440 protein-coding genes, 4 tRNA genes, 1 pseudogene and 1 riboswitch (2 of these 446 cut by a window edge) are annotated in these 453,733 nt (G+C 58.9%); of the genes and pseudogenes, 216 read left to right on the top strand and 229 right to left on the bottom strand.

Annotated features, from left to right (window positions below; all coding sequences use genetic code 11):
- Positions 1–538 carry the beginning of a CoA-acylating methylmalonate-semialdehyde dehydrogenase gene (locus ACN0TA_RS03115; protein WP_417579711.1) on the bottom strand. 959 nt of this gene lie to the left of the window's left edge, so the window shows 538 of its 1,497 coding nt (coding positions 1–538); the start codon lies at positions 536–538; its stop codon lies off the left edge, out of view.
- A gap of 98 nt (positions 539–636) precedes the next feature.
- On the opposite strand from ACN0TA_RS03115, the gene ACN0TA_RS03110 reads away from it, so the two are divergent.
- Positions 637–1,533, top strand: coding sequence for a LysR family transcriptional regulator (locus ACN0TA_RS03110; protein ID WP_417579709.1), 897 nt, complete (start codon positions 637–639; stop codon positions 1,531–1,533).
- Between the two features lie 426 nt (positions 1,534–1,959).
- Positions 1,960–2,109, top strand: a riboswitch (FMN riboswitch).
- A gap of 98 nt (positions 2,110–2,207) precedes the next feature.
- On the top strand, positions 2,208–3,173 hold the full coding sequence (locus ACN0TA_RS03105) for a DMT family transporter (protein ID WP_417579707.1): 966 nt from the start codon (positions 2,208–2,210) through the stop codon (positions 3,171–3,173).
- Positions 3,174–3,182: 9 nt separating this feature from the next.
- Here the strand turns inward: ACN0TA_RS03105 and ACN0TA_RS03100 are convergent, their stop codons facing one another.
- The 4 genes from ACN0TA_RS03100 to ACN0TA_RS03085 all read right to left on the bottom strand — a co-directional run bounded on the left by ACN0TA_RS03100 (position 3,183) and on the right by ACN0TA_RS03085 (position 7,369).
- A complete protein-coding gene (locus ACN0TA_RS03100) occupies positions 3,183–4,295 on the bottom strand; it encodes a Gfo/Idh/MocA family protein (protein ID WP_417579705.1) in 1,113 nt (370 codons plus the stop codon).
- 307 nt (positions 4,296–4,602) lie between these two features.
- Entirely contained in the window at positions 4,603–5,505 is a 903-nt protein-coding gene (locus ACN0TA_RS03095; protein WP_417579703.1) for a sugar ABC transporter substrate-binding protein, read from the bottom strand.
- A gap of 80 nt (positions 5,506–5,585) precedes the next feature.
- Positions 5,586–6,569 carry an ABC transporter permease gene (locus tag ACN0TA_RS03090; RefSeq protein WP_417579701.1) on the bottom strand — a complete coding sequence of 328 codons (984 nt, stop codon included), beginning with the start codon at positions 6,567–6,569 and terminating at the stop codon, positions 5,586–5,588.
- Positions 6,570–6,583: 14 nt separating this feature from the next.
- Positions 6,584–7,369 (bottom strand): ATP-binding cassette domain-containing protein, encoded by a 786-nt coding sequence (locus ACN0TA_RS03085; RefSeq protein ID WP_417579699.1) that lies wholly within the window; start codon positions 7,367–7,369, stop codon positions 6,584–6,586.
- A gap of 256 nt (positions 7,370–7,625) precedes the next feature.
- On the opposite strand from ACN0TA_RS03085, the gene ACN0TA_RS03080 reads away from it, so the two are divergent.
- Positions 7,626–8,489: a MurR/RpiR family transcriptional regulator gene (locus ACN0TA_RS03080; protein ID WP_417579696.1), complete on the top strand. Its 864-nt coding sequence runs from the start codon at positions 7,626–7,628 to the stop codon at positions 8,487–8,489.
- A 39-nt stretch (positions 8,490–8,528) separates the two neighbouring features.
- Here ACN0TA_RS03080 and ACN0TA_RS03075 read toward each other — a convergent pair whose 3' ends face one another.
- Entirely contained in the window at positions 8,529–8,978 is a 450-nt protein-coding gene (locus ACN0TA_RS03075) for an RrF2 family transcriptional regulator (protein WP_417579694.1), read from the bottom strand.
- A gap of 137 nt (positions 8,979–9,115) precedes the next feature.
- Here ACN0TA_RS03075 and ACN0TA_RS03070 point away from each other — a divergent pair, with 137 nt between their 5' ends.
- Positions 9,116–9,493, top strand: coding sequence for a SecDF P1 head subdomain-containing protein (locus ACN0TA_RS03070; RefSeq protein ID WP_417579692.1), 378 nt, complete (start codon positions 9,116–9,118; stop codon positions 9,491–9,493).
- A 192-nt stretch (positions 9,494–9,685) separates the two neighbouring features.
- Positions 9,686–10,348, top strand: coding sequence for a DUF1236 domain-containing protein (locus ACN0TA_RS03065; RefSeq protein ID WP_417579690.1), 663 nt, complete (start codon positions 9,686–9,688; stop codon positions 10,346–10,348).
- Positions 10,349–10,391: 43 nt separating this feature from the next.
- Here the strand turns inward: ACN0TA_RS03065 and iolG are convergent, their stop codons facing one another.
- Positions 10,392–11,384: an inositol 2-dehydrogenase gene (gene iolG, locus ACN0TA_RS03060; RefSeq protein WP_417579688.1), complete on the bottom strand. Its 993-nt coding sequence runs from the start codon at positions 11,382–11,384 to the stop codon at positions 10,392–10,394.
- A gap of 254 nt (positions 11,385–11,638) precedes the next feature.
- On the opposite strand from iolG, the gene ACN0TA_RS03055 reads away from it, so the two are divergent.
- The 5 genes from ACN0TA_RS03055 to ACN0TA_RS03035 all read left to right on the top strand — a co-directional run bounded on the left by ACN0TA_RS03055 (position 11,639) and on the right by ACN0TA_RS03035 (position 20,049).
- Complete coding sequence (locus tag ACN0TA_RS03055; protein ID WP_417579686.1) at positions 11,639–13,552, top strand: bifunctional 5-dehydro-2-deoxygluconokinase/5-dehydro-2-deoxyphosphogluconate aldolase; 1,914 nt, start codon at positions 11,639–11,641, stop codon at positions 13,550–13,552.
- Positions 13,549–15,393, top strand: coding sequence for a 3D-(3,5/4)-trihydroxycyclohexane-1,2-dione acylhydrolase (decyclizing) (iolD, locus tag ACN0TA_RS03050; protein ID WP_417579684.1), 1,845 nt, complete (start codon positions 13,549–13,551; stop codon positions 15,391–15,393). Before ACN0TA_RS03055 ends, iolD begins: the two co-directional genes overlap by 4 nt.
- 87 nt (positions 15,394–15,480) lie before the next feature.
- Positions 15,481–16,374: a myo-inosose-2 dehydratase gene (iolE, locus tag ACN0TA_RS03045; protein WP_417579682.1), complete on the top strand. Its 894-nt coding sequence runs from the start codon at positions 15,481–15,483 to the stop codon at positions 16,372–16,374.
- 68 nt (positions 16,375–16,442) lie between these two features.
- The gene (iolB, locus tag ACN0TA_RS03040) at positions 16,443–17,240 is read left to right on the top strand and encodes a 5-deoxy-glucuronate isomerase (protein ID WP_417579680.1); all 798 of its coding nucleotides are present in this window, start codon (positions 16,443–16,445) and stop codon (positions 17,238–17,240) included.
- A 175-nt stretch (positions 17,241–17,415) separates the two neighbouring features.
- Positions 17,416–20,049, top strand: coding sequence for an EAL domain-containing protein (locus ACN0TA_RS03035; protein WP_417579678.1), 2,634 nt, complete (start codon positions 17,416–17,418; stop codon positions 20,047–20,049).
- A 1-nt stretch (position 20,050) separates the two neighbouring features.
- Here the strand turns inward: ACN0TA_RS03035 and hrpB are convergent, their stop codons facing one another.
- From hrpB to ACN0TA_RS03010, 5 genes are all read right to left on the bottom strand, one after another.
- Positions 20,051–22,519: an ATP-dependent helicase HrpB gene (gene hrpB / locus ACN0TA_RS03030; protein ID WP_417582033.1), complete on the bottom strand. Its 2,469-nt coding sequence runs from the start codon at positions 22,517–22,519 to the stop codon at positions 20,051–20,053.
- A gap of 66 nt (positions 22,520–22,585) precedes the next feature.
- Entirely contained in the window at positions 22,586–23,413 is an 828-nt protein-coding gene (locus ACN0TA_RS03025; RefSeq protein WP_417579676.1) for a hypothetical protein, read from the bottom strand.
- Positions 23,414–23,533: 120 nt separating this feature from the next.
- Positions 23,534–24,256 carry a copper homeostasis protein CutC gene (locus tag ACN0TA_RS03020; RefSeq protein WP_417579674.1) on the bottom strand — a complete coding sequence of 241 codons (723 nt, stop codon included), beginning with the start codon at positions 24,254–24,256 and terminating at the stop codon, positions 23,534–23,536.
- Positions 24,249–25,163 carry an ROK family protein gene (locus ACN0TA_RS03015; RefSeq protein WP_417579672.1) on the bottom strand — a complete coding sequence of 305 codons (915 nt, stop codon included), beginning with the start codon at positions 25,161–25,163 and terminating at the stop codon, positions 24,249–24,251. Before ACN0TA_RS03015 ends, ACN0TA_RS03020 begins: the two co-directional genes overlap by 8 nt.
- Positions 25,164–25,280: 117 nt before the next feature.
- Positions 25,281–26,792, bottom strand: a complete 1,512-nt coding sequence (locus ACN0TA_RS03010; RefSeq protein WP_417579670.1) for a helicase HerA domain-containing protein — start codon at positions 26,790–26,792, stop codon at positions 25,281–25,283.
- Between the two features lie 197 nt (positions 26,793–26,989).
- Between ACN0TA_RS03010 and ACN0TA_RS03005 the strand changes: the two genes are divergently transcribed.
- Positions 26,990–27,475 carry an NUDIX hydrolase gene (locus ACN0TA_RS03005; protein WP_417579668.1) on the top strand — a complete coding sequence of 162 codons (486 nt, stop codon included), beginning with the start codon at positions 26,990–26,992 and terminating at the stop codon, positions 27,473–27,475.
- Positions 27,476–27,527: 52 nt separating this feature from the next.
- On the opposite strand, the gene ACN0TA_RS03000 is transcribed toward ACN0TA_RS03005, so the two are convergent.
- On the bottom strand, positions 27,528–29,033 hold the full coding sequence (locus ACN0TA_RS03000) for an inorganic phosphate transporter (protein ID WP_417579666.1): 1,506 nt from the start codon (positions 29,031–29,033) through the stop codon (positions 27,528–27,530).
- 244 nt (positions 29,034–29,277) lie between these two features.
- On the opposite strand from ACN0TA_RS03000, the gene ACN0TA_RS02995 reads away from it, so the two are divergent.
- Positions 29,278–29,880: a DUF2062 domain-containing protein gene (locus tag ACN0TA_RS02995; RefSeq protein ID WP_417579664.1), complete on the top strand. Its 603-nt coding sequence runs from the start codon at positions 29,278–29,280 to the stop codon at positions 29,878–29,880.
- Here ACN0TA_RS02995 and pcaQ read toward each other — a convergent pair.
- On the bottom strand, positions 29,870–30,790 hold the full coding sequence (gene pcaQ, locus ACN0TA_RS02990; RefSeq protein ID WP_417579662.1) for a pca operon transcription factor PcaQ: 921 nt from the start codon (positions 30,788–30,790) through the stop codon (positions 29,870–29,872). The genes ACN0TA_RS02995 and pcaQ overlap by 11 nt on opposite strands.
- Positions 30,791–31,002: 212 nt before the next feature.
- On the opposite strand from pcaQ, the gene ACN0TA_RS02985 reads away from it, so the two are divergent.
- From ACN0TA_RS02985 to ACN0TA_RS02970, 4 genes are all read left to right on the top strand, one after another.
- Complete coding sequence (locus ACN0TA_RS02985) at positions 31,003–31,848, top strand: CoA transferase subunit A (protein ID WP_417579660.1); 846 nt, start codon at positions 31,003–31,005, stop codon at positions 31,846–31,848.
- A gap of 2 nt (positions 31,849–31,850) precedes the next feature.
- Positions 31,851–32,630, top strand: coding sequence for a CoA-transferase subunit beta (locus ACN0TA_RS02980; protein ID WP_417579658.1), 780 nt, complete (start codon positions 31,851–31,853; stop codon positions 32,628–32,630).
- Positions 32,630–33,835, top strand: a complete 1,206-nt coding sequence (gene pcaF / locus ACN0TA_RS02975; protein WP_417579656.1) for a 3-oxoadipyl-CoA thiolase — start codon at positions 32,630–32,632, stop codon at positions 33,833–33,835. Before ACN0TA_RS02980 ends, pcaF begins: the two co-directional genes overlap by 1 nt.
- Before the next feature lie 363 nt (positions 33,836–34,198).
- Positions 34,199–34,477: a hypothetical protein gene (locus tag ACN0TA_RS02970; RefSeq protein WP_417579654.1), complete on the top strand. Its 279-nt coding sequence runs from the start codon at positions 34,199–34,201 to the stop codon at positions 34,475–34,477.
- Between the two features lie 12 nt (positions 34,478–34,489).
- Here the strand turns inward: ACN0TA_RS02970 and ACN0TA_RS02965 are convergent, their stop codons facing one another.
- Both ACN0TA_RS02965 and ACN0TA_RS02960 read right to left on the bottom strand, forming a co-directional pair.
- Positions 34,490–34,720: a hypothetical protein gene (locus tag ACN0TA_RS02965; RefSeq protein ID WP_417579652.1), complete on the bottom strand. Its 231-nt coding sequence runs from the start codon at positions 34,718–34,720 to the stop codon at positions 34,490–34,492.
- Between the two features lie 103 nt (positions 34,721–34,823).
- Positions 34,824–35,030 (bottom strand): cold-shock protein, encoded by a 207-nt coding sequence (locus tag ACN0TA_RS02960; protein WP_014129445.1) that lies wholly within the window; start codon positions 35,028–35,030, stop codon positions 34,824–34,826.
- A gap of 263 nt (positions 35,031–35,293) precedes the next feature.
- Here ACN0TA_RS02960 and dld point away from each other — a divergent pair, with 263 nt between their 5' ends.
- The 3 genes from dld to ACN0TA_RS02945 all read left to right on the top strand — a co-directional run bounded on the left by dld (position 35,294) and on the right by ACN0TA_RS02945 (position 39,011).
- Positions 35,294–36,979 carry a D-lactate dehydrogenase gene (gene dld / locus ACN0TA_RS02955; RefSeq protein ID WP_417579649.1) on the top strand — a complete coding sequence of 562 codons (1,686 nt, stop codon included), beginning with the start codon at positions 35,294–35,296 and terminating at the stop codon, positions 36,977–36,979.
- Positions 36,980–37,091: 112 nt separating this feature from the next.
- A complete protein-coding gene (locus tag ACN0TA_RS02950) occupies positions 37,092–37,952 on the top strand; it encodes an aldo/keto reductase (protein ID WP_417579646.1) in 861 nt (286 codons plus the stop codon).
- An 84-nt stretch (positions 37,953–38,036) separates the two neighbouring features.
- Positions 38,037–39,011, top strand: a complete 975-nt coding sequence (locus ACN0TA_RS02945; protein ID WP_417579643.1) for a zinc-binding dehydrogenase — start codon at positions 38,037–38,039, stop codon at positions 39,009–39,011.
- 86 nt (positions 39,012–39,097) lie between these two features.
- On the opposite strand, the gene ACN0TA_RS02940 is transcribed toward ACN0TA_RS02945, so the two are convergent.
- From ACN0TA_RS02940 to ACN0TA_RS02930, 3 genes are all read right to left on the bottom strand, one after another.
- Positions 39,098–39,307, bottom strand: a complete 210-nt coding sequence (locus tag ACN0TA_RS02940; RefSeq protein WP_350057315.1) for a cold-shock protein — start codon at positions 39,305–39,307, stop codon at positions 39,098–39,100.
- A 230-nt stretch (positions 39,308–39,537) separates the two neighbouring features.
- Complete coding sequence (locus tag ACN0TA_RS02935) at positions 39,538–40,908, bottom strand: aspartate aminotransferase family protein (protein ID WP_417579640.1); 1,371 nt, start codon at positions 40,906–40,908, stop codon at positions 39,538–39,540.
- A gap of 48 nt (positions 40,909–40,956) precedes the next feature.
- Positions 40,957–42,447 (bottom strand): NAD-dependent succinate-semialdehyde dehydrogenase, encoded by a 1,491-nt coding sequence (locus tag ACN0TA_RS02930; protein ID WP_417579638.1) that lies wholly within the window; start codon positions 42,445–42,447, stop codon positions 40,957–40,959.
- Positions 42,448–42,696: 249 nt separating this feature from the next.
- Between ACN0TA_RS02930 and ACN0TA_RS02925 the strand changes: the two genes are divergently transcribed.
- Positions 42,697–43,626, top strand: coding sequence for an aldo/keto reductase (locus ACN0TA_RS02925; protein WP_417579636.1), 930 nt, complete (start codon positions 42,697–42,699; stop codon positions 43,624–43,626).
- A gap of 47 nt (positions 43,627–43,673) precedes the next feature.
- On the opposite strand, the gene ACN0TA_RS02920 is transcribed toward ACN0TA_RS02925, so the two are convergent.
- The 5 genes from ACN0TA_RS02920 to ehuB all read right to left on the bottom strand — a co-directional run bounded on the left by ACN0TA_RS02920 (position 43,674) and on the right by ehuB (position 47,445).
- Positions 43,674–44,198, bottom strand: a complete 525-nt coding sequence (locus tag ACN0TA_RS02920; RefSeq protein ID WP_417579634.1) for an Lrp/AsnC family transcriptional regulator — start codon at positions 44,196–44,198, stop codon at positions 43,674–43,676.
- Positions 44,199–44,323: 125 nt separating this feature from the next.
- Positions 44,324–45,103, bottom strand: a complete 780-nt coding sequence (gene ehuA, locus ACN0TA_RS02915; protein WP_417579632.1) for an ectoine/hydroxyectoine ABC transporter ATP-binding protein EhuA — start codon at positions 45,101–45,103, stop codon at positions 44,324–44,326.
- Positions 45,100–45,792, bottom strand: coding sequence for an ectoine/hydroxyectoine ABC transporter permease subunit EhuD (gene ehuD / locus ACN0TA_RS02910; RefSeq protein ID WP_417579630.1), 693 nt, complete (start codon positions 45,790–45,792; stop codon positions 45,100–45,102). The genes ehuA and ehuD overlap by 4 nt, the downstream gene beginning before the upstream one ends.
- Before the next feature lie 4 nt (positions 45,793–45,796).
- Positions 45,797–46,468, bottom strand: a complete 672-nt coding sequence (gene ehuC / locus ACN0TA_RS02905; RefSeq protein WP_417579628.1) for an ectoine/hydroxyectoine ABC transporter permease subunit EhuC — start codon at positions 46,466–46,468, stop codon at positions 45,797–45,799.
- Between the two features lie 107 nt (positions 46,469–46,575).
- Positions 46,576–47,445, bottom strand: a complete 870-nt coding sequence (ehuB, locus tag ACN0TA_RS02900) for an ectoine/hydroxyectoine ABC transporter substrate-binding protein EhuB (protein WP_417579626.1) — start codon at positions 47,443–47,445, stop codon at positions 46,576–46,578.
- Positions 47,446–47,839: 394 nt separating this feature from the next.
- Between ehuB and eutB the strand changes: the two genes are divergently transcribed.
- The 4 genes from eutB (at position 47,840) to argE (ending at position 52,284) form a co-directional block, all read left to right on the top strand.
- The gene (gene eutB / locus ACN0TA_RS02895) at positions 47,840–48,832 is read left to right on the top strand and encodes a hydroxyectoine utilization dehydratase EutB (RefSeq protein WP_417579624.1); all 993 of its coding nucleotides are present in this window, start codon (positions 47,840–47,842) and stop codon (positions 48,830–48,832) included.
- Positions 48,832–49,824 (top strand): ectoine utilization protein EutC, encoded by a 993-nt coding sequence (eutC, locus tag ACN0TA_RS02890; RefSeq protein ID WP_417579622.1) that lies wholly within the window; start codon positions 48,832–48,834, stop codon positions 49,822–49,824. Before eutB ends, eutC begins: the two co-directional genes overlap by 1 nt.
- 33 nt (positions 49,825–49,857) lie before the next feature.
- Positions 49,858–51,042, top strand: coding sequence for a M24 family metallopeptidase (locus tag ACN0TA_RS02885; RefSeq protein WP_417579620.1), 1,185 nt, complete (start codon positions 49,858–49,860; stop codon positions 51,040–51,042).
- A gap of 75 nt (positions 51,043–51,117) precedes the next feature.
- Positions 51,118–52,284: an acetylornithine deacetylase gene (gene argE, locus ACN0TA_RS02880; protein WP_417579618.1), complete on the top strand. Its 1,167-nt coding sequence runs from the start codon at positions 51,118–51,120 to the stop codon at positions 52,282–52,284.
- A 27-nt stretch (positions 52,285–52,311) separates the two neighbouring features.
- Here the strand turns inward: argE and ACN0TA_RS02875 are convergent, their stop codons facing one another.
- The 13 genes from ACN0TA_RS02875 to ACN0TA_RS02815 all read right to left on the bottom strand — a co-directional run bounded on the left by ACN0TA_RS02875 (position 52,312) and on the right by ACN0TA_RS02815 (position 66,892).
- Positions 52,312–53,313 carry a TIGR03842 family LLM class F420-dependent oxidoreductase gene (locus tag ACN0TA_RS02875; protein ID WP_417579616.1) on the bottom strand — a complete coding sequence of 334 codons (1,002 nt, stop codon included), beginning with the start codon at positions 53,311–53,313 and terminating at the stop codon, positions 52,312–52,314.
- 97 nt (positions 53,314–53,410) lie between these two features.
- Positions 53,411–54,184, bottom strand: a complete 774-nt coding sequence (locus tag ACN0TA_RS02870; RefSeq protein WP_417579614.1) for an ABC transporter ATP-binding protein — start codon at positions 54,182–54,184, stop codon at positions 53,411–53,413.
- Entirely contained in the window at positions 54,181–55,257 is a 1,077-nt protein-coding gene (locus ACN0TA_RS02865) for a putative F420-0 ABC transporter permease subunit (RefSeq protein WP_417579612.1), read from the bottom strand. Before ACN0TA_RS02865 ends, ACN0TA_RS02870 begins: the two co-directional genes overlap by 4 nt.
- A 109-nt stretch (positions 55,258–55,366) precedes the next feature.
- Positions 55,367–56,389, bottom strand: coding sequence for a putative F420-0 ABC transporter substrate-binding protein (locus tag ACN0TA_RS02860; RefSeq protein ID WP_417579610.1), 1,023 nt, complete (start codon positions 56,387–56,389; stop codon positions 55,367–55,369).
- Positions 56,386–57,195 carry a coenzyme F420-0:L-glutamate ligase gene (gene cofE, locus ACN0TA_RS02855; protein WP_417579608.1) on the bottom strand — a complete coding sequence of 270 codons (810 nt, stop codon included), beginning with the start codon at positions 57,193–57,195 and terminating at the stop codon, positions 56,386–56,388. Before cofE ends, ACN0TA_RS02860 begins: the two co-directional genes overlap by 4 nt.
- The gene (locus tag ACN0TA_RS02850) at positions 57,195–58,217 is read right to left on the bottom strand and encodes a TIGR03557 family F420-dependent LLM class oxidoreductase (RefSeq protein WP_417579606.1); all 1,023 of its coding nucleotides are present in this window, start codon (positions 58,215–58,217) and stop codon (positions 57,195–57,197) included. Before ACN0TA_RS02850 ends, cofE begins: the two co-directional genes overlap by 1 nt.
- 158 nt (positions 58,218–58,375) lie before the next feature.
- Positions 58,376–59,299, bottom strand: a complete 924-nt coding sequence (locus tag ACN0TA_RS02845; protein ID WP_417579604.1) for a Gfo/Idh/MocA family protein — start codon at positions 59,297–59,299, stop codon at positions 58,376–58,378.
- On the bottom strand, positions 59,300–61,042 hold the full coding sequence (araD, locus tag ACN0TA_RS02840; RefSeq protein WP_417579602.1) for an L-arabinonate dehydratase: 1,743 nt from the start codon (positions 61,040–61,042) through the stop codon (positions 59,300–59,302).
- A gap of 14 nt (positions 61,043–61,056) precedes the next feature.
- Positions 61,057–62,055 (bottom strand): AraD1 family protein, encoded by a 999-nt coding sequence (gene araD1 / locus ACN0TA_RS02835; RefSeq protein ID WP_417579600.1) that lies wholly within the window; start codon positions 62,053–62,055, stop codon positions 61,057–61,059.
- 56 nt (positions 62,056–62,111) lie between these two features.
- Positions 62,112–63,314, bottom strand: a complete 1,203-nt coding sequence (mmsB, locus tag ACN0TA_RS02830) for a multiple monosaccharide ABC transporter permease (protein WP_417579598.1) — start codon at positions 63,312–63,314, stop codon at positions 62,112–62,114.
- A 33-nt stretch (positions 63,315–63,347) separates the two neighbouring features.
- Positions 63,348–64,880, bottom strand: a complete 1,533-nt coding sequence (gene mmsA / locus ACN0TA_RS02825) for a multiple monosaccharide ABC transporter ATP-binding protein (RefSeq protein WP_417579596.1) — start codon at positions 64,878–64,880, stop codon at positions 63,348–63,350.
- 76 nt (positions 64,881–64,956) lie between these two features.
- Entirely contained in the window at positions 64,957–66,024 is a 1,068-nt protein-coding gene (gene chvE / locus ACN0TA_RS02820) for a multiple monosaccharide ABC transporter substrate-binding protein (RefSeq protein ID WP_417579594.1), read from the bottom strand.
- Between the two features lie 187 nt (positions 66,025–66,211).
- Complete coding sequence (locus ACN0TA_RS02815) at positions 66,212–66,892, bottom strand: FadR/GntR family transcriptional regulator (protein ID WP_417582031.1); 681 nt, start codon at positions 66,890–66,892, stop codon at positions 66,212–66,214.
- A 303-nt stretch (positions 66,893–67,195) separates the two neighbouring features.
- Between ACN0TA_RS02815 and ACN0TA_RS02810 the strand changes: the two genes are divergently transcribed.
- The 3 genes from ACN0TA_RS02810 to ACN0TA_RS02800 are packed head-to-tail and all read left to right on the top strand — an operon-like array spanning position 67,196 to position 69,557.
- Complete coding sequence (locus ACN0TA_RS02810; RefSeq protein ID WP_417579592.1) at positions 67,196–68,098, top strand: 2-dehydro-3-deoxygalactonokinase; 903 nt, start codon at positions 67,196–67,198, stop codon at positions 68,096–68,098.
- Positions 68,095–68,700 (top strand): 2-dehydro-3-deoxy-6-phosphogalactonate aldolase, encoded by a 606-nt coding sequence (locus ACN0TA_RS02805; RefSeq protein WP_417579590.1) that lies wholly within the window; start codon positions 68,095–68,097, stop codon positions 68,698–68,700. The genes ACN0TA_RS02810 and ACN0TA_RS02805 overlap by 4 nt, the downstream gene beginning before the upstream one ends.
- On the top strand, positions 68,697–69,557 hold the full coding sequence (locus ACN0TA_RS02800; protein ID WP_417579588.1) for an SMP-30/gluconolactonase/LRE family protein: 861 nt from the start codon (positions 68,697–68,699) through the stop codon (positions 69,555–69,557). The genes ACN0TA_RS02805 and ACN0TA_RS02800 overlap by 4 nt, the downstream gene beginning before the upstream one ends.
- 66 nt (positions 69,558–69,623) lie before the next feature.
- Here the strand turns inward: ACN0TA_RS02800 and ACN0TA_RS02795 are convergent, their stop codons facing one another.
- Genes ACN0TA_RS02795 through ACN0TA_RS02785 form a run of 3 tightly spaced genes read right to left on the bottom strand, consistent with a single transcriptional unit; the run spans position 69,624 to position 72,565 of the window.
- Positions 69,624–70,643 carry a TRAP transporter substrate-binding protein gene (locus ACN0TA_RS02795; protein ID WP_417579586.1) on the bottom strand — a complete coding sequence of 340 codons (1,020 nt, stop codon included), beginning with the start codon at positions 70,641–70,643 and terminating at the stop codon, positions 69,624–69,626.
- Between the two features lie 60 nt (positions 70,644–70,703).
- Entirely contained in the window at positions 70,704–72,026 is a 1,323-nt protein-coding gene (locus ACN0TA_RS02790; protein ID WP_417579584.1) for a TRAP transporter large permease, read from the bottom strand.
- A complete protein-coding gene (locus ACN0TA_RS02785) occupies positions 72,023–72,565 on the bottom strand; it encodes a TRAP transporter small permease (protein ID WP_417579582.1) in 543 nt (180 codons plus the stop codon). Before ACN0TA_RS02785 ends, ACN0TA_RS02790 begins: the two co-directional genes overlap by 4 nt.
- A 264-nt stretch (positions 72,566–72,829) precedes the next feature.
- Between ACN0TA_RS02785 and ACN0TA_RS02780 the strand changes: the two genes are divergently transcribed.
- The 3 genes from ACN0TA_RS02780 (at position 72,830) to ACN0TA_RS02770 (ending at position 75,745) form a co-directional block, all read left to right on the top strand.
- The gene (locus ACN0TA_RS02780) at positions 72,830–73,288 is read left to right on the top strand and encodes a MarR family winged helix-turn-helix transcriptional regulator (RefSeq protein ID WP_417579580.1); all 459 of its coding nucleotides are present in this window, start codon (positions 72,830–72,832) and stop codon (positions 73,286–73,288) included.
- Between the two features lie 91 nt (positions 73,289–73,379).
- Positions 73,380–75,215, top strand: a complete 1,836-nt coding sequence (gene recQ, locus ACN0TA_RS02775; RefSeq protein ID WP_417579578.1) for a DNA helicase RecQ — start codon at positions 73,380–73,382, stop codon at positions 75,213–75,215.
- Between the two features lie 68 nt (positions 75,216–75,283).
- Positions 75,284–75,745 carry an Lrp/AsnC ligand binding domain-containing protein gene (locus ACN0TA_RS02770; protein WP_417579576.1) on the top strand — a complete coding sequence of 154 codons (462 nt, stop codon included), beginning with the start codon at positions 75,284–75,286 and terminating at the stop codon, positions 75,743–75,745.
- 26 nt (positions 75,746–75,771) lie between these two features.
- On the opposite strand, the gene ACN0TA_RS02765 is transcribed toward ACN0TA_RS02770, so the two are convergent.
- From ACN0TA_RS02765 to dctP, 10 genes are all read right to left on the bottom strand, one after another.
- Complete coding sequence (locus tag ACN0TA_RS02765) at positions 75,772–76,095, bottom strand: ArsR/SmtB family transcription factor (protein WP_417579574.1); 324 nt, start codon at positions 76,093–76,095, stop codon at positions 75,772–75,774.
- A gap of 88 nt (positions 76,096–76,183) precedes the next feature.
- Positions 76,184–76,978 (bottom strand): substrate-binding periplasmic protein, encoded by a 795-nt coding sequence (locus ACN0TA_RS02760; protein WP_417579572.1) that lies wholly within the window; start codon positions 76,976–76,978, stop codon positions 76,184–76,186.
- Positions 76,979–77,058: 80 nt separating this feature from the next.
- Positions 77,059–78,753, bottom strand: a complete 1,695-nt coding sequence (locus ACN0TA_RS02755; protein ID WP_417579570.1) for a pyrroloquinoline quinone-dependent dehydrogenase — start codon at positions 78,751–78,753, stop codon at positions 77,059–77,061.
- A gap of 55 nt (positions 78,754–78,808) precedes the next feature.
- Positions 78,809–79,273 (bottom strand): c-type cytochrome, encoded by a 465-nt coding sequence (locus ACN0TA_RS02750; RefSeq protein WP_417579568.1) that lies wholly within the window; start codon positions 79,271–79,273, stop codon positions 78,809–78,811.
- A gap of 95 nt (positions 79,274–79,368) precedes the next feature.
- A complete protein-coding gene (locus ACN0TA_RS02745; protein ID WP_417579566.1) occupies positions 79,369–80,262 on the bottom strand; it encodes a ThuA domain-containing protein in 894 nt (297 codons plus the stop codon).
- Between the two features lie 276 nt (positions 80,263–80,538).
- Positions 80,539–80,955: a GlcG/HbpS family heme-binding protein gene (locus ACN0TA_RS02740; protein WP_417582029.1), complete on the bottom strand. Its 417-nt coding sequence runs from the start codon at positions 80,953–80,955 to the stop codon at positions 80,539–80,541.
- A gap of 2 nt (positions 80,956–80,957) precedes the next feature.
- On the bottom strand, positions 80,958–81,398 hold the full coding sequence (locus ACN0TA_RS02735; RefSeq protein ID WP_417579564.1) for a type II 3-dehydroquinate dehydratase: 441 nt from the start codon (positions 81,396–81,398) through the stop codon (positions 80,958–80,960).
- An 18-nt stretch (positions 81,399–81,416) separates the two neighbouring features.
- Positions 81,417–82,718 carry a TRAP transporter large permease gene (locus ACN0TA_RS02730; RefSeq protein ID WP_417579562.1) on the bottom strand — a complete coding sequence of 434 codons (1,302 nt, stop codon included), beginning with the start codon at positions 82,716–82,718 and terminating at the stop codon, positions 81,417–81,419.
- Positions 82,715–83,221: a TRAP transporter small permease gene (locus ACN0TA_RS02725; RefSeq protein ID WP_417579560.1), complete on the bottom strand. Its 507-nt coding sequence runs from the start codon at positions 83,219–83,221 to the stop codon at positions 82,715–82,717. Before ACN0TA_RS02725 ends, ACN0TA_RS02730 begins: the two co-directional genes overlap by 4 nt.
- Positions 83,222–83,325: 104 nt before the next feature.
- The gene (gene dctP / locus ACN0TA_RS02720; protein ID WP_417579558.1) at positions 83,326–84,312 is read right to left on the bottom strand and encodes a TRAP transporter substrate-binding protein DctP; all 987 of its coding nucleotides are present in this window, start codon (positions 84,310–84,312) and stop codon (positions 83,326–83,328) included.
- A gap of 264 nt (positions 84,313–84,576) precedes the next feature.
- On the opposite strand from dctP, the gene ACN0TA_RS02715 reads away from it, so the two are divergent.
- Positions 84,577–85,266 (top strand): GntR family transcriptional regulator, encoded by a 690-nt coding sequence (locus ACN0TA_RS02715; protein WP_417579556.1) that lies wholly within the window; start codon positions 84,577–84,579, stop codon positions 85,264–85,266.
- Between the two features lie 14 nt (positions 85,267–85,280).
- Here the strand turns inward: ACN0TA_RS02715 and ACN0TA_RS02710 are convergent, their stop codons facing one another.
- Positions 85,281–86,162 carry a shikimate dehydrogenase gene (locus ACN0TA_RS02710; RefSeq protein WP_417579554.1) on the bottom strand — a complete coding sequence of 294 codons (882 nt, stop codon included), beginning with the start codon at positions 86,160–86,162 and terminating at the stop codon, positions 85,281–85,283.
- A gap of 172 nt (positions 86,163–86,334) precedes the next feature.
- Here ACN0TA_RS02710 and ACN0TA_RS02705 point away from each other — a divergent pair, with 172 nt between their 5' ends.
- From ACN0TA_RS02705 to ACN0TA_RS02695, 3 genes are all read left to right on the top strand, one after another.
- Positions 86,335–86,997 (top strand): TetR family transcriptional regulator, encoded by a 663-nt coding sequence (locus ACN0TA_RS02705; protein ID WP_417579552.1) that lies wholly within the window; start codon positions 86,335–86,337, stop codon positions 86,995–86,997.
- A 113-nt stretch (positions 86,998–87,110) separates the two neighbouring features.
- Positions 87,111–89,000, top strand: a complete 1,890-nt coding sequence (locus ACN0TA_RS02700; protein WP_417579550.1) for a bifunctional sugar phosphate isomerase/epimerase/4-hydroxyphenylpyruvate dioxygenase family protein — start codon at positions 87,111–87,113, stop codon at positions 88,998–89,000.
- A 235-nt stretch (positions 89,001–89,235) separates the two neighbouring features.
- Complete coding sequence (locus tag ACN0TA_RS02695; protein ID WP_417579548.1) at positions 89,236–91,728, top strand: PIG-L family deacetylase; 2,493 nt, start codon at positions 89,236–89,238, stop codon at positions 91,726–91,728.
- A gap of 61 nt (positions 91,729–91,789) precedes the next feature.
- On the opposite strand, the gene ACN0TA_RS02690 is transcribed toward ACN0TA_RS02695, so the two are convergent.
- Genes ACN0TA_RS02690 through ACN0TA_RS02680 form a run of 3 tightly spaced genes read right to left on the bottom strand, consistent with a single transcriptional unit; the run spans position 91,790 to position 96,288 of the window.
- On the bottom strand, positions 91,790–92,686 hold the full coding sequence (locus ACN0TA_RS02690; RefSeq protein WP_417579546.1) for a DMT family transporter: 897 nt from the start codon (positions 92,684–92,686) through the stop codon (positions 91,790–91,792).
- Positions 92,687–95,038, bottom strand: coding sequence for a PIG-L family deacetylase (locus ACN0TA_RS02685; RefSeq protein ID WP_417579544.1), 2,352 nt, complete (start codon positions 95,036–95,038; stop codon positions 92,687–92,689).
- A gap of 8 nt (positions 95,039–95,046) precedes the next feature.
- On the bottom strand, positions 95,047–96,288 hold the full coding sequence (locus ACN0TA_RS02680; protein ID WP_417579542.1) for an ROK family protein: 1,242 nt from the start codon (positions 96,286–96,288) through the stop codon (positions 95,047–95,049).
- 330 nt (positions 96,289–96,618) lie between these two features.
- Between ACN0TA_RS02680 and ACN0TA_RS02675 the strand changes: the two genes are divergently transcribed.
- From ACN0TA_RS02675 to ACN0TA_RS02650, 6 genes are all read left to right on the top strand, one after another.
- Complete coding sequence (locus ACN0TA_RS02675) at positions 96,619–97,881, top strand: extracellular solute-binding protein (RefSeq protein ID WP_417579540.1); 1,263 nt, start codon at positions 96,619–96,621, stop codon at positions 97,879–97,881.
- 114 nt (positions 97,882–97,995) lie between these two features.
- A complete protein-coding gene (locus ACN0TA_RS02670; protein WP_417579538.1) occupies positions 97,996–98,928 on the top strand; it encodes a carbohydrate ABC transporter permease in 933 nt (310 codons plus the stop codon).
- Complete coding sequence (locus tag ACN0TA_RS02665; protein WP_417579536.1) at positions 98,928–99,788, top strand: carbohydrate ABC transporter permease; 861 nt, start codon at positions 98,928–98,930, stop codon at positions 99,786–99,788. The genes ACN0TA_RS02670 and ACN0TA_RS02665 overlap by 1 nt, the downstream gene beginning before the upstream one ends.
- Positions 99,789–99,791: 3 nt before the next feature.
- Complete coding sequence (argH, locus tag ACN0TA_RS02660; protein WP_417579534.1) at positions 99,792–101,294, top strand: argininosuccinate lyase; 1,503 nt, start codon at positions 99,792–99,794, stop codon at positions 101,292–101,294.
- Entirely contained in the window at positions 101,294–102,364 is a 1,071-nt protein-coding gene (locus tag ACN0TA_RS02655) for an ABC transporter ATP-binding protein (protein WP_417579532.1), read from the top strand. The genes argH and ACN0TA_RS02655 overlap by 1 nt, the downstream gene beginning before the upstream one ends.
- A complete protein-coding gene (locus ACN0TA_RS02650) occupies positions 102,361–103,263 on the top strand; it encodes a carbohydrate kinase family protein (protein WP_417579530.1) in 903 nt (300 codons plus the stop codon). The genes ACN0TA_RS02655 and ACN0TA_RS02650 overlap by 4 nt, the downstream gene beginning before the upstream one ends.
- A gap of 20 nt (positions 103,264–103,283) precedes the next feature.
- Here ACN0TA_RS02650 and ACN0TA_RS02645 read toward each other — a convergent pair whose 3' ends face one another.
- Positions 103,284–104,285, bottom strand: coding sequence for a 4-hydroxyproline epimerase (locus ACN0TA_RS02645; protein WP_417579528.1), 1,002 nt, complete (start codon positions 104,283–104,285; stop codon positions 103,284–103,286).
- Between the two features lie 10 nt (positions 104,286–104,295).
- Positions 104,296–105,528, bottom strand: coding sequence for an NAD(P)/FAD-dependent oxidoreductase (locus ACN0TA_RS02640; protein WP_417579526.1), 1,233 nt, complete (start codon positions 105,526–105,528; stop codon positions 104,296–104,298).
- A gap of 145 nt (positions 105,529–105,673) precedes the next feature.
- On the opposite strand from ACN0TA_RS02640, the gene ACN0TA_RS02635 reads away from it, so the two are divergent.
- The 21 genes and pseudogenes from ACN0TA_RS02635 to ACN0TA_RS02535 form a co-directional block, all read left to right on the top strand.
- On the top strand, positions 105,674–106,396 hold the full coding sequence (locus ACN0TA_RS02635) for a GntR family transcriptional regulator (RefSeq protein ID WP_417579524.1): 723 nt from the start codon (positions 105,674–105,676) through the stop codon (positions 106,394–106,396).
- A gap of 133 nt (positions 106,397–106,529) precedes the next feature.
- Entirely contained in the window at positions 106,530–107,492 is a 963-nt protein-coding gene (locus ACN0TA_RS02630) for a dihydrodipicolinate synthase family protein (protein ID WP_417579522.1), read from the top strand.
- A gap of 242 nt (positions 107,493–107,734) precedes the next feature.
- Complete coding sequence (locus ACN0TA_RS02625; protein ID WP_417579520.1) at positions 107,735–108,790, top strand: LacI family DNA-binding transcriptional regulator; 1,056 nt, start codon at positions 107,735–107,737, stop codon at positions 108,788–108,790.
- A 2-nt stretch (positions 108,791–108,792) separates the two neighbouring features.
- Positions 108,793–109,770, top strand: a complete 978-nt coding sequence (locus ACN0TA_RS02620) for an ABC transporter permease (RefSeq protein ID WP_417579518.1) — start codon at positions 108,793–108,795, stop codon at positions 109,768–109,770.
- 1 nt (position 109,771) lies between these two features.
- Positions 109,772–110,668 carry a carbohydrate ABC transporter permease gene (locus ACN0TA_RS02615; RefSeq protein ID WP_417579516.1) on the top strand — a complete coding sequence of 299 codons (897 nt, stop codon included), beginning with the start codon at positions 109,772–109,774 and terminating at the stop codon, positions 110,666–110,668.
- A 33-nt stretch (positions 110,669–110,701) separates the two neighbouring features.
- Positions 110,702–112,099, top strand: coding sequence for an extracellular solute-binding protein (locus tag ACN0TA_RS02610; RefSeq protein WP_417579514.1), 1,398 nt, complete (start codon positions 110,702–110,704; stop codon positions 112,097–112,099).
- Positions 112,096–113,277 (top strand): ADP-ribosylglycohydrolase family protein, encoded by a 1,182-nt coding sequence (locus tag ACN0TA_RS02605; RefSeq protein ID WP_417579512.1) that lies wholly within the window; start codon positions 112,096–112,098, stop codon positions 113,275–113,277. The genes ACN0TA_RS02610 and ACN0TA_RS02605 overlap by 4 nt, the downstream gene beginning before the upstream one ends.
- Before the next feature lie 51 nt (positions 113,278–113,328).
- Positions 113,329–115,425, top strand: coding sequence for an ADP-ribosylglycohydrolase family protein (locus ACN0TA_RS02600; RefSeq protein ID WP_417579510.1), 2,097 nt, complete (start codon positions 113,329–113,331; stop codon positions 115,423–115,425).
- Between the two features lie 22 nt (positions 115,426–115,447).
- Positions 115,448–116,512, top strand: a complete 1,065-nt coding sequence (locus ACN0TA_RS02595) for an ABC transporter ATP-binding protein (protein ID WP_417579508.1) — start codon at positions 115,448–115,450, stop codon at positions 116,510–116,512.
- The gene (locus ACN0TA_RS02590; RefSeq protein WP_417579506.1) at positions 116,512–117,714 is read left to right on the top strand and encodes a CaiB/BaiF CoA transferase family protein; all 1,203 of its coding nucleotides are present in this window, start codon (positions 116,512–116,514) and stop codon (positions 117,712–117,714) included. Before ACN0TA_RS02595 ends, ACN0TA_RS02590 begins: the two co-directional genes overlap by 1 nt.
- Positions 117,711–118,499, top strand: coding sequence for an HpcH/HpaI aldolase/citrate lyase family protein (locus ACN0TA_RS02585; RefSeq protein ID WP_417579504.1), 789 nt, complete (start codon positions 117,711–117,713; stop codon positions 118,497–118,499). Before ACN0TA_RS02590 ends, ACN0TA_RS02585 begins: the two co-directional genes overlap by 4 nt.
- 32 nt (positions 118,500–118,531) lie before the next feature.
- Positions 118,532–119,494, top strand: coding sequence for an alpha/beta hydrolase (locus ACN0TA_RS02580; RefSeq protein ID WP_417579502.1), 963 nt, complete (start codon positions 118,532–118,534; stop codon positions 119,492–119,494).
- Between the two features lie 146 nt (positions 119,495–119,640).
- The gene (locus tag ACN0TA_RS02575; protein ID WP_417579500.1) at positions 119,641–120,012 is read left to right on the top strand and encodes a hypothetical protein; all 372 of its coding nucleotides are present in this window, start codon (positions 119,641–119,643) and stop codon (positions 120,010–120,012) included.
- Between the two features lie 228 nt (positions 120,013–120,240).
- Positions 120,241–121,455 carry an ROK family transcriptional regulator gene (locus ACN0TA_RS02570; protein WP_417579498.1) on the top strand — a complete coding sequence of 405 codons (1,215 nt, stop codon included), beginning with the start codon at positions 120,241–120,243 and terminating at the stop codon, positions 121,453–121,455.
- The gene (locus ACN0TA_RS02565) at positions 121,452–122,714 is read left to right on the top strand and encodes a M20 family metallopeptidase (RefSeq protein WP_417579496.1); all 1,263 of its coding nucleotides are present in this window, start codon (positions 121,452–121,454) and stop codon (positions 122,712–122,714) included. The genes ACN0TA_RS02570 and ACN0TA_RS02565 overlap by 4 nt, the downstream gene beginning before the upstream one ends.
- Positions 122,715–122,744: 30 nt before the next feature.
- Positions 122,745–123,800 carry a substrate-binding domain-containing protein gene (locus ACN0TA_RS02560; protein WP_417579494.1) on the top strand — a complete coding sequence of 352 codons (1,056 nt, stop codon included), beginning with the start codon at positions 122,745–122,747 and terminating at the stop codon, positions 123,798–123,800.
- A 23-nt stretch (positions 123,801–123,823) separates the two neighbouring features.
- Complete coding sequence (locus ACN0TA_RS02555; protein ID WP_417579492.1) at positions 123,824–124,885, top strand: substrate-binding domain-containing protein; 1,062 nt, start codon at positions 123,824–123,826, stop codon at positions 124,883–124,885.
- Positions 124,886–125,004: 119 nt separating this feature from the next.
- Positions 125,005–125,994: an ABC transporter permease gene (locus tag ACN0TA_RS02550; protein WP_417579490.1), complete on the top strand. Its 990-nt coding sequence runs from the start codon at positions 125,005–125,007 to the stop codon at positions 125,992–125,994.
- Positions 125,995–126,007: 13 nt separating this feature from the next.
- Entirely contained in the window at positions 126,008–127,207 is a 1,200-nt protein-coding gene (locus ACN0TA_RS02545; RefSeq protein ID WP_417579488.1) for an alanine racemase, read from the top strand.
- Between the two features lie 10 nt (positions 127,208–127,217).
- Entirely contained in the window at positions 127,218–127,964 is a 747-nt protein-coding gene (locus tag ACN0TA_RS02540) for an ATP-binding cassette domain-containing protein (RefSeq protein ID WP_417579486.1), read from the top strand.
- Between the two features lie 471 nt (positions 127,965–128,435).
- A pseudogene (locus ACN0TA_RS02535) lies at positions 128,436–128,675 on the top strand (helix-turn-helix domain-containing protein); the annotation flags it as partial.
- A 23-nt stretch (positions 128,676–128,698) separates the two neighbouring features.
- Here ACN0TA_RS02535 and ACN0TA_RS02530 read toward each other — a convergent pair.
- The 7 genes from ACN0TA_RS02530 to ACN0TA_RS02500 form a co-directional block, all read right to left on the bottom strand.
- On the bottom strand, positions 128,699–129,643 hold the full coding sequence (locus tag ACN0TA_RS02530) for an N-acetylglucosamine kinase (RefSeq protein ID WP_417579484.1): 945 nt from the start codon (positions 129,641–129,643) through the stop codon (positions 128,699–128,701).
- Complete coding sequence (locus ACN0TA_RS02525) at positions 129,640–130,305, bottom strand: N-acetylmannosamine-6-phosphate 2-epimerase (RefSeq protein ID WP_417579482.1); 666 nt, start codon at positions 130,303–130,305, stop codon at positions 129,640–129,642. Before ACN0TA_RS02525 ends, ACN0TA_RS02530 begins: the two co-directional genes overlap by 4 nt.
- Entirely contained in the window at positions 130,302–131,165 is an 864-nt protein-coding gene (locus ACN0TA_RS02520; protein WP_417579480.1) for a carbohydrate ABC transporter permease, read from the bottom strand. Before ACN0TA_RS02520 ends, ACN0TA_RS02525 begins: the two co-directional genes overlap by 4 nt.
- A complete protein-coding gene (locus ACN0TA_RS02515; RefSeq protein WP_417579478.1) occupies positions 131,162–132,082 on the bottom strand; it encodes a carbohydrate ABC transporter permease in 921 nt (306 codons plus the stop codon). Before ACN0TA_RS02515 ends, ACN0TA_RS02520 begins: the two co-directional genes overlap by 4 nt.
- Before the next feature lie 76 nt (positions 132,083–132,158).
- Complete coding sequence (locus ACN0TA_RS02510; RefSeq protein ID WP_417579476.1) at positions 132,159–133,400, bottom strand: extracellular solute-binding protein; 1,242 nt, start codon at positions 133,398–133,400, stop codon at positions 132,159–132,161.
- 49 nt (positions 133,401–133,449) lie between these two features.
- On the bottom strand, positions 133,450–134,514 hold the full coding sequence (locus ACN0TA_RS02505; protein ID WP_417579474.1) for an ABC transporter ATP-binding protein: 1,065 nt from the start codon (positions 134,512–134,514) through the stop codon (positions 133,450–133,452).
- Positions 134,515–134,700: 186 nt separating this feature from the next.
- Positions 134,701–135,552: a MurR/RpiR family transcriptional regulator gene (locus tag ACN0TA_RS02500; RefSeq protein WP_417579472.1), complete on the bottom strand. Its 852-nt coding sequence runs from the start codon at positions 135,550–135,552 to the stop codon at positions 134,701–134,703.
- A 221-nt stretch (positions 135,553–135,773) separates the two neighbouring features.
- Here ACN0TA_RS02500 and murQ point away from each other — a divergent pair, with 221 nt between their 5' ends.
- From murQ to dgcA, 9 genes are all read left to right on the top strand, one after another.
- Entirely contained in the window at positions 135,774–136,709 is a 936-nt protein-coding gene (gene murQ, locus ACN0TA_RS02495; RefSeq protein WP_417579470.1) for an N-acetylmuramic acid 6-phosphate etherase, read from the top strand.
- An 11-nt stretch (positions 136,710–136,720) separates the two neighbouring features.
- A complete protein-coding gene (locus ACN0TA_RS02490; RefSeq protein WP_417579468.1) occupies positions 136,721–137,212 on the top strand; it encodes a GNAT family N-acetyltransferase in 492 nt (163 codons plus the stop codon).
- On the top strand, positions 137,212–138,231 hold the full coding sequence (locus ACN0TA_RS02485) for a glycoside hydrolase family 3 N-terminal domain-containing protein (protein WP_417579466.1): 1,020 nt from the start codon (positions 137,212–137,214) through the stop codon (positions 138,229–138,231). Before ACN0TA_RS02490 ends, ACN0TA_RS02485 begins: the two co-directional genes overlap by 1 nt.
- Before the next feature lie 32 nt (positions 138,232–138,263).
- A complete protein-coding gene (locus ACN0TA_RS02480; protein WP_417579464.1) occupies positions 138,264–139,931 on the top strand; it encodes an ABC transporter substrate-binding protein in 1,668 nt (555 codons plus the stop codon).
- Positions 139,932–140,000: 69 nt separating this feature from the next.
- Positions 140,001–140,978, top strand: a complete 978-nt coding sequence (locus ACN0TA_RS02475) for an ABC transporter permease (RefSeq protein ID WP_417579462.1) — start codon at positions 140,001–140,003, stop codon at positions 140,976–140,978.
- A gap of 4 nt (positions 140,979–140,982) precedes the next feature.
- Positions 140,983–141,870, top strand: a complete 888-nt coding sequence (locus tag ACN0TA_RS02470; protein WP_417579460.1) for an ABC transporter permease — start codon at positions 140,983–140,985, stop codon at positions 141,868–141,870.
- Positions 141,867–142,685, top strand: a complete 819-nt coding sequence (locus ACN0TA_RS02465; RefSeq protein WP_417579458.1) for an ABC transporter ATP-binding protein — start codon at positions 141,867–141,869, stop codon at positions 142,683–142,685. The genes ACN0TA_RS02470 and ACN0TA_RS02465 overlap by 4 nt, the downstream gene beginning before the upstream one ends.
- Positions 142,682–143,602 (top strand): ABC transporter ATP-binding protein, encoded by a 921-nt coding sequence (locus tag ACN0TA_RS02460; protein WP_417579456.1) that lies wholly within the window; start codon positions 142,682–142,684, stop codon positions 143,600–143,602. Before ACN0TA_RS02465 ends, ACN0TA_RS02460 begins: the two co-directional genes overlap by 4 nt.
- A gap of 7 nt (positions 143,603–143,609) precedes the next feature.
- Positions 143,610–144,593 carry an N-acetyl-D-Glu racemase DgcA gene (gene dgcA / locus ACN0TA_RS02455; protein ID WP_417579454.1) on the top strand — a complete coding sequence of 328 codons (984 nt, stop codon included), beginning with the start codon at positions 143,610–143,612 and terminating at the stop codon, positions 144,591–144,593.
- Positions 144,594–144,597: 4 nt separating this feature from the next.
- Here the strand turns inward: dgcA and ACN0TA_RS02450 are convergent, their stop codons facing one another.
- Positions 144,598–145,449, bottom strand: coding sequence for a MurR/RpiR family transcriptional regulator (locus tag ACN0TA_RS02450; RefSeq protein WP_417579452.1), 852 nt, complete (start codon positions 145,447–145,449; stop codon positions 144,598–144,600).
- Positions 145,450–145,691: 242 nt separating this feature from the next.
- On the opposite strand from ACN0TA_RS02450, the gene ACN0TA_RS02445 reads away from it, so the two are divergent.
- Genes ACN0TA_RS02445 through ACN0TA_RS02420 form a run of 6 tightly spaced genes read left to right on the top strand, consistent with a single transcriptional unit; the run spans position 145,692 to position 152,905 of the window.
- Positions 145,692–147,209: an ABC transporter substrate-binding protein gene (locus ACN0TA_RS02445; protein WP_417579450.1), complete on the top strand. Its 1,518-nt coding sequence runs from the start codon at positions 145,692–145,694 to the stop codon at positions 147,207–147,209.
- Positions 147,210–147,258: 49 nt separating this feature from the next.
- On the top strand, positions 147,259–148,218 hold the full coding sequence (locus ACN0TA_RS02440; protein ID WP_417579449.1) for an ABC transporter permease: 960 nt from the start codon (positions 147,259–147,261) through the stop codon (positions 148,216–148,218).
- Positions 148,218–149,060 (top strand): ABC transporter permease, encoded by an 843-nt coding sequence (locus ACN0TA_RS02435; protein ID WP_417579448.1) that lies wholly within the window; start codon positions 148,218–148,220, stop codon positions 149,058–149,060. Before ACN0TA_RS02440 ends, ACN0TA_RS02435 begins: the two co-directional genes overlap by 1 nt.
- On the top strand, positions 149,057–150,787 hold the full coding sequence (locus ACN0TA_RS02430; RefSeq protein ID WP_417579446.1) for a dipeptide ABC transporter ATP-binding protein: 1,731 nt from the start codon (positions 149,057–149,059) through the stop codon (positions 150,785–150,787). Before ACN0TA_RS02435 ends, ACN0TA_RS02430 begins: the two co-directional genes overlap by 4 nt.
- Positions 150,784–151,776 carry a serine hydrolase domain-containing protein gene (locus tag ACN0TA_RS02425; protein ID WP_417579444.1) on the top strand — a complete coding sequence of 331 codons (993 nt, stop codon included), beginning with the start codon at positions 150,784–150,786 and terminating at the stop codon, positions 151,774–151,776. The genes ACN0TA_RS02430 and ACN0TA_RS02425 overlap by 4 nt, the downstream gene beginning before the upstream one ends.
- Before the next feature lie 10 nt (positions 151,777–151,786).
- Entirely contained in the window at positions 151,787–152,905 is a 1,119-nt protein-coding gene (locus ACN0TA_RS02420) for an anhydro-N-acetylmuramic acid kinase (RefSeq protein WP_417579442.1), read from the top strand.
- A gap of 74 nt (positions 152,906–152,979) precedes the next feature.
- Here ACN0TA_RS02420 and dgoD read toward each other — a convergent pair whose 3' ends face one another.
- The 11 genes from dgoD to pdxY form a co-directional block, all read right to left on the bottom strand.
- On the bottom strand, positions 152,980–154,128 hold the full coding sequence (gene dgoD / locus ACN0TA_RS02415; RefSeq protein ID WP_417579440.1) for a galactonate dehydratase: 1,149 nt from the start codon (positions 154,126–154,128) through the stop codon (positions 152,980–152,982).
- A 28-nt stretch (positions 154,129–154,156) separates the two neighbouring features.
- Positions 154,157–155,077, bottom strand: a complete 921-nt coding sequence (locus ACN0TA_RS02410) for a dihydrodipicolinate synthase family protein (protein ID WP_417579438.1) — start codon at positions 155,075–155,077, stop codon at positions 154,157–154,159.
- A gap of 45 nt (positions 155,078–155,122) precedes the next feature.
- Positions 155,123–156,139: an NAD(P)-dependent oxidoreductase gene (locus ACN0TA_RS02405; RefSeq protein ID WP_417579436.1), complete on the bottom strand. Its 1,017-nt coding sequence runs from the start codon at positions 156,137–156,139 to the stop codon at positions 155,123–155,125.
- Complete coding sequence (locus ACN0TA_RS02400) at positions 156,132–156,806, bottom strand: GntR family transcriptional regulator (RefSeq protein WP_417579434.1); 675 nt, start codon at positions 156,804–156,806, stop codon at positions 156,132–156,134. The genes ACN0TA_RS02405 and ACN0TA_RS02400 overlap by 8 nt, the downstream gene beginning before the upstream one ends.
- Complete coding sequence (locus ACN0TA_RS02395; RefSeq protein WP_417579432.1) at positions 156,803–158,299, bottom strand: tripartite tricarboxylate transporter permease; 1,497 nt, start codon at positions 158,297–158,299, stop codon at positions 156,803–156,805. Before ACN0TA_RS02395 ends, ACN0TA_RS02400 begins: the two co-directional genes overlap by 4 nt.
- The gene (locus ACN0TA_RS02390; protein ID WP_417579430.1) at positions 158,290–158,790 is read right to left on the bottom strand and encodes a tripartite tricarboxylate transporter TctB family protein; all 501 of its coding nucleotides are present in this window, start codon (positions 158,788–158,790) and stop codon (positions 158,290–158,292) included. Before ACN0TA_RS02390 ends, ACN0TA_RS02395 begins: the two co-directional genes overlap by 10 nt.
- Positions 158,791–158,854: 64 nt before the next feature.
- Positions 158,855–159,817, bottom strand: coding sequence for a Bug family tripartite tricarboxylate transporter substrate binding protein (locus ACN0TA_RS02385; RefSeq protein WP_417579428.1), 963 nt, complete (start codon positions 159,815–159,817; stop codon positions 158,855–158,857).
- Between the two features lie 176 nt (positions 159,818–159,993).
- Complete coding sequence (locus tag ACN0TA_RS02380; RefSeq protein ID WP_417579426.1) at positions 159,994–162,672, bottom strand: EAL domain-containing protein; 2,679 nt, start codon at positions 162,670–162,672, stop codon at positions 159,994–159,996.
- 29 nt (positions 162,673–162,701) lie between these two features.
- Entirely contained in the window at positions 162,702–163,703 is a 1,002-nt protein-coding gene (locus ACN0TA_RS02375) for a FecR domain-containing protein (protein ID WP_417579424.1), read from the bottom strand.
- A gap of 219 nt (positions 163,704–163,922) precedes the next feature.
- The gene (locus tag ACN0TA_RS02370; RefSeq protein WP_417579422.1) at positions 163,923–164,417 is read right to left on the bottom strand and encodes a carboxymuconolactone decarboxylase family protein; all 495 of its coding nucleotides are present in this window, start codon (positions 164,415–164,417) and stop codon (positions 163,923–163,925) included.
- An 11-nt stretch (positions 164,418–164,428) separates the two neighbouring features.
- Entirely contained in the window at positions 164,429–165,319 is an 891-nt protein-coding gene (gene pdxY, locus ACN0TA_RS02365) for a pyridoxal kinase (protein WP_417579420.1), read from the bottom strand.
- Positions 165,320–165,423: 104 nt separating this feature from the next.
- On the opposite strand from pdxY, the gene ACN0TA_RS02360 reads away from it, so the two are divergent.
- The 3 genes from ACN0TA_RS02360 to ACN0TA_RS02350 all read left to right on the top strand — a co-directional run bounded on the left by ACN0TA_RS02360 (position 165,424) and on the right by ACN0TA_RS02350 (position 169,192).
- Positions 165,424–166,914, top strand: a complete 1,491-nt coding sequence (locus ACN0TA_RS02360) for a PLP-dependent aminotransferase family protein (protein WP_417579418.1) — start codon at positions 165,424–165,426, stop codon at positions 166,912–166,914.
- Positions 166,915–167,063: 149 nt separating this feature from the next.
- The gene (glyA, locus tag ACN0TA_RS02355; RefSeq protein ID WP_417579416.1) at positions 167,064–168,368 is read left to right on the top strand and encodes a serine hydroxymethyltransferase; all 1,305 of its coding nucleotides are present in this window, start codon (positions 167,064–167,066) and stop codon (positions 168,366–168,368) included.
- Positions 168,369–168,385: 17 nt separating this feature from the next.
- The gene (locus ACN0TA_RS02350) at positions 168,386–169,192 is read left to right on the top strand and encodes a YggS family pyridoxal phosphate-dependent enzyme (RefSeq protein ID WP_417579414.1); all 807 of its coding nucleotides are present in this window, start codon (positions 168,386–168,388) and stop codon (positions 169,190–169,192) included.
- A 261-nt stretch (positions 169,193–169,453) separates the two neighbouring features.
- On the opposite strand, the gene proX is transcribed toward ACN0TA_RS02350, so the two are convergent.
- The 4 genes from proX to ACN0TA_RS02330 all read right to left on the bottom strand — a co-directional run bounded on the left by proX (position 169,454) and on the right by ACN0TA_RS02330 (position 173,979).
- Positions 169,454–170,494, bottom strand: coding sequence for a glycine betaine/L-proline ABC transporter substrate-binding protein ProX (proX, locus tag ACN0TA_RS02345; protein WP_417579412.1), 1,041 nt, complete (start codon positions 170,492–170,494; stop codon positions 169,454–169,456).
- 412 nt (positions 170,495–170,906) lie between these two features.
- Positions 170,907–170,983: transfer RNA gene (locus ACN0TA_RS02340), tRNA-Arg, on the bottom strand.
- Positions 170,984–171,097: 114 nt separating this feature from the next.
- A complete protein-coding gene (locus tag ACN0TA_RS02335) occupies positions 171,098–172,534 on the bottom strand; it encodes an ATP-binding protein (RefSeq protein ID WP_417579410.1) in 1,437 nt (478 codons plus the stop codon).
- Positions 172,535–172,560: 26 nt separating this feature from the next.
- Positions 172,561–173,979 (bottom strand): dihydrolipoyl dehydrogenase family protein, encoded by a 1,419-nt coding sequence (locus tag ACN0TA_RS02330; RefSeq protein WP_417579408.1) that lies wholly within the window; start codon positions 173,977–173,979, stop codon positions 172,561–172,563.
- A gap of 280 nt (positions 173,980–174,259) precedes the next feature.
- Here ACN0TA_RS02330 and rpmH point away from each other — a divergent pair, with 280 nt between their 5' ends.
- The 4 genes from rpmH to yihA all read left to right on the top strand — a co-directional run bounded on the left by rpmH (position 174,260) and on the right by yihA (position 177,347).
- Positions 174,260–174,394, top strand: a complete 135-nt coding sequence (gene rpmH, locus ACN0TA_RS02325; RefSeq protein WP_264225450.1) for a 50S ribosomal protein L34 — start codon at positions 174,260–174,262, stop codon at positions 174,392–174,394.
- Positions 174,395–174,411: 17 nt separating this feature from the next.
- The gene (gene rnpA / locus ACN0TA_RS02320; protein ID WP_417579406.1) at positions 174,412–174,786 is read left to right on the top strand and encodes a ribonuclease P protein component; all 375 of its coding nucleotides are present in this window, start codon (positions 174,412–174,414) and stop codon (positions 174,784–174,786) included.
- Entirely contained in the window at positions 174,783–176,609 is a 1,827-nt protein-coding gene (gene yidC / locus ACN0TA_RS02315; RefSeq protein ID WP_417579404.1) for a membrane protein insertase YidC, read from the top strand. Before rnpA ends, yidC begins: the two co-directional genes overlap by 4 nt.
- 117 nt (positions 176,610–176,726) lie before the next feature.
- The gene (gene yihA, locus ACN0TA_RS02310) at positions 176,727–177,347 is read left to right on the top strand and encodes a ribosome biogenesis GTP-binding protein YihA/YsxC (protein WP_417582027.1); all 621 of its coding nucleotides are present in this window, start codon (positions 176,727–176,729) and stop codon (positions 177,345–177,347) included.
- Between the two features lie 9 nt (positions 177,348–177,356).
- Here yihA and ACN0TA_RS02305 read toward each other — a convergent pair whose 3' ends face one another.
- From ACN0TA_RS02305 to ACN0TA_RS02285, 5 genes are all read right to left on the bottom strand, one after another.
- On the bottom strand, positions 177,357–178,061 hold the full coding sequence (locus ACN0TA_RS02305; protein WP_417579402.1) for a glutamine amidotransferase-related protein: 705 nt from the start codon (positions 178,059–178,061) through the stop codon (positions 177,357–177,359).
- Between the two features lie 38 nt (positions 178,062–178,099).
- Positions 178,100–178,582: a peptide-methionine (R)-S-oxide reductase MsrB gene (gene msrB / locus ACN0TA_RS02300; protein WP_417579400.1), complete on the bottom strand. Its 483-nt coding sequence runs from the start codon at positions 178,580–178,582 to the stop codon at positions 178,100–178,102.
- A gap of 170 nt (positions 178,583–178,752) precedes the next feature.
- On the bottom strand, positions 178,753–179,310 hold the full coding sequence (locus tag ACN0TA_RS02295; RefSeq protein ID WP_417579398.1) for a fasciclin domain-containing protein: 558 nt from the start codon (positions 179,308–179,310) through the stop codon (positions 178,753–178,755).
- A gap of 106 nt (positions 179,311–179,416) precedes the next feature.
- Positions 179,417–180,133, bottom strand: a complete 717-nt coding sequence (locus tag ACN0TA_RS02290) for an anti-sigma factor domain-containing protein (RefSeq protein ID WP_417579396.1) — start codon at positions 180,131–180,133, stop codon at positions 179,417–179,419.
- Between the two features lie 8 nt (positions 180,134–180,141).
- Positions 180,142–180,687 (bottom strand): sigma-70 family RNA polymerase sigma factor, encoded by a 546-nt coding sequence (locus ACN0TA_RS02285; RefSeq protein WP_417579394.1) that lies wholly within the window; start codon positions 180,685–180,687, stop codon positions 180,142–180,144.
- Between the two features lie 146 nt (positions 180,688–180,833).
- Here ACN0TA_RS02285 and argB point away from each other — a divergent pair, with 146 nt between their 5' ends.
- From argB to ACN0TA_RS02270, 3 genes are all read left to right on the top strand, one after another.
- The gene (gene argB, locus ACN0TA_RS02280; protein ID WP_417579392.1) at positions 180,834–181,724 is read left to right on the top strand and encodes an acetylglutamate kinase; all 891 of its coding nucleotides are present in this window, start codon (positions 180,834–180,836) and stop codon (positions 181,722–181,724) included.
- Positions 181,725–181,801: 77 nt separating this feature from the next.
- On the top strand, positions 181,802–182,503 hold the full coding sequence (locus ACN0TA_RS02275) for a pyrimidine 5'-nucleotidase (protein ID WP_417579390.1): 702 nt from the start codon (positions 181,802–181,804) through the stop codon (positions 182,501–182,503).
- Positions 182,504–182,634: 131 nt separating this feature from the next.
- The gene (locus ACN0TA_RS02270; RefSeq protein ID WP_417579388.1) at positions 182,635–183,861 is read left to right on the top strand and encodes a hypothetical protein; all 1,227 of its coding nucleotides are present in this window, start codon (positions 182,635–182,637) and stop codon (positions 183,859–183,861) included.
- A gap of 53 nt (positions 183,862–183,914) precedes the next feature.
- On the opposite strand, the gene ACN0TA_RS02265 is transcribed toward ACN0TA_RS02270, so the two are convergent.
- Entirely contained in the window at positions 183,915–184,769 is an 855-nt protein-coding gene (locus tag ACN0TA_RS02265; RefSeq protein ID WP_417579386.1) for an LOG family protein, read from the bottom strand.
- Between the two features lie 542 nt (positions 184,770–185,311).
- Between ACN0TA_RS02265 and ACN0TA_RS02260 the strand changes: the two genes are divergently transcribed.
- Positions 185,312–186,307, top strand: a complete 996-nt coding sequence (locus ACN0TA_RS02260) for a ligase-associated DNA damage response exonuclease (RefSeq protein WP_417579384.1) — start codon at positions 185,312–185,314, stop codon at positions 186,305–186,307.
- Positions 186,304–187,881: a cisplatin damage response ATP-dependent DNA ligase gene (locus ACN0TA_RS02255; protein ID WP_417579382.1), complete on the top strand. Its 1,578-nt coding sequence runs from the start codon at positions 186,304–186,306 to the stop codon at positions 187,879–187,881. The genes ACN0TA_RS02260 and ACN0TA_RS02255 overlap by 4 nt, the downstream gene beginning before the upstream one ends.
- A gap of 40 nt (positions 187,882–187,921) precedes the next feature.
- Here the strand turns inward: ACN0TA_RS02255 and ACN0TA_RS02250 are convergent, their stop codons facing one another.
- From ACN0TA_RS02250 to ACN0TA_RS02225, 6 genes are read right to left on the bottom strand one after another with little or no spacing between them, the layout of a single operon-like run.
- The gene (locus tag ACN0TA_RS02250) at positions 187,922–189,346 is read right to left on the bottom strand and encodes a M20 family metallopeptidase (protein WP_417579380.1); all 1,425 of its coding nucleotides are present in this window, start codon (positions 189,344–189,346) and stop codon (positions 187,922–187,924) included.
- Between the two features lie 9 nt (positions 189,347–189,355).
- A complete protein-coding gene (locus tag ACN0TA_RS02245; protein ID WP_417579378.1) occupies positions 189,356–190,099 on the bottom strand; it encodes a copper homeostasis protein CutC in 744 nt (247 codons plus the stop codon).
- On the bottom strand, positions 190,092–191,063 hold the full coding sequence (locus ACN0TA_RS02240) for an ROK family protein (protein WP_417579376.1): 972 nt from the start codon (positions 191,061–191,063) through the stop codon (positions 190,092–190,094). Before ACN0TA_RS02240 ends, ACN0TA_RS02245 begins: the two co-directional genes overlap by 8 nt.
- A complete protein-coding gene (locus tag ACN0TA_RS02235) occupies positions 191,060–191,929 on the bottom strand; it encodes an ABC transporter permease (RefSeq protein ID WP_417579374.1) in 870 nt (289 codons plus the stop codon). Before ACN0TA_RS02235 ends, ACN0TA_RS02240 begins: the two co-directional genes overlap by 4 nt.
- On the bottom strand, positions 191,929–192,849 hold the full coding sequence (locus ACN0TA_RS02230) for an ABC transporter permease (protein ID WP_417579372.1): 921 nt from the start codon (positions 192,847–192,849) through the stop codon (positions 191,929–191,931). The genes ACN0TA_RS02235 and ACN0TA_RS02230 overlap by 1 nt, the downstream gene beginning before the upstream one ends.
- Before the next feature lie 54 nt (positions 192,850–192,903).
- Positions 192,904–194,439, bottom strand: coding sequence for an ABC transporter substrate-binding protein (locus ACN0TA_RS02225; RefSeq protein WP_417579370.1), 1,536 nt, complete (start codon positions 194,437–194,439; stop codon positions 192,904–192,906).
- A gap of 107 nt (positions 194,440–194,546) precedes the next feature.
- Between ACN0TA_RS02225 and ACN0TA_RS02220 the strand changes: the two genes are divergently transcribed.
- Genes ACN0TA_RS02220 through ACN0TA_RS02210 form a run of 3 tightly spaced genes read left to right on the top strand, consistent with a single transcriptional unit; the run spans position 194,547 to position 199,005 of the window.
- A complete protein-coding gene (locus ACN0TA_RS02220; protein ID WP_417579368.1) occupies positions 194,547–195,689 on the top strand; it encodes an ROK family transcriptional regulator in 1,143 nt (380 codons plus the stop codon).
- Positions 195,690–195,704: 15 nt separating this feature from the next.
- Complete coding sequence (locus ACN0TA_RS02215) at positions 195,705–197,147, top strand: M81 family metallopeptidase (RefSeq protein ID WP_417579366.1); 1,443 nt, start codon at positions 195,705–195,707, stop codon at positions 197,145–197,147.
- 19 nt (positions 197,148–197,166) lie between these two features.
- On the top strand, positions 197,167–199,005 hold the full coding sequence (locus ACN0TA_RS02210) for an ABC transporter ATP-binding protein (protein ID WP_417579364.1): 1,839 nt from the start codon (positions 197,167–197,169) through the stop codon (positions 199,003–199,005).
- Between the two features lie 80 nt (positions 199,006–199,085).
- On the opposite strand, the gene ACN0TA_RS02205 is transcribed toward ACN0TA_RS02210, so the two are convergent.
- Positions 199,086–199,478: a DUF305 domain-containing protein gene (locus tag ACN0TA_RS02205; protein WP_417579362.1), complete on the bottom strand. Its 393-nt coding sequence runs from the start codon at positions 199,476–199,478 to the stop codon at positions 199,086–199,088.
- A gap of 12 nt (positions 199,479–199,490) precedes the next feature.
- Positions 199,491–199,685, bottom strand: a complete 195-nt coding sequence (locus ACN0TA_RS02200) for a heavy-metal-associated domain-containing protein (protein WP_417579360.1) — start codon at positions 199,683–199,685, stop codon at positions 199,491–199,493.
- 157 nt (positions 199,686–199,842) lie between these two features.
- Between ACN0TA_RS02200 and ACN0TA_RS02195 the strand changes: the two genes are divergently transcribed.
- On the top strand, positions 199,843–202,344 hold the full coding sequence (locus ACN0TA_RS02195) for a heavy metal translocating P-type ATPase (RefSeq protein WP_417579358.1): 2,502 nt from the start codon (positions 199,843–199,845) through the stop codon (positions 202,342–202,344).
- Between the two features lie 160 nt (positions 202,345–202,504).
- On the opposite strand, the gene ACN0TA_RS02190 is transcribed toward ACN0TA_RS02195, so the two are convergent.
- Positions 202,505–202,594, bottom strand: a tRNA-Ser gene (locus ACN0TA_RS02190).
- 123 nt (positions 202,595–202,717) lie between these two features.
- Between ACN0TA_RS02190 and ACN0TA_RS02185 the strand changes: the two genes are divergently transcribed.
- The 16 genes from ACN0TA_RS02185 (at position 202,718) to ACN0TA_RS02110 (ending at position 216,144) form a co-directional block, all read left to right on the top strand.
- Positions 202,718–203,152 (top strand): gamma-glutamylcyclotransferase family protein, encoded by a 435-nt coding sequence (locus ACN0TA_RS02185; RefSeq protein ID WP_417579356.1) that lies wholly within the window; start codon positions 202,718–202,720, stop codon positions 203,150–203,152.
- 367 nt (positions 203,153–203,519) lie between these two features.
- Positions 203,520–204,155: a 50S ribosomal protein L21 gene (locus ACN0TA_RS02180; protein WP_417579354.1), complete on the top strand. Its 636-nt coding sequence runs from the start codon at positions 203,520–203,522 to the stop codon at positions 204,153–204,155.
- A 33-nt stretch (positions 204,156–204,188) separates the two neighbouring features.
- On the top strand, positions 204,189–204,455 hold the full coding sequence (rpmA, locus tag ACN0TA_RS02175; protein ID WP_417579352.1) for a 50S ribosomal protein L27: 267 nt from the start codon (positions 204,189–204,191) through the stop codon (positions 204,453–204,455).
- A gap of 115 nt (positions 204,456–204,570) precedes the next feature.
- A complete protein-coding gene (locus ACN0TA_RS02170) occupies positions 204,571–205,116 on the top strand; it encodes a GNAT family N-acetyltransferase (RefSeq protein WP_417579350.1) in 546 nt (181 codons plus the stop codon).
- Positions 205,117–205,118: 2 nt separating this feature from the next.
- Positions 205,119–205,667, top strand: coding sequence for a GNAT family N-acetyltransferase (locus ACN0TA_RS02165; RefSeq protein WP_417579348.1), 549 nt, complete (start codon positions 205,119–205,121; stop codon positions 205,665–205,667).
- Positions 205,664–206,707, top strand: coding sequence for a GTPase ObgE (obgE, locus tag ACN0TA_RS02160; protein WP_417579346.1), 1,044 nt, complete (start codon positions 205,664–205,666; stop codon positions 206,705–206,707). The genes ACN0TA_RS02165 and obgE overlap by 4 nt, the downstream gene beginning before the upstream one ends.
- The gene (proB, locus tag ACN0TA_RS02155) at positions 206,695–207,849 is read left to right on the top strand and encodes a glutamate 5-kinase (RefSeq protein WP_417579344.1); all 1,155 of its coding nucleotides are present in this window, start codon (positions 206,695–206,697) and stop codon (positions 207,847–207,849) included. Before obgE ends, proB begins: the two co-directional genes overlap by 13 nt.
- 19 nt (positions 207,850–207,868) lie before the next feature.
- Positions 207,869–209,152, top strand: a complete 1,284-nt coding sequence (locus tag ACN0TA_RS02150) for a glutamate-5-semialdehyde dehydrogenase (protein ID WP_417579342.1) — start codon at positions 207,869–207,871, stop codon at positions 209,150–209,152.
- On the top strand, positions 209,149–209,784 hold the full coding sequence (locus ACN0TA_RS02145) for a nicotinate-nucleotide adenylyltransferase (RefSeq protein ID WP_417579340.1): 636 nt from the start codon (positions 209,149–209,151) through the stop codon (positions 209,782–209,784). The genes ACN0TA_RS02150 and ACN0TA_RS02145 overlap by 4 nt, the downstream gene beginning before the upstream one ends.
- Positions 209,785–209,985: 201 nt before the next feature.
- Complete coding sequence (rsfS, locus tag ACN0TA_RS02140) at positions 209,986–210,378, top strand: ribosome silencing factor (protein ID WP_417579338.1); 393 nt, start codon at positions 209,986–209,988, stop codon at positions 210,376–210,378.
- 18 nt (positions 210,379–210,396) lie between these two features.
- Entirely contained in the window at positions 210,397–210,882 is a 486-nt protein-coding gene (rlmH, locus tag ACN0TA_RS02135; protein ID WP_417579336.1) for a 23S rRNA (pseudouridine(1915)-N(3))-methyltransferase RlmH, read from the top strand.
- A gap of 46 nt (positions 210,883–210,928) precedes the next feature.
- Positions 210,929–212,293 carry a murein hydrolase activator EnvC family protein gene (locus ACN0TA_RS02130; protein ID WP_417579334.1) on the top strand — a complete coding sequence of 455 codons (1,365 nt, stop codon included), beginning with the start codon at positions 210,929–210,931 and terminating at the stop codon, positions 212,291–212,293.
- Complete coding sequence (locus ACN0TA_RS02125) at positions 212,293–213,657, top strand: S41 family peptidase (RefSeq protein WP_417579332.1); 1,365 nt, start codon at positions 212,293–212,295, stop codon at positions 213,655–213,657. The genes ACN0TA_RS02130 and ACN0TA_RS02125 overlap by 1 nt, the downstream gene beginning before the upstream one ends.
- A 125-nt stretch (positions 213,658–213,782) precedes the next feature.
- Positions 213,783–214,928 (top strand): divergent polysaccharide deacetylase family protein, encoded by a 1,146-nt coding sequence (locus ACN0TA_RS02120; protein ID WP_417579330.1) that lies wholly within the window; start codon positions 213,783–213,785, stop codon positions 214,926–214,928.
- Positions 214,925–215,461: an RNA pyrophosphohydrolase gene (locus ACN0TA_RS02115; RefSeq protein ID WP_417579328.1), complete on the top strand. Its 537-nt coding sequence runs from the start codon at positions 214,925–214,927 to the stop codon at positions 215,459–215,461. The genes ACN0TA_RS02120 and ACN0TA_RS02115 overlap by 4 nt, the downstream gene beginning before the upstream one ends.
- Entirely contained in the window at positions 215,458–216,144 is a 687-nt protein-coding gene (locus ACN0TA_RS02110; RefSeq protein ID WP_417579326.1) for an aspartate/glutamate racemase family protein, read from the top strand. Before ACN0TA_RS02115 ends, ACN0TA_RS02110 begins: the two co-directional genes overlap by 4 nt.
- Positions 216,145–216,211: 67 nt before the next feature.
- Here ACN0TA_RS02110 and ACN0TA_RS02105 read toward each other — a convergent pair whose 3' ends face one another.
- The 8 genes from ACN0TA_RS02105 to ACN0TA_RS02070 form a co-directional block, all read right to left on the bottom strand.
- Positions 216,212–218,260 (bottom strand): methyl-accepting chemotaxis protein, encoded by a 2,049-nt coding sequence (locus ACN0TA_RS02105; RefSeq protein WP_417579324.1) that lies wholly within the window; start codon positions 218,258–218,260, stop codon positions 216,212–216,214.
- 381 nt (positions 218,261–218,641) lie between these two features.
- On the bottom strand, positions 218,642–219,064 hold the full coding sequence (locus ACN0TA_RS02100) for a F0F1 ATP synthase subunit epsilon (RefSeq protein WP_417579322.1): 423 nt from the start codon (positions 219,062–219,064) through the stop codon (positions 218,642–218,644).
- Positions 219,065–219,135: 71 nt separating this feature from the next.
- Positions 219,136–220,575 carry a F0F1 ATP synthase subunit beta gene (atpD, locus tag ACN0TA_RS02095; RefSeq protein WP_417579320.1) on the bottom strand — a complete coding sequence of 480 codons (1,440 nt, stop codon included), beginning with the start codon at positions 220,573–220,575 and terminating at the stop codon, positions 219,136–219,138.
- 82 nt (positions 220,576–220,657) lie between these two features.
- Entirely contained in the window at positions 220,658–221,542 is an 885-nt protein-coding gene (locus tag ACN0TA_RS02090) for a F0F1 ATP synthase subunit gamma (protein WP_417579318.1), read from the bottom strand.
- A gap of 36 nt (positions 221,543–221,578) precedes the next feature.
- Positions 221,579–223,114 carry a F0F1 ATP synthase subunit alpha gene (gene atpA, locus ACN0TA_RS02085; protein WP_417579316.1) on the bottom strand — a complete coding sequence of 512 codons (1,536 nt, stop codon included), beginning with the start codon at positions 223,112–223,114 and terminating at the stop codon, positions 221,579–221,581.
- On the bottom strand, positions 223,114–223,674 hold the full coding sequence (locus ACN0TA_RS02080; protein ID WP_417579314.1) for a F0F1 ATP synthase subunit delta: 561 nt from the start codon (positions 223,672–223,674) through the stop codon (positions 223,114–223,116). The genes atpA and ACN0TA_RS02080 overlap by 1 nt, the downstream gene beginning before the upstream one ends.
- Positions 223,671–223,898, bottom strand: coding sequence for a hypothetical protein (locus tag ACN0TA_RS02075; RefSeq protein ID WP_417579312.1), 228 nt, complete (start codon positions 223,896–223,898; stop codon positions 223,671–223,673). Before ACN0TA_RS02075 ends, ACN0TA_RS02080 begins: the two co-directional genes overlap by 4 nt.
- Positions 223,895–226,060, bottom strand: a complete 2,166-nt coding sequence (locus ACN0TA_RS02070; protein WP_417579310.1) for a primosomal protein N' — start codon at positions 226,058–226,060, stop codon at positions 223,895–223,897. The genes ACN0TA_RS02075 and ACN0TA_RS02070 overlap by 4 nt, the downstream gene beginning before the upstream one ends.
- Positions 226,061–226,157: 97 nt before the next feature.
- On the opposite strand from ACN0TA_RS02070, the gene ACN0TA_RS02065 reads away from it, so the two are divergent.
- The 3 genes from ACN0TA_RS02065 to ACN0TA_RS02055 are packed head-to-tail and all read left to right on the top strand — an operon-like array spanning position 226,158 to position 229,699.
- Positions 226,158–227,108: a tyrosine recombinase XerC gene (locus ACN0TA_RS02065; protein WP_417582025.1), complete on the top strand. Its 951-nt coding sequence runs from the start codon at positions 226,158–226,160 to the stop codon at positions 227,106–227,108.
- Between the two features lie 58 nt (positions 227,109–227,166).
- Complete coding sequence (locus ACN0TA_RS02060; protein WP_417579308.1) at positions 227,167–228,123, top strand: DMT family transporter; 957 nt, start codon at positions 227,167–227,169, stop codon at positions 228,121–228,123.
- 19 nt (positions 228,124–228,142) lie between these two features.
- Complete coding sequence (locus ACN0TA_RS02055; protein ID WP_417579306.1) at positions 228,143–229,699, top strand: hypothetical protein; 1,557 nt, start codon at positions 228,143–228,145, stop codon at positions 229,697–229,699.
- A 76-nt stretch (positions 229,700–229,775) separates the two neighbouring features.
- Here the strand turns inward: ACN0TA_RS02055 and lpdA are convergent, their stop codons facing one another.
- From lpdA to ACN0TA_RS02005, 10 genes are all read right to left on the bottom strand, one after another.
- Positions 229,776–231,182 (bottom strand): dihydrolipoyl dehydrogenase, encoded by a 1,407-nt coding sequence (lpdA, locus tag ACN0TA_RS02050; RefSeq protein ID WP_417579304.1) that lies wholly within the window; start codon positions 231,180–231,182, stop codon positions 229,776–229,778.
- 41 nt (positions 231,183–231,223) lie between these two features.
- Positions 231,224–231,613 (bottom strand): MAPEG family protein, encoded by a 390-nt coding sequence (locus ACN0TA_RS02045; protein WP_417579303.1) that lies wholly within the window; start codon positions 231,611–231,613, stop codon positions 231,224–231,226.
- A 124-nt stretch (positions 231,614–231,737) separates the two neighbouring features.
- Complete coding sequence (odhB, locus tag ACN0TA_RS02040) at positions 231,738–232,961, bottom strand: 2-oxoglutarate dehydrogenase complex dihydrolipoyllysine-residue succinyltransferase (RefSeq protein ID WP_417579302.1); 1,224 nt, start codon at positions 232,959–232,961, stop codon at positions 231,738–231,740.
- A gap of 64 nt (positions 232,962–233,025) precedes the next feature.
- On the bottom strand, positions 233,026–236,013 hold the full coding sequence (locus ACN0TA_RS02035; RefSeq protein ID WP_417579301.1) for a 2-oxoglutarate dehydrogenase E1 component: 2,988 nt from the start codon (positions 236,011–236,013) through the stop codon (positions 233,026–233,028).
- A gap of 156 nt (positions 236,014–236,169) precedes the next feature.
- Positions 236,170–237,072 carry a succinate--CoA ligase subunit alpha gene (gene sucD / locus ACN0TA_RS02030; protein ID WP_417579300.1) on the bottom strand — a complete coding sequence of 301 codons (903 nt, stop codon included), beginning with the start codon at positions 237,070–237,072 and terminating at the stop codon, positions 236,170–236,172.
- Positions 237,072–237,269 (bottom strand): hypothetical protein, encoded by a 198-nt coding sequence (locus ACN0TA_RS02025; RefSeq protein WP_417579298.1) that lies wholly within the window; start codon positions 237,267–237,269, stop codon positions 237,072–237,074. The genes sucD and ACN0TA_RS02025 overlap by 1 nt, the downstream gene beginning before the upstream one ends.
- Before the next feature lie 3 nt (positions 237,270–237,272).
- Complete coding sequence (sucC, locus tag ACN0TA_RS02020) at positions 237,273–238,463, bottom strand: ADP-forming succinate--CoA ligase subunit beta (RefSeq protein WP_417579297.1); 1,191 nt, start codon at positions 238,461–238,463, stop codon at positions 237,273–237,275.
- Positions 238,464–238,534: 71 nt separating this feature from the next.
- Positions 238,535–239,497, bottom strand: a complete 963-nt coding sequence (gene mdh, locus ACN0TA_RS02015) for a malate dehydrogenase (RefSeq protein ID WP_417579294.1) — start codon at positions 239,495–239,497, stop codon at positions 238,535–238,537.
- Between the two features lie 193 nt (positions 239,498–239,690).
- Entirely contained in the window at positions 239,691–240,839 is a 1,149-nt protein-coding gene (zapE, locus tag ACN0TA_RS02010; protein ID WP_417579292.1) for a cell division protein ZapE, read from the bottom strand.
- A gap of 14 nt (positions 240,840–240,853) precedes the next feature.
- Entirely contained in the window at positions 240,854–241,489 is a 636-nt protein-coding gene (locus tag ACN0TA_RS02005) for an AprI/Inh family metalloprotease inhibitor (RefSeq protein ID WP_417579290.1), read from the bottom strand.
- Between the two features lie 327 nt (positions 241,490–241,816).
- On the opposite strand from ACN0TA_RS02005, the gene ACN0TA_RS02000 reads away from it, so the two are divergent.
- Complete coding sequence (locus ACN0TA_RS02000; protein WP_417579288.1) at positions 241,817–243,100, top strand: DUF2254 domain-containing protein; 1,284 nt, start codon at positions 241,817–241,819, stop codon at positions 243,098–243,100.
- A gap of 27 nt (positions 243,101–243,127) precedes the next feature.
- On the opposite strand, the gene ACN0TA_RS01995 is transcribed toward ACN0TA_RS02000, so the two are convergent.
- The 5 genes from ACN0TA_RS01995 to sdhC form a co-directional block, all read right to left on the bottom strand.
- Positions 243,128–243,358 carry a hypothetical protein gene (locus tag ACN0TA_RS01995; protein ID WP_417579286.1) on the bottom strand — a complete coding sequence of 77 codons (231 nt, stop codon included), beginning with the start codon at positions 243,356–243,358 and terminating at the stop codon, positions 243,128–243,130.
- Between the two features lie 76 nt (positions 243,359–243,434).
- Entirely contained in the window at positions 243,435–244,220 is a 786-nt protein-coding gene (locus ACN0TA_RS01990) for a succinate dehydrogenase iron-sulfur subunit (protein WP_417579284.1), read from the bottom strand.
- A 12-nt stretch (positions 244,221–244,232) separates the two neighbouring features.
- A complete protein-coding gene (sdhA, locus tag ACN0TA_RS01985; RefSeq protein WP_417579282.1) occupies positions 244,233–246,032 on the bottom strand; it encodes a succinate dehydrogenase flavoprotein subunit in 1,800 nt (599 codons plus the stop codon).
- 7 nt (positions 246,033–246,039) lie between these two features.
- Positions 246,040–246,390: a succinate dehydrogenase, hydrophobic membrane anchor protein gene (gene sdhD, locus ACN0TA_RS01980; protein ID WP_417579280.1), complete on the bottom strand. Its 351-nt coding sequence runs from the start codon at positions 246,388–246,390 to the stop codon at positions 246,040–246,042.
- A gap of 10 nt (positions 246,391–246,400) precedes the next feature.
- Positions 246,401–246,781 carry a succinate dehydrogenase, cytochrome b556 subunit gene (gene sdhC / locus ACN0TA_RS01975; protein WP_417579278.1) on the bottom strand — a complete coding sequence of 127 codons (381 nt, stop codon included), beginning with the start codon at positions 246,779–246,781 and terminating at the stop codon, positions 246,401–246,403.
- A gap of 264 nt (positions 246,782–247,045) precedes the next feature.
- Between sdhC and ACN0TA_RS01970 the strand changes: the two genes are divergently transcribed.
- Positions 247,046–247,651 (top strand): NUDIX domain-containing protein, encoded by a 606-nt coding sequence (locus ACN0TA_RS01970; protein ID WP_417579276.1) that lies wholly within the window; start codon positions 247,046–247,048, stop codon positions 247,649–247,651.
- A 35-nt stretch (positions 247,652–247,686) separates the two neighbouring features.
- A complete protein-coding gene (locus ACN0TA_RS01965; RefSeq protein WP_417579274.1) occupies positions 247,687–248,091 on the top strand; it encodes a VOC family protein in 405 nt (134 codons plus the stop codon).
- A gap of 24 nt (positions 248,092–248,115) precedes the next feature.
- On the opposite strand, the gene ACN0TA_RS01960 is transcribed toward ACN0TA_RS01965, so the two are convergent.
- Positions 248,116–248,262: a hypothetical protein gene (locus ACN0TA_RS01960; RefSeq protein WP_417579272.1), complete on the bottom strand. Its 147-nt coding sequence runs from the start codon at positions 248,260–248,262 to the stop codon at positions 248,116–248,118.
- Positions 248,263–248,528: 266 nt separating this feature from the next.
- Between ACN0TA_RS01960 and ACN0TA_RS01955 the strand changes: the two genes are divergently transcribed.
- A complete protein-coding gene (locus ACN0TA_RS01955) occupies positions 248,529–248,738 on the top strand; it encodes a hypothetical protein (RefSeq protein WP_417579270.1) in 210 nt (69 codons plus the stop codon).
- Positions 248,739–248,834: 96 nt separating this feature from the next.
- Here the strand turns inward: ACN0TA_RS01955 and ACN0TA_RS01950 are convergent, their stop codons facing one another.
- Positions 248,835–249,044, bottom strand: coding sequence for a DUF1737 domain-containing protein (locus tag ACN0TA_RS01950; RefSeq protein WP_417579268.1), 210 nt, complete (start codon positions 249,042–249,044; stop codon positions 248,835–248,837).
- Between the two features lie 263 nt (positions 249,045–249,307).
- On the opposite strand from ACN0TA_RS01950, the gene ACN0TA_RS01945 reads away from it, so the two are divergent.
- Both ACN0TA_RS01945 and ACN0TA_RS01940 read left to right on the top strand, forming a co-directional pair.
- Positions 249,308–249,952, top strand: coding sequence for a carbonic anhydrase (locus ACN0TA_RS01945; RefSeq protein ID WP_417579266.1), 645 nt, complete (start codon positions 249,308–249,310; stop codon positions 249,950–249,952).
- A gap of 26 nt (positions 249,953–249,978) precedes the next feature.
- Positions 249,979–250,419, top strand: coding sequence for a GNAT family N-acetyltransferase (locus tag ACN0TA_RS01940; RefSeq protein ID WP_417579264.1), 441 nt, complete (start codon positions 249,979–249,981; stop codon positions 250,417–250,419).
- A gap of 6 nt (positions 250,420–250,425) precedes the next feature.
- Here ACN0TA_RS01940 and ACN0TA_RS01935 read toward each other — a convergent pair whose 3' ends face one another.
- The 5 genes from ACN0TA_RS01935 to ACN0TA_RS01915 form a co-directional block, all read right to left on the bottom strand.
- Positions 250,426–251,310, bottom strand: a complete 885-nt coding sequence (locus ACN0TA_RS01935) for an EamA family transporter (protein WP_417579262.1) — start codon at positions 251,308–251,310, stop codon at positions 250,426–250,428.
- Positions 251,311–251,475: 165 nt separating this feature from the next.
- Positions 251,476–251,784: a YciI family protein gene (locus tag ACN0TA_RS01930; RefSeq protein ID WP_417579260.1), complete on the bottom strand. Its 309-nt coding sequence runs from the start codon at positions 251,782–251,784 to the stop codon at positions 251,476–251,478.
- The gene (locus ACN0TA_RS01925) at positions 251,784–252,824 is read right to left on the bottom strand and encodes an aspartate-semialdehyde dehydrogenase (protein ID WP_417579258.1); all 1,041 of its coding nucleotides are present in this window, start codon (positions 252,822–252,824) and stop codon (positions 251,784–251,786) included. Before ACN0TA_RS01925 ends, ACN0TA_RS01930 begins: the two co-directional genes overlap by 1 nt.
- 334 nt (positions 252,825–253,158) lie before the next feature.
- The gene (locus tag ACN0TA_RS01920; protein ID WP_417579256.1) at positions 253,159–253,716 is read right to left on the bottom strand and encodes a fasciclin domain-containing protein; all 558 of its coding nucleotides are present in this window, start codon (positions 253,714–253,716) and stop codon (positions 253,159–253,161) included.
- A gap of 128 nt (positions 253,717–253,844) precedes the next feature.
- Positions 253,845–254,402: an acyloxyacyl hydrolase gene (locus ACN0TA_RS01915; protein WP_417579254.1), complete on the bottom strand. Its 558-nt coding sequence runs from the start codon at positions 254,400–254,402 to the stop codon at positions 253,845–253,847.
- A gap of 110 nt (positions 254,403–254,512) precedes the next feature.
- Between ACN0TA_RS01915 and ACN0TA_RS01910 the strand changes: the two genes are divergently transcribed.
- Positions 254,513–255,001: a ferritin-like domain-containing protein gene (locus tag ACN0TA_RS01910; RefSeq protein ID WP_417579252.1), complete on the top strand. Its 489-nt coding sequence runs from the start codon at positions 254,513–254,515 to the stop codon at positions 254,999–255,001.
- A gap of 76 nt (positions 255,002–255,077) precedes the next feature.
- Positions 255,078–256,076: an LLM class flavin-dependent oxidoreductase gene (locus tag ACN0TA_RS01905; RefSeq protein ID WP_417579250.1), complete on the top strand. Its 999-nt coding sequence runs from the start codon at positions 255,078–255,080 to the stop codon at positions 256,074–256,076.
- Here the strand turns inward: ACN0TA_RS01905 and ACN0TA_RS01900 are convergent.
- From ACN0TA_RS01900 to leuD, 3 genes are all read right to left on the bottom strand, one after another.
- Positions 256,073–256,432, bottom strand: a complete 360-nt coding sequence (locus tag ACN0TA_RS01900; RefSeq protein WP_417579248.1) for a glyoxalase superfamily protein — start codon at positions 256,430–256,432, stop codon at positions 256,073–256,075. The two genes, ACN0TA_RS01905 and ACN0TA_RS01900, sit on opposite strands and share 4 nt — an antisense overlap.
- Position 256,433: 1 nt before the next feature.
- Positions 256,434–257,531 carry a 3-isopropylmalate dehydrogenase gene (gene leuB / locus ACN0TA_RS01895; protein ID WP_417579246.1) on the bottom strand — a complete coding sequence of 366 codons (1,098 nt, stop codon included), beginning with the start codon at positions 257,529–257,531 and terminating at the stop codon, positions 256,434–256,436.
- 81 nt (positions 257,532–257,612) lie between these two features.
- Positions 257,613–258,218 carry a 3-isopropylmalate dehydratase small subunit gene (gene leuD, locus ACN0TA_RS01890; protein WP_417579244.1) on the bottom strand — a complete coding sequence of 202 codons (606 nt, stop codon included), beginning with the start codon at positions 258,216–258,218 and terminating at the stop codon, positions 257,613–257,615.
- Positions 258,219–258,396: 178 nt separating this feature from the next.
- On the opposite strand from leuD, the gene deoD reads away from it, so the two are divergent.
- Positions 258,397–259,107 (top strand): purine-nucleoside phosphorylase, encoded by a 711-nt coding sequence (gene deoD, locus ACN0TA_RS01885; RefSeq protein ID WP_417579242.1) that lies wholly within the window; start codon positions 258,397–258,399, stop codon positions 259,105–259,107.
- A gap of 79 nt (positions 259,108–259,186) precedes the next feature.
- Here deoD and purH read toward each other — a convergent pair whose 3' ends face one another.
- The 4 genes from purH to htpX form a co-directional block, all read right to left on the bottom strand.
- Positions 259,187–260,779, bottom strand: a complete 1,593-nt coding sequence (gene purH, locus ACN0TA_RS01880; protein WP_417579240.1) for a bifunctional phosphoribosylaminoimidazolecarboxamide formyltransferase/IMP cyclohydrolase — start codon at positions 260,777–260,779, stop codon at positions 259,187–259,189.
- Positions 260,780–260,874: 95 nt separating this feature from the next.
- Positions 260,875–262,527, bottom strand: coding sequence for a heparinase II/III family protein (locus ACN0TA_RS01875; RefSeq protein WP_417579238.1), 1,653 nt, complete (start codon positions 262,525–262,527; stop codon positions 260,875–260,877).
- A gap of 78 nt (positions 262,528–262,605) precedes the next feature.
- Complete coding sequence (locus ACN0TA_RS01870) at positions 262,606–263,913, bottom strand: RsmB/NOP family class I SAM-dependent RNA methyltransferase (protein ID WP_417579236.1); 1,308 nt, start codon at positions 263,911–263,913, stop codon at positions 262,606–262,608.
- A gap of 129 nt (positions 263,914–264,042) precedes the next feature.
- On the bottom strand, positions 264,043–265,023 hold the full coding sequence (gene htpX, locus ACN0TA_RS01865) for a zinc metalloprotease HtpX (protein WP_417582023.1): 981 nt from the start codon (positions 265,021–265,023) through the stop codon (positions 264,043–264,045).
- Between the two features lie 114 nt (positions 265,024–265,137).
- Here htpX and ACN0TA_RS01860 point away from each other — a divergent pair, with 114 nt between their 5' ends.
- Positions 265,138–265,323, top strand: coding sequence for a DUF1674 domain-containing protein (locus tag ACN0TA_RS01860; RefSeq protein WP_417579234.1), 186 nt, complete (start codon positions 265,138–265,140; stop codon positions 265,321–265,323).
- A gap of 4 nt (positions 265,324–265,327) precedes the next feature.
- Here the strand turns inward: ACN0TA_RS01860 and ACN0TA_RS01855 are convergent, their stop codons facing one another.
- The 9 genes from ACN0TA_RS01855 to tsaD all read right to left on the bottom strand — a co-directional run bounded on the left by ACN0TA_RS01855 (position 265,328) and on the right by tsaD (position 273,611).
- Positions 265,328–266,509, bottom strand: a complete 1,182-nt coding sequence (locus ACN0TA_RS01855; protein ID WP_417579232.1) for an OpgC family protein — start codon at positions 266,507–266,509, stop codon at positions 265,328–265,330.
- On the bottom strand, positions 266,502–268,292 hold the full coding sequence (gene mdoH, locus ACN0TA_RS01850; protein ID WP_417579230.1) for a glucans biosynthesis glucosyltransferase MdoH: 1,791 nt from the start codon (positions 268,290–268,292) through the stop codon (positions 266,502–266,504). Before mdoH ends, ACN0TA_RS01855 begins: the two co-directional genes overlap by 8 nt.
- A 3-nt stretch (positions 268,293–268,295) precedes the next feature.
- Entirely contained in the window at positions 268,296–268,442 is a 147-nt protein-coding gene (locus ACN0TA_RS01845) for a hypothetical protein (RefSeq protein WP_417579228.1), read from the bottom strand.
- Positions 268,442–269,968, bottom strand: a complete 1,527-nt coding sequence (locus tag ACN0TA_RS01840; RefSeq protein WP_417579226.1) for a glucan biosynthesis protein — start codon at positions 269,966–269,968, stop codon at positions 268,442–268,444. Before ACN0TA_RS01840 ends, ACN0TA_RS01845 begins: the two co-directional genes overlap by 1 nt.
- Positions 269,969–270,348: 380 nt before the next feature.
- Entirely contained in the window at positions 270,349–270,762 is a 414-nt protein-coding gene (locus ACN0TA_RS01835) for a DUF1761 domain-containing protein (RefSeq protein ID WP_417579224.1), read from the bottom strand.
- Between the two features lie 80 nt (positions 270,763–270,842).
- Positions 270,843–271,259: an EVE domain-containing protein gene (locus ACN0TA_RS01830; protein WP_417579222.1), complete on the bottom strand. Its 417-nt coding sequence runs from the start codon at positions 271,257–271,259 to the stop codon at positions 270,843–270,845.
- 1 nt (position 271,260) lies between these two features.
- On the bottom strand, positions 271,261–271,557 hold the full coding sequence (locus ACN0TA_RS01825) for a YciI family protein (protein WP_417579220.1): 297 nt from the start codon (positions 271,555–271,557) through the stop codon (positions 271,261–271,263).
- A gap of 3 nt (positions 271,558–271,560) precedes the next feature.
- Positions 271,561–272,553, bottom strand: a complete 993-nt coding sequence (locus ACN0TA_RS01820) for an NAD(P)H-dependent glycerol-3-phosphate dehydrogenase (protein WP_417579218.1) — start codon at positions 272,551–272,553, stop codon at positions 271,561–271,563.
- The gene (gene tsaD, locus ACN0TA_RS01815) at positions 272,550–273,611 is read right to left on the bottom strand and encodes a tRNA (adenosine(37)-N6)-threonylcarbamoyltransferase complex transferase subunit TsaD (protein ID WP_417579216.1); all 1,062 of its coding nucleotides are present in this window, start codon (positions 273,609–273,611) and stop codon (positions 272,550–272,552) included. Before tsaD ends, ACN0TA_RS01820 begins: the two co-directional genes overlap by 4 nt.
- 123 nt (positions 273,612–273,734) lie before the next feature.
- On the opposite strand from tsaD, the gene hemC reads away from it, so the two are divergent.
- The 6 genes from hemC (at position 273,735) to ACN0TA_RS01785 (ending at position 278,740) form a co-directional block, all read left to right on the top strand.
- Positions 273,735–274,682, top strand: a complete 948-nt coding sequence (hemC, locus tag ACN0TA_RS01810; RefSeq protein ID WP_417579214.1) for a hydroxymethylbilane synthase — start codon at positions 273,735–273,737, stop codon at positions 274,680–274,682.
- The gene (locus ACN0TA_RS01805) at positions 274,666–275,418 is read left to right on the top strand and encodes a uroporphyrinogen-III synthase (RefSeq protein ID WP_417579212.1); all 753 of its coding nucleotides are present in this window, start codon (positions 274,666–274,668) and stop codon (positions 275,416–275,418) included. Before hemC ends, ACN0TA_RS01805 begins: the two co-directional genes overlap by 17 nt.
- A 54-nt stretch (positions 275,419–275,472) precedes the next feature.
- A complete protein-coding gene (locus ACN0TA_RS01800) occupies positions 275,473–276,816 on the top strand; it encodes a hypothetical protein (RefSeq protein WP_417579210.1) in 1,344 nt (447 codons plus the stop codon).
- Positions 276,813–278,195 carry a heme biosynthesis protein HemY gene (locus tag ACN0TA_RS01795; protein ID WP_417579208.1) on the top strand — a complete coding sequence of 461 codons (1,383 nt, stop codon included), beginning with the start codon at positions 276,813–276,815 and terminating at the stop codon, positions 278,193–278,195. Before ACN0TA_RS01800 ends, ACN0TA_RS01795 begins: the two co-directional genes overlap by 4 nt.
- A 109-nt stretch (positions 278,196–278,304) precedes the next feature.
- A tRNA-Thr gene (locus ACN0TA_RS01790) sits at positions 278,305–278,380 on the top strand.
- A 75-nt stretch (positions 278,381–278,455) separates the two neighbouring features.
- Positions 278,456–278,740, top strand: a complete 285-nt coding sequence (locus tag ACN0TA_RS01785; protein WP_417579206.1) for a YrhK family protein — start codon at positions 278,456–278,458, stop codon at positions 278,738–278,740.
- A 77-nt stretch (positions 278,741–278,817) separates the two neighbouring features.
- Here the strand turns inward: ACN0TA_RS01785 and ACN0TA_RS01780 are convergent, their stop codons facing one another.
- Positions 278,818–281,139, bottom strand: a complete 2,322-nt coding sequence (locus ACN0TA_RS01780; protein ID WP_417579202.1) for a putative bifunctional diguanylate cyclase/phosphodiesterase — start codon at positions 281,137–281,139, stop codon at positions 278,818–278,820.
- Between the two features lie 230 nt (positions 281,140–281,369).
- On the opposite strand from ACN0TA_RS01780, the gene ACN0TA_RS01775 reads away from it, so the two are divergent.
- On the top strand, positions 281,370–281,657 hold the full coding sequence (locus ACN0TA_RS01775; protein WP_417579200.1) for a 4a-hydroxytetrahydrobiopterin dehydratase: 288 nt from the start codon (positions 281,370–281,372) through the stop codon (positions 281,655–281,657).
- Positions 281,658–281,688: 31 nt separating this feature from the next.
- Here ACN0TA_RS01775 and ACN0TA_RS01770 read toward each other — a convergent pair whose 3' ends face one another.
- Together ACN0TA_RS01770 and ACN0TA_RS01765 are read right to left on the bottom strand one after the other, a co-directional pair.
- Positions 281,689–282,252 carry a hypothetical protein gene (locus tag ACN0TA_RS01770; protein WP_417579198.1) on the bottom strand — a complete coding sequence of 188 codons (564 nt, stop codon included), beginning with the start codon at positions 282,250–282,252 and terminating at the stop codon, positions 281,689–281,691.
- A complete protein-coding gene (locus ACN0TA_RS01765; RefSeq protein WP_417579196.1) occupies positions 282,249–282,887 on the bottom strand; it encodes a hypothetical protein in 639 nt (212 codons plus the stop codon). The genes ACN0TA_RS01770 and ACN0TA_RS01765 overlap by 4 nt, the downstream gene beginning before the upstream one ends.
- 173 nt (positions 282,888–283,060) lie before the next feature.
- On the opposite strand from ACN0TA_RS01765, the gene ACN0TA_RS01760 reads away from it, so the two are divergent.
- From ACN0TA_RS01760 to ACN0TA_RS01740, 5 genes are all read left to right on the top strand, one after another.
- Positions 283,061–283,540 carry a TerB family tellurite resistance protein gene (locus ACN0TA_RS01760; protein WP_417579194.1) on the top strand — a complete coding sequence of 160 codons (480 nt, stop codon included), beginning with the start codon at positions 283,061–283,063 and terminating at the stop codon, positions 283,538–283,540.
- 327 nt (positions 283,541–283,867) lie between these two features.
- Positions 283,868–284,173 (top strand): YggT family protein, encoded by a 306-nt coding sequence (locus ACN0TA_RS01755; protein WP_417579192.1) that lies wholly within the window; start codon positions 283,868–283,870, stop codon positions 284,171–284,173.
- The gene (locus ACN0TA_RS01750) at positions 284,170–284,487 is read left to right on the top strand and encodes a DUF167 family protein (RefSeq protein ID WP_417579190.1); all 318 of its coding nucleotides are present in this window, start codon (positions 284,170–284,172) and stop codon (positions 284,485–284,487) included. Before ACN0TA_RS01755 ends, ACN0TA_RS01750 begins: the two co-directional genes overlap by 4 nt.
- 288 nt (positions 284,488–284,775) lie before the next feature.
- Positions 284,776–286,908, top strand: a complete 2,133-nt coding sequence (locus ACN0TA_RS01745; RefSeq protein WP_417579188.1) for a sodium-translocating pyrophosphatase — start codon at positions 284,776–284,778, stop codon at positions 286,906–286,908.
- A gap of 241 nt (positions 286,909–287,149) precedes the next feature.
- The gene (locus tag ACN0TA_RS01740) at positions 287,150–291,907 is read left to right on the top strand and encodes an NAD-glutamate dehydrogenase (protein ID WP_417579186.1); all 4,758 of its coding nucleotides are present in this window, start codon (positions 287,150–287,152) and stop codon (positions 291,905–291,907) included.
- 25 nt (positions 291,908–291,932) lie between these two features.
- Here ACN0TA_RS01740 and ACN0TA_RS01735 read toward each other — a convergent pair whose 3' ends face one another.
- Positions 291,933–292,508, bottom strand: coding sequence for a hypothetical protein (locus tag ACN0TA_RS01735; RefSeq protein ID WP_417579184.1), 576 nt, complete (start codon positions 292,506–292,508; stop codon positions 291,933–291,935).
- A gap of 119 nt (positions 292,509–292,627) precedes the next feature.
- Here ACN0TA_RS01735 and ppa point away from each other — a divergent pair, with 119 nt between their 5' ends.
- From ppa to ACN0TA_RS01720, 3 genes are all read left to right on the top strand, one after another.
- A complete protein-coding gene (ppa, locus tag ACN0TA_RS01730) occupies positions 292,628–293,158 on the top strand; it encodes an inorganic diphosphatase (RefSeq protein WP_417579182.1) in 531 nt (176 codons plus the stop codon).
- A 141-nt stretch (positions 293,159–293,299) separates the two neighbouring features.
- Positions 293,300–294,709, top strand: a complete 1,410-nt coding sequence (gene leuC, locus ACN0TA_RS01725; RefSeq protein ID WP_417579180.1) for a 3-isopropylmalate dehydratase large subunit — start codon at positions 293,300–293,302, stop codon at positions 294,707–294,709.
- Positions 294,710–294,715: 6 nt separating this feature from the next.
- Positions 294,716–295,147, top strand: coding sequence for a metallopeptidase family protein (locus tag ACN0TA_RS01720; protein WP_417579178.1), 432 nt, complete (start codon positions 294,716–294,718; stop codon positions 295,145–295,147).
- 9 nt (positions 295,148–295,156) lie between these two features.
- On the opposite strand, the gene ACN0TA_RS01715 is transcribed toward ACN0TA_RS01720, so the two are convergent.
- Positions 295,157–295,471 (bottom strand): hypothetical protein, encoded by a 315-nt coding sequence (locus ACN0TA_RS01715; RefSeq protein WP_417579176.1) that lies wholly within the window; start codon positions 295,469–295,471, stop codon positions 295,157–295,159.
- A 189-nt stretch (positions 295,472–295,660) separates the two neighbouring features.
- Here ACN0TA_RS01715 and ACN0TA_RS01710 point away from each other — a divergent pair, with 189 nt between their 5' ends.
- Positions 295,661–296,848, top strand: coding sequence for a GGDEF domain-containing protein (locus tag ACN0TA_RS01710; protein WP_417579174.1), 1,188 nt, complete (start codon positions 295,661–295,663; stop codon positions 296,846–296,848).
- On the opposite strand, the gene ACN0TA_RS01705 is transcribed toward ACN0TA_RS01710, so the two are convergent.
- Both ACN0TA_RS01705 and ACN0TA_RS01700 read right to left on the bottom strand, forming a co-directional pair.
- On the bottom strand, positions 296,843–297,661 hold the full coding sequence (locus tag ACN0TA_RS01705; protein WP_417579172.1) for an ATP-dependent Clp protease proteolytic subunit: 819 nt from the start codon (positions 297,659–297,661) through the stop codon (positions 296,843–296,845). The genes ACN0TA_RS01710 and ACN0TA_RS01705 overlap by 6 nt on opposite strands.
- Positions 297,658–299,034: a hypothetical protein gene (locus ACN0TA_RS01700; protein WP_417579170.1), complete on the bottom strand. Its 1,377-nt coding sequence runs from the start codon at positions 299,032–299,034 to the stop codon at positions 297,658–297,660. The genes ACN0TA_RS01705 and ACN0TA_RS01700 overlap by 4 nt, the downstream gene beginning before the upstream one ends.
- A gap of 190 nt (positions 299,035–299,224) precedes the next feature.
- On the opposite strand from ACN0TA_RS01700, the gene ACN0TA_RS01695 reads away from it, so the two are divergent.
- Positions 299,225–300,001 (top strand): MBL fold metallo-hydrolase, encoded by a 777-nt coding sequence (locus tag ACN0TA_RS01695; protein ID WP_417579168.1) that lies wholly within the window; start codon positions 299,225–299,227, stop codon positions 299,999–300,001.
- A gap of 11 nt (positions 300,002–300,012) precedes the next feature.
- Here the strand turns inward: ACN0TA_RS01695 and ACN0TA_RS01690 are convergent, their stop codons facing one another.
- The 5 genes from ACN0TA_RS01690 to ACN0TA_RS01670 form a co-directional block, all read right to left on the bottom strand.
- Positions 300,013–300,318, bottom strand: a complete 306-nt coding sequence (locus tag ACN0TA_RS01690) for an ATP-dependent Clp protease adaptor ClpS (protein ID WP_417579166.1) — start codon at positions 300,316–300,318, stop codon at positions 300,013–300,015.
- 83 nt (positions 300,319–300,401) lie between these two features.
- Positions 300,402–302,228, bottom strand: a complete 1,827-nt coding sequence (gene typA / locus ACN0TA_RS01685; protein WP_417579164.1) for a translational GTPase TypA — start codon at positions 302,226–302,228, stop codon at positions 300,402–300,404.
- 194 nt (positions 302,229–302,422) lie between these two features.
- Positions 302,423–302,809 (bottom strand): VOC family protein, encoded by a 387-nt coding sequence (locus ACN0TA_RS01680; RefSeq protein ID WP_417579162.1) that lies wholly within the window; start codon positions 302,807–302,809, stop codon positions 302,423–302,425.
- Between the two features lie 47 nt (positions 302,810–302,856).
- The gene (locus ACN0TA_RS01675; protein WP_417579160.1) at positions 302,857–303,462 is read right to left on the bottom strand and encodes an RNA polymerase sigma factor; all 606 of its coding nucleotides are present in this window, start codon (positions 303,460–303,462) and stop codon (positions 302,857–302,859) included.
- Between the two features lie 263 nt (positions 303,463–303,725).
- Entirely contained in the window at positions 303,726–304,952 is a 1,227-nt protein-coding gene (locus tag ACN0TA_RS01670; RefSeq protein WP_417579158.1) for an argininosuccinate synthase, read from the bottom strand.
- 157 nt (positions 304,953–305,109) lie between these two features.
- On the opposite strand from ACN0TA_RS01670, the gene ACN0TA_RS01665 reads away from it, so the two are divergent.
- The 3 genes from ACN0TA_RS01665 (at position 305,110) to ACN0TA_RS01655 (ending at position 306,889) form a co-directional block, all read left to right on the top strand.
- A complete protein-coding gene (locus ACN0TA_RS01665) occupies positions 305,110–305,757 on the top strand; it encodes a LysE family translocator (RefSeq protein ID WP_417579156.1) in 648 nt (215 codons plus the stop codon).
- Positions 305,758–305,764: 7 nt separating this feature from the next.
- Positions 305,765–306,616 (top strand): 23S rRNA (adenine(2030)-N(6))-methyltransferase RlmJ, encoded by an 852-nt coding sequence (locus tag ACN0TA_RS01660; RefSeq protein WP_417579154.1) that lies wholly within the window; start codon positions 305,765–305,767, stop codon positions 306,614–306,616.
- Positions 306,617–306,691: 75 nt separating this feature from the next.
- Complete coding sequence (locus tag ACN0TA_RS01655) at positions 306,692–306,889, top strand: YqaE/Pmp3 family membrane protein (protein WP_350056823.1); 198 nt, start codon at positions 306,692–306,694, stop codon at positions 306,887–306,889.
- Between the two features lie 9 nt (positions 306,890–306,898).
- Here ACN0TA_RS01655 and ACN0TA_RS01650 read toward each other — a convergent pair whose 3' ends face one another.
- From ACN0TA_RS01650 to thpR, 6 genes are all read right to left on the bottom strand, one after another.
- Complete coding sequence (locus ACN0TA_RS01650; protein ID WP_417579151.1) at positions 306,899–307,321, bottom strand: GNAT family N-acetyltransferase; 423 nt, start codon at positions 307,319–307,321, stop codon at positions 306,899–306,901.
- Between the two features lie 8 nt (positions 307,322–307,329).
- Positions 307,330–308,529, bottom strand: a complete 1,200-nt coding sequence (rlmN, locus tag ACN0TA_RS01645) for a 23S rRNA (adenine(2503)-C(2))-methyltransferase RlmN (protein ID WP_417582021.1) — start codon at positions 308,527–308,529, stop codon at positions 307,330–307,332.
- A 124-nt stretch (positions 308,530–308,653) separates the two neighbouring features.
- Positions 308,654–309,004, bottom strand: coding sequence for a cupin domain-containing protein (locus tag ACN0TA_RS01640; RefSeq protein WP_417579149.1), 351 nt, complete (start codon positions 309,002–309,004; stop codon positions 308,654–308,656).
- A gap of 3 nt (positions 309,005–309,007) precedes the next feature.
- Positions 309,008–309,520: an invasion associated locus B family protein gene (locus ACN0TA_RS01635; RefSeq protein ID WP_417579147.1), complete on the bottom strand. Its 513-nt coding sequence runs from the start codon at positions 309,518–309,520 to the stop codon at positions 309,008–309,010.
- A gap of 96 nt (positions 309,521–309,616) precedes the next feature.
- Complete coding sequence (locus tag ACN0TA_RS01630; protein WP_417579145.1) at positions 309,617–310,144, bottom strand: invasion associated locus B family protein; 528 nt, start codon at positions 310,142–310,144, stop codon at positions 309,617–309,619.
- 215 nt (positions 310,145–310,359) lie between these two features.
- Positions 310,360–310,899, bottom strand: coding sequence for an RNA 2',3'-cyclic phosphodiesterase (gene thpR / locus ACN0TA_RS01625; protein ID WP_417579143.1), 540 nt, complete (start codon positions 310,897–310,899; stop codon positions 310,360–310,362).
- Positions 310,900–311,148: 249 nt separating this feature from the next.
- Here thpR and ACN0TA_RS01620 point away from each other — a divergent pair, with 249 nt between their 5' ends.
- Positions 311,149–311,919 (top strand): Bax inhibitor-1/YccA family protein, encoded by a 771-nt coding sequence (locus ACN0TA_RS01620; protein ID WP_417579141.1) that lies wholly within the window; start codon positions 311,149–311,151, stop codon positions 311,917–311,919.
- Positions 311,920–312,027: 108 nt separating this feature from the next.
- Here the strand turns inward: ACN0TA_RS01620 and ACN0TA_RS01615 are convergent, their stop codons facing one another.
- The 13 genes from ACN0TA_RS01615 to ACN0TA_RS01555 form a co-directional block, all read right to left on the bottom strand.
- Positions 312,028–312,399, bottom strand: coding sequence for a DUF2794 domain-containing protein (locus ACN0TA_RS01615; protein ID WP_417579139.1), 372 nt, complete (start codon positions 312,397–312,399; stop codon positions 312,028–312,030).
- Between the two features lie 354 nt (positions 312,400–312,753).
- A complete protein-coding gene (locus ACN0TA_RS01610) occupies positions 312,754–313,488 on the bottom strand; it encodes a DUF1223 domain-containing protein (RefSeq protein ID WP_417579137.1) in 735 nt (244 codons plus the stop codon).
- Positions 313,489–313,526: 38 nt separating this feature from the next.
- Positions 313,527–314,972, bottom strand: a complete 1,446-nt coding sequence (locus tag ACN0TA_RS01605; protein ID WP_417579135.1) for a protein adenylyltransferase SelO family protein — start codon at positions 314,970–314,972, stop codon at positions 313,527–313,529.
- A 42-nt stretch (positions 314,973–315,014) separates the two neighbouring features.
- Entirely contained in the window at positions 315,015–315,806 is a 792-nt protein-coding gene (locus ACN0TA_RS01600) for an anti-sigma factor family protein (protein ID WP_417579133.1), read from the bottom strand.
- Positions 315,807–315,818: 12 nt separating this feature from the next.
- Positions 315,819–316,310 carry an RNA polymerase sigma factor gene (locus ACN0TA_RS01595; protein ID WP_417579131.1) on the bottom strand — a complete coding sequence of 164 codons (492 nt, stop codon included), beginning with the start codon at positions 316,308–316,310 and terminating at the stop codon, positions 315,819–315,821.
- A 51-nt stretch (positions 316,311–316,361) separates the two neighbouring features.
- The gene (locus tag ACN0TA_RS01590) at positions 316,362–316,751 is read right to left on the bottom strand and encodes a hypothetical protein (RefSeq protein WP_417579129.1); all 390 of its coding nucleotides are present in this window, start codon (positions 316,749–316,751) and stop codon (positions 316,362–316,364) included.
- A gap of 157 nt (positions 316,752–316,908) precedes the next feature.
- Positions 316,909–317,475, bottom strand: a complete 567-nt coding sequence (rplS, locus tag ACN0TA_RS01585; RefSeq protein ID WP_417579127.1) for a 50S ribosomal protein L19 — start codon at positions 317,473–317,475, stop codon at positions 316,909–316,911.
- A 115-nt stretch (positions 317,476–317,590) separates the two neighbouring features.
- The gene (gene trmD / locus ACN0TA_RS01580; RefSeq protein WP_417579125.1) at positions 317,591–318,289 is read right to left on the bottom strand and encodes a tRNA (guanosine(37)-N1)-methyltransferase TrmD; all 699 of its coding nucleotides are present in this window, start codon (positions 318,287–318,289) and stop codon (positions 317,591–317,593) included.
- Entirely contained in the window at positions 318,286–318,855 is a 570-nt protein-coding gene (rimM, locus tag ACN0TA_RS01575; protein WP_417579123.1) for a ribosome maturation factor RimM, read from the bottom strand. The genes trmD and rimM overlap by 4 nt, the downstream gene beginning before the upstream one ends.
- A gap of 5 nt (positions 318,856–318,860) precedes the next feature.
- Entirely contained in the window at positions 318,861–319,280 is a 420-nt protein-coding gene (gene rpsP, locus ACN0TA_RS01570) for a 30S ribosomal protein S16 (protein WP_417579121.1), read from the bottom strand.
- 39 nt (positions 319,281–319,319) lie between these two features.
- On the bottom strand, positions 319,320–320,867 hold the full coding sequence (ffh, locus tag ACN0TA_RS01565) for a signal recognition particle protein (RefSeq protein ID WP_417579119.1): 1,548 nt from the start codon (positions 320,865–320,867) through the stop codon (positions 319,320–319,322).
- Positions 320,868–321,119: 252 nt separating this feature from the next.
- Positions 321,120–322,070, bottom strand: coding sequence for a cupin-like domain-containing protein (locus ACN0TA_RS01560; protein ID WP_417579117.1), 951 nt, complete (start codon positions 322,068–322,070; stop codon positions 321,120–321,122).
- Positions 322,071–322,080: 10 nt separating this feature from the next.
- The gene (locus ACN0TA_RS01555) at positions 322,081–323,244 is read right to left on the bottom strand and encodes a GNAT family N-acetyltransferase (protein WP_417579115.1); all 1,164 of its coding nucleotides are present in this window, start codon (positions 323,242–323,244) and stop codon (positions 322,081–322,083) included.
- 219 nt (positions 323,245–323,463) lie between these two features.
- On the opposite strand from ACN0TA_RS01555, the gene dapF reads away from it, so the two are divergent.
- From dapF to ACN0TA_RS01535, 4 genes are read left to right on the top strand one after another with little or no spacing between them, the layout of a single operon-like run.
- Positions 323,464–324,336 (top strand): diaminopimelate epimerase, encoded by an 873-nt coding sequence (gene dapF / locus ACN0TA_RS01550; protein WP_417579113.1) that lies wholly within the window; start codon positions 323,464–323,466, stop codon positions 324,334–324,336.
- Positions 324,333–325,595: a tRNA (N(6)-L-threonylcarbamoyladenosine(37)-C(2))-methylthiotransferase MtaB gene (gene mtaB, locus ACN0TA_RS01545; protein ID WP_417579111.1), complete on the top strand. Its 1,263-nt coding sequence runs from the start codon at positions 324,333–324,335 to the stop codon at positions 325,593–325,595. The genes dapF and mtaB overlap by 4 nt, the downstream gene beginning before the upstream one ends.
- A complete protein-coding gene (gene ftsY / locus ACN0TA_RS01540) occupies positions 325,592–326,908 on the top strand; it encodes a signal recognition particle-docking protein FtsY (RefSeq protein ID WP_417579109.1) in 1,317 nt (438 codons plus the stop codon). Before mtaB ends, ftsY begins: the two co-directional genes overlap by 4 nt.
- 4 nt (positions 326,909–326,912) lie before the next feature.
- Positions 326,913–327,602, top strand: coding sequence for a septation protein A (locus ACN0TA_RS01535; protein ID WP_417579107.1), 690 nt, complete (start codon positions 326,913–326,915; stop codon positions 327,600–327,602).
- A 3-nt stretch (positions 327,603–327,605) separates the two neighbouring features.
- Here the strand turns inward: ACN0TA_RS01535 and ACN0TA_RS01530 are convergent, their stop codons facing one another.
- From ACN0TA_RS01530 to ccmA, 5 genes are read right to left on the bottom strand one after another with little or no spacing between them, the layout of a single operon-like run.
- Positions 327,606–328,157, bottom strand: coding sequence for a DsbE family thiol:disulfide interchange protein (locus tag ACN0TA_RS01530; RefSeq protein WP_417579105.1), 552 nt, complete (start codon positions 328,155–328,157; stop codon positions 327,606–327,608).
- Positions 328,154–328,315, bottom strand: coding sequence for a heme exporter protein CcmD (gene ccmD / locus ACN0TA_RS01525; RefSeq protein WP_417579103.1), 162 nt, complete (start codon positions 328,313–328,315; stop codon positions 328,154–328,156). Before ccmD ends, ACN0TA_RS01530 begins: the two co-directional genes overlap by 4 nt.
- Entirely contained in the window at positions 328,312–329,082 is a 771-nt protein-coding gene (locus ACN0TA_RS01520; RefSeq protein ID WP_417579101.1) for a heme ABC transporter permease, read from the bottom strand. Before ACN0TA_RS01520 ends, ccmD begins: the two co-directional genes overlap by 4 nt.
- Entirely contained in the window at positions 329,083–329,745 is a 663-nt protein-coding gene (gene ccmB / locus ACN0TA_RS01515; protein ID WP_417579099.1) for a heme exporter protein CcmB, read from the bottom strand.
- On the bottom strand, positions 329,742–330,386 hold the full coding sequence (ccmA, locus tag ACN0TA_RS01510; RefSeq protein ID WP_417579097.1) for a heme ABC exporter ATP-binding protein CcmA: 645 nt from the start codon (positions 330,384–330,386) through the stop codon (positions 329,742–329,744). The genes ccmB and ccmA overlap by 4 nt, the downstream gene beginning before the upstream one ends.
- 219 nt (positions 330,387–330,605) lie before the next feature.
- Here ccmA and acnA point away from each other — a divergent pair, with 219 nt between their 5' ends.
- Entirely contained in the window at positions 330,606–333,371 is a 2,766-nt protein-coding gene (acnA, locus tag ACN0TA_RS01505) for an aconitate hydratase AcnA (RefSeq protein ID WP_417579095.1), read from the top strand.
- Positions 333,372–333,441: 70 nt separating this feature from the next.
- Here acnA and ACN0TA_RS01500 read toward each other — a convergent pair whose 3' ends face one another.
- Entirely contained in the window at positions 333,442–334,182 is a 741-nt protein-coding gene (locus tag ACN0TA_RS01500) for a sulfite exporter TauE/SafE family protein (protein WP_417579093.1), read from the bottom strand.
- A gap of 264 nt (positions 334,183–334,446) precedes the next feature.
- Between ACN0TA_RS01500 and ACN0TA_RS01495 the strand changes: the two genes are divergently transcribed.
- Positions 334,447–335,160 carry a fumarylacetoacetate hydrolase family protein gene (locus ACN0TA_RS01495; RefSeq protein ID WP_417579091.1) on the top strand — a complete coding sequence of 238 codons (714 nt, stop codon included), beginning with the start codon at positions 334,447–334,449 and terminating at the stop codon, positions 335,158–335,160.
- Between the two features lie 70 nt (positions 335,161–335,230).
- Here ACN0TA_RS01495 and ACN0TA_RS01490 read toward each other — a convergent pair.
- Positions 335,231–335,305: transfer RNA gene (locus ACN0TA_RS01490), tRNA-Gly, on the bottom strand.
- A 218-nt stretch (positions 335,306–335,523) separates the two neighbouring features.
- Here ACN0TA_RS01490 and ACN0TA_RS01485 point away from each other — a divergent pair.
- The 3 genes from ACN0TA_RS01485 to ACN0TA_RS01475 all read left to right on the top strand — a co-directional run bounded on the left by ACN0TA_RS01485 (position 335,524) and on the right by ACN0TA_RS01475 (position 337,462).
- On the top strand, positions 335,524–336,459 hold the full coding sequence (locus ACN0TA_RS01485) for a tetratricopeptide repeat protein (protein WP_417579089.1): 936 nt from the start codon (positions 335,524–335,526) through the stop codon (positions 336,457–336,459).
- An 89-nt stretch (positions 336,460–336,548) separates the two neighbouring features.
- On the top strand, positions 336,549–337,208 hold the full coding sequence (locus ACN0TA_RS01480; RefSeq protein WP_417579087.1) for an LON peptidase substrate-binding domain-containing protein: 660 nt from the start codon (positions 336,549–336,551) through the stop codon (positions 337,206–337,208).
- Positions 337,205–337,462: a Trm112 family protein gene (locus ACN0TA_RS01475; RefSeq protein ID WP_417579085.1), complete on the top strand. Its 258-nt coding sequence runs from the start codon at positions 337,205–337,207 to the stop codon at positions 337,460–337,462. The genes ACN0TA_RS01480 and ACN0TA_RS01475 overlap by 4 nt, the downstream gene beginning before the upstream one ends.
- A gap of 18 nt (positions 337,463–337,480) precedes the next feature.
- On the opposite strand, the gene ACN0TA_RS01470 is transcribed toward ACN0TA_RS01475, so the two are convergent.
- Positions 337,481–338,707, bottom strand: a complete 1,227-nt coding sequence (locus ACN0TA_RS01470) for an FAD-dependent monooxygenase (protein WP_417579083.1) — start codon at positions 338,705–338,707, stop codon at positions 337,481–337,483.
- A 293-nt stretch (positions 338,708–339,000) separates the two neighbouring features.
- Between ACN0TA_RS01470 and ACN0TA_RS01465 the strand changes: the two genes are divergently transcribed.
- The 5 genes from ACN0TA_RS01465 (at position 339,001) to xth (ending at position 345,243) form a co-directional block, all read left to right on the top strand.
- The gene (locus tag ACN0TA_RS01465) at positions 339,001–339,339 is read left to right on the top strand and encodes a P-II family nitrogen regulator (RefSeq protein WP_417579081.1); all 339 of its coding nucleotides are present in this window, start codon (positions 339,001–339,003) and stop codon (positions 339,337–339,339) included.
- 32 nt (positions 339,340–339,371) lie between these two features.
- Positions 339,372–340,745, top strand: coding sequence for an ammonium transporter (locus ACN0TA_RS01460; RefSeq protein ID WP_417579079.1), 1,374 nt, complete (start codon positions 339,372–339,374; stop codon positions 340,743–340,745).
- 236 nt (positions 340,746–340,981) lie between these two features.
- Positions 340,982–343,591: a DNA translocase FtsK gene (locus ACN0TA_RS01455; protein ID WP_417579077.1), complete on the top strand. Its 2,610-nt coding sequence runs from the start codon at positions 340,982–340,984 to the stop codon at positions 343,589–343,591.
- A 132-nt stretch (positions 343,592–343,723) separates the two neighbouring features.
- A complete protein-coding gene (locus ACN0TA_RS01450) occupies positions 343,724–344,356 on the top strand; it encodes a LolA family protein (RefSeq protein ID WP_417579075.1) in 633 nt (210 codons plus the stop codon).
- Positions 344,357–344,442: 86 nt separating this feature from the next.
- Positions 344,443–345,243: an exodeoxyribonuclease III gene (gene xth, locus ACN0TA_RS01445; RefSeq protein ID WP_417579073.1), complete on the top strand. Its 801-nt coding sequence runs from the start codon at positions 344,443–344,445 to the stop codon at positions 345,241–345,243.
- A gap of 2 nt (positions 345,244–345,245) precedes the next feature.
- Here the strand turns inward: xth and ACN0TA_RS01440 are convergent, their stop codons facing one another.
- From ACN0TA_RS01440 to ACN0TA_RS01430, 3 genes are all read right to left on the bottom strand, one after another.
- Positions 345,246–345,698: a Crp/Fnr family transcriptional regulator gene (locus ACN0TA_RS01440; protein ID WP_417579071.1), complete on the bottom strand. Its 453-nt coding sequence runs from the start codon at positions 345,696–345,698 to the stop codon at positions 345,246–345,248.
- Between the two features lie 87 nt (positions 345,699–345,785).
- Positions 345,786–346,469: a response regulator transcription factor gene (locus tag ACN0TA_RS01435; protein WP_417579069.1), complete on the bottom strand. Its 684-nt coding sequence runs from the start codon at positions 346,467–346,469 to the stop codon at positions 345,786–345,788.
- Between the two features lie 102 nt (positions 346,470–346,571).
- Complete coding sequence (locus ACN0TA_RS01430) at positions 346,572–347,246, bottom strand: YggS family pyridoxal phosphate-dependent enzyme (protein ID WP_417579067.1); 675 nt, start codon at positions 347,244–347,246, stop codon at positions 346,572–346,574.
- 93 nt (positions 347,247–347,339) lie between these two features.
- Here ACN0TA_RS01430 and leuS point away from each other — a divergent pair, with 93 nt between their 5' ends.
- From leuS to holA, 3 genes are read left to right on the top strand one after another with little or no spacing between them, the layout of a single operon-like run.
- Entirely contained in the window at positions 347,340–349,961 is a 2,622-nt protein-coding gene (gene leuS, locus ACN0TA_RS01425) for a leucine--tRNA ligase (protein ID WP_417579065.1), read from the top strand.
- Positions 349,948–350,442 (top strand): LPS assembly lipoprotein LptE, encoded by a 495-nt coding sequence (lptE, locus tag ACN0TA_RS01420; protein WP_417579063.1) that lies wholly within the window; start codon positions 349,948–349,950, stop codon positions 350,440–350,442. Before leuS ends, lptE begins: the two co-directional genes overlap by 14 nt.
- Positions 350,439–351,461 (top strand): DNA polymerase III subunit delta, encoded by a 1,023-nt coding sequence (gene holA / locus ACN0TA_RS01415; RefSeq protein ID WP_417579061.1) that lies wholly within the window; start codon positions 350,439–350,441, stop codon positions 351,459–351,461. The genes lptE and holA overlap by 4 nt, the downstream gene beginning before the upstream one ends.
- A 42-nt stretch (positions 351,462–351,503) precedes the next feature.
- Here the strand turns inward: holA and ACN0TA_RS01410 are convergent, their stop codons facing one another.
- The 8 genes from ACN0TA_RS01410 to hemE form a co-directional block, all read right to left on the bottom strand.
- Complete coding sequence (locus tag ACN0TA_RS01410) at positions 351,504–352,388, bottom strand: ParB/RepB/Spo0J family partition protein (RefSeq protein WP_417579059.1); 885 nt, start codon at positions 352,386–352,388, stop codon at positions 351,504–351,506.
- 11 nt (positions 352,389–352,399) lie between these two features.
- Positions 352,400–353,200, bottom strand: a complete 801-nt coding sequence (locus tag ACN0TA_RS01405) for a ParA family protein (RefSeq protein WP_417579057.1) — start codon at positions 353,198–353,200, stop codon at positions 352,400–352,402.
- 28 nt (positions 353,201–353,228) lie between these two features.
- Positions 353,229–353,900, bottom strand: a complete 672-nt coding sequence (gene rsmG / locus ACN0TA_RS01400; RefSeq protein WP_417579055.1) for a 16S rRNA (guanine(527)-N(7))-methyltransferase RsmG — start codon at positions 353,898–353,900, stop codon at positions 353,229–353,231.
- Positions 353,897–355,762 carry a tRNA uridine-5-carboxymethylaminomethyl(34) synthesis enzyme MnmG gene (gene mnmG, locus ACN0TA_RS01395; protein ID WP_417579053.1) on the bottom strand — a complete coding sequence of 622 codons (1,866 nt, stop codon included), beginning with the start codon at positions 355,760–355,762 and terminating at the stop codon, positions 353,897–353,899. Before mnmG ends, rsmG begins: the two co-directional genes overlap by 4 nt.
- Positions 355,763–355,864: 102 nt before the next feature.
- Positions 355,865–357,226, bottom strand: a complete 1,362-nt coding sequence (gene mnmE, locus ACN0TA_RS01390) for a tRNA uridine-5-carboxymethylaminomethyl(34) synthesis GTPase MnmE (protein WP_417579051.1) — start codon at positions 357,224–357,226, stop codon at positions 355,865–355,867.
- Between the two features lie 36 nt (positions 357,227–357,262).
- The gene (gene rho, locus ACN0TA_RS01385; RefSeq protein WP_417579049.1) at positions 357,263–358,528 is read right to left on the bottom strand and encodes a transcription termination factor Rho; all 1,266 of its coding nucleotides are present in this window, start codon (positions 358,526–358,528) and stop codon (positions 357,263–357,265) included.
- A 154-nt stretch (positions 358,529–358,682) separates the two neighbouring features.
- The gene (gene hemJ / locus ACN0TA_RS01380) at positions 358,683–359,111 is read right to left on the bottom strand and encodes a protoporphyrinogen oxidase HemJ (protein ID WP_417579047.1); all 429 of its coding nucleotides are present in this window, start codon (positions 359,109–359,111) and stop codon (positions 358,683–358,685) included.
- Positions 359,112–359,137: 26 nt separating this feature from the next.
- Positions 359,138–360,187: a uroporphyrinogen decarboxylase gene (hemE, locus tag ACN0TA_RS01375; RefSeq protein WP_417579045.1), complete on the bottom strand. Its 1,050-nt coding sequence runs from the start codon at positions 360,185–360,187 to the stop codon at positions 359,138–359,140.
- Positions 360,188–360,612: 425 nt separating this feature from the next.
- On the opposite strand from hemE, the gene ACN0TA_RS01370 reads away from it, so the two are divergent.
- From ACN0TA_RS01370 to dnaQ, 4 genes are read left to right on the top strand one after another with little or no spacing between them, the layout of a single operon-like run.
- Entirely contained in the window at positions 360,613–361,236 is a 624-nt protein-coding gene (locus ACN0TA_RS01370) for a Maf family protein (protein WP_417579043.1), read from the top strand.
- Positions 361,233–362,060: a shikimate dehydrogenase gene (locus ACN0TA_RS01365; RefSeq protein WP_417579041.1), complete on the top strand. Its 828-nt coding sequence runs from the start codon at positions 361,233–361,235 to the stop codon at positions 362,058–362,060. The genes ACN0TA_RS01370 and ACN0TA_RS01365 overlap by 4 nt, the downstream gene beginning before the upstream one ends.
- A 22-nt stretch (positions 362,061–362,082) precedes the next feature.
- Positions 362,083–362,676: a dephospho-CoA kinase gene (gene coaE, locus ACN0TA_RS01360; protein ID WP_417582019.1), complete on the top strand. Its 594-nt coding sequence runs from the start codon at positions 362,083–362,085 to the stop codon at positions 362,674–362,676.
- Between the two features lie 5 nt (positions 362,677–362,681).
- The gene (gene dnaQ / locus ACN0TA_RS01355) at positions 362,682–363,389 is read left to right on the top strand and encodes a DNA polymerase III subunit epsilon (protein WP_417582017.1); all 708 of its coding nucleotides are present in this window, start codon (positions 362,682–362,684) and stop codon (positions 363,387–363,389) included.
- 95 nt (positions 363,390–363,484) lie between these two features.
- Here dnaQ and secB read toward each other — a convergent pair whose 3' ends face one another.
- Both secB and ACN0TA_RS01345 read right to left on the bottom strand, forming a co-directional pair.
- Entirely contained in the window at positions 363,485–364,015 is a 531-nt protein-coding gene (gene secB / locus ACN0TA_RS01350; RefSeq protein WP_417579039.1) for a protein-export chaperone SecB, read from the bottom strand.
- Positions 364,016–364,164: 149 nt separating this feature from the next.
- Positions 364,165–364,593: an FxsA family protein gene (locus ACN0TA_RS01345; RefSeq protein ID WP_417579037.1), complete on the bottom strand. Its 429-nt coding sequence runs from the start codon at positions 364,591–364,593 to the stop codon at positions 364,165–364,167.
- Between the two features lie 228 nt (positions 364,594–364,821).
- Here ACN0TA_RS01345 and ACN0TA_RS01340 point away from each other — a divergent pair, with 228 nt between their 5' ends.
- From ACN0TA_RS01340 to ACN0TA_RS01330, 3 genes are read left to right on the top strand one after another with little or no spacing between them, the layout of a single operon-like run.
- Positions 364,822–365,538, top strand: a complete 717-nt coding sequence (locus tag ACN0TA_RS01340) for a Tim44/TimA family putative adaptor protein (RefSeq protein WP_417579035.1) — start codon at positions 364,822–364,824, stop codon at positions 365,536–365,538.
- A gap of 20 nt (positions 365,539–365,558) precedes the next feature.
- Complete coding sequence (locus ACN0TA_RS01335) at positions 365,559–366,170, top strand: Smr/MutS family protein (protein ID WP_417579033.1); 612 nt, start codon at positions 365,559–365,561, stop codon at positions 366,168–366,170.
- Entirely contained in the window at positions 366,167–366,550 is a 384-nt protein-coding gene (locus ACN0TA_RS01330; RefSeq protein ID WP_417579031.1) for a helix-turn-helix domain-containing protein, read from the top strand. Before ACN0TA_RS01335 ends, ACN0TA_RS01330 begins: the two co-directional genes overlap by 4 nt.
- A 22-nt stretch (positions 366,551–366,572) precedes the next feature.
- Here ACN0TA_RS01330 and ACN0TA_RS01325 read toward each other — a convergent pair whose 3' ends face one another.
- From ACN0TA_RS01325 to hslV, 4 genes are read right to left on the bottom strand one after another with little or no spacing between them, the layout of a single operon-like run.
- Positions 366,573–367,307 (bottom strand): hypothetical protein, encoded by a 735-nt coding sequence (locus ACN0TA_RS01325; protein WP_417579030.1) that lies wholly within the window; start codon positions 367,305–367,307, stop codon positions 366,573–366,575.
- A 57-nt stretch (positions 367,308–367,364) separates the two neighbouring features.
- Complete coding sequence (hslU, locus tag ACN0TA_RS01320; RefSeq protein ID WP_417579028.1) at positions 367,365–368,675, bottom strand: ATP-dependent protease ATPase subunit HslU; 1,311 nt, start codon at positions 368,673–368,675, stop codon at positions 367,365–367,367.
- Positions 368,675–369,181, bottom strand: a complete 507-nt coding sequence (locus ACN0TA_RS01315) for a GNAT family N-acetyltransferase (RefSeq protein ID WP_417579026.1) — start codon at positions 369,179–369,181, stop codon at positions 368,675–368,677. The genes hslU and ACN0TA_RS01315 overlap by 1 nt, the downstream gene beginning before the upstream one ends.
- On the bottom strand, positions 369,178–369,705 hold the full coding sequence (gene hslV, locus ACN0TA_RS01310; RefSeq protein ID WP_417579024.1) for an ATP-dependent protease subunit HslV: 528 nt from the start codon (positions 369,703–369,705) through the stop codon (positions 369,178–369,180). The genes ACN0TA_RS01315 and hslV overlap by 4 nt, the downstream gene beginning before the upstream one ends.
- 141 nt (positions 369,706–369,846) lie before the next feature.
- Between hslV and hisB the strand changes: the two genes are divergently transcribed.
- The 7 genes from hisB (at position 369,847) to coaA (ending at position 374,438) form a co-directional block, all read left to right on the top strand.
- Entirely contained in the window at positions 369,847–370,443 is a 597-nt protein-coding gene (gene hisB / locus ACN0TA_RS01305; RefSeq protein ID WP_417579022.1) for an imidazoleglycerol-phosphate dehydratase HisB, read from the top strand.
- A gap of 38 nt (positions 370,444–370,481) precedes the next feature.
- A complete protein-coding gene (locus tag ACN0TA_RS01300) occupies positions 370,482–370,850 on the top strand; it encodes a hypothetical protein (RefSeq protein WP_417579020.1) in 369 nt (122 codons plus the stop codon).
- A complete protein-coding gene (hisH, locus tag ACN0TA_RS01295; protein WP_417579018.1) occupies positions 370,847–371,497 on the top strand; it encodes an imidazole glycerol phosphate synthase subunit HisH in 651 nt (216 codons plus the stop codon). The genes ACN0TA_RS01300 and hisH overlap by 4 nt, the downstream gene beginning before the upstream one ends.
- Positions 371,494–372,228 (top strand): 1-(5-phosphoribosyl)-5-[(5-phosphoribosylamino)methylideneamino]imidazole-4-carboxamide isomerase, encoded by a 735-nt coding sequence (hisA, locus tag ACN0TA_RS01290; RefSeq protein ID WP_417579016.1) that lies wholly within the window; start codon positions 371,494–371,496, stop codon positions 372,226–372,228. The genes hisH and hisA overlap by 4 nt, the downstream gene beginning before the upstream one ends.
- Positions 372,229–372,334: 106 nt before the next feature.
- Positions 372,335–373,099 carry an imidazole glycerol phosphate synthase subunit HisF gene (hisF, locus tag ACN0TA_RS01285; protein ID WP_417579014.1) on the top strand — a complete coding sequence of 255 codons (765 nt, stop codon included), beginning with the start codon at positions 372,335–372,337 and terminating at the stop codon, positions 373,097–373,099.
- Positions 373,100–373,170: 71 nt separating this feature from the next.
- Positions 373,171–373,491: a phosphoribosyl-ATP diphosphatase gene (locus ACN0TA_RS01280; RefSeq protein WP_417579012.1), complete on the top strand. Its 321-nt coding sequence runs from the start codon at positions 373,171–373,173 to the stop codon at positions 373,489–373,491.
- 2 nt (positions 373,492–373,493) lie between these two features.
- Positions 373,494–374,438, top strand: coding sequence for a type I pantothenate kinase (gene coaA / locus ACN0TA_RS01275; RefSeq protein WP_417579010.1), 945 nt, complete (start codon positions 373,494–373,496; stop codon positions 374,436–374,438).
- Positions 374,439–374,447: 9 nt separating this feature from the next.
- On the opposite strand, the gene ACN0TA_RS01270 is transcribed toward coaA, so the two are convergent.
- Both ACN0TA_RS01270 and nth read right to left on the bottom strand, forming a co-directional pair.
- The gene (locus ACN0TA_RS01270; protein WP_417579008.1) at positions 374,448–375,449 is read right to left on the bottom strand and encodes an adenosine kinase; all 1,002 of its coding nucleotides are present in this window, start codon (positions 375,447–375,449) and stop codon (positions 374,448–374,450) included.
- An 84-nt stretch (positions 375,450–375,533) separates the two neighbouring features.
- Positions 375,534–376,181 carry an endonuclease III gene (gene nth, locus ACN0TA_RS01265; RefSeq protein ID WP_417579006.1) on the bottom strand — a complete coding sequence of 216 codons (648 nt, stop codon included), beginning with the start codon at positions 376,179–376,181 and terminating at the stop codon, positions 375,534–375,536.
- Positions 376,182–376,257: 76 nt separating this feature from the next.
- On the opposite strand from nth, the gene ACN0TA_RS01260 reads away from it, so the two are divergent.
- The 3 genes from ACN0TA_RS01260 to ACN0TA_RS01250 all read left to right on the top strand — a co-directional run bounded on the left by ACN0TA_RS01260 (position 376,258) and on the right by ACN0TA_RS01250 (position 378,889).
- Entirely contained in the window at positions 376,258–376,725 is a 468-nt protein-coding gene (locus ACN0TA_RS01260; protein WP_417579004.1) for a DUF2244 domain-containing protein, read from the top strand.
- Between the two features lie 208 nt (positions 376,726–376,933).
- Complete coding sequence (locus ACN0TA_RS01255; protein ID WP_417579002.1) at positions 376,934–377,815, top strand: methylated-DNA--[protein]-cysteine S-methyltransferase; 882 nt, start codon at positions 376,934–376,936, stop codon at positions 377,813–377,815.
- A 66-nt stretch (positions 377,816–377,881) separates the two neighbouring features.
- Positions 377,882–378,889 (top strand): AI-2E family transporter, encoded by a 1,008-nt coding sequence (locus tag ACN0TA_RS01250; protein WP_417579000.1) that lies wholly within the window; start codon positions 377,882–377,884, stop codon positions 378,887–378,889.
- 6 nt (positions 378,890–378,895) lie between these two features.
- Here the strand turns inward: ACN0TA_RS01250 and ACN0TA_RS01245 are convergent, their stop codons facing one another.
- From ACN0TA_RS01245 to hrcA, 8 genes are all read right to left on the bottom strand, one after another.
- On the bottom strand, positions 378,896–379,510 hold the full coding sequence (locus ACN0TA_RS01245; RefSeq protein ID WP_417578998.1) for a 2,3-bisphosphoglycerate-dependent phosphoglycerate mutase: 615 nt from the start codon (positions 379,508–379,510) through the stop codon (positions 378,896–378,898).
- Positions 379,511–379,540: 30 nt separating this feature from the next.
- The gene (dapB, locus tag ACN0TA_RS01240) at positions 379,541–380,347 is read right to left on the bottom strand and encodes a 4-hydroxy-tetrahydrodipicolinate reductase (protein WP_417578996.1); all 807 of its coding nucleotides are present in this window, start codon (positions 380,345–380,347) and stop codon (positions 379,541–379,543) included.
- Between the two features lie 12 nt (positions 380,348–380,359).
- A complete protein-coding gene (gene pyrF, locus ACN0TA_RS01235; RefSeq protein WP_417578994.1) occupies positions 380,360–381,046 on the bottom strand; it encodes an orotidine-5'-phosphate decarboxylase in 687 nt (228 codons plus the stop codon).
- A 72-nt stretch (positions 381,047–381,118) separates the two neighbouring features.
- On the bottom strand, positions 381,119–381,670 hold the full coding sequence (locus ACN0TA_RS01230) for an NADPH-dependent FMN reductase (protein ID WP_417578992.1): 552 nt from the start codon (positions 381,668–381,670) through the stop codon (positions 381,119–381,121).
- 115 nt (positions 381,671–381,785) lie between these two features.
- Positions 381,786–382,910, bottom strand: coding sequence for a molecular chaperone DnaJ (dnaJ, locus tag ACN0TA_RS01225; RefSeq protein ID WP_417578990.1), 1,125 nt, complete (start codon positions 382,908–382,910; stop codon positions 381,786–381,788).
- A gap of 289 nt (positions 382,911–383,199) precedes the next feature.
- Positions 383,200–385,110: a molecular chaperone DnaK gene (gene dnaK, locus ACN0TA_RS01220; protein WP_417578988.1), complete on the bottom strand. Its 1,911-nt coding sequence runs from the start codon at positions 385,108–385,110 to the stop codon at positions 383,200–383,202.
- Between the two features lie 203 nt (positions 385,111–385,313).
- The gene (gene grpE, locus ACN0TA_RS01215; protein WP_417578986.1) at positions 385,314–385,940 is read right to left on the bottom strand and encodes a nucleotide exchange factor GrpE; all 627 of its coding nucleotides are present in this window, start codon (positions 385,938–385,940) and stop codon (positions 385,314–385,316) included.
- A 107-nt stretch (positions 385,941–386,047) separates the two neighbouring features.
- Positions 386,048–387,130, bottom strand: a complete 1,083-nt coding sequence (gene hrcA, locus ACN0TA_RS01210; RefSeq protein WP_417578984.1) for a heat-inducible transcriptional repressor HrcA — start codon at positions 387,128–387,130, stop codon at positions 386,048–386,050.
- Positions 387,131–387,382: 252 nt separating this feature from the next.
- On the opposite strand from hrcA, the gene rph reads away from it, so the two are divergent.
- Genes rph through hemW form a run of 3 tightly spaced genes read left to right on the top strand, consistent with a single transcriptional unit; the run spans position 387,383 to position 389,882 of the window.
- The gene (gene rph / locus ACN0TA_RS01205; protein ID WP_417578982.1) at positions 387,383–388,105 is read left to right on the top strand and encodes a ribonuclease PH; all 723 of its coding nucleotides are present in this window, start codon (positions 387,383–387,385) and stop codon (positions 388,103–388,105) included.
- Positions 388,106–388,107: 2 nt separating this feature from the next.
- The gene (gene rdgB / locus ACN0TA_RS01200) at positions 388,108–388,734 is read left to right on the top strand and encodes an RdgB/HAM1 family non-canonical purine NTP pyrophosphatase (RefSeq protein WP_417582015.1); all 627 of its coding nucleotides are present in this window, start codon (positions 388,108–388,110) and stop codon (positions 388,732–388,734) included.
- On the top strand, positions 388,731–389,882 hold the full coding sequence (gene hemW / locus ACN0TA_RS01195) for a radical SAM family heme chaperone HemW (RefSeq protein ID WP_417578980.1): 1,152 nt from the start codon (positions 388,731–388,733) through the stop codon (positions 389,880–389,882). Before rdgB ends, hemW begins: the two co-directional genes overlap by 4 nt.
- 2 nt (positions 389,883–389,884) lie before the next feature.
- Here the strand turns inward: hemW and ACN0TA_RS01190 are convergent, their stop codons facing one another.
- Positions 389,885–390,334: a GNAT family N-acetyltransferase gene (locus tag ACN0TA_RS01190; RefSeq protein WP_417578978.1), complete on the bottom strand. Its 450-nt coding sequence runs from the start codon at positions 390,332–390,334 to the stop codon at positions 389,885–389,887.
- Between the two features lie 4 nt (positions 390,335–390,338).
- Positions 390,339–391,589 carry a penicillin-binding protein activator gene (locus ACN0TA_RS01185; RefSeq protein ID WP_417578976.1) on the bottom strand — a complete coding sequence of 417 codons (1,251 nt, stop codon included), beginning with the start codon at positions 391,587–391,589 and terminating at the stop codon, positions 390,339–390,341.
- Between the two features lie 132 nt (positions 391,590–391,721).
- Here ACN0TA_RS01185 and rsmI point away from each other — a divergent pair, with 132 nt between their 5' ends.
- The 3 genes from rsmI to gshB are packed head-to-tail and all read left to right on the top strand — an operon-like array spanning position 391,722 to position 393,926.
- Positions 391,722–392,606 (top strand): 16S rRNA (cytidine(1402)-2'-O)-methyltransferase, encoded by an 885-nt coding sequence (gene rsmI, locus ACN0TA_RS01180; RefSeq protein WP_417578974.1) that lies wholly within the window; start codon positions 391,722–391,724, stop codon positions 392,604–392,606.
- A complete protein-coding gene (locus ACN0TA_RS01175; RefSeq protein ID WP_417578971.1) occupies positions 392,572–392,961 on the top strand; it encodes a YraN family protein in 390 nt (129 codons plus the stop codon). Before rsmI ends, ACN0TA_RS01175 begins: the two co-directional genes overlap by 35 nt.
- A gap of 23 nt (positions 392,962–392,984) precedes the next feature.
- On the top strand, positions 392,985–393,926 hold the full coding sequence (gene gshB / locus ACN0TA_RS01170; protein WP_417578969.1) for a glutathione synthase: 942 nt from the start codon (positions 392,985–392,987) through the stop codon (positions 393,924–393,926).
- Between the two features lie 8 nt (positions 393,927–393,934).
- Here the strand turns inward: gshB and ACN0TA_RS01165 are convergent, their stop codons facing one another.
- Positions 393,935–394,225, bottom strand: a complete 291-nt coding sequence (locus tag ACN0TA_RS01165; RefSeq protein WP_417578967.1) for a DUF4287 domain-containing protein — start codon at positions 394,223–394,225, stop codon at positions 393,935–393,937.
- A 183-nt stretch (positions 394,226–394,408) separates the two neighbouring features.
- On the opposite strand from ACN0TA_RS01165, the gene ACN0TA_RS01160 reads away from it, so the two are divergent.
- Positions 394,409–395,044: a MarC family protein gene (locus ACN0TA_RS01160; protein ID WP_417578965.1), complete on the top strand. Its 636-nt coding sequence runs from the start codon at positions 394,409–394,411 to the stop codon at positions 395,042–395,044.
- 16 nt (positions 395,045–395,060) lie between these two features.
- Here the strand turns inward: ACN0TA_RS01160 and ACN0TA_RS01155 are convergent, their stop codons facing one another.
- Positions 395,061–395,900, bottom strand: coding sequence for a GH25 family lysozyme (locus ACN0TA_RS01155; protein ID WP_417578963.1), 840 nt, complete (start codon positions 395,898–395,900; stop codon positions 395,061–395,063).
- A 150-nt stretch (positions 395,901–396,050) separates the two neighbouring features.
- Positions 396,051–396,413: a response regulator gene (locus ACN0TA_RS01150; protein ID WP_417578961.1), complete on the bottom strand. Its 363-nt coding sequence runs from the start codon at positions 396,411–396,413 to the stop codon at positions 396,051–396,053.
- Positions 396,414–396,713: 300 nt separating this feature from the next.
- Here ACN0TA_RS01150 and ACN0TA_RS01145 point away from each other — a divergent pair, with 300 nt between their 5' ends.
- The 3 genes from ACN0TA_RS01145 to ACN0TA_RS01135 are packed head-to-tail and all read left to right on the top strand — an operon-like array spanning position 396,714 to position 399,209.
- Entirely contained in the window at positions 396,714–398,234 is a 1,521-nt protein-coding gene (locus ACN0TA_RS01145; protein ID WP_417578959.1) for a YifB family Mg chelatase-like AAA ATPase, read from the top strand.
- A 1-nt stretch (position 398,235) separates the two neighbouring features.
- A complete protein-coding gene (locus ACN0TA_RS01140; protein ID WP_417582013.1) occupies positions 398,236–398,649 on the top strand; it encodes a GNAT family N-acetyltransferase in 414 nt (137 codons plus the stop codon).
- On the top strand, positions 398,646–399,209 hold the full coding sequence (locus ACN0TA_RS01135) for a DinB family protein (RefSeq protein WP_417578957.1): 564 nt from the start codon (positions 398,646–398,648) through the stop codon (positions 399,207–399,209). The genes ACN0TA_RS01140 and ACN0TA_RS01135 overlap by 4 nt, the downstream gene beginning before the upstream one ends.
- On the opposite strand, the gene ACN0TA_RS01130 is transcribed toward ACN0TA_RS01135, so the two are convergent.
- A complete protein-coding gene (locus ACN0TA_RS01130; RefSeq protein WP_417578955.1) occupies positions 399,206–400,786 on the bottom strand; it encodes a peptide chain release factor 3 in 1,581 nt (526 codons plus the stop codon). The two genes, ACN0TA_RS01135 and ACN0TA_RS01130, sit on opposite strands and share 4 nt — an antisense overlap.
- Before the next feature lie 154 nt (positions 400,787–400,940).
- Between ACN0TA_RS01130 and ACN0TA_RS01125 the strand changes: the two genes are divergently transcribed.
- Both ACN0TA_RS01125 and ACN0TA_RS01120 read left to right on the top strand, forming a co-directional pair.
- On the top strand, positions 400,941–402,323 hold the full coding sequence (locus ACN0TA_RS01125) for an MFS transporter (RefSeq protein ID WP_417578953.1): 1,383 nt from the start codon (positions 400,941–400,943) through the stop codon (positions 402,321–402,323).
- 46 nt (positions 402,324–402,369) lie between these two features.
- Complete coding sequence (locus tag ACN0TA_RS01120) at positions 402,370–402,987, top strand: DUF1294 domain-containing protein (RefSeq protein ID WP_417578951.1); 618 nt, start codon at positions 402,370–402,372, stop codon at positions 402,985–402,987.
- 93 nt (positions 402,988–403,080) lie between these two features.
- Here ACN0TA_RS01120 and aceA read toward each other — a convergent pair whose 3' ends face one another.
- Both aceA and ACN0TA_RS01110 read right to left on the bottom strand, forming a co-directional pair.
- A complete protein-coding gene (aceA, locus tag ACN0TA_RS01115) occupies positions 403,081–404,376 on the bottom strand; it encodes an isocitrate lyase (protein WP_417578949.1) in 1,296 nt (431 codons plus the stop codon).
- A 42-nt stretch (positions 404,377–404,418) separates the two neighbouring features.
- Positions 404,419–404,640 carry a hypothetical protein gene (locus ACN0TA_RS01110; RefSeq protein ID WP_417578947.1) on the bottom strand — a complete coding sequence of 74 codons (222 nt, stop codon included), beginning with the start codon at positions 404,638–404,640 and terminating at the stop codon, positions 404,419–404,421.
- A gap of 175 nt (positions 404,641–404,815) precedes the next feature.
- Between ACN0TA_RS01110 and ACN0TA_RS01105 the strand changes: the two genes are divergently transcribed.
- Entirely contained in the window at positions 404,816–406,240 is a 1,425-nt protein-coding gene (locus ACN0TA_RS01105; protein WP_417578945.1) for a helix-turn-helix domain-containing protein, read from the top strand.
- Positions 406,241–406,256: 16 nt separating this feature from the next.
- Here ACN0TA_RS01105 and ACN0TA_RS01100 read toward each other — a convergent pair whose 3' ends face one another.
- Complete coding sequence (locus ACN0TA_RS01100) at positions 406,257–406,706, bottom strand: MarR family winged helix-turn-helix transcriptional regulator (protein ID WP_417578943.1); 450 nt, start codon at positions 406,704–406,706, stop codon at positions 406,257–406,259.
- Positions 406,707–406,841: 135 nt separating this feature from the next.
- Here ACN0TA_RS01100 and ACN0TA_RS01095 point away from each other — a divergent pair, with 135 nt between their 5' ends.
- The gene (locus tag ACN0TA_RS01095) at positions 406,842–407,270 is read left to right on the top strand and encodes an organic hydroperoxide resistance protein (protein WP_417578941.1); all 429 of its coding nucleotides are present in this window, start codon (positions 406,842–406,844) and stop codon (positions 407,268–407,270) included.
- 65 nt (positions 407,271–407,335) lie between these two features.
- On the opposite strand, the gene ACN0TA_RS01090 is transcribed toward ACN0TA_RS01095, so the two are convergent.
- The 4 genes from ACN0TA_RS01090 to ACN0TA_RS01075 all read right to left on the bottom strand — a co-directional run bounded on the left by ACN0TA_RS01090 (position 407,336) and on the right by ACN0TA_RS01075 (position 412,982).
- The gene (locus ACN0TA_RS01090) at positions 407,336–408,913 is read right to left on the bottom strand and encodes a glycoside hydrolase family 43 protein (RefSeq protein ID WP_417582011.1); all 1,578 of its coding nucleotides are present in this window, start codon (positions 408,911–408,913) and stop codon (positions 407,336–407,338) included.
- A 92-nt stretch (positions 408,914–409,005) separates the two neighbouring features.
- Positions 409,006–410,313, bottom strand: a complete 1,308-nt coding sequence (xylA, locus tag ACN0TA_RS01085) for a xylose isomerase (protein WP_417578939.1) — start codon at positions 410,311–410,313, stop codon at positions 409,006–409,008.
- Complete coding sequence (gene xylB / locus ACN0TA_RS01080) at positions 410,310–411,773, bottom strand: xylulokinase (protein ID WP_417578937.1); 1,464 nt, start codon at positions 411,771–411,773, stop codon at positions 410,310–410,312. Before xylB ends, xylA begins: the two co-directional genes overlap by 4 nt.
- A 114-nt stretch (positions 411,774–411,887) precedes the next feature.
- On the bottom strand, positions 411,888–412,982 hold the full coding sequence (locus tag ACN0TA_RS01075) for a LacI family DNA-binding transcriptional regulator (RefSeq protein WP_417578935.1): 1,095 nt from the start codon (positions 412,980–412,982) through the stop codon (positions 411,888–411,890).
- 146 nt (positions 412,983–413,128) lie between these two features.
- On the opposite strand from ACN0TA_RS01075, the gene ACN0TA_RS01070 reads away from it, so the two are divergent.
- The 15 genes from ACN0TA_RS01070 to ACN0TA_RS01000 all read left to right on the top strand — a co-directional run bounded on the left by ACN0TA_RS01070 (position 413,129) and on the right by ACN0TA_RS01000 (position 430,275).
- The gene (locus tag ACN0TA_RS01070; RefSeq protein ID WP_417578933.1) at positions 413,129–413,968 is read left to right on the top strand and encodes a GNAT family N-acetyltransferase; all 840 of its coding nucleotides are present in this window, start codon (positions 413,129–413,131) and stop codon (positions 413,966–413,968) included.
- A gap of 75 nt (positions 413,969–414,043) precedes the next feature.
- Positions 414,044–416,749 carry a DNA mismatch repair protein MutS gene (gene mutS, locus ACN0TA_RS01065; protein WP_417578931.1) on the top strand — a complete coding sequence of 902 codons (2,706 nt, stop codon included), beginning with the start codon at positions 414,044–414,046 and terminating at the stop codon, positions 416,747–416,749.
- Positions 416,730–419,519, top strand: coding sequence for a [protein-PII] uridylyltransferase (locus ACN0TA_RS01060; RefSeq protein ID WP_417578929.1), 2,790 nt, complete (start codon positions 416,730–416,732; stop codon positions 419,517–419,519). Before mutS ends, ACN0TA_RS01060 begins: the two co-directional genes overlap by 20 nt.
- An 88-nt stretch (positions 419,520–419,607) precedes the next feature.
- Positions 419,608–421,170, top strand: coding sequence for a murein biosynthesis integral membrane protein MurJ (gene murJ / locus ACN0TA_RS01055; RefSeq protein WP_417578927.1), 1,563 nt, complete (start codon positions 419,608–419,610; stop codon positions 421,168–421,170).
- 71 nt (positions 421,171–421,241) lie between these two features.
- Positions 421,242–422,276 (top strand): tryptophan--tRNA ligase, encoded by a 1,035-nt coding sequence (gene trpS / locus ACN0TA_RS01050; protein ID WP_417578925.1) that lies wholly within the window; start codon positions 421,242–421,244, stop codon positions 422,274–422,276.
- 97 nt (positions 422,277–422,373) lie between these two features.
- Complete coding sequence (locus tag ACN0TA_RS01045) at positions 422,374–422,868, top strand: universal stress protein (protein ID WP_417578923.1); 495 nt, start codon at positions 422,374–422,376, stop codon at positions 422,866–422,868.
- Between the two features lie 139 nt (positions 422,869–423,007).
- Positions 423,008–423,574 carry a NifU family protein gene (locus ACN0TA_RS01040; RefSeq protein ID WP_417578921.1) on the top strand — a complete coding sequence of 189 codons (567 nt, stop codon included), beginning with the start codon at positions 423,008–423,010 and terminating at the stop codon, positions 423,572–423,574.
- Positions 423,575–423,689: 115 nt separating this feature from the next.
- Complete coding sequence (gene tsaB / locus ACN0TA_RS01035) at positions 423,690–424,286, top strand: tRNA (adenosine(37)-N6)-threonylcarbamoyltransferase complex dimerization subunit type 1 TsaB (protein ID WP_417578919.1); 597 nt, start codon at positions 423,690–423,692, stop codon at positions 424,284–424,286.
- Positions 424,283–424,762: a ribosomal protein S18-alanine N-acetyltransferase gene (rimI, locus tag ACN0TA_RS01030; protein ID WP_417578917.1), complete on the top strand. Its 480-nt coding sequence runs from the start codon at positions 424,283–424,285 to the stop codon at positions 424,760–424,762. Before tsaB ends, rimI begins: the two co-directional genes overlap by 4 nt.
- A 38-nt stretch (positions 424,763–424,800) precedes the next feature.
- Positions 424,801–425,238, top strand: a complete 438-nt coding sequence (locus ACN0TA_RS01025; RefSeq protein WP_417578915.1) for a Fur family transcriptional regulator — start codon at positions 424,801–424,803, stop codon at positions 425,236–425,238.
- A 9-nt stretch (positions 425,239–425,247) separates the two neighbouring features.
- Complete coding sequence (locus ACN0TA_RS01020; protein ID WP_417578913.1) at positions 425,248–426,039, top strand: lysophospholipid acyltransferase family protein; 792 nt, start codon at positions 425,248–425,250, stop codon at positions 426,037–426,039.
- Between the two features lie 9 nt (positions 426,040–426,048).
- On the top strand, positions 426,049–427,434 hold the full coding sequence (miaB, locus tag ACN0TA_RS01015; RefSeq protein ID WP_417578911.1) for a tRNA (N6-isopentenyl adenosine(37)-C2)-methylthiotransferase MiaB: 1,386 nt from the start codon (positions 426,049–426,051) through the stop codon (positions 427,432–427,434).
- A gap of 50 nt (positions 427,435–427,484) precedes the next feature.
- Positions 427,485–428,522 (top strand): PhoH family protein, encoded by a 1,038-nt coding sequence (locus ACN0TA_RS01010; protein ID WP_417578909.1) that lies wholly within the window; start codon positions 427,485–427,487, stop codon positions 428,520–428,522.
- A 108-nt stretch (positions 428,523–428,630) separates the two neighbouring features.
- The gene (ybeY, locus tag ACN0TA_RS01005; RefSeq protein WP_417582009.1) at positions 428,631–429,110 is read left to right on the top strand and encodes an rRNA maturation RNase YbeY; all 480 of its coding nucleotides are present in this window, start codon (positions 428,631–428,633) and stop codon (positions 429,108–429,110) included.
- 67 nt (positions 429,111–429,177) lie between these two features.
- On the top strand, positions 429,178–430,275 hold the full coding sequence (locus ACN0TA_RS01000; RefSeq protein WP_417578907.1) for a hemolysin family protein: 1,098 nt from the start codon (positions 429,178–429,180) through the stop codon (positions 430,273–430,275).
- A gap of 32 nt (positions 430,276–430,307) precedes the next feature.
- On the opposite strand, the gene ACN0TA_RS00995 is transcribed toward ACN0TA_RS01000, so the two are convergent.
- Both ACN0TA_RS00995 and ACN0TA_RS00990 read right to left on the bottom strand, forming a co-directional pair.
- Complete coding sequence (locus ACN0TA_RS00995; RefSeq protein ID WP_417578905.1) at positions 430,308–430,862, bottom strand: ActR/PrrA/RegA family redox response regulator transcription factor; 555 nt, start codon at positions 430,860–430,862, stop codon at positions 430,308–430,310.
- 63 nt (positions 430,863–430,925) lie between these two features.
- Positions 430,926–432,269, bottom strand: a complete 1,344-nt coding sequence (locus tag ACN0TA_RS00990; RefSeq protein ID WP_417578903.1) for an ActS/PrrB/RegB family redox-sensitive histidine kinase — start codon at positions 432,267–432,269, stop codon at positions 430,926–430,928.
- 135 nt (positions 432,270–432,404) lie between these two features.
- On the opposite strand from ACN0TA_RS00990, the gene ACN0TA_RS00985 reads away from it, so the two are divergent.
- Together ACN0TA_RS00985 and ACN0TA_RS00980 are read left to right on the top strand one after the other, a co-directional pair.
- On the top strand, positions 432,405–432,848 hold the full coding sequence (locus ACN0TA_RS00985) for a DUF2852 domain-containing protein (protein ID WP_417578901.1): 444 nt from the start codon (positions 432,405–432,407) through the stop codon (positions 432,846–432,848).
- Between the two features lie 281 nt (positions 432,849–433,129).
- Positions 433,130–433,864, top strand: coding sequence for a M48 family metallopeptidase (locus tag ACN0TA_RS00980; protein WP_417578899.1), 735 nt, complete (start codon positions 433,130–433,132; stop codon positions 433,862–433,864).
- Positions 433,865–433,973: 109 nt separating this feature from the next.
- Here ACN0TA_RS00980 and ACN0TA_RS00975 read toward each other — a convergent pair whose 3' ends face one another.
- A complete protein-coding gene (locus ACN0TA_RS00975) occupies positions 433,974–436,127 on the bottom strand; it encodes a transglycosylase domain-containing protein (RefSeq protein ID WP_417578898.1) in 2,154 nt (717 codons plus the stop codon).
- Positions 436,128–436,315: 188 nt separating this feature from the next.
- On the opposite strand from ACN0TA_RS00975, the gene ACN0TA_RS00970 reads away from it, so the two are divergent.
- Both ACN0TA_RS00970 and ACN0TA_RS00965 read left to right on the top strand, forming a co-directional pair.
- Entirely contained in the window at positions 436,316–436,588 is a 273-nt protein-coding gene (locus ACN0TA_RS00970) for a hypothetical protein (protein WP_417578896.1), read from the top strand.
- A gap of 3 nt (positions 436,589–436,591) precedes the next feature.
- The gene (locus tag ACN0TA_RS00965) at positions 436,592–438,286 is read left to right on the top strand and encodes a hypothetical protein (protein WP_417578894.1); all 1,695 of its coding nucleotides are present in this window, start codon (positions 436,592–436,594) and stop codon (positions 438,284–438,286) included.
- A gap of 265 nt (positions 438,287–438,551) precedes the next feature.
- Here ACN0TA_RS00965 and gyrB read toward each other — a convergent pair whose 3' ends face one another.
- The 7 genes from gyrB to mutM form a co-directional block, all read right to left on the bottom strand.
- Positions 438,552–441,008 (bottom strand): DNA topoisomerase (ATP-hydrolyzing) subunit B, encoded by a 2,457-nt coding sequence (gene gyrB / locus ACN0TA_RS00960; protein WP_417578892.1) that lies wholly within the window; start codon positions 441,006–441,008, stop codon positions 438,552–438,554.
- A 110-nt stretch (positions 441,009–441,118) separates the two neighbouring features.
- The gene (gene recF, locus ACN0TA_RS00955) at positions 441,119–442,243 is read right to left on the bottom strand and encodes a DNA replication/repair protein RecF (RefSeq protein WP_417578890.1); all 1,125 of its coding nucleotides are present in this window, start codon (positions 442,241–442,243) and stop codon (positions 441,119–441,121) included.
- 173 nt (positions 442,244–442,416) lie between these two features.
- The gene (gene dnaN, locus ACN0TA_RS00950; RefSeq protein WP_417578888.1) at positions 442,417–443,535 is read right to left on the bottom strand and encodes a DNA polymerase III subunit beta; all 1,119 of its coding nucleotides are present in this window, start codon (positions 443,533–443,535) and stop codon (positions 442,417–442,419) included.
- Positions 443,536–443,739: 204 nt separating this feature from the next.
- Positions 443,740–444,228 (bottom strand): GNAT family N-acetyltransferase, encoded by a 489-nt coding sequence (locus tag ACN0TA_RS00945; RefSeq protein ID WP_417578886.1) that lies wholly within the window; start codon positions 444,226–444,228, stop codon positions 443,740–443,742.
- Positions 444,229–444,291: 63 nt separating this feature from the next.
- Complete coding sequence (gene dnaA / locus ACN0TA_RS00940) at positions 444,292–445,725, bottom strand: chromosomal replication initiator protein DnaA (RefSeq protein WP_417582007.1); 1,434 nt, start codon at positions 445,723–445,725, stop codon at positions 444,292–444,294.
- Between the two features lie 801 nt (positions 445,726–446,526).
- Positions 446,527–446,793, bottom strand: coding sequence for a 30S ribosomal protein S20 (gene rpsT / locus ACN0TA_RS00935; protein WP_417578884.1), 267 nt, complete (start codon positions 446,791–446,793; stop codon positions 446,527–446,529).
- Between the two features lie 183 nt (positions 446,794–446,976).
- Positions 446,977–447,840: a bifunctional DNA-formamidopyrimidine glycosylase/DNA-(apurinic or apyrimidinic site) lyase gene (mutM, locus tag ACN0TA_RS00930; RefSeq protein WP_417578882.1), complete on the bottom strand. Its 864-nt coding sequence runs from the start codon at positions 447,838–447,840 to the stop codon at positions 446,977–446,979.
- A 125-nt stretch (positions 447,841–447,965) separates the two neighbouring features.
- Here mutM and ubiE point away from each other — a divergent pair, with 125 nt between their 5' ends.
- The 7 genes from ubiE to ACN0TA_RS00895 form a co-directional block, all read left to right on the top strand.
- A complete protein-coding gene (gene ubiE, locus ACN0TA_RS00925; protein ID WP_417578880.1) occupies positions 447,966–448,730 on the top strand; it encodes a bifunctional demethylmenaquinone methyltransferase/2-methoxy-6-polyprenyl-1,4-benzoquinol methylase UbiE in 765 nt (254 codons plus the stop codon).
- On the top strand, positions 448,730–450,280 hold the full coding sequence (gene ubiB, locus ACN0TA_RS00920; protein ID WP_417582005.1) for a 2-polyprenylphenol 6-hydroxylase: 1,551 nt from the start codon (positions 448,730–448,732) through the stop codon (positions 450,278–450,280). The genes ubiE and ubiB overlap by 1 nt, the downstream gene beginning before the upstream one ends.
- A complete protein-coding gene (gene coaBC, locus ACN0TA_RS00915; RefSeq protein ID WP_417578878.1) occupies positions 450,277–451,500 on the top strand; it encodes a bifunctional phosphopantothenoylcysteine decarboxylase/phosphopantothenate--cysteine ligase CoaBC in 1,224 nt (407 codons plus the stop codon). Before ubiB ends, coaBC begins: the two co-directional genes overlap by 4 nt.
- Positions 451,501–451,621: 121 nt before the next feature.
- The gene (locus ACN0TA_RS00910; RefSeq protein WP_417578876.1) at positions 451,622–452,215 is read left to right on the top strand and encodes a hypothetical protein; all 594 of its coding nucleotides are present in this window, start codon (positions 451,622–451,624) and stop codon (positions 452,213–452,215) included.
- A 2-nt stretch (positions 452,216–452,217) separates the two neighbouring features.
- Positions 452,218–452,667: a dUTP diphosphatase gene (gene dut, locus ACN0TA_RS00905; RefSeq protein WP_417578874.1), complete on the top strand. Its 450-nt coding sequence runs from the start codon at positions 452,218–452,220 to the stop codon at positions 452,665–452,667.
- Entirely contained in the window at positions 452,630–453,373 is a 744-nt protein-coding gene (locus tag ACN0TA_RS00900) for a DUF2259 domain-containing protein (protein WP_417578872.1), read from the top strand. The genes dut and ACN0TA_RS00900 overlap by 38 nt, the downstream gene beginning before the upstream one ends.
- Before the next feature lies 1 nt (position 453,374).
- On the top strand, positions 453,375–453,733 hold the 5' end (the start) of the coding sequence (locus ACN0TA_RS00895; RefSeq protein WP_417578870.1) for a HesA/MoeB/ThiF family protein. 382 nt of this gene lie beyond the right edge of the window; only the first 359 of its 741 coding nucleotides appear in the window; its start codon is at positions 453,375–453,377; the stop codon falls past the right edge of the window.

Below are 453,733 nucleotides of genomic sequence, written 5' to 3'. Positions count from 1 at the left end.
ACGGCGCACGTTCGGAAGGCTTGAGGATGAAGGCGTTGCCCGCAGCTATCGCCGGCGCGAACATCCACATAGGGATCATCGCCGGGAAGTTGAACGGTGTAATGCCGGCGCCAATGCCGATGGGCTGGCGCATAGAATACATATCGATTCCCGGCCCAGCGCCCTCGGAAAACTCCCCCTTTTGCAAATGAGGGATACCACAAACGAACTCAGCAACCTCCATGCCGCGCACGATATCACCCTTGGAGTCCTCGATGGTCTTACCATGCTCGGCAGAGAGCAGTTCAGCCAGTTCATCAATATGGGTATTGATAAGATCGACGAAGCGGAAAAAAACACGCGCCCGGCGCTGGGGGTTGGTAGCCGCCCAACCCGGTTGCGTCGCCGCCGCAGATGCAATTGCTGCATCAAGCTCCGAACCATCGGCCAGAGAGAGCTTTGCAGTCACCTCGCCAGTTGCTGGATTAAAGACGTCAGCCCATCGCCCAGAAACCCCTTCGGCCAGCCTGCCATCGATGAAATGCCCTATCGTCTTCATTGCGTACTCCCTACGGTTTCCGCATGACAATGAGTGCACACAAATCCACATTCAATGCGATATGAATAACACTCGATGTGCGGAAACTGTAGAACATCATGAACTGGGACGACATTCGTATTTTCCTCGCAATAGCGCGCGAAGGGCAAATTCTGGCCGCGGCGCGTGGACTTGGCGTCAATCACGCAACTGTGGCGCGGCGACTGTCCGCGCTGGAAGACGCAATGGGCGCGCGACTTTTCGTGCGGCGCACCAATGGATGCGACCTCACGGCCGAAGGTGAAGCGCTGCTTGAGCGGGCCGAGTCGATGGAGTCGGCCGCGCTCAATGCACAATCGGCAATCGGAGGAACCGATGCATCCATTTCAGGCGCTGTACGGGTCGGCGCCCCAGATGGGTTCGGGGTCGGTTTCCTGGCGCAACGGTTGGGCACATTGCGGGCACGACATCCGGCGCTGACAATTCAACTGGTGCCGGTTCCACGAAGCTTCTCGCTCTCGCGAAGAGAGGCCGATATTGCCATCACCGTTGCGCGCCCGACCGAAGGGCGGCTTGTGTACCGAAAGTTAGTGGATTACCGGCTTGGGCTTTATGCGTCCCTTGACTACGTAAAGCAGTATGGCCAGCCAAGTACTTTAGCCGATCTGAACGAACATAGTCTTGTAGGTCATGTGGAGGACTTGATCTTCACGCCATCGCTCGACTACGCAGGCGACATTTGGAAGGGCTGGCGTTCCGATATCGAGGTGTCCAGCGCGCTAGGGCAGACCGAAGCGGTGCGCGGCGGCGGCGGGATTGGCATCCTGCACGACTTTCTGGCGCGTCAGCACACCGAACTGATACCCGTACTGCCTGATACCGGCCTTGATCGCAGCTATTGGATGGTGATGCACGAGGACGTGCGCGCCATCAAAAGAGTATCGGTGGTGGCCGACTTCATAGCCGAAACAGTGACGTCGGCGCGAGGGAATTTCGTACGGTCAGAACCCGCCTGATTCGAGACGGCGAAGTATGAGGCAGTAACAAGCCTTTGAGAATCCCTATTTTTCTCATACCCACTCAAACATTCGTGCAGCACTCACCAAGCAAAACGGGCTTGCCAGAACTATCGTTTCAGGTCACCATGATGATGGTCTTAACCAAGCGAAAGGAGGTGATCCAATGTCTAGTGAGATCCGCGCAGGCGGGAGCGACTTTGGGTATGAGGTGATTTTGATGAGGCAGCCCTCGCAAAGATAACCCTCCCTCTGGACCGCTTGGTCCTTATGGTTCCAACGGTTCAAGTCACCCGTGTGACGGTATCATGGAAGGACTGTTCGAGTTATCGGACAGTCCTTTTCTCTATTGTGAACTTGATTGGCGCGGACAAGGCACCTAAATCAACTATTGGTGTTTCACGATGGAGCGCCACATTATTAAATTTACGTTCTCAGGGCGGGGTGAAAGTCCCCACCGGCGGTAACAGTTGATGACAACTGAAGCCCGCGAGCGCCTTGCATTATTGGCAGGGGTCAGCAGATTCGGTGCAACTCCGAAGCCGACGGTCATAGTCCGGATGAGAGAGAACGGGAATTGCGCCAGATTGCGCGCCGCATTCATTAGGAATGCGGAGCTGTTCTGGTGTCGTCTCCCGTAACCCTGAGGAAACTGGTTACGGAAAGGACGACTTATGAACCAGATTTCCTCGCTGCCACACGCACCGGTTCTCGGTGCCGTGTTCATGGTTGGCGCCGGCATAACATTTGCGATCACCAACATCCTCACGCCGATCATCACCTACCAGATGGGTGTACCATCCACTGCTGTCGTGTTCTGGCAATACATTATCGCCACGCTGTTTGCGCTACCGCTGATCCTGCGGATCGGAATGTCGAAATTGCGAACAAAGCACCCCTATTGGCATGAAACCCGCGCACTTCTGTCAGCGCTAGGCGTGCAGTTCTTCGCTTTTGGGTTCGCACTCGGCGTGCCGGTCTGGCAGATGGTGGCGCTTTCCATGACAGGTCCATTTTTCATTCTGCTTGGTGCCACATTGTTTCTGAGCGAGCGTCTGACCGTTCAGCGTCTCGGGGCAACGATTACCGGCTTCGTCGGGGCGGTGATGGTCTCCCAGATCGGCACCGAGCAGTTCACCACCGCCTCGCTGCTGCCAGTGCTTGCCGCGCTGTGCTGGGGCTCGGTTTCGGTGATCACCCGATATCTCAGCCGTGACGAAGAACCGGAATCACTCACGCTCTACATGCTGGTGCTGATTACACCGAACCACTTCCTGATCGGTCTTATGCTCGGCGTGGCTGTTGCCATGCTGCCGGCAGGAACGTTGCCTGCCGGGCTTGCGACTGGGTTCGATTTCCAACTTCCGGTGGGCGCAGCGCTCGGTCTGATCGTGCTGTTGGGATTGGTGACTGCAGGCGCTCAGTACTTTTTGAGCTTTGCCTACAAGGTCGCGGATGCGACCTACCTGCAACCGTTCGACGATCTCAAGCTTCCGCTCAATACGCTGCTGGGCTGGGTTGTACTGTCGCAGGTGCCGTCGGTCTGGTTCTGGCCCGGCGCACTTTTGATCCTTGGCGCGTCCAGCTTCATCTTGTGGAGCGAGCGCAGAGCGACACCTGCGCGCTTGCAGATGGCTTGAAGGCGAACTTCACAACTTGACCCAGCAGCCGTCGCGATGGCTGTGGGCAAGAGCGTGAACGGTTCTTTCGATCGCCAAGCCTTTTTCAAAGTCGATAATGTGCGCCCCCTCCCCGGACACGGCGCGCATTACCTCTCGTGCTTCGATGATCTTAAGATCGTTGAATCCCAGACCATGCCCCGGCGCCGGTATGAATTTATCATAAGGGTGATGGCTGGGCGCAGCCAGCACCGTGCGGAACCCCTGTTCGCTGGCCTTTCCTTGACGTGTAAAGATCTGGAGCTCGTTCATGCGCTCCTGATCGTACAGCAACGTGCCTTCCGATCCGAACAGCTGAATGGCGATGCGACCTTTGCGCCCCCAGGCTGAACGGGAAAGTTGGATGGCCCCGGACACGCCGCCTGCAAATCGTAAAAGGATATGAGCGATATCGAAGGTTTCAACGGCGCGATCCTTGCCCTCTTGTGTGCGACGGGTGTGAAAAGGCTTGGCAAGGTCAGCCATCACCTGCTCGACTGGCCCCAGCAGAATCGAGAGTATCGAGAGCGGGTGCACGCCAAAATCGTCGAGCGCGCCATAGCCAGAGCTTGCTTCGCTTTTCCAGAAAAACACTGCTGAAGGGTCGGCCATGAAATCCTCATCCATCTCCACGCGCACCGAATGGACGTTGCCGATGGTACCTTCGGCCAGCACCTTTTTCATGTGCCGGATAAGCGGGTTTTGGATGTAGTTATAGCCCAGGGCCGCAACGCAGCCTGAGGCCCGCGCCGCTTCAACCATACGTCCGGCATCGGCAAACGCAGGCGCCATCGGTTTTTCGCACCAAACGTGTTTGCCCGCTTCGAGCGCGGCGATGGCCATTTCGGGGTGGAAGACATTGGGCGTGGTAATCGAGACTATATCGACGTCGGGATCGGCAATCAGCGTGCGCCAATCGCCAGTCGACTTCTCGAACCCAAGAGCAGCCGACTGTTTAGCTGCGTGCTCGGCATTGGCTTCGGCTAGGTGAACGAGACGAGGGCGCTCGACATCGCCAAAGACCGGCGCCACCGCATTCCATGCCAGGGCATGGCATTTGCCCATATACCCTGTTCCGATAAGACCGACGCCGAGGGATGTCATTGCGCAGCGCTCCAGGCAAAAAAAGACGGCGGAATATGAGAAGCTCATATTGCCGCCGGAGGTTGCTCTTGCCCTTCGCGCTCTCGCGAAGAAGGCCAGAATACGCGCCTTGGCAGGAAAGTTTCAAGGACCATGGCGGCAAAACGACGCGATTTCTTTCGCGGCGTTCAACTTTTGCCACACTTGAAGCTGTTCAGCGCGTGACTTGAAACGAGCGATCAACTCCATGCCCGATGCCATTTCAGGCTTGAGAACAGGTAGGGTGACACTCACTTTACCTCGCCCTCAAGCTCTGGACAGCTATCGGTTATTGATAGTCGGCCGCGTTGGAGGCGTCGACAAGAACCGTTCCGGTATCGACCCATTCCTCAATGGTTTCACCATTGGTCAGAGCGATGAGGGATTCAATGCCGAAGCGTCCCATGTTGTCGGGAGCCTGAGCGATTGAAGCTGTCATTTCACCGGCCATGATGGAATTGGCGGCGTCGGGATTGGCGTCGAAGCCTACAACCATCACCGTTTCAAGCATGGCAGCCTGTTTGAGCGCCTCGACAGCGCCAAGCGCCATGTTGTCGTTGGAGCCAAAAATACCCCTGATGTTAGGATTTCCGGCCAAAATGGTTTCGGTAACCGATAGGCCCATCGCACGGTCCCAGTTCGCTGGTTGTTCAGCAACGATGTTAAGGCCACACTCGCTAAGGCCCTCATTGGCGCCCTGAGCGCGTTGCTGGCCGGTAGACTGGCTGATAAGCCCCTGAAGTATGGCAACGTCAGAGCCGGCTTCGAGATTGTCGCACATGTATTGGGCGGCGAGCGCTGCCCCGACCTGGTTGTTGGTGCCAATGAAGGACACGCCTTCGTTGGTGCCGCGAGTATCGACGAACACGACAGGAATGCCCTGAGCAATGGCGGAATCGACAACCGGAGCCAGGGCATTGGGGTCGGTGGGCGCAAGCGCGATACCATCCACACCCTGGGCAATCAGATCCTCGATCTGATTGATCTGGGCCTGAACGTCCGATTCCTGGGGTGGGGCAACGACAATCACCTCGACGCCATGTTCTTCACCCGCCGCCATGGCCCCCGCCTCGACTGCGGCCCAGAACGGATTGCCCGCGCCAGGGCCTTTCATGCCCAGAACATAGGTTTGCGCCTGAGCGCCGACGGTCATGGCGCCGAGCGCCAAGCCTGCCAGAAGCACTGCTTTCATTTCGTGGTCCTCCCTTTTTGACCAGTCTCCGTTTGATTATCGGCCATTCCGGCTGGAGCGCACCGCAATGGTGGTAAATCCTATCGGCGTACCGAAGCCCTGCGCCGGACCACATCGATCCAGACCGCAAAGATAATGACCACACCGATCAGCACCATCTGCCAGAAGGAGCTGACATTGTTGATGTTGAGTCCGTTCCTCAAAAGACCCATAATCAACACGCCAGCGAGGACACCGAGCACCGTTCCGCGTCCTCCAAAGAATGAGGCACCCCCGATGATGACGGCGGCGATGGCATCGAGTTCAAGCATCAGGCCCGCATTCGGAAATCCTGAATCCGTACGGCCAGCCAACAGCAGCCCACCCAACCCGGCCATGAAACCGGAAATCATATAGACAAGGATCAACACCTTATCGACGTTGACGCCCGACACCCGCGCCGCCTGGGGGTTACCGCCAATGGCATAAATGTGCCGTCCAGTGCTGGTCTTTTCGAGAAAGAACCATAAACCGACGGCACAGATCGCAACGACGATCAAACTGGCGGGAATGCCGGCGGGCGGCGCCAGAAAGCCAATGTCGTAATAGGCCTGGCCGAGATAACGCACCTCATCCTGGAGGCCGGAAATCGGAGCGCCATTTGTCACCAGATATGCGATACCGCGCACTGCGTTAAGCGTTCCTAGCGTCATTATGAACGGGTGAGGCAGCTTGAGCCAAGTCAGCCCTACCCCGTTGACCAGGCCGACAGCGATCCCAACCATCGGGCCGACCATCAGCACAACTGGCCATGGCAAACCAGCTCGGCTGGCGAGCGCAAGCGTCACCATCGAAAGCGCCATCGTCGAGCCGACCGACAAGTCGATACCGGCAGTGACGATCACAACGAACATACCCAGAGCCACCAGGGCCAGCGTGGCATTCTGCTTTAAAATATTTGTCAGGTTCTGCGGTGTCAGAAACACCTCGGGGCGCGAGAGGGCGATGACCACCATCATCACGATAACGACAAGAACGATGCCGTAGGTTTCGAGGAATTTGGAAAGCCTGGGATTGTAGAACATGCGCCCGGATATCCTTAATTCAACCTGTCATGGGCCAGGGATTCGGTGTGTCCCTTTGTGCCCATGATCCAGCCGATAACCTCGTTACGCGAGGTGTCTTTCAATTCGCTCTCGGCAAAATTGGCACCCTGATAAAGAGCCATGACCCTGTCGCAGCAGTAGAAAATGTCGTCCATGCGGTGGGAGATGACGATAACGGCGACACCATGATCCTTGAGCCGTCTGATGAGATCAAGCACCTTGCCGACCTCCTTGATGGCCAGCGCCGCTGTCGGTTCGTCCATGATGACAAGCTGAGCATCGAATGCCGTAGCGCGGGCGATGGCGACCGCCTGGCGCTGGCCGCCCGAGAGATCTTCGGTGTTTTGGGAAACAGACTTTACATGGATATGGAGATTGTCGAGATGAGTTTGAGCCATCTCGCGGGCCTTCTTGTGGTCGATTATCGTTATGGGTCCGAACTTCTTTCCCGGCTCGCGACCCATGTAGATATTCTCGTAGATCGCCATGTTACCGGCCAAAGCGAAGTCCTGATAAACCATCTCAATGCCCTTGCCCCGGGCGTCCTTGGGGCTGGAGAAATGAACCGGATGGCCATCGAATATCAGCTCCCCCTTGGAGGGCTGATAGAGGCCGGAGAGGATCTTCATCAGCGTGGATTTGCCAGCGCCATTGTCCCCCACAACCCCGAGCACCTCGCCGTGACCGACGTGGAAATTAACGTCGTCGAGTGCGGTTATGGCACCAAAATATTTGGCGATTCCACGTGCTTCGAGAAGTGCCGTACCGGTGGCGGCCATGTCCCTCTCCCCTCCTCCTGCACAAGCTAAAATAGAACGATTGATGCACTATTTATATTTGTGGAATGTTTATTCCATTTCGTACAGAATGCGTCAAGACCCAATCGCAGGGCGTCGGGTAAAAATCGGGACGCTTCCAGCGAGGAAAGGCGATGAAAACGCCAAAATTTGAGAAAACCGGGAAATGCCGGGGACAATGAGAGGGAGAGTATAGATGCGCAGGGCCGCGCGGGGATAAGGATAGGAGCAACCGAGCATGGGGCGTAGCAAAGCCATGGACAGTCAGGAACAGATCGACGTTCCGCGCGATTTCGCGGCGCTGCGCGAGCGCGTTCTGGCGCGCTGGGAAGAATTGCCGCGCCGGCTGACACAAGTGGCCGAATACGCACTGAACAATCCCGACGAGATTGCCTTCGGCACGGCCGCCTCAATTGCAGCCAAAGCCGACGTCCAGCCATCGACGCTCGTGCGGTTTTCCCAGGCACTGGGCTATCAGGGCTTTTCTGGCCTGCAGGAAGTGTTTCGCTCGCGTTTGCGCGACCAGGTGCTTGGTTATGACGAGCGCATGGCGCAATTGCGCGAACATGGAGAAGGATCTTCGCGCGCATCAATGATCCTCGACGGCTTTGCGCAGGCTTCGCTGCGCTCGATTTCAGCATTGACCTCGCGGCACGACCACACAGTATTCGAACGCGCGCTCGACGTGCTCGATACTGCGGAAACAATTTATCTTATCGGTTTGCGGCGCTCGTTTCCGGTGACCTCTTACATGGCCTACGCCATGGGCAAGCTCGGCATACGCACGATATTGATCGACGCCGTTGCGGGCCTGGCGGCCGAGCAGGCCAATTTCGCCAGCGCCAAGGATGCTGCTCTGGCCATCAGCTTTACACCCTATGCCAGCGAAACCGTTGCTCTAACGACCCAGGTTCGCGAGGCCGGCGCCAAGGTGGTGGCCATCACCGATACCATATTTTCCCCGCTCGCCTCACAAGCCGAAGCTTGGTTCGAGGTGGCCGAGGCCGATTTCGAGGGCTTCCGCTCGATGAGCGCCAGCATGACGCTGGCAATGGCACTGACCGTGGCGCTGGCGGACAGGCGAAAGGCACGGGAAAGTTAGGCGCGCAGAACCAGCGTTATTGCGCACACGCGCGAAACCTCAGTCGCAGCGGTCGCCGGGCGGCACTGCGGCCAGCCCCTGCTCGAAATCAGCACGGAGTTCAGCCAGCGTCATCGCTCCGAACCGCTCTACGATCATGGCTTCGGCAGCAGCAAGCGCGTCGCCAATTCGGACGTTGACCGCTTTTTCGATCAGGCACTTGGGATCGTCGTTTGCCAGGCCAAGCGCAAACATTTCCGGCGAACCAAGGGCGCGATAGATATCGGCCATGGTGACCTTTTCGAGCGGCACGGCCAGCTCCCACCCGCCATTATGCCCCTTGGACGAGGTGACATAGCCAGCCTCGCGCAGACCCGCCATCGTGCGGCGCACGACCACCGGATTGGTCGAGAGCATTTTTGCAATCGTTTCGGACGTTGCGGCGCCCTCCAGTTTGCTCATGTGAATCAACACATGCAGCATGCGGGAGAGCCGATTGTCGGTGCGCATGGATCTTACCTCTGGCGTTGACCTAGCCCGTTGCGCCGCGCGGCGTCAATCGTGGCAACCATTGGCTGCCATAGGATTGCTTGAATGAAACGATGCCTTACCTTACCAGCCGTCAGGCATCAAAAAGGACGATAGATATGCGAAAAGCGCTTTTTGCCCTTTGCATCGGCTTGGCCACGAGTCTTTCAGTATCAAATCCTGTTATCGCTGAAACGCTGATACTGGGCGTAGATGAAGCGACACTGGCCATCGATCCTCAGACTGGCCTTCCGGCGCTGCAAATCCGATTAAGCCCAGAATCGACGAAGGCGTTCGGCGATTTGACAATTCGCCACATATCCTCGGTCGTCGAACTCTCGCTGGATGGCAAAGTCCTGACAACACCTCGCATCCAGTCAGCGATCACGGCAGGATCCCTGCATATCACTGGCGTTTTTTCCAATGACGAGGTGCGTGCGATGGTGGTGCGGCTAGATGCTGGCGCGCCTCTCAAAGTGCGGGTTGTCGACGACTAGGACAAGAGCGCCAGTTACAATGTTGCGACCTGAACACACCCAAACTTGATTGTTTTTCAGTTCCATCGCGCTTTGGAACGAAGCTGCACGGACGCCGTTCGGTCACCGCGGGGAAACGAAGCCGGTCTTTTCGAAACAGCAAAATTGCCGATTTCGAAAGACGACCAGCCGTCAAACCAACGGAGACTAACAATGAAAAATGCTCTTGCAAAAACACTTCTGGCAACGACCGCCGGGCTATTGATGACCGGCACCGCGCTGGCTCAGACCGCCACGGCGACAGCTACCACGGATCTCAACATCCGTTCGGGTCCGGGGCCTCAGTTTGAAACTGTGGGCGTGATCGCCTCGGGCGACAGCGCAACAGTAACCGGCTGCGTGACCGACTCCATGTGGTGCGAAATCGATTACGGCGGAACAATGGGCTTTGCTTATTCCGACTATCTGACCGTAGAGGCGCAAGCCCAGGGTGAAGCCATCGTTCTAACCGAACGTCCGCCCGAACTTGTCGGTGTCGCAGAACCCTCCACAACCGCCAACTCCACTGTGACCGGCGCTGCCGGTGGCGCCATTGCCGGCGCATTGATTGGCGGCCCCGTGGGTGCAGCGATCGGCGCCGGACTGGGCGCAACAACAGGCGTCGTGATCGATCCGCCGGAAACCGCTCGCACCTATGTGACGTCAAACCCCATGGAGCCTGTCTATCTTGAGGGCGAAGTCGTTGTCGGCGCGCAGGTACCCGATACGGTGACGGTCGAGGCCATCCCGGAATACGAATACGACTATGTCTACATCAACGGCCAGCCGGTTCTGATCGATCCGGCCAGCCGGGAAATCGTCTATATCTTCCGCTAAGCGCGGAAAACCGGACTTTTGGGCGGCCCTTCGGGGCCGCCTTTTACTTGATAAAGACCACCTGGCCGCTCTTGAGGCTTTCGCTCGCAGCTTCGGCCAACTTCTGCGCCATAAGCCCGTCATACCCAGACGCACGCGGCGCCTCGCCTTTTTCCAGAAAGTCTAGAAATCTATGGATTTCCGCGGTGTAGGCGGGCTGGTAACGCTCGACGAATGAAAATGGGATTGCATCCTGCGTCCAGCCACCCTGGTTGGCCAACTCTACTGTCGTATTATGGACATTGGCGGCGCGCAGAAGCCCTTTGGAACCATGCACTTCAATGCGCTGGTCGTGACCATAGGTGGCGCGACGGGAGTTGGTGATAACCACGATCTTGCCCGATGCTGTCTGCATCTGCACGCTGGCTGTATCGATATCGCCGGCTTTGGCAATTGCAGGGTCGGTCAGAACGCCGCCGAGCGCATGGACGGTGACCGGCTCCTCGTCGCCGAGCAGGAAGCGGGCCATGTCGAAATCGTGGATCATCATGTCCCGATACAGACCGCCCGAGCGCTCGATGTAGGAAACCGGGGGTGCCGATGGATCGCGGCAGGTAATGGTAATGATTTCGGGATCGCCGATTTCGCCTGAACGCAGGCGCCTTTCAAGAACGGCAAAGTTCGGGTCATAGCGGCGATGAAAGCCGATCATGAGCGGGACCCCTGCCTTCTCGACCACGTCGAGGCAACTCCGTATCCGCTCGACCGAGAGCGAAACCGGCTTTTCGCAGAGGATGGCTTTGCCCGCCAGCGCCGCCTGCTCGATCAGATCGGCATGGGTATCGGTGGGGGTGGCAATCAAGATTGCATCGACTTCAGGGGAGGCGACAATCTCATCGACCGATGCGGTTTCAGCACCGACGCTGCCGGCAAGTATCGCTGCCGCGTCGGGCATGGAATCTGCAATGTATCGCACAACAGCACGACCCGAGGACGCAATGGCGCGGGCATGAACATTGCCGATGCGACCCGCTCCCAGAATTCCGAAACGCAGCATAAAATCCTCCCGAAACACGCAATCAACGTGGCAACATTGACTGCAAAAGCTATGGACTTGTGCGCAATTGACCTCTCGATTGCCAAACATTTGCACACCAGCATTTTTGCGTCACTCCAAAGTGGAACGCAATTGCAAAAATGGAACATATATTCCGAATTGACAGGTTTTCGGAATTGATGTTTCAATTGAAGCTGATTAGAAGTGCGGCGGACAAATGCTTCGATCAGTGCGTTAAGGGAGGCTTGTGCGCCATGGAAGAGAGCGAGAAGACGCTCGACGTCATCACCATCGGACGCGCCTCGGTCGACCTTTACGGACAGCAGATCGGCAGCCGCCTCGAAGACGTCACAAGCTTTGCCAAATCGGTCGGTGGATGTCCCGCCAATATTGCCATCGGCACTGCCCGGCTGGGGCTCAACGCGGCGTGGCTGGGTCGCGTGGGCGATGAAGCATTCGGGCGCTTTATCACCGAGCAGATGGCGCGCGAAGGCGCTTCGACCCAAGGGATCATCATCGACAAGGACAGGCTGACAGCACTGGCGATCCTGGGCGTCGAAGACGACAAGCGCTTCCCGCTGATTTTCTATCGCGAGGACTGCGCCGACATGGCGCTGACGGAGGGCGATGTCTCCGAGGATTTCATAGCGAGCGCAAGATCGGTGCTGGTGACCGGGACGCATTTTTCACGCCCGCATACTGCTGCGGCGCAAAAGGTCGCTATCAATTTCGCCAAGGCTTATGGCGCCAAGGTGATCTTCGATATCGACTTCCGGCCCAACCTTTGGGGACTGGCAGGGCATGGGGCGGGCGAGGAGCGCTATATCCGCTCCCATACTGTATCGGAGCGGCTGAAATCGGTCCTGCCACATTGCGATCTGGTTGTGGGCACCGAAGAAGAAATCCTCATCGGCTCGGGAGAAGCCGATCTGGATGCTGCGCTCAGAACGATCAGACAGGTTTCCTCCGCCGTGATCGTTCTGAAGCGCGGCCCCATGGGCTGCATCGTCTATGACGGTGCCATCCCCTACACTATCGAAGACGGCATCGTGGGCGAGGGCTTTCCCATCGACGTCTACAACACACTTGGGGCCGGCGACGCGTTTATGAGCGGGTTCCTGCGCGGATGGCTGCGGGGTGAACCGCTGGAGGTCTGCGCCACCTGGGCCAATGCCTGTGGTGCGTTCGCCGTCTCGCGGCTGCTGTGTTCTCCCGAAATTCCAAGCTTTGACGAGCTTTCCCAATTCCTCACGCATGGCAGTGCGCAGACAGCATTGCGCAAGGACCGGGCGCTCAACCATATTCACTGGGCAACGACGGGGCGGCGGCGCGACTACCCGACACTCAAAGGGCTGGCTGTAGATCATCGGGCACAGTTCGAGGACATGGCCGCGCGGGTGGGTGCCGACCCTGCTCGGATATCCGGGTTCAAATTGCTGGCCGTCGCCGCCGCTGCCAGAGTGGCAGACGGGCGCGACGGATTTGGGATGCTGCTTGACGACAAGCACGGCCGTGAGGCGCTGTTCGCTGCTGCCAAACAACCCAATTTCTGGATCGGGCGCCCTGTTGAGTTGCCGGGATCGCGTCCACTGAAATTCGAATTTTCCCAGGATATGGGAAGCCGGCTGATCGAATGGCCCGTCGACCATTGCATCAAGTGCCTAGCGTTTTTCCACCCTGACGATCCCGACGCAATGCGTCTTGAACAAGTCGAAAAGCTTGGCGCGCTTTATGATGCGGCGCGCAGCGTTGGCCGGGAAATCCTTATCGAGATCATCGCCGGCAAAAACGGGCCGGTCGACGCGCAGACCCTGCCCAGGGTTTTGAGCGAGCTGTATTCGGCGGGAATCAAACCCGACTGGTGGAAGCTCGAACCGCAAACCGATGCTAGTGCCTGGGCGCTGATCGATGAAACGATAGTGGCCAACGACATTTGGTGCCGGGGCGTTGTGCTGTTGGGACTGGAAGCGCCCGCAGCCGATCTTGAAGCCGCGTTTCGTGCGACCGCAGGATCGAAAACAGTCAAGGGTTTTACTGTGGGGCGAACGATCTTTGCCAGCGCCGCCGAAAAATGGTTGGCTGGCGAGATCGAGGACGAGGCGGCGATCGCCGATATGGCCGAAAAATTTACACGGCTGGTGGACGCATGGGAGGCGCGGACGCAATGACCGAAACAATCAGGCTGACCATGGCGCAGGCCGTTGCGCGTTTTCTGGCGGCGCAGATGACCGAGATCGAGGGCGAAACCCTGCCCCTGTTCGGCGGGGTGTGGGCGATATTCGGCCACGGGAATGTGGCGGGCATGGGCGAGGCACTGCATGGCGTACGCGACAGCCTGCCAACCTTCCGCGCTCATAATGAACAGGGCATGGCCCACGCTGCAATTGCCTTTGCCAAAGCCAGTTTCCGGCGCCGGATGATGGCCTGCACCAGCTCGATCGGACCAGGCGCCACCAACATGGTGACGGCGGCGGCGCTGGCCCATGTAAATCGGCTGCCCGTGCTGTTGCTGCCCGGCGATGTGTTTGCCAACCGGCGGCCCGATCCCGTGTTGCAGCAGATCGAAGATTTTGCCGATGGCACCGTATCGGCAAATGATTGTTTCAAACCCGTGTCGCGCTATTTCGACAGGATCACGCGTCCCGAGCAGATCATGCCGGCTTTGCGGCGGGCCATGCAGGTACTGACCGACCCGGCCGATTGTGGCCCCGTGACCCTGTCGCTGTGTCAGGATACGCAGGCCGAAGCCTATGATTATCCAGTCTCGTTTTTTGCCCGAACGGTTCATGGCCAGCGCCGGGTACAGCCCGATACCGACGAGTTGGCACGGGCTGTTGCCGCCATCCGCGGCGCCAAGACTCCTATCGTCATTGCAGGCGGCGGGGTGTTGTATTCGGGCGCAAGTGAGGCGCTGAGACGGTTTATCGAAAACCATGATGTTCCCGCCATGGAAACGCAGGCAGGCAAATCGGTCCTGCCCCATTCCCACGCGCTCAATATGGGATCGGTCGGGGTGACAGGCACGAGCGCCGCCAACGCCCTGGCTGAACGGGCCGATGTGATTTTGGCGGTCGGGACGCGGCTTGCCGATTTCACAACAGGCTCCCGGGCGCTGTTTAAAAATCCCGACGCCAGGTTTGTGGCACTCAACGTTGCCGCTATCGATGCCGCAAAACATGGTGCCATGGCGCTGGTGGCCGATGCACGCGTGGGGCTGGGCCTGCTCGACGATGCGCTTGGCCAATGGCGGGCACCGCGCGATTGGCGCGCGGACGCCGAGACGGGCAAGGCGGCCTGGCTGGCCGATGCCGAAGCGGCGACGCGTGCGGGCAACGCTGCCCTTCCATCGGACGCTCAGGTCATCGGGGCGACACAGCGAACGCTGGGCGATGCTATTGTGGTGTGCGCTGCGGGTGGCCTGCCGGGCGAGTTGCATAAACTCTGGGCGGCGGAAAAGCCCGGCAATTATCATCTCGAGTACGGCTTTTCGACAATGGGCTATGAGATCGCCGGCGGGTTGGGGGTCAGACTGGCGCGCCCCGATGACGACGTTGTCGTCATGGTGGGCGATGGCAGCTACATGATGGCCAATTCCGAGTTGTCTAGCGCAGTCATGATGGGGGTCAAACTGACCGTTGTACTGCTCGACAATCGCGGGTTCGGCTGTATCAACCGGCTGCAGATGGCAACCGGGGGCGCCAACTTCAACAATTTGTTTGCGGACGCGCGCAAGGCAAAGATGCCAGAGATCGATTTCGTCGCCCATGCCGCCGCTATGGGTGCTCATGCGCAGAAAATTGCAGGCATTTCCGAACTCGAGGCCGCGCTGGCAGCGACACGGGCGCGTGGTGGAGTCAATGTGCTGGTCATCGATACCGACCCATTGATCGCAACCGAAGCTGGCGGACATTGGTGGGATGTGGCAGTGCCCGAGATCAGCGACCGCGTGGACGTACAAGCCAGGCGGGCGGATTACGAAAAACAGATAACGGGACAGCGGATCGGCTGAGATGGCTGGCGCTGCAAGGCCATCCTGGTTCAAATTGGGGATGGCGGTATTGAAGTGCGTGAACACAACGAGAGTGATGGACAGTAAATGATCCGGATCGGTGCGAACCCAATTGGGTGGTCCAACGACGACATGATCGAGATCGGCGGGGAGACGCCGCTTGAGGTGTGTCTGGCCGAGGCAAAAGAGGCCGGATTTACCGGCATGGAACTTGGCAACAAGTTTCCACGCGCGGCCCAAGCGCTGCAACCGGTTCTGGATGGCTACGGGCACCAACTGGTTTCCGGATGGTATTCGACCGCGTTATTGCTACGGGACGAGAACCAGGAACTCGAGGCCGTGGCGGAACACGCGGCATTGCTGCGGGACATGGGTTGCACGGTCATGATCGTGTGCGAGACCTCAAACGCGATCCACGGACAGATGGAAACCCCGCTGTCCCAGCGGCCCGTTTTGCCACACGATGTATGGGCGCGGTTCGGGATGCGGCTGACCGCATTTGCGCTCAAGCTCAGGCAGATTTATGGACTAGAGCTCGTCTATCATCACCACATGGGGACGATCGTTCAGACCGAAGCCGAGATCGACCGGCTGATGGCTTCGAGCGGCGATGCTGTACGCCTTCTGCTCGATACCGGGCACGTCACCTGGGGCGGAGGCGACCCAGCGCGGGTGGCCCGCAACCATATTGCGCGCATCGCGCACGTGCACACCAAGGACGTACGCGCCGATGTCATGTTGCAGGCCAACGGCGCCGATTGGAGCTTTCTCAAGTCGGTTCTGGCTGGGGTCTATACGGTGCCGGGAGACGGGCTGATCGATTTCGCTGCAGTGTTTTCCGAACTCAGTGCCTATGAGGGCTGGGTGATCGTCGAAGCCGAGCAAGACCCACAGAAAGCCAACCCGCTGACCTATGCCAAGATGGGTTATGGACATTTGCGCGATGTGCTTGAAAAGGCCGGGTTCGAGGTGGTTGCCTAGGGCGCGATCGCAATCGATTGCCAAGTCAGCTGAGCGGACCGACGATCAATAGAAAAGAGGAAACGGCTATGTCTGAACTGCTCGTCAGGCCATCGGGGACCAGCGGCAAGGTGATCGAGATTACACCGCAGAGCGCCGGATGGCGATATGTGGGGTTTGAACTGCATAAGCTGGCGGCTGGAGAAACCGTCTCTGCTCAGACTGGAGAGCGCGAAGTCTGTCTGGTTTTTGTCACAGGGACCGGGCGGGTCGATGCCGGCGGACGCGCTTTGGGCGAAATGGGCGGCAGAAAAAGCCCATTCGAGGGCAAGCCTGCCGCCGTCTATGTGCCAGGCGAAAACACCTGGTCGGTGACGGCCGTGAGCGATGTCGAGCTTGCTGTGTGTTCAGCTCCAGCCCTTACTTCACGCGAAATTGTCGTTATCGGGGCCGATGCCATGAGCCAGGAGGTGCGCGGCAAAGGCACCAATACGCGCCATGTCACCAACATCCTTCCTGAAACCGACGGAGTGGCGGACAGCCTGCTTGTCGTCGAAGTGATAACACCGGGTGGGCACACCTCGTCCTATCCGCCGCACAAGCACGACAGGGACGCGCTACCCGAAGAATCCTATCTCGAAGAGACCTATTATCACCGGCTCAACCCCCATCAAGGCTACGCCTTTCAACGCGTTTATACTGAAGATCGCTCGCTCGACGAGGTGCTGTTGATCGAGAACGGCGTGACCACTTTGGTGCCCAAAGGGTATCATCCCTGCGCTGCGATCCACGGCTATGACCTCTATTATCTCAACGTGATGGCTGGACCGCACAGGCAATGGAAATTCTACAACCAACCTGAACATGAGTGGCTGCTTGGGCGCTAATTTCGTGCGATGTTGGCATTGCTGGCTGCTCTGCTCTAGAGTCGGCCGATAGCGACGTCTAAAGGGCGTGTTAAGCCCTTGGCTCTAACAGTTTCCTGTATCGAAAATTCGGTGCAAGGGGCATTGCAGCTTGGCAAATGAGATTTGGAGCAGGTTGAAACGATGGGGGCGGGCAATGCTGCGTGCCAGCAACGTGCCTGCTTTGATGGCCGTGCTTGTGATTGCGGTTTCAATCGGCTTTGGCGATTATCAGAACCGTGAGATTTACGCCCAGTCCCAGCGTGCCATGGTGCTCGACAAGCTGGGGCTTGTGCGGGCGCAGCTTGAGGGCAACGTCAACGCCAATCTGCAACTGATCCATGGTCTTGTCGGGGCTATTGTGACCGAACCCGATATCGACCAAGAGCGGTTCTCCCAGTTTGCCTCTTACCTGTTTCAGCATACGAGCCAGATCAGCAATATCGCTGCAGCGCCCGACCTTGTTGTGCGGATGGTCTATCCGTTGGCTGGGAACGAGGCTGCGCTGGGTCTTGATTATCGTATAAACGCAGAACAGCGCGACGCGGCGATGCAGGCCCGCGACTCGCGACATATAGTGCTGGCGGGGCCAGTGCATCTTGTGCAGGGCGGGCGCGGCTTTATCGGGCGCTATCCTGTCTATTATCGCGATGCGAGCGGCGATGAGCGCTTCTGGGGCATCGTATCGGCAGTGATGGATGCCGACGCATTGTACGCCGAAAGCGGGCTGGACATGTTGAGCAGCCAGATCGCAATCGCCATTTCAGGGCGTGATGGTCAAGCCGCCGACAATGCAGTGTTTTATGGCGACCCTACAATTCTGTCCGACAGTCCGGTGCAGGCAGAAGTTGTTCTGCCATCGGGAAACTGGGTCATTTCAGCTGTGCCGGAAGGGGGGTGGGGCTCCAACCCGCCCAACACCGTCGGGCTGCGGCTAGGCATGGGACTGGCGGCAACCTTGATCCTTGTGCCAATCGTGCTTTTGGGGCGGCTCAACGACGAACGTCGGCGGCGGATGATCGAACAGCGGCGGCGCGAGAACGAATTGGCGCGCTTGTCGCGGCGGCTCGAACTGGCGCTGGCAACCTCCCAAGTCGGCGTTTGGGAAATGAATATCGCCAACGGCACTCTGGCCTGGGACGACCGGATGAACGAGCTCTACGGATATGAGCCCGATGGTAGCCAGCGCGATTATACCCAATGGCGCGACAGACTGCACCCGGACGATTTAGAGCGCGCCGAACGCGATTTCAACGAGTCCATGCGATCGGGCAGCCGATATTTTTCAAACTATCGCATCGTCACACCCGACGGGGAAACGCGCTATATCAGGGCTATCGGCACTGTGTACCAGGACCCCGGAACCTCTCCGCGTATCGTTGGCGTAAACTGGGATGCGACGCCGGATGCCAAGCTCTCCGAAGCGCTGCTGCGCGCCAAGACCCAGGCCGAGGCAAAAAATTTCGAATTGGAAACCGCCAAGGCGCGCATAGAGCACAACGCCATGCACGACCCGCTGACGGGACTGCCCAACCGGCGCTATCTCGACGACATTCTGGACATGCATACGCGACGGAGCACGCGCGAAGGCGGATATATCTCGATCCAGCATATCGATCTTGACCGCTTCAAGCAGATCAACGACACGCTTGGTCACGCCGCCGGCGATGCCATGCTGGTTCACGCATCAGAAGTGCTCAAGGCCTCAGTCAGACCATCAGATTTCGTGGCGCGGATCGGCGGCGATGAATTTGTCATCCTCAGCATCGGGGAAAAATCGGACGCGGAACTGCGTGCGATGGCAGAGCGGATCATCGCTGCAATGCGCACGCCGGTTTCTTATCAGGGCCATGAGTGCCGTTTTGGCGTCTCCATCGGCATCGCCGGAGGCGATGTCTCCACGACGCCCGCCAAGCAAGTGCTGGTCAATGCCGACATCGCGCTTTATCGGGCAAAGGAACGTGGACGCAACCGAGCTGAGTTCTTCTCGGAAGAGCTGCAAGCTGAAATCATTACCGCCAAGCGGACAGCAGACGAGATTCTGGCCGGGCTCGAAAACAACGAGTTCATCGCCTTCTATCAGCCCCAGGTGGACGCCCAGACCCTCGACATCGTCGGCATGGAAGCGCTGGCGCGCTGGAAACACCCCATCAAAGGCATGCTGGCGCCCGATGCATTCATGGCAATCGCAGAAGATCTCAACGTGGTTGCGGCCATCGACAAGCTGATCCTAGAGCAGGCACTGGCCCAGCATAGGAAATGGAGAGCAGCGGGGCTGGACGTACCGCGGGTTTCGGTGAACGTTTCGGCGCGTCGGCTCAATGATGAAGGGCTGATCGGCACCCTCGAAGCGCTCAATATCGAGCGGGGCACAGTGTCGTTCGAGCTGATTGAATCGATTTATCTCGATGAGCGCGATACGCTGGTGTCCTTCAACATCGACCGGATCAAGGATCTCGGGATCGACATCGAAATCGATGATTTCGGCACCGGCTATGCTTCGATTGTCTCACTGCTGCAATTGCGCCCCAAAAGGCTCAAGATCGACCGCCAGCTCGTTATGCCAATCACCAGCTCACCCGGACAGCGCAGGCTGGTCGGCTCAATCATTGAAATCGGGGCGTCATTGGGCATCGAAGCGATTGCCGAAGGCGTGGAAAGTCACGAGCATGCGAGGATACTCGCCGAGATGGGCTGCGCCGCCTTGCAGGGCTACGCCATTGCCCGGCCGATGGATGGCAATGCAGTAACCCAATTCGTAAACAGCCAGAGCTGGCGCAACGCGAGCTAGCCTAGCTTCTGGGTTTGGCACGGTTGGTGGCCTGAGCCGAAAGCGGATCGTCGGGCCAATAATGGCGCGGATAACGCCCTTTGAGATCCTTTGCGACATCTGACCAGGATCCGCGCCAGAAGCCGGGGAGATCGCGTGTCGTCTGGATGGGCCGGTGGGCTGGTGAGAGCAGCGAAAGCAGCAACGGCACCTTGCCATTGGCAATGGCCGGATGCGTGTCGAGGCCAAACAGTTCCTGCACGCGAACGGCAAGGACCGGGCCGTTCTCTGCTGCGTAGTCAATTGGGATATTGCTGCCCGAAGGAACAGAAAAATGCGACGGCAGCAGCGTTTCCATCTGTTGGCGCCTGTCCCAGGGCAAGAGATCGAAAAGGGCAGCCGAGAGGTGGTCGGAGGTGATGGCGTCGAGGCGCGAGAGACCTTCAACATGGGGGACGAGCCAGCCCGCTCCATTTTGCGCCAGCGCGGCGTCGGACAGATCGGGCCATTCGGGACCAACAGTGCGATGGAGAAACCCGGAACGCTCGCGCAATGTGCGCTGGTCCCTTGTCCAACCCAGTTTGTCGATGCCGATCGACGCGATGCCACGCGCGAGCATGGGCGCCGCGGCCGCAGGATCGTCGATGGCGGCGGGGCCGTCTTCGAGGCGGAGCGCACCGAGCCGACGCTGCCGACGCGCGCGGACGGCCCTGGCGGCGGTATCGAAAGCAAGCTCGGTGGCCGTTGTGATATGGGCAGAAAAGATATCCTCGATCTCTTCGCGATCAATGGCGATGGCAGCGCGAATATAGGCGCTGGCGGCAGCACCGGTCATGTCGGTCACGACGAGGAATTTTTCGCGCGCCAGCCGCTCTGTTTCCTCGATCCGTGCCTGCCGTCCATTGGCCAGGCGGAACCGGCCCGGCGCTGACTGTTGCGCCACGCGATCAGGATAGGCGCGGGCGAGATGGCGGGCGAGATCTGTACCGGCCATCTGCCCTTTTCCGCCCGAAGCCTTCTCGCCGCCGACGGATTGCGCCCAGCGGGTGGCCAATGACCTTGCTTCGGTGGCGCGTTTGGCGCTGTCTCGGCGCAGGCGCTCGAACCGATCGGCAAGGTCGGCACTGTTGCCGCCGAGCCCCGGTTCGCCGACCAGCACGCCGAGCAACGCGGCATCATGGGCAGTGCCTTCGGTCGCTGCCAACGCAATCATGTGCCCAAGGCGCGGGTGGAGTGGGAGTTTGGCGAGTTGGGCGCCATGCGCTGTGATGCGGCCAGCGGCATCGAGCGCATCGAGGCTCACCAACAATGCCACGGCCTCGGACCAAGCAGGGGCCGGAGGGACATCGAGAAATGCCAGGGATTTTGGATCAGTCACGCCCCAGCTGGCAAGGTCGAGCACAAGGTCAGTCAGGTCAGCCTGCAAGATTTCGGGCGGGTCGAATGGCGCGAAGCTGGCGGTTTGCCCTTCGTGCCAGAGGCGATAACAGACCCCCGGTTCGGTGCGCCCTGCCCGACCGCGGCGCTGGTCGGCGCTGGCGCGCGAGACGCGGCGCGTTTCAAGGCGGGTCAACCCCGTATCAGGCTCGTAGACCGGCAAACGCGATAGGCCGGAATCGATAACGATCCGCACGCCTTCGATGGTGAGCGAGGTCTGGGCAATTGCCGTGGCAAGCACGATTTTGCGACGGCCGGGGGCTGCCGGCTGGATCGCGCGATCCTGATCGGCGGGCGTGAGCTGACCGTATAGCGGCGCGATGTCGATGTCCGGCCCGATGATCGACGCCAACGCTTCGGCCGTGCGGCGAATTTCGGCCTGACCGGGCAGGAACATCAGGATCGAGCCGGTTTCCTCGGCCAACGCGCGGCGAGCGGCGGCGGCGAGCGCATGTTCGAGACGTGCATTGGCATCTGGGACAATGTGATGGGTCTGGACAGGAAACGCCCTGCCCTGGCTTTCGATGACCGGCGCATCGCCAAGAAGGCCGGCCACCGCGGCGCCGTCCAGCGTTGCCGACATGACAAGAATGCGCAGATCTTCGCGCAGGGCCATCGCGTCGATTGTGAGCGCCAGACCGAGATCGCCATCGAGACTGCGTTCGTGAAATTCGTCGAACACAACCGCCGATATGCCGGTCAGCCCGGGGTCATCGAGAACCATTCGCGTGAAGACGCCCTCGGTGACGACCTCAATGCGCGTTCTGGCTGAAATCCTGGTATCGAGACGAACGCGGTAGCCGACCGTTTCTCCGACCTGCTCACCCAGCGTCTGGGCCATGCGGCGCGCGGCGGCACGGGCCGCAAGGCGACGTGGCTCGAGCATGACGACCTTGCCGTCGCCGCACCAGGGGGCATCACGTAAAGCGAGCGGCACGCGCGTTGTCTTGCCCGCGCCGGGCGGAGCAACGAGTACGGCGCCTGTATTTTGCTCCAGCACAGATTTGAGCGCAGGTAAAACAGCGTCTATGGGCAAGGGATCGTCGGGGTGCATGGTGCGGTGTTTAGCGGGTTTGGGTGCAAAGTGGAAATCTGTTCCACGCAATATGCAACCGCTCGACTACCACTGCCGTGTCAGACGGTCAGGCAGGCTGTAATTCCCGCCCTCAAAGACAAGGCGAACGGGATCCGGTGCAGTGTGAGTCACTGTTTGCGTGCAGGTGCCATCGCGCTGGTGTGCTGTGCTTGTTTCACTGCGGGACGAGACGACGATGTCCGCGATGGCAGCGCCGGTTCGTGGCGCCATGGCCAGCGTGCGGGTGGTTGCGTGAAATGTGCCAACGCAGTCGGTGTCCCATTCACCGCCGCTTGCGGCAACAATCAGGCGATCAACAATCGTTGTGAGTTTTCCGCCTTCAAGCTCGAACAGCCAAAGCGTCGTGAGCCCGAACGGGTTGGCCTGCGAGCTGCCCGCTTCTATAACCCGAAGCCCGAAGGCGACACGGTCCGGAGCAAGTGCGTAATAGGCCGTATCAAATGCCACGCTATGAATGCGGATAGCATCGTCAGATGCCAGATCGGCAAACCGGTTTCGTGCAACGATAGCGTCGGTCCGACTGTCGAGAACAAGCAGATCGATATCGCCGTCGCGCCCATCGGGTGACTGGGCATAGATGATGGGGACGGCAACAAGACGGTTGTGTGGATGTGCCGGCCAGATGCGACAGACCATCATGTCTGAAGTGTAATCTGCTGAAGTCGCGCTCGGCAGTCTTATGGAGCCACCCTCGGCCAAAAACGTCTGATCGGTCCCCTTGGTGCCCTCGGGATAGGCGATTTGCAGGATGCGTGCAGGGTTGACGCCGCACTGATGATCCTGAGCGGCCGCCTGGGACGCCGAGGCGCCAAGCATTGCCAAAAGAAACAGCGGCACAAATCGGTTCAGCATTGGCGCAAGTCTCATGTGACGGTTGCCGCCTTCGGACAGGGGCATGCTTGATGACATCATTGCAGGCAAGGTCCGAGGGCGCGGTTGCCGTACCGATTTGCGCTTTGGATGGCTGGCGCGTCAAGGCCTGCTCATTGCAAGCTTGAGCGCTGCTACACGATTTGCATCGGTGCGTTTCATACCTGGTGTCACGTAACCCAATTTGGCTGCCCTGCCGGGAGGGACGTCGATGGTTTCGCTTGCCGAAGCATGAAGATCGTTAACCCCGAGGGCAAGCAGTTCTGCGGCGTTCTCGGCAGTTACGCCCGATCCGGGCATGATCGCAATGCGTCCGGCGGCATGGGCAATGATCTGCCTCAGATTTTCAAGACCATCGATAGCCCTTGGCGCACCGCCGGAGGTGAGAATCGTTTCAAACCCCAGATCGACGGCTGTATCTACTGCAGCTGAAAAATCGGGCACGAGATCAAACGCCCGGTGCAGCGCGAGCCCCATACCCGCGGCACGGGCGGCAAGGCGCTCAAGAACCGCTCCGTCCAAAGTGCCATCCGCGCGAGAGGCCCCCAACACCACACCGGAAAGGCCGGCGGCACTGGCGGTATCGATATCGATCTCCATTGTCGCCACATCGTGCTCGGAGAATACGAAATCGCCGGGACGCGGACGGATCATCGCGTAAACCGGTATCGGCGACGTCCGCGCAAGTGCCATCAGCCCAGGCGTGGCTGTAAGCCCCCCGATAGCCAGCGCGGAGCACAACTCGATGCGGTCCGCTCCTCCAGCGATGGCGGCAGCCAGACCGGCGGCATCATCGACGCAGATTTCGAGAACGGGTTCAGGCATAGGCGAACCGATCAAGCCCCAAAAGGGCGGCACCCACGAGGCCGGGCTCCATGTCACATTGGGCAGCGACCACAAGTGGGCGTTCGAGCTGGCGGAGAATGCGCGCGCGGACGGCGGCATCGAGTGCGGGGATCAAGCCGGGCGCGCCAGCCATGCCACCGCCGACCGGAACAATCGAGGCACCGGTGATGTTGATGGACAAAGCCAGCGGGGCAGCAACTAGATCGACATAGATTTCCATAGTGCGCGTTGCAGCCTCGTCCCGGCCGGCCCAGCCAACAACAATTTCCCGGCTGTCGCGCGCCTGGCCGCACAAGTGCATGTGCAGCTTTTCCAGGCCCCGCGCCCCGCCTACCGTATCCACGCAGCCCATACGGCCACAGCCGCACTGGAAATGGGGAATAACGGCAGGCGGACTTCCCGCCGTTGTCGCAAGGATGGTTGTGTGGCCCCATTCGCCAGCATAGCCACCACGGCGATTTGCCAATCGGCCCTCAACAACCAGCCCACCTCCGACGCCGGTGCCAAGGATAATGCCGAAGACCACGTCATGGCCCTGCCCGGCCCCCAGACCGGCTTCGGCCAAGGCGAAACAATCCGCATCATTGGCAATAGAGACCGGCAATTCGAGCGCCTCGCCGAGTTCAACATCGAGAACGCGGCCATCAATACACGGCACGTTGGCGCAGATCATCTTGCCGGTTTCGATATCGATAACCCCGCAAATCGATATCGATATGGCCTCAGCCCGCTCGGGCACCGCTGCCAGGATACCGCGCAAGGTTTCGACGAATGCGCCAAAATCATTGCGCGGCGTTTCGATGCGCCCCATCTGCACGATGGTGCGCGCGTCATGCGCATACGCAGCCTTGATGGCGCTGCCGCCGATGTCGAGAGCAAGGATCATGCATCGAAACTAGCGGGAGGGGGACAAGGTGCAAGCTGCCATTTCGTCAAAAGCGGAGATTTGGCGATTTTGCCGGAGCGGCAAATCTCCGGTCACCGGGTCCGCAGCCTGAGCCCGCTATTCAGCGGCGGCGCGACCGTCAGGGCTTTCTGCAGGACCGCTGGCATCGCCGGGGGCGGTCTCGGTACCCAGATCGGGGAAAGCAGCTATGCGCCGGTTGGAAAAATCCTCCCGCAGCACGATCAACCCGCGGTCCTCGAAATAGGTCAGGAGGCGGCGCGCACGAGCTGCCGAATGCGAACCATAGGCGCGCGCCAATGTGGCGTCCGATGGACAGGGCAGTTTTTCAACAGCGGCGCGGGCCACCATCAGGAATACGCCCTGGAGATCTTCAGGAAGCGTGCGGGCAAGATCGAGTGCTGACTGCCAGACATCGGACTGGGCAGAGGCCGTATCCACACCGGCGCGGGCGACGGCGAAGCGGCGCTTGAAGTCGTTGAGATCGGGCGGCGTACCGGGTACGCGCCGGATGCGACAGCGCACAAGGAAATCCTGATAGAGCACAGCCACCGAGCGGAAACTTGCGTCCGGATCTTCGAGAATTTCGGCCAAGACGGCATCGATGGCCGCTGCACGTTCGGCCTCATCGATTTCGGGGAACAGGCTTGCCGGCTCGGAAGCTGCCTTTGGCGCTGGCTGGCTGAGTTGGGCGAGGATATCAGCCGTGGGGCGCGGAGCCGGCTGCACTGTACGGCGCGGCAAGGGGCGCGTCTCTTCTTCGGCGCCGGGCGTGAAGATAAGATCGGCGGCATCGGCACCGGTTTCCGGCAGTGGCATAAGCTTGGGAGAGGTCGAGCGGGCACTGGTTTCAACGCTGCCAATTGTGATGGGCAACGGACGGCGCGAAAGCGCCGGACCAAGCGCTACGAAATTGCCTTTTTCAAGATCGCGGAACATTTCGGTGCCGCGCCGGTCCATACCCAAAAGATCACCGGCCCGAGCCATATCGATATCGAGGAATGTGCGCCCCATGAGGAAGTTGGACGCTTCGGCGGCCACGTTCTTGGCCAATTTGGCAAGGCGCTGTGTGGCGATGACACCGGCCAGCCCACGCTTTCGGCCGCGACACATGAGGTTGGTCATGGCGCCGAGCGAGAGCTTGCGCGCCTCGTCGGACACTTCGCCGCCAGCGGCGGGGGCAAAAAGCTGGGCTTCATCGACGACGACCAGCATGGGATACCAGAAATCGCGGTCGGCATCGAACAGCCCGCCGAGAAATGCGGCAGCGGCGCGCATCTGGGCTTCGGCCTCAAGCCCCTCCAGCGAAAGGACCACCGACACCCGATGCTGGCGGATGCGACCGGCGATGCGGGTCAACTCATGTTCGGAGCGGTCGGCTTCAACCACGACATGACCGAACCTGTCAGCAAGGGTTACAAAGTCGCCTTCAGGATCGATGACGCATTGTTGCACCCAGGGCGCGCTCTGTTCGAGCAGGCGCCGCAGCAGGTGAGATTTACCCGAACCGGAATTGCCCTGTACAAGCAGACGCGTGGCCAGCAACTCTTCGAGATCGAGCTTTGCGGGCGTCGCCGTTTTTGTCGTGCCCATGTCGATATCGACGGTCATCGCCTTTTGCCTGCTCCGCGGAATTGGTTGGTGATTCGAGACTGGACTCGGACGAACCGAGCCACGCCATCTTAGCATCTGGCAAAGCGGGCTGCACAACCCCCTTGGCCGCGATTCACAGCCATTGGTGTTTACTTTGACCTTGCCGACCAAATCGGCCTAATCCTTTAAGGGTGTTTGCCCATGGAGTCGTTTTGATGCCGATGCGCCTTTGGTCGCGGTTTTTCGCCAAGCCCCCCGCCGAGCCGGTGGGGCCGCAGTTTGGTGCGCTGCCGTACAGGATCGTGGACGGGCAGCTGGCCGTGCTGCTGATTACATCTCGCGGGCGGGGAAAGTGGATATTTCCCAAGGGCCGCCAGATGGAAGGCAAAACACCCTGGGAAAGCGCCGAACTTGAAGCCTATGAAGAGGCCGGCGTTGTCGGCGAAATCGAAACCAAGCCGATCGGCTCGTATTTTCTGCCCATCACCGAGGAACGACCCCAGCCGATCGAAGTCCTGATGTTCCCGCTACTGGTCACCGACCAGCGCGACGACTGGAAAGAAATGGGACAGCGCTATCGCCATTGGGCGGTTTTGCCCGAGGCCAAGCGGCTGATTACCCATGACGGGCTGGCCGACGTGGCGCTGGCTCTGGCGCAGCGCGAAACGAGCAAGCCGATGTCTCGCGCTGCATCACGATAGGTGTTCTTGGCCGCCAGGGGCGTTTGACGCCCCCGCCGCGCGCGGTTGACGATCAGAGCCCGAACAGCAAAACCATCGCCCAGAAGATAACGCCCGAGAGAACTGCCGAGGCCGGGACCGTGATGATCCACGCGGCGCCGATCGAGAGCACGTGCTGGCGGCGCACGAGATAACGCCGCTGGCGCTTCTGGTAATTGGCGACAGCTTCCTCGGCGGTCTTGTTGAGATGGTCAGTGCGCAAGAATACGCCTTCGGGGCTGACGGCCTTGTTGCGGATGTTCTGGTTGGAAAAGCCCTCACGCAGAAAGCCGACGCCAAAGACGGCGCCCACAGCAATATGGGTTGAGGACACCGGCAAGCCCAGAGCCGATGCCACAAGAACCGTGGCCGCTGCCGAGAGCGCGACGCAATAGCCACGGATCTCGTTGAGCTTTGTAATCTTTTCGCCCACCGTACGGATAAGGCGCGGACCGAACAGGGCAAGCCCAAGCGCAAGACCGAGCGCCCCGATGGCCAGAACCCAGATCGGCAAGGCGACTGAACCGCCAATCTCTCCGCCTTGCTGCACAGCAGAAACGATGGCCGCGAGCGGACCGACGGCATTGGCCACGTCATTGGCGCCATGCGCAAAGGACAAGAGCGCCGTTGCAAAAATCAAGGGCAAGCGAAACAGCGTTCCAACCTGCTTGTTGGAATTTTCCATGCCCTGCGTACGCGAGCGGACCCATGGTTGGGCTCCCATCCAGCCAATCCCGCCGGCCAGAAGGCCGATCAGCAGCACGATGTGGCCCTGCGGCTTCCAAAGGCGCGACAGCCCCTTGGTGGACATGTACATGGCGAAAATGCCGATCATCACACCAACCAGGACTGGCACCCAGATCCGGGCGGCAGCCACTTTTTCCTTCTCGCGCAGGATAGTGAAATTGACGATGGTGAGCAGAACCGCGGCCAAAAGACCGCCCATCAACGGGGAGATGACCCAGCTCGCTGCGATCTTGCCGATTGTGGGCCAGACGATGGCCGAAAACCCGGCGGCGGCAATGCCGCCGCCCACAACCCCACCAACCACGGCATGGGTTGTGGAAACCGGGGCACCGATAATCGTGGCGAGGTTGACCCAAAGCGCAGACGAAAGCAGCGCTGCCATCATGACCATGACAAACGCCGTACCGTCGATATGGGCGCCAGGCACAATTATGTCGCGCGAGATGGTGCTGACCACATCGCCACCGGCAAGAAGCGCGCCGGCCGCCTCGCATATTGCAGCGATAGCGAGCGCACCGGTCATGGTGAGGGCCTTGGACCCCACGGCCGGCCCCATATTGTTGGCGACGTCATTGGCACCGATATTGAGCGCCATATAGGCGGCGATGACCGTGGCGATGACGACGAGATAACTTAACGGACCGGACGACACGACGAACGTGGCCCAAACCAGCGCGGCGAGCAGAAAAACCAGGGCAATGCCGGGCGCGGCCATTGCACGCGAGGAGTCGCGGGTTGCCTCGTGCAACTGCCGGACGCGCTTGAGATCCTTGTCGATGGCGGGTTTGGACATGAGTGCTAAGGTGCCCCTGGAAACCAAGTTTCCATATGAATTTCGGTATTGACGACTTACCGAGGCCATAACGAACCTCGGCCCGCTTGGCCACATCCATTGTGACAGTCTAGTCATAAATCGTGACCGTTGAGGACTGTTTTACCGCGTCTGCGCAAATCCGCCACACACTTGTCATTTGTCTAGCCGCAGACCCTATTCAGGGTTACCATTTGTCTGGACTATGAAGGACGACCGCCCATCAATGACAGAGAGCAGGCATAAGAAGGACTGGCGCACGCGGATGCGGGACGCTGTTTGGCCCCGAATGGGGATCAGGCGCTACCTCACCTATCTGCAAAAGCGCGTACTTCGGTTGACGGCAAGCCCACATGCGATTGCGGCGGGCGTTGCGTCAGGCGCTGCGGTTTCGGTTTTTCCGCTGATCGGCGTGCATTTTTTCCTTGGCTTCGTCCTGGCGTTTGTGACGCGCGGCAATATGCTGGCCGCGGCGATCGGCACGGTATGGGGCAATCCCATAACCTTTCCGCTCTTTTTCTCGCTCAGCTTTCAGTTCGGCTCGTCGATGCGCGCAGCGTTGTTTCCCGACGATCCGGCAGCGATCATGCGCCATGTCGACACAACTGCTCTGTCGGGCGGGCTGTTCTCGCTCGATCTTGCAGCGATCTTGCCGCTGTTCCAGACCATGATGCTCGGCGCTTTGCCGATCGCACTGTTTTGCTGGGTGTTTTTCTATTTGATCGTGCGCGGACTGGTGAGCGGATTTCAGACCGCCCGCAAGGCAAGGCTGGAGCGACGCCGCGCGCGCCAGACGCAGACAGCGCCCCATAACGCACTCAAGAGCTAGACCCGGCTACCTGCCGGACCGAAGCAATGAAGGCCGCAGTTGGAAGGTCGGTCTCGGCGCCGGCACGGGTGGTTATGCCGATGGCGCCGAAGCTGGCGGACATATCGACATCGAGCGCTACCAGCGCGCCGCTTGCGAGATCGGCGGCAACCACCGAGTGCGATATGAACCAAACGGCATCGCTAAGCAGCGCGTAGGCCCGTCCGAAGGAATTGGATACAGTTTCGATTTCGCGCGCCAGACTGGTGATGCCCGCGGCAAGCAAGACGGTCTCGACAGTCTGCCTGATGATGGCGCCACGCGGGGGAACGAGCGCGGGGAAAGGCTCGACCATTCGCAATGCGTGTTCAGTTTGCGCCAGCAGCGGGTGAGCGGGCCGGACGGCGAGAACAAGCGGTTCTGAGTAAAGGTGCTCGAAAGTGAGCCCTTCCATTACGTCAGGGGCCGACATACGACCTACGACAAGATCGATCCCCCCGCCGCGAAGAAGACCGAGAAGGTGAGGGCTGGGGCCGCTTTCCACATGCACACGCGCGGCCAGCGGACCCATGGCAAAGTGCGCCACAGCCCGTGGCACCACCTCGACTTCGGCGGTGGGCAGCGCGCCAAGGCGCACAACGGCATCGCCATTACCGGCCTGCGACACTGATTCCACACCCTGCTGCAAAGCGGCGAGAGCCAAATTGGCAGAACGCAAAAAAACGGCGCCATAATCTGTGAGCGCCAACTTGCGGCGAGAGCGGTCAAACAGGGCCACGCCCAGAATGGTTTCAAGTTCAGCCAGGGATTTGGAAATGGCAGGTTGGGACAGGCCCAGAGCCTCGGCGGCGGCCACCACACCGCCTTGCCTGTCGGTTTCGACAAAGCAGGTGAGGTGCCGGAGTTTTATGCGCGGGTCGAGAAGGGGCATGGTGGACATAGTCCGGCTTGGGTGGGTTGGGCAAAGTGCAGCACCTCCCACAGTCGATGGAAACAGCGTTCCGGCGGAACTGAGACGACGGACATTTCGACCTATATATTCTCATAACTTATATATTGACGTAATTTTATCATTTTACCGCGCCGATTTGCCAGTGTTTATTACGCGCCAAGTTATAGAACTGTTTTCCGGGGTGGAGACCAATGAGCAAAATCATGCCGCTCGATCAGGCGGTGCGCGAGAACCTCAACAATGGCGACACAGTCGCGTTTGAAGGGTTCACGCATTTGATCCCGCATGCTGCAGGCCATGAGGCGATCCGGCAGGGGTTTAAAGATTTGACCCTGATCCGCATGACCCCCGACATTGTTTACGATCAGATGATTGGCATGGGGATGGCGAAGAAGGTCATTTTTTCCTATGCGGGCAATCCGGGCGTCGGCCTGCTGCGCCGGATGCGCGACGCCATCGAAAACCAATATCCACGCGCCATCGAAACCGTCGAGCATTCCCACGCGGCAATGGCCAATGCGTATGCCGCCGGTGCGGCCGGGCTGCCCTGCGCCGTGTTTCGCGGCTACAAGGGCGCAGACCTGCCCAAGGTCAACCCGGACATCAAATCGATCACCTGCCCCTATACGGGTGAAGAGCTGGCAACGGTGCCCGCGCACAATCCCGACGTGGCCTTCATCCATGCGCAAAAGGCAAACGAGAAGGGCGACGTTTTGATCGAAGGCATTGTCGGCGTTCAAAAGGAAGTCGCGCTGGCTGCCAAGAAGGTCGTCGTGACCGTCGAAGAGATCGTACCCGATTTCGCCGGCATGCACCCCAACCTCACCGTGCTACCCCACTGGACGGTAACGGCAATCGCCAAGGTGAAGGGCGGCGCACACCCGTCTTATACGCATGGCTATTACGCGCGCGACAATGCTGCGTATCTTGCGTGGAACGAGATTTCGGCAGACCGCGACCTGTTTACCAAATGGATGGACGAGAACGTTCTCAAGGCGACGCCCGAAGCGTTCGCAGACCGGATCAAGGGGCTTTGACGATGAGCGATTTCACCCCAACTGAAATGATGACGATTGCCGCCTCCCGCGCACTGTCATCGAAAGACGTTTGTTTTGTCGGCATCGGCGCACCTTCGGCCGCCTGCAACGTGGCCCGCCTGACCCATGCGCCCGATATTACGCTTATTTACGAGAGCGGGACCATAGGCACAGCGCCCGAAGTGCTGCCGCTTTCGATTGGCGATGGCGAGTTGTGCGAGACGGCGGTTTCGACAGTCGCCGTGCCGGAAATGTTTCGCTACTGGCTGCAAGGCGGCAAAATTTCCATCGGTTTTTTGGGTGCTGCGCAGATCGACAGGTTCGGCAATATCAACACGACTGTGATCGGCGACTACGACCACCCAAAGGTCCGCCTTCCAGGCGGCGGCGGTGCACCAGAAATCGCAACATCGTGCGGCGAGATTTACATCACGCTCAAACAGGCCACCCGCTCGATGGTTGAAAAGATCGATTTTTTCACCTCGTTCGGTCACGGAGAAGGCGGCGATCACCGCGAACGGCTGGGGATCAAGACCAAGGGGCCAACGCTTCTGATTACCGATCTTGCAATCTGGAAACCCGATCCGCAGACCAAGGAATTCACTGTCGTTTCGCTCCATGAAGGCGTGACACGGGAAATGGTGCAGGAAACTTGCGGATGGACTGTGAAATTTGCAGAAAATCTCGAACAGACCCCTGCCCCGAGCGCATTGGAACTGTCGACCCTGCGTGATCTGCAGGAGCGCACAAAGCGCGCCCATTCGGGCGGGAAGGCAGCGTAATGACCGAGGCATATATCTGCGATTACATCCGCACACCTATCGGGCGGTTCGGCGGCGCGCTCAGCAAAGTGCGACCCGACGATCTTGGCGCGCTGGTGCTCAAGGCACTGGTGGCGCGCAATCCGAGCGTGGACTTTGAAGCTGTCGAGGATGTTATCTTCGGTAACGCCAATCAGGCCGGCGAGGATAACCGCAACGTGGCGCGGATGAGCCTGTTGCTGGCGGGTTTGCCTGAGACCGTGACCGGCACGACCATCAACCGGCTGTGCGGCTCGGGGCTGGACGCGGTTCTGACGGCGGCACGGGCCATCAAGGCCGGCGAAGCCGATCTTATGATCGCAGGCGGCACCGAATCCATGAGCCGCGCGCCCTTTGTGATGCCCAAAGCCGATACTGCGTTTTCGCGCAATGCCGAGATTTACGACACGACAATCGGATGGCGGTTCGTCAACCCGGCGATGAAAGCCGCCCACGGCGTGGATTCCATGCCCGAAACCGGCGAAAACGTTGCCGCCGACTATACTATCTCGCGCCAGGATCAGGATAAATTTGCAGTGCGCAGCCAGGACAAGGCGGCAGCGGCGCAAGAAAACGGGCGCCTGGCCAAAGAGATCGTTGCCGTAACCATCCCGCAGCGCAAGGGTGATCCGGTGGTGGTCGATAAGGACGAGCATCCGCGGTCGACGACACTTGAAACCTTGGCAAAACTGCCCACGCCTTTCAAGAAGGACGGCGGCACCGTGACGGCTGGCAATGCGTCGGGCGTCAATGATGGGGCGGCGGCGCTGATCATCGCATCCGAAGCCGCAGTGAAAAAATATGGACTGAGGCCCATTGCACGGATTGTTGGTGGCGCGACAGCCGGTGTTCCACCACGGGTCATGGGCATCGGGCCCCTTCCCGCCTCGCAAAAGCTTATGGCGCGGCTCGGGCTGAGCACCGCAGACTTCGATCTGGTCGAACTCAACGAAGCGTTCGCATCTCAAGGGATCGCAGTGCTACGCGGGTTGGGAATTGCCGAGGATGCCGATTTCGTAAATCCCAATGGCGGCGCGATTGCGCTGGGGCATCCGCTGGGCATGTCGGGTGCGCGTATCGCTGGCACGGCAGCACTGGAAATGAGCCTGACAGGCAAGCAGCGCGCGCTGGTGACCATGTGTATCGGCGTAGGCCAAGGCATCGCGGCGGCGCTCGAAGCAGTCTAGCCAACGATCTGAGTACTGGCAGGGCAAGTGTGCCCCCGCGCCCGGACCTGCGCGCCAAGCTCTTCTTACACGGGAAGAATCTTGTGCTGAGCAGCGGGCGCGGGGCCCGTTTCTGTTTTTCGCCCACCTTGCAATTGCAGGGGCGAGCGGCTATATAACTGGCAGGCTCAATGGCGCGCGACAGACTGTGTCGCGTTTCCTGGACCGCAAGAGCAAAAACCGCTTTTGCTGGAAACGCCAAAATGGCAGCGCCTTTTTCAGTGCCGTGTTCTCCAACAATCATAAAACCGTAGCATGGCTGCCCGATAAGTGTGGCGCCGCTATTGTTCAGACGAGGCCGTGCAATGACGGTCAGAAAGCAATATGAAAACCATAGATTACAATGCCGAAGCCGCTCTCTATCTGGGCCGCGACTGGCGCAGTGCGCTCGAGCAGGGATCGAGACGATTCCCGAGCGCTGCAAAAGCCATCCGATTTGCACTTGAAGAAGTGCCACCCGTGAGTCTTCGCGGGGCACTGATGATCGTCGAGGGGCGAACCTATTCGCCTGACGATCTGCACGCACTTTATGACGATGCGTATTATCCGCTTGGGCGGAAGGCCGATTTCGAGGCGAAGCTGAGCGAACCCAGCGAACACTAGGACAAGACGGCCTCAGGCCGTCGTCGATTTGCGCCGGGGGGCGGCCTTCTTTTTGGGGGCCGCCTTCTTGGCTGCCTTGGTAATGGCGTCCTTGCGCTCTTGTTCAAGACGCAGGGCCTTGAGACGCTCTGTCTTGGCACGCGTTGCCTCAAGCACGATCTCTTCCTGGCGCAGCGCCTCTTTCTGGCGCGCTTCCATTTCGGCATGCTTGCGCTGAGGGCTGACTTTGGGGGGAGCGTCCATCGAATAGTTCTCCTAAAGGGAAAAGGCCGCCCCTATGTCGCGTTTTTATACAGGATAGGTGCGTACACCTATCCTGGAAACGCTGAGGGCGGCCTTCGTAGTGTTAGGCAGCCTGGATATTGATGGCCGACTTGCGTCCGTCACGACCGCTTTCGAGCTCGTAGCTCACGGCCTGACCTTCGACCAGCGTCGCCATTCCGGCGCGCTCAACAGCAGAGATGTGCACGAATGCATCTTCGCCGCCCTGGTCGGGCTGAATGAAGCCGAAGCCTTTGGTTGCATTGAAGAACTTTACCTTGCCCGAGATCATCGTGGATCCTTTCAGTGGCAGTGGACCCCGGCGCGACATGCGCCAAGGCCGCCCAAATCCCATAGGAATTTGCGGCTCAACGTCTAGCAATTGAGGATATCCAAGTATCCGGCGAACCGGGCGATCAGGTAGCCAAGAGCATCCAACGTGATAAAATAACACTATAGCAAATGCTTGGTTCAGGCAAGCGTCGCCCGCAGCATGGGCCTCTTCCATTCCCCGCACATGGCGTTATGGTCCCGCCATACGATTAAGGACCACCAATGACTGAGCAGCTTGTTTCCACTTTCCGTTCAATTACCGGCCCCCGCCACGTGCTGGTGGGCGATCGCGCAACCCGCCGCTACCGCAAAGGCTACCGCTATGGCGACGGACAGGTTCTGGCCGCGGTGCGGCCCGGCTCGCTTCTCGAAAAGTGGCGGACGCTCAAAGCGTGCGTCGAGGCCGGTGTGATTGTCATCGTCCAGGCTGCAAACACCGGGCTGACCGGCGGCTCGACACCGTTTGGGGAAGGTTATGACCGGCCCATCGTCATCATCAACACAATGCGCATTTCGCGCATCGACATGATCGAGGACGGCCGCCAGGTTATTGCCTTTCCAGGGGCCACGCTCGACAAACTCGAAAAGACCTTGCGCCCCATCGGGCGTGAACCCCATTCGGTGATCGGATCAAGCTGCATCGGCGCTTCGGTGACCGGCGGCGTTTGCAACAATTCGGGCGGCTCGCTGATCCAGCGCGGCCCGGCCTATACCGAGCTGGCCCTTTATGCCCAGATCGATGCCGATGGAACGCTGAAACTGGTGAACCACCTCGGTGTCGAACTTGGTGAGGATGCAGAGACCATCCTCTCGCGGCTCGACACTGGCCAATACTCGCCCACGGACGTCGCTCCCGAGGGCAACCGTCGGGCATCAGACCATGATTATCACCGCCATGTCCGCGACATCGAAGCGGACACGCCTGCCCGGTTCAACGCGGACCCACGCAAGCTGTTTGAAGCGTCGGGGAGCGCGGGCAAACTTGCAGTGTTCGCGTTGCGGCTCGACACGTTCGCTGCCGACAAGGACACTCAGGTGTTCTACATCGGATCGAACGATCCACGCGAACTCAACACGATCAGACGGCATATGCTGGGCCAGTTCACCCACCTGCCGATTGCCGGGGAATATCTGCACCGCGACGGCTACAAGCTGACCCAGAAATACGGCAAGGACACATTCCTGATCATCAAGATGTTCGGCACCGACAGGATACCGGCTGCATTTGCCGCGAAAAGCTGGGTGGACGGAATTACCGAAAAACTCGGACTGGGCGGAACGCTTTCGGACAGAGTTGTCCAGGTGATTACCGGTCTTTTGCCCGAGCACCTGCCGCGCCGCATGAACGCCTATCGCGATACCTACGAGCATCATCTGATCATCCGAATGGGCGGGGACGGTGTCGCCGAAGCACGAGCCTATCTTGAGAGCATCTTTCCCTCGTCGAACGGCGACTATTTCGAATGTACGCCGCAAGAGGGCGCCGACGCCTTTCTGCAGCGCTTTGCGTTCGGGGGCGCCGCAGTGCGCTATCGCGCCACCCACCCCCATGATGTCGAAGACATTCTGGCGCTCGATGTGGCCTTACCGCGCAATGAGATCGACTGGACACCCGAACTGCCCGCCGAGCTGGAAGCCCAGATCGAATACAAATCGATCTGCGGACATTTTTTCTGCCACGTCATGCATCAGGACTACATGATCAAAAAGGGCGCCGACGTCGCTGCCATCAAGGCGCAATTGCTGGCTTTGCTCGACACGCGGGGCGCCGAGTATCCGGCCGAACACAATGTCGGACATCTTTACGCCGCCAAACCATCGCTGGAAGAGTTTTATAAGTCTCTCGACCCCACCAACAGCTTCAACCCCGGCATCGGCAAAACCAGCAAAAAGAAGCAGTGGGCCTGAACGCATCCGGTCGCAAGGCGTTTGCCTCCCATCGGGAGCAGGCGCAGCCCGGTTATTTGTCGTGCCGGACGCACCGGGTTAGACTCTTTTCGGAGTCGAAAGGATATGAATCATGAGCGAAATCAACGCCGCCGGATCGGGCACATTCTCGCTGGGGGATCATTCGATCAACCGACTGGGCTTTGGTGCCATGCGCATCACCGGCCGGGGGATTTGGGGACCGCCGGAAGACCGTAACGGGGCGATCGCAATGCTCAGACGCCTGCCCGAACTCGGCGTCAATTTCATCGACACTGCCGATTCCTATGGACCCGATGTTTCAGAAGAACTGATCTGCGAGGCGCTTCATCCCTATGAAGGCCTTGTGGTGGCCACCAAAGCCGGCCTGACCCGGGCCGGTCCCGATCGCTGGGCGCCGAACGGGATGCCCGACTATTTGATCGAGCAGGCCAAAAAGAGTTTGAAGAAACTCGGCGTTGAACAGATCGCACTCTGGCAATTGCATCGTATCGACCCGCGCGTGCCAAGTGAGGAACAGTTCGGCGCGGTTAAGGCATTGCTCGACCAAGGCATCATTGCCAATGCCGGGCTGAGCCAGGTGAGCGTCGAGGAGATCGAGGCGGCCCAGAAGGTCTTTCCGGTGAAGACAGTGCAGAACAAGTATAATCTTGTCGATCGCGAGAGCGAGGATGTGCTCGATTATTGCGAGAAGAACGGCATCGGCTTTATCCCATGGTTTCCTCTGGCAGCGGGCAATCTGGCCAAACCCGGATCGGTTCTCGATGACATCGCCCAAAAGCACCAAGCAGCGCCGAGCCAGATCGCATTGGCCTGGGTGCTCAAGCGCAGCCCTGTGATGCTGCCCATCCCTGGCACCTCGAAGATCGGCCACCTCGAAGAAAATGTCGCAGCGGCGGCAATTGTCCTCTCCGATGAAGACTTCGCGGCGCTCGATGAGGCCGGACGGCGCTAGGCCGCGACATTCGCTCCCGTTGAACATGGGCCGGCAACACTTATGTGTGCCGGCCCTTTGACGTTTTTAAAGCAAGGACATCTCATGCGTTCGCTTCAGTACAGCCAGTTCGGCCCAGCAACCGAGGTCATCGGTGTGTCCGAGGTGGCCACCCCACAACCGGGCGAAGGCCAGGTGCTGGTTCGCACAACCCTGTCCCCGATCCACAATCACGATCTCTGGACGATTGCCGGTAGCTATGGCTACAAGCCCGCGCTTCCCGCTATCGGCGGCAGCGAGGCCGTGGGCATAATCGATGCGGTTGGCGACGGCGTCGACGCGAGCCTTGTGGGCAAGCGCGTCGTGGCGGGTGGAGCAGGCACCTGGGCACAGTTTTACGTGGCAAGCGCTGCTAGTGTGCTGCCGGTGCCCGACGCCATCGCCGATGACGCCGCCGCTCAACTCATGGCAATGCCATTCAGCGCCATTGCGCTGCTCGAATCCCTTGAAGCAAAAACCGGTGATTGGATTGTCCAGAGCGCAGCGAATGGCGCAGTTGGCAAGATCCTGGATACGCTGGCAACTTCACGCGGCATCAAGGTGCTCAACCTTGTTCGTCGCGACGCGGCGGTTGCCGAGCTTGAGGCGTTGGGCATCAAGAACGTTATTTCGACCAGCAGCGACGGCTGGCGCGAACGTGCCCGACAGGTGATCGGAGAGGACGGCGCCCGCGCTGCAGTCGATTCAATCGGTGGCAAGCTGGCCGGCGATCTTGCCCAATTGCTCGGCTATAAGGGCTTGCTCGTTTCGTTCGGTTCAGCCGCCGGCGAACCCATGACACTCGATTCCGGCGCCGTTATTTTCAAGCAGCTTGTCATCAAGGGATTTTGGGGCGCCAAGGTGCTGCCAGAGATGGCCGATACCGACAAGAGCCGCCTGATTGGCGAACTGGTGACGCTGGCCGCCAAGGGCCAGCTGCCGCTCGATGTCGACGGCATATATAGCCTTGATGATTTCAAAGGCGCCTTGGACGCAGCACAGACGCCGGGCCGCAAGGGCAAAGTTCTGTTCCGGCCATAACATGCAAAAAGGCCGCCTCGCGGCGGCCTTTTCAAAACCGATTGGCTTTCAAATTGCAGGGCGACACGCGCTCTGCAAGAAAGCGCTTAGTCAGCTGCCTGCAGGTTAACTGCTGAAGCGCGACCGTCGCGGCCCTTTTCCAGCTCGTAAGAAACGGCCTGGCCTTCGACCAAAGTGGTCATGCCCGAACGCTCTACAGCGGAAATGTGGACGAATGCGTCCTGGCCGCCCTGGTCAGGCTGAATGAAGCCGAAGCCCTTGGTGGTGTTGAAGAATTTTACTTTGCCAGTGATCATCTAGAGATCCTTTCGAATGGCGAATAGTTCGGGCGCGACATGCGCCGAACCCAACGTCTTGCAATAAAGGATATCCAAGTGACCGGAAAAGTACCGGCAGATCAGGTAGCCAAGCGCATCGAACGTATGAAGATACTCATTACAACGCTACTGCGCCCAAAACAAGGCCGTTGATGCGCCCGGCGCACAATTTGAGTCGCGCGCGCCGGGTCGGCTTTGCTCGGAACCTATCAGCCGAGCACTGAATTTAGGGCGGCAGCCGTCTTTTCGACTACGATATCGGCCTCGGCCTGGGTCAGACACAGCGGCGGCGCAAAGCCAATGATGTCGCCCTGCGGCATCGCACGGGCAATAACGCCAAGCTTTGCCATTTCGCCAACGATACGCGGCGCGACCTTTTCGCCAGCATCAAAGAATGTTGCCGTGTCGCGATCCTTGACCAGTTCGACAGCGCACAGCATGCCTTCGCCACGCACCTCGCCGACATTGGCGTGATCGGCAAGAGCCTCCTTCATCTGGGCGTTGAGATATGCTCCGGTCGAGCCGGCGTTTTCAACAAGGCCGAGTTTGTCGATCAGATTGAGGTTTGCAATCCCGGCTGCGGCGCCGATGGGATGGGCCGAATAGGTCCAACCGTGGCCGATAGGGCCATTTTCATCAGTCCCATCCATCAGAACCTGCCACATCCTGTCACCAACAATCGAGCCCGACAGCGGGGCGTAGGCCGAGGTCAGGCCCTTGGCAATTGTTATGAGATCGGGCCGCATACCGTAATGGTCCGAACCCATCATGGTCCCCAGGCGGCCAAAACCGGTGACCACTTCGTCGGCGATGAGCAGGATATCGTGCCGCTCCAGGACTTGCTGGATGGCTTCCCAATAGCCTGCGGGAGGCGGAACGATGCCGCCGGTGCCAAGGATCGGCTCGCCGATAAACGCAGCAATGGTATCGGCGCCTTCACGCTCGATCAGCGCCTCGAGTTCGGCGGCGCAATGGAGGACGAATTCGGCCTCGCTCATATTGCGGCGCGGGCGGCGATAATAATAGGGCGCCTCGGTATGGATAACCTGAGAGAGCGGCAGATCGAACTTGTTATGGAAAGTTGCAAGCCCGGTCATCGAGCCAGTCATCAGGCCCGAGCCGTGATAGCCGCGCCAGCGCGAGATGATCTTCTTTTTTTCCGGGCGACCGAGAATGTTGTTGTAGTACCAGACCAGCTTGATGTTGGTCTCGTTTGCGTCGGACCCGCCGAGCCCGAAATAGACCTTGCTCATATTGGCAGGCGCGCGATCGAGGACCATCTTGGCCAGCGTGATCGAGGCCTCGGTGCCGTGGCCGACATAGGCGTGGTAATAGGCAAGCTCTTTGGCCTGCTCGGCAATGGCGTCGGCGATTTCGGTGCGGCCATAGCCGACATTGACGCAATAAAGCCCGGCAAAGGCGTCGAGCAATTTGTTGCCATCACGGTCCTCGATATAGACGCCCGATGCTGTCTTGACGATGCGATTGGGGCTTTCGCCGCGCGCATGCTGGGCGAGATGGGTCGAGGGGTGGAAGAAATTTTCCCGATCCCACTGGTCGAGCTGATCGTTGGTGAGCATCTTTTTGGTCCTTTATTCTTGATACTTGATACCGGCGGGTGCTGCCCCTCAGCCCCAGTCGCGGCAGACATATTTCACCTCGGTGAATTCCTCCATGCCGAGCCGTGCGCCTTCCCGGCCCATGCCCGATTGCTTATAACCGCCGAAAGGAATGGGCGCGCCGGTGACCTTGGTGCGGTTGACCGCGACCATGCCGAACTGGAGCTGGCGGGAGGCGCGGTAAATACGGCGCGGGTCCATGGTATGCAGATACGCGATCAACCCGTATTCCGTGGCGTTGGCGCGAGCAATAGCCTCCTCTTCGCTATCAAAGGGACAAAGAGCGGCGACGGGACCAAAGGTTTCCTCATTCATGATGAGGGCGTCGGCGGGCACGTCAGTCAGGACTGTAGGCTGGAAGAACAGCGGACCGCTGTCATCCACCCTGCCCCCGGTCAGGCATTTCGCACCCTTGGCCAGCGCGTCCTCGACATGGGACACCTGTTTGGCGACGGCCTTTTCGTTCATCAGCGGGCCGATATCGGGATCGGACGAACCCGGGCCAACCGAAAGCGCGGCAGCAGCCTCGGCAAAGCGTTCGGCAAAGCTCTCGTAAACACGACGATCGATGAAAAACCGGTTGGCGCCGAGACAATCCTGGCCAGACGTGGCGAACTTGGCTTTCACAGCCTCCTCGACAGCCTGATCGAGATCGGCGTCGGCAAAGACGATGAAGGGCGCGTGACCGCCCAATTCCATGACGAGGCGCTTAACTGTGTCGGCCGACTGGCGATAGAGCAGCTTGCCAATTTCGGTGGAGCCTGTGAACGAGAGCACGCGCACGCGGGCATCGGCAGTCCAGGGTTCGACGATTGTCGGCGCCTTGCCGGTCACCACGTTGAACGCCCCTGCAGGAATCCCGGCACGGGCAGCGAGCACAGCGAGCGCGGTCGCCGAGAACGGGGTTTCCGACGATGGATGGACAAGACATGTACAGCCCGCGGCCAAAGCGGCAGCGGCCTTGCGGGTGATCATGGCCGAAGGGAAATTCCAGGGCGTGATCAGCGCTGCCACGCCTGCAGGCTCGCGCCAGATTTCCACTTCAGCATCGGGGAGATGCGAGGTTACGGATTCGATATTGGGGCGCTTGGCTTCCTCGGCAAAAAATTCAACGAACGAGGCAGCATAGGCGATCTCGCCGCGCGACTCGGAAATGGGCTTACCCTGTTCGGCGGTCATGATCTGGGCGAGATCTTCACGCGCGTCCATGATGAGATCGTACCAGCGACGCAGGATCGCAGAGCGTTCCTGGGGCAGAAGAGCGGACCAATGGGAAAAGGCTGTTTCGGCCTGATCGATGGCGGCAGAGGATTCCTCTGCGCTGAGCGCGGGAATTGTGCCGATCACATCGCTCGTTGCCGGATCTGTGACGGCAATATCTTCGCCCGAGGCTGCGGCGACCGGGCGGCCAGCCACATGGGCCAACTGGCAGAGCAGTTCGGGGTCGGCAAGGCTGGCGGCAAGGCCGTACGGGGCATGCTTGGCGGACAGGGTCGACATGGCGCGCGAAGTCCTTCGATTTATAGCGCAGGCCGACGAGAAAAAGTCTCCAGCTCGTTTCGACCGCACGCTTGGGGAACATAAAGCGATACTAGCGAGGATCGGGGAGAGACGTGCGCCAAACTGATGGGGGTAAAGGCGATGGTTCTCTCGGTTTGAAGGCCGAACCGAAGAGGGTTATTCTGGCAACAGCGCGACTCGCTGCGCTCCCGCCATTCGTTTCCTGCGATCGCAAAGGTACGACCCACAATGAAAACTTATGAAATTCCCGCGCTCGGCCGGGAAGTCTCCAGTGTCGTTCTGGGCATGATGCGTATTGCCAAGATGACAAACAGCGAAATCGACGCCCTTGTCGGCGGGGCCCGCGATGTGGGTGTGACCGTCCTCGATCACGCCGATATTTATGGCGGCGAGAGGCACAAATGCGAAGCGCGGTTTGGCGAAGCGGTGAGCCTGTCAGCGTCCGAGCGCGAAAACATTCTCATTCAATCCAAGGTCGGCATCCGCAAAGGCTATTTCGACTTTTCGGCTGACCATATTCTGACAAGTGTCGATGAATCGCTGGCCGCACTGGGGACGGACTACCTCGATATCCTGCTTCTGCATCGCCCCGATACGCTGGTCGAACCCGACGAGGTGGCAAACGCATTCGATACGCTGGCCGTATCGGGCAAGGTGCGCCATTTCGGTGTGTCCAACCACACGCCGGGGCAGATCGACCTGCTCAAAACAGCGGCCGGCCAACCCCTGATCTTCAATCAGATGCAGCTTTCGCTGGCCCATGCGCCATTGTTCGCACAAGGGGTGGCGGCCAATATGGCCGGGCTCGAGCAATCGGCCAGCCGCGACAACGGACTGCTTGAATATTCGCGGATCAACAAGATGACGCTGCAGGCGTGGTCGCCGTTCCAGGCCGGGTTTTTCGACGGAGTCTTCGTTGGCGATCGCGAACGGTTCCCAGACCTCAATGACGCGCTTGACGATGTTGCCGCTACCCACGGGGTAACACCGGGCGCTATCGCCGTTGCGTGGATCACACGGCATCCTGCCAACATCCAGGTCGTCCTGGGAACCACAAAGCCGACCCGCGTTGCAGAAGCGGCAGCAGGATCCGACGTGGAACTAAGCCGGGCCGAATGGTATCGGCTGTTTACGGCAGCCGGCCATACACTGCCGTAATCGAACAAACTAACAGCAGGCATGGCACCGCTGGGTGAGGAGAGTTCTCAACTCGCCTCTGCCACGGCGGTAACCGGGAGGGGGATATCCTTGACCGGCGATGTCACGACATAGGAATAATAGCGTCGCACGCCGATCTGGGCCGCCAGAAGATCTTCGATGAGTTTCTGGTAATCTTCAAGATCGCGGGTGATGATCTTGAGCATGTAGTCGATACCCCCGCCGACGGCCCAGCATTCAACGATCCTGTCGATCTTGCCGATAGCGGCTTCGAATCGGGAAAACACCTCGGCCTGGTGGCTCTCAAGCTCGATCTGCACAAACACTATGGTCAGCGGACCGAAAGCGCGCAGGGAAATTTTTGCGCCATAGCTTTCGATGATACCCGCATCTTCAAGGCGTTTCAGACGCTCCCAGCAGGGCGTGGGCGTGAGATTGACCCGTTCAGCGAGCGTAGCCTTTGGTATGCGGCCCTCACGCTGGAGGATCGCCAGAATTTTCAGGTCTCTGTCATCGAGCTTGAATTGAGCCTGGCGAATGGCAGCGCCCCTTTTTGCCAAAAGCTGTTGCATCGGCGCAAACTACTCTCTTGGGTGGCCTAACGTCCAGATTTTTACGAAGAAAAAGTTTCACAGCGCAAAGCCTCACCGGAGAACCCCTCCGATGAGCCAAGAATGCGGCACGCCGTTGGAAAGAGCTAGTTGTCTTCCAGAACGGCTTTGAGGAATTCGCGCGTGCGCTCTTCCTTTGGATCGGTGAACAGATCCTCGGGCTTGCCCTGTTCGAGGACCTTGCCCTGATCGAAAAAGCAGACCCTGTCGGAAATCTGACGCGCGAAATTCATTTCGTGAGTTACCAGCAGCATGGTGAGATCGTGCTCTTCGGCCAGCCGCCGGATAACGCCAAGCACTTCACCCACAAGTTCAGGATCGAGCGCCGAGGTCGGCTCGTCAAACAGCATGATCTTGGGCCGCATGGCCAGCGCCCTTGCAATCCCGACGCGCTGTTGCTGGCCGCCGGAAAGCTGGTGAGGGTATTTGTCAGCGTGAGCAGTCAGCCCAACCATTTCGAGCAATTCGTCAGCGCGTTCCTTGGCCTCGGCCTTGGAGACACCGAGCACCTGGGTGGGCGCTTCGGTGAGATTGCGGCGCACAGTCATGTGCGGGAACAGATTGAACTGCTGGAACACCATGCCCATCTTCTCGCGCATCTTGCGCAGATGGCCCTCGCCGGCCGGTTTGAGACTGCCGTCATTGGCTTTTTCATGCCAGAGCGTATCGCCATCGACATAGACGACGCCGTCCGAGATCGGCTCGAGCGTCATCAGGATGCGCAACACTGTGGACTTGCCCGACCCGGACGGCCCGATGATGGTGACCTTTTCGCCCCGCTGAACCTCGAAATCGAGTTCATTGATGACCGTGAAGGTGTCGAAGCGTTTGACGACCTTGTCGAACTTGATGATGGGGTCGGTCATTTAAGCGGAATCCCTCTTTTGGGCAGGGCGCGGTCAACGAAGCGGACCCCCGTTGAAGCCACCAAAGTCATGATGAGATAGATCCCGCCCACCATCGAGAGCGGAATGATGTAATCGAATGTGCGATCGCCAATGATGCGCGCAACGTTGAGCATTTCAAGAACCGTCACCACCGAAAGCAGCGGCACGTCCTTCATGATCGACACAAGGTAGTTGCCCATGGCTGGCACGATGCGCGGCACGGCCTGGGGCAGAATGATGTGCGTAAAGGTGCGCGTTCCTGACAGATTAAGGGCGCGCGCTGCCTCATGTTGTCCCTTTGCAACGGCTTCGATGCCGGCGCGATAGACTTCGGAGGTATAGGCCGAATATTGCAGCCCCAGCGCCAACGCACCCGTCATGAAGGCGGGAAGCACGATGCCGAATTCGGGCAGCACGTAATAGAGAAAGAACAACTGGATCAGTAGCGGTGTGTCACGCAAAAATTCCGTAACCACCGCAGCGGGCCAAGAAATAATCTTGAGCGGCGCGGCTTTGAGCGCGGCCCAGACGAGCCCGACAACCAGAGCGATGAAAAAGCCAAGCACCGTTGCCTGAATGGTCACCCACATGCCGATCAAGAGGATTGGCAGGATGGAGGCGGCGAAAGCCCAGCCGGACGACGTATCCCATGCAATTCCAAATAGCATTGTCTTACCTCGCTCCTGCGCGCCAACGGCCGACGAAGCGTTCGAGCAGCTTCATCATAGCCGTCAGAACCAGGGCCAAACCGAAATACATGAGCAGCGCCATCGTATAGATCGTCGTCGAATCCTGGGTGAAATTGCGTAGCTGCTCGGAGCGGAAGGCCAGGTCGGACAAGGAAATCAGCGAGACAAGCGCTGTATCCTTGAGATTTTGAACCGCGAGATTGCCGAAAGACGGCATCATCTCGGGGATGGCCTGGGGCAGCGCTACGCGCCAGAGCGTTTTGCGCGGTGTGAAATTGAGCGCCTTGGCAGCTTCGTACTGGTCTTTTGAGACCGACTCGATGGCCCCCCGGACAACTTCGGCGCCATAAGCGCCAATGTTGAGCGACAATGCCATGACCCCGGCAACGACGGGCGGCAGGCGCAGATCAAGTCCAACAGCCTGTCCGGCAACCGGCAATGCAAAATAGAGCCAAAACAGCTGTACAAGCAGGGATGTGCCACGGAAGATTTCGATATATCCAATCGAAATCGCCTTGATGAGCGGGTTGTGAGCGAGCTTTCCGATCCCTGCGGCGAACGCGAGGATCGCACCAAAAACAGTTGAATAGATCGTCAGTTCGATCGTCACCCAAGCCCCTTGCATCAGGGGGTTGAGATATTGGGTCCAATCCATGAAGGCGTTCTCGACCTAGCTTTTCTGGATACGGGTGAAGCTTAACCAATTCGCCAGCGGGCGCTTAAACGCAGCGCCCGCTGGCAGATCAGGTCACTTAGCCGAGGTTACTCGGTGCAGAGCTCTTCAGTGCTCATGTCGAACGAGCGCGACGTATCAGCATCGGTAAAGCCGTAGCCTGAAACCGAAGCCAGCCAGTCATCGGTCTGCTTGTACTCGCCGAGCACTTCGTTGACCGCATCGCGCAGCTCTTCATTGCCCTGTGCAAAGACGAAGCCGCCCCACGAACGTTGTTCGGTGCCGTCGATAACCGGATCGGTAAAGCCTTCGGCCACTTCCACAGCGTCGCTCTGGCCGGCCAGCTCGCTGGCGGTCAAACCGGTTGCTGCGTAGGCATTTGCCCGGCCCGTCGATACTGTCGAGATCGCATCGGCGTTGGACGAAATGGTCACAAGCTGATCCTCGGAAACGCCAAGGGCCTGCATCATGTCGAGCTGGTTAGCACCGGCCATGATGGCAACCATAAGGTCCGAATTTTCTGCGAAATCTGCATAACCGCTCAACCCATCAGGGTTACCGGAAGGGACCAGGAGACCTTCACCATACGAGGTGTTTGGCTCGGAATAGATCACCGTGGCGCAACGGGTCGGAATGATCGCCATTTCAGCGGCGACCATGTCGAAACGGTCGGCCTGCAGACCAGGGATCAGCGACGAAAAGTCAGTGGTGATCCATTCGATGTCGGTGACCCCGAGCTGCTCGACCACGTACTTTGCCACATCGGGACCAGCGCCCATGGCTTCACCCGAAACCGGATCGATATAGCCATAGGGAATTTCATTGGCGACCGCGATGCGGATCGAACCGCTCTCCTGAATTTCTTCAAGGCTTGCGGCCTGAGTGGCGCCTGCAAAGGTGAGCGCGGCTGCGCCGGCGAGCAGGGTTGTCTTGAGGGCCTTGGAAATTGTTGTGTGCATAATGTTCCTGTCCTTTGATATTATCGCTGACATTGTGCGCAGTGCCAAAATTGAAGCCAAATAGGCTCACAATTCATTCAAAGTCGGGCGGCATCGCACCCGAAATCTATTCAGGGACAAAGCCACCTCGTCACTGCCGAACTTGAGCGTTCGCTGCACATAATGCTTTAACACGGACTAGGGTTGCCAACTTCTTGCCACAAGTCGAGGGACGATACGTCTATATAGGGCGGGGTTTGGCAGCAAGATGTCCTGCCAAGTTTGGTCAAAATGGAAGGACCACCCTCGCTACGTGGCTGCATAGTCGAAGGAAAATGAAATGCCGAACAAGCCCGCACGTGGCGCATAGGGTCGGTGTGTCGGCTGACTCGCGTGCAGAACTGAGGGGTGGTGCATGGCCGCAATGGTGACGATGGCGGAGGTTCTCGCGGCCCGCCGACGCATTTGCAAGCTTGTGCACCGCACAGCGCAAACGACGAGCCAGGCGCTGTCCGAAACGACCGGACAGACGATCCTCCTGAAAAACGAGCATCAGCAACTGACCGGCAGCTTCAAGCTGCGTGGCGCCACCAATGCCGTACTTTCCCTTTCCGACCAGGAGCGGTCTCGCGGGGTAACCGCCGCGTCGACCGGCAATCATGGTCGCGCCCTTTCACACGCCGCCAACGCCGCAGGAACGCGGGCGGTGATTTGCATGTCATCACTGGTGCCGACCAACAAGATAGAAGCGATAAAGGCACTTGGGGCGGAAGCGCGGATCGTGGGCAAGAGTCAGGACGATGCGCAAATCGAGGTGGACCGGCTGGTCAAAGAGGCCGGTTTTGTCGATATCCCGCCGTTCGACCGGGCCGAAGTGATCGCAGGACAAGGAACGATCGGGCTTGAAATCATGGAGGACGCGCCCGAGCTCGATGCTGTGCTGGTGCCGCTTTCGGGTGGCGGGCTGATTGCCGGGATTGCGCTGGCGATAAAAACCCTGTCGCCGCGCACACGAGTCATCGGGGTGAGCATGGAGCGCGGTGCTGCGATGGTTGCCTGCCTTGCGGCGGGCAGGCCCATCGATGTTGAAGAGGTTGAAACGCTTGCCGATTCGCTCGGCGGGGGGATCGGATTGGCCAATCGCTACACCTTCTCCATGGTGCGCGAGCTCGTCGACGAAACCATAGTTTTAAGCGAACGCGAAATCGCCCAGGCCATCGCCCATGGCTATTTCCAGGAACGCGCAGTGCTTGAAGGCGGGGCAGCTGTGGGGATCGGGGCGATCCTTGCCGGAAAGTTCAAACCGAGCGGGCCGACAGCTCTTGTGCTCTCGGGCGGCAATATCGACATGTCCGTGCACAGTCAGATCGTTGCCGGCACGCACAAAGCCCTGCGCGAGGCGGCATAATGGCTGATGTGCAGATCCTTACAGAAGCCGATTTGAGAACGCTCGTACCGCTTGATCTCGAGGCGCTCGATTGTGTCGAGAGCGCTTTTGTGGCGCTGGCCGGGGGCGATGTTGTCATGCCGCCGATCTTGCGGCTCGATATTGCCGAGGCGAATGGCGAGGTGGACGTCAAGACTGCCTATGTTCCCGGACTGGACAGCTTTGCGATTAAGATGAGTCCGGGCTTTTTCGACAATCCCCGGCTGGGGCTGGCCTCAACCAATGGGTTGATGGTTGTGTTATCGGCCAAGACCGGACTGCTCGAAGCGCTGCTGCTCGATAACGGATATCTGACAGATGTTCGGACGGCGGCGGCGGGAGCAGTCGCGGCCAAACATCTTTCGCGCGTCGATTCCGAGAGTGTCGCCATAATCGGGGCCGGGATGCAGGCCAAACTGCAGCTCGAGGCGCTCGCGCTGGTGCGACCGATCAAGAAGGCTGTGATTTGGGCGCGCGATCGGAACAAAGCCGAAGATCTGGCGCGCCACGCCTCCCAGACCCTAAAGATCGCGGCGCTGGTGGCAAGCAGCCCCGAGGCCGCTGTGCGCGGGGCCGATGTAATCGTGACCACAACACCAGCCACAGCACCACTTGTCATGGCCGACTGGATCGAACCGGGCCAGCATCTGACCGCTATGGGATCGGATGCGGAGCACAAGAACGAAATCGACCCGGCGCTAGTGAAAAAAGCGGATGTCTACATCGCCGACCGTCTGAGCCAGACACGTCTGCTGGGCGAATTGCACCACGCAATAGCGACGGGGCATGTGGATGATGACGCAGTGTTTTCCGAACTTGGAGAGGTGATCGCCGGAACCGGGGCGGGACGCACCGATCCCAACCAGATCACATTCGTCGACCTCACCGGAACCGGGGTTCAGGATACCGCTATCGCCACCCTGGCCCGAACGCGCGCGCAAACGAGCGGCGCGGGCACACTCATCCAGACCTGATTGTCAGGTCTATTTCTGGAGCGCTTAGGCAAAATGCCCAACACCCGCCTGCCGTTTACACTACCCGAATATTACGAGCGCCTGGAGGCCGTGCGCCGGTCGATGCAGACGCAGGGCATCGATGTCCTGATCGTGACCAATCCCTCCAACATGCACTGGCTGACCGGGTATGACGGGTGGAGCTTTTACGTGCATCAGGCGGTGATCGTTTCGCTGACCGACGAGCCGTTGTGGTGGGGACGCCCCATGGATGCCGTGGGCGCCGAAAAGACCACATGGCTGTCGACAGACTCGATCTATTTTTATCCCGACGATTTCGTCCAGAACCCCGAAAAACATGCCTATGTGCATCTGAGCGGCGTGCTCAAGGACAAGGGCTGGGATCAGCGCCGTATCGGCGTCGAGATGGACAATTACTATTTCACCGCCGCATGCCTTGAAACGTTGCGTGCCGAAATCCACGACATCGCTGTTGTCGATGCGACCTCGGTTGTCACCTGGCAGCGTTCGGTCAAATCGGAGGCCGAAATCGAGTATATGCGCCGGGCGGCGCGCATCGTTGAGGCCATGCATGCGCGGATCCGGGAGGTGACGCGACCGGGATTGCGCAAGAACGAGCTTGTCGCCGAAATCTATCATGCCTCCCTTGTCGGTGCCGACGGCTATGGTGGAGACTATTCGGCCATCGTGCCGCTGACCCCATCGGGGCGGGATGCCGCCGCTGCTCATCTGACCTGGGACGACAGGGAACTTGTCAAAGGCGAAGGCACGTTCTTTGAAATTGCAGGGTGCTACAAGCGCTACCACTGCCCGATTTCTCGGACCGTCTATCTGGGCAAGCCACCCAAGGACATGCTCAAGGCGCAAGAGGCGGTGCTCGAAGGTCTGGCTGCCGGCATGGCCGTGGCCAAGCCCGGCTATACCTGCGGGGAGATCGCCGACGCGTTTTTCGGCGTCCTCAAGAAATATGGCGTCGAGAAAACCTCACGCACCGGATATTCGGTCGGGCTGTCTTATCCTCCCGATTGGGGCGAGCACACAATGAGCATCCGTCCGGGCGATCCTTCAGTCCTGCGGGCCAATATGGTGTTTCACTTCATGCCGGCCATCTGGACGCCCGATTGGGGATTGGAAATCACCGAGACCATGCGCATTACCGACGATGGTGGGCCGGAATGCCTGGCCAATGTGCCGCGCGAACTGTTCGTGAAAACCTAAAAGGGATGGACGCCCCTTCGCGCCTTGGAGGGTTTGGGGCTTCGCCAAGAACACATATCAATATTGGAGAAAACCTTGGCCCATAGACTGCTCGGTGAAACGCTGGAGATCCTCGCGGATCTGATCGGGTTTGAATCGGTATCCTCAGAGAGCAACCTCGAAATGATCGCCTATATCAATCATAGGCTCGATCAGATCGGGACGCGGACCTACCTCACGCTCAACGAGACCGGTAACAAGGCCAATCTTTTCGCAACGCTGGGGCCGCCTGAGGCCGACGGGGGCATTGTGCTGTCCGGCCACACCGATGTGGTGCCTGTCGAGGGACAGGACTGGAGTTCGGATCCCTTCACCGCCACGCTGCGCAATCGGCGGATTTACGGTCGTGGGTCGTGCGACATGAAGGGCTTTATAGCGTGCGCGCTGGCCTTTGCGCCCTACTTCCAGGAGATCGACCTCAAACGCCCGATCCATCTGGCCTTTACCTATGACGAGGAGGTGGGGTGTCTTGGCGCGCATGTGATGCTCAAGGAACTCAAGACGACGGGCCGCAAGCCATCACTGTGCATAGTGGGCGAGCCAACGATGATGAAGATTGTCGAGGGCAACAAGGGATGCTGCGAATACACGACGCATTTCACTGGACTTGAGGGTCACGGATCAATGCCCGAGAGGGGCGTCAATGCTGTTGAATATGCTGTGCAGTATGTCACCAAGCTGCTCGAAATCGGTGGGGCGCTAAAAGACCGCGCGCCGGAAGGCAGCAGGTTCGATCCGCCCTGGTCGACAATCCAGATCGGTAAAATGGCTGGCGGCATTGCCCGCAACATCATCCCCGGCTCATGCTCGGTGGAATGGGAATTGCGCCACGTCAATTCGGGCGATTTTTCCTTTACCCATGAACAGATCACAGCCTTTGTCGAGAAAACCCTGTTGCCCAAGATGGTCGATATCCATCCCGATGCTGCCGTGATCACCGAGACGATCGGCGAAGTCGCCGGCCTTGAGCCGATGACCAAATCGGAAGCTGTGGCGCTTGTGCGGGCGCTGACGGGCAACGAGGATCCCGCCGAATGCGTGGCGTTTTCGACCGAGGCGGGCTTGTTTCAGGAGATGGGGATCGACACTGTGATCTGCGGGCCCGGCTCGATCGAGCAGGCACACAAGCCCGACGAGTTTGTCGAACTCGATCAGTTGAGCGCCTGCCTTGAGATGATCGAGGGACTGGAACGCGATCAGTAACGGGCGGGGCCCAAGCCCCGTCCGCACTTACCGAAACGCCGGAATAACTTCGCGTCCATAGCGGGCGATGATGTCTTCTTCCTCGCCTGAATCGAGATAGATGTTGAACTGAGTGACCCCTGCGGCTTCGAGGTCGCGGATCTTGGCAATGTGATCTTTTGGCTCGCCCAACACACAAAAGCTCTCAACGATCTCGTCGGTGATGAAGTCAAGATAGGGGTTATCGGACTGACCGTGTTTGGAATAATCGTAGCCGCGACGGGCCTCGATATATGATGTCAGGCTGGCGGGCACCTTGTCGGAATCGGCGCCATACTTCTCAACGATATCGGCAACATGGTTTCCCACCATGGCGGGAAACCATTTGGTGGCTTCGATGGCACTTTTTTTGTCACCAAAATAGGCCGGCGCCGCAGCCATCGAACGATAGGTCGACATATCGCGCCCGGCCGCCTTACCTGCCGCGATGCACTGATCGGTAAACCATTTGCAAAGGCCGGGCTCGGCAATCTGAAGCACGACACCATCGGCGCTTTCGCCAGCGGTTTTGAGCGCCAGAGGTCCGTAGGCGGCTATCCATGCAGGCATTTCATGGCCGACGGCCCAGGGAAATTGCACGGAATTGGGCACATTCCCATACGTCACCTCTTCACCACGGACCATGGCTCGGGTCTTAGCGATAAATTCTGCAACGCGCTTCAGTGTCGCCGGCTTGTGCCCCATAACGCGGCGCGAGGAATCCCCACGACCAACGGCAAGGTCGAAACGCCCACCGCTCTGTTTGGCGAGCGAACCGAACAGCGAGGCAGCAACCGACCAGTCGCGCACATCGGGGTTGGTGACGAGCGGACCGAACCGCATCGATCTTGTCCATTCCATACCCATGGCCATGGCCGGATAGGGGTCACGCCAAAGAATATGGGAATCGTAGAACCAGCAATATGTGAACCCGGCATATTCGGCTGCCTGGATCAAATAACGCGCTCTGTCATGATCGACAAAGCCCTTGAAGGTGACCCCGAATTCCATTGTTCCCTACCCCTTGTTCGAGCCTGTCCCGTTTTTGCCGAACGGGAATATTTTGACCAGACGATCAAATTTTTGACGACCACGCAAGAGAAATTCGCTATGGCCCGTAGGCGATCATCGGGCGGCCCGTTGCAGGGTTTGGCACTATGGTTGCAGCAACGCCATAAACCTCGGCCACGAAGGCAGAATCGATAACCGTGTCGGGGTTACCCTGTGCCACCAGCCTGCCCCGATCGAGCGCAATGACCGTGTCGAACCATGCGGCGGTGAGATTGAGGTCATGCATGGTGACCAGGATCGTCAGTCCCTCATCGGCCAGTGCGCGGAGGACGTTCATAACGGCGATCTGGGCCGAGAGATCGAGATGATTGGTCGGCTCATCGAGCAACAACAGGCGCGGAGACTGCGCCAGGGCACGAGCAATGTGCACGCGCTGTTGTTCGCCGCCAGAAAGGGTTGAAAAGCGCCGGCTGGCAAACCCGGCGACCCCGGCACGGGTCATGGCACGGGCAACGATAGCTTCATCGTCCTTCTCGCTGTCAGCGGCCCACATGCCCTGATGCGGGAGCCGGCCCAGCATCACAACGTCATGTACTTCGATTGGCTGCTCGGTGGCCGCGGTCTGTTCAACGAGCGCGGCAATACGGGCCCGCGCGCGGCGTGATTGGGCGTGAAAATCTGACCCTTCAAAGTCGATATGGGCGCGAGCCGACGATTCAAAGCCAAGGATCACACGCAGGATCGAGGACTTTCCCGCGCCGTTCGGGCCAATCAGGGCGTTCAGCCGACCAGGCCGGATGGCAAAGGAGACATCGTCGAGAATGGTCTTACCCTCGAGCGCGAGGGTTGCGTTTTCAATGACAAGGCTCATGTCGCCCCCCTGTTGCGCAGGAGGATAAGGAAGAAGGCGGGCGCTCCGATCATGGCGGTCACGATGCCGACGGGCAATTCGCGCGGGTCGAACAGGGTACGCGCCGCTGTGTCTGTCCAAACCATAAAGACGGCTCCGGCCAGCGCAGCCAGTGGCAGAAGATGACGGTGCCGTCCGCCAGCGATGAGGCGCACAGCGTGGGGCAGGATGAGGCCAACAAAGCCGATAGCGCCGGACATCGCGACCAGCACCCCTGTCAAAAGCGCCGTACCGGCGAGCATGATCCAACGCGTACGCTCGACATCGATACCCAACGCGTGCGCGGCGGTATCGCCGAAAACAAAGCCATCGAGTATGCGGCCCGAGACAATGAGAGGCATCCCCACCAATCCAAGCGCGATCAGAGCAAGACCGGTATCGGACCAGCGCGTGCCGGCCAGCGACCCCATCAGCCAAGACAGAATTTCGCGATAGGAATCCCCGGTGGCTGTCCAAAATATCAAAAATGACGTCAGCGCAGCGGCAAGCGCAGAGACAGCGAGCCCCGCGAGAATAGCGCGTGAGGCCGTAATGGTGCCCAAGGCGCGGGCAAGGCCAAGGGTCAGCGCCATGGCCAGCAGCGCACCGATGAAGGCTCCAACCGGCAGCAAGAGCGTTGCGCCAATAAGCATCATCGCCACCGCGCCGACCGATGCCCCCGAGGACAGGCCCAAAAGATAGGGGTCGGCCAGCGGATTGCGTGTCAGGGCCTGCATCACTGCACCGCAAATGGCCAGCCCCGCACCAACCGCGGCAGCGGCGAGAACCCGCGGCAGGCGCAATTCCCACACGATGCCCTCGCGCAAACTGGTGACCGGACTTTCTGCGATAAGACCGAGTTTGTGTGCGATCACCGCCCAGACCTCAGCAGGGGAGATCGCTGCGGGACCAATTGTGACAGCGATGACGAGGGATGCGCAGAGCAACAGTGCCAGCCCCGCCAGCCCGGTCTGAAATCTGAGCCGCCGCAAGGCAGCGGGCGTCAGGGCGGACAGGCCGAGCGGGGCGTCGACCATCAGAAGAACGCCCTCCACGTCGCTGCCCCGGATCCGATCCGGGAACCAGCAGCATTGGCCACCACACCGGCACCCGAGGCGCCCCGCCATGGCCTCCGACTGTTGTACAGGAAACGAAAAGTGAGCGTCATTGCCCCAAATCCAGCTCTTGAAGCTGGCGCGCCAGATCGGCTGCAGCGGGAATGGAACGAATGCCCGGTTCGGCTGCGGGGAACGGGATGACGATGAAGCGCTCGTTCTGAACGGCACTGAGATTGGCTGTAGCAGGGTTGTCGTTCAGGAGCCTGATTTTCTGGGTGACCGAATTCCAGGCGGCGTCGACAAGGACCATGATGTCAGGGTCGGCATCGACAATTGCCTCCCAACTGGCCGAGGTCCATGTGTCATCGATTTCGGCAAAGATGTTGGTGATGCCCAGCGCTTCCATAGTCATCTGTGGGCCGCCAAGACCGGCACCGACATAGGGCGTATCGGTGGCCGAAGAGTACCAGACCCCTGTCAGGCCCGCGACGGGCTTGATCTCTTCGAGCATTGTGCGTTGGGCACCCAAGAGCTCGGCGGCGCGATCTTCGACATCGAATATTCTGCCCATTTCGGAAATCTGGTCGAACACATCCTCGAACGACAGCTTTTCAGGCGCCGCCCCCGAGCGGCAGGCCGTCGGCGCGACATAGGTTGCAACGCCGAGCGCGTGCAGACTATCACGGGTGCCAGCGCCATCTGCAGCAAAGCTCGACTCCCAGCCGCCATAGACAAGATCTGGCTCGGCTTCGAGCACAACTTCCTGAGACGGCACGCGGTCGGCAAGCACCGTCAGCGGCGTTTCTGGCGCCCATCCATCGGGCACGGCCCCGTCCTGGAATCCGACACCGACGATCCTGTCGGCAAGACCGAGGGCCAGCAGCAATTCGGTTGCCGTGGACTTGATGGCGACGACGCGCTCCGGCGGCGCATCGAACGTGACTGCTGTGCCGCAGTTCACGAGGGTAAGCGGATAGTCTGTGGCGAAACCAGGCTTAGCAGGGGCAACAGACAAAGCTGTAAGCACCGAGAGCGATGCAACTTTGAGCCAATTGCCGGCAGACGGCAGCGTCGGCAATCGGACCGCACTCCTACCGACGACCAGGTGGCTCTTGGTCGACTGGCTCATTTGACCTTTTCCTTGCTGTCCGTCAGCACGCGCGTGGCCGCGTCATAGCCTTGTTGATAGGCCTCGGTGGAGCCCAAGCGGAACATGTCGTCATTTCCGAGCCGGGCCAGGGTCTTGGCGCCGGGGCTATCGAGATCGGTGACCAGCCGCGACAAGCCGCGCGCGACTGCAACAGGCATGCGCGAGGCCTTGCCCTTGACAAGGTCGGCGGCAGCGGCCAGCTCGTCGGCCAGGACTGTGACCGTGACATTCAGGGGCCTTCCATTGGCATCGACCCCACCGCGCAGATCGTCAACGAGCTGCACGCCGGCGGCCCCAATGGCGACGTCTGTCTGTCCGACCCGCCAGGGTCGTCCAAGCGTATCGGTGATGATCAGGCCCAGATGCCTTCCGGTTTTTTCACGCAACGCCCTGCACAAATGCCTTGCCGACATGTCGGGATCGCGGGGCAACCGCAGGGCCAACCCGTCCGGGACGTTGGAGGTATCGAGCCCCGCTGCGGCCATCACAAGGCCCTGTCGAGTCTCAACAATCCTTGTGACCCCGCCGGCATGGACACGTTCGGCTACGATGCGGACTGTATCCTCATCGATTGCCAGTTCGCGGGCCTCAATGGGTATCTGCATCCCCTCGGCTTTCGAGACGATCTTGGAGGTCACTATGAGGATATCGCCATCGGCAAGCGCAGCGCCGGGTTCGGCTGTCGTCATCGCGGTTACTGCATCGCAGATCAGCGCGACCAGATCGTCACCGGCCGCGATTTCCGGAATGCCCTCGATCCCCCAGAGTGTCAGGCGGTTGGCCATCAGCGCTTCTTGAGTTTTGGCAACACCTCGCGCGAAAAGACGTCAATCCATTCGCGCTGGTTACGGCCCACATTGTGCAGATAGATACGGTCAAACCCAAAATCGGCAAATTTCTGAATGTGTTCGAGATGCTCTTGGGGATCGGGAGAAATGACCATGCGGCCGTTGAAGTCCTCCGGCCGCACAAGCTTGGCCATCTGTTCGAAATCAAACGGCGAGCGGATGTCGGCCTTGGGGAATTTCATGCCACCATTGGGCCATTCGACCATTGCGTTTTCAAGGGCCTGTTCATAAGTCGGCGCCCAGCTCATGTGGAGCTGGAGCACCTTGGGCATCGTGTCAGGGTCCTTGCCCGCCTCGCGCGCCCCTTCGGCAAACTTCTCGAACAGCATCTCGATCTTTTCAAGCGGCGCACCGACCGTGATGATGCCATCGGCAAATTTTCCGGTCTTTTTGGCGTTGATCGGTCCCGCCGTGGCGACGAGGATTTCAGGGATGGTTTCAGGCATGGTCCACAGCCGGGTGGATTCCATCCTGTAATAATCGCCATTGTGCTTGGTGTTCTTGCCGGCTGCCGAATTCTCGAACAGCTTCTTGATGATCTGAACGGCCTCGAACATGCGCGCCGAGCGCTCGCCCACATCAGGCCAGTATTGAGCGAGAAAGCTCTCGTTAAGCGCTTCGCCCGCCCCGACGCCGAGCCAGTGCCGATTTGGATACATTGCTGCAAGGGTTGCTGACGCCTGGGCGACCATTGCCGGATGCCAGCGAAATGTCGGCGTGGTGACCCCCGGCCCCATATCGCCCCGCGTACGCTCGCCAATGGCCGTCAGGACATTCCAGACAAAAGCGGACTGGCCCTGCTGGGGCACCCACGGTTGGAAATGATCGGCGGCCATCGCGCCGTTGAAGCCGTTTTGCTCGGCATATTCGGTCAGCTCCACACAATCGCGCGGGTGGAACTGTTCGAGCATCACCGCATAGCCGATCAACCCCTCCGGCCCGGTCTTAAATACCGACATCGATGGCACTCCCCTTGGCTTTGCGATCAGTCAATCACAAAGGTCCAGAGAGCAACAGAGGTAATTTTGACCTTTTGGTAAAATTTTTTGCTTCGATTTGCAGACGATGAATCTCCCCCGATCCCGACCAATGCCGGGATCGAAGGCGAAGACATTGCCTATTCGATAAAGGCTTCAACCTTGCGAATGTCGCCAAGCATATAAGCATCGGCGACCAATTGCAGCGGCGATGCATCGACATCGCTCTTGTTCTCGGACAACAAGCGTGCGAACTGCGCGTAAATCCCATCATACTCGGTATCGTCGCCGGACAATGCGGTTTCGCCTGCGATTGCGAGCACCGAGCCGCCACTTGAGAGCTCAAGCAAGCCTGCATCGGTCCGCACAGTGATATCCCAGGTTTGGGGCCCTTCCTGCCGCCAGTCGAAATCGGCTGTGACGGGATGGCCGGTGATCGACAGAAAATCAATTTTTGCCGCTATAGGCGTCTGACGATTTTCCGGCACTTCAAGGGTCGCGCCGGTGACCAAAACGGGCGCTGGCAGGATGTGGGTCAAAATTGAAAGCGCGTTGATACCAGGATCGAAAACGCCCATGCCGCCGGGTATCCATATCCAATCCTGACCGGGATGCCAGCGGCGTACATCTTCGCGCCAGACGATATCGACCCGCGTGATCGCCTTATCGACCAGCCAGGCACGCGCTGCTTCGACGCCGTGGGCGTAACGCGAATGCCATGTCGCAAATAGCGTCACGCCATGTTCGGCCGCCAGTTTCCGGAGCCAGTCGACTTCTGCAACTGTCGCGCCGGGTGGCTTTTCGAGCAACACATGGCGCCCCGCCCGAATTGCCGCTTCGGCGTATTGGCGGCGCACCTGGGGGGGCGTGCATAGCGCAACAGTGTCGATATCTGGACGCGCGGAGAGCATTTCATCAAGGGTGGTAAAATGGTCGAGACCATCGAGTTCTGCATTGCGCGACACGATCGCAGCAAGCTCGAACTCAGCGTTCTTGGCGATTGAGGGCAGGTGCTGGTCGCGGGCAATCTTGCCCAGTCCGACGATGGCGATCCTGTGAGTCATCTAATGAGAGTCCTTGCCGACATCGCTGCCACGCGAGCCCTTGAGAAAATCGAAATCGGCGCCAGTGTGGGCCTGATCGACATGATCGAGAAACATCTTGGCGTACCCCGATTGCGGTTGGTCGGGCAATGGGGTCCATCCGGCCAATCGCGCCGCAATCTCGGCATCAGGCACATCAAGATGAATTGTCCGATTGGGCACATCGATGGAGATCATATCGCCATTGCGAACGGCGGCGAGCGGACCACCCACCGCCGCTTCGGGCGAGGTGTGCAAGATTACAGTGCCGTAGGCGGTGCCTGACATGCGGGCATCGGAAATCCGCACCATGTCCTTGATGCCCTTGCGCAGCACTTTGGGCGGCAGCCCCATATTGCCGACCTCGGCCATACCGGGATAGCCTTTGGGGCCGCAGTTTTTAAGCACCATGACACAGTTCTCATCGATATCGAGAGCTTCGTCGTTGATCTTTGTCTTGTAGTCATCGATGTCCTCGAAAACCACGGCGCGGCCCGTATGCACCATCAGGTGCGGACTGGCGGCTGAAGGCTTGAGTACGCAGCCATTGGGGGCAAGGTTGCCCTTGAGGACGGCAATACCACCCTGGCTGGTCAATGCCTTATCGACCGGACGGATGACGTCTTCGTTCCAGTTTCGCGCGCCCTCAATTTCTTCGGCCACAGTGCGGCCCGAAACCGTAAGCGCATCGCCGTGGAGCTTTTGCCCATCGAGAAGCGATTTGAGGACAACGGGCAAACCGCCGGCATAGAAGAACTCTTCCATCAGGTATTTGCCTGAGGGCATGAGGTTGACGATTGTGGGAATGTCGCGACCGAGCCGGTCCCAGTCTTGGAGGCCGACATCAACGCCAACGCGACCGGCAAGCGCCAGAAGGTGAACGACGGCGTTTGTCGAACCACCGATGGCGCCGTTGGTCATAATCGCGTTTTCAAACGCCTGACGAGTCATGATGTCGGAAGGCTTGAGGTCATCCTTGACCATATCGACAATGCGGCGCCCGGTCAGTTGGGCCATGACGCGGCGGCGGCTATCCACAGCGGGAATTGCAGCATTGCCCGATAGCGCCATGCCGAGCGCCTCGGCCATCGAGGCCATTGTCGAGGCTGTGCCCATTGTGTTGCAGGTGCCCGAGGAACGGCTCATTGCCTGTTCGGCGTCAAGAAACTCCTCCTGGCTCATTTCTCCGGCCTTGATCGCCTCGCTCATCTGCCACAACGCAGTGCCCGAACCGACCCGCTCTCCACGGAACCAGCCGTTGAGCATCGGACCACCGGTGACCACGATCGATGGGATATCGGTCGAAGCGGCGCCCATCAGCAGCGATGGTGTTGTCTTGTCGCACCCGACAAGCAGCACTGCGCCATCGATAGGCTGGCCGCGCATCACCTCTTCGACCGCCATGGCCGCGAGGTTGCGATACATCATGGCCGTAGGGCGAAACGTGTTTTCCGATGCCGAGAACACCGGCACTTCAAGCGGGAACCCACCGGCCTCCCAGACTCCTGCCTTCACCTTTTCGGCCAGTTCGCGCAAATGCCCGTTGCACGGGGTCAGATCGGACCATGTGTTGAGGATGCCGATGACCGGCCGACCGTCGAACAGATCGTGCGGATAGCCCTGATTTTTGAGCCAGCCCCTGTGATAAATGGTGTCGCGCGATGTACCGCCATACCACTCCTGGGAGCGGAGCTTGCGCGGCCATTGAGCCTTCTCGAATGCCATTGCCCTACCCTTCCCTAAAGCGCTCTGACGACGACAGGTGCGTCCGCGGAGCGTGTTGTGTCGATGGTCAGGGGATTTTTGAGCGGCAAGCCGAAAGAGGCGGATTCGATTTCGAAAATGTCACCCTGCTGGGTCCGCACGCCGTCGGCAAAGCTTAATGTCGCTGTGCCGAACATATGGACATGCACGTCGCCAGGCTTGCGGAAGATCTCGTACTTGAAGTGATGATGCTCGAGATTTGCCAGGGTGTGGCTCATATTGGCCTCTCCTGAGACGAACGGCTTTTCCCAGAGTACAGCCCCGTCGCGCACGACACGCGACATGCCTTCGATATGTCCGGGCAGTTCGCCGAGCAGGATTTCAGGACCGATAGAGGCCGGACGCAGTTTGGAATGGGCCAGGTAGAGGTAGTTCTGACGTTCGGTGACGTGGTCTGAAAACTCGTTGGCCAGCGCGAAACCGATGCGGTGCGGCACACCTTCATAAGAGACGATGTAGATGCCGGCGATCTCGGGCTCCTCACCCGCATCGAGCGCGAAGCCGGGCGAGGTGATGGGTTTGCCCGGCGCCACCAGGGCATGACCATTGCCCTTGTAGAACCATTCGGGCTGCACGCCGGTCTTGCCGGCCAAAGGCTTGCCGCCCTCAACGCCAAGACGAAACATCTTCATGGAATCCGTAGCGTTCTCTTCAGCGCCGGCCTTCTGGTGCATTGCATTGCGGGTGGAGGCCGAACCAAGATGCGTCAGCCCCGTGCCTGTGAGGTGCAGGCGCGCAGGGTCATCGAGCGTGATGGGAGCCAGCACGCGATTTTCGGCATAGGCCGTTTCCAAATCGACGCTGTCGCCCAATCCCTGTTCGGCGATAAGCGCGGCAATGGTCATATCCCTGGCAATTGCGCGCTTGGCGAGGCCAAGAACAGAATCGGCGCCGTTGACAATATTTGCCGTTTCGCCCTGGCGGGCAACGACGCGTTGGGAACCGCTGGAATCGATTATCTGGGAGAGCAACACTTTATATAACTCCGTGAAGAGGACGGGCCGGCGCGCAGGTGGCGCGCCGGCGGTATTCAGGCGGCCTTGTTCTTGTTGTAGACGTCGAAAATCACAGCGGCGAGCAGGACAAGACCCTTGATCATCTGCTGCCAGTCGATGCCGATGCCCATGATCGACATGCCATTGTTCATCACGCCCATGATGAAGGCGCCGATGACCGCCCCGACGATGGTACCGACGCCACCGGCCATCGAAGCGCCACCGATAAAGACGGCTGCGATGACATCGAGTTCGAACGTTTCGCCGGCCTTTGGCGTAGCCATGTTGAGCCTTGCCGCAAACACCAGTCCGGCCAGCGCCGCCAACATGCCCATATTGGCAAAGACCATGAATGTCAGCCGCTCGGAATTGATGCCCGAGAGCTTGGCCGCCTTCTGGTTTCCGCCAACGGCATAAACGCGGCGGCCTATTGTGGTTTGCTTGGATACGAAGCTGTATCCGGCAATCAGCACAGCCATGATGATGAAGACGTTGGGCAGACCACGCGACGTGGCCAGCAGATAGACAAGATAGATCACGGCGCCCGCGACAAGGATATTACGCCCGGTGAAAAACGCGAACGGCTCATCGGGTGTGCCGTGCTTTGCCTCTTTGGCGCGTGCGCGGATGGAGAGCAGAACGAGGATCCCCGCGGCGGCCACCCCCAGGATCATCGAGAGCATATGGATGCCCTCGATCGAGAAGATATCGGGGATAAAGCCCGATGCTATAAGGCGGAAGGAATCCGGGAACGGGCCAATGGACTGGCCCTTGAGCAGCACCATCATAAGGCCCTTGAACACCAGCATTCCAGCCAGGGTGACTATGAAGCTGGGGATCTTCCAATAGGCAATCCAATAGCCCTGCACCGCACCGATGGCGGCGCCGACGGCAAGGCAGATCAGCGCAGCGGGCACGAAATGGAGACCGAACTGCACCATGAGAACGGCAGCGAGCGCGCCCACGAAGCCCATGACCGAGCCGACGGAAAGATCGATATGCCCGCACACGATGACCAGCAGCATACCCACGGCCATGATGACGATGTAGGAGTTCTGAAGCACCAGATTGGTGACATTTGCCGGACGCAGGAGAATGCCATCTGTGGAGATCTGGAAAAACACGACGATGGCAATCAGCGCGAACAGAATACCATATTCACGCAGATGGGTTTTCAAATAGCCCAGAAATACCGACTGGCCGCCGGTTGCGGACGAGGATTGGGTAAGGTCAGTCATTGCGGCGTTCCGTTGGTGCAGGGATTGAGGCGGTCATGCAGCTTTTCCCGTCTTTAAGATCATCGACATGATCTTTTCCTGGCTGGCTTGGGCAATCGGCAATTCACCGACGAACCGACCGGCATTCATGACGTAGATCCTGTCGCATGTGCCCAGCAGTTCAGGCATTTCCGATGAGATCAGCACGATTGCCTTGCCCTGGCTCGCCAGGTCATTGATGATCGAATAGATCTCATATTTGGCCCCCACATCGATGCCACGGGTCGGCTCGTCGAGTATCAAGACATCCGGGCCGGCATAGAGCCATTTCGAGAGCACGACCTTTTGCTGGTTACCGCCTGAGAGGTTGACGGTTTTCTGGCTGATCCCCGAGCTTTTGATCGCCATCAGCTGGCGGTAGCGCTCGGCGACCTCGCGCTCCTTTTGATTGTCGACGACAATACCGTTGGCGATGCCATTGAGATTGGCCAAGGGAACATTGTCGCGGATCGGCTGATCGAGCACGAGCCCGTACGTCTTGCGGTCTTCGGTGGCGTAGCAAATACCGTTTGCAATGGATTTTGGGACCGAGGAGGTATCGACCGGCTGGCCGCGCAACAGCACCTGACCGGAAATCCTGTCGCCATACGACCTGCCAAACAGGCTCATGGCCAATTCGGTGCGCCCGGCGCCCATCAGGCCCGCAATGCCCACGACCTCGCCCGCGCGAACTGAAAAGCTGACATCGTCCACAACCTTGCGCTCAGCATGGATTGGGTGGTGCGCCGTCCAGTTTTTCACCTCGAACAACACGTCACCGATCTTGGGATCACGCGGCGGAAAGCGGTCGGTGAGCGAACGACCGACCATGTCGCGCACGATATCGGCTTCCGAAATTTCAGCTGTCTGGCAATCGAGGGTGGAGACAGTATGGCCGTCGCGCAGAACCGTGATGCGGTCGGCGACCTGGGAAATCTCGTTGAGCTTGTGAGAAATCAGGATCGAGGAGATGCCTCTTTCCTTGAGTTCGACCAACAGTTTGAGCAACGCCTGACTGTCGGTTTCATTGAGCGAGGAAGTCGGCTCATCGAGGATGAGAAGCTTGACCTCCTTGGACAGCGCCTTGGCAATTTCGACAAGTTGCTGTTTGCCTAGCCCCAGATGGGTGATCTTGGTGCGCGGGGATTCTTTCAACGACACGCGCTGCAACAGGTCTTCAGTGCGCCGGTAGGTTTCCGACCAGTCGATGACCCCGTTGTTGGCGCGCTCATTGCCCAGAAAGATATTCTCGGCAATCGAGAGCAGCGGGACCAGAGCCAGCTCCTGATGGATGATGACAATGCCGCATTTTTCGCTTTCGGCGATTGAATAAAAATGGCGCTCCTCGCCTTCGAAAAAGATCTGCCCGTCATAATCGCCAGCGGGATAGACGCCCGACAGCACTTTCATGAGGGTCGACTTTCCGGCGCCGTTCTCGCCGACCAGCGCGTGAATTTCGCCCTGCTCGACCACGAGGTTGACGTTCTCGAGCGCATTGACGCCCGGAAAGCTCTTTGTAATGCCGCGCATTTCGAGAATGGACGTCATGGCGTTCCCGCTCTCAGTTCCAAGGGCGCACGGCGAGGCGCTTCAAGCACCCCACCGTACGGGCTTTGGAGACTGATTAGTTGGCGACCTGGTCTTGGGTATAATAGCCCGAACCCACAAGAACCTGTTCAAGATTGTCAGCGGTGACCAGCACCGGCTCGAGCAGGTAGGATGGGACCACTTTGACGCCGTTATCGTAAGTCTCGGTGTCATTGATCTCGGGTTCAGCATCGTTGATCAACGCTTCAACCATGCCCACTGTCACACGCGCGAGCTCACGCGTATCCTTGAAGATCGTCGAATACTGATCGCCTGCCATGATGGCCTTGACCGAAGGAATTTCAGCATCCTGGCCGGAGATGATCGGCATCGCCATGTCACCCGAGCCATAGCCCACGCCGCGCAGCGATGAGATGATGCCGATCGACAGCCCGTCATAGGGCGAGAGCACCGCATCGACAGTGTCATCGGTGTAATGGGCCGACAGAAGGTTGTCCATGCGCGCCTGAGCAACCGAGCCGTCCCAGCGCAGGGTGCCGACTGTATCCATGCCCGTCTGGCCAGATTTGATGACGAGCGTGCCATCGTCGATCAGTGGCTGGAGGACGCTCATGGCGCCATCATAGAAGAAATAGGCGTTGTTATCGTCGGGGGAACCGCCGAACAATTCAATATTGTATGGCGCTTCGCGATCGGAGGCTTCAAGCCCGTCAACGAGCGACTGAGCCTGCTGCACGCCAACCTTGAAATTGTCGAAGGTCGCGTAGTAATCGACATTTTCCGAACCACGGATCAGCCGGTCATAGGCGATGACGTGAATGCCGGCGGCAGCCGCATTTTCAAGCGCCGTGCTCAATGTGGTCCCGTCGATCGATGCGATCACCAGGACGTCAACGCCGCGTACGATCATGTTCTCGATCTGGGCAAGCTGATTGGGAATGTCGTCTTCCGCGTATTGCAGATCGGTCTGGTAACCGGCAGCCTCGAAAAGCTCCACCATGGAATTGCCGTCCGAGATCCAGCGGGCAGACGATTGGGTGGGCATGGAAATCCCCACCGAGCCGGCATCCTGCGCGATTGCAGGCATCGCCGAAAGCGCAGAGGTCATCACCAGGGCGCCCAGCCCTGCCAAAATCGATTTCATGAAGTTTCTCCCTGTCAGTTTCGCCCGACGCCTCTCGTCGTAGCGACCTCCCGTGCCACGCGTTTGGCGCAGCGATCCTCCACATTTGCATATAGTATGATTATTTGTAAAGTCTGAGTTTTGGCCCGACGCGCTTTTCCAACACCTCGCCACACCCATATGTGCAGCAAGAGCAAAATGTCGCTGATCAGCCCTGGGTGCTGCCCAGCGTGGTCGTCGCGCGATCGACGCCCGACTGAATGGCCTGGCGCATTGCCACACGGGCCATTTCAGGATCTTTTGCCATTATTGCTTCGGCGATATTGCGATGCAGCCGCACCGCCTTATCGAAGGCTACGCCATCCTCAACGGGCGAGGATATTGTGAACGAAGCCATCAGAGCGATTTCCACGACGCTGGAGAGTGACACCATGAAAGGATTGCCCGAGGCTGCTGCCACGACCTGATGAAACCCAACATCGTTGCGGGCGAATTCTTCGGCCGTCAGGCCCTTTGTTTCCATGCCCCGCAACCAGCCCATTAGTTCGTTGGCCTGGGCAACCGAGCGCCGTTCGGCAGCCAGCGCGGCAGCATCCGGCTCAACAGCCATGCGGATTTCAGCGAGCGAGGCTATGAAATCAAACGAGATTCCCGAATCCAGATGCCAGAGCAGCACGTCGGAGTCGAACATGTTCCAGCGGGCTCTGGGCAAGACCCGAGTGCCGACACGGGCTCGCGCCTCCACGAGGCCTTTGGCCGAAAGCGTCTTGAGCGCTTCACGCAGCACAGTGCGGGACACACCGAACTGATCGATCAGATCGCTGTCCCCCGGCAGGATCTGGCCTTCATTATAGGTTCCACCAACAATTGCCGTGCCGAGCGTGTACATGACATGGGCATGGAAATTGTGCGGCTTGCGCCGTGCGGGTCCGGGTGTGTGCGCGGCTACGGACCCCGCACCTTCCCGATCATCGATAGTTCCCGCCATGCCGCTGCATCTCCAGTAAAACGCCGGGCAAAACACGGCGTAGGCCGAACATGACAAAAGCGGTGATGGATTGTCAAAATAAAAATATAATAAGATAATTGATCACTTGCAGGCATCGATGCCCCAAAGACGCGATGCACAGTCCCTTTTAGGAAAGAATCAATCCATGAAGCAATTGGCCATCTGGAAGATTTGGAAGGACATATGAGCACGACTGCCGACTGGATCGCCGTCGACTGGGGCACCTCGAACATGCGCGCTTGGGCCATGGGGCCCGACAACGCGATTTTGGCGCATGAGAAAGGTTCCAAGGGCATGGGCCAGCTCGCCCCGTCCGAGTTCGAACCCGCCCTGCTTGAAATCATCGCCGAATGGCTCGATCCAAACGCCGTCATACCGGTCTTTGCATGTGGGATGGTGGGCGCACGGCAGGGCTGGATGGAAGCTGCATATGCGCCAACGCCGACCCAGCCGATCGCCGCTCAACCGACGCGCGCTCCCGTGAAGGACAAGCGCATCGCCGTCTTCATCCTGCCAGGAGTCAGCCAGGCGACGCCACCCGATGTGATGCGCGGCGAGGAAACCCAGATTGCCGGATACATGACCAGCCAGGGTAACCACTCCGTCGTTTGCTTGCCGGGAACACATAGCAAATGGGTCGAGATCGCCGGCGGCAAGATCGAGCGTTTTCGCACGGCAATGACCGGGGAAGTTTTTGCTTTGCTCGCCGAAAAGTCAGTCCTGCGTCATAGCGTTGCGACAAGCGATTGGGATGCTGACGCATTTTCCGGCGGTGTCCGCGAGGGCCTGGAGACACCGGATCTCGTGACAAAGCTCTTTTCCATTCGCGCCGCCAGCCTGCTCGATGGCACATCACCACAAATGTCAAAAGCCCGCTTGTCAGGGCTATTGATCGGGGCGGAACTGGCGGGGACGCGCGAATTCTGGACAGGCAAATCTGTTGCACTGATTGGCGCATCGGGATTGAGCGCGCTATACCAGAGCGCATTGGAACTGGCCGGCATTTCTGCACACCAGTACGACACACACGAAATGACGCTGGCCGGGCTGTGCGCCGCCCGCTCGGCCATGGAGGACGCACGATGACCCGCAACCTTATTGCCATCCTGCGCGGGCTGAAGCCCGATGAAGCGCTGGCGGTGACCGCGGCCCTGATCGAAGCAGGGATCACTGCAATCGAAGTGCCGCTCAATTCGCCCCAACCGCTCGAGAGCATTGAAAGGATGGCGAGCGCATTTGGCAATGACGCGTTGATCGGCGCGGGAACTGTGTTGAGCACGCATGACGTTGCAAACGTGGTTCAGGCCGGCGGCAAGCTTATCGTTTCTCCCAATTGCGATGCCGAGGTGATCGGCGCCACAAAGGCAGCAGGCTTGCAGTCGTTCCCCGGCGTTTTTACCGCCACCGAGGGCTTCGCGGCGCTCAAGGCCGGAGCCGACGGGCTGAAGATTTTTCCTGCTTCGATCATGGGACCAAACGGGATGGCGGCGCTCAAGGCAGTGCTTCCCGCATCGGTTCCGGTTTATGCAGTGGGAGGCGCAGGCCCGGACAATTTCGGGCAATGGCGGGCTGCCGGCGCCGACGGGTTCGGCATCGGTACCGCACTTTACACACCCGGCCTTGCTGCAAGCGAAGTGGCGGCCCGCGCCCGCAAGCTTGTCTCGGCCTATGACGAGGTCATGTCATGAGCGCTCATATTTTCGACGATCGGCTGTGTTTTCTTGGAGAGGGTCCGCTTTGGCATCCCGAGCGCCAGCAGCTTTTCTGGTTCGACATCATCGGTCGCACGCTTCTGACCCGAAAGGGCGGCGATACTGGTGCCTGGACGTTTGATGACATGGTATCGGCAGCCGGATGGATCGATCGCGACACGCTTCTGGTGTCGAGCGAAACCGCTTTGATCAAGCTTAATCTTGAAACCCGCAGCCGCGAGATCGTCGCAAAAATCGATATTGGCGAGGGCTTGAGGACCAATGACGGACGTGCCGATCCCTGGGGCGGGTTCTGGTTCTCATCAATGGGAAAAAAGGCCGAAAAAGATGCGGGCGCCATCTATCGTTACTATCGTGGCGACGTGACCAAGCTGTTTTCGTCGATCACCATACCCAATTCCATCTGCTTTACGCCTGACCGGCGCCACGGATATTTCGCCGACACCGACCGCGCACTGGTCAAGCGCGTCGACCTCGACAGCGAGACAGGCGCGCCGGTTGGCGAGCCTGAAATCTATCTTGATCTGAGCACGGACGGGCTCAACCCCGATGGTGCGATTATCGATACCGAGGGCAATATGTGGCTAGCGCAATGGGGCGCTTCTCGGGTTGCCGTTTACGACCCGTCCGGCACCTTGCTCAAATCGGTTGCGGTCGGCGCTCCACACGCATCGTGCCCAGCGTTCGGCGGCGCGGATTTGACCACGCTCTATTGCACAACGGCCCGCGAGGGGCTGGATGCAGAGGCGCTGGCCGAACACCCGGAATCGGGCAATGTATTCTTTGCCGAAGGTGTTGGTCGCGGGCAGAGTGAGCCTGCAGTGATTGTCTGACCGGACATTCGGACCAAAAGAAAAGGGGCGCCAAAAGCGCCCCTTTTTTATGCGATACATCGATACTTACTGTTCGGCAGCAACCGCTTCCTGCGCAGCAGCGTAAAGCGCTTCGCCGTCAATTCCGATTGCATCCATATCGGCGAACCACTGGTCGATGGTGGACTGGGAAGCTTCCTTCCAGCGCTCGGTTTCCGCTTCGTCGAGCGTAACTATCGAATTGCCGGCATCCTGTGCGATCTTGAGACCAACAAGGTCGGCTTCGTCCATGACGCGGCCAAACATCATCGAGGTTTCGAGGCCGGAATTGGCATCAATCACAGCCTTGAGATCTTCGGGCAGGCCCTCATAGGTACCCCGGTTCATAACGAAGCCAAAAGTTTGGGTGTAGAGACCGTTTTCACCGGAAAAGCCTGTGTGGTTGGTGACCAGTTCGGCAATACGAAGCGAGGGCGTCACTTCCCAGGGCACTGTTGTGCCTTCGATCACACCGCGCGAGAGCGCCTCGGTGGTCTGGGGCACAGGCATGCCGATCGGCTCGGCACCGAGTTCGCCAAGCATTGACGAGATAATGCGCGAACCGCCACGGATCTTCATTCCCTGGAGGTCTTCTAGCGAGGTGATCGGATCCTTGGTGTGGAACAGTCCAGGACCGTGCGTGTGCAGCGCAATGACGTGGACGCTTTCAAACTCGTCGGCCGAATTGTCCATGACGTAGTTGTAGAACGCTGCAGAGGTTTGTTCGCCATTGGTCATCAGGAACGGAAGTTCGAAGACTTCAGACTTGGGAAAGCGGCCCGGCGTATAGCCAAGCACCGTCCAGATCACATCCACCACTCCGTCCTGAGCCTGCGCGAACAGGCTGTCGGGCGCACCTCCGAGCTGCATGGCCGGGTAGAGTTCGACAGCGATGCGGCCATCGGACTGCTCCTGGATCGCTTCGGCCCAGGGCGTTATCGCCTGAGAGGGAATTGGAGCCTGGGCAGGCAGGAACTGATGGACGCGCAGCGTCACATCCTGAGCCATGGCGCCGGCTGTAAACGAGACGGTGGCAATTGCCCCGAGCAGAATGGATTTCAGTTTCATTTTGGACTTCTCCCTTTGTTTCACGCTTGTGGCGTGTGAACTCCTGAAAATTCCCGCCCGCTAGTACAAAAGCCAGACCAGCCCCAGAGTAATCGGGGGAAAGGCGACGAGAATGATTGTGCGAATGATGTCGCTGGCCACGAAAGGCAGCGCGCCGCGAAAGGTATCGGACAGTCGCGTCCCCTTGGCCATCGAATTGATGATGAACAGGTTCATCCCGACCGGAGGCGTTATCAACCCGACTTCAACGACGATCAGAACCAGAATGCCGAACCAGATGGCAAACTCGTCAGGGGTCAGCCCGAAATCGAGAGCTGACATCATAGGGAAAATTATCGGAACTGTAAGCAGGATCATCGACAGAGAATCCATAACGCAGCCGAGCACGAGATAGAGCAGCAGCACGATGGCCATGACCAGCCAGGGATTGAACCCCTGCTCTGTGACCCAACCGGCTGCGAACTGAGGAAGCTGCGAAAGCGCCAGAAATCCGTTGAGCGCGGCGGCCCCCAATACGATGAGAAAGATCATTGCCGTCGAGGACGCCGTGCCCAGAATTGCTTGCTTAAGCCCTTTGCGAGACAGACTTCGCGATACAAGCGCCACCAGCCCCGTGCCCGCGGCACCGATGGCCGCCGCTTCGGTGGGGGTGAAAATGCCAGTATAGATGCCGCCGATCACAAGAACGAAAATCGCGACGACCGGCCAGATCGTCGCAAGCTCGCGAAAACGTTCGCCATATGGCACCCGCGCACGAACCCCCGCCGACTCCGGACTAATCCGAACATAGATTGCCACCACGATGAGATAGCCGAGGGCAGCGAGAATACCCGGCACAAACGCGGCCATGAACAGTTTTGCGATATTTTGCTCGGTCAAGACGGCGAAGATGACCAGAATGACTGAGGGCGGAATAAGAATACCCAGGGTACCGCCGGCAGCAACCGCGCCGGTCGAAAGGGCGCCGGAGTATCCATGCTTCTTAAGTTCAGGCAGCGCGACATGGCCCATTGTCGCCGCTGTGGCAAGCGAAGAGCCGCAGATGGCGCCGAACCCGGCGCTGGCACCAACCGCCGCCATGGCCACACCGCCCTTTCGGTGACCGAGCCACGATGCCGCTGCATTGAACAGCGCCGCCGACATGCCCGATAGTGTCGCAAATTGGCCCATGAGGATGAACAGCGGCACTACAGAGAGTGAATAGGACGCAAAGGTTGAATAGGTGAGGCTTTTGAACTGGGCCATGACCGGGTTGAACGTGCCCGTCAAAAGCCACGAGCCGAAAACACCGACGCCCAGCATGGCAAGCCCAATGGGCACCCGCAGAAAAATGAGCAGCAGTATTACTGGAAACGAGAGCAGGCCAATAAGTACGTTGCTCACAGATCGGCTCCCGAAAGTTGTCCTTCAGAACGACGGGCCAGAGCATTGGAGATCGAACGGCCAAGCACATAGATCGCGACGACAACAAAGATCACTGCACCGACAAGGGCGGCGCTGTAAGACCAGCCGAGCGGCATGCGCAGCAAGAGCGTAGTCTCATTGTAGCGGAACTTGTCGAGCATGCCATCATAGAGGCGCCATGTGATAAAGCTGGCGGCAGCTAGCATCATGATGTCGGTAACAACGAGGATCCAACGATTGGCGGCGGAGCCGAAGCGGTCAGTCAATATCGTGACGATCGCGTGTCCGCGCTCAAGATGGGCCCAGGGCAGAAAGGCAAAGACTGCAAAGCCAATTCCAGCTTCAACGAGCTCATAATCGCCACGGACCGGACGCAAGCCTGCCCAGATCAATGCGCGTCCCGCCACGCTAACCACGACCAGAAGCACCAGACCGATCAGCACGACGCCGCCGACCAGTGCCATCAGCTTTGCCAAGCCATAAACACAGCGCCCCAAGGGCGATTGATCCTGGAACAAACTTATCCTCCCGAGCACGTACGAACGATACCTCTCTATCATTCGTTTATGCCATGCCAACCCTTGTCTGCAGCCGTTTGACCGGACAATGGATTATGCACACAAACGACAGGACGATCCGAACATCGGCCCTGCCATCCTCCGCATTAATGTTTATATATCATAACTACTTTTGGCAAGTCGCGACTGTTGTGCCGACTGGTGACGATTGCCTTTTTCGTCAGGGCCATTAAATTCTGCTTCATAACAAACAAGGTTGTGCTCATGTCCGCTGTTCCGGGGTCTGCCCCCGACCAGGCCATACTCGAAACCGGGTCGACCACAGATATCGTCGGTTATCGCCTGCGCCGGGCACAATTGAGCGTGTTTCAACGGTTTCTCGCGGCGTTTGAAAGCCTGGACCTGCGCCCCGCCGAATATTCCGCACTGGCGCTGATTGGCGACAATCCGGGTCGCAAGCAAACCGAGATAGCAGAAATCCTGGGGATCAAGCGCGCCAATTTCGTCGCCCTGATCAACAGTCTCGAGGGCCGAGCACTAACCGAGCGCCGGACGGCGGACGGAGACCGTCGGGCCAATGCGCTTTATCTTACAGCTGAAGGCACCCGCTTTCTTGCAAGGGCACGGGCGGTGCAGGACGAATTCGAGGCCGACTGCGTTGCGCGGCTTGGAGGGAACAAGGCGCGCGACACGCTGCTTGAGTTGTTGAGCAAGCTCTCCTGATCGCAGTGCCGCGGGTTGCACCGGGGCAGTGTTAAGAGTCAAATGCGCCGGCGAATCGATTTTCCCTGACCGCCGGACTGCCTTGTCTTCCATGTCGCTTTTTTCCAACGCTACGGCCATCGATGCTGCGCCGACCGGTGGGCTGGATATCCTACGGTCCGTTTTCGGACTGGATGCGTTTCGTGGTCAGCAACAGGAGGTTGTCGAGCACGTGATGGGCGGCGGAGACGCCGTCGTTCTGTTTCCCACCGGGGCTGGCAAGTCACTATGCTACCAGATCCCTGCCATCGGCAGGCGTGGGGTGGGCGTTGTCATCTCCCCGCTGATCGCCTTGATGCGCGATCAGGTCGAAGCCCTTAAGCAAGCCGGCGTCAGAGCCGCTGCGCTCAATTCCTCACTGTCGCCAGACGAAATCCGCAGCGTACGCCAGGCGTTGCGCGATGGTGCGCTTGACCTGCTCTACGTCGCCCCTGAGCGATTGGCAGCGGCGGGGTTTCTCGAACTTCTGACCAGCCTTGAAATCGGGCTGTTTGCAATCGACGAAGCCCATTGCGTCAGCCAGTGGGGCCACGATTTTCGGCCCGAGTATCGCGAACTGGCAAAGCTTCGCGAGGTCTTTCCCCATGTGCCGCGCGTAGCACTGACCGCGACCGCGGACCCCACGACACGCGCCGATCTGATTGAACGGCTGGGCCTTGAGGAAGCCAAGCTGTTCATATCGAGCTTTGATCGGCCCAATATCGGGTATTCTATTGTCGAGCGTGCAAATGCTCGCGGCCAACTTCTCGAATTTCTAGCTCGCCACCCCAATCAGAGCGGCATTGTCTATTGCCTGTCGCGTGCCAAGGTCGAGGCGATTGCCGAATTTCTAAACGACAAGGGCATACCCGCCCTACCCTATCATGCCGGCCTGGATGCAAGTGTGCGTGCGCGCAATCAAGATGCGTTCTTGAAGGAAGAGGCAGTTTGCCTTGTGGCGACAGTGGCGTTCGGCATGGGCATCGACAAACCCGACGTTCGGTACGTCGCGCACATGGATTTGCCCTCTTCGATCGAAGCCTATTACCAGGAAACGGGCCGGGCCGGACGCGACGGCCAAGGCTCGGAAGCCTGGATGTGCTACGGGCTGTCCGATGTCAGCCAGCGGCGGCGGATGATCGCCGAGGGCAACGCACCTGACGACATAAAGCGGTTGGAAAATACCAAGCTGAGCGCACTGCTCGGCGTGTGCGAAACCGCCGGTTGCCGGCGGCAGGCCGTTCTTGCCCATTTCGGTGAACAGCATCCGGGAAATTGCGGAAACTGCGACACCTGCGTCAACCCGGTGGACAGCTGGGATGGCACAGAAGCCGCAAACAAGGTGATGTCATCGATCTATCGCACCGGACAGCGATTTGGTGCGGCCCATGTGATCGATGTGGTTATGGGCAAGACGACCGAAAAGGTTGAAAAATTTCGTCACCAGCATTTGCCGGTGTTCGGGGTTGGGCAGGACATTTCGGTCAAGACCTGGCGCTCGGTCTTGCGGCAGCTGACGGCAATGGGCCTGGTGCATGTGAACCATGAAGCGCATGGCGCGCTGTATCTGGACGCAGGCGCACGGTCGGTGTTTCGGGGAGAGCGCACCATCATGTTGCGGCGCGATCCCGAGCGCAAGAAATCCGATACCAACCGCGCATTGAGCAGCGACCAAGCCCTTTCCCCCCTGGCCGAAGCCATATTCGAACGGCTGCGGCGCAAACGACGCGAGATCGCCTCGGCGCAGGGCGTTCCGCCCTACGTTGTGTTTCAGGATACGACGCTGCGCGCTATGGCGCTGCATACACCCGCAACGCTCGATCAATTGCGCGCCCTGCCTGGTGTTGGTGATGCCAAGCTCGAGCGCTATGGCGCAGCATTTCTTGCCGCGATCACCAGTGCCGACTAGATTTCGACTCTCCGACTGCAATACAGTCGGGGCGTAATTTTCCCGGTAGACCAGGAAATATCAGTACGATGTCCGATATCGACAGGATAGACCGCAGAATTCTCATTGAGCTTCAGCGCGACGGTCGCATCACCAATGCCGAACTGGCGCAACGGGTCGGGTTGGCGCCGACATCGATGAGTGACCGGATGCGGCGACTGCAAAAGCACGGCTTTATCAAAGGATTCCGGGCCATCCTGGACGCCGACCAGATCGGGCTTGGCTTGCTGGTTCTCGTCGAGGTCTCGCTGGATAAAACGACGCCGGACATTTTCGAAAAATTTGCTGCCGCCGTGCGTAAGCAACCTGAAGTGCTTGAATGCTACATGGTTGCCGGAGGCTTCGACTACCTGGTCAAGGCAAGGCTCCCCGACATGGCCCGCTACAGGACGTTTCTAGGCGAGGTCCTGCTATCGCTGCCGGGTGTGAGCGAAACCCGCTCCTACCCGGTGATCGAAGAGGTCAAGGACGACGGCATCCTGCCACTCTGAGAAAACCACAACAGTCTAGATTGCTCTCAGTCGGCGGCGTCAAGGTCATCATGCTCGCAGGCGTGAACGATCATGTCGGATACGACGTGGCGGATATGATGGTCGTCAGCTTCATAGTGAACGTGCTTTGCGTGTCGCGTTCCGCGAACAAGGCGCGCAGCGCGCAGCAGGCGCAAATGGTGGCTGACGAGCGATTGGGATGCGTCGATCTTGCGGGCGATGTCGCCAACCGCCATTGGTTGATCGAGGCAGGCGAGCAGAATTTTCAGCCGCGTGGGATCACCGAGCAGCTTGAAGGTCTCGGCCACGACGAGGATCTCGGTTTCCGTGGGGTTGGCTCTATCGTTCAAAGTGCACTTACACCGGCAATATGGAACTGGGCTGTCATTATATCCGGATTCGAGCATCGATGTATAACGCGTTCATTGTGACGGGCCTTTAACTGCCTTGGGCCGGCAGCGCTGCGATGGCCTGATCGAGCATTGTGCGCAGCATCTGGTCCTGAGTACGCAACAGCACAGCCATTGCGCGACTATCGCGTTCAAGTGGGGCCAGTGCGGCGTCATGCACATGGAAACCGGCGACATCGAGCGCCAAACGATCGAGCTGTGGCTTCCATACGATGGCCGCATCAAGCGCCCCCTCATCTATCAAAGTCATCATCAGCTCTGCCCGATCGTATGGCAGGCGCCGCACTCCATCGAGGGTTCCAGCAGCAATGGCCAGCATGATATCGGCATCCACAGTGGTATAGAGCGGCACCCCCAAGCGCGTGCCAGCCGGCAAATCGGTCAGGGCATTATGCTGTGGATCGCGGCTGACAAGAACATAAGGCGCTTCGTAATAGGGCCGCGAAAGTGTCAACCAATCCGGCGTCATCTCCCCGGGGATGATCTGGACGCCCATGACACCTACACATTTCTCGGCAAGGTGAACAAGGATGGAAGGCCAGATACCTTCATTGTCGAGAAGATCGATGTTGACGTCCATCTCAACGATTTTCGGGTCGAGCAGAAGGAGCTGGGCAAGCTCGGTCGCGACAGCCTTATCGCGTTCAAGAGTCGGACTGTTGGGGATAACGCAGAGCGGTAAAGTGTTGCCAAAGTCCGGCCGTGTCCGATTGTAGCTTTCGACAGGAACAAAGGGCTGGGCCAGCACCGGCTGTGTTACCGAGAGAAGCGCAATCAGTAAACCGGCTGCGCAGATCGTGCGCCTTAACGATATGACAGTCATGCGACCCTCCGCTTCGATTATGAACCGTAACGAAAAATGGGCCGGCATGCGCCGACCCATCGATTTGCTAGGCGATATGGTCAATCGCGATCTGGCAGTGCGAAAACAAGCACAGCATTGCCCGAGCTTGGACGCTTGATTTCAGGCGTCAACTGGCTGGGAACACTCGAAGACCAGGAATAGCCACCGACCCCGACCGGAACAGCAATGTATTGTTTCCCGTCGACTGCGTAGGCGATCGGATACCCCTGCGCTGCCTGGGGCAAACGGGTTTCCCAAAGCACTTCGCCGGTTTCTTCATCCCAGGCGTACATGTGACGATCCCAATCACCGCCAAACACCAGGCCACCGGCCGTGGTCAGCATCGCTGTGTTGGCGGGCGAGCGCGAGGGATTTTCCCAAAGCACTTCGCCGGTATCGATGTTCATTGCTACAAAGCGACCGATGTTGTCAGGGCTATCGGGATGGATTGCGCGGGTGCTGCCGACCTGGCCGTTGCCACCGCCGCCCTCAACCATCTCGACTTCGCCATAGGCCATGGCGGTGTCGCAGTTGATGCTCATGGGAATATAGACCGCTCGGGTCTGGGGGCTATAGGCCAGCGAGCGCCAGCTTCTGAATCCGGTCGTGCTCGGGCACATGGTGATCGGTTCGCCAAGCTCGGCAATCTTGCCTTCGCGATAGCTGGCAAACGTGCCCTCTTCGGTGATGTCGATCTGATCCTGCCAGCCGAGATCGAAAGCCGGATAAGGCTCACCTGTCTCACGGTTGCCGCGCCAGAGAATGGCCAGCTTGCCCATGTTGACGTAGGAAGGTTCACCGTCGATATCGACAAGGATATGCTCGAAAGCTTCGTCCATGTCGTTGGTTTCGCCCGGAATGTACTGGCGGAACCATTCGATTTCGCCCGTCTCGGGATCGAGTGCCAGCGTCGAGCTCGTGTAGAGAGACGCATCATCCTGGCCTCGGCTGGCTCGCGCCCAAGGCTTAGCTTGCGACGAGCCGATATAGACAAGGTCAGCTTCCGGATCGTAGGACGCGGAAGTCCAGATGTCGCCGCCGCCGCGCAGAACATAGGGCATACCGCCCCAGGTATCTTCGCCTTCGGGTGCGTCCGATACTGTGATTGTACGCCAGGCTTCATCGCCGGTTTCGGCATCGAAGGCAGCGACGCCGCATTTGTCCTGAACAAAACCAAAACAGCCCATATAGCCGACAATGACCTTGCCATCGGCGACAACCGGGGCGGCCGTTACCGTCTTGCCTTCGCCTGCGACATCGGTTTCCCAAACGACCTGGCCGGTTGCGGCATCAAGTGCAACAAGTCCGGCATCGGGAGTGGCGAAAAAGACCTTGTCGCCATAGATGGCCAGACCGCGGCTCATCATGCCCGAACGGAAACCCTCGGGCATTTCGCGACGATACTCCCAGAGCAAGTCGCCAGTGACAGCATCGAGTGCCTGGGCGATGCCGTCGGGATTGGCCAGATACATTACGCCGTCGTAAACGATGGGCGCTGTTTCCTGCCAACCGGGCTCCATGGACCAGCCCCAGGCCAGCGTCAGATCGGCTACGGTATCGCGGTTGATTTCCTCAAGCGGAGAGTAGCCCCAGCTATCGAGGGCGCGCCGCCAGAGCAGCCAGTCGCCGTCGGCTGGTGCACTCAACATTTCGTCGGTCACCGGCGCAAACGCATCGTCCTGCGCCCAGGCCGGGACGGATGTGCCGAGAACAGCCACGAGCGCTGCAGCGCTGACAATCGATTTGATTTTCATTGTTTTTTCTCCTCCACAATGGATATCGCGCCGCTTTCCTCAAACGGGAGATCGATCACGGCGCAGCAATGGTGATTGATTGAAGGGCTTCGGGGTCGGCCGGCAGTTCGCCATCATCGCTTGTGGCAATACCGTTGACCGACAGGATGTAGGCGACGATATCGATATAGGTCTGGTCCGACAGCGATCCGCCCATGCCTGCGGGCATTGTTGCCGAGATCACATTGTATTTCGCGCCAACCGTCTGGCCGGCCCATCCATACTTGAAAACGGAGCCGGTAAGATCGGGTGCCGTGGAAAGTACCGAGTGCAGATCTTCACCATGGCAGCTCGCACAATTGTCCAGATATTCCTGCTGGCCGCGTTCAACCTGCTCAACCCCGATGGCGCCACCCTCAAGCCCGTAGTCCTGGGCTATTGCCGGGAAGGCGATAAGACCGGTGAGAACAAGGGCGCAACCAAGGCCGCGCCTGGTCGATGAGAAATGCGGCATTTTTGATGGGTGGGGGCGCGTTTTCACTGAGAACTCCACTCTTGGTATGATGGAAAGCAAAGCAGCCGAGGGCCTACCGGACCGCGTCGGGCGCATCCGGCAAGCCTGCTCGTGGGAATGGACTATTCCTGACAGAAGGGTTCTTTACCCATCGCGCTGTCGATGCCGCCAAGCACATGCTGGCGCCAGTTCTCGTCTTCAAGCACTTCAAAGCTGTGCCCAAGCGTGGTGAGCCATGCCCGACCGCCGTCGTAGTAATGGCACCAGGACACTGGATTGGTGTCTCCCATGCCCGGATTTCCGTAATAGCCAGAAATCCCTTCTTCGCGCGAAGCGTTATCGACGCTGAGCAGGATACGCACATCGCTCAACCAGCGCGGATCGGGATTGAGATTGTAAAATTCCTCGTCGTTGAACTGGGCACCCTCAGTGAGATGAGCGACCGACACGTCGTTCTCGCTCTCAACGATGACCGTGCCTGCCTGCCGCGGGCCATGATCGTAGAGCTGCGCACCAAGCAGGCCCTCAAACCAAGTCGAGTTGAAGTTGGTACCAAAGGCGTTGTGGATACCGACAAAACCGCCACCGCCTTCGACATAGATCCGCAGAGCCATCATCCCCAGGCTCGAAACAGCATCACGGCCGGTGTTGAAAAACACGATTGCATCATAGGGACGCAGTGCAAATCCGCTTTCGAGGTCGGCAGGGTCCTGGCTGGCAGTAACCTCGTAGCCCTGTTCTTCAAGCAGATCGGTCAGCGCTTCAACGCCCGCGTCGCGATTGTCATGGGGGTTCACGCCTGCTGCGACGTGGGAGAAGATGAAGACCTTCCAAGGTTCCTCTTCGCCCGATGTACGATCGTACCAATCATTGTAGCAGCTATCGTCGACGCTGCCGCAAAAGCCGTATTTCTCGAATGTCGTGTATTGCTCTGGTTGCTGCGCGAGAACGGGCATGCTCGTCACGGCAGCGAGCATAGCAGCTGCACCTGCAAGGCGTGCGATCAGCTTGGTCATTAGTTGAACTCCTCCAAAGTCTCCAGTCGGTCGGCAACGTCTTCAGACGCGACGACCTGCGCCAGCCTGCCGCCGATCCCGACCCTGCGCGATTGATTGCACGATAAAATCAGCCATGCAACATTTAATATGAGATTTTTCATTTCATATGCTAATAGCCATTTTAGACGTTAAAACACGCAATACCGAAAAGCCCGACACAAAGATGTGTCAGGCGCCAATTTGAATGAAATGGATAATCTGGGGCCGGGACCGTGGCTCAGCGGCCATCAAGCTCTAGCGCGTTGCAATTTTCCCGGTAGCAAATTGGGTGGCGATGGCTTCGGCCAGCGTCGTTTCTGTATCCTCCCGCGCGCCGCTCAGGCCCAGGGCGCCATATAAAACACCATCGCGTTCAAGCAGCACGCCACCGCCGAGCGGCACCACGTGCGGCAAATGGGCCAGTGGCATGCCGTCTTTGACGCGCCGGGAAAACTCAGAAGTCGGCCTTCTGAACAGGGCGGCGCTTCGGGCTTTTGCCAGCGCAGCATCTACAGCAGCGGGAAACGTGTCATCCATGCGTGTCTGGATCCGGGACCATCCGCCATCGTCAACTATAGCGACGGCCAACGCGAGCCCCAGCTCGCGCCCGCTATCCATCGCCGCCCGTACGACCGCTTCAGCGCTGGCCAATGGAAGAGACGCCTTTTGCATCGTCAAGCCAGCAAATCCTTGCGGGCACACATGGCCTGCATGGCAAGCGCATAACCCTCAGCGCCGAGTCCCGCCAAGACAGAAGTCGCCACCTTTGAAACATAGGAGTGATGGTACAGGGCTTCGCGCCGATGAACATTGGTGATGTGGAACTCGAAAATCGGACCCGGAAACATCTTGAGCGCGTCGAGCAGTGCCAGCGAAGTGAAGGTAAACGCGGCAGGATTGATGATTATCCCCGCTGCATCATCGATCGCTTCGTGGACCCAATCGATCATACGCTCCTCGGAATTGGTTTGGCGAAACGCCACTGAGCGGCCGCCCGAATTTGCGCGGCAGAGTGCCTCGACCTCTGCGAGCGTGGTCGTTCCGTATAGCTCGGGCTCCCTCAGGCCAAGCCGGTTGAGATTGGGACCATTGAGCACGAATATGGGTTTGGTCATTACGCGAACTTTCGAAAACTAAGCCTGATAACCGAACATGCGCGGCAGCCAGAGGACGATATCGGGAACGAAGGTGAACAGGATCAGCGCCAACAGGAGGGCGCCAAGGAAGGGAAGTGTATCGCCGACGATATGGCGCAGTTTGGCCTTCGATATTGACTGCATGACAAATAGCAGCATGCCGTAAGGCGGGGTGATAAGGCCAATCATCACATTGATGACGACAACGACACCGAAATGGACCAGATCGATGCCGAGCGCCGCGGCCGACGGCACGAGAACCGGCACGATAATCAGGATGATTGCCGTCCCTTCAAGCATGCACCCGAGAAGCAGGAGCACGACATTGACGAAGATCAGAAAGGTAATCGGGTCGAGGTTCCATTCGGTCAGGATCGTACTGAGGCTGGCCGGGATATTTTCGACAGTCACCACATAATTGAGAACCAGCGCACCGGCGATCAGCATGCCGATCGACACCGTTGTCTTAGATGACGTCACCAGCGACTGATAAAAGCTCTTGAGGCTGATCGAGCGGTAAAGAACGATCGAAATGATGAGCGCGTAAGCTGCTGCTACAGCCGCGGCTTCGGTTGGCGTGGTGATACCGCTGTAGATGCAGAACAGCAAAACCACGGGCATCATCAGCGCCGGGAGCGACCGCCAGGTGATGGCGGGAAGTTCACGCAGCGGCAGAGGATCTTCGACCGGAAAGTCGTTAGCACGCGCCTTGAAATAGACAATGAACGCCAGCGAGAGGCCCATGATGGCGCCAGGAATGATACCGCCGAGGAACAGATAGCCAATGGAGGCATCTGAAACCAGCGCGTAGAGAACCATTGGAATCGATGGTGGAATGATCGGCCCGATGACCGCGGAAGACGCTGTGAGCGCCGCAGCGAACGAGGCAGGATATTTGCCGTCGCGCGTCATGAGCGAATAGATCATCTTGCCGGTACCGGCAGCATCGGCAATGGCAGACCCAGACATGCCGGCAAACACCATCGACTGCAGCACGTTGACCTGGGCCAACCCGCCCCGGAACCGACCAACAACCGCGTTGCACCAGGCCAAGAGCCGATCCGAGAGCGAGCCTGTGTTCATGAACTCGGCAGCAAGAATGAACAGTGGCACCGCGAGGATAATGTAATTGGAATACATGCGGTTGAGGAACTGCTCGGCCGCGATGCCCATGTCGAGGCCCGACATAAAGAGATAGAGGATCGATCCGGCGATCATCGATAGCCCAATGGGCAGGCCGAGAACGGCCAGAACCAGAATTGACGCAATGCAGAGAAAGAAGGGGTCAAGAAAGATCATTGTGCGGAGCCTTCAAGCTCGTCATCGGCATCCTTGCCCCACACGGCGACACCTGCACGCCAGATGAAGCGAGCCATGGTCACAACCGTGAAAACGACGAAGATTGAGTAGACGTAATCGTAGCGGATCTTGAGATAGGCGGTCTTTTCCACCTTCATGAAGAGCACGTAGTCGATGATGGCGGGCAGTGCGACACCGAAAAGGGCAACAAGCGCGATCGCCGAAATCACTGTCATTATGCGCCGGGCGCGCGAACTCACCGAGCTATAGACAATATCGAGGCGCACTTCGTCGCGCGAGCGCAAGACGAATGTCGCACCGAACAGGACAATCCAGACCCATAAAATTGCGCTGAGCTCATAAGCCCAGCCACCCTGCATGCGAAGGCCGTACCGAAAGACGATTTGCAGGATAAAAAGCGCGAACATGGCAGCCAGCATGAGCGCCAGAACGTTTTCGGCCCGTGCAGCAAGCCAGCGCCCAACGCGCAATAGTCCGGACATGAGGAACTCCTCTCCCTTGGAACGACATCTATCCGAGCCGGTGCGATATCAGGGAAATACAGAAAGGGCGCCGCGGCAATAACCACGGCGCCCGACATTTGCCATTAAAGAGCGTTGATCGCCTCGAGCGCACCTTCGGGCCAGCTGGCCGAAATGTCCGCGTTCAGGTACTGCTCCTGCGCATAGGCGCGGAAGGCGTCCTGATCGGGCTCGTAGATGTTGAGACCGGCATCTTCGAATTCACCGATCAATTGATCTTCCATGGCGATGTGTTCGGCCTGGCTCCAATCGATCGCCTCGGCGGCTGCAGCTTCGAAGGCTTCCTGATCTTCTGCTGACATCGCATTCCATGCATCGGACGAAATGACCAGAAGGTCGTAGCCGATGAGGTGCGAGGTCAGAACGATCTGATCCATCACTTCGTAGAACTTCATGTTCTGGACGTTGGGAAGGGGATTGTCCTGGCCGTCGATGGCGCCGGTCTGAAGGCCGGTATAGACCTCTGCGTAGTCCATCGGGGTGGGGCTGGCGCCAATGGCGCTGCCAAGGAACTGCCAGGCATCACCACCGGGCATGCGCAGACGAACGCCTTCCATATCGGCGGGTGTCTGAATTTCCTTGTCGATACGAAGACCGACCTGACGCGCACCAAAATATGTCGGGCCGAGAATGTGAATGCCAAGCTGTTCTTCAGCCATCTGCTTGAACTGATCGCCAACTTCGCTGTCAAAAAATGCGCGCAGATGGTCCGCATCACGGAACAGATAGGCCGAAGTCAGAAGCGACCATTCGGGGATCTGATTGGAAATGTCCTGGGGCGCGATATTGCCCATTTCGAGATTGCCGCGCTGCAACGCGACAAGCTCGGTGCCCTGACGGAACAAGGTGCCGCCGTAATAGGGCTCGATGGTGGCAATGTCGCGAACCGCATCGGCGAACTGGCCCATCATGCCGGCGCGAATATCCTGATCGGAGAACACAGCCGAGAACCGAAGCGTCTGTGCATCCTGGGCCATCACCGGCATCGATACCGCTGCGGCAACAGCAACCGAGCCGAGCATCACGGCCCGACGGGTGAGATTTAATAGCATTGCGATTTTCCTCCTTGTTACCTCAGGCGATGATTGGCGCAGCGTCACGACGCGCGACATCTCCCCTTTCTGTCGCCTGAGCCGAATGTACGAACTAGTTCGTTTATGTCAAGCAGCATTCCACCTGCTGACTATGCGTCTATCTTTATCAATAACGTCTGTCAATTTTCAAAATCTCATATGAAACAATTTTACGCTGTGATAACGTGAAGGTGACAAGCGCGCGAAGACGTGGCAGGAACAGCCGACGGGGAATAAACAATCATGGCAAACGCAAAACCGCTGCACGACACAATGGACGACATTTCCGATACCGTTGGCGAACAGGCCTTTCGCAAGATCCGCGGCGACATTGTCTCAGGTGACCTAAAGCCCGGGCAAAAGCTCAAGCTCGAGCACCTTAAAAGCAAATACGGGGTCAGTGTTTCCACACTGCGCGAAATTCTCAATCGACTGACCACGGAGGATCTGGTGGTGGCCGAGGGGCAGCGTGGCTTCGAAGTCAGCCCTGCCTCGGTGGACAATCTCCGCGAAGTCGGCGATTTGCGGCTCGTCCTCGAGAACCATGCGCTTGCGCTTTCATTTGCCGCCGGCGATCTCGACTGGGAGGCCAACGTCGTTGCAGCCCATCACAAGCTGTCATCGATTGAAAAGGCACTGCTGGGCGGGGACGCGAACCGCACTTTCGAGTGGATCAAGTATGATTTCGCATTTCACCACGCTCTGATTTCGGCCTGTGGCTCGAAATCTCTGCTGGCCATACACCAATCTATTTTCGACAGATTCATGCGCTACCACCTGCTCGCGGTCAGTTTTCGCGGCGACGGGGTATCGGAAGATCACAAGGAACTGTTCCGGCTGGCGCTGGAGCGCGATGTAGCCGGAGCGCAGGCCAAGCTGGCCCAGCACATCCATTCGGGCATCGACCATATCCTGAGCACTGGCAGGCTCTAGGAGGAGCCTCCCGATTACGCTGCTGCCTCAAAGCTGCGGGTCATTTCCTCACGCGAGGGCACGCGCCCGGTGAACAGCTCGAACGCTTTGACCGCCTGGAAGATTGCCATTCCGGTGCCAGGCAACGTGGCACATCCGATCAAAGCCGCGCGTCGTACCAACTCGGTTTCGCGCGGGAAGTAAATGATGTCGGCAACCCATTGGCCGGCGTTCAGAAGCTTCGGCGCAACGGGCGTGCCGGGATATTTGTCCATGCCGATGGGCGTTGCATTTACGATTCCATCAAATCCAGTCAGCGCGCCAATCTCGGTTAGGGCATTCACCGAATAGCCCATATCCTGCATGCGCGCGGCGAGCGCCTGGCTCCGAATTGCGTCGGTATCGAGCACCGAAAGACTTTTAACGCCGACCTCGATCAGCGCACGCGCAACTGCAGCGCCAGCACCCCCTGCTCCGATTTGCAGCACATGCTTGCGTGGCGAATCGGGCAGCCCCAGCCGGAAGCTTTCAGCAAACCCCCAGCAGTCGGTGTTGTGGCCGATCCGCTGCCCGCCATCAAAGATCACAGTGTTGACGGCACCAATCTCGCTGGCATCGGGCGCGAGTTGATTGAGGTGATCAAGAACGGCTTGCTTGAACGGGTGGGTAACATTGACGCCACGAAAACCGACCTTTTCGAGCAGATCAACGATGTCGCCCAAATTTTCATTGCCCAGATGCAAAGCGTCGAAATCGATAAGGTGGTAATGATAGTCAATGCCCTGGCGCTCACCTTCCTGCCTGTGCATGGTCGGGGACAAAGATGCACCGATGCCGCGACCGAGCAAACCAATATGAATGGCCCCCTTGGCGCCGATATCGAGCAGTTCAGCAAGGCCGTTGCCCAAATTCGTCATGCCTGAAGATCCTGTTCGTGATGAGACCGCAGTCAAGTCCATCCCCTCGAGCGCTTTGGCGCCCTTGTGTTTTTTCAGTGTCTCGACCTAAATGCAGGCGCGACAATAGGTGATTAATGTACGAACTAGTTAGTTTAGTCAATCGGCCAAGCGCTGTGGCGAGGGCGGGATATTGAGCAATACCGAAGACACAAAGCGGCCAAGCCGGCGCCAGCAGGATCCCGAAGGGACGCGGCGCAACATTATCGAGGTCGCATCCAACGAGTTTGCGCTGAACGGGCTGGCCGGGGCACGAATCGACGAGATCGCTGAGAAGACGCGCGCCAGCAAGCGGATGATCTACTACTATTTTGGGGACAAGGAGGGCCTGTATGTCAGCGCGCTGGAAAACGCATATCGCGTGGTGCGCGAGGGCGAGGCCCAACTCGATATCGAAAGCCTGCCTCCCCTGGAGGGGCTACGTCGGCTCGTCGGGTTCACGTTCGACCATCATTCAGAACATGAGGATTTCATCCGCATGGTGATGATCGAGAACATTCATTCGGGCCGTTACATGGAGCGCTCGCCCGGATTGAAAACGGTAAACGAGGCTGCCATTGCCCGGATCGGGTCGATCTATGCAAAGGGTGTGGAGGACGGCGTATTCCGTGATGGCCTGGATCCCATGGAAATTCACTGGCAGATCAGCGCATTGTGCTTTTTTAATGTGTCGAACAGGGCAACGTTTTCTCATCTTTTTGGCCGCGATATGGGCTCTGCCGACAGTCAGGCCAGCCTGCGCCAGAACACTATCGACATGGTGTTCCGCTATCTGGCCAAACCGGAATTTATCTGACCTCGCTTTTTTCTCCTGGATTTGAGGCGCTGTGAAACGCGGGCAGCGGATTGACCGTGCACGTCCGGCATCTATAGAATGTACGAACCAGTTCGTATGTTTTAGGAGCGGCAATGAAAACCTCGATTGCGACGGTGTCGATCAGCGGTGACTTTCGCGAGAAGCTTGCGGCGATCGCCGGGGCGGGATTCGACGGGATCGAGATTTTCGAAAACGACTTTCTGGCCTTCGATGGCGGACCAGTCGAAGTGGGTCGGATGGTGCGCGATCATGGGCTGGAAATCGCGCTGTTCCAGCCCTTCAGGGATTTTGAGGGCCTGCCCGAACCTGAACGCGGGCGAGCATTGGACAGGGCAGAGCGCAAATTCGATGTGATGGAAGAATTGGGCACCGACCTGGTGCTGATTTGCTCGAATGTTTCGCCCGCCGCGCTAGGCGGGATCGATCGCGCCGCAGCTGACCTCCGCGAATTGGGCGAGCGCGCGGAAAGGCGCGGCTTGCGCATCGGGTACGAAGCGCTGGCTTGGGGGCGGCATGTCAACGATCACCGTGATGCGTGGGAAATCGTGCGGCGCGCCGATCATGCCAATGTCGGGCTGATCGTCGACAGCTTTCACACCATAGCCCGCAAGATCGACCCTCAAACAATCCGATCAATACCGGGCGACAAAATCTTCTTTGTGCAATTGGCGGACGCGCCGCTGATCGACATGGACCTGCTTTATTGGAGCCGACATTTTCGCACAATGCCCGGACAGGGCGATCTCGATGTGACCGGCTTTGCGGCTGCCGTTGCGGCAACCGGGTATGCGGGCATGTGGTCGCTTGAGATATTCAACGACCAGTTTCGCGGCGGATCGCCCGGCACAATCGCGGCCGACGGCCACCGGTCGCTGATTGCGTTGATGGACGCCGTGCGACGCACCGAACCGGCCATCAGGACCGACCTCGCCCCCATGCCGGCCCCAATCGCCGTCGAAGGGGTCGAGTTCATCGAGTTCGCCGCCAACGAGGCAGAAGCCGAAGACCTAAGGACCTTGTTGGGCTCGATGGGCTTTGCTCATGCCGGCCGCCATATTGCCAAGGATGTCGATCTGTATCGAACCGGTGGGGTCAATATTGTCATCAACACCGAGCGCGAAGGTTTTGCTCACTCTGCCTATCTCATGCATGGCACCTGTGTGTGCGACATCGGGCTCAGGGTCGAGGACGCGCAAGCCACTGTGGACCGCGCGCGCGCTTTGGGAGCCGAGACGTTCGAGCAGCCAGTCGGACCGGGCGAGCTCAAGATTCCGGCCATTCGCGGAGTTGGCGGTGGGTTGATGCACTTCGTTGACGGCAAAACCGCATTGGTCAAGGTCTGGGAAACAGAGTTCAACCCAGTCTCAGTGCCGGCAACGCCTGACATGGGGATCACCCATATCGACCATGTGGGCCAGACCATGAATTATGAAGAACTGCTCACTTGGCTGCTGTTTTACACAACGCTGTTCGATACGCGGAAAACCCCGATGCTCGATGTTGTCGACCCGGCAGGCCTGGTGCGCTCTCAGGTGATCGAGAACACTTCGGGCACCATCCGGTTTACGCTCAATGGCGCCGATCAGCGCTCTACGCTGGCGGGCCATTTCATTTCGGAGAGTTTTGGCTCGTCGGTCCAACACATCGCCTTCGCCTCAAGCGACATTTTCGGCACAGCCGCTGCGCTCAAGGACACCGGGTTTGCCTTCCTGGAAATCTCTCCCAACTATTTTGCCGATCTTCAGGCCCGCTTCGGCCTGGAAGACAGCTTCGTCAACCGGCTCAAGGCCCACAACATCCTCTATGACCGCGATGGCGAGGGGGAGTATTTCCAGCTCTATTCATCGCTCTACGGCGACGGATTCTTTTTTGAAATTGTCGAGCGACGCTATGGCTATAACGGCTATGGCGCACCCAACGCTCAGTTCAGAATTGCAGCACAAAAGCGATCACTCAAGGACCGGAAAATCCCTGCACGCTAACGCGTGTCCCAATATTTTTTTTGATGAAATCCGCGATTTCTGCTTTGCGAAATGCTCGTCACAGCCCTCAAGCCAGTGCCAGCGAGCCGGAAGATCGACACTCGGCCCAATAAAGTAACTCACTTGTGTTATTGTTTTTGGCAGCGCATACTCGGGTCCAATTGGACAAAAAGATCCAGTGAGCAGGTCGGAAGAACCGGCCATCGAGCGAAAATTCAAAGGTAGGATTGTCCCGATGACCAAGATCACACGACGCATGTTTATTGCGTCCTTGCCAGCGATGTATGCCGCTACGCACATCCCGGCTTGGGCAGCTCCACTCAGCGATCTCGATTTGATTGCACAGCAAAAGCTGGAGCCAGCCATCGTTACCCTCTATCGCCGTCTTGAGCGTTTGACTTCGACGGCAACGATCATGACCACCGGGGCTCACCCCGATGACGAACCTTCGGCTATGCTCGCGGCGCTACGCCACGTCTATGGCATTCATCCTGTGGTCTATGCCATCACGCGCGGCGAAGGCGGCCAGAACTCGATTGGGCCCGAACTCGGCTCGGTTCTTGGCGTGCTGCGTACGCGCGAAATGGAAGAAGCCTCACGCTCGCTCGATGCCTCGCTGGCATTCGGCAGTTTCGGGCATACCGATTCGGTCCACGATTTCGGATTTTCCAAAGACCCCGACGAGACAATCGACCAGTGGGGCCGAGACAAGATTGTCGAGCGCATGACGGCCGCGTTCCGCAAGTACAAGCCCGACATTATCATGAACTGCTTCCTCGATGTCCCCGGCCAACACGGGCACCACCGAGCGGCCAATGTAGCGACGTTCATCGCGGCCGAGCTGTCGGGCAATGCAGCAGAATTCCCCGACCAGATCGCCAGCGGCCTCGACACCTGGGAAGTGCCGAAAATCTACCAGCCGGCTTATGGCGGCGGCGGCGGCGTCTATGATGATGAAGTCCCTCCTCCGCCCGTAACACTGGTCGTGACCGCGCCCGAGCGCGACAAGATTTCCGGAGCCACCTTCCCCCAGATGGGCGAATGGTCCCGCTCGTGCCACCTCACGCAGCGCATGGGCCGCTGGCGGCCCGAACCACAGACCGAATGGGAGCTCAATCTTTCTCGCGTCTCCGGCGGTGGCGAAGGCGGAGCGGAAAACGACATCCGTGAGGGGCTCATTGCAACTGTCGGCGATATCGCGGAACTCGATGGCATGCCAGGCGACACGGCCGAAGCGCTGCGCGAAGCCCAGGGGCTGATCGAGGAAGCTATCGCCGATTATGGCGACCCTGTCGTGGTACTGGAAAAAGTTGCACGGGTTGGCGAAGCCATCGACATGGCCCGAGAAACACTGCCCGACGCCTTGGCAGGACGCGTTGCCCATCGTCTGGATCGCAAGGTCAAGGAGATCGATCAGGTGCTGGCTGCTGCCGCCGGTGTGCAGATCCGCTCGTATACTGAAGGTGGGGATGTCACGCCGGGAGAAGAAGTGGTCATCAAGACCATGGTGGACGGCCCGGATGATGTGACGATCGAGGGCGTGGAAATTGTCGCCCGCGATGGCCTTATGGCATCGGGGGATACCGTTTCGGTTGCCGAAGACGCCAGCTACACAAACCCGTTGAGTGAAGAGTTCGACCCGCTTGGCGGCAATGGCGACGCCTATACCAAGGTCTCGCTCGCCATCGCCGGACGGACAGTGGTGCTCGATGTCGATCTCGAGGACCAGTTGCGCGTCATCCCCAAGGCTTCGATGACCATCGAGCCAAACGCCGTGGTCTTCAATACGACTGCTGCGTTGGGGCCGGTCCCGCTGACCGCGACCTTGAACAACGCTACACTCGCCGACCTGACCATGCCGGTGCCAGATGGCTGGGCTCTCGACGAGACCAACCGCGCCTCCGACATGAGCGGCACTTTCGAACTGGTTCCGCCCGATGGGCTCGCGCAGTCGCGCTTCGACATCGAGCCCGAACTCTTGGGCGAGCAGGCCTATCAGATCGATACCTTCACCTATCCCCACATCGGACGTTCAGTCGTGCCAACAGCAGTGTCTGTTCCGGTACAAGCCGTTGGCGCCGAACTCCCTTCGGTCAAGAGGATCGGGTATGTGTCGGGTGGCAACGACAATGTCGGTCTGTGGATGGACCGGCTTGGTCTGGAAGTCGTGGAACTTTCGCCCGAAGATATTTCGAGCGGAACCTACACCGACCTGCAAACCATAGTGGTCGGTATCTTTGCTTTCGGCCGTCGCCCCGACCTTGCCGAAAACATCGAAGCCATCCACGATTGGGTGCGCAACGGGGGGCATCTGGTGACCCTTTACCATCGCCCCTCGGACGGCTGGGATCCGGAAACCATACCGGTCGCCTATCTCAAGATCGGCTCACCCTCGATCCGCTTCAGGGTGACTGACCCGAATGCCGAAGTCGGCGTACTCGAGCCAGACCATCCGCTGCTCAACTACCCCAACACAATCGGGGCCGATGACTGGGCGAATTGGGACAAGGAGCGTGGCCTCTATTTTGCAGAGGAATGGGATGAAGCCTACAAGCCCCTGCTCTCGATGCACGATAGCGGCGAAGACGCGCTGGACGGCTCACTGCTTTCGGCCCAGATCGGCGCCGGTCGGCATACCCATACCAGCCTGATCCTGCATCACCAGCTCGACCATCTGGTTCCAGGTGCCTTCCGCCTTCTGGCCAATCTCGTGCAGCCGGCCGAATAGTTGCCAAAAGATCGGTTGTAACGACAAGCGCCCCGGCTCGCCGGGGCGTTTTTTTTCGGGCCTATGGGGTACGATCAGTTTCGACATTGGCCTTTCGCCGGCTTGCTGCGGCTTCGAGCATGTTTGTCGATTGCAGCGCAACGAGAATGATGCCAACGCCAACGATCGTTGCCCAGGACGGGATTTCGTTGAAAAAGACGAACCCTGCGAGCGCAGCAAAACCGATGGACAGATAGCCAATGGGCGCCAGTATCCGCGCCGGCGTGGATTGGTAGGCGCGCAAGAAGCAGTATTGGCCGATCTGCGCTAAAATACCGATGGCCAGAAGCATTGGCCAATCGCCAATTGCGACCTCCTGCCAGACGTAAGCGGCAGGAAGTGCGGTCAACACTGAGAGCCCGACAGTGTAAAAGACCATGAGGACAGCGGTGTCCTCATGCTCCATGGCGCGGATCTGAATGACAGCAAGCGAACCGAACAGCACCGAGCCGAACGCTGCCGCCAGGCCCCACGAGAATACAACCTCTCCCGGCGCAAGAATGACCATAATTCCGCCAAACCCGATGGCGGCTCCGACCCAACGCACTGGCGCGATTTTTTCGGCAAGCAACCAGGCCGCAAAAAGCATGACGACAAGGGGCCGCATGAAACCGATGGCATTGACCAACGCCAATGGCAGGGCGGTCAGTGCAGTAAAGTTGCAGGTAAGGGCAGCCGTATTACAGCCCACCCGCACAAGGTGACGTAACGGCTGTTTCGTTCCAATTACGGCGCGTCGCTTGCGCCACGCCAAGGGCAAAATGGACACCAGGCCAACCAGCGAGCGCATAAACACAAGCTGGATTGCCGGATACACGGCGCCCTCGAATTTAACGAGCACCGTCATCGCCGTGACCAGAGCCATATCGGCCAGAAGCCATGCGATGCCGTTGCGATAAGAGGGTGCCGGATCGGCCATTTACATGCGGCCACCCGCCACGAGATTGGCCATGATGCGGAATGCGCCGGGTACCAGATGGTCCAGCTGATGGTGCAGGACCAGGCTGGTATGCGTATGCCGACCCTTGCCGATTTCCGCTGTCAACAGAGCACCTGCGAGGGCGCTCTCGCCCTTGTCGCTCATCGAAAGAAGTGGGGTGTAGGCTTCATCCCACTCGGCGGCAAAATAGAGACCGCGTTCCTTGTTCCACCCATCAAAATCACGTGTCGTGATAGGATTGGGACCGGCGAGCACGCGATTGTTGGCAGCAACTATCTCGACCGGGGCCTGCGGATTGGTAACACGCCAACGCAATGAGGGCTGGCCAATCTTGAGAAAGCGCGGAGGAACCACGTCCGGGGTCCAACCGTCCCAGGGACGATGATAAAGGGTGACGAGATTGCCCCCAGCCTCGACATAGGCATGCAGCGCTGTGGTGCTCGCCGCCAGATCGGGACGCAGCCCGAAAGCGAAAATGCCAACCACGATGGCAGGAAAGCCCGACAGGTCTTCCGAAAGCGCGAGGGCATCGAGTTCGGTCACCTCGAAGCCCATGCGCTTGAGCCACAAGCTGACATTGTCGGCGCCACCACCGACATAACCAACGCGACGGTCTTTGGGGAGTGCAAGATCAAGCGCGAGGATATCCATGCGCGCCGGAGCGAGGAATACGTTCTTGCCGATGTGGGCGTAATCGATGGCACTGGCGGTAAAGGCCGGGGCCTCATCAAGAAGAGCATCAAGCGTATAGCGCCCCGCGGGCAATCCCGCGCTCGAAAGGTTAAAGCCTTCCTTGGTGGGCGCAAATTCAACGCCGTCGGCGTGCGATAGACTCAGGTGGCTTGCGGCGCCCTCAATACGAGCTTCCACCGATACATCGGAAAACGGAACACCTGTGGCCACCAGCACAGCGCGTGGGGAAAGGCTAACGGAAGCCGCAGGAACAATCGTCAGCGGACGTTCAAGGCCAAAGGCGCGCGAAATCGAGCGGCCCGCTATAGCAAGGGTGAGGATTACGCACGCATCGCCATTGGCGCCCGAAGCGGAAAAAGACTGTGTGAACGGCTCGGTAATCGGCGCATCGGGAGCAACTTCGAGTGTATATCGGCCCGGCGATTGCGCGATGATCGAAACACCGTCCGGCAATATCAGATCAATGGCAACGTCATCGGGCACGCCGCGCAGCGTCAGGGTCAGGTCGATTGCCTGACCTTGCGACACGAGCGGCCTGTCAAGCGCAGCAACACAATCGACACCCGTTGTGGCCAGCATGGCAGCTTCAAGGTCGGCAATCATTGTCTCGATGCGATGAACGTGTTCGGCTGGGATTGCATCAAGTTGCGCTTCGATGATTTCGAGCGCCAGCGCCAGCGGCGCAACGACCTCGTCTATATTGGGAAACGCGGCGATGGCTTTGGAAATTGCCGCATCTGCTGGAGCGAGCCCAGGTGCAATATCGGCGAGGCACGATGGAAGATTATCGATGATGGCGCCAGAATCGGCAGGCCCCACACGCAAATGGAGCGGCCATTCTGTCTGCGGGTTTTCGGGCCAGCGGCCCATGCCCTGACTTGCGTGATAGAGCCGAGACCATTCTCCGATTTCATCGAACGGTACACCAGTGGCGAAATCGGTATCCGCTGCGACGAACTTTACAGTTTCGGCTGGCGGCGGCACTTCGTCGTCATAGGTCGAGCCCCCGCCTGACCACGCAGGCAGGTAGTATTTGGTGACAGTCCACGGCGCCAATCCTTGAGCGAAATGCTCGGGAAATGCGCTGTCGTCCGCAGCCAGCGCTATCGCTTCCTCGGCAGCCATGGTCATCGCGCGATGATGGCCATGCTGGCCGGGAACATCGAGGAAAGTAGGAATGACGATGTCTGGCTTCTCGCTGCGATAGGCGAGCACCATACGTTCAACGATCAGATCATGCTGCCAGCGTTCAAGCGTGTCATGGCCGTTTTTGGAGAAACCGAAGTCATGGACCGGGTCTGAGGGCCCGAAGCCGAACCAGACGACGTCGGCATCAATCACTTGAGCCGCTTCTTCAAGCTCGCGGGTGCGCACGACGCCAAGTGCGCCTGAGCGCTCGGGGCCAAGCGTATTCTGTCCGCCCTCACCGCGAGTAGAACAGCCGATGATCGTGCGCATGCCGAGCCCAAATCGCATGAAGGCGAGCATTGCATTTTGCTCATCATCGGGATGGGCCCCGGTATGGAGTACCGTGATTGTCGACTTCAGGCGCGACAATGCCCGATGCAGCGCAACAAGTCTGGGGCTGGCACGACGCTGGGCAAAACGATGGGAAAGCTCGGAGCGCGATAGGGGCATTGACAGTCCTATGGCCGTGCGGCAGCGACCGACGGCGAATATTCGAGGGAAAGTTGGGGCGACAAGATATCGTGCAGGGCAAGGGCGGCGGCACCCAAAGCTGCAGTAAACCGTCCGGTTTGACCACGAACAACGCGCGGCTGGGTGCGTCCTGAGCGGGTCGAAACCGAAACCGGCAAGGGTTCGAGCGCGGCGATCAACGCATCGAGAATAACGTCAGGCAGGTTGCCGCCGAACACTATGGTTTCAGGATCGAAAATATTCTCGATCATTGCGACCGTCGGCGCGAGATAGTCGGCGGCCTCGGCAATCCATGTTTTGAGCACTGGGTCGTTGTCAGCGAAGAGCGGCTCAAGGGCCTCGCTATCGATATTGGAGCGTCCGCTGGCGCCTAGCTTTTCACGCAGAGCATAAAGCGACGCAAAGCGCTCGAGCGCGCCGTCCGGCCCATAAATGGGCACCCCATTGCGGGGCACGAGGGCGACATGGCCGATTTCCCCAGCATTGCCGAAGGCGCCACGCAAGGGAACACCGTCCTTGAGCACACCAAGGCCAAGGCCCACGCCAAAATAGAGAAAGCAGAAATTGGAAATCTGGCGCCCAGCGCCATAGAGGCGTTCGCCAACAGCCGCGGCAGTAGCGTCATTTTCAATGGAGACCGGCTGACCAACTGCCAGAGATAACGTCGCCTTGGCGTCTATGCCTTTCCAGCCCGGCAGCGTTGCCGGGCCGACCGAACTCATCCCCTCGATTTCGAACGGTCCGGGCATCACCGCACCAAAACCGATGAGACGATCGCGCGAGGCGCCGATCTGAGCGCAGAGCCTGTCGATCTCATCGGACACCCTGGCAGGCACCTGATCGGGTGTTGCCGACTCAAGCGGCGCTATGGTCTGCGCCCGAACGGCCCCCGACAGGTCGAGCAAGGTCGTCGCGATGTGGTCGGCGGCGATTTCCACGCCACCGGTCAATGGGCCATCGGGATTGATCGCAAACTGGATAGGTGGCTGGCCGCGTCCAGAGCGCAGCCGTCCGAGTTGAACCAGCATGCCCTCGCCCAGGAGTTCATCGACAATGTTGGCAACAGCCTGGGGCGTAATGCGGGCGCGCCGGGCGATTTCGGTACGCCCCATATGCCCATGGGTACGAATGACCTCTAGCACCACGCGCCTGTTATGGGCACGATTACGCTCGGGATTGGACCCGATGACGAGGCGCTGGCCACGACCATGCTTTTCCGAACTGGTCAAGGTGTCCCCTTTTGCCGATTGGATGCGCGGTATCGGATCAATAGACTAGGCAGGCCATCCGAATAACACAAGTAGATTAATTTAATCGGGCGCGGCGCTTGCCCCGACCGCCGACAGTCGCCGCCGACAGCGCATTGTTCTCATTTTTCGGGCCGCGCCAAGCGTTAATCGAAGCTGGCAAGTCGGAGTGCCGATAATAACGAAAGTAAATTATTTTATTGACAAGAGAGCGCACATCATTTGACCATAAGGCATGGTGGACGGAGGGGTCCGCGCCGCCAAACAATCACGCAGGGGAGATTCTTTCCCTGCCCCAAAGGAGGCAATAGCATGCGTAGAGCACTCGCGTTGACAGCACTTTCAGCCGGCGTCAGCCTGGCTGCGCTGGGTTCGGCCCAGGCCGTGGAAATCGAATATTGGCAGTATGTGTTCGACTCCCGCGTACAGGCCATGGACCAGCTGATCGCCAATTTCGAAGAAGCCAACCCCGACATCACTGTCAACCACCAGACATTCCCCTACGCCGATTATCAAACGCGTGTTGTAGCCGCCAATGTGGCCGGCCAGGGACCCGACGTTGTGCAGTTGTTCTACGGCTGGCTCGACAACTTCATCGCCGGCGGGCTGATCCAGCCTCTTGATTCGGCGACATTCGCAACCGAAGAGATTGAGGGCGAGTTCTTCCCCATCGTCTCGGCAATGGAACGTGACGGTCAGTATTGGGGCCTGCCGACTGCCGTGCGTTCGCTTGCATTGTTTTACAACAAGGACATCTTCGAAGCCGCCGGCCTCGACCCTGAAAGCCCTCCCCAGACTCTCGACGAACTGGTTGAAGCGGCAGAGGCCACTGTTGAGCGCGACGGCGCAGGCAACATTACCTCGGTCGGCATTGCGATGGGCATGGCCGGACAGGACCACCAGTGGTGGCGCGAAGGCCTGGTCCGCCAGTTCGGTGGCCAGCCTTATTCCGACGATGGCCGCACCGTTACCTATAATGACGAAGCTGGCATCGCCGCCACGACTTGGCAGGCGAACCTGTATCTCGGCGATGATGCCGTGACCCAGGTTGCGTTCATGGACGAGCCTCAGGCTGCCTTCCGCGCCGGTCGCGCAGCGATGACCGTCGACGGCACATTCCGGCTCGGGGCATTCGGTGAAATCACCGATTTCGAGTGGGGCGTAACCGAACTTCCCGCCAATGCCGAGGGCATGCGCTCGAACTATGCCAGCTATTTTGCCAATGCCATCGGCGCACGCGCCGAAGGTGAAGAGCTCGAGGCTGCGGAAAAGTTCCTGGCCTATATCAGCTCGCCCGAAGCCATGGAGATCTGGCTCGAAGTCGTTGGAGAATTGCCGGCACGCCAGAACGTTGCCCTGACCGAAGAAAATCTCGCAGATCCGGTTTACGGCCCATTCCTTGCTGGCCTTGAGTACGCCAACACTACGATCTTCGTGGACGAAGCTGCACAGCGCCAGGTAGCCATCGACATGGAAAGCCGCATGTCCTTGCAGGGACAGTCGCCAGCAGACTCGCTTGCTGCGGCTGCCGAGGAAGAACAGGCAATCCTCGACGCCTTCTTCGCCAATCAGTAAAATCGGGAGATGTGGACCGACACCTCGTCGGTCCACACTCAAGCATCATATTGCAATCCGGCCGGACCAAAGCCCGGCCGGACCGCTTAGGCAAATCAGCAGGAGGGGCAGGCGATGACTTCGGCAGCATCGGTTACCGACACCAGGGAGCGATCCGGGGTCTGGAATCGGCTCAGCATCGGACAGAAGCGCTTGATCTGGGTGTGGACCTTCCTGGCCCTGCCCGTTGTATTTTACGTGGTGATCCGCTTTTATCCCACCGTGCAGGCCTTCTGGCTGTCCTTCACGAACTGGGATCTTCTACGCCCCGCGCAGTTCATCGGCATTGAGAACTACGTCAAGCTCTACAACGACCCCCTGTTCTGGCAGGTATTCCGCAATACGTTCGCCTATCTGATTATCGGGACGCCGATCAGTCTCGTGATTTCGTTCGCCGTCGCTTACTATCTTGACCGCGTACGCTTCATGCACAGCTTTATCCGCGCCCTGTATTTCCTTCCCTTCCTCACGACCGCTGCTGCGATGGCTTGGGTCTGGCGCTGGTTCTACCAGCCGCCGCCAATCGGGATCATCAATGGTTTTCTCGGCATGGTTGGCCTTCCCGCACAGCCCTTCCTGCGCTCGACCGAACAGGCACTGCCAGCCATCATGGTCACGGCAATCTGGGCGGGTCTTGGATTTCAGATCATCATCTTTATGGCGGGGCTCAGGGCCATTCCGCAGACCTATTACGAAGCCGCACGCATTGACGGGCTGAGCGAATGGGCAATCCTGCGCAAGATCACCTTGCCGTTGCTCAAGCCGACCACAGTGTTTCTTGTTGTATTTTCCTCGATCGGATTCCTGCGGATTTTCGATCAGGTCTACAACATGACCAGCAATGATCCCGGCGGGCCGCTCAACACGACAAAACCGTTGGTTCTGATGATCTATCAGACTGCATTTTCTTCCTTCAACATGGGCTACGCGGCGGCGCAGACGGTGGTGCTGTTCACCATCCTTCTGATCGTTTCCCTGATGCAGCTCTGGGTTTTGAGGACGCGCTGATGACCGCTACAGTCGCTACAGGTTCCGAGCTCAAATCCAACAGTGCCTCGATCCGTCCCGGCCGCATCCTGATATGGACGCTGCTGTTCATCGGCGGCGTTCTCATGATAACGCCGCTATTGTTCATGTTTTCGACATCTCTCAAGACGGCCGGTCAGGTTTATGACCTCAGACTCATCCCTGCCGCACCCACCTTTGACAATTACATCAAGGTGCTGTCGGACGGGCGCTTCGTGCGCTGGTTCTTCAACTCAACGCTGGTCGCTGTTTGCGTCACGCTGTCGAACGTCTTTTTCGACTCGCTGGTCGGATACACACTGGCCAAGTTCCAGTTCCGTGGCCGGTATCTGATTTTCATCGCCATCCTTTCGACCCTTATGATCCCCACCGAAATGCTGGTGATCCCATGGTATCTGATGAGTGCCCAGCTTGGTTGGATCGACAGCTATTGGGGCATCATGTTTCCGGGCATGATGACGGCTTTCGGCACATTCCTGATGAAGCAGTTCTTTGAAACTGTGCCTGACGATTTCCTCGAGGCAGCGCGTGTCGACGGGCTGAACGAATTCACCATCTGGTGGAAGATCGCCATGCCCATGGTGGCTCCAGCCATCTCGGCACTGGCCATCTTCACCTTCCTCGGTAATTGGACAGCATTTTTCTGGCCGCTGATCGTCACCAACAGCCGCGAACTCTATACGCTGCCGGTTGGGCTCTCGAGCTTTGCTGTCGAACAATCGATCCAGTGGGAAATGATCATGACGGGCGCAGCGCTCGCCACCATCCCCACCCTCCTCGTGTTCCTCGTTCTACAGCGTTACATCGTGCGCGGCGTCATGCTGGCAGGACTAAAGGGCTGATCGATGACCACACCAAAAGACACAAGCGTCTTCCCCGATCCCGTCTACACGGAATCGGTTCTGCGCCCATTGTTTGACGGCGCCAAGGACCATCACGCGGACGGGTTCAGGGCCATCGACAGAGCCCATCTCGTGATGCTGGAAGAAACCGGCATACTGACCAGACAACAGGCGGCGGCAATAGCTGGTGCGTTGGCTGCCATAGATGAAGAAATCGATCTCGATGGTCTTGTCTATACAGGCGAGGTCGAGGATTTCTTCTTCCTCATAGAAAAGCACCTCAAAGCGCGCCTCGGTCCTGATCTTGCAGGCCGGTTGCACACATCTCGCTCGCGCAATGATATCGACCACACCCTCTTCAAACTCGGGCTCAAGCCGCGCACTGAAGCTCTCCTTGAAAAGATGCGGGCACTGCTCGACGCCGTCCTCACGACTGCGGAACGGGAAGCCGAAACACTTATCGTTGCTTATACGCATGGCCAGCCTGCCCAGCCGACGACGTTCGGACATTATCTCGGGGCAATGGCCGAAGTGTTGATCCGGGACATCGAGAAAGTCGAGTCCGCTCTCGAAGTGATCGATCTTTCGCCAATGGGTGCCGCCGCCATCACCACTTCAGGGTTTCCCATCGATCGTGAACGCGTGGCAGGACTGCTCGGCTTTTCGCGGCCGCTTGAAAACTCCTATGGCTGCATTGCCTCAGTGGACTACATCACAGGCATTTACGGCGCTATGGCGCTGAGCTTTCTGCATCTGGGTCGACCCATTCAGGATTTTCAAGTGTGGTCGAGCTTTGAAGTGGGGCAACTCTACGTCCCCAATGCGCTGGTTCAGATTTCTTCGATCATGCCGCAAAAGCGTAATCCAGTGCCGATCGAACATCTGCGCCATCTGGCCAGCCAGACCTATGGGCGCGCCAAGGCGATGCTCGATGTGATGCACAACACGCCCTTTACCGACATGAATGACAGCGAAGGCGAAAGCCAGGCGATGGGCTATCAGGCGTTCGATGCCGCCTATCGCGTGCTCGATCTTTTTGCCGCGCTGATCGCACAGGTCTCGATTAACCCCGAGCGGGTCGAGATCAATACCAAACGCTCCTGCATCACGATCACCGAGTTGGCAGACAGCCTCGTCCGCCTGGAAAACCTCTCGTTTCGGCAGGCGCACGAAGTCGCCGCTGCGGTTGCAAAATCGGTCGTCGCTGCTGACGGCTCGCTTGTCGAAGATGGATTTGCGCCTTTTTCCAAGGCATTCCACGAGGCGACAGGCAGGGCATCAACGCTTTCGCCCGAGCGGTTTGCCGAACTGGTTTCCGCCCAGCATTTCGTCATGGTGCGCGATCGCCTTGGCGGACCGGCCCCTGCGGCACTGCGCACTTCACTGGGTCGATACCGCGAAAAACTCGGCGCTTTGTCGAACCGGGCGCAAGAGCGCGACGAGCGGATGAAATCCGCACATACCGAACTCAACACCAAATTCAATGCACTTTTAGGAGCGGCGTGATGGCAGAAATCCAATTGGAAGGCCTTGTTAAGCGCTACGGCAAGGTGACCGCCGTTCATGGCATCGACCTCAAGATTGCCGATGGCGAGTTCGTTGTCTTCGTAGGCCCATCCGGCTGCGGAAAATCGACAACCCTGCGCATGATCGCCGGACTTGAGGAAATCTCGGGTGGCGACCTCAAGATCGGCGACAAGGTCGTCAATCAATACGAGCCCAAGCAGCGAAACATCGCCATGGTGTTTCAGAACTACGCGATCTATCCACACATGACCGTGGGCCAGAATATCGGGTTCGGACTTTACACATCAAAACTATCCAAGGCCGAAAAGCAGGAACGAATTGAGGAAGCCGGCAAGATACTGGGCCTTGAGGACCTCCTTGAGCGTCGGCCCGCTGCTCTCTCTGGCGGTCAGCGCCAACGTGTAGCTATCGGCCGCGCCATGGTGCGCGATCCGGCAGCATTTCTGTTCGACGAGCCCCTATCCAATCTCGATGCACAATTGCGTTCGCAAATGCGTATCGAAATCAAACGGCTCCACCAGCGCCTGGGGACAACAATTGTCTATGTGACCCACGACCAGATCGAAGCCATGACAATGGCTGACCGGATCGTGGTAATGCGCGACGGGCTCATACTTCAGGTCGGCACGCCGACTGAGCTCTATGACAGCCCCGTGGATGTATTTACAGCGCGGTTTATCGGCAGTCCCTCAATGAACCTGATTGAAGGCAATGCCGACAGTGACGGCCTCACCGCTGGCGGCGCGAAGGTCAACGGGACATCTCCTCCCAGCCAATCGGGGAGAATCCTTGTCGGGATCCGGCCGCACGATCTGCTGGTCGGGGAGGCACCAGCCGATGCTGCGCTTGCCTTCCAGGGCAAGGTAACAGCCGTCGAGCCATTAGGATCGGAAACGCTGGTTCACCTCGATATCGCTGGCGCGTCGGCGATTGCCACGGCACCGGGCAAATTGCTGCCTGCCGTCGACAGCACGGTCACAGCCTGGGCTGCACCGGGGAGTCTGTATCTCTTCGACGCACAGAGCGAAAAGGCCTTGGGGCGTCTATGATTTTAAAAACGCCGCGCGACGCTGTCATCAGCGTCGGCCGCATCTATTGCGACCTCGTCTTCGCGGGCCTGTCAGGCATGCCGCAAATGGGCCGCGAGGTCTTTGCCAATTCCATGGATCCAGTGCTTGGCGGCGGCGCGTTCATCGCCGCTGCCCATCTGGTGCATCTTGAGCGCCCGGCGGCCCTGCTCGCCTCGTATGGTACTGACCCGCTATCGCTGGCCCTGGAGCCGCAATTGGAAACAAGCGGCATCGATCTGCGCTTTCTCGAACGTAGGGCCGATGCTGGACCGCAGGTCACCGTCGTGATGACCGGCGCGCAGGATCGCGCCTTTCTGTCCTGCCGGGCCGGCCCATCGGTCCCTTCCCGGTCTGGCGATGCGCTTGCTTGGGATCGGGCAGCTCTGCTGCACATAGCCGAATACGCGACCCTGGCCGAACAGCCTGATCTTGTCTCGCGCGCTAAATCGGGCGGACTTACTGTGGCGCTCGACCCGAGTTGGGACGACACACTGATCAGCAAGCCGGGCCTGCTTGACGGTTGCGCTGGCGTCGACATCTTTCTTCCCAACGCACAAGAAGCTGCGGCAATCACTGGCAAAGACGATCTGTCCCAAGCCCTGGATGTCCTGGCCGAGCACTTTCCAATCGTTGCAATCAAATGTGGCGGCGATGGTGGCCTGCTGGGCGCCGGCAAAACCCGGCTGTCGGCAAAAGCTCCCAAAGTGCGTGTGCGGGATACTACCGGCGCAGGCGATGCCTTCAACGCCGGGCTGCTCAATGCCTATCTTGCCGGCCTCGATCTGGACGCCTGCCTTGAGGGCGGGGTATCGGCCGGCTCAATGTCGGTTCAATCGATCGGCGGCGCTCCACGGCCCACACCATCAGTTGCCGTCTGATAGAGCCGAACAGTCCGCTCTCAGATGACTGTAAAGCCGTGAGCGTATGGATCGCGATCGTCAATAAAGATCGTGTTGAAGCCCGTTTGACGCGCCCAACCGCCAATTGAGGGAATGATTGCCGGGGTGCCCCCCACCTTGGCCTCCGCCTCAACCCGCCCAGAAAACAGCGAGCCGATTATGCTCTCGTGAATAAATTCGTCGCCGACGCCGAGCTTTCCCTTAGCTGCCAGCTGCGCCATGCGGGCGGATGTGCCCGTACCACAGGGCGATCTATCGATGGCCTTATCGCCGTAGAAAACGGCATTGCGCGCGGAAGCGCCATCCTGGGTGGGCCTGCCGGTCCACTGGATATGGCTCAAACCGCTAATTTGAGGGTGTTCGGGGTGGACGAACTCGTACTTTTCGTTGAGCGCCTTGCGCAGCTTGGGCGATAGGCCGATCAGCTCGGCCGCTGTAAAGTCTGCCATGTCGTCAAACCGTTTCTGCGGCTCGACAATGGCGTAGAAATTGCCGCCATAGGCCACATCAACTGTAAGTTCGCCGAACCCTTCGATCTCTGCCGTCAGCCCCTCGGCATGCAGGAAAGAGGCAACATTGGTCAGGCGCACTTCTTCTACAAAACGCCCCTCTTGGCGATAAGTGATATCGACCTTGCCGGCAGGCGTTTCGATTGACAGTTTTCCTGGCTCACGCGGCGTAATCAGTCCGTTCTCGATCGCCATGGTGATGGTACCGATGGTTCCATGCCCGCACATAGGCAGGCAGCCGGACGTTTCAATGAAGAGTACGGCAACTTCGCAGTCAGAACGGGTTGGGGGATAGAGGATCGAGCCAGACATCATATCGTGGCCGCGCGGCTCGAACATCAAGCCGGTTCTGATCCAGTCATACTCGGCGAGAAAGTGCGCCCGCTTTTCGAGCATGTTGTCGCCCTTGAGAAAGGGCGCGCCGCCTGCAACCAGTCGTACGGGATTGCCGCATGTGTGCCCATCAATGCACTGAAATGTCTTTTGGCTCATCGGTGTCTTCTCAAAAACGGGTTGCACGGAAGGGGGCAATTTCAATTGCCGGCGGGGCATCGCTGACAAGATCGGCAACAAGCTCTGCGGTTCCCGCCGATTGGGTGAGCCCCAGATGACCATGTCCGAACGCCAGAATGACGCGAGGATTTCCAGGCGCAATATCTATGACCGGCAGGCTGTCAGGCATGGATGGTCGGAAGCCCATCCAACGGCGTCCGCCGCTGGCGTTCAGATCAGGCATAAACCGGGCTGCTTTGGCGAGCAAGGAATCGGCGCGACTCATACGCGGTTTCAGATCGAGCCCGCCAAGTTCGACGCCACCGCCGACGCGGATGCCTTCGCCAATGCGGCTGACAACGAATCCATGACCGGCAAACGTCACATGAGTGCGCAAGTCGAATGCACCCGCTGGCAGAGTAACATTGTAGCCACGCTCTGTTTCGAGCGGCAGTCTGACACCGAGCTGCTTGGTCAGACGGGCCGAATGTGCGCCGGCGGCGATCACGACCTTGTCGAACTTGAAATCCTGGCCGGCACCCTCAAGCAACACACCATCTTCGCCATGCGTGATCCGCCCGATCTCGGCGCTGACGAGTTTGGCACCCTGTACAATGGCCCTGTCTGCCAAAGCGTTCGTCCACACCGAAGGGTCGGTGACGTTCTTCCAGTCGGGCGTGAAGCCAGCATGGGTAAAGCGCGGGGACAGCCCAGGTTGGATTTCGGCGATTTCTTCGGAACGGGTTAGGAGCCTGAAGTTTACCCCCACCGCGCGGCGTTCTTCCCAGCCCGACAGACTCGCCTTGAATTCCCGTTCGCTCTCATAGAGCTGTATCTGCCCTTCACGGCGCATAAGTCCTTCAAGACTGCATTTTGCGACGAGCCGTTCGAGGGCTGAGGCCGAGTGCGCCATAAGAGCGCCCTGAGCAGAAACTGCAGCATGGTATCGAGCAGGCAGGCTAGCCTTGAAAAAGGCAAGGAGCCAGGGCGTGATTCTCAGGGCATAGGCGGGAGGGATCGACAATGGCCCGTTGGGATCGAGCAGCCAACCTGGTGCCTTGCTCATGATACCCGGGGTTGCCAAAGGGATGACATCTGAGAACGCAAATGCGCCCGCATTGCCGCCAGAAGCGCCCGAAGCCACGCCTTTTCTGTCGAAAATTGTCACCGCATGACCGCGCTCAGCCAGGGCAAGCGCTGCAGTCACACCGATGACCCCTGCTCCGACCACGGCGACACGCATGATATTTCGATCCCTTAAATTGAGCGCTATCGTGTATATATCTTTGGGCACCGCTTCTGTCGACAATGAAAATATTGGTTATCGACACCTTCCCTGCACCGTGCTCCATCCCTTATGAACTAAAGACAAAACCAAGAGGCGCGGTATGAGCAAAGACACCAAACCAAACAAGGCCGACAAGTCCGATGCACCCAGGCGCGGGTCGGGTTCGAGCCATGTCTATAATGTACTGCGCAATGAAATCATCGATCTGGCACTGGCCCCCGGCAGTCCGATGGACGAATTGCAGCTCGCAGATCGGTTTTCGCTTTCACGCACCCCGATCCGCGAGGCTCTGGTAAGGCTTTCGGTGGAGGGCCTGATTACCACGCTGCCCAACCGGGCGACCATCGTGTCAAATATCGACTTTCTGCATCTGCCACAGTTCTTCGACGCGCTGACATTGATGTATCGCGTTACGACGCGGCTGGCTGCGGGCCATCATCACCCTGACGATATTGCCAGGATGCGCACAAAGCAGGCGGCATTCACTCAGGCTGTCGATGCCCGCGACGCCCTTGCGCTTATCGCCACCAATTGCGATTTCCACCTCGAAATTGCCCGTGCTGGCGGCAACAGCTATTATACTGATCTGTTTGCGAGGCTTCTCGACCAGAACCGGCGGCTCTTGCGGCTCTATTACTCTTCGTTCAACGACGAACTGCCTCGCAAATATGTCACCGAACATGACCAGATGATTGAAGCGATTGAGGCGCGCGATGTCGATGCAGCAGATCGTCTGGCCAGCGCTCATGCCCAGCAGATCGTAACCCAGATCCAGTCCTACATCACGGCCGACAAGCGCATAAACGCCCGCATTTCCCTGTAGCTGCATCCCAGGCGGCCAGAGACTCCACCAGCGCTTCGAAAAATTCTAGTCGACAAATAAAATACAAGCGGTATTGTGTGCCAATCACAAATCGGTAAAACGCCGAACAGCCCCTGCTCAAGGAGACGCCGAAATGGCCGCCAGCATTTTCTCTGGGTGTATTCCCGCCCTCATGACCCCCTGCAAGCCGGACCGCACGCCCGACTTCGACGCACTGGTACGCAAGGGCGAGCAAATGGTTGCCGCTGGCATGCGCGGCGTTGTCTATTGCGGATCAATGGGCGACTGGCCACTATTGACCGACGCGGAACGCATGGAAGGCGTTGAACGCCTCGTCAAGGCGGGCGTTCCGGTTATTGTCGGAACCGGCGCTATCAACACAGCCTCCGCCGTCGCCATCGCCAAGCACGCACAGGACGTCGGAGCCCATGGCTTGATGGTTATCCCACGCGTCCTGTCACGCGGCGCTTCTGCAATTGCACAACGTCATCACTTCAAGGCGATCCTTTCGGCTGCGCCCGACCTGCCAGCTGTGATCTACAACAGCCCCTATTATGGCTTTGCGACACGCGCCGACCTGTTCTTCTCTCTCCGCGAAGAGCACAAAAACCTGATCGGCTTCAAGGAATTCGGCGGCGCCGATTCGCTGACCTATGCTGCCGAGAACATCACCAGCCGCGACGATGAGGTTTCGCTCATGGTCGGCGTCGACACCACTGTATTCCACGGGTTCGTCAATTGCGGCGCAACCGGCGCCATCACCGGCATCGGCAATGTCCTTCCGCGTGAAGTGCTGCATCTTTGCGCGCTGTCGCGTGCTGCGGCCAATGGCGACGTCGAAGCACGCCAGCGGGCACTCGAACTCGAAAGCGCACTCGCTGTACTCTCCTCGTTCGACGAAGGCACGGATCTGGTCTTGTTCTACAAGCACTTGATGGTTGCCAAGGGGGACAGCGAATACGCCCTTCACTTCAATGAAACCGACGCACTGACCGATAGTCAGCGCGGCTATGCCGATCATCAGCTTCGCCTGTTCGACACCTGGTATGCCGAATGGAGCAAGCTGCCGGGCGCGGTCCAGGCATACACCGTCTGACACCGTAAACCCAACATGGGGCAAGCGCTCCTTGTCTGAAAGTTATGAAATGGGCCGAGGCAGTAGCACCGGTCCATTTTTTGTCGCCTCCATGCCAGCTACGCAAAGCTCTTGATGTCCCGGCAGCACTCATAGGCGAAACCACGAACCTTGCGATTAGAGATCTGCCCCTACTTTACAGCTGAATACCCTTTTGGTAACGTTCCCAAAATTGGGAGGAAGCGGTATATCCGCATAACGTGATGCCTACGCGCAAAACCAAGCAACCGACGATCATCGATATTGCCGAAGTGGCCGGGGTCTCCAAGAGCACCGTCGCGCGCGCACTATCGGGATCGCCCCATATCGGCGAAAAAACGCGGGAGCGTGTACTCAATGCCGTGCGCGCGCTGGGCTATGAGCGCAACCATCTCGCCCACTCACTACGGTCGGGCAAGACCGGGCTGATTGGACTTGTAATCCCCGATATTGCCAATCCATTCTGGGCCGAGGTGGCGCGCGGCGCTCAAGATGCAGCGGCCGCCAGCGGAGCGTCGCTTCTTATTTTCAGTTCCGACTGGGACCCCGAGCGCGAAGCCCATCATCTGCGCGCCTTGAGACAGGCCCGCGTCGATGGTGCTATAGTCAATCCCGTTGCCGACAATATAGACGGGCTGGGTCGCTTTGGTCTGCCGGTGGTCCTGATCGGCTCAAGCGCCGAGCGCTTTCCCGAACTGTCCAGCGTGGGCAGCGATATTGCACAAGGGGTGGCACTGGGCCTGGACCATTTGGCCGGTCTTGGCCATCATCGCCCGGCATTGCTGGTTGGCTCGGCCAATCGCCTGGCCCGCGTGCGCTTTATGCGCGTGGTCCACGATTACTGTATTGCCCGCGATATCGATCCTGCAACGCTGGTGATCGAGGAAGGCAGCTATACCGTAGAATCGGGGCGCGCTGCGACGTTGCGCCTTTTGGAACGCAGCACGGCACCATCGCGCTGCATCTTTGCGGCCAATGACCTAATGGCGCTCGGCGCCTTGCTGGCCGTTCGCGAAGCTGGCCTTCGGTGTCCTGACGACATCTCGATACTTGGTTTTGACGGCATTCCCGCAGCTGCCTTTTCGGACCCCGGCCTGACCACTATCGAGAAGCCCGCCCGTACCATCGGCACCCAAGGCATGCGATTGCTGGCGGAAACGATCGAAGGCAAACTCGAGCACCGCCGCGTGCTTTTGGACTGCGCACTCACCTCGCGTGGCTCACTGGCTCGAAATGACGGGTATAGCCCAGCCCGCATGATGGCCGTGGGGAGCAACTAATCATGAGCCTTGACGAAAAAAAACTTGCTTCGACTGTTTCCAATTTTGGGAACGTTCCCAAAAATGCACGTCGTATGCCAAAGCATGTTGCGTTTGGATTAAAGCTGCGTGCTTGGTGGCCCTACTATGCGATGATGGCGCCGGGCATTTTGTACTTTCTGATCTTTCACTATTTCCCGATCTATCAGGCCAAGCTCGCCTTTGAAGATTTTCGCATCTTCGGCGACAATCTCTGGGTGGGCCTAAAACACTTCGACACGCTTTTCGACTCACCTGCCTTCTTTCAGGTTTTAGCGAACACGCTGATCATTTCAGCAATGAAGATGGCTTTCGTCTTTCCGATACCCATCCTGATTGCGCTGTTCATCAACGAAGTGCGCAGCACCAATTTGCGCCGCTTCATTCAATCGGCCATTTACCTGCCCCACTTCTTGTCCTGGGTGGTTATCGCAGGCATTTTCATTGCCGCTCTGTCGCCATCGAGCGGTGTGGTCAACGATATCGGGCAAGCACTGGGTTTCGCTCCACGGGCTTTCATGACCGATTCCGGCGCAATTCGCTGGGTCATCGTGTTCTCAGAAATGTGGCGCACGGCCGGCTGGGATTCTCTGCTCTATTTCGCAGCCATCATGGCCATCGACCCCCAGCTTTACGATGCAGCCGAAATGGATGGCGCCAATCGCTGGCAAAAGATCGTCAACGTTACGCTACCCGGCATTGCGCCCACTATTGCGACGCTGTTCATCCTCAATGTCGGGCTATTCATGAACGCCGGGTTTGATCAGGTTTTCAACCTGTCAAATGACGCGATCCGCGACCAGATCGATATTATCGACACCTATGTCTATCGCATCGGCCTGCAATCGGGGCAGTTCTCGCTCGCAACCGCCGCGGGCCTGTTCAAGGGCGTCATCGGCATGGTGCTCATCGTTGCCGCACACACAATTTCCAAGCGCCTGACCGGCAAGGGAGTTTGGTAATATGAACCGCGCCAATTCCACCCGTCTTGAACGCCTTGAACAGACGATCATCGTATCGAGCCTTTTGCTCATGGTCGTCGTCACCGTTCAGCCGATTCTCAATCTGTTGGCCATCTCCTTTTCGGATTCGGCCCAGGTGCCCGGCATGAGCGGGCTAGCCATCATTCCCCGCGGGTTCTCACTGGACGTCTGGACGCTTCTGATCGCCAATCCTGAAGTTCAGCGCGGCTTGCTCAACTCGCTTTTAATCACAGTGACCGGCACGATCCTCAACGTCACGTTTACAGCACTGATGGCCTGGGCTCTATCGCGGCCAAGGCTGCCGGGACGGCGAATCCTGTTTGTCTTTGTGCTGGCGACCATCGTCTTCGAGCCAGGCCTGATCCCAGATTATTTTGTGGTCAGAGAGCTTGGCCTGCTCAACAGCTACTGGGCCGTCATTCTCTATAAGCTCGTCAACGCATGGTACCTCATCATCCTTATCCGCTTTTTTGAAGAAGTGCCGGGTGAACTGCTCGAAGCCGCTGAGCTTGATGGCGCCAACGCGTTTCAGACGCTTTGGAAAGTGGTGCTGCCGCTGACCATGCCTGCACTGGCCACCATCACGCTGTTCTACCTCGTCTATCACTGGAACGAGTTTCTGCGGCCGATGATCTATCTCAACGACGCCAGCATGCACCCGCTTCAGGTGGTGCTGCGCAAATTCGTTCTCGACGGAGACAAATCCTCGATGGTCGGACTTGCGGCAATGGCGAATTACCAGGGTGCGGCCCAGATCAGCACGCGCGCACTCAATGCGGGCATGATCATGCTGACCATCCTGCCGATATTGGCGGTCTATCCGCTGATCCTAAGATTCTTCACCAAGGGCACAATGAGTGGCGCCCTGAAGGGATAACACAAGCAAAAATCCAACAAGGAGGAGGACCAGATGCTTGCAAGACACCTTATGACCACGGTTGTTGCCGTGGCGACAACACTGAGTTTGGGAGGCGGCGTCCTGGCGCAGGACGCCCCAACGGTAAAGATCATCGCCCATGACAATCCGGGTGATGCCGAACTTTTCGAGCGTATCGAAGCTGGGATGGCCGAGGCCGGCACGCCGGTCAATATCGAACTGGTCGGTCTGCCAAGCTCGGGCTATGCCGACGCGCTCAGCCTCCGTCTGCTTTCAGGCGAAATCCCCGATATAGTTTATTTCCAGGGCGCCGACGCCGAGTTTGCCAATCAGGGCATCCTTGAAGATCTGCGTCCCTGGATCGAGCAATCGAGCTATATCAAGGACGCAATGTGGGCCCATAACGAGGCGCGCATCGAAAACTATCCCTACCTCCTCTATATTTTTCCGGCACGCACGAAATCGCCGGTAATGCGCACAGACTGGCTCGAAGAGAGCGGGCTTGAAAAGCCCACCAATCTCGAAGAGTGGACAGCGTTCATGACCGAGATCTCGCAGTCCGATTTCGACGGCAATGGTCAAGCCGATACTTTCGGCATTCTTGCGCCGGACAATACCGCCGAGCTCGACGCGATCTTCAACCAGTCCTTCGGTGTGTCATCGACCTGGCTTGAGGACGGAAGCGGAGAATGGATCCATGCCCGTGTCTCGGATGCCGAGCGCGAAAAACTTGCCTATTACCAGATGCTCTATGCCGACGGTATTCTCGATCCCGAATATGTCACCTCCAACTGGGAAGTGAAGGAAGACAAGTTCTATTCGGGTCGCGTCGGTATCATCATGGGCACTGCCGGGCCGGTCGTCGAAATCTACAAGACCAAAATGCAGGAAGCCAATCCGGGTTCCGATCTTGCTCTGCTCGATCCCCCCGATGGGCTGGAGGCCGTCAATGTTGCTAAGGAAGATCGCGGCTACGCTATCCACGCAATGAGCGAAAACAAGGAAGCGGCCTTTGCCGTGCTTGATTTCCTTGCCAGCCCCGAAGGGCAGCTTATCGACCGGATGGGCGTCGAGGGCGAACATTACACCCGCGACGGCGACACGTTCGAAGTGCTGCCCGCTATGGGCGGATGGTATCCGCGCTTCTGGACGGTAAACCCAGACTACTGGTCGCCTCCGGTTGCCCTGTTGTCCGACGTTGCCCAGGGCTCGCTCGAACAGGGCGCTGAGTACTTCACCGCCGACAACGCCTTCGTCTGGCCCGCGGACCTGGCACCCAGCGTTGATGCTGCCGAGCAGTATTATCGCACCTCGGTGTTCCGCTTCGTCTCTGGTGAATGGTCGATGGACCAATGGGACCAATATGTCGATGGATGGCATGCCGCTGGCGGCCAGGCGATGACCGAACACGCAAGGACAGTACTTCAATGACCAAACAGCAGAACACGGGCCCGGCTTTTTCCAGCCGGGTTCGCGGACTGCTCCATGGCGTCGCACTTGGCGACGCCATCGGAGCGCCCGTCGAAAAACTCACACCGGCTGAAATCCAGTCCATGTATGGGCGGGTGACTTCGCTAGACAATCAATGGCACCGGACCAGCCGTGACCCTGCCGCAGGCAATGGCCGAATTCGCGGCAATGGCATTGTAACCGACGACACGCTGATGACGCTTTCGCTGATGGCGGTCTATAACGAAACCGTTCGTCACATCGATGCCTGGGATATGGCCGATGGAATGGTGCGCCAGATTGCCTGGGTCAAACGCTACGTACCCGAGCTTCAACGCGAATGCCCTTTGCTCGAGCGCCTTTTCTATCCTGAGAAGTGGATATTCCAGCGCCACCAACTCTCCGGCTGCGATCCGCGCCAGGGCGGGCTGGGCAACATGGTCAATTGTGGGGCCGCGATGTATATCGCGCCAGTGGGCGTGGTGAATGCCTGCGACCCCCGTGCCGCCTATGACGAGGCAATTGCCTTCGCCTCGGGTCATCAGCAGAGTTATGGCCTTGAAGCTGCGGGTGTTCTGGCTGGCGCGGTCGCTGCCGCTTTCGTACCAGCAACGACCATCGAAGATGTTGTCGACACCGCCTATGAGCTTGCGAAGGACGGGACCCGCGCCGCGATCGGTGAAATTGCCGGGCTGGCAAAGGATTTGCGCGCCAAGGGCGCAGATTATGGCGAAGTGGTCAGTACCTTTCACAAGGCAATAGTCCCGTTCTCCCCTCTCGGCGACGATCTCGATCATACAGCCGCCAAAGCGGGCAAACCAACTCCGAACTATCAGCCCTCACGGTTTCATTCGATCGAGGAGCTACCTCTCGCTCTCGGGTTTGCGATCTTTGCCAATGGTGACTTCCGCCAGGCCGTCGAAGATGGCGTCAATTCGGGCCGCGATACCGATTCAATCGGCGTGATGGCTGGCGCTATCCTTGGCGCGATGCATGGCGAGGCCATCATCGACAGTGGCGACGCCAAACAGATCGATACGATCAATCGCCTCGATCTTGCCACCGAATCTGCCCGCTTCGCAGCAACGAGCAGCACCATAATGAGCGCCGACAAATCGCGACTTGAAACACTGGCCGTCCACCGGGCAGCGATGTTCTAGTGCCGGGTTTTCCCGGTGCAAAAACTGACTCTCTATTCAACAGGACCTTTAATGATTTCCTCCTTCGATCTCGTCCATCGCATCTATTCAGGGTTCATCGGCAAGGCTATAGGCGTACGCCTGGGCGCACCGGTCGAGCCGACTATCTGGAGCTATGAGCGGATCCGCGACACCTATGGCGAAATCACCGGCTATTTGCGCGATTTCAAGACATTTGCCGCAGATGACGACACCAACGGTCCGGTCTATTTCATTCGCGCCATGCGCGACTACCAGCTGACACCCACCCCGCATGAAGTCGCCAAGACCTGGCTCAATTATGCCGCCGAGGGCCATGGAATGTATTGGTGGGGCGGTTATGGGCGTTCGACCGAGCACACCGCCTATCTCAATCTGCGTGCCGGAATCGAAGCACCAAGATCGGGCTCGATTGCCCAAAATGGCGCAGCGATTGCCGAACAGATCGGCGGCCAAATCTTCATCGATAGCTGGGGTTGGGTCAACGCCGGCAATCCCGATCGCGCTGCGGAAATGTCAGCCAATGCGGCCTCGGTTGCCCATGACGGCGAAGGCCTGCATGGAGCACGGTTCTGCGCTGCGATGATCGCTGCAGCCTTTACAGCGAAATCAGTCGACGAGCTGTTTTCCATCGGTCTGAAGGTTATCCCCGAAGATTCAACATACGCCGCCGTGGTCAACGCTGTTCTCGCACAGCACAAATCAGCCCCCGATGACTGGCGCGCCTGCCGGGATCTGCTGACCCGCGACTGGGGCTATGACCGGTATCCTGGCGTTTGCCACATCATTCCCAATGCCGGTGTGCTTGCGCTTGCCATGGTTTATGGCGAAGGCGATCTGTGCCGAACTGTCGAAATTGCAACCATGTGTGGCTGGGACACCGATTGCAACGCTGGCAATGCCGGCGCAATTATCGGCACGTTCGAGGGCGTACAACCCTCATGGGACAAATATCGCAAGCCCATCAATGACATGGTCGTGACCTCCGGGGTCACAGGTGCTCTCAATATCGTCGATATCCCCACCTTCGCCCGCGAACTGGCAACGCTTGCGTTGCAACTCGATGGCAAGGACGTACCCGAAGGCTGGGCCGAGGCGATGGAGGATCGGGGCGTCCACTTCGATTTCTCGTTGCCCGGCTCGACGCACGGCTTCAAGACCTCGGGCACCAATCAACTTGAACTCAAATGGGCCGACAAGGACCACAAAGCGGGAACCGGTGCGCTTGAGATCCTTGTCGATCGTTTCGAGCGGGGACACTCGGGCAAAGTGTTCTGGAAGCCGTTTTATCGACGCACCGATTTCGACGACGAGCGCTATCGTCCGATGTTCTCGCCATTGGTGGCCAGCGGCCAGACCGTATCCTTCGACGTTTTCATGGAGCCCTGGGAAGGCGACGGCCATTTGCGCATAGCGCCCTATGTCCGGGCAACGATGAGCAAGTCAGTCATCGAAACCGGCGCCTATGAACAGCCTGCAGCGGCGGGATGGACCCGTATCGAATTTACAGTGCCTGAAGCCGATGGTGAGGCGATCGACGAGATCGGCCTGGACATCGAATATTTCGGGCGGTTGAAATTTCTTGGAAAGCTCTACATTGCCAATTTCCGTGTATCGGGCAAGGGCGCAACCCGTATCGATCCAGCCAACGAGGTCGAGGAATGGGAAGCCATCACACGCTTTACCTGGAACCGCGGTTACTGGAAAAAAGATGGGGCCGCGATCACCTGCCTCACCGATACGGACGCCGATATGTGGACAGGGCATCTGTACACCCGCGATGCCCTCGTCGGCGCTCAAATTACGCCATTGTCTGGCGCGTCCCATCTTGTGAGCGTTCGCGCTCAGGGCACTTCTCGGTTTTATGCCGCCGGGTTCGAGGACGGCAAATTGCGCATCATCCGTGAGGATTTCGGCAAGAGCATTCTCGCCGAGACGGATTTCACGATTCAGCTTGGTCGGCCCTACGATCTCGAAGTCGCGGTCAGTGGGACTTCGATCACAGTGTCGGTCGATGGCGAGAAATTGCTCCAGGCCAATGACGATCGCTTCAGCTACGGGCAATCCGGTCTACGCCTTGGCGGACCTGGTCGGTTTGCTGTGGGCAGATTTGAAATCGTCGAGCAATAACTGAAGGACAGGAAGGACTTCGATGTCCAAGATCACGCTCAGTAACGTCTATAAGCGCTACGGCCATGTGCCGGTGCTCAACGACATCTCCATCGATATCGCGGAGGGGGAATTTGTCGTACTGGTCGGCCCCTCGGGGTGCGGAAAATCGACGCTGCTGCGCATGATCGCGGGGCTCGAAGACATAACCGCGGGTGATGTCGAAATCGGGGGCAAGGTGGTCAACACGATGCCCGCCAAGCAACGCGACCTTGCTATGGTCTTCCAGTCCTATGCGCTCTATCCGCATATGAAAGTTGCCGACAATATGAGCTTCGCGCTCAAGCTGGCGGGACAACCCAAAGCGGAAATCGAAACACGGGTAAAAGAAGCTGCCGAAATTCTGGGTCTTGGCCACCTGCTCGACCGCCTGCCGCGCGAATTGTCCGGTGGGCAGCGCCAGCGCGTCGCCATGGGGCGGGCCATCGTGCGCAACCCGACGGCTTTTCTGTTCGATGAGCCGCTGTCCAATCTCGATGCGAAGTTGCGCGTCAAAATGCGCTCGGAAATAAAGAAGCTGCATCAGCGTTTGGGCAAGACAATGATCTATGTCACCCATGACCAGACCGAAGCCATGACACTGGCCGACCGCATCGTGGTGCTTCATGATGGGGACATCGCCCAGGTGGGCACGCCGCTCGACGTCTATCAAAACCCGGCCAATGCCTTCGTCGCCGGCTTCATCGGATCGCCGGAAATCAACCTATTGTCGGCCAAAACGCTTGGACCCGACATTGCTGAGGTCGAGCTGGATGATGGCACGCGCATGCCCCTTCCCGCTCCGGTTGCGCTCGAAAAGGGAGCGCCGGTAACCTATGGGATAAGGCCGCAGCATTTCACTATCTCCGACCGCGGTGCCAAAGCTGAGATCATTCTTGTCGAACCGACTGGCGATAGCCAGGAACTCGCTGTGCGCGCCGGACAGATTGAACTTTCGATCGTCGTGCACAATGTCGATATCCTTTCTGCAGGAGATACGATCTCGATAACACCCGATGCCGAAAAGGCGCTGCTGTTCGATACAAAAACGGGCGCGAGGCTGCGTTGATGTCGCGGCAGTTCGATGCGGATGCGCGCGGCCCGCTCAAAGGAATCAAGGTCATCGACCTTTCCCGGCTCGTCGCGGGCAACATGACCTCTCTGCAATTGGGCGACTTCGGTGCCGAAATCATCAAGGTCGAACCACCCTCGGGTGACCCATTGCGCGCCTGGAAGGATGGCGGTGCATCATTTTTCTGGAAGGTGTATGGCCGGAACAAGCGCTCGATTGTTCTCGATTTGCGTCGCCCGGCTGCAATGGAGGCTCTTTGGGCGTTGATCGACAGTGCGGATGTGCTGATCGAAAACTACCGACCGGGAACGCTCGAAAAAATGGGCCTGGCGCCCAAGGCGCTGCATGAACGCAACCCGGCGCTGATCGTCCTGCGTGTGTCGGGATATGGCCAAACCGGGCCCTATGCCCATCTCCCGGGGTTCGGGACCATTGTCGAAGCAATGAGCGGATACGCCTATCGCACTGGCTTTCCCGATCGCGAACCTGTTCTTCCACCGCTCGCCCTGGCCGACATGATCGCCGGCATCTATGGCGCATCTGCTGTCAATACAGCCTTGTTGGCGCGCGAGAAGGGGCATGCGGGCGGACAGGTCATAGATCTTTCGCTCCTCGAACCCATTTTTTCGGTTCTCGGCCCGGAAGCTGCAATCTTTGCCAAAACCGGCATCATCAAAGAGCGCGTGGGGTCGGCATCAAACACTTCCTGCCCACGCAACGTCTATGTTTGCGCCGACGGCAAATACCTTGCGCTGTCGGGCTCGACCCAGGCTGTAGCCGAGCGGATTTTCACAATTATCGGTCGCGCCGACATGATCGATGACCCCCGTTTCGCCACCAACTCGGACCGCATCAAGCACCGTGACCTTGTCGATGCGGCAATCGGGGGATGGTTTGTCGCGCGCACAAGCGATGACGCGCTGCAGATCATGCGTGATGCAGGTGCAACCGTAGGACCGATCTATTCAATAGCGGATGCCCACCAGGATCCTCACTTCCGTGAGCGTGAAGTGATTGTCGAAATGGATGACGCCGAATTTGGCAGCTTACCCATGCACAATGTATTGCCGCGTCTTTCGGCAACGCCGGGTGGTTTCTATCTGCCGGCGCCAGAGCTGGGCGCTGATGGCGAGGCCATCCTGAAAGATATCGGATTTGCACCGGCCGACATTACTGCGGCTCTGGACCTGACACGATGAGATTGCGTTCGCTGCTATACGTTCCTGCGGACAATGAACGGTTCATTGCCAAGGCCCATGAGCGCGGGGCGGACGCAATTATTCTCGATCTTGAGGATTCGGTTCGGCCCGCGCATCGAGATGCTGCACGCAATGCCCTGCCCGCATCCATTCGCGCGGCAGGCCAAGCCGGCGCAAAGGTCTTCGTTCGTATCACGACGCAAACACCAAACGAGGATGCAGCTGCTGCAGCAACTGCTGACGGTCTTTACGTTCCCAAGGCCAGCCGGGGCAGCATTGACGTCCTTGCCGCGGCCAGCCCCGGACTGCCACTTTTTGCACTTATCGAAGACCCAATGGCCCTGCTCGAAGCAAACGCCATCGCTGCTCACCCGGCCGTTGCGGGCCTTGCCGCGGGCGGGGAAGACCTGGCGACCGCGCTGGGAGCGCTGCCCGACCCCGATGTATTGCGAACGCCAAAGCTCTTGATCCACTACGCAGCCAAAGCGCACCAAAAACTCTCATTTGGCTTGTTCCGCACAGTGGCGGACTACACCGATCTTGCGGCTATTGAAGACGCTGCAAAAGAGGCCCGCCGGCACGGATTTGACGGAGCGAGCTGCGTGCACCCTTCGGCTGTACCGATCCTGAATGGCGTCTTTGCACCCTCGTTGGAGGAAATCGATTGGGCCAACCGGGTTCTTGCGGCAGCCGAAAAGGCGGCAGCCGGCGCCTTTAGCCTCGATGGCAGGATGATCGACGCTCCGATCATATCCCGCGCGCGCGCAATCGTGTCCCGGAGTTGAATTTCACCAACGCTAAAGGAGGAGGCGTTTTTATGCACACCCTGGCAAAATCACTGGTTCTGACCATGGCGGCCCTTTTGGCCAACCCAGCTTCGGCGCAAAAGATTAGCGTCGAAACGCTGGTCTCGCCCGCCCTGGCCAATGACGACAACCCTCAAACCGCCGAACTAAGCTACGCACTCTATCTGCCCGAAGGGTTCGCCCCCGAGGGTAACGTGCGTTACCCGGTGGTTTACCTGCTTCACGGCAGCGGTGGTGAATCCGATGCCTGGGACGCGTTCTGGCCGATACTCGACGCCATGATCGCCGACGGCACCATTCCGCCAACCATCGCTGTGGCCCCGGTCACAGGCAATTCCTATTGGGTGGATTCCGCAGCCTTTGGGGCTATCGAAAGCGCGTTCATCGAAGATCTCATCCCCCACATCGACGAAACACTTCCAACCATCGCTGCACGCGAGGGCCGAGCGCTTGCTGGGTTCTCAATGGGTGGTTACGGCGCTGCGCGTTACGGCTTGGCCTATCCAGATGTCTTCTCCGCTGCAACCCTCCTCAGCCCTGCATTGCAGCAGGGCCAGCCCCCTGCAACGGCAGGAGCCGTCGGTCGCGGTTCGTTTGGCGAGCCCTACGATCCAGCCCGCTGGGATGAGCTCAATTACCCGGCACTTGTTGGGCCCTATGCTTCCCAAAATCACCGCGTACCATTCTTTATCGTGGCCGGGGATGATGACTGGAATCACCTTTCGGAAAAGGAAGACCTTCCTGACGATGCCACCAGATACAATATGGAGGTGCAGGCCGTGGCTTTTTACACAGCTCTCCACCGAGAAAACATTTTCGGTGCCGATTTCGAAAAGTGGGAAGACGTGCCCGCCAGTCCAGCCGAGTTGCGCATCGTCGATGGTGGCCATGGCATGGATGTCTGGAGCGACGGCTTTAGAGACGGCCTCATCTATATGTTCGCCAACGGTGTTTCCGCCTCCATCGAAAACTAGACCAAAAGCTCCGGGGCCTCACCGCTCCGGAGCCGGCACTCACCTGTCGCGCACACAATGATCCGCCCAGGTTTTTCTCCCTACACACTCCGTTTCGATAGACAGACCTACACAGGTTTCCGCTTGCGCCGGGGGCCGATCGGTCGGTGCGCGATGAAGCCAATATCTTTGCTGCTCCGAATGATCCTGCCGATTGGCCGGCGTGGCGGGACGCTATAACCCGCATCGCTACACAGCGATGGCGAAGGCGAATTTGGCGGTTTCGATGCCATGGTGCGTTCCAGCGGCGCGGGATCAAAGTCTATTTTACCTATTATCCATGGGAGAGCGGTTCGGGACCGGAAGCGATCAAAAGCGTAATTGCAATCGTCGAGCGATACAGCTTCGATGCTGTCTTTCTCGACTTCTCTAAAGAGGCGTCGTCACGTTTGCGTGCTGCCTTCGACACGATCGACCCTGCGATACCAATAGAGTGCGAGTCCCCCGTTCGCCTTGCCGGCGAGAACGTCCTGGAATGACCGATAGTCCTTAGATCTAGCGTCAACTTCGCGCGGTTTCGCGTCTATGACGTCTAACCATCTTTTCAGAGCAAAACTCCCCATAAAATCTGACGAAATTCCGTTCTGGTCGCCGGTTTTGACCTGCATCGTGACCGCCGGTCCCTCGCCGTCCAACGATGGCCACCTTGACATTTCGTCGCAGCAATGCAATTAGTTCGTCTACAGAACGAATTAAGGTGCGCATTGATGGGCGAAGCCGCTAAAGTTTCTCGAAAGTTCTCTGAACGCACCATCATGGAGGCCATCATCCAGGGCGGCCCGATCTCACGGGCATCCATTTCCAAGCAGACGGGCCTTTCGAAACAAACGGTTTCCGAGATTGTCCGTCAGCTCGAGAACGAAGGATGGGTGCAGGAAACCGGGCGAAGCAGCGGGCATATCGGGCGGACAGCTGTTAACTACGAGCTGGTCCCCAACGCAGCATTCCTGGCCGCCGTCGATCTGGGCGGCACAAAGCTGCGCGTGGCCATTCTCGACCTATCCTGCCAGGTGCTCGCTGAAGAAGTAGAACCAACAGACCCTAAAGGCGGCGACGCTGTTGTGGCCCAGATCGTTGAGCTGTGCTGGCGAATTGCCGATCGACTCGAAATCGCGCGCGAGCGTATTCGGCTTGCTGTTGTCGGCGTACCAGGCGCCCCCGACAATCAGACCGGACGCGTGCTCATGGCTCCCAACCTTGCTGGGTTTGACCGGATGGATGTGGCCGGGGCGCTGGAAAATGCGCTCGGCATCGATGTCGTGCTGGAAAACGACGTCAACCTGGCGGTGATCGGGGAAAACTGGCAGGGCGAAGGGCAAAATATCGACAATCTTGCCTACATCGCCGTTGGCACCGGCTTGGGCTGCGGGTTGCTTGTCGATGGCAAGCCCGTGCGCGGCGCGACACATGCGGCCGGCGAGCTTGGCTTCCTGCCGTTCGGGGCCGACCCTTTCGACCCGGAATCGCAACGCTCGGGCGCGCTGGAGCGCGTTGCGGCCTCAATTGGAATCATCGATCGTTATCGATCCCTGTCGGGCCTGGAAGCAAGCGTTCCAACAATCTTTCAGCGCGCCAATACCGGCGACGATCATGCCGGACAAGTGCTCGATGAAACGGCAAAATACCTTGCACGAGGCATCGTCGCGATCGTCGCCATCGCCAATCCGCAAAAGGTTATTCTCGGTGGCTCGATCGGGCTGCGAGATGAGCTTTTGGAGAGAGTGCGTTTGTACCTTCCCGCACTCTTCCCCCGTCCAATCGAGATTGAGAAAAGCCCACTTGGGGCACGCGCCGCGTTGATCGGGGCAGCGGCCATCGGCCTTGAGCATCTGCACAACACGCTGTTTGGCGCCGAAGTGCTTGGTGGGCGTATTTCGCTACCGCCCACTGACAGCCTCGAACTCAAGGTCGCAGCAAAATGACCAACCCCAGTTTGTCCGCATCGGCGTTGGAAGATATTCTCGACAGAGACGACGCCATCGCCCTCTTGCAAAAGGCAATTGGGCGGCAAAGCATTACTGGCAACGAGGCCAATTTCGTTGATCTGTTACAAGCGGAGATGGCGGCAAGAGGACTCTCGGGCCCCATTGTTGAAGACTTCATGCCGGGCCGTCCCAATGTTTGGGGTACGCGCAAAGGCAATGGTGGCGGACCGAGACTGCTCTTCATCGGGCATACCGACACTGTCCATGTCGATGGATGGAGCGACCACTGGGCTGGCGACGCGCGAGAAGATCCCTTTGCCGCGCCGATCATGGAGGGAGAAATCTGGGGTCGTGGTGCGGGCGATCTCAAGGCCGGTATCTGTACAGCGCTTTCAGCGATTTCGCTGCTCGACAGCGCCGGAGTGAGCCTCAAAGGCGACATCGATTTCGCCTTTGTCGGCGATGAAGAGAGCGGCCAGCCAGGGAGCGGGGTTTCAGCCGGGATCAAACACTATGTCGAGAAGATCGAAGCAGGGGACATCTCGCGACCCGATTTCGTAATCTACGTCGAGCCCACTCGCCTTGCCGTCTACCCGGCCCAGATCGGCTTTTTTATCGCCGACATCAAGATTGAGGGGAAGTCGGCATATTTCGGGGTTCCCGAACTTGGACACGACGCGCTCAAAGCCAGCCACAAGATAATGAGTGCACTTTGGGCGCATTCCGACGCCGTCTCGGCTCGCGCGCGCCACGACCTGATCGGCAATGGCTTTTTGTTGATCACGACCCTAGAAGGCGGCGGGTATATTGCCGTACCCGAGCACTGCTCGATCTCGCTGATCCGCAAACTTCTACCTGGTGAGGCACTCGACGCCGCTGCTGCCGAGATCGAAGCTACGGTGCGCGGTGCCATTAACGATCCAAACATCAGAATTGAAATTACCTATCCGGCCGGGCGCGACCATGCGCTTGGCGGGGAGGCAAGCGAGATCGACAGCAGCCATCCAGCTCTGGTGCAATTGCAAAGCGCAATTGCCGAGGCAATGGCCGGTCGGGGAGCGCTCGAGGGGGCGCCGTTCTGGTCGGAGAAGTCGTTCTTTACCAACCGCCTCGGGATACCTGCAGTCTATTGCGCGCCCGGGGACATCCGCAATTGCCACACGTTCGAAGAGCGCGTCAGCGTCGAGGAGTACCTCTCAGGCATCGTGGCATTTGCAATCTTCATCGCCAGCTATTGCGGCGTTGAGAGCAGATAAAAAGCACCAAAAACACAAAGGGAACCAACTATGACTGCAAAGATTCTGGGAAGTGCCGCTCTTGCGGCGACCATCCTTATTTCACCCGCCATTTTTGCCCAGACCGTTGGGCCAAATGGTGAAAGCGCAACCCCGACATCACAAGTCGTGCTCTCGGACACCGATATTGCAGCGCTGGAAGGCCAGGGCTACAAGGCCGCTCTGCTGTGGCACACCTCGTCAGATTTCATAAACGCGGTATCCTCGGGCGCAGCCGACGAGTTCGCACGCGCTGGAGTTGAGGTCGTCGCGACGACAGACGCCGGCTTTGATGCTGCCAAGCAACGCTCCGATATCGAGACAGCGCTAAGCGCGGGGCCCAACGTCATCCTTTCGCTGCCCCTCGATCCAGTCACTTCGGCTGAAGCCTTCCGCGAAGCGATTGAGAGCGATGTGAAACTCGTATTCCTTTCCAACCTGCCGTCCGGGTATGAGCACGGCACCGACTATGCGGCAATCGTCACCGACGATCTGTTCGAAATGGGCCGCCAGGCTGCCGATACTCTGGCAGACGCCATTGACGGCGAGGGCACTGTGGGCTGGATCTTCCATGACGCCGACTATTACGTGACCAACCAGCGCGACAACGCCTTCAAGGCCACTATCGAAAACGAATACCCCAACATCGAGATCGTTGCTGAACAAGGTATCGCCGACCCCGCACGGGCCGAAGAACTGGCAAATGCGATGCTTTTGCAGAACCCTGATCTCGACGGCATCTATGTCACCTGGGCCGAGCCAGCCGAAGGCGTCCTTGCCGCTCTGCGCGGCGCGGGGAACAGCGATACAAAGATCGTGACGCTCGATCTCTCCGAGCCAGTCGCGCTGGATATGGTTCGTGGCGGAAGTGTCGCGGGCATCGTTGCAGACGAGGCTTACGAGCTTGGCCGCGCCATGGCGGCAGTTGGCCTCAAAGCCCTGATGGGTGAAGAAAGCCCGGCTTTTGTCGTTGCGCCGGCACTGACAATCACCGCCGACAATGTCGCTGAAGGCTGGCAGCAGTCGCTGCACCGGGACGCCCCGGCTTCCGTTCTCGGCGCGCAGTAACAGCAAACGTAAGGATCACGACCATGCGTTCCCTTCCTCTTTTGACGGCAGGGCTGCTCGCAGCCCTTGCCCCCAACATCGCTGTTGCTCAGGCCCCTGTGACAGTCGGCCCGAACGGCGAACCGGCAACACCTGTCGCTGAAATTGAACTTAGCGACGCCGAGGTCAGCCAGATCCGCGAAAGTGGCTACACTGCCGCCTTCGCCTGGCATGAACTCTATGACTGGTCAGGTGCTGTGGCACAGGGCGCAAAGGACGAGTTCGAGCGTCTCGGCATTGAAGTCGTCGCGGAAACCGATGCCGGGTTCGACTCGGCCCGTCAGCAAGCCGATGTCGAGACCGTGATGGCGCTCGACCCGACGATCCTGATCTCACTCCCCATCGATCCCAGTGCCGGGACCAGCACCTATTCGGCCGCTCTGGATGGTGGAGCGCGGATCGTTTTTATTGACAATGCTGCGGCCGGACTGGTTCACGGCGAAGACTATGTCACGACCGTTTCCGCAGACCTTGTCGGCATTGGCGAGAAGACGTCGCAAGCAATGGCCGAAGCGCTCGGTGGTGAGGGAGAGATTGGCTACATCTTTCATGATGCCGACTTCCACGTCACCAATCTGCGCGACTCCGCGTTCAAATGGATGATCGAAAACAGCTACGAGGGTATCGATATCGTTGCTGAGGCTGGCATGGCCGACCCCGCGCGGATCGAAGACATTGCCAGCGCCATGCTGATGCAGAACCCCGATCTCGACGGGCTTTACGTGCCATGGGCGGAACCGGCCACTGGCGTGCTTTCAGTTCTGCGTCAGCTCGGCCGCACTGATATCAAGATCGTCACGATCGACCTCAACGAGCCGGCCGGGCTGGACATGGTTTCCGGCGGCCCCATTGCTGCGCTGATCGCCGACGAGGCGTACAATATCGGTGTCTATGCCGCCCGCGCGGCCGCCGCTGATCTGCTGGGACACGATGTCGATCCGTTTCTGGTCGTCGACGCACTCATCGTTGGTCCGGACACGGTTGCCGAAGGTTGGCAGCAGTCGCTTGGGCGCGATGCTCCTGCGTCGATCCTGAACGCACAATAGATCAGGACTGCGCGGCGGGTGACCTTCCGGGTTCCCGCCACGCTCGTCACGCTCAAGGACCGCAAGGGTCCGCCGCTTTGCTCCAAGCGCTCCGACTTCACGATTGTTTCGAGGCTGCCATGACTACCCCCAGCAGTGCAAAATCCTCACACCCTATTGTTACCAGCCTCTCACGGCTAAACCTGCAGCAATATGTGGTCTATATCGGCTTTGTGGCGATCTTCCTGTTCTTCGCCATAACGCTTCATGACACCGGCTTTCTGACCCAGCGCAACCTCGTCAACATCATCTTGCAAACGGCGCCTGCGACAATCATGGCCATCGGGCTGGTCTTCGCGCTGAGCGCGGGCGAGATTGACCTCAGTTTCGGCTCTACGGTCGCAGTTTCGGCCCTGAGCGCGGCCATGGTCATGGCCGCAGTTCCGGACTTGGCTTTTCCGCTGGGCATACTGGCCGGTATCAGTGCCGGTCTGGCAATCGGATTTATCAACGGCGTACTTGTTGCATATCTGCGCCTGCCCTCGTTTCTTGTAACGCTTGCAACGATGGGCCTTTTTGCAGGCGTGGCGCGCTCGCTCACCAATCTGCGGTCCATTCCAGTACTCGACGGGACCTTTACCGGAATTTTCGGTTCCGGCTCACTGTTCGGCATCCCCTCTCTCGTGTTGTGGACCATTGCCGCCGTCCTTGTCGGTCACTTCGTTTATCGCCAGACCCGTTTCGGAGCGCATGTTCTTGCAACCGGGGATAATCCTCGCGCAGCGATGGTTACCGGTATTCGAGTGCCGCGCATCCGGCTCATCGTCTTCATGATCTCAGGCGGCATGGCCGGGCTTGCAGGGCTGCTTTATTCGGGACGCTTGCAAGCGGCCAAATACACGCTGGGCGAATCCGATCTCATGACAGTTATCGCCGCGGTAATTGTCGGCGGCACGTTGCTGCATGGCGGCAAGGGCACAATCATCGGTGCCCTTGTGGGCTCGTTGATGATGGGCATGCTCAATAACGGGCTCATCTTGATGGGCCTGTCCGTTTCCGACCAGATGATCGTGCGCGGCCTTATTATTCTTGTCGCCGTCGCCGTATCGCTACGCGAAAAAGCTCGCTGAGGAGGTTTCATCCATGTTTCTCGACATTCTGCGTCGCCGGAATCCCAAATTTGTCGAAGCTGCAATGAAGCTGCACCGCGAGGCAAAAATTCCAGCCAATGCGTACGTCATCGATCTTGATCAGGTTCAAGCCAACGCACGGACACTCAAAAGCGAAGCCGATCGCCATGGGCTAAAGATTTTTGCAATGACCAAGCAAGTCGGGCGCTCATCGAGCTTTTGCAAAGCAGTGATGCGCGGCGGAATCGAAAAGTCTGTTGCCGTCGACATGGCCTGCGCCCGTGGAACGCATCGCGCCGGTATGGCCGTAGGTCATCTTGGCCACCTCTCCCAGATCGCCAGGGCCGAAGCCGATGCTGCGGCAGCCCGTTTTCGGCCGGACTTCTGGACAGTATTTAACGACACCAAGGCCCAAGAAGCTGCTGATGGCGCAAAAAAGGCAGGATATGAGCAAGACCTCCTCGCCCGCATCAAGGCAGAGGGCGACACGTTCTATCGCGGGCACGAAGGGGGATACGAGGCAGCGGAAGTAACTGAAGTTGCCGAGCGGCTCAATGCCCTCGACGGCGGGCGGTTTTCTGGCATCACGACGTTTCCAGCGTTGCTGTTTGACCATGACAGCCGAAGGGTTAAACCGACTCCAAATCTTTCGACACTAACGCGTGCTGCCGAAGCACTGGCACGAGCCGGACACACCGACATTGAGGTCAATGCTCCAGGTACAACATCGTCGGTCCTGCTCGAAGGTCTTGCCAAAGCCGGGGCCACCCAATGCGAACCGGGCAACGGCATCCACGGGACCACAGCATTGCACGTGATGGAAGATCTGCCCGAGTTGCCTGCGGTCCTCTATCTCACCGAGGTTTCGCACCTTTCGGGCGGCAAGGCTTACTGCTTTGGCGGCGGGTTCTACATCGACCCGGTCTTTCCCAGCTATCCGGTCAAAGCTCTGGTCTCGGCAGAGCCGACGGTTGGCGCCGATGCTTTGCGCGAGGTCGAGGTGCCACCGCCTTCGGCCATCGATTACTACGCGATGATTGATGCGGCGGGTGCAAACTCTCCTCAACCCGGCGACACCGCAGTGTTCGGATTTCGCGGTCAGGCGTTTGTTACACGCGCTTATGTTGTCGGCGTTTCGGGAATTTCGACGGGCAACCCCAAAGTCGAAACCATCGAGAATGGGTTTGGTGAAACCCAATCCTGGCCCGTTTAGGAGGTTCATGATGACCGATACACAAACACAGCCGGTGCTCAAACTCGAGAACATCCGCAAAGCGTTCGGCGGCATCGTCGCCATCGAAAACTTCTCCCTAGACGTGCGTGCTGGTGAGATCGTTGCGCTGGTCGGCGACAATGGCGCGGGAAAATCGACCCTTATCAAGATCATTTCTGGCGTTCATGGGCCGACATCGGGATCGATTGTGATGGAGGGCGAGCCGATCACCATGTCGAGCGCGACCAAGGCGCGCGAGCACGGGATCGAAGTGGTGTATCAGGATCTGGCACTGGCCGATCAGCAGTCGGTGTACATGAACCTTTTTCTTGGCAGGGAAATCACCAAGGGCGCGTTCGGGCAACTCGACCGTAAAGCGATGATCGGAGAAACCCAGCGACTGGTTGACGAACTTGACGTGCGCATACCCTCACCGCACGCAACCATCAGGGATCTCTCCGGCGGACAACGGCAAGGCATTGCCATAGCGCGGGCAACGCGTTGGGCGAAAAAGCTGATCCTGCTCGATGAACCCACAGCCGCGCTCGGCGTAGCCGAAACCGCCAAAGTCGAAAAGATCGTTGCCGGTCTCAAGGCGCGCGACATTGGCGTTCTCATCGTCAGCCACAGCCTCGATCAGGTTTTCAGGCTATCGGATCGGATCTGCGTGCTGCGACGCGGCACACAGATCGGCGTGCGCACAACGGCGGAAACCGACAAGAACGAAATCATCGCCATGATCACCGGCGTGCACTAACCAGCTTGGCATCGCTAGACCATGTCTTAGAGAAAATCGTCCAGCGACCAATGATTGTTTCACCGGACATCGACCGGTTTTCAGCGCGCCCAATTCTCCGTCAAGCGCCGATCACTATCGAGATTAGGGCGGTTCCGGTTGGTGAGTGAAGTCGGTCTTTCTGGAGCGTAGCCAGCGAGAACTTCGCAATCAGCGCTCCGGCCCAGACCTGGCTCTTTCTCGAAATTGGCCACAGCTACGGTCCACTCCTCGACACTATATGGTCGGAGATGTGGACGCTGCTCAATGGCAGATTGCCGCGCCTTGCTCAAAGCGCCGGCGACATCGACCGAGCCAAGCCGGATCTGACGCCTGCCCGGCCATCCGCGCTACATAGGCTGTTCGACGTCTGGTCCTTGGGTTCGATCCGCTGCCGCCGCCGCGCCGGATTGCCCATGACAAGGGACAACGACCTGATCTGCGCGGTCACTCAGGATATCGCCTGCCAGGTTGCGGCGCCGGTTCGTGGCCCGGCACGGCGTTCCTGCCAAGGCATTTCAACTGCGCTTACGGTTGGATCGTGCCCAGGAAATACTGACGCTTGCCGATCAGACTATCGAGCAGCTGGCAACGTCGGTAGGCTTTGACGAAAATTATTACTTTTCACGGTTTTCTAATGCGCGAGAGCACTGTTCGCCCAACGCCTTGCGAATACAGCACCGTCGAGGCTGACAAGCGGGAGGCAATCGACAGTCTTAAGGCTGCACTAGCTCCGAGCCTAAAAGCGCCTGCCATAGGGAACCGGCAGCGCCTGTTTGTAGTCGGGCGGCGGCGAGGGCGCTTTCGACCTCGGGTCTGAGAATTCGCGTGCCAGCAAGGTGACCTGAAATTTCGGCCAAGATGATCGGATGGAGCCGCAGCACACCACCGATGAGCGCAACCGGTCCCTTGCCTGCACGCTTCTGAAGCGCTCTTGCCAGTTCGGCCAGTTCATGGGCAGCTGCGCGAAGGATGTCCAGGGCCACCCCATCGCCGTCTTCCGCGGCTTTTGCGACAGCCACCGCAAGGGTGCCGATCAGCCCCCGATCACCTGCGTAGATGAACTTACGAACATCGTGCCATTCAGTGCCGCCGATTTTTTCAAACACGTGATGGGCGAGGATATCGACACCCTTGAATGTGCCGGCATGATCCCAGGTTCGGTAAATCAGATCGAGGGCGCGCAGTGCAATCCAGCTTCCAGACCCCCCATCGTCGATCAGGATGCCACGCCCACCCACCCTTACGACGTCGCCGCTCTCACGCACATGAACGCCGATAGAGCCGGTGCCCGCAGAGACCAAATGCCCCTCACCCGGCCTGAACAGACCAGCATAAGCCAACACAATGTCATCCAGGACCAACACCGATGTCGGCGTTACCCCGAGCGCGCCAGCCGCGAGATCACGAATGTCAGTGCCTGCCGCAGATCCAAATCCGGTCAAGCCGGCTGTGAGACTCAGAACCTGCAAGTCGGCTTGATTTGCGGCTGTGGCGAGCTGGGTCATGACCCCAACAAGCCGCTCCCGTTCGGCGGGATTGAACACATGGGCAGTCGCACCACCAAGGCTGCCGCGCGCGACGGCCTCGCCGGACACGTCGCACGCAACCCATCGGCTGGCCGTACCACCGACATCAAGCCCGAGATGCACAGAGATCATGACGGCACGCCGTCGCGGACAAACAGCCGGGTGATTTCACGAGGATTGGTGATCATTGTCCCCACTACAACGGCATGGGCGCCGACACTGAACGCCTGCTGCACGAGCTCGGGGGTATTGTAACGCCCTTCGGCCACGATCGGAACCGTGAGCTGCGCGGCCAGCCGTTCGAGCAGAGCCATATCCGGAGCTTCAGGACGTGGCTGGCTGGCCTGTGTGTATCCTGACAAGGTGGTGGCGACATAATGCGCGCCCCAGTCCGCCGCTGCCAGGCCCTCCTCGAAGTTAGACACATCGGCGAACACCTCAGCACCCAGCTCCTCGCGAATGCGCCGGACGATTTCACGCGGGTGCTCGCCATCGCGAGGGCGCTCGGTGCAATCAAGAGCCACGATCTCGGCACCAGCAGCGATAATCGCCTCGGCAGCCGCAATGCTTGGGGTAATGTAGACGGGATGGCTTTCGGAAAACACTTTATGGATACCGATGACGGGAAGCCCCGCCGTTTTGACGGCAGCGATATCGTCCGGGCCATTGGCACGGATAGCAATGGCTCCACCATCGCGCGCAGCCAGAGCCATCGGCCCCATGAATTGCGCGCCATGCAATGGATTGTCTGCCCGCGCCTGGCAGGACACCACAAGTCCCTTTGGCAGTTTCATTTGACGGCACCCGAAGTCATGCCAGCAATAAACTGACGCGAGAGCAAGATATAAATCAGGATGATCGGCGCCGCAGACATTGTCAGTCCCGAGAACAGGACGCCCCAATCGGTCGTGTATTCGCCCATGAAGGTCGTGAGCCCCTGAGGCAAAGTCTTGAGGTCATCGTTCTGGATGAACACGAGCGGAAAGAAGAAATCGTTCCAGATCGGGACGACGTTCTGGATGCCTGCGATCACCATCGCAGGACGGACCAGCGGTAACATGATCGCCCACATGATCCGCGCTTCGCTCGCCCCGTCCATACGCGCTGCATCTTCGAGTTCATTGGGCAGGCTGCGAATGAAACCGGTCATGATGAACACGGTCGTCGGCAAACCCATTGCTGTGTAAACGAAGATCAGGGAAAGCTGATTGTTGAGGATCGAAAGGTCACGCATCAGCATGAACAGCGGAATGATCGCCAGTTTGAGTGGCAAGGTCAGCCCGGCAATAAAGAACATCAGAATGAAGCCAGAACCGGTAAACGCATATCGCCCAATGGCGTAGGCCGCCATTGTCCCAAGGGTCAGGATCAACACCATCGAAGCGCCGGTGACCACGAAAGAATTCAGCAGGTAGCGCAGGAAATTGGTTTCGGTCCATATCCTGACGAAATTGGAAACCTGCGTGAAATCGGGGATCGAAAATGGCGCTTGAAAGATCTGCGGCGTTGTCTTGAACGCCGAAAATACCATGATGACGATGGGCGCCAGCATGATGATCGTATTAGCGATCAGGATGATTTGCAGCAACCCGTCGCGCCCCAAGCTCGCAAACATCCCCTTGCGGTCATAATAATTTGTCGCGACACGGCTCATAGCTGAATTTCCCTGGCCCGCAGCCGTGTGGTGATGACGCCGGCGACCAGCGCGATAAAGATGAAAATCAGCACAGCTAGGGCAGATCCGAGCCCGAAATCCTGCTGCCCGGCGGACACATTACCAAACGCCGTGCGGTAGAAATACAGCCCCAGGACGTCTGTCGATCCGAACGGAGAGCCATCGAGGCCGCCCATGATAAAGGGCAGTTCAAACCAGTTGAAGGCGCCCACGAACAGCAGTGTGAAGACGATCGTGGCGCTGGGTGCGACAAGCGGCCAGACGATCTTGGTGATCTTCACCCATTCGCTTTCTGTCTCCATGCGCACGGCATCGAGAATTTCGCCAGGAATGCGCTGCATGCCGGCAAGAAATACCAGCGTGGGAAACCCCACCATGTGCCAGGCCTGCGCCACGATAATGCTCCACAGCGCTGTTCCGCTTTGCCCCAGCCAGGGCTGGGCCAGTTCACCAAGGCCGATGCCCTTGAGGCTGATGTTCACGACACCAAACAGAGGATGATAAAAGAGCTTGAAGAGATAGGCGACGATAATTGTCGAGAGCACCACCGGCAGGAAGACCGCGACCCGGTGAAAACGTGCGCCGGGCAGTTCGCGCCACAGCGCATAGGCAAGGATGAACCCCAAGCCGTTCTGGAGCACCATGAGCGCAAAGAAAACGATAACGTTGTTCTTGAAGGCGTTGATCGTCCAGCTGCGATACGGCTCGACAAACAGCACTGTATGGAAATTCTCCAGCCCGACGAAATCCCCGCGGCGCAAGCCCTGCCAGTCAAAGAAGGCATAAGCAAAGGCGGAGATGATCGGGTAGACGACGAACAGGGCCACAAAAGCCAGTGGCGGTACGATCAGGGCGGTAATCCAGAGACCGCGCCCGGTCATCCTGAGGTGTGGCATGTGCTGTCGCTTCGCTCTGGAGATCTAAGACATGCCCCTCCCCGTTTGGCGGGAAGGGGCGATTTCTAGTTGCAGACTAGTCCTGAAAGGGTTCGTACCATGCAGCAAGTCCGGTGGTGAGCGTTTCACCGATAGCGGCGGGCTCCGTTTCACCGGCAAAGAGCTTCTGCATTTCGCTCTGGATCAACACCGAGCCCGAAGGCTCACCATAGCGGAAATGCGCCAGCATGAGGTAGGGGATCGAGGACTGGTTCAGTTCAGCCACCTCGGCGAGCAAGGGGTTGTCGAACGTGACGCCCGGAATTGTCGAGATGTTGTTGAGCGTATTGGCAAAAGCCTGGCCGAACTCCTGGCTTGCAAGGTAGTTCACGAAGGTGATCGCCGCGTCCTTGTTGGCGCTAGCTGCATTGACCGCGTAGCCACCGTCAAAATAGAGCCCGACCAGTTTTTCGTCCGCTGCAGTCTCGCCGGGCGCTGCGAACATGCCCAGTTCAATATCGGGGTTCTGGGCAGTGAAGTTGGCAAGTTCATACGAACCACCAATAAACATGCCGGCCATACCCGAGCTGAACAGCTGCTGGGCTGAAGGATAATCGAGACCAATAAAGCCATCAGCGAAATATGCCTGGGCTATATCGTTCACTGCGCCGAGGGCATTGGTGAAGCGTTCGTCGGTAAAGTCGGTTTCACCCGCAATCAGCTCATTGTAGAAATCTGTACCCATAAGCGACGAGCCAAGACCGAAGGTCACTGTCTCGTTCTGCCATGCGGTTGCAGTGCCATTGGCAAAAGGGATGACGCCGGCATCCAGAAGTGTCTGGCTGAGCGCTTCAAGATCGGCCCAGTTCTGGGGTTCTTCGAGACCATTCTCGTCAAAGATTGTCTTGTTGTAGATGACAAGCTGGGTCTGGCTGGCAAACGGCACTGCGTAGATCGTGCCGTCCGATCGCATGCTTTCAGCGGCCAGAGCGGGCTCGGCGAAGTCTGCAAGAGCGGGAACGCTCTCGGCACTGAGTGGTTCAAGATAGCCAGCCGAAGCTACGTTTTCCAGACCGCCATAGGCCCGAACCATCATCACATCGGGACCAGTGCCACCGGCTAGTGCAGTCGACAGGATCGTATTGTAATTGGTCGCTTCGAAGGTTTCGAATTTGACTGTGATACCGGGGTTGGCTGCCTCGAACGTCTCGATGAACTGCTCATAGGCAGCGCGATCTTCCTGACGCCAACTCCAGAACGTTAGATCCTGGGCAAGCGCCGGTGCGGCAATAATCACGGCGCCGAGCGCCGCACTCATACGGATGACATTTTTTTTCATTGAAGTTCCCTCTCCTTGAAACGTCTGTGGAAGGTCTTGTCCCGGTGCCCTATGGCATCAGCCGCCGACCATCCTCGGCGGAAAAGAAATGCGCCGTCGCCGGATCGACCGTCACGGTCACCGGCGCATCGGGTGCAAAATTGTCGTTTGGTGCAGTGCGGGCGGCGAGCAGCGTGCCATCGGCAAGACGGACATACACATAGGCGTTGTCGCCCAGATATTCGGTATAGATCACCTGGGCATGGAAGCCCTGATCCACATGCCCGTCGTGTAATCTTACTGCGTCGGGGCGCAGCCCTAGCCGCTGGTTCTTCTCTTGCGGGATTGCCCCCATCGCGACCGAGCCGCCATTGGCCATGCCGAGCGAAGTTCCATCGCGCGCCACATCGACCAATGTCATGCGCGGCGACCCGATAAATGTGGCGACGAACGCATTGGCCGGCCGCTCGTAGAGATCGCGTGGAGAGCCGACCTGCTCGATCCGCCCTGCATTCATCACCACGATCTTGTCGGCCAGCGTCATCGCCTCAACTTGATCATGGGTCACATAAATCGTCGTACCGCCGATATCACGGTGAAGGCGGGCGATTTCCAGACGCACTTCCGAGCGCAAGGCCGCATCGAGATTGGAGAGCGGCTCGTCGAGCAGAAAGACGTCGGGCTTGCGTACAAGGGCACGGCCTATAGCGACACGCTGGCGCTGCCCACCTGAAAGCTCCCGCGGCTTGCGCTGCAACAGCTCATCGAGGCGCAGCATCTTGACCGCCTCGGCGATGCGACGCTCGACTTCGACCTTTTCAAGCCCCATCAGCCGGGCACCAAATGCCATATTTTCATAGACATCCATATGCGGGTATAGCGCATAGGACTGGAACACCATGGCGATACCGCGCCGCGAGGGCGCCACATCGTTCATCAGCTTTCCATTGAGTACGAACTCCCCGTCGCTGATCGGATCCAGACCGGCGATCAGTCGCAACAAAGTGGACTTGCCGCAGCCGGACGGGCCGACAAATACAACGAGTTCGCGATCCCCGATCTCCAGATCGATGCCGTGCAACACTTCGGTGGTCTTGAAGCGCTTCTTGATGCCGCGAAGCGAAAGCTGGGCCAAATCAATCCTCCGTCTGCCCTGCCGATCAGGCAAGAATCCCAGTCATGCAAACCACAGTCCGAAGCTCGCAATCATGGAATACTAAATTCCAAAAAAAATGAATGTCAAGAATATACAATTACTGCGCATGTATGGCAGCCGTGCCCGTCAGCGCAGAGGCGTTACCGATGGCGCTAAGTCACCGCGCTAACGCTGTTTAAGGACGGTGACGGCATTTTCACTGCTGTGGATATAGTCATGAGCGTCCGACTGACGACGGATGAGCAGGATGAACAACATATCCATGAGCATCAATTGCGCATCGCGCGAGGTGATGGCCGAGGAGCGCACGCGCTCCTCGTCGGCAACAGTAAAAAGGTGGATGTCTGCCAGATCGATCAGCGGGTTCGGCTGAAGCCCTGTCATTGAGATCACAGTGGCGCCGCGCTTTTTGGCAACCTCGACGATGCGCAAGGTTTCCACGCTGCGCCCGGAATGGGAAAGCGCCAGCAACACATCAGGCTGGCCAAGCGCCGAAGCGTTGGAAATCTGAATGTGGCTGTCGCTTTCGATCAGAGCCATGCGCCCCAGTTTGAGCAACTTGTAGGAAAAGTCCTTAGCCACCAGCGACGACGCGCCCACGCCGGCAAGCTGGATTTTTCGAGCATTTACAAGAGCATCCACGGCAAGATCGATCGTTTGCTCGTTATTGGCAGCGAGCGTCTCACGCATCGAGAGCAGTTTGCTGCCAATCAGCTTTTGCAGGATGGTAATATAGCTGTCGCTGGCATCGATGGTACCATGAATGACGCCACCGGGTGCATGCCACTCAAGGGCCTTGGCCTTGTTCACGGCAAGTTTGAGCTGCTGGTAGCCCGCATAGCCGAGCTTTTGGCTGAACTTGACCACACTGGACTGACTGCGCCCGGTGGCTTGAGCAAGCGCCGCCGAGGACAGGGTGAGCATCTGCTCGGGATTATCGATGATGAATTGGGCGATCTGGCGATCAGCCTGGGTCATGGATTCCAGCTTGGCGCCGAGAATTTTCAGTATGGACATGCTGGCTTCCGTAACACCGGGCCCGTGCTCCCAAGACTCGCTATGCAACCTCTAGAGGGCAAGGGCGCGTGATTGCAACCAAGTTCTCCTATGCCTCTCACGACAAGGCTGTCGGCCATGATCGCTGCGAGGCACAATTAACGGAATACAATATTCCTAGTCTCGTTGACACCCGGAATATTCACTTCTAACATCGCCGTCGGAATTTGAGCAAAGGCACCATGGCAAAAACTACCCTGATGGCAGAGCTGGAACAGCTCGTTTCCGAAGCCCGCAACCCCGACACCCTGCAAATCGACTTGATGTCGACGCCACAGATTCTTGCGGCGATGAATGCGGAGGACGCGCGTGTTTCCGAAGCTGTACGCCTTGTGCTTCCCGAGATTGCAGCCGCCGTCGAGCGAATCGTTGAGGCTTTCAAGGCCGGTGGCCGCCTGATCTATATGGGCGCAGGTACAAGCGGACGACTGGGTGTACTCGATGCTTCGGAATGTCCGCCGACCTTCGGTGTACCCGAAGGCATGGTTGTGGGGCTGATCGCCGGCGGCGACCGAGCATTGCGCTATCCGATCGAAGGCGCCGAGGACTCTCCTGAAGAGGGACGCCGCGACCTCGAAAACGTCAATCTCAGTGCCAAGGACGTTGTTGTCGGCATCGCCGTCAGCGGACGGACGCCATATGTCATCGGCGGCCTTGCCTATGCTAAAGAGGTCGGTGCCGTTACCGCATCGCTGTGCTGCAATCCCGATGCCGTCATCGCACGAATGGCCGACATTGCAATTTCGCCGCTGGTTGGCCCCGAAGCGCTCACCGGTTCAACGCGCCTCAAATCAGGTACTGCACAAAAACTCGTGCTCAACATGCTGACAACCGCAAGCATGATCCGCAGCGGCAAGTCGTATGAAAATCTGATGGTCGATCTTTCGGTGAGCAACAAAAAGCTCGCCGCCCGCGCGACCCGCATGCTGGTCGAGGTTACCGGCTGCTCGCCGAGTGAGGCAGAAGACTACCTGACTGCCAGCAACAACAACGTAAAACTGGCGATCCTGATGGCACTGACGGGCCTTGAGGCGAGCGAAGCGGAAATTGCCTTGCGCGATGCCGGCGGCTTCCTGCGTCGCGCAGCCGCCCAGCACAAGCCCCGCGCTGCCGGCTGAACGGGAACGACATGGATCTGCTCGTCAATCTTTATGGCAACCGCATGCACGCGCTCAAGGCACGCGCCGAAAAGGTGGATGCAACGATACGGGTGGCCCTCCCGCCTGAACAGCACATCATCAAGGACTGGGTGCGGACCCATTTCAGTGAATATTGGGTAAGTGAAGTTACCGCAGCAATGGCCCATCAGCCGCCAGGATGCCTGATCGCCACCGTTGATGATCAGCTCGTCGGCTTTGCCTGCTACGACGCAACTGCACGCGGGTTTTTCGGCCCCACAGGCGTTTGTGAAGATCAGCGTGGCAAGGGGCTTGGGGTGGCGCTGTTCTATCATACGCTGGCAGCGATGAAGGCACATGGCTATGCCTATGCCATAGTCGGGTCTGCCGGTCCTGTGGATTTTTACGTAAACGCTGCCGACGCCATGCCAATTGCGTCGGAAAAACAGGACATCTATCAGGGCTTGTTGCGCATCGAGCAGAAGCCGCAGGGAACACAGTAATGACGACCCCACTGGCCCTCTTCGTGGGCATGCCCGGCCTTGAGCTAACGCCATCGGAGATCGCATTCTTCCGCGAAACCAACCCGTTTGGCCTTTTCCTGTTTCGGCGCAATCTCGAAACGCCCGAACAGATCAAGCATTTGTGCGCCCAGTTCCGCGAGGCTGTCGGACGCCCGGACGCGCCGATCTATATCGATCAGGAAGGGGGCCGCGTGCAGCGGCTCGACAATGGCAATTGGCCTCTATACCGCCCACTCGGCAATTTCGGGGCTCTGGCCCGCAAGGATCTTGAGCTTGGCAAACGCGCCTTGCGCCTGTCGTCGTTGGCCATGGGTTCGATGATGACAGAACTGGGCATTGGCAGCGGCACGACGCCCGTTGTCGACCTGGCCCGCAAAGACACGCACGATGTTATCGGCCAGCGCGCGTTTGGCGACGACTCCGAATTGGTCTCAACGCTTGGCCGCGTTGTCCTGGAAGCAATGCTCGAAGTCGGCGCGATGCCGATCGTCAAGCACATCCCCGGCTATGGCCGGGTGAGCGTCGACCCTCATTTCGACTGCCCGATCGTTGATGCCAGTGTCGATGATATGCGGAACTCCGATTTCCGCCCCTTCGTCGCGCTCAAGGACGCGCCATGGGCGATGGTGGCCCATCTGATCTTCACGCAGATCGACAGTGATCGGCCCGCCTCAGTGTCGCCGATTGTCTGCGATATGATCCGCGATGACCTCGATTACGACGGCGTGCTGATCACCGACTGTCTCACAATGGAGGCATTGTCAGGTACGTGGCCGGAACGGGTGCAGGCGGCGCTCGATGCCGGTTACGATATTGCCCTGCACAGCCAGGGCGATCTTGCCGCCAGCGAGGCGGCGGCTAGAGCGGCGCGCCCGCTGAGCAGTGAGAGCCTCGCCCGTATTGACCGCGCCAACAAGCAGCTCGGATCGACCCGTGTCGACGTGCAGGCCTTGCATGCCGAGGTGGAGGAAATTTTTAGGGAGAACGGCTTCGCCTGAAGGCGGGTCGATCAAGCAAGGAGAGACATAAAATGTCAAGGATAGCAGTCGTTGCGGTGGCATCCGCTTTGACGTTGATGACGGCAGTACCGGCACTGGCCCAGGACAGTGAGAACGTGCTGACGATCAGCTCTGAGCAGACCACCACTTTCGTTCGCAATTTCAACCCGTTCGGCCAGACTTCGGCGCGTTACACAACGCTCGACTTCATGTACGAACCTCTGGTTGTCTTCAACCGCCTCAACGGCAACGAGCCCCATTTCCGTCTGGCCGAGAGCTTTGAACTTGCCGACGACCTGAAATCAATCACCTTCACGCTTCGTGATGGCCTTACATGGTCCGACGGCGAACCTTTGACCGCAGACGATGTCGTCTTCACATATGATTACATCAAGCAGTTCCCGGCTCTCGATTTCATTTCCGTGTCCGAGCAGCTCGCCTCGGTCGAAAAGGTCGATGACCGCACTGTCCGGTTCAACCTCAATGAAGCCAACTCACTGATCGCCAACACGATCGTGGGTATGCCTATTGTACCCCAGCATGTGTGGGCCGACATCGAGGACCCCGTAACCTTTGCCAACGAAAACCCCGTTGGCTCGGGTCCGATGACCGAAATCACCCGGTTTACCCCGCAAGTGTACGAGCAGTGCGCAAATCCTCATTACTGGGATGCTGACAATCTGGACGTCGATTGCCTGCGCATGCCCCAGCTCGCTGACAATCCCCAGGTTCTTGCCGCCCTCGCTGATGGCACACTGGATTGGGCGACAAGCTTCATCCCCGACATCGACAACACATTTGTGTCCAAGGACCCCGAGCACCACAAATACTGGTTCACACCGTCGAGCCTTGTGTCGTTCCAGATCAGCATGATCACGCCCGACGAGAACAACCGCAAGGCGTTCAACGACGTCGATTTCCGTCGTGCATTGTCGATGCTCATCGACCGCCAGACGATCGTCGACATCGCCGGCTACGGCTACCCGCTGGTCAACGAAGATCCTGCGATCCTTGGTGAGCTTTACAAGAGCTTTGCCAACCCTGCAGTCGAAGAGGAATACGGCCAGTATGGCAGGTTCGACTTCGAAGCTGGCACAGCGCTGCTCGACGAAGCCGGTTACGTCGATGCTGACGGTGACGGTTTCCGTGACAACCCTGACGGCTCACCCATTGCCATCGACATCATGGTGCCCAATGGCTGGACCGACTGGATCGATGCCGTCCAGATCTCGATGGAAAGTCTGACCGAAGCCGGGCTCAACGTAAAGATGAGCACGCCGGAAGCCGCAGTCTGGACTTCGGGCCTGATTTCGGGTGAGTACTCGATGACGCTGAACGCCCTGGCGTCGGCCGCCAACCCGTACTTCCCCTATATCCGCTCGTTCAACCCGAACGATTTCGGCAAGAGCCGTTTCACCGCCCCTCACTGGGAAAATGATGAGGTCATGGAACTTCTGGGCGAGTACACCCAGATCAAGGACCCGGCCGAGGCGAGCGCCGTTCTCGATCAGATCCAGATGATCGTGGCCGAAGCCATGCCGATCATTCCGGTGTATAACAGCCCCTCGTTCTACCAGTACAACACAAGCCGGTTCACCGGTTGGGCGGATGCCGAGAACCCCAAGTTCTCTCCTGTTGTGTCCAACGCCAATCCGGCTCGCCTGCTCCAGTTGCTCGACCTGGAACCGGTCGCTGAATAACAGCCAAACAATAGACGGAGACGCGCCGGGGCGCGTCTCCTGTTTTCTTTTCCAGGAGGACACATCACCATGGCCTTTTTGCTACGGCGACTGGCGTTCTACCTAGCGGCATTCCTTGTCGCCGCGACCATCAATTTCTTTCTGCCCCGTCTCATGCCGGGCGATCCCATCCAGATCATGTTTGCAAGCGCCGGCTCGGAGCTGTCGTTGGAAAATCTCAACGCCCTCAAGCTGACTTTCGGCTTTATCGATGCACCCCTGGGCGAACAATATCTGCGCTACCTGCAAAGCGTGTTTACTGGCGATCTTGGCCGGTCAATCAAATACTTCCCTCTGCCCGTTACGGAACTCTTGGGCCGTGCGCTCATCTGGACCCTCGGGCTCATGGGCATTGCCACGGTCATCAGCTTCACGCTCGGCACATTTCTTGGCGTTTTTGCCGCTTGGCGTCGTGGCAAACCGATTGACTCGGCGATTTCGCTAAGCGCGATCTTTGCCAGCTCAGTGCCGGCAGTTGTCGTGTCATTGATCATGCTCTTTGTCTTCAGCTATACGCTGGGGTGGTTTCCCAATGGCTATGCCGTCAATCCGCTCATCGATCCGGCATGGAGCTGGGAGTACATCTCGAGCATCATCTATCACGGCACCCTGCCCATGTTGACATTGGTGATCGTGCTCACTGGCGGCTTCGCCGTCACCATGCGCAACAATATGATCAATCTGCTCGGCGAGGATTATATCGTTATGGCCCGCGCCAAGGGCCTAAACGACAGGCGGGTCATGTTGTGGTACGCGGCGCGGAACGCTCTCCTGCCGACGGTTTCAAGCCTTGCTATCGCCATCGGCACGATTCTCGGTGGTTCGCTCGTCGCCGAGGTGGTGTTCAACTATCCCGGCCTTGGCAACACGCTGTACCAGGCAATCATTGCGCGCGACTATCCCGTTATTCAGGGCCAGCTGCTGATCATGACCGGTGCCATGCTCATTTCCAATTTCGTGGTCGATCTGAGCTATGTGCTTCTCGATCCGCGCCTCAAGAAGGCATGACACGATGAAGCTGTTGACCCAATTGCGACACAACAAGAAGGCCATGGTCGGCCTTTGCATCCTGCTCATCATCGTTCTGGTCGCGGTCTTTGCTCCGCTATTGACCGAATATAGCCCGGTAAAGCGGGTTGGACGTCCACACCAGCCCCCCAGCTGGGAGCACTGGATGGGCACCACACGACTTGGCCATGACGTCTTCTCGCGCCTTGTCCACGGTGCCCGGGTTTCCCTTGCCGTCGGCTTCGGTGCAGGTTTGATGATCACCTTGATCGGCACCGTACTGGGCATCATCGCCGGCTATAAGGGTGGAATCGTCGACGAAGTCATCAATTTTTTCACCAACATGGTTCTTGTTGTTCCCAACCTGCCACTCCTGCTTGTTCTCGCAGCGTTTATCGGCCAGGCGAGCCCGTTGGTGATCGCCATCATTTTAGGGCTCACCTCCTGGGCCTGGGGCGTTCGGGTAACGCGGTCGGAAACGCTGTCGATCCGTCAGCGTGATTTCGTAAAAAGCGCTGAAATGCTTGGGGAGCCATCCGCACGTATCATGGTATTCGAAATCTTCCCGAACCTGATATCGATTGTCGGCATCAACTTCATCGGTAGCGTCATCTTTGCCGTTATCACTGAAGCCACACTTGAATTCCTTGGATTGGGCGACCCCAACACAGTTTCATGGGGCATCATGCTTTACAACGCGCAGAACTCTGCGGCGCTGTCGGTCGGCGCCTGGTGGGATCTGCTGGCTCCGTGCTTTGCTCTGGCATTCCTTGGTCTTGGACTTGCGCTGATCAATTTTGCCATCGACGAAATCGCCAATCCGCGCCTGCGGACTGGCGGCATGCTCAATCGGTGGACCCGCATGGTGCGTGTTGGGGAGGGTAAGATATGAGCGAACCGGTTCTCTCGATCCGCAATCTCAACATCGATTATGTCGGCGCCCAAACAGACTTTCACGCTGTCAAGAATGTCAGCTTCGATATCGCGCCGGGAGAGTTTTTCGGCCTTGCCGGAGAGTCCGGATGCGGGAAATCGACAATTGCTTTTGCGATCAGCAGACTGCACCGCGCTCCGGCCCTGATCCGCAAGGGCAGCGAAATCGTCGTTGGCGGGCGCAACGTGCTCGACCTCGAAGAAGAGGATTTGCGCAGCTTCCGTTGGCGCGAAGTGGCCATGGTGTTCCAGAGCGCCATGAACTCGCTAAACCCGGTACTCACGATCGAAACGCAGTTTTACGACGTGCTGAAGGCGCACACCAATATCAGCCGTGCCGAAGCCCGTGAGCGCGCGACGGAGCTCCTCAAGCTTGTCGACATTGCCCCTGAGCGCCTCGATTCCTACCCGCACCAGTGCTCAGGCGGCATGCGGCAAAGGATCGTCATTGCCATTTGCCTGGCCCTCAAGCCAAAGCTGCTCATCATGGACGAGCCGACCACCGCGCTCGATGTTGTGGTTCAGCGTGAAATCCTGCAGCGCATCGAAATTCTGCGCCGCCAACTCGGCTTTTCGGTACTGTTCATCACCCACGATTTGGGGCTGATGGTTCAGGTGAGCGATCGTATCGGCATCATGCTCGAAGGCGAGCTTGTCGAGATCAACGACGCGCAATCGATCTATAAAAACCCCCAGCACGCCTACACCAAACGCCTTTGGGCCTCGATGCCCAAGCTCTACGGAAACCAGACGGCGCGGGAGACAGCACCATGACCACCGCGGCCACAGATCAGCCCATTCTTGCGCTGGACAATGTCTCCAAAGTTTTCGGACATGCCGATAATCCAGTTTATGCAGCACGTTCGATCTCGTTTGCACTACATCCGGGCCGGACACTGGCGCTGGTCGGCGAATCGGGTTCGGGCAAGACCACAGCGGCTCGGCTCATCATGCGCGAGTATCTCCCCGACGAGGGTCGCCTGATGTTTCGCGGCGCGCCACTCGGCAAAGGCGATGCCAAAGCGATCAAGTCCTATCGCTCATCTGTGCAGATGGTGTTCCAGGATCCATTTGCGTCGCTCAATCCGACCCACACGATACGCTATCATCTCGAGCGCCCACTACGGCTGCATCAGCCTGGCCTTGATGCCGCTCAGCGCAAGGCGACCATCGAAGAACTGCTCGATCGCGTCAAACTCGACCCAGCATTGATCATGGGCAAATTCCCGCACGAATTGTCCGGCGGTCAGCGTCAACGTATTTCGATTGCCCGCGCACTCGCCGTCAATCCCGAGGTCATCGTTGCGGACGAGCCGACCTCGATGCTCGACGTTTCCGTTCGGCAGGGCATCCTCAACCTACTCAACGACATGAAGGCCGAGCTGAGTTTGGCCCTCCTCTACATTACACACGACATAGCGACGGCGCGGTATGTCGCCGACGATATCATGGTGATGTATGCCGGCCAGATCGTTGAATGGGGCAGCGTCGATGACGTGCTGAACGATCCGCAACACCCTTACACAAGACTGCTGCTCTCTGCGGTGCCCGATCCGGATCGGCGCTTCAACGACACGCGCTTTGCTGATGAGTTGAGCCAGACCGATGCGATCCGCGCGCGGGCTGCACTGCCACAGACCGAGGTCGTACAAGTCGGCGAAAATCACTTCATCCGGCCCATGCTCGGCTGACCGGGCCATGACGACTCGCCTCTACGCAGCCATCGAGCGCTTTGCAACTGCTGGACACTTCACAATTGCACGGGGCAGCCGAACCGAGGCCGTCGTGGTATCGGTGCGGATCGAAAGTGACGGTCTTTCGGGCTACGGCGAATGCGTACCTTATGCCCGTTACGGCGAAACGCCGGAGACAACGCTCACAACGATCGAGGCCCTTGCACCAGCAATCACCAAGGGATTGAGCCAAGCGGAACTTCAGGATGCCCTACCGCCTAGTGCCGCCCGAAACGCTATCGACTGCGCGTTTTGGGATCTCGCGGCAAAAAGAGCTGGCATTTCCGTAGCGGAACTGGCGAACATAAATGTGCCAGATCGGTTCGAGACTGCGTTCACAATCAGCCTTGGCACACCCGAGGTCATGGCGGAAGCCGCAGCGAAAGCACGGGCGATGCCTCTACTTAAGGTTAAGCTCGGCGCGCCCGGCGACGCCGCGCGGCTTGAGGCAGTGCGCAAGGCGGCACCCGATACACGGCTGATCGTTGACGCCAATGAAGGCTGGCAAATTACCGAACTGCCCGCTCTGTTCAATGTTTGCGCCGCGTGCGGGGTAGAGCTGATCGAACAGCCTCTTCCCGCTGCCAACGACGCTGTCCTGGCAGACATCACATGCCCCGTCCCCATCTGTGCCGACGAAAGTGTCCACGCACTGGCAGGATTGGACGAACTGATCGGACGCTATGACGCCATCAACATTAAGCTCGACAAGACTGGAGGCTTGACCGAGGGCCTGAAAGTGGCACGACACGCAAAAGCCTTGGGCCTTTCGGTCATGGTTGGCTGCATGGTCAGCACGTCCCTATCGATGCTTCCGGCCTGCCTTTTGGCATCATATGCCAACTGGATCGATCTCGATGGGCCACTGCTCCTCGCCAAAGACCGTGCTGGCGGACTGGTCTACGCAAATGGCACCCTATTAACCGGCCAATCAAAGCTCTGGGGCTGAAGATCTATCGAGGATGGGTCACATCACGGGTGCGCCGCAAGGCATCGACAGTCTGCTCATAGCGCTGGCTGGCCACACCCAGGAAGAGACAATCCACAATGGCAAGCTGGGCAATGCGGCTGACCATCGCGCCCGCGCGAAGACGGCTCTCGCGGGCCCGGCTCACCAAGCGCTCATCGGCTGTCCGCGCCAATGGCGAGTCCGGTGATCCTGTCACTGCAACCGTCAGTGCGCCAGACTGGCGCGCGATCTCGATGTACCGAACCGTGTCTGCCGTCGTGCCCGAATGAGAAAAGGCCAGCGCAACCGTGCCGGCGGGCGAGAGCAGCGCAGCTGTCCAAGCCTCGTGCGGATCAGTGAGCAAAAACGCGTTCCGACCGATGCGAAACAGCTTGTGATGTAGATCCTGGGCAACAAACTGACTTGCACCAATTCCAAACAACAGAATGCGATCCGCCTGATCAACTGCTGCAACGACACGCTCCAGCGCGCCGTAATCAAGGCCCGAAACGGTTTCATCAATCGCGAGGATTTCCAACGACGCCACTTTTGAGGCCATTTCCTGGAGAGTGTCAGATTGGGCGATTTCCGCTCCGAGGATGAGATCACTACCAAACTGGGCTGCCTCTTTGCCGAGTTCGGTGGCCAGCGACATGCGCAATTGCGAGTAGCCGGACAGGCCGAGGGCACGACAGAAACGCACTATCGATGCCACCGACGTGCCACAGGTCGCAGCCAGCTCTGAAATCGTTTGCTCCAGAACGACCTTTGGCTGCTCGCGGATCACCGCGGCCACCCTTTGCATGGCCGGGGTCAACTTGCCGGCCGAGGCTTCAATTGTCGATTGTATCCCCAAAACCTACTTCCTCCAGCCCAATGATCTGCTCGCACCTATTGAAACAAAAGTTCAGGGCATCCAGCAAGTGTGAAAATTATTGACAGACGGTTCTGTGACTTCATAGGCTCTACTCTGGAGATCAGCATTCCATGCCGCGCCCGCTTGACCCTGCGTCCAGCTTGCAAATGGCAAATGAAAACGGGTCTGATGGCTGCATTTCGGTCTCGATTAGGAGGGGCCGTACTAAAGGAGGGAATACCATGCACATAAACACAACACGAAAAGTGTTGGCAGGTCTGGCGGTAGCGACTGCCCTGTCGACAACAGCAATTGCCTTGCCGGTCCAGGCCGACACATTGCGCATGGCGTGGTCGCAGGACGCGACCGGGCTGGATCCGCATAAGCAGACGGCTTTCTCGTCGCTGCGCCTGCTCGAGCTGGTCTATGAACCCCTTGTCCGGCTCGACGCCGAGCTCAACGTGGTTCCGGCTATTGCGTCGGACTGGACGTTTTCCGAAGACGCCCAGACACTGACCTTTACGATCGACCCCAATGCCAAATTTTCAACCGGCGCACAGGTGACTTCCGGTGACGTCAAGGCATCGTTTGAGCGTTTGCTTGACGAGGCGACCTCTGCAGCCGCCCGCTCAAATTTCGTCTCGATCGCGAGCATCGATACGCCCGATGACAGCACAGTCGTCTTCAACCTGAGCGCGGCGGACGTCCCTATCCTTGTGGCAATGGCCACGATCAATGCCGCCATCATGCCGGCGAGCGAAATCGAAGCAGGGTCAATTGGCACGACAGCAATCGGATCGGGCCCATTCACGCTCGATAGCTGGGAACCCAATTCCCGCGAAGTGCTGAGCGCCAATCCCGAATGGGCTGGTGGCGAGTTGGCCATCGACGGTATCGACATCTCGGTTCTTCCCGACGAGACGGCAATCCTGGCGTCTCTGCGTGCTGGGCAAATCGACTTCGCACTGCTCAATGACCCGCTGATCGCAACCCTTGTGCCAAACGAACCCAACCTCGAACTCAACCGGGTCGGCGTGCTGGCGTATAATGTGCTCCAGCTCAACCCGTCGCGCGAGCCGATGGACAACCTCAAGGTGCGCCAGGCCATGTCCTGTGCCATCGACCGCCAGGGCATCATCGACGCTGCACTGGCCGGTGAAGGCAAGGTAACCGGCCCCTTGACCATGCCCGCCTTTGCGCAGGACCCTTCCGATCTGTTCTGTTACGAGCAGGACCTGGATATGGCGCGTCAGCTGATGGAAGAATCCGGCGTCGATGGTTTTACAGCCAAGGTCATCGCCGCAACAGGAGAACCCCCTGTTGCCGCTTCCGAGGCTCAGGTGCTGCAGTCGCAACTGGCCGAGATCGGCATCAATCTCGAGATCGAGATGATGGAACTCAACGTCTATGTCGACACGTGGCTGAGCGGCGAGTTCGACATGGCTGTCGCCCAGAACGGCGGCCGGCCGGATCCATATCCGATGTATAACCGCTATTTCACCGCTGAAGGCAATCTGGCCCACGTTTCCAACTTTGGCGACGAGACGTTGGACAGCCTGATGAAGCAGGGCCAGACAGAGACCGACCCGGCGACGCGCGTCGAGATCTTCCAGGCGTTCGAACGTCACCTGGCCGAGCAGGCACCGTGGCTCTGGCTTTCGACGGGCTACAGCTATACGGCTCAGCGCAACACGGTTTCCGGCTTTGAATCGTCACCGACCGGCACCCTGTTCGGGCTGACCAAAGTTTCGATGGACTAACACAATAGAGGGCCGGTCTTTGGACCGGCCCGCCTAGCGGGTATTTTCGATGCGTTATGTGGTTCAGCGACTGCTGACCTTCCCACTGATCCTTCTCGGTGTGTCGCTCATTGTCTTCGTGTCGATCCGGCTGATACCCGGCGATGCAATCGTTGCCATGCTGGGCACCGAGGCCGGACTGCTAACGCCCGACCAGCGGTCGGCGCTGGCTGCGTATTTCGGCATTGATCAACCGATCTGGTCGCAATATCTGCGCTGGCTTGCCGGCTTGTTTCAGGGCGATCTGGGCATTTCCTCGATCTATGGAAAACCCGTCCTGACCGTGATCCTTGAGCGGTTCCCGCTCACGCTGCAACTTTCACTGATGTCCATGGTGATCGCGCTGGGTACCGGCGTGCCCCTTGGCGTGCTTGCAGCTTCCCGAAATGAGCGCCCGAGCGATCTTGTCGTGCGCGTTCTCGCCATGCTCGGCCAATCCACGCCCAATTTCGTCGTCGCCATCCTCATCATCTATGTGCTCTCGGTCTATTTCGGCTTTGTCCCCGCCATGGGCATCTTCACCCCGTTCCATGTCGACCCGCTGGCCAGCGTCAAACAACTGATCTTTCCCGCCATCACGCTTGGCTTTGCCTTCGCGGCCTCGGTGACCCGCATTTCACGCGCGGCAATGCTCGATGTGTTGAGCGACGACTATGTCCGCACCGCGCGTTCAAAAGGTGCATCCCCTGCTCGTGTCATATGGCGTCACGCTCTGCCCAACGCGATTATCCCCGTTGTGACTCTTTCCGGTGTCGAATTCGGCTATCTTTTGGGTGGCGCTGTGATCGTTGAGCAGATTTTTGCTTTACCCGGACTTGGCCGACTGGTGCTCGACGCCATCACACAGCGCGATTATGCGCTGGTACAGGGCACTGTTCTGTTCATTGCCTTCAACTTCCTTGTGGTCAATCTGCTGGTGGATCTTGCCTATGTGGCGCTGGATCCGCGGATCCGGATCGGGGGGCGCTAATGGGCAGCTTTGCAAAGGCCGTAATCCGCCACCCATCGGGCCGAATCGGCGTTGCCATCATCACAATTTATCTCATCATCGCAATTTTGGGCGCGGCGGGACTGACCCCGCACGATCCTCTCAAGCTATTTGCCATCGACAGGCTGAAGGCTCCCAATTCCACCTATTGGTTCGGCACCGACCTTTTGGGGCGCGATGCCTTCAGCCGGCTCATGGTGGGGATCAGGCAATCGATGATCATCGCCTTTGCCTCGGTCGCATGCGCAACATTGGCCGGCACTGTCATCGGGCTTTTGTCTGCATGGTGGGGCGGCATCTGGGATGGGCTTTTCATGCGCATCATGGACGTCTTGCTGGCCTTCCCTGCCATCTTGCTGGCGCTTTTGATCATCGCCATCGTGGGTCCGGGAACAATGACGAGCGTCGCCGCCATCGGTATCGTCTATACGCCGATTTTCGCGCGCGTCGTGCGCGGCCCGGCGCTCTCGCTCAAGCAGCGTGACTTCGTCGATGCGGCGCGGACCTTTGGCAGTGCACAATCCTACGTCCTGACGCGTCATCTCTTGCTCAACCTTGTTGCGCCGCTGGCCGTTCAGGTCACGCTCGCTCTTGCGTGGGCGCTCCTGACCGAGGCGGGGCTGTCGTTCCTCGGGTTGGGCACTCAGCCGCCAACCCCCTCCCTCGGCCTTATGCTCGCTGAGAGCCGCAACCTTATGCAGCAGGCGCCCTGGCTCATGATCTTCCCGGCGATCACCATCATGGTCGGCATTCTCGGATTCAACCTCACTGGCGACGCACTGCGCGACATACTCGATCCCCGGACCCAGAGGAGACAGGCATGACGTCTCTGCTTTCAGTCAGCGATCTTCACGTTGGGTTTGGCCGCGATCCCAAAGCCAGTGAAGTCGTAAGGGGGGTCAGTTTCGATCTCGAGCCCGGCGGCACTTTGGGCATCGTAGGCGAATCCGGCTCCGGCAAGTCAGTGACTGCACTCTCGATCAATCGTCTGGTCGATTTTGGCGGCGGGCGTATCACATCGGGCTCAATCATGCTTGACCGAGCCGATAGCACTACACTTGATGTCACCCGGGCCGACGAAAGGACGCTGAGAAGCATCCGTGGCCGCGATGTCGGCATGATATTCCAAGAGCCTATGACCTCGCTCAATCCGGTGCATACGATTGGCGCCCAGATCGAAGAAGCATTTCGCCTTTCCAAGGGCCTGTCGCGTGATGCAGCGCACAAGGCCAGCCTTGAGGTCCTCGACAGGGTTCGTATTCCCGATGCGCGATCGCGGCTGAAATACTATCCGCATCAATTGTCCGGCGGCATGCGGCAACGGGTGATGATTGCCATGGCATTGGCGTCGAGCCCACGCCTTCTGATTGCCGATGAGCCGACCACAGCCCTAGACGTTACTGTACAGGCCCAGATCATGGCCCTCCTGGCCGAGCTTCGCGCCGAAACCGGCATGTCGATGATCTTTATCACTCACGATATCGGGCTCGTGGCAGGCATCGCCGACCACATAATGGTGATGCAGAACGGCCTTGTTGTCGAGCACAACGAGACGGACAGGGTTCTCGACAATCCGCAACATGACTACACACGCCACCTCCTGCGGGCGGTCCCCCATTTCACCGCCGGCAACGCTGTGCGCGATGATGGGGCGCGCCAGCAAACCAAAGATCCGATCATTACGGTCGACGATCTCGTCGTACGTTTCCCGATCGGAAAAGGGCTATTCAAATCCAGCGGTGCGATCCACGCAGTCGATGGCGTCAGCTTTGACCTGATGCCTGGAGAAACTCTCGGTATCGTAGGCGAAAGCGGATCGGGCAAGTCCACGACCGCACGCGCCATTCTTGGCCTCAACAGCACGCAACGCGGCAACATCAAAACGCTTTCCGGCCATTCCCGGCGGCCTGTGCAGATGGTATTCCAGGACCCTTTTGCTTCGCTCAACCCCCGGCTCAACGTCGAAGCCCTGCTCGCGGAACCCGCACTTGCCAACGGACAGAAGCTTGATGCTGCCCTCAAGGCGCGGATGCACTTCCTGCTCGAGCGGGTCGGGCTGCCGGTCGATGCGCTCTCGCGTTATCCCCACCAGTTCTCGGGTGGCCAACGCCAGCGCCTATGCATCGCCCGCGCGCTGATGCTCAATCCCGACGTCGTGGTCCTGGACGAAGCGGTTTCTGCGCTGGACGTTTCGGTCCAGGCACGCGTTCTTGAATTGCTCGTGGACCTGCAGCGCGAGTTTCGACTGGCCTATCTGTTCATCTCGCATGACATGGCCGTGGTTGAACGGATTGCGCATCGCATTGCAGTGATGTTCGCCGGTCAGATCGTTGAAATCGGCGATGCCCGTGCTGTCCTTGCCGACCCGCAACACAGCTACACGAAGCGCCTGATCTCGGCGGTCCCGGCCATCGAGCGCCGCAAGCAGCATTTTGCAGTCGATGTGACCCAGGTCCCCTCCCTTGTGCGTCCCGCGGGATATGAGCCGCCGCCAGCCCATTGGCATGAGGCCGGAGACGACCACAGCTACCGTCTTGAGGATATTCGATGACCCAGATAGACGCCCGGCTTGACCGCGCTTTCGCTTCACTCGAAACAGCAATCTCCAATGGCCGCATTCCCGGTGGGGTTTTGGGCTTGGTCGATGCCGACGGCAACCGCGCAGTACGGAGCCTGGGCCACGCCCAGACCGTCCCTGAACAGCGTGCGATGACCGATCAGACGTGGTTCGACCTGGCCTCGTTGACCAAGGTGCTGTTTACAACCGAGCGCATACTTGGCCTGGCCGAAGCTGGAACTATCGACCTCGATGCGCCGCTCACCAGCGTATTGCCTGATTTCCGGCACTACAATCTGGACAATTGGGAACGCAAGGTCACCTTTCGCCAATGTCTTGGCCATCAGACGCCGTTTCCCGCTGTCTTTCCACTCTATACCTATGGCCGCGATCCCGACTTGCTGCGCACTTTCCTGCTGCAGCACGAATGGCCGGCAGGTCCAGCAGTGTATTCGGACATCAATTTCATTTTGCTCGGACTGGCTCTGGAACGTATCGAGGGTCGTTGGGTCCGTTCTATGAATCCCGGAAAGGGCTTTGCCTGGTCCTCCGACCCGGCCAACAGCGCTGCCTCCGAGGATTGCTACTGGCGCCATCGCGTTCTGGTGGGCGAGGTACATGACGACAATTGCTCGGCGCTTGAGGGCGCAGGTCATGCGGGCCTCTTCGGCACGGTTTCCGCCGTGCTCGATTTCGCTGCCGAAAAACTGGCAGGATCTGGCGCCGATGCGCTGATCCGCACTCCCCTTTCAGGCCGCCGGACCCATGGCTGGGAGCGTCCCTATGAAGGGTGGTCAGGCGGCGAGCATTGCTCGCCAGCAACAATCGGCCATACAGGTTTTACCGGGACCGGACTTTGGATCGATTTCGATCGCGGTCACGCATGGAGCCTGCTCACCAATCGCGTGCACCCAACGCGCCATTTCGACAGCGGCATCATCGGCTTGCGGCGTGAAGTAGGCGACATCATCAACGCGGGTTAAGGAGAAAGTCATGGAACCGCTCTGGGCCATTGGTCTGATGACGGGCACTGTGCTCGACGGCAACATCGATGTGGCGCTTTTGCGCACCGACGGTGAAAATATCGAAAGCTTCGGCGCCTATACGCTTGCCCCTTATCCGCAGTCGATCCGCACGCTGCTCGAGGACACACTCGCGCAGGCGCGCATATGGAACTTTGAGGGCCCAGAGCCTGCAATATTTGCTGAAGCCGAAGAGGCGCTGACCCGTGCCCAGTCCGCAGCGGTACTCGATCTGGTAAAACAGGCCGGACTAACGCCGGACGAAATCGGCGTTATCGGCTTTCATGGCCAATCCGTACTCCATCGAGCGCCTCAGCCCGGACGCATCGGTGCGACACGTCAGTTGGGCGATGGTGCGCTGATGCACAAACTGACCGGCATTCGTGTCGCCTTCGACTTCCGCTCTGCAGATGTGCGCGCCGGCGGCCAGGGTGCTCCGTTGGCCGCCCTGTATCACCAGGCGTTGTTGCGCAGGATCGACGCCACTGACGGCAAGACGGCAGTTCTCAATCTCGGCGGCGTTGCCAATGTAACCTGGTGGGATGGCAAGGATCATCTTGTTGCCTTCGACGCTGGCCCTGCCAATGCGCCCATCAACGATTTCGTCAAGGACCTTGGCCTTGGCGACATGGATGAGAACGGTCAGATGGCGCTCCGCGGGACGGTGGATGAGGCACGGCTGGAAAACCTGCTGACCCATCCCTACCTCACTACCCCTTATCCCAAATCGCTCGACCGTTTCGATTTTCTATCAACCATGGCCGAAGGTCTTGGAGCTGAAGACGGCGCAGCCACGCTTACAGCATTCACAACAGGCGCTGTGGGCAAAGCTCTTGATCTCTTGCCGCAGCGACCGGAAAGGCTCATCGTTTGCGGGGGTGGTCGTCACAATCCGGCGATCATGGCAATGCTGGGCACCCGTGCATCTGTGGAGGCACTGCCGGCCGAGGATGTTGGTTGGCGCGGCGATGCCGTTGAAGCTGAGTGTTTTGCCCTACTCGCCGTGCGGGTGTTGCGCGGTTTGCCGATAAGCTTTCCCACCACCACCGGCGCTCCTGCCCCGCTTACGGGCGGCATCCTGGCCGCCTAAGCGATACGAACTTTAAAGGCAGTGAATTACGTCACTGCCTTTCCTGTCGAAACAGCCATGACGCCGACGAGGCGTCACCATTCAGCGATGGACCCGTCGCGGTGTCGCCAAACGGGAGCCCGCCAGCGATGGCCGGTCTGCGCTGCCTGTACAACAGCGCCTTCGTCCACTTCAATGCCCAGACCCGGGCCACTCGGAATGTCCAGCATTCCGTCCGCAAAATTGAAGCCAAATCCCGGCAGTGTGTAGTCCCCCAGATCACCCTGCTCATTGTAATGAATGCCCAGGCTCTGCTCTTGAATAAATGCATTGTGGCAAACGGCGTCCACCTGCAACGAAGCAGCCAAGGCAATCGGACCAAGGGGACAATGCGGAGCAAAAGCAACATCGTAGGCCTCCGCCCAGTGGCCGATACGGACCATTTCTGAAATACCGCCAACATGGGCGGTATCGGGATTGATCACCTGCGCTGCACGCAATTCAAACACGCGTTTGAAATCATAGCGACTGTGCAGACGTTCACCTATACACAACGGAATTGATGTCGCGCGCGACAGGTCCGCCAGAGTTTCAACCATCGCCGAAACGACAGCGTCCTCAACGAACATCGGACGCAACGGCTCCAACTCCTTAAGCAGCACCCGCGCCATCGGCGCATGCACACGCCCGTGGAAATCCAGGGCGAGATCCATTGTCGATCCAACAGCATCGCGCAGCTCGAACAAGGTCCTGAGAATGCCATCGACCTTGGCGTAGGTATCGACGATCTGCAATTCGGAGCAGACGTTGAACTTGCAGGCATCATACCCCTTGTCGCGCAGCGCCAAAGCATCGGCGACAAGATTTTGGGGTCTGTCACCCCCGATCCAGCAATAGGTCCGTACCCGGTCACGCACTGGCCCACCAAGCAATTGGTGGACAGGGACGCCCAATGCACGGCCCTTTATGTCCCAGAGCGCCATATCCAACCCTGAGATCGCACTCATCAGTACAGGGCCGCCGCGGTAACAGCCATTGCGGTATAGCATCTGCCAGATATCTTCGATCCGGCGAGGATCGAGCCCGATAACGAAATCGGCAAGCTCGGCGACCTTTGTGGCAAGTGTTTCGGCGTGCCCCTCGAGAACAGGCTCCCCCCATCCCGATATGCCCTCGTCCGTCTCGACCTTGAGAAACAGCCAGCGGGGTGCAACCACGAATGTACGAAGCGCAGTAATTTTCATTTGTGCGAACCCTTTGAAGGCATCAGGCTTAAAAAAGACCGGTCAGGCGATCGTCCCAGTCCGAGGTATCAATGCCCAGTCCGCATGCGTGACCTTCAAGGGCTTTCAGCCCGAACCTGGTAGGCGCCATGGCGCCGGCACGCTGGCAGAACGCAATGTCGTTGCGCAGGCAAAACAACAACTTCCCGTACGTTGTCAGGGCCTCGAGCGATTGCAGGACAAACGTCGCCATCGGCAATACACGCCGATATATCTCGCGCGCCTCTTGTTCTCTGCCTGCACTCATGTGGTCCCACAGGGCAACAAGATGGTCGGCGTATTCCGGCGCGGGTATATTGCCGGCGACGCCCGCAGCGACACAGTCAACGAGTTCGATGCCACCTCGGCCCGACAGCACTTGAGCACGCCCCGCCAGACGCACGACGAGGTCTGCGGTTTCGGTTGCTGAGACTTCCTGCTTTACCCCGATAATCCGATTGTGCCGCGCGGCCAGTTCGACAATGGCCCCCACGCTCAGCCCCACACCGATAAACTGCGGCATATTCTGGAGCGCAGCGGGCATTGAAGTGGCCTCCAGGACGCGGGAAAATGCAGCGACCAGACCTGCCTCATCGGTTGCACTCGCCGGCGGCTGCAGCGCCACCCAATCGGCACCTACGGCTGAAGCGTGCTCGACAAATTCGATCTGTTCATCGGGCGTTTGCGCAAAAACCGTCACGCCCAATGGGACGCGTCCGGCAATGTCCTCGACGTTCCACTCGACGATCTGGCGTCGCTGTTGGGCATTGAGGTGGCGGACCTCTGTGGCCAGGCCGAGGGTGGCGATACCAGCTGCCCCTTGCCCAATGCAAACGTCGATCTGGCGCCGCATGGCGCCGCGATCCAATGCGCCATCCGCATCGAACAGGGCGTAGATAATAGGATGTATGCCCTTTGGCAAAATCGACACTCAAAACCTCCAGGGACGGCCAGCCATATTGGCGGCCCGAATGGTTCACGTTGTGCGCTTGCCAGTGGCGACGACGTTTAGAAGCGGTTCTCCAGCGGCAGCCCGCTGCAGATTTTCGGCAATGATCGCAACGCGCCTCGAGGCTGTACCCTCAGTCCAGCCCGAGATATGCGGTGTCATCGACACGTTGTTTAGCGCGCTGAAGTCAAAATGGGACGGCTTGGGATCAGGGTCGTCAAGACGATCAGGATAGCGATACCATACGTCAATGATCGCACCGCCGATCCGCTCACCCGCAAGCGCCTCATAGAGCGCGCGCTCGTCGACGACCGGGCCGCGCGCGACGTTGATCAACACGCCTTCCGTTCCCAACGCTTCAAGCGCATTCTCGCCGATCAGACCTCTTGTTTCCGGGGTGAGGGCTGCGGCAATCACGGCGAAATCGCATTGCTCGAACATTGCGGGGATGTCGGATAGCGCAAAACAGCCCTCGAGTTGGTCATCAAAGGCCGAGGACGAACGATTGGCAGCAAGCACCCGGACACCAAGGGCCTTGAGCATGCCCGCCAGCTCGCGTCCGATGCCGCCATACCCAACGATACCCACGGTTGCGCCGCGCAACTCACGGTGCGGTGCGCCGCCAAAACGACTTGAGCGCGCCCAGGAGCCAGCGCGCAAACCTGCATCGGCAGATCGCAATTTCTGGCACCATTCGAGCATCTGAGCGAGGCAATACTCGGCGACAGCGGTCTCGTGCCCGGCGACGTTGGCAATTTTGGCACCGAGGGGAACGTGCTCTGCCTGGATTCCATCCCATCCGATTCCCGGCACCTGCAGAAGTTTCAAGTCTTGCGGCAAGGGCAAATTGTCCGCTGTACTCACTGCGATAACTGCAAACACATCGTTGAACGCTTCGGCCATGCCCTCTTGAGTCTGGCTTGCCGCGACCGGGAAGATTTCAAACTCATCCCCAACGCTTTCTTGCAGTTGCCCCAGCCGATCTGCAAAGGCGACCCCGAAGCAGGCAACGCGTTTTTTACTGAGGGAGGGGGTATCAGACACGCAAATCTCCTGCTGACATATATATCTTCTTCAAGGCATCGACAGCATCGAGCAACTCATCCAGAGCGCCCAGGCTCGCCGGCACATCACCAGCCACTACCGCTGTGATGAGCTGCTGATGGATGGGACCGGTCACATTGAACCCGGCTCCACCACTGCGGCCCAACGCAAACCCGAGGCGTCGGCTCACGCTATGCAAAGGCTGGGCGATCTTGGCTGCCACGGGATGCCGCGCCGCAGCATTGAGGGTCTGGTTCAAGAGGTTATCAGTGCGAATGAAAGCCAGCGCGTCGCCATTGTCGGTCGCCTCCTGAAAGGCAGGCTTCAGTCTTTCCAACCGTCGCCGATCTCGATCATCTGAGTACCGGGCGGCCCGTTCGACGATTAGGCGTTCGACGTGACGGCGCACTTCAAGTGTCATGACAATCACTTCGAAGTCGATGGGCGCGATCAGGATGCCGTTGCGCGGCAGGATTTCGATGAGGAATCCTTGGGACAGGCGCAACAACGCCTCTCTGACGGGAGTTCGGCCATATCCGGTCAATGCGCACAAGCCGCGCTCGGTAACCCGACTGCCAGGGGCGAGCTCAAGAGTGACGATTTTTTCTTCGATCATCTGAAACGCGGTGTCCGCCAGACTTTCGGTAAGGCCCCCGACTGTGCTCATTTGGCCCCTTGCCCCCGATTTTTGCGCCAAATGAACATGACGATCGGCGTAAAGCAAATGATCAGCGTCAGCGTCGCAAGGCCCATTGAAAGTGGACGTTCGACAAAGGCCAACACATCGCCGCGCGCGCGAATGAGCGAGTTCAGAAAGGTTTCTTCGAGCATCGGTCCCAACACCAGCCCCAGTATCGCTGGCGCGAGCGGGTACTGATGTTTTTCCATCACAAACGCCACAAGTCCGAGCACAAGCATCGTGACGATGGCGAAATGGGTATTCTCGACAGCAAACGCGCCAATGATACAAAACGCCAAAACTGCAGGCATCAACATGTGACGCGGCACGCGGATCACGCGCTGAAATGCACTGATCGCGACAAGCCCCAAAGGCACCATCAAAATATTGGCCAGAAGGAACGATGCAAACACGGTGTTGATAAGCAGCGGGTTCTCGATGAATACCGTCGGTCCGGGGTTCAATCCTTTGAGGAAGAACACGCCGATGATAATTGCAGTAAGGCTGTCACCTGGGATACCGAACACAGTGGCAGGTATTAATGCCCCCCCAACCGCTGCATTATTCGAGGTTGTTGGTGCGACGAGTGCATCGGGAACACCGGTGCCATATCTATCGCCAATCTTTGAGAACCGCTTGGAGATGGCGTAGGAAATATAGGCTGCGATGTCGGCGCCAGCGCCCGGAATGGCGCCAATGACAACCCCAACAGCCGACCCTTGCGCCACATCCCGCTTTAAGCGAAGCAACGTCGAGCCAACACCAGACAGCAGGTTGCCGAGAGCTTGTATCGGAGGCGGCGCTATTTCCCGCGGAGAGAGGGCGTAGCGTAATACCTCGGGTATCGCGAACATCCCGATTAGCACGGGGATAAAAGCAAGTCCGCCGATCAGATCGTTGTTCCCAAAGGTAAGCCGCACCTGCCCGGAAACCGGATCAAGTCCGACCTGAGCAATGGCCAGGCCAAGCATCAGGCTTATGCCGCCCTTGTACCACTTGCCGCCACTGACCGCGACGGCTGCGGTCAGGCCAAGGCAGGCGAGCCAGAATTTTTCATAGCTTGAAAACTGCAACGCTATCCGGGCGATCGCAGGCGCGGCAGTCAACAACACCAATGCACCGATAACGCCACCGATCGCCGAGCAGATCACACAAAGGCCGAGCGCAAGCCCACCCTGCCCCCTGCGCACCATCAGGTATGAATCATCGACATAAGCTGCCGATGCCGGCGTTCCAGGAATCCGCAACAAGGCCCCGGGCAGATCCCCTGCAAAAATCGCCATCGCCGCAAGGGTCATAACCCCGGCCAGCGCGGGCACGGGATCAAGGAAAAATGCAATCGGAATGACGAGCGCAACCGCCATCGAAGCACTAAGACCCGGAATGGCCCCCATGGTGAGCCCGTAAATACCGGCGCCAAGCATGACCAGCAGAACTTGCGGTGTCAGCAACTGCAGAAAAGCCTGCCCCATCATCTCCATGTCAGGACACCTGCATAATTGGCCAGCACGCCCCATGGCAGAGTTACGCGCAACACTTGGTAAAACACGATGTGGAGCAATACGGTCAGCGCGATACCAAGTACGACCGAGCGCACAAGCTTGCCTGAAGCAATGAACGAGAGCCCGCCGACAATAATGGGCATGGTCAGCAGAAATCCAAGCACTGGAGCAAGCGCAACATAGACCAGAGGCGCCGCCGCGAACGCAGCAAACAGAATGATCCTGCGACGATCAAGCGTCTCCCGGAGTTCAGGCTGTTCTGAGTTTATTTCACCCCCGCCAACCGGTGCGCGCGCGGCATCAAAAGCGGCCAACCCCGCCAGAGCGATCATGATCCAGCCGACAATCGTCGGAAACAGGGCCGGCCCAAATTCGATATGCGCTACCGGTTCCAGACTGGCGGTGTTGACGATCAATGTGGCGCCAAGCAGCCCGAAAGCACCTGCGACACCAAGCTGTCCAAGTTGCATCACCGACCCTCCCAAGTCCCGGCGCAAACAACCTCGCCCGATTTAAGGGCGAGGCCAAAGATCACTAGAGTTCAAGAACCCGGACCAGCTCGCGAACGCTGGATTCCTCGTCGGCCATGAATGTGCCGAACGCATCGGCATCGCGCCAGCGCAGACCAAAACCACGATCGGTCATGGCGCTCTGGAATTCGGGATCGTTATAGACGACCTCAAGCGCCGCTTTGAGCTTTTCAGTGACGTCCTCGGGAAGCCCCGCCGGACCGACCAGACCGCGCCATGCGCCGAGTTCGAGCTCCATGCCCGTTTCTTCCAAGAGCGTTGGAATATCGGGAAACGCTTCGAGCCGCTCCGACCCGAAGACCGCAAGGCCGCGAACAAGGCCTGCCTCGATCAGCGAACCGGCTTCCGGCACTGAACTGGGCACGACATCGAACCCACCGGCGACCATTTCCTGAAGCGCCGCCGCAGCGCCCTGTCCCGAAATCATACGCACCTGAGACAGATCAACATCATTGGCATCGAGCAGTGAAGCGAAAGCCAGCGGCCAGGAGCCGCCACACCCACCCCCACACGCGATGTCATAGGCACCCGGGTCAGCCTTGATGGCCTCCAGCGCAGCATTGATGTCAGCCCATTCCGAATCAGCACGGACATGAAAGCCGGCAGGGTCGAAATTGAACTGACCGATCGGCGTCAGATCTTCGGCGTCAAAGTCACCCTGCCCCATCGGGCTGTAATGGGCAAAATTGTAGATTACGCCAAGGGTGTAGCCGTCGGGTTCAGCAGTGGTAATCGAGGTAAATCCGACAACGCCGCCGCCCTGGCCCTGATTGACCACGTTAACGGGCTGGCCGAGCTGCTCCTCCAGACCAAGCGCTAACAACCGCGCTGTCGCATCGGTACCGCCGCCGGCGCCCGCCGGTGCGATAATCGTGATTGGCCGCTCCGGCCACTCTTGCGCCACTGCAGGCACAGTCGCAACAAGACCAGTGGCCAGAACAAGGCCAGCGCTAAAAAGTTTAGACATTTTCATCTCAGGCTCCTCCCTTTGATATGCATTGATATATCAGATGAGAAGCGAGCGTCAAGCAGCCCTGTCTGGCTCCACTTAGACAAGGCTTGGTCGCGAGGTCATGAATTGACTGTCGGGCGCGTTAGTGTTGGCTAACGCGCGCCAAGCGCCGTCATAATTCTTCCCTGCGCTCAAGCTGCAGCTTGCGAAATGACCGCGCCATCGGTCGGCGGGCTCCAGTAGTATCCCTGGCCGTATTCGCATCCGAGATTTTTGAGGACTTCGGCTTGAGTCGCGTGTTCGATCCCTTCGGCAAGAACGCGCTTTCCCATCGTGTGAGCGATACCGATAATGCCAGTGACAATACCGGGCCGGGCGCCTGGAACGGCCAGTCGATCGACGAATGACTTATCGATCTTGAGAATGTCGAACGGCAATCGATCAAGATAGGCCAGCGATGACTGGCCCGTCCCGAAATCGTCGATAGCGATCGTGATTCCCATCGATCTCAGCGCCTCGAGTTGTTCAATCACGTCTACCCGCGTGGACATCGTCGCTGTCTCGGTAATTTCCAGTTCCAAACGACTGGCAGGAAGTTCGGCAACATCAAGCGCAGCCTTAACGTCAGCAACGAGATCCCCAAGTTCGAAATGCATTGCCGAGATGTTTACTGCGACACGCATCCCATTCGTCCACAGCGCCGCCGTCCGGCAAGCTTCAACCAGTATCCAACGGGTAATATCCACGATCATGCCGGTTTCTTCAGCAATCGGCAGGAATTCTCCCGGCGGGACAATTTCATCATCGCGCCGCCACCTCAGAAGCGCTTCGGCACCAATGGTTGTGCCGGTTCGCAGGTCGATTTGTGGCTGGTATTGCAAGAGAAACTGCCCCCCCTCCAGAGCAGTTGCAAGCTTGGCCTCCAGTGTTCTATTGCGCGAAACGCGCGCCGATTGAGACCCATCATAGATGGCGAGCCGATTAAGGTTTCGTTTTTCGTTGGAAACAAGAGCGGTTTCGGCGCGACTTAGCCAGGTTTCTGGAATTTCCGCGCGATCTGCCTCGGCATAGCCGGCGCTCAGGCCAACTGCCGCCATATGCCCCTCAAGATTGAAAGACACACGTGTCGTATCAGCGATTTTCTCGAACTGGTTCGTTATTGTCCCGTCCGACAGGGCCGCTACGGCAAATTGGCCCTGCCCCAGATGTGCGACAGCGGAAAACCCGCAGGCGTGCAGCCGGTCGGCAAATTGACGCAAAAGCGCGTCGCCCAAGCCGTGGCCAAGACTGGCGGTAATTGTGCCGAAGCGCTCGAGCTGAACAACGAATACACCGGACGCTTGGCTCTCCCCCGCCATGATGTCGTACAGACATTCGACGAATCCGGCTCGCGATAAGGTGTCTGTAGTGGGGTCGTGCCGGGCCAAGTAGCGAAGCTTTGCCTCATTTCGCTTGCGTCCAGTGATGTCCCTGAACGTCACAGTGACAATGCTCTGCTTTCGCTCGCCAAACGTGCTGTGCGTCACGACATACTCAATGGTGCGCAGCAGGCTGTCCGTTTCGACGATTGCTTCGCCCTGCACGCTCGCCCCGCCGTTCAGGGCCTGACGTATTGCGTTGCCAATTTCGAGCGGCAAGACACGCAACAGGTTCTGCCCGGCCAGGTCGCGGGCAAGAAACTCGGTTGCGAAGCGGCTTGCAGAGATGATCTCGCCATTGGGTTGCGCTATCAAAACGCCATCGTAATTGTCAGTAATCACTTGCTTGAGCATGGCCCGAAACGCGTCGCGTTCGCCACCGAGTCGCTGAACCAAAAAACCCAATATGCTTGTATCGAGAACGACAGTGCCGATAATCAGCGCTGCAGCTCCAACATGGTAGATACCGGTGGGCAGCATCACTGCACTTTCGAGATACAGCGCGAGCCCCAGGCCCTCGACTGCGAGCGCACTGACAACAATGGTGCCGATCCGCACAATTGGGCCTTGGATAGGCAGAGCGATTTGAAGCACAATTAACACGATCGCGGCGCCGATCATCCACCACTGGGACACATTGACCAGCCCCCGGCCCGCGATTGACGTCTCTGCCGCCAATATTTGAATAACTGCCCCAGGCAATGGCCCCTGGTTTGGCGTGAAGAAAAGATCTTTCAGCTCGAGCGCAGAAGCCCCCATGACGACGTGTTTGCCAGAGATCTGTTCGGGCGCGATGGAACCATCAAGCAGATCTTTTGCCGAAACGCGCGGTATGGAGTTGGCGTCGATCCCATAATCGAGCGTCTGATAAAAAAAACTCTGACTGCTTCCTGCCAGTGCCGTGGCAAGGGACGGAATAGTGTGCTCTTGATCTTGTGCATGGGAAGGCACCGCCCGGACGACCCCAGAAGCATCGGTTAGCGCACTTACAGAAAACATGTCCGAGTATTCTAGAAATCGTGGATGCGTGAGTACGGGTTTACCGTCTTCTGACCGCTGAAATGCGGCAAGATAGGCATACCCGCCTGCTGCCTCCAGAGCCGCAGCCAATGCATCGTCGTTGGCATCATCACCTGTCGCCGAAAAATCGATATCTACCCAGATATCGTAAGCACCCAACTCAAGTACTCTGTCGACGAATTGAGCGTAAACCGCCCGCGGCCAGGGCCAGACACCGACGGCATCGAGAGTGGCGCCGTCGATGTCGAGAAAGACGATATCCTGAGATGCCGTACGCGCACTCTGCCCGAAGCGCCAATCAGCAATATCGCTGTCCAGTGATGCTGTCGCGTTAAACGCAGCCAAGGCAATCAGACCCAGTGCAATAATTACCGCTCCGGCCACCCGGTATAGGCGCTCACGCTGCGATGTCTGGTTCTGTGTTCGGATCATAGCCCGCCCCTGATGACGCGCCCTGTCGCCTAACTCCGTCCAATACCGTTGCCCGGCGCGTTGCCGGAGTTGCCGGGCGCGTCGCCAGTGCGCCCCGGCGCATTACCGGAGTTGCCTGGCGCATCACCCGTGCGTTCCGGCGCATTGCCGGAGTTGCCAGGCGCGTCGCCAGTGCGTCCCGGCGCAGAACCGGAGTTGCCAGGCGCGTCGCCAGTGCGTCCCGGCGCAGAACCGGAGTTGCCAGGCGCATCATCCGTGCGTCCCGGCGCATTGCCGGAGTTGCCAGGAGCGTCGCCAGTGCGTCCCGGCGCATTGCCGGAGTTGCCAGGTGCATCACCCGTGCGTCCCGGCGCATTGCCGGAGTTGCCGGGTGCATCACCCGTGCGTCCCGGCGCGTCATCGAAACTGTTCGCGCCATTTGGCACAACGTTGGCCTGAGCGCTCGTTGGCATAACTGGACGTCCTGCGGCATCGACGACTGTCGGCAACGCGCCCTGCCCTTCGACCTCAAGCCTGCCCGCACCTCCAACTGCACGCTGACCTTCACTGATGGCAACGGACAAACCGCGCTCGTTTTCGGTAACGGACACAGTACCGCGCTCAACAGCGACATTGCCGCCGTTCTCGTCGGCCACCACAGTAAAGCGGGTACCCTTGACCACAGCCACCATATGATGGGTCTGAATGCCGAAATGCTCGACATTGAGAGCCTCGACGTCAGCAGTGACCTCACCTCCCGAATGGAGCACCCAAGTGTAGTCGCGCCCTTCGCGTGATGAAATCTGGATTTGGGTGTTTGGCCGCATTTCCAATACTTGCTCACCCGAACGAAACGTCACGTGCCCATTGGCGCCGGTACGGATAAGCCGACTGTCTTCGATGACGTCACCGATCGATATCGGTGTCCAGGTGTCGTCAACCATCGTTAGAACAACGCCACGCAAACGATCTGCCTGCCATTCACCGGCGAAAGTTGGCTGACTGGCCAGCAGGACTGCTGCGAATGCCGTGGCGATCTTAGAAAGATTCATAGGTGGCCTCCAATATAGAAGCCATAAACGACACCCAAAGTTAACGGAGTGCTTAGTGCCAAAAGGCCGATTCCCGCGTGCTAAAGAACGGGTTAATATCGACCGGACAATCCTGTTCAGGCATTAACCGAGCAGTCATTTCATCGAGACACAGCCGCTGAACTTTTTCGACTTCTTCTGGGGCGTCCGTGTCCTCTCCTGCATCCGGCATTCCTGGTTTCAGGGGCTGATCGGGCGCCCAGCCGCTTTGGCATCGTTCGGTTCGGGCCGTTCTTGCGCTGGATGCTGCAAGCGGGAACTCACCGCAATCCTGTTCCAGATATTGATCGTGCCAATTGCAATTGTCAGCTGTGCAACTTCGGCTTCTGAGAAAGCGCCTCTGACCAAATCGAATGCGTCATCTGGTATTCCAGTGTGAGCAGCCAGCGTTACGCTTTCTGTCCATTCCAAAGCAGCACGATCCCGGCTGTCAAAGAAGGAGGACTCCCGCCAGACGCTCAGCAGATGCAACATTTGAGCATTCAGGCCATCGGCCAGTGCTTCGGTCACATGAAGGTCAACACAGTAGGCGCAACCATTGATCTGCGAGGCACGCAGTTTGACAAGGTGCAAGATGCGACCGTCGAGTCCCGATTTTTTGACAGCGCCATCGAGAGCAGCCACTGCACGATAGAGTTCAGGGGCAAGCTGAGCGACGTTCATTCTAGGTTGCATGGTTTTCTCTTTCACAAAGAAGGTTGTACCTTGTCATTGAGGCCCCCTCCCGGACTTGCCGCGAGTACTTCTACGACACTGGCAAGCCGCATTTCGTTTTCGCCATCCGCAATCGTCTGACCGAGTACAGCGAGCAACGTATTTGCAGCGTCGCGTGCGGCGGCCACAAGAGCCGCCCCCCGGACCAGATTAGCCGTCAGAAGGCCCGTGAAAAGATCACCAGTCCCGACTGGAACGATTGGCAAGCGCGGGCATGTCAGCCTCGTGCATCTCCCGGCATCGAAAACAACGTTCTCCAGCACGCCGTCCGGCGTATCGGCAAGGGTGCAGCCGGTGACTACGAGCCGCGCTTCTCGTCGTTTCTGTATCTCCAGAAGGGCCACTTCAAGCTCACGCCAGTTCGACAGCTCGCGGCCCGCCATCAGGCTGACCTCAAACTGGTTGGGAGTTAACACATCAGCCAACGGTACGAGACGCTCGAGAAGATATTCCACAACCTGTTCTGCAACGAAGATGCCGAGCCTGGAATCGCCCATGACGGGATCGCAGATATAGACGATGTTCGGATTGATCCGCCGCGCGCGCTCAACGAAGGCCATGACCACCTCTCCATTGGCGCGTGACCCCAGATAGCCAGAGACGATGTATCGGCTTGTCTCGATAAGTCCACGCTCTTCGACCCCGCGAAGCAAATCGCCGACAAGCTCGGCGTCGAGTACGCGCCCCCGCATAGTGTCAAAATGCGGCGTGTTGGAAAACAGCGTGGTCGGAACCGCTGCCACTGTTATCCCTCGCATTTGCATGGGCAGGACTGCAGCGCTGTTACCGACATGACCATGCACAACTTGGCTCTGGATGGAGATGACGTCTGCCGCCTGACGAACACGCGATGGTGTAGACATGATTGTGCGAAGCTCCTCAGACGCGGCTCACGGCCCTTGGCTTGACTTCTACCCCAAAAATGGCATGTCTCCACCAGCCACTTGGCGAGGCAAAGGCAGACCATTTGTTCAAACATTCGCAATTGGAAACAGTGAAAGCCTGGCTGAGCCATCCCGCTCACTCGGCAATGCCTCTGCATGCGCGGATACAGCGAGCCATCCGCCAACTCATCGTCGACGGCGCAATCGGACCCGGCAAATCATTGCCGGCCTCACGCGCACTGGCCACATCGCTGGGCGTCTCACGCGACACTGTCGAAACAGCCTACGCCCAGCTGCACGCCGAAGGTTTCATCGACCGGCGCGTGGGCAGCGGTAGCTTTGTCGCGGAAATGGCTGACTTCTTTCCCGGTCGGCGACTGAAGCAAAACGACACGCCATCGCGCAATCAGCCCCCAAACCTCAGCAAGCGGGGCGCTGCAATGTTCAACAATGGCGGCGTGGGCGCGATGTTATCACCACGTCCTTTCGTTCATGGCGTGCCGGAGACGCGCAATTTTCCCCTTCAGCTTTGGGAGCGTCTGGAACGTCAGGTTCTTAAAGAAGCGGGCTCCCAAGCTCTCCTTTATGGCGATCCGCAGGGAACAGAACCATTGCGCCGCGCCATAGCCAATTATGTAAATCTCGAACGCGGCGCACGCGCCACCGCCGACCGCGTCGTGGTCCTGACAAGTTCGCAGCAGGCGATGACGCTAAGCGCGAACGTATTGCTTGACCCCGGTGATCGAATTTTTATCGAAAACCCAGCCTATTATGGCGCACGCAAGGCATTCGATGCTGCCGGTCTTGAAAGCGTTCCGATCAGCGTAGATCGTCATGGCATCATGGTGGAACAGATCCTGGCTGAACCGCGCAGGGGAAAAGCGTTGTTTTTAACCCCTTCCCACCAGTTCCCGACCGGCGCGACCCTGGCGTTGGATCGCCGCCTCGCCCTGATCGAATGGGCTGCCCGGCATCAGGCATGGATCGTCGAGGACGACTACGATAGCGAGTTCCACTATGCCGGCAAGCCCACCGCCTGCATCCAGGGTCTCGATCCTCACGACCGGACGATCTATGTCGGCACCTTCACAAAAACCCTCTTTCCGGGCTTGCGGATAGGATATGTCGTCCTGCCGCCGCAGCTGGTCAAACCGTTCACCGTTGCACGCACACTGCTTGACGGTCATACGGCCACCATTGCCCAATTGACGCTGGCACGGTTCATTGAGGGTGGGCACTTCGGCGCACATATTCGTGCAATGCGTGCCATTTACGCAGAACGTCTTGACGTTCTGGCAACGCTCGTTCGCAAACACCTTGCGGACTTTGTTGCGCCGCAACCGCCGAGCGGCGGGTTGCAGATGCCGTGCTTGCTAACCGGCGGGCTTGACGAGCGAACGGCAATTGATGCTGCACGGCGCGTAGGCATAGATCTCCTCGGCCTGTCGGACCTCTACGCAACCGACGGCCGAAGTGCCGGCTTTCTGATGGGCTTTGCAGCCTATTCTCCTTTCGAGATCGAGGTTGCAGTCAAAAAGCTGGCAAATGCCCTGCGCGCAGTCAACAAAACCTAAGCGCCTCTTGCGCCATGGCCAAAGTGGTCTGCATCAGCACTCTAAAGTGGCGGGGAACTACAGGCCATTTCAATGATAGTCGCCGCTTAGCAGCCACCATGCAAAGGGCGTGGGGAAATGCTCACTGGCATATTGAAGGGATAATGGCGATGGGAACTTCGGTCGCGGCGTATGCAGCTCAGAAAGTGGAGAAGGCAGGTGTGAGCGCCACTGGTCTGCCCCTTGCCGACGGCGCCATTGCCGCTGCAATCACGAGCGAAAAAATCCGCCAGCGCGAGTCCATCGAACTGATCGCATCGGAGAATTTCGTGAGCCAGGCGGTTCTTGACGCACAAGGTTCGGTGCTGACCAACAAATATGCCGAAGGGTATCCGCATCGCCGCTACTATGGCGGCTGCGCGAACGTTGATGTCGTGGAAGACTTGGCAATCGCGCGGGTAAACCAGCTGTTCGGCAGCTCATATGCCAATGTACAACCACATTCGGGCAGCCAGGCCAACCAATCAGTGTTTCTGGCGCTCCTGACGCCGGGCGACACGATCCTGGGGCTAGATCTCAGGGCCGGTGGCCACCTGACCCATGGAGCACCAGTCAATATGTCTGGTCGCTGGTTCAACGTTGTCGGCTACGGCGTGGACCCTGAAACCCATCTCATCGACATGGATCAGGTAGCAAGTCTTGCCCGTCAGCATCTGCCGAAACTGCTCATCGCCGGGGGATCGGCCTATTCGCGCGTCATGGACTTCGCGCGCTTCCGCGAGATCGCCGATGAGGTGGGCGCAACCCTGCTAGTCGATATGGCGCATTTTGCAGGACTGGTCGCCGGGGGTGTTTATCCTTCGCCCGTCCCGTTTGCGCATGTCATCACCTCAACGACGCACAAGACACTGCGCGGGCCGCGCGGCGGGTTCGTACTGACCAATGACGCGGAAATTGCGAAAAAAATCGGTTCCGCAACCTTTCCCGGCCTTCAGGGCGGTCCGCTCATGCACGTCATCGCAGCCAAGGCCGTGGCGTTCGGAGAAGCATTGCAACCATCATTCAAGACCTATGCCCGCTCTGTGGTTGAAAATTGCCGGACGCTCGCACAGGCGCTGGCCGAAGGCGGCCTCAAAATCACTTCGGACGGAACTGACTGCCATCTCGCCGTCGTTGACCTGCGCCCCCTTGGCGTTACCGGCAATGTTGCAGAAAAGGCGCTGGAGTCCGTAGGCATAACGCTCAACAAGAATGCGATCCCGAACGATCCCGAAAAGCCCATGGTAACATCGGGCATCCGCGTTGGGTCTGCCGCCGGTACATCGCGCGGCTTTGGTCAGAAAGAGTACCGGGAGATCGCCGCTCTCATGCTCGAAACACTTCACTCGGTGCGGCATGAAACGCTCGATGCAAATCGGCACGCGATCAAGATGCGCGTGCGTAAGCTCGTTGAGCGCTTTCCGTTACCCTACTAGGCGGAGGCACTATCAAAATGCATCCCTCGTTCAAAACCGAACTTTTGCCTGAAGATGTTGCCCGCTTCGGTGAAGACCCGACGACTTTTTTCGCCGCGAACCTTAAGACAGTACATGAGCGTATCGCTACAGCGTGCCAGCGCAGCGGACGTTCTGTCGAGGATGTGCGTCTGCTTCCCGTCACCAAGACGGTTCCGGCTCAAATCCTGCGGCTTGCCTATGCCGCCGGGATCTCCGATTTTGCAGAGAACAAGCTGCAGGAGGCCCGTGACAAGCGCGCGGCGCTCGAAGACCTGGCGATCCGCTGGAACATCGTCGGTCATCTCCAAACCAACAAGGTGAAGTATCTCGTCCGATTCGCTTCGGAATTTCACGCGCTGGACAGCCTTCGTCTGGCTGAAGAATTGAACCGTCGACTTGATGGTGAAGGGCGAGACCTCGACGTTTTCGTACAGGTCAACACGTCGGGCGAGGAAAGCAAATACGGCCTCCACCCCAATGACCTGATGGCTCTCGTCGAGCGATTGCCGGAATTCCCCCGACTCAAGCCGCGCGGCCTCATGACGCTTGCGATCTTCAGCGCCGATACCGAGCGTGTGCGAACCTGTTTTCGATTGCTGCACAAACTTCGCGACCGGGCAGCCTCGGTTCACCCCGACCTCACGCAGCTTTCCATGGGCATGTCTGGCGATTTTGAGATCGCTATTGCTGAGGGGGCAAATGTGGTGAGGGTTGGTCAAGCGATCTTTGGCGCTCGCCCAACCGCCGACAGCCATTACTGGCCAGGGTTTGCACCGCACTCGCTCCCTCGAGCAAATGGCTGAGGACTGTCCCAGTGCTCAAGGCTAGGCTGCCAGGCTTCCTACGGGTTCCTGAACTCGTTCCGATGCGGAAACCACAGCCCTATTTGGCAACGACAGCACATTTCCGGAGCTTAGGCTGAAGCCTGATAACGCTCAAAGTGAGATACCCGCGCACAGATACAGCCAAGCAGGGCCGCCCAATTTCAATGAGCGCCCCTGCAAAGCGCTGGCCACACGATGAGTTTGTGCTCCAAAGATGGCTCAGCTCAAACTCCGGCCTCTTTATCTCGCGGCGTCGCGCGCCGCATCCAGCCAGCCGTCGATTGTCTCGCGATTGGCCGCGACATAGTCGGCCGCCTGCTGCTCAAGGTCTTCGGTCGTGTCGGCGCCGTCGCGCATGGCTGCGTTCTGCTGGTAGATGAAGTTGATATCTACGGAAACGTCTTCCATCAGGGCACGAACGGCAGGGTTTTCTGCCAGAAAATCTGTGCTTGCAACTGGCCGAATATCGTTGACCGGCCAGCCAAGTTGACACGGGTCGTTGACGCAACCGTCCACGCCGGACACGAGGGCGCTATCGGCAAGTTCTTGCTGCTCGTCGGGCAGCTCGATGGTAGGCGTTTCAATCCAGACCACATCTTCGCCCGGCACGAGTTCGTTCACCGTCCAATTTGGCGTCCAGGTGTAGAATAGAATTCTCTCGCCGGCTTCGTAGGCGGCGATCGCATCCGCCATAGAGGCTGAATAGCCGGCCTTGATCGGGTTGATATGATCGCCCATCCCGAAGGCTTCCATCTGATGGGCAATGGTCAGCTCGCATCCCCAACCTGCAGGGCAGGCCACCAAATCGGCAAGTCCGTCGCCGTTCCGATCGAAAGCCTGTTTGACCTCGTCGCGCTTGAAATCTTCCAGCGATGTAATGCCGAATTCGTCGGCGGATGCCCGATCGACCAAATAGCCTTGCAGCGCGCCTTGAGAAACTATGGTTCCTACAGTTTCAGCCGCCGGCTCAACGGAGGCGAGATAGGTATTGTGAAGTGGGAACCAGCCATTGGGATAAATGTCGGCATCGCGCTGCGCCATCGACTGGAACGCGACGGGAATGTCCAAAGTCAGCGGCTCAAGCGCCTCATAGCCCAACTCTTCAAGGAGGTGTGCGTAAATATAGGTAAGGATCCAGCCCGTGTCGTCGTTGGTCTGAACGAGTTGGACGGTTTTGCCGTCACCAGGCAAGCTCTCCTGAGCGAAATTTGCAGGTGTGCTCGCAGTGGTTGCGAGAAGTGCGGTGACGAAAAGATAAATGCTTTTGCGCGTTAGCGTCAAAACCCTGTTCTCCTAATTGATTCAGTACAGGGCGAGCATAGGATGGTATTTTCTCAAAACCACCCTTGACTGTCATATTGAGCTGACGTGGGGGGTGATTATCTAAATTTTCCTCTTCGCCAAGGTCAGCATACGAGGCAGCGCACGTTGCTAGGCTATCGTCCAACCCAGTCCGCGGATCAATCGATCGCTGAACTTGGCCGAGTCAGATCGCCTCAAGGTCGGAATTGAATTCGCTCAACAATATGGCGTTCGCCCGGAGGCGCCATGGTCATCGCCCTTACCGAAGAATGCAAATACCAAGCGCTATCACAGGAGCGAATTGAACCATCAGCAGCATCAGGGCCACAAACAGCTTTCGCGCCATTCTGAAACTGAATGGGCGGCACTCAAAATATTTCAGGCAAGAAAATGGCGCGCCCGAAAGGATTCGAACCTCTGACCCCCAGATTCGTAGTCTGGTGCTCTATCCAGCTGAGCTACGGGCGCGCAGTGCCGGTGCGTTGAACGCGGTTTCAGGGGTGTGCCCCGATCGGCAGGCGAACGCATATAACGGCTCGACGGCCATTGCAAGAGGCCAACTGGCGAACTTTCCAAGGAAATTTACAAGATGACCCCGGAGGGCCCCAATGGCAGGTCTATGGCGAAGGCAGTACCTGCGCTGGTATCGAGCAACTCGACGCGCCCTCCATTGGCTTCAACCAGTTCGCGTACAATGGCCAGACCAAGGCCCGTCCCGCCTGCCCGCGCCGAGCCCTCAAAGGCAACAAACAGATTCTCGCGCGCCCGCGGCGCAAGGCCGGGGCCATTATCGGCAACGATCAGGCGCACGCCCTGCCCTGACCTTTCATGGGAAAACCGAATATGGGGCGCATCGATGTCCGGCGATGCCTCAAGCGCCTCGCGGGCATTCTTGAAAAGATTGGTCAGGATGCGCTCCAGATGATCGGGATCGACCATAATCACCGAATCGTCGGGCACCTGATTCTCAAACCGAATCCGCGGATGCCCCGTCAGCCCTCCTGAAAGTGCAGCCTCGAAACCGAGGGCGCGAAGATCGATGGGCTCAGCGCGCGGCGGAGCCGATTGCTGGCGACCATAATCGAGCACGGTTTGGGCAAAGGCGATCGCCTTGTCGAGTGTCGTGACCAGCCGCGGCGCCAGCCGTTGAACCTGGGGGTCATCTAGATTGGCCACCTGGTCGGATAACAGTTGCGCCGAGGTGAGCATGTTGCGCAGGTCGTGGTTGATCTTGGATACCGCCATCCCAAGATCGGCCAGGTGCCGACGCTGACGCAGCATGGCGAACAGTTCGGCCTGGGTGTCGGCCAAAGCGCGCTCGAGAATACCGATCTCATCCTTGCGCTTTTCATCAGGCACGATCACCAGCGTTCCGTTTTCCGGGTTTTCCCGAAAGGCCAGCATCTGGTTGGTCAGCCGCTTGATCGGCCCGATCAGAAGATTTTCAGCAAGGACATAAATGACAAAAGCCGTCACCCCCGCGATGACGATCGACACGAGCACGATATTGCCTGCATAGGTCAGCAAATCGGCCCGCAGCGGGCTCTCGGGCATGAGAACCTCGACAACAGCATCGCCCGCGCCGGGCGGCACACCGACGATCCGCAGCGTGCGCTGGCCACCCAGCGCCAGCGTATCGAGCGCTTCTACGATCAGATGCATGGGATTGGTGTTGCGCAGATCGGCGAGATGGGGTTGCTCGGGCATGGCGACAGCTTCGAGCCCGATCAGATCCGTCTGCCCCTCACGACGATAGACGATGGCAATGGCTCCGGCCGCCTGCAACAGGGGGTCGGTGATCTCGGTCGGCAGATCCATGACGTCGGGGGCCGTATCGAAGACCCGCACAGCCACACTGCCGACGCGCAGCCTGTCCTCGAGCCAGCCGATACGATAGTTGGCGAGCGAAGGCAGGAAGACGGCGATCTCGACAAGAAGTATGACCAGCGCGATTGCCGCTATGATCTTGATGGAGAGGCCCGCGAAAGGACCTGGCACCTTGGCGATGTCGCGTGTCATGGTGCCAGCCTACAACCCGATTTTTTCTATGGCAACAAACGCTTAAGCTTATTCTGCCAACCCTTGGACCCACCGTCCGGACGCCCGCGAGCAAATTCGGCAGCCGCCGTCACGACGATCTGGGCGAAAGCCCCATACGGGACAACCAGCGCGCCAAGGTTAGACAGGGTCAGTTTTTGCGCAATCGCAAGAGCGAAGATCGACACCAGCTCGGGAGCTGCACTGCCCACAACGCCCGCGCCCAAGACCCGGCCGGCCCTGTCGACGATGAACTTGACGTGTCCATGGGACTCCGCACGCGCCCAGGCCGCAGCTGTTTGGGAGAGAGGGCAACGGACGATCTCGAAGCGATCGCCTAGCTTTGCCCTTGCCTCATACTCGGTCAGCCCGGCCCAGGCTATTGCGGGTTGGGTGTAAACGATGCGCGGAACGAGCGCTTCGGCGCCGGCATTGCCTGTAACAGCGTCGATTGCACGCTCTGCACTGTGACGTGCCGCATGAACACCGTTGTGGCCGGCAGCATCACCGACAATAAAGATGCGGCGGTTCGACGTCCGCCCGAATTTTTCGAGCGCGGGACGCCGTCCCGCCATGCGCACGCGTGCCAGCTCCAGTCCCAAGCCGTCGACATCGGGTTCACGGCCCGTGGCAAAAAGCAAATGGCTTCCCACAAGCTGTGTTTCATCCGGCCCCGATTTGATGTCGATGGTCATCTCGTCGTCGCCGCTTGCGCTGATCGAAACGACGCCGGTGTGGGTATGCAACTGCAACCCTTCGGCGCGAAGACGGCGAAGCGCGCACTCGACAAGCTCGGAATCCTCTCCGGCAAGCGGCTCGACCATTTCGACCACGCTGACCTTGGCCCCGAGCCGCAGATGAGCCTGGGCCAGCGCCAATCCTGTGGCACCAGCGCCGATAACAACAAGATGGGTCGGACGCCGGGTCAGCTCGAAAATCGTTTCGGGCGTAAAGTATGCAATGGCGTTGCGGCCCGGAATATCGGGGAGGACGGGGCGCGATCCTGTAGCAACAAAGTAATAGGATGCCTTTATTGAACGCCCGCCAACATCGAGTGCCGCCGGACCGGTAAACTTGGCCCGCCCACGTACGATCTCAATTCCCTGCCCGATCAGATGCTCGGACGAAACTGTCGGACTTACGTCATCAATCATCGCGCGAATGCGTGCATTGACGCGGGCAAAATTGATGCGTGGTTCATCGGCGCCCAAGCCAAGATCTCTTGCAGTGCGAATCTGGTGGGCGCGCTCGGCAGCTGCCGACAATGCTTGCGATGGCAGGGCACCCCAATTGTGAGCGACGCCTCCAATCTCGCCAGACTCGACAAGAACCACACGCAACCCTTGCGCTGCCGCACGTTCGGCGCCAGCAATGCCGGCCGGGCCGGCTCCAACGATGCAAAGATCGATCTTGTCGTCCTGCGCCACGCGCCTGCCCCTGACCTTTGGCCTTGATCTTTGACCCGGCTCGAATCCATGATGGGTTTATGCCTCGCTTTTAGCGCGAGCAAAGCGCGCTGGCCAGCGCCAGAGTGCGCACGCGATTGTGGCCGTCGCGCAATTGACTTGCACTCACCTTTTCCCTATAAGCCGCCCAACCTTTGCCGGTGGCCCGGGACCGCTTGTCCCATTGCCGTTCGCGCAAAACCCAAGAACAACAGACAAGCTTAACCAGAGGATCGCGCGGACCGGCGCGCGATGAACCATAATGAAGCGTACTTTCCAGCCGAGCAATCTTGTGCGCGCCCGCCGTCACGGCTTCCGTGCACGCATGGCGACCAAGAACGGCCGCAAGATCCTCAATCGCCGTCGCGCGATCGGGCGCAAGCGGCTTTCGGCATAAGTCGGGCATCGCCCGTCATGCCGGACACACCGGCATTGCCGATACGGCGCCTTAAAAAACGGGCGCAATTCTTGAAAGCCGCGCGGGGCAAGAAAATTGCCAGGCGCGGCTTTGTGTTGCAGGCCACTCCCGTTGCCGACCCTGATCCAGGCGTGGGATATACTGTGACCAAAAAGACCGGCAACTCGCCCGAACGCAGCCGCATCAAGCGTCGTCTGCGTGAGGCTGTGAGGGCCTGTTCGGATCGGCTGGTCGCCGGCCACGACTATGTGTTGATCGGGCGGCGCGAAAGCCTGTCCGAACCGTTCGACAATTTGACGCGCGAGCTTTCCAAAGCCATCGCGCGCCTGCACAGACCGGCCCAAGCGCCAAGCGGACATCCAAAGCCATGAACGAAAACAATCGCAACATGATCCTGGCCGTCGTTCTGAGCATGCTGGTGCTCTTTGGATGGCAATTCTTTATCGCTGGCCCCCAGCTTGACCAGGCTCAGCGCCAGGCAGAGCTTTCCGCCCAGCAGGAACAAGCGCAGGACAGCGCCGATCTGGCAGCACCCAGCGCCGATGGTGTCGCAGGCGCAGCCCCGTCTTCCGATGTCGATAGCCAGGTCTTTGCAACGCGCGAAGATGCCCTTGCCGCTTCGGAGCGCGTGGCCATCGAAACCGGTTCGCTCTCGGGCTCTATCAATCTGACTGGTGCCCGCATCGACGACCTGCATCTGTTGCGCTACAATGAAACAACCGACCCTGACAGCCCAACCATCACTTTGCTGTCACCTGTCGGCTCGGATCTTCCCTATTATCTCGAACAGGGTTGGGTTGCATCGCAGGGCAGCGATGCCGCACTGCCGAACGGGCAGACCCAGTGGACGCTTGAAAGCGGCGAAACGCTGACAACTGACACCCCCGTCACCCTTGCATGGGACAATGGTCAGGGCCTTGTCTTCCGCCGTACGATTTCGGTCGACGAGAACTACATGTTCACTGTTGATCAGAGTGTCGAAAACGCTGGCGGCGACGATATCACGCTGTTCCCCTATTCGCGCATCGCCCGGCTCTATACGCCCCAGACCCAGAATTTCTTCATCCTGCACGAAGGTCCTGTCGGCGTTCTTGGGGAAGCTAATCTCGTCGAACGCTCCTATTCGGACCTTGAGAATGACGGTCAGATCGACTTCGCGTCGACGGGTGGCTGGCTCGGCTTTACCGATAAATACTGGGCAACGGCAATCATTCCGCCGCAGGATCAAACTGTCAACGCGCGCTATTTCCACGGCACCAACGTGCCTAGCGGCCATGACTACCGCGCCAATTTCGTCGCGCAGACGCCCGTAACGGTTCCGGCTGGCGGCTCAGCCTCCCACGAAAGTCTCGCCTTTGCCGGCGCCAAGGTCGAATCGATCATCGATTCCTACGAGCGCACCTACGGCATCGATCGCTTCGAACTCATGATCGACTGGGGCTGGTTCCACTTCATCACCAAGCCGATGTTCTATCTCATCAGGCTTCTGTACGAGTTCCTGGGCAATTTCGGCCTCGCCATCCTGGCCGTTACCGTCATCGTCAAGGCAATCTTCTTCCCGCTGGCCAACAAGAGCTATGCGTCGATGGCCAACATGCGGCGCGTACAGCCGAAGATGAAAGAGATCCAGGAAAAGCATAAGGACGATCGCGCTGCCCAGCAGCAGGCGATGATGGAACTCTACAAGACCGAGAAGATCAATCCGATCTCGGGTTGCTGGCCGGTTCTGATCCAAATCCCAGTGTTCTTTTCGCTCTACAAGGTTCTGTTCGTCACCATCGAAATGCGCCATGCGCCATTCTTTGGTTGGATACAGGATCTGGCAGCGCCCGATCCCACCCACATCTTCAACTTATTTGGCCTGCTGCCATACGATCCCAGCGCCATCCCGGTTATAGGCTCGTTCCTGGCAATCGGCATCTGGCCGGTCATTATGGGCATCACAATGTGGGTGCAGATGCGTCTGAACCCGCCACCGGCGGACCCCACTCAGGCCATGATCTTTAACTGGATGCCGGTGATCTTCACCTTCATGCTGGCAACGTTCCCTGCCGGTCTCGTGATCTACTGGGCCTGGAACAACTTCCTCTCTGTGGTCCAGCAGTGGTTCATCATGCGTCGCCACGGCGTGACAGTTGACCTGCTTGGCAACATCAAGAACTCTTTCAAACGCAAGCCCAAGGCTGCCGAGTAATCTTGATTTTGATCGCGCTTCCGAAGCAGAAAAGTGCTATTGCCTTTTCCCGGAAACGCTCTCTTTAAAGGGCCGGGAAACCGGCCCTTATCTTTTGGACCGCCTCAAATGACCGATGTGCCTGAAACTGTCCGCCTGCTGTTTGCGCGCCCCTGGGTATTTCTCAAGGGCTGTGTCCGCGTTTCTGATCTGCCAGCGGACGATCTTGTCGAGATCGCCTTCGCCGGGCGCTCAAATGTTGGAAAATCTTCGCTGATCAATGCCCTCGTGGGCCAGTCCGCACTTGCGCGGACATCGAACACCCCAGGACGCACCCAGGAGCTTAACCTGTTTGCTCCCGAGGCTGGCGGCATCCGACTGGTGGACATGCCCGGTTACGGCTTTGCCAAAGCGCCAAAGCCGGCTGTCGAAAAGTGGAACAAACTGATCCATCAGTTTCTGCGCGGCCGTCCCAATCTCCGCCGCGTGTACGTGCTGGTCGATGCTCGCCACGGCCCCAAGCCCAACGATGCAACAGTAATGAACGAGCTCGACAAGGCCGCTGTCTCTTATCAGGTGGTACTGACCAAGGCTGACAAGCTGCTGGAAAAGGATCTAGGCGACATTGTCGCGGCGACTGCCAAGTTCATCGTCAAGCGACCTGCCGCGCACCCTGAAATCATTCTCACATCAAGCGAGAAGGGGCTGGGCATCGACACCCTGCGCCAAGAAATAGCGCGTGTGCGCGAGGGGTTCTAGGGCGCTAAATTAGCTGAGGAGAAACCGGCTGATGGCCTGCGAGAGCACAGCGCTTTCCGATCGGGTCTTCATTGATTGATGGGCAGTTTCGATAACATCCTCAGACACTTTACCCCTCCGCAATTCGATCAGCGCTGTTGAATAATCATTCTCGAACTCGGGATGAGGCTGAAAACTCAAAATGCCGCCGCCAGCGTAAGAGAGCCCGGCATTAGGGGCGAACTCACTACGCAATATCACCTTTGCCGACGGCGGTGGATCAATCACCTGGTCCTGATGGGAACAGGCGATTGCCAGGGTCTTCACGTTGGGTACGAAGTGGGGACTGTCGGGAACGACCTCATAGACATGGCGGCCGAGCCCCCAGCCTTTTTCGGACTTGCGGACATCGCCACCCAGCGCATCGGCGATAATCTGGTGACCGAAACAAATCCCCACCATCTTGGTCCCGCACGCATGGGCGCGGCGGACAAAGTCGCGCAGCGGGCTCATCCAGGGAAAATTGTCGTAAACCCCGGCCGGTGACCCAGTTATCAGCACCGCTTCCAATTGAGAGGGATCGGGCAGTGGCGCGCCATCGAGCAGTGGCACAGTCTGCGTCGATAGATCTGCACCATGCCGGGCAAGCATTGTACCGAACATTTCAGGGTAGGGACGGAACCGGCCGCGCAATTGCTCGGGCACGTGGCCGGTTTCAATAATGGTGAGTTTCATGGGAAGGAACCGGGGACAATCGATTCCAGATACAGACCTCAGGCCGCAACGAACGTCAAGGAGACACCGTTGATGCAGTGGCGTTTGCCGGTCGGATCGGGACCATCATCAAAAATGTGCCCAAGATGGCCACCGCAGTTCGAACAATGGCACTCGGTTCGCACCATCATGAAAGTGGTATCGCTCGAGGTTCCGATAGCCCCAGGAAGCGCCTCCCAAAAACTTGGCCAACCTGTCTTGCTGTCGTATTTGACTTCGGACGAATAGAGCGGTTGTGCGCAACCGGCACAATTGTAGATGCCGGGCGCATAGAGCTTGTCGAGCTCTGAAGTGAAGGCGCGCTCTGTGCCGTGCTCACGCAGAACGTAAAACTCCATCTCGTCGAGACGTTCACGCCATTCTGCTTCGCTGAGCACGAACGGGAAATCACCTTCTGCGCCTTTTGCAGTAAGCGCGAAGCCGAATGCTGCAGCGCCCGCCACGGCGGCGCCTGCGATCAGGAAATTGCGACGATCGGTCATAGTCTGTCTCCTTGCATTCAGTATTTCAACGAAACGCGCCGCGATCAAATCAATCGAACGTGTTGGACTTTTTACATGGGTGCGCCCGGCCGACGGAGGGCGGGCCGGGCGCAGTTTGCGGCTCAGTGTAGGATTGGGGGCGAACCCTGAGCCGCGGTGCCGTTTAGGCCTTACATGGCCGGTGTAAAGACCGCGTCGGTTACGTGGATCACACCGTTGGACTGCATCACATTGGCGATCGTGACGGTTGCGGCCGTCCCGTTTTCGTCGGTGATCGTGATGGTGTCGCCATCATAGGTGGCTTCAAGCATGCAGCCGCCAAGCGTTTCAATTGTGTGGCTGCCACCATCGTCGTCAATCATGCCCATCAGCGCAGAAGCATCGGCTTCGGCACCAACCACGTGGCAGGTGAGAACCTGCTGCAGCATTTCAACGTTTTCCGGCATCAAGAGCGTGTCGACTGTTCCCTCAGGAAGGGCAGCGAAAGCTTCGTTGGTCGGAGCAAATACAGTGAAGGGGCCATCACCCTGGAGGGTTTCAACAAGACCGGCTGCTTCGACAGCAGCAACGAGGGTTGTATGGTCAGCCGAATTGACAGCGTTTTCGATGATGTTCATGTCCGGCGACATTGGCGCGCCGCCAACCATCGGATTGTCCTGCGCAAAAGCTGCACCGGTCAGTGCCGAAGTGGCCAGGAGGGCTGAGAGAGCAATAGCACGGGTCTGCATGGTGTTCGTCTCCTAAGATCATCTGTTATGACGGCCCCTTTTTGGGGCAGTTCACGATGAGTTACGGAGCGGCCGAACAACAAGTTTCAGCTTTCTCGAAAAAAAATCAGATGGCTGCAATCGGGCCTGCGGCAACGATGGGTCCCTGCGGATCGCCGGTCGGAGACCCACCCTCTGTCTCGCGAGTGACAGCCAGCGTAATGCCTTGGGCCATCTGACCACGGAGCGCCTCCGCGACATCGATGGTCTGGCTTTCGGCGACATTGATCACGCCCATCGAAATCGGAGCGCTGTCACCTTCGATGAACCACAATTCATAATCATTGCCTTCACCGGCGGGCGAACCCGCACCGCTGACGCGAAGCGCTCCTGCCGCGCTATCAAAACGGGCAATAAAGCTCACATCGCTATCGACTGTCTGAATGGCAGCAACCAGTTGAGAGGCTTCGAGATCGGGTCCGATGGACGGCTGGAAGAAATTGAGCCCCACAGAAAGCACAGCCACGGCAGCAGCGGCACCGGCCAGCGACCTCCACAGCAAAAGAGAGTTATACCAAGGCGTTCGCACAACAGTATCTGCGAACAGGCGCTGCTCTATCTGGTTTAACAACCCGGCGGGCGGTGTTGTGGGGACGTAATCGTCATTGAAATTTGCAAAGCGTCGCTCCCAAAGCGAGACCTCCGCTGCCAGATCGGGGCGGGTTTCAACGGCGCGCGCAAGGGCGGCGCGGCGCGGCGCACTCGTCAAGCCAAGGACATATTCAGCCACCGCCACGCGGCGCTCTTCGTCCCGGTTTAATTCGATATCGTCAAAATCGCTCATGGGTTCGTCTAATATGCTCCAAGACAGTCGCGCAAGGCCAGGAGCGACCGGCGCAGCCAGGTGCGTACCGTGTTAAGCGGCACACCCAGCCGGTCGGCCAGTTCATTGTAGCTTTCGCCTTCGACGTAAGCCCGACGCACCGCTTCGGCGCGTTCGGGCTTGAGTTCTTCCATGCACTGGTCGATCCGATTGCCGTCGTCGGTATTCATAGCCGACTGTTCTGGCGTCATTCCCGAATCTTCTAAATCAAACGCTTCATCGATGTCGGTGTGACCGGGCCTTCGCGCACGCACCCTGTCTATGGCGTTGTTGCGCGCAATGGTAATCAGCCACGTCATCGGGCTTGCGGCATCGGGACGGTATCCCTCTGCACGCTGCCAGACCTTGACAAAAACGTCCTGCAAGGCGTCCTCGGCTTCGCTCCTGTTGGAGAGTATACGCAGGCTTACGCCAAAAAGTTTCGCGCTCGTTCGAGCATAGAGCGCCCGAAAAGCGTTGCGGTCGCGAAGAGCAACGCGCGCCAAAAGATCGGCAATTTCAGCTGTATCGGCCATAGGCGCCCTTCCTATCGCATATTAATTGCATTTTTCCTTACGAGTTCCATAAGTAATTGGATCATGAGCCCTTAAGCGAGGACTATTCACAAGGCGCGCGTTTGGGTTAGAGAGGTTTCCAAGACCAAAAGGAGTTGCCCTGCCCCATGGCCGACGGACTTGAAAACGCCTACGACGCCGAAGTGCTGTCCAAGGCCCTGCCCTTCATGCAGCGCTATGAGAACAAGACAGTCGTCATAAAATACGGCGGCCATGCCATGGGCGATCCCGAACTCGGCAAGGCGTTCGCGCGTGATGTCGCGTTGCTCAAGCAGTCAGGCGTAAACCCCATTGTCGTTCACGGTGGCGGCCCGCAGATTGGCGACATGCTGAAAAAGCTCGGCATCGAATCCAAGTTCGAGGGCGGGCTGCGCGTGACCGACAAACGCACTGTCGAAATCGTTGAAATGGTTCTGGCCGGCTCGATCAACAAAGAGATCGTTGCGATGATCAATGCCGAGGGCGAATGGGCCATCGGCTTGTGCGGCAAAGATGGCAACATGGTCTTTGCCGAAAAGGCCAACAAGAAATATGTCGACCCGACATCCAATATCGAGCGGGTTCTGGATCTGGGCTATGTTGGTGAACCTGTCGAGGTCGACCGAACGCTGCTTGACCTTCTTGCTCGCTCGGAAATGATCCCTGTCATCGCCCCGGTCGCACCTGGCCGCGACGGCAACACCTACAACATCAATGCCGACACCTTTGCCGGCGCCATCGCCGGTGCCGTGTTCGCCAAGCGCTTGCTGTTCTTAACCGACGTTCCCGGCGTACTTGACAAGCAGGGCAATCTCATCCCCGAACTGTCTGTCCGCCAGGCCCAGCAACTTATTGCAGACGGCACAATCTCGGGCGGCATGATCCCGAAAGTCGAAACCTGCATCGAGGCGCTCGACAGGGGTGTCGAAGGCGTTGTCATCGTCAACGGCAAGACAGCCCATTCAGTTCTGCTTGAGCTGTTTACCGAGCATGGCGCGGGCACGCTCATGGTGCGCTAGGCAGCACGGCCGATCACACCTTCGTTTTCGGTCATTTCCCATTCATCGATTTGGGGCATAATGGGGTCATGAACCACATGACCTCGCCTGCCGCCCGTTTACCGCTCGACCACATCACCGATTGGGTATTCGATCTCGACAACACGCTTTACCCGCGTGAGTGCAACCTGTTTGCTCAGATCGACACAGCCATCACAGACTATGTGATGAAAGTGGCCCAGCTCGATTTCGACGCCGCACGCGAACTGCAAAAGGCTTACTACCGCGATCATGGCACGACCCTGAACGGGTTGATGACATCACACGACGTCGATCCTGAGCACTATCTCGAGATGGTCCACGCCATCGACTATTCGCCAGTCGCGGCCCACCCCGAACTCGTGGCGGCCATCGCCGCACTGCCGGGCAGAAAGTTTATCTTCACCAATGCCAGCGCCGGGCACGCCGAAGCCGTGCTGGCCCGTCTTGGCGCCTCCGATCTCTTCGAAGGCATCTTCGATATCAAGGCGGCCCGCTACCAGCCAAAACCGCTTGAGATCGCCTATACTGATTTCCTCTCTGCCCACGGCATCGGTGCCACTCAGTCCATCATGTTCGACGACCTCGAAAAGAACCTCCGCGTACCCCATGCAATCGGCATGGCAACGGTGCAGGTGGTGGCCGGCTCAGGGTTCGCGCACGAGCAATGCGACGCCTGGGAGCTCGGGCGCGGTGAAGACATGGAGCACGTCCACCATGTCACCGACGACATCGTCACGTTTCTTGCGCGGTGCCGCTGACGCTTTTTTGCCCGATTGGCGTGATCGAAAAGTCATCTGAACGCGTTACCCTCCGTGCTGGCCGTACGGGGCGGCAATGATGTAAGTATGTTGTTGAATGGCGTCGAAGACGCCGAAAAACGGGGACCGTCATGAAAAAACTCTCTCGCCTTTCGCTCACCACCGCAATTTTACTGGCCGGGACCAGCCAGGCCGCATTGGCGCTCGAGGCCAATGTGTTTGCCGATCGTCTTGTTGACACCAGCAGGGTCATGGGCGTTGCCTTCACCTATGGCTCGGCCACAGCCGAAGGTGACACAGTAACAATTACGGATTTCACGATCGCCATTCCCGGCGAAGACGATGTCGAGATCCCCGGTGACGTTGTGTTCACCGGCGTTGTGGAAACCGCAGAAGGTGGATTCACCGTCGAGCGCGCGGCGATCGCCGATATCGAATACACTGACGAAGACGAGGGCATTACGTTCAATCTCGTCGATATCGCAGCCGAGGGCCTTGAGCTGCCAGCCGAAGTGAATGTGGATTCGATGGTCGATATCGGCTTCAACCTTTATGACCGCATCGCGGCCGGCCCGTTGAGCGTCTCAGACGCGCAGGGTGAGGAAATGTTCGCTATCGAATTGATGGAGATCACTGTCGACGAACCTGCCGAAGATGGCGGCATCAGATCGGCCTATCAGGTCACCGGCATCCACGCGGACCTGACCAATATCGATGAGCCGGACGTCCAGGAAATGTTCGAGGCACTCGAGCTGACCGCCCTTAATGCATCGATGTCGGGTTCGGGCACTTGGTGGCCCGAAACTGGCGAAGGCACAATTGAAGACGCTTCGCTCGTCATCGACAATATCGGTTCGATTGCCACAAGCGTTGCCGTCGAAGGCTACACAGAAGAGCTCTATACGGAGCTGATGAAGCTCAATCTCAAAATGGCGGAAATAGCAGAAGCCGATATCGAAATTGACGACGACCAGATGATGGAACTGTCCGAGGCGATGATGGCTCCAATGGCCGAACTCAAGCTGGTCAATGCTTCGCTGCGTTATGACGACAATTCGTTGTTCATGAAAGTTCTGGACTTCATCGGCGCAGAACAGGGCGTTGACGGGGAGACCTTCAAGGCAGGGCTGCAGTTCATGGTGCCAATGGCTCTCGCCGAAGTCGAGAATGCCGCGTTCAAGACCATGGTCACAAACGCTGTTAATTCTTTCATCGAAGATCCGCAGAACTTCACCATTTCGGTCGAACCGGATGCGCCTATCGCCTTCTCCGAATTCGAAGCTCTGGAAGACGAGATCGAAGCCGACCCCTTTATCCTTGTTGAACGTCTCAACGTTCAGATTACCGCAAACCAGTAAGCGGTCCGTCGATTTGAGAAAGGCCCGCCGCTGAACGGCGGGCCTTTTTTGCTTCAGGCTGGATGCTCGATCTTGGGCAGATTGTAGGTCTTGCGCACGATGTCCCAGGCTTCGTCCGCAGTGTCTACGAAACTGAAGAGTTTGAAATCATCTGGCGAAATCGTACCCTCTTCGGCCAAGGCCTCGAGATTGAGGACACGACTCCAGAATTTCTTGCCAAACAAGAGCAACGGGATGCGGTCCATACGCCCGGTCTGGATAAGCGTCAGGGCCTCGAAGAACTCGTCCATTGTCCCAAAACCGCCTGGAAAAATGGCGACGACTTTGGCGCGCATGAGGAAATGGATCTTGCGCGTTGCGAAGTAGTGGAAATTGAAGGCGAACTGTGGCGTGACATAAATATTGGGCGCCTGTTCGTGAGGCAGGACAATATTGTAACCGATGGAAGGCGCATCCACGTCCGCAGCGCCGCGATTGCCTGCTTCCATGACCCCTGGCCCACCGCCAGTTGCAACAACATACTCCGAAAAATCGGTACTCTTTGAGGTCAGCGAGGCAAGCTGGGCAAACCGCCGTGCCTCATCATAATAGACCGAGTTTGCCTCAAGGTTCTTTTTCGCTTCATCGGTTTTGGCAGCCCATGCCGGCTTGCCCGGCTCGGGGATGCGCGCGCCGCCAAACAGGACAACCGTCGAATTGACGTTTGCCTCGCGCAGACGCATTTCGGTCTTGAGATACTCGAGCTGGAAGCGGACGCCGCGCAAATCCTCGCTTGTCATGAATTCTTCGTCGGCAAAAGCCAGTCGATACGCCGCCGACTGAGTCTGAGGCGTTTGCGGCGTATGGCGTACGGCTTCCATATCCTCTTTGGACGAACGCAACGAGGAATGGCGTTTACGGCCCATCATCAGGCTCCTTTTGTACTTTTTTCGGTCTCGACTATGTCAGGCTGGTGTTAAGGATGGGTGGCGGTTTTTCCAAGGCCGTTGACGCGGATGTGCGCAGACCGTGTCCAGCCTACACAAGTTTATCCCCGCGCTCAAAATCGCCCCCATACTGGCTCGACGAACCCGCTTTTATGGACGCAAGCGCAACGAACGTTTGGGCGGGTTTGGTTCGGGTTCCTTGCGGGTCGCTGCAGGGAAGGCCCAAACGTCACGAGCGCTGGACGGCGCGAACCGGCCGCCTGATCTCGATTGAGACTGGCGCGATATTGCTAGCGCCGTCGTACTCTCGAAAGGGAGAAGGGATTGACCCTGGCCTTTGAAGGGCGACTAAGCCAAAAATCCCGGATGCATGGGGCAAGGATCGCTTCATATAAAAATTAAAAAATGCGGAGCGTTCATCGCCCCATGCCGTTCATATCGTGACCACCGGGGTTCAAGGAGCCATCGGAAATTTTGTCATGGGCAAAGCCCCTCGACATGGCAATGAACGGAACAACAAAGCAATGGCCCAGGTACTTGATAGCGATCTCCACATCCGGCGCATCGATACCTATGTCGATCCCACCATCCCGCGCGAGCGGGCCATCATTACCCACGGTCACGCCGATCACGCCCGATCCGGGCACTCCAAGGTGCTCGCCACCCCAGACACCATCGCCATAATGCAAACCCGCTATGGCAAAGATTGCGCCGGCAGCTTTCAACCCCTCCAATTCGGCCAACCTATCCAGATCGACGATGTCACCATCACACTCTATCCTGCCGGCCACATCATGGGTTCGGCTCAGGTCCTGATCGAACAGGATGGCCAACGCGTCGTGGTCACCGGCGACTACAAGCGCCTCCCCGACAAGACAGCCCAGCCCTTCGAACTCGTCACTTGCGATCTCCTTGTCACCGAAGCAACCTTCGGGCTTCCCGTCTTCCAGCACCCTCACCCATCCGAGGAAATCGCCAGACTCTTAAAATCCCTTTCCGCCCATCCCGACCGCGCCCACGTCATCGGCGCTTACGCACTGGGTAAGGCACAAAGGGTCATCAGTCTGTTGCGCGATGCTGGGTATGACGCCCCGATCTATCTCCATGGCGCCATGCAGCGCCTGTGCGATCTCTATATCGAACGCGGCATCGCGCTGGGCGAACTGCACCACGCGACCGATGCGACCAAAGCCGAGATGGCCGGTGCCATCGTCATCGCCCCACCCTCGGCGCTCAAGGACCGCTGGAGCCGAAGGTTGCCAGATCCCGTGCTCGCAATGGCGTCGGGCTGGATGAGCGTCAAGCAGCGTGCCCGCCAGCGCGGCATCGAATTACCGCTCGTCATATCCGATCACGTCGATTGGCCCGAACTGACCCAGACCGTCGCCGAAACCGGTGCCCAAACCATATGGGTCACCCACGGTCGGGAGGATGCACTGGTCCACTGGGCGCGCCAGCAGGGACTCGCCGCAGAGCCGCTGAACATTCAGGGTTATGAAGATGAGGGAGAAGAGCAATGAAGCGCTTCGCCATCCTGCTCGAAACCCTGGCTTTAACCCCCTCGCGCAACCGCAAGATCGAAGCGCTCGCCACCTATTTTCGCGACACGCCCGATCCCGACCGCGGCTATGCGCTGGCCGTCCTCACCGGCGCCCTCAGCTTCGCCCATGTCAAACCTGCCCGCCTCAAAGAGGTGGTTCTGGCCGAAGTCGATCCGCACCTTTTTGCGCTCAGCTATGACTATGTCGGTGATCTGGGCGAAACCATTGCGCTGATCTGGCCGCACAAGGGCGGCACACGGCAGTTGCCCTCACTGTCCGATCTCGTCGAACTTTTAAACACCACACCGAAGTCCGAACTTGCGCTGCTGATTGCCGAATTGCTGACCAGTGCACAGATCAACGAACGCTGGGCGCTGGTCAAACTGGCCACCGGTGGCTTGCGCATCGGGGTCTCCGAGCGCCTGGCCAAGACCGCCCTGGCCGAAATGAGCGGGGCCGACCTCAAGGACATAGAAGAGATCTGGCACGGGCTTAAAATGCCCTATGCCGACCTGTTTGCCTGGCTCGATGGTCGCAAACCCAAACCCGAAATCGACCATACAGCCCGCTTTCACCCCCTCATGCTCTCCAACCCGATCGACGAAGCCAAGGATTTTCCCGGCCTTGATCCCGCTGATTTCGTCGCCGAGTGGAAATGGGACGGCATAAGGGTGCAGTTGATCCTCGGCGATGGTCCGGCATCGCTGTTTTCCCGCACCGGAGAAGACATAGCGCCGGCTTTCCCCGACCTTGTCGAAAATGTCTTTGGTCACGGGGTTCTCGATGGTGAGTTGCTGGTTGGCGACAAATTCGAACCTGCGCCGTTCAACGCCCTCCAGCAGCGCCTGAACCGCAAGTCAGCGACCGAAAAACTGATCCGCGAGCACCCAGCCTTCATTAGGGTTTATGACATGCTGTTTGATGGCGATGAGGATATTCGCGCGCTCCCATGGCGCGACCGCCGTGCCAGACTCGAGGCCTTCTTCAACGCCCAAACCCAGACCCGGCTCGACCTATCGAGTCTGCTTGCCTTTTCAGATTGGGAACAACTGGGCGCCATCCGCCGCAGGGGCGCCGATGAAAACGGCCATGAGGGCGTGATGATCAAGCTCAAATCGGCGCCTTATGTCCCCGGACGTCCGAAGGGCAACTGGTTCAAATGGAAGCGCGATCCCAATTTGTTGGACGCTGTTCTCATGTATGCCCAGCGCGGCCACGGCAAGCGCTCGTCCTATTATTCCGATTTCACCTTCGGGGCCTGGAAAGGCAATGAGCTCGTGCCGATCGGCAAGGCCTATTTTGGCTTCACCGATGCCGAACTCAAAGAACTGGACAAATGGGTGCGCGCCCACACCATCCAGAGTTTCGGCCCTGTGCGCGAGGTGGAAAAGTCCTTGGTTTTCGAAGTCGCCTTCGACAGTGCGCAAGCCTCGACCCGCCACAAATCGGGCGTTGCTCTGCGCTTTCCGCGCATCAACCGCATCCGCTGGGACAAACCGGCCTCAGAATGCGCAAGTGTCGCCGACGTTGAAGCGCTGATCCCCGCGACATGACATGCCGGACAACTCGGCCTGCCCCTCGCACCCCCCTCGATCAGTCAGGCTTGCGCGGCTCGACCGGCGGCGTAACCTCGGCCGGCATTGGCGAAACATAGGGCGTTTTAGCAACTCGCGCATCAAGATCTGCCTTGGCCGCTGCAAGCGTCTCGGGTCTGGTCAGCAGGTCTATTGCGGTTCCAGCCATGATTTTGGCTGCATGGACAAGTCCCTTATGCGCAGCCGGCGCCTTGCCCTGAGCCGTGATTTGCCAGGAATGTCCGGGCGTCCCGATAGCATGGGTCGCCACACGCGCCTGCACCGTAGGCACGACCCAGGATACGTCCCCAACGTCTGTGGAACCGACCATCGGCTCCCCAACAGCATCAAGCGGCGCTATGAAGTCACACAACGACAGGCCATCGCGCTGCTCAACGCCGCACCGCCGATATTCGCTATCGATATCGGCAGCGCTCAGCGTGGCCTGGATCTGGCCGGCATAAGCGTGATCGGCGGCATCAAAGGGCACCGGACCAAGGCGCTGCATATTGTCAAACATCAGATTTTCAAGGGGTGTATTGCCGATCAGGTTGGAGACCGCGGAGTGAATTTTCACCGCAACCTCAGTCTCGGTCATCATCGCAGCGCCGTTAGCGACCTTGATGACGCGCCCATTGAGCTCTTGCATGGCATGGACATCGCGCGAACGGACAGCATACCGGGTCTTGGCATGCGCCTGAACCACATTGGGCGCAATGCCGCCGCCATCGAGAATGGCATAATGGATGCGCGAATCCGAAGGCACATGCTCGCGCAGATAGTTGACACCGACATTCATGAGCTCGACTGCGTCGAGCGCAGAACGCCCAAGATGGGGCGCGGCGGCGGCATGCGAAGCCCGACCGGTAAATGTGAAATCGATCCGGGTATTGGCAAGGCTCTTGGCTTCGTCGACCTTGGTGATAGCAGCCGGATGCCAGGTGATCGCTGCATCGACGTCGTCAAACAACCCGGCGCGCACCATGAATGTCTTTGCAGCGCCCCCCTCTTCGGCGGGACAGCCATAATAGCGCACAGTGCCCGGAACGCCGGTTTCTTCAAGATATTTCTTGAAGGCGGCGGCGGCCAAAAGCGCAGCGGAACCGAGCATGTTGTGTCCGCATCCATGACCATTGCCATTGCCCGGCAGCGGACGCGGCTCGGCGATGCCGGCTTCCTGGCTCAATCCCGGCAGGGCATCGTACTCGCCCAGAAAGGCGATGACGGGCCCGCCACTGCCAAATTCCCCAACCACCGACGTCGGGATGCCAGCCGCGTTTTCAGTGATCGCAAATCCTTCGGCTGCGAGCATGTCACGGTGTTCGTTGACCGAACGGTACTCGGTATAGGCGACTTCGGGCATGCCCCATATTCTGTCGCTCAACTCCAGGAAAGCCTGCTGCTTTTCGTCGATGAGATCCCAGATACGATCAGAATTGGACATGAAGATTCCCTAGTAAGTTGTGTGGGCCGAAACGACGGCCTTCAAAGCGGCGACGGCGGTTGCATCGGTCATCTTGCTGGTTTGAGAAAGAAATCCGAGTTCAACGAGCTTTCCATCGGTAACCGTGCGAAGAGTGCTTCCCGAGGCGTGCAGTTCGCGAACCGCCAGACGCTCAAGGATTTGTGCTGCGTTTTCAGCAGTGACCCCTGCGCCCGGCATGATCGATATCCGATCACCCGCCAGCGCGACCATCGCTTCGATCGCATCGAGCCCTGCAAATGCCGTCTTCGCGCCACCCGAGGTCAGAATACGTTCAAATCCCAAGCCAATTGCCGTTTCGATGGCCGGACCGACATCTGAAACCAGATCGATCGCCCTGTGCAGCGTCAGGCCCAATCCTTGTGCGTGGCCGACAAGGACCCCGAGCACATCCGCGTCGAGGGTGCCATCATCCCGGTTCGCGCCAAGGACGACCCCTGCCAGCCCTGCGGATCGGGCGTTGTCGATATCGGCAAACATGCCGGCAACGTCCTGTTCGCAGAATACGAAATCTCCAGCCCTTGGACGGATCATCGCATAGACCGGCACATTGCATTTGCCCGCCGCAGCCATCAGCCCGGCAGTCGGTGTCAACCCGCCGACCGAAAGGGCCGAACACAATTCGATCCTGTCGGCGCCGCCGGCAATGGCCTTGTGGAGCCCATCGAGATCGTCGACGCAGATTTCCAGTTTCACTGACAAAGGATCACCCATGTTGCGCTGCAAGCACGGACACACCGACAAGCCCACCATCCTTGAGATGATGCCCCGGCACGATGAGCGGTTTGCCATAAGCATTGAGCGTTCGCGCGCGGACAGCCTTGTCCAGTCCGGCGACAAGTTCGGCGCTGGTCGCCAGCCCACCGCCAACCGGCATCACCGTGGTGCCGACAATATTGACGATAAAGGCAAGCGGTTCGGCCAGAAGCTCGAAATAGACAGCCATTGTACGCGCCGCGTCCTGCTGTCCCTCACCCCAGTCGATAACGATCTGTCGGCTCGTGCGGTCCTGGTCGGTCAGATGCTTATGAATGCGTTCAATCCCGCGCGCTCCACCGATTGTATCGGTGCAGCCGAGTTGACCGCACCCACATTGAAAGCGCGGCAATTCGATCCGCTCGCCATCGGGCAAGGTGACCTGGGTTTGAACAATTGCGCCGTGTCCCCACTCTCCGGTCACCCCACCCGGGCCCTGAACCAGATTGCCATCGACGACCAGGCCACCGCCCACGCCGGTTCCCAGGATCAAACTCATGACGACATCATGGCCCTTGCCCGCACCGACAGTCGCCTCGGCAAGCGCAAAGCTGTCAGCGTCATTGGCGATCAAGACTTTGCGCACTAGATGCGCCGACAGTTCGCCCACGATATCGTGGCCCGCGAAACAGGGAATATTTGCAGCAGTAACCACCCCAGTTCGAACGTCGAAAAGTCCAGTCGTGCAAATGGCCAGTGGCAGCCCGTCATCCTGCGGCGCGAAACGCGAAATCAGGTCGGCAAGCGCAGTTTTAAGATCGTGCCAGGAATGGATCGGGGTAGGAACCTGGTCCTCGACACGAACAAGGCCAGGCCCGTAGGCCCGCCCGAATTTGATGAACGAACCCCCTATGTCCACGCAATAGCCAATGGTCCGGCCGGCGTCCCCCCCGGTATAGGGCCGCGTCTCCGTCAATGTCATTTTCTTGGATCCAACAGGTCACGCAGGCCGTCGCCGAGAATATTGAACCCCAGCACAGTGATCATGATGGCAAGTCCTGGAAACAGCGACATCCAGATGTTGACGCCAAGGTAGTTGCGCCCCTGGCTCATCATTGCCCCCCATTCCGGCATGGGCGGTTGCGCGCCCAGCCCGAGGAACGAAAGCGAAGCTGCCGACAGGATCACCGTACCCGCGGTCAGGGTCGACTGCACGATGATGGGGCCAACCGAATTGCGCAGGATGTAATTGACCAGAATGCGCCATTGCGGAACGCCCAGTGCCGTCGCCGCCTCGATAAACTCCATGCGCTTGAGACCAAGCGTGATGTTGCGAGAGAGACGAGCATAGATCGGAATTGCGAAAAGCGCGATGGCGATCATGAGATTGAACAGGCTCGGCCCGAGAATGGAAACGATCAAGATCGCCAGAACAATCCCCGGAAACGCGAAAAGGACGTCCATGACCCACATGATGACTTCATCGACCAGCCGCCCAGCCATGCCGGCAATAATGCCCAACGGCACGCCCACAGCGGTGGCGATACCGACACTGAGGAACACTTCTAGCAACGAGATCTGCGCGCCGTAAATAACGCGCGCAAAAATGTCGCGGCCATTATCGTCGGTACCGAATGGATGCTCCCAGGAGGGTGGGAGCAGCGTCGCAGTAAGATTCTGCGCATAAGGATCTGCACCGGCAATGAGCGGAGCAAATATGGCTGCCAGAACGATCAGACCAACCAGAAATCCGCCAAACACGATATTGGCATTGCGTTGGCACCACGCCCAAACGCGTTTGGGACGAAATTTTCCGGAGGCTGGCGCTGTATGAGATGGGGCGCTCATTAGTCAAACCTGATTCTGGGATTGAGGACGGCGATCACCAGTTCGGCAATAAGATTGATCACAACGACGCCAAAGACGGCGACCATGGTGACCCCTTGGATGACCGGATAGTCGCGATAGCGCACGGCATCGACCATCAGGCGGCCGATACCGGGCCAGTTAAAGACGGTTTCTGTCACTACAGCACCGCCGATCAGGCCACCGAAATTGAGTCCGACGATCGTCACGATGGGGATAAGTGCGTTGCGCAGCGCATGGCTCCAATACACCTTGGTGACCGGCAGCCCCTTGGCCCGCGCAGTCCTGATATAGTCCTGGCTGAGCACCTCGATCATCGACGACCGTGTCATCCGGGCGATAACAGCCATCGGCAGAACGGCCAATGTCACAGAAGGGAGGACATAGCTTTGCCAACTCGAAGCGCCTAACAATGGCAACCAGCCCAAGGTGACCGAAAAATAGTTCATCGCCATCAACGCCAGCCAGAAATTGGCGATGGAAGCGCCAGCAATGGCAAAGACCATGACGGCGTAATCGGGCGGTCGATTGCGATAGATAGCGGCCAGCATACCGGCCGGAACGCCCACGATGATGGCAAGAATGTAGGAGGTAACTGCAAGCGCCAACGTGTAGGGTAGGCGCTGGGCAACCTCATCCCACACCGGCAGGCGTGACCGAATTGACGTTCCGAAATCGCCCTGCAGCGCACTGGTTGCGAAGCTGAGATATTGCTCGGGAATGGAACGATCTAGCCCGAGCCGGGTCGTCATTGCATCGACGGCCTCTTGAGTGGCCTCGGGACCAGCCATTACGCGGGCAGGCTCGCCCGGCAGCAAGCGGATCGAAATAAAGATCAACAGCGAAACGCCAATCAGGATCAGCGGCAGCGAGATCAACTTGCGGAGAACGTAACCTTGCATATCGGCCCCTCGATGGGCCGGGCTGGCTGAGCCAGCCCGGTATAGTCGGTTGTGTTACTGCTTGGTCGCAGAGTCGACGCGGACAAGTCCGCCCGGAATCATCCAGACATCTTCGACGCCGGCGCGAGTAGCATAGAGATCCTGGGAGAAATACAGCAGGACATGGGGAGCGTCCTGGTTGATCATTTCCTGGAGATCGCCATAGATTTCGTTACGGGCATCTTCGTCGACACTGGCAGCGGCCTCGTCGAGCAGACGATCGAACTCGTCGTTCTGGTAGAAGCCAAGATTGGCGCTGCCCGGTGCAAAGCTCTCTGTGTGATAGAGCGGACGGAACTGCAGATCCGGTCCATTCACACCCGACGACCAGGACGCGATCACTGCATCCACGCCGTCTTCGGCCTTTTTCTCGGGATCACCGAACGCGGCATCGGACCAAACGCCGCTTTCCATGCGCAGGACGTTGAGTTCGACACCGATTTCGCCCCACATGGCCTGCAGAACTTCAGCGATGCGGGCCTCTTGCTCCTGTACGACGACCGACATCGAAAACCCATCGGCAAAGCCGGCTTCTTCAAGCAGCTCACGTGCGCGATCGAGGTCGAGCGGGTACGGGTCAAGATCGGGATTATAGCCTTCCGCCACAGAAGCCAGAGGCGAGTTCGCAGGCATGGCATAACCGGACATAATGGCGTTGATGATGCCGTCCTTGTCGGTTGCGAAGTTGAGCGCCTGGCGCACCCGAACGTCTTCGAGAGCTTCTGACTGGGTGTTGAGTGCTACCCAGAACACTGCAGACCCATCGGAGACAGTCAGCTCAAGCTCGGGATTGGCGTCGATCGCTGCAGCAAATGCTGGCGGCACCGGGTTGATTACATCGGCGTCGCCGGTCTGCAGGGCCATCGAGAGAACCGAAGGTTCTGACGACCATGTCCAGCGAATCGCGTCCACACGCTCATCTTCGCCGCCCCAGTAATCAGCAAACTTCTCCTGCAGGACATACTCGCCGGAACGATATTCGGTCATCTCGAAAGGACCTGTTCCGACCGACGCTGCGCCCAGATTGCCTGCTTCATCAGCCGTCGGGCTGACGATCTGACCGCCATTTGTGGTCAGGATGTTGAGGAATGATGGATAGGGATGGAAGAGCGTAAACTTGACAGTATTCTCATCGATTTTTTCCACGCTTTCAAGGAAAGTGCGCAGACGACCCGAGGCTGCAAGGCCTCGGTCGGTATCGAGATGTCGCTCGAAATTGTAGACCACGGCATCGGCATTGAATGGCGTGCCATCATGGAAGACAACACCTTCGCGGAGCTTGAAAGTCCACTCGGTGCCATCGTCGTTAGGCGACCACTCTGTCGCCAGGCCCGGCTGCAGCGACAGATCGGAGGCGCGCGCAATGAGACCTTCATACACAGGGGCGAGCAGTGCGTTTGTAAAGGTTGCGCCTTGATCGCCCGGATCCATCGATCGCGGAGCTTCACTCTGCATGACTGTGAGTTCCTGGGCGAACGCTACAGGCACGAATGCTGCTCCCAGACATGCACTGGCCAGCAAGCCTTTGCGGATAATAGACAATGTTGACATCTTTAGCCTCCTCTAACGGCATGGAAAGACGGATGAGTTCCCTACTTAGTCCAATTACTGAACTAATTAAGCTTGATTAATTCACTGGCTAAACCTAATGTCAACCCATGGTGAAGACGTTGCTGCTGACATTGACGCACTACCACATCCTGCGCTTCATCAGCGCTGCAGGACCGACGACCCGTTCTGAGCTTGCCGCACGCATCGGCCTGAGCAAGGCGGCAATGAGCGGGCTGACCCGCGAACTTCTGGATGCGGACCTGTTGTGCGAAACCAGCACTGTACAGAAACAGGGGCGCCCCTCGGCGCTTCTGGACCTGTGCCCGCACGGCGCCTATTTTGTTGGCGTTTCGATGGTCTCAGATCCCGCCTTGATGGCCCTTGTTGATTTTAGAGGAGCCATTGTTTCGCGCGTCAAAATTGAACGAAACCTGGACCCTGAGGCCCTTGCAGGCGTGGTGTCGGACGCCCTGCCCATACTTTTGGGCAAGGCCGGAATTCCGAAATCGCTTGTTCAAGGAATGGGCGTCACCGTGTCCGGTCTCGTGGACCACGAACAGGCAAACATTATCAAATCGACATTGCTCGGCTGGCAGGACGTGCCGCTTGCAAAATATGTTCACCAGCAGACCCAATTGCCCACCTTCATTGAGAACGACGCCAAAACACTGGCCGTCAGCGAACGCTTGTTCGGCGAAGCCCGCGACAGGCATTCATTCTCGCTGATCTGGCTGGGGGAAGGCATAGGCGCCGCCCATTTCGTCCATGATAGACTTCACAGGGGCGCCCATGGCGGCGCCGGCGAAATCGCTCATTGCACAATTGATCTCGATGGCCTGCCGTGCCGATGCGGAAAAGTTGGGTGCTTGGATACGGTCGCCTCCATGATCGCGATTCTCGATATGGCGCGCGCCGAGGGCCTCAAGGCTGAAACGCTCAACGATATCGAGGTGCTTGCTGCATCGGGATCCTCTGTCGCTATTCGCCTGCTCCATAGGGCCGGGAGTGCTTTGGGTCTGGCCATTTCACAGATCATTCAGATCAACGACCCCCAAATGATTGTGGTGACACATCGCGAATCCCGGTTCGACGGGCTTTTCGCGACGGTGATGCACCAGACGATCGAGGCCAACGTGCTGCCACGGCTTGCAGGCGTGACTCCGATCAAAACACGTCGCGTCGCTGATGAAGACTGGGCGATCGGTGCAGCCAGCGTTGCAACACATTCTTTCCTGAACGGACTTATCTGAGAATTAGGAGTTTCCATGCGTATCGCCGTCGGTGGTATCCACATCGAGTGCAGCACCTACAATCCGGTGCTCAACCATACCGAGCATTTTCGCGTGGTGCGCGGCCGGGAGCTGCTCGCAGCACCACATTTCGCGTTCTTGAAGGATTATGACGCAGAATTTCTGCCAACGATCCACGCACGTTCGATTGCCGGCGGCCCCGTGGCACGCGAAACCTATGAAGGGTTCAAGGCTGAATTTCTGGTGGAACTCAAGGCAATTGGCGCCGTGGACGGCCTCTATCTTCCCATGCACGGCGCAATGAATGTCGAAGGCATGGATGACGCGGAGGGTGACTGGATCGCTGCCGCCCGCGAGGTCGTTGGTCCCGATTGTATTATCTCTGCCAGCTATGATTTACACGGCAATCTGTCACAAAAGATCATCGATTGCCTCGATGCCTATTCCACCTACCGCACAGCGCCCCACATCGATGTGGAGGAAACAATGCGGCGGGCGGTCGACATGTTGATCCGCTCTCTGACCTCGGGCATCAAGCCTCACATTGTCTGGGCTCCGATCCCGGTCGTCCTGCCAGGCGAGCGCACCAGCACAGTCGATGAGCCGGCAAAGGGACTCTACGACTTGCTGCCTGGCATCAACGCCAAGGATGGAATCTGGGATGCTTCGCTCAATGTCGGCTATGTCTGGGCCGACGAACCACGCGCGACTGCTGCCGCGATTATGACGGGTACCGATCGCAAGGCGCTTGAGCGCGAAGCTGAAGCGCTGGCGCAAAGCTATTGGGATGCCCGTGAGAACTTTGTATTCGGGCCGGAAACCGGCTCTATTACGGAGTGCGTCGAAAAGGCGGTGTCGAGTAGCACCGGTCCGGTTGTCCTAGCCGAATCTGGCGACAACCCGACTGGGGGCGGCGTTGGCGATCGGGCTGAAGTTTTCGCGGCCCTCGTCGAAGCTGGCGCCACAAACACGATTTTTGCCGGCATCGCCGACGTAGCTGCCACCAATGCGGCATATGCCGCCGGGAAGGGCTCGGTGCTTGATCTCACTATTGGCGCCTCGCTTGACGAGAGCAGCAAACCTTTTACCGGTCGTTTCGAGGTCGCTTTCCTGGCCGAAACTGACAACCAAGCCGATCGACAGGCCGTTCTGCGCATCGATGGCATCCACTTGGTCGTGCATACAAAGCGTCGCCCCTTCCACAACATCAAAGACTTCACAGCACTTGGGCTCGACCCGGCATCAGCGAAGATTATCGCCGTCAAGTCCGGCTATCTATCGCCCGAGCTTGCTCCCATCGCCAATCCAAACCTGATGGTGCTTTCGCCAGGGGTGGTAGACCAGTTCATCGAACGCCTGCCCCGTCCGCGCAAGACGCGCCCAACTTATCCATGGGATAAGGATTTCGCGTTCAAGCCTGAAGCTCTTGTCTCCGCCCGCGCCAGCCGGACGCGTTAGCCGACAAAGGAACATGACAATGTCCCAGATCCAAAGCGATACCCCTCAGCCCGTGCTATCGGTACGCAAGCTGCAGACCTCGTTCCTGAGCGAGGGCGACTGGAAATCAGTCGTCAGCGATATTTCTTTTGATGTAATGCCGGGAGAAACCGTCGCCATCGTAGGAGAATCAGGATCGGGCAAAAGCGTAACGTCGCTTTCGATCATGGGACTGCTGCCAAAAACATCGAGCAGGATCGAAGGCGAAATCCTGCTCAACGGCCGTAATCTTCTGCAACTTGACGATAGCGAGATGCGCAAGGTTCGCGGCCGCGACATTGCCATGATCTTCCAGGAGCCAATGACCAGCCTTAATCCGGTTTTCACGATCGGGCGGCAGATTTCCGAGGCGATCACGTGCCACGAGCCGATGTCGACGGCCCAAGCCCGCGCCGAGACCATAAGGCTGCTCGAAAAAGTCCGCATTCCGAACGCCGAGCAGCGGCTCAAGGATTACCCTCACCAGTTTTCAGGCGGCATGCGTCAGCGCGTGATGATCGCCATGGCCCTTGCCAGCCGCCCCAAACTGCTGATTGCTGATGAGCCAACCACAGCGCTTGACGTCACGATCCAGGGTCAGATCCTCGATCTCATCAAGACGCTGCAGGAAGAGGACGGCATGTCTGTCCTCTTTATTACTCACGATATGGGTGTGGTCGCCGAAGTCGCCGACCGAACGATCGTCATGTACCGTGGCGAAGCCGTCGAAACTGGCACCACCGCTGGGGTCTTTTCCAATGGGACGCATCCCTACACGCGGTCGCTGCTGGCCGCCGTTCCCCGCATGGGGTCAATGATCGGAAAATCCGAGCCGTTGCGTTTTGCCATTGTCGATAAAACGACCGGACAGCCGGGCCCCGAAATCCCTCTGCAGTCCGGCGTGGATAAAGACACAGCAGTACTCTCGGTGCGCAACCTTGTGACGCGCTACGATATCCGCGGCGGATTGTTCGGGAAAAAAACCGGCTCGGTCCACGCCGTGGAAAATGTTTCGTTCGACCTGTTCAAAGGTGAAACGCTCTCACTCGTTGGCGAATCAGGGTGTGGGAAATCGACAATTGGACGCACGATCATGCGTCTCACCGAAGCCAATGATGGTGAGATCACCGCTGACGGCAAAAACGTACGCACACTCGACAAGCGCGGCCTAAACACCTTGCGCCGCTCAGTGCAGATGATTTTTCAGGATCCGTTCGCAAGCCTCAATCCGCGGATGACCATCCTGGAAGCGCTGATGGAGCCCTTTATCGTCCACAAGCTTGGCACCCGACGCCAGGCCCGCGAAAAAGCTGCTGAGCTCATTGAGCAAGTGGGACTCAGCGCTGATATGCTCAAGCGTTATCCGCATGAGTTTTCCGGCGGCCAACGACAACGCGTCTCGATTGCCAGAGCCCTGACCCTCGATCCAAAAGTGATCATCGCCGACGAATCCGTTTCCGCACTGGACGTGTCGATCAAGGCTCAAGTGGTCAATCTGCTGATCGATCTTCAGGAGCGTCTGGGGTTGTCGTTCCTGTTCATCTCGCACGACATGGCAGTCGTTGAACGTGTCAGTCACCGTGTTGCCGTCATGTATCTTGGGGAGATCGTCGAGATCGGGCCACGTGAAGAAGTGTTCGCGAACCCTCAGCATGCCTATACAAAAAAACTGATTTCAGCCGTTCCGGTTCCCGATCCGGCGCGTCGATCCATCCGGCGTCCAATCGGTAACGACGAAATCATGAGCCCAATCCGCCCGGTTGATTACGTGCCACCTACGCGCACCTACCAGGAGGTTGCAAAGGGCCACCTTGTACGAATCGATGCCGGAGCGCTCTGACCGGCCGGGCCATTGCCCGGGGCCATGTGCTTGATAACAGGCAAGTAAAGGCGAGCGGTTTTTAAGCCGCTCGCCCAAATCTACTCCTCGCGACTGGCCAGCCAGTCGGTCATCATTGCAATTTCATCTTGCTGGGCCGCAATCACCTCCTGGGCGAGCTGGCGGACTGCGGGATCCTTGCCGTATTCAAGAACCACGTTGGCCATATCGATAGCACCTTGATGATGCGGGATCATGGCGCGCATGAAATCGACGTCGGCATCGCCGGTAAACTCGATCATCATGTCGCTGTGCATGCTGTCGTTTGCAGCGATGTAGGCCAATGTCGATGGGGTATCTTCGCTCGACATTTCCATGCCGCCCATATCGTGCGCCGGACCGTGGGGTTCGGTATCGGACTGGCTCTGCGCAAACGCCAAACCTGAGCTGACGACAAGTGCTGTGGCAATAAAGATCGGAGTGAGCTTATTCATGGAAATGCCTTTCTAGCTTACTGCCGCAGGATAGCCGGCTTCCGCCAGAGCCTCTTGCACTTCTAGTGATGTCACTACAGTCTCGAGCTTGACACTGCGCGCCGATGGATCGGTTTGAATCCGTGCGGTCGGATCAATAGATTGGATCGCCTTGGTAACGGAATTGGCGCAGCCTCCGCAGGTCATATTCTCAATTCTGAATTCCATGAGATATCTCCTTGGTTGAGTCTCATGTCGACCAATTTGCAGCTTCCCGCCATAGGAAGGTCAAGGCGAAAAAAAGTACATTCCGGTATTGACCTTACCATTATTGGAAGCCTCAAGTTCAGCGCGAAGTTCAGGTTTGAAAAAATTGGAGTCGGCTATGGATGCCCCCGTTCTCGTTGCGGATCAGTCTAATGGGGTACTAATCCCTATAGAGGGAATGTCGTGTGCGTCCTGTGTCGGGCGGATCGAAAAAGCACTCAAAGCGATCCCTGGTGTCGAAACCGTTGCGGTCAACCTTGCAACCGAGCGCGCGCACATCACGACAAACGCGTCAGTTGCTCGCCAAACACTCGTCGACGCTGTCGAGCAAACCGGCTATTCGGTCCCCCAGGAACGCGCAAATACTACGAGCCAGACAGAATTATTGATTGAAGGCATGACCTGCGCGTCCTGCGTCGGGCGCGTGGAACGGGCGCTCAAATCAGTACCGAACGTAAGCGACGCCGTTGTCAATCTTGTCACTGAACGGGCCAGTGTTTACGGCACTGCCGACACGGCGACCCTAATCTCGGCCATCGCTGGTGCCGGGTACGACGCAAAGCTGATCGGGCTGGCCGCCAACGCTCCAGGCGATGAACATGGCGTGCATGCCGATAAAAAGGATGCCGAGCGCCGAGAGCTGTCTCGCGACGTCACGATTGCTGCGACCCTGACCGCACCGGTGTTCGTTCTGGAAATGGGATCGCACCTTGTTCCGGGCATGCATCAGCTCATCGATTCGACGATTGGCATGCAGTGGAACTGGTATATTCAGTTCGCTCTCACCACACTGGTGCTCTTTGTTCCCGGCATTCGATTTTATGCCAAGGGCCTACCAGCGCTCTGGCGGCTTGCACCCGACATGAATTCGCTGGTGGCCGTCGGCTCGCTCGCGGCCTATGGATATTCTCTGGTCGCGACATTCGCACCCGGATTTCTGCCGTCGGGTACGGTCAACGTTTATTACGAAGCCGCCGCTGTTATCGTGACACTCATCCTGCTTGGCCGCCTGCTCGAAGCGCGCGCCAAGGGCCGCACCTCCCAAGCTATCAAACGATTGGCGGGTCTTCAGGCAAAGACTGCGCGCGTGCGGCGCAATGGCATGACGGTTGATCTGCCAATCGGTTCCGTCGTTTCGGGGGATATTGTCGAAGTTCGCCCGGGCGAACGGCTGCCCGTGGATGGCGAGGTGATCGAAGGCACGAGTTATGTCGACGAATCGATGATCACCGGCGAGCCGATACCGGTTTCCAAATCTATAGGCAGCGAAATTGTCGGCGGCACTGTCAATCAGAAGGGCGCTTTCGCGTTCCGCGCAACGGCCGTCGGCGGTGAAACTGTGCTGTCCCAGATCATTCGCATGGTGGAAGACGCTCAGGGTACCAAGCTGCCGATCCAGGCACTGGTCGACAAGGTCACAATGTGGTTCGTGCCCTCCGTCTTTGCGGTCGCGGCGATAACCTTTGTCTCATGGCTCTATTTTGGCCCTTCGCCCGCACTTTCGTTCGCCCTCGTCAACGCCGTAGCTGTTCTCATCATTGCCTGCCCATGCGCCATGGGCCTGGCGACACCGACCTCGATCATGGTGGGTACCGGGCGGGGCGCTGAGCTGGGTGTGCTGTTTAGAAAAGGTGAAGCGCTGCAATTGCTCAAGGACGCCAAGGTCGTCGCGCTCGACAAGACGGGCACCCTGACAGAGGGTCGACCGGAAATGACCGATATGGAACTGGCCGTAGGGTTTGATCGCGAGACTGTTCTCGGATTGGTTGCCGCCGTCGAGGCAAAGTCGGAACATCCCATCGCCAGTGCGATCGTGTCCGCCGCACTAAATGAAAACATACGCCTGCCGGAGGTTGCCGATTTTGAATCGGTAACCGGTTTTGGTGTCAAAGCTTTTGCATCTGGCAAGCGTGTCGATATCGGCGCTGACCGCTACATGAACCAGCTCGGCCATGATGTGCGCGGCTTTGCCGAAATTGCTCAACGCCTCGGCGTTGAAGGCAAGTCGCCGCTCTATGCTGCGATCGACAGCAAGCTGGCAGCCATCATTGCAGTGGCCGATCCTGTAAAAACCACAACGCCCGAAGCTATAAAGACTTTGCACAGTCTGGGCCTCAAAGTCGCAATGATAACTGGTGATAACACCCGCACCGCAAACGCCATAGCCGCCCGGCTGGGCATAGACGATGTGGTCGCGGAAGTGCTGCCCGAAGGCAAGGTCGAAGCCGTTCGTCGCCTCAGGGGCCAATACGGCAAAATTGCCTTTGTCGGCGACGGCATCAATGATGCACCGGCACTTGCCGAGGCTGATGTCGGATTGGCTATCGGCACCGGCACAGACATCGCCATCGAGGCCGCCGATGTTGTGCTAATGTCAGGGAGCCTGCAGGGCGTATCGAACGCCATAGCCTTGTCCAAGGCAACGATCGGCAACATCGGACAAAACCTGTTTTGGGCGTTTGCCTACAACACGGCGCTAATCCCCGTAGCTGCAGGCCTGCTCTTCCCGGCCTATGGAATCTTGTTGTCCCCCGTCTTTGCAGCCGGCGCCATGGCCCTCTCGAGCGTCTTCGTTCTCGGCAACGCGCTGCGTCTGCGCGCGTTCAAAGTCGCAGCCTAAACGATGGGGCAGTCGAGTGCCCCATCCCCATCAACTGGAAGGTTGTCTAACGTCAAGCAGGCAAGGACGCGCCGCGATTAAAGCACAAAAGACCGATCCTTGCCGGAAGCATTGTATTGCCGAAACCAGGTTCGGTCCTCACCATGACATGGCTTGGGAATGGCGGAGAGGGAGGGATTCGAACCCTCGGAACGCTCACGCGCTCAACGGTTTTCGAGACCGCCCCGTTCGACCACTCCGGCACCTCTCCGTCTTGGTGTCGCGGCAAAAAGTTTGCCACTTGGGTCGTTTGGTGGGCGCTATATGGCATAGGGTGCGATAGCTCGCAACACCTTGTTTTGAATTGTCGCCAACACTGATGGACAACACATTGATGAACACGATCGATCCGCCCCTTTTTGTATACGGCACATTGCGCGATCGAGAGATTTTCGAAGGCGTTCTCGGTCGGCGTGTGGCAGCGGAAGCCCTCAACAGTGCCCGTGCCTATGGATGGCGCACTATCTACTATGGCCACAATCTCTACCCTGCATTGGTCGCGGCCAATGAATGGGTCGCGGGATTGCTCGTAACGGATCTAAGCCGAAACGACATGGTGCGGCTCGATATCTTTGAAGGCGATGAATATCGGCGCAGCACCCTAGAGATCCACGTCGAAAGCGGAACCGCAACTGCCCAAACCTATTTGCCCGTACGACAAATCGATCCCGATGGCCCACGTTGGTCATTTGCGAATTGGACCAAGCTCCATCGGCGCCAGGCAATTCCACATCATAGGTTGCAAGAGTTCAACTGGACGCCTGAATAGGCTAAGAGCAACGAAAGATCGGCATCTCAGGGCCCGCTTTCCGCTGGACAAGGCGGGTAATGAAGCTTCGGACTTAGCGGCAAGCATGCCCAAAAATTCGCCGGCCTAAATCGTTGCACGCGACTGGTACGGGAGCGCCGAGCTTTGACGAGTGGGCCTTGACTCTGGCGCCATTTCCACCGATAAACGGCCCCGAATGCGCATGGGTCCTGCCTGTGCGCCATTTGTTTTGTTTAAATACGCTGCCACAGGCCGCCCGTCGGAACTCAATGCTCCGGCCAGCTCAGAAGTCCGCGGAAATAGGCATCGTCCGCGGCGCCGTAAGGTGCGAAAACCAAGGGAACCGGATGCAATCCGGCCAAGACATATGTTCGCAGTCATCAAGACCGGTGGCAAGCAGTACAAAGTTGCTGCCAATGATCTGGTCCGCGTCGAAAAGCTCGCTGGCGAAGCCGGTGATGTCATCACTTTTGAAAACGTTCTGATGGTTGGCGCTGATGCCGACGTCACGTTGGGCGCTCCGCTCGTCGATGGCGCGCTTGTTGCCGGCGAAGTCGTTGAGCAATTCCGCGACAAGAAGGTCATTGTTTTCAAAAAGAAGCGCCGCCAGGGCTATCGCCGAAAGAACGGCCATCGCCAGGAACTGACATTGGTTCGCATTACCGAAATTCTGACCGGCGGCGCCAAGCCATCGGGCAAGAAGGCTGCTGCGCCCAAAAAGGCCGCCAAGGTCGAAGCCAAGGCTGAAAAAGCTGAAGCGGCCCCTGCTGCTGAGTTCAAGGACGACGTCAAGCTGATCGGCGGCGTTGGTCCTGCCCTGGAAAAGAAGCTCGCTGCTGCGGGCGTCACCAGCCTGACCCAGATTGCCAAGTGGACCAAAGCCGACGTCGCCAAATTTGACGAAGAGCTTGATTTCAAGGGCCGCATCGAACGCGATGAGTGGGTCGACCAAGCTAACGAACTGATCGCTGGCAAGCCCCCGCGCGCCAAAGCCGACCAGTAATCGCGACACAGACACATTCGAGGATTTTGAACCATGGCACATAAGAAAGCAGGCGGCTCATCCCGCAACGGTCGCGATACAGCCGGCCGCCGCCTCGGCGTCAAGAAGTTCGGCGGCGAAGCCGTCATCGCCGGTAACATCATCGTTCGCCAGCGCGGCACCAAATGGCATCCAGGCACCAATGTTGGCCTGGGCAAGGACCATACAATTTTCGCGCTTGTCGACGGCAAGGTGACCTTCGCCACCAAGTCAGGCGGCAAGAGCTTTGTTTCGGTCGCGCCACTCAAGGCTGCTGAATAACGCGACAAAGCGTTCGAATCGCAGCCGACTGGAGACCTTCTCCCCGGCAGCGCTATCGCATATGGATCAGGGGAGCCCATCACCGGCTCCCCTTTTCATTTGTCAGGGCAAATTGATGGACAGTAAGGCGCTCAGGGGTGCACTGCCGGATCGGATTGAGACCGATCGCCTTGCCTTGTGCGCGCCAGGCCAAGGCGACGTTGTCGCCATTGCCAAATTGGCCAACAATCCCAAAATTCATGCAATGACAACTTTGCCCTACCCGTATAGCCAGGCCGACGCGCTCGAATTTGTCACAAAATTCGTCCGTAGCGAGCAAGAGCACGCTTACGCAATAACCGGTAAGGACGGTCGTCTGATCGGAATGATCGGTCTGCACATGTCTGCCAGTGAGTCACCAGAAATAGGTTACTGGCTCGGAGAGCCCTTTTGGAACAAAGGCTATGCAACAGAAGCAGCCCGTGCGCTGATTGATACCATAAGGGAAACTGGCCACTGCTCTCCGCTTCGCGCCAAAGTCCGAAGCGAAAATACTGCCTCACAAGCAGTGCTTGAAAAGCTCGGTTTCACCCGTCTCGATGAGACAATTTCACGTTGTGGACCGCACAAGGACGTTCCAATCACAATCTTTGAACTGACCATAGCAGCGGAATCGTTCTGACCATGGCCGAACAACCCGAAATCCGCACGCAGCGCTTGATCTTGCGCCGACCCAAATTGCGCGATGCCCCGCGTGTTGCGGCATTGCTCAACAACTTCGAAGTGACCAAGAACCTCGCTCGCGTGCCCTATCCCTACACAATCAACATGGCAGTGGACTGGCTCATGCGGCAGAAAAAGGAATGGACGCCTGACTCTATAACCTTTGCCATATGTGACCCACGCAATGGCGTGATGGGGTTTTGCGGCATGCACAAGGAAGATCGTGACGCCGAAATCGGGTATTGGCTCGGCCAGCCGTATTGGGGGAAGGGCTTGATGACCGAGGCTGCTGCCGCGGTCATCGAATGGTATTTCTCGACAACCACGGCCAATCGGCTGGTGTCCGGCGTCTTTCATTTCAACGCGGCATCACTGGCAATCCAAGACAAGCTGGGCTTCGTCCGTACAGGCATCGGCAAACGAATCTGTCTTGCCCAGAACACCGACATCGACCATATCGAAACAGAACTGACACGGGACGCCTTTTACAGGGCGCTTGAAACGCTATGAAATTTCTCGATCAGGCTAAGGTCTATATCCGCTCCGGCAATGGCGGGGCTGGCTCAATCGCCTTCCGGCGCGAGAAGTTCGTCGAGTTCGGCGGGCCCAATGGCGGCAATGGTGGGAGGGGCGGCGATGTACTCGTTGAGTGCGTCGACGGCCTTAACACGCTCATCGATTATCGCTATCAGCAGCATTTCAAGGCCGGCACCGGCAATCACGGCATGGGCCAGGACCGCACTGGCGCCGATGGTGCCGATATCACTCTCAAGGTGCCTGTCGGGACCCAGATCTTTGAAGAAGACGGCGAAACGTTGATCGCCGACTTCACAGAGGTTGGCCAAAGCCAGACGCTGCTCGAAGGCGGAAATGGCGGATTTGGCAATGCACATTTCAAGACGTCGACCAATCAGGCCCCGCGCCGTGCCAATCCTGGGCTGCCAGGCGAGGAACGCTGGATCTGGCTGCGACTCAAACTGATCGCAGATGCTGGACTTGTCGGTCTGCCCAACGCAGGAAAATCGACATTCCTTTCCGCTGTAACGGCGGCCAAGCCAAAGATCGCCGATTATCCGTTTACGACGCTTCACCCCGGACTGGGCGTTGTCCGCGCTGGCGCACGTGAGTTCGTACTTGCTGACATTCCCGGGCTGATCGAAGGCGCCTCGGAAGGTGCCGGGCTGGGCGATCGGTTCCTGGGCCATGTCGAGCGCTGCGGCGTGTTGATCCATCTTGTTGATGGTACGCAAGACGACGTGGTCGGCGCCTACAAGACCATCCGTCACGAACTCGAGGCGTATGGCGGCGGGCTGGTCGGCAAGGAAGAAATCCTTTGCCTAAACAAGATCGATGCGTTGGACGAAGAAACGCTTGCCGAGCGCAAAAGCGCTCTTGAAGAGGCATCGGGTGGCGAAGTCCTCGCCATCTCCGGCGCAACAGGCAAGAACGTCGAGGCGGTGCTTTACGCTGTGCTTGGCGTGCTGGACCACAACGCTGAGAACGCAGCGCGTTCATCACGATCCGAGACAACGGATAAATGGGTGCCCTGATGCAGCCTTCGGCTGTGGAGAAGCAAAATGCTTTGGCAGGATATAAAAGGCTGGTCATAAAGATCGGCTCGGCACTGCTTGTCGATGACCAGACGGGCAAGCTGCGCTCCGATTGGCTTTCGGCACTTGCCAAGGATATCGCTGCACTCAAAACCGAGGGGCGCGATGTCGTTATCGTATCGTCAGGGGCTATCGCGCTGGGCCGACGCGTTCTCGGTCTGCCCGGCAAGACACTGCCACTCGACCAAAGCCAGGCTGCAGCCAGCGCCGGCCAGATAGCCTTGTCGCAGGCCTGGGCCAGCCATCTTGGCGAACACGGTATTACGACCGGGCAGATATTGCTCACGCCCAACATCACAGAAGAGCGGCGCTATTTTCTCAATGCCCGCACCACGATCAACACATTGCTGGGCCTGGGCGCGGTTCCGATCATCAATGAAAACGACTCTGTTGCAACGTTTGAAATCCGCTATGGCGACAATGATCGGCTTTCGGCACGCGTTGCCACAATGATCGAAGCGGACATGCTTGTCCTGCTCTCCGATATCGACGGGCTTTACACTGCCCCGCCCGCGCAAAATCCTGAAGCGCGTCATATCCCCAAAGTCGCCGAAATCTCTCCGGAGATCGAAGCCATGGCGGGAGGTGCAGCAAGCCATCTCTCACGCGGTGGCATGACCACCAAGCTGGGGGCGGGCAAAATTGCGGTGAACGCCGGAACGGCAATGATCATAGCTCAGGGCAAAAGCTTACAGCCTCTGCGTAATCTGGTTGAGGGCGGACGGCACACGCTTTTTGCGCCGGCAAGCAACACCACTGCCGCCCGTAAGCGCTGGATCATGGGCACTCTCGAGGTGACCGGCCAGATTACCATCGATGATGGTGCCGCCAGGGCGTTAAAGGGTGGGCGCTCACTGCTGCCGATAGGCGTTGTCAAGCTCCGGGGCGATTTCGTACGTGGCGACGTCGTCGCAATCCGCAACCTTAGCGACCAGGAAATTGCACGCGGGTTGGTGGGACTCGACCGCGACGCTGCCGACATGGTGATCGGCAAAAAAAGCGAGACCATCAAGGACATGCTGGGACCCTCGACGCGTTCTGAACTTGTGCACCGCGACAATCTCGTGCTTTTGAACCAATAAACAGGATCGGGAGGCAATCTTGAGCGCAGCTGCACCTCAGAGCGATGAACTTGTGGCGACCATGGAGGCACTGGGCAGCAACGCCCGCAGGGCAGCATCGGCCCTCGCCCACACATCGTCCGAAAAAAAAACAGCAGCACTGCACGCCGCCGCCAGGGCAATCGATAGACGCCGAGCCGACATACTCTCGGCCAACGCCACTGATCTTGATGCCGCAAAAGCCTCTGGCATGAGTGCTGCCTTCCTTGATCGCCTACGACTTGATGATAGCAGGCTGGATGGGATCATCGCGGCATTGGAAACCGTTGCTGAACTTCCCGAGCCTGTCGGTACTGTCACTGCCAATTGGCAGCGACCGAATGGCCTCGATATTTCGCGCGTGCGGACCCCACTTGGCGTTATTGGCGTTATCTTTGAATCGCGACCCAATGTGACAGCCGATGCCGGAGCACTTTGCCTGAAAGCTGGAAATGCAGTGATCTTGCGCGGCGGATCGGACAGCTTTCACTCTTCGCGCGCAATTCACTCTTGCTTGGTCGAGGGCCTTTCGGCGGCCGGGTTGCCCCAGGACGCCATCCAGATTGTCCCGACGACTGATCGCGCCGCAGTGGGTGAAATGCTCAAGGGCCTCAACGGCACCATTGATGTCATAGTACCGCGAGGTGGCAAGGGCTTGGTGGGCCGGGTGCAGGCTGAGGCCCGCGTACCGGTTTTTGCGCACCTCGAAGGGCTGGTGCATGTCTATGTCGACAAGAGCGCAGATCTCACCAAAGCAGTCAGCGTGATCGCCAATGCAAAGATGCGCCGGACCGGAATTTGTGGCGCTGCCGAAACCCTGCTGGTCCACGCCGATGTCGCTGCAACGCATTTGAGCCCGATCATCGAAGCGCTAATGGAAAAGGGCTGCGAAATCCGGGGCGACGAAACTGTTAGAAGCATCATCGATACCGCCCGGCCCGCCACTGACGACGATTGGCGGACCGAATATGAGGATGCGATCATATCAGTGAAGATCGTTGCTGATATCGGTGAAGCGATTGCTCATATCGCACACTACTCATCCCATCATACCGAAGCGATCATTGCCGAGGACCTGGTGGCGGTTGACAAATTCTTTGCCGAAATCGACTCCGCGATCCTGATGCACAACGCCTCGACCCAGTTTGCAGATGGGGGCGAATTTGGATTCGGTGGCGAAATTGGAATTGCTACTGGTAAAATGCACGCACGCGGGCCTGTGGGCGTAGAACAGTTGACGAGCTTTAAATATCTCGTACGCGGCAACGGGCAGACCCGCCCTTGACCAATCGCCTCATCATTGACGGCATCACAGACTTGCCGCCCTCAGCGCCTGGCATGCGCATCGGACTGTTCGGTGGGAGCTTCAATCCCCCCCATGAGGGCCACGAGCTGGTATCGCGCGAAAGCCTCAAGCGGCTGGGGCTGGACGCTGTCTGGTGGCTTGTAACTCCGGGCAATCCGCTCAAGGACCATGCCGAGCTTGCGCCACTTGAAAGCCGGGTTCATGCGGCAAGGGCACGGATCGATCACCCTTCCATCCATGTGACGGGCTTTGAGGCAGCGCATGGGTTCACCTACACCCACCAGACAGTTGACTATCTCACACGTGCCATGCCTGATCGACGATTCGTCTGGATCATGGGTGCAGACAGTCTATCGAGCTTTCACCGCTGGGAACGCTGGGAAGATATTTTCCGGCTGATTCCAATAGCAGTGTATGTACGACCTGGATCGACCCGTCGCGCGCCTTTTTCAAAAGCCGCCTTGCGCTTTGCCCAATCGCGCCTGGATGAGAGCGACGCAAGACTTCTCCCAACCGCTCAGCCCCCGGCCTGGGTATTTCTCCATGGCTTGATGAGCACTTTATCTTCAACCGAGTTGCGCGGCGGCTCACCAAAGGATCAGCACGCCTGACGTTTGGTTACCGTCTCATTAACGACATTAATACATGATCGGTATTGGCCATGCAGGCTCTTGGCAAAGTGCCGAGCCGCACGCATATTGGTCCTATGCACCGTATGACGCGATGCATGTGTTTATCGACAAGCTGACACAAGGAAACCAAAAAGGCTTGATGACCCAGCAAATGCCCCATAGGGCGGAGGACCACGCTTGATGGCTCCCACGCCCAGCAAGTCGGTATCGGGCGATACCGCAACCAAGGCCGTACCTCAGGTCCCAGTTCTCGACCTGATCCTCGCATCGCTTGAAGATGCAAAGGCCGATGAAACGATCTCCATCGACATCACCGGAAAATCCTCGCTCGCTGACCATATGGTCGTGACCTCAGGGCGTTCCAATCGTCATGTCGCCGCCGTTGCCGACCAATTGGTCCAAGCGCTGAAGGCAAATGGCTACGACAAGCCCAGGATCGAAGGACTGCCGTCCGCCGACTGGGTACTGGTCGATGCATCCGATGTGATCGTGCACATTTTCCGTCCTGAAGTTCGCGAGTTCTACAACATCGAAAAGATGTGGGCTGCGGATTTCGGGACCGATACGCACTAGCAGAGCCTAACGGTTCGCATGCGTGTTTTGATCGTCGCGGTCGGGCGAATGAAAGCCGGACCCGAACGGGATCTTGTGGCGCGTTACCTTGACCGCGCCGTGGCGAGCGGCAAGCCACACGGGCTTGCCGATTTTTCGGTCGTCGAACTTGCTGAGTCCCGTGCATCGAGTGCGGACGCGCGAAAGACAGAGGAGTCCCGCGCAATCCGTTCGGCAATACCCGACAGAAGCGTGATTATTGCATTGGATGAGCGCGGCAAGTCCGTTTCAAGCAACGACTTTGCAACGCGCTTGGCTGATTGGCGGGACTCTGGCAGGCAGACGGTTGTACTGTTAATCGGTGGCGCAGACGGCCTTTCAGCCGAATTGCGCGACCACGCAGATTTCGTGATTTCGTTTTCCGCCATGACCTGGCCGCACCAATTGGTGCGTATCATGGCAGCCGAGCAACTCTATCGTGCCACGACAATTTTGTCCGGGCACCCTTACCACCGGGGCGATTGATGGCGCTGTCTCTGCTATTGTCCGGGCTGATTCGGAGTTTGCCGGTTTGAGCCTGCCTGTGGGACATTTCCTTAGACCCTCTTTGCGCATTTTACTGGCCGCCATTGCGGGCATGGTACTGACGCTCGCGTACTCAGCAACTGCTCAAGAAGATGCCGTCCCTGCAGTCGAGGATGTGCCAAGCCAGGCGCTTGAGGAAACAACGCAGGATGTGCAGGGCGACCTGGAAAATGTCCGCGGCGAAATCGACATCAGCGAGGAACGCATCGCCGAGATACGTGCCGAAATCGAGGCACTGGATGGCGATGCCACCCAATTGGGCGCGGAATTGATTGCCGCAGGCCAAAGGGTCGACCTCGCCGACGAAGACATTCGGCTGATCGAAGAGCGTCTCGAGGCGCTGTTCGCTTCCGAGCAGTCAGTCCGGTCCCGGCTCGACGGTCACGATCGTTCTATTTCCAATCTTTTGGCGTCCCTGCAGCGCATTTCTGCACAACCGCCCCCAGCCATCATCGTTGACCCTTCGGACGCGCTCGGATCCGCTCGCGCGGCCCTCTTGCTCGGCGCTGTGTTGCCTCAACTCCAGGAGCGGGCAGAAACGGTAACCGAAAGCCTTAACGAGCTGATCGCACTCAAACAAACCGCGTTGGCAGAGTCTGAACAGCTCAATGCCAATCTCGCGACTCTCAATGAGGAAAGATTGCGTATCGCCACGATCATCGAGGCACGCAAGCAGGGACTTGAATGGCTAAGCGATGATTTGCTGCGCGAGGAAGCTGAGGCCCAGGCATTGGCCGACAGGGCCACATCTCTCGAACAATTGATTGCAGGGCTAGAGACCCGGATTGCCGCCATAACGGCCGCCGATGAAGCCACACGGGCAGCCAATTCGGGACAGACCGTTCCAACGCTCGATCCGGAAACCTTGAGACTCGCTTTCGCTGATGCCGAACGCAGCGAACCTGCAGTTCCCATCGAAGCTGCAAAGGGTTACCTGCGGTCACCGGTGACTGGATCAACGCTCACCACCTATGGGGCGGCCGACGGATATGGCGGACAATCGAAGGGATTAACAATCTCGACAGCCAATGGTGCGACGGTCTCGGCGCCAGCAGATGGCTGGATCGTTCATTCCGGACCGTTCCTCAATTACGGCCAAATCTTAATTCTCAATGCTGGCCAGGACTTTCTGGTCGTTCTTGCAGGACTCGATTCGATTACTATAGAGCCGGGCGCATTCGTACAGATGGGCAGCCCGATTGGTACCATGGGCGACATACCCAACCTTGAGGCCGGCGCTGGAGCTTCCAGTCCAGCGCTGTATATTGAACTCCGGGAAGGTGGCATCCCCATAGATCCCGAGGGATGGTGGACGGCCCAGTCCCAACAACAGGAAAGTGGAACGAGCTGATGGCGTTGGTATTCAAGCGGGCTCTGATCGTGATTTTGGCGATCGCCGCGAGTGTAGGGCCTGTATCGGCCCAGTCCGAGCAGACACAACTCGAACAGGAAGAGCTGTATCGCCAGCTCGAATTGTTCGGTCTCGTCCTTGACCGCATTCGTGACGAATACATCGAAGCTCCCGACGAAACCGAGCTTATTCGGGCCGCTATCCAGGGCATGCTGACATCCCTGGACCCACACTCGGCCTACCTTTCACCTGAGAGCTTTGCCGATGTGCGTGAAGATACATCCGGCACATTCGGTGGCCTGGGCATCGAAGTCACCATGGAAGACGGACTGGTAAAGGTTGTCACCCCGTATGACGACAGCCCGGCGTCGCGCGCCGGCATCCTTGCCAACGACTTTGTTGTTGAAATCGACGGCCAGCAGGTCATGGGCATGACCTTGGACGATGCGGTCGATCTGATGCGTGGCGAAGTGGGTACAGATGTAGATGTACTGATTTCACGTGAAGGCGCCGAACAGCTCATCGAGTTGAGCCTCACACGTGACATCATTTCGCTCTCAGCAGTGCGCTGGAGCATGGAAAGAGACGTACCGCTTATCCGGCTGTCAAGATTTTCCGGCCAAGCCTATAGCGGTTTGACCGATGCCATCAGCGAAATCTTTGAAGAAACCGGCGGCGAAGCGCCTCAAGGCATCATTCTCGATCTGCGCAACAACCCCGGCGGACTTGTAGATCAGGCACAATTTGTTGCTGACGCCTTTCTTTCCCAGGGCTCCGTCGTCCTGACCCGGGGCCGCATTCCAAATCAGAACTCGCGTTACGATGCCAGCCCCGACGACATTGATGCCATGCTGACCGATGTGCCGATTATCGTGCTCATCAACGGCGGTTCGGCCTCGGCTGCCGAAATCGTGGCCGGTGCTCTGCAGGATCAGGGCCGGGCGACACTTGTCGGTACACGATCGTTCGGCAAAGGTTCGGTGCAATCGATAATTCCGCTCGGTTTTGACGGTGCCATGCGTCTCACCACTGCCCGATATTACACGCCAAACAATCGTTCTATCCAGGCACTCGGCATCACTCCAGATATAGAAATTCTTCAGGACGTCCCCGAAGAATTTCAGGGCAGGGATTTGTTGATCGGCGAAGCCGGGCTTGCAGGACATATTTCTGGCGAGGCAGAGGAAGAAGCGACAGTTGGTTCCTCGGTCTATGTCCCTGCCGAACGGGCTGAAGACAATCAGCTTCAATATGCTATTGATCTCATTCTGGGCGACGCCGAAGATGTCGCGTTTCCGCCCAATCCCGACGCTGTGATCGCTCAGCAGGATGCCGAAGAGGTCGATGTAAGCGAAAGCCAATAGCCTGTGCTATAGCTCAGAGCTATTGAGCGGCTGGCCCCGTTATGGAGGCCAGCCGAAATCCACAAAATGTTCAGGCTACACTCTGAAACGGTGAAATAATTGCGAGCTTCGGGACCAGCCGCATCATGACTGACGAGTTGAGCACGCCGCTGGGCAAAAAACGCCGCAAAACAAAACAGGGAAGCGGCTCCAGCCGATGGACCGGTTTCCCATGGGGACGCGCTTGTGCGGCATTGGTTGTCCTTTGCGGATTGGGCGTATCGGCTTGGATCATACTCGTCGACGATCCGATGGGAGGGCGTCCAGTTGCCGACGCGCCGGTCAATCTTGAACCCGATCCCAATCCCGTTGCCGAGCAGGTTGCATCTGCGGAAGCAACGATCAGCCCCGCTATCGTCAATGGTCCCTCAATAATTACCCTTGGAGAATCGGCAGAGGCTCAAGACACGGCCGGCATGCCCGCCAGTGACCTTGAGCAGGATCTTTTCGAGATGACCGGGAGCGGCCCGCTGCCACGTGTGAGCAGCACGGGGGTCAAACCGTTTGAGGCCTACGCCCGCCCATCTGTATCACCGCAGGCTGCAGGGGGACGCAAGCTCATCGCCGTGGTCATTTCAGGGCTCGGGTTGAGTGACGCAACAACGCGAGAGGCCATAAATGGCTTGCCGGGAACTGTGACACTGGCCTTTGCCCCTTATGGAAGTAACCTCGAAGCGCTCAGCGATATGGCCCGGGCCGATGGCCATGAAATTATGCTGGAGATCCCTTTAGAGCCTTTCGACTATCCGCAGAACGACCCCGGCCCACATACATTGCTCGTCGAGCAACCGACACGCGACAATCTCGAGAAACTCTATTGGCTGCTGACCCGGATGACCGGCTATACCGGCATCATCAACCATATGGGTGCCCGATTTACTGCATCCGCCGCCGACTTTTCGCCGATCATGGAAGAATTGGGCCTGCGCGGTCTGGCCTACCTTGATGACGGGAGCTCAAACCGTTCGGTTGCGCCGCAATTGGCCCGCCAGAATGGTGTTCCCTATGCCCGCGTCGACAGTTTTATCGATACAAACCCATCCCAGTCGGCGATCCTGGCCGAACTTGATGCCCTCAAGAGAACTGCAGACGAGCGAGGCAATGCCATTGGCATACTGTCCGCCCTTCCCGTTTCGATCCGCACGCTTTCCGACTGGGCAAACGCCCTTGACCAGCAGCAATATCTACTCGTTCCGATAAGCGCCCTGTCGGGCGCGGAGACTGCACGATGAAACCAACACTCAACCGTTCCGACCTGCCCTACCGCGATTGCGTTGGCATTGCCTTGTTCAACGCAGATGGACAAGTTTTTTTGGCGCGTCGCATCCTCACACCTGGCCCCGATACTTCTGAAGTTGATGCCCCATGGCAAATGCCACAAGGTGGCATCGATGACGGCGAAGATGCGCTTGCCGCGGCCTATCGCGAACTTTACGAAGAGACAGGCATTCGTACGATACGTCTGCTAGCGCGTGCGCCGGGATGGATCCACTACGACTTGCCCGATGATGTTCTGGGAATAGCACTTAAGGGCAAATACCGCGGTCAACGCCAGCAATGGTTCGCATTCCTTTTTGAGGGCCAGGAAAACGAGATTACGCTCTTGCTCGATAATCCAGGAATTGACCCCGAATTCGATGCTTGGCGCTGGGAGGATTTTAGCAAAGTTGCAGATATCATAGTTCCCTTCAAGCGACCTGCATATATTGAGCTGCAACGCGCTTTTGCCCACATCCCTAAGCAGATTGCCGGGCAAAAAGCATGAAGACCATCGGTCTGATCGGCGGAATGAGCTGGCAGTCAACAGCCCAGTATTACGCGCTGATCAACCGGGAAACAGCAAAGCGGCGCGGCGGATTACACTCGGCACCAATCCTTTTGGACTCTCTTGATTTTGCAGAAATCGAAGCACTTCAGTCCTATGGAGACTGGGACCAAGCTGCCGAGCGTCTGGTCAATTCCGCAAGGCGGCTCGAAGACGCGGGCGCGGATCTTTTGCTCCTTGCGACCAACACCATGCATGTTGTCGCCCCGAAGATTGAAGCCGCGACCGACATACCGTTTCTCCATATCGCAGACCCGACGGCAGACGCATTGATTGACGATGGCGCTGAATTAGTTGGACTATTGGGAACGCGCTTTACTATGGAAATGGACTTCTACGCGGACAGGCTGCGCCGGCGGGATATTGACATCCTGGTGCCCGATGTCGACAGGACCAACCTAGATGGCATCATTTACAATGAGCTTTGTCGAGGCATCATCAACGACACGTCGCGTAGCATCTATATCAGAGCCATCGAAAGGCTTGCGGCGCGCGGCGCTCAAGCCGTGATCCTCGGTTGCACAGAACTTGAACTGCTCTTGTCGGACGAAGACAGCCCATTGCCACTCTACGACACCACAGCACTGCATGCCTGCAGCGCGGTCACTTACGCCTTGATCTGACCGACATCTGCAGCATCAAAAAGGGGCGCCATGGCGCCCCCTGTAGTTCAGCCAGGCTTTACTGCGCTCAGAATTCGCTCCACTCGCGATCCACTGCTGCGTTGCCCTGGCTGAGATAAGCGCCGGCGGCTTGCTTGACCTTGTTCTGAAGCGACCGCGCATCGCCGGCCCCTACAGTTTGCTGATACCCTGCAACGGGTTGCGAGATCGCCGACGTCCTATCGATCTTGAAGATCTCAACGATCCTGTCGAGGGCACTCGCCTGCTCCTCAGTCTGAACAATAGCCGCATTGGTCTCTTCGACAAGAGCCGCATTGTGCTGGGTCATCTCGTCCATCTGCCGGACAGCTGCATTGACCTCCTCGATTGAAGACGCCTGTTCACGGCTATCATTGGCGATCTGCTGCATCTGACTGGTGTTGGTCCGTGCGGCTTCGAGCATCGACACAAGCTTTTCGGCGGCCTGGGCCACAAGCTTGGATCCCCCATCGACCTCATTGGCCGATTGCTCGATCAGAGCCTTGACCTCCGATGATGCCGACGCTGCCGATTGAGCAAGGCGCCGTACTTCAACCGCGACAACAGCAAACCCCTTGCCCGCGTCACCGGCTCGCGCAGCTTCGACAGAAGCATTGAGCGCAAGAAGATTGGTCTGGAACGCTATGTCGTCGATCATCTTGATGATGTCGGAGACTTTGGCTGACGAGGTTGTAATGCGCTCCATAGCGCTCGTCGCCGCTACCATCACCTCGCCACCCTCTTCGGCAGATTTGGTGACCGAGGCAGCGGTTTGGGAAGCATCCTGTGCACGACGGGCGTTATCCATAACCGTCGTTGCAAGCTGTTCCATGGCCGCCGATGTTTCTTCGATGGTCGCTGCTTGGCGGGTTGTCCTCTCGGACAGATCGTTTGCGCCCGACAAAATTTCTCCCGTCGCCGTCTTCAATGTGCGCGAAGTTCCGCGCAGCTCAGTAACGATGTCTGAGAGCTTTTCAGCCACAGCGTTTGTATCGTGCTTGAGCTGAGCAAAAGCGCCCTGATACTCGCCCGTAACACGTGACGTCAGGTCGGTGTTGGCCAATGAACCGAGAACGCCCGCGGTCTCCCGTAAGCCTCTGTCTACTGTCGAAACAAGATCGTTGACGCTGCCGGCCAAACCATTGAGCTCGGCATCATCGAACTTGGCATCAACCCGCTTGGAGAAATCACCGGCAATTGCCGCATCGACCACATTTCCGAATGCCGTTTGCAGGTCGCCCATTACGGTGCGACGCAACTTCTCATCAGCAATGATTCGCGCTGCCTCTGCTTCGGTCATCGCAGCGACCTTTTGGCCATTCTCCCGGAACACCTCGATGGCGCGCGCCATATCACCGACTTCGTTCTTGCGCTCGGTGTAGGGCACCTCAACGTCGAAATCATTGTGGGCAATCTTGCCCATCACACCCGACAGAACTGGTACCGGCCTGGCGATCATGCGTGAAGCAACGATGGAAAGAACACACATCACAGCCAGCGCAGTTGCCGCAACGATCAGCAGCAAATTCATAGTTTCCGTTACAACTGCGGTGATAGCTTGCTCGCTGACGCCGACATAAAGCAGCCCAAGCACTTCTGTTCCGGACAGGTAGGTAATGGGTTGATAGACCGAATAGTACCGATCACCATTGACCTCAGTCTCGGTAAATAGAGCACCCTGTTCGAGGATTTGGGTATGAATTTCACCGTTTGCAGGTATAGGGTCTTGAACCAGACGGTTCCCATCGGCATCGACCATCGAAGTGGTAACCTGCTCGAAGGTCTGCGTTTCGGCATTCCAGGCAAAGATTGCCGTCGTTTCGCCGGTCACACGCGCGATCGAATCTGAGATATCATCGTTATAGAAGCGCGGCATAACCCAAGTGCCAATGCTCGCAACGTCGCCCTCCTCAGTCCAATCCACCTGTATGCCCCCCATTCCCCCAAGAATGGTCGACGCGGTTCGTATGTTGGATTGCTGGCTGGATCTGGCGACCGAGTCACTGTTGGCCGACAGGTTGATATAGACCGCCACAACAACGGCCCCGACCGAAATAACGACCGCTGCAACCACCATTGCGGCGATTGTGGTGGTCATAGGGATGCGACCCAGAATTCTGCTGGTTATGCCCCGCATGCTCGTCTGCTCCTTGTGGACGAATGTCTTCCCCCTCCTGGGAAATCCATGTAAAACTACGGGCATATAATTAAATGATCGTTTCAGAGCATAAGTGACGCGGCGCCTGCTACAGCAGGTTATACTGTAGGGCGCGGCGTAAGACATCTTCGGTCAATGCCAAGAACGGAGATCGATAACTATTATTGAAAGCAACACCAGGTCGTCCAATCCAAGCATCATCCGCTAAGACAGTGTTTAGACCATAGCATCGACTTTGACAGGTATTTGGATCATGAAACGTGGCTAAAAAAAAAGGCCCCACGTTGGCGCCCTTTGATCAAGTGATTTCAACGCACCCGTCTAGTGCACGTTGCCGCTTAACGTTGCACTTTCAAGCAGCAAATTTTTCCACGTATCGAGATCGTTTTGAGCCGTTCCCCTGTCATCGACTTCTCCGGCATCGGAGAGCGCCTGCTGGGCTGCACTGATGCGGGCCTCAATCTCGGTGCGACCGAACTCTGTCGCCGGCTTTGCCTCTTCAGCGAGGATCGTAACACCGGCATCGGAGATATCAGCAAACCCGCCACCAACGAAATAGCTCGCAATCGCTCCACCAGTGTCGGTTACCGTGACGAAACCGGGCTTGAGCACTGCCATCAACGGCGCATGATTACCCATGACCGTAAGATAGCCTTCGGTACCCGGCACGATGACAGAACGGGCTTCAGCGCTCAATACGAGTACTTCAGGCGATACGATTTCGACTTTCACGCCTTCGGCCATGACTTTGTCCGTTCTTCAAGCGTTCGGAAAATGTGCAAGCCGGTTACCCGGCCTGCACGATCTCATTGTAATCAAGCAGCTTCAGCAGCGAGCTTCTGTGCCTTCTTGACGGCGTCGTCGATGGTGCCAACCATGTAGAACGCCTGTTCGGGCAAATGGTCATACTCGCCGGCGACCAAACCCTTGAAGGCTTTGATGGTGTCTTCAAGTTCGACATAGATGCCAGGAGACCCTGTGAACTGCTCGGCCACATGGAACGGCTGGCTCATGAAGCGCTCAACCTTACGGGCGCGCGCCACTGTCAACTTGTCTTCTTCGGAAAGCTCGTCCATGCCCAGGATGGCGATGATGTCCTGGAGCGACTTGTAGCGCTGCAGAATTTCCTGAACGTCACGCGCCGTACGGTAATGCTCTTCACCCACGATGTTGGGGTCCAGCATGCGCGAGTTGGAATCGAGCGGATCAACAGCCGGATAGATGCCCTTTTCCGAAATGGCGCGGTTAAGCGAAGTTGTCGCGTCAAGGTGGGCAAAGGTCGATGCGGGAGCCGGATCGGTGAAATCGTCGGCAGGCACGTACACGGCCTGAACCGAGGTGATCGATCCCTTGTTGGTCGTTGTGATGCGTTCCTGCAGTGCACCCATGTCGGTGCCCAGAGTAGGCTGATAGCCCACGGCCGACGGAATACGACCCAGAAGAGCTGACACTTCCGAACCAGCCTGAGTAAAGCGGAAGATGTTGTCGACGAAGAACAGAACGTCCTGACCCTTATCACGGAAATCTTCAGCGATCGACAAACCGGTCAGCGCGACGCGAGCGCGGGCTCCCGGAGGCTCGTTCATCTGACCGAAAACCAGGGCGCATTTCGAACCCTCGGTCGAACCGTTGTTTTCCTTGGGGTCCTTGTTCACGCCCGACTCGATCATCTCGTAATAGAGATCGTTGCCCTCACGGGTACGCTCACCAACGCCAGCGAACACTGAATAACCGCCGTGTGCCTTGGCAACGTTGTTGATCAACTCCTGGATGAGAACCGTCTTGCCCACGCCGGCGCCGCCGAAAAGGCCGATCTTACCGCCACGCGCATAAGGCGCGAGCAGATCGATGACCTTAATGCCGGTGATCAAAATCTCGGCTTGGGTGGCCTGGTCCACAAATTCCGGAGCAGGCTGGTGAATAGCACGCTTGGAAGGTGTGTTGACCGGTCCAGCTTCGTCGATCGGCTCACCGATGACGTTCATGATGCGACCAAGTGTTTCGTCGCCGACCGGAACTTCGATAGCATCGCCAGTGTCGCGAACTTCAACACCACGAGCCAGACCTTCGGTCGTGTCCATGGCGATGGTGCGAACGGCGTTTTCACCGAGGTGCTGGGCAACTTCGAGCACGAGGCGGTTGCCGTTATTGTCAGTCTCAAGTGCGTTCAGAATGGCCGGGAGATGACCGTCAAAGGTCACGTCCACAACGGCGCCCATAACCTGGGAGACGCGGCCGGTTTTGTTCTCTGCCATGGGTCTTGGTCCTTTCCAGAGCGAACCGGAGAAAAGTGGGCTGCACTCGTTCCCTGCGGATCGCGATAATTTTTGCTCTACCCTAGAGCGCCTCGGCGCCCGAAATAATTTCGATCAGTTCTTTGGTGATCTGGGCCTGCCGCTGGCGGTTGTAGCTCAGCTGAAGCTTCGTGATCATCTCACCGGCATTGCGGGTCGCATTGTCCATAGCGGTCATCTGCGCTCCGAAGAACGAGGCATTGTTTTCCAGCAGTGCCCTAAAGATCTGCACGCTCACGTTACGTGGCAGAAGATCCTCAAGCAGCGCTTCCTCATCGGGCTCATACTCATAGATAGCCGAACCGGCCTTGAGCGCTTCACCCTCGGCTTTTTCAAACTTGGCAGGAATGAGTTGCTGCGCCGTAGGCACCTGGGAGATGACGGACTGGAAACGCGAGTAAAACAGGGTAGCGACATCGAATTCGCCGTCTGCATACATCGCAAGAATCTTTGCACCTATTTCCTGCGCCGTGGCATAGCCGAGCTGTTTGACGTCCCTAAGGGAAATCTGTTCGCCCATGTGCTTGGCCAGACCGCGCTTCAAAATGTCAGCGCCTTTCTTGCCAACAGTCAGAATCTTGACCGTCTTGCCTTCCGCGATCAGCTTAGTGGCATGCTCACGTGCCATACGGGCAATCGAGGAGTTGAAGCCGCCAGCCAGCCCACGCTCGCCTGTAGCGACCACGAGCAGATGCACGTCTTCCTTACCGGTGCCTGAAAGCAGCACCGGTGCGTCGGGACGGCCTTCATATGCAGCGCCAAGACCAGCCAGAACCTGTTCCATACGTTCGGCGTATGGACGTGCGGATTCTGCAGCATCCTGGGCGCGGCGGAGCTTTGCCGCCGCGACCATCTGCATGGCCTTGGTGATCTTCTGGGTCGATTTGACCGAGTTGATCCGGTTTTTTAGGTCTTTCAAAGAGGGCATTGCGCCGAAAGCTCCTTGCCAGCCGGGTCGCCGGAATTAGGCGGTGTAAGTCTTCTTGAAAGCATCGAGAGCCGAAACCAGGCGCTCTTTGATCCCGTCGGTCAGGGCCTTTTCCTTGGCAATGTCGCCAAGAACGTCGGCATGCTTGCTCCGCATATGCGAAAGCAGCGCCTTTTCGAAAGGCTGAACGCCACGAACCGGGAGATCATCAAGGTAGCCATTGGCACCAGCAAAAATCACGGCAACCTGTTCTTCGGTCTTGAGCGGCGAAAACTGCGGCTGCTTCAAGAGCTCTGTCAGACGCGCACCGCGGTTGAGCAACCGCTGGGTTGCGGCGTCGAGATCCGAGCCGAACTGCGCAAAGGCAGCCATTTCACGATACTGGCTGAGCTCGCCCTTGAGCGAACCGGCAACCTGCTTCATGGCCTTGATCTGAGCCGAACCACCCACGCGGGAAACCGACAGACCGACGTTCACGGCAGGACGAACGCCCTGGAAGAACAGATTGGTCTCAAGGAAGATCTGACCGTCGGTGATCGAAATCACGTTGGTCGGAATATAGGCCGACACGTCGTTGGCCTGGGTTTCGATGACCGGCAGCGCGGTAAGCGAGCCCGACCCGTGATTTTCGTTGAGCTTGGCAGCGCGCTCGAGAAGTCGGCTGTGAAGATAGAAAACGTCGCCAGGGTAAGCTTCGCGTCCGGGAGGACGACGCAGAAGAAGCGACATCTGACGGTATGCAACGGCTTGCTTGGAAAGATCGTCATAGGCGATCACGGCATGCATGCCGTTGTCGCGGAAGAACTCGCCAATCGCACAACCGGTGAACGGCGCAAGGAACTGCATCGGAGCCGGATCGGAGGCTGTAGCAGCAACGACGATCGAATATTCGAGCGCGCCATTGTCTTCGAGCATCTTGACGAACTGGGCGACTGTCGAACGCTTCTGGCCCACAGCGACGTAGACGCAATAAAGCTTGTCGCTCTCAGACGCGCCTGACTGATGGGCAGGCTTCTGGTTGAGGAAGGTGTCGAGAATGATCGCGGTCTTGCCGGTCTGACGATCGCCAATCACCAGCTCGCGCTGGCCGCGGCCAATCGGAATCAACGCATCGATAGCCTTGAGGCCGGTCGACATCGGCTCATGCACCGACTTGCGCGGAAGAATCCCGGGCGCCTTGACGTCGACGCGACGACGCTCTGTCGATTCAATGGGACCCTTGCCGTCGATCGGATTACCGAGTCCGTCAACGACGCGACCGAGAAGACCCTTGCCGACAGGCGTATCGACGATCGAACCGGTACGCTTGACGGTGTCGCCTTCCTTAATGTCTCGGTCGGACCCGAAAATCACAACACCAACATTGTCGGCTTCGAGGTTCAGCGCCATGCCCTTAATGCCGCCGGGGAACTCAACGAGCTCGCCCGCCTGCACCTTATCGAGGCCAAAGACGCGCGCAATACCGTCACCGACCGAAAGCACCTGACCGACTTCAGAGACCTGGGCGTCCTTGCCGAAATCCTTGATCTGGTCTTTGAGGATCGCGGAAATTTCCGCAGCTTTGATGTCCATTAGCTGACCCCTTTCATGGCGATCTTCATGGCCGAAAGTTTTGTCTTGAGGGAGGTATCGATCATCTGGCTCCCGACCTTGACCACAAGGCCACCAATCAGGCTTTCATCGACACGTGTAATAAGGGAAACGTCCTTGCCAACCTTATCCTTAAGGACAACAGCAAGTTCCTTTTCCTGCTCTTTGGTCAAAGGAGCGGCGGAAGTCACCTCCGCGCTCACTTCATTGCGCGCCGCAGCGGCAAGCGTCTTGAATTCGCCGATGATTGCGCCGAGCGCGAAAAGCCTGCCATTCTTTGCAACAAGCCGCAGTGTGTTAGCGACCAGTTCGACGGGCTTGACCTTATCCAGGATCGCATTGAGTGCTGCGCTCTTGACGTCAGTCGTGATTGTCGGGCTGACCAGAAAGCGGGAAAAGTCATCGGACGAATCGATTAGCCCGGCAACTGCGTCGAGATCCTTTTCGACCGCCTCGATGACCTTGGCTTCCTGGGCCAGATCAAAGAGCGCTGCCGCATAGGGCCGAGCAATCTTGGACAGAACGGATTGTGGTGCGCTCAAGCCTTGTAACCCCGCTGCTTGCCCCGCCCCTTATCGTCGTCATCGCCAATATGGGCGGCGGCGGCATTGTGTTTTGTGTTTAATCGGATCGACAGGGCGAGCGCCAACAAGGGCATGCCCATGAATTCCGGGGTGGCCTTACCATGCCAAAACCGGCCACGCAAGCGCATCACGGCCAAATTGGGGCGTCGCAAATGTCGCATAGTGACAAGATTGTGGATCAATAAAAGCTCATTGGATCGATATCGACCTGAACTCGGAGGTTTCCCTTGGCGGACGGACCGGTTTCCAGCCAGAACCGGACATAACCCGAGAGGTCGAATTCCTTGGGACTTTGAACAAGAATACGCACCCTGTGCCGTCCGCGAACCATGGCAACCGGCGCGTCGGCCGGGCCAAAACGCATCACCCCTTCGGCCAACGGCGCCGCCGCCATCAATGCCTTGGCAAAGGCCATGGTCTCAAGATGCTCATTGCCCGAAACGATCAATGCAGCCAGTCGGCCGAATGGTGGCAGGCCGCCTTGCCGCCGCACCGCCAGTTCATGGGCATAAAAGCCCTCTCGATCCCCGCTGACCATCGCCTTCATCACCGGGTGATCGGGGTGGTAAGTCTGCAGGAATGCTTTGCCAGACCGCGATTCGCGCCCAGCACGACCTGTCACCTGCGTCAGGATCTGGAATGTCTTTTCCGCCGCTCTTGGATCGCCATGCGCGAGCCCTAGGTCGGCATCAATAACCCCGACCAGACTGAGCTTTTCAAAATGATGTCCCTTGGCCACCAATTGCGTTCCGATGATAATATCATATTCGCCGCGCGCAATTTCTGCGAACCGATCTCGAATTTGGCGCATCGATCCCATGTCTGAAGAAAGGATGACCGGCCGGGCCTCCGGGAACCGCTCGGTTACCTCTTCGGCCAGCCGTTCAATCCCCGGCCCCACCGCCACCAGCGAATCGCTGGCGCCGCACGAACCGCACACCTCCGGTGCTCGTTCTTCGTGCCCGCAATGGTGGCACATCAACACTCCGCGGAATCGATGCTCGACCAGCCAGGTCGAACAGTCTGGGCATTGATACTGATGCCCACAAGATCGGCAAAGTGTCAGCGGTGCATAGCCGCGCCTATTGAGAAACAGCAATGCCTGTTCTCCGCGGTCTAGCGCATCGAACACCGCACGCGCCAGTTTTGGCGCGATCCACTGGCCCTTCTCCGGACCGTCCGACCGCATATCCAGTGCCGTGATATCGGGCAACGCCGCATCTGCAAACCGACTTTCGAGCCGGACATGCGCGTAGCGCCCGGTTTCCCCATTATTGCGCGATTCGACCGCGGGCGTTGCGGACGACAAAATAACACGCGCGCCCGCCATCGACGCGCGGACCACTGCCATATCCCGGCCGTGATAATTGACCCGGTCAGCCTGCTTGAATGCACCGTCATGCTCTTCATCGAGTACCAACAAACCCAACTCACGAAACGGCAAGAACAAGGCAGAACGCGCTCCGATGACGGCTCGAACATCGCCGGTTAAGACACCGCGCCACACTCGCGCTCGTTGCACGGGCGTCATTTCCGAATGCCATTCGGCCGCCCGCTGCCCGAAACGCCTTTCAAACCGATCAAGGAAGGTGTGCGTCAGAGCGATTTCAGGAAGAATGACCGCAACCTGCTTGCCAGCACGCAACGTATCGGCAACGCTTTCGAAAAATACCTCGGTCTTACCCGAACCTGTAATCCCATCGAGCAGCGCGACCGAAAACCCTCCGGTGTCATGGGCGCGCATCCGGTCGAGCGCAGCCTGCTGCCCGACCGACAATTTTGCCGGTGCGAACTCGGGTTCGGGTGGCAGGACCGGCGGCGGCGCCGGGATTTCGACCTTCTGCAGGCAGCCCGATTTGACCAGTCCGTCCACCACGGCAGTCGAAACGCCCGCAGCACCGATCAGCGCCGACTTGGCCCAAGGGTAACCATCTTCCATAACGCCTAGCACCCGTGCGCGTGCTTCAGTCATCCTTTCGGGCTCCGGCCCTGCGCGCTTATAGGCAATCAGCGGGCGAGGAGGGTCGAGTGCCTCCCGGCTCCGTAACGCCCCGCGCAATACCATCCCCGGCTGTGCCAGCGTATAGCGCGCCACCCAGTCGATGGTCTTCAGGAGCTCCTCGGAGAGTGGCGGCACGTCAAAAACATGCGCAATATCCTTGAGGCGGTTGTGTGCGAAATTGTCCTTGGGCCCGCCCCATACGACGCCAAGCGTTGGCCGCGGTCCCAATGGAACGACAACGATCGAGCCGCGCTCAACACTTGCCCCCTCGGGCACCCGATAGGAATAAGGGCCGTCCACGGCGACTGCCACCATCACTGCCACAATCGGACCAAGCGTCATTGGAGCCCTTGCGCTAGGAGAACGAAACAAGATCAATACTGGGCACCATAATTGTCAAATCCGATTCGACCAGCCCCAATTGGCGCTCTGGTAACCTATAGCGCGTACGCTCGCACCTATGACCGACACCGGCTTTTCAATATCAGGCGCCCTGCGCACCCATATCGCCGGCTGGCAACGTGAACTTGCGAGTATCCGACGCTTGGCGGCCAAAACACGCGAAGCCTATGGCAGGGACGTCGATCAATTCATGGCTTTCTTGTCTACTCACATCGGCGGCACTGTCGATTTGGACGATCTCAAATTGCTCCGGCCAGCCGATTTACGGGCATTTCTGGCAGCGCGCCGCCGCAATGATCTGAGTTCGCGCAGCCTGGCGCGCGCCCTTTCGGGGATAAAATCGTTTTTCACCTATCTTGAGCGCGAAGGCATCATGGCGCTCGAAGCGCTGTCTGTTGTCCGCACCCCCAAATTACCACGCGGCCTGCCCAAGCCGCTATCTGCGTCCGAAGCCACGGGCGCAGGACGAACAACCCACGAAATCGAAGACCGGCCATGGGTGGCGGCCCGCGACGCCGCGGCCATCGCATTGTGTTACGGTGCCGGCCTGCGCATTTCCGAGGCCCTTGCCGTTACGCGATCGCAGCTCGACGGCACGACACTGCGCGTGATTGGTAAAGGCAACAAGGTAAGATTGGTGCCCCTTATCGCCGCAGTCAGAAGCGCCATCGACGCCTATCTCGAACTGTGTCCATTCACTGTTGCAGCAACTGAGCCGATGTTCCGTGGTGTGCGCGGCGGCCCACTCAGCCCGCGCCTGATCCAATTGCGTCTAGAACAGCTGCGCGGCGCAATGGGCCTACCCGCATCGGCGACCCCCCATGCACTGCGACACTCATTTGCCACCCATCTCTTGGCAAGGGGTGGTGATTTGCGCGCCATACAGGAGCTTTTGGGCCACGCCTCGCTTTCGACAACGCAGATCTACACCCACGTTGACGGCGAAAGGCTGGTCGAGGCCTATAGGGCAGCCCATCCCCGCCGCTAGCGCTTTGCGCAATCGGGGTGTAGGGTCCGCCCGACACTCATCCGGCCAGTACTCCCAAATGACAGCTCTGTCCTCATCTGAACGAGATCAAATTGTCGGTCTCGCGCTCGCTGCCATTGGGGCGGCGCTTTTTGCCACCAAAGGCATTTTTGTAAAGCTGGCCTATGCGCAGGGTCTGGACGCTGTAACCACCCTCACCTGGCGCATGCTCTTGGCAACGCCTTTTTTTATAGCGATGGGATCCTTCGCCTATCGCGACCGTCGCGCGGGACGTGGTCGACACGCCAAACGCCCAGTGCCCCTCCGCTCGGTGTGCGGTGCCGTCGCAATCGGCGTCCTGGGCTATTACGGTGCCAGCTTTCTCGATTTTCTCAGCCTTGATCTGATCACCGCTCAGCTCAATCGCCTTGTGCTTTTGACCTACCCGTTCATGGTCCTGATACTTGGCGCCGTTCTGTTCCGCCGGACACTCAAACCGGCCGTGGTGGCGGCCGCCCTGCTCGCCTATCTGGGGATCGGCGTGATCTTCGGCCATGATATAGTGATCGAGGGCGAAACCGTCGTCGCCGGCACCCTGTTCGCATTATCCAGCGCACTGGCTTATGCCCTCTATCAACTCTTTGCAAAACCGCTGATCGACACTCTTGGCCCAAGGCTCTTCACTGCAATCGCTATGGCTTCTGCAGCAGGAGTGGTATTTGTCCACTTTCTTTTCAGCCACAAATTCGCAAGCCTGGCGATAGACTTGGAGGCGTTCCAAATTCTGCTCGGTCTGGCGCTGGCAGCTACCGTTGCCCCGGTTTCGCTCATCTCGGCAGCCATCGGCATGGTAGGTGCGGAACGAACTGCAGTATTTGGTAACATCTCCCCAATTCTGACCATTATTCTCGCCATTTTCATTCTCGGTGAGCCATTTACGTTGATACACGGGCTGGGGACGGCTCTGGTAATTTGTGGCATTTTGCTGTTCACTCGGCTCACAATTCAACCGAAGAGCACGGCCGAAGCCGGCTAGTAAGAGGGACGAAACTTTTATGAAATCAACAAGGTTGATGCTAAGCGGGACCGCACTCGCCCTGGCTATCGCTCTCGGCACACCGGGGTTAGCTCAGGACATCGATTTCGGTGACAATTCGAGCACCTGGGCCGACGACAACCAGTGCGATGATCCGCGTTTCGAAGGTCCCGGCGCTGCGATAATTCGCACTGCGGTCGATGAAATGCGCGATGCCGCCGACTGCCAAGCGGCCTTCGAAGCTGGCGAAGTTACGCTGGTGGTTGCCGACACACCCGCCAGCACAGGCAATGGCAATACTGGCGACATCGATTTCGGTGATGACTCTGGCGCCTGGGCAAACGACAACGAATGTGACGACCCGCGTTTCGGGGGCGCTCTTGATAGCCACCTGATGGCCGACGCGACCGACTGCCGCACGGCCTATGAAGCCGGCGACGCCACCTACACTGAAACCGACACCCAAAGCACTGCGACAGCGGGTGAAATCGACTTCGGAGATGATTCGGGTACGTGGGCAAATGATGGCGAGTGCGACGATCCCCGCTTTGGCGGCGCATTGTCGAGCCACGAAGGCGCCGATGCCTCCGATTGCCGCGCGGCCTATGAGGCAGGAGAAGTCAGCTTTGATGGGTCCGACCAATCCGCAAGCGCGGGCGGTGTTAGCGGTGACATCGATTTTGGCGACGATTCGGGCACGTGGGCAAATGACGGCGAGTGTGATGATCCGCGCTTTGGCGGCAATCTCGACAGCCATTTGATGGCGGACGCAACCGACTGCCGCGAAGCCTATGAAGCTGGCACCGTGACCTATGAGGATGACACCGATAACGGCGTTGCCGTGTCAGCTGACGACATTCAATTTGGCGACGATTCGGGCACGTGGGCAAATGACGGCGAGTGTGATGATCCGCGCTTTGGCGGCAATCTCGACAGCCATTTGATGGCGGACGCAACCGACTGCCGCGAAGCCTATGAAGCTGGCACCGTGACCTATGAGGATGACACCGATAACGGCGTTGCCGTGTCAGCTGACGACATTCAATTTGGTGACGATTCGGGCAATTGGGCCAATGATGGTGAGTGCGATGACCCGCGGTTCGGCGGCAACCTCGACAGCCATTTGATGGCGGACGCAACCGACTGTCGGGAAGCTTTTGAAGCCGGCGACGTTACATTCCTGGGTGAGGGCGAAAGTCAGAGCAGCATAGTAATCGATGGTATCGATTTCGGCGACGACTCCGGTACCTATTCCAACGATGCCGAATGCGATGATCCGCGGTTTACAGGTCCGGGCGTCGGCGTTGCTTTTGATGACCATCTGATGGCCGATGCCACCGATTGTTCAACGGCCTTTACCGAAGGCACCGTGACCCTGGCTGGTGACACGCCCGGGGGCGACTTCCGAATCAATTTCGGAGATGATTCAAGTGCTTCGGCCTATGATGGCGTTTGCGACGATCCACGCTTCCAGGGCCGCGGCGGTGCGCTTGAACTGCTCGAGTCCAATTTGATGGCTGATGCCAGCGATTGCCGTGCTGCCTATGACATTGGAACCGTGAGCTACTTCCCCTGAACTAGCCTCATAACGCATGAAAAAAAGGCCGCTTCCCTCACGAGAAGCGGCCTTTTTGATAATTTGGCGAGCGGGATTAGATATGAATTGATCCGCCGCCAAGACCCAGCGCAGCTTCGCGCACGGCCTCGCTCATTGTGGGGTGGGCGTGGCAGGTCCGTGCAAGATCCTCGGCAGAGCCGCCGAATTCCATCAGCACAGCAGCTTCATGAATCATCTCGCCAGCGCCCTTGCCAACGATATGGCAGCCCAGTACCCGGTCGGTTTCCTTATCGGCAAGAATCTTGACGAAGCCCTGCGGCGCCAGCATCGCTTTGGCTCGGCCATTGGCAGTAAAGGGGAATTTTGCTGCCTTGTAGGCGACACCCTCAGCCTTGAGGTCTTCTTCGGTCTTGCCGACAGACGCGACTTCAGGGTTGGTGTAGACGACGCCGGGAATGACGGAATAATTGACGTGTCCGGCCTGCCCAGCGAGGATTTCGGCGATGGCGATGCCCTCATCTTCAGCCTTATGGGCCAGCATCGGGCCGACGATCACATCACCGATGGCGTAGATGCCATCTACATTTGTCTTGTAATGTCCGTCAGTTACGACCCGACCGCGCTTGTCGCGCTCGATGCCAAGATCCTCAAGTCCGAGACCATCTGTGAACGGGATGCGGCCGATCGAGACAAGCGCGATGTCGGTTTCAAGCGTCGTCGTGTCCCCGCCCGCGGCGGGTTCAAGGGTCGCGACGAGACCGGACTCGGTCTTTTCAATACCGGTGACTTTCGTGCCGAGCTTGAAGTCAAACCCTTGTTTTGACAGCATTCTTTGGAACTGTTTAGCAACGTCGAGATCCATGCCCGGCAGGATACGATCGAGGAATTCGACCACTGTAACCTTGGCGCCGAGGCGGGCCCACACGGATCCCAGCTCGAGCCCGATAACGCCGGCACCGATAACCAGCAGGTTATCTGGGACCTTGTCGAGCTTGAGCGCGCCGGTCGAAGTGACAATCTGAGTTTCATCGATCTCGATGCCCGGCAGGTTTGCCGAGACCGAGCCGGTGGCGATCACAATGTTCTTTGTCTCGATGTCGGTGATCGAACCATCTTCGGCAGTGACGGCGACCTTGCCCTGAGCAGAAATCTTGCCGGTGCCCTTGAAGGCAGTGATCTTATTCTTTTTGAAGAGATATTCGATGCCGCCGGTATTGGACGCCACCGTATCATCCTTGTGCGCCATCATGGCCGACAGGTTGAGTTTGGGCGCACCCACCTCAATGCCGAGCTGGGGGAACGTGTGGCCGGCTTCTTCAAACATTTCCGAAGCGTGCAACAGCGCTTTGGACGGTATGCAGCCGATGTTGAGGCAGGTTCCGCCAAAGCTCGGCCATTTCTCGACAACGGCAACTTTCATGCCCAGCTGCGCAGCGCGTATTGCACAAACATATCCGCCAGGTCCGGTGCCGATAACTGTGAGATCGAAACTTTCGGCCATCAGTTCATGTCCTCAAAAATCAGGTAAGCGATGGGTAATCCCTAAAGGACCAACCCGATGAGCATAACGATCAGTCCAAGGCTTGCCGCCATGAACCCTATCGAGCGCCAGTAGAAAACACCCTGTATATACAAGGGTATATAAGCAATGCGGCCAAGGATGTAGAGCGCGGCGCCGCCCTGTGTCATCCAGTCCGACCCGCCCGACACCACAGCCGCCAACGCAAGGGCGATAAAGGCGGGATAGGTCTCGAGAAAGTTGGCGAGCATGCGCTCGGCACGGCCAGCCTTGCCTGTGAGTTTTTTCTCTTCATCGCGGGGGCCGGCATTGTATTCGCTGCCCAATTGCTGTGTCAGCAGCACCGCCTGGATACTGATCTGGGCAAACAGCAAGACCACCGATGCGGCGATCATCCATAACTCGAAGGTCATCAATTGCAGACTCCTACCGCCCGATCATGGGCAAACAATGGGGCCAAAAGCTATGGACTTGTGCTTTCGGTACCCCAAGTTTCCCAAACATTGGCGCAATATGCGCGCGACCCGGAAACACCCTCTAAAGATCGAGAACCAGCCGCTGGGGATCTTCGAGACTCTCCTTGACGCGCACCAGAAAGGTGACGGCTTCCTTGCCGTCGACGATACGGTGATCGTAGGACAGAGCGAGATACATCATGGGGCGGATAACGACCTGGCCGCCAACAGCGACAGGACGCTCCTGGATCTTGTGCATGCCCAGAATGCCCGACTGAGGCGCATTGAGGATCGGGGTGCTCATCAGCGATCCGTAAACGCCGCCATTGGAGATTGTGAAGGTGCCACCCTGCATGTCGGCCATCGAGAGCTGACCGTCGCGCGCTGCACGTCCGAGACGGGAAATGTCCTTCTCAATTTCGGCAATGGTCATCTGGTCGGCATCGCGCACCACGGGGACGACAAGGCCCTTTTCAGTGCCTACGGCCACCCCGATATGGGCGAAGTTCTTGTAAATGATGTCAGTGCCATCGATCTCGGCATTGACCGCCGGGATTTCCTTGAGCGCATGCACCACGGCCTTGGTGAAAAAGCCCATGAAGCCCAGCTTCACACCATGTTTCTTCTCGAACAATTCCTTGTAGGCATTGCGCAGATCCATAACCGGCTTCATGTCCACTTCGTTGAAAGTGGTCAGCATGGCAGCCGAGTTCTGGGCGTCCTTGAGACGCTTGGCAATGGTCTGGCGCAAACGGGTCATCTTGACCCGCTCTTCACCAGCCTGGGGCTCGGCCTGCGCGCGCGGGGTGGCGGGCGCAGAGGCCGGGGCTTCAGCCTTGGGTGAGCCGGTGTTGTCGAGTGCCTTGAGCACATCTTCTTTCAGGACCTGGCCGCGCTTGCCCGATCCGGCGACCGAAGAAGGGTCGACGTCGCGTTCGGCCATCAGTTTGGCGGCCGAAGGAGCGGGCGGCATTTCGGTCTTGGCAGTCGGTGCCGCAGCCTCGGCGGGTTGAGCGGCCGGCTTGGGCGCCTCTTGCTTTGGAGCCTCCGTCGATTTGGCCGGAGCGGCCCCTGCAGCGATTGCTGCGATCAGCGCGCCGACTTCAACGGTATCGCCTTCATTGACCGAGATGGCCTCGAGCGTACCCGATACCGGGGCCGGAACCTCGATGGTCACCTTGTCGGTTTCAAGCTCGACAATCGGCTCGTCGGCAGAGACGGCATCGCCGACCTTCTTGAACCATTGACCGATGGTGGCTTCGGTAACGCTCTCGCCCAAGGTTGGGACGCGGACTTCAGTGGACATCTCTCGTATCCTTCCAATTCGCTTTGGGGTCCCGGCAGCGCCGGGTCATCAATCTCGGTTCGGCTTACTCGAAGGCTTCGTCGAGGAATGCCTGGAGCTGGGCGACATGGGTACGCATGAGCCCGGTGGCGGTCGAGGCCGAAGCGGGACGACCGACATAACGCGGACGTCCACCCGGGCGGCCCATCTGCTCGAGCACCCATTCGATATAGGGCTGCACGAACGACCAGGCGCCCATGTTCTTGGGCTCTTCCTGACACCAGACGACTTCCGCGTTCTGGAAGCGGCTCAGTTCATCGATCAAAGCCTTGGCCGGGAATGGATAGAGCTGTTCGAGACGCATCAGATACACATCGTTGATGCCGCGCTTCTCGCGATCTTCGAGCAGGTCGTAATAGACCTTGCCCGTGCAGATCACCACGCGCCGGATCTTGTCGTCCGAGACCAGGTTGATTTCGGTCTTGGGCAAGCCGGGCGCTTCGGCATCATCCCAGAGCAGGCGATGGAAGAACGTCTCCGACCCCATCTCGCCCATGCCCGAAACCGCCCGCTTGTGACGGAGCAGCGACTTTGGCGTCATGATGATCAGCGGCTTGCGGAAGTCACGCTTGAGCTGACGGCGCAGGGCATGGAAATAGTTGGCCGGCGTTGTGCAATTGAGCACCTGCATGTTGTCTTCGGCGCAAAGCTGCAGGAAGCGCTCAGGGCGAGCCGAGGAATGCTCGGGCCCCTGGCCTTCATATCCATGCGGCAAGAGCATCACGAGACCCGACATGCGCAACCATTTGCGTTCGCCGGCAGCGATGAACTGATCGATCACCACCTGCGCACCGTTCACGAAATCGCCGAACTGGGCTTCCCAGACGGTCAGCGCATTGGGTTCGGCAAGCGAATAGCCGTATTCGAACCCCAACACGGCTTCTTCCGAGAGCATCGAGTTGATGACCTCGTAGCGAGCCTGACCAGCGACCAGATTGTTGAGCGGGGTGTAGGTGGATTCGTTTTCCTGATCGTAGAGCACCGAATGGCGCTGGGAGAAGGTGCCACGCTCCACATCCTGCCCCGAAAGGCGGACGGGATGGCCATCTTCAAGCAGCGAAGCGAACGCCAGCGCCTCGGCCGTTGCCCAATCGATGCCCTCGCCCTCAGCAATCATCTTCTTGCGATTGTCGAGGAAGCGCTGAACTGTACGGTGCGCGTGGAAATCGCCCGAAACCGTCGTCAGCTTTTCGCCCAGCGCCTTGAGGCGCTCCATATCAATGCCGGTGACGCCGCGCCGCGGACCGTCGACTTCGGCGAGCTTGATATTCTTCCAGGCGCCATCGAGCCAATCGGCCTTGTTGGGGCGGTAATCCTGACCGGCCTCGAACTCGCTTTCGAGCTTTGCCCGCCATTCGGCCTTGAGCGCGTCGAACTCCTCGGCGCTCAGAACGCCTTCGGCGACCAGCTTGTTGCCGTAGATTTCCAGCGTCGATTTGTGGCCACGGATGGCCTTGTACATCAACGGCTGGGTGAAGCTGGGCTCATCGCCTTCATTGTGGCCGAAGCGGCGATAGCAGAACATGTCAATGACGACGGGACGGCCGAACTTCTGGCGGAACTCTGTGGCGATCTTGGCCGCGTAAACCACGGCCTCGGGATCGTCGCCATTACAATGGAAGACGGGAGCCTCGATCATCTTTGCAACGTCGGTCGGGTATGGTGACGACCGCGAAAAATGCGGGCTCGTTGTGAACCCGATCTGGTTGTTGATGACGAAGTGGATCGATCCGCCGGTCCGGTGCCCCTTGAGCCCGGACAGACCGAAACATTCAGCAACCACGCCCTGCCCCGCAAAGGCGGCATCGCCATGCAAGAGCAGCGGCAGGACCGACGCACGGTTGGTATCGCGGGTATCGGAAACAAACCGGCCGTCCTGCGCGGAAAGCTGGTCCTGTTTGGCGCGCGCCTTGCCCAGCACGACCGGATTGACGATTTCCAGATGCGAGGGATTGGCGGTCAGCGAAAGATGGACCTTGTTGCCGTCGAATTCACGATCCGAGGATGCGCCAAGGTGATATTTGACGTCGCCAGAGCCTTCGACGTCGTCGGGGTAGAACGACCCGCCCTTGAACTCGTGGAACAGCGCGCGATGCGGCTTGGCAAGGAACTGGGTCAGCACGTTCAGGCGCCCGCGATGGGCCATGCCCAAAACGATATCCTTGACGCCGAGGGCGCCACCGCGCTTGACGATCTGTTCGAGCGCCGGGATCAGCGCTTCGCCACCATCAAGCCCGAACCGCTTGGTGCCTGTGTATTTGACGTCGAGGAATTTTTCGAAGCCTTCGGCCTCTGCAAGCTTGGCAAGGATGGCGCGCTTGCCTTCCTTGGTGAAGCTGATTTCCTTGTCCGGGCCCTCGATGCGCTCCTGGATCCAGGCTTTTGCCTCGGGATCGGAGATGTGCATGAACTCGATGCCCAGCGTACCGCAATAGGTGCGCTTGAGGATCTCGAGCATCTGGGGCACTGTCGCAAATTCGAGCCCGAGATAATTGTCGATATAGATTTCACGCCCGAAATCGGCTTCTGAAAATCCATAGGCCGCCGGATCGAGTTCGGGCGCTTCGTGCTGATTTTCGAGCCCGAGCGGATCGAGATTGGCGTGCAGATGGCCGCGCATGCGATATGCGCGGATCATCATGATGGCGTGGATCGAATCCCGTGTCGCCTGCATCACGGCTTCGGTCGATACCGGCTCGCCGCTGGACCTGGCCTTTTCGGTCACTGCCTTTTGGGACTTGACGGCGACCTCACCCCAATTGCCATCGAGCGCGGACACCAGATCGCCATTCGAGGCGCGCGGCCAGTCGGTGCGCTGCCAACTGGGGCCATCGGCGTTGTCCGTTACGTCCTGATCGCTGTCGGCGAGATTTTCGAAAAACTCGGCCCAGCTTGCATCGACGCTTTTGGAATCGGATTTGTAGCGTGCATAAAGCGCATCGATGTAATCGGCATTGCCGCCGTAAAGGAATGAGGTGAGGAGGAACGCTTCGTTCTGATCCTGTCGTGCCATTTCGCTCTCGATTGGGGGTCCCGATCCCCCTCAGTAAAGATGGTGTTCAACCTGCCCGGTATGGGCCGCCAATTTGGGTTGAACTATGACGGCGAGGCCGTCTCGTTTTGGTTAACCGGGGCCTAAAAGCCGGCCCCGGCCAAAAATCGTTCTCGGTCAGCCCTTGAGGACCTCGACGAGCGTGGTGCCAAGACGCGCGGGCGAGGGCGAAACCTTGATCCCCGCAGCTTCCATTGCCGCAATCTTGGATTCCGCATCGCCCTTGCCGCCAGACACCACGGCACCGGCATGGCCCATGGTCTTGCCCTTGGGCGCCGTGCGGCCAGCGATAAAGCCAGCCATGGGCTTGGAGCGGCCCTTCTTGGCTTCATCGATAAGGAACTGTGCGGCGTCTTCCTCGGCCGAGCCGCCGATTTCACCGATCATGATGATGGACTCTGTGGCATCGTCGGCCAGGAACATTTCGAGCACGTCGATGAACTCGGTGCCCTTGACCGGGTCGCCGCCGATACCGACGGCAGTTGTCTGACCCAGACCTTCATTTGTGGTCTGGAACACAGCTTCATATGTAAGCGTGCCCGAGCGCGACACAATGCCCACCGAGCCCTTGCGGAAGATCGAACCGGGCATGATGCCGATCTTGCATTCTTCCGGCGTCAGGATGCCCGGGCAGTTTGGGCCCAAAAGGCGCGAGCCGGACCGGTCGAGCCGGGCCTTGACGCGCACCATGTCGGAAACGGGAATACCTTCGGTGATGCAGGTGATGAAAGGGATTTCCGCTTCGATCGCCTCGATGATCGCATCGGCTGCTCCGGCGGGCGGGACATAGATGACCGAAGCATCAGCGCCGGTCTTTTCCCTGCCCTCGGCGACGGTTGCGAAGATGGGAAGATCTTCCCCGCCAGCGCCGGTCCAGGTTTCGCCGCCCTTCTTGGGGTGGATGCCGCCGACCATCTTGGTGCCGTAATAGGCAAGCGCCTGCTCGGTGTGGAACGTGCCGGTCTTGCCGGTCAGACCCTGGACGAGGATCTTGGTATCTTTATTGACGAGGATGGACATTAAGTTCGGTCCTTCAGAATCTGTTTGATCTCACGCAGCTCGGCGATCATGCCGCGATTGGTATCGACGATCGCCTGATTGACAGCGTTCACATCATCGACGTGCTTTTTGTAGGAGCGCTGCGCCAGGCGCGACAACACCACGAAAACCACGACAAGAATGATGAATGGCAGCCATGCGGCGAAAAGCTCACTCATGGGTTAGGCCACCGCCGCAACGATCTTCTGGGCGGCGTCGTCAAGATCGTCGGCAGCGGTGATGGCCAACCCCGATTCGTTGAGGATCTTCTTGCCCAGTTCGACATTGGTGCCTTCGAGACGAACGACCAGCGGAATGGTCAGCCCAACTTCCTTGACGGCTGCGACAACGCCTTCGGCGATGACGTCGCATTTCATGATGCCGCCGAAGATGTTGACCAGAATTCCCTCGACCTTGGGATCGGCGGTGATGATCTTGAAGGCCGCAGCGACCTTTTCCTTGGACGCGCCGCCGCCAACGTCACAAAAGTTTGCCGGCTCCTTGCCGTAGAGATGGATGATGTCCATCGTCGCCATGGCAAGACCGGCGCCATTGACCATGCAGCCAATATTGCCATCCATCGGCACATAGGCCAGATCCCATTTGGACGCTTCGATTTCCTTGGCGTCTTCCTCGGTCTCGTCGCGGAGTTCGAGAATGTCGGCGTGACGGAACAGGGCGTTGCCGTCAAAGCTCACCTTGGCATCGAGAACGCGCAGATGACCGTCGGTCATAACGATCAACGGATTGATCTCGAGCAGGGCCATGTCCTTTTCGACAAAGGCCTTATAGAGCGCGGGAAACAGCGACTTGGCATCCTCGGAGGCAGCACCCTCGAGCTTGAGGGCCGATGAGATGTCCGTGATATCGGCATCAGAGACGCCGGCTTCGGGGTCGATGGCGACGGTGATGATCTTTTCGGGCGTGTCGTGGGCGACCTGCTCGATGTCCATGCCGCCTTCGGTCGAAACGACGAACGCAACCTTGCCGACCGAGCGGTCAACCAGCAGCGAGCAATACAATTCACGATCGATGTCGGCGCCGTCTTCGATATAGAGCCGGTTGACCTGCTTGCCGGCATCGCCGGTCTGCGCGGTGACCAGCGTGTTGCCGAGCATTTCGCGCACATGGGCCACGACTTCCTCGATCGACTTGGCAAGGCGCACGCCGCCTTTTGCGTCGGGGCCGAGTTCGGTGAACTTGCCCTTGCCGCGCCCGCCGGCGTGGATCTGGGACTTGACCACGTAAAGGGGACCGGGCAGCGCCTTTGCTGCGGCTTCGGCTTCATCGGCACTCATGATGGCCACGCCCTTGGCGACCGGGGCGCCGTAGCCCTTGAGCAGTTCCTTGGCCTGGTATTCGTGAATGTTCATCGCAGGTTCGAACCTTTTTAACGTTCGGCAGAAATGGGAAAGCCCGGAGACGCTGCCTCCGGCCATAATGATTACGCCAGTTTGGGCGCTATCTTCTTGCAGGCTTCGACAAGCCCGTCGACCGATTGGACCGACGCGTCGAACATCTTCTTTTCAGAGGCGTTGAGTTCGATCTCGACGATACGTTCGACACCGCCGGCACCGATGACCACAGGCACACCGACATAGGTGTTGGACAGACCGAACTGGCCGGTCAGATGCGCGGCGCAGGGCAGGATGCGCTTCTTGTCCTTGAGATAGCACTCGGCCATTTCGACCGCCGAAGCGGCGGGCGCGTAAAATGCAGAACCGGTCTTGAGCAGGCCCACGATCTCGGCGCCACCGTCGCGGGTACGCTGAATGATCTGGTCAAGCTTGTCCTTGCTCATCCAGCCCATCTTGACCATGTCCGGGAGCGGGATGCCGGCTACTGTCGAATAGCGGGCCAGCGGCACCATTGTATCGCCATGGCCGCCCATGACGAAGGCCGTGACATCCTGCACCGAAACGTTGAGCTCATCGGCGATGAAGTGGCGGAACCGCGCGCTGTCGAGCACGCCGGCCATGCCGACAACCTTTTCAGCAGGAAGGCCGGAAAATTTCTGCAGCGCCCAAACCATGGCGTCGAGCGGATTGGTGATGCAGATCACGAATGCGTCGGGGGCGTATTTGGCAATGCCCGCGCCAACCTGCTCCATGACCTTGAGGTTGATTTCCAGAAGATCGTCGCGGCTCATGCCCGGCTTGCGCGGTACACCAGCGGTCACGATGACAACATCGGCACCCTCGATGTCCTTATATTCGGACGTGCCCTTGAGGGTCGAATTATAGCCTTCGACCGGGCCGGACTGGGCCAGGTCCAGCGCCTTGCCCTGCGGCACGCCGTCCACGATATCGAACAGCATGACGTCGCCCAACTCTTTGAGCGCCACCAGATGTGCGAGTGTCCCCCCGATCTGACCGGCACCGATCAGAGCGATTTTCTTACGCGCCATGAGCAAGTTTCCCTATAGGTAAAGTAACGTTTTCCTCGCGTCCTCCATAGACCCTGTGCCCTTTGGACGCAAGTGAACCCTTCGTCTAAGGCTCGGTTATCTTGCCCCGATGGCGGGGTGAAACCCTCGACTTTGCACCCACAGGGCGCGCACGCGGGAATTCAATGCTGGTTTCCGTAGTGCGGAAACTATGTCAGGAGGGCTGACCTGAACGCGCGCGCTTGGGTTGGGCGATGTAATCGGCCGAGCGCATTTCCTCGAGCCGGGACAGGCAACGGGCGAACTCGAACCGTGTCTTGTCGTCCTGGGCCAGATCGTCGAGCGGCGCCGCAAAGCTTGCAGCGAATTTCACTCCCCCATCATAGAGCGTATCGACAAGCAGGATGAAGCGCTTTGAGGCATCCGATTTGAGCTTGGAGAACACGGGCACATGATCGATCATGACAGTGTGAAACCGGTTGGCCAGCTTGAGATAGTCGCGTGCGCCGAGGGGCCGTTCGCAAAGATCGGCAAAGGCAAAACGCGCAACCCCCATTGCATGGGCTGGAACATTTATGATCCTGCCAAGGCTCTCGATGGCATCGGGACTGACTTCGGCTCCGCCCGTCAGATGCTCGAAAAGCGCGTCCATCTGAGCATCGACCTCAGCTCCCGTCCCGATCTTGTAAACATCCTGAGCGTCAAGCTTTTCGCGACGATAATCGGTATCGGCATCGAGATTGAACACGTCGGCATGGCGTTCGAGCAAATCGATAAAGGGCAGGAAGAGCTGGCGATTGAGCCCATTCCAATAGAGTTTTTCAGGCGGGATGTTCGATGTCGCGACAACCACGACCCCGTCGGCGAAGAGAATTTCGAACAGACGCGACAACAGCATGGCATCGGTGATGTCAGACACGAAAAACTCGTCGAAACACAACAGCCGCACCGAGCGGGTGATGGGCCGCGCGACTGCCGGGATCGGATCGCGCGCACCTTTGGTGCCGGGATTTTCAGAACGGAATTTCGCGATCGCCTCATGCACCTCATTCATGAACTCATGAAAGTGGACGCGCCGCTTGGCGGTGACAGGCACCGTCTTGTAAAACAGGTCCATGAGCATTGTCTTGCCCCGACCCACATCGCCCCAGATATAAAGCCCCTTTGGCGCTTCGCGTCTGCGCCGGAACAGTGAGGCGATGACCGAACCGGCCCCAGTTTCGAGCTGATCAAGCCCTTCGGCAACGGCCTGCAATTTTTCGACGGCGGTTTTTTGCGCAGCGTCGGGCTTAACCTGCCCGGCCACGATCATATCCGCATACACATCGACAATGGAGCCCGTGGCCCCTTCGCTCCCGGTCAAGCCCTCAAGTCCGGCTACCCGACCATCGAAACCGACTGACCGCCGGCCAGCGTACCAACGAAGCGATTGCCGCTCTGGAACAGGGTGCCGACCAGCTCGTCGCTCTCGTTATAGAACTGGATCTGATTGCCCAGCAGGTTCCACGAGGTTACCGAGGTCAGCCCCTCGACCATGCAGCCGGGCGTTGAGGCGCGATAACGCCCTGTCGATCCCTTGGCGGTGTAGGTGAGATTCAGGCGACACTGTTCGGCGCCCACCATCATCGTCCAACCACCCAAAAGCTGCTCGATGGTGACGCTGCCCGTAAGATTGCGACCGCCCGTTGTGTTCCCGGGGCTGCCGACATCGTCGAGCAGGAAACCGGGGGAACTTGTGCCTGTGGCACCATTGAGCGAGGCGGTGTTGCCCGGCAGCGTCGGCGCCCCCGAAATCGGGGCCGAATTTGCAGGCAGAACCGTCGAGCCATCGATCGGCGGCAGATCCGAGGTTGAAACCGAGCCGGTCTGCACCGGCTGAATGGTCGGGGGTGGCGGCGTGGCGGTGACCGTGGGGGCCGCGCGCCCGAACGAGGTGGGCGAACAGGCGGCAAGCACGCCAGTGCCGCCGATGACCATCATGACCGCAAGCGATCGCGTGAAAGTTCCAACCATAACAGCTCCATGTTTCGGCCCGGACAGGTATGCGGGAACGTAATGGGTTCCCTACCGTTCCAACGGCGCTGCAGCGATCTGGTTTGCGATCCGCTTCGACATGGCCGGATCGGGCCCCAGATCATTGTGGTGCCGAGCGGTCCAATCGGAAAAGTCTGAAACTCCTCCTGACCGCGCCCTGACCCTATCCGCTTTACGGCGGCAGCGATCAAGACTCAACCCCTCCGGGCCCATCTAGAGGGTTCGGTGTTAACTATTGTGGCCAATATGGCAGTTGTGGGACAACGACAGTCCAATCATGTCCTGTCGATACAAGGGGAATACCGGATGGGATTTTATGTCCACGCCAAGTCCATGATGACCGGAATTGCCTCGAGCTTCTGGTTCATACCGCTGCTTATGGCTATGGCCGGACTTGCCCTGGGCAATTTCTTCGTTTTTATCGACGCGTTCGACGCGCTGTCCTACTTGCGCGAGCAATCCTTCTATCCCCGCTTCGGCCCTGAAGGGGCCAGAGCGGTCCTGACCACAATTGCCGGCGGCATGATGACAATGGCTTCGCTGGTGTTTTCCCTGACCTTTGTCGGGTTGACTCAGCTGTCGGGCCAGCTTGGCCCGCGCGTGCTGATGATGTTCATGGAAGACCGCGCCACCCAGCTTGTGCTGGGCGCCTTTGTCGGGGTGTTTCTGTTCGCGCTTGTGGTCCTGGGAGAAGTGAGCGAACTCGACGACGGCTTCGTGCCCGATCTGGCCGTCGCTGCCACGATCGTCATCGCCACTGGCGCTTTCGGGTTGGTGATCTATTTTGTTCACCATATGGCGCTCTCGATCCAGGCTGATGTCATCGTTGCCGATCTGGGCAAGCGGTTTGCCAAGACAATACGACGGGTCACGGCACGCGCCGAGGCTTCCGATATCGCCAGCGCCAACCGCCACCTTCCTCAATTTGAGGGCTTTGCAGGCGTTCCCGTGCCCGCACCGAGCAGCGGTTATATCCGGCACATCGCCTATGACCAGCTCCTGCAGATTCTTGCCGACAACAGTCTGCGCCTGGTGATTGACTTGCGGGTTGACGATTATGTGGGCGAAGGCATGCCGATGGCCCATGTGGAAGGCCCAGCGCCCGACATCAGGGCGCTGGGCCGCTGCTTTACGCTTGGCGCACGCCGCGATGTCCTTCAGGAGGCAACCTACGAGGCGCGAGCGCTTATTGACATTGCACTCAGGGCATTGTCTCCGGGAATCAACGACCCCAATACCGCAGTAGCGGCCATCGATCACATGAGTGGCGCACTGCTGCCGCTTGTGCGCTCGGACGGCGTACCGCTTGTACTGTTCACAAAGGACGGGCGCGCCGCGCTCAAACGGCCCGATCTAGGCCTAGGCCACTATCTCGATCTGATCGTACCCGCGCTCCTGCCGGCCATGCGCAGCGACACGCTGGCCACCGAGCGGCTCATCGAACTGCTGATCCTGTTCGACCGTGTCAGTCGCCAGGATTACCAGCGCAAGGAGATTACAAAATGGCGCAAGGTGATGGCGCGCGACGTCGATAAGCACGAGCTGCCCGAGACCATGGTGGCATGGCTCAAGGACAAGGCCAGCGAGTAATCAGAGGCTGCACCCTCGCCTTGCGCTCTATCGCGCCAGCATGTCCTTGAGCAAAGCTTCGGCCAGAGGCTGGGCATCGCGTGCTTCATGGCCCGGGACGGCTATAGCAAGCCCCTTGCCAGTCAGGCCCGCACCGATGCCGGGCAGACCGCCATCGGTAATCTCGCGCGGAGAAAACCCGTGCGCCTGAAGGGCGGTGACCATGAGCCGGGCGACCGATTCACGCTCGACATAGACGATGGTTTCATAGTCGGTCAAAACGCGCGCTCCTTAAAAACAAACGGGGTCCGTGGCGGCCCACGAACCCCTTTAACGTTTAGCCCATGACGCCGGTTCAGGCCACCTTGCGCTCGACCATCATCTTTTTGATTTCTGCAATTGCCTTGGCAGGGTTCAGCCCCTTGGGGCAGACCTTGGCGCAGTTCATGATGGTATGGCAGCGGTAGAGCTTGAAGGGATCCTCGAGGTCGTCGAGGCGCTCGGACGTTGCCTGGTCGCGGCTGTCGATCAGCCAGCGATAGGCCTGGAGCAACACGGCCGGCCCAAGATATTTTTCACCGTTCCACCAATAGGACGGGCACGAGGTCGAACAGCAGGCGCACAAAATGCACTCGTAAAGCCCGTCGAGCTTTGCACGGTCTTGCTTGGTCTGGATCCATTCGGTGTCAGGGGTCGGCGTTTTGGTCTGCAACCAGGGCTGTACCGATTTGTGCTGCTCATAGAACGTGGAAAGATCGGGCACCAGATCTTTCACCACCGGCATGTGCGGCAGCGGATAGACCTTGATGGCTCCCGAGGAAACCTCCTCCATGCCCTTTGTACAGGCCAATGTGTTGGCGCCGTCGATATTCATCGCGCACGAACCGCAAATCCCTTCGCGGCACGAGCGGCGCAGCGTGAGGGTAGGATCGATGTTGTTCTTGATCCACAAGAGCCCATCGAGAATCATCGGACCGCAATCGTCGAGATCGACAAAATAGGTATCGATGCGCGGGTTGTCCCCGGTGTCGGGATCGTAGCGATAAACCTGGTATTCACGCAGTTTGGTCGCGCCCTCCGGCTTGGGCCAGGTCTTGCCCTTCTTGGGGCGGGAGCGCTTGTCGAGGATGAGTTCAGCCATCTTTTCCGCTCCTTAGTAAACGCGCGCCTTGGGGGCGATCTTTGCAAGCTCGATGCCGTCGGTCAAAGGATCGACGTGCACGGCCCGATAGTCGAGGGAAACCTTGCCGGCATCATCGACCCAACTCAGCGTGTGCTTGCGCCAATTGGCATCGTCGCGATCGGAGAAATCCTCGCGCGCATGGGCGCCACGGCTCTCCTTGCGGGCCTCTGCCGAATAGACAGTGGTGATCGCGTTGGCCATGAGGTTTTCAAGCTCAAGGGTTTCGACAAGGTCTGAGTTCCAGATCATCGAACGGTCGGTGACCTTGATGTCGTCCAACTCGGTCCAGATTTCGCTCACCCGGCGGCAGCCGGCTTCGAGCGTTTCCTGGGTGCGGAACACTGCAGCATCTTCCTGCATGGCGCGCTGCATCTTGTCGCGCAGCTTTGCAGTCGGGGTGCCGCCATTGGCGTTCCGCAGGCGATCGAAACGCGCCATGATCTTGTCTTCGGAGGCCTGGTTGACAGCCGGTACCGCCGATGTGCGATCGATAACCTCACCAGCCTTGATCGCGGCAGCACGGCCGAACACGACAAGATCGATCAGCGAGTTCGAGCCGAGGCGGTTGGCGCCATGTACCGAAGCGCAACCCGCTTCACCCACAGCCATCAGTCCGGGCACCGTCACGTCGTCGCCCCCGCGGCTGGGGTCGAGCACTTCACCATGATAATTGGTGGGGATGCCGCCCATATTGTAATGGACAGTGGGAATGACCGGGATCGGATCGCGGGTCAGATCGACGCCAGCAAAGATCTTTGCCGATTCCGAAATGCCCGGCAGGCGCTCGTGCAGCACGGCGGGGTCGAGATGGTCGAGATGGAGGAAGATGTGGTCGTTTTTCGCGCCCACACCGCGCCCCTCGCGGATTTCCATGGTCATGCAGCGCGAAACCACGTCGCGCGATGCAAGATCCTTGGCGTTGGGGGCGTAGCGTTCCATGAAGCGCTCACCTTCGGAATTGACGAGATACCCGCCCTCCCCGCGCGCGCCTTCGGTAATCAGGCAGCCCGAACCATAAATGCCCGTGGGATGGAACTGGACGAACTCCATATCCTGAAGCGGCAGGCCAGCGCGGGCCACCATGCCATTGCCGTCGCCGGTGCAGGTATGGGCCGACGTCGCCGAGAAATAGGCGCGTCCGTAGCCACCGGTGGCCAGAACGACCATCTTTGCGCGGAACCGGTGAATCGTGCCGTCGTCGAGCTTCCAGGCGATGACGCCCTGGCACTCTCCGTCCTCGCTCATCAGCAGATCGAGAGCGAAATACTCGACGAAGAACTCGGCGTTGTTGCGCAGCGACTGACCGTAAAGCGTATGCAGGATGGCATGGCCCGTGCGGTCGGCTGCAGCACAGGTGCGCTGGACCGGGGGGCCGTCGCCATAATTTTGCATGTGGCCGCCAAACGGGCGCTGGTAGATCTTGCCCTCATCGGTGCGCGAGAACGGCACGCCATAGTGTTCAAGCTCGTAAACCGCCTGCGGCGCCTCGCGGGCGAGATACTCCATGGCGTCGTTGTCGCCGAGCCAGTCGGAACCCTTGACCGTGTCGTACATGTGCCACTGCCAGCTATCGGGCCCCATATTGGACAGCGATGCAGCGATACCGCCCTGGGCAGCGACGGTGTGCGAGCGCGTGGGGAAAACCTTGGTGATGCAGGCTGTCGAGAAGCCCTGCTCGGCCATGCCCAGCGTGGCGCGCAGTCCCGCGCCGCCGGCGCCGACCACCACGACGTCATAGGCGTGGTCGATGATCTGATAAGCCGAAGCCATGAGCGAATTAACCTCCGAAGGCGAGGACGAGGACCGACACAAGGGCAACGATGCCGATGACGACGGTGAAAACAGTGTTGGCCGCCTTGGCCAGCGAATGATTGCGCGGCTCGTGGATGTAATCCTCGATAACCTCGTTCATGCCGTTGCGCATGTGAATGAAGGCGACGCCAAACAGCACGATGGCCAGGATCGCAACCAGCGGATTGGCGAAGGTCGCCGCCATCTGGACGCGGTCGGCACCGGCAAGCGAGACAACCAGCCAGATCAGGAAGCCGACAAGCACGATGTTGATAGCGCCGGTGACGCGCTGAAGAATAAAGGCGCCAGTGCCTTTTTCTTTCGGATTGGTCTGCATCGCCGTCCCCTTAGAACCAGACGAAAACGGCCCACACGAGAACCGTGGCCGCAATCGAGAAAATCAGCGTGGCCAGCGTAATGGCCTCGCGGCTGGCGGCGTCGAACCCGACCCCTGTATCCCAGATGAAGTGCTTGATCCCACCCGCCATGTGGTGGAACAGCGTCCATGTGTAAAGGAACAGACCAATCTGGATGATCGGGTGGCCGAAGAACCCCTGGACCGCTCCAAGCTGGTCCTGTCCCAGGGCGGCGGCGCCGAGCCAGAGTGCAAACAGCACTGTGCCCAGATAAAGCCCGACCCCCAGAATACGGTGCACGATCGAAAGCGTCATGGTGAGCGTAAAACGATACGCCGAGAGATGCGGGGACGTGGGTCTGAATTGCGCCATTGCCTGCCTCGATCTGGTCCCGTGAAATGATGTCTGGGACACTGAGCCGGTTGCCCGGCAGAAAACTTGCGGCCAACTTCTAATCGCGCTTTCCCCATTCGTCAAAGGGCCGCGCTTACGTCTTTGGTCGGAAATCTGTGAACCGGGCGCCCGCTAAAATATTGACTTTCAAGGTCATATTTTATTCTGGGGATGGACAAGCCCAGCTAAGTCAAGGCAAGTGAGAGGAAATGTCACCCTGGTTTACCTATTAGGTAAAGTCTCATGCCCTCAGCCTTCTCCATCGCCATAACCACCAAAAAAATCCTTGCTTCGGCATGGGGAAGCCTGACCGAGTATGTTTTCGACGTCAAACGCGACGACGGACCATCGGTTGAATTGAAGCGCGAGGTCTATGACCATGGCAGCGCGGCGGCGATTCTGCTGATCGATCCCGAGCGCCATGTGATGACCCTTGTCCGCCAGTTCCGCCTGCCCGCGCACCTCAACGGCGACGACGGCAATATGGTGGAAGTGTGCGCCGGGCTGCTCGATGGCGACGCCCCCCAGACCTGCGCCAGAAAAGAAGCGATCGAGGAGACCGGCATCGCGCCCTCGCGGCTCCAGTTTGCCTTCGAGATCTATGCCAGCCCCGGCTCGCTAAGCGAAAAGATCCATTGCTTTGTCGGCTTTTACGACGAGACCTGCAAAGCCGGTCCAGGCGGCGGATTGGCCGAGGAAGGCGAAGACATTGAAATCATCGAGGTCGGATTTCAAGCAGCGTTGGACATGATCGCCAGCGGTCATATTATCGATGCCAAGACAGTGGCCCTGATCCAGTATGCCGCGCTTAGGGGCCTGCTCTCAGAACCGGACCACCAGAGCGATTAGCAGCGGCGAGCCGATACGCTTGAAAGGATTATGGCATGGATTTTCATACGGGCCGCCTGATCGACCATATCCATTTGCGCGTTGCCGACCTTGAAAAATCCCGAACCTTTTACAGCGCGGCACTGGGCGCGCTGGGGCGCGGGATCACCCATCAGAGCGAGCGGCATTTTTCAGCCGACGAGCTCTATGTCGATGCCGCCCCAGTCAATGTTTCCAAGGTCCATCTCGCCTTCCAGACAGATGGGCCCGACATGGTGCGGCGGTTTTATGCTGCCGCCCTGGCCGCAGGCGGCACCGACAATGGCGCCCCGGGCGAACGGCCATACCACAAGGGCTATTATGCCTGTTTCGTCCTGGACCCCGATGGCAACAACATCGAGGCTGTCTGGCACGGCCCTGAAGAACGCAGTGCAGCCTCGGTCATCCGCAAGCCGGTGTAAGAGCGCGCCGGCGAGCAACACGCCCTATTGCAGCCAGCCGCCAAATGTCTCGGTTGCCGCGCTCAGCATCTGCGGGTTGCTCCAAAGCACCCAGGCGCCGATGACCAGCACCACCAACAGCACGATGCCAAACATTTTGCGCACGAGAGAAAAGACCAGCCAGAAAGCCACAAGCGCAATGGCGCCGATGAAGATGAACGCATAACTGTCAGTGGGGATGTCGGCCTCCTAAAGCCTTGCAGGATCAGCCCTTAATAGGCTGCCCGAGGACGGCTTTTTCATGTCAAACCGCCAAAAACGGTAGCCGGTCTCATCGCTTCAGCTTGATCCAAAGCACTCAATCGATCACGCCGCCGGCAATGTTGAACACTTTTGGAACCGGGGCGCGGGTCGATGTGTTGGTTGGGGGACCAACAATTAAAAACGGAGCGCCCATTATGAAAAAACTTGCTTGTACCGCCCTTGTGATCGCTGGCGCGCTGTCGGTTTCTGCCTGCACATCGACCCAGCAGAACATTACCGGCGCAGCTGTTGGCGGGGGCGCCGGTGCAGCGCTGGGTGGCGCTGTGGCCGGAACACCGGGCGCCGTGCTTGGGGGTGCCGGTGGCGCAGCAGCCGGTGTCGCAGTATCTGAAGAAATGCGCTGATCGACAGCAGCTTCTCGGGCTGTGCCCCGCGCGGACATCGAGAGCGAAAAAACGGGACCGGCTCGGAGCCGGTCCCGTTTTCACGTGCGAGGACGGTCAGGCGTAATCGACAAGTTTTTTGTCCGGATCGTAAGTCTGATCCTCAACCTCTCTGGTCACCGCCTGCCCGCATCGCATCTTGCCTGCCGCCGCATCGAAGACGTAGTGGGCAGCGCCATAAAGCAACCAGCCTTCCGAAAGGGCCTTGGTAACCTTGTGGCAGAAACTGGCATCGTCATCGCCCGACAGGAAACGATAGATCATCATGATAAAGCAAACTCCCCGGCGCAGCGCCGTACGCAATTGACCCCCAGGCCACCTAAATGTGTTTGGCGTGCCTGACCTAAAAAGTGTAACCACCTTTGCGCGCAACACTCTAGCGATTGATCTTGATTGCGTCAGGGTCTAATCGGCAGGGGCGGAAACGAATTAAGCAAATGTTTGTCGCGTTTCCGTGCCGCAAAAGCGGTATTCACCCTCGATTGCATCGAGGATGTGCTTTTGATGGAAACGCTCTGAAGGATGCAAGCATGGCGCAGCAATTCCCGCCCTTTCTGATCGAGGGCTACCGCAACTTCATGTCGGGCCGGTACACCACCGAACGCGACCGCTACAAGAGCCTGGCCGAAGAGGGGCAAAAGCCCACGACCATGGTCATAGCGTGCTGCGATTCTCGCGCTGCGCCGGAAACGATATTCGATTGCGGCCCCGGCCAGCTTTTCGTCCTGCGCAACGTTGCCAACCTGGTACCGCCCTTTGGACCGGACGGCACGTTTCATGCCACCTCTTCGGCAATCGAATTCGCTGTGATCCACCTCAAGGTCGAGCATATCGTCGTGATGGGCCATGGACGCTGCGGCGGGATCACCGGAGCGCTCGCCACCGCGGCAGGACATGCACCCGAAGGCGACTTCATTGGAAAATGGCTGTCAATGGTCAAGGACGTGGCCGGCCAGGTCGAAGCCAATCATTCAATGACCGCCGCAGAGCAACAGACTGCGCTCGAGCGGATTTCCATTCGCCAGTCGATCGGCAATCTCTTGAGTTTTCCCTTTGTCGCCTCACGCGTCGACGAGGGCGCCCTTTCACTGCACGGCGCCTGGTTCGATATTTCCTCAGGCGAGTTGTGGACGATGAATGGGGAAAGCGGCGACTTCACGCGGCCCGACTTGTGAACGCGCCCCACGAGACGCCCGGCCAGATGATCCGGGAACTCCATCAAGACGATCTGCCCGCACTTTCGGCCATGATCGACGCGCTCTCCATCCAGCATGGCACCAACACACGCGTTGTCAAACACGCGCTGGCCCGCGATTTGCTAGGACCGAACCCCTGGGCCATCACCCGCATTGCGCTGCGCAACACAGAACCCGTCGGATATGCCATCGGCTGTCCGCTCTATTTCGCACAGTTCGGCGAACGGGCCATGAACCTGCATCATCTTTACGTATCGCCCGACCAGCGTGGCACGGGGCTGGGCACGCAACTGACGCTGGCCATGGTCGACATGGCGCGCCAATTGGGCTGCACATTTTTCAGCGTTGCAGCCGATCACGACAACGAAAGTGCCCAACGCTTCTACAAGTCGCTGGGTATGCGCGCCTCGCCGGTGACGGGGCTGCGTTTCGCCATGGACCTCTAGCCTCGTTTAAGCCCCAGGCAGAACAGGCGCCTGACGGGGCTTTAGCTTTGCGACGGTCAAAACGAGCCCGATAAAGATCAGCACGCCCCCAGCCACATCGACGCCATAGATCGGCTCCCCAAGAATAAGCACGCCCGATGAAATGCCAGCGATTGGCACCAGCAGGGTGAAGGGCGCGACCGTTGCCGCCGAATGGCGCGAAAGCAGGCCCGCCCAGATGGTGAACCCAAACAGGGTGGCAGGATAGGCAAGAAACGCGACGAGCATCACAGTATTCCAGCTCGGCGGATCGAGATAGGAGAAGATGGCCGGGCCACCTTCAAAGACGAAGGCCAGAACCAACAGCGGGATCGAGCCGATCAGATTGCCCCAAACGGTAAAGGGCAGCATGGGAATGGAGCCGGCAAGCTTTGAGATATTGTTGGCGATGCCCCAGGCAAGCGCCGCCAGGATCAAGATGCCAAAGGGCAGCAATTGGCCACCGGTGCCATGGCCATAGGCAATCACCCCGATCCCGCCAAAAGCCACGGCGGCCCCCAGGATTTGCAGTTTGCGCGGCACCTCGCCGAACACAAAAAACGCTATGGCGATCGTAAACATGGCCTGCACCTGCAGGGCCAGCGAAGCCAATGACGCCGAAAGCCCCATAAACAGGGCCAGGTTGAGCAGCGCATAGAGCGCGCAGGCCATGAACAGCCCATAGCCGGCCACGAGCAGCCAGCGCGCCTTGGGGCGCGGCACAAAGAACACGACCGGAACAGCGGCAAAGAAAAAGCGCAGCGCCGCCGACAAGAGCGGCGGCAGTTCCGCAATGGTGAGCTTGATGACAGTGAAGTTGACCCCCCAGATCGAAACGACCACAAGGGCGATCAGAACGTCGCGAAGGGGCATGTCGAGAGCTCGCAAGAACAGGGGCGGGAAACCGTGCTCTAACGCAATGGGGCAAGCCTGTCATCTCCCGATACGCGAGAGCACGATCCCGAACCTTAAGCCTTGCGTCCAGCTTGAGGAAAGGTCAGATGGGCCTGCCCTTGGCAAAGCGGCCCATCCAAGAGATCACGGCGTCACGATCCCGACATCCTCATAGCCCGGTGCAGTGCCCCAGGCATTGATCGTGGTGCTGGCGCGCAGGCCATGAATCTGGAAGGGATCCTCGGCAATGATCTTTTCGACCTCGGCCCTGGTTTCGGCCTCAAAGATCCACAACCCGCCCACCGGGGTGGCATCTGGCTCGGGACGCATGGCGCCGGCCAGAAGGATCTGCCCCTTGTATTTGCGCAGATAGGCCTGATGGGCACCGGTGTGGGCGGCGCGGATGTCCGCAGCGCCCTCGGTTTTATCGGTGAAAAGAGCGGCCCAGCGCATCAGGCAGCCGTCTTGCCCATGTGGCCACGCGCGACAAGTGCCTCAGCGATCTGGATGGTGTTGAGTGCTGCGCCCTTGCGCAGATTGTCCGAGACCACCCACATGACGAGGCCGTTCTCGACGGTCACATCTTCACGGATACGGCTGACAAAAGTGGCATCGTCGCCCTTGGCTTCGACCGGGGTCATGTAGCCGCCGTCCTCACGCTTGTCGAGCACCACGACACCGGGCGCCTCACGCAGCGCATCGCGCGCCTCATCGGGCGAGATGGGGTTTTCGAACTCCATGTTGACAGCTTCGGAATGGCCAACGAACACCGGAACGCGCACTGCGGTGCAGGTCACCTTGATCTTGGGATCAAGCATCTTCTTGGTCTCGGCGAGCACCTTCCACTCTTCCTTGGTGTAGCCGTCTTCCATGAACACATCGATGTGCGGGATGACGTTGAAGGCGATCTGCTTGGTGAACTTCTTGGGCGTTGGGGCATCGTTAACGAAGATGCCCTTGGTCTGATTCCACAATTCGTCCATGGCATCCTTGCCGCCGCCCGACACCGACTGGTAGGTCGAAACCACGATGCGCTTGAGCTTGGCCAAATCGTGAAGGGGCTTGAGCGCCACGACTAGCTGGGCGGTCGAGCAATTGGGGTTGGCGATGATGTTCTTGCGCTCGTTCTTTGCCATATAGGCATCGAGCACATGCGCATTCACTTCCGGCACGATTAAAGGCACGTCTTCGTGGTAGCGGAAGGCCGAGGAGTTATCGATGACAATGGCTCCGGTCGCGCCGATCTTGGGCGCCCACTGCTTTGAAATATCGCCACCCGCGCTCATCAGAACGAAATCGGTGCCGGTGAAATCGAAATCGTCGAGATTGCGGCACTTCAAAATCTTGTCGCCGAAGCTCACTTCGCGCCCAACCGAGCGCGAGGATGCCAGCGGCACCAACTCATCGATCGGAAAATTACGCTCTGCGAGAATATCGAGCATTTCGCGGCCCACATTGCCAGTGGCTCCAACGATAGCAACCTTGTAACCCATCTTAGATCTTATCCTTTCACCCCACCTCCCGCGCCGCGGGCATGAACCCGCTCGGCCATTGTGGCTCTGCCGCCCTCCCCGCCGGGAGGAGCTGGCCCGGGGAGTGCGTCAAGCGGTTTTGGTGGTGGTTTTCAATGCGAACGGCCTTGTTCCGGCGCTATGGCCAGCCATTTCGAGCAGCGCTGTCCTGGGCGTAATTGCCATGGAAAAGGGCTCCTGCCGTTCCGGTTCAGGTTCATACGCGGTTCTTGATGTTTTGCCAAGGTCGGCCAAAACGCGAAAAAGCCCTGCCGCATGCGGCAGGGCCTTCCAGCGCTAAGGGAGGAGCGCGTTATCAGTTGGGCACGAGCACGCTATCGACAACGTGGATCACGCCGTTGGACTGGTTGACGTCAGCAATGGTGATATCGGCAACCGAGCGGTTCTCATCGATGACCTTGAGCGATCCGCCGATGATCTGGAAGCCCAGAAGATCGCCCGATACGGTTTCAAGACCGAATGAGCCGCCATTGTCTTCGGCCATGCTCATGAGCTGGGCAGCCGAGTAATTGCCGGCGATGACATGGGCAGTCAGAACCTTCTGGAGCATTTCAAGATTTGCAGGCTCGAGAAGCGTATCAACAGTACCGGCGGGCAGATTGCCAAAGGCAGTGTTGGTCGGGGCAAAGACTGTGAACGGACCAGCGCCTTGAAGCGTGTCGACAAGGCCGGCAGCTTCGACGGCAGCGACAAGGGTCGTATGATCGGCCGAATTGACTGCGTTTTCGATGATGTTCATCTCAGCCGACATCGGCGCGCCGCCGACCATCGGGTTTTCCTGAGCAAAGATTGCAGTGGATGCACCGAACGAAACAGCGACACCAAGTGCAAGAGCGGAAACGAAGTTGAGCATGATAGTCCCCCCTGATGGGAATGATTTGTGCATCGGCCCCATTGGCCGTGCTGACAGGGAGAATTACGGGCGGTCGCGCCAAAGAGTTTCAGCGCGGCGCAATTTTTACATCCAGCTCAAAATATGGCCTAGAATTTGAAGCCGACCATCAGCCCGAAATTGGACAGGCCCTGGTTAGGTGGGCACAGATCGAGATTGGAGATGTGCTCGTAGCGCAAGGTGACCGTCATGTTCTCCCCCACATTGGCTCCGATCCCGGCAGCGTCGTAGAAATTGAACGAACACCCGAAATTGCGCGCCGGGCTGGCCGCACCTGACAAGGCGCCATCGGTCACCGCAGCGCCAAAGCCAAGCTCGAGATAGATGGGGGTATCAAACACCGGAATCTGCCAATTGAGATTGGCGTGTAGCAGGTTCTCGCGGCCATTGAAATTGAGGGTCGCACCGATTTCCGGGCGCGGCGAGCCGATCCAGCGGAATGCTTCGAGATCGGGCGAGGAAAACAGCGCCGAAAACTTAACGTCTTCGAGGCTGGAGAAATCCCAATTGTCACCAGTGGGCAAAAACCCGTTGTAAGCCGAATGATAGAAAACCCCGGCCCGCAATTCATCGAGCACAATGTCCTGGGCGGCAACGGGTCCGGCCATAACCAACACGCCAAGCGCGGCTATCACAGATTTACGCATGATCACTCAAAAGTCCCGCTTTGTGCCATTGATCCGGTTGTGTGACACACCAAAGGAACGCTCTCAAGCCGCGGCCCGTTGTAGAGCATCACCAACGGAGACTTATCATCATGTCGATTTCTTCGCTACAAGATCTGTTCATCCACACGCTTCAGGACATCTATTTCGCTGAAAACCTGATCGTGAAAAAACTCCCGATTATGGCCAAAGAAGCCGGTGCCGCACCTCTCAAAAGGGCGTTCGAGGAGCATCTCGAGGAAACCAGAACACATATTTCGCGCCTTGACGAAGTCTTCAAGATTCTTGGTCACAAGCCCCAAGCCGAGCAATGTCCTGCCATCGAAGGCATCATCGAGGAGGCCGAGGAGCTGATCGGAGAGATTTCCAACGCCAAGACCAAGGATGCAGCGCTGATCGCCGCCGGCCAAGCCGTCGAACATTACGAAATCACCCGCTATGGCACGCTCGTCTCCTGGGCCAAGGAGCTTGGCCATGAACAGGTGCTCAGCCACCTGCGCGAAACGCTGGCGGAAGAAAAAGACGCCGACAACAAACTGATGCGCCTGGGTGAAGATCAGCTCAACCAGAAGGCCGCCTGACCCTTTTTGCGATAAATCGCAAAATACCGATAAAGGCGCGCTTGAACCCGAGCGCGCCTTCTCCCATCTTGGGCAGATGACCTTACCTCCGCTTTCCATTCAGGACCTTGCGCCGATTTCGCAGGGCTTTTCCACCACCGAGGCGCTCGCCAAAACACTCGATCTGGCCCGACTGGGCGACGATATGGGATTTGTGCGCCTCTGGTACGCCGAACATCACGGCATGCCCTCTATCGCCTCTTCGGCGCCCGATATCCTCATCGCCCACGCCGCTGCCCACACAAAGCGCATCAATATCGGCGCTGGAGGCGTTATGCTGCCCAACCACGTGCCTTTGCGCGTGGTCGAAACCTACCGAACACTTGAAGGATTGTATCCGGGCCGCATCGATCTGGGGATCGGGCGGGCTGGCGGATCGGACGGGCTGACCCTGCGCGCCCTGCGCGCGACCAATGGTGAGGATTTTCCGCACGAATTTGCCGAATTGCTGGCCTATGAGCGCGGCGGATTTCCGGACGATCACCCGCTGTCGCGGGTCAAAATCGTGCCCTCCGAAGTCGCGCTGCCCCCGATCTGGCTCTTGGGCTCCTCGGGCGCCTCGGCGCAGATGGCCGGGCAATACGGGATCGGTTATGCCTTTGCCTCACACTTTTCTCCCACCCCTGCCGGACCGGCTTTCGATGCCTACAGGCGCAGTTTCAGGCCGTCCGACCAGTTCGCGTCCCCGCACGCGATTCTGTGCGTCGCGGTGATCTGCGCGCCGACCGACGAGGAGGCACAGCACCTGTCGAAATCGATGGAGTTGACCTGGCTGCGCCTGCGCTCGAACGACCCGCAAAAGATCGCCCCACCCGAGGAGTCCGACGCCTATCCCTGGACCGAACAGGAGCGCGCCTTTGTCGAGACGCAATCGAACCTGTGGATCGTGGGGAGCCCTCAAACGGTAAAGGCAAAAATCGAGGACAAGGTGCGCGAGACCAATGCCGATGAGGTGATGGTCTCGACAACCATCCACGATTACGGCAAGCGGCTGGAGAGCTACAGGTTGCTCAAGCAGATCTGGGATAAGGGCTAGTCCTCGATAAAGTCGATGCGGTTGCCGAACGGATCGGTGACCGCGACGACGAGACCGCCGCCAATATGGGCATCGAGGCCCGGACGGATATTGGCGTGGCGCCGGGCTGCGAGTTCGGCATAAAACGCGGCCAGCCCCTCGACCTTGACCGCGATATGGCTGCCGGGCGTCGTATCTCCATGATGCTCGGTGATCCACAACACGATGCCGTCGCGGCTGACCTGCATGAACAAGGGCAGGTCGGCAGCGAACCGGTGCGTCCAGTCGATCGAGAACCCCAGATACTCGCAATAGAAGGCCAGCGCCTTGTCCTCGTCGAAGCTTCTCAGCATCGGGATGGTGGCGCGGTGCTTCATTTTATCCCAGCTTGGCGATGATCGCGTCGCCCATTTCGCTTGTCGTGACTTTACGCGCACCGGTCTGCATGATGTCGCCGGTCCGCAGACCGTCATCGAGCACGTCAGAGATTGCCGTTTCCAACTGGGTCGCCAAATCGGTCATGCCGAAGGAATAGCGCAGCGCCATCGCAAAGCTGGCGAACATGGCGATGGGATTGGCGATGCCCTGCCCGGCGATATCGGGCGCAGAGCCATGGACAGGCTCATACATGGCCTTGCGCCGGCCGGTGCCGGGATCGGGCGCACCGAGCGACGCCGAGGGCAACATGCCCAGCGATCCGGTGAGCATGGCGGCGGCGTCCGAAAGAATGTCGCCGAACAGATTGTCGGTAACCATCACATCGAACTGTTTGGGGTTGCGCACAAGCTGCATGGCGGCATTGTCGGCCAGAATATGCTGCAGGTCGATCTCGGGGTAATCCTTACCCGCCTGCTTGACCACTTCGTCCCACAAGACGCCGGATTTCATGACGTTCTTCTTGTCGGCGGAATGGACTTTTTTGCCGCGCGTCATGGCCAGATCGAAAGCGACACGGGCAATCCGGTCAATTTCGTAACTTTCGTAAACCTGGGTGTCGACTGCACGTTTCTGGCCATTGCCCAGTTCGGTGATTTCCTTGGGTTCGCCAAAATAGACGCCGCCAGTCAACTCGCGCACGATCAGAATGTCGAGCCCTTCGACAAGTTCCTTTTTCAGCGACGACGCATCGGCCAGCGCCGCATAGCAAATGGCGGGGCGCAGATTTGCAAACAGCCCAAGATCCTTGCGCAGCCGCAACAGACCGGCCTCGGGGCGCACCTCATAGGGCACGTCGTCCCATTTCGGCCCGCCAACGGCACCGAAAATCACAGCGTCAGAAGCCATCGCCTTTTCCATGTCGGCGTCGGAGATCGCGACACCATGCGCGTCATAAGCGCATCCGCCAACCAGACCGCTCTCATAGGCAAAGTCGGTAGCGCCCTTGCCGTTGAGATGGGCAATGAGCTTTTCGACTTCGGCCATGATCTCTGTACCGATGCCGTCGCCTGGGAGAAGAAAGAGGGTGTTGGTGGCCATGTTATCCGTCATGCAAAAAAAGAGGGGCGTACTGTGTGCGTAACCGCGCAGCGTTAGCGATCCGTGCGCTGCTCGCGCACTCTAAATCCAGGGGCGGTTCTCAGCCATTTTGGTCTCGAAACCGCCGATGACCTCGTTTTTTTTCAGCGTCATGGCGATATCATCCAACCCTTCGAGCAGCACCTGCTTTCGGCCGGGATCGATGTCGAATGCGATCGAGCCGCCATCGGGACCGGAAATCGTCTGGTTCTCCAGATCGACGGTCAATGTGGCGTTGGAACCGCGATCGGCATCATCAAGCAGCATTTCGAGCTGTTCGGGGGTCACCACGATGGGCAGGATTCCGTTCTTGAAGCAATTGTTGTAAAAGATATCGGCAAAACTGGTGGAAATGACGCAGCGGATACCGAAATCGAGCAGCGCCCATGGCGCATGTTCGCGCGACGAGCCGCAGCCGAAATTGTCACCGGCAACGACGATTTTCGTATCGCGATAGCCAGGCTTGTTGAGCACGAAATCGGGCTTTTCGCTGCCATCTTCATTGAACCGCATCTCGGCAAACAACGCCGAGCCCAGCCCCGTGCGCTTGATGGTCTTGAGGTATTGCTTGGGGATAATCATGTCGGTGTCGATATTGATGATCGGCAAGGGGGCGGCAACGCCCGTCAATGTCGTGAACTTGTCCAAGACTATATCTCCCAGAAGCGCCGGTGCTGTCGCGCGGTACGCAACCGTACCCGGCGGTACGATTTGGCTGTTCTGTCTCTAATGCAAACCAGAGCGCTTGCCAAGCAGGGGCTGGCCATTGCGCGGCTCAAAGCTGCAAAGTATGGTGCGCCGCAAATTTTGACCAAAGGATCAAGACATGACACCGCATAACAATGCCAACCCCGGCGACTACGCTGAAGCGGTGCTGATGCCGGGGGATCCCCTGCGCGCCAAATGGATTGCCGAAACCTTTCTGAGCGATGCCAAGCTGGTCAATTCGGTGCGCAACTGCCTTGGATACACCGGCACCTGGAACGGCAAGCCCGTATCGGTGCAGGCCACCGGCATGGGCCAGGCCTCAACCGCAATCTATGTCCATGAGCTTTTGAACACCTATGGCGTCAAGACAATGATCCGGGTGGGCACCTGCGGCGGGCTGAACACCAAGGTCAAAGTTCGCGATGTGGTGATCGGCGCTTCGGCATCGACCGATTCAACAATCGTCAAGGGCGCTTTCGGCAATTACAATTACGCGCCCGCTGCCGATTATTCGCTGCTGCGCGCCGCCGACGATGCCGCGCGTGGCAAGGACAAGACAGTGCATGTGGGCGGGATCGTGTCTTCGGACATTTTTTATCACCCCTCCGGTCTTGAAGCCTATGGCAAGCTCATCGAGCACGGCGTCCTGGGCGTGGAGATGGAAGCAGCGACGCTGTATCTTCTGGCTGCCCGGTTCGGCGCCAGGGCACTGACCATCTGCACGATGACCGATTGCCTGATCACCGGCGCTGAAATCGACGCCGAAGCGCGCCAGACGTCCTTGCGGGACATGGTGGAAATCGCGCTCGATGTGGCTGTGGAGGCGTAAGCCGTCAGCAAACACTTATAGTGCACTCACCCCGGCCGCGGCCGGGGTGACAGGTTGGAAAGCGACCAGCAGGGCCAAACTAATGCCTGAAATGGCGCATGCCGGTGAACACCATTGCAAGGCCTGCCTTGTCGGCAGCGGCAACGACCTCCTCGTCTCGCACCGAACCGCCCGGCTGGATGACAGCGGTGGCGCCGGCCTCGACCAGTGCTTCAAGGCCATCGGCGAAGGGGAAGAAGGCATCGGAAGCAACGACCGAACCATTGGTCAGGGCGCCTTTTTCCTTGGCGGCTTTGGCGGCGTCCTTGGATTTCCTGTGCGCGATGCGTGCTGAATCGACGCGCGACATCTGACCGGCACCAATGCCCACGGTCGCGCCGTCCTTGACGTAGACGATGGCGTTGGACTTGACGTGCTTGGCGACTTTGGCGGCGACCATGAGATCGGCCATTTCCTGCTCGGTCGGCGCACGTTTGGTGACCACATTGAGCTCACAATCATCGGCGTTCGAATTGTCGCGGGTCTGGACCAGCAGCCCTCCGGCAACCGAGCGCACCGTCAGCCCTTCGGCTTTGGCGTCGGGCAGGCCTTCGGTAACCAGCAGGCGCAAATTCTTCTTGGCTTCGATGATCGCAATGGCATCGTCGCTAGCACCGGGCGCGATGATCACCTCGGTAAAGAGCTTGACGATCTCTTTGGCGGCGTCCTCATCCAGCGGGCGGTTGAGCGCAACAATGCCGCCAAAGGCGGACACGGGATCACATTTCAGCGCCGAGAGATAGGCTTCGGTGAGCGTTGCGCCCTGCCCTACACCACACGGATTGGCGTGTTTGATAATGGCAACGGCGGCCGAGTGCTCGGGATCGAATTCGGCAACCAGCTCGAAGGCAGCGTCTGTATCATTGATGTTGTTGAACGAAAGCTGCTTGCCCTGGATCTGGGTGGCCGAGGCAACACCGGGTCGGTTTGAACCATCGCCATAAAAGGCTGCCCATTGGTGCGGGTTTTCCCCATAGCGCATCACTTCACGCAGCTTGCCCGAAAAGCTCCGCCATGTGAGATCGGGCATATCGAGGGTTTTGGCAAACCAGTTCGATACCCCTGCATCATAGGCGGCGGTGCGGGCAAAGGCTTTGGCTGCATATTTCTGGCGCGCGTCGTAGGCGACCTCACCGCGGTCCTTGAGCGCTGCCAGCACGTCAGCATAATCGGCTGGGTCTACGATCACAGTCACATCGCCATGATTTTTGGCTGCGGCGCGGATCATGGCGGGGCCACCGATATCGATGTTCTCGATCACTTCGTCATAATCGCCGCCCTTGGCGACCGTCTGGGCGAAGGGGTAAAGGTTCACGACCAACAGATCGATCGGCGAAATATCGTGAATTCGCATTGCCGATTTGTGCGCGTCATTGCCCCGGATGCCCAGCAGGCCGCCATGCACCTTGGGATGCAATGTCTTGACCCGCCCGTCCATGATCTCGGGAAACCCCGTCACTTCGGAAATGTCGATAACCGGCAGTCCGGCTTCGGCCAGCGCCTTGCGCGTGCCGCCGGTCGAAACGATCTCGACGCCAAGCGCGACGAGCGACGTTGCAAATTCGATGATACCGGTCTTGTCGGAAACCGAGAGCAGCGCCCTTTTGACCTTGGTTGCACCCGCCTGAGCCATGGGAAGTCCTGCGCTTTTCTGTTGATTGGGAAAGTTGGGCGCGGGACTATCACGGTTTTCCTCAAACGGGAACCGCCAAAGCCGCGTTGCCCGCCTCAGCTTTGCCGCGTGAAGACCCAGGCAATGTCGGTGTCGGACCGCGCCGGGCCGTGCAGCACGATCTGTCGCGTGCGGCTGAGCCCGAAATGGGCGGAATGACGCACGCTGTCGTCGATGTCGGCTTCAGCCCCTTCCCACATGAAAGCCCAGACCTCGCCATTGCGATAGGTGAGCCGGAACAGAGCCTCTCCGCTCGAACGTTCGAGCGCAACGCCGGGGGCCAGATGAAACCGGGTTGTGAAGGCCCCCTGCTGGCGCGAGCGATTGCCAGCGGCAACAAAACTGTCCTGCCCCACAAGGGTCTGTCCGCCTCCCATAAGGGTCAGGCGGCGCACGATGTCGAGCCCATAGCGGTCCCGATAAGCGCCGGTGGTCAGCTCGAGCGTATTTTCGGCGGCATCCATGGACATGATCGGGTCGGGACCGCGGCGCCGCATGGCGTTGCCCACCAGCATGCCACCCCCGATCCGCGCGCTCGACATGTCATCGATGGTTGGCGCGCTATGGGCTGAGGTATGGCGGAAGAGATTACCGCTCTCGGACAGCCCGGCCGGGGCCGGCCCGCAATTGCCCACGACAAGTGTCGACCCGCAGGCATATTCAAAACTCAGCCCGCCCGCGTGAGCATCGCGTGCAAAAGCCAGCGGCGGCACACGCCCGGAATCGGCGATCAGCTTGCCCGGACCATCGACCAGAACGCCGTAGCCACCGCACAGGCCCGACCCCGAGCTGCGAGCACCCGATTGGCCGGTAATGGCCAGGACCAGTTCCACGGGCACCTGCCCACAGCCATTCGCATAAACCGGCTCGCGCGTCCCGAGCACCAGCTTTTCGAGCGCCTTGTGCATGGCCTCGATCCGCCGGCCGATGTCGGTGGCCATGTGACCGTGGCGCTGGCTCAGCGCCTGATTAACCGGGATGATCTCCGAGAGGATCTGGATCTGGGTGAACAGGTTGCGCGATTTGACCAACCCGTCATCATCGAGCACGGCCCCCAATTGCCATTCAAGAGCGCTAGCATGCGCTACAAGATCCTTGGTTTCCTCGCTTTCACTCAGCGCCGCCCCGACTAGGGCAATCTCCACCATAAGACGCGTGACAGGGGCCGATATCAGCGGAGCGCGGACCTTGAGCGACTGGATCTGGATCGAAAGCGAACGCAGGATGGCCCTGCTTTGGTCAGGCGTTGCGCCTTCGGTCAGCAAAGCGAGCGATTTAAGCCAGTTCAGAACGCGCCGTGCGGTGATGAACAGATCCCATGCCTCGGCATCGAAATCGCCAAGCCGGGCGATCCAGTCGAGCACCAATGTGCGCCCGAAGGCGCGCTGGCCCGGATCGGATATAGCGAAGAAATGGCGCAGCCAGCCAAAGCTGTGCAGGTCGGCAAACCAGTCATCGAAATCGCTTTCAACGGCGAACGGCGACGCCCCCCTGGTGTCCACGACGCGACCGGACAGAAGATAGTGCCCCTCCATCATCTCGACGACGGTCTGGGCATCGGCCGGGCGGAAATCGGCAAGGCGCGGCAGAAAGCGGATTTCGCCCGCTCCCGACCACGTCCAGGAAAAAAGGGGATGGGTCACGCACCGGTCGGCAATATTCATGCCGCCCCGCTGGAGCCCGAAACGCAAAACTTCTAACACGCCCATACCTGAACCCTACTCACGGGCCAGATCGTATCATCAACTTAACGTTAACCACAGACCACCCGAATTTGTTTGCACCACTCAGGCCGGTTTTTTGACGAAACGGGCGATGAAAAATCCATCCAGTCCGCCGGCGATTTCGCCCGGCAGCGTCATGGACGGGATCAGCCGCACAGCTCCGCCCGCCGTCAGCGGCGCGCTCCAGCCTGCAAGCTCATCGGCCGCGATGGGCGCGACTTCGAGATCGGTGAGATTTTTCTCGACCCAGCCGATCTGGCTTTCGCCCTCAGCGGTTTCCAGCGAGCACACACAATAAATCAAACGCCCGCCCGGCTTGAGCAGGGATGCAGCGTGGGCGAGCATCTTGCGCTGGAGCGCCACACGATGGGCTATGCCATCGGCATTGCGGTGCAACAGCACTTCAGGATGACGCCTGAACGTGCCGGTGGCCGAGCACGGCGCATCGAGAAGCACGGCGTCGAACACCGGCCCCGGTCCATACCCAAGAGCATCGGCAACGACAATCTCGGCATCGAGATCGAGCCGCTCGAGATTGGCGCGCACCCGCTCCATCCGATCTGCCGATATATCGAGTGCAGTGACATGCGCACCCGCCGACGCCAATTGCGCTGTCTTGCCACCTGGCGCAGCGCAAAGATCGAGAATGCGTTCACCGGCGGCTGGCTTCAACAGCTGAGCCGGCAATGCTGCCGAGACATCCTGCACCCACCATTGACCCTCGGCAAACCCGGGCAGATCGGCAACTGTGGCATCGCGCTCTGCGACACGCACGCTGGGGCCAAACACGGGTTGTCCGCCCAAAGCGGCGATCAGATCGGGATCAGGCGTTTTGAGCGTGAGATCGAGCGGGGGCGATTGAACGAGAATTTCGGCAAAACCTGCAACTTCATCGGCACCATATGCCCCTGACCATTGTGCGGCCAGCCAGCCCGGAATAAGCCCGGCGTTGTCGAGCACCTTGAACTGGTCGATCTGACGCTGGACGGAACGCAGAACGCCATTGACGAGCTTGTCGAACCGTCCGGCACGCTTGTCGGCACGGGCCGACTCCACCCCAAGGTGGATAGCCGAATGGGCCGGGATATCGTCGAGCCAGAGCAGTTGGGTGACAGCGATGCGCAGCACCGCTTCCAAAATGCCTGCCCGTTGCGGCACGCCCTTTGACAGGACCTGGCTGAACACGGCATCGATATGACCGTGATGACGCAGGGCCGTGGTGACCATGCGATTGGCCAGCGCGCGGTCACGGCTTTCAGCCAGCCGGTCCTTGGCGATGGGGGCAAACGGCTTGCCTTCCAGCACGGATTTGAGATGAAAAGCGGCCTCAAGCCTGAGCTTGAGGCCGGGCAGATCGTATTTCTCGGTCAAACTGTCTCGCCTAAAGTCTTTGCGCCACGATCAGCGAAGAGACTTTAGCTCCTTGTTTTGCGTGTCCGAACAGACCAATGGCAACCACTTGCTGTTCGGGCCGGGGCGAGCCCTGAAGATGAACACGCTTTATCCCCAGGGACCTGATGATTTGCCGTCGTCCGAGCGCGACCGTGTGCCGGGCGTACGCCAGCTCTGACCGGGCCGGACAGTGGCCTGGATGGGGTTTACCCTCTGGCGCGCCGTTTGACCACCACCACCACCGCGCAGATTCGATGCCATGTTCGAAAGTGCGGCGATGCGGTTCTCGACATTGGGGTGGGTCGAGAACAGATTGTCCATCCGCGCGCCCGAAAGCGGGTTGGAAATATACATATGCGCCATGGCCGGCGCCCGCTCCGCCGCCTGATTGACAGTGCGCCTGGATAGCGTTGAGATCTTTTCAAGCGCCGTGGCCAACGCCATGGGATCGCCGCAGATTTCGGCGCCATCCTTGTCGGCCTCGTATTCGCGCGTGCGGCTGACTGCCATTTGCACGAGCATAGCCGCGATGGGCGCCAGAATGACCATGGCAATGACGCCGATGAAACCAAGCGGATTGTTATTGTCGCGCGAACCGCCGAAAAACAGACCGAACTGGGCAAGCATGGAAATGGCACCCGCCAGCGTAGCGGTAATCGTCATTGTCAGGGTGTCGCGGTTTTTGATGTGCGCAAGCTCATGGGCAATGACCGCAGCAACTTCTCTGCTGTCGAGATGTTTGACAAGGCCCGACGACACCGCGACCACGCCCTTGTCCGGGCTGCGCCCGGTGGCGAATGCGTTGGGCTGATCGGTTGCGATGAGATAGAGCCGTGGCATGGGCAGGCCTGCATTGTCGGCCAACCTCTGGGTCATCTGGTAGAGATCAGGCGCAGAGCGCGGGTCGATTTCCTTGGCGCCCTGCATCGAGAGGACCATCTTGTCCGAGTTCCAATAGGCAAAGGCATTGGTGCCCAGCGCAAAAACAAACGCCAGGGCCATACCCCCGGTGCCACCGATCATATAACCAACGCCCATGAACAGCGCGGTCATGCCGGCCAGCAAAATCGTGGTGCGTAAAGCGTTCATCATTGTCGTCAGGCTTTCCTCAGCCGATTGGTATGCGTATATGATGGGGACGCAAAAGCGCGACTGCAAGAACCCTGCCCCCTAAACGCCTTGTCATGAAAGTGGTTTCGCTTCATGTCCGAAACATCAAAACGTCCTGATCCCCAGATCGCCCAACGTGCGCTTAAAGAGGCGCGCGAGCGGCGCGCCGAGATCGACGCGAAAACTTCAGATGCGCCGCGCGAAGTCGATGGGCGCGGCGGGCTGGACCCGGCGCGCTATGGCGACTGGGAGATCAAGGGCATTTCCTCCGATTTCTGAGCTGTCAGCGTAGGGCTGGTGCGGCATGCCTGCGTGCCTGGGTTGCTTGACGCGTGCGGCGTAGCGCCAGCGCCAGCGCGAACTGGATGGCAAGACCGCAGGCAAGCAGAACAAAATCTGTGGTGAAATGATCGCCGATGCCGGCCTTGATTGCCTGAGCCAGGATCGAGAGCACAGAGCCGGTGGCGAAAACCGCGAGACCGTTCTGGCCCAACAGGCGGAATGGCTCGGCCCATCGGCTTGCCGATGCGCTGTACACCCAGCCAAGACAGGAAACGAGATAGGCAAGGGCCAGAAAATGGCTCAGCCGCGACAGGGCGAGGAAGGTCTTGTCGAAGGAGACAAGATAAAACGGCACGCCAAACGACCCAAGCTGGCTCAACCCATATCGGCCCGCACTGGCGAGCGGCGGCATCAGCCGCCAGCACAGGATAATCAGGAGATAGAGCCCCGCTACCCACATCAGCCAGCCCAGCTTGGGCACAAAGCGTTCGCCACGCTTGAGAAAAATGCCGGTCAGCAGGCCAGCCACAAAAAGAATCTGCCACGACAGCGGATTGAAAAACCATCCCCCCGGATTTGGGTAATTGGGCAAATTGATGCGAAACTGCGCCGCGAGCGCCCAGACCGCCACTGACAGTGCCATGAGCACATAGGGCCGCCGCAGGGCCAGCCACAGAATGGGCGGCGCCACGAGCAACAGGACAAGATAGAGCGGCAGAATGTTGAAATAACCCAATTGGTGCGTAAGGATCGGAATACCGATCAGCACACCGAGCGGATTTTCCCAGGCCGGTGCGAGATTGATCGTACGCAGCAGGTCATAAAGCCCGAACCAAAGCGCGGCGGCGGCAAGAATGCCAATCGCCATCGACGTCGTGGACAAATGGACGAAATACAACGTGCGGGCCCGCGCCCAGACCCTTGCGATACCGGGCCAGTAGGGCGGCGCAAGAAAGCCCGAAGAATAGGCAAGCCCGGCAGCGGTACCCGAGAGAAAAACGAAAGCTTCGGCCGCATCGGAAAAACCCCAATTGCGGTTGGTGAAGCGCTCGAAAGCATTTCCAGGGACGTGGTTGATAAAAATCATGACTAGCGCCAGTCCGCGCAGTACATCAATGCGCGGATCGCGCGCGCCGCGCTGGGGCAGGACCGGGCTCGCCGCGCCCTCAGACTTTTCAAGCATGCGTCAGCGCCCCCGTGGGGCCGGCTTCGGCACGCGCAGGGATAGCCTGCGTTTGGGTCCAGCGATCCAGGATCGCCTGCCGGTCAACGAGAATCATGGCCGGATCGCTTTCCTGGGGAGTTTGATAGACCGGGCCGGCAAACGGCCGCGCAGTGAACCAGATGAGCATTGGCGCAAACAGCATCGGCACGGCTATGGGGATGAGCCACACAAGCATTGCAGGCACGAAATAGCCCGTCGCCAGAAGTGTGCCGGCGCCGATAAGCACCATCCAGCGGCTGGCCGCCCAGGCTTCGCCCATCTCCAGCGCCTGCGCGCCGCGCCGCGTAGCGGGCCAACCGCCATCCGAGCCTGTAAGCACTTGAATGACCGAGCGTGACTGGAACAGCATGAAGACCGGCGCCAGCAGGCTCGAGGTGACGAGTTCGCACAGCACCGACAGTCCCGAACGCGCCGCCCCGCCAAACCCGCCAGCTCGTCCCGAAAGGATGGCCTGGGCCAGGATCAGCAGCTTGGGCAGGATCAACAACCCGAAAATGCCGACAAGCAAGGTGATGGCTTTGGAGGTCTGATCGTCGGGAAACACTGGAAACAGCTGATAGGGCTGCGGGAAATAATCGGGCGATGGCGCAAAATAGGGCGCCACAAGGCTCAAAATGACAAACAGTGCCCAGACCGGCGAGGACACATAGGCCAAAATGCCCTGAAAGAACACAAAACGGCTCCACCCGGTCAGCCCCGGCGCAGAGAGCAGGCGCGAGTGCTGCAAATTGCCCTGACACCAGCGCCTGTCGCGCTTTGCAAACTCAATGAGGTTTTCCGGCCCTTCCTCGAACGAGCCTTCGATATCGGTATCGAGCCGAACGATCCAGCCATTGCGCACCAGCAGTGCGGCTTCGACATAGTCGTGCGAGAGAACATGCCCGCCAAACGGAGGCTGCCCACGCAGAACCGGCAAACCGCACGAGGCGGCAAACGCGCGGGTGCGTACTATGGCGTTGTGCCCCCAGAACGGGCCACTGCGCCCCGACAGCAAGGCGATGCCCCGCGCAAAGACCAGCGAGAAGAATCCCGCCGAAAACTGCATCGACCGCCCGAACATCGAGCGGGCATTGACGATCTGCGGCAGGGTCTGGAGCAGGCCCAGTTGCGGCTCGGCCTCCATGCGGCGCACCATTTCGACAATGGCGCTGCCGCTCATCAAACTGTCGGCATCCAAAATGAGCGCGAATTCATAGGCGCCGCCGTGGCGGGTCATGAAGTCTTCGACATTACCCGCCTTCTTGCCCCGGTTCTCGGCGCGGCGGCGATAGAACATTCGCCCCTTCCCGTCGCTCTCTTTCAACAGGCGCTCGAACCAGGCTTCTTCGGCACTGGCGACGTCAGGATCGCGGGTATCGGACAGGATTGCGAAATCGAAAAGCCCGTTGAGCTTTTCGCGGCCCAGAGACCGATCCATGGCGAAAACGCGCGAAAAGGTTTCGGCCGGATTTTCATTGTAAATCGGGACCAGAATGGCCGTGCGCTTGGAAATGCGCGCAACACCGCCCCGGTTATCGTGAACCGAGGGACGGTAAAACAGACCCACGACACTCTGGCTGGCGCCCCAGGCAAGCCAAAGCGTGGAGATTGTAATCAGCGCCAGACGCGCAAAATCAAGCGGCTGGAGACCGTCGACGGCTGCAAACTGCATGAACAGCACAACGGCGATGGCCCCGAGGCTCAATGTGAGCAGCAGCGCGAGACTTCTGGCGATGCGGGCCCGTCTATCGGCCCTGTCCATGCCCTAGTACTCCCGGCGCAGCGTCGAGGGATCGCGCACGAACAGCCTGAAGAACCGCGTCAGCCGCTGATTGAGCGTCAGGTCGGTTTCCAGCGTCTGCTTTGGCATCGGCAAGGGCGCATTGGGAAGGGTATCGAAATTGCTCATCATCAAGCCTCGAGCATCCATTGATACAACCAAGTTTCGGTAAGCTTGCGGCCAAAACCGGCCACATGCGCAACAAGTTCAACTGTCGTGGCGCCATTGAGTTCGACGTCGAGAACAAGTCGCCATGTGTCGTCGGAGACTTTTTTCAGCACGCTGCCGGCAACCTCGCCGCCCGTTACTGTAAACAGGGCCTCGATATCCTCTTGGTCTCCGGCCAGCCCGGCCAGCAGCCCGCCGCGGAAATCGACAACGAACTTGCGCAGGTCGGGCGCGTTCTCGACACCGGACACGCCGCCGAGCCCGGTGCGTGTTTCGTAAACATAAGCCAACTCGGCTTCCGGCTCGGGGGAAATATCGCCCCAGCGCATGCGGTAGTGATATTCCCGTTCCTCGCCCGCACTCACCTTCTGCTCGGGCACCCAGAACGCGACTATGTTGTCGTTGACCTCGAGATCGGAAGGGATTTCGACGAGCCGAACATTGCCCGGCCCCCAATCCCCGATGGGCTCGATCATCAGTGACGGGCGCCGCTCGTAACGCGCCTCTGGGTCCTGATAGTCGCCAAAGTCGCGATCACGCTGGATCAGGCCGAACCCGCGCGGATTGCTTTCCGAAAGGTAGGAACTTGCCAGGCGCGGCGGGTTGTTGAGCGCCCGCCAGAGCACATCGCCGCCATCGCGCAGCACCAGCAGTCCATTGCTGTCATGGACCTGCGGCCGGTAATCGTCAAAGTTCGAGCGATTGTTCTCGGCGTAAAGAAACATCGACGTCATCGGCGCAACGCCCACCTGTTCGACTGCGGCGCGGAAGAACAGCCGGGCCGTCACGTCAATGACAGTCTCCTCGCCGGGCCTGATGTCAAACCGGAAGGCACCGGTCACACTCTGGCTGTCGAGAGCCGCGTGCACGATAACGTTGCGTTGCCCCGGCTGCGGCTTTTCGAGATAGAACTGTGAGAAACGCGGAAATTCCTCGCTTGAACCGATACCGGTATTGATGGCCAGCCCCCGGGCGCTCAGCCCGTAGAAATTGCCCCGTCCGAGGGCGCGGAAATAACTGGCGCCCACAAAAGCGATCAGCTCGTCAAAAACATCGAGCCGGTTGAGCGGGTTGTTGAGCCTGAACCCTACAGCGCCGGGCAGTGCTTCACCTTCGGCAAACACATCGGCCAGGTGACCGTAATACTGGAAGTCGTCGGTGGAAAATCCCATCGGCTGGGCCACACCGTCCTGAACCTCGAAGATGTCCACAAGCTCGGAATAAAGCCAGCCGGGATGGAAGGCGTGGACATGGAACTGGGAGTTCTCTTCCCGCCAGCGGGCCTGTTGCGCCCGAAACTGGATATGCCTGTAATCATCGTAATTGAGATCAGCAATGTTGGCGGGCAGTTCGCTGACCGGCGCCGTGTAGGGCTGGGCACTGCGCTCGCGCATCCACTGGGTCAGGAGATCGAAGGAAAATTCCTGACCTGCGGGCGCTTGCCCTTCGGCTTCAGCGACTGCAGGAACCGCGTCAGCTTCCTGCGCCATGAGCCTGCCAATGGCAGTTGTGCTGAGCAGGATGCTGGCGGGAAGCGCACCGAGTAAAAAGCGGCGGCTGGACGAAAAGGATTTGTTCGAGACTGGATACATGAACTCGTGAACTCGGCAAAGACGCTCGGCATTTGCCGCGCGCCCGAAATCTAAAAATACAAGATCGAAAAAGGGCTATACCAGCGCCAAACGCCATACGAGACCTTCGGTTCCCGCATAGTGTGCCTGTCAAAAATGCATGGCTCACACCTTTTTCACGAAACCGTGATAATTGCCCTTATTGGGGCGATTCCATGACTCCAAGGCGCAGACGGGCCGGACGCAATGCCGCACCCCGCCCGCCGGACCCAAATCTTCAGGATTTCTGGCTGTCCGCGCTAGCTGAGGAGACCCAGCACAAGGCCTTGCACAACCATAACCCCGAGCAGATAGCCGCCGTCGATGACGGTGAGCGACCATCGCGAGCCCTGATAGCGATGATTGAGAACCATTGAGGTGAGCATGAAGCCAATCCAGATATGGAGGCCAACAATGATCGCAGACCTCACTGTCACTTCACCCATGATTGCCGGGGTCAGAAGGGCGAGAAAATAGGCCATGACAAGCTGCATCGCCGCCCCCCAGATAAACGGGGTCGCCTGGCCGCCCGAGCCTGACATGATTTCCTGTGTGGTCTTTCCGGTGGCCGCGACCCATTGTTTGGACAGGATCATGTACCAGGCAGCACCAAGCGCCATCGAGGCGATCATGGCCAAAAGAACGGCCAGCCAGTTTACGCTGAGATAATCCATAACGTCTCTCCCCTCTCAGAATGCCGAGCCCTCGATTCGAGCCCCCGGGGGAGTGTGCGCCAAAATGACGCACCCGTAAATCATGGCACGACGCCACCAAGCTTGCAGATCAGCTTCCACTCGGCTTCCGCAACCGGTTGAACCGAGAGACGGGAATTGTTGACAAGCACCATGTTCTCAAGTTCCGGCACCGTCTTGATCTCGTCAAGCGTTACCGGGCGTTCGAACGCTTTGACAGCCTCGATATCCACGCATTCCCAGCGCGGGTCATCGGTAGTGGAATCGGGGTGAATTTCATTGGCCACCCTGACCACGCCGACAACGGCCTTTTGCTTGACCGAGTGATAGAAAAAGCCCAGATCGCCCACTTTCATCTCGCGCATATTGTTGCGCGCCTGATAGTTGCGCACCCCGTTCCACTCTTCGGGACCGCCCTTGTTCATCTGATCGTCCCAGCCCCAGGTCTCGGGCTCAGACTTGAACAGCCAATACGCCATGTCAGATGGTCTCCGGCCGGTTGATGACCCAGTTCCAGGGGCGCACAACGACGCTCTCGAACAAGCCAGCCTCGGCATAGGGGTCCTGGGCCACCAGCGCTTCGGCGGCTGCCTGATCCTGGGCCTTTACGATCATCAGCGATCCTGTCGCCTTGCCATCGGCATCGAGAAACGGCCCGGCGAGCACCATTGCGGCTGCATTATCGTCCCAGAACTGGAGATGGGCCGGACGGGTCCGCAAGCGCGTTTCCAGATGATTTTCCTTGTCGATAGCGGTGACCGCAAACATCGTCGTCATGTCTTATACTTCCCGTTTTAGTGGTCGTCTCATCAGCATGGGAACAATGGCCTCGATCCGGGCCCTGCCCGAAATCAGCAGGTCCACTGCGTCGATCAACGGCGCATCGATGCCTTCGCGGTCGGCGACGGCCTTGGCAACCGGTGTTGTAAACAGCCCTTCGGCCAGCCCCATGCCCGAAGCCTCGATTTCAGCGACCGAGCCCCCCTGGCCCAGCGCCATGCCGAAACGATAATTGCGCGACTGGCTCGAGGTGCAGCTCAGAGCAAGGTCGCCTATGCCGGCAAGTCCGGCCAGCGTCGCTTCGCTGCCGCCCATGGCCCCGATCAGGCGGCTCAGTTCAGCGTAAGCTCTGGCCAGAAAGGCCGAGCGGGCCGACAGCCCGAGCCCGGCGCCCTCAATCGCCCCGGCCCCGAGCGCATAAACATTTTTAAGCGCCCCGCACATTTCTACCCCGACAATATCGCCGCTGGCATAGGGGCGAAAACTGTCCGAAGCCAGCAACGCGCCGATTGCTTCGGCGCGATCGGCATCCGGACCGGCAAGGGTAACAGCTGTCGGCTTCCCCGCAGCAACGTCATGGGCAAAACTCGGCCCGGAGAGAACCAGAGGCTCTGCATCGGGAGCACAGTCCAAAAGGATCTGGCTCTGGCGGACATTGCTCGCCATTTCCAACCCTTTGGCACACAGAATAACCGGTTTGCCAGCAAGCGTTCCAGACCCGATGGCAGCAAGCGTGCCCCGGGTCGCCTGGGCAGGCACAACCATGAGTACTGCATCGGCGTCTTCAAGCCCGGACCACCCGCTCTGGGCCACAAGAGATGGGTCGAGCGCGATATCGCCGAGATAGGCCCTAAGCGTATGCGCTGTGTTGACCTCATCGATGGCGACGCTATTGCGACCGACAAGGACCACATCATTGCCCGCAAGTCGGGCCGCCTGTGCCAAAGCCGTGCCCCAGGCCCCAGCCCCGATAACGAAAATCCTGGCGCTCACAGTACACCTCTTGCCAGCTCATCCAACGGCCAGCGCGGACGCGCGGCAACGTCAAAGCCATCAACAAGGCCCAACGCAAATCGCTCCGCACCAGCCCAACCAATCATCGCGCCGTTGTCAGTGCAAAGCGCAGGTGGCGGAATGACAAGATTGGCGCCGGTCTGCCGGGCGACCTCGCGCAACGCCGAACCGATGGCGGCGTTAGCCGCAACGCCGCCGGCAACCACATAGGTCGGTACAACATCTTCATATTCAGCGGCAAAGCGCGCGAGCGCCTGGGCCGAGCGCACCGCGACAATATCGGTCACTGCAGCCTGAAAGCTGGCGCAAAGATCGGCAATATCGGTTTTGGAAACCGGCGCTACCGATTCCGCCGCCAGCCGCAGGGCCGTCTTGAGACCCGAGAACGAAAAATCCAGCCGCTTTTCGCGGAGCAGCGGACGCGGCAGGGCAAACCGTTTGGGATCGCCGTTCCGGGCAGCCTTTTCGACCTCCGGTCCGCCCGGATACCCCAGGCCCAAAAGTTTGGCAGCCTTGTCGAAGGCTTCACCGAGCGCATCGTCGATGGTCGACCCCCACCGCTCATAGTCGCCAACACCCTTGACCAGAACAATCTGGGAATGCCCGCCTGAAACCAGCAGCATCAGATAGGGAAATTCGACCCTGTCGGTCAGCCGGGCGGTCAGAGCGTGGCCCTCCAGGTGGTTGACGGCGATCAGCGGTTTGCCGGTCGCTGCGGCCAACGCCTTGCCGGTGGTCAAACCCACGAGCACCCCACCGATCAACCCCGGACCGGCCGTCGCTGCGATTGCATCAATATCGGCAAGCCCCATTCCCGCGTCATCAAGTGCACGGGAAATGATCGTATCAAGATGGACAACATGGGCGCGGGCCGCAAGTTCGGGCACAACGCCGCCAAACGCCTTGTGCTCCTCGATCTGGCTGCGCACGATGTTGGAAACGATGTCGCCATGCCCATCGACGTCCCGCCGGACGATGGCCGCTGCAGTCTCGTCGCAACTGGTCTCGATGCCCAAAAGGAAAATATCGCGATCCATTGCGGCGATCTGGTCTCTGGCAAAAGGGTGTGGTCTGATGGCAAAAGCGGATCGCAACCCGCTTTCTCCGCGTTTAAGGAAAACGCGCACATCTGTGACACCTGCGAGGCCATATTGCAATCTTTGACGTCCACCCCCGTTTTCACCATCGGCACACGCGGTTCCCCCCTTGCTGTACGACAGGCCGAGGAGGTCCGCGACCGGCTGGCCGCCATAAACGGGCTGGCCGCTGACGCCATCGCCATCAAGGTCATCAAGACCAGCGGCGACATCATCTTGGACCGCCCATTGTCCGAAGTTGGCGGCAAGGGGCTGTTCACAAAAGAAATCGAGACGGCGCTGGCCAATGGCGAGATCGATATCGCAGTGCATTCGGCAAAGGACGTGGCGACCGAGATCAACCCCATGTTTGCCCTGCCCGCATATCTGCCGCGCGAGGATGTGCGCGATGCCTTCTTGTCGCTGATCGCCAAAAGCCCCGATCATTTGCCCGAAGGCGCCGTGATCGGTTCGTCTTCCCTGCGTCGTCGCGCCCAGATGAAACGGTTTCGTCCGGACTTCCGCACAGTGGAATTTCGCGGAAATGTGCAGACGCGCCTGCAAAAACTTGCCGATGGGGTGGCCGATGCGACGCTGCTGGCCATGGCCGGGCTGAACCGGCTCGACCAGGCCCACCGGGTAACCCATACGCTCGATGTCGCCCATTTCCCGCCCGCGCCGGCCCAGGGCGCAATCGTGATCGAAACCCGCGCCGACGATGGGGCCGCCAACCGGCTCGTCGAAGTGCTTGACGATGCCCAGACCCGCCAGCGCGTCGAGGCGGAGCGGGCTTTCCTCAAAGTGCTCGACGGCTCGTGCCGAACCCCGATCGCCGCTCTGACCACGCTTGACGGCGACAAGCTGACTCTGTTCGGACAGATCCTGTCGCCCGATGGTGCCGAAGTCCATGAGAACGAGATCGCAGGGGATGCGGATCAAGGTGTCGAACTTGGAACACGGCTCGGTGAAAAACTGCTCCTGGCAGCCGGCCCCGATTTCATCGCACGGCTCAAGCATGGCCATTATGGTTGAACGGCGCAGCGTTCTTGTCACCCGGCCACGCGCCGATGCAGAGCGGACCGCCGCCGGCCTGACTGCGCTCGGGCTTGACCCGATTATCGCGCCGATGCTCGAAGAGCGGTTTACCGGGGTCGACCTGCCCGACGCTGCTGACTTCACGGCAATCGCGCTGACTTCGGCCAATGGCGTGCGCGCGCTTGCTGCGCATCCGGACGGCGAGCAATTTGCAGGGCTGCGGGTTTATGCTGTGGGCGACCACACGGCGAACGAGGCCCGCGCCGCCGGATTTGATCATGTATCGGCCGCCGAAGGTACATTGGGCGATCTTTCGGCAAAAATTATCGACGACCGCCCCATGGGCAAGATCTTTTACCCGGCAGCGCACCATCAATCGGGCGATCTGGCCGGGCTTTTGGCGCATGAGGGAATTGATGTCGACATGCGCGTTGTCTATGAAATGCACGCTGCGACAATGCTGCCCGAAGGGCTTGTCCAGCCTCTGGCCAGCGGGCGCATCGATGGCGCCGTGTTTTATTCCCGCCGCACCGCAGAAATCTTTGCAGGCCTTGTCGCCGGGCCGGATTATGCCGATTTGCGAGCGAGGATGTACTGCCTTTGCCTTTCGGAAAACGTTGCCCAACCCCTCATCGAAGCCCATTTCCTCCGCATGGGCCTCGCCGATTATCCATCGCACGAAGCGATGATGACGCTGGCGCTGGCTTTTGCCCGCGATCAAATCAGTTCATGATGGTGCATGACGAGAACAAATACGCCCGACCCAAACGCAAAGAGGCAGGCTGAAATGACCGAAAAGAAATCCGGTCCGGTCAAACCCCCGATCATCGATGCCACGGCGCGTCAGTCTGAAAAGGACAAGCCCGCGCCACAGGACACGACCGCCCAGACGCCAAAGGCCAGCCAGAAACCAGAACCGGCCCCACTCAAATCGGGCTCAGCGTCAAAAAGCGAGGCAAAGCCTACATCAGGGACGAGCGCAAAAACCGAGCGGCCCGACGATACACCCAAACCATCGGCCACCGCACCCAACACGGACACCGGTCCCGCGCCAAAGCCGAAACAACCTGCGACAAAACAGGGCCCACTGCCGTTTGCCCCGCTTGCAGCCACCGCCGGAGCCGGCGCTTTGGTGGGGTTGGCGCTGGCCTATGGACTTGCAGGTTTTGGGCTTTGGCCGCAGCAGGAGGCTCCTGCGCCCGACCTGACCCAATTTGACGCCCGCGCGGCGCGGCTGGAAAGCGCTATTGCCGCGCGCGCGGCCGAAAACGAACAAATGGCCGACACCATCAACGCGCTCGAAGGCCAGATCGCCGGCATCGCCCCCGTCTCGACTGACGGGCTGGCCGCCCAGGACGATATTGACGCGCTGAACACGCAGCTCTCCGAACTGTCGAACCGGATCGAAGCGATTGCTGCAGGGGCCTCTGGCGATGAGGTGGCCGAAGTCGCCGATACACTTTCTGGCCTTTCAAGCCGCATAGATGATGTGGCCAGCCGGATCGAGGCGATTGAGCCCGAGATTGCTCAAGCGCTGCCCACGCTCGAAACGGCACTGAGCCGGCTCGATGACCTTGATGCCCGCATTGCCAACCAGTCCCAGTTCGAGGCTGTCGCGGCTGAGCGCGACCGCGCGACCCAGATTCCCGCAGCGCTCGGAGCGCTTGAAACCGCAATTGCTTCGGGTGAGCCTTTCGCGGCCCAGCTGGCCACAGTTGAAACGCTGCTGCCAGACCTCGAAATCTCACCGCAGGTGCGCGCCGCTGCCAATTCCGGAGCAGCGTCTGCCGGCGGGCTTTTGGTCCAATTGCGCGCAGCGATCCCCGATATTCTGGCGGCCCGGCCCCGCGATGCCCAAGCAGGTTGGGCGGAAACGCTGTTCGATCAGGCAGCCTCGGCTATCGCGCTTCGGGCCACTGACGGCGACACTCCACAGGCCCTTGTCGGACGGACCGAAGCCGCCCTCGACGCCGGTGACCTAGCGGCTGCGAAAACCGCGTTTGGCACCCTTCCAGTCGACATGCGAAACGCAGCACCCGCATTTGCTCAGGCGCTCGATCAATCGATTGCCGTCGAAAGCCTGATTGACGCTGCACGATCGGGCACGGCTCCAGCGGAGGCTGCGCAATGATCCGCCTTGTCGTCTATCTCGTGCTCAGCCTGCTCGTCGCACTGGGCGCCGCCTGGCTGATCGCCCTGCCCGGCACCGTCGAAATCGCTTTTGGATCCTGGCGCATGAGCCCGGGACTAGGGCTGGCCCTGTTCATAGCGATCGGGGTCATCATTGGCGCCATCATCGTTTGGGCCATCGTCCGGCGCCTGATCGGCGCACCTGCAGCGTTGGCGCGCGCCAATGCACGGCGCAAGGAAAAGGCGGGCGTCGAAGCACTGTCCGACGGCATGATTGCGCTTCAGGCTGGCGAATTTTCCCGCGCCCGGATGCTGGCCCGCGACGCGCGCGCCAAGCTGCCCGATAACCCTGCTGCCCAACTGCTTGAGGCACGCGCCGAACTGGCGCTTGGCGATCTTTCTTCGGCCCGCGAGCATTATCGGGCGCTCATTTCCAACGATCGCACAGCGCTCGCGGCGCTTTCGGGACTTTTCGAGCAGGCAAGGACACAGGATCGCGCCAACGCCGCCATCACCTTTGCACGCAAGGCACTGGCCATTTCGCCAAGCCTCGACTGGGCCTCTGAAGCGGTTTTCAACGATCTGGCAACCAAGGGCGCATGGGCTGAAGCACTCGAGATGAGTGCATCGCTCCCCGCACGCACCAAAAGCCAGAAGGCCGCCAAGAAACGCCGTCAGGGCGTGCTCGAAACCGCACTGGCCATGGCGATCGAAGAAACCGAGCCCGACACGAGTTTCGAACACGCCAATCGGGCGCTCAAAGCCATTCCCGATTTCGTGCCGGCCACACTGACCGCCGCACGCATCCTCATCAACCGCGGCGACACACGACGTGCCTCGGCGCTGTTGCGCCGGACCTGGCGCGCAAGTTTTCATCCCGATGCCGCAACGCTCTACGCGCACGTCAAGCCAGGCACCTCGGCAGTAGAGCGCCTCAAGCGCGTTCGCACGCTGGTCGAATCGCCCGAAAGCCATCCAATGGCGGCCATCGTGCTGGCCCGCGCTGCAATCGACGCTTACGAATGGAGCGTTGCGCGCAATAGTTTGGCGCCGTTTTTGGGCAAGACCCCGACCCGGCAGATGTGCCTGCTGATGGCCGAGATCGAGGAGGGCCAATCGGGCGATCAGGGCAAGGCCCGCGAATGGCTCTCGCGTGCCGTCACCGCGCCTGCCGATCCGACCTGGACGGCCGATGGACTGACTTCGGACGAGTGGGCGCCGGCCTCCCCTGTCACCGGCCGGCTCGACGCCTTTGAATGGAAAGTCCCGGTCCAGACCCGAACCCCGGCAAAAACGCTTTCCGCCAGCTCCACTGCCGGATCGGGCACCACACGTTCCGCCATTGAAGACGCATCGACACCGCCCCAAACCCAGCCATAGGCGCGCCGCGGCGCCGGTTTTTTGATTTATTGCCGACCTCAACGCCCTCTAGGCTCTTGCGCGTTTCACGCGCCGAAAGTAAAAGACGCGAATTGGGCCTCCGGGCCAAGCCGCTTTAGCTCAGTTGGTAGAGCATCGCATTCGTAATGCGGAGGTCGCGTGTTCGAGTCACGCAAGCGGCACCATTTTTCCAACTTGCGAAACCGATCAGGCCTGCCAACATTTGCCCGTGGACACACCAACCGCACGGGAGGCTTATCGTGACATTGTTCGATCCCAATGCCCGAGACCGGTCAGGGGCACACCGGCATCTCTACGCACTCTATGAAATCTGGTACACGGCTGTCGATTTTGGAGCAGCGCTGTGTTTTGTCGTCGGCAGCGTTCTGTTTTTCTCTGCGTCGAGCCAGACTGCTGCGACCTGGTTTTTTCTCGTCGGATCGATTCTTTTCGCAGCAAAGCCGACCATCAGGCTTGTCCGCGAACTCCATTATCTCAGACTCGGCAAGATCGAAACACTCGCCCGCCGCCAAGACCCGCTCTAGAAAGAGGACCATTGCAGCCGTCGGGCATTGCAATGTCAGTCAGGTCTGTACTTTTCCGCCCAAGTCAGAACCCGCGCCTATTTACCCAAGAGCGCGGGGTGAAACGCAGCGCCGCTGGACGGTTGCGGCGAGGATTGAACCAAGCTTGCGATCAGGATGCGGATCTCTGACGCCGGCAGGGGCTGGCCAAAGAGGAATCCCTGAACCTGATCGATCTCTGTGTGACGCGCTATTGCATCGAGCTGCTCTTTGGTTTCCACGCCCTCGGCGACAAGCACAAGATCGAGATCCTGGCCCAGCCGCGCCACATTGGCCAGAAGTTTCAACTCGCGTTCGTTGGTGGTGATGCCGGAAACGAAACTGCGATCGACCTTGAGCTTGGTAAACGCCATCTCGTGCAGATAGGACAGCGAAGAATAGCCGGTTCCGAAATCGTCAAGTACAATACCGATACCCTGGGCGGCCAGCGCATCGAGACGGGCAGCGGCCCCCACGCGATCCTCGATCAGCGCGGTTTCGGTTATTTCGATCTCCAGCCGTGCTGGCGCCAAGCCACTGGCACCAAGTGCATGATGAACGTGATTTCCCAATGCCTCTCCACGCAGATCGCGCGCCGAAACATTGACGGCAATCGAGATGGGCTCGGGCCAGTTTGCGCATTCGGCGCAGGCTGTTTGCAGCACCCACCGGGTTATCGATGCGACAAGCCCTGTCTCTTCCGCAAGCGCAATAAATGTCTCGGGCGAAATGGGGCCGAGCTCTGGATGTGTCCAGCGGGCCAGAGCCTCACATCCTGCCACCTGACGCGTGCCAAGGTCGACAAGCGGCTGATAGACCAAGGTCAGCTGGCCCGTTTCGATCGCCAAGGCAAGGTCGGTCTTGAGGCGCTGGCGATAGCGGAATTCGCTGTCCATCTCGGCGACAAAGGCCCTGCGCTGTCCCTTACCCAGCGTTTTGGCCCTATAGAGCGCAAGGTCGGCGCGTATAATCAACTCGTCGAGGACAATCTTGGGCTCGGGGCTGGAGACGAAACCGATCGACGCATGCAGATCGATCCGCTCGCCATTGACTTCAAACGGCCGCCGCAACGCAGCAAGGATAGCATCGGTCTCTGATTCTATCGTTGCGCCCACCGTATTTTGAGCCCGATAGATGACGAACTCATCGCCCCCCAACCGTGCAAGATGGGATTGGCGATGCATTGCGGTCTGGATGCGCGCAGCGGTCTCGGTAAGAACCCTATCGCCTGCCAGATGCCCCAGCGTATCGTTGACGTTCTTGAAATCATCGAGATCGATGATCGCCAGGAAGACGGGTTCGCCGCGCCCCATCCGCTCACGTGACGCCAGATCGGCCTCGACCTGTTCGGTGAAATAGGTCCGATTGGGCAGGCCGGTCAGTCCGTCATAGCGCGCCATGAAATTTATGCGCTCCTGGGCCCTGATCCGGGGCGTCACGTTTTCAAACAGCAGCACCGTGCGGTCACCGCGCGAGGAGATGGTGACCTCACAGTGATAATCGCCCGAGAGTTTCATGACGATCTTGCCACCCGTCTGCTGCCCGATCATGCGATTGAGACGGTCGACCGTGGGACGGGGCAGAGCCCGCTTTGCGATGGCCTCTTCGAGCAGGTCCGAAAATGCGCGGCCAACCCATGCGCCCTCCGCAATGCCAGCAAAGGTCTGCTGCGCGCGATCGTTGACCATGGCAATCACACCGGTCTCGTCAAGCATGCACAAACCGTGCTGCATGGTTTCCAGCGCGGTATCAAGCCGGCTGGCCAGCTGCGCGGCCATAGTGCGTTCGTGGATTCGCGACAGCAAGAGTGCCCGCACGTCGCTGGCAAGAAACCTGAAACTGACGATCATTGGAACGAGCAGGGCGGCGAGCGCCATGTTATAGCCATCGCCCGTCAGGATCAGGCCCAGCGCAAGGGGGATCGAGATGGCCAGCGACTGGGTCAGCACGATCCTGTCGATCCCGAAGCTGCGCGTCACGATACTGATCATGGCCGCAATGGTCACCGAGAGGGCGACCAATTCGGCAAAGGGATCATCAATCAGAACAAATGAAATGAAACACCAGATCCCATAGATCGACGCCGAAACGCTACCAAGGACCAATTGCCGCCGTTCCCAGATCTTGGCGGCGGCGCGATCGTCAGCCGCCGGTGGATCATTCTGGAAAGCAAGAAGATTGGAATAGCGCATTGCCGTGGCAACGATGAACGCGACCGCGACTCCATACAACTCGATTGCCCCGGTCTTTTGTGCCGCCATCATCACGCCGGCAATCGTCGCCGCCAGACCGACAAGCAGTGCTCGTCGATCCTTGTAGAGCGAGGCCACTATCGAGACATAATCGAGGGTGGACAGATTTCGTGTGCCCTTTGGCATCATTTTTTAACCGGCTTTCACGCGGCTTGACTGGAACCACCCTGCCGCCCGGCGGATTGGAACAGGTTGAACACTGTCGTGCCCACCGGCAGATCGCGGGCGCGAAATCGCTATCGGACACTGGACCTTGGCCAGGCAGATCGGGTTTGCCCGCCTGTTCAAGCCTGTCCCGTGTTAAGGCTATGACGCCCGCACAATGTTCCGATACTGCCACGAAGAAGGGAAAATGCGAAATGACGAAAACGGATCAGGATTCCAGGTTCGATCTGGACGCCGGTTTGGCAACGCTTGAGGGCTGGACGCTCAATGACGAGACAGCGTTGGAAAAACACTTCAAGTTCAAGGATTTTTCGCGCGCCTTCGGCTTTATGGCGCAAGTGGCACTTCTGGCGGAAAAGGCCAACCATCATCCTGATTGGTCAAACAGCTACAATCGCGTAACGATTACGCTCAAGACCCATGACGAGGCCAGCGTGACCCAAAAGGACATTGACCTGGCCAAGGCGATCGACGCGCTTTAGCCGGGACCGCTTTCGCGTTAAGATTTGGCGTTCAGAGGCCAGATTGCGGCGTGCTGCGGGCCAAGGCGACGCGCCGTACGCCAAGCCAGCCCAAATATAACGCCAGCGCAACCGAGAGCGTTTCGTGATAGGCCGGCACGTCGGCGGCAAACAATCCAATCACATGGCCCATGGCCAGCCCGGCCGGCACCAATGCGGCGACGAGCGGCGCGCCTGGGGCATTCTTGAAGTGGATGGCAAAGGCAGTCATGCCAGCCACAACAAAGACAAGAGCGAGGAGATAGAACGGGGTGAACACTATATCGGCATGCCGTATCGTGCCGTTGGCCATCGCTCCGAGGACTCCGGAGGTCAAAACGATAATCACCACCATGGCAAACGAGAAGGCGCCGAAAGCCGAAAGCGCAATTCCGACCCGGCCGGGGCGGGCCATGCCCGGTAAATCCTTGAGCGTCCAGATGCTCGCGCCGGCAAGGGTCATCCCGATCGTCGCGATGGTGCCGCCCAACACCGTGATTTGGTCGCCGGTCAGCATTATGGCTTCCCCCAGCGCCCAAAGAGCACTGCCCAGAAGCAGAAGTGCAGCAAGGATCATGAACGATTTCCGGTCTTGCGCTGCTCGCGCATCGACAGCCCGAGTTGGATGAATGTCAACGCCATTACCAGATCGATAAGGGGTTGGACCAGCGCTGGGAACGCGACAAAACTGCTCACCAGGGACATTGCTATGGAAATGCTCATCACAATTCCTATCCAAACCGGGTAGGATGAGGACGCAATCAGCCAGATCGCCAGCGCGATGGCACCAACAAGGGTAACCGCAGCAACGATAATGAAAACCGGCATTTTTGCCACGACACCCACCGCCAGAGTGCCCTGGCTGATCGACCAGACCGCTATGGCCGCAAATCCCAATGCGCCAAGCCCGATCAACACGATGGCAATGCGCGCGGCGACACTCCGGCGCGCCTCCGGCCACAATCCGGCAAAGCCGATCATCACCAGAATCAACGCGCCACCGGCCAGACCTCCGCTCAGATCGGTATGGCCACCAGCCAGAATTTCGAGCACTTCTCCGGCAATGCGGACGCTCCCTCCAGCAATCAATGCCCATGCCGAAATCATCGCGCTGCCCCTCCCCGATACAGGCTGAATTTGACGCCGCGACCCTAGCGCGGCAAGCAGCGTAAAACAACGCGCGCCTGACAACCTGTGGCCGGCAAACGACATTGGAAAAAATCCTTGCCCGGGGCTGCGCAAGGACGCTTGAGCCGGACACTTGCGCCCCTTACGCTTGAACCCGTTCCGGACCGGCTCGTCTTGGTTGGAACCCGATAGTTTTGCCGGTCGCGCAAGGGCGTCGGTTATCTAAGCAGTTCAGACCCGCGAAAGGGTGCCGTTCGATGTTCGATTCTCTGGCAAAGCTGTTTCGCCAACCTGAAAAGGGCACGAGGCAGGCAACCGACCCGCGCCTTGCGGTGGCTGCGCTGCTTGTGCATCTCGCATCGGTCGACGGCACTGCCAGCTCGATTGAGGCCAAGGCCATCGCCAATGCACTCAAAGACCATTACGGGCTCGATGAATCCGAAGTAAAGCGGCTTCTGGCCGAGGCCAAGCGCCGCGACCGCGACGCCGTCGATTTTTATGAGTTCACCTCAAAGCTTTCCCAGCTCGAGGAGAGCGAAAAGATCGAAATCATCAGAATGATGTGGCAGGTGGTCTTTGCCGATGACACAAATCACGAGCTTGAAGACAATATGGTCTGGCGCGTGGCCGAGCTGATCGGGGTGTCCTCACGTCAGCGCACCGTCCTGCGCAATCAGGCAAAGCGGCCCACACCCTTGCCGCCCGACACCGACACCGGATCCTCCGAGGGGGAGTGAGTTTTCGCATTTTGCAATTCTCATGCGTTGCAAAATGCGAATCGGACAACAGTGTTTTTCCGGACAATTCAACATATTGAACTAAATTGAGCTCAACCCACCCCATATTGGGTAACGCTCAATCTGGCACGGTCTGTGCATTGTATTGCGTGTCCGGATCTTTGTGTGTTGCGTACCGGGCAAACTCTTGCAAAGGCCCGAACCTCGCGTAATTGAGGCGGGCCTTTTTTCTTTGCATGGATTGGGGCAAAGCCATCAGTTCGCCACACCCATTTCCATAAGGCTTTTCGCGTTCTATATAGGACCGATCGCATAAAGGGACCGCCAATGCTGTTTGGGCTTTTACAATTTGTCGACGTGGTCTTGAGCCTCGTCATCTTCATCATGATCGCACAGGTGATCGTGAGCTGGCTTTTGGCCTTCAACATCCTCAACATGTCCAACCAGTTGGTCGCGACAATTGCCAACGCGCTTTGGCAGTTGACCAATCCGCTGCTGGCTCCGATCCGGCGGGTGCTGCCCAATTTTGGCGGCCTCGACATTTCCCCGATCGTTCTGTTCCTGTCGATCTACTTCATCCGGCTGGTCATCCTGTACCCGCTGATGCGTCAGGTCGCCATGCAGGGCGTTTGAGCCCCGCCTGTTACACATTGACTGCCGATGGCGCGCGGATAAATCTGCGCGTCACGCCCAACGCCAGAACCAACACGCTTGAGGGCCCTCGTTCCAGGGCCGATGGAACCTGCGTTTTGGCTGTTCGCGTTTGCGCCCAGCCCGACAAGGGCGCTGCCAACACGGCCGTAATCGCCCTGCTGGCCAAGGCGCTATCTCTCCCCAAATCTGCCATAACGATTTCAAGCGGCCAGACCGGCCGATCAAAGGTGATCCTTGCAAAAGGAAGCCCCGAAGATCTTGGTGCCGCACTCGACAGCCTGACAGACCGATAGGTCAATACTGATGTCTGGCGAACCCGATGATGTTTCAAGCCGATAGCTGCAAATAAGCCAGCAGTACTGACCAAAATAAAGCGCAAGAATAGAGGATTGCCACTGCGGTAAACTTGGGCCATCCTTCATTCTGGCCGCAGTAAATGCTGGTCTTTGCCGACGCCAAGGGAGAGGGACTTTTTGGCGCCGGTGCTAGAAGGGAAGCAGACCGGACCGCCCCGGGTGTTCAGCCATCGCGCCGAGCCTTTCGGAAAGCCGATCCGGCCGTAATGTGAGGGGAATACCACTATGACTTTGGCCTTATGGCTGATCGTTGCCTGCGGCGTCCTTTCGGTCGTCTATGGCATCGTGACAACGCGTTCGCTTCTGGCTGCCGACGCCGGCAGCGCGCGCATGCAGGAAATTTCGAACGCGGTTCGCGAAGGCGCCACCGCCTATCTCAAACGCCAGTACACCACCATTGCCATTGTCGGCGCCGTCATTCTTGTCGTTGCCTGGCTTTTGCTCGGCGTATACGCGGCAATCGGCTTTCTGATCGGGGCCGTACTCTCGGGCGCAGCAGGGTTCATCGGCATGCATGTCTCGGTACGCGCCAACGTGCGGGTCGCCCAGGCGGCAACGACTTCGCTGGCGGGCGGACTGGACCTGGCGTTCAAGTCTGGCGCCGTCACTGGCTTGCTGGTCGCCGGCCTCGGCCTGTTGGGCGTTACAGTCTATTTTCTGGTTCTGATGACCATCGGGTTCGAAGCGACCGACCGCACAGTGATCGACGCCCTCGTCGCGCTGGGCTTTGGCGCATCTCTGATTTCCATTTTCGCCCGACTCGGGGGCGGCATCTTCACCAAGGGCGCCGACGTTGGCGGCGACATGGTGGGCAAGGTTGAAGCGGGCATTCCCGAGGACGACCCCCGCAATCCGGCAACCATTGCCGACAATGTCGGTGACAATGTCGGCGACTGTGCGGGGATGGCCGCCGATCTTTTCGAAACCTACGTGGTGACGATTGTTGCAACCATGGTGCTCGCAGCGATCATCTTGCCGGTTGATCTCAAACTGATCGGCATGGTGCTGCCGCTGGCCATTGGCGGGGTCTGCGTCCTGACATCGATCGCCGGCACGTATTTCGTCAAACTGGGCGCGTCGGGTAACATAATGGGGGCACTCTACAAGGGCGTCTTGGCCACCGGAGTCCTTTCGCTGGTCGCGCTCGTGCCGGTCATGTGGCTGATCTTTGGCGACATGAACCGATCGATTGCCGTTGGCGATATCAGCTTTACGCCCTGGGCGCTCTATGGGTGCGGGGTTGCCGGGCTGGTGATCACCGGGCTGATCATCTGGATTACCGAATATTACACCGGCACCAACCGGCGTCCGGTCAACTCGATTGCCGAAGCTTCGATCACCGGGCACGGCACCAATGTCATTCAGGGCCTTGCCGTTTCGCTTGAATCTACGGCCCTTCCCGCTCTGGTCATCATCGCGGGCATCATTGTTACCTATTCGCTGGCAGGCCTGTTCGGCATCGGGGTGGCGGTTGTGACCATGCTGGCACTGGCCGGCATGATCGTCGCGCTCGACGCCTTTGGTCCGGTGACCGACAATGCCGGCGGCATCGCCGAAATGGCAGGGCTGCCCGACGAGGTGCGCAAGAATACCGATGCACTCGACGCCGTCGGCAATACAACAAAAGCTGTAACCAAAGGCTATGCGATTGGTTCGGCCGGTCTTGGCGCGCTGGTGCTGTTTTCCGCCTATACCCAGGATCTCGCCTATTTCATCGGTGAAGCGGTGGAAGGCGATTTCTACTTCGGCGTTGGACCGATCAGCTTCTCGCTGGCCGACCCCTATGTGGTCGTCGGGCTGCTGTTCGGTGGATTGTTGCCCTTCCTGTTCAGCGGCATGTCGATGACTGCTGTCGGCCGCGCCGCCCAATCGGTTGTGGTTGAAGTTCGGCGCCAGTTTGCCGAACGCCCCGGCATCATGGCGGGGACCGAAAAGCCAGATTATGGCCGGGCTGTCGATATGCTGACCAAGGCGGCAATCAAGGAAATGATAGTGCCTTCGCTGCTGCCCGTACTCTCGCCGCTTGTCGTGTTTGGAGTCATACTGCTCATCGCCGGAAAGGCGGCGGCGTTTGCGGCGCTGGGCGCCATGCTGCTTGGCGTTATCGTGACTGGCCTGTTCGTCGCCATCTCGATGACGGCGGGCGGCGGCGCCTGGGACAACGCCAAAAAGAGCTTTGAAGACGGGTTCACCGATTCGACTGGCCAGACCCACTACAAGGGGTCGGAGGCCCACAAAGCCTCGGTCACCGGCGATACAGTCGGCGACCCTTACAAGGACACTGCCGGTCCCGCGGTCAATCCGATGATCAAGATAACAAACATCATCGCCTTGCTGCTGCTGGCCGTGCTCCACTAGCAGGACAAGGACAATCCTGGAAAACCGAGGACGCTCAATACGATACGCGTCAAAACTACGCAGGGCCGGGCAATTTGCCCGGCCCTGCGCCTTCATAGCCGGCAATACGCACTGCAAAAGGGCAGCCATGCTGACAAATACCTTGGTCTTATGTCCTTGAATCCTAAAGCTGATATTGGCTTTCCGACCGCAAGGGCATAAGCTCTCCGCTATACCGGAAGACGTTGAGGGACGCCGGCAGATGATCGACACGACTGAAAACCTGCGCCCCTGGCGCGACCGCCTGATCGCGCTGAAGGCCGAAACGCCTCAATTGGCGCGTTTCGTGGCCAATGCGCTCCATTCGGCCGACGAACAGGACCTACTGCTTTACCCTGCGGAAACGCTCGAGGCGCTGCTGGCGACGACCTATTCCCACATAGGTCAGCGCACCCCCGGCAAGGCCGATATCCGCATCTGGACCCCTGAGAGCGAAGACATCTCGGGGATTACCATCATCGATATTTATTCGGCCGATACCCCGTTCATCGTCGATTCGGCGCTTGCAGCGATTCGCGCCGCTGGTGGCACGATCCGGTTCATGACCCATCCCGTAGTTGCTGTGGACGATAGCACCGCCCCCTGGCAGGTGATTGAAGATTTGCAGGGCGCGCGCAAAGAAAGCGTGCTCCATGTCCATATCGATACCCCAGCCGATTCCAATGCACTCTCGGTCATTTCCGAAGAGCTGACCCAGACCATGGCGCAAGTGCGCGCCGCAGTTGTCGACTGGCGCGAGATGCTCGAGCGCCTACGCACTGCAGTCGTCGCCTATCGCTCACACCCGCCCGCCATGCGCGAACAGGCGCTGACCGAAGCCATCCATTTTCTTGCCTGGCTGGCCGATCACAATTTTACATTCCTTGGCATGCGCGAATATCGCCTGACCGGCGAGGGCGAGGCTCAAACGCTTGTCCCCATCGAAGGATCGGGGCTGGGGATTTTGCGCGATCCCGACTATCTTTATCTGCGTCAATCCACACGCTATGTGCATATGAACGACCAGCATCTGGCGTTCTTGGACACCGACGAGCCGCTCATGGTCACAAAGGCCAACCGGCGTTCGCTCGTCCACCGCCGTGTCCACATGGATTACGTGGGCATCAAGACTTTTGACGCCACTGGCACAATCACCGGCGAATTGCGCATCGTGGGCCTGTTCACCTCAGCCTCACTGGCCACACCAGTCAGCGAAGTGCCGCTGATCCGGCGCAAGATTGCCCAGGTGATGACCCAGTCGGGCTTCGATCCCCGCTCCCACGCCGGCAAGGCATTGATGAACACGCTGGATAACTATCCGCGTGACGAACTTTTCCAGATTTCCCAGGACGAGCTTTTCGAATTCTCCAATGTGATCGCCACATTGCCCGATCGCCCGCGCGTGCGCGTTCTGCCGCGCATCGACAGGTTCGACAACTTCGTTTCGGCCCTTGTTTATCTGCCGCGCGACCGCTTTGATTCCAACGTTCGCGCCCGGATCGGCGAACATCTTGCCAGCCGCTATGACGGGCGGGTTTCCGCCTTTGCCCCCGATTTCCCCGAAGGCGATCTCGCGCGGGTCCATTTTATCATCGGACGCAATGGCGGCCCCACCCCGCGCCCGGACCGCGAAGCGCTTGAAACTGAAATTTCCGAACTGACACGCACCTTTGCCGATCGCCTGCTTTCGGCGGCGCCCCATGCCGGCGATATCGCCGACTACGCAAGCGCGTTTTCCGCCGATTACCAAGTGGCCCACTCCCATGCCGATGCCCTTGATGACATCGCCGTGTTCAAGGCACTTGGGCCGGACAACCCACTGGCCGTGCGGTTGAGCCGGGGAACTGAAGGGCCATCGAGCCTGACGCTCAATGTCTATCACCGCGCCGATCCTATCCCGCTCTCGGCCCGCGTGCCGATGCTGGAAAATTTCGGCTTCTCGGTCATCGACGAACGCACCTACACAATTCGCCCGCTTGGGCCGCAACCGCGTTTTCTTCACGCCATGTCGATCCGCACCAGCGATGGCAGCGAGATCGATCTGGGCCAGAGCGCGCGACGCATCGAAGCCGGCATACTGGCTGTATCCAGTGGTCTTGTCGAAAATGACGGCTACAACCGCCTGACCCTGACTGCAGGGCTTGGGCATGCCGATGTGGCTATCCTGCGCGCTTTGGGGCGTTATCTCAAACAAGTCGGCATCGCCTGGTCACAGACCTATATCTGGACGGCGCTTTCGGCCCATCCGGCCACTGCCCGCGCGCTCGTCGAGCTGTTCCACACATTGCACGACCCCCATCTCGACGCCGACCGCAACGCTGCAGCCGATGCGCTTCGGGCCGAGATCGGCGCAGGGCTGGAAACCATAAGCTCGATCGACGAAGACCGCATCATCCGGCGGCTGCTCAACCTGATCGATGCCAGCGTGCGCACCAATCTCTACCAGCGCATCGACGGCAAGCCGCGTCCGGCGCTGGCCCTAAAATTCGACGCCACACAACTCGAAGGCATTCCCCAGCCCAGGCCGTGGCGCGAGATTTTCGTGTACTCGCCACGTGTCGAAGGCATTCACATGCGCGGCGGACCGATTGCCCGTGGCGGGCTGCGCTGGTCGGATCGTTCCGAAGATTTCCGCACCGAAATCCTCGGGCTGGTCAAGGCGCAGATGGTCAAGAACGCCGTGATCGTGCCGGTGGGCGCCAAGGGTGGATTCGTGCCCCGGCTGATGCCGGCCAACCCCGACCGCGATACATTCCTGGCCGAAGGTACCGCCTGCTACAAGATCTTCATTTCCAGCCTGCTCGATGTGACCGACAATCTTGTCGGCGACACGGTGCTGCCGCCCGAAGAGGTGTTCAGGCGCGAAGATGACGATCCCTATCTCGTTGTTGCTGCCGACAAGGGCACTGCGAGTTTTTCCGACACAGCAAACGCGATTTCCCAAGATCGGGATTTCTGGCTCAGTGACGCTTTCGCCTCGGGTGGATCGGCCGGCTACGACCACAAGAAGATGGGCATCACCGCCCGCGGTGGCTGGGAAGCGGTCAAGCGCCATTTCCGTGAAGTCGACATCGACATCCAGACGCAGAGCTTTACAGTGGCCGGCGTCGGCGACATGAGCGGCGACGTCTTTGGCAATGGCATGCTGCTCTCGCCAAAAATCCGGCTGGTCGCTGCCTTCGATCACCGCGATATCTTTATCGATCCCGACCCCGACATCGATGCGAGCTTTGCCGAACGCGCCAGACTGTTTCAGCTGCCGCGCTCGAGCTGGCAGGACTATGACTCAGCGTTGATATCGAACGGTGGCGGCGTATTCTCGCGCCAGGCAAAGTCGATCCCGCTTTCGCCCCAGATGCAGACTGTTCTGGGCCTGACCGGCGTGAGCGCATCGCCCAACGAAATCATGTCGGCGATCTTGCGCGCCGATGTCGATCTGCTGTGGTTTGGCGGCATTGGCACCTATATTCGCGCCAGCGACGAAACCGACGCCTCGGTGGGCGACAAGGCCAATGACGCAATCCGTGTGCCCGGCCATGCGGTGCGAGCCAAGGTGATCGGCGAAGGCGCCAATCTGGGCCTCACCCAGCGCGGACGCATCGAATATGCGCTGAATGGCGGGCGCATCAACACCGACGCAATCGACAATTCGGCCGGCGTCAATTCCTCCGACCTTGAGGTCAATATAAAAATCGCGCTGTCCGATATGGTGCGGTCGGGCGAACTCGCGATGGAGGCGCGCAACATTTTCCTTACGGAAATGACCGACGAAGTCGCCGAACTGTGCCTGCGCAACAACTACCTGCAGACACTGGCGCTTTCGCTTGCCCAGCGGCGCGGCATGGCCGACTTCCCCGATCTCGTCGACTTCATCGATGAGCTTGAGGCCGCCGGAGAACTCAACAGAAGTGTCGAAAACCTGCCCGACGACACTGCATTGGCCGAACGGGCCGCCAGCGGTGTGGCGCTTACGCGCCCCGAACTTGCCGTGCTGCTCGCTTACGCCAAGCTTTCGCTTTATGCGGAACTGCTCGATTCTCCGGTGCCCGACGACCCCTATCTGGCCCGTGAGTTGTTTCGGTATTTCCCCGAAACGCTCAAGGCGCGCTACCCCCAGACCATCGAAAACCACCGCCTGCGGCGCGAAGTCATCGCCACGGTTCTCTCAAACGCCATGATCAACCGCGGCGGTCCGGCATTTGTCACACGATTGACCGCCATCACAGCGGCCGAGCCGGGCGCTGTCGCTTTCGCCTACGCCGCAGCGCGCGACAGTTTCGATCTGGCTGCACTCAATGCGGCAATCGACGATCTGGACACAAAAGTCGCTGGCGATACCCAGTTGGCGCTCTACGCCGAGGTCCAGGCGCTCCAGATTTCCCAGGCCCTGTGGTTCTTGCGCAATGAGGACTTTTCCGACGGGCTTTCGGATATGGTGGCGCGTTATCGGGACGGCATTGCCGAAATCCGGGCTTCGCTGTCCGATCTCGTATCGCCGTTCCTTGCCGAGGCCATCGCCACTCAGGAAAAGAGTTTCGAAGCGGGGGGCGCCTCGCCCGACCTGGCCCGACGGATTGCTGCACTCTCGGTGCTTTCGCTGGCCCCAGATGCCGTGCTTGTCGCCACGAAATCGAAGGTGGCGGTGCCCGACGCAGCAAAGGCCATGTTTGCGGTAATCGAAATGTTCAAACTCGGGCGCCTCACGGAACAGGGCGCCGCCATTGATGCTGCGGACAGGTTCGACCGGATGGCGCTCGATCGGGCACTCGCAAACCTGATGCGCGCTTTGCGGGATCTGGCGAGCGATATTCTCGACCAGGGCCCCGGCCCGGTTTCCGAAAGGATTGCCGGCTGGCGGGCGGCCCGCGAAGGCGCCATAAACCGCATGAGCGAAACTGTTTCCGATCTTATCGAAGGCGAGCTGACGATCTCGCGCCTTTCGGTGGCGGCCGGTCTGCTCAGCGACCTGGCCCGGAGTTGATCCGGGCCACAGCGCCACATCCCCACTAATGCTCGAAAGCGTTCCACACGCCGACGGTTTCCCGCTCCATGGTCTGGCAGTCCCAACCCCGCACCAACCGCCGAGCGGCATCGCGAGCCATCTGGTTGGCATTGGCATTGGCGCGCGCGTCGATCTGAGCGACCCAGCAGGTGTTGCCCTCCTCAATCTTTGTCACAACGAGCACCTGACCTTGCGGGTCTCCCGGCTCGATGGGTTCGAGATAATAGCGCACAATGGTGGCGACGGGACGCTCACCCCACTCCGATGACGCTTCAAGCAACCACTCGATCTTGTCCCCGATCTGGTTGAACTGCGGAAATGTCTGGCCTGCCGCCATCTCATCGGGCGCCCCGAAGCCGTAGGACACGAACATCCTCAGATCACCATCGGCGATCATCAGCGGAAAGCCATTATAGCCGGGGCAGGCAAGTTCGGCGCCCAGTTCGTAGGATGAAACGACAGTGCAGCGCTCAAAATCGATGTCAGTGTAGCCCGATCGCCACGTTTGTGCCTGCACGGCATTGGTGGCAGCCAAAAAGGTGAGTGTGGCGGCTGCGAAACTGGAAAGCCTTGTCATCATAGCGTCCTCCTGCGTCCTTCAGAGGGGGTCGATGTCCAATATGACTTGCATTCATACGTGCCGATAGGCGAAAACCCCCGCGACACCCTCCTCCCTACGCGTCCAGGATTGAACCGCACATGAATATCGATGCCATTGCCGTCGGCAAGAACCCGCCCGAAGACCTCAACGTCATCATCGAAGTGCCCTTGGGCGGCGAGCCGATCAAGTACGAGATCGACAAGGAATCCGGCGCGCTGTTCGTCGACCGGTTCCTCTACACCCCCATGCGCTACCCGGGCAATTACGGCTTTGTGCCTCACACGCTTTGCGGCGATGGCGACCCGCTCGACGTCATCGTGCTCAACTCGCGTCCGCTGGTGCCGGGCGCCGTCGTCCGTTCGCGTCCGGTCGGCGTCTTGTTCATGGAAGACGATGGCGGCCAGGACGAAAAGATCCTCGCGGTGCCCGTTTCCAAACTGACCCGCATGTATGACAGCATCCACGATGTGACCGATCTGCCCGAAATCCAGGTCGAGCGCGTCAAGCATTTCTTCATGCACTATAAGGATCTCGAGCCCGGCAAATGGGCAAAGATCGACAGGATCGGCGGCGTCGACGATGCACGCAAGGTGATCCTCGATTCCATAGCGATGGCCAAAAAAGGCTAATCTCCGCTCCCCACTTCACGCCGGCCATCTCCGAAAGCAATCCCGCGCCTGCAACCCTTGACCCAACAGGGGCTGCGGGCGTAAAACATCAAACCGTACCCGCTGGTACGGATACCTCACGAGATATGGATTGACGGCCCGATGAGCGCAAAGACCCTCTATGACAAGATCTGGGACGACCACGTTGTCGCGACGAACGAGGATGGCACCGCCATTCTCTATATCGACCGTCACCTCGTCCACGAAGTCACGAGCCCACAGGCGTTCGAGGGTTTACGACTTGCGGGCCGCTCCGTGCGGGCACCCGAGCGCACGCTTGCCGTCGTCGATCACAACGTGCCGACCACGGACCGCACGCACGGCATCGACGATCCGGAATCGAAAATCCAGGTCGATACGCTTGCCAAGAACGCTGTCGATTTCGGCGTCGAATATTACAATGAACTGGATATGCGCCAGGGCATCGTCCACATCGTAGGGCCCGAGCAAGGTTTTACGCTTCCAGGCATGACGATTGTCTGCGGTGACAGCCACACATCGACCCATGGCGCGTTTGGGGCTCTGGCCCACGGCATCGGCACCTCCGAAGTCGAGCACGTTCTGGCAACCCAGACGCTGATCCAGTCCAAAGCCAAGAACATGCGCGTCACCGTCAACGGCTCGCTGCCGGATGGGGTGACTGCAAAAGACATCATCCTTGCCATCATCGGCGAAATCGGCACTGCTGGCGGCAATGGCCACGTCATCGAGTTTGCCGGTCAGGCCATCCGCGAACTGTCGATGGAAGGCCGCATGACGGTCTGCAACATGACCATCGAGGGCGGCGCCCGCGCCGGTCTGATCGCTCCGGACGAAAAGACCTTCGCCTATGTCAAGGACCGCCCCCGCGCCCCGCAGGGCACTGCCTATGACATGGCACTCGATTACTGGAAAACGCTCTATACCGACGAGGGCGCCAATTTCGACAAGGAAGTTGTGCTCGATGCTGCGAACCTGCCCCCGATCGTATCCTGGGGATCTTCGCCCGAAGACGTGATCTCGGTAACCGGCGCCATTCCCAACCCTGACGATATTGCCGACGCCAACCGGCGCGCATCGAAAAAGCGTGCGCTTGAGTATATGGGGCTTACGGCCGGCACCAAGATCACCGACATCGAACTCGACCGTGTGTTCCTGGGTTCATGCACCAACGGACGTATCGAAGATCTGCGCGCTGCTGCCGCAGTGGTTGCAGGCCAGAAGGTTCATCCGCGGGTCAGCGCCATGGTGGTGCCCGGTTCAGGGCTGGTCAAAGCGCAGGCCGAGGCCGAAGGGCTGGACAAGATCTTCATCGAAGCCGGATTTGACTGGCGCGAGCCCGGCTGTTCGATGTGTCTTGCCATGAACGCCGACAAACTGGCACCGGGGGAGCGTTGCGCTTCGACATCAAACCGCAATTTCGAAGGTCGCCAAGGTTTCAAGGGCCGCACGCATCTGGTTTCCCCCATCATGGCGGCTGCCGCGGCGATCAAGGGCCGCTTCGTCGACATTCGCGAGTGGCCAACGGCCTGACTTGCAATGAGCGATGCTGCCCAGGGCGACGCAAAATTATGGGGGCCGTTACCGGCCCCCTCTCTCGATGACATCGAAGCGTTGGCCATAGCAGCGCTCCACGCCCTTCCCGAACCGTTCAAATCCATGGCGCAGGGCATCGAGTGCCGTGTCGCCGAATTTCCCACCGACGCTGTCTGCAAGGACATGGACATTGAAAGCCCTTTCGATCTGATGGGGCTTTTCGAGGGTATCGGGATGACCGAGGACGGCATCGTGCCCCAGACAGGCCAGATGCCGAACAGGGTCTGGCTCTACCGCCGGCCAATGCTCGACTATTGGGCCGAGCACACCGACACGCTGGGTGAAATCGTTACCCATGTACTGGTCCACGAAATCGGCCACCATTTCGGGCTGTCAGACGACGACATGTACGCAATTGATGACGGTTTGCGATAACACAGCAGATTACTGCCCGGCCTCACCCCGGCTCATAAAGCGATCATTTGCACTGCTGTCGTCTTCGAGATCATCGTCAACCACAACCACAAGATCCTGTGCCTTAAAATCCGCGTACCAGGCATCCCATTCAACGAGATCAAAATGAGCATCGGGCCTGTCCGGCCCTTCGTTGCTATCGGCATTGAGCATGTGTTGATCGAATGTAACGCCCAAAAGATGGTGTTCCTTGCCGCCCACACCGGACATGCCAGCCATTATGGGGTTGCCGCCGCGTGCCGCTGTCCAATCCTGTAACGCGTAACGCGCTGAGTATTTGGCCATGTCCGCAGCTCCATTTCTCGCGTTCAGGCGCACAACGACGACGCTGGCCGAACCATTGCGTTAAACATGGGCTTGGCAGAGCCATACCGAACAGGTTACCCCAATTGACTAGGTTGCTTTTTTGGCGTGGCAAGACAATCTGCTCACGCTCTTGCAAAGGAGCGCAATTGAACGTTTGGACCAGCCTGTATGAGCGGCGCGCTATTATTGTATTGGGTGATCGTAGGATTTTGCGCGATCAAATCGGCGGCATTTCTCGCCCTCTTCAGTTTCGACCCCAAAAATCGTGCTGCACTTTGGTTCTCGGGCGCTTTCGTTGCTGCAGCGACGAGCTTTCTCGCCGAGATCGTCTTGACGACGGCATTCTATCCCAGCGTGACGCGCATGGTGATCGCACTGAGCATTGTCGTGATGTTCATCCTCGTCGCCTATGGCTATGCGGTACTTTACAAGGTTCACCTTCACCCCGGCGGCGGCTGGGCCATCGCAGCGGCGTCCGCTCTGCTTTACTGGATCATTCTCGATCTGCCGCGCGAAGATTTCACCCGTCAGCTCGTCTATCAGCTTCCCTACGCACTTTTGAGCCTGCTCTCCCTGTCGGTGATCACCCGGGCGCGTTCAAAACGGATTTTTGACTGGGTTCTCATCGTCCTTCTGGCGCTGCTGGCGCTGCACTTTGTAGCCAAACCATTCCTTGCCCTGTGGACAGGCGGCGTGGGGGTCACCGCTTTGGACTTCGTCAACACCGTCTATGCCGGCGTGTCTACCGCAGTGGGGGCTGTTCTGTTGCTGTTTATGGCGACCACAGCGTTCGGATTGATGTTGAGCGACACCACCGGTCGCCTCATCCAAAAGGCCGAACGGGATGACGAAACCGGACTGCTCAACCGGGCAGGCTTTACAAACCATGCCGAACGCAGCGTCCTGGCATTGGGCCAGACCGACACCGCCAGGCGCCCTGAGCTTACTTTGACTTTGATCGGGATGAATACCCCGTTGCATCCCCGCGCATCCGATCGCCACCTCGCCGAAATGGCCGAACTGATCGGCGATCATGTCCCCAGCGACGCCTTGGTCGGTCGCATGGCCGATTGCGATTTTGCGGTATTGTCTCCAGCAACCAATCTCATGGCTGCGCGCGCCAACGCCGAAGCACTGCGTCTGGCTGCAAACGCGCGCTTGAGCGAAGCTGGTCGCCCGGTCACACTGAGCGTTGGCATCACCGAACGCGAAAAGGGTGAGGTCTATGCCGATCTTCTGGCCCGTGGATTGTGGGCGCTCGATGAGGCTGAAAAGTCGGGTGGCAATTGCGTGCGCCTTGCCGGCCACGCCAATTTCGTCACCTCTGGCGAGCGCCGGGCCAAATCCGCACTATGAGTTATCTGCGGACAGCGCAGCGAGCCGGGTCTGCTCCATTTCGTCAAGTGTGAGAAAATAGAGCCGGTCGGGCGGGGTTTCCATTGCGTTGATCCAAATAAGCGGATCGATACCCATTTCTTCAAGATACCGCGCAATGCGCGCCGACACCGACTGTGCATCGGACATAGCTTGCGCCGAGCCGATAGCTTCGCCCCCCGCACCAGCGTAGATTTGATGCACCCCGATCGCTGCTTTGTCTGAAACGATCCGCTGGATACCCCCGGCCAAAACCAGCGGGCAGGACGATCCACAAAGGGCGCCATCGCCGACAGCAGTATCAAAACCGCTCTCGCGGATCAGCCGTCCAATGGCCAGGGCATCTTCGACCGAGCCGCCCGGTGAATTAAGCGCAACTGTTTCCACGTAATCGCCGCGCCGGTCCACTTCCTGGGCAAAGCGCGTAGCGGCGCCGGGCACTATTGTGCCCGACAGCATGAGGACGCCGCCGCCCAAAAGTTCGATGGACAGGGGTTCGGCGAGCTGTTCGGGTGGTGTGCGTATATGCTCGAGCGGGCGATAGGCAGGATTGTCCGGGTCGATTTCCGGCCGCTCAACAGCCGGTAGCATCGGATCGCCCGGGGCAACCAGCAGATCGTCAGGCTGTGTGGCGTTGAGCTCGAAATAGTCGCTGGCCAACACCCAAGCCGCGCCGGCCAGCATTGCAAGGAACACAGTCTTGAGGATCGTGCCATCTTCAATGGCTCCGACCCTGCCCAGCAGGTTTTTGGCGCGGCCCTTTGGCCGCGGTACTGGCGTTTCAAGGCTGCTCATGTGCGCGCCGGTCCGTCGCCACGCTTGCGCTGAAAGGCAGGAATTGTGGTGACCGTATCATCCTTGGTGCCTTGATTCGGCTCGGTTGGGGCTTCATCGGTCGTGGGTCGCGCCTCGACATCGGGCGTTGCGTCAGGTGCTACAATAGCGGCCGATTGGGTCGCCGTGCGTTCGACACTTTCCGCGCTTGCCATCATCTGATTATGCAGCGCCACGGCGCGCATCATGTCGGCTGCGGTCAGTGTTTCTGCGTCATCGAGCGCCTCGGCGTCGCGCCGCATGGCTTGATGGGCCACCGCCAGCAGCAGCACAAGCACCACGGGCAGCAGATCGATTGAAATTGCACCGGCCCATGAAGGCAGAAAATCCGATGCATAACGCAAGACAGCCTCTGCGCTCGACAAGGGTACAAACCTGCGCGGCTCGACGCGCGGCTCCTCGATGATGGCTTGGGCGGCCTGGCTCAGCGCATTCGATTGTGCCGAGACCGCCTCGCGAATATTGGCCATCGCTGCGTCCTGGCGCACGACAAGCCCCGCACTCTGTCCATCGGCCACTGGCGCTATGAACCCCAGCGAAAGATCTTCGGCAGCTCGCGCAACAGATGGGGCAACCGAGGTTTCCTGCAGTGATGCGATCACACCGGTCATGGCGACGATCTCGGCGGCAAATCCATCGGCGCGCGGCTGAACGGCGCCCGGGGCCGAGACAAGTTCACGCATCACGTTCAAATGCTCCGAACCGGTCTCGAACAGCGCATTGACCCGCGTCTGCGAGTTCGAAATCGAAGCCCCCAGAGAGGTCATTTGAGCGCTCATCTGGCTGAGCAATTGCACAACAGATCCCGACCCGGCAGACCCGGTCAGCGCACCGCCGCTACGCTCCTCGTCAGCCAGAGTCGCAAAGCGTTCTGCCGCCCGTTGCACGTCGGGGAGAAGCGATTGGGCGGCAAGGGCGTTAGCGTGGGCAGCGTCGAGGTCGCCTGTGTAATCCTCGAGCGTTACGGCCATATGCTGCTCGAGCGCAGCTGAACCGGCGAGAGCCGCCGCGTTGAGCCACGAACTCATGGCAACAATCATCACCGAGCCGATCGCCATGACCACGGTCATCGAGAGCCGCTGGCCGGTGGTGCGCATCAGCGGCAGGAACCGCATCATGTAGCTCCAGAACACGTAGATGCCGACCGAAACGGCAACCGAGTAGATGATTGCGGCGAAAAATACGAAATTGGCGTCGCCGTCGAGGAGCCCGCGAACACCAAGATAGGTGTAAACCCCGCTGGCCAGTGCCAGAACCGCAAGGGCAAAGCGTGTAGTTGTTTCAAGACCCTTGATCGTCTGCCCGATGCGGGCGGCGTTGTTCTGACTTGGCATTGAAAAAATCCCCTCGGGCGCGGCTCGCGTCACAGATGTTAAGACCAGATTAACAGGCAAATACCGGCGAAATCGAGATCAGTTTGTACCCCGCGGGGCGCTCTCGCCATTGTGAATGACAGTCGGTGATCCTTTGGCCGGGCGGCGCGTTGTCAGACATAAGCAATTTTGCTGCCTGGAGGACGCTCCCATGTCCATCAACCGCCGCCAGACGCTGGGGCTGGGTCTTTCAACCCTAGCTGCGCTCGGCGTTACCACAATTCTGCCCCGCACGGCCTTTGGCCAACATTCGCAAGGCGATCTCTACCCATCGGACGCCGGCAACTTTTTCATCCATCCGATCTCTCACGCTTCGCTGGTTATCGAAACGCCATCGGGCGCGATCTATGTCGACCCGGTCGGCGGCGCAGAACTCTATGCCGACCTGCCAGCACCCGATCTGATCCTTGTCACCCATGAACATGGCGACCATTTCGATCTGCCAACGCTTGAGGCATTGGTTGGCGATGGAACGGAGATCATAACAAATCCGGCGGTGTTTGCCATGCTGCCCGACGCGCTTGCAGCCAAGGCGCGGGAAATGGCCAATGGCGGCAGCGACAGTTTTGGTGAGATCGCAATCGATGCTGTCCCGGCCTACAACACCACGGAAGACCGTCTGCAGTATCACCCTCAAGGCCGCGACAACGGCTATGTCGTGACCATCGGGGGCAAGCGGGTCTATATCGCCGGGGATACTGAAGACATTCCCGAAATGCGCGACCTCGATAACATTTCCATTGCCTTTGTCCCGATGAACTTGCCGTTCACAATGACCGAAGAACAAGCGGCGTCAGGCGTTGCCGCGTTTTTGCCGACCTATGTCTATCCCTACCATTACGGCGAGAGCGACATCGACCTGTTCGAGCAATTGCTGATGGACGAAGCCGGCGGCGGCACACAAGTGGTGCGCGGCGAGTGGTATTGAGGGCGGCCCCCCTATTCTTCGGGTTCGGTCGTGACCATAAGGGGGAAGCCGAACTGTTGGGACAACTCAATGGCTTCCTCAGCTTTGGTCTCGGCAATTTCCTTGGTGTAGACGGCGATGACGGCAGCGCCCTTCTGGTGGGCTGTCATCATTATCGATTCCGCCTGCGGCTCGCCGAGCCGGAAAATCGATTCAAGCACCTTCACGACGAAGTCGCGCGGCGTGTAATCATCGTTGATGAGAATGACCTTGTGCAGCTTGGGCCGCGCGGTCTTGAGCTTTGTCTGCGTGCGTTGTTTTGTCGAAGTATCGCTCATGACGGCACCTCTTTAAAATGGGCGGAGCGGGCCCGTTAATATAGGTCCGCTCCGCATCAATTCCAAATCAACTTCAAGAACGATCAGCTCGCCGCAGCCTCGGCGGCGGCAGCACGCGACGCGCGCTTGCGGTCATGGGGATCGAGATGAATCTTGCGCAAACGCACCGAATTGGGCGTGACTTCGACATATTCATCGTCGGAAATGTAGCTCAACGCCTGTTCGAGGCTGAGACGTTTGGGCGGTGTCAGCCGGATCGCCTCATCTTTCGAAGTCGTGCGAATGTTGCTCAACTGCTTGCCCTTGAGCACGTTGACCTCGAGATCGTTCTCGCGGTTGTGCTCCCCGATGATCATGCCTTCATAGACATCGACACCCGGCTCGATCAGCATCGGACCACGATCTTCGAGGTTGAACAGCGCATAGGCGACAGCCTGGCCTGTAGCGTTGGAAATCAGCACGCCGGTGCGCCGCATTGGCAGCGGCCCCTTGAACGGGGAATATTCGTGGAAGACGCGGTTGAAAATCGCCGTACCGCGCGTATCCGACAGCAGCTCGCCCTGATAACCGATAAGGCCACGAGTCGGCACATAGAGGCGGACACGCGTGCGTCCAGCGCCCGAGGGGCGCATTTCGACGAGATCGCCACGGCGTTCGGTCAGCTTTTGCACCACAACGGAAGAAAACTCGTCATCGACGTCGATGATGACTTCTTCAATAGGCTCAAGCTTTTGCCCGTTTTCTTCGCGGAACAGCACTTTGGGGCGTCCAAGGCACAATTCGAACCCTTCGCGGCGCATGGTTTCGATCAGAACGCCAAGCTGGAGTTCACCACGACCGGCAACGTCAAAGGAATCATTATCGTCGCCCGGCGTCACGCGGATCGCAACATTGCCTTCGGCTTCACGCAGCAAACGCTCGCGGATGACGCGGCTCTGAACCTTGTCGCCCTCACGGCCGGCCAGCGGGCCGTCATTGATGCGGAAGGTGACCGACAGGGTGGGCGGATCGATCGGCTTGGCTTCAAGCGGCGAGGTGATCTGGGGCACTGCGATTGTATTGGCAACCGTTGCTACCTCAAGACCGGCAAGCGCGACGATATCGCCGGCCTTGCCCTCTTCGATGGGCTCACGCTCGAGACCACGGAAACCCAGAACCTTTGAGATACGGCCCTTTTCGACGGTCTTGCCGTCGCGCGAAAGCGCGTGGACGGTATCGCCGGGTTTGACCGAACCTGAAAAAACACGCCCCGTCAGAATGCGGCCCAGGAACGCGTTGCGCTCGATGGTCGTGACCAGCATCTGGAAGGGGCCTTCTTCGACCTTGGGTTCCTCGAAATGCTCTACGACCTTGTCGAGCAACGGCCCCATTGTTTCCTTGGGACCAGACGGGTCTCCGGCCATCCAGCCTTGCTTGGCCGAACCATAAAGAACCGGGAAATCGAGCTGTTCGGGGGTCGCATCGAGCGAAACGAAAAGATCAAAAATCTCGTCGAGCACTTCGTTGTGCCGCTCTTCGGGCTTGTCGATCTTGTTAATCGCAACGATAGGGCGCAGGCCGATCTTGAGCGCCTTGGACAGGACGAACTTGGTCTGCGGCATCGGACCTTCGGCAGCGTCCACAAGGATAACCGCGCCGTCGACCATCGAGAGGATGCGCTCGACTTCGCCACCAAAGTCGGCGTGACCCGGCGTATCAAGGATGTTGATCCGCGTGTCTTTCCAGTTGAGCGAAGTGACCTTCGCCAAAATGGTGATGCCGCGTTCTTTTTCCAGATCGTTGGAATCCATGACGCGTTCATCGACGCGCTGGTTGTCGCGGAAGGTGCCGGACTGCCGAAGCAGAACGTCAATCAATGTCGTTTTGCCATGGTCAACGTGGGCAATGATCGCAATATTGCGCAAGCTCATAAGGTGGGGCCAGCCATTTTCGGGATTTACCGGAGTGTTTCCAACAAAAGTGGCAGCCACTCTTGCAGTTCGGAAACGCGACAAAGTAAATAATTGGGCTGCCTTACATTACGATTGACTGTCAAACAAGAAAAAACGGCGCAGGGCTGGCATGCGCGAAGGCGACAAAGCCCCACCTTCGCGCTGTGCAACAGCTATTTCAGCGATCGCGGAAGGTCTTCGGACTGCCATAGTCCCAGACCAAAACCATCCGGGTCCAGAAAGTCGGCACTCCATCCTCCTGGCGCTTCCGAGACGGGCGTCACGATGGTTACCCCCTTCTCGGCCAACGCGGCAACCGCATCATCGATCCCCCCTTCGCGCAGGTCGAAGATCAGCGCGGGCGTATCCCCACGCTTGCCTTCCTGCTGGAAAAATATCACCTCGAAACCGCCTTCGAATGCTGCGTTGAGCCAGAAGGGATCAGCCCCCTCGCGGCGCTCAACCTCGATCCCCAGGACGTCACGATAGAAGGCTTCGGTGCGTGTTATGTCCGATACGTAGAACACAAGGCTGGGCGCCTGCAGTTTGGGCATGGTCATTGAAAACTCCTTTGATTTAGGATTCGAAACACTCAATGTTGCCGCGTTCAGCGCTTTTGTGAGGTCGGCTTTCCCGTTCGCACGACAAAAACATGCCCGTCAGGGTCGTGGGTGGCAAACGCGCCGCCATGGCGCTGCAAAGCCGGCACGAGGCTGTCGCGGATGGTGCCATAGGCCAGATCGAGATTGAGTCCGATCATTTCGGCAGGCATGGCAACCCCTTTTTGTGCCAACGCCAGTTTCAAAGCGCGTATGCGCTGGCGCAACGCCGTGTCGGGCAAATCGAGCAAATAGGCGATTTCTGCTTTTGAATGACCCGAAAGTGCAAGCGCTGCAACGACCCGCAGCCCCTTTGGCAAATCGGCGAGGATGACATTGAGCGCATCGCCCTGCGGAGCATCGAGTGGGCTCGCTTGTGCCTGCCAGCGCGCTTCGCGCTCGCGGCGGCGGGCGGCAGAACGGGCATCGAATGCAGCGCGTTTGCGAATGGCGCCGGCCATCCAGCGCCGATCGGCAGGTTGTGAAAAATCGCTGCGATCCGCAGCAACCGCAGCGATCAGAACCTCTTGAACGACGTCTTCGGCCTCATCGCTCCGCCGGGCGTAACGTCGCGCCAGAGCCAGCAACTGGGAATAGGGCACATTCGGGCGCATCGCCTTGGGGCTTTCCGTCTATCGATCCGGCCCAGGTGTCGGACCTGGCCGGATCCGCGTTTGGGGGCATCGAGCCCTGCCAACATAGCTGCGCGATCGATCGGCTGCGAGAACAAACAGCTTCAACGACGGCAAGCGCGCGCTGCGGCTTGAGCCGCTCCGCCGAAATCGGCGCAACGGCTCAAATTTCCGGCAACAGGGTCAGGCCGATGCTCTTGGCCCAAGACGATACCATCGCCGCGCGGCCCGGCCCCCGGTTCCAACTAGCCGCGGCCGAGCCGCAATTTGCGTGCGCCGTAGGTTTTCAGACGCAAGCCATTGAGCTTGATAAAACCCTCGGCATCGTGGTGATCGTAGGTTCCAGTGCCTTCTTCAAAGGTCACCAGATCTTCCGAATACAGCGAATAGGGAGAGGAACGGCCAACAATATTGGCTGAGCCCTTGTAGAGCTTGAGCGTGACTTCGCCGCCCACAAATTCCTGGCTCTTGTCGATAAGCGCCTGCAACATTTCGCGCTCGGGTGAATACCACAAGCCATTGTAGATCAGCTCAGCGTAACGGGGCATGATCTCGTCCTTAAGGTGCGCTGCACCACGGTCGAGCGTAATCGATTCAATGCCACGATGGGCTGCGAGCAGGATCGTGCCGCCCGGCGTTTCATAAATGCCGCGGCTTTTCATGCCAACGAAGCGGTTCTCGACGAGATCGAGCCGCCCAATGCCGTGCTTGCCACCCAGCTCATTGAGCTTTGTGAGCAACGCGGCAGGCGAAAGTGCCTCACCATTGACCGAAACCGCGTCGCCCTTGTCGAACCCGATAGTGATGGTTTCCGGCGTGTTGGGCGCATCGACCGGATCGACAGTGCGCTGGAAAACGTAATCGGGCGCTTCGATGGCCGGATCTTCAAGAACCTTACCCTCTGACGAGGTATGGAGCAGGTTGGCGTCAACCGAGAATGGTGCTTCGCCGCGCTTGTCTTTTGGGACGGGGATTTGGTTTTGCTCGGCAAACTCGATGAGCTTTGTGCGGCTCTGCAGATCCCATTCGCGCCACGGCGCGATGACCCGGATGCCCGGATTGAGCGCATAGGCCGACAATTCGAAGCGAACCTGATCATTGCCCTTGCCGGTTGCGCCATGCGCTACGGCATCAGCACCAGTGGCTTCGGCGATTTCGACAAGCCGTTTGGCGATCAGCGGACGAGCGATAGACGTGCCCAGAAGATAAACGCCTTCATAAAGCGCATTGGCCCTGAACATGGGAAACACGAAATCACGCACGAACTCTTCGCGCAGATCCTCGATATAGATTTCCTTGATGCCCATCATTTCGGCGCGCTGACGGGCCGGCTCTAGCTCTTCACCCTGGCCGAGATCGGCAGTAAATGTCACCACCTCGCAATCATAGACCTGCTTGAGCCATTTGAGGATGATCGAGGTATCAAGTCCCCCCGAATAGGCGAGGACGACTTTATTGATGTCTTTGCTCATTGCGTGACCGATAACCGCTTTGACAGGCTGGGATAAGTTGGCGCGACACTAATCAGATCGCACCCGTTCTGTCCATATTGGCGCAAAAATCGGGTTGCGCAGCGCGGCGCGCACGCGCATGGTCTGGCCCAATCGCCCATTTGCCGGACACCCCAAAATGCTGGTCTATGCTCCTGATCTTTCGATCATCCTGGCTTTCGCGCTCGCAGCAATCGTGCTGGCAATTACGCCCGGCCCCGACATGGCCCTGTTTATCTCGCGCACCGTCAATTTCGGGCTCAGGCATGGATTTGCAACGGTTGGTGGTGCGGTGACCGGCATAGCCGTCCACACGATGCTTGCGGCCTTCGGCATTTCGATCCTGATCGTTACGGCGCCGGCGGCCTTCTGGGCACTCAAGATTGCCGGGGCGCTATATCTGCTCTGGCTCGCCTATACGGCCATCCGATCGGGCACCGGGCTTACAGTTGCTCGTAGCTCGGGCAAGGTCCCGAGCCTGAAAAACTCTTACCTCACCGGGCTTGGGATCAATCTGACCAACCCCAAGGTCGCGCTGTTCTTTGTTACCTTTTTGCCCCAGTTCGTTTCGGCGTCCGATCCAAATGCTGCCGCCAAGCTGGTCTTTCTGGGGGCCGAATTCGTCATCCTCTCGCTGCCCATAGTCGTGGGCATCGTATTTGGGGCACAATGGCTGACCGAAACCCTGATGCGCTCGACGCGCTTTCAAAAAGCGCTCAACTGGTCGTTTGCCGCGGTTTTTGCCGCCTTCGCTGTGACCATCCTGACGGCCGAAGCCAGAAAATAGATTTTCCATGAATTATCGCCACGCCTTCCATGCGGGCAATTTTGCCGATGTGGTCAAACACACAATACTCACCCGCATCCTCGCCTATCTGATGCGCAAGGATGCAGGTTTTCGGGTGATCGACACCCATGCAGGTGTCGGCCTGTATGACCTTCTCGGCGATGAGGCAGGTCGGACCGGGGAGTGGCGCGAAGGCATCGCGCGATTAATGGTCGCAAAGCTCTGCAGCGCGGATGCTGAGCTGATTGCGCCCTATTTGGCGGCGGTCAACGCGCAAAACGCTCAAGGCGAGTTGCGCTATTATCCCGGTTCACCGTTCATCGCACGCCATATGCTGCGGGCCCAGGACAGGCTTATGGCGCTCGAGCTGCATCCAGCGGACGCGGAAGCCCTTAAGGAGAATTTTGCAGGCGATATCCAGACGCGGATAACCCAGCTCGACGGATGGGCCGCCATGGGCACCCATTTGCCACCCAAGGAGAAACGTGGCCTGGTGCTTGTCGACCCCCCGTTTGAAATCAAGGGCGAGTTCGAGCGCATGGTGCAGGCGCTGGCCAAAGCCCATGCGCGTTGGCCAGGCGGGATCTACGCGTTCTGGTATCCGATCAAGGATCCAAAAGATGTTAGTGCCTATGTCGACAGTCTGCGGGCGAGCGGTATTACCAAAATCCTGCGTCTGGAGCTGACAATCCGCGCGCCGTCATTTCCACCGCGGCTGCATGGCACCGGCATGATTGTCGTCAATCCGCCCTTCGTGCTCGAAGGTGAAATGCGCAAGCTCCTGCCCAAACTAGCCGAGGTGCTATCTGACGAGGGGCGTGGTCGCTATCATATCGAATGGGTGCGAGGCGAAAGCTGAACCGGCGGAACACTCTTGCGGTTGGCCGACTTATCCCCATATTCAAGCAAACTTTTAGATTGTGGAACCGCACATATGACCTTCGGCGATTTTATCAGGATCTTGTTTTCGATTCTTATCCCCCCACTCGGTGTGTTTCTGCGTGTCGGGTTCGGGCTGCATTTCTGGCTCAACATTCTGCTGACCCTGCTTGGCTATATTCCCGGCCTCATCCACGCGATCTGGATCATCGCCAGCTACCGCACGCGCGACGACGTTGCGTTCCGGCGTTAAGCCCATCGGTCACGCTTTGAGATCGAACTCATAGTAAGCCATCGACTGCCCCTTTCCATTGAGCGCACTATAGAGCGCTTTGGCAGGGACGTTATCGGCCTCGGTGCCGACCCAGGCATAAGCGACGCCCCGCTTTCGCGCCGCGTCAAACAACACTTCCATCAGCCGTTTGGCGATGCCGCGGCGTTGGTGGCTCTCAGCAACACCCACCTCGTTGACGAAGAATTCGAGCGGCTTGTCCGGATGGAAGTAAAACAGTCCCGACGCCATACCCACGACCTTGCTCCCCTCGCAGGCCAGAGCGATCAGATAGTCGGGATGGGCAAGATAGGCTCTGGCCAGATCTGGCTGGACCGGGTCATCGAACACGGACACATCGGCTGAAAGCAAGAGATGGAGATCGTCGCTGCCAACCAGTTTGACGGTGATCATGGCATCTCTCAGAGCATGAACGCTTCGCGGTCTTTCTTCTTGAGGCGTTCGGTTTCCGACTTGAGCTGCCCACAGGCAGCAAAAATATCCCGACCGCGCGGCGTCCGGACAGGCGATGCGTAACCGGCCCGATTGACGATATCGGCAAACGATTCAATCCGATCCCAATCCGAACATACATAATTCGACCCCGGCCAGGGATTGAACGGAATCAGATTGATCTTGGCGGGAATCTTGGACAGCAGCCGCACAAGTTCGCGCGCATCGGCATCGGAATCATTTATCCCCTGCAACATCACATATTCGAAGGTGATGCGCTTGGCATTGGAAACGCCCGGATATGTCCGACACGCCTCGAGCAATTGCTCGAGCGGCCATTTCTTGTTGATCGGCACCAGCACATCGCGCAGATCGTCGCGTACAGCGTGCAGCGAAATGGCGAGCATTACCCCAATCTCTGAACCTGTCGGTTCGATCTGGGGCACAACGCCAGATGTCGATAGAGTGATCCGCCGCTTGGACAGCGAAAGCCCCTCGCCGTCAGAAGCAATAAGCAGCGCCTGTTTGACATTGTCGTAATTGTAGAGCGGTTCACCCATGCCCATCATCACGATATTGGTGATGGCACGGCTGTCGCCATGGGGCACCAGCCCATCGGTGGGCCGGACGCCGCCGGGAAAATCGCCAAGGCGTTCACGCGCCATCATCACCTGACCGAGAATTTCCCCGGCAGTAAGATTACGCACAAGCTTCTGGGTACCGGTGTGGCAGAACGAGCAAGTGAGCGTACAGCCCACCTGCGAGGACACGCAGAGCGTGCCGCGATCGGCTTCGGGGATGTAGACGGTTTCGACCTCGACCGGCGGCATGTTGGGATGAGCCGGATCGCGGAACCGGAACAGCCATTTGCGGGTGCCGTCATTGGACACCTGCTCAGAAACGATTTCCGGGCGCCCGATCCTGAACGCCTGCGCCAGATCGGCACGCAAGCCTTTGGCGATATTGCTCATGGCGCCGAAATCGGTCGTGCCGTTCACATACATCCAGTTCCACAATTGGCTGGCGCGCATGCGCGCATCACGGTCCGACAAACCAAAGTCGCCCAGCTTCGCGCTGATGTCTTTCTTGGACAGGCCCAAAAGGTCTTGCCGACCACTTTTTTGCGGCCGCGGAGCGGATCCATGATCGATATTGAGCGCCAGACTCATGGGCGTTTCTTCCAGAAGGGCTTTGAGGGTTTCGGAGTATATGGACTCGGGCAAGCGCGTTTCAAGCGGCAGGCTGGCGCCAATCCTGCCCAGCCTCTAGCACAATCGGCCCGAGCGCGCAAAGTCAGAGCGTTTCGTCCCGCCGGTCGCCGCGCGTACTTGGGTGCGATATGACGAGAAATTCGACCGGACCCGCGCCCCCGTTGAAGGCACGGTGAACCGCGCCCGGTGCGATTTCAAGGCTGTCATGGGGCGCCAGAAGATGCGTGGCGCCGGCGAGCTCCATACCCAGGCTGCCCGAGAGAACAAAGAACAATTGCCGCGCGACGTCGTGGCGATGGGCTGTCTCGCCGACCCCTTCTGGAATTCGCTCGTGAATGACGTGCAAGTCTGCGCGGGCGAGTAATTGCCAGCCATCACAGCCGTCACCCCATAGATAATGATCGGCATTGGCCTTGGAAACGGGCGCGCTCATGCCCTAGCAGGCCCCATCCATTGCCCGCCCCGCCGCCGTTGCACCCGAAAGCGAAAACGTCTGGCGCACGCTTCGTCCATCGGCGCTGGTACCAGTGATGGACAGGGTCGAGCCTGCCCGGATCGCCTGGACCGCGCTTGCTGACTGGGCCGGATCGTCCAACCAGGCGGCGTCGTCCTGGGTAAAAAGTGAAAAACTCTGACCGCCAACGGTCAGGGTCGCCTCGCTGCCGGACGCAAACTGGTAGCCGGCGACAAGATTGATTTCCGACCGTATGCCCTGTGACGGGCGATGAGTGATGTAAAGATATGCGTCGCTATAGCCAGTTGGCGTCGGCTCGGTCGCCGTCGGACGGGAAAGCACAAAGCAGATCTGACCCGCGCTCTCGGTCGTTGCATAGGCCGACCAAGCATTGTGCTCGCCAAGAATACGAACCGATTGACCGAGGGCCGGTGCCATAAGTGCACCCACGGACAGGGCGGCCAGGGTCGCGATGTTGGCGAAACGCAATACCATTATTGGATATCCTAAACGATCTTGTCTGATTCAAATGCAAAAGGCCGGGCGGGCCCGACCTTTGCCAAAATGAAGCTTTTCGCGCAAGCGCTCACGCTATTGCGGACACTCATCAACCGCCTTGTTGAGGGCTGCTGTTACACCGCGCAACGAATATGTATCGACGGTGTTGGTACCGCGCTGCGAGGTGGCGCGAACGACCATGTTCGACCCTGCCCGCATGGCGCCAACAAAACCAGGCTCATCCTCAATGGAGGCCAGCCAACCCGATTCTCCCTGTGTGACCATGGGATAGGACCGACCATCGACCGAAACCGACGCATTGGCGTTAGTTTCGTGGATCGGATACCCCACGATCGTCGCAACTTCATTGCGGTTTGTGGGTCGAATGGTGACGATAAAATGGATCGCACCGCGGTTGACATTGCTGGGCTCTGTGGTCTGCGGCGTCGAAGAGACGTAACAGATCTTCCCCCCGCCATCGGTATCGGTCCAGGCCGTCCAGAAGTCGAAGGTCCCCAGATTGGTGGCGGCATAAGCCGCCGGGCTGGCACAAAACACGACCGCACCGGAAACCAAGGCGGCTACCGTGCGTCGGATGTGGCTGCGAAACGCTGAATTCATCGCCAAACCCTTCCCCTTAATTCTCTCATTTACTGCACATGACTGCCGCTCTTTCTGCACCCATTATGGTTACCAAGGAGCAAATACGCGCGGCTTTTCCCGACGGGAGACAAACTAGGGATGAATTTGGCCGGAATTTGGCCCGATCCATCACACGCCTGTGTGAAGCGTCTTGCGCCTTTGGGGCTGAACGCGGGCTGAATGGCGAAACCGTCTCAAGCGGCCAGCGGATAATCCTGTTCAACCACGTAAGGGCCGCCTCCGACCGAATCGCGGCTTGAGAATACGACAAACTCATCGACTGAAAACCGCATAGGCGCGAAATGCCCTGCCTGGGTGATATGACGCGCCAGATCGGCAGGGCCGGTATCGCGCAGGCGTGCCAAGGTGACGTGCGGGACGAACTTGCGTCCATCCGGGTTCAACCCGACGCGCTGCAGCAACCGCTCCTGACTGGCTTGCAATCGCAGCAGCGGCTCTGACGGCTCGATCGCTGCATAAAGTGCCCGCGGCTTATTGCCGCCGAAAACACCAAGATGGGAAATTGTCAGATCGAACGGATCGACGTCGGCGTGCATTTCGAGCGCATCGTAGACCTCCTTGGCCATGTGATGGTCGATGTCTCCGATATAGCGCAGGGTGACGTGATAGTTTTCCGGATCTATCCAGCGAGCGCCCGAGAGCCCACCCCGCTTAAGCGAGAGGACGAAAGCAATATCCTCGGGGATCTGCAAACCGGTAAACAGTCTGGGCACGAGCAAAAGCCCTCCATGTTCCGGCCGACCGGCCCGATCCGGCGCAGCCGAATCAAAGCCTAGCACATCCGCGCTTTATCGCGATCAAAAACCCGTCAGGGGTCTGCTGACGGCTTGTGGGCCAACCGGTTTCGCTTGTAATTTCAACACCTCATCTCCATATTGATGGGCAACTGGCGCGGCCAGGAACGGCATGGTGCCGCTCCGCTGGCCGAACAGCATATTTTTTAACTGAGGATGGAACGGAAAATGGCACAATACGACCGTCAGACCGTCGCTGGGCGCGTAGGCACGGCCGCCGCCATCGACGAAGGTCTGCGCAGCCATATGCTGCGTGTTTACAACTACATGGGCATCGGCCTGGTGGTCACGGGCCTGATCGCCTTTTTCGGCAATCAGATGGCCGTCACCGCCGACGCAACTGCAGCCGCTGCACAGCTGGCCAATGGCACATACCTGACCCAATGGGGCGTGCTGCTTTATACGAGCCCGCTGATGTGGGTCGTGGCGCTGTCGCCGCTTGCCTTTGTGCTTGTGCTCTCGTTCGGTATCAACAAGCTCTCGTTCGGCGCCGCACAGGCGACCTTCTGGGGCTTTGCCGCCATGATGGGGCTTTCGCTGTCGTCGATCTTCATGGTCTATACCGACGCTTCGATCGCCAAAGTGTTCTTCATCACCGCAGCGATGTTCGGTTCGATGAGCCTTTACGGGTACACAACCAAGCGTGATCTGACCGGTATGGGGTCATTCCTGATGATGGGCCTGATCGGCATCATCATCGCGATGGTGGTCAATATCTTCCTGCAGAGCTCGGCTCTCGATTTTGCCATCTCGGCAATCGGTGTTGTGATTTTTGTCGGCCTGACTGCCTATGACACCCAGAAGATCAAGGAAGCCTATGCTGAAAACGTCGGCCACGAAGGCTTGGGCAAGCTCGCCATCATGGGCGCGCTGACCTTGTACCTCGACTTCATCAACCTGTTCATGATGCTGCTCCGCCTGTTCGGCAATCGCGAATAGGGATCAGATCCGACGCAGGAAGGCGCCAAATTTGCCCTTTCGGTGAACACTAATCAAAAGGGCCGCGGACTTCGATCCGCGGCCTTTCTTGTATCCGATGCTGCCCTTTCAGCGCACAACGTAAAACTGCGGATCAAGAATGCGCAGCACGTTTGCGAGATCATGGCCACGTTTAAGAACGCGGCCGTCGCTGCCCACAACCATAAACTGGCCCTGGCGCCGCGCAAGTTTTGGATTTTTTTCGACAACGAAGATTGGTCGTTCCGAGGCGCGCTGATAGATAGAGAACATTGCCCGTTCGCGCCCGAAATCGAGCGCATAGTCCCGCCATTCGCCTGCCGATACCTTGCGTCCATAAACATTGAGGATCAGCGCAAGTTCCTTGCGATCGAAACTGACGACAGGAACGGTCCGGCTGGGAGAGCGGGGCGGAGAGAAGGGATGAACATCGCCCTTCTTGGTGTCAAAGCGCTCGCTCAAACCAGGTTCCCTCCATGGCGATGTGACAAACACATACCAATGATTGCCGCGTTCGTGCGCTCTGGCAAGGGTGAACTGTGAGACCTGTGGACGCAAACTCTCCACCAATTGACCGGATTTAGGCCACAATCCATCCCTGCTTGCGCCACTTTGCGAGCCTAGTGTCTATCCATTGCCTCCAGTAGCTGGCCTCTGGATCCACCGAGCCCCCAAACCATGGATCCAGTTGGCCGGCGCCCTTCCCGGCCTAATCCCGGAACAATCTGACGGTTTGTTCTGGTCGATACCATCCTCCAAATCGGCGTATTGGCACTCAGTTCGCTTAGAGACGCGGACCATTGCCCTACGCCATGATTACCGAAGAAACAGCGATGCCCCAAGGATGCGGCCGGGCAGCGCGCCGTCCTTTTCTTGTACGATCACGGCTGCACCATCGGAATTGGGTCCCAATACCTCTTCAAGTGGTATTGTGATCTCGGCACCCTCGCTCGGATCCCACATGCCGATTGCCTGCCTGGACACCACGATATGGGTGTATGACAAAGCCTGACCTGAATTTTCGCCACGCTCGATTGTCACTTCGGCACGCTCACGATAGGGCACGACCCACACAATTGCCGACGAGAGCGTTTCGTCAGCGGGGGCACTGAATACAACAGCATCTGCGCCATTGGCCCGCAAGTTAACCGGCAGCAGTGGAACAGCCTGCGCTATTGCATTTTCGGCTTCGACGGCATCCGAGCCCACAACCGCAGTCTGGCCGTTGATAATCATCTGCGGCGTATAGATGCGGTTCTTGCCCCAGCTCTGGGCATATCCCTTCTGCAGCTCGGTATTGGCAGGCAGGGCGAACGTATCTTCCCAGCCGATATAGTCCCAATAATCGATATGGTAGGCCAGAGCGATAACCTCTTCGCGCTCTCCCAATTGCGCCAAAAGCCGATCGGCGTCAGGGCACCGCGAACAGCCCTGGCTGGTAAAAAGCTCAATGACGGCATCGGCGCCACTGCGAATCTCGATGGCACCTGCAGGCAGAGCGAGAAGACAAAAACTAAGGGCAAAGCGGAGCCGAAGCGACAGGTTGTTCATGGGCGTGTTTTGTACGCGCTCAATCTGGGTCGGGCCAGTCAATTGATGGTGAAAGTTTCAACTCCGTACGCCCGGCCCATGTCGGCGATTTCAGACAGCACGCTTTCAAGACCTGTCCAATCATCTTTTTCGGCAATTGGCGCCCAGATCGTCTCGACCTCCTCGATCAGCATCGTGCGCGGTTTACGGCCCTCAAAATAGGGATGGTCGAGATTGGCGGTTGGGGCAATTTCAAAATCGGCCATTAGAGTGCGAACCGCATGAAACCCTTTGCTGTTGTAAAGCGATGCCTGCGGTCCTGCCAGAGCGCGGCCTTGTGATGCCAAACCGCCTCGCCAATCGAAAAACACTTGCTCATAAGCAGGCCGTTCCGCCGCCATGAAAGCAAAAAACGCGGACATAAGCTGGCCATCAGCCTCAGATCCACGCGAGTTCAGACCCAGCCGGTTCACAATGGCTTTTGCAAGCTGGGACTGGAACTGCGGCCAGAACCTGTTCAGTTCGGGTTCGAGATGTTCAACATCGGAAAGCGGCACCAGGCATTCAGCCAGCCGCGTCAGGTTCCAGGCCATGGCGTCGGGTTGGCGCCCAAACGCATACAGACCGCTCTCATCGAAATAGGCTGCGGTAAAGCGCGGATCGTAGACCGGAAGGAAGCGCCAGGGGCCGTAATCGAAACTCTCTCCGGTGATGTTGGTATTGTCGGTATTGAGCACGCCATGCACGAAGCCTGCAGCGATCCATTGCGCTGTCACGCGCGCGACGTTATCGGCCACAGCGCCCATGAAAGCAGGGACCTGCCGACTGGCAGGCAGGCTTGACAGGTCTGGGTAATATTGAGCGATGCAATATTGGACCAATTGGGCCATAGCCGCGTGATCCTGGAGATAGTCGAGCCTTTGAAATGTGCCGATCCGGATATGGGAATGGGAGAGCCGCACAAGAACCGAGGAACGGGTCGGTGAGGGTTCATCGCCGCGAAAGAGCGCCTCGCCGGTTTCCACAAGGGAAAAGCTCTTCGAGGTTTCAACGCCGAGCGCTTCAAGCATCGTTGTCGCAAGCACTTCGCGCACACCACCCTTGAGCGTAAGCTTGCCATCGCCACCGCGCGACCAAGGCGTTTTGCCAGAGCCCTTGGTTCCGAAATCACGCAGTCTACGGTCTTCCAGATCATAGCCCTGAGCAAAAAGGAAGCCGCGCCCATCCCCCAGATCTCGATTGTAGTTCTGGAACTGATGACCGTGGTAGCGCAAGGCAAGCGGCGTCTCGAAACTTCCCGGAAGCGGCGTGAAGCGCCCGAAATGGTCGACCCACTGGCTATCGCCAAGATCTGCCAGACCCATGCGCCTGGCCCAGCGCTGATTGCGATAACGCAAGACCGTCTGAGGAAATTTCGCAGGCTGGACGGGATCGAAAAACACATCCCCCAATGCGGCGTGTTGGCATGTACCTGAAAAACGCAATGCGGCCTCAAATTCACTCATGCTCATCCAACGCCGCAATTTCCGCAAAGGTTCACGTTTCGACTAGATGGTTTCGAAATGCGCGTAAACCTCACGGGAAATGTCTTCAAGCGCCCCGCGGTCGAGAAAGCCAGATATGGCATAGGCCAAGGGACCGTCGATCCAGCGAAACGTATTGACGCCCAGATCTTCGGAAAACCGAAAAGCCGTATCGCGCGCGCCCGCATTGCGGGCCATCAAAATGGTGGCGCGGTCACCATTGGCGTTTTCATACATCAGCATGGCACCCGGCTTGCCCCCGATTGGCAGCAGCCGTCCGCCGACCAATTCAAAGCCAAGATCTGCAAGGCTGGGTGCCGTAAATGGTTTTTCGATGCGATTGCCCAGCCAGTTGACAAGATGATCGCGCTCGGACGCGTCAACTTCCACCGGATGGCGCACTTCGCGGACATAGGTCAAAAACACGTCTCGCGCCGCCACTTCGAGCCAGGCCTCGTCGCTGCCGACCAGCTCGCCTTGACCCGACAAGGGCCATGACCCTCGCGCAAGATAGCCAACGCCCCCGCCCAGCCCGAACGCGACGAGGAGCGCCGCGACCATTGCCGGCCAATTTTCAAATTTTGCTTTAAGCCAATTGGGCCTTTGAGGAATATCGGATGGGGCCGCGTAAGCGTAGGACGACAGCAATTCGGACAGTGCGGCCTCATTGGCGCGCCAAGTACCCAGTTCGCCCGCCAAGGCTCCGTCAGCGTCGAGATGAGTGCGCACCTGCTCTGCGCGGCTGGCATCGAGCCGGCCATCGACAAACGCATGCAGGTCATCTTCGGATACTGGGTTGCCGGTTTTACTGGTCATGGGCGTGAGACATCATCGGTTCGAAAAGGACGTTATGGACTTGCGTGCCAAGAGCTTGCCCAACTGGCGCCGGGCGCGCGACAACCGCGACATCACAGTGCCGATAGGCATGTCGAGGATCTCGGCCACGTCCGAATACGCGCAGCCTTCAATGGCCACTAGCAACAGGACGGCCCGCGCCTCGGGGCTAAGCGTATCGAGCGCGCGCATCAGCGTATTGTGCAGCAGCGGATCGGGCGTCGGCACGTCATCAGGCACAGCAAAATCGTCATCGATCGGCTGCAATTGGGGCTGGCGCGCCCGGGTCCTGAGCCGGTTTCGATTGAGATTTGTCATGATGGCATACAGCCATCCCCTCCCATTCTCGCCGCGCCATTGGCGCCGGTGTTCGACGGCGCGCAGCAGGGTGCTCTGGAGGAGGTCTTCAGCCTCTTCCCGATTGCCCGCAAGCCCGTGGGCGTAGCGCCTGAGCGCTGGCAGATGGGTCAAAAGCGCGTCACGCATGAACCGGTCCTGGCGCGACCTCGATTGCGGGTCGCGCCAGCCAGACTAGCATCAGGGGCGCGCGGCGTCCCAATTGCCGCCGACACCATCGCCCGAAGTCATTCCCGGCTCGGTATCATTGATCCAATAGTAGAGCGGCCAGCCGTCCTTGGCCCAGATCATCGTGCCATCGGTGCGCTCGACGATAGAATAAGGGTCTTCTGCTTCAGCTCCTTCCTCGGCAAACAAGGGCGGCCAGTTCACTGCGCATTGTTCGTAGCAGTTGGAGACGCCCTCTTCATCGTTGCGAAATGTATAGAGCACCATGCCATCGGCATCGGCGATCACTTCACCAATATCGGTGTCCAGCGTTTGAACGTCGGGGGCGGCCAGCGCCGCGCCGGCCGATAGGACAAGAGCAGCAGCGCCGGTGGCCAGCGAAGCAAAAAATCGGAAAGTCATTGCAATGTCTCCCTTTGGTGCATGATGGGGCATATGCGCCCAGCGCACGCCCCCACACTCCCAAGACACCGAAACCCGCTGATTTATTCCCACACAACGCACAAAAAAGCCCGGACGAGACATCCGGGCTTCAATATCGATGCGAAAAAGAAAAGGCTTACTCGCCCTTGCTCTCTTCAGCCGGTGCTTCACTGGCGGCTGCAGCTTCTGCAGCAGCAGCCTCTTCAGCTGCCTTCTTTTCGGCAGCTTCCTTGGCTGCCAACTCAGCGGCGAGCGCCTCTGCGGCTGCGACCTTTTCGGCTTCGCGCGCAGCGCGAGCCTCAACGGCGGCCTGACGCTCGTCAGCCTCGATCTTCTTGGTGCGGGCGTTTGTCGATTCAAAGATACGCGCCGACTTGCCGCGACGATCGCGCAAGTAATAGAGCTTGGCGCGCCGGACCTTACCGCGCTTGAGAATTTCAATGCGATCGATCATCGGCGAATGCACTGGGAACACGCGTTCCACACCTTCGCCATACGAGATCTTGCGGACAGTGAAGCTTTCCATCAAGCCACCGCCGGTGCGGGCGATCACGACGCCTTCATAGGCCTGCAGGCGTTCTTTTTCGCCTTCACGGATCTTGACCCAGACCTTGACGGTATCGCCGTGGGAGAATTTGGGGACGGGACGTTTTGCAACGAGCGCCTCAAGCTGCTCTTTCTCGAGCTGCTGGATAATGTTCATTTCGTTTTCCGTTCTATCTTTTCTAAGGAGCCCTTATGGGCCCGGTCTTGTTTGGACGGCGGGATATATTCATCCCATAGTCGAGCGCGGCTATACACGCCCGAGCACCATGAGTCTAGGGCTTTTGCTGCATTCCGGCCCACAGATCGGGCCGTCTTTCCCGGGTCAACGCCTCGGACTGATCGCGCCGCCATTTTTCGATCCGACCGTGATCGCCCGATGTCAGGACATCGGGAATTTCGCGCCCCTCGAAATCCTGCGGTCGGGTGTATTGGGGATATTCGAGAAGACCGTTCTCGAAACTTTCATCGGCGTGGCTTTCCGCAGCGCCGAGCACACCCGGCAACAAGCGCACAACGGCTTCGAGCAACACCATCGCCGCCACTTCCCCGCCAGCCAGCACATAATCGCCGATCGAGATTTCCTCGAGGTTTCGCGCTTCGATGACCCGCTGATCTACACCTTCGAAACGTCCGCACACCAAAACGGCCCCCGGACCCCTGGCAAGGTCGCGCACCAGCGCCTGGGTCAATGGCTTCCCGCGCGGGCTCATCAGGATCTTTGGCCGCTGATCGTGTTCCGGGGCCGCATCATCGAGCGCTGCCGCCAGAATATCGGCACGCAGGACCATGCCCGCACCACCGCCGGAGGGCGTATCATCGACTGTGCGATGCTTGTCGCTTGCATAGTCACGCAAGAAATGAGTCTGCAACGACCACGCGCCTTTTTCCATGCCGCGCCCAATGACCGAAGTGCCGAGCGGCCCTGGAAAAATATCGGGAAACAGCGTGATAATCGACGCGTGAAAACTCATCGCTCGACGTCCGGCTCTACATCTTCAGGATCGCGCGGCGTGTCATCGAGCCAGCCCTGGGGCGGTTCGGCGACGACATAGCCATCGGCGATACAAAGCTCGGGCACCACAGCCCTGGTGAACGGCAGATAGACCGATTTGCCGGTGTCGGCGCGCTTTACGTCCAACAAATCGTCGGATCCGAAATTCTCGATCGACGATATGGTGCCCATCACCGTACCGTCGGCCAGCCGGACCTCGAGCCCAATGAGATCGGCATAGTAGAATTCGTCCTCGTCCGGCTCTTCGAGCCGATCGCGGCTGACATAAAGCGACACGCCATTGAGCGTTTCAGCATCATTGCGGTCGGAAATGTCTTTGAGCGTCGCTATGACGACGTTTTTGGCCAACCTTGCCTTGGCAATCGAAATCGTCAGACCGGGTCTGTCGGTTTCGAGCGGATTGTAATCGGCAATGGCCAGCGGGGCTTCGGTGAACGCTGTAATGCGCACCTCACCCTTGATCCCATGGGCCGCACCGATGCGGCCCATGAGAATGAGGTTTTCAGGCAATTTGCGCCCGGACACCGTACTTACTCGGCGCTGGCTTCTTCAGCGGCGGGAGCGTCTTCAGCAGGGGCTTCCTCAGCCGGTGCAGCAGCAGCTTCCTTGGCGGCTTCTTCAGCTGCCTTCTTTTCCTCAAGGCGCTCAAGGGCCTTGGCGCCCGGCTTTGCCTTATTGGGGTTGTTCTTGGCAGTGCGCTTGAGAAGGCCGGCGGCATCGAGGAAACGCTCGACGCGATCGGTCGGCTGAGCACCGCTCTGAACCCAATGAGTAGCGCGCTCAACGTCGAGCACTACGCGCTTTTCGTCACCCTTTTCGAGCATCGGGTTGTACGACCCGATACGTTCGATGACGCGGCCGTCACGCGGTGCGCGAACGTCGGCAACCACGATATGGTAATAAGGGCGCTTCTTGGAGCCGGCGCGAGCCAGGCGAATCTTTGTAGCCATGATATGTTGGTCTTTCTGCTTGGATAGTAATTAAGTCGGTTACTTCTTTTTGCCCGGTAGACCGGGCAACCCCGGAAGACCGGGGAGTTTCGAGCCGCCAAGACCTGGAAGGCCGGACAACCCGCCTCCGCCCTGCTTGACGAGCTTGGAAAAATCATCAGGCAGCTTGGACGGATCGCCGCCCATCTGCTTTGTCATCTGTTCGATCTGGGCCGGATCCATGTCGGGCATGCCACCCATCATCTGCTTGCCCATGCCACCGAACATGCCAGCCAGGCCACCCGGCCCGCCGCGCGAAACCTTTTTCATCATGTCCGCCATCTGGCGATGCATCTTGATGAGCTTGTTGATTTCCGAAACCTCGACGCCCGAGCCCGCTGCAATGCGCTTGCGGCGCGAGGCGTTGAGCAGATCGGGCTTCTCGCGTTCCTTTTTGGTCATCGACTGGATGATGGCAACCTGACGGTCGAACACCTTGTCGTCGGTGCGGCCGTTGGGCAGGTTTTTGGTCATACTGCCCATGCCCGGCATCATTTTCATGAGCGAGGCCATTCCGCCCATCTTTTTCATCTGCAAAAGCTGGCCCATAAGATCGTCAAGATCGAACTGGCCCTTCTTGAGCTTTTTGGCCATTTTCTGGGCGTCTTCGGCGGTGACGTTTGCCGCTGCCTTTTCGACAAGCGAAACGATATCGCCCATGCCCAGAATGCGATCCGCGATGCGGCTGGGGTAGAAATCCTCCAGCGCATCCATTTTTTCGCCAACACCGATCAGCTTGATCGGCTTGCCCGTTGCCGCGCGCATCGAGAGCGCAGCGCCACCGCGCCCGTCACCATCGACACGGGTCAAAACGATACCCGTCACATCGACGCGTTCATCGAACGAGCGCGCCAGATTGACGGCGTCCTGCCCTGTCAGGCTGTCGGCAACAAGCAGAATTTCGTGAGGATTGGAGACGCGCTTGATTTCCGCCGTCTCTTCCATCAGCTCTTCGTCGATATGGGTGCGACCCGCAGTATCGAGCATAACGACGTCATAGCCGCCGGTCCGAGCCGTTGAAATTGCGCGCTTGGCGATCTCGACAGCAGACTGGTTGGGTACGATCTCGAGAACGTCGACGCCGATCTGACTGCCCAGAGTCTTAAGCTGTTCCATCGCCGCAGGACGACGGGTATCAAGCGAAGCCATCAGGATGCGCTTGTTCTGCTTGTCCTTGAGCCGCTTGGCGATCTTGCCTGTGGTTGTGGTCTTGCCCGAGCCCTGAAGGCCAACCATCAGGATCGGCACTGGCGAAGGTGCGTTGAGAGAGATCGGCGTTGCTTCTTCGCCCAAAACGGCGACAAGCTCATCGTGAACGATCTTGATGACCTGCTGGCCGGGCTTGACCGAGCGGGTAACTTCAGCACCAACGGCACGGGCGCCAACCTGTTCGGTAAAAGCGCGCACGACTTCGAGCGAAACGTCGGCCTCGATCAATGCGCGGCGGACTTCGCGCAGCGCAGCCTGCACATCGGCTTCAGAGAGCGCACCGCGCCCGGTCAGGCCGGAGAATATCTTGCCGAGGCGATCGCTTAAGCTATCGAACATGATCCGCTTTCATCCTTTTTCGTCACAAGGGCCGTTCTGCCGCAATATAGGCAGCGATAAGCTCAAAGCCAAAATGCACCCGCGGGCGCAACGCGCTGGCGGGTGGTGACCGCTTGCCTCTCGGGCAAGCCAGTGGCTCGAAATCATCGATCCTGTGACAAAAGTTGGTGGCTTATAGGCGCGGGCGGCCCCCGAGTCAACAATCAGCGCCCGCGCATGCATGGCCCTGAACGGGCCGGCCAGCCGACAAGATTACTCAGCGGGTTCGGCAGCCTTCTTGCGGCCCTTGTAATAGTAGTTCGCGTTCTTACCCAAGACCAACGAACGGATCGCCTTGCGCAATCCTTCCGACTTCCGCAAGGGTGAAACGATGGCCTCGCCTGCCCTTATGAAAGCCACCTTGGCAGCATCCCAGGCCGGATTTACGCCAGGCGCCTTTTGCGCAAAGCCGCGATCGCGAAGCATGGCATTGGCGACGTAAAGCCGGTTTCGGCGTTGGACGGACCTGGTTTTCCAGGTGATTGCAATCGAGATCGAATATGTGTCGCGAGTGCGGATGTAGTGGGGCCAGAGATAAGGCACAAATACCCCTTCTCCGGGCTTTAGTTCATTCTCCATGGCGCGCGGCTGAAAGGCCTCGTCATATGTCATGTTGCGATGCTTGGTAATGCAATGCTCGATCTGGTCTTCATTGGCGATGCCGCGATCGTCATTGTCGAAGATATTGAACTGTTTGTCGCCGTGGATCTGGGCAAAGAAATTATCTTCGCTGTCGAGATGGAAAGGCGTTGTCGAATTGGGCGAGGAAACGAACAAAAAACCCTGTACGTCGGAGAAACCGGCCGCTTTCAGACTGGCATATCCCTGGCTGCGCGCCACCGAGAGCAGTGCGTTCTCCAGCAACATCTTGTATTCAGACACGATCTCAATGCGCTTGAGCACCATCCAGGCGCCGGCGGTTTCCACCTGCTTGACGATCTCTTCGGGCGTCAGATCGACAAGGGGGGTTGCTTTGGGATCCTGAGTGACGCCGGCCTTGCCCGAATTGTATTCGATCCGGTCACCTGGCATCTTCTTGACGAGTTCGAGAATTGCCCCCAGCGTCAAAAGCGGCTCGTCGGTGAGCGCGTGGGTGATGCGGAAGGGCTTATTGGGAAAAAGCGTTTCGAACTCGGAGCGTTCGACTTTCAAAATTGCAGTCATGGGTCGAGCCTTAGCGTTTGAAATTGCGAAAGTAGAGATAGATCTGTTTGGCGCGCGCCCGCGCTGCGGCGCGAGCGAAGATGACGGCGATGGCGAGTTTCGCCCCAAGCCCTCCGCGGGTCGGCACGATAAGGTCTCCCACACAGATGCGTTCACGCCAGATGCGTTCGATCATCGGATGGTTGGCAGCCGCCGATGAATCGGCGAAATCGATGCCCGGATCGGCGCAGAACTGCCGGGTAAGCTCCACAGTGAGCTGAACGCCAGGCGAAAATTTCGCAAATTCCTCATCGTAGGCGGTCTTGAAAAATACCGCCGTCCTGCCCGCACGCAATACGATACCGGTGGCCAGCAAATGGGTATCGAGCCACATTTCGACGATCTCGAACTGGCCGTGGGCCGCCATTGCCACCGCCGCGCGCTCGATAAAGGTTCTATCGCCCGATGATTGACCAAGGCCGCTGCCGTGTTCACCCTTCCAGCCCCTTGCTTCAAGCTCCAGGAACCGGGCAAGAGCCGAACCGACATCCTTGGGCGTTCTGGCGATGGTGTTTGAAACCGTACCCATTTCATCGAGCCGGTGACGCAGCCGGCGCAAATCCTTGAGCTTTTTCGAGCCCATCCCGGCACGCAGATAGGTTTCCGCATCTCCGGTGGCATCGAGCACTGCCCGTTCATGGCGATTGATAACCCGCGACGAAAGCCCCTGCGCTGCAAGAACCTTCTCGATCGCTTCCGCCGTCGGCCCATCCAATCGAGCGAATGGAAAAACCATTGCCGATAGTCCAAGCGATGCGGCGTGTTCGATCAGCCTCCGCGCCGACCCTGTCGGATCGTCGCTCAAAACGCTGGGCGTTCCGAAGGGGATATAGGGAAAATGTGCGATATGCGCAGCGACAGGTAACCGGTAGGCAGTCCAGGCGGAAATCATTGGCACCAGAGCGCAAAGGACCCCATTTTCACGCCGAACCGACACGATCCTTGGCCGCTTGGCGCCATCGGCAGCACTCAGCGCACCGAGATACTCAGGCGTATAGAACGGGTTGGGTTCTGCCGAGCCATCGACCAGAGCGCGCCATTCGGCTCCACCGGGCAGCGCGCCGGCGGCCGGGATGGTTTCGTCCTCGAGAGCAATCGTCGAGACAGATTGAACAGTGTCAAAAACAGTACTCATAGAACACAATGCCCGATAAGGCCCGGCCCAGGCCAAGCAACGATCGCACACTGTCCCAAGACCGTTACGATGTCGCGCAAAGCCTGGGTTTTGGGTTAAGCAGCCGTTTTCAGCGCATAGCGCGGTTACGTTCTGTTTTGGTTTGCGGTGCAATACTGGAAATTGGGGCCCAATTGCGCCATATAGGCCGCAAGACCTTTTCCAGTAAGGATGCGCACAATGAGCGCTGGCGCCGATTGGCCATATCTCAAGATGAACGGGCTGGGGAACGATTTCGTCGTTCTCGACGCCCGCGTACGCCCGGCCCCGCTCTCGACCAGCCAGATTCGCGCCATCTCCGACCGTGAAACCGGGATCGGCTGCGACCAGCTTATCGTGATCGAGCCAGACACTATCGATGGCGTCGATGTGTTCATGCGGATCTATAATGCCGAAGGTGGAGAGGTCGATGCCTGTGGCAACGCCACGCGCTGCATTGCCGGGCTCATAGCCGGTGAAACGGGGGCCGATGGGGTAACCATCCGCACCAACGCCGGTATTTTGATCACGCGGATCAATGGCGAACTGGTCACCGCAGACATGGGCGTGCCGCGCTTTGGCTGGGCAGACATTCCGCTGGCCGAACCCTTCGCCGACACCACCGGCATCGAATTGCAGATTGGCCCCATCGACGCGCCGATCCTGCATACGCCGTCAGTGGTCAATGTTGGCAACCCCCACGCGATTTTCTGGGTCAACGATCTAAAGTCCCACGATCTGGCCAAGTTCGGTCCGCTGCTCGAAAACCATCCGATCTTTCCGGAGCGCGCCAACATAACGCTGGCCCAAGTGCTTTCGGACGACACGATTGAGGTCAATGTCTGGGAACGTGGCGCCGGGCTGACCCTGGCCTGCGGAACCGCCGCCTGCGCGACGGCAGTTGCTGCCGCCCGTAAGGGGCTGACCGGGCGCAAGGTGAAGATCATTCTTCCCGGCGGCCCACTCGATATCGAATGGCGCAGCCTGGACGATCACATCTTGATGACAGGGCCCTGGACACTGGATGCACAAGGCATCATTCCCCCAGCGCTTCTGTGTGAGGGTGCAGCATGAGCATAGAGACGATCACTTTCGGGTGCCGGCTCAATGCCTATGAATCCGAAGTCATGAAGGCCGAAGCCCAAAAATCCGGGCTGGAACGCGCCATCATCATCAACACATGTGCTGTTACCGCCGAAGCGGTGCGCCAGGCCAAACAATCGATCCGCAAGGCGCGCAGGGACAATCCGGAAACCGCGATCATCGTGACAGGTTGCGCCGCGCAGACCCAGGCGCGCGACTTCGGCGACATGGCCGAAGTCGATCTTGTGATCGGCAACGACGATAAGCTCAAGGCTGAAAGCTATCGGCCCATCGCCTTTGGCGTGCCCCTTAACGACAAGGTGCAGGTCAACGACATAATGAGCGTAACCGAAACTGCCGGCCATCTGATTGATGGACTCGACGGACGTGCCCGGGCTTTCGTCCAGGTTCAGAACGGCTGCGATCACCGCTGCACGTTCTGCATCATCCCGTTTGGGCGCGGCCCGTCGCGGTCTGTACCGATGGGCGTCGTCGTCGATCAGATCAAGCGCCTCGTGGACAATGGCTATGCCGAAGTGGTGCTGACCGGTGTCGACATCACCTCCTATGGCGGCGATTTACCCGGTGCGGCAACGCTGGGCAAACTTACCCAGGCGATTTTGAAACACGTACCGGCCCTGAAGCGCCTGCGCATATCCTCGATCGATTCCATCGAAGCCGATCCTGCGCTTTATGAAGCGGTTACCGACCAGCGCCTGATGCCCCATCTTCATCTCTCGCTCCAATCGGGCGACGACATGATCCTCAAGCGCATGAAGCGCCGCCACAGCCGGGCCGACGCACTGGCCATAGTGGAAAAGCTGCGCAAATTGCGCCCCGATATGGTTTTTGGCGCCGACATCATCGCTGGGTTTCCCACCGAAACCGACGCCATGTTCGAGAACACGTTGGAGTTTGTCACGCTGGCCGACCTCACCTATTTGCACGTCTTTCCGTTCTCGCCACGCGAGGGTACGCCGGCAGCCAAGATGCCGCAGGTTGCGCGCAGCATCGGCAAAGACCGCGCTGCGAAATTGCGCGGGCTGGGTGAGAGCCAGTTTGCCAAGCTGTGTGCCGCCCGAGTTGGAAAGACTGAATCCATTCTGGTCGAGCGTGACGGCATGGGACGCACTGAACAATTCATTCCCGTCGCCGTTCAACATCGACGGCCCGGTGATATCATCACCGCGGAAATTGACGGAACATCCGCCGAGGGGTTAATCGCCCGTCGTGACAAGGTTGCTGCATGACAGAAGACAAAAAGCCCGGATTCTGGGGTCGCCTGTTCGGCGAAAAACCTCAGCCGAAATCGGACGCCGAAGAGGCGATGGAACGGGCGACCGAACACCCGCGGGGCGAAGAAGAAGCGCTTGCCGCCTTGCGCGAGCAGCGTTCTGCGCCAACCCCGGAGGCAACGCCCGAGCCTGAAGATTCTCGCGACGCCGCGCCTCCCGAAATGCAGGCCGAATGGCTTGAAGAGGGCCATCCCAATCCCCCCGAGCACGAGCCGCCTACTCCGACCGATGTGACAGCACCGCTCGAACGCCCCGACGCGCTCGATGACAAGAATCTGCCGGATCCGGAACAGGTAACGCCACAGCAGACCGAGCCGGTTGCCACGACAAGCCCTGATGAATCGGCAAAGCCGCAAAACTGGCTCCAGCGCCTGAGCGCCGGGCTCAAGCGCTCTTCAGACAATCTTTCGTCCTCGATCGGGGCGATCTTTACCAAACGCAAACTTGATGACGCGACCCTTCAGGATCTCGAAGATACCCTGATCGCTGCCGATCTTGGCATCGATACTGCTATGGCGATCACCGAAAAGCTGCGCAGCGACAAGTTCGACAAGGATGTCTCGACTGAAGACGTGCGCGCTGTGCTCGCCGCGGAAGTGGAAGCCACGCTTGGTCCTGTCGCCATCCCATTGACCATCGACGGCACAGAAAAGCCCTTTGTGATCTTGATGGTTGGGGTCAACGGCTCAGGCAAAACCACGACAATCGGCAAGCTGACGGCCAAGCTGAAGACCGAAGGCAAATCAGTGCTGCTGGCCGCTGGCGACACGTTTCGCGCCGCCGCTGTCGAGCAGCTCCAGGTTTGGGGCCAGCGCAACGATGTGGAGGTAATGACACGCCCCACAGGAGCCGACGCGTCAGGGCTGGCTTTCGATGCTGTTGCCAAGGCTCAAGACACAGGAACCGATGTCGTGATCATCGATACCGCCGGTCGTTTGCAGAACCGTGTCGAGTTGATGGACGAGTTGGAAAAGATAATCAGGGTCATAAGGAAGCGCGATCCCGACGCTCCACACGCGACACTTTTAACACTTGATGCCACAACGGGCCAGAATGCCCTTAATCAGGTCGAAATTTTCGGTCAGAAGGCGGGCGTAACCGGATTGGTGATGACCAAGCTCGACGGCACGGCACGCGGCGGCATCCTTGTTGCCATCGCCCGCAAGTTCAAACTGCCCATCCATTTCATCGGTGTCGGAGAGTCGATAGGCGACCTCGAACCCTTCAAGGCCACCGATTTCGCCCGCGCCATAGCGGGCAAGGAGTAACATTATGGCTCAAGGCCAACCCCAGCCGTCCCAAGCGGGTATCAACGATCTCAAGCCGGCGTTGACCAAACTCTCGCTCGAACTGGGGCCACTCGTCGTTTTCTTTATCGTCAATGCTCAGGGCGAGAACATTCTTGAAGCGTTTCCTGCGCTCCAGACATGGTTCAGCCAGCCGATCATCTTTGCGACGGCCGTTTTCATGGTCGCCATGGCGATTTCGCTGGTGCTGTCGAAACTGATCCTGAAGTCCATTCCGGTCATGCCGCTTGTAACCGGTTTCGTGGTTCTGGTTTTTGGCGGCATGACGCTCTATTTCCAGGATGCGCTTTTTATCAAGCTCAAACCCACGATCACCAACATACTGTTTGGCTCGGTGCTGCTGGGCGGGCTTGCCTTCGGCCATTCACTGCTGCGCTATGTCTTTGGCGAGGTTTACAAACTTCAGGACCGCGGATGGTACCTGATGACGTTGCGCTGGGGCATTTTCTTTTTCGTGCTCGCGGTGATCAACGAAATTGTCTGGCGCAATTTCTCCGACGATTTCTGGGTGGCCTTCAAGGTCTGGGGCATCATGCCACTGACCATGATTTTCGCCATGAGCCAACTTCCGCTCCTCAACAAATACGCGCCCGATGATGAGCCGGCAACAACGCCGGTCAAGGCCGCCGCAGAAGGTGCTCAGACCGAAATGTAGGCATTAACCCGGCGAGCGGGCCGCCTCTATCGCCGGGAGCAGCACATTCTGATAGCTCTCCTGGTCGAGCGGTCCGACATGCTTGAACCGGATGACACCTTCATTATCGACAATGAAGGTTTCCGGTACGCCGTAAACGCCCCATTCGATGCCGACGCGCCGATCGCGATCCGCCCCGATCCGGTCGTAGGGATTGCCCAGCTCGGCCAGAAAGGCGCGGGCATTTTCAGCCGGATCGTCATAGTTGAGCCCGTAAATCTGCACCGGTTCATCGGCGAGCGCCATCAGGAACGGATGCTCGGCGCGACAGGGCACGCACCATGACGCAAACACATTGACCACCACGACGCCATTGCCAGCCAGATCGGCGGTATCGAAGCCGGGCTGATCGTGCCCATCGATTGGCGCCAGATCGAAATCGGGAACGGGTTTGTTGATGAGCGCCGAGGGCACAAAACTTGTCGAGCGTCCCACCTGCGAGGCAAAGACGCCGAGCAGGGCCGCGAGAACAATTAGCGGCAATACCGCCAGAGCAATTCTGACCGAAGGCTTCATTGCCGCCGCCGCGCCTGTCGTGCAGCTTCGAGCACTGCCACCCGCGCCTTGGCGGCACGCGCCGAATACGCTGTCCAGCCGATCAGCCCACCCACCACGATGAGCGCACCTGCATAGGCCGCAGCGATAAATTCCCAATGCTGTCCGAGATCGATCATGCACCCTCTCCAGCGCGGGCTTGGGCCAACTCAAGCGAGCGGATGCGTCGCTTCGTGATTTCGGTTCGCATACGCACAAGATGCAAGGTCAGAAAGAGAAGCGAAAATGCCAGCGTCATCACCAGGAGCGGTACAAGGATCGAGCCATCGACCGTGGGCCCGTCGGTCCGGAATACCGATGCTGGCTGATGCAGCGTCTGCCACCAGTCGACCGAGAATTTTATGATGGGAATGTTGATGGCGCCGACAAGGGTCAGGACCGCAACGATACGTGCAGCCTTGAGCTGATCGTCAAAGGCGCGCCACAAGGCGATGAGGCCGAGATAGATGAACAAGAGAACGAGGGTCGAGGTCATCCGCCCGTCCCATTCCCAGAATGTGCCCCAGGTTGGGCGGCCCCACATCGATCCTGTGAAAAGCGCGAGTGCCGTAAAGGCGGCCCCAAGCGGCACGGCCGCCTTCTGACTGACATCGGCCATTGGATGGCGCCAAACCAGCGTACCGATGGCCGAGCAGAACATCACTGCATAGCAAAACTGGCTCAGCCAAGCGCTCGGGACGTGCACATACATCATGCGCACCGTATCGCCCATCTGGTAGTCGGCGGGGGACGCAAAAAAGGTGAAGTACAAGCCGACGCCAAATGCCAGAACGGTTATGGCGCTTAGCGGCAGAATGAGATGGCGCGACCATCCCATAAACATGCCCGGATGGGCGATGCGGGTGAACCATCCCGGCTCGGCGGGTTTGGGTTGGGTCTGGGCCATCTATTCCCCGGAAATCTTGAGCGCTAGCGCCGCGGCGAACGGTGCAAGCGTCACACTTAATAGGCTGAGCGCACCCAGTAGCAACAGCGCCTGCGACGATCCGCCCAAACGCGCTACATCGAATGCACCGGAACCGAAAATAAGCACTGGCAGGCTCAGCGGCAAGACAAGAACCGGTGCAACAAGGCCCCCGCGCTTGAGGCCAACTGTCACAGCCGCGCCAATCGCGCCAAACGCAGCGAGCGCAGGTGTCCCGAGAGCCAACGAAAAGACAGCGAGCCAGAACCCCTGCCCATCAAGCCCCAACATCAGGGCGAGAATGGGCATCGCGGCTATGAGGGGCAGGCCGGTGAGCAGCCAATGCGCTGCGAGCTTTGCGGCCACGACAAGCTCGAGCGGAATGCTGGCATGGCGAAAAACTGCAAGGCTGCCATCGTCAAAATCGCTTCGAAACAGCCGCTCATTGGACAACAGCTGCGCCAGCAGCGCTGCCACCCAGATAATGGCTGGTGCAAGTTGTGCCAGAAGCGGGCGATCCGGCCCGACGGCAAAAGGCATGAGCACGCCGACAATGACAAAGAACAGCACAAGGGTCAAAAGATCCCCGCCCTGACGCAAACCAAGACTGAGGTCGCGCGCGATGATTGCGCCGAATGCCTTCATTGTCCGGCACCGCCGAGCGCCAGCGTTTTCACATTCCCGTCAACGGCAATATCGAGATGGGTTGCGATAACCGCAAGCCCACCTTGCCGCAGGTGATCCGAGATCAGGGCTCCCACCCACACCGCGCCGGCGCTATCGAGGGCGCTTGTCGGCTCATCGAGCAGCCACATTGGGCGCCGGACTGCAATCAGCCGCGCCAGAGCCAGCCGTCGTGTCTGTCCAGCGGAAAGCAGTCCTGCATCGATACCGCCCAGACCTGACAAGCCTGCTTGCGCGAGAGCCGATTCGATATCGACAACCCCACCACCCAGGACATCGACCCAGAATTGAAGATTTTCGGCGACGCTGAGGCCCGATTTGGTGGCCGGTGCATGCGCAACATAATGCAAATGTCCGTAACTTGGGGCTTCTGGATCCTTGTTTGTGTGAGCAATGCTGCCGCCGCTGCAATCGAGCAAGCCGGCCAAAGCCATGAGCACAGTGCTTTTTCCCGCGCCGTTGGGTCCACGCAGCATGAGGGCAGCTCCGGCTTCGAGCGAAAAGCTCAGCCCACTCAAAATGTCCCGTCCGCCCCGGCTTAACGCAAGGTCGCTAACGCCAAGGCCGATTTCCGGCATGCGAGAAAGCCCTTCATTGATCATGCCAAAGCTCTATTGAACCAAAGTCCGGGCTGGCAAGTGCAAATCGGATTCATTATAGAGAGGGCGAAAAAGGTGGGGGAGAAGTTATGCTTTCCCGCTTCATGCCTCCGGACGAGCCGGTGGCCATTGCAGCGTTGCACTGAATATCGACGCGAAATTGGCCGTTTGGCCCGGTCTCAATCGGGGGTACCCGCAACCTATTGAGACAAGGCGGACCGCGTGACCGAGACATCCAATAGCTTTAAGACCAAAACGAACCTCACCGTTGGCAACAAGGCCTATACGATCTTTTCGCTCGCCGAGGCTGAAAAGAACGGACTGGATGGCATTTCCCGCCTCCCCCATTCTCTCAAGGTCGTTCTGGAAAACCTGCTTCGCTTCGAAGACGATCGCACGGTCAAGGCTGCCGACATCAAGGCCGTAAAAGCTTGGCTTGACGATCGCGGACGCGCCGGACACGAAATTTCCTACCGCCCTGCCCGTGTTCTTATGCAGGATTTTACCGGCGTTCCCGCCGTCGTCGATCTGGCCGCAATGCGCGACGCCACTGCAAAGCTCGGCGCAGACCCCCAGAAAATCAATCCACTGGTCCCGGTCGATCTGGTCATCGATCACTCGGTTATGGTCGACTATTTCGGCACCCCAGGCGCGTTCGAGCAGAACGTGGCCCGCGAATATGAACGCAATGGCGAACGCTATGAATTTCTGCGCTGGGGACAGTCCGCGTTTGAAAACTTCCGTGTCGTGCCTCCCGGAACCGGCATCTGTCACCAGGTAAACCTCGAATATCTGGCCCAGACAGTCTGGACCAAAGAGGAGAACGGCCAGGAAGTCGCCTATCCCGATACCCTCGTCGGCACAGACAGCCACACGACCATGGTCAACGGCATGGCCGTTCTGGGCTGGGGCGTCGGCGGCATCGAGGCCGAAGCGGCGATGCTTGGCCAGCCCATTTCCATGCTGATTCCCGAAGTGGTCGGCTTCAAATTTTCCGGCAAGCTGCCCGAAGGCACAACGGCGACGGACCTTGTGCTGCACGTTGTTGAAATGCTGCGCAAAAAAGGCGTTGTGGGCAAGTTCGTGGAGTTCTTTGGCGCAGGGCTTTCCAACCTCTCGCTCGAAGACAAGGCGACCATCGCCAATATGGCGCCCGAATATGGCGCGACCTGCGGTTTCTTCCCGATCGACAAGGAAACCATCAAATACCTCAACGATTCGGGCCGCGAACCCGATCGCGTGGCGCTCGTTGAAGCCTATGCCAAAGAGCAGGGCATGTACCGCACCGACGAAGATCAGGACCCGATCTTCACCGATACGCTCGAGCTTGATCTCTCCACTGTCGTGCCCTCGCTTGCCGGCCCCAAACGTCCGCAGGACCGCGTTGCCCTGACCGATGCCTCGACCGCCTTTGTCAAGGCACTCGCTGAAATTGCCGGCGGTCGCAAGCTTTCGCCCGAACCGGAGTCCAAGGGCGATTCTCGCTATATGGATGAAGGCGCAACCGGTGTTCACGACACCCCTGAAGACAACGAAAATCACGGCTATGCCGTCAACGGTGCCGATTACCGGATCTCCGATGGCGACGTTGTCATTGCCGCGATCACCTCATGCACCAACACATCCAACCCCTCGGTGCTGATTGCTGCTGGCCTTGTGGCCCGCAAAGCACGCGAAAAGGGGCTCAAGCCCCAACCTTGGGTCAAGACATCGCTTGCCCCAGGCTCCCAGGTTGTAACCGAATATCTTGAAAAATCAGGATTGCAGGAAGACCTCGACGCTATGGGCTTCAATACGGTCGGCTATGGCTGCACGACCTGCATCGGCAATTCCGGACCGCTCGACGACAACATTTCAAAGACCATCAACGACAACGATCTCGTCGCGGTTTCGGTGCTTTCGGGCAACCGCAACTTCGAAGGCCGCGTCAACCCGGACGTGCGCGCCAACTATCTGGCCTCGCCCCCGCTGGTCGTCGCCTACTCACTGCTCGGCAAGATGACAGGCGACATCACGACCAAATCGCTTGGCACCGGATCTGACGGGCAGCCTGTCTATCTCAAGGATATCTGGCCCAGCTCCAAAGAAGTCGCCGACGTTCTGCGCTCTGCGATCTCTGTCGATATGTTCAAGCGCCGCTATGGCGACGTGTTCAAAGGCGACAAGCGCTGGCAGGAAATCAAGGTCGACGGCGGCGAAACCTACAAGTGGAGCTCTGCCTCCACCTATGTTCAGAACCCTCCTTATTTCGAGGGCATGACCATGGATCCCAAGCCGATCACCGACATCGAGAATGCGCGCGTTCTCTCCATTTTCCTTGATTCGATCACCACCGATCACATCTCTCCGGCCGGTTCGTTCAAATCGGGAACGCCAGCTGGCAAATATCTGATCGAACGTCAGGTCAAGCCGATCGATTTCAACTCGTTCGGCGCACGGCGCGGCAACCACGAAGTGATGATGCGCGGCACCTTTGCCAACATCCGTATCAAGAACCAGATGCTTGATGGCGTCGAAGGCGGCTTTACCAAATCTCCATCGGGTGAAGTTGTGCCGATCTATGACGCGGCAATGGACTACAAGGCCCAGAACACCCCACTGGTGATCTTTGCCGGCAAGGAATACGGCACAGGGTCTTCACGTGACTGGGCGGCCAAGGGCACGACCCTGCTCGGCGTTCGCGCCGTTATCGCGCAGAGCTTTGAGCGTATCCACCGCTCAAACCTCGTGGGCATGGGCGTTCTGCCTCTTGTGTTTAATGATGGCGCATCCTGGCAGTCGCTTGGCATCAAGGGTGACGAGACGATTTCGATCCGCGGACTGACCGAGATCGAACCACGCCAGATGCTCGACCTCGACATCACGTTCGGGGATGGGCGCAAGGAGATCGTTCCTGTTCTTCTGCGTATCGATACGCTGGACGAGCTCGAATACTACCGCCACGGCGGGATCCTGCAATACGTGCTGCGCAATCTGGTCGCTGCGTAATCGACGTCCAAACGACAATGAAAAAGGCGGCCAATGGCCGCCTTTTTTAATGCCTGATTTCGGCAGTCATTTAGATGCCAAGCACCATTTTGACCCCGATAACGCCGAGAAAAATCAGAATCATCTTATCGAAAGCGGCCTGGCTAAGCTTGCCAGAAAGCCACTGCCCGACAGGCATGAACAGGAAGGTCGGGATCAATGCGAACACGCCCTGCAACAGCCATTCGGGCCGCAGAACACCGGCGATCCACAGAGAAGGCGCCTGAAAAACGCCAAGAACCATGAACATTGCAGAGACGGCAAAGACATGAACGTCGCGGCCAAACCGCATAGCGTGAATGAACGTCACACCGATTGGCGCTGAAATGCCCGTTGCGCCATGGATCAGGCCAGCGCCGAGCCCCGCTGGCATCGCCCAGCGCTTCGCCGCCTCGGGTCCGACAACGAAATGTGGCTTGAGCAGCCGTAGACCCAGATAACCAAGCAGCAGCAATCCGAGCGTCACAGCCAGCCCGCGCTCGGGCGTAGACGTCAAGAACCAGGTGCCACCCATCACGCCAAGCACACACAGCGCCAGCATCGGACCTAGAAAGCCGAGCCGAGCATCTCCCCGCGCATGCCGAAAACGATAGAGCTGCGCTGCGTTGGACACCAGGATGGGAACCAACAGGACTGCGATGGCGTGTTGCAGGCCAAACGTTGCGGCAAGAAACGGGATAGCGATAAGCGGCATGCCCATCCCTGTCGCACCCTTGGAGATAGCCCCGGCGCCGACCGCAGCAAAAATAATGGCAAGAGTGATGAAATCCATGGAAAGGCTGGCACTTCTGGACGGAGAGCAAATCGAAATCAATTGCTAGACCAGTTGTTCTAACATGACAATCGCACCGATGTTGGTCTGCCGCCATGCTCAGCTGACGTCGATCCGAAACCTCTCGAAGCCGGTTCCTGGCTGAGCAAAGCGACGAAACATCCGAAACGGGCGCCCAAAAGTGTTCTCATGGGATTGGCGAGAGCGCGGCTTTGCGCAAGGTTGGACACATCAATCACCGTTAACAGACTAGGAGTTGAACCTTTGACCGCGAGCGAACGCCAATCTTTAAGCGCCGATCTGGTGATTGCACCACCCGCTGTCCCAACACTAGCGGTCAAACACACCAACGCGCGATTTCCGGTTAACCGCATCTTTTGCATCGGGCGCAATTACGCAGCCCACGCCGTCGAAATGGGCCACGACCCAGACAAGGAACCGCCATTCTTTTTTCTCAAGCATGGCGGCGCTGTGGTCTCCGACGGCACGTTTCCCTACCCCCCCGAATCCGCAGACGTGCATCACGAAGTTGAACTGGTCGTTGCCCTGGCCACAGGTGGATCCGACATCGCTGTCGCAGATGCACTCGATCACGTTTTCGGCTACGGTGTGGGGCTCGACATGACGCGCCGCGATCTCCAGGCGGAGGCCAAATCCCTTGGGCGTCCCTGGGAGGTTGCCAAAAGCTTCGAGGCGTCGGCTCCCTGCGGGCCGCTCGTTCCCGCCAGCGCGATCGGACACCCCGATCAGGGTGCCATAAGCTTGGCTGTTAACGGTCACACGCGGCAGGAAGGTGATCTCAATCAGATGCTCTGGAAGGTGCCCGAGATCATCTCGACCCTGTCGCGCTTTTTTGCTTTGCAACCTGGCGATATCATAATGAGCGGAACACCCTCCGGCGTGGGCGCCGTCAGCCGAGGCGATATCATAACGGCAAGCATTGGTTGTATCGGCAACATCAAGGTGGATGTTGTCTAGCCTTTTGATCCGGGCACAAAAAAGGGCCTTGCGGCCCTTTAGATCTCAAGGCTCTAAGGCCTTGGCATTTTGGAGCGGGCGATGAGATTCGAACTCACGACCCTAACCTTGGCAAGGTTATGCTCTACCCCTGAGCTACGCCCGCACTCCAATCTTGGCCTACCACTTGGCAGCACCACGATGCGCGCCTATATGCCCAACCGAATTGACAATTGCAACCCATATTTTCACGCTTTTTCGCAACGACCCCGCCACAGTGAGAAACCGAAGACGGCTTTGGGCTTTTGCACAGCCGCTCTGCTTGGTGTAAGGCTCGACGCAAATAATGGCACCAGGCGAAGGGCCTGAAAAAGGCAAGACCAGATGGACCTTAATCTCTCAGCGCAGCAAGCCCCTGCCCAAGGTGGGCTGATCATCGATTCTTCGACAGCGACCTTCCAGGCCGACGTCATCGATGCGTCCAAGGAACGCCCTGTTCTCGTTGATTTCTGGGCACCATGGTGCGGGCCATGCAAGCAGTTGACGCCGGCGCTGGAAAAAGTCGTCGCCGCGCTTGGCGGCAAGATCGCTCTCGTCAAGATCAATGTCGACGAGAATCAGGCCCTGGCCGGGCAAATGGGCGTGCAGTCGATACCCGCGGTGTTCGGTTTTGTAGCCGGACGCCCGGCTGATGGGTTCATGGGCGCCCTGCCCGAAAGCGAGATTGCCCGCTTTGCCCAGAAGATGATCGACATGGCGGCCAAGGCCGGCGTTGGCGGGCCGTCGGAAGCAGAAACGCAGATTGCCGCCGCTCTGGAAGCGGCCGAAGCAGCACTTGTTGCTGAAGATTTCGAGCGTGCCTACCAGATTTTTGCCACTGTGCTACGTCATGCTCCAGACAATCTTGACGCTTTGGTCGGTGTTGCCACGGTCCAGTTCCGCACCGGCGATCGCGATGGCGCCCGTGAAACGCTTGCGATGCTGCCCGAAGACAGCGACCATGTCGGAGCCGAAGGGCTGGCAAAGGCAATTTCGCTCGAAGAAGAAGCTGAAAAGCTCGGCGACGATGCTCAGCTCGAACAGACCCTTGCCACCAACCCCGATGACCATCAGGCGCGATTCGATCTGGCCATGATTCGCAATTCCAAGGGCGACAGGCTGGCCGCCGTGCAAGCTCTGATCGGCATCATGGAGCGCGATCGGGACTGGAATGACGATGGCGCGCGCAAAAAGCTGCTCGATTTCTTTGAGGCCTGGGGACCAAAGGATGCAGCAACGCTTAAAGGGCGTCGCATGCTGTCCTCATTGCTGTTCCGCTAGACCGGGACCGACTACGACAACTGGACCCAGCCATCGGGTTCTGTAAGATCCGAACAGCTTCCAAAAAACGAAGCAAGAGAGGAAATGCAATGCGCCGCCCGGCTTCGATATCGGAAATGCCCGATATGCTCGCTCTCTTCCCCTTGAGCCGTGCACTGTTGCTGCCCGGCTCGCACCGGCCGCTCAATGTGTTCGAACCGCGTTTCGTCGCCATGATCGACGACGCCTTGGCAGGAAACCGGATGATCGGGCTGATTCAGCCCCGCGACACGGCCGAGGAAGCGCCGCGCGGACAGGTGCCCTTGGAAAAAATCGGCTGCATTGGGCGCATCACTCATTTTGAAGAACAGGCCGAGGAACGCTATTTTATTATCCTCGAAGGCGTTTGCAGGTTTGCGCCTATCGAAGAATTCACCACCGCCACCCCCTACCGGCAGGCGCGGATTGACACTTCCGATTTTGCTACCGATTTCACGCCCGAGCTCGGCGAAGACGCAGTCGACCGCCCGCGTCTGATTACCGTTCTGCGCGCCCATGCCGAATTTTCCGACATTGAGGTCGATTGGGAAGAAATCGAGGACATGGCGACCGGTGAACTTGTCGATCTTGCTGCAATGCTCGGTCCCTATGGTGGGCCGGAAAAGCAGGCCCTTCTTGAAGCGCGCACCCTTGTCGAGCGTGCCGAAACCCTCATGGCGCTGGCCGAAATCGAAATGGCACGCGCACGCTCAGGTGTTGTATTGCAATGATGCCTTCGGACGCGCCGCCGCCCGAAGGCAATCCGCGCTACCGGCTCGATCCGCGCACCATCGAAATGCTTGTCTGCCCGGTCACCAAGACACGGCTTACACTGTCGGCTGATGGCACCGAGCTGATCTCGATTGTCGCCCGCTACGCGTTTCCGATCCGAAAGGGCGTGCCTTTGCTGGTCATCGACGCAGCGCGCCGAATCGATGAGGACGAAGCCGAAGCTCTGCGCACTCGGCCCGCATCGGGCAATTAGCATTAATCTAAGCCAGGCCTAGAGCGACAATCCCTTGAGCAGCTTGGCGCCAGTGGCCCCAGCCGCCTTGTTCATAATCACATCCTTGAGCGGATCGATTCGGTCGACGAGCGACAGCCCGAAGTCGCGGACAGCCCGTACGGGGTCAGCGTCGTTGGAAAACAAACGGTTGAGACCGTCCGTCGCCAGGGCCATTGATGCCGTATCGGCGCGCCGACGGCGTTCATAACGCTCCAGTACCGTTATCGAGCCCAGATCCTCCCCAAGTCGCACGGCATCCACGAGCGTCTCGGCGAGCACGGCCACGTCGCGCAGCCCCAGATTCAGTCCCTGCCCGGCCAGCGGATGAATCACATGTGCAGCGTCGCCGATGAGAGCCAGCCGGGGCGCAGCAAGGCGACGCGCCAGAACAAGGCTCAGAGGAAAGCTCTGCACAGTTTCAACGACTTCGACGGCTCCAAGCGTCGAACCCATCGCCGCTTCAATGCGCAGGGCGAGATCTTGGGGCGCCATAGCAAGAAGCGCTTGGGCTGTTTGCGGCGTTTCCGCCCAGACCAGAGACGAACGATGACCGCGCAAGGGCAGTGAAGCAAACGGCCCGGCGGGCCGGAAATGCTCATAAGCGATATCGTTGTGAGGCTGAGCATGGCTGATTGTGGTCACCAGCCCCGACTGTCGGTAGTCATGAGAAAATGTCTTGATCCCGGCCAGCCCTCGCAGCATCGATTTGCCGCCATCAGCCGCAACGACGAGCGCTGCCGATATCGCACGACCATCTTCAAGCTCAACCCGGCCACCTGCCGGGCCGGCGCTGAAACCGGAAACGGCGCCCGGTTCAAGGACCGTCATATGCGCTAGCCCAGCAGCGATAAGACTGGCGGCACTGGCTGTGTTGGGCACCATGTGAGCAAAGGGCTCTCCCTGACGCCGCGGATCTGAAAAGTTGAGAAAGACCGGGCGGCTGATATCGCCGCTGCCTGAGTCGGTGATTTTCATTTCAGCTATCGGATTGGCTGCTTCCGCCATGTCATCCCAGACACCGATGGCCTCGAACACATGCCGAACGCCCGCCGCTATGGCCGAAGCCCGCGAATCTTTTGGCACTGTGAGCTTGCGCCGGTCGAGCAGCCCAACTCGCATTCCAGGAATGTATTTCGCCAGGGCGATGCCCAGCGAAAGGCCCACCGGACCACCGCCTACAATCAGCACGTCAAAGGATTGAACCTGGCCAGTTTGCGCCATCATCAAGGCTCCCGATCGTTTAGCGCCAAGCATGGCGCTGCAGCGCGAACGACGCAAGGAAAGTATTGCCGCACGCCTTGCCAACAGCGAGTGCTCCTAAATTCACCATTCATTATATCACACACCCGTCGTCGCCTATTTTTTAGGCACCTTTAATTGTGTTCAGAAATTGGCAAGTGGGGCGATCTACGAGATAAATATTTTATTTCAGATACTTAGCTGGAAAAATTCCCAGTTGGCACGGCTTTTGAGTCCTGATGTCCCGTGTCAGGTGCGGAATTCGGAAAGGAGCACCCATGAAACTGCTAATCGCCATCATAAAGCCATCGCGGCTCGAAGAGGTCCGTCAGGCCCTCAATTCGCTCGATGTGCACGGCATGACCGTAACAGAGGTCAAGGGGTACGGACGTCAAAAGGGTCACTCCGAGATCTACCGCGGCACCGAATACGCCGTTCACTTCCTCCCCAAGCTCAAGGTTGAGATCGCCGTGGACGCCGCTCAGATCGACGCGGTTGCCAGCGCTATCAAGGACGCCGCCCAAACGGGCCGCATCGGCGACGGCAAGATTTTTATTGTCGATCTCGAACAGGCCATTCGCATCCGTACCGGCGAAACCGGAACGGAAGCCCTCTGAGAGCCTGGCGTCCAACTAGGAGAAGGACAATCATGAATTTCAAGACAAGCAAATTGCTGGGCGCGGCGGCGGTAGCCTCCCTGCTCATAGCACTGCCCGCGCTTGGGCAGGACGCCGAGGTGGCCGAGGAAGTGGTTGAAACCCTCTCCGAAGGCGTTTCCGCAGACGTGGTATTCATCCTGAACTCGTTCCTGATGATTTTCGGCGGCGTTCTGGTGATGTGGATGGCTGCTGGCTTCGCCATGCTCGAGGCCGGTCTGGTCCGCACCAAGAACGTATCGATGCAGCTTTTGAAGAACATCTCATTGTTCTCGATCGCAGCCATCTTTTATTATCTGATCGGCTACAATCTTATGTATCCGCTCGGCAATTGGACGATCGGGTCCGATGATACAGGCGGCTATCTTGGCGCCTTCGGCATCGGCATTCTCGAAGCAGTCGGGGTAACTGCCGATGGTGCCGACGATTTCGGTTACGCAGCGACCAGCTCGGACTTTTTCTTCCAGGTGATGTTCTGCGCCACCACCGCCTCCATCGTTTCCGGCACGCTGGCTGAACGCATCAAGATCCTGCCCTTCCTGATCTTCACAGTCGTTCTGACTGGGCTCATCTACCCGATCCAGGCATCCTGGAAATGGGGCGGCGGTTTCCTTGATGCCATGGGCTTTTTGGACTTCGCCGGTTCGACAGTGGTTCACTCGGTGGGTGGCTGGGCCGCTCTTGCCGGTGCCATCCTGCTCGGCGCCCGCGTTGGCAAGTACAATCCAGACGGCTCTGTCAATGCAATGCCCGGCTCGTCGATGCCGCTGGCGGCACTGGGCACGTTCATTCTCTGGATGGGTTGGTTTGGCTTTAACGGGGCCTCCCAGCTTGCAATGGGTTCGGTTGGTGATGTTGCCGATGTGGGCCGCATCATGGCCAACACCAACGCCGGCGCTGCCGGTGGTGCTGTTGCGGCTTTGATCCTGACAGCGATCATCTACAAGAAAGTCGATCTGACCTTTGTGCTGAACGGCGCTCTTGCCGGTCTTGTTTCGGTGACTGCCGAACCGCTGACACCGGGCCTGGGCACAGCTTCGCTGATCGGCGCTGTCGGTGGTGTCATCGTCGTCTTCACGGTTCCGCTGCTCGACCGTCTAAAGATCGACGACGTTGTCGGCGCCATCCCGGTCCACCTGCTGGCCGGCATCTGGGGTACCATCGCAGTCATCTTTACCAACTCCGATGCGAACCTTGGCGTTCAGCTTTTCTCGATCGTCATCGTCGGTGTCTTCACCTTCGTTGCCAGCTTCGTTGTCTGGTTGATCCTCAAGGCCACCATGGGCCTGCGGCCAACCGAGGATGATGAGGCACTCGGTCTCGACAAGGCTGAAGTCGGCGTCGAAGCCTATCCTGAATTCCGCTGATTCAATCATCAAGGTCCGGGCGCCAGCCCGGGCCTTGCCTAAACGCTGAAAACGCATGCAGCCCATATCCCTCTTGACCCCACATCAATGAGGCCTTCCCACTCGCAAACGATATGGGCTGCATACCTGTTCAGCGCTTCTTGACCCCGCCTCTTTTGACGCGGGGTTTCTTTTGCCTCCAAATTCGCTTGCCGCGCTAATCCAAGGTTAACCATGCACGACTAGGGTTGTCGCAAATGGTATTGCGTAAAACGACCGGCCGCCCGATGACCCTGCATCCTTCACAGCATCTGGACGACAGCCACCGCTCGACACCGGTGCTCTCGATCACCATTCCCGTGCGAATCATCGGCATCGCCGTCGCGCTGATTTGCGCCTTGGCGCTTGTCTCTCTCGCCTCGTGGTCGGTCGACGATCCATCGTTTTCCTACGCGACGGATAAGTCCGTTGAAAACTGGCTCGGATTTCCCGGAGCAGCCATCGCCGATATCGGCTTTCAGCTCCTTGGCCTCGGCGCGCCGCTGCTGGTCTTGCCGCCGCTCGTTTGGTCGTGGTCCATGTTCCGCCGCATCGTGCCGTCCTATCTTGGATTGCGACTGACCGGGTGGCTGCTTGGAACTACGCTCGCGACGGGTATGTTTGCCTGTTTTCCCACGCCGGAGAGCTGGCCCTTGCCACTTGGGCTTGGTGGGTTTGTCGGCACTGGCTTTACAAATCTCTTTACCACCTTGGCCGGCGAGATGCCGCAGGGTTGGGGCGCCATTCTCTATGCAGTGTTGCTGGGCATCCCGGCGCTTGGACTGACCTGGCTCTCGGCCCGGTCGCGCCCGGCCTTCGAGGCCGACCTCCCAGTCCCAACCAAGACGACCGCCCGACGCAAGAAAACACCGGAGCCCGAACCGGAAATCGACGAAGGCCCGGATTCAAGCGGAATATTTGACGTGGCCATCGGCTATCTCGCCCACACGTTCTATGGCGCGCGCGCCGCAGCCAAGCGCATATTTAGCCGCAAGCCGGCCAACGATCAGATGCCCGCCGGCAATTGGCAGGCAAATGATTTCGAACCCCAGCTCGACAGGTCGATAGAGTTTGATCGGCGTCCGGCCGAAGTTGAACCTCAGGCGTCCGAGGATTGGGACCAGGATGCTTATGAGGATTACCAAGAGGACGGCCCGGCCGATCCCGCGCCGCAGCGTCGCGAGGCAGATGATATCGCTCGCATGATCGTCGAGCAGCCGTCAGGATCGCGTGCCCGCGTCGTCGCACCTGCGCCCCGCCCGGCCCCGTCTCCGCGTCAGGTCCGGGAGGCCCAGGCAACGTTTCTGCCCGCCGACGGGTTCGAACTGCCCCCGCTTGAACTGCTTGCCGCCCCCAGCACCACTCAGACATCGCCTGAACACAATCCAGAAGCGCTCGAAGAAAACGCCAAGCGACTTGAGGGTGTGCTCGAAGATTTCGGCGTCAAGGGCGATATCATCAACGTGCGGCCCGGCCCTGTGGTTACGCTCTATGAGCTCGAACCCGCCCCGGGAATCAAATCGAGCCGCGTAATCTCGCTTGCCGACGACATAGCGCGCTCGATGAGTGCCATTTCCGCGCGTGTCGCCGTGGTTCCTGGCCGCAACGCCATCGGTATCGAACTACCAAACAAGACACGCGAGACCGTTTATCTGCGCGAGCTTCTGGCTTCCAATGATTTCGATAAGGCAAAGGCCAAACTGCCCATCTGCCTTGGCAAAACCATTGGGGGGGAGCCGATCATCGTCGATCTCGCCCGGATGCCACATCTGTTGATCGCCGGCACCACCGGCTCGGGTAAATCGGTGGGGATCAATACGATGATCCTTTCTCTGCTCTACAAGATGAGCCCCGAGCAGTGCCGATTGATCATGATCGATCCCAAGATGCTCGAACTGTCGGTCTATGACGGAATCCCGCATCTGTTGACCCCCGTGGTAACTGATCCTGCAAAAGCCGTCGTGGCGCTCAAATGGGCAGTCCGCGAAATGGAGGACCGCTACAAGAAAATGAGCAAGATCGGTGTGCGCAACATCGATGGCTTCAACGCCCGCGTCGCCGAATCGGCCGCCAAGGGAGAAGTCATCACGCGCACAGTACAAACCGGATTCGACCGCGAAACCGGTGAGGCGATCTTTGAAAGCGAAGAGTTCGATCTCGAACCGCTCCCCTTCATCGTCGTCCTCGTCGACGAAATGGCCGATCTGATGATGGTTGCAGGCAAGGATATCGAAGGCACGATCCAGCGCCTTGCCCAGATGGCGCGTGCAGCCGGCATCCATATCATCATGGCAACTCAGCGCCCTTCGGTGGACGTGATCACCGGCACGATCAAGGCCAACTTCCCCACGCGTGTGTCCTTCCAGGTCACATCCAAGATCGATTCGCGCACAATTTTGGGCGAGCAAGGGGCCGAACAGCTGCTCGGCAATGGCGACATGCTTTACATGGCTGGCGGCGGGCGCATCAAACGTCTGCACGGTGCCTTCGTTGCCGACAATGAAGTTGAAGACATCGTGAGCCATCTCAAGAGTCAGGGTGCCCCAGAATACCTCGAATCGATTACTGCCGAAGATGAAGATGGACAAGGCAGTCTCGACGACGAAGGTGGGTTCGGCGGATCGGGCGACGAACTGTACGACAAGGCGGTCAATATCGTCCTTACCGACAAGAAGGCCTCAACGTCCTACATCCAGCGCCGCCTTTCGGTTGGCTACAACAAGGCGGCAACACTGATCGAGCGCATGGAGCAGGAAGGCATCATTTCGCCAGCCAACCACGCGGGCAAACGCGAAGTGCTCATTGGCGACAATGCCGACGGGTTCTAACCCGGACGGGAACCTCACCGCTACACGATGAGTTTATTGCGGACGCGTCCCGCTTCGCGCTCTTGCCGCAATTGAGATTTACTTCGACAGTCCAAGGGGCAGCCCTATTTGTATCGAAACGGAGTCCTGGAAATGATTCGCCTCGCCGCCGCAATTTTGACTGCGGGCATTTGCGCGCTCGCGCTGGCCATGCCGGTACATGCCCAATCACGGGTGTTGACCCCCGATGAAGAATTTCTTCTCCAGGAAATCTCGACGCACAATACCAATATTCGGACTATGGCCGGTCGCTTCATTCAGATCGACAGCCAGGGCGGGCAAATCGAAGGCACATTCTGGCTCAAGCGGCCCGACATGATCCGGTTCCGTTATGCGCCGCCGAGCCGCGAGGAAATCATTTCCCAAGGGCGCGGGTTTTATGTCATCGACCGCCAGGAGCGCACCCAGTACGCCTACCCACAGGACAACGTCCCGCTGCGTCAGTTTCTTGGTGATCAGGTCAGCCTGATCAATTCAAATCTTTCGGACGTAATCCTGTCTGAAACGCACGTGTCGGTAGTCATCACCGATGAAAGCCCGATCGGAACGGTCCAGGTTTCCTTAATCTTTGATCGCGAATCTCTCGACCTCGTGCAGTGGAGCCTGATCGAGCCCTCGGGCGTGGAAACCACTTTCTCGATCTCCGAGACTGAGAAGGGCATCGATATTCCCGACCAGTATTTCCGCATTGACCCCACCTATCGCTCGGTCAATTCGCCAAACTGAGATTGAGGCAATGGAGCCCGGGGCTTTACCGCTCCGGGCCGGGCAGCCATAAAGGCCCCGACCCTTTATTGACCTTCGAGCCCGCCATGCCCTCGCTTGCCACCTGGAACATCAATTCGGTGCGGCTGCGCCTGCCGATCGTTCTCGATTTCCTGTCCCAGTACAGCCCCGATGTCCTGTGTCTTCAGGAGATCAAATGCATGAACGATCAATTCCCGCAAAAGGCGCTGGCCGATGCTGGGTACCCTCATCAGGCAGTTCACGGCCAAAAGGGCTATCATGGGGTGGCGATCGTCTCAAAGCATCCGCTCGACGAGATCACTGCACGCGGCTTTTGCGACATTCCCGATTGCCGCCATGTCTCGGCCCGGCTCGACTTCGGCAAAGGCCCGCTCACCGTTCACAATTTTTATGTGCCGGCTGGCGGCGACGAGCCCGACCCCCAGGTTAATCCAAAATTCCAGCATAAGCTCGACTTCCTTGCAGAGATGGAAGACTGGTTCGATGATCTGGTTTTTGACGAGCGCCAGCTCATTTGCGGCGACTTCAACGTCGCACCCCACGAAAACGACGTCTGGAGCCACAAACAGCTTCTAAAGGTCGTCTCCCATACGCCGGTAGAAACCGAAGCGCTCGACCGACTGCTGTCAAAGCGCAATTGGGTGGATCTGGTCCGCCAGCACATCCCGGTTGAAGAAAAAGTCTATTCCTGGTGGAGCTACAGAGCAAAGGATTGGGATGCGTCGGATCGCGGGCGCAGGTTGGACCACATCTGGGCGACGCGCGACATCGCGGCGCATGCAAAAGCGGCTCACATTCTGCGTCCGGCTCGCGGCTGGTCTGAAAAACCATCCGACCACGTGCCGGTTATCGTGGAGTTCGAATAGATCTAGTCGGCGAACCGGCTGCCCAGCTGCGCAATTGAATCGAGGTAGCGGGAAAGTTCGGCCCTGATAATTGCAGCAACGTCCTCAGCAAGCTCGGGATGATTGCGCAGCAGTTTAAGAAAAGGTTCACGCGGCACGAACAGCAATTTGCTTGTACGAACAGCGCTGACCGATGCGCCGCGCGGGCGGGTCAGCATCAAACCAAATTCGCCGACCAGGGCAACGGGATCGATCCGGAACCGCCCACTGCCCTCGACCGGGGAGTGCATCGCCTCCAGCGCACCCGACACCAGCACAAACCCGCCATCAGCAGCATCACCCGCCGCATAGAGTCCTTCGCCGGGCCCAAGCATGACGTCCTCGCATACGAACGCCAAAAGACGCAGCTGATCGTTTGAAAAGCTGGCAAAAATGTCAAGCTGTGCGAGTGCGGCTACCGCCGCCGCTTCGTCCATACATGCCCCCAGCACCGTGTTGCGGGACCATGATTGCCATAAATTACCGCGCGCGCAAAGACTTACCCCGAAATGGACCGATCGGCATCACGGAACGAGGCGATATCCGCCTTCTTCAGTCACCAGCAAGCGTGCATTTGATGGGTCACGCTCGATCTTTTGACGCAGACGGTAGATATGCGTCTCGAGCGTATGGGTGGTTACCCGGTTATTGTAGCCCCAGACCTCGGCCAAAAGGACATCGCGTGAAATGGTCTTGGCCCCCTGGCGATACAGAAACTTGAGGATCGACGTTTCCTTGTCGGTCAGCCTGATTTTCGAGCCGTCACCATTTTCCAAGGTCTTGGCAGCTGGCTGAAAACTGTAGGGTCCGATGGTAAACACGACATCTTCGCTCTGATCGTGCTGACGCAACGCAGCACGCATGCGAGCCAGAAGCACCGAAAAGCGAAAAGGCTTTGTGACGTAATCGTTTGCGCCACTCTCAAGACCGCGAATTTCGTCGGATTCGCTGTCCTGACCTGTCAGCATAATGACAGGTGCGCGGAACCCATCGTTCCGCATGATCTTGAGGGCCTCACGACCGTCCATATCGGGCAACCCGACATCAAGCAGCATCAGATCGAAATTGTTTGCCTTGGCTGTTTCACGGGCTCCAGATGCCGTTCCCGCCTCTGTGATATCAAATTCACGATACGGTTCGAGCTGCCCGACCAATGCAGCGCGCAACTCGGTGTCGTCATCAACGACCAGCAAACGGCGCTTGTTCATGAGCAAAACTCCAGGTTCTTATCGGCAAGGTCACGCACCAGCCTTCCCAAGCACATACGATTCAAATTGGGCCCGGTCGAACAATCACCGATCACATGCGCGTTATCGGGTGCCGAAAAGCGCCGAACCCACTCTGACGTGGGTCGCGCCCATCAGGATCGCCGTTTCGAAATCCGCACTCATACCCATCGACAGTTGGGTGACGCCAGCCTCCTCGGCCAACCGCGCCAACTGGGCAAAAAAGGGTCCCGGTGCATCCTCGAGCGGTGGAATACACATTAATCCAACGATATCGAGCCCATATTGATCCCTGCAACGCGCGACGAATTCAACTGTTTCTGAGATGGCAATGCCTGCTTTCTGGTCTTCTCCGCCAATATTGACCTGCACAAAGCACGGCAGGCTGCGATCCTGCTTTTTCATTTCTCCGGCAAGGATTTTGGCCAGCTTGTCGCGATCAACGCTTTCGATGACATCGAACAGTGCCACTGCATCGGCTGCCTTGTTGGTTTGCAGCGGCCCAATGAGATGGAGGACGATATCGGGGTAGTCCGCTTTCAGGCCGGGCCATTTGGCTTGTGCTTCCTGGACGCGGTTTTCGCCGAAATGGCGCTGTCCGGCCACAAGCAAGGGCTGTATGGCCCGTGCATCGAAGGTCTTGGAGACCGCCACCAGCTCGGGTGCGACGCTCCCTTCGATGCGACCGGCGGCGCGGTTCATCCTGTTCTTGATCTCCGCAAGCCTTTGGGCAGCGGTTTCCGGGGCGTTAGGGCTCATGGGAATGGTTGACCTTCCGGCGCTTTTCTGGTGATGGTCGCCTACCCAATTTCTCTTCTCTTCTCAAGTATAGGGCCGCGACCGGTACTTTCTATGGCAAACGCTTCCGAGCGCTACAATTCGCGCGAACAAGAACCCCATTGGCAAAAAATCTGGGCCGAGAAGAGAACCTTCGAAACGTCCAATGACGACCCGCGTCAGCCCTACTACGTCCTTGAGATGTTCCCCTATCCATCGGGCCGCATCCATGTTGGGCACGTGCGTAACTACACTATGGGCGACGTCGTCGCGCGCTTTCAGCGCGCCAAAGGCAAAAAAGTACTTCATCCCATGGGATGGGATGCCTTCGGCATGCCGGCAGAAAACGCAGCGATGGCCAATAAGGTTCACCCGCGCGACTGGACCTATGAAAACATCGCTTCGATGCGCAAACAACTGCAGTCGATGGGCTTTTCACTCGACTGGAGCCGCGAGTTCGCGACTTGCGATGAGGAGTATTACCACCGCCAGCAGATGCTGTTCATCGACATGCTCGATGCCGGCCTGGTCACGCGTAAATCGTCGAAGGTCAATTGGGATCCCGTCGACCACACAGTACTGGCCAACGAACAGGTTATCGACGGTCGAGGGTGGCGCTCCGGCGCGCTTGTCGAACAGCGCGAATTGACCCAGTGGTTCTTCAAAATTTCTGATTTTGCCGAAGATTTGCTGACATCGATCGACGGGCTGACCGATTGGCCTGAAAAAGTGCGCCTGATGCAGCGCAACTGGATCGGCCGGTCCGAAGGGCTCCGTGTCTTGTTCGAGATCGCCGAAGGCGATGCCGCTCAGCAGAGTGTTGAGATCTTTACGACTCGCCCCGACACCCTGTTCGGCGCGTCCTTTGTTGCGCTTTCGCCTGATCATCCGATGGCAGCACACCTTGCAAAGACAAATCAGGATCTGGCTGCGTTCATTGCCGAGTGTCACCGCATGGGCACATCGGCTGAAACTATCGAAAAGGCCGACAAGAGGGGCTATCGCACCGAAATTACAGTGAAACATCCTGTAATCGAAGGGGCGACCCTGCCCGTCTATGTCGCAAATTTTGTTCTGATGGACTACGGCACAGGGGCAATCTTTGGTTGTCCCGCACATGATCAGCGCGATCTCGACTTCGCGCGGAATTACGATTTGCCCGTTCTGCCGGTGGTGCTGCCGCCCGAAACGGCTGCTGAGGAGTTTTTCATCGGCACCGAGGCTTATACCGGCCCCGGCGTTGCGTTCAATTCGGACTTCCTTGACGGCATGGAAATCGATGAGGCCAAGGATGCAATGGCCCGGTTCCTGGAGACCGAAAAGGTGGAGGGCAAGCCCCAGGGCGTCCGTCAGGTTAATTATCGTCTCCGCGATTGGGGCATATCGCGTCAGCGCTATTGGGGGTGCCCAATACCTGTCATCCATTGCGATACCTGTGGCATCGTACCTGTACCGAAAGATCAACTGCCTGTGCGCCTGCCGGCCGATGTTGAGTTCGACACGCCCGGCAATCCGCTCGACCGCCACCCGAGCTTCAAGCATGCCGATTGTCCGTCCTGTGGCACCAAGGCACGGCGGGAAACCGACACAATGGACACATTCGTCGATTCCTCCTGGTATTTCGCGCGCTTTACGGCACCTCGGGCCGACAATCCGACAATCCCGGAAATGGCAAATGAATGGCTGCCCGTCGATCAGTATATCGGGGGCATCGAACACGCCATCTTGCACCTGCTCTATTCGCGCTTCTTTGCGCGCGCCATGAGCCGCACCGGCCACATGAATGTCGATGAACCCTTCAAGGGCCTGTTCACCCAAGGCATGGTGACCCACGAGACCTACAAGGATCAAGCTGGCAACTGGGTTTCCCCGGTCGAAGTCGTCTTGGAAACCAGGGACGGCGAGCGTTCAGCCGTCTCATCTGCAACGGGTGAGCCGGTTACCATTGGCTCGATCGAAAAGATGAGCAAATCCAAGCGCAACGTCATCGATCCCGACGACATGATCGCCACTTATGGTGCCGATACCGTCCGCTGGTTCGTGCTTTCAGATTCGCCTCCGGAGCGCGATATCCAATGGACCGAGGCGGGCATCGAAGGTTCATGGCGGTTCTCGCAGCGGGTTTACAAACTGGTCAATGAGGCGCGCGAACTCCTGTCGCTTGAACCGACAACCATCGATGGAGACGATCCGCGCACTATCGACATCCTCAAGGCAGCACACAAGACAACAGCCCTGATCGAGGCCGATCTGACTGGCCTGCGTTTCAATCGCGGTGTCGCCCAGATTTATGATTTGGCCAATGCCATTCAAAAATTCATTCCGGTGGTTGGCGAATCGCCGTCGCTTGCAAATATTTCCGCATTGCGCGTGGCGATCGAGCGGTTTGTGCAATTTATCGCGCCGATGATGCCTCACCTCGCTGAAAGCTGCTGGTCAAATCTCGGCCATCAAACGATGGTCTGCGATACGCCATGGCCCGAAGCCGATCCTGCCTATCTAGTTGATGATACTGTAGTTTTGGCGGTTCAGGTTAATGGAAAGCGACGGGGCGAAATCGAAATGCCAAAGGATGCCCCGGCCAGCCAGAGTGAAGCAGCAGCCTTGTCTCTTGAGGCCGTTGCCCGCATTCTCGACGGGAATCCCCCCCGTAAGGTGATCGTCGTGCCTAACAGGATCGTCAATGTCGTTTGCTAAGCCTATCCGCGCCGCATGTCTCGGCACCGTGCTTGCGACGGCCAGCCTATTGGCGGGCTGCACGTTCACTCCGGTCTACGGCGATGCGGCATTGGCAAACCAAACCCTTGCCTTGACCTATACGGAACCTAACACGCGCCTCGAACAGCTGGTTTATCGCGCGCTGACCGCTAAGCTTGGAACCGGGAAGGCAAATGCGCCACAGTTGTCGGCGCAAGTCTCTATCACTGCGACCGAAATCGGGCTGGCAGCGGTGTCCGGCGCCGTTTCCAACTATCAACTTACTGCCACGGTCACTTACAGCGTACTGCAGAACGGCCAATCGATTGCAAACGGCAGCCGGTCAGCAACCGCCTTTTATCAAACCAACGGCCAGATCATCGCAGACGATGCCGCCAGGAGCGGCGCCGAAGAGCAGGCCGTCACAGCAGCCGCAGAAACCGTACGCCTCGCCCTGATTGCCGATCTGACAGCGAAATGACGGCGCTCAAGGGCCGCGACATCGAGAAATTTCTGTCACGGCCGGATCTGACGGCAGGATTTATTCTCGTTTACGGACCAGACAACGGCCTGGTGAGCGAAAACGCTGCGCGACTGGTTAGGCATTTCGCCGGTGATCCCCCCGACCCCGAAAGCCTATCCCAGCTGCATATGACTGAGGTCGATGCCGACCCCCAGCGTTTGGGCATCCTGGCGCGCAGCCCCTCGATGTTTGGAGGACAAACCATCATCCGCATTCGCGCGGCCAGCAATAAATTGACCCAGACACTCGTCGAATTGCTCGATGAAGGTGCGCAAGCTGTTTTTATCGTTGAGGGCGCCGACTTAAAGCCGGCCGACGCCCTCCGCAAACAGGCCGAAGCCCGCCGCGACGCGCGCGCGCTGCCCTGTTATGCCGATACAAACCAGACAATCGACACGCTGATCCGCGATACATTCGCCCAAGCCAGGATTTCACTGGAAGCAGACCTTGTTCCGATGCTGCGCGACATGCTTGGAAATGACCGGCAGGTCACGCGCAGCGAGTTACAAAAGCTGGTGCTGTTTGCCGGCGATGGCGGAGCGCTGTCCCGTAACGATGTGCTGCGTCTATGCGGCGACAACGCCGCCCTTGCGATAGACGCTGTCGTCGACGCCATTGCGACAGGGCATGCTCGGCGATTTGATGAGGCCATGACGCGTGCGGCAAGCGCCGGCACCGACGCTCAGCGACTACTGATTGTCGCCATGCAACATTTTTCCCGCCTCAGAGCCATGAGGGCGGAAACTGACACGGGCGCCAGCGTGGATCAGGTGATCGGTCGGGCCACACCGAGAATCCACTTTTCCCGCAAATCCAGTTTTGAACAACAGCTCAGGCTTTGGAACGACGATGGACTGGCAGCGGCATGCAACCGCTTGTCCAGTGCTATTCTTGATAGCCGAAAATCGAGCACCTTGGCGCCTGCAATTGGAAGACAAGCGCTACTGGCAATTTGTATGGCCGCAGCTAGACGCTAATCCGATCAATTACTTAGAGCAATGTTTCACGTGCAACGTCGCTCAATGCGGCAAGAGACGCGAGCAGATATCATCGAGCTGTTCGAGCGTCTTGTAGCGAATTTCGAGCTTTCCGCCTCGATCCTTGTGATCAAGTGTTACCGACAACCCGAGGGCATCTGACAATTGCTTTTCCAGCGCCAGTGTGTCGGTGTCCTTTGAGAACGGCCGTTTCTCACCGGCTGGCTGAGGGCGGCGCGCCTCGCTCCCTTTCTGATGCAAAGCTTCTGCTTCACGCACCGACAGGCCTGAATCGACAATTCGCCGTGCCAGGGCCAAGGGGTCATCAGAGGTAATCAGCGTACGAGCATGACCTGCAGTCAACTCTCCGCGCTCAAGCATATGCTGGACTTCATCCGGAAGGCGCAGCAATCGCAAGGTGTTGGCCACATGCGAACGCGATTTGCCGATAACATGCGCAAGATCGTTTTGCGTATATTCAAACTGCTCGATCAGCTGTCCATAACCAAGTGCCTCTTCGAGCGGATTGAGGTCTGCGCGCTGCACATTCTCGATGATGGCAAGCTCAAGCGCTTCCTTGTCATCGACCTCCCTGATGATGACGGGCACTTCGTGCAGACCTGCCCGTTGCGCCGCCCGCCACCGGCGCTCGCCCGCAATGATCTCAAATACATCGGGCCCCTGATCGCTTGGACGAACCAGAAGCGGCTGCATGACACCTTTTTCGCGAATGGAATTAGTCAGATCCTCAAGCAGTTCGGGATCGAAATCTTTGCGCGGGTTGGCGCGGCTCGCGATGATAAACTCAACGGGCAGTCGGCGCGTTCCCGTAGATCCTTCGGCCTGACGCGGCGCGGCCTCGAGAGGCTGCATGTCTCCGATCAATGCGGCAAGGCCGCGGCCGAGACGAGTGGGTTTGTCGTTCATGGTGTTCTCCATCAGGCCGCCCGCAACTGGCGTTCACGCTTGATCACTTCGGTGGCCAATCGAAGATAGGCCTGACTTCCGGCACATTTAAGATCGTAGAGCAACGCAGGTTTGCCATAACTTGGCGCCTCAGAAAGACGAACATTGCGGGGAATGACGGTATCATAAACCAGATTGCCCATATGCTCCCGGACATCGCTGAGCACTTGTTCGGACAGATTGTTTCGCTTGTCGAACATCGTCATGACCACACCCTGGATCGACAGGCGCGGATTGAGGGTAGAGCGAATTTGCTCAATGGTCTGAAGCAGTTGGCTAAGACCTTCCAAAGCAAAGAACTCGCACTGCAGGGGCACAAGAACCGCATCTGCAGCTGTAAGCGCGTTGATGGTAAGCAGGTTCAGCGACGGCGGGCAGTCAATCAGAACATAGGTAATCGGTTTCGAATCGATCGTCACTTCACTGACATTGTCCAGCGCCGACTTCAATCGAAACGCCCTATCGCGTTCAGCCGCGATCATCAGCTCAACACCCAGCAAGTCCATCGTTGAGGGCACGATGGCGACATTGGGAACATTGGTCAGGACCGCGGCGTCCTTCACTGTGGATTCGTTGAGTAGCAGATCATAGGACGAGCGTTCACGCTGCTGTCGCCCCAGACCAAGTCCCGTCGATGCGTTACCCTGAGGATCGAGATCAACGATCAAAACACGTTCGCCGATCGCTGCAAGAGCAGTGGCAAGGTTAATCGCCGTCGTTGTTTTGCCGACGCCGCCTTTCTGATTGGCGAGCGTTATGATACGCGGATGCATCTGACCTCCGAAACCGTTGCGGTTTCAATTACTTAGGTTCGGTGCGAGGTCGCAGATGGGAAAGTTCAAGCAGAACGCCGTCTTTGTCCGTCGCACTTTGATGCTTTAACACATCGTAAACCCAATCTGAATCCGCTGTTTTAAGTTCTTCCCCGTTTTCACGTCCTTTATGCAGGATGGCGCGGCTTTGCGGTGCCCAGAAGCGGTGAATATAACGCAACAGCAAGGGCAATGGCGCAAGCGCCCGGGATGTAAAAAGATCAACACGACCAACAGCTTGCGGCGATACCGCCTCTATTCTGGCGGTGTGTACAGTGATCGGTAGATCAAATTCTCGAGCCGTAGCGCGCAGAAATGCACATTTTCGCGTGTTAGATTCAATAAGATGCATAGAGTAGTCTGTACCCTTGAGCGCGATTGCCAGGGGAATTGCTGGAAAACCGCCTCCGCTACCAATATCGAGCACTCGCAAGGGCCCGTCATGCGGGCCGATAAGGGGCAAAAGCTGAAGGGAATCAAGGATATGCCGCTCCCAAAGGTCACCCGGTGTTTCACGTGAAACCAGGTTTTGCACCCGCTGCCATCGGAAAAGATGGTCCGAAAATCTATGGAGTTGAGTGCATAGAGCGTCCAAATTGCCGACAATTGGCCCGGCGATTGCTTCCAGATCTCGTCGATGCGACGAATCATTCCAGCTCATGATGCCTTTCGCTCCATGCGACCGCGACGGATAACGGCGAGGACCAATGTCAGGGCAGCTGGCGTCACACCTTCAATACGTTGCGCCTGGGCAATTGTCTGCGGGCGAGCAGCAAGCAATTTCTGCTTCATCTCATTCGATAGGCCGGGCAAAAGGCCGTAATCCAGCCAATCGGGAATTGCTCGCGCTTCATCGCGTTTGACGGATTCGACGTCGGCCTGCTGACGTTCAAGATAGACAGCGTACTGGGCGTCGATGGCGATTTGGTCGTAAGTCTTTGATTCCAAATCTGCAATTTCTGGCCAGACGGATTCGAGGTCGTCGCGCGTCGTCGTCGGATAGCTCATCAATTCGAACGCTGTCCGCCTCACACCATCGGCGTTGACGTTGACACCAGCCTTGCGTGCCTGACTCGGTGTCGTGGCGAGCGTTTGTAATAACGTCTTGGCTGCGTTCAGTTGCTGTATGCGCTGTTCAAAATGGACACGACGCGTTTCGCCAACCAGGCCGATATCGATGCCCAGCTGGGTCAGGCGTTGGTCAGCATTATCGACTCTAAGCTGTAGCCGGAATTCAGCGCGCGAGGTGAACATGCGATAGGGTTCGGTGACGCCGCGTGTGATCAGATCGTCGATCATGACACCGAGATAGGAATTGGTCCGTGACAAGATCAGCGGCTGTCGCCCCTGGGCCGCCAATGCCGCGTTTGCCCCGGCCAGGAGCCCCTGGGCGGCTGCCTCTTCATAGCCGGTTGTGCCGTTGATCTGCCCGGCAAGATACAGCCCCGGCAATGCGCGCAGCATTAACGCCGGCGAGAGTTCACGGGGATCGACGTGATCATACTCGATTGCGTAACCTGGGCGTTTGATAACCACATCGGCCAGGCCAGGCATCGCCCGAAGAAAATCCAATTGCACATCGGCCGGCAGCGATGTGGAGAGACCGTTTGGGTAGATAGTAGGGTCGTCGAGCCCTTCGGGCTCAAGGAATACCAAATGATTGTCCTTGTCAGCAAACCGTACGATCTTGTCTTCGATCGATGGGCAGTAACGCGGCCCGCGAGACTGGATACGTCCAGAGTACATTGCTGATTTTGTTAGGTTATTCGCAATGATCGTGTGGGCTTCGGGTGTCGTTCGCGTTTCATAACACGGGATTTGAGGTGTTGTGATGATATCGGTCAGCGACGAGAACGGCTCAGGCGTTTCATCCCCGTCCTGTCGTGCCAGCACAGAAAAATCGATGGAATTAGCATCGAGGCGCGGCGGGGTCCCTGTCTTTAGTCGGCCCAGGTTGAGGCCAAGCGCCTCGAGGCGTAGAGACAGCCCGAGCACCGGCTTTTCGCCCGCCCGACCTGCCGGAATTGTCTCTTCTCCACGATGGATCAGCCCACGTAGGAACGTTCCCGTTGTCAAAACCACGGCGCTCGCTGAGATTCGTCGTCCATCCAGAAGCACAACACCGCATACGCTGCCCTCGTTAACGATGAGGTCGTCGACTTCGCCTTCGATGATTTCAAGGTTTGGCGTGGCCGAGAGTTCGGCTTGCATAGCATCCCGATAAAGTTTGCGATCCTGCTGCGCTCTGGGGCCGCGAACAGCCGGACCCTTACGCTTGTTGAGCACGCGAAACTGGATACCACCCTTGTCGGCAATGCGACCCATTACGCCGTCAAGAGCATCGATCTCCCTGACCAGATGGCCCTTGCCCAGCCCGCCAATTGCGGGGTTGCAGCTCATTTCACCGATTGTTGCGAATTTGTGCGTTACGAGCGCTGTGAGCACGCCCATACGCGCAGACGCCGCAGCCGCTTCCGCTCCGGCGTGGCCGCCGCCAACAATTATGACGCTATAATCACTCATGAGCAAAAATCCGCTGGTGTTTCACGTGAATCCATCCCGGTTGGTATGGGCATGTTTCACGTGAATCCATTTCTTTGCGGAAATGAGTGTGTTTCACGTGAATCACTTGCCGATGCAAAATCCGGAAAACAGTCTGTCGAGAACCGCTTCATTGTCCATAAGGCCAATCAGGCCGGCCAATACATCCGCTGCACTACGAAGTTCTTCAGCGCACAGTTCGGGCTGGTCGATTCTTTTTAGCGCGCCCTCGATACTCGACATAGCCATCTCCAGAGCAACTTTGTCCCGCAGATGGCTAACAAGACTTGTCTCGCTGGCGCCAAGGCCGCCTTCAATATGGTTTTCCAGGCGATTTAGCAAGACTTCGATGCCCTCGCCCAGCTGAACTGAAAGTGTCAAGTCGGTAGGGATTTTTGTGCTGCCGATATCAGACTTGGTCGCCAAGCGCCAAACCGGCGTCGCCGTATCGATCGAAACAACGCTCTCGGTGTCAGGAGCGATCAGCCACAGCACCAAATCGGCGCTATCCATGGCACCACGGGCACGACGGATGCCTTCTTCTTCTGCCAGACTGTCAGTTTCCCGCAAACCGGCCGTATCTGTCAGGGTCACCAACTGGCCCCCCAGATCGATGGCGACGTCCTTCGTATCGCGCGTCGTTCCCGCTTCAGCAGTGACAATCGCAACGTCTGACCCTGCCAATGCATTGAGCAAGCTGGACTTTCCGGCATTTGGTGCGCCGGCGAGGACCACGCGAAACCCTTCACGGACGATACGGCCCCGCTCGAATGTGGCGAGGGTTGTGCCAAGCACAGTTTTAAGCGTGATGAGATCGGACCTAAAATGGTCAGGCAGTGCAAATGGCACATCATCTTCGTCGGAAAAATCAAGACGGGCTTCGATTTCCGCGCGCGCATCAAGCAAAAGATTACGCCACACAACAATCTGGTCGGCCAAGCCACCTTCGAGCCGTGACAGGGCCTGGCGTCGCTGCGCTTCGGTCTCAGCCGCGAGGAGATCTCCCAAGCCTTCGACCGCGGTAAGATCGAGCTTACCGTTTTCAAAAGCGCGGCGGGTGAAGTCTCCGGCGCCAGCCAATTGGGCGCCGCATACATCCGTCAACGCGCTCAAGATGGCTTTGACGCCGGCCGGTGAGCCGTGGACCTGGAATTCAGCACAGTCTTCCCCGGTAAACGAGTTTGGGCCAGGAAAAACGGCAACAAGGCCTTGATCGAGTGCCAGACCCGTGTCGGGGTGCCGGAGTGTTTTGAGTGTCAGATTGCGGGGATCTGGCAGGCTTGCGCATAGCGCACGAACCATATCGAAGGTTTTAGGGCCCGACAGACGGATAATCGCAACCCCGGAGGGCAGACTGCCGCTCGATAGGGCGGCGATCGTTGTGGCAGCTTGCATCAGGACGATCCGGGAACAGAATGCAACAAGGCCGCGCAGTGGCAATGTCACGCGCGGCCCTTAAATACGGTCAGAACGTGCCTATGGCTAGGTGTTCATCGACTCAAAGAACTCGCCATTGGTTTTTGTCTGGCGCAGCTTATCGAGCAGGAATTCCATCGCATCGACGGTACCCATCGGATTGAGGATACGGCGCAGAACATACATCTTGCGCAAAATATCGGCCTCAACCAACAGCTCTTCCTTGCGGGTGCCGGACTTGGTGACATCGATGGCCGGGAAAACGCGCTTGTCGGAAACCTTGCGGTCGAGAACGATTTCGGAGTTGCCCGTACCCTTGAATTCTTCGAAAATCACTTCGTCCATGCGGCTGCCGGTATCGATCAGCGCTGTCGAAATGATCGTCAGCGAGCCGCCATCCTCGATGTTACGCGCAGCGCCGAAAAACCGCTTGGGCCGCTGCAAAGCATTGGCATCGACACCACCGGTCAGCACCTTCCCCGAAGAAGGAACAACAGTGTTGTAAGCGCGGCCAAGGCGGGTGATCGAATCGAGCAAAATGACCACGTCACGCTTGTGCTCGACAAGGCGCTTTGCCTTTTCAATAACCATTTCAGCTACTTGAACGTGACGTGAAGCTGGCTCGTCAAAGGTTGAGGAAATGACTTCCCCTTTAACTGAACGCTGCATGTCGGTCACTTCTTCAGGACGTTCGTCGATCAAAAGCACGATCAGATAGCATTCGGGGTGATTGGTGGCGATCGATTGCGCAATGTTTTGCAGCAACACGGTCTTGCCGGTGCGCGGCGGGGCAACAATCAGGGCGCGCTGGCCCTTGCCGAGCGGGGCGACGAGATCGATAACCCTTGCCGAGCGATCCTTGGTTGTCGGATCGGATAATTCCATATTCAGCCGCTCATCGGGATAAAGCGGCGTCAAATTGTCAAAATTGATCTTGTGACGGACCCGTTCGGGATCCTCGAAATTGATCGTATTGACCTTGAGCAGCGCAAAATAGCGCTCGCCTTCCTTTGGAGAGCGGATCTGACCCTCGACAGTATCGCCTGTGCGCAGCCCGAATCGGCGGATCTGGGATGGGCTCACGTAAATATCGTCAGGCCCAGGCAAGTAATTGGCATCGGGAGAGCGAAGAAAGCCAAAACCATCTGGCAAGACCTCGACAACACCTTCGCCGGTTATTTCGACATCGCGTGTCGCCAGTTGCTTGAGAATGGCGAACATCAATTCCTGCTTGCGCAGTGTATTGGCATTTTCGACGTCGAGCTCTTCGGCAAAGGACTGCAACTCGGCCGGTGACTTGGCCTTGAGGTCCCTGAGCTTCATGAATTCCATGATCAGCCTTCTTAGGGGGATGGTCGGGATAGACTTAAAAAAGGAGGGAGAAGCGGGGCGTGTGACGCCCATCTCACCGCGAATGGGTGAGTTGCACGCTTTTCATAAACCAATCAGTGCGGCCAATGCAAGCATAACCCGAAAGCAACGGTCCTCAGAACGGTTTGACGATCACGGCGATGACGATGACGATCATGATCACTGTCGGGATTTCGTTGATTGCGCGGAAGAATTTCGACGGCCTCTGGTTTTCGTCCCGAGCAAATAATTTCATCGATTTGCCAAGAAAGCCATGAAAGCCGGAAAGGGCGAGTACAAACACCAGCTTGAGCCAGATCCAGCCCATCGCAAAAATGCCGTTGCCGTACAGATGCAGCAACCACAGCCCAAAAAGCCATGTGGCGATCATCGCCGGGGTCATGATGGCGCGATAAAGCCGACGCTCCATGATTTTGAAGGTTTCCGACTGCACGGAGCCAGTTTCCGCATCGGCGTGATAAACAAATAACCGCGGCAGATAGAGCATTCCAGCCATCCAGGCGATGACTGAAATCACGTGAAGCGCCTTGACCCATTCAAGCATGTTTTAATTCCCTGATCGCTGTCTGCTTAGCGTCCATGAACGATATCGACAAGCCGTGCGACGTTTTCGATTGGTGTTTGGGGAACAATGCCGTGCCCGAGATTAAAAATATGGGGCCGATCGGAGAACGCTTCGATGATTTCATGGGCCCGCGTTTCCATCTGTGCGCCGCCGGCAACCAGACGCAAAGGATCGAGATTGCCTTGGACGGGCAGCGTGTCGGGGAGATGCGAGGTCGCAAAAGCCAAAGGCGTTGCAAAATCGAGCCCGAGGACGCTCACACCGGTCTCTTGCGCATATTCGGCAAGCATGCCGGCAGCCCCGCGGGGGAAACCTGTGATCGGGGCATCAGGAATGGCATTACGGACTTTCTCAACGATCCGGCGGTTTGGCTCGATCACATGGGTTCTAAACGCCTGTTCGTCGAGATTGAGCGCCCAGCTTTCAAAGATCTGGACCAGATCGGCGCCAGCACGAAACTGGGCGATCAGATATTGGGCGGAAACCTCGACAAGCATATCGATCAGTGCAGCAAAGGCTTCAGGATGCTTGAGCGCAAATAACCGGGCGGCGGCCTGGTCGGGCGATCCGCGCCCACCGATCATGTATGTGGCGACGGTCCAGGGTGCACCGCAGAACCCAATAAGGGTCTTTTTGTCATCAAGGGCCGATTTGATCCGTTCGATCGCCTCAAAAACCTTGTCCAGATTGTCCAGAGCCTTTTCAGGCGTCAGCGATGAAAGACTGGTCTCGTCGATGGGATCCAGGATTGGTCCTTCGCCTTGCGCAAACCTTAAAGGCTGACCCAGCGCATGTGGGATGACCAAAATATCTGAAAACAGGATTGCAGCATCGAGATCGAAGCGCCGTAGCGGTTGAAGTGTGACTTCCGTCGCAAAATCGGGCGAATAGCAGAGATCGAGAAAGCCACCAGCTGTCTGCCTGACTTCACGGTATTCGGGAAGATATCGCCCGGCTTGCCGCATGATCCAGATCGGGGGCCGATCCTGTTTGATACCAAGCGCTGTATCGAGAAGCGGTTTGCCGGTCGCGGTTTTGGGGGCGGGAGAATGCAATTGGCTGGGCTCTTCGTCTTTTTAAGGAATCTAAGTCTTAAAGAGTCTTCTTCTTCTTTATGGCTGTGTTTTGCACCAATTGTTTCAAGCCCACAACCGCACGGCCCTAAAAGCGCTTGCGTCAGTTTCGCACGGCGGGGGGTTGGGCCGGCGCTATTGGAGATTGGGGATGAAAATGCTGGAAGGCCCGACGCGTTAACGTTTTGTTAAGATGTTGCCTGTGCAAATCCTTAATGAAAGCTTAACGGTTGATATGATGGGGCAGATACCGTTTTCCCCAATGTTGTCCCCAGGGGCCAGGATCCGTCCACACTTTACGAACTGTTAACCCAATATCGGGCTTTGGGGAAAACTCTGCGAAGCGTTCGGCCAAATGGGAATTGGGCTTTAACTGTGAACGTGCATGTGGAAAAGCTCTCACGCCCATGACAGCAAAAAGCCCGGCCATGCTGATCCTTGCTTCAAAAAGTACAACACGTAAAACCCTGCTTGAGAACGCTGGTCTTGTGTTTTCACTCGCTAGTCCGGGGATCGATGAGCGCAAGATCGAAACCATGGCCTTGACGCAAAACGAGAATCGCGCCGGCCTGGCACGGATCCTTGCCGAGCAAAAGGCGCTGGCGGTAAGCGTTGCCCAACGTGGTGCGATGGTTATCGGGGCCGATCAGACGCTCGAATTTGACGGTAAGGCACTACACAAGCCCAGTGATCGGGTCGAAGCGCGGGCGCGGCTTTTGGCCATGGCAGGTAAATCCCATCAGCTCCATTCGGGGGTGGCCCTGGCCCGCGACGGGAAGATCGTCTGGAGCCTTGTCGCCACCGCCGATCTGACCTTCAAGCAGTTCGACAGCAGCACGGTTGACGCCGTCCTCGACAGAGAAGGGGATGCGATATTGGATTCGGTTGCTGCCTACAGGCTCGAAGGCCCATCCATCCGTCTGTTCGAGCGTATCGAGGGCGATTATTTTACAATTCTGGGTCTGCCGCTCCTTGAGCTTTTGGCCGCCCTTGAGCAGCACGCACCGGAAAGCCTAGAGCCCGCTTCATGAAAAAAGCCTTCGTCATCGGTCACCCCATCACGCATTCGAAATCGCCGCTGATCCATCAAAGCTGGATCGCAGAGCATGGATTGAATGCAAGTTATGAGGCGATCGATATCGCGCCCGAAGCGCTCGAGGGGTTCATTTCGCGCCTGCGGGAGGGTGCTTTTGTGGGCGGCAATGTAACGATCCCGCACAAGGAAGCCGTGATGGCGCTCTGTGATGAGATCGATCCGCTGGCCGCCAAGATAGGTGCTGTAAATACTTTGGTGGCCCGGGACGGCAAGGTGTTTGGTTCGAATTCGGATTATGTCGGGTTTCTGGCCAATCTCGACGCATCCGCACCTGGATGGGACACTGAGATTGGCACCGCAGTGGTCATCGGTGCCGGCGGCGCATCGCGGGCCATACTGGCTGGGCTTATCGACAGGGGTGTTGAGCGGATCACGCTGGTCAACCGTACAGTGGAACGGGCCGAGGGCCTTGCTGCCGAGTTCGGACCAGCGATCCATCCAGCGGCGTTATCCGATATCAAAGAGTGCCTTGCGGGGGCCGGACTGCTGGTCAACACCAGTGCCATCGGCATGAAGGGCACCGGGTTTGACGGGCTGGATCTTTCGCGGTTGGCCCAGGGTGCTGTGGTGACAGATATCGTTTATACACCGCTCATTACCCCGCTTTTGGCCCAGGCGCAGGCCGAGGGGTTTGCCAGCGTCGACGGTCTGGGTATGTTGCTTTATCAGGCTGTGCCCGGTTTCGGGGCATGGTTTGGCGTAACACCGGCGGTCACCGGCCAGCTCAGGGATCGCGTGCTGGGTGCGCTTGGGCAGTAAGACAGGGTTTTTCGAGGGTTATATGCTGCGCGTTGTGTTGACCGGTTCGATTGCCACGGGAAAGTCGACTGTCCTTGCGCGCTTTGCCGAGCGTTCCATCCCCACATATTCGGCCGATGAAGCCGTCCACGAACTCTATGCGGGACAAGCGGCAGCGCTTGTCGAAATGCTGTTTCCCGGCACTGTGAGCGATGGTGGCGTCGATCGGCGGGCGCTCAGCGCAGCTCTGGCGGCCGAACCGCACCGGATTTCGGAGCTCGAAGAGATTATTCATCCTCTGGTGCGAGAAAAGGCTGTCGATTTCATGGGTAAGGCCGAAGCGGACGGGCATGCCATGGCTGTTGTCGAAATTCCGCTGTTTTTTGAAACCGGGGCCACATATTCGATCGACAGGGTGGTGGCCACCCATTGTGATCCCGAAATTCAGCGTGAGCGAGTTCTGGCCCGGCCAGGCATGAGCGCTGAAAAGCTTGAATTCATCCTGTCGCGTCAGCTCACTCAGGCCGAAAAAGTCTCGCGTGCCGACTATGCCATAGACACTTCGGGATCCATGGACGATACGGTTGCGCGCACCGACGCAGTCATCGCAGCGCTGTGCGACGAGGTTCAGTCATGAGTCAATTGCGCGAGATCGTTCTCGATACCGAGACCACGGGCCTTTCGGCAGCCAATGGCGACCGAATCGTTGAAATCGGCTGCGTCGAGTTGATCAACCATGTGCCCACAGGGCGTCACTATCACGTCTATATCAATCCCGAGCGCGACATGCCCGAGGAAGCATTTCGCGTCCATGGTCTGTCCGAAGACTTTTTGCGTGACAAGCCAAAATTTTCCGCAGTGGCTGGCGAGTTCGCCGATTTCATCGGCGACGATACGCTGATCATCCACAATGCGCCCTTCGATATGGGGTTTCTGAACGCCGAACTCGAATGGACGGGCCGCTCCAAGCTGGTCAATGACGTTATCGATACCGTCATGCTGGCGCGCAAAATCCACCCAGGCGCGCGCGTCAGCCTCGACGCGCTGTGCAAGCATTACGGGATCGACAATTCCAGGCGCGCGCTCCATGGCGCTTTGCTCGACAGCGAGATACTCGCCGAAGTCTATCTCGAGCTGATTGGTGGCCGTCAGGTTGCCTTGGCGCTATCGGCAGAAGCCGAGTCGTCGGCGCGCGGTGCCGGCAACCGCCCACCGGCCCGCACGCGGCCCACGCCCCTCCCTGCCCGGCTCACGGCAGCAGAAAAACAGGCGCATGCGGGATTTGTCGCCGAAATGGGCGACGCGGCAGTGTGGCTCAAATACGAAACCGTCGAATTCGAAGCGCAATAGAACCAACATTTTGAGGCTATTGGCGCTGATAGCGTATCAGGAAACGAAAAAAGCCCCGGCAGAACCGGGGCCTTTTTGTTTTGGTACCGCCAGTCTTAGTTGACTGTCGGCTTGACTTCGTTGGCCTCGGCAGTGCCTTCAGTCTTGTTTTTTTCGGCAGCGGCCGCAAGGTTGCGACGATAGAGCGCCAGAAAGTCGACGGGCTCGAGCAGCAGTGGCGGAAAGCCACCGGCCTGAATGGTCGATGCAAGAACCTGGCGGGCAAACGGGAAGATCAGCCGCGGCGCTTCAACCATCAAAAGGGCGCCAAGCTGGTTTTCCGGGATGTTGCGGGTGCGGAACAGGCCGCCATAAACCAGTTCGACAGCGTAAAGCACGGTGCTTTCGCGCTCGGTTTTGACGTTGAGGCCGATTTCAACGGCGTAAACGTCGTCGCCCTGCTTTTTGACCTGCACGTTGATGTTGACGTTCGAGCCGGGATTGACCTGACCGGGCACAAGCGAAGCCGGAGCATTTGGGTTTTCAAAGCTCAGATCGCGCACATACTGGCCCACGATGCCGAAAGCGGGTGCAGTGCCGTCCGGCCCGGTCGCGGGCGTTTCATTGTTTGTGTTGTCTTCAGCCATGGCCCAATAAGTCCCTATCTCTGGTTCGCCAGAGCGGCCCGACAAGGACCGCAAATTTCGCGCGATTGGCTAGCACTTTTGCGCCCTGCTCACAAGGTTTGGCGCGCATTGCGCTGAAACTGACCGCTACGCCCGCCCTGTTGCCGTGCCTAGCGATAATCGTTGTCGTCGAGGTCTATCGATTTATACGCCGGCCCCGGTTGGGAAGGCCGATAGGTGGACACCACGACCATGTTACGGCTCATCTGCCCATAAAGCCAATGGCGCACAGGCGGAATAAGCAGGGCGAAGCCGATGGCATCGGTTATAAATCCGGGGATGAGAAGAAACAGCCCCGCCACAGCGATCATCATCATTTCGGCGAATTGACGCTGGGGCATCTCACCCCGCGCCATCATGGCCCGACTGTCGAGGACCATGCCCAGCCCCTGCCAACGCACTATCATTATACCGGCGGCAGCCGTCAGGATAATGGCTGCGAGGGTTGAAAGAATGCCGATCTGCCCACCGAGCCAGATGAAAGCGGCGATTTCCAGGAATGGCAGAGCCAGGATTCCAAGCAGAATGAAACGTCCCACGCTGAGCGATCTCCCATTGGTTTGAAAGGGCATGGCCGCAGGCAACAAGATGTCGGCCAAACCGTTCGATCACAATAATGCCACTGCAAACTGGTTTGCACGGCTCGTTTGCATATATATAGGTCACTATAACCAGATTGCGAACCGACCCGGGGCCACCAATGCTCAAACGCATTGCGGTGCCAGCGGTGAACAGAACCTTTTCATTTTGGAGCCAGAATTTCACTCATGGGCGAATTTCTCGACTTTCCCACCCTTATCGTCATCGTGGTGGCCATCGTGGTGCTCCTGCGTCTGCGCTCCGTTCTTGGCACACGAACCGGCAATGAACGGCCGCCCTCGGCGCGTTACGAGTCGGTTTCGCGGACCAAATCGGACAATGACGACACTGTCGTCCCCATGCCGCGCCGCAATCCTCAGGATACCGAAGAAGCTGAACGCGCCCAGCGCAAGGTCGAAGCCGAGATCGAAAAGTTCGGCGGTGGCAAGCCTGATATCGAAGAGGGGCTTCGCGCAATCGTAGCTGTCGACCCCGCATTTTCGCCCAAGCAGTTCCTTGAGGGTGCAAAATCGGCCTATGAGATGATCGTCTCCGCCTATGCATCGGGCGACCGCAAGAATCTGAAAATGCTGCTGGACAAAGATGTCTATGACAGCTTCGACGTCGCGATCTCCGAACGCGAAGCGGCCGGCCATACGGTCGACTTCACCTTTGTGGGGCTCTCCAATATCGAGTTCATCGAAGCCGAGCTCGACAAGCGGAATGCCGTTGTAACCCTTCGGATCGATGCTGAAGTTGTCTCGATCACCAAGGATCGCGAAGGAGAGATCGTCGAGGGTACGCCCGGCCAGGTCGTCGCCATTGCCGATGAGTGGACGTTCATGCGCAGCACGAAATCGCGCGACCCCAACTGGAAACTCGTCGCGACCAACGACCTCGAATAGAGCCGCAAGGGCCGATCGCCATGGCGCGCAAACCGCCCGGACCACGCCCGAAGACGTCCGGGCCGGTGCGCGATTGGCACCTCTGGAACGCGGTTGGCACCACCGTCGACCCGCTCCTACGCCGCAAGAGCAACGATCCCAAGGCGCTGCTCGAAGCTCTCGAGCAGGCCGGGGAAGAACCCGATGCGGGCAAGCCGCGCGATACAGCACCGCGATTTGCCCGCCCGCCCCTGCCTTCGGCGCTGCCCATGATTGCCGCCTCCAAGATCCCGGCTTCTGAAAAATCGATAGAGCCCAATCTCAAGCGCAGGCTCGCGCGCGGGCACGAGTCCATCGACGCGACGCTTGACCTGCACGGCATGACCCAGGACCAGGCCCGCGGCGCGCTTGAGCGGTTTATTCCGGCGCGTGTGGCGCGGGGCGACCGTACGGTTCTGGTCATCACCGGCAAGGGTATCAAGAAAACCGGCTATCTCCAGCTCGAACAAAAAGGCGTACTGCGCGAAATGGTGCCGCTCTGGCTCAACGCCAAGGCGCTTGCGCCCATGATAGCAGGCATCGACCCTGCCCATCAGAGCCATGGCGGTGGCGGCGCGCTTTACGTTCGGCTCAAACGCAAGAGGCAGATGTGACACCGCTGGGCGCCAAACTGCGCAAGATGCGCGCCGAACGCGGCATTGCGCTAAAGGACATGGCTGCGGCACTCAGCGTTTCAAGTGCCTATCTCTCGGCGCTCGAGCACGGCAAACGTGGCAAGCCCACATGGTTCATGGTCCAGCGTATCATTGCCTATTTCAACGTAATCTGGGACGAGGCCGAGGAAATTCAGCGCCTTGCGGAAATTTCCGACCCAAAAATGACCATCGACACATCGGGTCTGGCGCCCGAAGCCACCGAGCTCACCAATGTGCTGGGCCGTGAAATGGGCAATTTATCACCAGAGGACTGCAAGGCCATCAAAGACGAGGTGATGCGCAGGGCGGTCCGGGCCGGTGGCGGACCCCAGCGCTGAGACGCTGCTTTTGCGGTTTTGGCTAGGGTGTCGTGAAATCCGAACAGTTTGGCAATTGGCTGTCGGGCTTGTAGCGCCCAGCGACAGTATCGAATGAGAAGACGCGTTTGAAGCTGCATCGACCGATTTCGGCAATCGTCAGATCGGCAGGATCGAACGGCGGATGTTGCGATGAATCGAGATCGCGCAAGGATGTGCGCGGATAGGCACTGGCCTGTGTTCGAAAGCCAAGATCGGGAAGTCCAGCGTCGCTTGCCGCCCCCGAAAGCGCGAAAAGCGTTGCATCGAAAATGTATTGATCGTGGCAGGCGCCGAGGCGCCTTTGTTCGTCGTCCTCGCCAAAACATGCCCGAATCATGATGTCGGAGGTCAGCGGAACAATGAGAAGTGGACCGCTGATCCCGCTTTCAGTGTCTATGGCATAGAGGGAAAGCCTTGTTACGCTGGCGGTACCACCCGAATAGAGCGCTCTGGCCTCATGGGTGATCCCGACCAGGCTCCCCGATGGCGTTGCAATCGCCTGATCCCAGAGCGCGACCGATATTTCGGGAGTATCGATGCCATCCGGCATCGCAATGTCCAATGTCTGCCCTTCAAGGGGACCGGCGGTGACGACAAGCTTGTCGATGCCATCAAGGGTGTCCACCGCGATACACCAGGCGCCATCTGGTGCACAGAGCGGCATGGGTTCAGTGATGTCACCAAGGGCCGGGCTTGAGGCGGCCATCAGTGCAATTGCCGTAAGAACGGTTGTCATAGTGGCTCCGGGCGCTCTGACCCAAAGATGGTTAGAGCACCCAAGAGCGTGAAGCAATCAAAGGATGTAGCGGCTCAAATCGGTATCGCCGGCCATCTTGCCAACAGTCTCGCGTACCCGCTCGCCATCGATGGTCAGCGTGGTGCCAGCTTTGTCCGGGGCTTCGAACGAGATGTCTTCAACAAGCTTTTCAAGCACTGTCTGCAGACGACGCGCACCAATGTTCTCGACAGTGGAATTGACCGAAACAGCGATGCTTGCGACCTCCTCGATGGCGTCGGGGGTAAATTCGAGCGTTACCCCTTCGGTCCCCATCAGCGCCACATATTGCCGGATCAGCGAATATTCGGTGTCCGATAGGATTTTGATGAAGTCCTCGCGCGTCAGCGCACGCAATTCAACGCGGATCGGCAAGCGGCCCTGAAGCTCGGGCAGAAGGTCGGACGGTTTTGAAACGTGGAAAGCGCCCGAGGCGATAAACAGGATATGGTCGGTGTTGACCGGGCCATATTTGGTGGAAATCGTCGTGCCTTCAATCAGCGGCAACAGATCGCGTTGCACGCCTTCGCGGCTCGGACCGCCGGTGACCCCACCTTCCTTGGCCGCAACCTTGTCGATTTCGTCGATAAAGACGATGCCGTGGTTTTCGACCAGTTCGATCGCCTCGATATTGATCTTGTCCTGATCAAGCAGCTTGTCGGCTTCCTGGTTGATGAGGATTTCGTAGGAATCCTTGACCTTTACAGTGCGCTTTTGGGTTTTGCCGCCGAACGCCTTGCCAAACATGTCCGAGAGATTGATCATCCCGGCGCCACCGCCAGGCATTCCGGGCATATCGAACATCGGCATGCCGGAGCTGGCGGGAACCTCGATCTCGATTTCCTTATCGTCCAGCTCGTTGTCGCGCAGCTTTTTCCTGAACGCATCCCGCGTCGATGGGGTCGCTGAATGGCCAACCAGCGCGTCGATCACGCGCTCTTCAGCGTTGAGATGAGCCTTGGCTTTGACCTCGGCGCGCTTTCTGTCCTTGAGAATGACGATCCCGGCTTCGACGAGATCGCGGATCATCTGTTCCACGTCACGGCCCACATACCCGACTTCTGTGAACTTGGTGGCTTCGACCTTGACGAAAGGCGCCTGCGCAAGCCGCGCCAGACGACGTGAAATCTCGGTCTTGCCCACGCCTGTCGGCCCGATCATCAGAATATTTTTCGGCGATACCTCGCGCCGGATATCCTCGGGCAATTGCTGACGCCGCCAACGGTTGCGCAGCGCAATGGCCACTGCGCGCTTGGCGTCGGACTGCCCGACGATATAGCGGTCGAGTTCGGAAACGATCTCGCGGGGGGAGAAACTTCTATCGGTCATTATCGGTCTTCTTTGTCCAGAAAACGCACCATCAGGTGCTCATCGATGAAGCGCCCATCGACATTGAGGGCGCGCGGCTCGGTGCCATAGGTCTGGAAGCCGAGCCGATGGTAGAGTTTGAGAGCGGCGCAATTGTCGACGGCAACGCCGAGATGAACCTGTTTGGCCACTGTCCGTGCATGGGCAATGACAGCGTCCATGAGATCGGCAGCCACACCGCAGCGCCGGCTCTCGGGGCGCACGTAAACCCCGAAAATCGTGCCGATATGGCTGGTCTTTGGCCGCTCAGACATGACAAGCCCAGCCATTCCGATCGGCTCATCATCTGCGAACGCAAGAAAGACTGCTGCGGCTTTCGTGCTCTGTGCATACCATTCGAGCGGATGGGCCCTTTCGGTTTCCGCATCCGAAGCGAAGGAAGATGGATCACCGTCCAGACCGATCAGGCGTATCGTCTGATACGCCTTGGCGTCTTCGGGGCCGATTTGGCGGATGGTAAGGCTCAATTGTCGAGCTCGAGTGTTTCAACGTTTACATCAGAATTTGTGTAAACACAGATATCGGCTGCGATTGCCATCGCCTTGCGGGCTATCTCTTCGGCGTTCTTGTCGCTGTCGCTGAGCGCGCGGGCCGCAGATAGAGCGTAATTGCCGCCTGAGCCGATCGCCGCAATGCCATCTTCGGGAGAAAGCACGTCTCCCGTTCCTGTCAGGATCAGTGAATCTGATTTGTCGACGACGATCATCATGGCTTCGAGCTTGCGCAGATACCGGTCAGTACGCCAGTCCTTGGCCAGTTCCACGCAAGCGCGCATGAGCTGACCTGGATATTGTTCGAGCTTGGCTTCGAGCCGCTCGGAAAGGGTGAAGGCGTCAGCGGTTGCGCCAGCGAAACCGGCGATGACCGAGCCGCCGGCTAACCTGCGGACCTTGCGGGCCGAGTGCTTCATGACGGTCTGGCCCAGCGAGACCTGTCCGTCGCCGGCGACCACGACCTGATTGCCCTTGCGCACTGAAACGATTGTTGTCATTTCGACCTCAAATGCCTTTTACATTAAAACGCGTGTTGGCCTTTATTTAGGATTGGCTGGGCTAAATGCAATGCAACAGGATCGGGTCGGGCTTTCCCGTCGCCGCTCAAGCTGTTAATGCAAGGCCGAATTTCCCAGGGGATGGACCCAATGCGCAAGGCAAAGCTCGATCGCAAGACCAATGAGACCGAGATCGCTGTTGCTGTCGATCTCGACGGCAGCGGCGTGCGGCAGATCGAAACCGGGGTGGGCTTTTTCGACCACATGCTCGATCAGCTTTCGCGTCACTCACTGATCGACATGGCCATTCACGCCAAGGGCGATCTGCACATCGACGACCACCACACCGTCGAGGATGTTGGCATCGCCATTGGTCAGGTGATCAAGCAAGCCCTTGGCGACAAGAAGGGTATCGTGCGTTATGGCGCGTGCGACCTTGTCATGGACGGGACCAAATCCACTGTGGCACTCGATGTCTCGGGCCGCCCCTTCCTTGTCTGGCGTGTACAGTTTTCAGCAGACAAGATCGGTACGTTCGATACCGAACTGGTTCGCGAGTTCTTTCAGGCCATCGCCATCAATGCCGGCATAACGCTGCATGCCGAAACCCATTATGGCGACAACAATCACCATATCGCCGAGAGCCTTTTCAAGGCTTTGGCGCGCGCGCTGCGTCAAGCTGTCGAAATCGACGCGCGTTCGGCCGATCAGGTGCCCTCGACCAAGGGCGTACTGTAAGATTACCCTGGGCAAAAGCCCCGTTACGGACCGGTCTCATGACCCTCTATGCAATCTATGCCAAACCCGAAAACGGCCCTGATGCCATTTTGGTCCTGCCCGAAAAGTTCAATTGGAGCGCCTTCGTTTTCGCCCCTTTCTGGGCGATTGCGCGCGGCGCTCTTGCCTATCTGGTGCTCTGGATCGTGATCGCTGGGGGCCTTTATTGGCTTTCTCCGGTGATCGGGGGCGACAGCGCGGCCCTGCTCTACGCGATTTTTGCGCTATGGACCGGCTTTGCCGCCGCGGCCATCGCCGGTCGCGCGCTGGAGGGTCGCAACTGGATCGCCAGCGGTGAAGTGGCCGCAGACAGTACAACAGCGGCTGAGCGGATATGGCTGAAACGAAATTACGGACCCCGCCCATGAGCCAAACCGTTGCGATAATCGATTATGGCGCCGGCAACCTCAAATCGGCTCAAAAGGCATTCGCCCGCGCTGCGATGGATACCCGGACCGAGGTGAGCGTCACCGCCGATGCCGATTTGGTGCGCAAGGCCGACAGGATCGTCCTGCCCGGCGTTGGCGCGTTTGCCGATTGCATGGCCGGGCTTGATGCGGTGCCTGGCATGCACGAGGTGCTCACTGAAAAGGTAATTGGCGGCAGCACGCCCTTTCTCGGCGTTTGCGTTGGCATGCAGCTTCTGGCCAGCGTCGGTCGTGAAAAGATCGAGACCAGGGGGCTTGGTTGGATCTCCGGTGCCATTGAAAAGATCCAGCCGTCCGATCCCGCACTCAAAGTGCCCCATATGGGTTGGAATACGCTTGCCGTTTCACGCCCCCACGCGTTGCTTGAGGGCATAGAAACCGGCGACGCCGGCCTGCATGCCTATTTTGTTCATTCCTATCACATGCGGGTCGAAAACCCCCGCGAAGTGATTGCCACTGCCGATTATGGCGGGCCAATCACAGCAATTGTCGGGCGCGATAATATTTTCGGCACCCAGTTCCACCCTGAAAAGAGCCAGTCGCTTGGTCTGGCTCTCATCGCAAACTTTTTGAAATGGCGCCCATGATTCTTTTTCCTGCCATCGACCTTAAAGACGGCCAGTGCGTCAGGCTAAAACTTGGCGACATGGATCAGGCCACAGTGTTTAACGATGATCCCGCAGCCCAGGCCAAAAGCTTTGAGGACCAGGGCTTCGCCTATCTCCACGTCGTCGATCTCAATGGCGCCTTTGCAGGGGAGAGCGTCAATGGTGCCGCCGTTGATGCGATCCTCGAGAGTGTCGACTTTCCAGTTCAGCTTGGCGGTGGCATCCGCACGCTGGCGCACATCGAAAGCTGGCTCGACAAAGGGCTTGCTCGTGTCATCCTTGGCACCGTCGCCGTGCGTGACCCCGAACTGGTCAAGGCCGCCTGCAAGGCGTTCCCGGGACAGGTTGCCGTTGGTATCGACGCGCGCGGTGGCAAGGTTGCAGTCGAAGGCTGGGCAGAAACTTCCGAGCTTTCGGCTATCGCGCTTGCGCAGCGGTTCGAAGGCGCCGGCGTTGCGGCCATTATTTACACCGATATCGACAGGGACGGTGTCTTGAAGGGGATCAATTGGCCCTCGACGCTGGAACTGGCCAATGCCACATCCATCCCCGTAATCGCCTCGGGCGGCTTGGCCGGGATCGAAGATATCCGCCGCATGACCGAACCGGACGCCAAAATTCTCGAGGGCGCGATTTCAGGTCGGGCGCTCTATGACGGACGCATTGATTCACGTGAAGCACTGGCGCTCCTGAAGGGCGAAGCGGCATGATGCTTAAGGCCCGGATTATCCCCTGCCTGGACATTAAGGACGGCGAGCCTGCCCGCAGCGGCGCAGCCGCGAGGACAGCAAACACCAACAAGGGGGCGGGCGTTCGATGACACTCAAGGCCCGGATTATCCCCTGCCTGGACGTTAAGGACGGTCGCGTCGTAAAGGGGGTCAACTTCGTTGATCTGGTCGACGCCGGTGATCCTGTTGAGGCTGCGATTGCGTATGACGCGGCGGGAGCGGATGAACTCTGCTTTCTTGATATCGCCGCCAGCCATGAGGGGCGCGATACGATTTTCGATGTTGTCGCCCGCACTGCCGAGCACTGCTTCATGCCGGTGACAGTGGGCGGCGGGGTGCGCTCGAACGAGGATATTCGCAAGCTCCTGCTCTCTGGCGCCGACAAGGTTTCGATCAATTCAGCAGCCGTAAACGATCCTGACTTCGTCGCGCGGGCCGCCGACAAGTTCGGCAATCAGTGCATAGTTGTTTCGGTCGATGCCAAGCGCGGCGCTTCGGGGTCGTGGGAAATTTTTACCCATGGCGGACGCAAGCCGACGGGTTTGAACGCCATCGATTTTGCCATCGGTGCAGTGGAACGTGGAGCCGGCGAGCTGTTGGTGACGTCGATGGATCGCGACGGCACGAAATCGGGGTTCGATCTTGAATTGACCCGCACCATTGCTGACGCGGTCGAGGTACCTGTCATCGCTTCTGGTGGCGTGGGTACGCTCGATCATCTCGTCGATGGCATAAACGAGGGGCACGCCACAGCAGTTCTTGCCGCCTCGATCTTTCACTTCGGCACCTTCACCATAGGCCAAGCCAAGGCGCATATGGCCGCAGCCGGTATTCCCATGCGGCTTGATTAAGCCCTATTGACCGCTTGCACCCCACCCCCGGCAATGGTTAGACGGGTGGCGGGGAGACGGAGGCACGACCCATGACATTGAGCATCGAGGCGCTTGACGCGCGATTGGCAGAGCGCGCAACGGCTTCGCCCGATCAGTCCTATACAGCCAAACTGATTGCCAAAGGCACCGCCAAATGCGCCCAGAAGCTTGGCGAGGAAGCCGTTGAAGCAGTGATCGCTGCAATGAGTGGCGATCGTGAAGAGCTGGTCAAGGAAAGCGCCGACGTAATTTATCATCTGCTTGTGCTGTTGCGGTCCGAGGGCGTGGCGCTGGCCGAAGTGTCCCAGGAGCTCGACCGGCGCACGGCACAATCCGGGCTCGACGAAAAAGCGGCGCGGTCCAGGGACTGAGAATGGCCAAGATTGCCTATACGCCCTATTTGAGCTTTACGATCGAGGAATGGGCGCGGTTGCGGGCCGACGAGCCCATGACGCTCAACCGCGAGGACATCGAGCATCTCAGGGCGCTCAACGATCCAATTTCTCTGGCCGAAGCCGAGATCGTCTATCTGCCCCTCACCCGGCTGCTCTCATTCTATGTCGAAGCCATCCAGGGTATTCATCAGGCATCGACACGATTTCTGGGGCACAATGGCGCCAAGGTTCCCTTCGTCATCGGGGTTGCCGGTTCGGTCGCCGTGGGAAAATCGACCACTGCCCGTATTCTGCGCGCCCTGCTGCGGCGTTGGCCGACATCGCCCAAGGTCGATCTCATTACCACCGACGGGTTTCTCTACCCCAACAAGGTGCTCGAAGAGCGCGGCCTGATGCAGCGCAAAGGATTTCCCGAGAGTTATGATCGCTCAGCGTTTGTGGAATTTCTCGCTGACGTCAAATCGGGCAAGCCCAAGGTCAGCGCCCCGACCTATTCCCATCTGGTCTATGACATCGTTCCAAAACAGAGAACGATTGTCGAAAGCCCAGACATCTTGATTGTCGAGGGCCTCAATATTCTCCAGCCCGGTGAACTGCCCAAGACCGGCAACCCGATAGCCTTTGCATCCGACTTCATTGATTTTTCGGTTTATATCGATGCCGATGAGGATCTGCTCGAAGCCTGGTATGTCGAGCGTTTCATGAAGCTGCGGCAAACGGCCTTTCGTGACCCCAAGAGCTTTTTTCGGCGCTTTGCCGAACTCTCCGAACTGACAGCCCAATCTACCGCCAAAACCATCTGGCAGTCGATCAACCTGCCCAATCTGCGCGAAAACATCCTGCCGACCCGTGGCCGGGCCGATCTGATTTTGAAGAAAGGTGCGGACCACTCCATTCATGAAGTGGCCCTGCGCAAAGTCTAGCGGCAGAACCTAAACGGCAATGCCCTCGCCATGGGCCAGCGCCTTGAGATCGGCGACGGGCCGCGCACCATAGTGCGAAATGACTTCCGAGGCGGCAAGACAGCCCAGCTTGAGGGCTTCTTCCATCGATTGTCCACGCGCCGTGGCCAGAAGAAAGCCCGATGCGAAGAGATCGCCAGCACCGGTAACGTCGACGACGTCGCTGACTGGGAATGCCGGGACCGAAACAATCTCGCCGTTCTTGATGGCCATGGCGCCACGCGACCCCATTGTCACCGCAGCGATTTCAGCGTCTTCGGCAAGCTGACGGACGGCGACATTGAGATCGTCGGTCTCGTACAGCGCCATCGCTTCGTCGATATTGGCGAACACGTAATCCATAGTCTTCGATTTGATCAGATCGAGAAACTCTGGGCGGAAACGGTTGACGCAGAATGGGTCGGACAGGGTAATCGCGGCGGCCCGCTCGTTCTTGTGCGCGTAGTGGGCAGCCTTGATGAAAGCCTTCTTGGCCTGCGGAGGATCCCAAAGGTAGCCTTCCATATAGGTGATGGCCGAAGCGCCGATGGTTTCCTCGACGATATCGTCTTCGGTCAGGTGCTGGCAGGCGCCCAGATAGGTGTTCATGGTGCGCTCGCCATCGGGCGTGACCAGGATCATCGACCGTGCGGTCGCCGGACCATCACGGAGATAGTCGGTATCATAGCCGATGCCCTTGGTGTCGAAATCGTCCCGAAAGATCAGGCCGAGCTCGTCTTCGGCGACTTTGCCAACGAATGCCGCACGCCCACCGAGCGCGGAAACCCCCGCTGCCGTGTTGGCAGAGCTGCCGCCGGGGATGATTGTCTTTTTTTCGGGCATCTTGGCGTAAAGGTCTGCTGAGCGATCGGCATCGATAAGATGCATGATCGATTTGCGCAGGCCCTCATCGACAAGAAATGTGTCGTCGATCGGTGTGATGACATCGACGATGGCGTTGCCGATGGTCAGGACGTCGAACCGGGTGGTCATCGGCGCTCCGCATAAACTGTCGTGGATACTGCCCTCCGCTTAATCCATAGGGCCATCCGGCGCAACAGCGCTGTGGGAAACGAGCTAAATGGTAGTCTTTGCCGGGTAGCGGCACCATTGGGCGATGATGCAGCGATAGCATTCGGGCTTGCGTGCCTTGCACACGTAGCGCCCGTGCAGGATGAGCCAGTGATGGGCGTGCAGCAGATGGTCCTTGGGCACACGCTTGAGCAGCGCAAGTTCAACGGCCAACGGGGTTTTACCCGGCGCAATCCCGGTGCGATTGCCAACGCGAAACAAATGCGTGTCGACGGCGATGGTCGGCTGGCCGAACCCGATATTGAGCACGACATTGGCCGTCTTGCGGCCAACGCCGGGCAGCGCTTCCAGGGCCTCGCGGTTGTCGGGGACTTCACTGTGGTGCCGCTCGATCAGCATCTGGCTGAGCAGGAAAACGTTTTTTGCCTTGGTGCGGTAAAGCCCGATGGTCTTGACGTGTTCGCGAATGCTGTCTTCGCCCAGCGCAACCATTTTTTCGGGCGTGTCGGCACAAGCAAACAGGGCCTTTGTCGCCTTGTTGACCCCCACATCGGTCGCCTGCGCGCTCAGAACGACAGCGACCAGCAGCGTGAAGATGTTGACGTAGTCGAGTTCGCCCTTGGGCTCGGGATCGTGAAGCGAGAAGGCTTCGAAGATCTTGTCGATTTCGGCCCGGGTCAGCGGTTTGGGCATGGTGCGGCAATATTTGATTTGATTTTAGGGTGCGAGATCTTCTTAGAATGGCCCGAAGGCCAAAAGGCAAGTCGAGATGACCCAAAGCCCCCTCTTTGCCGCATTGCTGACCCCGCACCGCTCGCTCTCGCCGCGCGCGATCCGCTGGGTCATTGCGCTGACATGCGTAATGGCCTCGATCCCCGGCATCGTCTTTTATGCGATGGGCGCCTGGCCGGTGGTCGGGTTAATGGGGCTGGACATCCTGCTGCTCTATTGGGCACTTACCGCCTCGATGCGTGACACGGAGATGTTTGAGGAAGTCACGCTTTGGCCCGACGCCCTCGACATCCGCCACGTCACCAAGAAGGGACGAGAAACCGAACATTCGTTCAACCCGTTTTTCATCCGGCTCTCGGTCGTCAGGGACAATGAGGACCGGGTAACCGCGCTCAAAATCGTCACCCGCGACAGCGAGGTCGAAATCGGCCGCTTCCTGACCCCCGATGACAAGGCGCGTTTCGCCGACGCCTTTGGCCATGCGTTAAGTCGCGCCAAGCGCTAGCTGTTGCTGCAATTTCAACCAACCTTCTCGAACAGATCGGCGAAGGGCGACAGTGTTTAGGCAATTTGATTGCCGCGGCGTGTCCCGGCATGTTCTTCTGTCGCTATGTGATTTTGCCTAGCCGTGCGGCGATCGAAAGTCACAGCAAAAGGGCGTTCAGTGTCAAAAACGGGTCGTTGGCTTTCACACTGGCCGCTATTGTGGCCTTATGAACGAGATGACAGCACTTTCCCGGCTCCCTGAAATGACCACGGCGCAGACCTATCGCACTATCGCGCGGGCCATCGAATACCTTTCCATGCCCGGGCCGGAAGCATCCGACATTGCCGGATTGGCCAACGCGCTTTCGATGAACGAGCGGCAATTGGTCGATATGTTCCGCCGCTGGTGCGGGCTGACGCCCAAGAGCTTTGCTCAGGCCGTCGCGCTCGACCATGCCCGCAAATTGCTGCGCGACAATATGAGTGTGCTCGATACGAGCTATGAACTGGGTCTTTCGGGCCCGTCCCGTTTGCACGATCTGTTCGTGACCTATGATGCGGTGCCGCCCGGGGTATATCGCGCAAAAGGGGCCGGGCTTGAGGTGAGTTGGGGCTACGCAGCCTCCCCTTTCGGGCAGGTCTGTCTGATGATCACCCAATATGGAGTGGCTGGAATTGCCTTTGCCGATGACGGCAAAGAGCAATATGCGTTTGAGGACCTGGCCAATCGCTGGCCCAACGCCCAATACACTCGTGACGACAAGGCGATTGCGCCGGTCGCTGCGCGCATCTTCGAGCCGGGCCGGTGGGATCCCGACCAGCCGGTGCGTCTCGTGATGATCGGATCGCAGTTTGAGATCAAGGTCTGGGAGACGCTTCTCAAAGTCCCGGCCGGCCGCGCAGCGACCTATGGAGATGTTGCACGGGCGGTGGGCAAGCCCAATGCAGCCCGTGCCATCGGCCGCGCCGTCGGGCGCAATCCGATTTCATTTGTCGTGCCCTGCCACCGCATCGTTGGATCGAGCGGCGCATTGACGGGCTATCATTGGGGTATCATGCGTAAGCGCGCCATATTGGGCTGGGAAGCCGGGCTGGTGAGCGCGTCCTGAGCGCCGAGTGGAACCTTCGCCCGTCTTGCGCCTTGCTCAATGGACACAGGGCGAGGGACAGTTTTCGTGGCGCGACCCATTCTCATTGGCATTGCAGCATTGGCCCTGCTCGGGCTCGTCGTGTTCTTTTCGGAACTTCTGTTGCTGATATTTGCCGGCATTTTGATTGCCGCCATTCTCGATTCAGGCGTCAAGATGTTCAGGCGCTTTCTGCCAGTGCCCCGGGTTCTGGCGCTTGTTATGACCATATTTCTGGCCATTGGCGCAATCGGGTTCGCTCTTGTCGCGGGTGGTATGACAGTGCTCAACCAGCTCGATGCCCTCAGTCGCGCCCTGGGTGAAGCTTGGCGCATCGTTGCCGATCAGCTCAACGATTGGGGCATTCCGGTGCTGCGTACATTCAATCTCGAAGACATCTGGGAACGCCTGCCCGAACCACAAACCATCTTTGGCGGGGCCGGCGCCGTGCTGGGAACGGGATTTGGCATGATCTCAAATGTCCTGATCGTCTCTTTGATCGGGATATTTCTCGCAGCCGATCCGGCGCGCTACCGCGACGGGTTGGTGATCTTCGCGCCAGTCGCCTATCGCGCGCGCTTGCGCGACGTTCTGGACAGGGCCGGCCGCACGCTTCAGCGCTGGCTGGTCGGGCAATTGGCGCTCATGCTGATCGTGGGCGTCGCGACGACTGTGGTGCTGTTGGTTGTCGGTTTCGATTTCGCCTTGTCGCTGGGGATCATCGCCGGGGTGCTCAATTTCATCCCGTTCATGGGCCCGATCCTGGCCTTCGTACCGATCGGTCTGGCCATGATCGGCCAGGATCTGACGACCGTCGTGATCGTGCTGACGGGCTATACGTTCATCCAGCAAATGGATGCCAATTTGCTTTCCCCTCTCGTGCAGGATCGGGTCGTACATCTGCCACCGGCGCTCACAGTGGCATTCCTGTTGCTTATGGGGGTTATATTCGGGCCGATCGGCGTGGCCCTGGCCACGCCGTTGCTTGCTGCGCTCAGGGTGCTGGCCCTGGAGCTTTATGTCGGCGACTTTCTCGGCGATCCTGAAAACCGCTAGTGCGTCCTAGATTTCTTCGGTGGAAACCCGGTTCCCCTCGCCATCGATGCCGTAGATGATTGGCGCGCCGGTGCCGATTTCACGTTTCAGGATTGCCTCTTCATCAAGCCCTTCGAGCGCCATGACGAGCGCCCGCAGTGAATTGCCATGCGCTGTGACCAGCACTGTTTTTCCGGCTTTGACCTGGGGTTCGATTTCCGCTTGGTAGTAGGGCAGGACCCGGGCTGCCGTGTCCTTGAGGCTCTCGCCGCCCGGCGGTGGAACATCGTAAGAGCGGCGCCAGATATGGACCTGTTCTTCACCCCATTTTTCGCGTGCGTCGTCCTTGTTGAGCCCGGCGAGGTCGCCGTAATCGCGTTCGTTGAGCTTGTGATTGCGCACTATTGTGAGGTCGGTGATCTCCATTTCCTCGAGCATGAGATCGAGGGTGCGCTGGGCCCGACTCAGCGCCGAAGTGAAATAGGCGTCGGGTACTGTGCCTCTGGCCTTGAGCGCCTGCCCGGCCTTTCGTGCTTCATCGACGCCCTGATCGGTCAGGTCCGGGTTGCGCCAGCCGGTGAACAGATTTTTCAGATTCCATTCGCTCTGGCCGTGGCGGACAAGGATCAGCGTTCCGGTCATGATGTCTCCCTTTGGTGTCGATGAGAAAAACTAGAGGCCGAGCACGTCGGCCATTGAATAAAGGCCTGCAGGCTGCTTGGCAGCCCACAAGACTGCCTTGAGCGCACCATCGGCGAATAATGTTCGGTCACGCGCCGAATGCGAAAGGGTAATGGTTTCGCCCATCGCCGAAAAGAGCACCGAATGGTCTCCCACAATGCCGCCGCCGCGCAATGTCGCAAATCCGATGGCGCCCGGTTCTCGTGCTCCGGTGTGTCCGTCGCGCACCCGCACCGAATGGTCGGAGAGATCGATCCCGCGCCCTTGCGCGGCCGCCTCGCCCAAGAGCAGCGCGGTGCCTGAAGGAGCATCGACCTTGTGGCGATGGTGCATTTCGAGCACCTCGATGTCGAAATCGGTGTCGAGGCTGGCCGCCGCCCGCTTGACCAGCGCGGCAAGCAAGGTCACCCCCAGGCTCATATTGCCCGATTTGACGATACGGGCCCCCTCTGCGCCGGCGCGGGCAATGGCTGCATCATCATCGGGTGTACATCCGGTCGTGCCGATGATGTGAATGAGTTTGCGCTCAGCTGCCCGACGGGCCAGAGCGACGCTCAATTGCGGCGCTGTGAAATCGATCACGGCATCGACATGGTCGACAATATCAAGCGGGCTGTTGCCAATGGCGATGTCCAGGGGATCAATCCCGGCCAGGCTGCCGGCGTCTTTGCCCACAACGCTCGAATTGTCCCGGTCCGCAGCGGCGGCAAGCGTCATGCCGGCATGGGCCGCGACAGCACGGATAACGGTCTGTCCCATACGCCCGCCGGCGCCGACAACCCCGATCTTGAGTGCCATAATCTTATCCTCTCAGGTCGTCTGCATTTCAGCGATCACTGCCTGCGCACTCTGGCGCGGGCTGGGCGCGGCAATGATCGGGCGCGCCACCACGAGATGGGATGCCCCAGCCGCCAGCGCTTCGCTGGGCGTCATCACCCGTTTCTGGTCGCCCTTTTCTGAACCGGCAGGCCGGATGCCGGGCGTGACGACGGCCATATCCGGGCCGACGATATCGCGCACGCTTCTGGCTTCAAACGCCGAGGCAACGACACCGCCCATGCCAGCTTCTCGCGCCTGCCGCGCCCGGCGCGCTACAAGGTCGTCAACGGACATGCCATAACCGGCTTCATCGAGATCGGCTTGATCCATCGAGGTCAAAACGCTCACCCCGAGAAGGCACAGCGAAGAGCCTTGGGCTGCCTTGACCGCAGCGGCCATCGCCTTGGGATAGGCATGGAGCGTGAGCATTGTGGCGCCGGTGTCGGCAATGGCCGCGACGCCTTTTGCGACCGTGTTGTCTATATCGAGAAGCTTGAGATCGAAGAACACGCGCTTTCCTGCCTTGAGCAGTTCCTTGCCCACGATCAGCCCATCACCGCCGTAAAACAGCTGATAGCCGATCTTGTAGAAATCGACGGTATCGCCAAGCTTGGAAATCATGTCCTCGGCTTCACCGCGCGTTGCGACGTCGAGCCCGACAATCAGGTCACCGGCCATAACATGTCTCCGCATCTGTGATGTGTGACGGCTCGATGCCATGAGTTGCGCGTGAGCGCAAGCTTGAGACCGTCAAATCCCGCCGCGCGAAAAATGGGTGAGCTCTTTCACCATCTGGTCAATTTTGCCATCGACCGCTTTTTCGGCCACAGACCCATCCTCGGCAAATGCGCTCGATGCCGGGCCGACGCCGAGCAAGGTCGGGACGACAAGCGCGCCGATCTTGGACAAGGAATCGCGCAGATGGCTCTGCGCCCATATTGTGCCGTAGCGCCCCGAGGATACCCCGCCAATCCCGAACACAGCATGGCGGAATGGAGACGGCTTTTGCCGCGACAGCCAGGCAATGGTGTTGACGATGAGCGGGGGCAGCCCGCCATTATATTCTGGCGTGGCGATGAAGACGATGTCATGGGAGCGAAACAGGTCCGCCAGCTGCCCGGCGGCGTGTGGGACATTGTCGGGTTCGAGATCCTCGTTAAAGATCGGCATCTCGAAATCGGCGAGCGAAATCGTGCTGACCGCCACCCCCGCCGCCCGGAGCCGCGCATCCATCGCATGCTGCAATTGCTTGTTCAGCGAGCCGGTGCGGATCGAGCCCGATAGGGTAAGGGCAGTGGTCATTGTCGTCTCCAGTTCCATCTCGGCAGTAAAGCGGCGCGTTCAGTTCGCCGCAAGCCCATCAAAGAGAAAGCCCCTCACCGATGGCAAGGGGCTTTTAACATGCGAGCTGTTGGCCTTAGCCGAACATCGTCTTGAGTTTGTCGAAAAATCCTTCCGAGCCGGGCGAGGTGTCTCGGTTCGAAAGCGTTTCGAACTCTTCGAGCAGTTCGCGTTGGCGCTTGGAGAGTTTTTGCGGCGTTTCCACATCGAGCTGGACATAGAGGTCGCCAACCTGGCTGGCGCGCAGCACCGGCATGCCCTTGCCCTTGAGGCGCACCCGTTGACCGGGCTGGGTGCCCTCGCCGACTTTGACCTTGGCCCGTCCGCCTTCAAGCGTAGGCACTTCAAATTCACCGCCTAGAGCTGCGGTGATCATCGAAATGGGCACTTTTGCATAAAGGTCGGCACCGTCGCGCTGGAAAAGCTGATGGGGTTTGACCGAAACAAAAATATAGAGATCGCCTGCTGGCCCGCCGCGCAGTCCCGCTTCGCCTTCTCCGCCCAACCGGATGCGTGTGCCGTCCTCGATCCCTTTAGGAACGTCGACCGAGAGCGTGCGCGATGTTTGCCTGCGGCCCTGGCCATGGCAATCGGTACACGGCTGATCCATGGTTTCACCGCGCCCATGACATTGGGGGCAGGTCTGCTGGATGGTAAAGAACCCCTGTGCTGCGCGCACTTTGCCGTGTCCGCCGCACATGCGGCAGGTGGAAAACCCGGTACCGGGCTTGGCGCCCGACCCGTCGCAGGTTTCACAACCAATAAGGCTCGGCACATCGATATCGACAGTGGTGCCCGCAAAAGCGTCTTCGAGGGTGATTTCGAGATTGTAGCGCAGATCCGAGCCGCGCTGGCGGCCGTCGCGCTGGCGCTGGCGCGAAGCCCCGCCCATGAATTCCCCGAAGATGTCTTCGAAGATATCGGACATCGAAGATGAGAAATCATTGCCGAAACCTTGGGCGCCACCGCCGCCGCCATTGAATGCGGCGTGGCCGAAACGGTCATAGGCCGCCCGCTTCTGGGGGTCCTTGAGCGTGTCGTAGGCTTCGGAGACTTCCTTGAACTTGTGCTCGGCCTCTGTATCGCCCGGATTGCGGTCCGGGTGGTACTGCATGGCCAGCTTGCGATAGGCGGATTTGAGCCCCGCGGCGTCGCAGGACTTTTCGACCCCGAGCACGGAATAGAAATCGGCTTTGCTCATGAGCTTAGAATTTCCCCTTGTCGCGGCAGGGGCAGAATATGGACGGATGCAAGATCATCTCTTGTGCCAAACCAACCGTTCTTGTGTTGAGCGTCTCGGTGCCGACATCACGTCGGGAACCGGTTGCGCATTAGGTAGTCACGCTTGTCGCCTGTTACCATAGCCGGCCGCAAAATGGATAGTCTTTGCGCGTGTCCGGCAGGCACGACTGCTGATTCACGTGAAACTGGTGCCTGCAAAAGACAGTGCCGCCCGAAGGCGGCACTGATTGAGTCTCAAGGCGAAAGGCTTACGCCGACTTCTTGTCGTCGTCGTCCTTGACCTCTTCGAAGTCGGCATCGACAACGTCGTCCTCGGCCTGGGCGTCACCCGCGGCAGCGGCTTCGGCTTCGTCCTGTGAGGCTTTGTACATGGCTTCGCCAAGCTTCATGGAAGCCTGAGCCAGTGCAGCTGCCTTTTCCTTGATCACTTCCGGGTCGTCGCCCTCGAGTGCCGTCCGTGTATCGGCGATGGCTGTCTCGATCTCGGTCTTGATCTCGGCCGAAACCTTGTCGCCATGCTCTTTGAGCGAAGACTCGGTCGAATGCACGAGGCTTTCGGCCTGATTCTTGGCTTCGACGACTTCGCGGCGCTTCTTGTCGGTTTCCGCGTTCGTTTCGGCGTCCTTGACCATCTGTTCGATGTCGGCGTCCGAAAGACCACCCGAGGCCTGGATGCGGATCACCTGTTCCTTACCGGTGCCCTTGTCCTTGGCCGAGACATTAACGATGCCGTTGGCGTCAATATCGAAGGTCACCTCGATCTGGGGTACGCCGCGCGGAGCCGAGGGGATACCGACCAGATCAAACTGGCCGAGCATCTTGTTATCGGCAGCCATTTCACGCTCACCCTGGAAGACCCGGATGGTCACCGCTGACTGATTGTCTTCAGCCGTCGAGAACACCTGGCTCTTTTTGGTCGGGATCGTCGTGTTGCGGTCGATCAGCCGTGTGAACACGCCACCAAGCGTTTCGATGCCAAGCGAGAGCGGGGTCACGTCGAGCAGCAGCACGTCTTTGACGTCGCCCTGCAGAACACCCGCCTGAATGGCGGCACCCATGGCAACCACTTCGTCAGGGTTCACGCCCTTGTGGGGTTCCTTGCCAAAGAAGTTCTTAACTTCTTCCTGCACCTTGGGCATGCGGGTCATGCCGCCCACCAGAACGACTTCGTCGATCTCGGCGGCCGAAATGCCGGCATCTTTTAGGGCTGCGCGGCAAGGCTCGATTGTGCGCTTGACGAGATCTTCGACAATTGCCTCGAACTTGGCGCGGGTCAGCTTGAGCTGCAAATGCTTGGGCCCCGAGGCGTCTGCTGTGATGAACGGCAGATTGACCTCGGTCTGGCTTGCAGACGAGAGCTCGATCTTGGCCTTTTCCGCAGCTTCCTTGAGGCGCTGCAGGGCAAGCTTGTCGCCACGCAGGTCAATGCCCTGCTCTTTCTTGAACTCGTCAGCAAGGTAATCGACAAGACGCATGTCGAAATCTTCACCGCCAAGGAAGGTATCGCCATTGGTGGATTTGACTTCGAAAACACCGTCGCCGATTTCCAGGATCGAGATATCGAAAGTGCCGCCGCCAAGGTCATAAACGGCGATCGTGCCCGATTCGCGCTTTTCAAGCCCGTAGGCAAGCGCAGCGGCAGTCGGCTCGTTGATGATGCGGAGCACTTCGAGACCGGCGATCTTGCCGGCATCTTTGGTCGCCTGGCGCTGGCTGTCGTTGAAGTAGGCCGGAACCGTGATGACCGCCTGGGTCACCTGTTCGCCGAGATAGCTCTCTGCGGTTTCCTTCATCTTGCCAAGGATCATGGCCGACACTTCGGATGGCGAGGACGGCTTGCCGTTCGCTTCTACCCACGCATCGCCATTGTCGCCCTTGACGATCTTGTAAGGCACAAGGCCCTTGTCTTTGGTCACCATCGGATCTTCGAACCGGCGCCCGATCAGGCGCTTGACGGCGAACAGGGTGCCTTCGGGGTTGGTGACGGCCTGGCGCTTGGCCGGCTGGCCGACAAGACGTTCACCATCATTGGAGAAAGCCACCATGGACGGCGTTGTACGCGCGCCTTCGGCGTTCTCGATCACTTTTGGAGTTTTACCGTCCATGACGGCAACGCACGAATTGGTCGTGCCCAGGTCAATTCCGATTACTTTTCCCATTCCGAAACCTCATTTCTCGAGCGAGTCCCAAAAATTTGGCCCTGACCCCTCAACGCGCCCATTCACGTTGCGGCATCGCATTGATCGGTCGGTGCCGGACCCCTCTGGGGGATGGATTTTCGCCCGGTTTCCCGGGCTTGCTGGCTATATAAGGAGGGGGGGTGGGCCCTTCAAGCTTACCCCCCGCTTTGCGTGAATTTTTGTCAGGCCGATTTGTCCAGGCCCTCGCCCGGTTCCGCGTCGGTTTTCGGGGTCGGCTTGTTGCCGCCCTTGGCCACACCCACCATGGCCGGGCGCAATACGCGCTCGCCAATGGCGTAGCCGGTCTGGACCACCTGAACCACAGTGCCCTCGGGGACGCTGGGGTCCGGTACTTCGAACATGGCCTGATGGCGGTGGGGATCGAATTTCTCGCCTTCTGCCACGATCGGGGTCACGCCGTTCTTTTGCAAGAGGCGCTGCATTTCGCGCTCGGTCATCTCGATCCCTTCGATAAGGGATTTAAGTGTGCCGTCGGCGGTTTCGCGCAGCTCGGCTGGAATGACCATCAAAGCACGCGAAAGATTGTCGGTGGCCACAAGCATGTCTCGGGCAAATCCGGCGATGGCGTATGAGCGGGTGTCGGCGATTTCGCGCTCTGTGCGCTTGCGCAGATTGTCCATCTCGGCTGCTGTGCGCAGGACCTGGTCGCGGAGCTGTTCTTTTTCGGCTTCGAGTTCGGCAATGCGATCGTCCGGCGTCGGAACGTCGGAAGCGGCTGCCGCCTCTTCGGCCTGCTGGCGCGGATCGATGTCGTCGTTCGGCTCTGGCGTCGTGTTGTCGTCGCTCATCATTGCTCTTTCAACGATTGGGGAAATTAAGGTTGGCTGCCATATCGGCCAAGGGGGCGAATTTTTCAAGCCTCATGGCGAAAAGCCGCAGAAACGAAATACCAAAGCTAGCCTTTGCGTGAAATCAGCTTCGAGACCACATGCGCTGTATAATCGACCACTGGTACGATGCGCGCATAGTTGAGGCGGGTCGGCCCGATCACCCCAAGAACGCCCACCACCTTGTCGTTGGCATCCTTGTAGGGCGAAAGCACGACCGAGGAACCCGACAGTGAAAACAGCTTGTTTTCCGATCCGATAAATATCCGGACACCCTGCGCCGATTCCGCATCGCTCAGGAGATCGATCAAACCCTGCTTGGTCTCGATCTCGTCGAACAATTGCCGCACCCGCGCCAGATCTTCAGACGCCATTGTGTCATCGATCAAATTGGCACGACCGCGCACGATCAATGTGGGAGCCGATGTGTCCGCTTCGATCATCGAAGCAAGTCCTGAATCCACAAGCCGCTGGGCGATTGTATCGAGCTCTGCCCGCTGGCTCTCGGACTGGCGGCGGATCGAATCGCGTGCCTGTTGCAGCGTCTTGCCCACAATGTGATGGGCGAGAAAATTGGATGCCTGGGTCAATGCGCTTGCTGTCAGGCCCGGCGGCAGGGCGATAATGCGGTTTTCAACCTGTCCGTCCTGCCCCACTAGAATTGCCATGGCCCGTTCCGGGTCAAGCCGGACAAATTCGACATGCTTGAGAACCATGTCGGCCTTGGCGGCAATCACCATGCCCGCGCCGTGCGACAGCCCCGAAAGCAGCGCACTGGCTTCGTTCAGCAGGTCCTCGACACGGCCCGTCCGCCCACCGCCTGAAATATTGCGCGAGATCTGGTCGCGTTCGGTCTCGTCCATGGCGCCGACTTCAAGCATGGCGTCGACAAAAAACCGCAAACCTTCCTGGGTCGGCGCGCGGCCCGCCGATGTATGCGGCGCCGCAATCAGACCAAGCTCTTCAAGGTCCGCCATGACGTTGCGCACCGAGGCCGGTGATAACTGCATGTCGAGCATTTTCGAGATGGCCCGTGAGCCGATTGGCTCGCCGGTCTCGAGATAGCGCTCGACGAGTCGGCGGAAAATGTCCTGGCTGCGTGTGGAAAGCGCTTCCAAAAAGTCAGACGAATTGATCGTATTTCTGTCCATTTTTACCATTCTGGGACGCTGTCGAAAAATGCGATTGGCATTTCATTGTCGACCGCGTGGCCACTTAATCGCAATCAGGCAAGGACTTAGCGCCATATTCGAAGGTTGCGCGCCCTTTTTTGCCGACGATTGCCATTAACTAAGTAGGAGAAAAGCGGGTGGCCGCCAAGAGAGGCGCGCTTGTTCGCGCCTTCTTGAAAGGTTAAGAGGCTGGTAACCATATCAGCAAACAGACCTTAGGATTGAGAATTCATGCGGCCAAGCGGACGGGCAAGCGATCAGATGCGCGATGTAACCATCGAGAGGGGCGTCGCGCCGCAAGCGGAGGGGTCGTGCCTCGTCTCGTTCGGTCGTACCCGAGTCTTGTGCACGGCCAGCGTCGAAACCTCGTTGCCGCCCTGGCGCCGTGGTCAGGGTCTTGGTTGGGTGACCGCCGAATACGGAATGTTGCCGCGCGCCACAGGGTCGCGCACCCGCCGCGAAGCGACAGCCGGCAAGCAATCGGGCCGCACCCAGGAAATCCAGCGCCTGATCGGGCGCTCGCTGCGTGCCGTCGTCGACATGCAGGCTCTGGGCGAAAACCAGATCATTCTCGATTGTGATGTGATCGAAGCCGATGGCGGCACCCGCACAGCATCGATCACCGGGGCGTTCGTGGCGCTCTCCGAAGCGATCGGCTGGATGAAGGAGCGCTCGCTGCTCAAGGGCGATCCGATCCGCGACAATGTCGCCGCTGTCTCGTGCGGCGTCTATCGTGGCACCCCGGTTCTCGATCTCGATTATCTCGAAGACAGTGAAGCCGACACCGATGCCAATTTCGTTCTGACCGGATCGGGAAAGTTCGTCGAAATCCAGGGCACTGCGGAAGCCGAACCCTTTTCGGCCGAAGAACTGGCCGATTTGATCGGACTGGCGCAAAAAGGCATTTCCGAACTCGTTCTCATGCAGCGCGCAGCGCTTGAGGCCGGCGCATGACCATCAGGCTCAAACGCGGCGATCGGCTGGTTCTGGCCACCCACAACGATGGCAAGCTGGCAGAATTTCAGGACATGCTGTCCGATTTCGGCCTCGATATCGTTTCGGCGGGCGCGCTCGGCCTGCCCGAACCCGAAGAAACCGGAACCACTTTTGCTGAAAACGCCCGGCTGAAGGCGCATGCTGCCGCCAAGGCGACCGGCGAGATCGCCCTGTCCGATGATTCAGGCATTTCGGTCGATGCGCTCGATGGCCAGCCCGGTGTCTACACAGCCGACTGGGCGGGCGTGCCGCGCAATTTCACCAATGCCATGCAAAAGGTTCAGGATTTGCTCGTCGAAAAGGGTGCAACCGAACCCCACCAGCGCAAGGCTCAGTTTAACGCTGTGCTGTGCCTTGCCTTGCCCGATGGCACCGACATGCTGTTTGAGGGCATCGCCCCCGGCACGCTGGTCTGGCCGCCGATCGGGACGTCCGGGCATGGATATGATCCGATGTTCCAGCCCGATGGGCATGACAAGACATTCGGGCAGATGACGGCTGAAGAAAAACACGCATGGGCCCCCGGCAAGGAGGGGCTCTCCCACCGCGCTCGCGCCTTTGCAAAATTCGTGAAGGAAGCCCTTTGAGCGCTAACACTGCATTCGGGGTCTATGTCCATTGGCCGTTTTGCGCGGCCAAGTGCCCCTATTGCGACTTTAACTCCCATGTCCATCACGGCAAGTTCGACGAAGACAGCTTCGTTACCGCCTATGTGAAGGAAATCGAGACGACGGCGCGCCGGGCACCCGAGCGGCTCGTTGAATCGATCTTTTTCGGCGGTGGCACGCCTTCGCTGATGAAGCCGGCATCGGTGGGCACGATTCTCGATGCGATCGCCAAGAACTGGCAGATTGCCGACAGGGTCGAGGTCACCCTTGAGGCCAATCCCACATCGGTCGAGGCCGACCGCTTTCGCGGTTATCGCGCTGCTGGCGTCAACCGTGTTTCACTTGGCGTGCAATCGCTCCGTCCCGAGCCTCTGGCCCGGCTTGGTCGGCTGCATTCCGTCGAAGATGCGATGGCCGCTGTACGGCTTGCCCAGTCGATCTTTGATCGGTCGAGTTTCGATATCATTTATGCACGCCCCGACCAGACATTGGGCCAATGGGAAGAAGAGCTGACCGAGGCGTTGGCGCTCTCTGAGGGCCATCTTTCTCTCTACCAGCTCACCATTGAATCGGGTACGCGCTATTTCGACCTGTTCAACGCCGGAAAGCTGAAAATGCCATCCGAGGATCTCTCGGCCGATATGTTTGAAATGACTCAGGATCTAACGGCGTCTTACGGCCTGCCGGCCTATGAAATTTCCAACCATGCCCGGCCAGGGCAGGAAAGCCGCCATAACATGATCTATTGGCGCTATGGTGAATATGCAGGTATTGGCCCGGGCGCCCATGGCCGGCTGATCATGGGCGGTGCGCGCCACGCGACCGCGGCGGAAAAAATGCCGTTCAAATGGTGGGAAAAAGTCATTGAGACCGGCGACGGCCTGATCACTGACGATACGCTGACCTGGGACGAAGAGGGTGACGAATATCTGGTTATGGGCCTGCGCCTGCGCGAGGGTATAGATCCGTCGCGCTATCAGGCTCTGGCCCGGCGCGCGCTCACAGCAACCCAGATCGATTTTCTCAGATCCATAGGCTTTATCGAAACCTTGCCCAATGGCCGTTTGCGGGTGACCGACAAGGGCTGGCCGGTGCTTGATGCGGTGGTGGCCGACCTGGCGGCGTGATGTCAGCTGGCCGCGACAGCGCGTTCGAGAAATATGTCCACATCGTCTTCCCCGACCTGGGCAAAGCCGTAGCGGTCATAAAAACGCCGGGCGTCCGAGCCGCGCAAAACGGTCAGTCTTACGATTTTTTGAGCTGCATCGGCCTCTTTTAGAAGCCGTTGCAGCACGGCACTACCCAAGCCCGCCCCTTGCCATTCGGGGGTAAGGTAAAAGTGTTCGAGAACCAGTCTGTCGTCGCAAGGGCCGAGCGCGACACATCCGGCAAGGCTTTTCTCAATCACGATCAACCGCGTAAATTGCGGGCGGAACCGTGCCTCAAAGTAGAGGCGGTTGCGCTCTGGATCGAAGCGGCCCACAGCGTCCAGACTGTCGCGCATCACAGTGAGGCGAAGATCGGCGAGCCGATCGAAATCGCCAAGACTGGCCGGTTCGAATCGAAAATCAACGCTCAATTGGTCACCGGAATTCCGCTGCCGGTGGAATAGCGCCGCCGCGCGCGCTGGAACCAGGAGAAGACAGGGGCAATCCCACAAGACGGGCGGCTTCAATCGTGGTTGCACCGCCCTGCCCGATTTGGCGCATGACCAGGCCATATTCACCGCGTCCATCGAAATGAAGACGGAATGGACCATCCTGGCCCTGAAATCCAACCGGAGAGTGCAGTCCAGTGCCATAAGGCGGTGTGGCGCGGCTCAGGCTGCCCGTGTTGGCCAGCTGCACAGCTGAATAGGCCAGTGTCGTAAGCTGATGGGGCGCAGTGCCGAATCGGGATCGATAGACCGACGTCAGACTGGCCAAACCCGACGGGTCGATGGCGGGATAGACGGCGCCGGCCAGATAGGGCTGGTTGAGGATGGCATTGTCGCCGTCCCAATCGGCCGACCCGATGATCAACACCCGCTCTCGCGGCAGTCTTGCGGCGTCCAGCAAGATGCCGAAACTGGCCGCCGTGGCACTGTCGGGAATATAGAGCGTATCGACGAGATTTGTGCGCATGGCGGGCGCCAGTCGCTCGACAGCGGCGCGGGCCTGCGCTTCGTCGGCAAACATTTCGATGCCGGTGATTGCCATTCCTGCTTCTCCGGCAGCCAGACGAAGGGCATCGGCTTGGGCGTTGCCCAGCGGCGTGTCGGGAATGATTGCAGCAATGGTGGTGCGCCGCTGCGCTCTTGCATAGCTCAGCGCGCGCATGATTTCGGCTTCGGGAAGAACGCTGAGCAGATACACACCGTCGGTTGCAATGCTCGCCGTCGAGGAAAACCCGATTAGCGGGATGTCGTAGGATTTGGCAATGGCTCCGGCCAGCCCCACAGCATCGGCGGTCAACGGGCCGAGAATCAATTGCGCACCCTCGGACAGCGCCTGCTGGGTCGCAATCCTGGCGGTTTGGGCGCTGCTCCCGCTATCCTTGATAACCAGATGAATGTTCTGGCCCCCGTTGCGTGTGGCTTCGTCCATCGCCAGCTTTGCCCCGTTGACCATGGCGCGTCCTACAGCGCCTGACGGCCCGCCAAGCGGCAAAATCATCGCCACTCGGACCGGGCCGGTGCCAATGATCTCGCCCTGCGCTGGCGCCAGTTGAACGCCTGAGGTCTGGCTGGGCTGCACGCGTGCTGGTCCCTCAAAACCGGTCTGCGTTGGCGAGCATGCGGTAAGTGCAAGCACAACCATCATGCCAGACAGCGCTTTCATCCAAATGTGCGGCAACCGGCGCTCCTGTTTTCATTGCCTGGTGGACGGACGATCCGCGTGCGAGATGTGCACGGTTCAGTTCTCTCGCCCTGCCTCGACAAACCCCTTTCCGATGTTAAAAGAAGGGCGTCAATCCAAGGGATCATCGTGAGCCAGGAAAAATCCTACCAGATATCGGGCCATCGCGTCCCTGTTGAAAGCCCGGCGCCCGGTCTCTATCCCGTGGCGACGCCAATCGGCAATCTGCGCGATATCACCCTGCGCGCCCTCGACATTCTGGCCGGCGCCGATCTGGTTCTTTGCGAAGATACCCGCCATTCGGCGCGCCTTTTCGATGCCTATGGGATCAGAACGCCGCGCACCGCCCTGCACGAGCACAATGAGCGCGCCCGGATCGATTCGATCCTCGAACAGATAAGAGACGGCAAAGCGATTGCGCTGATTTCCGATGCCGGGACCCCACTCTTGTCCGACCCTGGCTTTCCGTTGGTTCGCGCGGCGCGCGAAGCGGGAATCGAAATATTTCCAGTGCCGGGGCCTTCAGCTTTGCTTGCTGCGCTGACCGGTGCCGGTTTGCCCACCGATGCCTTTGCCTTTTTCGGTTTCCTGCCCCCCAAAACCGGCCAGCGTTCCAACGCACTCGCCCCGCTCATCGGGCGCACCGAAACGCTCGTGTTCTACGAATCGCCCCGCCGGCTCGGCCCAGCGCTGGCGGACATGGCGCACGCCTTCGGTCCCGATCGTCAGGCAGTGGTTGCGCTTGAGTTGACCAAACGTTTCGAGCGCTTCGAAACCGGCTCTTTGGCCGACCTTTCCGAGATTTTTGCCGAAGACACCAAGGGGGAAGCGGTCATCGTGGTCGCCGGTTCGGACGGCACTGCACCTCAGGCTGGTGGCGATTGGGAGGCGGCGCTGGCAGCGGCCATGACCGAAATGGCTTTGCGCGCCGCCGTTGATCAGGTCTCCGTCCAGTTCGGTCTCAAACGAAAACAGGTTTATGATGCCGCTCTCGCGCTCAAGGCCAGAACCTGATCCGCGCCGCCGGGCCGAACGCGCCGGGCGGTCCGCTGAAACGCTGGCCTGCTTGTATCTGCGCCTCAAAGCCTATGGGATCATGGCCACCCGCTACAAAACGCCGGTGGGCGAAATCGATATCGTGGCAACAAAGGGCAATTGCATAGTTTTTATCGAGGTCAAACACCGGACCGGGAACGCCGCCGCGCGCGATCAGGCGCTGGCCGCGGTCAACACAACGCGAATCGTGCGCGCTGCTGAGTGGTATCAGTCAGCCCATCCTGCGCGCCAAGGCTGTGATTTCCGTTTTGACGTGATAACGCTTGCACCGGGTCGCTGGCCGCACCATCTCATCAATGCCTTTTCCGCCTGACGCTTTTTTCCAAGGATCTTGCCATGTCTCTTTCCGTCGCCGTGCAGATGGACCCCATCGATGCCATCAACCCGCTGGGCGATTCCAGTTTTGCCCTGATGCTTGAAGCCCAGGCGCGCGGACATTCACTGTCCTATTATACGCCGTCCACACTCGCCCAGCGGGGCGACACGGTTACTGCGCGCGCGCACAAGGTCAAAGTCGACGACAAGGAAAAAGGCCTCCATTTCACGCTCGAGGATTGGCAAAAGACCGATCTGACGGCCTTTGATGTCATCCTGCTGCGCCAGGATCCCCCTTTCGACATGAACTATATCACCACCACTCACATGCTCGAGCTGGTGCATCCCAAAACGCTTGTGGTCAATCACCCCAGGGAAGTGCGCAACGCGCCGGAAAAGATTCTCGTGACCAGCTTCCCTGAGCTGATGCCCGACACCTTGATCACCCGCGATGAGACCGAAATCCGTGATTTTCGCGCCGAGTTCGGAGACATCATCTTAAAGCCCCTGTTCGGCAATGGCGGCGCCGGGGTCTTCCGGATCCGCGAGGGCGATGAAAATCTCGGGTCCCTGCTCGAAATGTTCAATGCCAGCTTCCGCGAACCGTTCATGATCCAGCGCTATCTCCCCGATGTGCGCAAAGGCGACAAACGCATCATTCTTGTCGATGGCGCGCCGGTCGCCGGGCTGAACCGCATCCCGGCCGAAGGCGAATCGCGCTCCAACATGCACGTTGGCGGGCGCCCCGAACTCTCCGAGCTGACGGCGCGTGAGCATGAAATTTGCGAGATCATTGGCCCGGAACTCAAAAAACGCGACCTGATATTTGTCGGCATCGACGTGATCGGCGGCTATCTGACGGAAATCAACGTCACCTCCCCTACCGGCATCCGTGAGGTCAAGCGTTTCGGCGGCCCCGATATCGCAGAATTGGTCTGGGACGCAATCGAGACGCGGCGCTGACCTGCGGCTCAAGATGGCTTGGTGGCAATCCCATCAAGCCATAGGGTGTCGCTTTCGTCACGATGAGTGCCGGACGAGCCGACATGGCTTGCATCGATTTTCGCGCCTTTCTTGATGACGTGAACCATTGCCATGCCATGTCCACGACCCAGGCCATAATCGGATTTAAGCCAATCAAGGATTGTCCCTGCCTTGATCGCTGACTGGTCGAAGCCTTTTTGGCGCGCGATCTCCAGGATCTGCCGGGGCGTCAGCCCGGTCTTGAGTTCGATTGCATCGAGATAGGCCTGAAACGACATGTTGTTACTCCTCATGGACCCGGATCCATCGTCTTATGACCGTCCGGTTTTGACAAGAACGACGTATGGGTGCCGCTTAAACCGACACGCAATGAAACCGGGTCTTGCAGTTTGGAGCTATGGCTTTAGGTTCGGAGCGCTGATTCACGTGGAACAGCGGCGCAATTTTGGGGGCCGGGACCGATGTCTGGCAATTTTCTCGTGGCCTTCGCCACTTTTTTTGCGACGATCGGTGTTGCCGATATCGCCTTCATCTTTGCGGGCCTGACGCGCAACAACACTGCCAGACAGCGTTTCGTGTTCGCCTCGCGCGGCGTTCTTATCGCCAGCGGGATCCTGTTGTTTTTTGCCTTTGCCGGAAATGCCATTCTCGACACTTTCGGCATTACCCTGCCCGCCTTGCGGGTGGCCGGCGGCATCTTGTTGTTGCTGATTGCAATCGACATGGTGTTCGCGCGCCATTCGGGCGCCACCGGGACGACCAGTGAGGAAGAGGCCGAGGGCATGTCCCGCACCGATATTTCGGTGTTTCCACTTGCCATGCCGCTTCTGGCTGGCGCCGGCTCTATTTCTGCCGTGATTCTTTTGACCACCGGCGCAAATACCGATCTTGAATTCTGGACAGTGATCGCCGCGCTTGTCGCAACGCTGGCACTGGCGTGGCTGGCGCTCCTGATCGCCATACCGATCCAGCGCGTTCTGGGGCTGACGGGGATGTCGGTTGTCAGTCGTGTCGTCGGTATCTTGCTGACGGCGTTGGCCGTCCAGTTCGTCTTCGACGGCATCAGCAGCAGCGGGATTTTGGGTGGCGCGGGCTGACCGCGCCCCCTGAACCCTATTTCAGTGGCGCACAGCGTCCCTGTCCAGCCAGGCGCGCGTAAGTGCGGGGATCGCATCCTGTCAAAAAGAACTGGATCCAGTCGCTTTCCGAGCCATACCAGGCGTTCCGGTCCACTTCGGTGCGGATACCGGGTACAGTTCCGGTCTGGGTGTACTGCCAGAAGGTGAAGGGGCGGTTGTTGAACCGCTCATGGGGCTGGGCAGCGACCGAGCGCAGCCACATGGGGTTGTCGATCTGGACGCCTTCGAGCACGTCGCGATGGAAATTGATATCGGTATAGATCACCGGCACCTTGCCCGTATGCGCCTCCATGCCGGCAAGAAGCACGCGCACTTTTTCGAGCACTTCTTCGCGGCTCAGGCTGTGCTTGCACGACGAGTCATTGTTCCATTCAAGATCAAGCACCGGCGGCAGCGCATCGGACTCTGACGGTACATTGGCAGCAAACCAGGCAACCTGTTCGGATGCCGGCCGGCACCAGTAAACGAAGTGATAGGCGCCGCGCGGAATGCCGGCCGCCCGTGCCTGATTCCAATTGGAGCGGAAATTGGGGTCGATGTAATCGCCGCCATCAGTCGCCTTGATATAGGCAAAGCGGGTGCCCGCCTGAGCAACGGCGCGCCAGTCGATATTGCCCTGATGACGGGAAACGTCGATACCGTGTATGGGCAGGGAATGGGCACGGGCTACGCCCGGATGGGGTTTGTTGTCACCCTTTGCGGGATAGTAATTGGCACCACATGCAGCCAGCGCCCCGATCAGGGCGAGACCGGCCGCCAACGGCAGGATCGTCTTGGCCAGCTTCGGCGAGCGGAAAATACGCGGCAGGGGCATTGAGCGTAAGACTCGTCAATTTGGGAAAAATTATCTCAAATTATCATGACCTGCTTCTCGTTAACGCCCCCCTCACAAGACTGGTTAACGCAATGTAAAGCCCCGGAAGCGTGGCTCCCGGGGCACTGATTTATTGGTGTTGGTCCACGATCAGGCGGCCAGTTCGCGCGCCTGCGAAATGACGGCGCTGGTGTCGTAGGGCTTGGGAATAAAGCTGTCGGCAATTTCAGGCTTTGGCGTTGCGCGGCCCGATGTAACGAGTACTGGAATATGAGGCCAACGCGTCTTGATCTGTTCTGCCAGTTCAAATCCGTCCAAAGACCCGGCCAGTTCAACGTCGGTAAACACCAGACCTATCGAGTGACGGCTTTCCAGAAGGTCTATGGCCTGCTCGGCGTCCGGCACTTCAATGACCGAAAAACCGGCATCGACCATGGCCAGCGTAATGTCGAGACGCACCAGCGGTTCGTCCTCGACAACAAGGATCAGTGGAGCATCCTTTCTCTGCAACATCGTTATTCTCCAAGAGTTCCAGCCGCCGCCAAACGCATATAGAGGCTTCGGCCCATCGGCCGCGCCCTCGTCCGCGTCGATCTGGTGGTGTATGTGCTCGCCGGAAACTGCGCCATGTGCGGGGCCTCAGTTCCGGTTGGTTCGCAATATCAATGCTGTTGGCACTGTTGAGTTCCCTGCAATGGCTTGCACGGCCTGGTGATCGCCCATGCAATTAACGCATGTTCGCTAAACGTTCTTGTTTCGCATGGCTTTTCTTGTTAGCGTTTGCCGCACATTCATCCATGCGAGGGGGACGGCATGGCAACGCGGATCACAACTGTCGCCTTTTTGGGCATTGATGCTGTTCCGGTCGACGTGCAGGTGCAGATCTCGCCTGGTCTGCCGCGCTTTAACATTGTGGGTTTGCCTGACAAGGCGGTGGGCGAGAGCCGCGAGCGTGTGCGCGCCGCGTTGATTGCATCTGGTCTCGCGCTGCCGGCCAAGCATATCTCTGTCAATCTTGCACCGGCCGATCTGCCCAAGGAGGGCAGCCATTACGATTTGCCAATTGCATTGGGCCTGATGGCGGCGATGGGCGCGATCCCCGGCGATATGCTCGAGCGCTTCATGGTGCTTGGTGAGCTCGCGCTCGATGGACGGGTATCGCCGGTTACTGGCATTTTGCCCGCTGCCATAGCTGCCAATGCGCGCGACTTGGGGATCATATGTCCGGCTGCCTGCGGCGCCGAAGCCGCCTGGGCCGGCGAAGATATCGATATCGTGGCCATCGATACGCTTTTTGCTCTGGTCAATCATCTTGCCGGGCGGCAGATGACCGCCCGGCCGCAGCCAATCCGGGCGCTGCCCAATGTGAGCGGTCCCGATCTCGCCGACATCCGTGGGCAGGATGTGGCTCGCCGTGCGCTCGAAGTTGCAGCAGCGGGCGGCCACAATTTTCTGATGGTCGGGCCGCCGGGAGCGGGGAAGTCGATGTTGGCCCAGCGCCTGCCGTCCATCCTGCCCCCCCTCAATCCACGTGAACTGCTCGATGTTTCGATGATCGCATCGATTGCAGGAGAGCTTAAGGGCGGCAAGGTTTCCGACCGCCGCCCCTTCCGCAGTCCGCATCATTCGGCCTCGATGGCAGCTCTGGTCGGCGGTGGCTTGCGCGTCCGGCCCGGCGAAGCGTCTCTGGCCCATAACGGTGTGCTGTTTCTCGACGAGTTGCCCGAGTTCCAGCCCCAGGCCCTCGACAGCCTGCGCCAGCCGCTCGAATCTGGGGAAACTGTCATCGCCCGTGCCAATGCGCGCGTCACCTACCCGTCCCGTTTCCAGCTCGTAGCCGCAATGAACCCATGCAAATGCGGCATGGCGGGATCTCCCGGACACACGTGCCGACGTGGCGAAAAATGCGCTGCCGATTATCAGGGACGAGTGTCGGGACCGTTTCTCGATCGTATCGATATCCGTATCGACGTGCCTGCTGTTACCGCGACGGACATGATCGGCTCAAAACCGGGCGAACCGAGCGCGTTGGTTGCCGAAAGGGTGGCCATTGCCCGGGAAATCCAGCGCCGGCGCTATGCCGAGCTCGAGCTTGTTGGCGTTCACACCAATTCGGCCGCCCCCTCAAGTGTCATCGAACAGATCGTGGCGCCGGACGGAGAAAGCCGGGACCTGTTGCTCAAGGCAGCAGAAACTTTCAACCTCTCCGCGCGCGCCTATCATCGCGTGCTCAAGGTGGCCCGCACACTTGCCGATCTGGCCGGCAGCCAAACCGTCGCCCGTCCCCATATTGCCGAAGCGCTAAGCTATCGCATTAACATGGCCAATGCCTGACATGGACTACACGATCATCGCCCGGACGCCCGACATCGAAACCTTCGCGCATTTGCGCGCGCTAGCCGGGCTATCACCCCGGAGCCGGGAGGGCATGGAAAAAGGGCTGCCCAATACGCTTTACGCGGTATTGATCGTTCTTGGGGATCACCCGATCGGAATGGGCCGGATCATCGGAGACGGTGGCACCGCTTACCAGATCGTCGATATTGCAGTTGATCCCGCCCATCAAGGCAAGGGCTTGGGCAAGGCGATCATGGCTGCGTTGGCAGACTGGCTCGAACGCGAGGCGCCCGAAGATGCTTATGTGTCTCTGATCGCCGATGGCGACGCCCGGCACCTTTATGGAAAGTTCGGCTTCGAACCGGTGATGCCCGCCTCGATCGGCATGGCACGAGTGATGAGCAAGCCATGACGAGCGACCCCGCACTGCGCATGATTGCCAAACTGGCACGCAACAATGCCCTCGCCAATCTCCGGCTGGCCAATGCAGTGGCCCGTCTCGGCGATGATGGGTTCTTGGCGCGGCGCACAGGATTTTTCCCCTCGCTTAAAGCGACCCTCAATCATATCCTTGTCGTTGACTGGTTCTATATCGACGCGCTGGAAGGCGGCACGCTCGGCCCCGGGGCCTGGGAGGACGAAACCCCGTTTGCCACGGCTGAAGCGCTTTACGATGCTCAGCGCAAAAGCGACGCTCGCCTTGTCGGGCTGTGTCAGGCCCTCAATGTCACTGATCTATCCCGCCCGGTCAGACTCCATCGCCAAGGGAAAATCCAGACCGAGCGGCGCGATGACGTTCTGAATCATCTGTTCGCCCACCAGACCCACCATCGCGGCCAGGCCCATGCAATGCTGGCTGGAACGCCAGTTGCACCGCCCCAACTCGACGAATTTATTGTCTTCGACGACGCAAAATTCCGCACCGGAGAACTGGCGGCGTTCGGCTGGAGCGAAGCCGACCTCGGATTTTAAGCCGCTAGCCCGCGATCCTTGGTCGCCATGAAATCGAGCAGCGGGAAGTCTTTGGCGCAACGATCGATTTCCCACTGGCTGGGCGCCAGGAAAACCGGGTCGCCATAGCGATCCTCGGCAATGTTGAGCCTGTGCAACGCAGCGAATTTGTCGAATTGGGCTTTGTCGTTCACCTTGACCCAGCGGGCCGTCACGTATTGCGCCGGCTCGATGCGGATCGGCACCGAATATTCGGCAGCCGCGCGGCTCGTCAGCACTTCGAGCTGCAGCGGCCCCACTGCGCCGACGTAATAACCTGCGCCCAGCGTGGGCTTGAACACCTGTACCACGCCCTCTTCGGCCAGGTCGTTGAGCGCCTTGGCCAATTGCTTGGTTTTTGACGCATCGGAAAGATGCACGCGGCGCAGCAGTTCGGGTGCAAAATTGGGAATGCCGGTCACTGTCACGTCCGGCCCGTCTGTCAGGGTGTCGCCGACTGAAAGCGTGCCGTGATTGGGAATCCCCACGACATCGCCGGCAACGGCTTCATCGGCAAGTTCGCGCTCGCGCGCAAAAAAGAACATCGGATTTGCGACCTTCAAATCCTTGCCAGTGCGCACGTTTTTCAACCGCATGCCACGCTTGAGCGTTCCTGATGCGACCCGCACGAAGGCCACGCGGTCCCTATGGTTGGGGTCCATATTGGCCTGCACTTTAAAGACAAAGCCGGTGCACGCTGCCATAGCCGGTTCCACAGGCTCCGGCCGTGCTGGTTGGGTGCGCGGCTCAGGCGCAAACCTGCACACGGCTTCGAGCAAATCGCGCACCCCGATCGATTTGAGCGCAGAGCCGAAATACACCGGTGTCAATGTGCCCTCTTCAAACGCTGCCTGATCGAATTTTGGCAATGACCCGCTCGCCAGTTCAAGCCCTTCCATCGATGCGGCAATCTGTTGGTTCTGGGTAGATGCGAACCGCTCGGCCAATGCTTCGACACCCGGTGCCTCGGCTTCCGGCTTGCCCTCGGGCGAAATGAAACGTCCATGTTCGAGGTCGATCAGCCCGGAAAAATCAACACCGGCGCCCACGGGCCACATCATCGGCGCCGTATCGAGCGCCAGGGTTTCCATGATCTCGTCGAGAATTTCGAGCGTATCGCGCGCCTCCCGGTCGATCTTGTTGACGAATGTGATGATCGGAATATCGCGCAACCGGCAGACTTCGAACAGTTTGCGCGTTTGCGCCTCGATGCCCTTGGCCGCGTCGATCACCATGATCGCAGAATCCACGGCCGTCAGTGTACGGTAGGTGTCTTCGGAAAAGTCGGCGTGGCCCGGCGTGTCGAGCAGGTTCAGCGTCAGCCCGTCATGCTCGAATGTCATAACGCTCGAGGTGATCGAAATACCGCGCTTTTGTTCGATTTCCATCCAGTCCGAACGGGTCCGCCGCCGCTCGCCGCGCTCTTTGACTTCACCAGCCAGATGGATGGCGCCTGAATTGAGCAGCAGTTTTTCGGTCAGCGTCGTCTTGCCCGCGTCAGGGTGCGAAATGATCGCAAAGGTGCGGCGGCTCTTGTAGCCGGTTGTGTCGGCGCTCACGGGCAGTTCTCCGGGAAGATAAACCTGTATGGACCCTATATGGTCCGCGCCACTGACTATACCAAATTGAGCGGTCTAAAAAGCCCTTCGCTTTTTGCTGGACAGGACACGAAACACAATTTAGCAAGAAAAAGCTTGTTAAATGGATTGCATCATGACCAACACTGCTTCTGGGTGGGCCGCCATCGTTTCCCCGCGCTATCTCGGCGCCACGATCACCTTGTGCCTCGGCGTTGCGCTCTTGGCCTTTAACGGTTTTCTGGTCTCGACCGCCCTGCCCACTGCCGTCGATGAGCTTGGCGGCGTGGCGCTGCTGTCCTGGGCCACTACAGTGTTTCTCGTCTTTGCCATCATGGGCGGGGCCGGTGCGGCTCTGCTCAAGGCGCGGCTCGGCGCCCGCAGGGCACTGATCGCTGCCGCCCTTGTGTTTCTACTCGGCTCGCTGCTGGCCTCCATCGCTGGCTCGATGCCCGAACTGCTTGTCGGCCGGGCCCTTCAGGGGCTTGGCGAAGGCGTCGTCGCAGCCATCTGTTACGCTTTGATCCCCGAACTCTTTCCCTCGGCGCTGGTGCCCAAAGTGTTCGGCGCCGAATCGGTCGTCTGGGCCCTTGCGGCCTTTGGCGGTCCGGTGCTCTCGGGCGCCCTGACCGAAACCCTCTCCTGGCGCGCCGCCTTTGCCGTCAACCTGCCGATCGGCGTCATTTTCATCGGCCTCGTTCTCTGGATCGTGCCGTCCGGCCTGCGGGAAAAATCGTCCGGCCGTCTGCCCATCATCCGCCTGCTGTTGATCGGCGCGGCAATCATGGCGGTCTCGCTGGGGGGCCTTTTGTCTTCGCCCGTTCTCACCGCCCTGTGCCTACTGCTTGCCGGTACAACGCTCTTTGCCGTCATCGCCCGGGACCGCACGGCGTCCGTCCCGCTGTTCCCCTCCCACGCCTTCCGCTTTGGAAATGTAGTGGGTGCCGGCCTCTGGGTCATCCTCCTCATGCCCCTGGCCCAGGCAGGTGTTGCCGTATTTCTCGTCTATGCGCTGCAAAACATATTCGGCTTCGCCCCGACCTTGGCCGGCGTCATCGGCGCGGTCATGGCGGTCGTCTGGTCCGGCACGGCGATTCTGGTTGCCAATGTGCCCGAAACCACAAGGCCCGCCCTGATCCGCCTCGGGCCAATATTGCTCACCGCCGGGCTCGTCACCATCGCTATTGCCTTTGCCGCAAACCTTCTGCCGCTGGTCATTGTCGGCCAAATCCTGATCGGGGCCGCCTATGGTACCTCATGGGCCTATACCAGCCAGACCATCATGGAAGCAGCGCTCCCGGGCGAACGTGACAGGGCGTCGGCGCTGTTGCCCACCATCCAGTCGGCGGGCTATGGCATCGGTGCCGCCATCGCCGGCCTCGTTGCCAACACCGCCGGCATTGCCGCGGCAGGGACAGGGCAGCAACTTGCGGCGGCACTGGTCGTCACTTTCGCCGCCAGCGCCCTTCTGTCCCTGCCCGCCATCGCCGCAGCGCGGGCGATGACAATCAAATCTTAAGCCTCCGCCCGCTTTGTTTATCGATCAATGCGCCGGGGGGCTGGACATGCAAAAGGGCACGCTGATCGAGTGGGACGACGACCGCGGTTTTGGCTTTATCAAGCCCGATGGCCGGGGCGGAAAGATATTCGTCCACATCTCGGCCGTTAAACCCGGCCGCCGCCCGCAAAGGGGTGACCGTCTGGTCTTCTCATCCGGCACGGGACCCGACGGCAGGCCCGCGGCCCGTCAGGTCTGGCTCGAAGGCATCAAAAGAGCGGAACGGCATCGCCCTCCGGCCCATTTCGATCGCCACGATTATCGTGTCTGGGCCGCTGTCGCTCTGCTCGCTCTTGTTTTTGCGGCAATCGTTTTCGACATGGCGCCGTTCTGGCTGGTCGCGCCCTACGCCTTAATGGGCGGGGCCTCGTGGCTTGCCTATTGGATGGACAAACAGGCTGCCATCGCAGGGCGCTGGCGGATCAGCGAGGCGGGATTGCACGGGCTCGATGCGGCCTTCGGGATCATCGGCGGACTGCTCGCCCAGCAAGTCTTTCGCCACAAAACTGCAAAGCCGGGCTTTGCGCTGACCACGGGCGGCATTGCGGTCCTGCACGCGATCGTCCTGGTGGGGATCATCTCGGGTGCGCTGTCGTATGCCGAACTGGTCGCCCTGTTTGGATAAGCTGATTCACGTGAAGCAAATCGGGATTGCTTCACGTGAATCATAAAGCCGGGGATAAACATTGGCACTGTTGATCCCCGGCTTGTACCCGGCTCAGTGAAACTGCGCAGTCTCTGTCGAACCGGCCATCGCGGTGGTCGAACTCGTGCCGCCGCCCACAGCGGTTGCCACGGCGTCGAAATAGCTTGTCCCCACCTCGCGCTGATGCCGCGTGGCGGTAAACCCCTCATTTTCGGCGGCAAATTCGGCCTGTTGCAGCTCGGAATAGGCGGCCATGCCCCTGTCTTTGTATCCGCGCGCCAGATTGAACGTGGTTAGCGCAAGATTGTGATACCCGGCCAGCGTTATGAACTGATATTTATACCCCATGGCGCCAAGTTCGCGCTGGAATGCTGCCATATCCGCTTCGCCCATATATTTTGCCCAGTTGAACGAGGGCGAGCAGTTATACGCCAGCATCTGCTCTGGATAATGCCTACGGATGCCTTCGGCAAAACGCTTTGCGTCTTCAAGGCTTGGCGTGGATGTCTCGCACCAGATCAAATCAGCATAGGGTGCATAGGCCAGGCCGCGCGCAATCGCAGCATCGAACCCGCCCTTGAGACGATAGAACCCCTCTTCAGTGCGTTCGCCGGTGATGAACGGTGCGTCGTAAGCGTCAACGTCCGAGGTGATCAGCTGCGCTGCTTCGGCATCGGTACGGGCCATGATCAGTGTCGGCACCCCCATGACGTCCGCCGCCAAACGGGCTGCGTTGAGCGTGCGGACGAAGGTTCGCGTCGGCACCAGAACCTTGCCGCCCAGATGGCCGCACTTTTTTTCGCTCGCCAGCTGATCCTCGAAATGGACAGCCGCCGCGCCGGCTTCGATCATCGCCTTCATGAGTTCAAAAACATTGAGCGCGCCGCCGAAACCGGCTTCCGCATCGGCGATGATAGGCACGAAATAATCGGTATCGGCATCGGATTTTCCGTCGAACCGCTCCATGGTCTGGATCTGATCGGCGCGCTGTAGCGCCTTGTTGATGCGCTTGACCACTGCAGGTACGGAATCGACAGGATAAAGCGACTGGTCGGGATACATGTTGCCCGACGAATTGGCATCCGCCGCCACCTGCCATCCGGAAAGATAGATGGCCTTAAGGCCGGCCTTGACCTGCTGGACGGCCTGGTTGCCGGTAAACGTGCCCAGCGTTGGCACATAATCCTCGCTATGGAGCAGTTGCCAAAGGCGCTGCGCACCGTTTTCCGCCAGTGTGTATTGCATTGGCAGGCTCCCCGACAGCCGGGCAACATCGTCGGGCGTATAATCGCGGGCAATCGTCTTCCAGCGATCCGGCGCCCAATCTGGCGCCTGAAAAGTCTGCGGATCTGTTGATTTGTCGAGCATTGATGTCTCCTCCTGATGGCGAGTGATTTTTGGCGGGTGCGATCAGCTGCGGCGGGCAAAGGTCGCTGCGACCATCTGCGCGCCATCGAACAGGGTCTGGCCGCCAGCCATCGTAAAGCTGTGCTTTCCGGCCCGGTGAACTATCGAATAGTCCCGCTCGGCCAGTCCCTGGCTTTTGAAGCTGGCCATCACCTCGGCCATCGAAGGCGCAATGATGGTGATAAAGTCTTCAGTGGTCGTATCGATTGTCTGATGCGCGTTCATCGCACTGTCTCCTGCTGGGAAGCACATCGCCGTGCTCCATTTAGTAAAGAATTGACAAGCACCACCAAAAAGGCAAGAAAAGATGTAATATCAGCGTGTTAAGCTGTAAATTCTTGAAAATCTAAAAGGCTGAAACTGTAAAGATTGTAAAGAATTGCAGTTGGGAGGACGACAGATGAACCAACTTGATTTGCAGATCGGGGCCCGCATCAAGCGGCTACGCCGGCAAAAGGCGGTCAGCCAGGCCCAACTCGCTGAAGCGCTTGAAATTTCTGCGTCCTATCTCAACCTCATCGAGCACAATCGCCGCCGCATCACGGTACCCCTTCTGTTTCGGATCGCCGGCTTTTTCGGCGTGGAACCGGGCGAGCTTGCCGAAAGCGATGATGCGCGCTTGTCCGGAGATTTGATGGAGATGTTCGGCGATGACATTTTCGCCGACTCAGACCTGACCAACACCGACATCCGCGATCTGGCCACCCAGAACCCCGCTGTCGGGCGCGCTGTGCTCAAGCTGTTCGACCAATTGCGCCATCTTCAGGCGCCAGGACACAATGCGACGAGCCATCAACAGGGCGAATCCGCCTCCACCGGCCACAACGTCGTCACCGAAGCGGTTTCCGATTTCCTGCAGGAAAACGCCAATTACTTTCCAACGCTCGAGCACGCAGCCGAGCGTGTGCGCCATGACATCGACAACAGTTCGGACAATTTTGAAGCTGGTCTCAAAGCCTATCTCTTCAACGTTTTCGGCATTGAGGCGCGCCTGGCCTCGTTGCCCAATGGCGTGGTGCGAAGGCTTGAGGACAATGGCCGCGTTCTGGCGGTGTCCGACACGCTGGAGGCAGAGTCTGCGCTTTTCGTTCTAGCCCAGCACCTGGCCCTGTCGATTGCCGATGCCGAAATCCGCGATCTTATCGAGCAGAGCACTTTGCCCCAGCCCGACAGCGTGGGCCTGGCCCGCAACGTGCTGGCATCCTATGTCGCGGCGGCGCTGGCCATGCCCTACGAACCGTTCTTTCGCGCCTGCCGGGATACGCGCTACGATATCGAACGGCTCGGCCGCCGGTTTCGCATGAGCTTTGAGCAAATCTGTCACCGCATGACCACGTTGCAGCGCCCATCGATGAGCGGCATTCCGCTCCATCTGGTGCGCACCGATATTGCCGGCAACATTTCAAAGCGGTTTTCGCTGTCGGGTATTTACATTCCGCGCCATTCCGGGGCCTGCCCGCGCTGGAACGTCTATGCGGCGTTCCTCAATCCCGGTCAGATCAACATTCAGCTCAGCCAGATGCCCGACGGCCAGCGCTATTTCTGTATAGCCAGAGCGATCGCCAAGGGCGCTCATGCGTACAACGCCCCGCGCCGCCATGTCGCTATCGGTCTGGGCTGCCATGTCTCGCACGCTTCAGCCATGATCTATGCCGATGGCATCGATCTGTCGGCGCCAACCGGGGCAGTACCCATCGGCGTTGGGTGCCGGATCTGCCCGCGCCGCGAGTGTGGTCAGCGCGCGCATCCTCCCGCCGACCACCGCTTTGCGACAGACGACGCGCTGCGAATGGAAAATCTTTATATGGTGCAACCTGGCTCATAAGGGTTTGGTGGGCAGGCTACTGCCCGGCATCATGGAGCGCTATGGTTAGCGCATTGATGTCGTCGCGCAACCTGACGACATCGGGCAAAGCCCGCCCGCTGGCGCAGGCAATTGTCTCGGGAATATGGCGCGCCTGGTTCTTGAGTGCCCGTCCAGCGTCAGTCAGCGTCACCAGAACCCGGCGTTCATCGGTAGCGCTGCGCGTCCGTTTCACGAGACCCGCGGCTTCTAACCGCTTGAGCATCGGGGTCAGCGTCCCGGTGTCCAGTCCGAGCCTCTGTCCGATACCTGTCACCGATATCGGTCGATCCTCCCATAAAACCAGCATGGCCAGATATTGCGGGTAGGTCAGACCCAGCGGGTCGAGCAGCGGCCTGTAGAGCCGGGCAAAAGCCTGTCCGGCGGCATAAACCGCAAAGCACAATTGGTGCTCGGGGGCGAGAATGGGGGCGCTGTCGTCATTCATGACAAAAATATTGCACAAAATTATATTGCACACAATATAAATCGCTCATATGGTCTTTTTCTTCGTCTGGCGAACTTGAACAGGGTCCAATGCGTTCACCTGTCAGCCAACCAACACCAATTATGGGAGTGCCTCATGGAAATTCTTTATACAGCCAACGCCACTGCAAGCGGCGGTGGCCGGGAAGACGGTCACTCGAAAACCGATGATGGCAAGCTCGATGTAAAGCTCTCGACGCCCAGCGAAATGGGCGGATCGGGTGGCGAAGGCACCAACCCCGAACAGCTCTTTGCCACTGGATATGCAGCCTGCTACCTCGGCGCGATGCGTTTTGCAGCCGGCCAGGCCAAGGTCAAGCTTCCCGCTGAGGCCACAGTCAGTGCACAGGTGGGCTTCGGCAAGCGCGATGATGGCGAAGGGTTCGGGCTCAAGGTCATCCTCACAGCGTCTGCACCCGGGCTTGATGCCGAAGAGCTCAAGGACGTTATGGACCGGGCCCACATTGTTTGCCCGTACTCACACGCAACGCGCGGCAATATCGAGGTAGAACTCAGACAGGCCTGATCTGTGGCAGGCAAGATTTCGGGCTCTGGTGGATTCACGTGAAACCGCCAGCGCCTTTTGCGTCGCTAGAGCGGCCGATAGACGAAATATGAAAAATCGGCCTCCCGCGCCGTGCCGTTGAGATCCTGAGCGGCCATCCCCACAAACGCGCCGGTAAAGCTGCCATGTTCGGCATGCCCGCCGCACTCGTCCGACAGGATCGAGGCATCGAGAACAGGGCCGATCTTCTGCCAGTCGCCGGACCCTTGCGCATAGAAATATTGCAGTTTGGAATCCTCGACCCGCATCTTCATGCGCACTGGCCCCGGCCCCACCGGCACAGGGTCCATCCAATAGGTCAGCTTTCCATCGGGATGCGACACCATCGACGAAAAGATGTCGAGCGCACGCTTGCCGTCGGCATCGGCGGTCAGATGCAGATAGTGGAAATTGTAACGCCCGTAATATCCTGTCAGTCCTGCCATTTCGCGCTCGTCTTGAGCATCGAAATCCACCTCGGTTTCCGCCTCGAAATCAAAATGTGTCTGCCGGCGCGCGACCAACGCCTGTTCGAACCATGAAGCTATGGATTCGCGCCCGATCAGCTTGAGCTTTCCGTCTGCGAGCCTGAAGATTCGCTCGGGCTCCGGCGTCCGCAACCATTGGAAATCGATGTGCAGATTGCCATCGAAGTGATAGCGCTGCTCGGCATCGAAACCGGCTTGATCGTAGGTGCCCGGGACGTCGACTTCGGACGCGGGCAAGTTTGAACCGCCTACCAGGTACAACCAGCCATCTTCGCGCCACTCTGCCTTTTGCAACGCCGTTTCGCGCCCCAGCACGCATCGACGTTTCTGGGTCGTCGGGCGTCCGGTCAGATGCACAAGATAGGTATCCCCGTCGGGCGTCTCGACGATGTCGCCATGACCGGCACGCTGCAACGGGTTGAGTGGGTCGTCCTTGGCCGTCACCAGATACATGTCGGGATGCAATTGGTAGGGCCCGTCTATGGTTTTCGATCGCGCCAATGTCGCTGCGTGATCATATCCCGTCCCGCCCTCGGCGGTCAGCAGATAGTACCAGCCGTCGCGCTTGTAGAGATGGGGGCCTTCGACAAGCTGAAGGGGCGAGCCTTTGAAAATATTCTTGCGCGCGCCCACCAGCTTTCCCGATGTCGGATCGAATTCCTGCAGCGCGATCCCGGTAAACCTGTGATGTCCCTCACGGTGGTCCCACATCATGTTGGCAAACCATTTCTTGCCGTCATCATCATGAAACAGCGAAGGGTCAAAGCCCGAGGAATTGACATAGATCGGGTCCGACCACTGCCCGTCGATCGTGTCGGCGGTGACAATGTAATTGTGGGCGTCCTTGAAGTTGCCGTCCTTGCGCTTGACGTCGGTATAGACCAGCCAGAACTTTTCACCGTCATGGGTAAGACACGGCGCCCAGATGCCGCAGCTGTCAGGGTTGCCGCGCATGTCGAGCTGGCTCTTGCGCGTCAACGGCCGGGTCACCAGCGTCCAATTGGCCAGGTCTTTCGAATGGTGGATCTGCACCCCGGGAAACCATTCAAAGGTCGAGGTGGCAATGTAATAGTCGTCCCCGACCCGCAGGATCGAGGGATCGGGATTGAACCCGGGTAAAATCGGGTTTTGGCGAATGGGCATTGGGTCTCCTCCCAAAATGCAATTGCTAGAGGCGCGCGCCCCTCGCCCGGCCGGCGGGCCGGGCAAAGGGCGCTTGGTCAGTGTATCTAGACAAAGCGGTTAATCAGATTTTCCAGATATTCCTGCCGCCCCGATTTGGGCTGTGGATTGATGTTTTCGGCCTCCACGCGCGCTGCAATGTCTTCGAGCTTGCGTTCGCCATTGAGCATTGCCTTGGCCTCGGCAGCATTCCAGCCGGCGTAACGCTCCTCAAGGAACGCGTCATAGGTGCCGTCTTCGATGATCGCCGCCGCGGCCTTGAGCCCACGCGCGCATGTGTCCATGCCCCCGATATGCCCATGCAGCAGATCGACCGGATCGATCGACTGACGCCGCAGTTTTGCGTCGAAATTGGTGCCCCCGGTGGTAAAACCACCGGCCTTGAGGATGTGGTAATAGGCCAGCGCCACTTCGGGAACATTGTTGGGAAACTGATCGGTATCCCAGCCCGATTGCATGTCGTTGCGGTTCATGTCGATCGAGCCGAAAATCCCGTGCGCCGCCGCCATCGCGACTTCATGCTCGAAGGTGTGTCCGGCCAGGATTGCGTGCCCAACCTCGATATTGACCTTCACGTCGTTTTCCAGACCGTACTTCTTGAGGAAGCCATAGACGGTTGAAACGTCGTAATCATATTGATGCTTTGTCGGCTCCTGCGGCTTGGGCTCGATCAGGATCGTGCCGGGAAAGCCAATCTTGTGCTTGTACTCGACAACCATCGAGAGCATGCGCGCCATCTGATCCATTTCCTGGCCCAGATTGGTATTGAGCAGGGTTTCATATCCTTCGCGTCCACCCCAAAGCACATAGTTCTCGCCGCCAAGCCTGTGAGTCACATCCATGTTGGCCTTGATGGTGGCTGCGGCATAGGCAAACACATCGGGATCGGGGTTTGTTGCCGCCCCGCCCATGAAGCGGCGGTTGGAAAACAGGTTCGCCGTCCCCCAGAGCAGTTTGACGCCGGTTTCGGCAATCTTGGCCTCAAAGATATCGGCCAGCGCCTCGAGCCGCTTTTTGCTTTCGACAAAGCTCTCGCCCTCGGGCCGCACATCGGCATCGTGAAAGCAGAAATAGGGCGCGCCCAACAGCGAGAACAGTTCGAACGCAACGTCGGCCTTGAGTTTGGCCGCATCCATTTCGCCGTCGAACCATGGGCGCGCGAACGTCCGCCCGCCAAACGGGTCGCCACCCTCCCAGGCAAACGAATGCCAATAAGCGATTGCAAAGCGCAAATGCTCGTCCATGCGCTTGCCGAGCACGATCTCCTCGGGGTTGTAATGGCGGAAGGCCAGCGGATTGTCGCTGTTTGGGCCTTCAAACTGAACCGTGTTCAGACCTTTGAAAAAATCACTCATTGGGCTCGGGCCTCCTCAATACCCGTGTAAAGAGCGCGATAGCGCTCATAGGCTTCGTCATAGGCCGACGCCAGATCGGACCTTGGGTCGATGGTTTTCTCGATTTTCGGTTGTGTGCAGACAGTTTTGGCGTCTGCGCCGGTGGCGGCGATCAGCCCCAGTCGCGCGGCGCCGAAAGCGCCGCCAAAATCCCCATCCTCGGGCACGGCAATAGTCATGCCCAGATTGGTGGCGATCATTTCCAGCCAGAGATCGGATTTCGATCCCCCGCCTACGGCAATCAGCGTATCGATCTGTGTTCCTGCGTCTGAGAGCACGCGCTGGCAGTCGCGCACCGCAAACGCCACGCCCTCCATCACCGCCTGCCCCATGGTGCGGGCGTCCGAGAGATGGGACAACCCGACAAAAGAGCCGCGCGCATTGGCGTTGTTATGCGGCGTGCGCTCGCCCGAGAGATAGGGCAGGAACATTTCTTGCCCTGGTTGGGAAAAATCACTGGCCACGGCCCGCGTGACGCCAGCTGCGTCCTGGCCGACAAGTTTGGCAAACCAGTTCAGGCTGTCGGTCGCAGAGAGAAACACGCCCATTTGGTGCCAGGTGTTTGGAATGGCGTGACAAAAGGCATGCACAGCGCCCTCGGTGTTGGGCCGGAACCGGTCGTTGGATACAAACAACACGCCCGAAGTGCCTAGCGAAACAAAGCCCGTACCCGGCTCTACAGCGCCAATGCCGCAGGCCGAAGCCGCGTTGTCGCCCCCACCCCCTGCAACCACCGGCGTTTCGGTGATGCCCCAGCGTTGGCAGAGTGCGCCCGAAAGATGGCCCGACGGCTCGCTCCCCTCAACCAGCGATGGCATATGGTCTGTGGTCAGCCCGGTCACGGCCAGAAGATCGTCGGACCAGCCGCGATATTCGACATCGAGCCATAATGTGCCAGCAGCGTCCGACATGTCCGAAACGTAAGTTCCGGTCAAAAGAAAGCGCACGTAATCCTTGGGCAGCAGCACCTTGGCGATCTTGGCGTAGTTGTCAGGCTCGTGTTTCTTGACCCAAAGAATCTTCGGGGCCGTAAAGCCGGGCATGGCGATATTGCCCGAAATCTGGCGTAGCGCCGGCAGCGCCTCTTCCATTTCGCGGCATTCCTGTGCCGAACGCACGTCGTTCCAGAGAATTGCTGGCCTGATGATTTCGTTGTTCTTGTCGAGCAGGGTTGCGCCATGCATTTGCCCCGACAGCCCAATGCCCCCGATGGCGCTGACATGGCCAGGATGACGTGCCTTGAGTGCATCGACAGCGCTAAGCACCGCTGCCCACCAGTGGGCGGGATCCTGTTCGGAAAAGCCGGGTCGTGGGCGTGACACCGTAAGGGGGGCATTGGCCTCTCCCAGAGCGTTGCCCTCCCGGTCGATCAACACAGCCTTGACCCCGGACGTTCCAATATCGAGCCCAAGATAGGTCATGGCTGCCACTCCGTCGCAAATACTGAGGTGCGTACCTCAAAATTGGTCATTGTTGCGTCTCCTCCGGTCGTTCGGCCTTTGCGGCTCATGTGCAAGATGTGGTTTCGGGAAAATCTAGCTCAGATTGTCGCGCATCAGAACCTTGATTTCCAATTGTGTCTCGGGTGGGGCCGCATCAGCGCCCACCACCAGCCGCCGTGCAGTGGCGCACACCGCCCGGATTTCGTCCTCGGGGCTTTGATCAAGAATAACGTCGATAGCGCCCGATTCCAGCCCGGCCCGCGTCGGTCCGGTCAGCTCATGTCCGATCACGCGCATTGAGCCGGCCAGCTTGAATTCATTGAGCGCCATCAAAAGTCCGGCATTGCCAGCGCCGGCATTGTAGATTCCGGCAAGATCGGGATTGGCCGCAAACAGTTTGAGGCATTTTTCATATGTCGCTGTAAACTCGTCCTGGGCCTCGATTGGTCCGGCCAGCTTCAAGCTTGGAAATTCGAGCGCCATGATCTCGCGGAACCCGCCGACCCGTTCGGCGTGATCGATAAGTTCCAGTGACCCGGCCACAAGCCCCACGCTGGCGCCGGCCGGCACGAATCGCCCCATCAGCGACGCCGCTACGCGTCCCGCTGCCCGATTGTCGATACCGACAAAGCCGTGGCGCGCCGAATCTGGCAAATCCGAGACCAGGGAAATCACCTTGATGCCCCGTCCGGCGATCCGCGCCACGGCGGCATGAATTTCAGGCTTGTCGATCGCAACGATCACTGCGCAATCGGCGTCCTCGGCCCCGATCCCATCGAGCGCGGCGACCAGGGCGCGCGTATCCATAGCCCGTATCCTGACGAGATCGAGCCGCAGCCGTTCGGCACGCATTTGTGCGCCGACGCTCTCGACAGCATCGGCGAGCTTGCCGAAAAACTGGTTGGTGCCTTCGGGCACTATAATTTTAAGCACGATGTCACGGGCCCGCGCTAGCATCGAAGCCGTCAGGTCGCGCCGAAAGCCGATTTCGGCTATAGCGGTCTCCACTTTCTCGATTGTGGCTCTGCGCACGCCGGGTCGACCGTTGAGCACGCGGTCAACGGTTGCCAGCGACACGCCTGCTGCCCGCGCCAGATCATGTACAGTCACCCGCCCACCAGTGTCCAAATCGGTACCTTCCAATTCTGAGGTACGTAAGTCATTGCGCGTTTCCCAACGTGCGGTCAAGGGCGTGGTGCGCTGGCAATGCAATTCAAATGCCGCGCAATGGTTTCCAAGACCGATCAGGGAGCGACAGTGTGACCCGCCGCGCCAATTCCCTTAAGCCCCGGTTTGGCGTAAGAAATCGCAAAGCCCTCGCGCCCAATAGGCCAATGACAGATACAGCGCCAAAACTCGTCAACATGCCCCCCACCCCGCTGGCGCGGCTGGGCCAGTTCGAAGTGCGTCTTGCCCGCACTGATGCCGAGCGTTTTGCTGCCTATCGTCTGCGTTACGAAGTGTTCCACAGGGAACGGGGCGTCAACGCCCAATGGATGGATCACGTCGACCACATCGAGGCCGATGCCTACGATCTGTCCTGCGACCACATTATCGTCATCGATACCTGCTCGAATCCGTTGGGCCAGACACCTTCAATTGTGGGCACCTACAGGGTCATGGCCAGCCCCGCACCGTCTCTTGGCTGGTATGCCGACACCGAATTTGCCCTTGGTCCACTGTTCGCGCGCCATCCCGACCAGCGCTTTTGCGAGGTGGGGCGGTCCTGCGTCGCCCCTGCCTATCGCTCGATGCGCACAATCGAGGCGCTCTGGTGCGGGCTGTGGGCCTATGCGTGCTACAATAGAATCGATGCCTATTTCGGCGCAGCCAGCTTTCCGGGTACCGAGCCGCACCGGCACGCTCTTGCCCTGTCTCATCTCTATCATGCGGCCCGCGCCACCAATGACTGGCATGCTGTGGCCCATGCGCAGGGCGCTGTCAGCATGAACATGCTGGCGTCTGAGCACTGCGATCGCCACGCCGCGCTGCGCGCCATGCCACCATTGGTTCGCGGGTATTTGCGGGTCAATGCGGTGTTTGGCAGCCACGCATTCGTCGATGAAAAGTTCTCGACAACGGATGTGTTCGTGCTCACCCGTTTTGCCGCGGCGCCCGCCGCGTATCGCAGGCGGGTCGAGCGGGTCACCGGCCTGCGGCATCCCAACCTGTGATCGGCTGTTGGAATCGCCAAAAATTTGTCTTAGCGTGCGCCACCGCTTCACAAGCCAGATTGCCCTAGCCCGTTCATGACGCAAACCGAGCCACAGGCCGAATTCGCTGTGCCCACCACGACGGGCATGACACCCATGATGGCCCAGTTCTTTGAGATAAAGGGCGTAAATCCGGGCTATCTGCTGTTCTATCGCATGGGCGATTTTTACGAGCTGTTCTTCGAGGACGCCGAAATCGCTGCCGCCACATTGGGCATCACCCTGACCAAGCGCGGCAAGCATCTGGGCGAGGATATTCCCATGTGCGGTGTGCCCGTCCATGCTGCCCAGGATTATCTCAAAAAGCTCATTTCCCGCGGCCACAAGGTCGCTGTCTGCGAACAGATCGAAGACCCCGCAGAAGCCAAGAAGCGCGGCTCGAAGTCCGTGGTCAAACGCGACGTGGTGCGGCTGGTCACCCCCGGCACGTTGACCGAGGACGATCTGCTGCCGGCCCGTGGCAACAATTTCCTGCTCTCGCTCGCCCGGCTCGGAACCGATGGCGAGGGCTATGCAATGGCCTGGTCCGACATTTCAACCGGTGAACTCCTGGTCGCCGATCTCGACGCCGATGCCCTGGCCGATGAAATCGCCCGTATCGACCCGGCCGAGTTTATCCTTTCTGACCGGCTTGCCGATCAATTGGCCGAACAGCGCATTTTCGGCCCCGACCGGTTGGCAACAGCCACGCGCCGCTCCCATGAAAGCTTTGAATCCGAAGCCGGTGCACGCCTGCTGCGCGAAACGTTCGACGATGGCGTCGATCCCACAGCTTTTTCGCGCACGGCCCGTGCGGCCTTGGGCGCGCTGATCGCTTATGTGGCCGAAACCCAGAAAGGCGCAGGCGTACCCTTGCGCCTGCCCCGTCTTGAGGCGCCGTCCGATCACATGCAGATCGATGCGGCCACCCGGTCCTCGCTTGAATTGTTGCTGACCCAGCGCGGCGATACCCGTGGCGCGCTGCGGGCCAGCGTTGACCTGACGGTCACTGGCGCCGGTGCGCGCCTGTTCGCCGCTCGCCTCGCAGCCCCGCTCAACGACCCTTCGCGCATAAATGCAAGGCTCGACGCGCTCGATACGCTGATCGCAAATTCGATGGAAACCGACGCCATCCGCAAGGGTCTGCGCGCCGCCCCCGATATTGCTCGCGCTCTGACACGGTTGACGCTCGAACGCGGTGGCCCGCGTGATCTCAATGCCATCGGCCGCGGCATCGTGCAGGCCCGTGCGCTGGGGCATCTGCTGGCGGGACTCACAGAGCCGGGAAGCGAACTCTTCGCCATCGGTGATGGGCTTGCCCGCGCGCCGGAAATCCTTGCTGACGAATTTGCAACCGCCCTTGTCGAGGAGCCGCCTTTGATGGCCCGCGATGGCGGCTTCGTGGCGTCCGGCTATGACGGCGAGCTCGACACCCAGCGCCGTCTCGGCTCGGAAAGCCGCAAGGTCGTTGCTGAGCTTCAGGCTGCCCTTGTCGAAAAGACCGGCGTTCGTGCGCTCAAGATCAAGCACAACAATGTGCTGGGCTTTTTCGTCGAAGTCCCCGCGTCGCATGGATCGCGCCTGCTCGAAGACAGTGTCTTCATCCATCGCCAGACCCTTGCCAACGCCATGCGGTTCACGACCACCGAGTTGGCCGAGCTTGAGGGCAGGATTGCCCGTGCCCAGGAAATCGCTGTGGAGATCGAGCTTTCGATTTTCACCCGGTTGCGCGAGGCCGTCATCGCCCAAAGTCACGATCTTATGGCAGCGGCCGACGCGATGGCCGAGCTCGACGTTGCCGCTGCGCTGGCCAATCTCGCTGCCCAACGCAATTGGTGCCGTCCGCAGATCGACGCGTCGCTTGCTTTCGACATCGAAGGCGGGCGTCACCCCGTTGTCGAAAAGACGCTCGAAGCCGACGGCAAGAGTTTCGTTGCCAATGATTGCACTCTTTCTGCCCCCGAACCCGATGATGGCGGCCAGCTCTGGCTGATCACCGGTCCCAATATGGGCGGTAAATCAACGTTCCTGCGCCAGAATGCGTTGATCGCCATTCTCGCCCAGATGGGATCTTATGTGCCGGCGACCTCGGCCCATATCGGCGTGGTCGACAGGGTCTTTTCCCGGGTCGGCGCGTCCGACGACATCGCCCAGGGCCGCTCGACCTTCATGGTGGAAATGGTCGAAACCGCCGCCATTCTCAATCGGGCCACGCGCAATTCACTTGTCATCCTCGACGAAATCGGCCGTGGCACAGCAACCTTTGATGGGCTTTCGATAGCCTGGGCCTGCGTTGAAACCCTGCACGAAACAACTGGCTGCCGCGCCATTTTCGCCACCCATTACCATGAGCTCACAGCACTCTCGGCCAGTCTGGGGCGGGTCTCCAATCACACAATGAGCGTCAAAGAATACAAGGGCGACGTCGTATTCCTGCACGAAGTCGTCCAGGGCGCCGCCGATCGTTCCTATGGCATTCAAGTCGCAAAACTGGCCGGGTTGCCGGCACCGGTGATCTCTCGGGCTCGTCAGGTGCTCGATCTGCTCGAAGAGCGTGGCCAGTCAAATCCGGGTTCTGCCCTTGCCGATCTGCCACTCTTTGCCCATATGCCAGCGCTGGCCGACAAAACTGCGCCTCAACCTCGTGCTAACCCCATTCAGGATATGATCGAGACGGTGCGCCCCGACGATCTTTCCCCACGGGCCGCGCTCGAATGGATTTATGAACTCAAGAAGGCTGCCCATGCCGACGGCGACCATTGAACCGATTGCGCGCAAGAAAGCCGGGCTTCCCAGCGCTGAGGCGCTGATTGCGGCTGTGCGCCGCGAGATCGGCGACACTGCACCGGACAGCCAGACGGCACGCGCTGCGGTGCTGGCCGCGCTGCGCCAGGGCCTCAAGGATGCCCGCATCGCTGCCGAGGCCGACCTTGTTGCCAATCGTCGCGGCACCCGCTGCGCTCAGATGCTGGCCGCCGCTCAAGATGAATTGATCGCCGCCGCCCATCTGTGGGCCACCCGTTACGTCTACCCGCGTGAAAATCCCTCGGGGGCCGAATCCCTGGCCATTGCCGCTGTTGGTGGTTATGGCCGCGGCACGCTGGCGCCGGGATCCGATATCGATCTGCTGTTCATCCTGCCCTACAAGCAGACCCCGTGGGGTGAAAGCGTCACCGAATACGTGCTCTACATGCTATGGGATCTTGGTCAGAAGGTTGGCCACGCCGTCCGCTCGGTCGATGATTCAATTCGCATGGCGCGCTCCGATATGACAGTGCGTACGGCAACGCTGGAGAGCCGTTTCCTGGTTGGCGACGATAGGCTGTTCAACCAGATGCGCGAACGCTTCGAAACCGAGATCGTCGAAAAGACGGGTCCCGAATTCATAGCGGCAAAGATGGCTGAACGCGATGCGCGCCACGATGCCCAGGGCAACACACGTTATGTCGTCGAGCCGAACGTAAAGGACGGCAAGGGCGGCCTTCGCGACCTCAATACGCTCTATTGGATCGGTAAATATTTCTACCGCGTTCAGACCTATCCCGAACTGATCGGCAAGGGCGTATTTTCGAAAACCGAATACCGCGCCTTCCAGCGTGCCGAGGATTTTTTGTGGGCGGTGCGCTGCAATCTGCATTTCCTCGTCGGCAGGGCCGATGACCGGCTGACCTTTGAGATCCAGCAGGAAATGGCCGAGCGCATGGGCTATCACGACCGCGCTGGCATGCTCGGGGTCGAGCGCTTCATGAAACGCTATTTTCTCGTGGCCAAGGATGTCGGCGATCTGACCCGTATTTTCTGCACCTCGCTCGAATTTGCTCACGCCAAAAAGGTCGATGCCTTTGGCCGCGTGTTTGGCAATTTTCGCAAGGCGCGCCGCCAGATCCGGGGCGAACCTGATTTCGCCCTCGAACACGGCCGCATCACGGTCGCCAATGACGAAGTGTTCGAAAAAGACCCGGTCAACATCATCAAGATTTTCTGGGTGGCGGGTCGCGAGGGGGTGATGTTCCACCCCGATGCGCTCAAGCTTCTCACCCGTTCTATGCGCCTGATCGACAAGAAACTCAGAGCCGACGAGCGCGTAAACGCCTATTTCCTCGAAATTCTCACAAGCCCCAAATCAGTCGAGCGCATCCTGCGCCGCATGAATGAGTCCGGGGTCTTGGGCAAGCTGGTCCCCGAGTTCGGCAAGATCGTCGCGCTCATGCAGTTCAACATGTACCACCACTACACAGTGGACGAGCATCTGATCCGCGCCGTGGGCGTCATGGCCGACATTGCCAATGGCGGGCTGAAAAACGAACTGCCCCTGACCCATGAGCTGTTGCCCCATCTCTCCGATGTGCGCTTGCTCTATGTTGCCCTGTTCATCCACGATATTGCCAAGGGCCGTCCCGAGGACCATTCCGAAGCAGGCGAGGTCATTGCCCGCAAATTCTGTCCTCGGCTTGGACTTTCCGCCGCAGAAACCGATACCGTCGCCTGGCTGGTGCGTTATCACTTGCTGATGAGCGAGATTTCCCAGTCCCGCGATATTCAGGACCCCGATACTGCACGCAATTTCGCCCAGATCGTGCAAAGCCCCCAGCGTCTCGCTCTGCTGATGATCCTTACGGCCTGCGATATCCGCGCCGTGGGACCGGGCACCTGGACGGGTTGGAAAGGCTCGCTGTTGCGCGCCCTCTATTATGCCACCGAACCGCTGCTTTCGGGCGGCCATTCCCAGGTTTCCCAGCGCGACAGGATCATCGAGGCCCAGGACGCGCTCAGGGCCGGGCTTGCCGATTGGACGCCTGATCGGCTCGACACCTATATCGAACGCCAGTTCCCCAATTACTGGCTGCGTGCCGAACCCGAGTTGCAGCTGGCTCACGCCAGCATGATCGATGCGGCAGAGGCCAGGCATTCCAGTTTTGCCGGCTCGACGGCCATCAAGGCGTTCGAGGGCATTACCGAGGTTACGTTTTATACGCCCGATCACCCGCGCCTGTTGTCCCTGATTGCAGGTGCCTGCACCACCGCCGACGCTTCAATCATCGGTGCGCAGATATTCAATACCCGCGACGGCTATGCGCTCGATACGTTCCGGCTGCGCCGAGCGTTTACCTCCGATGAGGATGAAAAGATCAGGGCGTCGCGCATCACCGATACGGTCAGGGCCCTGCTTGAGGGCCGTAAATACCTGCCGGCCGATCTGGGGGTGGATTCACGGTATAACCGGCGTCTGCGGCCATTTTCTGTGCCCACGGAAATCTTCATTTCCAACGCGCTGTCCGACAAATTCACTGTCATCGAGATTTCCGGTCTCGATCGTACCGGCCTGCTCTATCATCTCACTCGCGCAATATCCGACCTCAACCTCACGATCGGTTCGGCCCATATCGGCACCTATGGCGAAAAGGCTGTCGACGTCTTCTATGTCACCGATCTGACGGGCGGCAAGATCACCTCAAAGGTCCGCCAGCGGCGCATCCATGAGGCGCTTGAAGCTGTGTTTGCACCCGGACGCCGCGAAAAGGCATCTGCGTGAACACGCCTGTGTGGCGATATGCCATCTGCACAAAACGTGATGTCAAACAGGGCTTTGATCGTCACCACCACGCGGGTCATCCCCAGCCATGAGCCTTTTGCGCAATACGATGTCGGTTGGCGGGCTCACCCTCGTTTCGCGCGTTTTCGGCTTCATCCGTGACGCGCTGATCGCTGCCGTTCTGGGCATTGGCCCAGCAGCGGACGCGTTTCAGGCCGCTTTCCGCCTTCCAAACCTGTTCAGGCGGCTGTTTGCCGAGGGCGCTTTCAACACTGCCTTCGTCCCCATGTTTTCCGGTGCGCTTGAAACTGACGGTGCCGACGGTGCCAAATTGCTTGCTGGCCGCATCATGAGCTGGCTGGTCGCCGCCATCGTCATCGTCACCATACTCGCCGAAATCTTTATGGAACCGGTGATGATGGCTTTCGTCCCCGGCTTCGTTGGCGATCCCGAGAAGTTCGAGCTTACGGTTTTTCTCTCGCGCATCATGTTTCCCTATCTCGCCTGTATGTCGCTGATGGCGGCTTATGGCGCGATCCTCAATTCGCTGGGAAGATTCTTTGCTGCCGCTTTCGCGCCGGTCCTGCTCAACATCGTCAACATCGCCGTTCTGGTCCCGCTTGCCATCTGGACGCTGGAAAATCCTGCCGATGTCGCCTTCTGGCTGGGGGTGGCCGCCATGGCGGGCGGTGTCGCACAATTGGCATTGGTGTTTTTCACGATCCGAAGAGCCGGCTTCCTGCCAAAAATTGGCTTGCCGCGTTACACCGACGAGGTGCGCCGGTTCTGGCTTCTGGCGCTCCCCGCCATCGCTGCAGGCGGCATCATCCAGATCAATATCTTCGTGGGCACCGTCATTGCTTCGCAGGCCGATGCGGCAATCGCCATCATCGCCAATGCCGACAGGCTCTATCAATTGCCGCTCGGCATTATCGGCATTGCCATCGGCACAGTTCTCTTGCCAGAACTCTCGCGCCATCTGTCGTCTGGGCGCGCGGCCGAAGCGCGCGGTTCGCAAAGCCAGGCCATCCAGCTTTCAATGGTGTTGACCCTGCCAGCGGCAATTGCGCTGTTTGCTCTCGCCCAGCCCATAGTGCGCGTTCTGTTCGAACGCGGCGCCTTCGACGCGGCGGCGACGGTGGCCGTATCCCACACGCTGATGGGCTTCTCGCTCGGTCTGCCCGCCTTTGTTCTGGTGCGCGTTCTGCAGCCGGGGTTCTTTTCGCGCAAGGACACGAAAACCCCCACCCTGATCGCCGGAGTATCGCTTGTCGTCAACATTGCCATCTCGTTGGCCCTGTTTCCGTCTCTCGAACACATCGGCATCGCCTTGGCCACGTCCGTTTCCGCCTGGGTCAATGTTGGCCTTCTCGCCGTGCTCTTGGCCCGGCGCGGTCATTTCCGGCTCGAGGGGCGTGAAACGCTGATTCTGGCGGGCACGCTTGGGGTCGCGAGTATCATGGGTCTTGCACTGTGGGGCGTGGCGAGCTTGGCGGGGCCGGTTTTTGCGCCGGGGTATTTCTTCCCGCTTCAGGCGCTGGCCCTGTTCGCAACCTGCGCTTTTGGTGCAACGCTTTATTTCGCGCTGCTTCATGTCACGCGCGTTCAACCTCTCGGCCCGGTTCTGGCGCGCTTGCGGCGGCGGCGTTGACGCTTTAAACCCTTTGGCGGCCCACTTGCGGCCATCTCACTCTTCCAGAAATCCAAGGGACCGTTAGTCCAATGCCTTTTACCGATCGCGTCTTTTCCGGCATCAAGCCCTCGGGCGATCTGCATCTCGGCAGCTATCTCGGCGCCATTCGCCGTTTCGTGCCGTTGCAGAATGACTTCGAGTGCATCTATTGCGTCGTCGACATGCATGCGATCACCGTCTGGCAAGATCCAGCCGATCTGAAACGCTGGACTTACGAGATTGCCGCCGCCTATATCGCTGCCGGTGTCGACCCGTCGGCCCACATTATCTTCAACCAGTCACAGGTTGCCGAACACGCAGAACTTGCCTGGGTGTTCAACTGCGTTGCGCGTATGGGCTGGATGAGCCGCATGACACAGTTCAAGGACAAGGCGGGCAAGAACTCCGAGAATGTTTCGCTCGGTCTGTTCGCATACCCCTCGCTGATGGCTGCCGATATCCTGCTCTACAAGGCCACCCATGTTCCAGTGGGCGACGATCAGAAACAGCATCTCGAATTGTCCCGTGACATCGCGCAAAAGTTCAATCACGACTTTGCACCCTCGATCGCTGCCAATGGGCTGGACGAAGAGTTTTTCCCGCAGCCCGAGCCTGTCATCACGGGCCCGGCCACCCGTGTCATGAGCCTGCGTGACGGCAGCAAGAAGATGAGCAAGTCCGAAACCTCCTCGGATATGGCCACCATCTATTTGATGGACGATGCCGAAACGATCACCAAAAAGATCAAGAAGGCCAAGTCCGACGCCGATGCGCTGCCATCTGAGGAAAAAGGGCTTCAGGATCGTCCCGAAGCGGCAAATCTGGTGCGCATCTATGCCGGCCTTTCCGACAAGTCGGTTGCCCAGGTGCTTGCCGAATATGGCGGACAGGGATTTGGCGCTTTCAAACCCGCTCTTGCCGATCTGGCAGTGTCGGTGCTTGCCACCCAGGCGGACGAAATGCGTCGCCTGGTTGCCGACCCCGCCCAGATCGAAGCCATCCTGCGTGACGGGGCCGACCGGGCGCGCGAGATCGCTGCGAAAACCATGCTCGAAGTTCGCGATATCGTGGGCTTCATACGCTAGACGATGATCAGCGAAAGCTGACCCCTTGCTGCCACTTGCGTGCCGCGCGCACGCTGTGGCAGCATCCCCTTCCCTAAATCAGTTCCGGACACAGCGCTTGCCCGATATCCAGGATCGCGACGAAGACGAATATAAACGCAAATTCTTGGTGATCGTGGACGAAAGCCCCGAATGCGCCAAGGCCGTGACTTTTGCAGCCCTGCGCGTGCGCCGCACCGGCGGCGCCGTGGTTTTGCTCTCGATTATCGAGCCCGACAATTTCCAGCACTGGCTGGGCGTCGAAGAGGTGATGCGCGCTGAGGCCTACGAAAATATCGAGGCGCTTCAGGCCCGTCACGCCGCCAATATCGCCGCCTTCGGGTCGATAAAGGTCGAACGGGTGATTCGCGAAGGCAAGAAATCAGACGCTGTCGAAGCCCATATTGCAGACGATCCCGCGGTGGCCATTCTTGTGCTTGCCGCTGCCGATTCGTCCGAAGGCCCCGGCCCGCTCGTTGCTTCGATCGCGGCCCGTGGCGCCAACGCATTTCGCGTGCCGGTCACCGTGGTTCCGGGCACAATTTCCGACGCCGATCTCGCCGCCCTGTGCTGACCCGACAACGCGGGATGGCCAATGCGGCCACCCGACCGTCCGGGGAGCTGCCGGGCGCCACCCTCTTGCATTTATGCGCAAAAGGATTATCTTTCGGGCCAACTTGGAATAGTTCTAAAGAGCCCTGAGAGGCGGAAAAATGTTCATCCAGACCGAAGCGACTCCAAACCCCGCGACGCTCAAATTCCTTCCTGGCCGTGAGGTCCTGCCCGGCGAGCCGCGCGATTTCCGCGATCCCGAAATGGCCCGCATGTCCCCGCTTGCTTCGGCGCTGTTTTCAGTCGATGGCGTAGCCGGGGTTTTTCTCGGCTCCGATTTCGTTTCGGTCACCAAGATCGAATCCGTTGATTGGGCGCATATCAAGCCCGCAATTCTCGGCGCCGTCATGGAGCATTTCATGAGTGGCAAGCCCATCCTCGCCGATGGCGTTGCGGCCCAGCCCGATGTGTCCGGTGACGAATTCTTCGAGGAAGAAGACACCGAAACCGTTGAGGTCATCAAGGAGTTGCTCGCCACCCGCGTTCGCCCCGCTGTCGCCATGGATGGCGGCGACATCACCTTCAAAGGCTACAAGGAAGGCACAGTGTTCCTGCACATGCAGGGCGCATGCGCCGGCTGCCCGTCTTCGACAGCGACGTTGAAATCGGGGATTGAAAACCTTCTCCGCCATTTCGTGCCCGGCGTCGAACAGGTCCAGCAGATCTAGCTTTCCAAACACCAGATAGGCCTCACGCCTTGATTGGTCGCGCAAGCGGCCACAGCAAAACCCCGCAAGCCCAAACAGCTTGCGGGGTTTTTCGTTTCGGCCTATCGAAATGCTCATGAGCACGCCAGTCACCCTAGCCATAGACACAGCCCGCGAGCGCCTGCAACTGGCGCTGGTGTTGTCCGATGGCAGTGTCGAAACCGAAATTTGTGACATCGCCAAGGGCCACGCCGAAATCATCTTTCCCGCCATTGCGGCGCTGCTCGACCGATGCGGGTCGCGCTATGATCGGCTTGACCGCATTGGCGTCTCGACCGGTCCGGGTTCGTTTACCGGCCTGCGCATCGGGCTTTCCGCAGCGCGCGGGCTTGGTCTGGCGCGCAATATTCCGGTTATTGGCGTGCCATGCCTGCTCGCCCTTTCGCTTTCGCGCCCCGGCCCGAGCGAGTTGATCCTCGATGCCAAGCGCGGCGAAGCTTATCGCCAGAGCTTTTCTGCGCCAGGCAAGCCGCGCGACACGGCCGACCTTGTCGATCTAAAGCAGATCCTGCAGGTCACCGCTCGAACGATCCCTGACGACCCGATGATCGATATCGTCCTGATGGCCGTCTTCGCCTCGCGCGCGCGCCCCGCCGACTTCCCGCCCGACCCCACCTATATCCGTGCCGCCGATGCCAAGCCCCAGATCGGCTTTGGAGTTGCGCATCAATGAATGTCTGGAGCGCGCCGGGCGCGCTACATATAGCGCGCGGCGAAGTCGAGGATGCCGATAGCCTGGCCCGGCTCCATGCTCAGGGCTTTTATCGCGGCTGGCCGGCATCCGATTTCGCCGATTATCTGGGCGACTCCAGGATCACACCGGCCTATGTCGCCACCGATGCGCGGCGCAGGATTTCCGGGTTTGCCATGCTGCGCATTTCGGGCGAAGAGAGCGAGTTGCTCACCATCGCCGTCGATCCGAAAATGCGTGGCCGTGGGCTTGGCGCCGCTCTGCTGGCCGCAGCGTTCGCCGATCTTGCCATGAGCCCGGTCAAAACCCTGTTTCTTGAGGTCGACGAGACCAATGCGCCCGCTCTTGCGCTCTACCATCGCTTTGGCTTTGCCCCGATCGGCAAGCGCAAGGGCTATTACCCAAAGCCGGATGGCAGCGCTGCGACCGCCCTTGTCATGCGTGCCACGATCGGCTAACCCGAACTCACTTATCGTGACAGATGCGCGAGGCGGCCATGGGCAACGAGCCTTTCACCGAAGCTACGCTTGAAGAGCAATGCGTGGCGCGCAACATGCGCATGACAGACCAGCGCCGGGTGATCGCGCGTGTGCTCGAAACGGCCACAGATCATCCCGATGTCGAAGAGCTTTACCGGCGTGCCTCCGCCGTCGATCCGCGCATTTCGCTCTCCACGGTCTATCGCACAGTCAATCTGTTCGAAGAGGCCGGGCTGGTCACCAAGCACGATTTCAAGGATGGGCGTGCCCGGTTCGAGCAGATCCCCGACGAACATCATGACCATCTCATCGATATTCGCTCGGGTAAGGTCATCGAATTCCGGAACGAGGAAATCGAGGCCATCCAGGAGGTTATCGCTAAAAAGCTCGGCTATAAGCTGGTCGATCACCGGCTCGAGCTGTACGCCATCCCCCTCAAGGATAAGGACAGCTAGGCCCGGCCGATGGCCTTGCGCGTTGCGTTTCTGGCACTTGTCCTGTTGCCTTTCACACTGGTTGGCATGCCCCTACAGTGGGTGATTGTCAGGTTTGGCTTGCCTGGCGCCCAGTGCCTGCCCGCTGTGTTTTTCAAGCTCGCCGCCTTTGGTCTTGGCCTGCGCGTGACCCTGGAAGGTCACGAGATTGCAAAAGGGAGGACATTGCTTGTCGCCAACCATATCGGCTGGCTCGATATCGTCGCTCTCGCCAGCGCGATCCCGGTCAGTTTCGTGGCAAAATCCGAAGTTTCCGGCTGGCCGCTTGTCGGTACCCTGGCCCGGTTGCACCGAACGATCTTTGTCGATCGCCAGCGTCGCACTGCGACACGCAGGACGGCTGAGGCGATAGGTGACCGAATCGCCCAGGGCTGCCCCGTGCTGCTGTTTGCCGAAGGGACTTCGGGCCCAGGCACCCATGTTCTGCCGTTCCGCTCTGCGCTCATGGGCGCCGCCAGCGCCACACTTGCGCCTGCGGCCAGGATTCAGCCTCTCGCCATCGCCTATACGAAAATCTCCGGTCTGCCTCTTTCGGGCGCCCAACGTCGTCAGTTCGCATGGATCGGTGATATGGAAATGCGCGACACGCTTGGCGCGATTCTCAGCTCGGGGCCCAAAACGGTCATCATCGCCGTGGGCAAGCCGTTCCCGGCCGATGCCGACCGGAAGCAGATGGCAAAAAAGACGCGGGCGCAGGTGCGTTTGATGCTCAACGCGCTCAATCGCGGACTCCCTTTGCCAAAGGATGGGGAAGTGGTGTAAACCGCGCCCATGAGCGACAATCAGCCAAATCTCCCCAACGCCAAAAAAGTCTTCATCAAGACCTATGGCTGCCAGATGAACGTCTATGACAGCGATCGGATGACCGACGCACTGGCGCCGCACGGCTATACGCCGACAAGCGAGATGGGTGAGGCCGACCTTGTGCTGCTCAACACCTGCCATATCCGCGAAAAGGCCGCCGAAAAGGTCTATTCCGAACTTGGCCGTATCCGTGATTTCCGCAATGAGCGTGAGCCGGGCGCCAAAAAGATGCTGATCGGGGTTGCCGGCTGCGTTGCCCAGGCCGAAGGCGAAGAGATCATGGCGCGCGCGCCCGCCGTCGATCTGGTGTTTGGTCCTCAATCCTATCACCGTCTGCCTGAACTGTTGACCAAGGCCCAGACCGGTCGGGTCATCGACACCGATTTCCCCGAAGAAGACAAGTTCGCCCATTTACCCGCACCAAAGAAGGAAGTGACCATATCGCGTGGTCTGACGGCCTTCCTCACGGTTCAGGAAGGCTGCGACAAGTTCTGTTCGTTCTGCGTGGTGCCCTATACGCGCGGCGCCGAAGTGTCGCGCCCGGTTGCCCAGGTGCTTGCCGAGGCGCGCGGTCTTGCCGATGCTGGGGTGCGCGAAATCACCCTTCTGGGCCAGAACGTCAATGCCTATCATGGTCTTGACGGCAATGGCGTCAGCGTCAGCCTTGGTGCGCTATGCTATATGCTCGCCGAAATAGAAGGCATCGAGCGCATCCGTTATACGACATCCCACCCGCGCGACATGGATGACGAACTGATCGCCGCCCATCGCGATCTGCCTGAGCTGATGCCCTATCTCCATCTGCCTGTGCAGTCGGGATCGGACACGATCCTCAAGGCAATGAACCGTCGCCACACGGCTGCCGAATATTACGAGATCATCGATCGCATCCGCGCCGCCCGGCCCGATATGGCCCTGTCAGGCGATTTCATTGTCGGCTTTCCCGGCGAAACCGACGCTGATTTCGCTGCCACAGTCGAAATGGTCCAAAAGATCGGCTACGCGTCGGCCTTCTCGTTCAAATATTCGACCCGCCCCGGCACGCCAGGCGCGCAGATGGACAACCAGATCGAAGAACACGTCAAGGCAGAACGTCTCGAGATCCTTCAGGCCGAAATCACCCGTCAGTCCCAGGCTTTTAACGCTGGCTGCGTGGGCGTGACGATGCCGGTTCTGATCGAAAAGCCTGGCCGCAATTCCGGTCAGGTTGCAGGCCGTTCGCCTTACCTTCAGGCCGTCCATATCAGTGCCGACAAGAGCCTTATTGGCCAGATTCTGCCGGTCGAAATCATCGGTCAGGCAAAAAATTCGCTTGAAGGCAGAATTGTCACTGCCAATGGGCTGGCGGTCTGATAGCGTAACGTCTTGTTAAGAGTCGCAACGCTTCCCTGGAGCCATCGCGTTTGACACGGAATCTTCGGTCGCAACCCGACCAGTCCGCCGCCGCCCATCTCGAACTGGCGTTCGAGGACAATCGGCTCGTCTCCCAATTATATGGTGAATTCGACCAGAACCTGGCGCTCATCGAGCAGCGGCTTGGGGTTCAGGCCAATTCGCGCGGCAATCATGTCATGCTGCGCGGTGGCGCCAACGCCGTCGATCAGGCACGGCGCGCCCTCGAATCGCTTTACGGCATGCTTGAAGAAGGCAAGGTCGTCGGACCTGCCGATGTGGATGGTGTCATCCGCATGGTGCAGTCCGAAGACAGCCAGCTTTCGCTGCCAACGCTCGAAAAGCGCGGCAAGGTGCGCATGGCCCAGATCGCTACGCGCAAGGCGACGATCGTTGCGCGAAACCCGGCGCAGGATGGTTATATCCGCGCCATGGACCGCTTCGAAATGGTATTCGGCGTCGGCCCTGCCGGTACAGGCAAGACCTATCTCGCAGTGGCTCACGCGGCAACGCTGCTCGAGCGCGGTGAAATCAACAGGATCATTCTCTCACGCCCAGCGGTTGAAGCGGGCGAGCGGCTTGGTTTTCTGCCCGGCGATCTGAAGGAAAAGGTCGATCCCTATCTGCGTCCGCTCTATGATGCGCTTTACGACATGATGCAGCCCGAAGTTGTCGAGCGCTGCATAGCATCCGGTGCCATCGAAGTGGCCCCGCTTGCCTTCATGCGTGGTCGTACGCTGGCCAATTCCGCAGTGATTCTCGATGAGGCCCAGAACACGACATCGATGCAAATGAAGATGTTTTTGACCCGGTTGGGCGAAAACTCCAAGATGATCATCACCGGTGACCCCACTCAGGTCGATCTGCCGCGTGGCGAAAAATCGGGGCTGGTTGAAGCCCTTCATCTGCTTTCCGATGTCGATGGTATCCACACAACACGCTTTACCGACAAGGACGTTGTGCGCCACGCTCTGGTCGCGCGTATCGTGCGAGCCTATGAAGGGTCGACGGGCAAAAGCCCCTCAACCGAAGGCAAGCTCGACGTTTGACGTCATCGCCTGGCTGAGACGATGGTGGGCCATGTGCGCTTCGGTCGCACGACACTGACAAGGACTTTGGACAGCGTGAGCGATTCTAAAGCGGGCCCGACGGCTCGGATGCTTTCCGTCGAGATGAATATCGAACACGGGGAATGGCCGGAATCCTTGGTGGAGTTGGCCGAAAAGACCCTTTCGGCAGCTCTGGACAATTGCGGTTTTGCCATCGACGGGCCGTGTGAAATCTCGGTTCTGCTGACCGACGATGCATCCCAGCGGGCCCTGAACAGCCAATGGCGCGGCAAGGACAAGCCAACAAATGTCCTGTCTTTCCCTGCACTTGGCCCCGATGATGCCATAGAGGGTTTTCTCGGTGACATATCGCTTGCTTATGAAACCCTGGTGCGCGAGACAGGCGAGCTTGAAAAACCATTCGAGCACCATTTCGCCCATCTTTTGGTTCATGGACTGCTTCATGTTTTGGGGTATGATCACGAAACCGAGGATGAAGCCCTTGCCATGGAGGCAAGAGAAACCGATATTATGGGGCTTCTGGGGTATCCAGACCCCTATGATGGTCAGGTTCTTTTGAACGACTGACATTTTGCGCAACAAAATACGGAGTGCCGACGGTTGGGCCTGAACTATAACGCCCACCGCACCCCAAATGACCGACAGCGATCAATCTAGCGCCGCGGCGCGCCGGCCGCATCGCCCTGAGGGCGACCAAGACATATCCATTTCGAGCGATAAAAAGCCGTCGCTATGGGCACGGATTCGTGCCCGTCTGCCTGGCAGATCGGCATCCTTGCGGACCGATCTTAAAGAGGCGCTCGAAGGACCGTTCCTGTCTACAGACACCACGTTTTCGGTGTCCGAGCGCGCGATCTTGCAGAACGTGCTCAAGCTTGGCGAATTGCGTGTCGAAGATGTCATGGTGCCCCGCGCCGACATCGAGGCGGTCGAAGCGGGGGTCAATGTAGGCTATGTCATCGACAGGTTCCGTCAGGTCGGCCATTCGCGTATGCCGGTCTATGAGGAGAGCCTCGATAACGTCGTGGGCATGATCCACATCAAGGATGTTCTCGAAAAAGTCACCGAACCGGCCAGAACGGCGGCCCCGACCGCCGGCAATGGCGCCAACGGTCACAACAATCAAAGCCCGGTCAAATTCGTGACCCCGGTGCTCAAGCAGCGCATCGGCAAACTCGATCTGGTGCGCAAGGTGCTCTTTGTGCCCCCCTCGATGCCGGTCACCGACCTTCTGGCCTCTATGCAGGCCACGCGCATGCACATGGCCGTGGTGATTGACGAATATGGCGGGACCGACGGGCTGGTCACCATCGAGGATCTGCTCGAAGCCGTGGTCGGCGATATTGAGGACGAACACGATGAAAGCGAAGCCTCGATGCTGCGCGCCATCGACGACGACAGCTTTGTTGCCGATGCCCGCGTCGAACTGACCGATCTCATCGAGGCCATAGGTTCCGATTTCGATCCTGGCGAATATGCCGAGGAAGTCGATACGCTTGGCGGCCTGATCTTTGCAATGCTCGGCCGCGTGCCTGTTCGGGGCGAAGTGGTTTCAAGGCTCAAGGGTTTTGAGTTCGAGATTACCCGCGCCGATGCCCGTCGGGTCAAGCAGGTGCGCATCACCCGGCGCCGCCGCAAGCAGCGCCTGTTGATCGCTGGACCCAAATCGGCCGAATTGCCCACCGAGCCGGGCGTTCAGCCAGACAACGAAAACAAGCAGGCGGCTGAATAGCCGCCTGTCACTTCACTCTAAATGCCAAGATTTCAGCGCGGCGCGCGTTTGGCCAGGATGCGCTGAAGCGTGCGCCGATGCATGTTGAGCCGCCGCGCCGTTTCCGAAACGTTGCGGTCGCACAATTCATACACGCGCTGGATGTGTTCCCAACGCACACGATCCGCCGACATCGGATTTTCAGGGGGTTCAGGCTTGATCTCTTCTTCCCCTGCCAGCAGCGCCTTGATGATATCGTCGGCATCTGCAGGTTTGGCGAGATAATCGACAGCCCCGAGCTTTACGGCAGTTACTGCGGTGGCAATGTTGCCATATCCGGTCAGCACAACGGCGCGTGCACCTGGGCGATGCTCATGGAGGGCCTTGACCACCGAGAGCCCGTTTCCGTCCTCAAGCCGCAGATCGACAACGGCAAAGGCCGGTGTGTTCGATTTTACTGCCGCCATGCCGCCCGCGACTGTGTCGGCGATCGAAACGATAAACCCTCGCTTGTCCATGGCGCGTTCGAGCCGTGTGAGAAACGGTTTGTCGTCATCGACCAGCAACAGTGTGCGGTCACTATCGGGAAGCTCGGAAATGTTTGTCATTGGCCTTGATCCTCTCGCGTCTCGGTTATGGCCAATCGTGGCGAAAACGTCAAAAGCTTACACCTATACGTCACGTGCGGCATTTCGGACCAGCCGGTCCCGCGGCCAGCTGATTTCCACGCACGCATGCCCATTGGCGCGGGCATTGAAGAATTTGAGCGTAGCGCCTGTCCGCTCGAGCAGCGTCTTGGCGATAAATACGCCCAGTCCCAAACCTCCGCCCCCATCGGGATGGCGCGGGTCGAAGCGGTCTCTTGTCCTTGTTGTCAGATAGGGTTCCCCGAGCCGGCTTAAAAGGTCCGGGGGAAATCCAGGACCATCATCCATAATGGCGATCATTACCCGCTTTCCGTCCCAGACGGCGCGAATTGTCGCTTCGTCGGTGGCGAACTGCACAGCGTTTTCGATCAGGTTGCCCAGCCCGTAGAGCAGGGCGACATTGCGCTCGATCACCGGTTCGTCTTCTTCAGCCCGGCTTTGTGCAAGGCTGATTGATTTGCCCGCGACCAGCGCGGGGCCTTCATGGGCTTTTGCCAGTTCGGCAACGATGTCCGAAAGCGTTGCCGTGTCGAAGATATCGGACCCCGATGGACGCAGACTGCGCAGCTTGCCCAATATGGCCCGGCAACGCGCCACCTGATCGATGATCAGGTCAAGATCTTCGGCCAACTCACCTTCGCCATGGTCACTGCGGATTTCCTTGGCGGCCAGGGCAATTGTCGCCAGAGGCGTTCCCAGTTCATGCGCCGCCGCCGCCGCCAGCCCATCGAGGGCTGAAAGCTGCTGCTGTCGCGACAGCGCAAGCTCGGTAATAGTCAGCGCATCGACAAGCTGCCGCGCTTCGTGGGCCACCTTGTTTGTATAGCCAGCCACAAATCCCACAGCGCACAAGATCGCCACCCACACCCCTGTAAGATAGATGCGCGGCGGCTCGAAACTCATGCCCTCTACCCAGGGCAGTGGCATATGAAACAGCGAGAGGGCGCTGGCAATGGCAATGACCAGTGTGCCCACCCATATCGTTTCACGCGAAGCCAGGGTCGAAGCGGAAACCGAAACCGGAGCCAGCAGCAAGATCGCAAACGGGTTGCCCAGCCCGCCGGTCAGATACAACAGGCCCCCCAATTGTACGCTGTCATAGGCGAGTTGGAGAAAGGCAAGCCGCGTCGATGGCCGGTGCCCCGGTCCATAGCGGATCAAAAGCCCGGCGTTGACCAGCACCGAAAACCCGATCAGCATCAGGCACGCGCCAAGCGGTACTGTATATCCCAGCCCATAGCGCACGATCACCACTGTGATGAGCTGGCCCGATATGGCCAGCCAGCGCAAAAGGACAAGCGTTTCAAGCCGCATGGGATTGGCCCTTTGGGCGGGAAGCGGAGCGCTTGGCTCGGTGATTTCGCTCATCTTTTCTCTTCTCTGGCGCGGTGCATGGGCACTCTATAGCAGAATTCAAGACCGATAAATTTATCGCCGAACCCTTGATGCGCGGCCAAATGACCCCAAATTTTGTTGTGTTCGAGACTGGAGAGAGACCGCAACATGAACAGTGCAATTATCAAACCCGCATGGTCCCCGATTACCATCGCCTTGATGGTTCTGGGCTTTATCATCTTCTGGCCGCTTGGCATGGCCGTCCTCGCCTACATTTTGTGGGGCGAATATATGGGCGGCAGTCGCGAAAAGGCCGAAAGCTGGATCGCCAGCCAGAAGGGCAATTTCAAATCCCGCAGCCGTGGCTCGCGTCATTACAGCACGTCCGCCACTGGCAACGCCGCCTTTGACGAGTATCGCGACGAACAGCTCAAGCGCCTCGACGAGGAACGCCGCAAGCTCGAAGAAGATCGCGAAGCGTTCGAAGAGCATCTCGCCAATCTGCACAAGGCGCGCGATCGCGAAGAGTTCGACCGCTTCATGCGGGACCGCAACGCCCCCCGCCACGACGACAACCGCGCCGACGAGAGTGGCCAACGGCAGGGATATTGAAGTCTTTCATCGGCCCACGGGCCGGTGAGCTTATGCTCTAGAGATTCCGATTCGGCCGGAGGATACGTTCCCCTCCCTTTGATCCCCGGCCGCGCCTTGGGTCCCCTCCACCCAAGGCACCCCTACCGCGCCGGCGCCGCCTTTTTGGGTGCTGCCCGGCGCAATACGAGCCAGAAGCGACACTGCCGGTATCAGGCGTGTCGCTTCTTTTTTGTTTTGTCCCCTCGCCAAGCCTGCATAATGGTTTCCGCGATTCCCTTCTTTTTAGACCGAGACGATGGATGGGGCTGTCCCGCCTTTTTGCCCGTACGCCAATTCCTGACACAACCGAGGTCGCAACGACGTCCGGCCCGGTCAGCGTCAGTGTGCGGACCAATGCGCGCGCTCGGTCATATCGGCTGAGCATAACCGCGCGCGGCGAGCCTGTGCTGACACTTCCGCGGACCGGGCGCTGGAGTGACGCTCAGGCTTTCCTTGAGCGCAACACCGGCTGGCTGGAGGCGCGCCTCAAAAAGCTCGCAAGCCCATACGCCATAGCCCCCGGCGCCACAGTGCCGTTGCGCGGTATTCCCCATGTCCTTGTCAGCACAGACAGGCTGCGTGGTCTGGTTACCGTCACCCAAGGCGCCGATCACGCAGAGCTCCACGTGCCCGGCGGTCCCGACCACATGCGCCGTCGGCTTGTCGATTGGTTTAAAAAACAGGCCCGCGAAGACCTAGATGTCGCCTGCGCCCATCATGCGCGAAATCTCGGCGTCGATTTTTCCGGCATTACCCTGCGCGATCAATCGACCCGCTGGGGGTCGTGCTCATCGACCGGCAGCCTCAATTTCAACTGGCGTTTGATCCTCGCGCCACCCGAGGTTCTCGATTATGTCGCCGCCCATGAAGTGGCCCACATTCTCGAAATGAACCACAAGCCTGTCTTCTGGCGCACAGTCGCCAGGACGTTCCCCGATTACGAGCGGCCCAAGGCATGGCTGAAATCCAATGGCGCTGCCCTGATGGCGCTTTGAAACCCAAACACCTGCCCGTTCCGGCGGTGCCTCATGGTTTTTGCGCGCGCGCCAACAAAAAAAGCCCGGGTTGAAGCCCGGGCTTTTCAATAATGTTTTGCTCTGCGCTTTATCCGCCGAACAGGCCGTTGAGCAGGCCACCAATGCCGTCATCGGCAGGCACTGCAACCGGTTGCTGCTGTTGCTGCTGCTGCTGGAACTGAGGCTGTTGAACGGGCCGCTGGCCAGGTTCTCCCTGGATCTGATCGATGGTCACAGGCGTGCCGGTCGCTGGCATCGTGTCCTGCATCGGCACGGCAACGCGATCCTGAAGCTTGACGTAACTGCCCGGCAGCGCGGCGGACTGCAGCCCTTCATGGGCCTTGGTCATCACGTCGCGCCAGATCTGGGCCGGCACCTGGCCGCCGAACACGCGCGTTGGCGTGTCGTCGTCATTGCCCAACCACACACCGCCCACGAGACTGGCCGTATAGCCGACGAACAGGGCGTCGCGGTTGCGCTGCGATGTGCCAGTCTTGCCAGCCATCGGCCAGTTGCCCAGTTGAGCGCGCGTGCCCGTCCCCGCCTGAACGCCGGTCTGGAGCATGTCGTTCATCATGCCCACCTGCTCGTCGGTCAGGATGCGACCGGGGCCGGCGGGTGTTTCTTCGTAGAGCACCTCACCATCGGTGGTTGTAATGCGGGTGATGACGTTGGGCACCACGCCATAGCCACCATTGGCAAACGGAGCATAAGCACTGGTCAATTCGAGCAGCGAGACTTCCTGGGTGCCGAGCGCTATGGCCGGAACAGGCTGGAAGTTCGAGGAAAAGCCCATGCGATAGGCGGTTTCGACAACGTTTTCAGGTCCGATATCGATGGCCAGACGCGCCGCCACTGTGTTGATGGAAAAGGCCAGCGCATCGCGCAAAAGCACTGGGCCGACATAGCGCCCGTTGGAGTTCTCCGGCGCCCAGCCATTGTAGTTGAGCGGCTCGTCGACCATCAGCGTATCTGGCGTATATCCCTGCTGCAGGGCAGCAAGATAGACGAAAGGTTTGAAGGCAGAACCGGGCTGACGGCGTGCAGTCACAGCACGGTTGTAGGTCGATTGGCCATAATCGACGCCACCGACCAGTGCGCGTATGCGACCCTCGGTATCCATCGCGACAAAGGCGGCCTGCGCAAAGCGCAGATTTTCGCCCTGTTCGGCAACGGCTTCCTTGATCACGAACTCGGCCTGCTTTTGCAGATCCCAATCGAGCGTCGTGGACACCACAACGTCTTCATTTACCTCGCCAAGATAGTCGTTCATGAGTGTTTCCACCCAGTCTGCGACGTAATATTCGGTGCCCGCCACCCGTTCGGTGGTGATGTTGGCATCCATATTCTCGGCTGCGGCCTGCGCCTGCTCGGTCGTGATGTAGCCTTCGCGCACCATGTTGGCCAGGGCCAGGCGCTGGCGTTCTGCTGCGCGTTCGGGATGCGTGCGCGGGTTGTAATAGCTCGGCGCGGGCAGAATGCCGGCCAGCATTGCGGCCTGACCAAGCGAGAGATTGCGCGCCGAAATGCCGAAATAGGTCTGCGCTGCGGCTTCGATGCCAGTCGATCCCGAACCGAAATGGACGCGGTTGAGATAGAGTTCGAGAATTTCGTCCTTGGTGTAATTTTGTTCGAGCCACACGGCCAGCAATGCTTCCTGAACCTTGCGGCCCAGTGTCTGGTCGGGGGTCAGGAACAGATTCTTGGCCACCTGCTGGGTGATCGTGGAGGCGCCACGGGTCAGCCCGCGTGCGCGGATCATTTCAATCCCCACTGACGCCAGCCCGATCGGGTCGACACCAAAATGGCTGTAAAAGCGCCTGTCTTCGCTCGCCACGACGGCCTGGCCGACAAAGGGCGGCAATTCGTGAATGCCCACGGCCTCGCCGCCGGTCTGGCCGCGATTGGTCAAAAGCTGTCCGTTGGATGCGAGCACTCGGATATTGGGCGGGCGCTGGGGCACTTCCCAGGTTGAGGACGAACCCAGATCCTGACCGTAATAGACGATAATGCCGGCCACGGCGACGCCGCCGATCAACACCATTGTGAAACAGAAATAGACCAGCCCGACGATAAACTTCATCCCGCCAGAGCGTTTCCTTTTGACCTTCTGGCTTTTGGCCCGGCGGGGCTTTTGCCCTTTGGGTGAAGGGGAGCCGGATCCGGACTGCGCGCGCTGACCCTTGGCCTTGCGCTGATTGCCACCATCGACGCGATCATCGGGGGAGAGGCGAAGATCCATAAAAGATCACTTTCAAGCCGTCATCGTGAAAAATCGATACGCGCCACCATGCGGGGCGCAGACGCGATCCCTACCGCTATCGCGGCCAATTGTGGCGCGTTTATGTGAATTTTTCCACTCTTACCCCCTTGTGTGGCCGCAGGGCAACGGTTTTGGCGTGCCAGGCATCCGCGCCCGCGACTTCTGACTTGGGGTGGATTGCTGACCGTCAGCTTTTAGGCGACTGGGCCAGGAAGCCGTCGCTCAATCAGCTTGGGCCGGCTGACAGCTTGGCGCCTTCACTCTGGTCGTTCTTCCGGCCCGATTCTGAAATCGGACAATCTTTCAGCCAGGCCAAAGCGGGCATCATGGACGCTGCCCTACTGGACATGCTCGAGCGCGAGATCGAGCTGATCCAGGACGCTCGCCAAGAATATCAACATGACTTACAACCTTCGGCATTGGGACGGCTACGGGATTAAAGCGTGAGCACAGAGCAAGTGAAGAACGAGATCCGTCGATTTCTCAAGGCGGAGGATAAACTTGCGCTTTGTTTGAGCGGCAGGTGGGGCGTTGGCAAGACCCATACTTGGGACACCTTGCTCACTGCTGCATTCAAGGATGCCACGGTAGGGCCGCCGCGCTATGCCTACGTCTCTTTGTTCGGCCTTGAGACCCTAAGCGATGTTCGCAGATCAGTCTTCGAAAACACAGTCGAAGCTCCAGCTTTTAGGGAGAAGGTGAGGCTGGAAGCGACCTTCAGCAGTGTCTCCGACCGCTTGGCGCAACTGTCGTCCAAGTGGCGTGCAGGGATCGGAATAATTCGTGGCATCCCAGTTGTTGCCGACTACGGAGGGTTGGTTGAAGCCGGATTCCTCGACGTACGAAACCAGATCGTATGCTTCGACGATCTCGAGCGCATGAGCGACAGTCTCGGCCTGAAAGATGTGCTGGGACTGATCTCTTTCCTCAAAGAGAAGAAAAATTGCAAAGTGGTGCTGCTGTTGAACAGTGAGGCATTGGAAGGACAGAATGCCGAGGACTTCCGCGTTCAACTGGAAAAGGTAATCGACATCAATCTGACATTCGCTCCGACGGCGAGCGAGGCGGTTGCAATAGCTGTCCCGGATCGAACGACCCTCCTGACCCAGATGGTCGCAGAATATGCGGCGAAGCTAGAAATCACTAACATCCGGACGATCTTCAAGCTCCTTAGAATATGCGGTCGGCTGGAAGAGGTTTTGCAGGGCTATGACGAGCGCGTCATTAAGCAGGCTTTCCATAGCGCGTGCCTGTTCGGCTTCGCGATCTACCAGCCCACCGAAGCACCTCCTATCGATGCCATCCTGAAGCATCGCCCCTATGCCAATCTCTTCGGTGACCGAGAGGAACGAACTCCAGAAGAGATCCAGCATTCCGAGCTTCTGAAGCGATATAAGTTCCTCACAGCGGACGGCCTTGATCTCGTCGTCTTCGATGCCATCCGCAGCGGCTTTTACGATGAAGGTTCCCTGCGGCGAGAAGCTGACATGATGACGGGAAGGCTCGAACTCGCGGACCAGGATGCCGCGTTCAGCAAGGTGTGGGACATCTACCATGGATCATTCGATGACAATGCAGATGCATTCGCCACGGAGCTGAAGCAGTCGATCAGGGACAACGCCGCAGCAATCAGCCCTGCGAATCTTTCCGCTTCGATCGCGACCCTGAAGAAACTCGGTCACGGCGAGGGCCTCGACGATCTCATTAAGCACTACGTGGCCAGCCGAGATGACGGAAAGGACTTCTGGGTGGGAGATTCAGTCTTGCCGCGCTTTAATATCGAGGATCCAGATGTGACCGCGGCTTTCGCTACCAAAGCTGGTGCGTTCGCTGACGACAGAACTCTGAGGAGTGTCGCGACCGCTATCGTGAGCGACAGGGGATGGAGCGATGACACCCTTGAATTCATCGACAAGCATAGTGCCGACGATTTCTATGCCGCCATGAAAGCAGCAAAAGACGAGGAGCTGCGCCGGGTCATCTATGGACTGACCTACTTCCGAAACATTGGAAACGCAGACGAGAAGATGAAGAGCATTTCCGCGAAGGCTGTGTCAGCCCTACAGAGGATTGGGCAAGAGAGCGCGATCAATCGACTACGTGTCGAGAAGTTCGGTGTCGTCGTGCCTGAAGCCTAAGGTCACAATTGATTTGTCCTTCGCGAGCGGCAACCTCTGAAGGTGGAGGTTTCTCTGACCTCGAACGGGCGCGTCGCGCACGATCCACCTTCTTTGTACCCGCCTGGGATGTCCACTTTTTGCGTTAGTAATCCTAAGAGCGAAAGGTCTGCTGACGACCCCAGCTCCGCCATTCGCGGGGACCGAACGAATGGCAAGTTTCAGGTGGCGAAGGGAGCACCCTGAAACGGCCAAAATGAGGGTCGAAACCCGCCGCTCAGCGCCATCAGATATCGAGATTGGAAACGGAAAGCGCGTTGTCCTGGATAAAGTCGCGCCGCGGCTCGACAAGATCGCCCATCAACTGGGAGAAAATCGAGTCTGCGTCGTCGCTTTCCTTGATCTGGACCTGCAACAGTGTGCGTGCATTCTTGTCCATGGTGGTTTCCCACAGCTGGGAGGCATTCATTTCGCCCAGCCCTTTGTAACGCTGCATGGCCACGCCCTTGCCGCCTGCCGCCATGACGATCGAAAACAGCGATCGTGGGCCATAGACCGATTGGGTCTGCTCCTTGCGGGTCAACGTCGGAACGCCGCTATAGATTTCGTCAAGGCGCCCGGCGAGATTGCGCAGCTTGCGCGCATCGGCGGAATTTAAAAGGGCTGCATCGAGCGTGTGGCTCTCGGTCACACCGCGTACGACGCGTGCGAACACATATCCGCCGTCGCCATCGATACGGCCCTCCCAGGTCCGCTCGGTCTCGTCCGACATGCGGTTGAGCCTGGCGGCAACCCGTTCGGCAAGAGCTTGCGCTGTGTCGGGATTATCCATTGCGGCCGGATCGAGCGCGCCGACAACTGCGGCCTGTTCGATCATCTGCCGGTTGTAGCGGGCGTTCTGATTGTCGATCAGATGGTTGAGATCGCGGGCCTGTTCGACGATCGACAGCAAATCATTGCCCGTATGGGACGATCCTGAACGTGTGGTCAGCATGGCATCTTCGGTGCCGCCGGCCAGCAGATAGTCCTCCCGCGCCCTCTCGTCCTTGAGGTATTGCTCGGAGCGTCCACGCGTCACTTTGTAAAGCGGCGGCTGCGCGATGTAGAGATAGCCGCGCTCGATCAACTCCGGCATTTGCCGGTAAAAGAACGTCAGCAGCAGTGTCCGGATATGGGCGCCGTCGACGTCGGCGTCAGTCATGATGATGATCTTGTGGTAGCGCAGCTTGTCGGGGTTGAATTCCTCGCGCCCGATGCCTGTGCCCAGGGCGGTAATCAGTGTGCCCACCTGGTCCGAAGAGATCATCCGGTCGAACCGGGCCCGCTCCACGTTAAGAATCTTGCCGCGCAGCGGCAGGATGGCCTGGGTCGCGCGGTCGCGCCCCTGCTTGGCCGACCCACCGGCCGAATCGCCCTCGACGATGAAGATTTCGGCCTTGGCCGGATCGCGCTCCTGGCAATCGGCAAGTTTGCCGGGCAGCGAGGAGATTTCCAGCGCCGATTTGCGGCGGGTCAATTCACGCGCCTTGCGGGCCGCTTCGCGTGCAGCAGCCGCTTCGGCCACCTTGGTCACGATGGTCTTGGCCTCGGCGGGATGCTCCTCGAACCACTGGCTGAGCTTGTCGTTGACGACGTTCTCAACCACTGGCCGCACTTCGGAGGATACCAGCTTGTCTTTGGTCTGGGACGAGAATTTGGGATCGGGCACCTTGACCGAGAGCACGCAGGTCAGCCCTTCGCGCGTATCGTCGCCGGTCAGCGAAACCTTTTCGCGCTTTGTGACGCCCGATTGCTCGGCATAACCGGTCACCTGCCGCGTCAGCGCCCCGCGCAGCCCGGCCAGGTGCGTGCCGCCATCGCGCTGGGGAATGTTGTTGGTAAAGCACAAGACGTTCTCGTGGTAGCTGTCGTTCCACCACAGCGCCACCTCAACGGTGATCCCGTCCTTTTCCGAAATCAGCGAAATCGGCTTGTCGAGCAGCGACGATTTGTTCTTGTCGAGATACTGGACGAAGGCTTCAAGCCCGCCTTCATACATCAGGTCTGTTTCGACAATTTCGGGGTGGCGTTTGTCGCGCAGGATGATGTGGACGCCCGAATTGAGGAACGCCAGCTCGCGCAGCCGATGCTCGAGCGTCTTGAAGTCGAACTCGACCATTGTGAAGGTTTCGCTCGAGGGCAGGAAGGTGATTTCCGTGCCCGAGCGCCCTTCATAGGTGCCAGCCTGCTTGTCCTGAACATAGTCGCCGATCTGGGCCAGCGGCGCATCGGCCACCCCATGAGTGAACCCCATCTCGAAAATCCCGCCGCTGCGGCGGATCTTGAGCTTGAGCGACACCGACAGCGCGTTGACCACTGAAACGCCAACACCGTGCAGACCGCCGGAAACCTTGTAGGAGTTCTGGTCGAACTTACCGCCGGCGTGGAGCTGGGTCATGATGACTTCGGCCGCCGAGATCCCCTCTTCCTTGTGGATATCGGTGGGTATGCCGCGTCCGTTGTCGATAACGGTGACCGATCCATCGGCGTTGAGCTGGACGGTAACCAGGTCGGCATGTCCGGCCAGCGCCTCGTCGATAGCGTTGTCGACGACTTCATAGACCATGTGATGCAGGCCCGTGCCGTCATCGGTATCCCCGATATACATGCCGGGGCGTTTCCGAACCGCGTCGAGGCCCTTGAGAACCTTGATCGAATCCGCGCCATAGTCTGCATCGTTGGGGATCGGGGGCGTGTCGCTCATGAAAGAAGAATCAGCCTTGTTGGGAATTGATATCTTGTACCTGATTGAGGACTTATCCCCAAGCAATTTGGCCCATTTTCGGCGTTTGAGGCCCCGATTCGGCAGGATTTTCAGCCAACAGGCCGTACCACCCCGGCATGAACCGAAAAATGCTGCGCCCGATCGCCCAGGGCGTCAAACAGAACCGGGTCGGTTCCGGTCATCCAGCACTGGGTGCCCAGCCGGTCCAGGGCGTCGAAAAGCGCCCCTCGCCGCACCGGATCGAGATGGGCGGCAATCTCGTCGAGCAGCAAAATCGGCGTGATCCCGGTCATCTTTGAAACCAGCCGTGCATGGATCAGCACAAGCCCGATCAGCAGCGCTTTTTGTTCGCCGGTCGAACATAGCCCCGCCGGCATGGATTTGGGCGCGTGGGTCACGTCCAGATCGACCCTGTGTGGTCCCAACGTGGTGCGTCCGGCCGCCCGATCAAGCCCGCGGCAATTGCGCCAAAGCGTGCTCAGCGCCGTTTCCAGCCCGCTTGCGGTGTCGGCAATCTCGCCCTCCATCATCGGGGTTATCGCCAGCAGCGCAGCCGGAAACCCCGTATCGGCGACCGAAGTTTCCATAAGCGCCTGCAGATGGGCCAGCGAATCGGCGCGGGCGAAATAGATGGCCGTGGCCAATTCGGCCATCTGCGCCTCGATTGCGCTCAGCCATGCGGTGTCGCCATTGTCCTCGAGCAGCCGGTTGCGCTGACGCATGGATTTCTCAAAGTCGTTCACTGTGCTGGAATGGCCAGGATGCAGTGCAGTGACCAGTCGGTCCAGAAACCGCCGCCGTTCGCTGGCCGGCCCGGTAAACAGACCATCCATGGCGGGCGTGAGCCAGAGCACGCGCACATGCTCGCTCATGTCCTCGATGGCCCGCGCATTGGCGCCGTTGATCCGTACGCGCCGTCCAGCCGCATCGGGGGTGGCCCCGGTACCAATGTCGACGGGACCGAACGCCGTTTCGATGCTGGCCGCTACCGCCCATAGCCCGTCGCCCCCGACAACGCCCAGCGTATCGAACCCGGCCCGCCGCAAGCCGCGTCCCGGCGCCAGAAGCGATATCGCTTCGATGAGATTGGTCTTGCCCGCCCCGTTCTCACCTGTCAGCACCACATGGCGATGATCGAGATCGAGCGCGGCGCTGGGATAGTTGCGAAACCCGGTCAGCCGCAAACGGGAGACATAGCGCTGTGCATCGGTCATGAGTTCAGTCCGCGCCGCCGGCCAATATCTGATGTCCTGAACGCACGTGTTGGCGGATTCAGGTCAGTCCGGAGCAAAAGCCGTGCATTTCGAGAACCGGAGCGGAGCGTACTGGCCGTACGTGAGCACCGAAAGCGCAGAAATGCGCGGCTTGCAGCCCGGCATCATCTGGATCATACGCGCATGGGCATGAGCACGAAGAGCGCCTTGGTCTCTCCGTCTTCGCGCACAAGCGTCGGCGATCCGGCATCGTTGAACATGAATGTCGCGTTCTCGGTGCGAATCTGGGCGATGATTTCCAACAGATAACGCGCGTTGAATCCAATCTCGAACCCTTCGAGATCGAACTCCACTGCCAGCTCTTCATTTGCTGTGCCGTGATCTGGATTGGTCACCGAAAGCTCGAGTTGTCCTTGTGTCAGGGCCAGCTTGACGGCCTTGCCGCCCCGCTCGGATGCGATAGTGGACACGCGGTCAACGGCCTTGGCCAGGCTGTCGCGATGGACGACAAGTGCTTTGTCGTTGTTTTTCGGGGTCACGCGCTCGTAATCGGGGAAGCTCCCCTCAATCAGCTTGGACAGCAGGATAACGCCGCCCAGCGTGAAGCGGATCTTGGTGTCCGAGAGCTCGATCTTGACCTCGTCTTCGACGCCATCGAGCAGTTTGAGCACTTCGGCCACTGTCTTGCGCGGAATGATGATGCCAGGCATGCCCGCAGATCCGGAAGGGGCCTCGGCTTCGACCCGCGCCAGCCTGTGGCCATCGGTCGCCACTGCGCGCATCACAACCCCATCGGGGCCATCGACTGTGTGAACGAAAATCCCGTTGAGGTAATAGCGCGTCTCTTCATTGGAGATCGCGAACTGGGTGCGCTCGATCAGGTCCTTGAGCATCTGGACCTTGATCGAGAATGTATGGGTGAAAGCGCCCGATTTCAGGTCTGGAAAACCATCGGGGTTCAGGCAGGCCAGATGAAAGCGTGACCGGCCCGACGAGATCAGCATCTGATCGTTGCCGTCGGTTTCGAGCACAACATCGGCGCCATCGGAAAGCTTGCGCACGATTTCGTAAAGCGTGTGGGCCGGCACCGTTGTGGTACCCGGTGTGCCGGTCATGGCCGGAACGGTCTCGGTCACTTCGATATCAAGGTCGGTGGCCCGCAGGTCCAGCCCGTCGCCTGTCGCGCTCATCAGCACGTTGGCGAGGATCGGATAGGTGTTGCGCCGCTCGACAACGCGGTGCACATGCCCCAGTGACTTGAGCAGATGGTTGCGCTCGAGCGTGACCTTCATTGCTTATAGACCCCTGATGTTTCTGTCTGGTTTTCCCGGCCCGGGAAGGGCCTTCGCCGGCGCAAAAGCCGGGCAGTGACCCTGCATCGGCGGGCAAAAAAAAACAAGGCCCCACCGGGGTGCAGAACCCCGCTTCACAAAAGAAAATCGCCCCATGTCGACGTTTGCCGGGCCAGCCGTCAGTTTCCCCTGCGCAGGGAAGTCTTAGAGCGTCTTGAACATCACGTAGCTGTCGACATAGCCATGCTCTGGATGATCAAAGGCTTTGGGCAAGATCCCTGCAATATCGAATCCCAGCGATTGCCAAAGCGCGATGGCACCGCTGTTGGTGGAGACGACGTGATTGAATTGCATGGCGCGGAAGCCACGCTCAGCGGCCCGCGCCAGAGAATGCTGGCACATCGCCCGCGCAACGCCTTTTCCTCGTGACGGAGGGGCCGTCATATAGCCGCAATTGGCAACATGGCTCCCGCCGCCCTGTTGGTTGGCCATAAGGTAGAATGTCCCAAGGACCGTGCCGTCTTCTTCAGCGACAAAGACCTCGTGAGCGGGATCGAACCAATAGGCGAAAACGCCGGCCTCATCGAGGTCGCGCGCAATGGCATAGGTTTCCCCTGCTGCCAGGATCGGCGCGACGATGGCGAGAATTTGCGCCGTGTCGGCCTTTGTGGCGTGGCGGATGCTGACCGGCATGTCGGGTCTTTGTGGTTGCGGCTCTAGGAACGATGGCGGGGGGTGCCCCCCCCGCGTCGTATCTTATTCCTCCAGCATGCGCCGGAGCAGCTCGATTTCCTGGGTCAGCTCGCCGTCCTGGCTCATCAACTGCTCCACCTTGCGCACCGAATGGAGCACTGTTGTGTGATCGCGTCCGCCAAACCGGCGGCCGATCTCGGGCAGCGACCGCGAGGTCAGCGACTTGGCCAGATACATGGCGATCTGGCGCGGGCGCACCACATCGCGCGAGCGGCGCGAGGACAGCAATTCATTGCGCGGGACCTTGTAGTGGCGGGCAACGATTTTGAGGATGTCCTCGATACGGACGCGCGGCGTTTCACGCGAACGGATCAGATCCTGCAGGGTCTTTTCGGCAAGACCGACAGTGATCGGTTCGCCTGTCAGCTGGTTGGCGGCCACCAGTCGGTTGACGGCGCCATCGAGGTCGCGGCCATGCGAGATGATCGAGCGCGCAACATAGTCGATGACCGGGCCGGGAAAGCTCAACCCGGTAAACCGGCCGGCGGCTTGGTCGGCGCGCTTCTGTACGATGGCGCGGCGCAGCTCTGGATCGAACTGGGTAATCGGAATCACCAGCCCGCCTGAAAGGCGCGACCGCACGCGGTCATCGAGCATTTCGAGATCGCGCGGCGGCGCATCGCCGGCCACAACGACCTGCTTGGTGCCGGAAATCAGGGTCGAGAGCGTGTGGCCAAACTCGGTTGCCGATTTGCCCTGCAAGAACTGCATGTCGTCGATCAACAAGAGATCGATTCCGCGCAGCCACTCCTTGAATGCCAGCGCCGACTGGTGCTGCACCGCTGTGATGAAGTGGTACATGAAATGGTCGGCGGTGAGGTAGACGATGTTGCGCGAGGTGTCGGAGGCGCCGGCCGCCCAGGCAATCGCGTTCAGAAGGTGGGTTTTGCCTAGCCCGACCGAGGAATGGATATAGACGGGGTTGAACGTTACGACATTGTTGGCTGCGGCTGAGGCGACCTGTTTGGCGACGTTGAGCGCCATTTCATTGGCGCCGCCCGAAACGAAAGTGTCAAATGTCAGCTTGCGGTCCAGTGCCGAACCCGAGAGCGCGTTGGAGCGTGTGCCCGTGGCAGGTCGGCTGCTGACAAGCGCCGGAACCGTTCGCACCTCCTGCACATTGGCAGGCGTTTCGGCCTCGACCGTTGGCTCGTTAGAGCTCACCAGCCTTGGACGCGCCTGGCCGTTGACGCGCACTGTCACGTGCAGCCGGCCGATCGAATCGTCTTCAGAGGTGAAGGCTTCGAGAATCTTTTCGACGTAGTTGGACTGGATCCATGAGCACAAGAAGCGCGTGGGCACCGAAAGGTGAGCAAGATCGCCAACGACTTCTTCGAGCTCAAGCCGGGCAAACCATGAGGTAAATACATCCTCGCCGACAGCCGCTCGAAGTCGCGCCCGCACGCGTAACCAGACCTGATCGGCATCCATGGTCATTTTCTTACCCCCTTGGGCCATCGTTGTTGTCCTTTGCGGAACTTCGCCCGCTTTGCCGTCGCCTTTTTCCCACGTTCCGCGATCCGCAGCCGCGATCGAATCCATTGGTGTTGCCTCTTTTGCTATGACGCGCCGCCCATCCCCGGCGACACCCCTGTTTCCCCATTTCGTCCCGTTGGTCGGGACAATAAATTTACGCTCCCGCGCAAGCATTACATGCGCAGTATCCTGTCACTACAAATTGAAATCGGCGCAGCAGCACCTGAGGGAAAGACGAAAACTCGTCTTGGTCTGTCTAGAAGTGGACCAGGAACTTGGGATGCACGGTCATGGCGCCATCACGACTCTCAAAGAGTCGAAAAGCATCTGATCCGTTCATCGCTGTCCCCTTGGTCTACCCGTTTGAAGGAGGCGCTAGACTTGTCTTTCGCCGGCCTCTTTCTGATCCAATAGGGTCATTTTAGACAGTCAAATTTTTGCGCACAACCGCCGATTTGGCCAAAAATCAGCTTGACTCATCCGCTCTGTCGTTTGGTAGAGCGGCCATGTCCAGCGCGGAAAAATTAAGGGTATGGGACTCCTTGCAGAATCCGGTTGGGGCCGTTTTGAGTCTCAACGGATTATTTTTTCCGCGCCCCTTCGTCAGCACCCTTTAGTTGCGTTTTTGTGACTCAGCGATGACGGAAATGTCACGCAAAATAGCCATTGTCTCTGAAATGGAAAAGGCCCCCGTCGGGGGCCTTGGAAACTTGTTCTCAAACCCGAAAGACGATCGGGTCTATAGGTTTTGGCAGCCAGGCCTTAAGCGCCCAGAGCCTTGACGCGCTTGGCGAGGCGGGAAACCTTGCGGTCGGCCATGTTTTTGTGAAACACGCCCTTGCCGGCTGCACGCTGCAGCTCGGGTTCGGCGGCGCGCAGCGCTGCTGCTGCTGCTGTCTGATCACCCGAAGCGATGGCTTCTTCGACCTTGCGCAGATAGGTGCGCACGCGGCTGCGGCGCGCCGTGTTCTTGGCGGTACGGACTTCGATCTTGCGGGTGGCCTTCTTGGCCGAAGTGGTATTTGCCATTCTTAAGATTTCCTCGTGGCGGGCGCCGGTGTGTCCAGTGCCATGGTGTGTTTTGCCTTGCGTGCTGAAACCCTTTGCAGGGAAAGCACAACCGGAACGGGCGCACCTTGCGGCACGCCCAGCGAAGGCTGCTCTATAGAGAGCGGGCATTTGAGAGTCAAACGCTTTGCACGCGATGCGACATCAATGCTGGCAGACCGGACAGAAAAATGTCGAACGCCCGGCCTGGACCTGCCTCTCGATCGTGCCCATGCAGCCCGCCCGCGGGCAGTGATCGCCCTCATGGCCATAAACCGAAAAGCTGTGCTGGAAATAGCCTTTCTGGCCTTCGGCATTGGCAAAGTCTTTCAGCGTCGAGCCGCCGGCGGCAATCGCGGCTTCAAGCACCTGCCGGATCGCCACCACAAGACTTTCGATTTCCGCTCTTGCCAGCGATCCCGCTGCGCGGTGGGGCGCAATGGCGCTCAGATGAAGGGCCTCGCACACATAGATATTGCCCAGTCCGGCGATCACCCTCTGGTCGAGCAGCACAGTCTTGATCGGCCCCTTCTTGTTTTTCAGCCTGTCGGCCAGATAGGGTCCGCTCAGATCATTGCCCAAAGGTTCAGGTCCAAGAGAATCGGTAAAGGGGTTGGGGGCATCGGTGGCGAACAGGTCCATGAACCCGAACCGGCGCGGATCGCTATAAGATAGACTCACGCGTCCGCGCGCGGGGTGAACAAGCTCGGCCACCACATGAACATGTTTGCCGGCCTGATCGTGCTGGTTGAGGCGGCTGGGCTCATCGAGGCGTTGGTCGGCGACCAGGAACGATCCGGTCATGCCAAGATGGGACAGCCAGACCCCGCCCCCGGACAGAGTTGCGACAAGATATTTTGCCCGCCGTCCAAGGTGGGTGATTGTCTGCCCCTCCAGGCCCGAAACGAACCCCTTTGGAAAGGGAAAGCGCAGGTTGGGCCGGTTGAGGGTGACGGTCTGGATTTTCGCGCCTTCGATGAATGGCGCCAATCCGCGCCGCACGGTTTCAACTTCGGGCAATTCAGGCATGAATTTCGCTCAAGTCCATAGTTTTTGCCGCCAATGTTTGCGACGATTTCGCCAGAGGTCTACACCTTGCGTTATCGATCGGCCAAGCCCATAACCGGGCTGTCAGCCAGCATGAGAGGCGCGAGATGACCGACAACGCTCAGACCACCCATTTCGGAACGCGCACAGTCCCGCTGGGCGAAAAGCAGGGACTGGTCAACGACGTCTTTCACAAGGTCGCGTCGCGCTATGACCTGATGAACGACCTCATGAGCGGCGGAATTCATAGAGTCTGGAAGGACTTGATGGTTTCTCGCCTTGCGCCGCCCCGCTCGGGATCTCGCCCATATACTGTGCTCGACATGGCCGGCGGTACCGGCGATGTCGCAATGCGCATCCTTGATACCAGCCACGGCTACGCGCGGGTTACGGTCTCAGATATCAACACGGACATGCTCGCAGTGGGCGCCGAGCGCGCCAAGGCCTGGCGGTATCCGGCCAATGTCGAGTTCGTTGAAGCCAATGCGGAAGAATTGCCGTTTGAAAACAACAGCTTCGATGCCTATACGATCGCTTTCGGCATCCGCAACGTCCCTCGCATCGACAAGGCGCTGAGCGAAGCGCACAGGGTCCTGAAGCGCGGCGGCCGCATTCTGGTGCTTGAATTTTCCAAGGTCGACGTCCCGGTACTCGACAAAGTCTATGATCTGTTTTCCGACCATATCATTCCCCCCATGGGCAAGATGGTCACCGGCGAAGCACAGCCCTACGAATATCTCGTTGAATCTATTCGCAATTTTCCAGATCCCTCCCGGTTTTCGACAATGATGGAAACCGCCGGTTTCAAGCGCGTGACCCATACTGCATTCACTGGCAACATCGCCGCTTTGCACGGGGGCTGGAAGCTCTGATCATGGGTTTGGGGACCTATTTTAGGCTCGCACGGGCCGGCTTCGTACTGGCCCGCGAAGGGGCGTTCTCGCTTGCCGAGGGCCAGCCCATTCCGCCTTCAGCCAAGCTTCTTGTCGGGATGGCACGGCTCATCGAAAAGCGCGACGTGCGCAAGTCGGGCCGCGTCACGCGACTGGCAAATGCGCTGACACGCCTCGGCCCGGTCTATGTCAAGCTGGGCCAGGTCCTTGCCACCCGCCGCGACATTATCGGCTTTGAAGTGGCCTCAGATCTCGCCGCCCTGCAGGATGCGCTGCCCCCGTTCGACGAAAAACTGGTGCCTGGCCTTCTTGCCGAGGCGCTTGGAGAAAAGGCATCTGCGCTCAAGGAGATTTCACCCCCGCTCGCTGCCGCGTCCATCGCCCAGGTGCACAAGGCGCGACTGCAAACCCCTGAAGGCGAGCGCTTCGTGGCCGTCAAGTTGCTGCGGCCCAAGATCCGTGAGCGTTTTGCCAGCGATCTCGATGGCCTTTATGCGTTGGCTCGGGTCGCTGAACGGTTCATGCCGGCCACCCGCCGTTTCAACGGGCAAAAGGTGGTCGACGCCTTGGCCCGTTCGGCAATGCTCGAGATGGATCTGCGCATGGAAGCCGCCGCGATGTCCGAGCTTGCAGACAATCTCTCCGCCGACGCCGATTTCGACATCCCCGATGTGTTCTGGGACCAGACCGGACGTTCGGTGCTCACCACCGGCTGGATCGATGGAATTCCCATTCGCCAGATCGAAAAGATCGATGAAGCCGGCCTGGACCGCAAAAAACTTGCAACGAGCCTTATCCAGAGCTTTTTACGTCAGGCTATTCGTGATGGGTTTTTCCACGCCGACATGCATCCGGGCAATCTGTTTGCAGACCCGAAAACCGGCGGCATCGTCGCTGTCGATTTCGGCATCATGGGGCGGATCGGCAAGCGTGAGCAGCGCTTTCTGGCGGAAATCCTCTATGGCTTCATTACGCGCGATTATTACCGCGTCGCCGAACTCCATCTCGATATCGGCTATGTGCCCCAGACGCATACGATCGATGATTTTGCCCAGGCCATCCGCGCCATTGGCGAACCGCTGGTCGGCCGAGGAGCAGACGAAATTTCCATGGCCCGTGTGCTGGCCCAGCTGATCGAGATTACCGAACTATTCGACATGGCGGCCCGGCCCGAACTCGTTCTGCTGCAAAAAAACATGGTGCTCGCCGAAGGCACTGCACGCTTGCTCGATCCTCAGTTCAATATGTGGACCGCAGCCGAACCTGTGGTCACCGAATGGGTGCGGCGCGCGGTAGGGCCGCAAGGCAAACTCGAGATCGCCAAGGAAGCCATCGACGAGGCGGTCGATCTTGCCCGGCGCTTGCCCGATCTCGGCCGCAAGGCTGAACGTGTGCTGACACGCCTTGAAGCCGACCAGCTGCGGCAGGACAAGAAAGATCCGTTGATCGAAACCCTGAAATGGGGGAGCCTTGTAACGATAGGTCTGGCGATCGTTACGCTGGTCGCCCATCTGGGAGGTGCGCTGTGAGCGTCGCTGGCAAGCATATCCTTTTGATCATTTCTGGGGGCATTGCCGCCTACAAGGCGATCACGCTCATCCGGTTGATCCAGAAGGGCGGCGGTACTGTGCAAGCCATCCTGACGGAGGGAGCCAGGCACTTTGTCTCGCCTCTGACCATTTCGACATTGTGCGGCAGGCCCGCTCTGTCCGAGCTTTTCGATCTCACCCGAGAGGCCCAGATCGGGCACATCGAGTTGTCACGCTCGGCCGATCTCGTCGTTGTCGCGCCTGCGACCGCAAATATTCTTGCCCGGATGGCCAATGGGCTGGCCGACGATCTTGCCACCACCTGCCTTCTGGCCACCATTACCCCCGTGCTCGCCGCCCCGGCCATGAATGTGCGTATGTGGGAAGCGCCCGCCACCCGCCGCAACATTGAAACGCTCCGGCGGGACGGTATTGGTTTCGTCGGCCCGGATGAGGGCGATATGGCCTGTGGTGAATATGGGGCGGGCCGTATGGCGGAACCCGAGGGCATTCTGGGCGCCATCGAAGATCATTTCGCCCGCGGTGCTGGTCCTCGCCCGCTGGCTGGCAAAACGATAATTGTCACCTCCGGGCCGACCCGTGAGCCGATCGATCCGGTGCGCTATGTCTCAAATGCCTCCTCGGGGCGGCAGGGTACGGCAATTGCCGAGGCGCTGGCACGCCAGGGTGCGCATGTTAGGTTCATCACCGGCCCGGCAGAATTTGCAGCCCCGCAGGGGTGCGACATTATCCCGGTGCAAACCGCCGTCGAGATGGAAGCTGCGGTCAAGGCCGCGCTGCCAGCCCATGCCGCGATCTTCACAGCAGCGGTGGCCGATTGGCGGGTCGCGCACCCCGCTAATGCCAAACTCAAAAAGGACGCGGCTGCCACCGCACCTGATCTCGAATTTACGGCCAATCCCGATATTTTGGCAGGCGTCGCCCAATTGCCGCAGGGCGAACGTCCAGAACTGGTCATCGGCTTTGCCGCTGAAACCGGCAACCTTGAAACTCACGCTCGCAACAAGCTGGCGCGCAAGGGCTGCGACTGGTTGCTTGCCAATGACGTCAGCCCCGGCAGTGGGGTTTTCGGCGGAACGGACACTCGAATCCTGTTTCTCGATGGGGAGAAGGTGAGCGATTGGGGGCCGCAAACGAAACGCGAGGTGGCCGATAGACTGGTTCAGCACCTGGCAAACCACTTTGCGGGCGGGGCCTGAACGCTCTCTCCATACTCTTGAGATTTTGGTCGCTCGTTTGCGCGCGGATGTTTTGCCGGCTTGCAAATCAGCAGTGTTTCCGACCAAAGTGCGCCAAACTGTTGAGGAAGGGATGCACCCGATGACCATGACCACAATCACCCGCCTGGCTGGCGCCAGCGGCTTGGCGCTGCTGCTCACCGCATGCATGGATGTATCGATGAGCGTCGACGTTCTGAGCGAGACCGACGCTGAAGCCACAATGGTCACATCGATGGCCGCCGATATGGTCGAACTGATGAATGCCCAGGCTGAGGCCGGCGATGAAGAGTTCTGCGCAGAAGGCGAAGTGATCGAAAACGGCGATATGATCGATTGTGTCGTTGTCGAATCCGGCCCGTTCGCCGAACTCGATTTCGATTCTGAAGAAGGCCAGGGCCCGGTGATTGAAGCTATTGGCGGTGGTCAGGTACGCGTGACGTTCCCCACTGGCGATCTTGCCGAATCGCTCGATGAGAGCATGGGCGATGATCAAGATCCGCAGATGCAGGCAATGATCACGTCGATGTTTGAGGGGCATGCGATCACCATCGCGGTGACCGGTGGCACCATCCTTGATACAAACATGGAAATTTCCGCTGACGGCATGTCAGCCAGCTATGAAATTCCCTTTGTCGATCTGTTCGCGGCGACGCTGGATATTCCCGAAGAAATCTACGCGGTCGTGCAGAAGTAATCATGACCTTCGCCTTCAAATGGCTGGACCACGGGCGGGGCCTGCCCCTGCCCGTGCGTCAGAGCAAAGGCGCATCCGGGCGCGATGTCGCTGCCGCCTTGCCCGCAGGGGAAACGCTTGTTATCGCCCCTGGGGCTTTTGCAATTGTGCCGTGCGGCTTTGCCCTTGCGGTGCCTGTCGGGTATGAAGCCCAGATTCGCCCGCGTTCCGGTCTTGCAGCAAGGCTCGGTGTTACCGTGCTCAATACGCCCGGAACTATCGATGCCGACTACCGTGGGGAGGTCAAAGCCATCCTCATCAATCATGGCACCGAGCCGTTTGAAGTCCGGCGCGGCGACAGGATCGCTCAGATGGTGATCGCCGCCGTCCCCTATATGACGCTTGTTGAAGTCGACGACCTTGAGGAGACTGAACGTGGCACTGGTGGATTTGGCTCGACGGGTAATCGCTAGTCTTGTCGCTGTCGTGGCGCTTGGCGCCGCAAGCCAGGCGTTTGCCGGCGATAGCGCCCAGTTCGATGCTATCGGATATTCCGAAGATGGGCGGTATTTTGCCTTCGAACAGTTCGGTATTCAGGATGGTTCGGGCTTCGCCTATGCGGAAATATTCCTGATCGATTTGCAAACCGATAAATTTGTCGGCGGCGCACCGTTCGAGGCGCGCATCGATGCCGAATTGACACCTGTGGTCGATGCTCGTGCCCTGGTGCGCTCCAGGGCCAAGCCAGCCTTGAGCGAATACGGTATCATCCAACCCGCTCGCCCCCTCGTCCTGCGTGGCGATGGCGAATTGAGCGACGACGGCTTGTCGATCGATTACGGCCTGCCAAGCTATGGACTTGCTCGGACTGCCGCTGAGTACAGCCTGGACCTTGAGATATTTAAGGCACCAGGGTCTCGCGATTGTGAGTTTTTCGAAGGCACTCCGATGGGGTTTGCCTTACAGCGCACGATGGAAGGCGATGCCGAGGAGATCTATCGCGATACCCGCGTGCCAGCCTCGCGCCATTGCGTCATCACTTACAAATTCTATGGCGTCTTCACGCCGTTCGACACTTGGGACAATGACGCAGCGGTCGCGGTTCTGTCCGTGTGGTCGCATGGGTTTGAGGGCCCGGACCGGCGCTTCGTCGCCCTGCCTGTGGGAAGCACCCGGTAAAATGGCGCTCACGCCTGCGCAATCGGCGCGCTATGCCCGCCACATTGTTCTAAAAGACATGGGTGGTGCCGGCCAGCAACGCCTCAGCGCTGCGCATGTGGTCATCGTGGGGGCCGGCGGCCTTGGCGTACCGATCATTGCCTATCTTGCTGGCGCCGGCATCGGTAGATTGACTATCATCGATCCCGATACTGTCTCGCTCTCCAATCTTGCCCGACAAGTGATCTATTCAGATGCAGATCTGGATCGGCCAAAAGCCGATGCAGCAGCCCGTTTTGCAACTCGGCTCAATCCCGAGATCGAAACGGCGACTTATATCGAGAGCCTGTCCCCGGGAAACGCCAGAAGCTTGCTGGCCGG

It is taken from the genome of Pelagibacterium sp., from assembly GCF_048264985.1.
In the GTDB taxonomy this organism is placed as follows: domain Bacteria; phylum Pseudomonadota; class Alphaproteobacteria; order Rhizobiales; family Devosiaceae; genus Pelagibacterium.
The sequence above is the reverse complement of the archived record's forward strand: the minus strand, read 5'-3'. Positions and strand labels throughout refer to the sequence as shown.

What these genes read in the sequence shown, in the direction of transcription:
- ubiE (WP_417578880.1), top strand. Translation starts at nt 447,966, where the DNA reads ATGACCGACAACGCTCAGACCACCCATTTCGGAACGCGCACAGTCCCG.
- hslV (WP_417579024.1), bottom strand. Translation starts at nt 369,705, where the DNA reads ATGACAACAATCGTTTCAGTGCGCAAGGGCAATCAGGTCGTGGTCGCC.
- ACN0TA_RS02970 (WP_417579654.1), top strand. Translation starts at nt 34,199, where the DNA reads ATGAAAACCATAGATTACAATGCCGAAGCCGCTCTCTATCTGGGCCGC.
- hrcA (WP_417578984.1), bottom strand. Translation starts at nt 387,130, where the DNA reads ATGGACAGAAATACGATCAATTCGTCTGACTTTTTGGAAGCGCTTTCC.
- ACN0TA_RS02240 (WP_417579376.1), bottom strand. Translation starts at nt 191,063, where the DNA reads ATGACATTGACGGAGACGCGGCCCTATACCGGGGGGGACGCCGGCCGG.
- ACN0TA_RS02675 (WP_417579540.1), top strand. Translation starts at nt 96,619, where the DNA reads ATGCGTAGAGCACTCGCGTTGACAGCACTTTCAGCCGGCGTCAGCCTG.
- ACN0TA_RS01900 (WP_417579248.1), bottom strand. Translation starts at nt 256,432, where the DNA reads ATGAAGCACCGCGCCACCATCCCGATGCTGAGAAGCTTCGACGAGGAC.
- ACN0TA_RS02165 (WP_417579348.1), top strand. Translation starts at nt 205,119, where the DNA reads ATGGCCGAACAACCCGAAATCCGCACGCAGCGCTTGATCTTGCGCCGA.
- ACN0TA_RS02470 (WP_417579460.1), top strand. Translation starts at nt 140,983, where the DNA reads ATGAAGCTGTTGACCCAATTGCGACACAACAAGAAGGCCATGGTCGGC.
- ACN0TA_RS02265 (WP_417579386.1), bottom strand. Translation starts at nt 184,769, where the DNA reads ATGATGGGCCGTAAACGCCATTCCTCGTTGCGTTCGTCCAAAGAGGAT.
- ACN0TA_RS01405 (WP_417579057.1), bottom strand. Translation starts at nt 353,200, where the DNA reads ATGCATCCGCGTATCATAACGCTCGCCAATCAGAAAGGCGGCGTCGGC.
- ACN0TA_RS02195 (WP_417579358.1), top strand. Translation starts at nt 199,843, where the DNA reads ATGGATGCCCCCGTTCTCGTTGCGGATCAGTCTAATGGGGTACTAATC.
- ACN0TA_RS00910 (WP_417578876.1), top strand. Translation starts at nt 451,622, where the DNA reads ATGACCATGACCACAATCACCCGCCTGGCTGGCGCCAGCGGCTTGGCG.
- ACN0TA_RS01020 (WP_417578913.1), top strand. Translation starts at nt 425,248, where the DNA reads ATGGCCTTGCGCGTTGCGTTTCTGGCACTTGTCCTGTTGCCTTTCACA.
- ACN0TA_RS01670 (WP_417579158.1), bottom strand. Translation starts at nt 304,952, where the DNA reads ATGAGCAAAGACATCAATAAAGTCGTCCTCGCCTATTCGGGGGGACTT.
- ACN0TA_RS02530 (WP_417579484.1), bottom strand. Translation starts at nt 129,643, where the DNA reads ATGATCTCTGTGCATCTCGGGCTTGATGTCGGTGGTACGGCCAGCCGA.
- ehuC (WP_417579628.1), bottom strand. Translation starts at nt 46,468, where the DNA reads ATGGATTGGACCCAATATCTCAACCCCCTGATGCAAGGGGCTTGGGTG.
- ACN0TA_RS01610 (WP_417579137.1), bottom strand. Translation starts at nt 313,488, where the DNA reads ATGAACAACCTGTCGCTTCGGCTCCGCTTTGCCCTTAGTTTTTGTCTT.
- ACN0TA_RS02100 (WP_417579322.1), bottom strand. Translation starts at nt 219,064, where the DNA reads ATGGCCGAAGGCGTGAAAGTCGAAATCGTATCGCCTGAAGTACTCGTA.
- glyA (WP_417579416.1), top strand. Translation starts at nt 167,064, where the DNA reads ATGGGAACTTCGGTCGCGGCGTATGCAGCTCAGAAAGTGGAGAAGGCA.
- ACN0TA_RS01410 (WP_417579059.1), bottom strand. Translation starts at nt 352,388, where the DNA reads ATGAACGACAAACCCACTCGTCTCGGCCGCGGCCTTGCCGCATTGATC.
- ACN0TA_RS02540 (WP_417579486.1), top strand. Translation starts at nt 127,218, where the DNA reads ATGACCGATACACAAACACAGCCGGTGCTCAAACTCGAGAACATCCGC.
- rlmH (WP_417579336.1), top strand. Translation starts at nt 210,397, where the DNA reads ATGCGTGTTTTGATCGTCGCGGTCGGGCGAATGAAAGCCGGACCCGAA.
- secB (WP_417579039.1), bottom strand. Translation starts at nt 364,015, where the DNA reads ATGGCTGAAGACAACACAAACAATGAAACGCCCGCGACCGGGCCGGAC.
- ACN0TA_RS01175 (WP_417578971.1), top strand. Translation starts at nt 392,572, where the DNA reads ATGATGCCGCTCTCGCGCTCAAGGCCAGAACCTGATCCGCGCCGCCGG.
- ACN0TA_RS01945 (WP_417579266.1), top strand. Translation starts at nt 249,308, where the DNA reads ATGGCGCAGCAATTCCCGCCCTTTCTGATCGAGGGCTACCGCAACTTC.
- ACN0TA_RS02995 (WP_417579664.1), top strand. Translation starts at nt 29,278, where the DNA reads ATGACAGAGAGCAGGCATAAGAAGGACTGGCGCACGCGGATGCGGGAC.
- tsaD (WP_417579216.1), bottom strand. Translation starts at nt 273,611, where the DNA reads ATGGATCGCGATATTTTCCTTTTGGGCATCGAGACCAGTTGCGACGAG.
- ACN0TA_RS02630 (WP_417579522.1), top strand. Translation starts at nt 106,530, where the DNA reads ATGGCCGCCAGCATTTTCTCTGGGTGTATTCCCGCCCTCATGACCCCC.
- ACN0TA_RS01770 (WP_417579198.1), bottom strand. Translation starts at nt 282,252, where the DNA reads ATGATCCTTGCTGCACTTCTGCTTCTGGGCAGTGCTCTTTGGGCGCTG.
- rplS (WP_417579127.1), bottom strand. Translation starts at nt 317,475, where the DNA reads ATGAACATTATCCAGCAGCTCGAGAAAGAGCAGCTTGAGGCGCTCGTT.
- ACN0TA_RS02715 (WP_417579556.1), top strand. Translation starts at nt 84,577, where the DNA reads ATGGCAAACGCAAAACCGCTGCACGACACAATGGACGACATTTCCGAT.
- ACN0TA_RS01155 (WP_417578963.1), bottom strand. Translation starts at nt 395,900, where the DNA reads ATGCCCCTGCCGCGTATTTTCCGCTCGCCGAAGCTGGCCAAGACGATC.
- ACN0TA_RS01800 (WP_417579210.1), top strand. Translation starts at nt 275,473, where the DNA reads ATGACCGAAAAGAAATCCGGTCCGGTCAAACCCCCGATCATCGATGCC.
- ACN0TA_RS01635 (WP_417579147.1), bottom strand. Translation starts at nt 309,520, where the DNA reads ATGGTATTGCGTTTCGCCAACATCGCGACCCTGGCCGCCCTGTCCGTG.
- aceA (WP_417578949.1), bottom strand. Translation starts at nt 404,376, where the DNA reads ATGCTCGACAAATCAACAGATCCGCAGACTTTTCAGGCGCCAGATTGG.
- ACN0TA_RS03075 (WP_417579694.1), bottom strand. Translation starts at nt 8,978, where the DNA reads ATGCGCACCGACAATCGGCTCTCCCGCATGCTGCATGTGTTGATTCAC.
- ACN0TA_RS02735 (WP_417579564.1), bottom strand. Translation starts at nt 81,398, where the DNA reads ATGACCAAACCCATATTCGTGCTCAATGGTCCCAATCTCAACCGGCTT.
- ACN0TA_RS01830 (WP_417579222.1), bottom strand. Translation starts at nt 271,259, where the DNA reads ATGGCGTATTGGCTGTTCAAGTCTGAGCCCGAGACCTGGGGCTGGGAC.
- ACN0TA_RS02390 (WP_417579430.1), bottom strand. Translation starts at nt 158,790, where the DNA reads ATGCAACTTGGACAGCTTGGTGTCGCAGGTGCTTTCGGGCTGCTTGGC.
- rpmA (WP_417579352.1), top strand. Translation starts at nt 204,189, where the DNA reads ATGGCACATAAGAAAGCAGGCGGCTCATCCCGCAACGGTCGCGATACA.
- chvE (WP_417579594.1), bottom strand. Translation starts at nt 66,024, where the DNA reads ATGAAATCGATTTTGGCAGGGCTGGGCGCCCTGGTGATGACCTCTGCG.
- mdh (WP_417579294.1), bottom strand. Translation starts at nt 239,497, where the DNA reads ATGGCGCGTAAGAAAATCGCTCTGATCGGTGCCGGTCAGATCGGGGGG.
- ACN0TA_RS02510 (WP_417579476.1), bottom strand. Translation starts at nt 133,400, where the DNA reads ATGAAAAAAAATGTCATCCGTATGAGTGCGGCGCTCGGCGCCGTGATT.
- ACN0TA_RS01935 (WP_417579262.1), bottom strand. Translation starts at nt 251,310, where the DNA reads ATGCCCCTTCGCGACGTTCTGATCGCCCTTGTGGTCGTTTCGATCTGG.
- rsfS (WP_417579338.1), top strand. Translation starts at nt 209,986, where the DNA reads ATGGCTCCCACGCCCAGCAAGTCGGTATCGGGCGATACCGCAACCAAG.
- ACN0TA_RS02600 (WP_417579510.1), top strand. Translation starts at nt 113,329, where the DNA reads ATGATTTCCTCCTTCGATCTCGTCCATCGCATCTATTCAGGGTTCATC.
- ACN0TA_RS01260 (WP_417579004.1), top strand. Translation starts at nt 376,258, where the DNA reads ATGACCCAAAGCCCCCTCTTTGCCGCATTGCTGACCCCGCACCGCTCG.
- rimI (WP_417578917.1), top strand. Translation starts at nt 424,283, where the DNA reads ATGAATGTCTGGAGCGCGCCGGGCGCGCTACATATAGCGCGCGGCGAA.
- ACN0TA_RS01340 (WP_417579035.1), top strand. Translation starts at nt 364,822, where the DNA reads ATGGGCGAATTTCTCGACTTTCCCACCCTTATCGTCATCGTGGTGGCC.
- ACN0TA_RS02580 (WP_417579502.1), top strand. Translation starts at nt 118,532, where the DNA reads ATGCACACCCTGGCAAAATCACTGGTTCTGACCATGGCGGCCCTTTTG.
- hisB (WP_417579022.1), top strand. Translation starts at nt 369,847, where the DNA reads ATGGACCCAATGCGCAAGGCAAAGCTCGATCGCAAGACCAATGAGACC.
- ACN0TA_RS02545 (WP_417579488.1), top strand. Translation starts at nt 126,008, where the DNA reads ATGTTTCTCGACATTCTGCGTCGCCGGAATCCCAAATTTGTCGAAGCT.
- ybeY (WP_417582009.1), top strand. Translation starts at nt 428,631, where the DNA reads ATGCTTTCCGTCGAGATGAATATCGAACACGGGGAATGGCCGGAATCC.
- ACN0TA_RS01795 (WP_417579208.1), top strand. Translation starts at nt 276,813, where the DNA reads ATGATCCGCCTTGTCGTCTATCTCGTGCTCAGCCTGCTCGTCGCACTG.
- ACN0TA_RS02605 (WP_417579512.1), top strand. Translation starts at nt 112,096, where the DNA reads ATGACCAAACAGCAGAACACGGGCCCGGCTTTTTCCAGCCGGGTTCGC.
- ACN0TA_RS02200 (WP_417579360.1), bottom strand. Translation starts at nt 199,685, where the DNA reads ATGGAATTCAGAATTGAGAATATGACCTGCGGAGGCTGCGCCAATTCC.
- ACN0TA_RS02430 (WP_417579446.1), top strand. Translation starts at nt 149,057, where the DNA reads ATGACGTCTCTGCTTTCAGTCAGCGATCTTCACGTTGGGTTTGGCCGC.
- ACN0TA_RS03000 (WP_417579666.1), bottom strand. Translation starts at nt 29,033, where the DNA reads ATGTCCAAACCCGCCATCGACAAGGATCTCAAGCGCGTCCGGCAGTTG.
- ACN0TA_RS02225 (WP_417579370.1), bottom strand. Translation starts at nt 194,439, where the DNA reads ATGTCAACATTGTCTATTATCCGCAAAGGCTTGCTGGCCAGTGCATGT.
- ACN0TA_RS02210 (WP_417579364.1), top strand. Translation starts at nt 197,167, where the DNA reads ATGTCCCAGATCCAAAGCGATACCCCTCAGCCCGTGCTATCGGTACGC.
- hisF (WP_417579014.1), top strand. Translation starts at nt 372,335, where the DNA reads ATGACACTCAAGGCCCGGATTATCCCCTGCCTGGACGTTAAGGACGGT.
- ACN0TA_RS01665 (WP_417579156.1), top strand. Translation starts at nt 305,110, where the DNA reads ATGCTGGTCTATGCTCCTGATCTTTCGATCATCCTGGCTTTCGCGCTC.
- ACN0TA_RS01560 (WP_417579117.1), bottom strand. Translation starts at nt 322,070, where the DNA reads ATGACTGCAATTTTGAAAGTCGAACGCTCCGAGTTCGAAACGCTTTTT.
- gyrB (WP_417578892.1), bottom strand. Translation starts at nt 441,008, where the DNA reads ATGAGCGACACGCCCCCGATCCCCAACGATGCAGACTATGGCGCGGAT.
- ACN0TA_RS01140 (WP_417582013.1), top strand. Translation starts at nt 398,236, where the DNA reads ATGGACTACACGATCATCGCCCGGACGCCCGACATCGAAACCTTCGCG.
- ACN0TA_RS01745 (WP_417579188.1), top strand. Translation starts at nt 284,776, where the DNA reads ATGACTTTGGCCTTATGGCTGATCGTTGCCTGCGGCGTCCTTTCGGTC.
- ACN0TA_RS02235 (WP_417579374.1), bottom strand. Translation starts at nt 191,929, where the DNA reads ATGAGCGCCCCATCTCATACAGCGCCAGCCTCCGGAAAATTTCGTCCC.
- recF (WP_417578890.1), bottom strand. Translation starts at nt 442,243, where the DNA reads ATGACCGATGCACAGCGCTATGTCTCCCGTTTGCGGCTGACCGGGTTT.
- dapB (WP_417578996.1), bottom strand. Translation starts at nt 380,347, where the DNA reads ATGGCACTCAAGATCGGGGTTGTCGGCGCCGGCGGGCGTATGGGACAG.
- ACN0TA_RS02570 (WP_417579498.1), top strand. Translation starts at nt 120,241, where the DNA reads ATGGGCGAAGCCGCTAAAGTTTCTCGAAAGTTCTCTGAACGCACCATC.
- recQ (WP_417579578.1), top strand. Translation starts at nt 73,380, where the DNA reads ATGTCGCTTTTTTCCAACGCTACGGCCATCGATGCTGCGCCGACCGGT.
- ACN0TA_RS02270 (WP_417579388.1), top strand. Translation starts at nt 182,635, where the DNA reads ATGAAAAAACTCTCTCGCCTTTCGCTCACCACCGCAATTTTACTGGCC.
- gshB (WP_417578969.1), top strand. Translation starts at nt 392,985, where the DNA reads ATGTCTCTTTCCGTCGCCGTGCAGATGGACCCCATCGATGCCATCAAC.
- ACN0TA_RS01245 (WP_417578998.1), bottom strand. Translation starts at nt 379,510, where the DNA reads ATGACCGGAACGCTGATCCTTGTCCGCCACGGCCAGAGCGAATGGAAT.
- ACN0TA_RS02125 (WP_417579332.1), top strand. Translation starts at nt 212,293, where the DNA reads ATGGCGTTGGTATTCAAGCGGGCTCTGATCGTGATTTTGGCGATCGCC.
- ACN0TA_RS02445 (WP_417579450.1), top strand. Translation starts at nt 145,692, where the DNA reads ATGCACATAAACACAACACGAAAAGTGTTGGCAGGTCTGGCGGTAGCG.
- ACN0TA_RS01765 (WP_417579196.1), bottom strand. Translation starts at nt 282,887, where the DNA reads ATGTCGTTTGCCGGCCACAGGTTGTCAGGCGCGCGTTGTTTTACGCTG.
- leuS (WP_417579065.1), top strand. Translation starts at nt 347,340, where the DNA reads ATGGCAAACGCTTCCGAGCGCTACAATTCGCGCGAACAAGAACCCCAT.
- ACN0TA_RS02585 (WP_417579504.1), top strand. Translation starts at nt 117,711, where the DNA reads ATGAGATTGCGTTCGCTGCTATACGTTCCTGCGGACAATGAACGGTTC.
- ehuD (WP_417579630.1), bottom strand. Translation starts at nt 45,792, where the DNA reads ATGCTATTTGGAATTGCATGGGATACGTCGTCCGGCTGGGCTTTCGCC.
- ACN0TA_RS03105 (WP_417579707.1), top strand. Translation starts at nt 2,208, where the DNA reads ATGAACCAGATTTCCTCGCTGCCACACGCACCGGTTCTCGGTGCCGTG.
- ACN0TA_RS01630 (WP_417579145.1), bottom strand. Translation starts at nt 310,144, where the DNA reads ATGAATTCAGCGTTTCGCAGCCACATCCGACGCACGGTAGCCGCCTTG.
- ACN0TA_RS02120 (WP_417579330.1), top strand. Translation starts at nt 213,783, where the DNA reads ATGACTGACGAGTTGAGCACGCCGCTGGGCAAAAAACGCCGCAAAACA.
- ACN0TA_RS01040 (WP_417578921.1), top strand. Translation starts at nt 423,008, where the DNA reads ATGTTCATCCAGACCGAAGCGACTCCAAACCCCGCGACGCTCAAATTC.
- dnaN (WP_417578888.1), bottom strand. Translation starts at nt 443,535, where the DNA reads ATGAAGGTCACGCTCGAGCGCAACCATCTGCTCAAGTCACTGGGGCAT.
- ACN0TA_RS01640 (WP_417579149.1), bottom strand. Translation starts at nt 309,004, where the DNA reads ATGAGCGCGCCCGTTTCCAAGGCCAATGCCGATCATTATCTATGGGGT.
- ACN0TA_RS02655 (WP_417579532.1), top strand. Translation starts at nt 101,294, where the DNA reads ATGGCAGAAATCCAATTGGAAGGCCTTGTTAAGCGCTACGGCAAGGTG.
- dapF (WP_417579113.1), top strand. Translation starts at nt 323,464, where the DNA reads ATGAGCGCTGGCGCCGATTGGCCATATCTCAAGATGAACGGGCTGGGG.
- ACN0TA_RS00990 (WP_417578903.1), bottom strand. Translation starts at nt 432,269, where the DNA reads ATGAGCGAAATCACCGAGCCAAGCGCTCCGCTTCCCGCCCAAAGGGCC.
- coaE (WP_417582019.1), top strand. Translation starts at nt 362,083, where the DNA reads ATGCTGCGCGTTGTGTTGACCGGTTCGATTGCCACGGGAAAGTCGACT.
- ACN0TA_RS02590 (WP_417579506.1), top strand. Translation starts at nt 116,512, where the DNA reads ATGTCGCGGCAGTTCGATGCGGATGCGCGCGGCCCGCTCAAAGGAATC.
- rpsP (WP_417579121.1), bottom strand. Translation starts at nt 319,280, where the DNA reads ATGGCTACAAAGATTCGCCTGGCTCGCGCCGGCTCCAAGAAGCGCCCT.
- ehuB (WP_417579626.1), bottom strand. Translation starts at nt 47,445, where the DNA reads ATGCACACAACAATTTCCAAGGCCCTCAAGACAACCCTGCTCGCCGGC.
- rph (WP_417578982.1), top strand. Translation starts at nt 387,383, where the DNA reads ATGCGGCCAAGCGGACGGGCAAGCGATCAGATGCGCGATGTAACCATC.
- ACN0TA_RS02965 (WP_417579652.1), bottom strand. Translation starts at nt 34,720, where the DNA reads ATGGACGCTCCCCCCAAAGTCAGCCCTCAGCGCAAGCATGCCGAAATG.
- ACN0TA_RS02520 (WP_417579480.1), bottom strand. Translation starts at nt 131,165, where the DNA reads ATGAGCCGTGTCGCGACAAATTATTATGACCGCAAGGGGATGTTTGCG.
- ACN0TA_RS01735 (WP_417579184.1), bottom strand. Translation starts at nt 292,508, where the DNA reads ATGATGACAAGGCTTTCCAGTTTCGCAGCCGCCACACTCACCTTTTTG.
- grpE (WP_417578986.1), bottom strand. Translation starts at nt 385,940, where the DNA reads ATGAGCGACGACAACACGACGCCAGAGCCGAACGACGACATCGATCCG.
- ACN0TA_RS02385 (WP_417579428.1), bottom strand. Translation starts at nt 159,817, where the DNA reads ATGTCTAAACTTTTTAGCGCTGGCCTTGTTCTGGCCACTGGTCTTGTT.
- ACN0TA_RS02595 (WP_417579508.1), top strand. Translation starts at nt 115,448, where the DNA reads ATGTCCAAGATCACGCTCAGTAACGTCTATAAGCGCTACGGCCATGTG.
- ACN0TA_RS02170 (WP_417579350.1), top strand. Translation starts at nt 204,571, where the DNA reads ATGGACAGTAAGGCGCTCAGGGGTGCACTGCCGGATCGGATTGAGACC.
- ACN0TA_RS02370 (WP_417579422.1), bottom strand. Translation starts at nt 164,417, where the DNA reads ATGCAACCTAGAATGAACGTCGCTCAGCTTGCCCCTGAACTCTATCGT.
- ACN0TA_RS02425 (WP_417579444.1), top strand. Translation starts at nt 150,784, where the DNA reads ATGACCCAGATAGACGCCCGGCTTGACCGCGCTTTCGCTTCACTCGAA.
- ACN0TA_RS03035 (WP_417579678.1), top strand. Translation starts at nt 17,416, where the DNA reads ATGCTGCGTGCCAGCAACGTGCCTGCTTTGATGGCCGTGCTTGTGATT.
- ACN0TA_RS02565 (WP_417579496.1), top strand. Translation starts at nt 121,452, where the DNA reads ATGACCAACCCCAGTTTGTCCGCATCGGCGTTGGAAGATATTCTCGAC.
- ACN0TA_RS01620 (WP_417579141.1), top strand. Translation starts at nt 311,149, where the DNA reads ATGGCACAATACGACCGTCAGACCGTCGCTGGGCGCGTAGGCACGGCC.
- ACN0TA_RS02740 (WP_417582029.1), bottom strand. Translation starts at nt 80,955, where the DNA reads ATGCAAAAGGCGTCTCTTCCATTGGCCAGCGCTGAAGCGGTCGTACGG.
- ACN0TA_RS01000 (WP_417578907.1), top strand. Translation starts at nt 429,178, where the DNA reads ATGACCGACAGCGATCAATCTAGCGCCGCGGCGCGCCGGCCGCATCGC.
- purH (WP_417579240.1), bottom strand. Translation starts at nt 260,779, where the DNA reads ATGGCTCAGGCGGGTGCAACCAAGGTCAAAAGGGCGCTGCTCTCGGTT.
- murJ (WP_417578927.1), top strand. Translation starts at nt 419,608, where the DNA reads ATGAGCCTTTTGCGCAATACGATGTCGGTTGGCGGGCTCACCCTCGTT.
- ccmA (WP_417579097.1), bottom strand. Translation starts at nt 330,386, where the DNA reads ATGATCAATGAAGGGCTTTCTCGCATGCCGGAAATCGGCCTTGGCGTT.
- deoD (WP_417579242.1), top strand. Translation starts at nt 258,397, where the DNA reads ATGACACCGCATAACAATGCCAACCCCGGCGACTACGCTGAAGCGGTG.
- ACN0TA_RS01165 (WP_417578967.1), bottom strand. Translation starts at nt 394,225, where the DNA reads ATGTCGTTTCAGGCCTATCTCGATGCAATCGAACTCAAGACCGGGCTG.
- ACN0TA_RS02760 (WP_417579572.1), bottom strand. Translation starts at nt 76,978, where the DNA reads ATGACTGTCATATCGTTAAGGCGCACGATCTGCGCAGCCGGTTTACTG.
- ACN0TA_RS01325 (WP_417579030.1), bottom strand. Translation starts at nt 367,307, where the DNA reads ATGACAACCGTTCTTACGGCAATTGCACTGATGGCCGCCTCAAGCCCG.
- ACN0TA_RS01660 (WP_417579154.1), top strand. Translation starts at nt 305,765, where the DNA reads ATGAATTATCGCCACGCCTTCCATGCGGGCAATTTTGCCGATGTGGTC.
- tsaB (WP_417578919.1), top strand. Translation starts at nt 423,690, where the DNA reads ATGAGCACGCCAGTCACCCTAGCCATAGACACAGCCCGCGAGCGCCTG.
- htpX (WP_417582023.1), bottom strand. Translation starts at nt 265,023, where the DNA reads ATGAACGCTTTACGCACCACGATTTTGCTGGCCGGCATGACCGCGCTG.
- trmD (WP_417579125.1), bottom strand. Translation starts at nt 318,289, where the DNA reads ATGAGTTTTCACGCGTCGATTATCACGCTGTTTCCCGATATTTTTCCA.
- ACN0TA_RS02730 (WP_417579562.1), bottom strand. Translation starts at nt 82,718, where the DNA reads ATGATCTTTCTTGACCCCTTCTTTCTCTGCATTGCGTCAATTCTGGTT.
- araD (WP_417579602.1), bottom strand. Translation starts at nt 61,042, where the DNA reads ATGGCATTCGAGAAGGCTCAATGGCCGCGCAAGCTCCGCTCCCAGGAG.
- nth (WP_417579006.1), bottom strand. Translation starts at nt 376,181, where the DNA reads ATGCCCAAACCGCTGACCCGGGCCGAAATCGACAAGATCTTCGAAGCC.
- ACN0TA_RS01910 (WP_417579252.1), top strand. Translation starts at nt 254,513, where the DNA reads ATGTCGATTTCTTCGCTACAAGATCTGTTCATCCACACGCTTCAGGAC.
- ACN0TA_RS02275 (WP_417579390.1), top strand. Translation starts at nt 181,802, where the DNA reads ATGACCTCGCCTGCCGCCCGTTTACCGCTCGACCACATCACCGATTGG.
- lptE (WP_417579063.1), top strand. Translation starts at nt 349,948, where the DNA reads ATGTCGTTTGCTAAGCCTATCCGCGCCGCATGTCTCGGCACCGTGCTT.
- murQ (WP_417579470.1), top strand. Translation starts at nt 135,774, where the DNA reads ATGGCAAAAACTACCCTGATGGCAGAGCTGGAACAGCTCGTTTCCGAA.
- ACN0TA_RS01875 (WP_417579238.1), bottom strand. Translation starts at nt 262,527, where the DNA reads ATGGGCGTGTTAGAAGTTTTGCGTTTCGGGCTCCAGCGGGGCGGCATG.
- ACN0TA_RS02525 (WP_417579482.1), bottom strand. Translation starts at nt 130,305, where the DNA reads ATGAAACTGCCAAAGGGACTTGTGGTGTCCTGCCAGGCGCGGGCAGAC.
- ACN0TA_RS03070 (WP_417579692.1), top strand. Translation starts at nt 9,116, where the DNA reads ATGCGAAAAGCGCTTTTTGCCCTTTGCATCGGCTTGGCCACGAGTCTT.
- ACN0TA_RS01690 (WP_417579166.1), bottom strand. Translation starts at nt 300,318, where the DNA reads ATGAGCGATACTTCGACAAAACAACGCACGCAGACAAAGCTCAAGACC.
- ACN0TA_RS01805 (WP_417579212.1), top strand. Translation starts at nt 274,666, where the DNA reads ATGGCCATTATGGTTGAACGGCGCAGCGTTCTTGTCACCCGGCCACGC.
- ACN0TA_RS01120 (WP_417578951.1), top strand. Translation starts at nt 402,370, where the DNA reads ATGCAAAAGGGCACGCTGATCGAGTGGGACGACGACCGCGGTTTTGGC.
- ACN0TA_RS03005 (WP_417579668.1), top strand. Translation starts at nt 26,990, where the DNA reads ATGCCGATGCGCCTTTGGTCGCGGTTTTTCGCCAAGCCCCCCGCCGAG.
- argH (WP_417579534.1), top strand. Translation starts at nt 99,792, where the DNA reads ATGACCACACCAAAAGACACAAGCGTCTTCCCCGATCCCGTCTACACG.
- ACN0TA_RS02870 (WP_417579614.1), bottom strand. Translation starts at nt 54,184, where the DNA reads ATGAGCCTTGTCATTGAAAACGCAACCCTCGCGCTCGAGGGTAAGACC.
- ACN0TA_RS01110 (WP_417578947.1), bottom strand. Translation starts at nt 404,640, where the DNA reads ATGAACGCGCATCAGACAATCGATACGACCACTGAAGACTTTATCACC.
- ACN0TA_RS01430 (WP_417579067.1), bottom strand. Translation starts at nt 347,246, where the DNA reads ATGAGCCCTAACGCCCCGGAAACCGCTGCCCAAAGGCTTGCGGAGATC.
- ACN0TA_RS01100 (WP_417578943.1), bottom strand. Translation starts at nt 406,706, where the DNA reads ATGAATGACGACAGCGCCCCCATTCTCGCCCCCGAGCACCAATTGTGC.
- mmsB (WP_417579598.1), bottom strand. Translation starts at nt 63,314, where the DNA reads ATGACTGACCTTACCCAATCCTCGTCCGCAACCGGCGGCCAGTCGGTA.
- dgoD (WP_417579440.1), bottom strand. Translation starts at nt 154,128, where the DNA reads ATGAAAATTACTGCGCTTCGTACATTCGTGGTTGCACCCCGCTGGCTG.
- ACN0TA_RS02920 (WP_417579634.1), bottom strand. Translation starts at nt 44,198, where the DNA reads ATGCAACAGCTTTTGGCAAAAAGGGGCGCTGCCATTCGCCAGGCTCAA.
- ACN0TA_RS02110 (WP_417579326.1), top strand. Translation starts at nt 215,458, where the DNA reads ATGAAGACCATCGGTCTGATCGGCGGAATGAGCTGGCAGTCAACAGCC.
- ACN0TA_RS02620 (WP_417579518.1), top strand. Translation starts at nt 108,793, where the DNA reads ATGAGCCTTGACGAAAAAAAACTTGCTTCGACTGTTTCCAATTTTGGG.
- ACN0TA_RS02295 (WP_417579398.1), bottom strand. Translation starts at nt 179,310, where the DNA reads ATGCAGACCCGTGCTATTGCTCTCTCAGCCCTCCTGGCCACTTCGGCA.
- ACN0TA_RS02690 (WP_417579546.1), bottom strand. Translation starts at nt 92,686, where the DNA reads ATGGCCGATCCGGCACCCTCTTATCGCAACGGCATCGCATGGCTTCTG.
- ACN0TA_RS02635 (WP_417579524.1), top strand. Translation starts at nt 105,674, where the DNA reads ATGAGCAAAGACACCAAACCAAACAAGGCCGACAAGTCCGATGCACCC.
- ACN0TA_RS02755 (WP_417579570.1), bottom strand. Translation starts at nt 78,753, where the DNA reads ATGAAAATCAAATCGATTGTCAGCGCTGCAGCGCTCGTGGCTGTTCTC.
- ACN0TA_RS01270 (WP_417579008.1), bottom strand. Translation starts at nt 375,449, where the DNA reads ATGACCACCCGGTTCGACGTCCTGACCATCGGCAACGCCATCGTCGAT.
- ACN0TA_RS02960 (WP_014129445.1), bottom strand. Translation starts at nt 35,030, where the DNA reads ATGATCTCGGGCAAGGTAAAGTTCTTCAATGCAACCAAAGGCTTCGGC.
- eutC (WP_417579622.1), top strand. Translation starts at nt 48,832, where the DNA reads ATGGCTGATGTGCAGATCCTTACAGAAGCCGATTTGAGAACGCTCGTA.
- leuC (WP_417579180.1), top strand. Translation starts at nt 293,300, where the DNA reads ATGAGCGCAAAGACCCTCTATGACAAGATCTGGGACGACCACGTTGTC.
- ACN0TA_RS01940 (WP_417579264.1), top strand. Translation starts at nt 249,979, where the DNA reads ATGATCCGGGAACTCCATCAAGACGATCTGCCCGCACTTTCGGCCATG.
- ACN0TA_RS02985 (WP_417579660.1), top strand. Translation starts at nt 31,003, where the DNA reads ATGAGCAAAATCATGCCGCTCGATCAGGCGGTGCGCGAGAACCTCAAC.
- ACN0TA_RS02645 (WP_417579528.1), bottom strand. Translation starts at nt 104,285, where the DNA reads ATGAGCCAAAAGACATTTCAGTGCATTGATGGGCACACATGCGGCAAT.
- iolE (WP_417579682.1), top strand. Translation starts at nt 15,481, where the DNA reads ATGATCCGGATCGGTGCGAACCCAATTGGGTGGTCCAACGACGACATG.
- yidC (WP_417579404.1), top strand. Translation starts at nt 174,783, where the DNA reads ATGAACGAAAACAATCGCAACATGATCCTGGCCGTCGTTCTGAGCATG.
- atpD (WP_417579320.1), bottom strand. Translation starts at nt 220,575, where the DNA reads ATGGCAGAGAACAAAACCGGCCGCGTCTCCCAGGTTATGGGCGCCGTT.
- obgE (WP_417579346.1), top strand. Translation starts at nt 205,664, where the DNA reads ATGAAATTTCTCGATCAGGCTAAGGTCTATATCCGCTCCGGCAATGGC.
- ccmD (WP_417579103.1), bottom strand. Translation starts at nt 328,315, where the DNA reads ATGATCGATCTCGGACAGCATTGGGAATTTATCGCTGCGGCCTATGCA.
- ACN0TA_RS01840 (WP_417579226.1), bottom strand. Translation starts at nt 269,968, where the DNA reads ATGGCGCAGGAAGCTGACGCGGTTCCTGCAGTCGCTGAAGCCGAAGGG.
- ACN0TA_RS02550 (WP_417579490.1), top strand. Translation starts at nt 125,005, where the DNA reads ATGACTACCCCCAGCAGTGCAAAATCCTCACACCCTATTGTTACCAGC.
- ACN0TA_RS01230 (WP_417578992.1), bottom strand. Translation starts at nt 381,670, where the DNA reads ATGACCACTGCCCTTACCCTATCGGGCTCGATCCGCACCGGCTCGCTG.
- ACN0TA_RS02255 (WP_417579382.1), top strand. Translation starts at nt 186,304, where the DNA reads ATGAAGCGCTTCGCCATCCTGCTCGAAACCCTGGCTTTAACCCCCTCG.
- ACN0TA_RS02795 (WP_417579586.1), bottom strand. Translation starts at nt 70,643, where the DNA reads ATGAAACTGAAATCCATTCTGCTCGGGGCAATTGCCACCGTCTCGTTT.
- ACN0TA_RS01680 (WP_417579162.1), bottom strand. Translation starts at nt 302,809, where the DNA reads ATGACCATGCCCAAACTGCAGGCGCCCAGCCTTGTGTTCTACGTATCG.
- mdoH (WP_417579230.1), bottom strand. Translation starts at nt 268,292, where the DNA reads ATGGACAGGGCCGATAGACGGGCCCGCATCGCCAGAAGTCTCGCGCTG.
- ACN0TA_RS02945 (WP_417579643.1), top strand. Translation starts at nt 38,037, where the DNA reads ATGCGTTCGCTTCAGTACAGCCAGTTCGGCCCAGCAACCGAGGTCATC.
- ACN0TA_RS02845 (WP_417579604.1), bottom strand. Translation starts at nt 59,299, where the DNA reads ATGACTCACAGGATCGCCATCGTCGGACTGGGCAAGATTGCCCGCGAC.
- ACN0TA_RS03065 (WP_417579690.1), top strand. Translation starts at nt 9,686, where the DNA reads ATGAAAAATGCTCTTGCAAAAACACTTCTGGCAACGACCGCCGGGCTA.
- ccmB (WP_417579099.1), bottom strand. Translation starts at nt 329,745, where the DNA reads ATGAAGGCATTCGGCGCAATCATCGCGCGCGACCTCAGTCTTGGTTTG.
- ACN0TA_RS02815 (WP_417582031.1), bottom strand. Translation starts at nt 66,892, where the DNA reads ATGTACACGCTCGGCACGGCAATTGTTGGTGGAACCTATAATGAAGGC.
- ACN0TA_RS01925 (WP_417579258.1), bottom strand. Translation starts at nt 252,824, where the DNA reads ATGGGTTACAAGGTTGCTATCGTTGGAGCCACTGGCAATGTGGGCCGC.
- rlmN (WP_417582021.1), bottom strand. Translation starts at nt 308,529, where the DNA reads ATGAGTCTGGCGCTCAATATCGATCATGGATCCGCTCCGCGGCCGCAA.
- ACN0TA_RS01555 (WP_417579115.1), bottom strand. Translation starts at nt 323,244, where the DNA reads ATGAGTACTGTTTTTGACACTGTTCAATCTGTCTCGACGATTGCTCTC.
- cofE (WP_417579608.1), bottom strand. Translation starts at nt 57,195, where the DNA reads ATGGCCAACCGCCTGACACTCTGGGGGATCGAGGGCATTCCGGAAATC.
- ACN0TA_RS02435 (WP_417579448.1), top strand. Translation starts at nt 148,218, where the DNA reads ATGGGCAGCTTTGCAAAGGCCGTAATCCGCCACCCATCGGGCCGAATC.
- ACN0TA_RS03080 (WP_417579696.1), top strand. Translation starts at nt 7,626, where the DNA reads ATGGGGCGTAGCAAAGCCATGGACAGTCAGGAACAGATCGACGTTCCG.
- ACN0TA_RS02925 (WP_417579636.1), top strand. Translation starts at nt 42,697, where the DNA reads ATGAAAACTTATGAAATTCCCGCGCTCGGCCGGGAAGTCTCCAGTGTC.
- ACN0TA_RS02055 (WP_417579306.1), top strand. Translation starts at nt 228,143, where the DNA reads ATGAAATCAACAAGGTTGATGCTAAGCGGGACCGCACTCGCCCTGGCT.
- hisH (WP_417579018.1), top strand. Translation starts at nt 370,847, where the DNA reads ATGAGCCAAACCGTTGCGATAATCGATTATGGCGCCGGCAACCTCAAA.
- rpsT (WP_417578884.1), bottom strand. Translation starts at nt 446,793, where the DNA reads ATGGCAAATACCACTTCGGCCAAGAAGGCCACCCGCAAGATCGAAGTC.
- iolB (WP_417579680.1), top strand. Translation starts at nt 16,443, where the DNA reads ATGTCTGAACTGCTCGTCAGGCCATCGGGGACCAGCGGCAAGGTGATC.
- ACN0TA_RS02780 (WP_417579580.1), top strand. Translation starts at nt 72,830, where the DNA reads ATGTCCGCTGTTCCGGGGTCTGCCCCCGACCAGGCCATACTCGAAACC.
- ACN0TA_RS01720 (WP_417579178.1), top strand. Translation starts at nt 294,716, where the DNA reads ATGAGCGATGCTGCCCAGGGCGACGCAAAATTATGGGGGCCGTTACCG.
- ACN0TA_RS01145 (WP_417578959.1), top strand. Translation starts at nt 396,714, where the DNA reads ATGGCAACGCGGATCACAACTGTCGCCTTTTTGGGCATTGATGCTGTT.
- ACN0TA_RS02115 (WP_417579328.1), top strand. Translation starts at nt 214,925, where the DNA reads ATGAAACCAACACTCAACCGTTCCGACCTGCCCTACCGCGATTGCGTT.
- ACN0TA_RS02290 (WP_417579396.1), bottom strand. Translation starts at nt 180,133, where the DNA reads ATGAGCGATTTTGACGATATCGAATTAAACCGGGACGAAGAGCGCCGC.
- ACN0TA_RS03100 (WP_417579705.1), bottom strand. Translation starts at nt 4,295, where the DNA reads ATGACATCCCTCGGCGTCGGTCTTATCGGAACAGGGTATATGGGCAAA.
- ACN0TA_RS01460 (WP_417579079.1), top strand. Translation starts at nt 339,372, where the DNA reads ATGAATTTCAAGACAAGCAAATTGCTGGGCGCGGCGGCGGTAGCCTCC.
- rsmG (WP_417579055.1), bottom strand. Translation starts at nt 353,900, where the DNA reads ATGAGCTGGAATGATTCGTCGCATCGACGAGATCTGGAAGCAATCGCC.
- ACN0TA_RS02205 (WP_417579362.1), bottom strand. Translation starts at nt 199,478, where the DNA reads ATGAATAAGCTCACTCCGATCTTTATTGCCACAGCACTTGTCGTCAGC.
- ACN0TA_RS00995 (WP_417578905.1), bottom strand. Translation starts at nt 430,862, where the DNA reads ATGACAAACATTTCCGAGCTTCCCGATAGTGACCGCACACTGTTGCTG.
- ACN0TA_RS01655 (WP_350056823.1), top strand. Translation starts at nt 306,692, where the DNA reads ATGACCTTCGGCGATTTTATCAGGATCTTGTTTTCGATTCTTATCCCC.
- ACN0TA_RS02625 (WP_417579520.1), top strand. Translation starts at nt 107,735, where the DNA reads ATGCCTACGCGCAAAACCAAGCAACCGACGATCATCGATATTGCCGAA.
- ACN0TA_RS03095 (WP_417579703.1), bottom strand. Translation starts at nt 5,505, where the DNA reads ATGAAAGCAGTGCTTCTGGCAGGCTTGGCGCTCGGCGCCATGACCGTC.
- ACN0TA_RS02105 (WP_417579324.1), bottom strand. Translation starts at nt 218,260, where the DNA reads ATGACCACCACAATCGCCGCAATGGTGGTTGCAGCGGTCGTTATTTCG.
- ACN0TA_RS02700 (WP_417579550.1), top strand. Translation starts at nt 87,111, where the DNA reads ATGAAAACCTCGATTGCGACGGTGTCGATCAGCGGTGACTTTCGCGAG.
- ACN0TA_RS01535 (WP_417579107.1), top strand. Translation starts at nt 326,913, where the DNA reads ATGGCTCAAGGCCAACCCCAGCCGTCCCAAGCGGGTATCAACGATCTC.
- ACN0TA_RS02745 (WP_417579566.1), bottom strand. Translation starts at nt 80,262, where the DNA reads ATGACCAAGCTGATCGCACGCCTTGCAGGTGCAGCTGCTATGCTCGCT.
- ACN0TA_RS02725 (WP_417579560.1), bottom strand. Translation starts at nt 83,221, where the DNA reads ATGTCCGGACTATTGCGCGTTGGGCGCTGGCTTGCTGCACGGGCCGAA.
- ACN0TA_RS01990 (WP_417579284.1), bottom strand. Translation starts at nt 244,220, where the DNA reads ATGGCTGAACTCATCCTCGACAAGCGCTCCCGCCCCAAGAAGGGCAAG.
- ACN0TA_RS02335 (WP_417579410.1), bottom strand. Translation starts at nt 172,534, where the DNA reads ATGACACGCGACATCGCCAAGGTGCCAGGTCCTTTCGCGGGCCTCTCC.
- hrpB (WP_417582033.1), bottom strand. Translation starts at nt 22,519, where the DNA reads ATGCACCCCGACGATCCCTTGCCCATAGACGCTGTTTTACCTGCGCTC.
- hisA (WP_417579016.1), top strand. Translation starts at nt 371,494, where the DNA reads ATGATTCTTTTTCCTGCCATCGACCTTAAAGACGGCCAGTGCGTCAGG.
- ACN0TA_RS01335 (WP_417579033.1), top strand. Translation starts at nt 365,559, where the DNA reads ATGGCGCGCAAACCGCCCGGACCACGCCCGAAGACGTCCGGGCCGGTG.
- ACN0TA_RS02950 (WP_417579646.1), top strand. Translation starts at nt 37,092, where the DNA reads ATGAGCGAAATCAACGCCGCCGGATCGGGCACATTCTCGCTGGGGGAT.
- ACN0TA_RS02465 (WP_417579458.1), top strand. Translation starts at nt 141,867, where the DNA reads ATGAGCGAACCGGTTCTCTCGATCCGCAATCTCAACATCGATTATGTC.
- pyrF (WP_417578994.1), bottom strand. Translation starts at nt 381,046, where the DNA reads ATGGCCGGTGACCTGATTGTCGGGCTCGACGTCGCAACGCGCGGTGAA.
- ACN0TA_RS02440 (WP_417579449.1), top strand. Translation starts at nt 147,259, where the DNA reads ATGCGTTATGTGGTTCAGCGACTGCTGACCTTCCCACTGATCCTTCTC.
- ACN0TA_RS02480 (WP_417579464.1), top strand. Translation starts at nt 138,264, where the DNA reads ATGTCAAGGATAGCAGTCGTTGCGGTGGCATCCGCTTTGACGTTGATG.
- argB (WP_417579392.1), top strand. Translation starts at nt 180,834, where the DNA reads ATGGCCGACGGACTTGAAAACGCCTACGACGCCGAAGTGCTGTCCAAG.
- ACN0TA_RS01955 (WP_417579270.1), top strand. Translation starts at nt 248,529, where the DNA reads ATGAAAAAACTTGCTTGTACCGCCCTTGTGATCGCTGGCGCGCTGTCG.
- ACN0TA_RS01370 (WP_417579043.1), top strand. Translation starts at nt 360,613, where the DNA reads ATGACAGCAAAAAGCCCGGCCATGCTGATCCTTGCTTCAAAAAGTACA.
- ACN0TA_RS02260 (WP_417579384.1), top strand. Translation starts at nt 185,312, where the DNA reads ATGGCCCAGGTACTTGATAGCGATCTCCACATCCGGCGCATCGATACC.
- dgcA (WP_417579454.1), top strand. Translation starts at nt 143,610, where the DNA reads ATGACGACTCGCCTCTACGCAGCCATCGAGCGCTTTGCAACTGCTGGA.
- xth (WP_417579073.1), top strand. Translation starts at nt 344,443, where the DNA reads ATGCCCTCGCTTGCCACCTGGAACATCAATTCGGTGCGGCTGCGCCTG.
- xylA (WP_417578939.1), bottom strand. Translation starts at nt 410,313, where the DNA reads ATGAGTGATTTTTTCAAAGGTCTGAACACGGTTCAGTTTGAAGGCCCA.
- dctP (WP_417579558.1), bottom strand. Translation starts at nt 84,312, where the DNA reads ATGCTATTAAATCTCACCCGTCGGGCCGTGATGCTCGGCTCGGTTGCT.
- ACN0TA_RS02485 (WP_417579466.1), top strand. Translation starts at nt 137,212, where the DNA reads ATGACGACCCCACTGGCCCTCTTCGTGGGCATGCCCGGCCTTGAGCTA.
- ACN0TA_RS01930 (WP_417579260.1), bottom strand. Translation starts at nt 251,784, where the DNA reads ATGCGCTGGGCCGCTCTTTTCACCGATAAAACCGAGGGCGCTGCGGAC.
- ACN0TA_RS02060 (WP_417579308.1), top strand. Translation starts at nt 227,167, where the DNA reads ATGACAGCTCTGTCCTCATCTGAACGAGATCAAATTGTCGGTCTCGCG.
- ACN0TA_RS01450 (WP_417579075.1), top strand. Translation starts at nt 343,724, where the DNA reads ATGATTCGCCTCGCCGCCGCAATTTTGACTGCGGGCATTTGCGCGCTC.
- ACN0TA_RS02860 (WP_417579610.1), bottom strand. Translation starts at nt 56,389, where the DNA reads ATGAGCCAGTCGACCAAGAGCCACCTGGTCGTCGGTAGGAGTGCGGTC.
- ACN0TA_RS02555 (WP_417579492.1), top strand. Translation starts at nt 123,824, where the DNA reads ATGCGTTCCCTTCCTCTTTTGACGGCAGGGCTGCTCGCAGCCCTTGCC.
- ACN0TA_RS02490 (WP_417579468.1), top strand. Translation starts at nt 136,721, where the DNA reads ATGGATCTGCTCGTCAATCTTTATGGCAACCGCATGCACGCGCTCAAG.
- ACN0TA_RS01475 (WP_417579085.1), top strand. Translation starts at nt 337,205, where the DNA reads ATGATGCCTTCGGACGCGCCGCCGCCCGAAGGCAATCCGCGCTACCGG.
- rho (WP_417579049.1), bottom strand. Translation starts at nt 358,528, where the DNA reads ATGGAATTCATGAAGCTCAGGGACCTCAAGGCCAAGTCACCGGCCGAG.
- ACN0TA_RS01365 (WP_417579041.1), top strand. Translation starts at nt 361,233, where the DNA reads ATGAAAAAAGCCTTCGTCATCGGTCACCCCATCACGCATTCGAAATCG.
- ACN0TA_RS01105 (WP_417578945.1), top strand. Translation starts at nt 404,816, where the DNA reads ATGAACCAACTTGATTTGCAGATCGGGGCCCGCATCAAGCGGCTACGC.
- trpS (WP_417578925.1), top strand. Translation starts at nt 421,242, where the DNA reads ATGCCTTTTACCGATCGCGTCTTTTCCGGCATCAAGCCCTCGGGCGAT.
- ACN0TA_RS01855 (WP_417579232.1), bottom strand. Translation starts at nt 266,509, where the DNA reads ATGCTTGAAAAGTCTGAGGGCGCGGCGAGCCCGGTCCTGCCCCAGCGC.
- ACN0TA_RS00985 (WP_417578901.1), top strand. Translation starts at nt 432,405, where the DNA reads ATGAACAGTGCAATTATCAAACCCGCATGGTCCCCGATTACCATCGCC.
- ACN0TA_RS01600 (WP_417579133.1), bottom strand. Translation starts at nt 315,806, where the DNA reads ATGACCAGTAAAACCGGCAACCCAGTATCCGAAGATGACCTGCATGCG.
- ACN0TA_RS02640 (WP_417579526.1), bottom strand. Translation starts at nt 105,528, where the DNA reads ATGCGTGTCGCCGTGGTCGGAGCAGGGGTCATCGGTGTGACTGCAGCG.
- ACN0TA_RS02045 (WP_417579303.1), bottom strand. Translation starts at nt 231,613, where the DNA reads ATGACCTTCGAGTTATGGATGATCGCCGCATCGGTGGTCTTGCTGTTT.
- ACN0TA_RS02380 (WP_417579426.1), bottom strand. Translation starts at nt 162,672, where the DNA reads ATGATCCGAACACAGAACCAGACATCGCAGCGTGAGCGCCTATACCGG.
- pdxY (WP_417579420.1), bottom strand. Translation starts at nt 165,319, where the DNA reads ATGTCTACACCATCGCGTGTTCGTCAGGCGGCAGACGTCATCTCCATC.
- sucC (WP_417579297.1), bottom strand. Translation starts at nt 238,463, where the DNA reads ATGAACATTCACGAATACCAGGCCAAGGAACTGCTCAAGGGCTACGGC.
- ACN0TA_RS02850 (WP_417579606.1), bottom strand. Translation starts at nt 58,217, where the DNA reads ATGTCGGTATTTAAGACCGGGCCGGAGGGGTTGATCGGCTATGCGGTG.
- ACN0TA_RS02930 (WP_417579638.1), bottom strand. Translation starts at nt 42,447, where the DNA reads ATGTCGACCCTGTCCGCCAAGCATGCCCCGTACGGCCTTGCCGCCAGC.
- ACN0TA_RS01650 (WP_417579151.1), bottom strand. Translation starts at nt 307,321, where the DNA reads ATGATCACCGTCAAACTGGTTGGCAGCGACGATCTCCATCTCTTGCTT.
- ACN0TA_RS02070 (WP_417579310.1), bottom strand. Translation starts at nt 226,060, where the DNA reads ATGACGCTTGGTCCGATTGTGGCAGTGATGGTGGCAGTCGCCGTGGAC.
- ACN0TA_RS03015 (WP_417579672.1), bottom strand. Translation starts at nt 25,163, where the DNA reads ATGATCCTTGCTCTCGACATCGGCGGCAGCGCCATCAAGGCTGCGTAT.
- mtaB (WP_417579111.1), top strand. Translation starts at nt 324,333, where the DNA reads ATGAGCATAGAGACGATCACTTTCGGGTGCCGGCTCAATGCCTATGAA.
- rnpA (WP_417579406.1), top strand. Translation starts at nt 174,412, where the DNA reads ATGCCGGACACACCGGCATTGCCGATACGGCGCCTTAAAAAACGGGCG.
- ACN0TA_RS02215 (WP_417579366.1), top strand. Translation starts at nt 195,705, where the DNA reads ATGCGTATCGCCGTCGGTGGTATCCACATCGAGTGCAGCACCTACAAT.
- mnmG (WP_417579053.1), bottom strand. Translation starts at nt 355,762, where the DNA reads ATGAGTGATTATAGCGTCATAATTGTTGGCGGCGGCCACGCCGGAGCG.
- ACN0TA_RS01520 (WP_417579101.1), bottom strand. Translation starts at nt 329,082, where the DNA reads ATGGCCCAGACCCAACCCAAACCCGCCGAGCCGGGATGGTTCACCCGC.
- ACN0TA_RS01435 (WP_417579069.1), bottom strand. Translation starts at nt 346,469, where the DNA reads ATGAACAAGCGCCGTTTGCTGGTCGTTGATGACGACACCGAGTTGCGC.
- iolD (WP_417579684.1), top strand. Translation starts at nt 13,549, where the DNA reads ATGACCGAAACAATCAGGCTGACCATGGCGCAGGCCGTTGCGCGTTTT.
- ACN0TA_RS01755 (WP_417579192.1), top strand. Translation starts at nt 283,868, where the DNA reads ATGCTGTTTGGGCTTTTACAATTTGTCGACGTGGTCTTGAGCCTCGTC.
- ACN0TA_RS01965 (WP_417579274.1), top strand. Translation starts at nt 247,687, where the DNA reads ATGGATTTTCATACGGGCCGCCTGATCGACCATATCCATTTGCGCGTT.
- sdhD (WP_417579280.1), bottom strand. Translation starts at nt 246,390, where the DNA reads ATGCAGACCAATCCGAAAGAAAAAGGCACTGGCGCCTTTATTCTTCAG.
- ACN0TA_RS02610 (WP_417579514.1), top strand. Translation starts at nt 110,702, where the DNA reads ATGCTTGCAAGACACCTTATGACCACGGTTGTTGCCGTGGCGACAACA.
- ACN0TA_RS00975 (WP_417578898.1), bottom strand. Translation starts at nt 436,127, where the DNA reads ATGGATCTTCGCCTCTCCCCCGATGATCGCGTCGATGGTGGCAATCAG.
- mutM (WP_417578882.1), bottom strand. Translation starts at nt 447,840, where the DNA reads ATGCCTGAATTGCCCGAAGTTGAAACCGTGCGGCGCGGATTGGCGCCA.
- ACN0TA_RS02250 (WP_417579380.1), bottom strand. Translation starts at nt 189,346, where the DNA reads ATGTCCAATTCTGATCGTATCTGGGATCTCATCGACGAAAAGCAGCAG.
- dld (WP_417579649.1), top strand. Translation starts at nt 35,294, where the DNA reads ATGACTGAGCAGCTTGTTTCCACTTTCCGTTCAATTACCGGCCCCCGC.
- ACN0TA_RS01825 (WP_417579220.1), bottom strand. Translation starts at nt 271,557, where the DNA reads ATGACGACGATGTTTGCGGTCACCGCTATCGACAAGGAAAATCATCTG.
- holA (WP_417579061.1), top strand. Translation starts at nt 350,439, where the DNA reads ATGACGGCGCTCAAGGGCCGCGACATCGAGAAATTTCTGTCACGGCCG.
- ACN0TA_RS02885 (WP_417579620.1), top strand. Translation starts at nt 49,858, where the DNA reads ATGCCCAACACCCGCCTGCCGTTTACACTACCCGAATATTACGAGCGC.
- proB (WP_417579344.1), top strand. Translation starts at nt 206,695, where the DNA reads ATGGGTGCCCTGATGCAGCCTTCGGCTGTGGAGAAGCAAAATGCTTTG.
- ACN0TA_RS03020 (WP_417579674.1), bottom strand. Translation starts at nt 24,256, where the DNA reads ATGCCTGAACCCGTTCTCGAAATCTGCGTCGATGATGCCGCCGGTCTG.
- ACN0TA_RS01915 (WP_417579254.1), bottom strand. Translation starts at nt 254,402, where the DNA reads ATGCGTAAATCTGTGATAGCCGCGCTTGGCGTGTTGGTTATGGCCGGA.
- iolG (WP_417579688.1), bottom strand. Translation starts at nt 11,384, where the DNA reads ATGCTGCGTTTCGGAATTCTGGGAGCGGGTCGCATCGGCAATGTTCAT.
- ACN0TA_RS02005 (WP_417579290.1), bottom strand. Translation starts at nt 241,489, where the DNA reads ATGGTTGGAACTTTCACGCGATCGCTTGCGGTCATGATGGTCATCGGC.
- ACN0TA_RS01675 (WP_417579160.1), bottom strand. Translation starts at nt 303,462, where the DNA reads ATGCGCCCGAATGTGCCCTATTCCCAGTTGCTGGCTCTGGCGCGACGT.
- ACN0TA_RS01440 (WP_417579071.1), bottom strand. Translation starts at nt 345,698, where the DNA reads ATGGACGAAGCGGCGGCGGTAGCCGCACTCGCACAGCTTGACATTTTT.
- ACN0TA_RS02420 (WP_417579442.1), top strand. Translation starts at nt 151,787, where the DNA reads ATGGAACCGCTCTGGGCCATTGGTCTGATGACGGGCACTGTGCTCGAC.
- ACN0TA_RS01760 (WP_417579194.1), top strand. Translation starts at nt 283,061, where the DNA reads ATGTTCGATTCTCTGGCAAAGCTGTTTCGCCAACCTGAAAAGGGCACG.
- ACN0TA_RS02180 (WP_417579354.1), top strand. Translation starts at nt 203,520, where the DNA reads ATGTTCGCAGTCATCAAGACCGGTGGCAAGCAGTACAAAGTTGCTGCC.
- ACN0TA_RS02800 (WP_417579588.1), top strand. Translation starts at nt 68,697, where the DNA reads ATGAGCGCTCATATTTTCGACGATCGGCTGTGTTTTCTTGGAGAGGGT.
- ACN0TA_RS02515 (WP_417579478.1), bottom strand. Translation starts at nt 132,082, where the DNA reads ATGCCACACCTCAGGATGACCGGGCGCGGTCTCTGGATTACCGCCCTG.
- ACN0TA_RS02245 (WP_417579378.1), bottom strand. Translation starts at nt 190,099, where the DNA reads ATGGGTGATCCTTTGTCAGTGAAACTGGAAATCTGCGTCGACGATCTC.
- ACN0TA_RS02460 (WP_417579456.1), top strand. Translation starts at nt 142,682, where the DNA reads ATGACCACCGCGGCCACAGATCAGCCCATTCTTGCGCTGGACAATGTC.
- ACN0TA_RS02940 (WP_350057315.1), bottom strand. Translation starts at nt 39,307, where the DNA reads ATGATCACTGGCAAAGTAAAATTCTTCAACACCACCAAGGGCTTCGGC.
- ACN0TA_RS02810 (WP_417579592.1), top strand. Translation starts at nt 67,196, where the DNA reads ATGAGCACGACTGCCGACTGGATCGCCGTCGACTGGGGCACCTCGAAC.
- leuB (WP_417579246.1), bottom strand. Translation starts at nt 257,531, where the DNA reads ATGGCCACCAACACCCTCTTTCTTCTCCCAGGCGACGGCATCGGTACA.
- ACN0TA_RS02560 (WP_417579494.1), top strand. Translation starts at nt 122,745, where the DNA reads ATGACTGCAAAGATTCTGGGAAGTGCCGCTCTTGCGGCGACCATCCTT.
- ACN0TA_RS02710 (WP_417579554.1), bottom strand. Translation starts at nt 86,162, where the DNA reads ATGACGAATTTGGGCAACGGCCTTGCTGAACTGCTCGATATCGGCGCC.
- dnaA (WP_417582007.1), bottom strand. Translation starts at nt 445,725, where the DNA reads ATGACCATGGATGCCGATCAGGTCTGGTTACGCGTGCGGGCGCGACTT.
- ACN0TA_RS02980 (WP_417579658.1), top strand. Translation starts at nt 31,851, where the DNA reads ATGAGCGATTTCACCCCAACTGAAATGATGACGATTGCCGCCTCCCGC.
- ACN0TA_RS01465 (WP_417579081.1), top strand. Translation starts at nt 339,001, where the DNA reads ATGAAACTGCTAATCGCCATCATAAAGCCATCGCGGCTCGAAGAGGTC.
- ACN0TA_RS02685 (WP_417579544.1), bottom strand. Translation starts at nt 95,038, where the DNA reads ATGCCCCTATCGCGCTCCGAGCTTTCCCATCGTTTTGCCCAGCGTCGT.
- ACN0TA_RS01905 (WP_417579250.1), top strand. Translation starts at nt 255,078, where the DNA reads ATGACCTTACCTCCGCTTTCCATTCAGGACCTTGCGCCGATTTCGCAG.
- ACN0TA_RS01705 (WP_417579172.1), bottom strand. Translation starts at nt 297,661, where the DNA reads ATGAGCAGCCTTGAAACGCCAGTACCGCGGCCAAAGGGCCGCGCCAAA.
- ACN0TA_RS02305 (WP_417579402.1), bottom strand. Translation starts at nt 178,061, where the DNA reads ATGAAACTCACCATTATTGAAACCGGCCACGTGCCCGAGCAATTGCGC.
- ACN0TA_RS01530 (WP_417579105.1), bottom strand. Translation starts at nt 328,157, where the DNA reads ATGAAGCCTTCGGTCAGAATTGCTCTGGCGGTATTGCCGCTAATTGTT.
- ACN0TA_RS02650 (WP_417579530.1), top strand. Translation starts at nt 102,361, where the DNA reads ATGATTTTAAAAACGCCGCGCGACGCTGTCATCAGCGTCGGCCGCATC.
- atpA (WP_417579316.1), bottom strand. Translation starts at nt 223,114, where the DNA reads ATGGACATCAAAGCTGCGGAAATTTCCGCGATCCTCAAAGACCAGATC.
- ACN0TA_RS02695 (WP_417579548.1), top strand. Translation starts at nt 89,236, where the DNA reads ATGACCAAGATCACACGACGCATGTTTATTGCGTCCTTGCCAGCGATG.
- ACN0TA_RS01920 (WP_417579256.1), bottom strand. Translation starts at nt 253,716, where the DNA reads ATGCTCAACTTCGTTTCCGCTCTTGCACTTGGTGTCGCTGTTTCGTTC.
- ACN0TA_RS01695 (WP_417579168.1), top strand. Translation starts at nt 299,225, where the DNA reads ATGTCCATCAACCGCCGCCAGACGCTGGGGCTGGGTCTTTCAACCCTA.
- ACN0TA_RS02665 (WP_417579536.1), top strand. Translation starts at nt 98,928, where the DNA reads ATGACCGCTACAGTCGCTACAGGTTCCGAGCTCAAATCCAACAGTGCC.
- pcaQ (WP_417579662.1), bottom strand. Translation starts at nt 30,790, where the DNA reads ATGCCCCTTCTCGACCCGCGCATAAAACTCCGGCACCTCACCTGCTTT.
- xylB (WP_417578937.1), bottom strand. Translation starts at nt 411,773, where the DNA reads ATGACCTATCTTGGGCTCGATATTGGAACGTCCGGGGTCAAGGCTGTG.
- ftsY (WP_417579109.1), top strand. Translation starts at nt 325,592, where the DNA reads ATGACAGAAGACAAAAAGCCCGGATTCTGGGGTCGCCTGTTCGGCGAA.
- ACN0TA_RS02000 (WP_417579288.1), top strand. Translation starts at nt 241,817, where the DNA reads ATGGGATTTTATGTCCACGCCAAGTCCATGATGACCGGAATTGCCTCG.
- ACN0TA_RS02090 (WP_417579318.1), bottom strand. Translation starts at nt 221,542, where the DNA reads ATGCCCTCTTTGAAAGACCTAAAAAACCGGATCAACTCGGTCAAATCG.
- rpmH (WP_264225450.1), top strand. Translation starts at nt 174,260, where the DNA reads ATGAAGCGTACTTTCCAGCCGAGCAATCTTGTGCGCGCCCGCCGTCAC.
- ACN0TA_RS01780 (WP_417579202.1), bottom strand. Translation starts at nt 281,139, where the DNA reads ATGATGCCAAAGGGCACACGAAATCTGTCCACCCTCGATTATGTCTCG.
- ACN0TA_RS01710 (WP_417579174.1), top strand. Translation starts at nt 295,661, where the DNA reads ATGAGCGGCGCGCTATTATTGTATTGGGTGATCGTAGGATTTTGCGCG.
- ACN0TA_RS01025 (WP_417578915.1), top strand. Translation starts at nt 424,801, where the DNA reads ATGGGCAACGAGCCTTTCACCGAAGCTACGCTTGAAGAGCAATGCGTG.
- coaA (WP_417579010.1), top strand. Translation starts at nt 373,494, where the DNA reads ATGGCCAAGATTGCCTATACGCCCTATTTGAGCTTTACGATCGAGGAA.
- ACN0TA_RS02615 (WP_417579516.1), top strand. Translation starts at nt 109,772, where the DNA reads ATGAACCGCGCCAATTCCACCCGTCTTGAACGCCTTGAACAGACGATC.
- ACN0TA_RS01095 (WP_417578941.1), top strand. Translation starts at nt 406,842, where the DNA reads ATGGAAATTCTTTATACAGCCAACGCCACTGCAAGCGGCGGTGGCCGG.
- ACN0TA_RS01070 (WP_417578933.1), top strand. Translation starts at nt 413,129, where the DNA reads ATGACAGATACAGCGCCAAAACTCGTCAACATGCCCCCCACCCCGCTG.
- ACN0TA_RS01455 (WP_417579077.1), top strand. Translation starts at nt 340,982, where the DNA reads ATGGTATTGCGTAAAACGACCGGCCGCCCGATGACCCTGCATCCTTCA.
- ACN0TA_RS03025 (WP_417579676.1), bottom strand. Translation starts at nt 23,413, where the DNA reads ATGCTGAACCGATTTGTGCCGCTGTTTCTTTTGGCAATGCTTGGCGCC.
- typA (WP_417579164.1), bottom strand. Translation starts at nt 302,228, where the DNA reads ATGAGCTTGCGCAATATTGCGATCATTGCCCACGTTGACCATGGCAAA.
- ACN0TA_RS02770 (WP_417579576.1), top strand. Translation starts at nt 75,284, where the DNA reads ATGTCCGATATCGACAGGATAGACCGCAGAATTCTCATTGAGCTTCAG.
- ACN0TA_RS02805 (WP_417579590.1), top strand. Translation starts at nt 68,095, where the DNA reads ATGACCCGCAACCTTATTGCCATCCTGCGCGGGCTGAAGCCCGATGAA.
- ACN0TA_RS01500 (WP_417579093.1), bottom strand. Translation starts at nt 334,182, where the DNA reads ATGGATTTCATCACTCTTGCCATTATTTTTGCTGCGGTCGGCGCCGGG.
- ACN0TA_RS02395 (WP_417579432.1), bottom strand. Translation starts at nt 158,299, where the DNA reads ATGGAGATGATGGGGCAGGCTTTTCTGCAGTTGCTGACACCGCAAGTT.
- ehuA (WP_417579632.1), bottom strand. Translation starts at nt 45,103, where the DNA reads ATGACCGACCCCATCATCAAGTTCGACAAGGTCGTCAAACGCTTCGAC.
- dnaJ (WP_417578990.1), bottom strand. Translation starts at nt 382,910, where the DNA reads ATGAGCAAAGCCGATTTCTATTCCGTGCTCGGGGTCGAAAAGTCCTGC.
- sdhA (WP_417579282.1), bottom strand. Translation starts at nt 246,032, where the DNA reads ATGGCTTCGGCTTATCAGATCATCGACCACGCCTATGACGTCGTGGTG.
- dut (WP_417578874.1), top strand. Translation starts at nt 452,218, where the DNA reads ATGACCTTCGCCTTCAAATGGCTGGACCACGGGCGGGGCCTGCCCCTG.
- ACN0TA_RS02035 (WP_417579301.1), bottom strand. Translation starts at nt 236,013, where the DNA reads ATGGCACGACAGGATCAGAACGAAGCGTTCCTCCTCACCTCATTCCTT.
- ACN0TA_RS01700 (WP_417579170.1), bottom strand. Translation starts at nt 299,034, where the DNA reads ATGCCAAGTCAGAACAACGCCGCCCGCATCGGGCAGACGATCAAGGGT.
- ACN0TA_RS01150 (WP_417578961.1), bottom strand. Translation starts at nt 396,413, where the DNA reads ATGTTGCAGAGAAAGGATGCTCCACTGATCCTTGTTGTCGAGGACGAA.
- ACN0TA_RS02375 (WP_417579424.1), bottom strand. Translation starts at nt 163,703, where the DNA reads ATGAATCTTTCTAAGATCGCCACGGCATTCGCAGCAGTCCTGCTGGCC.
- ACN0TA_RS02230 (WP_417579372.1), bottom strand. Translation starts at nt 192,849, where the DNA reads ATGCAAGGTTACGTTCTCCGCAAGTTGATCTCGCTGCCGCTGATCCTG.
- ACN0TA_RS01740 (WP_417579186.1), top strand. Translation starts at nt 287,150, where the DNA reads ATGATCGACACGACTGAAAACCTGCGCCCCTGGCGCGACCGCCTGATC.
- ACN0TA_RS01590 (WP_417579129.1), bottom strand. Translation starts at nt 316,751, where the DNA reads ATGACTTTCCGATTTTTTGCTTCGCTGGCCACCGGCGCTGCTGCTCTT.
- ACN0TA_RS02350 (WP_417579414.1), top strand. Translation starts at nt 168,386, where the DNA reads ATGCATCCCTCGTTCAAAACCGAACTTTTGCCTGAAGATGTTGCCCGC.
- ACN0TA_RS03055 (WP_417579686.1), top strand. Translation starts at nt 11,639, where the DNA reads ATGGAAGAGAGCGAGAAGACGCTCGACGTCATCACCATCGGACGCGCC.
- miaB (WP_417578911.1), top strand. Translation starts at nt 426,049, where the DNA reads ATGAGCGACAATCAGCCAAATCTCCCCAACGCCAAAAAAGTCTTCATC.
- hemJ (WP_417579047.1), bottom strand. Translation starts at nt 359,111, where the DNA reads ATGCTTGAATGGGTCAAGGCGCTTCACGTGATTTCAGTCATCGCCTGG.
- ACN0TA_RS01480 (WP_417579087.1), top strand. Translation starts at nt 336,549, where the DNA reads ATGCGCCGCCCGGCTTCGATATCGGAAATGCCCGATATGCTCGCTCTC.
- ACN0TA_RS01970 (WP_417579276.1), top strand. Translation starts at nt 247,046, where the DNA reads ATGCCCTCAGCCTTCTCCATCGCCATAACCACCAAAAAAATCCTTGCT.
- ACN0TA_RS02220 (WP_417579368.1), top strand. Translation starts at nt 194,547, where the DNA reads ATGGTGAAGACGTTGCTGCTGACATTGACGCACTACCACATCCTGCGC.
- ACN0TA_RS01135 (WP_417578957.1), top strand. Translation starts at nt 398,646, where the DNA reads ATGACGAGCGACCCCGCACTGCGCATGATTGCCAAACTGGCACGCAAC.
- ACN0TA_RS02400 (WP_417579434.1), bottom strand. Translation starts at nt 156,806, where the DNA reads ATGAGCACAGTCGGGGGCCTTACCGAAAGTCTGGCGGACACCGCGTTT.
- ACN0TA_RS03090 (WP_417579701.1), bottom strand. Translation starts at nt 6,569, where the DNA reads ATGTTCTACAATCCCAGGCTTTCCAAATTCCTCGAAACCTACGGCATC.
- eutB (WP_417579624.1), top strand. Translation starts at nt 47,840, where the DNA reads ATGGCCGCAATGGTGACGATGGCGGAGGTTCTCGCGGCCCGCCGACGC.
- ACN0TA_RS01835 (WP_417579224.1), bottom strand. Translation starts at nt 270,762, where the DNA reads ATGGATTATCTCAGCGTAAACTGGCTGGCCGTTCTTTTGGCCATGATC.
- ACN0TA_RS02185 (WP_417579356.1), top strand. Translation starts at nt 202,718, where the DNA reads ATGAACACGATCGATCCGCCCCTTTTTGTATACGGCACATTGCGCGAT.
- ACN0TA_RS02875 (WP_417579616.1), bottom strand. Translation starts at nt 53,313, where the DNA reads ATGGAATTCGGGGTCACCTTCAAGGGCTTTGTCGATCATGACAGAGCG.
- sucD (WP_417579300.1), bottom strand. Translation starts at nt 237,072, where the DNA reads ATGTCCATCCTCGTCAATAAAGATACCAAGATCCTCGTCCAGGGTCTG.
- hslU (WP_417579028.1), bottom strand. Translation starts at nt 368,675, where the DNA reads ATGACCGATAGAAGTTTCTCCCCCCGCGAGATCGTTTCCGAACTCGAC.
- ACN0TA_RS02500 (WP_417579472.1), bottom strand. Translation starts at nt 135,552, where the DNA reads ATGTCCATACTGAAAATTCTCGGCGCCAAGCTGGAATCCATGACCCAG.
- ACN0TA_RS02670 (WP_417579538.1), top strand. Translation starts at nt 97,996, where the DNA reads ATGACTTCGGCAGCATCGGTTACCGACACCAGGGAGCGATCCGGGGTC.
- ACN0TA_RS03010 (WP_417579670.1), bottom strand. Translation starts at nt 26,792, where the DNA reads ATGACCGTCGATATCGACATGGGCACGACAAAAACGGCGACGCCCGCA.
- odhB (WP_417579302.1), bottom strand. Translation starts at nt 232,961, where the DNA reads ATGTCCACTGAAGTCCGCGTCCCAACCTTGGGCGAGAGCGTTACCGAA.
- ACN0TA_RS01715 (WP_417579176.1), bottom strand. Translation starts at nt 295,471, where the DNA reads ATGGCCAAATACTCAGCGCGTTACGCGTTACAGGATTGGACAGCGGCA.
- ACN0TA_RS01125 (WP_417578953.1), top strand. Translation starts at nt 400,941, where the DNA reads ATGACCAACACTGCTTCTGGGTGGGCCGCCATCGTTTCCCCGCGCTAT.
- ACN0TA_RS01280 (WP_417579012.1), top strand. Translation starts at nt 373,171, where the DNA reads ATGACATTGAGCATCGAGGCGCTTGACGCGCGATTGGCAGAGCGCGCA.
- ACN0TA_RS02025 (WP_417579298.1), bottom strand. Translation starts at nt 237,269, where the DNA reads ATGAGTGAGCTTTTCGCCGCATGGCTGCCATTCATCATTCTTGTCGTG.
- ACN0TA_RS01485 (WP_417579089.1), top strand. Translation starts at nt 335,524, where the DNA reads ATGGACCTTAATCTCTCAGCGCAGCAAGCCCCTGCCCAAGGTGGGCTG.
- lpdA (WP_417579304.1), bottom strand. Translation starts at nt 231,182, where the DNA reads ATGGCCGAAAGTTTCGATCTCACAGTTATCGGCACCGGACCTGGCGGA.
- ACN0TA_RS01950 (WP_417579268.1), bottom strand. Translation starts at nt 249,044, where the DNA reads ATGATGATCTATCGTTTCCTGTCGGGCGATGACGATGCCAGTTTCTGC.
- msrB (WP_417579400.1), bottom strand. Translation starts at nt 178,582, where the DNA reads ATGACCGATCGTCGCAATTTCCTGATCGCAGGCGCCGCCGTGGCGGGC.
- ACN0TA_RS02475 (WP_417579462.1), top strand. Translation starts at nt 140,001, where the DNA reads ATGGCCTTTTTGCTACGGCGACTGGCGTTCTACCTAGCGGCATTCCTT.
- ACN0TA_RS01060 (WP_417578929.1), top strand. Translation starts at nt 416,730, where the DNA reads ATGCCGACGGCGACCATTGAACCGATTGCGCGCAAGAAAGCCGGGCTT.
- ACN0TA_RS01470 (WP_417579083.1), bottom strand. Translation starts at nt 338,707, where the DNA reads ATGATGGCGCAAACTGGCCAGGTTCAATCCTTTGACGTGCTGATTGTA.
- ffh (WP_417579119.1), bottom strand. Translation starts at nt 320,867, where the DNA reads ATGTTCGATAGCTTAAGCGATCGCCTCGGCAAGATATTCTCCGGCCTG.
- mmsA (WP_417579596.1), bottom strand. Translation starts at nt 64,880, where the DNA reads ATGACGTCCATTCTCGAAATGCGCGGCATTACAAAGAGCTTTCCGGGC.
- ACN0TA_RS03085 (WP_417579699.1), bottom strand. Translation starts at nt 7,369, where the DNA reads ATGGCCGCCACCGGTACGGCACTTCTCGAAGCACGTGGAATCGCCAAA.
- mutS (WP_417578931.1), top strand. Translation starts at nt 414,044, where the DNA reads ATGACGCAAACCGAGCCACAGGCCGAATTCGCTGTGCCCACCACGACG.
- sdhC (WP_417579278.1), bottom strand. Translation starts at nt 246,781, where the DNA reads ATGGCGCAATTCAGACCCACGTCCCCGCATCTCTCGGCGTATCGTTTT.
- dnaK (WP_417578988.1), bottom strand. Translation starts at nt 385,110, where the DNA reads ATGGGAAAAGTAATCGGAATTGACCTGGGCACGACCAATTCGTGCGTT.
- ACN0TA_RS01775 (WP_417579200.1), top strand. Translation starts at nt 281,370, where the DNA reads ATGACGAAAACGGATCAGGATTCCAGGTTCGATCTGGACGCCGGTTTG.
- ACN0TA_RS02935 (WP_417579640.1), bottom strand. Translation starts at nt 40,908, where the DNA reads ATGCTCACCAACGATCAGCTCGACCAGTGGGATCGGGAAAATTTCTTC.
- ACN0TA_RS01595 (WP_417579131.1), bottom strand. Translation starts at nt 316,310, where the DNA reads ATGCGTGACGCGCTTTTGACCCATCTGCCAGCGCTCAGGCGCTACGCC.
- ppa (WP_417579182.1), top strand. Translation starts at nt 292,628, where the DNA reads ATGAATATCGATGCCATTGCCGTCGGCAAGAACCCGCCCGAAGACCTC.
- ACN0TA_RS01255 (WP_417579002.1), top strand. Translation starts at nt 376,934, where the DNA reads ATGAACGAGATGACAGCACTTTCCCGGCTCCCTGAAATGACCACGGCG.
- pcaF (WP_417579656.1), top strand. Translation starts at nt 32,630, where the DNA reads ATGACCGAGGCATATATCTGCGATTACATCCGCACACCTATCGGGCGG.
- ACN0TA_RS00980 (WP_417578899.1), top strand. Translation starts at nt 433,130, where the DNA reads ATGGGGCTGTCCCGCCTTTTTGCCCGTACGCCAATTCCTGACACAACC.
- ACN0TA_RS01605 (WP_417579135.1), bottom strand. Translation starts at nt 314,972, where the DNA reads ATGAGTGAATTTGAGGCCGCATTGCGTTTTTCAGGTACATGCCAACAC.
- ACN0TA_RS01860 (WP_417579234.1), top strand. Translation starts at nt 265,138, where the DNA reads ATGTCCGAAACATCAAAACGTCCTGATCCCCAGATCGCCCAACGTGCG.
- ACN0TA_RS00945 (WP_417578886.1), bottom strand. Translation starts at nt 444,228, where the DNA reads ATGCCGGTCAGCATCCGCCACGCCACAAAGGCCGACACGGCGCAAATT.
- ACN0TA_RS01160 (WP_417578965.1), top strand. Translation starts at nt 394,409, where the DNA reads ATGTCTGGCAATTTTCTCGTGGCCTTCGCCACTTTTTTTGCGACGATC.
- ACN0TA_RS02285 (WP_417579394.1), bottom strand. Translation starts at nt 180,687, where the DNA reads ATGGCCGATACAGCTGAAATTGCCGATCTTTTGGCGCGCGTTGCTCTT.
- ACN0TA_RS01845 (WP_417579228.1), bottom strand. Translation starts at nt 268,442, where the DNA reads ATGATGAGCAATTTCGATACCCTTCCCAATGCGCCCTTGCCGATGCCA.
- ACN0TA_RS01300 (WP_417579020.1), top strand. Translation starts at nt 370,482, where the DNA reads ATGACCCTCTATGCAATCTATGCCAAACCCGAAAACGGCCCTGATGCC.
- ACN0TA_RS03110 (WP_417579709.1), top strand. Translation starts at nt 637, where the DNA reads ATGAACTGGGACGACATTCGTATTTTCCTCGCAATAGCGCGCGAAGGG.